421 protein-coding genes and 1 tRNA gene (2 of these 422 running past the window's edge) are annotated in these 450,641 nt (G+C 71.6%); 235 read left to right on the forward strand and 187 right to left on the reverse strand.

The annotated features are described in order from the left end of the window. The 6 genes from HQQ85_RS08540 to HQQ85_RS08565 all read right to left on the reverse strand — a co-directional run. A protein-coding gene (locus HQQ85_RS08540) for a D-alanine--D-alanine ligase (protein WP_173182103.1) crosses the window boundary here: on the reverse strand, window positions 1-587 show its 5' portion. Its footprint begins 382 nt before the window's first position; only the first 587 of its 969 coding nucleotides appear in the window; it begins with the start codon at window positions 585-587; its stop codon lies beyond the left edge, outside the window. Window positions 588-591: 4 nt separating this feature from the next. Continuing rightward, complete coding sequence (locus HQQ85_RS08545; RefSeq protein ID WP_173182104.1) at window positions 592-1,911, reverse strand: PLP-dependent aminotransferase family protein; 1,320 nt, start codon at window positions 1,909-1,911, stop codon at window positions 592-594. A 122-nt stretch (window positions 1,912-2,033) separates the two neighbouring features. Further along, window positions 2,034-2,357, reverse strand: a complete 324-nt coding sequence (gene trxA, locus HQQ85_RS08550) for a thioredoxin (protein WP_173182105.1) — start codon at window positions 2,355-2,357, stop codon at window positions 2,034-2,036. A 69-nt stretch (window positions 2,358-2,426) separates the two neighbouring features. Beyond that, window positions 2,427-3,389: a thioredoxin-disulfide reductase gene (trxB, locus tag HQQ85_RS08555; protein WP_173182106.1), complete on the reverse strand. Its 963-nt coding sequence runs from the start codon at window positions 3,387-3,389 to the stop codon at window positions 2,427-2,429. Window positions 3,390-3,559: 170 nt separating this feature from the next. Continuing rightward, on the reverse strand, window positions 3,560-5,185 hold the full coding sequence (murJ, locus tag HQQ85_RS08560) for a murein biosynthesis integral membrane protein MurJ (protein ID WP_371741819.1): 1,626 nt from the start codon (window positions 5,183-5,185) through the stop codon (window positions 3,560-3,562). Next, window positions 5,182-7,359 (reverse strand): DUF6049 family protein, encoded by a 2,178-nt coding sequence (locus tag HQQ85_RS08565; RefSeq protein ID WP_173182107.1) that lies wholly within the window; start codon window positions 7,357-7,359, stop codon window positions 5,182-5,184. Before HQQ85_RS08565 ends, murJ begins: the two co-directional genes overlap by 4 nt. Window positions 7,360-7,474: 115 nt before the next feature. On the opposite strand from HQQ85_RS08565, the gene HQQ85_RS08570 reads away from it, so the two are divergent. Beyond that, window positions 7,475-8,941, forward strand: a complete 1,467-nt coding sequence (locus HQQ85_RS08570) for a CCA tRNA nucleotidyltransferase (RefSeq protein ID WP_173182108.1) — start codon at window positions 7,475-7,477, stop codon at window positions 8,939-8,941. Window positions 8,942-8,962: 21 nt separating this feature from the next. Here the strand turns inward: HQQ85_RS08570 and HQQ85_RS08575 are convergent, their stop codons facing one another. Both HQQ85_RS08575 and HQQ85_RS08580 read right to left on the reverse strand, forming a co-directional pair. Next, window positions 8,963-10,042 carry an inositol-3-phosphate synthase gene (locus HQQ85_RS08575; protein ID WP_173182109.1) on the reverse strand — a complete coding sequence of 360 codons (1,080 nt, stop codon included), beginning with the start codon at window positions 10,040-10,042 and terminating at the stop codon, window positions 8,963-8,965. Between the two features lie 98 nt (window positions 10,043-10,140). Further along, window positions 10,141-12,042, reverse strand: coding sequence for a glycosyltransferase (locus HQQ85_RS08580; protein WP_173182110.1), 1,902 nt, complete (start codon window positions 12,040-12,042; stop codon window positions 10,141-10,143). A 179-nt stretch (window positions 12,043-12,221) separates the two neighbouring features. Between HQQ85_RS08580 and rpsF the strand changes: the two genes are divergently transcribed. From rpsF to HQQ85_RS08615, 7 genes are all read left to right on the forward strand, one after another. Beyond that, entirely contained in the window at window positions 12,222-12,593 is a 372-nt protein-coding gene (gene rpsF / locus HQQ85_RS08585) for a 30S ribosomal protein S6 (RefSeq protein ID WP_216851677.1), read from the forward strand. A gap of 6 nt (window positions 12,594-12,599) precedes the next feature. Next, window positions 12,600-13,136, forward strand: coding sequence for a single-stranded DNA-binding protein (locus tag HQQ85_RS08590; protein ID WP_173182112.1), 537 nt, complete (start codon window positions 12,600-12,602; stop codon window positions 13,134-13,136). A gap of 30 nt (window positions 13,137-13,166) precedes the next feature. Then, window positions 13,167-13,430, forward strand: a complete 264-nt coding sequence (gene rpsR / locus HQQ85_RS08595; RefSeq protein ID WP_022895757.1) for a 30S ribosomal protein S18 — start codon at window positions 13,167-13,169, stop codon at window positions 13,428-13,430. An 11-nt stretch (window positions 13,431-13,441) separates the two neighbouring features. Beyond that, entirely contained in the window at window positions 13,442-13,894 is a 453-nt protein-coding gene (rplI, locus tag HQQ85_RS08600) for a 50S ribosomal protein L9 (RefSeq protein ID WP_173182113.1), read from the forward strand. Window positions 13,895-14,288: 394 nt separating this feature from the next. Further along, on the forward strand, window positions 14,289-15,662 hold the full coding sequence (gene dnaB / locus HQQ85_RS08605) for a replicative DNA helicase (protein WP_173182114.1): 1,374 nt from the start codon (window positions 14,289-14,291) through the stop codon (window positions 15,660-15,662). 44 nt (window positions 15,663-15,706) lie between these two features. Further along, complete coding sequence (locus tag HQQ85_RS08610; protein WP_173182115.1) at window positions 15,707-16,327, forward strand: nucleotidyltransferase domain-containing protein; 621 nt, start codon at window positions 15,707-15,709, stop codon at window positions 16,325-16,327. Then, window positions 16,324-16,734: a hypothetical protein gene (locus tag HQQ85_RS08615; protein WP_173182116.1), complete on the forward strand. Its 411-nt coding sequence runs from the start codon at window positions 16,324-16,326 to the stop codon at window positions 16,732-16,734. Before HQQ85_RS08610 ends, HQQ85_RS08615 begins: the two co-directional genes overlap by 4 nt. 33 nt (window positions 16,735-16,767) lie before the next feature. On the opposite strand, the gene HQQ85_RS08620 is transcribed toward HQQ85_RS08615, so the two are convergent. Together HQQ85_RS08620 and HQQ85_RS08625 are read right to left on the reverse strand one after the other, a co-directional pair. Then, complete coding sequence (locus tag HQQ85_RS08620) at window positions 16,768-17,193, reverse strand: hypothetical protein (protein ID WP_173182117.1); 426 nt, start codon at window positions 17,191-17,193, stop codon at window positions 16,768-16,770. A gap of 140 nt (window positions 17,194-17,333) precedes the next feature. Beyond that, on the reverse strand, window positions 17,334-17,837 hold the full coding sequence (locus tag HQQ85_RS08625; RefSeq protein WP_254069298.1) for a MarR family winged helix-turn-helix transcriptional regulator: 504 nt from the start codon (window positions 17,835-17,837) through the stop codon (window positions 17,334-17,336). Between the two features lie 75 nt (window positions 17,838-17,912). Between HQQ85_RS08625 and HQQ85_RS08630 the strand changes: the two genes are divergently transcribed. The 3 genes from HQQ85_RS08630 to HQQ85_RS08640 are packed head-to-tail and all read left to right on the forward strand — an operon-like array spanning window position 17,913 to window position 20,934. Then, complete coding sequence (locus HQQ85_RS08630) at window positions 17,913-20,057, forward strand: MMPL family transporter (RefSeq protein ID WP_173182118.1); 2,145 nt, start codon at window positions 17,913-17,915, stop codon at window positions 20,055-20,057. A gap of 38 nt (window positions 20,058-20,095) precedes the next feature. Further along, window positions 20,096-20,686 carry an HdeD family acid-resistance protein gene (locus tag HQQ85_RS08635; RefSeq protein ID WP_173182119.1) on the forward strand — a complete coding sequence of 197 codons (591 nt, stop codon included), beginning with the start codon at window positions 20,096-20,098 and terminating at the stop codon, window positions 20,684-20,686. Beyond that, a complete protein-coding gene (locus HQQ85_RS08640) occupies window positions 20,683-20,934 on the forward strand; it encodes a hypothetical protein (protein WP_173182120.1) in 252 nt (83 codons plus the stop codon). The genes HQQ85_RS08635 and HQQ85_RS08640 overlap by 4 nt, the downstream gene beginning before the upstream one ends. Before the next feature lie 61 nt (window positions 20,935-20,995). Here HQQ85_RS08640 and purB read toward each other — a convergent pair whose 3' ends face one another. From purB to HQQ85_RS08655, 3 genes are read right to left on the reverse strand one after another with little or no spacing between them, the layout of a single operon-like run. Further along, on the reverse strand, window positions 20,996-22,381 hold the full coding sequence (purB, locus tag HQQ85_RS08645) for an adenylosuccinate lyase (RefSeq protein WP_173182121.1): 1,386 nt from the start codon (window positions 22,379-22,381) through the stop codon (window positions 20,996-20,998). A gap of 35 nt (window positions 22,382-22,416) precedes the next feature. Next, window positions 22,417-22,944 (reverse strand): low molecular weight protein-tyrosine-phosphatase, encoded by a 528-nt coding sequence (locus tag HQQ85_RS08650; RefSeq protein ID WP_173182122.1) that lies wholly within the window; start codon window positions 22,942-22,944, stop codon window positions 22,417-22,419. 12 nt (window positions 22,945-22,956) lie between these two features. Continuing rightward, window positions 22,957-23,361 (reverse strand): phage holin family protein, encoded by a 405-nt coding sequence (locus HQQ85_RS08655; protein WP_173182123.1) that lies wholly within the window; start codon window positions 23,359-23,361, stop codon window positions 22,957-22,959. Between HQQ85_RS08655 and HQQ85_RS08660 the strand changes: the two genes are divergently transcribed. The 14 genes from HQQ85_RS08660 to HQQ85_RS08725 all read left to right on the forward strand — a co-directional run bounded on the left by HQQ85_RS08660 (window position 23,360) and on the right by HQQ85_RS08725 (window position 35,293). After that, on the forward strand, window positions 23,360-24,028 hold the full coding sequence (locus HQQ85_RS08660; protein ID WP_216851592.1) for a GNAT family N-acetyltransferase: 669 nt from the start codon (window positions 23,360-23,362) through the stop codon (window positions 24,026-24,028). The two genes, HQQ85_RS08655 and HQQ85_RS08660, sit on opposite strands and share 2 nt — an antisense overlap. A 22-nt stretch (window positions 24,029-24,050) precedes the next feature. Then, on the forward strand, window positions 24,051-25,145 hold the full coding sequence (locus tag HQQ85_RS08665; protein WP_173182124.1) for a histidinol-phosphate transaminase: 1,095 nt from the start codon (window positions 24,051-24,053) through the stop codon (window positions 25,143-25,145). Beyond that, window positions 25,142-26,263 carry a thiamine pyrophosphate-dependent dehydrogenase E1 component subunit alpha gene (locus HQQ85_RS08670; RefSeq protein WP_173182125.1) on the forward strand — a complete coding sequence of 374 codons (1,122 nt, stop codon included), beginning with the start codon at window positions 25,142-25,144 and terminating at the stop codon, window positions 26,261-26,263. Before HQQ85_RS08665 ends, HQQ85_RS08670 begins: the two co-directional genes overlap by 4 nt. After that, complete coding sequence (locus tag HQQ85_RS08675) at window positions 26,260-27,285, forward strand: alpha-ketoacid dehydrogenase subunit beta (protein ID WP_173182126.1); 1,026 nt, start codon at window positions 26,260-26,262, stop codon at window positions 27,283-27,285. The genes HQQ85_RS08670 and HQQ85_RS08675 overlap by 4 nt, the downstream gene beginning before the upstream one ends. 36 nt (window positions 27,286-27,321) lie before the next feature. Further along, window positions 27,322-28,743 (forward strand): dihydrolipoamide acetyltransferase family protein, encoded by a 1,422-nt coding sequence (locus tag HQQ85_RS08680; protein WP_173182127.1) that lies wholly within the window; start codon window positions 27,322-27,324, stop codon window positions 28,741-28,743. A 62-nt stretch (window positions 28,744-28,805) separates the two neighbouring features. Beyond that, the gene (locus HQQ85_RS08685) at window positions 28,806-29,723 is read left to right on the forward strand and encodes a metal ABC transporter solute-binding protein, Zn/Mn family (protein WP_173182128.1); all 918 of its coding nucleotides are present in this window, start codon (window positions 28,806-28,808) and stop codon (window positions 29,721-29,723) included. Window positions 29,724-29,798: 75 nt separating this feature from the next. Continuing rightward, window positions 29,799-30,653, forward strand: a complete 855-nt coding sequence (locus HQQ85_RS08690; protein WP_371741820.1) for a metal ABC transporter ATP-binding protein — start codon at window positions 29,799-29,801, stop codon at window positions 30,651-30,653. After that, window positions 30,650-31,537, forward strand: a complete 888-nt coding sequence (locus HQQ85_RS08695; RefSeq protein WP_173182129.1) for a metal ABC transporter permease — start codon at window positions 30,650-30,652, stop codon at window positions 31,535-31,537. Before HQQ85_RS08690 ends, HQQ85_RS08695 begins: the two co-directional genes overlap by 4 nt. Continuing rightward, window positions 31,534-31,920 (forward strand): transcriptional repressor, encoded by a 387-nt coding sequence (locus HQQ85_RS08700; RefSeq protein ID WP_173182130.1) that lies wholly within the window; start codon window positions 31,534-31,536, stop codon window positions 31,918-31,920. The genes HQQ85_RS08695 and HQQ85_RS08700 overlap by 4 nt, the downstream gene beginning before the upstream one ends. Window positions 31,921-32,066: 146 nt before the next feature. Beyond that, window positions 32,067-32,303: a 50S ribosomal protein L28 gene (gene rpmB / locus HQQ85_RS08705; protein WP_173182131.1), complete on the forward strand. Its 237-nt coding sequence runs from the start codon at window positions 32,067-32,069 to the stop codon at window positions 32,301-32,303. Beyond that, window positions 32,303-32,470, forward strand: a complete 168-nt coding sequence (rpmG, locus tag HQQ85_RS08710) for a 50S ribosomal protein L33 (protein WP_022897487.1) — start codon at window positions 32,303-32,305, stop codon at window positions 32,468-32,470. Before rpmB ends, rpmG begins: the two co-directional genes overlap by 1 nt. A gap of 4 nt (window positions 32,471-32,474) precedes the next feature. Beyond that, on the forward strand, window positions 32,475-32,780 hold the full coding sequence (gene rpsN, locus HQQ85_RS08715; RefSeq protein ID WP_173182132.1) for a 30S ribosomal protein S14: 306 nt from the start codon (window positions 32,475-32,477) through the stop codon (window positions 32,778-32,780). Between the two features lie 103 nt (window positions 32,781-32,883). After that, window positions 32,884-33,171 (forward strand): HU family DNA-binding protein, encoded by a 288-nt coding sequence (locus HQQ85_RS08720; protein WP_022897485.1) that lies wholly within the window; start codon window positions 32,884-32,886, stop codon window positions 33,169-33,171. A 154-nt stretch (window positions 33,172-33,325) separates the two neighbouring features. Then, complete coding sequence (locus HQQ85_RS08725; RefSeq protein WP_371741821.1) at window positions 33,326-35,293, forward strand: cytochrome c oxidase assembly protein; 1,968 nt, start codon at window positions 33,326-33,328, stop codon at window positions 35,291-35,293. Window positions 35,294-35,304: 11 nt separating this feature from the next. On the opposite strand, the gene HQQ85_RS08730 is transcribed toward HQQ85_RS08725, so the two are convergent. Beyond that, a complete protein-coding gene (locus HQQ85_RS08730; RefSeq protein WP_173182133.1) occupies window positions 35,305-36,336 on the reverse strand; it encodes a hypothetical protein in 1,032 nt (343 codons plus the stop codon). 57 nt (window positions 36,337-36,393) lie between these two features. Here HQQ85_RS08730 and HQQ85_RS08735 point away from each other — a divergent pair, with 57 nt between their 5' ends. From HQQ85_RS08735 to HQQ85_RS08750, 4 genes are all read left to right on the forward strand, one after another. Continuing rightward, the gene (locus HQQ85_RS08735; RefSeq protein ID WP_173182134.1) at window positions 36,394-37,683 is read left to right on the forward strand and encodes an ATP-dependent RecD-like DNA helicase; all 1,290 of its coding nucleotides are present in this window, start codon (window positions 36,394-36,396) and stop codon (window positions 37,681-37,683) included. 40 nt (window positions 37,684-37,723) lie between these two features. Beyond that, window positions 37,724-39,724: a cell wall-binding repeat-containing protein gene (locus HQQ85_RS08740; protein ID WP_173182135.1), complete on the forward strand. Its 2,001-nt coding sequence runs from the start codon at window positions 37,724-37,726 to the stop codon at window positions 39,722-39,724. A 99-nt stretch (window positions 39,725-39,823) separates the two neighbouring features. Further along, on the forward strand, window positions 39,824-42,766 hold the full coding sequence (locus HQQ85_RS08745) for an MMPL family transporter (RefSeq protein WP_173182136.1): 2,943 nt from the start codon (window positions 39,824-39,826) through the stop codon (window positions 42,764-42,766). Next, window positions 42,763-44,805 (forward strand): YhgE/Pip domain-containing protein, encoded by a 2,043-nt coding sequence (locus HQQ85_RS08750; RefSeq protein WP_173182137.1) that lies wholly within the window; start codon window positions 42,763-42,765, stop codon window positions 44,803-44,805. The genes HQQ85_RS08745 and HQQ85_RS08750 overlap by 4 nt, the downstream gene beginning before the upstream one ends. Here the strand turns inward: HQQ85_RS08750 and HQQ85_RS08755 are convergent. From HQQ85_RS08755 to HQQ85_RS08785, 7 genes are all read right to left on the reverse strand, one after another. Then, complete coding sequence (locus HQQ85_RS08755) at window positions 44,802-45,455, reverse strand: heme oxygenase (biliverdin-producing) (protein ID WP_173182138.1); 654 nt, start codon at window positions 45,453-45,455, stop codon at window positions 44,802-44,804. The genes HQQ85_RS08750 and HQQ85_RS08755 overlap by 4 nt on opposite strands. Window positions 45,456-45,531: 76 nt before the next feature. Continuing rightward, window positions 45,532-45,834, reverse strand: a complete 303-nt coding sequence (locus tag HQQ85_RS08760; RefSeq protein ID WP_173182139.1) for a DUF2470 domain-containing protein — start codon at window positions 45,832-45,834, stop codon at window positions 45,532-45,534. 11 nt (window positions 45,835-45,845) lie between these two features. Beyond that, window positions 45,846-46,511 (reverse strand): dienelactone hydrolase family protein, encoded by a 666-nt coding sequence (locus HQQ85_RS08765; protein ID WP_173182140.1) that lies wholly within the window; start codon window positions 46,509-46,511, stop codon window positions 45,846-45,848. Next, on the reverse strand, window positions 46,511-47,572 hold the full coding sequence (locus tag HQQ85_RS08770; protein WP_173182141.1) for an MBL fold metallo-hydrolase: 1,062 nt from the start codon (window positions 47,570-47,572) through the stop codon (window positions 46,511-46,513). Before HQQ85_RS08770 ends, HQQ85_RS08765 begins: the two co-directional genes overlap by 1 nt. Beyond that, window positions 47,569-48,537 carry a nucleoside hydrolase gene (locus tag HQQ85_RS08775; protein WP_371741822.1) on the reverse strand — a complete coding sequence of 323 codons (969 nt, stop codon included), beginning with the start codon at window positions 48,535-48,537 and terminating at the stop codon, window positions 47,569-47,571. Before HQQ85_RS08775 ends, HQQ85_RS08770 begins: the two co-directional genes overlap by 4 nt. 9 nt (window positions 48,538-48,546) lie before the next feature. Beyond that, window positions 48,547-48,933 (reverse strand): hypothetical protein, encoded by a 387-nt coding sequence (locus tag HQQ85_RS08780; RefSeq protein ID WP_173182142.1) that lies wholly within the window; start codon window positions 48,931-48,933, stop codon window positions 48,547-48,549. 22 nt (window positions 48,934-48,955) lie between these two features. Beyond that, a tRNA-Gly gene (locus tag HQQ85_RS08785) sits at window positions 48,956-49,026 on the reverse strand. 46 nt (window positions 49,027-49,072) lie between these two features. Between HQQ85_RS08785 and dcd the strand changes: the two genes are divergently transcribed. Next, window positions 49,073-49,678, forward strand: coding sequence for a dCTP deaminase (gene dcd, locus HQQ85_RS08790; protein ID WP_173182143.1), 606 nt, complete (start codon window positions 49,073-49,075; stop codon window positions 49,676-49,678). Between the two features lie 4 nt (window positions 49,679-49,682). Here the strand turns inward: dcd and HQQ85_RS08795 are convergent, their stop codons facing one another. Beyond that, window positions 49,683-51,113 (reverse strand): alanine--tRNA ligase-related protein, encoded by a 1,431-nt coding sequence (locus HQQ85_RS08795; RefSeq protein ID WP_173182144.1) that lies wholly within the window; start codon window positions 51,111-51,113, stop codon window positions 49,683-49,685. Between the two features lie 79 nt (window positions 51,114-51,192). After that, window positions 51,193-51,726, reverse strand: coding sequence for an isopentenyl-diphosphate Delta-isomerase (idi, locus tag HQQ85_RS08800; RefSeq protein WP_173182145.1), 534 nt, complete (start codon window positions 51,724-51,726; stop codon window positions 51,193-51,195). A 45-nt stretch (window positions 51,727-51,771) separates the two neighbouring features. Between idi and HQQ85_RS08805 the strand changes: the two genes are divergently transcribed. Genes HQQ85_RS08805 through HQQ85_RS08840 form a run of 8 tightly spaced genes read left to right on the forward strand, consistent with a single transcriptional unit; the run spans window position 51,772 to window position 59,759 of the window. After that, window positions 51,772-52,842, forward strand: a complete 1,071-nt coding sequence (locus HQQ85_RS08805; protein ID WP_371741823.1) for a polyprenyl synthetase family protein — start codon at window positions 51,772-51,774, stop codon at window positions 52,840-52,842. A 4-nt stretch (window positions 52,843-52,846) separates the two neighbouring features. After that, a complete protein-coding gene (locus HQQ85_RS21000) occupies window positions 52,847-53,764 on the forward strand; it encodes a squalene/phytoene synthase family protein (RefSeq protein ID WP_173182146.1) in 918 nt (305 codons plus the stop codon). Further along, window positions 53,761-55,497, forward strand: coding sequence for a phytoene desaturase family protein (gene crtI, locus HQQ85_RS21005; RefSeq protein ID WP_173182147.1), 1,737 nt, complete (start codon window positions 53,761-53,763; stop codon window positions 55,495-55,497). Before HQQ85_RS21000 ends, crtI begins: the two co-directional genes overlap by 4 nt. 12 nt (window positions 55,498-55,509) lie before the next feature. Then, window positions 55,510-55,833 carry a lycopene cyclase domain-containing protein gene (locus HQQ85_RS08820; RefSeq protein ID WP_173182148.1) on the forward strand — a complete coding sequence of 108 codons (324 nt, stop codon included), beginning with the start codon at window positions 55,510-55,512 and terminating at the stop codon, window positions 55,831-55,833. Next, the gene (locus HQQ85_RS08825; protein WP_173182149.1) at window positions 55,830-56,153 is read left to right on the forward strand and encodes a lycopene cyclase domain-containing protein; all 324 of its coding nucleotides are present in this window, start codon (window positions 55,830-55,832) and stop codon (window positions 56,151-56,153) included. The genes HQQ85_RS08820 and HQQ85_RS08825 overlap by 4 nt, the downstream gene beginning before the upstream one ends. Beyond that, the gene (locus tag HQQ85_RS08830) at window positions 56,150-57,010 is read left to right on the forward strand and encodes a prenyltransferase (protein WP_173182150.1); all 861 of its coding nucleotides are present in this window, start codon (window positions 56,150-56,152) and stop codon (window positions 57,008-57,010) included. The genes HQQ85_RS08825 and HQQ85_RS08830 overlap by 4 nt, the downstream gene beginning before the upstream one ends. A 30-nt stretch (window positions 57,011-57,040) precedes the next feature. Next, window positions 57,041-58,399 carry an SGNH/GDSL hydrolase family protein gene (locus HQQ85_RS08835; RefSeq protein ID WP_173182151.1) on the forward strand — a complete coding sequence of 453 codons (1,359 nt, stop codon included), beginning with the start codon at window positions 57,041-57,043 and terminating at the stop codon, window positions 58,397-58,399. A 46-nt stretch (window positions 58,400-58,445) separates the two neighbouring features. Beyond that, the gene (locus HQQ85_RS08840; RefSeq protein WP_173182152.1) at window positions 58,446-59,759 is read left to right on the forward strand and encodes an APC family permease; all 1,314 of its coding nucleotides are present in this window, start codon (window positions 58,446-58,448) and stop codon (window positions 59,757-59,759) included. A 45-nt stretch (window positions 59,760-59,804) separates the two neighbouring features. Here the strand turns inward: HQQ85_RS08840 and HQQ85_RS08845 are convergent, their stop codons facing one another. Continuing rightward, window positions 59,805-62,402 (reverse strand): excinuclease ABC subunit UvrA, encoded by a 2,598-nt coding sequence (locus tag HQQ85_RS08845; RefSeq protein WP_173182153.1) that lies wholly within the window; start codon window positions 62,400-62,402, stop codon window positions 59,805-59,807. 102 nt (window positions 62,403-62,504) lie between these two features. Further along, window positions 62,505-63,479, reverse strand: a complete 975-nt coding sequence (locus tag HQQ85_RS08850) for a sigma-70 family RNA polymerase sigma factor (protein ID WP_173182154.1) — start codon at window positions 63,477-63,479, stop codon at window positions 62,505-62,507. A gap of 285 nt (window positions 63,480-63,764) precedes the next feature. On the opposite strand from HQQ85_RS08850, the gene HQQ85_RS08855 reads away from it, so the two are divergent. The 5 genes from HQQ85_RS08855 (at window position 63,765) to crcB (ending at window position 66,874) form a co-directional block, all read left to right on the forward strand. Beyond that, a complete protein-coding gene (locus HQQ85_RS08855; protein WP_173182155.1) occupies window positions 63,765-64,460 on the forward strand; it encodes a hypothetical protein in 696 nt (231 codons plus the stop codon). A gap of 71 nt (window positions 64,461-64,531) precedes the next feature. Next, window positions 64,532-65,302: a YcnI family protein gene (locus tag HQQ85_RS08860; protein WP_173182156.1), complete on the forward strand. Its 771-nt coding sequence runs from the start codon at window positions 64,532-64,534 to the stop codon at window positions 65,300-65,302. Continuing rightward, entirely contained in the window at window positions 65,299-65,970 is a 672-nt protein-coding gene (locus tag HQQ85_RS08865; RefSeq protein ID WP_173182157.1) for a copper resistance CopC family protein, read from the forward strand. Before HQQ85_RS08860 ends, HQQ85_RS08865 begins: the two co-directional genes overlap by 4 nt. Window positions 65,971-66,023: 53 nt before the next feature. Continuing rightward, on the forward strand, window positions 66,024-66,494 hold the full coding sequence (locus HQQ85_RS08870; protein ID WP_173182158.1) for a CrcB family protein: 471 nt from the start codon (window positions 66,024-66,026) through the stop codon (window positions 66,492-66,494). After that, window positions 66,491-66,874, forward strand: a complete 384-nt coding sequence (gene crcB / locus HQQ85_RS08875) for a fluoride efflux transporter CrcB (RefSeq protein ID WP_173182159.1) — start codon at window positions 66,491-66,493, stop codon at window positions 66,872-66,874. Before HQQ85_RS08870 ends, crcB begins: the two co-directional genes overlap by 4 nt. A gap of 63 nt (window positions 66,875-66,937) precedes the next feature. Here crcB and HQQ85_RS08880 read toward each other — a convergent pair whose 3' ends face one another. Continuing rightward, window positions 66,938-68,287 (reverse strand): MFS transporter, encoded by a 1,350-nt coding sequence (locus HQQ85_RS08880; RefSeq protein ID WP_173182160.1) that lies wholly within the window; start codon window positions 68,285-68,287, stop codon window positions 66,938-66,940. Window positions 68,288-68,421: 134 nt separating this feature from the next. On the opposite strand from HQQ85_RS08880, the gene HQQ85_RS08885 reads away from it, so the two are divergent. The 7 genes from HQQ85_RS08885 to HQQ85_RS08915 all read left to right on the forward strand — a co-directional run bounded on the left by HQQ85_RS08885 (window position 68,422) and on the right by HQQ85_RS08915 (window position 75,743). Then, entirely contained in the window at window positions 68,422-69,696 is a 1,275-nt protein-coding gene (locus HQQ85_RS08885) for a S1C family serine protease (RefSeq protein ID WP_173182161.1), read from the forward strand. 163 nt (window positions 69,697-69,859) lie between these two features. Beyond that, on the forward strand, window positions 69,860-71,731 hold the full coding sequence (gene dnaK / locus HQQ85_RS08890; RefSeq protein ID WP_173182162.1) for a molecular chaperone DnaK: 1,872 nt from the start codon (window positions 69,860-69,862) through the stop codon (window positions 71,729-71,731). Between the two features lie 3 nt (window positions 71,732-71,734). Beyond that, entirely contained in the window at window positions 71,735-72,334 is a 600-nt protein-coding gene (locus tag HQQ85_RS08895; RefSeq protein WP_173182163.1) for a nucleotide exchange factor GrpE, read from the forward strand. Further along, window positions 72,327-73,316 carry a DnaJ C-terminal domain-containing protein gene (locus tag HQQ85_RS08900; RefSeq protein WP_173182164.1) on the forward strand — a complete coding sequence of 330 codons (990 nt, stop codon included), beginning with the start codon at window positions 72,327-72,329 and terminating at the stop codon, window positions 73,314-73,316. Before HQQ85_RS08895 ends, HQQ85_RS08900 begins: the two co-directional genes overlap by 8 nt. 94 nt (window positions 73,317-73,410) lie before the next feature. Next, entirely contained in the window at window positions 73,411-73,842 is a 432-nt protein-coding gene (locus HQQ85_RS08905; protein WP_173182165.1) for a heat shock protein transcriptional repressor HspR, read from the forward strand. Between the two features lie 110 nt (window positions 73,843-73,952). Beyond that, window positions 73,953-74,486: a hypothetical protein gene (locus HQQ85_RS08910; protein ID WP_173182166.1), complete on the forward strand. Its 534-nt coding sequence runs from the start codon at window positions 73,953-73,955 to the stop codon at window positions 74,484-74,486. Window positions 74,487-74,495: 9 nt separating this feature from the next. Then, entirely contained in the window at window positions 74,496-75,743 is a 1,248-nt protein-coding gene (locus tag HQQ85_RS08915; protein WP_371741825.1) for a class I SAM-dependent methyltransferase, read from the forward strand. On the opposite strand, the gene mptB (HQQ85_RS08920) is transcribed toward HQQ85_RS08915, so the two are convergent. Continuing rightward, window positions 75,715-77,346: a polyprenol phosphomannose-dependent alpha 1,6 mannosyltransferase MptB gene (gene mptB, locus HQQ85_RS08920; protein ID WP_173182167.1), complete on the reverse strand. Its 1,632-nt coding sequence runs from the start codon at window positions 77,344-77,346 to the stop codon at window positions 75,715-75,717. The two genes, HQQ85_RS08915 and mptB (HQQ85_RS08920), sit on opposite strands and share 29 nt — an antisense overlap. Before the next feature lie 80 nt (window positions 77,347-77,426). Continuing rightward, window positions 77,427-78,962 (reverse strand): polyprenol phosphomannose-dependent alpha 1,6 mannosyltransferase MptB, encoded by a 1,536-nt coding sequence (mptB, locus tag HQQ85_RS08925; protein ID WP_173182168.1) that lies wholly within the window; start codon window positions 78,960-78,962, stop codon window positions 77,427-77,429. A gap of 131 nt (window positions 78,963-79,093) precedes the next feature. Here mptB (HQQ85_RS08925) and HQQ85_RS08930 point away from each other — a divergent pair, with 131 nt between their 5' ends. Beyond that, window positions 79,094-81,271, forward strand: a complete 2,178-nt coding sequence (locus HQQ85_RS08930) for an ATP-dependent Clp protease ATP-binding subunit (protein ID WP_173182169.1) — start codon at window positions 79,094-79,096, stop codon at window positions 81,269-81,271. 108 nt (window positions 81,272-81,379) lie between these two features. Continuing rightward, complete coding sequence (locus HQQ85_RS08935; RefSeq protein ID WP_173182170.1) at window positions 81,380-83,344, forward strand: cell wall-binding repeat-containing protein; 1,965 nt, start codon at window positions 81,380-81,382, stop codon at window positions 83,342-83,344. Between the two features lie 74 nt (window positions 83,345-83,418). Here the strand turns inward: HQQ85_RS08935 and HQQ85_RS08940 are convergent, their stop codons facing one another. The 4 genes from HQQ85_RS08940 to HQQ85_RS08955 all read right to left on the reverse strand — a co-directional run bounded on the left by HQQ85_RS08940 (window position 83,419) and on the right by HQQ85_RS08955 (window position 87,429). Further along, window positions 83,419-84,027, reverse strand: a complete 609-nt coding sequence (locus HQQ85_RS08940; RefSeq protein WP_173182171.1) for a nitroreductase family protein — start codon at window positions 84,025-84,027, stop codon at window positions 83,419-83,421. Between the two features lie 155 nt (window positions 84,028-84,182). Beyond that, entirely contained in the window at window positions 84,183-84,881 is a 699-nt protein-coding gene (locus HQQ85_RS08945) for a DedA family protein (protein WP_254069300.1), read from the reverse strand. Between the two features lie 95 nt (window positions 84,882-84,976). Beyond that, a complete protein-coding gene (locus HQQ85_RS08950; protein WP_216851593.1) occupies window positions 84,977-85,402 on the reverse strand; it encodes a metal-sensitive transcriptional regulator in 426 nt (141 codons plus the stop codon). Next, window positions 85,399-87,429 carry a heavy metal translocating P-type ATPase gene (locus HQQ85_RS08955; RefSeq protein WP_371741826.1) on the reverse strand — a complete coding sequence of 677 codons (2,031 nt, stop codon included), beginning with the start codon at window positions 87,427-87,429 and terminating at the stop codon, window positions 85,399-85,401. The genes HQQ85_RS08950 and HQQ85_RS08955 overlap by 4 nt, the downstream gene beginning before the upstream one ends. Window positions 87,430-87,435: 6 nt before the next feature. Between HQQ85_RS08955 and HQQ85_RS21620 the strand changes: the two genes are divergently transcribed. Beyond that, on the forward strand, window positions 87,436-87,783 hold the full coding sequence (locus HQQ85_RS21620) for a hypothetical protein (RefSeq protein WP_371741827.1): 348 nt from the start codon (window positions 87,436-87,438) through the stop codon (window positions 87,781-87,783). After that, window positions 87,780-88,367: a hypothetical protein gene (locus tag HQQ85_RS08960; protein ID WP_371741828.1), complete on the forward strand. Its 588-nt coding sequence runs from the start codon at window positions 87,780-87,782 to the stop codon at window positions 88,365-88,367. Before HQQ85_RS21620 ends, HQQ85_RS08960 begins: the two co-directional genes overlap by 4 nt. Here HQQ85_RS08960 and HQQ85_RS08965 read toward each other — a convergent pair. Continuing rightward, on the reverse strand, window positions 88,355-89,416 hold the full coding sequence (locus HQQ85_RS08965; protein WP_371741829.1) for a low specificity L-threonine aldolase: 1,062 nt from the start codon (window positions 89,414-89,416) through the stop codon (window positions 88,355-88,357). The two genes, HQQ85_RS08960 and HQQ85_RS08965, sit on opposite strands and share 13 nt — an antisense overlap. A 94-nt stretch (window positions 89,417-89,510) precedes the next feature. On the opposite strand from HQQ85_RS08965, the gene HQQ85_RS08970 reads away from it, so the two are divergent. Next, on the forward strand, window positions 89,511-89,648 hold the full coding sequence (locus HQQ85_RS08970; protein WP_173181766.1) for a hypothetical protein: 138 nt from the start codon (window positions 89,511-89,513) through the stop codon (window positions 89,646-89,648). 62 nt (window positions 89,649-89,710) lie between these two features. Here the strand turns inward: HQQ85_RS08970 and HQQ85_RS08975 are convergent, their stop codons facing one another. Together HQQ85_RS08975 and HQQ85_RS08980 are read right to left on the reverse strand one after the other, a co-directional pair. Continuing rightward, entirely contained in the window at window positions 89,711-90,496 is a 786-nt protein-coding gene (locus HQQ85_RS08975; protein ID WP_173182174.1) for an IclR family transcriptional regulator, read from the reverse strand. Between the two features lie 10 nt (window positions 90,497-90,506). Beyond that, the gene (locus HQQ85_RS08980; protein ID WP_173182175.1) at window positions 90,507-92,795 is read right to left on the reverse strand and encodes an FAD-dependent oxidoreductase; all 2,289 of its coding nucleotides are present in this window, start codon (window positions 92,793-92,795) and stop codon (window positions 90,507-90,509) included. A gap of 111 nt (window positions 92,796-92,906) precedes the next feature. Between HQQ85_RS08980 and HQQ85_RS08985 the strand changes: the two genes are divergently transcribed. The 3 genes from HQQ85_RS08985 to HQQ85_RS08995 all read left to right on the forward strand — a co-directional run bounded on the left by HQQ85_RS08985 (window position 92,907) and on the right by HQQ85_RS08995 (window position 97,141). Further along, the gene (locus HQQ85_RS08985; protein ID WP_173182176.1) at window positions 92,907-94,241 is read left to right on the forward strand and encodes an MFS transporter; all 1,335 of its coding nucleotides are present in this window, start codon (window positions 92,907-92,909) and stop codon (window positions 94,239-94,241) included. Continuing rightward, complete coding sequence (locus HQQ85_RS08990; RefSeq protein ID WP_173182177.1) at window positions 94,241-95,233, forward strand: NAD(P)-dependent oxidoreductase; 993 nt, start codon at window positions 94,241-94,243, stop codon at window positions 95,231-95,233. Before HQQ85_RS08985 ends, HQQ85_RS08990 begins: the two co-directional genes overlap by 1 nt. A 69-nt stretch (window positions 95,234-95,302) precedes the next feature. Then, the gene (locus HQQ85_RS08995; protein ID WP_173182178.1) at window positions 95,303-97,141 is read left to right on the forward strand and encodes a glycerophosphodiester phosphodiesterase family protein; all 1,839 of its coding nucleotides are present in this window, start codon (window positions 95,303-95,305) and stop codon (window positions 97,139-97,141) included. Window positions 97,142-97,144: 3 nt separating this feature from the next. Here the strand turns inward: HQQ85_RS08995 and HQQ85_RS09000 are convergent, their stop codons facing one another. The 6 genes from HQQ85_RS09000 to HQQ85_RS09025 form a co-directional block, all read right to left on the reverse strand. Continuing rightward, on the reverse strand, window positions 97,145-98,341 hold the full coding sequence (locus tag HQQ85_RS09000; protein WP_173182179.1) for an ABC transporter permease: 1,197 nt from the start codon (window positions 98,339-98,341) through the stop codon (window positions 97,145-97,147). Continuing rightward, window positions 98,338-99,270, reverse strand: a complete 933-nt coding sequence (locus HQQ85_RS09005) for an ABC transporter ATP-binding protein (RefSeq protein ID WP_173182180.1) — start codon at window positions 99,268-99,270, stop codon at window positions 98,338-98,340. Before HQQ85_RS09005 ends, HQQ85_RS09000 begins: the two co-directional genes overlap by 4 nt. 175 nt (window positions 99,271-99,445) lie before the next feature. Then, on the reverse strand, window positions 99,446-100,888 hold the full coding sequence (locus HQQ85_RS09010; RefSeq protein WP_173182181.1) for an MFS transporter: 1,443 nt from the start codon (window positions 100,886-100,888) through the stop codon (window positions 99,446-99,448). A 201-nt stretch (window positions 100,889-101,089) separates the two neighbouring features. After that, complete coding sequence (locus tag HQQ85_RS09015; protein ID WP_173182182.1) at window positions 101,090-101,851, reverse strand: response regulator transcription factor; 762 nt, start codon at window positions 101,849-101,851, stop codon at window positions 101,090-101,092. Further along, window positions 101,848-103,155, reverse strand: a complete 1,308-nt coding sequence (locus HQQ85_RS09020; protein WP_173182183.1) for a sensor histidine kinase — start codon at window positions 103,153-103,155, stop codon at window positions 101,848-101,850. The genes HQQ85_RS09015 and HQQ85_RS09020 overlap by 4 nt, the downstream gene beginning before the upstream one ends. A gap of 110 nt (window positions 103,156-103,265) precedes the next feature. Next, complete coding sequence (locus HQQ85_RS09025; protein ID WP_173182184.1) at window positions 103,266-103,886, reverse strand: TetR/AcrR family transcriptional regulator; 621 nt, start codon at window positions 103,884-103,886, stop codon at window positions 103,266-103,268. A gap of 87 nt (window positions 103,887-103,973) precedes the next feature. On the opposite strand from HQQ85_RS09025, the gene HQQ85_RS09030 reads away from it, so the two are divergent. After that, a complete protein-coding gene (locus tag HQQ85_RS09030; RefSeq protein ID WP_173182185.1) occupies window positions 103,974-104,729 on the forward strand; it encodes an SDR family NAD(P)-dependent oxidoreductase in 756 nt (251 codons plus the stop codon). A 214-nt stretch (window positions 104,730-104,943) separates the two neighbouring features. Then, window positions 104,944-105,081: a hypothetical protein gene (locus HQQ85_RS09035; RefSeq protein WP_173182186.1), complete on the forward strand. Its 138-nt coding sequence runs from the start codon at window positions 104,944-104,946 to the stop codon at window positions 105,079-105,081. 40 nt (window positions 105,082-105,121) lie between these two features. Here HQQ85_RS09035 and HQQ85_RS09040 read toward each other — a convergent pair whose 3' ends face one another. Then, entirely contained in the window at window positions 105,122-105,829 is a 708-nt protein-coding gene (locus HQQ85_RS09040; RefSeq protein WP_173182187.1) for an SDR family oxidoreductase, read from the reverse strand. A gap of 87 nt (window positions 105,830-105,916) precedes the next feature. After that, the gene (locus tag HQQ85_RS09045; protein ID WP_173182188.1) at window positions 105,917-107,368 is read right to left on the reverse strand and encodes a DUF6421 family protein; all 1,452 of its coding nucleotides are present in this window, start codon (window positions 107,366-107,368) and stop codon (window positions 105,917-105,919) included. Between the two features lie 193 nt (window positions 107,369-107,561). Between HQQ85_RS09045 and HQQ85_RS09050 the strand changes: the two genes are divergently transcribed. Both HQQ85_RS09050 and HQQ85_RS09055 read left to right on the forward strand, forming a co-directional pair. Next, the gene (locus HQQ85_RS09050; protein WP_173182189.1) at window positions 107,562-109,676 is read left to right on the forward strand and encodes an acyltransferase family protein; all 2,115 of its coding nucleotides are present in this window, start codon (window positions 107,562-107,564) and stop codon (window positions 109,674-109,676) included. 10 nt (window positions 109,677-109,686) lie between these two features. Next, window positions 109,687-110,607, forward strand: coding sequence for an AEC family transporter (locus tag HQQ85_RS09055; protein WP_173182190.1), 921 nt, complete (start codon window positions 109,687-109,689; stop codon window positions 110,605-110,607). 10 nt (window positions 110,608-110,617) lie between these two features. Here the strand turns inward: HQQ85_RS09055 and HQQ85_RS09060 are convergent, their stop codons facing one another. Further along, window positions 110,618-111,595, reverse strand: a complete 978-nt coding sequence (locus HQQ85_RS09060; protein ID WP_173182191.1) for a hypothetical protein — start codon at window positions 111,593-111,595, stop codon at window positions 110,618-110,620. 68 nt (window positions 111,596-111,663) lie between these two features. Here HQQ85_RS09060 and HQQ85_RS09065 point away from each other — a divergent pair, with 68 nt between their 5' ends. Further along, window positions 111,664-112,173, forward strand: coding sequence for a metallophosphoesterase (locus HQQ85_RS09065; RefSeq protein ID WP_173182192.1), 510 nt, complete (start codon window positions 111,664-111,666; stop codon window positions 112,171-112,173). A 31-nt stretch (window positions 112,174-112,204) separates the two neighbouring features. Beyond that, complete coding sequence (locus HQQ85_RS09070; RefSeq protein ID WP_173182193.1) at window positions 112,205-112,702, forward strand: DUF6328 family protein; 498 nt, start codon at window positions 112,205-112,207, stop codon at window positions 112,700-112,702. Window positions 112,703-112,714: 12 nt separating this feature from the next. On the opposite strand, the gene HQQ85_RS09075 is transcribed toward HQQ85_RS09070, so the two are convergent. Then, a complete protein-coding gene (locus HQQ85_RS09075; protein WP_173182194.1) occupies window positions 112,715-113,257 on the reverse strand; it encodes a gluconokinase in 543 nt (180 codons plus the stop codon). A 188-nt stretch (window positions 113,258-113,445) separates the two neighbouring features. Here HQQ85_RS09075 and HQQ85_RS09080 point away from each other — a divergent pair, with 188 nt between their 5' ends. The 5 genes from HQQ85_RS09080 to HQQ85_RS09100 all read left to right on the forward strand — a co-directional run bounded on the left by HQQ85_RS09080 (window position 113,446) and on the right by HQQ85_RS09100 (window position 119,334). Continuing rightward, a complete protein-coding gene (locus HQQ85_RS09080) occupies window positions 113,446-114,420 on the forward strand; it encodes a LacI family DNA-binding transcriptional regulator (RefSeq protein WP_173182195.1) in 975 nt (324 codons plus the stop codon). A 93-nt stretch (window positions 114,421-114,513) separates the two neighbouring features. Continuing rightward, window positions 114,514-115,830, forward strand: a complete 1,317-nt coding sequence (locus tag HQQ85_RS09085) for an ABC transporter substrate-binding protein (protein WP_173182196.1) — start codon at window positions 114,514-114,516, stop codon at window positions 115,828-115,830. Beyond that, window positions 115,830-116,855 (forward strand): carbohydrate ABC transporter permease, encoded by a 1,026-nt coding sequence (locus HQQ85_RS09090; protein ID WP_173182197.1) that lies wholly within the window; start codon window positions 115,830-115,832, stop codon window positions 116,853-116,855. Before HQQ85_RS09085 ends, HQQ85_RS09090 begins: the two co-directional genes overlap by 1 nt. Then, the gene (locus HQQ85_RS09095) at window positions 116,852-117,748 is read left to right on the forward strand and encodes a carbohydrate ABC transporter permease (RefSeq protein WP_173182198.1); all 897 of its coding nucleotides are present in this window, start codon (window positions 116,852-116,854) and stop codon (window positions 117,746-117,748) included. Before HQQ85_RS09090 ends, HQQ85_RS09095 begins: the two co-directional genes overlap by 4 nt. Then, a complete protein-coding gene (locus HQQ85_RS09100) occupies window positions 117,745-119,334 on the forward strand; it encodes an alpha-amylase family glycosyl hydrolase (RefSeq protein WP_173182199.1) in 1,590 nt (529 codons plus the stop codon). Before HQQ85_RS09095 ends, HQQ85_RS09100 begins: the two co-directional genes overlap by 4 nt. Here HQQ85_RS09100 and HQQ85_RS09105 read toward each other — a convergent pair. Beyond that, complete coding sequence (locus HQQ85_RS09105) at window positions 119,331-120,143, reverse strand: dienelactone hydrolase family protein (RefSeq protein ID WP_173182200.1); 813 nt, start codon at window positions 120,141-120,143, stop codon at window positions 119,331-119,333. The two genes, HQQ85_RS09100 and HQQ85_RS09105, sit on opposite strands and share 4 nt — an antisense overlap. A 30-nt stretch (window positions 120,144-120,173) precedes the next feature. Beyond that, window positions 120,174-120,782, reverse strand: coding sequence for a TetR/AcrR family transcriptional regulator (locus HQQ85_RS09110; RefSeq protein WP_173182201.1), 609 nt, complete (start codon window positions 120,780-120,782; stop codon window positions 120,174-120,176). Window positions 120,783-120,884: 102 nt separating this feature from the next. Here HQQ85_RS09110 and HQQ85_RS09115 point away from each other — a divergent pair, with 102 nt between their 5' ends. Further along, entirely contained in the window at window positions 120,885-121,460 is a 576-nt protein-coding gene (locus tag HQQ85_RS09115; RefSeq protein ID WP_173182202.1) for an NADPH-dependent FMN reductase, read from the forward strand. Window positions 121,461-121,573: 113 nt separating this feature from the next. Here the strand turns inward: HQQ85_RS09115 and trxA (HQQ85_RS09120) are convergent, their stop codons facing one another. The 3 genes from trxA (HQQ85_RS09120) to HQQ85_RS09130 all read right to left on the reverse strand — a co-directional run bounded on the left by trxA (HQQ85_RS09120) (window position 121,574) and on the right by HQQ85_RS09130 (window position 125,013). Continuing rightward, window positions 121,574-121,966: a thioredoxin gene (gene trxA / locus HQQ85_RS09120; protein ID WP_173182203.1), complete on the reverse strand. Its 393-nt coding sequence runs from the start codon at window positions 121,964-121,966 to the stop codon at window positions 121,574-121,576. An 81-nt stretch (window positions 121,967-122,047) separates the two neighbouring features. Next, window positions 122,048-124,042 (reverse strand): amino acid transporter, encoded by a 1,995-nt coding sequence (locus HQQ85_RS09125; RefSeq protein WP_371741830.1) that lies wholly within the window; start codon window positions 124,040-124,042, stop codon window positions 122,048-122,050. A 116-nt stretch (window positions 124,043-124,158) separates the two neighbouring features. Beyond that, on the reverse strand, window positions 124,159-125,013 hold the full coding sequence (locus HQQ85_RS09130) for an exodeoxyribonuclease III (protein ID WP_173182204.1): 855 nt from the start codon (window positions 125,011-125,013) through the stop codon (window positions 124,159-124,161). A 55-nt stretch (window positions 125,014-125,068) separates the two neighbouring features. Between HQQ85_RS09130 and HQQ85_RS09135 the strand changes: the two genes are divergently transcribed. From HQQ85_RS09135 to HQQ85_RS09165, 7 genes are all read left to right on the forward strand, one after another. Then, a complete protein-coding gene (locus HQQ85_RS09135) occupies window positions 125,069-126,241 on the forward strand; it encodes a YihY/virulence factor BrkB family protein (protein WP_173182205.1) in 1,173 nt (390 codons plus the stop codon). A 3-nt stretch (window positions 126,242-126,244) separates the two neighbouring features. Further along, entirely contained in the window at window positions 126,245-127,138 is an 894-nt protein-coding gene (locus tag HQQ85_RS09140) for an SDR family oxidoreductase (protein WP_173182206.1), read from the forward strand. A gap of 152 nt (window positions 127,139-127,290) precedes the next feature. Further along, window positions 127,291-127,953 (forward strand): hypothetical protein, encoded by a 663-nt coding sequence (locus HQQ85_RS09145; RefSeq protein ID WP_173182207.1) that lies wholly within the window; start codon window positions 127,291-127,293, stop codon window positions 127,951-127,953. 5 nt (window positions 127,954-127,958) lie between these two features. Next, window positions 127,959-128,120: a hypothetical protein gene (locus tag HQQ85_RS09150; RefSeq protein WP_173182208.1), complete on the forward strand. Its 162-nt coding sequence runs from the start codon at window positions 127,959-127,961 to the stop codon at window positions 128,118-128,120. A 9-nt stretch (window positions 128,121-128,129) separates the two neighbouring features. Beyond that, window positions 128,130-128,678: an orotate phosphoribosyltransferase gene (pyrE, locus tag HQQ85_RS09155; RefSeq protein ID WP_173182209.1), complete on the forward strand. Its 549-nt coding sequence runs from the start codon at window positions 128,130-128,132 to the stop codon at window positions 128,676-128,678. Window positions 128,679-128,681: 3 nt separating this feature from the next. Next, window positions 128,682-129,365: a hypothetical protein gene (locus tag HQQ85_RS09160; RefSeq protein WP_173182210.1), complete on the forward strand. Its 684-nt coding sequence runs from the start codon at window positions 128,682-128,684 to the stop codon at window positions 129,363-129,365. Between the two features lie 61 nt (window positions 129,366-129,426). Continuing rightward, window positions 129,427-131,493, forward strand: coding sequence for a DUF2207 domain-containing protein (locus tag HQQ85_RS09165; protein ID WP_173182211.1), 2,067 nt, complete (start codon window positions 129,427-129,429; stop codon window positions 131,491-131,493). Between the two features lie 60 nt (window positions 131,494-131,553). Here HQQ85_RS09165 and HQQ85_RS20760 read toward each other — a convergent pair whose 3' ends face one another. Beyond that, window positions 131,554-132,045 (reverse strand): DUF4190 domain-containing protein, encoded by a 492-nt coding sequence (locus HQQ85_RS20760; RefSeq protein WP_216851594.1) that lies wholly within the window; start codon window positions 132,043-132,045, stop codon window positions 131,554-131,556. Window positions 132,046-132,188: 143 nt separating this feature from the next. Continuing rightward, the gene (locus HQQ85_RS09175; RefSeq protein WP_173182212.1) at window positions 132,189-133,451 is read right to left on the reverse strand and encodes an LCP family protein; all 1,263 of its coding nucleotides are present in this window, start codon (window positions 133,449-133,451) and stop codon (window positions 132,189-132,191) included. A 220-nt stretch (window positions 133,452-133,671) separates the two neighbouring features. On the opposite strand from HQQ85_RS09175, the gene HQQ85_RS09180 reads away from it, so the two are divergent. The 8 genes from HQQ85_RS09180 to HQQ85_RS09215 all read left to right on the forward strand — a co-directional run bounded on the left by HQQ85_RS09180 (window position 133,672) and on the right by HQQ85_RS09215 (window position 142,149). Beyond that, complete coding sequence (locus HQQ85_RS09180; protein WP_173182213.1) at window positions 133,672-134,781, forward strand: LacI family DNA-binding transcriptional regulator; 1,110 nt, start codon at window positions 133,672-133,674, stop codon at window positions 134,779-134,781. A gap of 59 nt (window positions 134,782-134,840) precedes the next feature. Beyond that, complete coding sequence (locus HQQ85_RS09185) at window positions 134,841-136,160, forward strand: extracellular solute-binding protein (RefSeq protein ID WP_371741831.1); 1,320 nt, start codon at window positions 134,841-134,843, stop codon at window positions 136,158-136,160. 9 nt (window positions 136,161-136,169) lie between these two features. Continuing rightward, window positions 136,170-137,051, forward strand: coding sequence for a carbohydrate ABC transporter permease (locus HQQ85_RS09190; RefSeq protein WP_173182214.1), 882 nt, complete (start codon window positions 136,170-136,172; stop codon window positions 137,049-137,051). Window positions 137,052-137,098: 47 nt separating this feature from the next. Beyond that, window positions 137,099-137,932 (forward strand): carbohydrate ABC transporter permease, encoded by an 834-nt coding sequence (locus HQQ85_RS09195; protein ID WP_173182891.1) that lies wholly within the window; start codon window positions 137,099-137,101, stop codon window positions 137,930-137,932. Continuing rightward, a complete protein-coding gene (locus HQQ85_RS09200; protein WP_216851595.1) occupies window positions 137,929-139,008 on the forward strand; it encodes a glycosidase in 1,080 nt (359 codons plus the stop codon). Before HQQ85_RS09195 ends, HQQ85_RS09200 begins: the two co-directional genes overlap by 4 nt. Window positions 139,009-139,043: 35 nt before the next feature. Beyond that, complete coding sequence (locus HQQ85_RS09205) at window positions 139,044-141,173, forward strand: hypothetical protein (RefSeq protein ID WP_173182216.1); 2,130 nt, start codon at window positions 139,044-139,046, stop codon at window positions 141,171-141,173. Window positions 141,174-141,250: 77 nt separating this feature from the next. Then, the gene (locus tag HQQ85_RS09210) at window positions 141,251-141,406 is read left to right on the forward strand and encodes a hypothetical protein (protein WP_173182217.1); all 156 of its coding nucleotides are present in this window, start codon (window positions 141,251-141,253) and stop codon (window positions 141,404-141,406) included. 233 nt (window positions 141,407-141,639) lie between these two features. Next, the gene (locus HQQ85_RS09215; protein ID WP_173182218.1) at window positions 141,640-142,149 is read left to right on the forward strand and encodes an FBP domain-containing protein; all 510 of its coding nucleotides are present in this window, start codon (window positions 141,640-141,642) and stop codon (window positions 142,147-142,149) included. A 78-nt stretch (window positions 142,150-142,227) separates the two neighbouring features. Here the strand turns inward: HQQ85_RS09215 and HQQ85_RS09220 are convergent, their stop codons facing one another. From HQQ85_RS09220 to HQQ85_RS09240, 5 genes are all read right to left on the reverse strand, one after another. Next, window positions 142,228-143,085: an ABC transporter permease gene (locus HQQ85_RS09220; RefSeq protein WP_173182219.1), complete on the reverse strand. Its 858-nt coding sequence runs from the start codon at window positions 143,083-143,085 to the stop codon at window positions 142,228-142,230. Further along, entirely contained in the window at window positions 143,082-144,197 is a 1,116-nt protein-coding gene (locus HQQ85_RS09225) for an ATP-binding cassette domain-containing protein (RefSeq protein ID WP_173182220.1), read from the reverse strand. Before HQQ85_RS09225 ends, HQQ85_RS09220 begins: the two co-directional genes overlap by 4 nt. Beyond that, the gene (locus tag HQQ85_RS09230) at window positions 144,194-145,039 is read right to left on the reverse strand and encodes a DUF4097 family beta strand repeat-containing protein (RefSeq protein WP_173182221.1); all 846 of its coding nucleotides are present in this window, start codon (window positions 145,037-145,039) and stop codon (window positions 144,194-144,196) included. The genes HQQ85_RS09225 and HQQ85_RS09230 overlap by 4 nt, the downstream gene beginning before the upstream one ends. Window positions 145,040-145,242: 203 nt before the next feature. After that, window positions 145,243-145,731 (reverse strand): histidine kinase, encoded by a 489-nt coding sequence (locus HQQ85_RS09235; protein WP_173182222.1) that lies wholly within the window; start codon window positions 145,729-145,731, stop codon window positions 145,243-145,245. Between the two features lie 127 nt (window positions 145,732-145,858). Beyond that, complete coding sequence (locus HQQ85_RS09240) at window positions 145,859-146,662, reverse strand: GntR family transcriptional regulator (RefSeq protein ID WP_254069302.1); 804 nt, start codon at window positions 146,660-146,662, stop codon at window positions 145,859-145,861. Between the two features lie 61 nt (window positions 146,663-146,723). On the opposite strand from HQQ85_RS09240, the gene HQQ85_RS09245 reads away from it, so the two are divergent. After that, window positions 146,724-148,109, forward strand: a complete 1,386-nt coding sequence (locus HQQ85_RS09245) for an MFS transporter (protein ID WP_254069303.1) — start codon at window positions 146,724-146,726, stop codon at window positions 148,107-148,109. A 148-nt stretch (window positions 148,110-148,257) separates the two neighbouring features. Here the strand turns inward: HQQ85_RS09245 and mgrA are convergent, their stop codons facing one another. After that, entirely contained in the window at window positions 148,258-149,286 is a 1,029-nt protein-coding gene (gene mgrA / locus HQQ85_RS09250; protein WP_173182223.1) for an L-glyceraldehyde 3-phosphate reductase, read from the reverse strand. Window positions 149,287-149,411: 125 nt separating this feature from the next. Next, window positions 149,412-151,121, reverse strand: a complete 1,710-nt coding sequence (locus tag HQQ85_RS09255) for an amidohydrolase (protein ID WP_173182224.1) — start codon at window positions 151,119-151,121, stop codon at window positions 149,412-149,414. Between HQQ85_RS09255 and HQQ85_RS09260 the strand changes: the two genes are divergently transcribed. The 3 genes from HQQ85_RS09260 to HQQ85_RS09270 all read left to right on the forward strand — a co-directional run bounded on the left by HQQ85_RS09260 (window position 151,120) and on the right by HQQ85_RS09270 (window position 154,507). Continuing rightward, complete coding sequence (locus tag HQQ85_RS09260) at window positions 151,120-152,676, forward strand: NAD(P)/FAD-dependent oxidoreductase (RefSeq protein WP_173182225.1); 1,557 nt, start codon at window positions 151,120-151,122, stop codon at window positions 152,674-152,676. The two genes, HQQ85_RS09255 and HQQ85_RS09260, sit on opposite strands and share 2 nt — an antisense overlap. Then, entirely contained in the window at window positions 152,673-154,052 is a 1,380-nt protein-coding gene (locus tag HQQ85_RS09265) for an NAD-dependent succinate-semialdehyde dehydrogenase (protein ID WP_173182226.1), read from the forward strand. The genes HQQ85_RS09260 and HQQ85_RS09265 overlap by 4 nt, the downstream gene beginning before the upstream one ends. Before the next feature lie 113 nt (window positions 154,053-154,165). Continuing rightward, window positions 154,166-154,507 (forward strand): hypothetical protein, encoded by a 342-nt coding sequence (locus tag HQQ85_RS09270; protein WP_173182227.1) that lies wholly within the window; start codon window positions 154,166-154,168, stop codon window positions 154,505-154,507. Window positions 154,508-154,561: 54 nt separating this feature from the next. On the opposite strand, the gene HQQ85_RS09275 is transcribed toward HQQ85_RS09270, so the two are convergent. Beyond that, a complete protein-coding gene (locus HQQ85_RS09275) occupies window positions 154,562-155,200 on the reverse strand; it encodes a hypothetical protein (RefSeq protein WP_173182228.1) in 639 nt (212 codons plus the stop codon). Window positions 155,201-155,203: 3 nt separating this feature from the next. Then, complete coding sequence (locus HQQ85_RS09280; RefSeq protein ID WP_173182229.1) at window positions 155,204-156,001, reverse strand: HAD-IIA family hydrolase; 798 nt, start codon at window positions 155,999-156,001, stop codon at window positions 155,204-155,206. Between the two features lie 78 nt (window positions 156,002-156,079). Here HQQ85_RS09280 and HQQ85_RS09285 point away from each other — a divergent pair, with 78 nt between their 5' ends. Together HQQ85_RS09285 and HQQ85_RS09290 are read left to right on the forward strand one after the other, a co-directional pair. Beyond that, window positions 156,080-156,856 carry a hypothetical protein gene (locus HQQ85_RS09285; protein ID WP_173182230.1) on the forward strand — a complete coding sequence of 259 codons (777 nt, stop codon included), beginning with the start codon at window positions 156,080-156,082 and terminating at the stop codon, window positions 156,854-156,856. 27 nt (window positions 156,857-156,883) lie between these two features. Beyond that, window positions 156,884-157,177 (forward strand): hypothetical protein, encoded by a 294-nt coding sequence (locus tag HQQ85_RS09290; protein WP_173182231.1) that lies wholly within the window; start codon window positions 156,884-156,886, stop codon window positions 157,175-157,177. Window positions 157,178-157,216: 39 nt separating this feature from the next. On the opposite strand, the gene HQQ85_RS09295 is transcribed toward HQQ85_RS09290, so the two are convergent. Further along, the gene (locus HQQ85_RS09295) at window positions 157,217-158,107 is read right to left on the reverse strand and encodes an aldo/keto reductase (protein ID WP_173182232.1); all 891 of its coding nucleotides are present in this window, start codon (window positions 158,105-158,107) and stop codon (window positions 157,217-157,219) included. 158 nt (window positions 158,108-158,265) lie between these two features. Between HQQ85_RS09295 and HQQ85_RS09300 the strand changes: the two genes are divergently transcribed. From HQQ85_RS09300 to HQQ85_RS09335, 8 genes are all read left to right on the forward strand, one after another. Continuing rightward, window positions 158,266-158,988: an NUDIX domain-containing protein gene (locus HQQ85_RS09300; protein ID WP_173182233.1), complete on the forward strand. Its 723-nt coding sequence runs from the start codon at window positions 158,266-158,268 to the stop codon at window positions 158,986-158,988. Next, a complete protein-coding gene (gene nadA / locus HQQ85_RS09305; protein ID WP_173182234.1) occupies window positions 158,985-160,289 on the forward strand; it encodes a quinolinate synthase NadA in 1,305 nt (434 codons plus the stop codon). The genes HQQ85_RS09300 and nadA overlap by 4 nt, the downstream gene beginning before the upstream one ends. Next, window positions 160,286-161,893: an L-aspartate oxidase gene (nadB, locus tag HQQ85_RS09310; protein ID WP_173182235.1), complete on the forward strand. Its 1,608-nt coding sequence runs from the start codon at window positions 160,286-160,288 to the stop codon at window positions 161,891-161,893. The genes nadA and nadB overlap by 4 nt, the downstream gene beginning before the upstream one ends. Then, a complete protein-coding gene (nadC, locus tag HQQ85_RS09315) occupies window positions 161,893-162,834 on the forward strand; it encodes a carboxylating nicotinate-nucleotide diphosphorylase (RefSeq protein WP_173182236.1) in 942 nt (313 codons plus the stop codon). The genes nadB and nadC overlap by 1 nt, the downstream gene beginning before the upstream one ends. Then, on the forward strand, window positions 162,831-163,970 hold the full coding sequence (locus HQQ85_RS09320) for a cysteine desulfurase family protein (RefSeq protein WP_173182237.1): 1,140 nt from the start codon (window positions 162,831-162,833) through the stop codon (window positions 163,968-163,970). The genes nadC and HQQ85_RS09320 overlap by 4 nt, the downstream gene beginning before the upstream one ends. Window positions 163,971-164,038: 68 nt before the next feature. Beyond that, window positions 164,039-164,350, forward strand: coding sequence for a hypothetical protein (locus tag HQQ85_RS09325; protein ID WP_173182238.1), 312 nt, complete (start codon window positions 164,039-164,041; stop codon window positions 164,348-164,350). Between the two features lie 32 nt (window positions 164,351-164,382). Further along, window positions 164,383-165,234 (forward strand): pyridoxal kinase PdxY, encoded by an 852-nt coding sequence (gene pdxY, locus HQQ85_RS09330; protein WP_173182239.1) that lies wholly within the window; start codon window positions 164,383-164,385, stop codon window positions 165,232-165,234. Between the two features lie 100 nt (window positions 165,235-165,334). Then, window positions 165,335-166,177: a helix-turn-helix domain-containing protein gene (locus HQQ85_RS09335; RefSeq protein ID WP_173182240.1), complete on the forward strand. Its 843-nt coding sequence runs from the start codon at window positions 165,335-165,337 to the stop codon at window positions 166,175-166,177. Here the strand turns inward: HQQ85_RS09335 and HQQ85_RS09340 are convergent. After that, a complete protein-coding gene (locus HQQ85_RS09340; RefSeq protein WP_173182241.1) occupies window positions 166,174-166,995 on the reverse strand; it encodes a helix-turn-helix domain-containing protein in 822 nt (273 codons plus the stop codon). The genes HQQ85_RS09335 and HQQ85_RS09340 overlap by 4 nt on opposite strands. Window positions 166,996-167,080: 85 nt before the next feature. After that, window positions 167,081-168,025 carry a helix-turn-helix domain-containing protein gene (locus HQQ85_RS09345; protein ID WP_371741832.1) on the reverse strand — a complete coding sequence of 315 codons (945 nt, stop codon included), beginning with the start codon at window positions 168,023-168,025 and terminating at the stop codon, window positions 167,081-167,083. 96 nt (window positions 168,026-168,121) lie between these two features. Here HQQ85_RS09345 and HQQ85_RS09350 point away from each other — a divergent pair, with 96 nt between their 5' ends. The 5 genes from HQQ85_RS09350 to HQQ85_RS09370 all read left to right on the forward strand — a co-directional run bounded on the left by HQQ85_RS09350 (window position 168,122) and on the right by HQQ85_RS09370 (window position 176,614). Continuing rightward, the gene (locus HQQ85_RS09350; RefSeq protein ID WP_173182242.1) at window positions 168,122-171,484 is read left to right on the forward strand and encodes a DUF5107 domain-containing protein; all 3,363 of its coding nucleotides are present in this window, start codon (window positions 168,122-168,124) and stop codon (window positions 171,482-171,484) included. Between the two features lie 160 nt (window positions 171,485-171,644). Beyond that, the gene (locus HQQ85_RS21625) at window positions 171,645-173,315 is read left to right on the forward strand and encodes an asparaginase domain-containing protein (protein ID WP_216851596.1); all 1,671 of its coding nucleotides are present in this window, start codon (window positions 171,645-171,647) and stop codon (window positions 173,313-173,315) included. A 35-nt stretch (window positions 173,316-173,350) separates the two neighbouring features. Further along, window positions 173,351-174,418 carry an LLM class flavin-dependent oxidoreductase gene (locus HQQ85_RS09360; RefSeq protein ID WP_173182243.1) on the forward strand — a complete coding sequence of 356 codons (1,068 nt, stop codon included), beginning with the start codon at window positions 173,351-173,353 and terminating at the stop codon, window positions 174,416-174,418. Window positions 174,419-174,424: 6 nt separating this feature from the next. Then, entirely contained in the window at window positions 174,425-175,771 is a 1,347-nt protein-coding gene (locus HQQ85_RS09365) for an NtaA/DmoA family FMN-dependent monooxygenase (protein ID WP_371741833.1), read from the forward strand. A gap of 12 nt (window positions 175,772-175,783) precedes the next feature. Further along, window positions 175,784-176,614 (forward strand): GntR family transcriptional regulator, encoded by an 831-nt coding sequence (locus tag HQQ85_RS09370; protein WP_173182244.1) that lies wholly within the window; start codon window positions 175,784-175,786, stop codon window positions 176,612-176,614. A gap of 48 nt (window positions 176,615-176,662) precedes the next feature. Here the strand turns inward: HQQ85_RS09370 and HQQ85_RS09375 are convergent, their stop codons facing one another. Together HQQ85_RS09375 and HQQ85_RS09380 are read right to left on the reverse strand one after the other, a co-directional pair. Then, window positions 176,663-177,874, reverse strand: a complete 1,212-nt coding sequence (locus HQQ85_RS09375; protein ID WP_173182245.1) for an MFS transporter — start codon at window positions 177,872-177,874, stop codon at window positions 176,663-176,665. A 41-nt stretch (window positions 177,875-177,915) separates the two neighbouring features. After that, window positions 177,916-179,094: an ABC transporter substrate-binding protein gene (locus HQQ85_RS09380; protein WP_173182246.1), complete on the reverse strand. Its 1,179-nt coding sequence runs from the start codon at window positions 179,092-179,094 to the stop codon at window positions 177,916-177,918. A gap of 401 nt (window positions 179,095-179,495) precedes the next feature. Between HQQ85_RS09380 and HQQ85_RS09385 the strand changes: the two genes are divergently transcribed. Together HQQ85_RS09385 and HQQ85_RS09390 are read left to right on the forward strand one after the other, a co-directional pair. After that, window positions 179,496-180,038, forward strand: a complete 543-nt coding sequence (locus tag HQQ85_RS09385; RefSeq protein ID WP_173182247.1) for an NADPH-dependent FMN reductase — start codon at window positions 179,496-179,498, stop codon at window positions 180,036-180,038. A 19-nt stretch (window positions 180,039-180,057) separates the two neighbouring features. Then, window positions 180,058-180,588, forward strand: coding sequence for a flavin reductase family protein (locus tag HQQ85_RS09390; RefSeq protein WP_173182248.1), 531 nt, complete (start codon window positions 180,058-180,060; stop codon window positions 180,586-180,588). 27 nt (window positions 180,589-180,615) lie between these two features. Here HQQ85_RS09390 and HQQ85_RS09395 read toward each other — a convergent pair whose 3' ends face one another. Next, window positions 180,616-181,284, reverse strand: coding sequence for a metal-dependent transcriptional regulator (locus HQQ85_RS09395; protein WP_173182249.1), 669 nt, complete (start codon window positions 181,282-181,284; stop codon window positions 180,616-180,618). A gap of 46 nt (window positions 181,285-181,330) precedes the next feature. Here HQQ85_RS09395 and HQQ85_RS09400 point away from each other — a divergent pair, with 46 nt between their 5' ends. The 3 genes from HQQ85_RS09400 (at window position 181,331) to HQQ85_RS09410 (ending at window position 183,363) form a co-directional block, all read left to right on the forward strand. Beyond that, the gene (locus HQQ85_RS09400; RefSeq protein ID WP_173182250.1) at window positions 181,331-182,107 is read left to right on the forward strand and encodes an enhanced serine sensitivity protein SseB C-terminal domain-containing protein; all 777 of its coding nucleotides are present in this window, start codon (window positions 181,331-181,333) and stop codon (window positions 182,105-182,107) included. 163 nt (window positions 182,108-182,270) lie between these two features. Then, window positions 182,271-182,714, forward strand: coding sequence for a hypothetical protein (locus HQQ85_RS20770; RefSeq protein WP_216851597.1), 444 nt, complete (start codon window positions 182,271-182,273; stop codon window positions 182,712-182,714). Between the two features lie 64 nt (window positions 182,715-182,778). Beyond that, window positions 182,779-183,363 carry a hypothetical protein gene (locus HQQ85_RS09410; protein ID WP_173182251.1) on the forward strand — a complete coding sequence of 195 codons (585 nt, stop codon included), beginning with the start codon at window positions 182,779-182,781 and terminating at the stop codon, window positions 183,361-183,363. A 119-nt stretch (window positions 183,364-183,482) separates the two neighbouring features. Here the strand turns inward: HQQ85_RS09410 and HQQ85_RS09415 are convergent, their stop codons facing one another. Both HQQ85_RS09415 and hisC read right to left on the reverse strand, forming a co-directional pair. Further along, window positions 183,483-184,169: a YitT family protein gene (locus tag HQQ85_RS09415; protein ID WP_173182252.1), complete on the reverse strand. Its 687-nt coding sequence runs from the start codon at window positions 184,167-184,169 to the stop codon at window positions 183,483-183,485. After that, complete coding sequence (gene hisC, locus HQQ85_RS09420) at window positions 184,166-185,332, reverse strand: histidinol-phosphate transaminase (RefSeq protein ID WP_173182253.1); 1,167 nt, start codon at window positions 185,330-185,332, stop codon at window positions 184,166-184,168. Before hisC ends, HQQ85_RS09415 begins: the two co-directional genes overlap by 4 nt. An 89-nt stretch (window positions 185,333-185,421) precedes the next feature. Here hisC and HQQ85_RS09425 point away from each other — a divergent pair, with 89 nt between their 5' ends. Next, window positions 185,422-185,901 (forward strand): Lrp/AsnC family transcriptional regulator, encoded by a 480-nt coding sequence (locus HQQ85_RS09425; protein WP_173182254.1) that lies wholly within the window; start codon window positions 185,422-185,424, stop codon window positions 185,899-185,901. A 56-nt stretch (window positions 185,902-185,957) separates the two neighbouring features. On the opposite strand, the gene HQQ85_RS09430 is transcribed toward HQQ85_RS09425, so the two are convergent. The 13 genes from HQQ85_RS09430 to HQQ85_RS09490 all read right to left on the reverse strand — a co-directional run bounded on the left by HQQ85_RS09430 (window position 185,958) and on the right by HQQ85_RS09490 (window position 198,657). Continuing rightward, entirely contained in the window at window positions 185,958-187,244 is a 1,287-nt protein-coding gene (locus tag HQQ85_RS09430) for an SGNH/GDSL hydrolase family protein (RefSeq protein ID WP_173182255.1), read from the reverse strand. Between the two features lie 76 nt (window positions 187,245-187,320). Next, window positions 187,321-187,761, reverse strand: a complete 441-nt coding sequence (locus HQQ85_RS09435; RefSeq protein WP_173182256.1) for a PPOX class F420-dependent oxidoreductase — start codon at window positions 187,759-187,761, stop codon at window positions 187,321-187,323. Between the two features lie 94 nt (window positions 187,762-187,855). Continuing rightward, window positions 187,856-188,170: a YbjQ family protein gene (locus HQQ85_RS09440; protein WP_173182257.1), complete on the reverse strand. Its 315-nt coding sequence runs from the start codon at window positions 188,168-188,170 to the stop codon at window positions 187,856-187,858. An 86-nt stretch (window positions 188,171-188,256) separates the two neighbouring features. After that, window positions 188,257-188,640 (reverse strand): hypothetical protein, encoded by a 384-nt coding sequence (locus HQQ85_RS20775; protein ID WP_216851598.1) that lies wholly within the window; start codon window positions 188,638-188,640, stop codon window positions 188,257-188,259. A gap of 2 nt (window positions 188,641-188,642) precedes the next feature. Further along, complete coding sequence (locus tag HQQ85_RS21630; protein WP_173182258.1) at window positions 188,643-189,092, reverse strand: excisionase family DNA-binding protein; 450 nt, start codon at window positions 189,090-189,092, stop codon at window positions 188,643-188,645. 12 nt (window positions 189,093-189,104) lie between these two features. Then, complete coding sequence (locus tag HQQ85_RS09455) at window positions 189,105-190,079, reverse strand: DUF4862 family protein (protein WP_173182259.1); 975 nt, start codon at window positions 190,077-190,079, stop codon at window positions 189,105-189,107. Beyond that, entirely contained in the window at window positions 190,076-191,017 is a 942-nt protein-coding gene (locus HQQ85_RS09460) for a dihydrodipicolinate synthase family protein (RefSeq protein ID WP_173182260.1), read from the reverse strand. Before HQQ85_RS09460 ends, HQQ85_RS09455 begins: the two co-directional genes overlap by 4 nt. A gap of 64 nt (window positions 191,018-191,081) precedes the next feature. Next, the gene (locus HQQ85_RS09465) at window positions 191,082-191,978 is read right to left on the reverse strand and encodes a carbohydrate ABC transporter permease (RefSeq protein WP_173182261.1); all 897 of its coding nucleotides are present in this window, start codon (window positions 191,976-191,978) and stop codon (window positions 191,082-191,084) included. A 2-nt stretch (window positions 191,979-191,980) separates the two neighbouring features. Continuing rightward, complete coding sequence (locus tag HQQ85_RS09470; RefSeq protein ID WP_173182262.1) at window positions 191,981-192,958, reverse strand: carbohydrate ABC transporter permease; 978 nt, start codon at window positions 192,956-192,958, stop codon at window positions 191,981-191,983. Next, window positions 192,955-194,274, reverse strand: coding sequence for an ABC transporter substrate-binding protein (locus HQQ85_RS09475; protein ID WP_173182263.1), 1,320 nt, complete (start codon window positions 194,272-194,274; stop codon window positions 192,955-192,957). The genes HQQ85_RS09470 and HQQ85_RS09475 overlap by 4 nt, the downstream gene beginning before the upstream one ends. A gap of 231 nt (window positions 194,275-194,505) precedes the next feature. Further along, window positions 194,506-195,585 (reverse strand): LacI family DNA-binding transcriptional regulator, encoded by a 1,080-nt coding sequence (locus HQQ85_RS09480; RefSeq protein WP_173182264.1) that lies wholly within the window; start codon window positions 195,583-195,585, stop codon window positions 194,506-194,508. A 60-nt stretch (window positions 195,586-195,645) separates the two neighbouring features. Continuing rightward, window positions 195,646-197,256 carry an ATP-binding cassette domain-containing protein gene (locus HQQ85_RS09485; RefSeq protein WP_173182265.1) on the reverse strand — a complete coding sequence of 537 codons (1,611 nt, stop codon included), beginning with the start codon at window positions 197,254-197,256 and terminating at the stop codon, window positions 195,646-195,648. Window positions 197,257-197,514: 258 nt separating this feature from the next. After that, entirely contained in the window at window positions 197,515-198,657 is a 1,143-nt protein-coding gene (locus HQQ85_RS09490) for a beta-propeller fold lactonase family protein (protein WP_173182266.1), read from the reverse strand. Between the two features lie 62 nt (window positions 198,658-198,719). Here HQQ85_RS09490 and HQQ85_RS09495 point away from each other — a divergent pair, with 62 nt between their 5' ends. Beyond that, complete coding sequence (locus tag HQQ85_RS09495) at window positions 198,720-200,189, forward strand: Nramp family divalent metal transporter (RefSeq protein WP_216851599.1); 1,470 nt, start codon at window positions 198,720-198,722, stop codon at window positions 200,187-200,189. Window positions 200,190-200,282: 93 nt separating this feature from the next. Here the strand turns inward: HQQ85_RS09495 and HQQ85_RS09500 are convergent, their stop codons facing one another. Then, complete coding sequence (locus tag HQQ85_RS09500; protein ID WP_173182267.1) at window positions 200,283-201,062, reverse strand: methyltransferase domain-containing protein; 780 nt, start codon at window positions 201,060-201,062, stop codon at window positions 200,283-200,285. A gap of 222 nt (window positions 201,063-201,284) precedes the next feature. Between HQQ85_RS09500 and HQQ85_RS09505 the strand changes: the two genes are divergently transcribed. After that, a complete protein-coding gene (locus HQQ85_RS09505) occupies window positions 201,285-202,343 on the forward strand; it encodes a magnesium and cobalt transport protein CorA (protein WP_173182268.1) in 1,059 nt (352 codons plus the stop codon). 36 nt (window positions 202,344-202,379) lie between these two features. Here the strand turns inward: HQQ85_RS09505 and HQQ85_RS09510 are convergent, their stop codons facing one another. After that, window positions 202,380-203,444 carry a hypothetical protein gene (locus tag HQQ85_RS09510; RefSeq protein ID WP_173182269.1) on the reverse strand — a complete coding sequence of 355 codons (1,065 nt, stop codon included), beginning with the start codon at window positions 203,442-203,444 and terminating at the stop codon, window positions 202,380-202,382. A gap of 301 nt (window positions 203,445-203,745) precedes the next feature. On the opposite strand from HQQ85_RS09510, the gene HQQ85_RS09515 reads away from it, so the two are divergent. After that, on the forward strand, window positions 203,746-204,321 hold the full coding sequence (locus HQQ85_RS09515) for a TrmH family RNA methyltransferase (protein WP_371741885.1): 576 nt from the start codon (window positions 203,746-203,748) through the stop codon (window positions 204,319-204,321). A gap of 45 nt (window positions 204,322-204,366) precedes the next feature. On the opposite strand, the gene HQQ85_RS09520 is transcribed toward HQQ85_RS09515, so the two are convergent. Beyond that, the gene (locus HQQ85_RS09520) at window positions 204,367-205,398 is read right to left on the reverse strand and encodes an EamA family transporter (RefSeq protein ID WP_173182270.1); all 1,032 of its coding nucleotides are present in this window, start codon (window positions 205,396-205,398) and stop codon (window positions 204,367-204,369) included. Window positions 205,399-205,580: 182 nt separating this feature from the next. Between HQQ85_RS09520 and HQQ85_RS09525 the strand changes: the two genes are divergently transcribed. Together HQQ85_RS09525 and gap are read left to right on the forward strand one after the other, a co-directional pair. Beyond that, entirely contained in the window at window positions 205,581-206,555 is a 975-nt protein-coding gene (locus HQQ85_RS09525; RefSeq protein WP_173182271.1) for a helix-turn-helix domain-containing protein, read from the forward strand. A gap of 286 nt (window positions 206,556-206,841) precedes the next feature. Further along, complete coding sequence (gene gap / locus HQQ85_RS09530; RefSeq protein ID WP_173182272.1) at window positions 206,842-207,840, forward strand: type I glyceraldehyde-3-phosphate dehydrogenase; 999 nt, start codon at window positions 206,842-206,844, stop codon at window positions 207,838-207,840. Between the two features lie 162 nt (window positions 207,841-208,002). On the opposite strand, the gene HQQ85_RS09535 is transcribed toward gap, so the two are convergent. Next, entirely contained in the window at window positions 208,003-208,266 is a 264-nt protein-coding gene (locus HQQ85_RS09535; RefSeq protein ID WP_173182273.1) for a hypothetical protein, read from the reverse strand. 107 nt (window positions 208,267-208,373) lie between these two features. Between HQQ85_RS09535 and HQQ85_RS09540 the strand changes: the two genes are divergently transcribed. Beyond that, window positions 208,374-208,613, forward strand: coding sequence for a hypothetical protein (locus HQQ85_RS09540; RefSeq protein ID WP_173182274.1), 240 nt, complete (start codon window positions 208,374-208,376; stop codon window positions 208,611-208,613). A gap of 10 nt (window positions 208,614-208,623) precedes the next feature. Here HQQ85_RS09540 and HQQ85_RS09545 read toward each other — a convergent pair whose 3' ends face one another. Next, window positions 208,624-209,472 carry an MBL fold metallo-hydrolase gene (locus tag HQQ85_RS09545; RefSeq protein WP_173182275.1) on the reverse strand — a complete coding sequence of 283 codons (849 nt, stop codon included), beginning with the start codon at window positions 209,470-209,472 and terminating at the stop codon, window positions 208,624-208,626. A 219-nt stretch (window positions 209,473-209,691) separates the two neighbouring features. Between HQQ85_RS09545 and HQQ85_RS09550 the strand changes: the two genes are divergently transcribed. Together HQQ85_RS09550 and HQQ85_RS09555 are read left to right on the forward strand one after the other, a co-directional pair. Continuing rightward, on the forward strand, window positions 209,692-210,099 hold the full coding sequence (locus HQQ85_RS09550) for a DUF3054 domain-containing protein (protein ID WP_173182276.1): 408 nt from the start codon (window positions 209,692-209,694) through the stop codon (window positions 210,097-210,099). Between the two features lie 107 nt (window positions 210,100-210,206). After that, window positions 210,207-211,772, forward strand: coding sequence for a molybdopterin-dependent oxidoreductase (locus HQQ85_RS09555; RefSeq protein WP_173182277.1), 1,566 nt, complete (start codon window positions 210,207-210,209; stop codon window positions 211,770-211,772). Window positions 211,773-211,786: 14 nt separating this feature from the next. Here HQQ85_RS09555 and HQQ85_RS09560 read toward each other — a convergent pair whose 3' ends face one another. Genes HQQ85_RS09560 through HQQ85_RS09575 form a run of 4 tightly spaced genes read right to left on the reverse strand, consistent with a single transcriptional unit; the run spans window position 211,787 to window position 216,258 of the window. After that, window positions 211,787-213,850: a YhgE/Pip domain-containing protein gene (locus HQQ85_RS09560; RefSeq protein ID WP_173182278.1), complete on the reverse strand. Its 2,064-nt coding sequence runs from the start codon at window positions 213,848-213,850 to the stop codon at window positions 211,787-211,789. Continuing rightward, on the reverse strand, window positions 213,847-214,605 hold the full coding sequence (locus HQQ85_RS09565) for a hypothetical protein (protein WP_173182279.1): 759 nt from the start codon (window positions 214,603-214,605) through the stop codon (window positions 213,847-213,849). Before HQQ85_RS09565 ends, HQQ85_RS09560 begins: the two co-directional genes overlap by 4 nt. Next, window positions 214,602-215,306 carry a TetR/AcrR family transcriptional regulator gene (locus tag HQQ85_RS09570; RefSeq protein WP_173182280.1) on the reverse strand — a complete coding sequence of 235 codons (705 nt, stop codon included), beginning with the start codon at window positions 215,304-215,306 and terminating at the stop codon, window positions 214,602-214,604. Before HQQ85_RS09570 ends, HQQ85_RS09565 begins: the two co-directional genes overlap by 4 nt. 37 nt (window positions 215,307-215,343) lie before the next feature. Next, the gene (locus HQQ85_RS09575) at window positions 215,344-216,258 is read right to left on the reverse strand and encodes a LysR family transcriptional regulator (RefSeq protein ID WP_173182281.1); all 915 of its coding nucleotides are present in this window, start codon (window positions 216,256-216,258) and stop codon (window positions 215,344-215,346) included. Between the two features lie 88 nt (window positions 216,259-216,346). On the opposite strand from HQQ85_RS09575, the gene HQQ85_RS09580 reads away from it, so the two are divergent. Together HQQ85_RS09580 and HQQ85_RS09585 are read left to right on the forward strand one after the other, a co-directional pair. Next, complete coding sequence (locus HQQ85_RS09580; RefSeq protein WP_173182282.1) at window positions 216,347-219,946, forward strand: bifunctional proline dehydrogenase/L-glutamate gamma-semialdehyde dehydrogenase; 3,600 nt, start codon at window positions 216,347-216,349, stop codon at window positions 219,944-219,946. Between the two features lie 127 nt (window positions 219,947-220,073). After that, on the forward strand, window positions 220,074-220,424 hold the full coding sequence (locus HQQ85_RS09585) for a hypothetical protein (protein WP_371741834.1): 351 nt from the start codon (window positions 220,074-220,076) through the stop codon (window positions 220,422-220,424). Window positions 220,425-220,437: 13 nt separating this feature from the next. Here the strand turns inward: HQQ85_RS09585 and HQQ85_RS09590 are convergent, their stop codons facing one another. Continuing rightward, entirely contained in the window at window positions 220,438-221,022 is a 585-nt protein-coding gene (locus HQQ85_RS09590; RefSeq protein ID WP_173182283.1) for an Lrp/AsnC family transcriptional regulator, read from the reverse strand. Between the two features lie 125 nt (window positions 221,023-221,147). Between HQQ85_RS09590 and HQQ85_RS09595 the strand changes: the two genes are divergently transcribed. From HQQ85_RS09595 to HQQ85_RS09630, 8 genes are all read left to right on the forward strand, one after another. Beyond that, window positions 221,148-222,746 (forward strand): ABC transporter substrate-binding protein, encoded by a 1,599-nt coding sequence (locus HQQ85_RS09595; RefSeq protein ID WP_173182284.1) that lies wholly within the window; start codon window positions 221,148-221,150, stop codon window positions 222,744-222,746. Between the two features lie 3 nt (window positions 222,747-222,749). Further along, window positions 222,750-223,829, forward strand: a complete 1,080-nt coding sequence (locus HQQ85_RS09600; protein ID WP_173182285.1) for an ABC transporter permease — start codon at window positions 222,750-222,752, stop codon at window positions 223,827-223,829. Next, window positions 223,826-224,791 (forward strand): ABC transporter permease, encoded by a 966-nt coding sequence (locus HQQ85_RS09605; protein WP_370545091.1) that lies wholly within the window; start codon window positions 223,826-223,828, stop codon window positions 224,789-224,791. The genes HQQ85_RS09600 and HQQ85_RS09605 overlap by 4 nt, the downstream gene beginning before the upstream one ends. Beyond that, a complete protein-coding gene (locus tag HQQ85_RS09610; protein WP_173182286.1) occupies window positions 224,788-225,726 on the forward strand; it encodes an ABC transporter ATP-binding protein in 939 nt (312 codons plus the stop codon). The genes HQQ85_RS09605 and HQQ85_RS09610 overlap by 4 nt, the downstream gene beginning before the upstream one ends. Beyond that, entirely contained in the window at window positions 225,723-226,577 is an 855-nt protein-coding gene (locus tag HQQ85_RS09615; RefSeq protein WP_173182287.1) for an ATP-binding cassette domain-containing protein, read from the forward strand. Before HQQ85_RS09610 ends, HQQ85_RS09615 begins: the two co-directional genes overlap by 4 nt. Further along, window positions 226,574-228,124 carry an aminopeptidase P family protein gene (locus tag HQQ85_RS09620; RefSeq protein WP_216851602.1) on the forward strand — a complete coding sequence of 517 codons (1,551 nt, stop codon included), beginning with the start codon at window positions 226,574-226,576 and terminating at the stop codon, window positions 228,122-228,124. Before HQQ85_RS09615 ends, HQQ85_RS09620 begins: the two co-directional genes overlap by 4 nt. Before the next feature lie 192 nt (window positions 228,125-228,316). Further along, entirely contained in the window at window positions 228,317-228,583 is a 267-nt protein-coding gene (locus HQQ85_RS09625; protein WP_173182288.1) for a hypothetical protein, read from the forward strand. After that, window positions 228,580-229,308, forward strand: coding sequence for an acetyltransferase (locus HQQ85_RS09630; protein ID WP_216851603.1), 729 nt, complete (start codon window positions 228,580-228,582; stop codon window positions 229,306-229,308). Before HQQ85_RS09625 ends, HQQ85_RS09630 begins: the two co-directional genes overlap by 4 nt. Here HQQ85_RS09630 and HQQ85_RS21635 read toward each other — a convergent pair. After that, window positions 229,286-230,110 carry a PrsW family glutamic-type intramembrane protease gene (locus HQQ85_RS21635; protein WP_173182289.1) on the reverse strand — a complete coding sequence of 275 codons (825 nt, stop codon included), beginning with the start codon at window positions 230,108-230,110 and terminating at the stop codon, window positions 229,286-229,288. The two genes, HQQ85_RS09630 and HQQ85_RS21635, sit on opposite strands and share 23 nt — an antisense overlap. A gap of 247 nt (window positions 230,111-230,357) precedes the next feature. Here HQQ85_RS21635 and HQQ85_RS21030 point away from each other — a divergent pair, with 247 nt between their 5' ends. Together HQQ85_RS21030 and HQQ85_RS20780 are read left to right on the forward strand one after the other, a co-directional pair. Next, entirely contained in the window at window positions 230,358-232,157 is a 1,800-nt protein-coding gene (locus HQQ85_RS21030) for a glycoside hydrolase (protein WP_254069305.1), read from the forward strand. Window positions 232,158-232,339: 182 nt separating this feature from the next. After that, complete coding sequence (locus HQQ85_RS20780; protein ID WP_371741886.1) at window positions 232,340-234,319, forward strand: Ig-like domain-containing protein; 1,980 nt, start codon at window positions 232,340-232,342, stop codon at window positions 234,317-234,319. Window positions 234,320-234,747: 428 nt separating this feature from the next. Here HQQ85_RS20780 and HQQ85_RS09650 read toward each other — a convergent pair whose 3' ends face one another. The 3 genes from HQQ85_RS09650 to HQQ85_RS09660 all read right to left on the reverse strand — a co-directional run bounded on the left by HQQ85_RS09650 (window position 234,748) and on the right by HQQ85_RS09660 (window position 237,464). Continuing rightward, window positions 234,748-236,094, reverse strand: a complete 1,347-nt coding sequence (locus HQQ85_RS09650) for an ATP-binding protein (protein WP_173182290.1) — start codon at window positions 236,092-236,094, stop codon at window positions 234,748-234,750. Then, entirely contained in the window at window positions 236,087-236,761 is a 675-nt protein-coding gene (locus HQQ85_RS09655; RefSeq protein ID WP_173182291.1) for a response regulator transcription factor, read from the reverse strand. The genes HQQ85_RS09650 and HQQ85_RS09655 overlap by 8 nt, the downstream gene beginning before the upstream one ends. 70 nt (window positions 236,762-236,831) lie before the next feature. Beyond that, on the reverse strand, window positions 236,832-237,464 hold the full coding sequence (locus tag HQQ85_RS09660) for a PepSY domain-containing protein (protein WP_173182292.1): 633 nt from the start codon (window positions 237,462-237,464) through the stop codon (window positions 236,832-236,834). Between the two features lie 168 nt (window positions 237,465-237,632). On the opposite strand from HQQ85_RS09660, the gene HQQ85_RS09665 reads away from it, so the two are divergent. Beyond that, window positions 237,633-237,932, forward strand: a complete 300-nt coding sequence (locus HQQ85_RS09665; RefSeq protein ID WP_173182293.1) for a hypothetical protein — start codon at window positions 237,633-237,635, stop codon at window positions 237,930-237,932. A gap of 85 nt (window positions 237,933-238,017) precedes the next feature. Here HQQ85_RS09665 and HQQ85_RS09670 read toward each other — a convergent pair whose 3' ends face one another. From HQQ85_RS09670 to HQQ85_RS09705, 8 genes are all read right to left on the reverse strand, one after another. Further along, window positions 238,018-238,587 carry a CPBP family intramembrane glutamic endopeptidase gene (locus HQQ85_RS09670; protein ID WP_173182294.1) on the reverse strand — a complete coding sequence of 190 codons (570 nt, stop codon included), beginning with the start codon at window positions 238,585-238,587 and terminating at the stop codon, window positions 238,018-238,020. A 54-nt stretch (window positions 238,588-238,641) separates the two neighbouring features. Beyond that, complete coding sequence (locus HQQ85_RS09675) at window positions 238,642-240,159, reverse strand: alpha-N-arabinofuranosidase (protein WP_173182295.1); 1,518 nt, start codon at window positions 240,157-240,159, stop codon at window positions 238,642-238,644. A gap of 29 nt (window positions 240,160-240,188) precedes the next feature. Further along, on the reverse strand, window positions 240,189-241,457 hold the full coding sequence (locus HQQ85_RS09680) for a family 1 glycosylhydrolase (protein WP_173182296.1): 1,269 nt from the start codon (window positions 241,455-241,457) through the stop codon (window positions 240,189-240,191). Between the two features lie 76 nt (window positions 241,458-241,533). Continuing rightward, window positions 241,534-242,379, reverse strand: coding sequence for a carbohydrate ABC transporter permease (locus tag HQQ85_RS09685; RefSeq protein ID WP_371741835.1), 846 nt, complete (start codon window positions 242,377-242,379; stop codon window positions 241,534-241,536). Continuing rightward, complete coding sequence (locus HQQ85_RS09690) at window positions 242,376-243,326, reverse strand: carbohydrate ABC transporter permease (RefSeq protein ID WP_173182297.1); 951 nt, start codon at window positions 243,324-243,326, stop codon at window positions 242,376-242,378. Before HQQ85_RS09690 ends, HQQ85_RS09685 begins: the two co-directional genes overlap by 4 nt. Window positions 243,327-243,425: 99 nt before the next feature. Continuing rightward, a complete protein-coding gene (locus tag HQQ85_RS09695; RefSeq protein ID WP_173182298.1) occupies window positions 243,426-244,694 on the reverse strand; it encodes an ABC transporter substrate-binding protein in 1,269 nt (422 codons plus the stop codon). 130 nt (window positions 244,695-244,824) lie between these two features. Next, a complete protein-coding gene (locus tag HQQ85_RS09700) occupies window positions 244,825-245,877 on the reverse strand; it encodes a LacI family DNA-binding transcriptional regulator (protein ID WP_254069306.1) in 1,053 nt (350 codons plus the stop codon). A gap of 213 nt (window positions 245,878-246,090) precedes the next feature. Further along, on the reverse strand, window positions 246,091-247,095 hold the full coding sequence (locus tag HQQ85_RS09705; protein ID WP_173182905.1) for a LacI family DNA-binding transcriptional regulator: 1,005 nt from the start codon (window positions 247,093-247,095) through the stop codon (window positions 246,091-246,093). Between the two features lie 195 nt (window positions 247,096-247,290). Between HQQ85_RS09705 and HQQ85_RS09710 the strand changes: the two genes are divergently transcribed. The 7 genes from HQQ85_RS09710 to HQQ85_RS21640 all read left to right on the forward strand — a co-directional run bounded on the left by HQQ85_RS09710 (window position 247,291) and on the right by HQQ85_RS21640 (window position 256,612). Beyond that, complete coding sequence (locus tag HQQ85_RS09710; protein ID WP_173182299.1) at window positions 247,291-248,199, forward strand: carbohydrate ABC transporter permease; 909 nt, start codon at window positions 247,291-247,293, stop codon at window positions 248,197-248,199. Window positions 248,200-248,302: 103 nt separating this feature from the next. Continuing rightward, window positions 248,303-249,112 (forward strand): carbohydrate ABC transporter permease, encoded by an 810-nt coding sequence (locus HQQ85_RS09715; RefSeq protein WP_173182906.1) that lies wholly within the window; start codon window positions 248,303-248,305, stop codon window positions 249,110-249,112. Window positions 249,113-249,167: 55 nt separating this feature from the next. After that, entirely contained in the window at window positions 249,168-250,514 is a 1,347-nt protein-coding gene (locus HQQ85_RS09720) for a sugar ABC transporter substrate-binding protein (RefSeq protein ID WP_173182300.1), read from the forward strand. Window positions 250,515-250,607: 93 nt separating this feature from the next. After that, window positions 250,608-252,194, forward strand: coding sequence for an alpha-N-arabinofuranosidase (locus HQQ85_RS09725; RefSeq protein ID WP_173182301.1), 1,587 nt, complete (start codon window positions 250,608-250,610; stop codon window positions 252,192-252,194). Then, window positions 252,187-254,046 (forward strand): glycoside hydrolase family 35 protein, encoded by a 1,860-nt coding sequence (locus HQQ85_RS09730; RefSeq protein WP_173182302.1) that lies wholly within the window; start codon window positions 252,187-252,189, stop codon window positions 254,044-254,046. The genes HQQ85_RS09725 and HQQ85_RS09730 overlap by 8 nt, the downstream gene beginning before the upstream one ends. Before the next feature lie 750 nt (window positions 254,047-254,796). Next, window positions 254,797-256,071 carry a hypothetical protein gene (locus HQQ85_RS09735; RefSeq protein ID WP_173182303.1) on the forward strand — a complete coding sequence of 425 codons (1,275 nt, stop codon included), beginning with the start codon at window positions 254,797-254,799 and terminating at the stop codon, window positions 256,069-256,071. Between the two features lie 334 nt (window positions 256,072-256,405). Then, window positions 256,406-256,612, forward strand: coding sequence for a hypothetical protein (locus HQQ85_RS21640; RefSeq protein ID WP_371741836.1), 207 nt, complete (start codon window positions 256,406-256,408; stop codon window positions 256,610-256,612). A gap of 64 nt (window positions 256,613-256,676) precedes the next feature. Here HQQ85_RS21640 and HQQ85_RS09745 read toward each other — a convergent pair whose 3' ends face one another. Next, entirely contained in the window at window positions 256,677-257,411 is a 735-nt protein-coding gene (locus HQQ85_RS09745) for a DeoR/GlpR family DNA-binding transcription regulator (protein WP_173182305.1), read from the reverse strand. Between the two features lie 56 nt (window positions 257,412-257,467). Between HQQ85_RS09745 and HQQ85_RS09750 the strand changes: the two genes are divergently transcribed. After that, the gene (locus tag HQQ85_RS09750) at window positions 257,468-257,932 is read left to right on the forward strand and encodes a DUF4406 domain-containing protein (RefSeq protein ID WP_173182306.1); all 465 of its coding nucleotides are present in this window, start codon (window positions 257,468-257,470) and stop codon (window positions 257,930-257,932) included. A 213-nt stretch (window positions 257,933-258,145) separates the two neighbouring features. On the opposite strand, the gene HQQ85_RS09755 is transcribed toward HQQ85_RS09750, so the two are convergent. Next, complete coding sequence (locus tag HQQ85_RS09755) at window positions 258,146-258,568, reverse strand: VOC family protein (RefSeq protein WP_173182307.1); 423 nt, start codon at window positions 258,566-258,568, stop codon at window positions 258,146-258,148. A 132-nt stretch (window positions 258,569-258,700) separates the two neighbouring features. Between HQQ85_RS09755 and HQQ85_RS09760 the strand changes: the two genes are divergently transcribed. Then, the gene (locus HQQ85_RS09760) at window positions 258,701-259,684 is read left to right on the forward strand and encodes a YafY family protein (RefSeq protein WP_173182308.1); all 984 of its coding nucleotides are present in this window, start codon (window positions 258,701-258,703) and stop codon (window positions 259,682-259,684) included. A 174-nt stretch (window positions 259,685-259,858) separates the two neighbouring features. Here the strand turns inward: HQQ85_RS09760 and HQQ85_RS09765 are convergent, their stop codons facing one another. Both HQQ85_RS09765 and HQQ85_RS09770 read right to left on the reverse strand, forming a co-directional pair. Further along, window positions 259,859-260,545, reverse strand: a complete 687-nt coding sequence (locus HQQ85_RS09765) for a PRC-barrel domain-containing protein (protein WP_173182309.1) — start codon at window positions 260,543-260,545, stop codon at window positions 259,859-259,861. Window positions 260,546-260,547: 2 nt separating this feature from the next. Continuing rightward, window positions 260,548-261,279 carry a hypothetical protein gene (locus tag HQQ85_RS09770; protein WP_216851605.1) on the reverse strand — a complete coding sequence of 244 codons (732 nt, stop codon included), beginning with the start codon at window positions 261,277-261,279 and terminating at the stop codon, window positions 260,548-260,550. A gap of 246 nt (window positions 261,280-261,525) precedes the next feature. Between HQQ85_RS09770 and HQQ85_RS09775 the strand changes: the two genes are divergently transcribed. After that, a complete protein-coding gene (locus HQQ85_RS09775; RefSeq protein ID WP_173182310.1) occupies window positions 261,526-262,473 on the forward strand; it encodes a hypothetical protein in 948 nt (315 codons plus the stop codon). Beyond that, window positions 262,451-263,275 (forward strand): hypothetical protein, encoded by an 825-nt coding sequence (locus tag HQQ85_RS09780; protein WP_173182311.1) that lies wholly within the window; start codon window positions 262,451-262,453, stop codon window positions 263,273-263,275. The genes HQQ85_RS09775 and HQQ85_RS09780 overlap by 23 nt, the downstream gene beginning before the upstream one ends. Window positions 263,276-263,356: 81 nt before the next feature. Here HQQ85_RS09780 and HQQ85_RS09785 read toward each other — a convergent pair whose 3' ends face one another. The 4 genes from HQQ85_RS09785 to HQQ85_RS09800 all read right to left on the reverse strand — a co-directional run bounded on the left by HQQ85_RS09785 (window position 263,357) and on the right by HQQ85_RS09800 (window position 268,245). Then, on the reverse strand, window positions 263,357-264,397 hold the full coding sequence (locus tag HQQ85_RS09785; protein WP_173182312.1) for an ABC transporter permease: 1,041 nt from the start codon (window positions 264,395-264,397) through the stop codon (window positions 263,357-263,359). Continuing rightward, entirely contained in the window at window positions 264,394-265,440 is a 1,047-nt protein-coding gene (locus HQQ85_RS09790) for an ABC transporter permease (RefSeq protein WP_173182313.1), read from the reverse strand. Before HQQ85_RS09790 ends, HQQ85_RS09785 begins: the two co-directional genes overlap by 4 nt. Beyond that, complete coding sequence (locus tag HQQ85_RS09795) at window positions 265,437-267,065, reverse strand: sugar ABC transporter ATP-binding protein (protein ID WP_173182314.1); 1,629 nt, start codon at window positions 267,063-267,065, stop codon at window positions 265,437-265,439. Before HQQ85_RS09795 ends, HQQ85_RS09790 begins: the two co-directional genes overlap by 4 nt. A gap of 91 nt (window positions 267,066-267,156) precedes the next feature. Continuing rightward, on the reverse strand, window positions 267,157-268,245 hold the full coding sequence (locus HQQ85_RS09800; protein WP_173182315.1) for a substrate-binding domain-containing protein: 1,089 nt from the start codon (window positions 268,243-268,245) through the stop codon (window positions 267,157-267,159). Window positions 268,246-268,391: 146 nt separating this feature from the next. Between HQQ85_RS09800 and HQQ85_RS21645 the strand changes: the two genes are divergently transcribed. The 10 genes from HQQ85_RS21645 to HQQ85_RS09850 all read left to right on the forward strand — a co-directional run bounded on the left by HQQ85_RS21645 (window position 268,392) and on the right by HQQ85_RS09850 (window position 279,640). Continuing rightward, window positions 268,392-269,492 (forward strand): Gfo/Idh/MocA family protein, encoded by a 1,101-nt coding sequence (locus tag HQQ85_RS21645; RefSeq protein WP_216851606.1) that lies wholly within the window; start codon window positions 268,392-268,394, stop codon window positions 269,490-269,492. 132 nt (window positions 269,493-269,624) lie between these two features. Next, complete coding sequence (locus tag HQQ85_RS09810) at window positions 269,625-270,539, forward strand: sugar phosphate isomerase/epimerase (RefSeq protein WP_173182316.1); 915 nt, start codon at window positions 269,625-269,627, stop codon at window positions 270,537-270,539. A gap of 49 nt (window positions 270,540-270,588) precedes the next feature. Continuing rightward, window positions 270,589-271,332: an SDR family NAD(P)-dependent oxidoreductase gene (locus HQQ85_RS09815; protein WP_216851607.1), complete on the forward strand. Its 744-nt coding sequence runs from the start codon at window positions 270,589-270,591 to the stop codon at window positions 271,330-271,332. After that, window positions 271,329-272,465: an aldose 1-epimerase family protein gene (locus HQQ85_RS09820; protein WP_216851608.1), complete on the forward strand. Its 1,137-nt coding sequence runs from the start codon at window positions 271,329-271,331 to the stop codon at window positions 272,463-272,465. Before HQQ85_RS09815 ends, HQQ85_RS09820 begins: the two co-directional genes overlap by 4 nt. Before the next feature lie 100 nt (window positions 272,466-272,565). After that, window positions 272,566-273,852: a CaiB/BaiF CoA-transferase family protein gene (locus tag HQQ85_RS09825; protein WP_173182318.1), complete on the forward strand. Its 1,287-nt coding sequence runs from the start codon at window positions 272,566-272,568 to the stop codon at window positions 273,850-273,852. Continuing rightward, window positions 273,849-275,000, forward strand: a complete 1,152-nt coding sequence (locus HQQ85_RS09830) for a carbohydrate ABC transporter substrate-binding protein (RefSeq protein WP_173182319.1) — start codon at window positions 273,849-273,851, stop codon at window positions 274,998-275,000. The genes HQQ85_RS09825 and HQQ85_RS09830 overlap by 4 nt, the downstream gene beginning before the upstream one ends. Next, window positions 274,997-275,785, forward strand: a complete 789-nt coding sequence (locus HQQ85_RS09835; RefSeq protein WP_173182320.1) for an enoyl-CoA hydratase/isomerase family protein — start codon at window positions 274,997-274,999, stop codon at window positions 275,783-275,785. Before HQQ85_RS09830 ends, HQQ85_RS09835 begins: the two co-directional genes overlap by 4 nt. Before the next feature lie 46 nt (window positions 275,786-275,831). Continuing rightward, window positions 275,832-277,043 carry a fumarylacetoacetate hydrolase family protein gene (locus HQQ85_RS09840; RefSeq protein WP_173182321.1) on the forward strand — a complete coding sequence of 404 codons (1,212 nt, stop codon included), beginning with the start codon at window positions 275,832-275,834 and terminating at the stop codon, window positions 277,041-277,043. Then, window positions 277,040-278,095, forward strand: a complete 1,056-nt coding sequence (locus tag HQQ85_RS09845; protein WP_216851609.1) for a LacI family DNA-binding transcriptional regulator — start codon at window positions 277,040-277,042, stop codon at window positions 278,093-278,095. Before HQQ85_RS09840 ends, HQQ85_RS09845 begins: the two co-directional genes overlap by 4 nt. 36 nt (window positions 278,096-278,131) lie before the next feature. Further along, complete coding sequence (locus HQQ85_RS09850; protein ID WP_173182322.1) at window positions 278,132-279,640, forward strand: aldehyde dehydrogenase family protein; 1,509 nt, start codon at window positions 278,132-278,134, stop codon at window positions 279,638-279,640. 57 nt (window positions 279,641-279,697) lie between these two features. Here HQQ85_RS09850 and HQQ85_RS09855 read toward each other — a convergent pair whose 3' ends face one another. From HQQ85_RS09855 to HQQ85_RS09890, 8 genes are all read right to left on the reverse strand, one after another. After that, window positions 279,698-283,105 (reverse strand): S8 family serine peptidase, encoded by a 3,408-nt coding sequence (locus HQQ85_RS09855; protein WP_173182323.1) that lies wholly within the window; start codon window positions 283,103-283,105, stop codon window positions 279,698-279,700. Window positions 283,106-283,330: 225 nt separating this feature from the next. Then, window positions 283,331-283,786, reverse strand: coding sequence for an SRPBCC family protein (locus HQQ85_RS09860; protein WP_173182324.1), 456 nt, complete (start codon window positions 283,784-283,786; stop codon window positions 283,331-283,333). A 100-nt stretch (window positions 283,787-283,886) separates the two neighbouring features. Continuing rightward, complete coding sequence (gene mnhG, locus HQQ85_RS09865) at window positions 283,887-284,246, reverse strand: monovalent cation/H(+) antiporter subunit G (RefSeq protein ID WP_173182325.1); 360 nt, start codon at window positions 284,244-284,246, stop codon at window positions 283,887-283,889. After that, window positions 284,243-284,506 (reverse strand): monovalent cation/H+ antiporter complex subunit F, encoded by a 264-nt coding sequence (locus HQQ85_RS09870; protein WP_271206368.1) that lies wholly within the window; start codon window positions 284,504-284,506, stop codon window positions 284,243-284,245. Before HQQ85_RS09870 ends, mnhG begins: the two co-directional genes overlap by 4 nt. Beyond that, window positions 284,503-285,123 carry a Na+/H+ antiporter subunit E gene (locus tag HQQ85_RS09875; RefSeq protein WP_173182326.1) on the reverse strand — a complete coding sequence of 207 codons (621 nt, stop codon included), beginning with the start codon at window positions 285,121-285,123 and terminating at the stop codon, window positions 284,503-284,505. The genes HQQ85_RS09870 and HQQ85_RS09875 overlap by 4 nt, the downstream gene beginning before the upstream one ends. Further along, window positions 285,120-286,745, reverse strand: coding sequence for a Na+/H+ antiporter subunit D (locus tag HQQ85_RS09880; protein ID WP_173182327.1), 1,626 nt, complete (start codon window positions 286,743-286,745; stop codon window positions 285,120-285,122). The genes HQQ85_RS09875 and HQQ85_RS09880 overlap by 4 nt, the downstream gene beginning before the upstream one ends. Continuing rightward, window positions 286,742-287,257, reverse strand: coding sequence for an NADH-quinone oxidoreductase subunit K (locus HQQ85_RS09885; RefSeq protein WP_173182328.1), 516 nt, complete (start codon window positions 287,255-287,257; stop codon window positions 286,742-286,744). Before HQQ85_RS09885 ends, HQQ85_RS09880 begins: the two co-directional genes overlap by 4 nt. Further along, complete coding sequence (locus HQQ85_RS09890; RefSeq protein ID WP_173182329.1) at window positions 287,254-290,196, reverse strand: Na+/H+ antiporter subunit A; 2,943 nt, start codon at window positions 290,194-290,196, stop codon at window positions 287,254-287,256. Before HQQ85_RS09890 ends, HQQ85_RS09885 begins: the two co-directional genes overlap by 4 nt. Window positions 290,197-290,262: 66 nt before the next feature. Here HQQ85_RS09890 and HQQ85_RS20785 point away from each other — a divergent pair, with 66 nt between their 5' ends. From HQQ85_RS20785 to HQQ85_RS09905, 3 genes are read left to right on the forward strand one after another with little or no spacing between them, the layout of a single operon-like run. Continuing rightward, entirely contained in the window at window positions 290,263-291,150 is an 888-nt protein-coding gene (locus HQQ85_RS20785; protein ID WP_216851610.1) for a virginiamycin B lyase, read from the forward strand. Beyond that, complete coding sequence (locus HQQ85_RS21650; RefSeq protein ID WP_216851611.1) at window positions 291,147-292,160, forward strand: GAF domain-containing SpoIIE family protein phosphatase; 1,014 nt, start codon at window positions 291,147-291,149, stop codon at window positions 292,158-292,160. The genes HQQ85_RS20785 and HQQ85_RS21650 overlap by 4 nt, the downstream gene beginning before the upstream one ends. Window positions 292,161-292,169: 9 nt before the next feature. Continuing rightward, on the forward strand, window positions 292,170-292,544 hold the full coding sequence (locus HQQ85_RS09905; RefSeq protein ID WP_173182330.1) for a VOC family protein: 375 nt from the start codon (window positions 292,170-292,172) through the stop codon (window positions 292,542-292,544). Here HQQ85_RS09905 and HQQ85_RS09910 read toward each other — a convergent pair whose 3' ends face one another. After that, window positions 292,545-293,867 (reverse strand): NtaA/DmoA family FMN-dependent monooxygenase, encoded by a 1,323-nt coding sequence (locus tag HQQ85_RS09910; RefSeq protein WP_173182331.1) that lies wholly within the window; start codon window positions 293,865-293,867, stop codon window positions 292,545-292,547. It lies immediately after the preceding gene. Window positions 293,868-293,955: 88 nt separating this feature from the next. Further along, window positions 293,956-294,642, reverse strand: a complete 687-nt coding sequence (locus tag HQQ85_RS09915; RefSeq protein ID WP_173182332.1) for a GntR family transcriptional regulator — start codon at window positions 294,640-294,642, stop codon at window positions 293,956-293,958. Between the two features lie 113 nt (window positions 294,643-294,755). Between HQQ85_RS09915 and HQQ85_RS09920 the strand changes: the two genes are divergently transcribed. The 6 genes from HQQ85_RS09920 (at window position 294,756) to HQQ85_RS09945 (ending at window position 301,969) form a co-directional block, all read left to right on the forward strand. Continuing rightward, window positions 294,756-295,772, forward strand: coding sequence for an ABC transporter permease (locus tag HQQ85_RS09920; RefSeq protein ID WP_173182333.1), 1,017 nt, complete (start codon window positions 294,756-294,758; stop codon window positions 295,770-295,772). 1 nt (window position 295,773) lies between these two features. Then, window positions 295,774-296,688 (forward strand): ABC transporter permease, encoded by a 915-nt coding sequence (locus HQQ85_RS09925; RefSeq protein WP_173182334.1) that lies wholly within the window; start codon window positions 295,774-295,776, stop codon window positions 296,686-296,688. A gap of 86 nt (window positions 296,689-296,774) precedes the next feature. After that, window positions 296,775-297,887: a BMP family protein gene (locus tag HQQ85_RS09930; RefSeq protein ID WP_173182335.1), complete on the forward strand. Its 1,113-nt coding sequence runs from the start codon at window positions 296,775-296,777 to the stop codon at window positions 297,885-297,887. 2 nt (window positions 297,888-297,889) lie between these two features. Beyond that, window positions 297,890-299,257, forward strand: coding sequence for a RidA family protein (locus HQQ85_RS09935; RefSeq protein WP_173182336.1), 1,368 nt, complete (start codon window positions 297,890-297,892; stop codon window positions 299,255-299,257). Continuing rightward, window positions 299,241-300,782 (forward strand): ABC transporter ATP-binding protein, encoded by a 1,542-nt coding sequence (locus HQQ85_RS09940; RefSeq protein ID WP_173182337.1) that lies wholly within the window; start codon window positions 299,241-299,243, stop codon window positions 300,780-300,782. The genes HQQ85_RS09935 and HQQ85_RS09940 overlap by 17 nt, the downstream gene beginning before the upstream one ends. Then, entirely contained in the window at window positions 300,779-301,969 is a 1,191-nt protein-coding gene (locus tag HQQ85_RS09945) for an MFS transporter (RefSeq protein WP_173182338.1), read from the forward strand. The genes HQQ85_RS09940 and HQQ85_RS09945 overlap by 4 nt, the downstream gene beginning before the upstream one ends. A 15-nt stretch (window positions 301,970-301,984) precedes the next feature. On the opposite strand, the gene HQQ85_RS09950 is transcribed toward HQQ85_RS09945, so the two are convergent. Further along, window positions 301,985-302,260 carry a co-chaperone YbbN gene (locus tag HQQ85_RS09950; RefSeq protein WP_254069308.1) on the reverse strand — a complete coding sequence of 92 codons (276 nt, stop codon included), beginning with the start codon at window positions 302,258-302,260 and terminating at the stop codon, window positions 301,985-301,987. A 116-nt stretch (window positions 302,261-302,376) separates the two neighbouring features. On the opposite strand from HQQ85_RS09950, the gene HQQ85_RS09955 reads away from it, so the two are divergent. Further along, window positions 302,377-303,663 carry an adenylosuccinate synthase gene (locus HQQ85_RS09955; protein ID WP_173182339.1) on the forward strand — a complete coding sequence of 429 codons (1,287 nt, stop codon included), beginning with the start codon at window positions 302,377-302,379 and terminating at the stop codon, window positions 303,661-303,663. 162 nt (window positions 303,664-303,825) lie between these two features. On the opposite strand, the gene HQQ85_RS09960 is transcribed toward HQQ85_RS09955, so the two are convergent. Then, window positions 303,826-304,788, reverse strand: coding sequence for an FUSC family protein (locus HQQ85_RS09960; protein ID WP_173182340.1), 963 nt, complete (start codon window positions 304,786-304,788; stop codon window positions 303,826-303,828). A 183-nt stretch (window positions 304,789-304,971) separates the two neighbouring features. Here HQQ85_RS09960 and HQQ85_RS09965 point away from each other — a divergent pair, with 183 nt between their 5' ends. After that, a complete protein-coding gene (locus HQQ85_RS09965) occupies window positions 304,972-305,499 on the forward strand; it encodes a MarR family winged helix-turn-helix transcriptional regulator (protein ID WP_173182341.1) in 528 nt (175 codons plus the stop codon). A 20-nt stretch (window positions 305,500-305,519) separates the two neighbouring features. Here HQQ85_RS09965 and HQQ85_RS09970 read toward each other — a convergent pair whose 3' ends face one another. Continuing rightward, entirely contained in the window at window positions 305,520-306,128 is a 609-nt protein-coding gene (locus HQQ85_RS09970; RefSeq protein ID WP_173182342.1) for a maleylpyruvate isomerase N-terminal domain-containing protein, read from the reverse strand. Window positions 306,129-306,185: 57 nt separating this feature from the next. On the opposite strand from HQQ85_RS09970, the gene HQQ85_RS09975 reads away from it, so the two are divergent. The 4 genes from HQQ85_RS09975 (at window position 306,186) to HQQ85_RS09990 (ending at window position 308,783) form a co-directional block, all read left to right on the forward strand. Continuing rightward, window positions 306,186-306,821 carry a GNAT family N-acetyltransferase gene (locus HQQ85_RS09975; protein WP_173182343.1) on the forward strand — a complete coding sequence of 212 codons (636 nt, stop codon included), beginning with the start codon at window positions 306,186-306,188 and terminating at the stop codon, window positions 306,819-306,821. A 92-nt stretch (window positions 306,822-306,913) separates the two neighbouring features. After that, window positions 306,914-307,333, forward strand: a complete 420-nt coding sequence (locus HQQ85_RS09980) for an organic hydroperoxide resistance protein (RefSeq protein WP_173182344.1) — start codon at window positions 306,914-306,916, stop codon at window positions 307,331-307,333. Between the two features lie 141 nt (window positions 307,334-307,474). Then, window positions 307,475-308,455, forward strand: a complete 981-nt coding sequence (locus tag HQQ85_RS09985; protein WP_371741838.1) for a DMT family transporter — start codon at window positions 307,475-307,477, stop codon at window positions 308,453-308,455. Window positions 308,456-308,465: 10 nt separating this feature from the next. After that, window positions 308,466-308,783, forward strand: a complete 318-nt coding sequence (locus HQQ85_RS09990; protein ID WP_173182345.1) for a chorismate mutase — start codon at window positions 308,466-308,468, stop codon at window positions 308,781-308,783. Window positions 308,784-308,826: 43 nt separating this feature from the next. On the opposite strand, the gene purL is transcribed toward HQQ85_RS09990, so the two are convergent. The 7 genes from purL to HQQ85_RS10025 all read right to left on the reverse strand — a co-directional run bounded on the left by purL (window position 308,827) and on the right by HQQ85_RS10025 (window position 317,430). Then, window positions 308,827-311,121, reverse strand: coding sequence for a phosphoribosylformylglycinamidine synthase subunit PurL (gene purL / locus HQQ85_RS09995; protein ID WP_173182346.1), 2,295 nt, complete (start codon window positions 311,119-311,121; stop codon window positions 308,827-308,829). 45 nt (window positions 311,122-311,166) lie between these two features. Further along, window positions 311,167-312,108, reverse strand: a complete 942-nt coding sequence (locus tag HQQ85_RS10000; protein ID WP_173182347.1) for a DUF4190 domain-containing protein — start codon at window positions 312,106-312,108, stop codon at window positions 311,167-311,169. 67 nt (window positions 312,109-312,175) lie between these two features. Further along, the gene (locus HQQ85_RS10005) at window positions 312,176-313,198 is read right to left on the reverse strand and encodes an LLM class flavin-dependent oxidoreductase (protein ID WP_173182348.1); all 1,023 of its coding nucleotides are present in this window, start codon (window positions 313,196-313,198) and stop codon (window positions 312,176-312,178) included. A 27-nt stretch (window positions 313,199-313,225) separates the two neighbouring features. Then, entirely contained in the window at window positions 313,226-314,245 is a 1,020-nt protein-coding gene (locus HQQ85_RS10010; protein WP_173182349.1) for a LacI family DNA-binding transcriptional regulator, read from the reverse strand. 75 nt (window positions 314,246-314,320) lie between these two features. Beyond that, window positions 314,321-315,598: an ABC transporter substrate-binding protein gene (locus tag HQQ85_RS10015; RefSeq protein WP_173182350.1), complete on the reverse strand. Its 1,278-nt coding sequence runs from the start codon at window positions 315,596-315,598 to the stop codon at window positions 314,321-314,323. A gap of 60 nt (window positions 315,599-315,658) precedes the next feature. Next, on the reverse strand, window positions 315,659-316,480 hold the full coding sequence (locus tag HQQ85_RS10020; RefSeq protein ID WP_173182351.1) for a carbohydrate ABC transporter permease: 822 nt from the start codon (window positions 316,478-316,480) through the stop codon (window positions 315,659-315,661). After that, window positions 316,477-317,430, reverse strand: coding sequence for a carbohydrate ABC transporter permease (locus tag HQQ85_RS10025; RefSeq protein ID WP_173182352.1), 954 nt, complete (start codon window positions 317,428-317,430; stop codon window positions 316,477-316,479). Before HQQ85_RS10025 ends, HQQ85_RS10020 begins: the two co-directional genes overlap by 4 nt. A 151-nt stretch (window positions 317,431-317,581) precedes the next feature. Between HQQ85_RS10025 and HQQ85_RS10030 the strand changes: the two genes are divergently transcribed. Continuing rightward, complete coding sequence (locus HQQ85_RS10030; RefSeq protein WP_173182353.1) at window positions 317,582-319,966, forward strand: beta-galactosidase; 2,385 nt, start codon at window positions 317,582-317,584, stop codon at window positions 319,964-319,966. Continuing rightward, the gene (locus HQQ85_RS10035) at window positions 319,963-322,464 is read left to right on the forward strand and encodes a family 78 glycoside hydrolase catalytic domain (RefSeq protein ID WP_173182354.1); all 2,502 of its coding nucleotides are present in this window, start codon (window positions 319,963-319,965) and stop codon (window positions 322,462-322,464) included. Before HQQ85_RS10030 ends, HQQ85_RS10035 begins: the two co-directional genes overlap by 4 nt. Here HQQ85_RS10035 and HQQ85_RS10040 read toward each other — a convergent pair. Further along, window positions 322,454-323,701, reverse strand: a complete 1,248-nt coding sequence (locus HQQ85_RS10040; protein ID WP_173182355.1) for a polysaccharide pyruvyl transferase family protein — start codon at window positions 323,699-323,701, stop codon at window positions 322,454-322,456. The two genes, HQQ85_RS10035 and HQQ85_RS10040, sit on opposite strands and share 11 nt — an antisense overlap. 153 nt (window positions 323,702-323,854) lie before the next feature. On the opposite strand from HQQ85_RS10040, the gene HQQ85_RS10045 reads away from it, so the two are divergent. The 3 genes from HQQ85_RS10045 (at window position 323,855) to HQQ85_RS10055 (ending at window position 327,844) form a co-directional block, all read left to right on the forward strand. Beyond that, window positions 323,855-326,008: a glycosyltransferase gene (locus HQQ85_RS10045; RefSeq protein ID WP_173182356.1), complete on the forward strand. Its 2,154-nt coding sequence runs from the start codon at window positions 323,855-323,857 to the stop codon at window positions 326,006-326,008. Further along, window positions 326,005-327,351 carry a nucleotide disphospho-sugar-binding domain-containing protein gene (locus HQQ85_RS10050; protein ID WP_173182357.1) on the forward strand — a complete coding sequence of 449 codons (1,347 nt, stop codon included), beginning with the start codon at window positions 326,005-326,007 and terminating at the stop codon, window positions 327,349-327,351. Before HQQ85_RS10045 ends, HQQ85_RS10050 begins: the two co-directional genes overlap by 4 nt. 154 nt (window positions 327,352-327,505) lie before the next feature. Continuing rightward, a complete protein-coding gene (locus HQQ85_RS10055) occupies window positions 327,506-327,844 on the forward strand; it encodes a hypothetical protein (RefSeq protein WP_173182358.1) in 339 nt (112 codons plus the stop codon). 25 nt (window positions 327,845-327,869) lie between these two features. Here HQQ85_RS10055 and HQQ85_RS10060 read toward each other — a convergent pair whose 3' ends face one another. Further along, the gene (locus HQQ85_RS10060) at window positions 327,870-330,632 is read right to left on the reverse strand and encodes a hypothetical protein (RefSeq protein ID WP_173181767.1); all 2,763 of its coding nucleotides are present in this window, start codon (window positions 330,630-330,632) and stop codon (window positions 327,870-327,872) included. A 255-nt stretch (window positions 330,633-330,887) separates the two neighbouring features. On the opposite strand from HQQ85_RS10060, the gene HQQ85_RS10065 reads away from it, so the two are divergent. Then, window positions 330,888-331,436, forward strand: a complete 549-nt coding sequence (locus HQQ85_RS10065; protein ID WP_173182359.1) for a hypothetical protein — start codon at window positions 330,888-330,890, stop codon at window positions 331,434-331,436. Window positions 331,437-331,482: 46 nt separating this feature from the next. Further along, the gene (locus HQQ85_RS10070; RefSeq protein ID WP_173182360.1) at window positions 331,483-332,400 is read left to right on the forward strand and encodes an SDR family oxidoreductase; all 918 of its coding nucleotides are present in this window, start codon (window positions 331,483-331,485) and stop codon (window positions 332,398-332,400) included. Between the two features lie 32 nt (window positions 332,401-332,432). On the opposite strand, the gene HQQ85_RS10075 is transcribed toward HQQ85_RS10070, so the two are convergent. Then, window positions 332,433-332,981 carry a TetR family transcriptional regulator gene (locus HQQ85_RS10075; RefSeq protein ID WP_173182361.1) on the reverse strand — a complete coding sequence of 183 codons (549 nt, stop codon included), beginning with the start codon at window positions 332,979-332,981 and terminating at the stop codon, window positions 332,433-332,435. Window positions 332,982-333,065: 84 nt separating this feature from the next. Here HQQ85_RS10075 and HQQ85_RS10080 point away from each other — a divergent pair, with 84 nt between their 5' ends. Continuing rightward, a complete protein-coding gene (locus HQQ85_RS10080; RefSeq protein ID WP_173182362.1) occupies window positions 333,066-333,989 on the forward strand; it encodes a ketopantoate reductase family protein in 924 nt (307 codons plus the stop codon). A 4-nt stretch (window positions 333,990-333,993) separates the two neighbouring features. Here the strand turns inward: HQQ85_RS10080 and HQQ85_RS10085 are convergent, their stop codons facing one another. The 6 genes from HQQ85_RS10085 to HQQ85_RS10110 all read right to left on the reverse strand — a co-directional run bounded on the left by HQQ85_RS10085 (window position 333,994) and on the right by HQQ85_RS10110 (window position 341,213). Then, window positions 333,994-335,355 carry an MFS transporter gene (locus HQQ85_RS10085; protein ID WP_173182363.1) on the reverse strand — a complete coding sequence of 454 codons (1,362 nt, stop codon included), beginning with the start codon at window positions 335,353-335,355 and terminating at the stop codon, window positions 333,994-333,996. After that, complete coding sequence (locus HQQ85_RS10090; protein ID WP_173182364.1) at window positions 335,342-336,916, reverse strand: sugar ABC transporter ATP-binding protein; 1,575 nt, start codon at window positions 336,914-336,916, stop codon at window positions 335,342-335,344. Before HQQ85_RS10090 ends, HQQ85_RS10085 begins: the two co-directional genes overlap by 14 nt. Beyond that, window positions 336,913-337,944, reverse strand: a complete 1,032-nt coding sequence (locus HQQ85_RS10095; RefSeq protein WP_173182365.1) for an ABC transporter permease — start codon at window positions 337,942-337,944, stop codon at window positions 336,913-336,915. The genes HQQ85_RS10090 and HQQ85_RS10095 overlap by 4 nt, the downstream gene beginning before the upstream one ends. Further along, entirely contained in the window at window positions 337,941-338,981 is a 1,041-nt protein-coding gene (locus tag HQQ85_RS10100; RefSeq protein ID WP_216851612.1) for an ABC transporter permease, read from the reverse strand. The genes HQQ85_RS10095 and HQQ85_RS10100 overlap by 4 nt, the downstream gene beginning before the upstream one ends. Further along, window positions 338,978-340,066, reverse strand: a complete 1,089-nt coding sequence (locus tag HQQ85_RS10105) for a mandelate racemase/muconate lactonizing enzyme family protein (protein WP_173182366.1) — start codon at window positions 340,064-340,066, stop codon at window positions 338,978-338,980. The genes HQQ85_RS10100 and HQQ85_RS10105 overlap by 4 nt, the downstream gene beginning before the upstream one ends. A 103-nt stretch (window positions 340,067-340,169) precedes the next feature. After that, window positions 340,170-341,213, reverse strand: a complete 1,044-nt coding sequence (locus HQQ85_RS10110) for a substrate-binding domain-containing protein (RefSeq protein WP_173182367.1) — start codon at window positions 341,211-341,213, stop codon at window positions 340,170-340,172. 104 nt (window positions 341,214-341,317) lie between these two features. Between HQQ85_RS10110 and HQQ85_RS10115 the strand changes: the two genes are divergently transcribed. Continuing rightward, window positions 341,318-341,998, forward strand: coding sequence for a GntR family transcriptional regulator (locus tag HQQ85_RS10115; RefSeq protein ID WP_173182368.1), 681 nt, complete (start codon window positions 341,318-341,320; stop codon window positions 341,996-341,998). On the opposite strand, the gene HQQ85_RS10120 is transcribed toward HQQ85_RS10115, so the two are convergent. Both HQQ85_RS10120 and HQQ85_RS10125 read right to left on the reverse strand, forming a co-directional pair. Further along, on the reverse strand, window positions 341,995-343,257 hold the full coding sequence (locus tag HQQ85_RS10120) for an ROK family transcriptional regulator (RefSeq protein WP_173182369.1): 1,263 nt from the start codon (window positions 343,255-343,257) through the stop codon (window positions 341,995-341,997). The genes HQQ85_RS10115 and HQQ85_RS10120 overlap by 4 nt on opposite strands. Window positions 343,258-343,353: 96 nt before the next feature. After that, on the reverse strand, window positions 343,354-345,537 hold the full coding sequence (locus HQQ85_RS10125) for an alpha-galactosidase (RefSeq protein WP_173182370.1): 2,184 nt from the start codon (window positions 345,535-345,537) through the stop codon (window positions 343,354-343,356). Window positions 345,538-345,632: 95 nt separating this feature from the next. Here HQQ85_RS10125 and HQQ85_RS10130 point away from each other — a divergent pair, with 95 nt between their 5' ends. The 7 genes from HQQ85_RS10130 to HQQ85_RS10160 are packed head-to-tail and all read left to right on the forward strand — an operon-like array spanning window position 345,633 to window position 354,538. Beyond that, the gene (locus HQQ85_RS10130; RefSeq protein WP_173182371.1) at window positions 345,633-346,586 is read left to right on the forward strand and encodes a carbohydrate ABC transporter permease; all 954 of its coding nucleotides are present in this window, start codon (window positions 345,633-345,635) and stop codon (window positions 346,584-346,586) included. Next, window positions 346,586-347,551, forward strand: coding sequence for a carbohydrate ABC transporter permease (locus tag HQQ85_RS10135; RefSeq protein ID WP_173182372.1), 966 nt, complete (start codon window positions 346,586-346,588; stop codon window positions 347,549-347,551). Before HQQ85_RS10130 ends, HQQ85_RS10135 begins: the two co-directional genes overlap by 1 nt. Next, window positions 347,548-350,115, forward strand: a complete 2,568-nt coding sequence (locus tag HQQ85_RS20795) for a glycoside hydrolase N-terminal domain-containing protein (protein WP_216851613.1) — start codon at window positions 347,548-347,550, stop codon at window positions 350,113-350,115. Before HQQ85_RS10135 ends, HQQ85_RS20795 begins: the two co-directional genes overlap by 4 nt. Then, the gene (locus HQQ85_RS10145) at window positions 350,115-351,071 is read left to right on the forward strand and encodes an acetylxylan esterase (RefSeq protein WP_216851614.1); all 957 of its coding nucleotides are present in this window, start codon (window positions 350,115-350,117) and stop codon (window positions 351,069-351,071) included. The genes HQQ85_RS20795 and HQQ85_RS10145 overlap by 1 nt, the downstream gene beginning before the upstream one ends. A 38-nt stretch (window positions 351,072-351,109) precedes the next feature. Next, window positions 351,110-352,456 carry a sugar ABC transporter substrate-binding protein gene (locus HQQ85_RS10150; protein WP_173182373.1) on the forward strand — a complete coding sequence of 449 codons (1,347 nt, stop codon included), beginning with the start codon at window positions 351,110-351,112 and terminating at the stop codon, window positions 352,454-352,456. Continuing rightward, window positions 352,453-353,643 (forward strand): ROK family protein, encoded by a 1,191-nt coding sequence (locus HQQ85_RS10155; protein ID WP_371741839.1) that lies wholly within the window; start codon window positions 352,453-352,455, stop codon window positions 353,641-353,643. Before HQQ85_RS10150 ends, HQQ85_RS10155 begins: the two co-directional genes overlap by 4 nt. 55 nt (window positions 353,644-353,698) lie before the next feature. Next, complete coding sequence (locus HQQ85_RS10160; RefSeq protein ID WP_173182374.1) at window positions 353,699-354,538, forward strand: carbon-nitrogen hydrolase family protein; 840 nt, start codon at window positions 353,699-353,701, stop codon at window positions 354,536-354,538. Window positions 354,539-354,551: 13 nt separating this feature from the next. Here the strand turns inward: HQQ85_RS10160 and HQQ85_RS10165 are convergent, their stop codons facing one another. Together HQQ85_RS10165 and HQQ85_RS10170 are read right to left on the reverse strand one after the other, a co-directional pair. Beyond that, window positions 354,552-355,070, reverse strand: a complete 519-nt coding sequence (locus tag HQQ85_RS10165; RefSeq protein WP_173182375.1) for a LysM domain-containing protein — start codon at window positions 355,068-355,070, stop codon at window positions 354,552-354,554. A 29-nt stretch (window positions 355,071-355,099) separates the two neighbouring features. Then, window positions 355,100-355,786 carry a hypothetical protein gene (locus tag HQQ85_RS10170; RefSeq protein WP_173182376.1) on the reverse strand — a complete coding sequence of 229 codons (687 nt, stop codon included), beginning with the start codon at window positions 355,784-355,786 and terminating at the stop codon, window positions 355,100-355,102. 81 nt (window positions 355,787-355,867) lie between these two features. Between HQQ85_RS10170 and HQQ85_RS10175 the strand changes: the two genes are divergently transcribed. From HQQ85_RS10175 to HQQ85_RS10195, 5 genes are all read left to right on the forward strand, one after another. Further along, on the forward strand, window positions 355,868-356,479 hold the full coding sequence (locus HQQ85_RS10175) for a 2'-5' RNA ligase family protein (protein ID WP_173182377.1): 612 nt from the start codon (window positions 355,868-355,870) through the stop codon (window positions 356,477-356,479). A 23-nt stretch (window positions 356,480-356,502) separates the two neighbouring features. Then, window positions 356,503-356,781, forward strand: a complete 279-nt coding sequence (locus tag HQQ85_RS10180) for a hypothetical protein (protein ID WP_173182378.1) — start codon at window positions 356,503-356,505, stop codon at window positions 356,779-356,781. Between the two features lie 107 nt (window positions 356,782-356,888). Further along, entirely contained in the window at window positions 356,889-358,043 is a 1,155-nt protein-coding gene (locus HQQ85_RS10185) for a DUF2092 domain-containing protein (RefSeq protein WP_173182379.1), read from the forward strand. Next, window positions 358,040-359,062, forward strand: coding sequence for an ATP-binding cassette domain-containing protein (locus tag HQQ85_RS10190; protein ID WP_173182380.1), 1,023 nt, complete (start codon window positions 358,040-358,042; stop codon window positions 359,060-359,062). The genes HQQ85_RS10185 and HQQ85_RS10190 overlap by 4 nt, the downstream gene beginning before the upstream one ends. Further along, window positions 359,049-359,906: an ABC transporter permease gene (locus HQQ85_RS10195; RefSeq protein WP_173182381.1), complete on the forward strand. Its 858-nt coding sequence runs from the start codon at window positions 359,049-359,051 to the stop codon at window positions 359,904-359,906. Before HQQ85_RS10190 ends, HQQ85_RS10195 begins: the two co-directional genes overlap by 14 nt. A 29-nt stretch (window positions 359,907-359,935) precedes the next feature. Here the strand turns inward: HQQ85_RS10195 and HQQ85_RS10200 are convergent, their stop codons facing one another. After that, window positions 359,936-360,928: a glutathione S-transferase family protein gene (locus HQQ85_RS10200; protein ID WP_173182382.1), complete on the reverse strand. Its 993-nt coding sequence runs from the start codon at window positions 360,926-360,928 to the stop codon at window positions 359,936-359,938. Window positions 360,929-361,358: 430 nt separating this feature from the next. Here HQQ85_RS10200 and HQQ85_RS10205 point away from each other — a divergent pair, with 430 nt between their 5' ends. Further along, the gene (locus tag HQQ85_RS10205) at window positions 361,359-362,546 is read left to right on the forward strand and encodes an MFS transporter (RefSeq protein WP_371741841.1); all 1,188 of its coding nucleotides are present in this window, start codon (window positions 361,359-361,361) and stop codon (window positions 362,544-362,546) included. Between the two features lie 70 nt (window positions 362,547-362,616). On the opposite strand, the gene HQQ85_RS10210 is transcribed toward HQQ85_RS10205, so the two are convergent. Genes HQQ85_RS10210 through HQQ85_RS10220 form a run of 3 tightly spaced genes read right to left on the reverse strand, consistent with a single transcriptional unit; the run spans window position 362,617 to window position 368,854 of the window. After that, window positions 362,617-364,461: a prolyl oligopeptidase family serine peptidase gene (locus HQQ85_RS10210; RefSeq protein WP_173182383.1), complete on the reverse strand. Its 1,845-nt coding sequence runs from the start codon at window positions 364,459-364,461 to the stop codon at window positions 362,617-362,619. Continuing rightward, window positions 364,458-366,248, reverse strand: a complete 1,791-nt coding sequence (locus HQQ85_RS10215) for an N-acetylglutaminylglutamine amidotransferase (protein ID WP_173182384.1) — start codon at window positions 366,246-366,248, stop codon at window positions 364,458-364,460. The genes HQQ85_RS10210 and HQQ85_RS10215 overlap by 4 nt, the downstream gene beginning before the upstream one ends. Window positions 366,249-366,250: 2 nt before the next feature. Then, complete coding sequence (locus HQQ85_RS10220; RefSeq protein WP_173182385.1) at window positions 366,251-368,854, reverse strand: carboxylate--amine ligase/circularly permuted type 2 ATP-grasp protein; 2,604 nt, start codon at window positions 368,852-368,854, stop codon at window positions 366,251-366,253. A gap of 132 nt (window positions 368,855-368,986) precedes the next feature. Between HQQ85_RS10220 and HQQ85_RS10225 the strand changes: the two genes are divergently transcribed. Further along, complete coding sequence (locus tag HQQ85_RS10225; protein WP_173182386.1) at window positions 368,987-370,012, forward strand: ketopantoate reductase family protein; 1,026 nt, start codon at window positions 368,987-368,989, stop codon at window positions 370,010-370,012. A 67-nt stretch (window positions 370,013-370,079) separates the two neighbouring features. Further along, window positions 370,080-371,789 (forward strand): AMP-binding protein, encoded by a 1,710-nt coding sequence (locus HQQ85_RS10230; RefSeq protein WP_173182387.1) that lies wholly within the window; start codon window positions 370,080-370,082, stop codon window positions 371,787-371,789. On the opposite strand, the gene HQQ85_RS10235 is transcribed toward HQQ85_RS10230, so the two are convergent. From HQQ85_RS10235 to HQQ85_RS10245, 3 genes are read right to left on the reverse strand one after another with little or no spacing between them, the layout of a single operon-like run. After that, window positions 371,786-372,211: a MarR family transcriptional regulator gene (locus HQQ85_RS10235; protein ID WP_173182388.1), complete on the reverse strand. Its 426-nt coding sequence runs from the start codon at window positions 372,209-372,211 to the stop codon at window positions 371,786-371,788. The genes HQQ85_RS10230 and HQQ85_RS10235 overlap by 4 nt on opposite strands. Then, window positions 372,208-372,885, reverse strand: coding sequence for a GntR family transcriptional regulator (locus HQQ85_RS10240; RefSeq protein WP_173182389.1), 678 nt, complete (start codon window positions 372,883-372,885; stop codon window positions 372,208-372,210). The genes HQQ85_RS10235 and HQQ85_RS10240 overlap by 4 nt, the downstream gene beginning before the upstream one ends. A 22-nt stretch (window positions 372,886-372,907) precedes the next feature. After that, on the reverse strand, window positions 372,908-373,432 hold the full coding sequence (locus HQQ85_RS10245) for a VOC family protein (protein ID WP_371741842.1): 525 nt from the start codon (window positions 373,430-373,432) through the stop codon (window positions 372,908-372,910). Between the two features lie 137 nt (window positions 373,433-373,569). Between HQQ85_RS10245 and HQQ85_RS10250 the strand changes: the two genes are divergently transcribed. Both HQQ85_RS10250 and HQQ85_RS10255 read left to right on the forward strand, forming a co-directional pair. Next, on the forward strand, window positions 373,570-375,807 hold the full coding sequence (locus HQQ85_RS10250) for a thiamine pyrophosphate-dependent enzyme (protein WP_173182391.1): 2,238 nt from the start codon (window positions 373,570-373,572) through the stop codon (window positions 375,805-375,807). A gap of 1 nt (window position 375,808) precedes the next feature. Continuing rightward, entirely contained in the window at window positions 375,809-377,161 is a 1,353-nt protein-coding gene (locus HQQ85_RS10255; protein ID WP_173182392.1) for a dihydrolipoamide acetyltransferase family protein, read from the forward strand. A 52-nt stretch (window positions 377,162-377,213) separates the two neighbouring features. Here HQQ85_RS10255 and HQQ85_RS10260 read toward each other — a convergent pair whose 3' ends face one another. Further along, a complete protein-coding gene (locus tag HQQ85_RS10260; protein WP_371741843.1) occupies window positions 377,214-378,215 on the reverse strand; it encodes a helix-turn-helix domain-containing protein in 1,002 nt (333 codons plus the stop codon). Between HQQ85_RS10260 and HQQ85_RS10265 the strand changes: the two genes are divergently transcribed. Genes HQQ85_RS10265 through HQQ85_RS10280 form a run of 4 tightly spaced genes read left to right on the forward strand, consistent with a single transcriptional unit; the run spans window position 378,109 to window position 382,095 of the window. Further along, window positions 378,109-378,897, forward strand: a complete 789-nt coding sequence (locus HQQ85_RS10265) for an SDR family NAD(P)-dependent oxidoreductase (RefSeq protein ID WP_173182394.1) — start codon at window positions 378,109-378,111, stop codon at window positions 378,895-378,897. The two genes, HQQ85_RS10260 and HQQ85_RS10265, sit on opposite strands and share 107 nt — an antisense overlap. Then, window positions 378,894-380,375, forward strand: a complete 1,482-nt coding sequence (locus tag HQQ85_RS10270) for a Xaa-Pro peptidase family protein (RefSeq protein WP_173182395.1) — start codon at window positions 378,894-378,896, stop codon at window positions 380,373-380,375. Before HQQ85_RS10265 ends, HQQ85_RS10270 begins: the two co-directional genes overlap by 4 nt. After that, a complete protein-coding gene (locus tag HQQ85_RS10275) occupies window positions 380,372-381,322 on the forward strand; it encodes an NAD(P)-dependent oxidoreductase (protein ID WP_371741844.1) in 951 nt (316 codons plus the stop codon). Before HQQ85_RS10270 ends, HQQ85_RS10275 begins: the two co-directional genes overlap by 4 nt. Before the next feature lie 59 nt (window positions 381,323-381,381). Next, window positions 381,382-382,095 carry an alpha/beta hydrolase gene (locus tag HQQ85_RS10280; RefSeq protein WP_173182396.1) on the forward strand — a complete coding sequence of 238 codons (714 nt, stop codon included), beginning with the start codon at window positions 381,382-381,384 and terminating at the stop codon, window positions 382,093-382,095. 16 nt (window positions 382,096-382,111) lie between these two features. Here the strand turns inward: HQQ85_RS10280 and HQQ85_RS10285 are convergent, their stop codons facing one another. Further along, window positions 382,112-382,558 (reverse strand): VOC family protein, encoded by a 447-nt coding sequence (locus HQQ85_RS10285; RefSeq protein WP_173182397.1) that lies wholly within the window; start codon window positions 382,556-382,558, stop codon window positions 382,112-382,114. A gap of 136 nt (window positions 382,559-382,694) precedes the next feature. Between HQQ85_RS10285 and HQQ85_RS10290 the strand changes: the two genes are divergently transcribed. Then, a complete protein-coding gene (locus HQQ85_RS10290; protein ID WP_173182398.1) occupies window positions 382,695-383,762 on the forward strand; it encodes a 2,3-butanediol dehydrogenase in 1,068 nt (355 codons plus the stop codon). Beyond that, entirely contained in the window at window positions 383,759-384,757 is a 999-nt protein-coding gene (locus HQQ85_RS10295; RefSeq protein WP_173182399.1) for a zinc-binding dehydrogenase, read from the forward strand. The genes HQQ85_RS10290 and HQQ85_RS10295 overlap by 4 nt, the downstream gene beginning before the upstream one ends. On the opposite strand, the gene HQQ85_RS10300 is transcribed toward HQQ85_RS10295, so the two are convergent. From HQQ85_RS10300 to map, 4 genes are all read right to left on the reverse strand, one after another. After that, window positions 384,754-385,146 carry a VOC family protein gene (locus HQQ85_RS10300; protein WP_173182400.1) on the reverse strand — a complete coding sequence of 131 codons (393 nt, stop codon included), beginning with the start codon at window positions 385,144-385,146 and terminating at the stop codon, window positions 384,754-384,756. The genes HQQ85_RS10295 and HQQ85_RS10300 overlap by 4 nt on opposite strands. Next, window positions 385,143-385,424, reverse strand: coding sequence for a metalloregulator ArsR/SmtB family transcription factor (locus tag HQQ85_RS10305; RefSeq protein ID WP_173182401.1), 282 nt, complete (start codon window positions 385,422-385,424; stop codon window positions 385,143-385,145). Before HQQ85_RS10305 ends, HQQ85_RS10300 begins: the two co-directional genes overlap by 4 nt. A 69-nt stretch (window positions 385,425-385,493) precedes the next feature. Further along, on the reverse strand, window positions 385,494-386,132 hold the full coding sequence (locus HQQ85_RS10310; RefSeq protein WP_173182402.1) for an LppP/LprE family lipoprotein: 639 nt from the start codon (window positions 386,130-386,132) through the stop codon (window positions 385,494-385,496). 110 nt (window positions 386,133-386,242) lie between these two features. Then, complete coding sequence (gene map / locus HQQ85_RS10315) at window positions 386,243-387,010, reverse strand: type I methionyl aminopeptidase (RefSeq protein ID WP_173182403.1); 768 nt, start codon at window positions 387,008-387,010, stop codon at window positions 386,243-386,245. A gap of 62 nt (window positions 387,011-387,072) precedes the next feature. Here map and HQQ85_RS10320 point away from each other — a divergent pair, with 62 nt between their 5' ends. Further along, window positions 387,073-387,348, forward strand: coding sequence for a helix-turn-helix domain-containing protein (locus tag HQQ85_RS10320; protein ID WP_173182404.1), 276 nt, complete (start codon window positions 387,073-387,075; stop codon window positions 387,346-387,348). Between the two features lie 22 nt (window positions 387,349-387,370). Here the strand turns inward: HQQ85_RS10320 and HQQ85_RS10325 are convergent, their stop codons facing one another. From HQQ85_RS10325 to HQQ85_RS10340, 4 genes are read right to left on the reverse strand one after another with little or no spacing between them, the layout of a single operon-like run. Next, window positions 387,371-387,844 (reverse strand): GNAT family N-acetyltransferase, encoded by a 474-nt coding sequence (locus tag HQQ85_RS10325; RefSeq protein WP_173182405.1) that lies wholly within the window; start codon window positions 387,842-387,844, stop codon window positions 387,371-387,373. Then, entirely contained in the window at window positions 387,841-388,875 is a 1,035-nt protein-coding gene (locus tag HQQ85_RS10330; RefSeq protein ID WP_173182406.1) for a DUF808 domain-containing protein, read from the reverse strand. The genes HQQ85_RS10325 and HQQ85_RS10330 overlap by 4 nt, the downstream gene beginning before the upstream one ends. A 48-nt stretch (window positions 388,876-388,923) precedes the next feature. Beyond that, on the reverse strand, window positions 388,924-389,949 hold the full coding sequence (locus HQQ85_RS10335) for a YhcG family protein (RefSeq protein ID WP_173182407.1): 1,026 nt from the start codon (window positions 389,947-389,949) through the stop codon (window positions 388,924-388,926). 35 nt (window positions 389,950-389,984) lie between these two features. Beyond that, window positions 389,985-391,061 carry an alkene reductase gene (locus HQQ85_RS10340; protein ID WP_173182408.1) on the reverse strand — a complete coding sequence of 359 codons (1,077 nt, stop codon included), beginning with the start codon at window positions 391,059-391,061 and terminating at the stop codon, window positions 389,985-389,987. 159 nt (window positions 391,062-391,220) lie between these two features. Here HQQ85_RS10340 and HQQ85_RS10345 point away from each other — a divergent pair, with 159 nt between their 5' ends. The 4 genes from HQQ85_RS10345 to HQQ85_RS10360 all read left to right on the forward strand — a co-directional run bounded on the left by HQQ85_RS10345 (window position 391,221) and on the right by HQQ85_RS10360 (window position 395,158). Further along, window positions 391,221-391,862 carry a hypothetical protein gene (locus HQQ85_RS10345; protein ID WP_173182409.1) on the forward strand — a complete coding sequence of 214 codons (642 nt, stop codon included), beginning with the start codon at window positions 391,221-391,223 and terminating at the stop codon, window positions 391,860-391,862. Between the two features lie 118 nt (window positions 391,863-391,980). Further along, a complete protein-coding gene (locus tag HQQ85_RS10350; protein WP_173182410.1) occupies window positions 391,981-393,060 on the forward strand; it encodes a glycosyltransferase in 1,080 nt (359 codons plus the stop codon). After that, complete coding sequence (locus HQQ85_RS10355; RefSeq protein WP_173182411.1) at window positions 393,057-393,932, forward strand: galactosyltransferase-related protein; 876 nt, start codon at window positions 393,057-393,059, stop codon at window positions 393,930-393,932. Before HQQ85_RS10350 ends, HQQ85_RS10355 begins: the two co-directional genes overlap by 4 nt. Beyond that, window positions 393,929-395,158 (forward strand): glycosyltransferase, encoded by a 1,230-nt coding sequence (locus HQQ85_RS10360; protein WP_173182412.1) that lies wholly within the window; start codon window positions 393,929-393,931, stop codon window positions 395,156-395,158. Before HQQ85_RS10355 ends, HQQ85_RS10360 begins: the two co-directional genes overlap by 4 nt. 275 nt (window positions 395,159-395,433) lie before the next feature. On the opposite strand, the gene HQQ85_RS10365 is transcribed toward HQQ85_RS10360, so the two are convergent. Both HQQ85_RS10365 and HQQ85_RS10370 read right to left on the reverse strand, forming a co-directional pair. Then, window positions 395,434-395,721 carry a PadR family transcriptional regulator gene (locus HQQ85_RS10365; protein ID WP_173182413.1) on the reverse strand — a complete coding sequence of 96 codons (288 nt, stop codon included), beginning with the start codon at window positions 395,719-395,721 and terminating at the stop codon, window positions 395,434-395,436. An 82-nt stretch (window positions 395,722-395,803) separates the two neighbouring features. Continuing rightward, a complete protein-coding gene (locus HQQ85_RS10370) occupies window positions 395,804-396,469 on the reverse strand; it encodes a helix-turn-helix domain-containing protein (RefSeq protein WP_173182414.1) in 666 nt (221 codons plus the stop codon). A gap of 162 nt (window positions 396,470-396,631) precedes the next feature. Here HQQ85_RS10370 and HQQ85_RS10375 point away from each other — a divergent pair, with 162 nt between their 5' ends. Together HQQ85_RS10375 and HQQ85_RS10380 are read left to right on the forward strand one after the other, a co-directional pair. Next, window positions 396,632-396,889 carry a DUF6458 family protein gene (locus tag HQQ85_RS10375; RefSeq protein ID WP_173182415.1) on the forward strand — a complete coding sequence of 86 codons (258 nt, stop codon included), beginning with the start codon at window positions 396,632-396,634 and terminating at the stop codon, window positions 396,887-396,889. Window positions 396,890-396,972: 83 nt separating this feature from the next. Further along, the gene (locus tag HQQ85_RS10380; protein WP_173182416.1) at window positions 396,973-397,137 is read left to right on the forward strand and encodes a hypothetical protein; all 165 of its coding nucleotides are present in this window, start codon (window positions 396,973-396,975) and stop codon (window positions 397,135-397,137) included. Between the two features lie 128 nt (window positions 397,138-397,265). Here HQQ85_RS10380 and HQQ85_RS10385 read toward each other — a convergent pair whose 3' ends face one another. From HQQ85_RS10385 to HQQ85_RS10395, 3 genes are read right to left on the reverse strand one after another with little or no spacing between them, the layout of a single operon-like run. Next, complete coding sequence (locus HQQ85_RS10385) at window positions 397,266-398,240, reverse strand: aldo/keto reductase (RefSeq protein WP_173182417.1); 975 nt, start codon at window positions 398,238-398,240, stop codon at window positions 397,266-397,268. Next, window positions 398,237-398,602, reverse strand: coding sequence for a hypothetical protein (locus HQQ85_RS10390; RefSeq protein WP_173182418.1), 366 nt, complete (start codon window positions 398,600-398,602; stop codon window positions 398,237-398,239). The genes HQQ85_RS10385 and HQQ85_RS10390 overlap by 4 nt, the downstream gene beginning before the upstream one ends. Window positions 398,603-398,650: 48 nt before the next feature. Further along, window positions 398,651-399,121: a MarR family winged helix-turn-helix transcriptional regulator gene (locus tag HQQ85_RS10395; protein WP_173182419.1), complete on the reverse strand. Its 471-nt coding sequence runs from the start codon at window positions 399,119-399,121 to the stop codon at window positions 398,651-398,653. 228 nt (window positions 399,122-399,349) lie between these two features. Here HQQ85_RS10395 and HQQ85_RS10400 point away from each other — a divergent pair, with 228 nt between their 5' ends. Next, window positions 399,350-399,676 carry a hypothetical protein gene (locus tag HQQ85_RS10400; protein WP_173182420.1) on the forward strand — a complete coding sequence of 109 codons (327 nt, stop codon included), beginning with the start codon at window positions 399,350-399,352 and terminating at the stop codon, window positions 399,674-399,676. Between the two features lie 49 nt (window positions 399,677-399,725). Here HQQ85_RS10400 and HQQ85_RS10405 read toward each other — a convergent pair whose 3' ends face one another. After that, on the reverse strand, window positions 399,726-401,018 hold the full coding sequence (locus HQQ85_RS10405; RefSeq protein WP_173182421.1) for an MFS transporter: 1,293 nt from the start codon (window positions 401,016-401,018) through the stop codon (window positions 399,726-399,728). 82 nt (window positions 401,019-401,100) lie between these two features. On the opposite strand from HQQ85_RS10405, the gene HQQ85_RS10410 reads away from it, so the two are divergent. Next, window positions 401,101-401,970, forward strand: a complete 870-nt coding sequence (locus HQQ85_RS10410) for a LysR family transcriptional regulator (protein ID WP_173182422.1) — start codon at window positions 401,101-401,103, stop codon at window positions 401,968-401,970. Window positions 401,971-402,051: 81 nt separating this feature from the next. Here the strand turns inward: HQQ85_RS10410 and HQQ85_RS10415 are convergent, their stop codons facing one another. Next, entirely contained in the window at window positions 402,052-402,324 is a 273-nt protein-coding gene (locus HQQ85_RS10415) for a hypothetical protein (protein WP_173182423.1), read from the reverse strand. Window positions 402,325-402,432: 108 nt separating this feature from the next. Here HQQ85_RS10415 and HQQ85_RS10420 point away from each other — a divergent pair, with 108 nt between their 5' ends. Beyond that, a complete protein-coding gene (locus tag HQQ85_RS10420) occupies window positions 402,433-403,362 on the forward strand; it encodes an aldo/keto reductase family oxidoreductase (RefSeq protein WP_173182424.1) in 930 nt (309 codons plus the stop codon). Here HQQ85_RS10420 and HQQ85_RS10425 read toward each other — a convergent pair. After that, a complete protein-coding gene (locus HQQ85_RS10425; RefSeq protein ID WP_173182425.1) occupies window positions 403,334-403,531 on the reverse strand; it encodes a hypothetical protein in 198 nt (65 codons plus the stop codon). The two genes, HQQ85_RS10420 and HQQ85_RS10425, sit on opposite strands and share 29 nt — an antisense overlap. A 122-nt stretch (window positions 403,532-403,653) precedes the next feature. Here HQQ85_RS10425 and HQQ85_RS10430 point away from each other — a divergent pair, with 122 nt between their 5' ends. Next, the gene (locus HQQ85_RS10430) at window positions 403,654-404,178 is read left to right on the forward strand and encodes a hypothetical protein (protein WP_173182426.1); all 525 of its coding nucleotides are present in this window, start codon (window positions 403,654-403,656) and stop codon (window positions 404,176-404,178) included. Between the two features lie 38 nt (window positions 404,179-404,216). Here HQQ85_RS10430 and HQQ85_RS10435 read toward each other — a convergent pair whose 3' ends face one another. Beyond that, a complete protein-coding gene (locus tag HQQ85_RS10435; RefSeq protein ID WP_173182427.1) occupies window positions 404,217-405,137 on the reverse strand; it encodes a hypothetical protein in 921 nt (306 codons plus the stop codon). 112 nt (window positions 405,138-405,249) lie between these two features. Here HQQ85_RS10435 and HQQ85_RS10440 point away from each other — a divergent pair, with 112 nt between their 5' ends. Beyond that, complete coding sequence (locus HQQ85_RS10440) at window positions 405,250-406,266, forward strand: PHP domain-containing protein (RefSeq protein WP_173182428.1); 1,017 nt, start codon at window positions 405,250-405,252, stop codon at window positions 406,264-406,266. 50 nt (window positions 406,267-406,316) lie between these two features. On the opposite strand, the gene HQQ85_RS10445 is transcribed toward HQQ85_RS10440, so the two are convergent. Then, on the reverse strand, window positions 406,317-407,396 hold the full coding sequence (locus tag HQQ85_RS10445) for an SDR family oxidoreductase (RefSeq protein WP_173182429.1): 1,080 nt from the start codon (window positions 407,394-407,396) through the stop codon (window positions 406,317-406,319). 220 nt (window positions 407,397-407,616) lie between these two features. Here HQQ85_RS10445 and HQQ85_RS10450 point away from each other — a divergent pair, with 220 nt between their 5' ends. The 4 genes from HQQ85_RS10450 (at window position 407,617) to HQQ85_RS10465 (ending at window position 413,417) form a co-directional block, all read left to right on the forward strand. After that, complete coding sequence (locus HQQ85_RS10450) at window positions 407,617-408,630, forward strand: ABC transporter permease (RefSeq protein WP_173182430.1); 1,014 nt, start codon at window positions 407,617-407,619, stop codon at window positions 408,628-408,630. A 73-nt stretch (window positions 408,631-408,703) separates the two neighbouring features. After that, the gene (locus HQQ85_RS10455) at window positions 408,704-409,813 is read left to right on the forward strand and encodes a substrate-binding domain-containing protein (protein WP_173182431.1); all 1,110 of its coding nucleotides are present in this window, start codon (window positions 408,704-408,706) and stop codon (window positions 409,811-409,813) included. 38 nt (window positions 409,814-409,851) lie between these two features. Further along, window positions 409,852-412,359: an ATP-binding cassette domain-containing protein gene (locus tag HQQ85_RS10460; protein ID WP_173182432.1), complete on the forward strand. Its 2,508-nt coding sequence runs from the start codon at window positions 409,852-409,854 to the stop codon at window positions 412,357-412,359. Beyond that, entirely contained in the window at window positions 412,359-413,417 is a 1,059-nt protein-coding gene (locus HQQ85_RS10465; protein ID WP_173182433.1) for a zinc-binding dehydrogenase, read from the forward strand. The genes HQQ85_RS10460 and HQQ85_RS10465 overlap by 1 nt, the downstream gene beginning before the upstream one ends. Before the next feature lie 18 nt (window positions 413,418-413,435). On the opposite strand, the gene HQQ85_RS10470 is transcribed toward HQQ85_RS10465, so the two are convergent. Further along, complete coding sequence (locus tag HQQ85_RS10470; protein WP_371741845.1) at window positions 413,436-414,239, reverse strand: helix-turn-helix domain-containing protein; 804 nt, start codon at window positions 414,237-414,239, stop codon at window positions 413,436-413,438. Next, window positions 414,236-415,741: an APC family permease gene (locus tag HQQ85_RS10475; RefSeq protein WP_173182434.1), complete on the reverse strand. Its 1,506-nt coding sequence runs from the start codon at window positions 415,739-415,741 to the stop codon at window positions 414,236-414,238. Before HQQ85_RS10475 ends, HQQ85_RS10470 begins: the two co-directional genes overlap by 4 nt. Window positions 415,742-415,981: 240 nt before the next feature. Between HQQ85_RS10475 and HQQ85_RS10480 the strand changes: the two genes are divergently transcribed. The 3 genes from HQQ85_RS10480 (at window position 415,982) to HQQ85_RS10490 (ending at window position 420,304) form a co-directional block, all read left to right on the forward strand. After that, window positions 415,982-417,496, forward strand: coding sequence for an APC family permease (locus tag HQQ85_RS10480; RefSeq protein WP_371741846.1), 1,515 nt, complete (start codon window positions 415,982-415,984; stop codon window positions 417,494-417,496). Between the two features lie 100 nt (window positions 417,497-417,596). Beyond that, a complete protein-coding gene (locus HQQ85_RS10485) occupies window positions 417,597-419,663 on the forward strand; it encodes a primary-amine oxidase (protein WP_173182435.1) in 2,067 nt (688 codons plus the stop codon). 14 nt (window positions 419,664-419,677) lie between these two features. Then, the gene (locus HQQ85_RS10490) at window positions 419,678-420,304 is read left to right on the forward strand and encodes a hypothetical protein (RefSeq protein WP_173182436.1); all 627 of its coding nucleotides are present in this window, start codon (window positions 419,678-419,680) and stop codon (window positions 420,302-420,304) included. 244 nt (window positions 420,305-420,548) lie between these two features. Here the strand turns inward: HQQ85_RS10490 and HQQ85_RS21655 are convergent, their stop codons facing one another. The 4 genes from HQQ85_RS21655 to HQQ85_RS10510 form a co-directional block, all read right to left on the reverse strand. Continuing rightward, a complete protein-coding gene (locus tag HQQ85_RS21655; RefSeq protein WP_371741887.1) occupies window positions 420,549-421,715 on the reverse strand; it encodes a putative protein N(5)-glutamine methyltransferase in 1,167 nt (388 codons plus the stop codon). A 44-nt stretch (window positions 421,716-421,759) separates the two neighbouring features. Then, window positions 421,760-422,857, reverse strand: a complete 1,098-nt coding sequence (locus HQQ85_RS10500) for a cell wall-binding repeat-containing protein (RefSeq protein ID WP_173182438.1) — start codon at window positions 422,855-422,857, stop codon at window positions 421,760-421,762. Next, window positions 422,854-423,861: a cell wall-binding repeat-containing protein gene (locus tag HQQ85_RS10505; protein ID WP_173182439.1), complete on the reverse strand. Its 1,008-nt coding sequence runs from the start codon at window positions 423,859-423,861 to the stop codon at window positions 422,854-422,856. The genes HQQ85_RS10500 and HQQ85_RS10505 overlap by 4 nt, the downstream gene beginning before the upstream one ends. Window positions 423,862-423,939: 78 nt before the next feature. Continuing rightward, entirely contained in the window at window positions 423,940-424,425 is a 486-nt protein-coding gene (locus HQQ85_RS10510) for a glutathione peroxidase (RefSeq protein WP_173182440.1), read from the reverse strand. A 115-nt stretch (window positions 424,426-424,540) separates the two neighbouring features. On the opposite strand from HQQ85_RS10510, the gene HQQ85_RS10515 reads away from it, so the two are divergent. Further along, window positions 424,541-425,734: a MarP family serine protease gene (locus HQQ85_RS10515; protein ID WP_173182441.1), complete on the forward strand. Its 1,194-nt coding sequence runs from the start codon at window positions 424,541-424,543 to the stop codon at window positions 425,732-425,734. A gap of 109 nt (window positions 425,735-425,843) precedes the next feature. After that, entirely contained in the window at window positions 425,844-426,269 is a 426-nt protein-coding gene (locus tag HQQ85_RS10520) for a VOC family protein (RefSeq protein WP_173182442.1), read from the forward strand. On the opposite strand, the gene HQQ85_RS10525 is transcribed toward HQQ85_RS10520, so the two are convergent. Continuing rightward, window positions 426,270-427,010 (reverse strand): SDR family oxidoreductase, encoded by a 741-nt coding sequence (locus HQQ85_RS10525; RefSeq protein WP_173182443.1) that lies wholly within the window; start codon window positions 427,008-427,010, stop codon window positions 426,270-426,272. A gap of 101 nt (window positions 427,011-427,111) precedes the next feature. Between HQQ85_RS10525 and HQQ85_RS10530 the strand changes: the two genes are divergently transcribed. From HQQ85_RS10530 to HQQ85_RS10555, 6 genes are all read left to right on the forward strand, one after another. Next, entirely contained in the window at window positions 427,112-427,975 is an 864-nt protein-coding gene (locus HQQ85_RS10530; protein ID WP_173182444.1) for a helix-turn-helix domain-containing protein, read from the forward strand. A gap of 13 nt (window positions 427,976-427,988) precedes the next feature. Beyond that, entirely contained in the window at window positions 427,989-428,513 is a 525-nt protein-coding gene (locus HQQ85_RS21475) for a MarR family transcriptional regulator (RefSeq protein ID WP_216851618.1), read from the forward strand. Next, window positions 428,510-429,562: a zinc-binding alcohol dehydrogenase family protein gene (locus HQQ85_RS10540; protein ID WP_173182445.1), complete on the forward strand. Its 1,053-nt coding sequence runs from the start codon at window positions 428,510-428,512 to the stop codon at window positions 429,560-429,562. The genes HQQ85_RS21475 and HQQ85_RS10540 overlap by 4 nt, the downstream gene beginning before the upstream one ends. Before the next feature lie 55 nt (window positions 429,563-429,617). Continuing rightward, the gene (locus HQQ85_RS10545) at window positions 429,618-430,616 is read left to right on the forward strand and encodes a phosphodiester glycosidase family protein (protein WP_173182446.1); all 999 of its coding nucleotides are present in this window, start codon (window positions 429,618-429,620) and stop codon (window positions 430,614-430,616) included. Window positions 430,617-430,619: 3 nt separating this feature from the next. After that, window positions 430,620-431,945 (forward strand): GtrA family protein, encoded by a 1,326-nt coding sequence (locus HQQ85_RS10550; protein WP_173182447.1) that lies wholly within the window; start codon window positions 430,620-430,622, stop codon window positions 431,943-431,945. A 198-nt stretch (window positions 431,946-432,143) separates the two neighbouring features. After that, complete coding sequence (locus HQQ85_RS10555) at window positions 432,144-433,601, forward strand: APC family permease (protein ID WP_254069309.1); 1,458 nt, start codon at window positions 432,144-432,146, stop codon at window positions 433,599-433,601. Between the two features lie 29 nt (window positions 433,602-433,630). On the opposite strand, the gene HQQ85_RS10560 is transcribed toward HQQ85_RS10555, so the two are convergent. From HQQ85_RS10560 to ykgO, 3 genes are all read right to left on the reverse strand, one after another. Further along, window positions 433,631-434,140, reverse strand: a complete 510-nt coding sequence (locus HQQ85_RS10560) for an O-acetyl-ADP-ribose deacetylase (RefSeq protein WP_173182448.1) — start codon at window positions 434,138-434,140, stop codon at window positions 433,631-433,633. After that, the gene (locus HQQ85_RS10565) at window positions 434,137-434,436 is read right to left on the reverse strand and encodes a hypothetical protein (protein ID WP_173182449.1); all 300 of its coding nucleotides are present in this window, start codon (window positions 434,434-434,436) and stop codon (window positions 434,137-434,139) included. The genes HQQ85_RS10560 and HQQ85_RS10565 overlap by 4 nt, the downstream gene beginning before the upstream one ends. 139 nt (window positions 434,437-434,575) lie before the next feature. Beyond that, window positions 434,576-434,698, reverse strand: coding sequence for a type B 50S ribosomal protein L36 (gene ykgO / locus HQQ85_RS10570; protein ID WP_173182450.1), 123 nt, complete (start codon window positions 434,696-434,698; stop codon window positions 434,576-434,578). A 50-nt stretch (window positions 434,699-434,748) separates the two neighbouring features. Between ykgO and HQQ85_RS10575 the strand changes: the two genes are divergently transcribed. Next, entirely contained in the window at window positions 434,749-435,852 is a 1,104-nt protein-coding gene (locus HQQ85_RS10575) for a GTP-binding protein (RefSeq protein WP_173182451.1), read from the forward strand. A gap of 20 nt (window positions 435,853-435,872) precedes the next feature. Here the strand turns inward: HQQ85_RS10575 and purQ are convergent, their stop codons facing one another. From purQ to HQQ85_RS10590, 3 genes are read right to left on the reverse strand one after another with little or no spacing between them, the layout of a single operon-like run. Continuing rightward, entirely contained in the window at window positions 435,873-436,571 is a 699-nt protein-coding gene (gene purQ / locus HQQ85_RS10580) for a phosphoribosylformylglycinamidine synthase subunit PurQ (RefSeq protein ID WP_173182452.1), read from the reverse strand. Beyond that, window positions 436,568-436,858 carry a phosphoribosylformylglycinamidine synthase subunit PurS gene (gene purS, locus HQQ85_RS10585; protein WP_173182453.1) on the reverse strand — a complete coding sequence of 97 codons (291 nt, stop codon included), beginning with the start codon at window positions 436,856-436,858 and terminating at the stop codon, window positions 436,568-436,570. The genes purQ and purS overlap by 4 nt, the downstream gene beginning before the upstream one ends. Before the next feature lie 34 nt (window positions 436,859-436,892). Then, window positions 436,893-439,295, reverse strand: a complete 2,403-nt coding sequence (locus tag HQQ85_RS10590) for a LuxR C-terminal-related transcriptional regulator (RefSeq protein WP_173182454.1) — start codon at window positions 439,293-439,295, stop codon at window positions 436,893-436,895. Between the two features lie 308 nt (window positions 439,296-439,603). Here HQQ85_RS10590 and HQQ85_RS10595 point away from each other — a divergent pair, with 308 nt between their 5' ends. The 4 genes from HQQ85_RS10595 (at window position 439,604) to HQQ85_RS10610 (ending at window position 446,690) form a co-directional block, all read left to right on the forward strand. Next, window positions 439,604-444,394, forward strand: a complete 4,791-nt coding sequence (locus HQQ85_RS10595) for an ExeM/NucH family extracellular endonuclease (protein ID WP_173182455.1) — start codon at window positions 439,604-439,606, stop codon at window positions 444,392-444,394. 70 nt (window positions 444,395-444,464) lie between these two features. After that, complete coding sequence (locus tag HQQ85_RS10600; RefSeq protein WP_173182456.1) at window positions 444,465-444,914, forward strand: Fur family transcriptional regulator; 450 nt, start codon at window positions 444,465-444,467, stop codon at window positions 444,912-444,914. Then, the gene (locus HQQ85_RS10605) at window positions 444,911-446,407 is read left to right on the forward strand and encodes a catalase (protein WP_173182457.1); all 1,497 of its coding nucleotides are present in this window, start codon (window positions 444,911-444,913) and stop codon (window positions 446,405-446,407) included. The genes HQQ85_RS10600 and HQQ85_RS10605 overlap by 4 nt, the downstream gene beginning before the upstream one ends. A 97-nt stretch (window positions 446,408-446,504) precedes the next feature. Next, entirely contained in the window at window positions 446,505-446,690 is a 186-nt protein-coding gene (locus tag HQQ85_RS10610; RefSeq protein WP_173182458.1) for a hypothetical protein, read from the forward strand. Window positions 446,691-446,697: 7 nt separating this feature from the next. On the opposite strand, the gene HQQ85_RS10615 is transcribed toward HQQ85_RS10610, so the two are convergent. Next, complete coding sequence (locus HQQ85_RS10615) at window positions 446,698-447,567, reverse strand: VOC family protein (protein WP_173182459.1); 870 nt, start codon at window positions 447,565-447,567, stop codon at window positions 446,698-446,700. A gap of 71 nt (window positions 447,568-447,638) precedes the next feature. On the opposite strand from HQQ85_RS10615, the gene HQQ85_RS10620 reads away from it, so the two are divergent. Further along, window positions 447,639-448,010 (forward strand): multidrug efflux SMR transporter, encoded by a 372-nt coding sequence (locus HQQ85_RS10620; protein WP_254069310.1) that lies wholly within the window; start codon window positions 447,639-447,641, stop codon window positions 448,008-448,010. Further along, complete coding sequence (locus tag HQQ85_RS10625) at window positions 448,007-448,330, forward strand: multidrug efflux SMR transporter (protein WP_216851620.1); 324 nt, start codon at window positions 448,007-448,009, stop codon at window positions 448,328-448,330. The genes HQQ85_RS10620 and HQQ85_RS10625 overlap by 4 nt, the downstream gene beginning before the upstream one ends. A gap of 85 nt (window positions 448,331-448,415) precedes the next feature. Here HQQ85_RS10625 and HQQ85_RS10630 read toward each other — a convergent pair whose 3' ends face one another. Continuing rightward, window positions 448,416-449,366 (reverse strand): thioredoxin domain-containing protein, encoded by a 951-nt coding sequence (locus HQQ85_RS10630; RefSeq protein WP_173182460.1) that lies wholly within the window; start codon window positions 449,364-449,366, stop codon window positions 448,416-448,418. Between the two features lie 115 nt (window positions 449,367-449,481). On the opposite strand from HQQ85_RS10630, the gene lipB reads away from it, so the two are divergent. Both lipB and lipA read left to right on the forward strand, forming a co-directional pair. Next, entirely contained in the window at window positions 449,482-450,195 is a 714-nt protein-coding gene (gene lipB, locus HQQ85_RS10635; RefSeq protein ID WP_173182461.1) for a lipoyl(octanoyl) transferase LipB, read from the forward strand. Beyond that, on the forward strand, window positions 450,192-450,641 hold the 5' portion of the coding sequence (gene lipA / locus HQQ85_RS10640; protein ID WP_173182462.1) for a lipoyl synthase. 537 nt of this gene lie beyond the right edge of the window; only the first 450 of its 987 coding nucleotides appear in the window; the start codon lies at window positions 450,192-450,194; the stop codon falls past the right edge of the window. The genes lipB and lipA overlap by 4 nt, the downstream gene beginning before the upstream one ends.

The following is a 450,641-nucleotide window of genomic DNA, read 5'->3' on the forward strand; positions in this document are numbered from 1 at the left end:
CCCACCGAGACCTCCACGCCACGCACCCGCTGCTCGATCAGAGCGACCTCGCCGTAGGTGTAGGCATCCACCACAGCCCGCGGCAGGTCGTCGGCCGAGTCGATGATGCCGACGCCGAGGGCCGAGCCGCCCTGGGCGGGCTTGACCACGAGGTCGGTGCCGAGCGAGGCGGAGACCCGGGCGAGCACCTCGGTGGCTCCGAGTTCGCGGAACGTGTCGCGCGGGAGGGTGATCGAACGAGGGGTCTGCAGTCCGGCGCGCGAGACGAGGACCTTCGCGGTCGGCTTGTTCCAGGCCAGACGCGAGGGGTCGGAGCTCGATCCGACGTAAGGGATGTCGAGCGCGTCGAGCAGTGCACGCAGTGCGCCGTCCTCGCCGCTGGCACCGTGCAGGGCGGGCCACACGACGTCGGGACGGGTCTCGTCGAGGAACTGCAGCAGGCTCGCGTCAGGGTCGCGCAGGATGACCGTGTGTCCGCGCTCCGCGAGGCTGTCGGCAACGCGCCGGCCCGAGCGCAGCGAGACGTCGCGCTCGTGGGAGATGCCGCCGGCCAGCACGACGACGGTGAGGGGGGTTGCTTCGCTCATGAGCTCAATTCAGGTTCGGGGGCGGTGCTGAGAAGTTGCGATCGCGGACGGTGCCGAGCGGGCCGGTCTTGGAGAAGGTCTCGACCAGGTCGGTCTCGCCGCTGATGACGGTCTGCAGACGACGGATGCCCGTGCGGATCGCCTCGGGCGTGGGGTAGCAGAACGAGAGGCGGATGTTGCTGTGGCCGTTCCCGTCCGCGTAGAACGCGGTGCCCGGCGTGTAGGCGACGAGTTCCTTCACGGCCCGGGGAAGCATCTGCTTCGAGTCGAGGTAGGGCGGCAGCGTCAGCCAGACGTAGAAGCCACCCTTCGGATCGGTCCAGGAGAGGCTCGGGAGGTAGTCGTTCAAAGCCCCGATCATGGCCTCTTTGCGTTCCTTGTAGACGCCGCGGAAGCGGTCGACCTGGGCGCGCCAGTCGATGTTGTCGAGGTACTCCGACACGATCAGCTGGCTGAACGAGCTCGGCGACAGCACGGCCGCCTCGTTGGCGAGGATCAGCTTCTCGCGGATCGCGTGCGGTGCGAGCGCCCAGCCCACGCGGAATCCGGGCGCCAGCGTCTTCGAGAAGGTGCCGAGGTAGATCACGCCCTCCTGCTCGATCGAGCGGAGTGCGGGCGGCGGCGGCGTGTCGAAGTGCAGCAGGCCGTAGGGGTTGTCCTCCAGGACGAGGATGCTGTTCTCCTTCGCGATCTGGAGGATCTCCAGTCGCCGTTCCCAGCTCAGCGTGACTCCCGCCGGGTTCTGGAAGGACGGGATCGTGTAGAGGAACTTGATGGTCTTGCCCTCGGCGCGCAGCCGGGCGATGTTCTCGCGGAGGGACTCGGGGATCATGCCGTGCTCGTCCATGGCGACGTGGTGCGTCTGCGCCTGGAACGACTTGAAGATCACCACGGCGGTGACGTAGCTCGGCCCTTCGGCGAGCACCACGTCTCCGGGGTCGAGGAAGAGCTTCGACACCAGCTCGAGCGCGTGCTGCGACCCGGTGGTGACCACGACGTCGTCGGCGCTCGCCTTGATGCCCTCCATGGCCATGACGTCCAAGATCTGCTCCCGCAGCTTCGGCACGCCCTGACCTGAGCCGTACTGCAGCGCCACGGAGCCCTGGTCACGCATGACCCGGTTCATCGATTCGATGATGAGCTCCTGCGGGAGGGCCGAGACGGCAGGCATGCCTCCGGCGAGCGACACCACCTCGGGCCGGGAGGCCACGGCGAACAGGGCTCGCACCTCGGAGGCGGCGAGGCCGGCGGTGCGCGCGGCGTAGTTGGAGTACCAGGGATCGAGGTTGTTACCCGATGGCTGTGAGGAGTTCTGGCTTTTCACTGACGTCCATCCCGACGTTGACCGAATCTCAATCGTATGACATGCAAAAGTGGCCCGCCGCGTATTCGCGGCGGGCCACTCGGGACGAACTGGTTACAGCCGCCCCAGTAGGGGGGACGCGATCAGATGAACGCGGCGAGGTCGGCCTCGAGGGCCGCCTTCGGCTTGGCGCCGATGATCGTCTTCACGACCTCGCCGCCCTTGTAGACCTTGAGCGCCGGGATCGAGGTGATCTGGTACTTCATGGCGGTCTGCGGGTTGTCGTCGACGTTCAGCTTGACGATCTCGATCTTGTCGCCGTGCTCCGCGGCGATCTGGTCGAGGATCGGGGCGACGGCGCGACAGGGGCCGCACCACTCGGCCCAGAAGTCGACGAGGATCGTCTTCTCGGAGTTGATGACGTCGGCCTCGAAGCTGGCGTCGGAGACGGCCTTGGCGTTGGACATGGTTCCTTCTTTCGTGAGGTTCGGAAATGAGGGGTGCCGGCCGCGAGGGCGGCAGGCACGGGTCGGATGCTAGGAAGCGGTGACGAGATCGCTCGCCTCGGCCTCGGCCTGGTCGAGCGCGGCGAGGAACGCCTCGGCGTCGAGCGCCGCGACCGTTCCGGACGCCGCAGCGGTGACCGCCTGGCGGTAGTGCGGGTCGATGACGTCACCGGCGGCGAAGACGCCGGGCAGGTTCGTCTGCGAGGAGCGGCCCTCGACGGCGATGGTGCCCTCGGCGGTCAGGTCGAGCTGACCGTGGACGAGGTGCACGCGCGGGTCGTTGCCGATCGCGACGAACAGCCCCTGCACCGGCAGCTCCGACGTGGAGCCGTCGACCGTGTTGCGCAGCTGCAGGCCGTCGACCGCGTTCTCGCCCGAGATTCCGATGACCTCGGAGTTCCAGACGAACTCGATCTTGTCGTTCGTGAAGGCGCGCTCCTGCATGATCTTCGAGGCGCGCAGGCTGTCCTTGCGGTGCACCACGTAGACCTTCTCGGCGAAGCGGGTGAGGAAGGTGGCCTCCTCCATCGCCGAGTCGCCGCCACCGACGACCGCGATGGTCTTGGTCTTGAAGAAGAAGCCGTCGCAGGTGGCGCACCACGAGACGCCGCGGCCGGAGAGCCGCTCCTCGTCGTGGAGGCCGAGCTTGCGGTACGCGGATCCGGTCGCGAAGATGAGCGAGCGCGCCTCGAAGGTGCCGCTGTAGCCGGTCTCGACCGACTTCACGTCGCCGGTGAGGTGCACGGCGGTGACGTCGTCGAGCACGACCTCGGTGCCGAACTTCTCGGCCTGCTCCTGCAGCTTCAGCATGAGCTCGGGGCCCTGGATGCCCTCGGGGAAGCCGGGGAAGTTCTCGACCTCGGTGGTGTTCATCAGCTCGCCGCCGGCCTCGACGCTCGAGGCGAGGAGGAGGGGCTTGAGGCCCGCTCGGGCGGCGTAGATCGCAGCCGTGAATCCGGCGGGGCCGGAGCCGATGATGATGATCTCGCGCATGTGGTCTGTCTCCTCGGAGGATGGTCGCGTGGCACACCGGTGGCGTGCGGCGCTGACCGGTACAACACATCCTATCCGCGCGGTATTCCGCGGCCGCGGGGCGCTGAGCGGGCTCCCAGGAGGGCTGACGCGAGCGACCGTGGGCCGGAACAGGAGAGGGCGCGGAAGGGTCAGCGCGAGCGGTTCAGCCGAGCCCGGACGGGGCCCAGGGCATCCGCCAGCTCGGGCGATCGCACGAGGGCCAATGCGCCCAGGTAGACCCCCAGCATGACCAGACCGATGACCGCCATCGAGACGAGCGGCGTGAGGTAGCCCGAGGTGAGGAACTCGATGCCGAAGAGCGACTGGATGCCGAGGTAGACGAGCACGCCGGCTGCTGCAGCCGGGATCGCCGCCACGAGGAAGCGGACGAAGCTGCGGACGATCCGCCCTCCCCCGGTTCCCCCGAGACGCCGACGGATGATCACGGCGGCGGCGACGACCTGCACGCCCGTCGCGAGCGAGAGCGACACCGCGATGCCGACTGCCACGAGGTCATCCGGGAGCAGCAGGCACGAGAGCACGAGCACGACGAAGATCGACGCCTGCAGCACCTGCAGGAAGAACGGCGTCTTCGTGTCGCTGAGCGAGTAGAACACCCGCTGCAGCACGAACAGCACGCTGAACGGCACCAGTCCGACGAGGAATCCGATCAGCACGTCACCCATCGCGACGGCTTGCGGGTAGGTCTCGGTGAATATGCTCGCAAAGGGATATGCCGCGACGATCAGCACGATCGTCCCGAGCACCATGAAGAGCAGGGTGATCCGAAGGGCCGAGGAGACGTCGCGCCGGAGGTCGGCGGTCTCACCGCGGTTCGCGTGGCCGCTCATCTTCGTGAAGTAGGCGGTCACCAGCGAGACGGTGATGAGGGAGTGCGGCAGCATGAAGATCAGCCAGGCGTTCTGCAGGGCGAACACCGACGCGTTGTCTCCGCCCGAGGCGGTCGACGCGACCGCGGTCTCCACGAGCCCGGCCGCCTGACTCACCAGGAGCATGCCGAAGGTCCAGCCCGCGAGCTTGCCGGCGGCACCGAGGCCCACGCCGCGCCAGGCGAAGTCGGGTCGGTACCGGATGCCCGCCCGCCGCCAGAACAGGAACAGCACCAGTGCCTGGGCCGCGACGGCAGCCGTCGTCGAGCCGGCGAGCAGCGAGATCTTGTCGGGCCCCCAGTCGGTGACCAGCCGCTCCCCCTCGGGGTCGACGCCGAAGAGCACCATGAAGGCGACCAGACCCAGGATCGACACGATGTTGTTCACGACCGGCGCCCAGGTGAACGGCCCGAAGACGCCCTTGGCGTTGAGCACCTCACCGAGCACCGTGTAGAGGCCGTAGAAGAAGATCTGAGGCAGGCACCAGTACGCGAAGGCGATGGCGAGGGCACGCTGCTCGCCGGTGAAGCCCGGCGCCGAGATCGTCACGAGCACGGGTGCGAGCAGTGTCGCGACGAGCGTGGTTCCGCCGAGGATCACCATCGAGATGGTCAGCAGCTTGTTGATGTAGCCGCGGCCGCCGTCCTGGTGCAGCATCGCGCGCACGATCTGCGGCACGAGCACGGCCGAGAGCGTGCCGCCCGCGATGATCGCGTAGATGTTGTTGGGCAGCTGATTGGCGATCGCGAAGGCGTCACCGCTCGCACTGCCGACCACGCCGATGGTCTGAGCCAGGATGATCGCCCGGACGAAGCCCATGATGCGGGAGACGATCGTGCCCGACGCGAGGAAGGCGCTGGCGCGACCGATGCTGGTCGGGCTCACGAGGTCACCTCAGGCGCAGGAGGCGCAGGAGGCGCAACAGCCGCGTCGGGCGCAGCACGCCGCTCCTTGCGCCGCCGCAGGATGTTCCGCGCCAACCCGCCCCCGAACAGCAGCACCAGCGCCACGACGAAGATCACGGTCCCCCACGTCTCCCAGTCGGCGCTCACGTTCACCGCCACCGGCGACGGGTTCGCGATCAGCACCCCGCTCGCGCTCGTGAGCTGGAAGCTCAGCACCACCGAGCCGTTCGCCACCGCCGTCACGGGGATCTGCGCGCTCTTCCGCGAGTTCGCCTCCACCACCACGCCGACGTCGTTCTGGTCGATCAGCAGCCGGCCGTTCGACGCGGTGACGTGCACGATCACCGAGACGGGGTAGGGAAGCTCGTTGCTGATGGTGAGGGGCAGCGGCGCCGAGCTCGACAGCAGGTTGATGTCCGAGCCCTCGACGATCTGAACGCTCGTGAGCGTCGTGGCGGTCTCCTCGTTGAACGCATCGGTCGCCACGCTCCAGCCGCCCTCGTTGGCGACCCAGGCGTTCGACAGGAGGGTGAGCAGATCGGCGCGGTGCCGGCCCGAGAGCAGCTGCGGGTTCGACAGCACCGAGGAGTAGGAGTCGATCTGCTGCCCGCCGAGCAGCAGGTTGGCGATCCGGGTGACCCGCTCGTCGGGCTGCGGGGCGTCGACCAGTGACACCGTCTGGGTGGGTGCGATCTGCAGCAGCTCCGAGAGCGACCCCGGGGCGCTCCACGGCAGCGCCTGGACGGTCGAGACGACCTGGTCGATGCTGTTCAGGTTCATCGCGGCCCGGTCGAGCACCGCGAGCACGGGGGTGGGATTCTCCGGGGTGCCGCCGCCGGTCTCGGCGGCGAGGGCCAGTGCTGCGCTGAGCTCGCCGACCGCCTGGCCGCGTGAGGTGTCGGTCGAGGCGGCCACCGCATCCTGAACCGCCTGCGAGACGGCGTGGTCGGCGGCGAAGACCGTCTGCGACCCCGTGGTCGCCACCGCCTGCAGGGCTTCGCCCGCGTCGCCCGAGGCGGGCGTGAGCTGCTGCGAGTCGATGATGCTGGCCGAGTAGCCGGATGCGGCGAAGAAGGGCAGGTCGGCCGCGGTCACCGAGCCGGCGCGCGGCCAGGCGATGGTCGTCGAGGCGTAGTCCCAGTCGGTGAGCTGCTCGAGCGTCGGCACCGAGGGGGCGGCCGGAGTGGGAGAGGCGGTGGGGGTGGGGGAGGCCGGCGTGGCCGTCGGCTCGATCAGCGGCTCGACGTCGGTGAAGTCGGCCGGGTCGAGCGCGTAGTCGAAGGAGGTTGGCTGCAGGGCCGAGCTCGCGCCGGCCTGGCGCTCGCCCGAGAGGTCGGAGTCGCCGTAGCTCAGCGGGATGACGGGGTTCGACGCCGACTCGAGCCGCTGCAGCCAGGCGACGGCCGACTCGGGGGCGGTGGAGCCGAGGGCTCTGATCGACACGATGATGCGCGGGTCGACGGCGATCGTGACCGGCCGGCCGATGACGGAGTCGAGCTCACGGGTGAGCACGCCGGTGTCGTTCGTGAAGGCCTCGAGTGCGGCAGGCTGGATGAGGCCCGTGGCACTGGCGACCGAGGTGATCGGGGCGATCACCGTGACGTCGGCCCGGGAGGAGATGCCGTCGTCGACGACGACTGTGCCGCGCGCCGTGACCGGGGTCGCACCGGCGCCGTCGAGAGTCGCCTGCAGCCCGTGCGCTCCCCCGAGCCCGGCGGGCAGCTGGACCGCCGGCACGGTGATGGACACGGTTCCGCCGCCGGTCGGGGCGGGGGCGGTGGCTACCGTGACGAGCGAGCCTCCCTCGCCGCCGTCGAGCCAGCTGGTGAGCGACGAGGAGCTGCGCAGGGCGCTGTCGTCGAGGGCGAGCGAGATCGTGCCGCCCGAGGAGGAGCCGGTCACCTCGACCGTCACCGTGAGATCGGCGCCCGGGGCGACGACGCCGGTGCCGGCCGCGGCCAGGAAGAGCGCCACCGGCGTCGAGGAGTCGTCGGTCGCCGTGGTGGGCGCCGGCGCCGGGACGCTGGTGGAGGGGGTCGGCGGCGGTGTCGTCGCGGCCGCACCGAACGGGGTCGCGAACACGGCACCGGCGATCAGCGCGCTGGCTGCGATCGCGGGCGCAACTCGAATCAGTCGACGCGCAGGTGATGTCATAGGCCGTGGCGGGCGCACCAGGGGCACCCGCATCCGTAGACCGATTCTAGGAGGATCGGCCTGGGAGATCGGGGAACCGCCGGGCCCGGGCGGGGCGCGCGGCTAAAATGGCTCGGTGCAGTCCGTTCAGCAGTCCCTGGAATTCCTCGCGACGCTCGCGGGCGAGGGCCCCGTGGCGAAGCTCGCCGCCGCCTTCAGCGCCGCCGGGCACGAGCTCGCCCTAGTCGGCGGGCCGGTGCGCGACGCGTTCCTCGGCCGGCCGATCACCGACCTCGACTTCACGACGGATGCGCGTCCCGACGAGATCCTGGCGATCGTGACCCCCATCTCCCAGGCGCAGTGGGACGTCGGTCGCGCCTTCGGCACCATCGCCGCCCGGATCGACGGCGAGAGCGTCGAGATCACGACCTACCGCTCCGACGAGTACGACCACACGACCCGGAAGCCCGCGGTCGAGTTCGGCGACTCGCTCGAGGGCGACCTGCTGCGGCGCGACTTCACGGTGAACGCGATGGCGCTGCGGCTGCCGTCACTGACACTGATCGACCCCTCGGGCGGCATGGAGGACCTGATCGCGGGCGTGCTCCGCACCCCGGGTGCTCCCGAGGTCTCGTTCGGCGACGATCCTCTGCGCATGCTCCGGGCCATCCGCTTCACCGCGCAGCTCGGCTTCACCGTCGCGGTCGACACCGCCGTCGCGATCACCGAGATGAAGGACTCCATCGGCATCGTCTCGGTCGAGCGGGTGAACGACGAGCTCTCGAAGCTGCTGAAGACGGATGCGCCCCGGCGTGGCGTCGAGCTGCTGGTCGAGAGCGGCCTCGCCGAGATCGTGCTGCCCGAGGTGCCGGCTCTCCAGCTCGAGAGCGACGAGCACCATCACCACAAGGACGTCTACCAGCACAGCCTCACCGTGCTCGAGCAGGCCATCGACCTCGAGAAGTCGCGCGGCAAGCTCTCCTCCCCCGACCTCGTCGTGCGCCTCGCGGCGCTGCTGCACGACATCGGCAAGCCGGCGACCAAGCGCAACGAGCGGGGCGGGCAGGTGTCGTTCCACCACCACGACGTGGTCGGGGCGAAGCTGGCACGCAAGCGGCTGCGGGCGCTGCGTTTCGACAACGACACCATCGCCGCGGTGTCACGCCTGATCGAGCTGCACCTGCGCTTCTTCGGCTACACCGACGGGGCGTGGACCGACTCCGCCGTGCGACGCTACGTGCGGGATGCGGGCGACCAGCTCGAGCGCCTGCACATCCTGACCCGCGCCGACGTGACCACGCGCAACCGCCGAAAGGCCGATCAGCTGGCCTTCGCCTACGACGACCTCGAGGACCGCATCGCGACGCTCGCCGCGCAGGAGGAGATCGACTCGGTGCGACCGGATCTCGACGGGGAGCAGATCATGCGCATCCTGAACCTGAAGCCGGGGCGCGAGGTCGGCGAGGCTCGGGCGTTCCTGCTCGAGCTGCGGCTCGACGAGGGCCCCCTCGGCGAGGAGGAGGCCACCCGGCGGCTGCAGACGTGGTGGCACGCTGGAGCTAAGGGGATTGCATCGCAATCCCGCGACGCCAGTGCTGACTGAGCTGCGCTCAGTCAGTTCCCGCTAAGAAGCCGGCGTGTTCTTCGCGATGAACGCCTCGAGCTCGGTGCGCGCCACGTCGTCGGGCATCTGCACCGGCGGCGACTTCATGAAGTAGGCGGCGGCGGGCTCCACCGGGCCGCCGAGGCCGGCGTCGAGCGCCACCTTCGCGGCGCGCACGGCGTCGATGATGACGCCGGCCGAGTTGGGCGAGTCCCACACCTCGAGCTTGTACTCCAGGCTCATCGGGGCGCCGCCGAAGCCGTGGCCCTCGAGGCGCACGAAGGCGAACTTGCGGTCGTCGAGCCACGGCACATGGTCGCTCGGGCCGATGTGCACGTCGCCGGCGGGCAGATCGATGTCGATGTTCGAGGTGACCGACTGCGTCTTCGAGATCTTCTTCGAGTTGAGGCGGCGGCGCTCGAGCATGTTCTTGAAGTCCATGTTGCCGCCGACGTTCAGCTGGTACGTGTGGTCGAGCTGGATGCCGCGGCTCTCCAGCAGGCGGGCCAGCACGCGGTGCGTGATGGTCGCGCCGACCTGGCTCTTGATGTCGTCGCCGACGATCGGCAGCCCCGCCTCGACGAACTTCGCGGCCCACTCGGGGTCGGAGGCGATGAACACGGGAATGGCGTTCACGAAGCCCACCCCGGCGTCGAGCGCGGCCTGCGCGTAGAACTTCGCGGCCTCCTCCGAGCCCACGGGCAGGTAGCAGACGAGCACGTCGGCGCCCGACTCCCGCAGGGCGGCCACGACGTCGACGGGCGTGGCCTCCGACTCGTCGATCATCTCGACGTAGTACTCGCCGAGCCCGTCGAGGGTCGGCCCGCGCTGCACGGTCACACCGGTGGGCGCGACGTCGGCGAACTTGAGCGTGTTGTTCTCGCTCGCCCAGATGGCGTCGGCCAGATCGGCCCCCACCTTGGCCGCGTCGACGTCGAATGCCGCCACGAACTCGATGTCACCCACATGGTACTGACCGAAGCGCACGTGCATCAGGCCGGGCACCGACTCGGTCTCGTCGGCGTCCTTGTAGTACGTCACCCCCTGGATCAGAGAGTTCGCGCAGTTACCGACGCCCGCGATCGCGACCTTGATGCTCATTCCGTCAGCCCTTTTCCGTTGTGTCAAAACTCCACGATCCTATGCCTGATCAGCTGGGTGACGGATGCGCGGGGCCCCGCAGCGCACCGGGCCGCCCTTCAGCCGGCGAACCGGTACCGCTCCACGTCGCCGACGTCGTGGGTCTGGCCGCCGCTGAGGGTGAAGCGCGGCGGATCCCCGGCGACGGTGAGCTGCGTCGCGTGGGCGGCCATCGCGGCGACCTTCCGGCGGAGGGACTCGCCCTTCAGGGGGACGGCGACGTCGGCGACCACCGAGCCGTCGACCCGCGGCTCGACGATCGCGAAGAACGACACACCGTAGTGCCGCGCGACCTCGCGGGCGGCGTCGTGCATGCGCACATGATCCGGATGCCCGTACCCGCCCAGCCCGTCGTAGCTGACGACGCTCGTCGGCGCGCCCCCGGCCAGCCTCTCGGCACCGGCGATCACGGCGTCGACGACCGTCTCGAGGGGGGCCAGGCTCAGCGCCGCAGCCGGAGCGTCGTCGGCGGCCCGGGCGAAGCCGTCGTCCCCCCACTCCATGCCCGAATCGGAATACGCGCCGAGGAAGGCCTGCGGCACTCCCCCGAGCTCGTCCAGCGCCCGCGCCAGCTCCTGCTCGCGGTGCGGGGCCAGCTCCGGCGTGCCCTCGAGGTGGTGCAACTCGCCCGGAACGACCTCCCCGCGCTCGCCGCGGGTGCCGGTGAGCAGCACGGGGTGGCGGCCGGCCGCCACGAGGGCGGCGAGTGTGCCGCCGGTGGAGATCGACTCGTCGTCGGGGTGGGCGTGCAGGAAGAGCGGCCGCTCGCCGAACACGGCGGTCGGGTCGGGCTCGAGCGAATCGACCTCGCCCAGGAGCTCCGTGGCGGCGGCCTCCCAGTCCCGTGCCCGGCCGTGCTGCAGCGCTGTCGCCCCGAGCCTCCCGAGCCGCACGTCGTCTGACAGAAGACGGCCCAGCGCCGACGCCCAGTCCTCGGGCCGGCGACTGCCGACGTGCACGCCGCTGACCCCGTCGACCACCGACTCGGCCAGTCCCCCGGCGCCCGTGGTGACGACCGGCGTACCGCTCGCCGCGGCTTCCAGCGCGACCAGCCCGAAGGTCTCCGAGAACGAGGGGACGAGCAGCAAGGTCGCCTCGCGCAGCAGCTCGGCCGCCTCGAACCTCGTCTGCGCCGGCAGGAAGGTCACGTCGTCGTCGAGCCCCAGCTCGTGCACCCGTCGCCGCAGCGTCGCCGCGTAGTCGTCATGGCCTGGGCTCGTTCCGCCCGCGATCACCAGGCGCGGGCGCGGTGCGGGGAGCAGCGCGAGCGCCTCGACCGCCAGATCGACGCCCTTCAGCGGCTGGATTCGCGCCAGCACGAGCAGGGCGGGGCGGGCGGCGGGGGCCGCCGTCCCGGGGTGGAAGAGGGAGGTGTCCGCACCGGGCGCGAGCAGGCGCACCCGCTCGCCGGGCGGAGCGTAGGCGTCGAGCACGGCCGCGCGCTCGGCGGCGCTCAGGGCGAGGGTGAGCTCGGAGGCGTGCACGAGCATCCGCTCTGCTGCGACGCGCGACGCCGGTTCGGGGCTGTCACCCGGCGCCAGGTGGGCGTTCTTCAGCGCGGCGACCGTGTGCAGGCTCTGCACGTGCGGCACGCCCCATTCCTGCGCGACCGGCAGGGCGGCGGCGCCCGAGAGCCAGTAGTGGGAGTGCACGAGGTCGAAGGGCTCGAGCTCGCGCATCCGTCGGCCGAACTCGCCGAGATGCGCCGGCAGCTCGCCCTTGGCGACGGATGCGCGGGGCCCCGCCTCGAGGAAGCGCACGAGGGTGCCCCCGGCCGTTCTGCCCTCGGTCTCGGCGGCCGAGCGGGCCCGGGTCAGCAGCTCGACCTCGTGGCCGGCCGCGGTGAGGGCGTCGGCGAGACCGACGACCACCACGTTCATGCCGCCCGCGTCGCCCGTGCCCGGGGCGTCGAGCGGGGAGGTGTGCAGCGAGACCAGGGCGATGCGGCGCTTTTCTTCCACCGTCCGACCCTGACACAGGAGCGCTCGGATGGGTGCTTCTGGTAGGGTGTGGAAGTTGTCCTGCGCCCAGTGGAACTCTCCACGCGGGTGCGAGACAGATGCATAACCCTCCTGTCACAGAGATTCTGTGGCCGTTCTAGTCCGAAGGAGGTGGGTTTGTGACGCATCAGTACGAACTCATGGTCATCCTCGATCCCGAGATCGACGAGCGCACCGTGGCACCGAGCCTCGACAAGTTCCTCAACGTCATCCGCACGGATGGTGGCACCGTGGACAAGGTCGACATCTGGGGCCGCCGTCGCCTGGCCTACGAGATCAACAAGAAGTCCGAAGGCATCTACGCCGTCGTCAACCTGACCGCGTCGGCCGACGCGACCAAGGAGCTCGACCGTCAGCTGAAGCTGTCCGAGGCCGTCATGCGCACCAAGGTGCTGCGGGCCGAAGAGGGCATGGCCCAGGTCGCCGCCGCGTCGAAGCTGGCTGCAGAGAAGGCCGCCCGCAAGGCTGCCGCTCCCGCGAAGCCCGCTGTCAAGGCCGAGGCCGGCGAGTAGTCCGCCATGGCCGGCGAAACCGTCATCACCGTGGTGGGCAACCTCACCGCCGATCCTGAGCTGCGCTACACGCAGAACGGGCTCGCGGTCGCGAACTTCACGATCGCCTCGACGCCTCGCACCTTCGACCGTGCGTCGAACGACTGGAAGGACGGCGAAGCGCTGTTCCTCCGGGCGTCGGTCTGGCGTGAGTTCGCCGAGCACGTCGCCGGGTCGCTCACGAAGGGCAGCCGCGTCGTCGCGACCGGTCGCCTGCGTCAGCGCTCCTACGAGACGAAAGAGGGCGAGAAGCGCACCTCGATCGAGCTCGAGGTCGACGAGATCGGTCCCTCGCTCCGCTACGCCACCGCTCAGGTGACCCGTGCCTCCAGCGGCGGTGCCGGTGGCGGCGGCGGGAGCTTCAACGGTGGCGGTCAGCGCGGCGGCCAGTCGGCCGTCGAGGAGCCCTGGGCAGCCAGCGCCCCCTCGACCTCCTCCAACGGAGGCGGCGGGAACGACGTCTGGAACACGCCCGGCAGCTACGCCGACGACACCCCCTTCTAAACTTCTCTTCTTTCAGAACAGGAATCAACCATGGCTGGAAAGTCAAGCGGCGACCGCCGCAAGCCGCTCCGCGGCGCCAAGGGCGCGAAGAACGCGGCCCCGGCGAAGTCCATCCGCGTCGGAGTCATCGACTACAAAGACGTCGCGACCCTTCGCAAGTTCATCTCGGAGCGTGGAAAGATCCGCGCCCGCCGTATCACGGGAGTCTCCGTCCAGGAGCAGCGCCTCATCGCCCGTGCCGTCAAGAACGCCCGCGAGATGGCACTTCTGCCCTACGCCGGCTCAGGCCGTTAAGGAGCAGCAGCATGTCGAAACTCATTCTCACCCACGAGGTGACCGGTCTCGGTTCTGCCGGCGACGTCGTCGAGGTCAAGAACGGCTTCGCCCGTAACTACCTCATCCCCAAGGGCTTCGCGGTGTCGTGGAGCCGTGGCGGCGAGAAGCAGGTCGAGCAGATCAAGGCTGCCCGCTCCGCTCGCGAGCTCGCCACCATCGAAGAGGCGCAGCACCTCAAGCAGTCGCTCGAGAACGCCGTCGTCAAGCTCACCGTCAAGGCGGGCCAGGGCGGACGTCTGTTCGGCTCGGTGAAGACCTCCGACATCGCCGACGCGGTGCAGGAGGCCGGCATCGGCTCGCTCGACAAGCGCAAGATCGAGATCCCGAACGCCATCAAGGCGACCGGCAACCACGAGGCGACCGTGCGTCTGCGCGACGACCTCTCGGCGACGATCTCGCTCCAGGTGGTCGCGGCCAAGTAGCCGTACCCGAGAAGGGGTGTCACGAGCTTTCGGGCTCGGACACCCCTTTTCCATGCCCGGATTCTCCCCAGATCTGTACACAGGAACCGGCGTGTCGGAGAAGGTTCAAGTATCGGTCGAAGGATCTGCGAACCCACACTCTGTGGAATGTCGAAAGTCCTGGTAAAGCTGCTTTTACTATTCAGGATGCTCGGACTGTCCACAGGGAAGTGCACACCTTGTGCACACAGGCGTCGGCGTTTCGCGCAGATCCTCCACAGAGTTATCCACAGGCCGGTTTGATTGTGGACAGTGCCCGTTCGTAGTCTGGGCCGGCGCCCCTCACCACCGCCGATGTCGGTGGTGAGCGCTAGAAGTGAACAGAGCCGCCCCGGCGGCAGAAGCGGAGCAGACCTTGTCGATCGCCCATCTCGGTCTCGCGGGTGAAGAGCGCCAGGGCGCACCCCGCGCCGGCGACCGCACCCCGCCGCACGACCTGCTCGCCGAGCAGAGCGCGCTCGGCGGCATGCTGCTGTCGAAGGACGCCGTGGCCGACGTGGTCGAGGTCATGCGGGCCGTCGACTTCTACATCCCCAAGCACGAGGTCATCTTCGATGCGATCCTCAATCTCTACTCGCACGGCGAGCCCACCGACGTCATCGCGGTCACCGACGAGCTCACCAAGAGCGGCGAGCTGAGCCGGGCCGGCGGAGCCGACTACCTGCACACGCTCACCGGCCTGGTGCCCACGGCCGCCAACGCCGGCTACTACGCCCAGATCGTCTCCGAGAAGGCCGTGCTGCGCCGGCTCGTCGAGGCCGGCACCCGCATCGTGCAGATGGGCTACGCCAGCGAGGGCGAGGTCACCGACCTCGTCAACAACGCCCAGGCCGAGGTCTACGCGGTCAACGGCGGCGTCGAGGCCGAAGACTACGTGCCGCTCACCGTGGCGGTCACCGCGGCCATCGACGAGATCGAGGCGGCCGCCGGCAAAGACGGCTCGATGACCGGTGTGCCCACCGGCTTCGCCGACCTCGACAACCTCACCAACGGCTTCCACCCGGGCCAGATGATCATCGTCGCCGCCCGCCCCGCGCTCGGCAAGTCGACGCTCGCGCTCGACTTCTGCCGCGCCGCCTCGATCAAGAACGACATGCCGTCGATCTTCTTCTCGCTCGAGATGGGCCGCTCCGAGATCGCCATGCGGCTGCTCTCGGCCGAGGCCTCCGTTCCCCTGCAGAGCATGCGCAAGGGCCGCATCGAGGGCCGGGACTGGACGACGCTGGCCTCCACCCGCGGCCGCATCAACGACGCGCCGTTCTACATCGACGACAGCCCCAACATGACCCTCGTCGAGATCCGCGCGAAGTGCCGCCGGCTGAAGCAGAAGGTCGGCCTGAAGCTCGTCGTCATCGACTACCTGCAGCTCATGACGAGCGGCAAGAAGGTCGAGAGCCGCCAGCAGGAGGTCTCGGAGTTCTCCCGGGCCCTGAAGCTGATGGCCAAGGAGCTGCAGGTGCCGGTCATCGCGCTCTCCCAGCTCAACCGTGGGCCCGAGCAGCGCGCCGACAAGAAGCCGGCCATCTCCGACCTCCGCGAGTCGGGCTCCCTCGAACAGGACGCCGACATGGTCATCCTGCTGCACCGCGAGGGCGCTTACGAGAAAGACAACCCCCGCGCCGGCGAGGCCGACTTCATCGTCGCCAAGCACCGCAACGGCCCCACCGCCACCATCACGGTCGGCTTCCACGGCCACTTCTCCCGCTTCGCGGACATGCCCCCGGCCTAGCCCACACCGTTCCATTTTCGTGACGACCGTGCCAGAATCGTCACATGAATCTCACTGAGCCGCTGGACGGCCTGACCTCTCCGGTCGAGGCCGCCGTGCTGAGAGTGCTCGCGAAGTCCGACGCCGGCTTCTCCGGCCGCCAGCTCCATGTGCTCGCCGGAGTGGGATCCACGTCCAGCGTTCATCGTGCACTCGCCGCCTTCGTTCACCTGGGCCTGGTCCTTCCGGAGTCGCGCCCTCCCGCCATCATCTATCGGGCGAATCGTGATCACGTGCTCTGGCCGGTCGTGGATCTGGCTTTGGGCGCGCGGGAGCGAGCTCTCGACAGCATCGTGCAGTTCTGCCTGGCGAACGCACCTGCCGACCTCACGGTGCTCCTCTTCGGGTCAGTGGCGCGCCGCGAATCCACCCTCGACTCGGACATCGACCTCTTCGTGGTCTTCCCCGATTCCATTGACGACGAGCTCGAGGCGGAATTCACCTACCGGCTCGCAGACCATGTCGAGCACGTGACGGGCAGCGAGGCGCAGGTGCTGCACCTCCGACGGGCGGAGCTGGCCCAGCGCTTGGATGACGACGACCCCCTCGTGGTCAACGTCATCGAAGACGGGCACCTGCTTCACGGTGCTCCGCTGATTTCTCAGCAGGCGCGACTCTCAGCGTGACCCCACGGATCAGTCCGCGCCGCCAGACGATGGACGCCGCCGCCGTACGCATCCGACTGAAGGACGCAGAGACACGGACTTCCTCCGCAGAGCTGCAACTCGGCGGGAGCAGTGCTCACGAGTGGAAGCACGCAGGTGAGATCGCCGTCAGTGCCGGCATCGCGGCGAGCGACGCCATCTGCGGATCGGTGCTCGGCTACAAGATCGCGTCCGAGTCGCACCGTGATGCCCTCGACGCGCTTCGCTCAGCCTCGAGCGCTGCCGTCGCCAAACATCTCGATGCCCTCCTGGTGGCGAAGTCGGCCCAGTCGTACGGCGATCGGCTGCCGAGCTATGGCGAGGCGGCGCGTCTGGTGCTCCATGCCCAGCGGATGCTCGACGCAGCCAGGGCGATCACCCGCGGCTGACGCGGAGGGCCTCCCAGTCGAGCTCCGGGGGGCTCAGGAGAAGGGGAGCTGCTGCTCCTGCGAGACGAGGGTGGGGTAGCCGGGCACGGTCGCGACGATACGGACGGCCGAGTAGTCCTGGGTGATGCCCGAGGGGATCGTGGACGAGAAGGTTCCGTCGGCGCGGGTCGAGGGGCGGAAGACGGTGACCCAGGCGTCGGTGCCGCGGGGCTTGCCCTCGATGTCGAACGACTGCTGGAGCGGCTTGCCGTCGGCGCCCAGGAGTTCGACGAAGACGAAGCCCGAGTTGCCGGAGCCGCTGAACGACACGTACAGCGTCGGCTTCGGGGCGGGCGTGGAGGCGGCGGCCGCGGGGGCCGCCACGGCGGCGAGCACCACGGGGGCGGCCCAGGCGCTGTGCAGCACGGCGCGGCGAGTGGGGCCGGAGGGGCTCAGCGGGTTCGGTTCGTATCGGGTCACCTCACCACGCTATGCGGGCACGCCGAGCCGAGGAGGCGCCACCGACGCCCGCAAGCGGACATGTCCGCAAGAGGGCGCCGAGGGCGCGGAGGGTGTGGAGGGCGCACGGCACTCCGGGCGCTGAGACCGTCGCGGGGAGCCTACGGGGCGGCGACGGCCGCCCGGTAGACGGAAGCGACGCGGTCGAGGAACGTCGAGACGACCTCGCGGTCGGCCTCGGGCATCTCGTCGACGATGGCGGCGATGCCGAGGATGACGGGGAGGAGCTCCTGCACCGTGCGGTCGACCGAGGCGCGGGCCGGCACGACCACGATCTTGCGGCGGTCGCGCTCGTGCGGGTGGCGCTCGGCATGGCCCAGCGCGACGAGGCGGTCGACCACGAGGGTCGAGGCCGCCGTCGAGACCTTGAGGCGCGTGGCGAGCTCGCTCGGCGTGAGCGGCCCGTCCTGGATGAGGTGCTCCATCGCCGTCAGGTCGGTCTGGTTCACCGTCAGCACGGTGCCCAGGCGGCGTTCGAAGGCCCGCGAGAGGGCGTCGACGTCGCGGAGCTGCTGCGAGATCGGGGAGACGGCGGGCATGCCGCTGTCGGGCAGCTCGTCGCGCGACCACGGGGTGGTGCTCGAGGAGTTGCGGGCATCAGTCATGACTGACATGCTAAACCCATATGTAGCTAAGCTGCTTAGCAACCAAGGATCTTGCACGTCGACGAGGAGAGGACAATGCGCGCCATCGCCCGATTCGTCAGCGGCCGGGGCACGGCCTGGGTCACGCTGGCCCTGACCGCGGTCGCCGTGGCGCTGCTGTTCGCCCTGCTCCCCCAGGGCGAGAGCGACGCCTTCCCACCCTCCGGACTGCCCGAGTCGAGCGAGGCCGCGAAGGTCTCCGCGCTGCTCGAACAGTTCCCCGACGCCGACACCACGGCGGGCATCGTGGTCTACTCGCGGGGCGGCGACGCGCTGACCGACGCCGACCGCACCGCGATCACCGAGGCGGCCGGTCGGCTCGCCGAGGGCTCCCTCGCCCCGCAGGCGGTCGTGCCCCAGTTCAGCGACGACGGCACCGCGGCGCTGGTGGCCGTCCCCCTCGAAGCGGATGCCGACGCCGACGTCGGGGCGATCGCCGACGAGCTGCGCGCCGACGCCGATCCGGGCGTGGACGGCCTCACCGCCCTGCTCACCGGCCCCGTCGGCTTCCAGGCCGACATCTCCAACGCCTTCGCCGGAGCCGACTTCCGCCTGCTGCTCGTGACCGTGCTGGTGGTCGCGTTCCTGCTCATCGTCACCTACCGCAGCCCGGTGCTCTGGATCGTCCCGCTCGCCGTCGTCGGTCTCGCCGACGGGCTCGCCCGCGTCGTGGTGACCGCTCTGGCCGAGCCTCTGGGCATCACCATCGACGCGTCGATCGGGGGCATCCTCTCGGTGCTGGTGTTCGGCGCCGGAACGAACTACGCCCTGCTGCTCGTCGCCCGCTACCGCGAGGAGCTCACCCGGGTCGAGAACCGGCACACCGCCATGCTGACCGCCTGGCGGAGCGCGGGCCCCGCCATCGCGGCGAGCGGCGGAACCGTGGCGCTCAGCCTGCTCACCCTGCTGCTCGCCCAGCTCTCCGGCAACCGCGCCCTGGGCTTCGCCTGCGCGGTCGGCGTGGCCATCGCCATCCTGTTCGCGCTGCTCGTGCTGCCGGCGGCCCTCGTCGTCTGCGGCCGCGGCCTGTTCTGGCCGTTCGTCCCCCGCGTGCAGAGCGAGACCGACGCCGTGGCCCACCCGCGGAAGCCCGGCGTCTGGATGCGCCTCGGCCGCGCGGTGGCGAAGCGACCCGCCGTCGTGGCGATCGTCGCCGTGCTCGCCATCGTCGCGCTCTCGCTCGGGCTGATCGGCGTGCAGGTCGGACTCTCGCAGACCGACCAGCTGATCGGCGAGCCCGACTCGGTGAAGGCCCAGGCCGTGATCGACGAGTCGTTCAACGCGGGCCTGACCGGTCAGACGGTCGTGCTGACCCCGGATGCGGTGGTCACCGACGCGAGCACGCTCGCCGAGGGCGTGGCCGGCGTCGAGTCGGTGCGTCCCGGCGAGAGCGCCGCGGGCGTGACCCGCCTCGACGTGACTCTCGACGCCGAGCCGGAGAGTGACGAGGCCTTCGCGACGATCATCGCCCTCCGCAGCGCTTACGCCGACGCCGGAGGCGAGCTCGCCGACACCCTCGTCGGCGGGAACGACGCGACCGCGCTCGACACGAACACGGCCTCCGAAGCCGACCAGGCGCTGATCATCCCGCTGATCCTGGCGATCGTCTTCGTCATCCTCGCCCTGCTGCTGCGCTCGCTGGTGGCTCCGGTGCTGCTGATCGCGAGCGTGCTGGCCACCTTCTTCGCGAGCCTCGGCGCCTCGAACGTGCTGTTCCAGAACGTGCTCGGGTTCCCGGCGTTCGACTCCAACGTGGTTCTGTTCGCCTTCCTCTTCCTGGTGGCGCTCGGTGTGGACTACAACATCTTCCTCACCACGCGAGCCCGGGAGGAGGCCGTGCGGCACGGCACCCGGGAGGGCATGGTGCGGGCGCTCAGCAGCACCGGCGGCGTGATCACCAGTGCGGGCATCCTGCTCGCCGCCGTCTTCGCGGTGCTCGGCGTGCTGCCCGTGGTCGCGCTGACCCAGATCGGTGTGATCGTCTGCATCGGCGTGCTCCTGGACACCCTCGTGGTGCGAACGGTGCTCGTGCCGGCGCTCGTCTTCCTGACCGGCGACCGGTTCTGGTGGCCGTCGAAGCCCGCAGCCGGAGCCGCGTCCAGCGCGGGTGCCGCGCCTGCAGGCGGGGCCGCCCGTGCCCGGCACGCCGGGCACGACCGGCACTCAGCCGGGGCGAAATAGACTGGAGGCATCCCTACCGTCGAAACGAGGCATCCGGAGTGACCGAGACCCGCCGCAGCACCGAGCGGTCGCCCTACTGGGGCGTGCCCGTGGCCCGGGCGATCCCGTTCATCGTGACCGCGCTCGTCATCACCTTCAGCCCGAACCACTCGGCGCAAGTGGGCCTCTTCGCCTACGGCGTGCTCGCGATCGTCTCGGGGCTCATCGTCGCCGTGCTGTCGTGGCGCACGATCGAGGTGAGGTCGACCCGGGTGGTCTTCCTCGTGCAGGGCGTCGCCAGCGTGCTCTTCGGCGCCCTGGCCCTCGGCTTCAACGCCGGCGGCCTCGGCTTCCTGCTGTTCTGCGCCACCATGAACTCGGCCATCGGCGGCTTCCTCGAGCTCTACGCGGGCCTGAAGGCCGGCAAGAACCCGGCCGGCCGCGACTGGGCCGTCGTCGGCGGGCTCACCGTGGTCTTCGCCCTCGTGCTGATCTTCTTCCCCACCGACCCCGTCTTCGCGGTCGGGATGCTCGGGGCCTACTCCGCCGTCATCGGCCTGTTCCTCGTGATCGGCGGCCTCTCGCTGCGCTGGGGAACCACCGCACCCGTCGCCGCGACCGGGCCTGAACCCACCAGAAGGGCATCGTGAACCAACCAACGAGGCGCGACCGGCTGAAGCCGGCCGAGCTGATCGTCCTGTCCGCCATCCTCTCGGCCTTCGTCGGGCTGGTGGTGCTGATGGTGTCGCGCGAGTTCCTGCTGGCGGGCATCTTCTTCGGGGTCGCCTTCATCGTCGTGCTCGTCGTGATGGCGATGCTTTCGCTCTCGATCAAGCCGAACGACCGCGAGCAGCACGAGATCGACGACGACGAGCCGCAGGGCCCGGCCGGTCACTAGGCACGAGGCCATCCGGCCACGAGGCATCCGCGCAGGCGCAGCCGAAGCCGCAACCACAGCCCTAGTCGAGGATGTGGTCGACCAGCGCCGACGCCAGCCCCGTGTAGCCCGCCGGGGTGAGTGCCACGAGCCGAGCCTTGGCCTCGGCCCCGATGTCGAGCCCCTCGACGAAGGCCACCAGCTCGGCCTGCCCGATCCGCCGCCCGCGGGTCAGCTCCTTGAGCAGGGCGTAGGGGTCGCTGATCTGCGATCGCCCCTCGGTGATCTCGGCGCGCACGACGGTCTGGATCGCCTCGCCGAGCACCTCCCAGTTCTCGTCGAGATCGCGGGCCAGCGCGTCCCGGTTGAGCGAGATCTGACCGAGGCCGCCGAGGATGTTGTCGAGCGCCAGCAGCGAGTGCCCGAGGGCGACGCCGATGTTCCGCTGGGTGGTGCTGTCGGTGAGGTCGCGCTGCAGCCGTGAGGTCACGAGGGTCGCCGCGAGCGAGTCGAGCAGCGCGCTGGAGAGCTCGAGGTTCGCCTCGGCGTTCTCGAAGCGGATCGGGTTCACCTTGTGCGGCATGGTCGAGGAGCCCGTGGCGCCCGCGACCGGGATCTGGGTGAAGTAGCCGATGGAGATGTAGGTCCAGACATCGGTGCAGAGGTTGTGCAGGATGCGGTTGGCGTGGCTGATCCGGTTGTAGAGCTCGGCCTGCCAGTCGTGCGACTCGATCTGGGTGGTCAGGGGGTTCCAGACGAGGCCGAGCGAGGTGACGAACTCGCGCGAGATGCGCTGCCAGTCGGCGGTGGGGTCGGCCACCAGGTCGGCGGCGAACGTTCCGGTGGCGCCGCTGAACTTGCCGAGGAACTCGGTGTCCTCGATCTGCGCCTTCACGCGCTCGAGCCGGTGCACGGTGACCGCGAGCTCCTTGCCCATGGTGGTGGGCGTCGCGGGCTGGCCGTGGGTGTGCGCGAGCATCGGCTCGTCGCGGTACTCGACGGCCTGGCGACGGAGTTCGGCGATCACGCGCTCGAAGGCGGGAAGCCAGACGCCCTCGACGGCGTCGCGGATGGTCAGGGCGTAGCTGAGGTTGTTGATGTCCTCGCTGGTGCAGCCGAAGTGGGTGAGCTCGGCGATGTCGTTCAGCTCCAGCGCCGCGAGCTTCTCGCGCACGAAGTACTCGACCGCCTTGACGTCGTGCCGCGTGGTCGCCTCGAGCTCGGCGATGCGGTCGATGTCGGCCTGCCCGAAGTCGTCGACGACGGCGCGCAACTCCGTGGCGAGCTGGGGCTCGAGCGGCGTCGCCCCGAACATCCGGTGCTCGGTGAGGAAGAGCAGCCAATCGATCTCGACCCGCACACGCGCGCGGTTCAGGCCGGCTTCGGAGAGGAACTCGCCGAGCTCGGTGACGGCGGGGCGGTAGCGGCCGTCGAGGGGGCTGATCGGCTGAGGGGGCAGAGGAGGCATGGCGGGGCGGGGACTTTCGGTGTGGAGGGCGGGGTTCAGGATGCGGCCGGCTGCCGGAACGCGGGCTCGAGCTGCCGGAACAGCGCCCGGTCGGCGTGCTCGATCATCGCGAGCACCGAGTCGAACAGGGCGGCGTCGGAGTAGTAGGGGTCGGGGACGTCGGTGCGCCCGGCGTAGTCGGCGTCGAAGGAGAGCAGCAGGCGCACCTTCTGCCGGTCCTCCTCGGTGCGGGCCCAGGAGCGCAGCACCCGCTCGTGGCTGCGGTCGAGCGCCACCACGAGGTCGAGCGAGTCGAACCAGGCGGGCTCGAACTGGCGGGCGCGGTGGGTGCTGCCGTCGTAGCCGCGGCTCTCGAGCGAAGCGATCGTGCGCGGGTCGGCGTGCTCGCCGACGTGCCACTCCCCCGTGCCGGCCGAGCTCACGACGACACGGCCGGAGAGCCCGGCCTTCTCGACGAGGTCGCGCAGCACGATCTCGGCCATCGGGGAGCGGCAGATGTTGCCGGTGCAGACCATGCAGATGCGGAAGGCGGCCTCGGGGGGATCGTCGGGCTCGCGGGACATGCCCTTAGTCTCTCATCGGCGGTCGCGGCGGCCCGCGAGGGGCCGGAGGATCGCGCCGATGATGGCCGAGAGGATGGCCAGCACCAGGGCGCCGAGCACCGTCCACCAGAAGCCGGCGAGGGTGAGACCGAAGCCGAACAGTCCGGTGAACACCGAGGTGAGCCAGAGCAGCAGCGCGTTCACGAAGAACGAGATGATGCCGAGGGTGAGGATGTAGAGCGGGAACGCCACGACCCGGATGATGCTGCCGATGATGCCGTTCACGATGCCGAAGACCAGCGCCACCAGGAGGTAGCTGACGATGAGCTCGACGGTGCCGCCGTCGCCGATCGGGTCGATCTTGACGCCGGCGACGATGAGGGTGGTGAGCCACAGGGCGATCGCGTTGACGACCAGGGAGACCAGGAATCTGCGCATGACCCCCACTATCCCAGAACGGCCCGTCGCGCGGAACGGCCAGGTGGTGCAGAGTCGAGGCATGGTGAACCTGCCCTGGCAGCCGGAGTACCCGATCCTGACCGCCCGCCTCGCCCTGCGCCCCCATCGCGGGAGCGACCTCGACGACCTGCTGAGGTACCACTCCGACCCCGAGGTGGTGCGCTACATCCCGTGGCCCGTGCGCACGCGCGAGCAGACCGAGGCGGCGCTCGAGTCCCGCACCCGTCAGGGCGCGGTGACCGAGGAGGGGCAGTGGCTGGTGCTCGCGATCCAGCTGCGCGACGACGTCGGGCTGAGCGAGGGCGGCCGGGTGATCGGCGAGGTGCTGCTCAAGTTCGACAGCGAGGCGGATGCCCGGGGCGAGCTCGGCTACGCCATCGCCCGGGATGCCGAAGGGCACGGCTACGCCACCGAGGCCGCGCGGGCCGTTCTCGAGCTGGCTTTCGCCCGGTTCGGGCTGCACCGCGTGATCGCCCGCCTCGATGCCCGGAACCGCGCATCCGCTGCCCTGCTGGAGCGGCTGGGCATGCGCCGGGAGGCCCTCTTCGTCGAGGACGAGCACTTCAAGGGCGAGTGGACGGACACCCTCGTCTACGCGATGCTCGCGCGCGAGTACCGCCCCGAGCATATTCCCGAGGCGGGATGAGACCGAGAACTACACTGGACGGATGACCTCCGGCTCCGAAGCAGCCCCCGCCGTTCCGGTGAGGATGCGCCCCGAGATCCTCGCGCTGCCCGCGTACCGGCAGGGCCAGGCCGCGCCGACCGGGTTCAAGCTGTCGTCGAACGAGAACCCGTACGACCCGCTGCCCGGTGTGCTCGAGGCCGTCGACCGTGCGACCCGGCAGCTGCACCGCTACCCGAACGCCGCCGCCCCCGAGATCACGGCTCGCCTGGCCGAGGAGTGGGGGGTCGATCCCGACGAGGTGATCGTCGCCGCCGGATCGGTGGCGCTGCTGATGCAGTTCACGATGGCCGCCGCCGGCCACGGCGACGAGGTCGTCTTCTCCTGGCGCTCCTTCGAGGTCTACCCGTGGATGACGGTGCTCCCCGGGGCCACCGCGATGCCGGTGCCGAACACGCCCGACCACCGCCACGACCTCGACGCGATGGCCGCCGCGATCACGGATCGCACGCGCCTCGTGCTCGTCTGCAGCCCCAACAACCCCACGTCGAGCATCGTGACCAAGGCCGAGTTCGAGGCCTTCATGGCGAAGGTGCCCTCCGATCTCCTGGTCATCCTCGACGAGGCCTACGCCGAGTTCGTCACCGATCCGGAGGCGGTGAACGGCCGGGCGCTGGTGCGGCGGTACCCGAACCTCGTCGTGCTGCGCACCTTCTCCAAGGCCTACGGGCTCGCCGGTCTCCGCATCGGCTACGGCATCGGCCGCGCCGACGTGCTCGCGCCGGCCCGCACCACGATCGTGCCGCTGAGCCTCACCGACCACGCCCAGGTGGCCGCCCTCGCCTCGCTCGACCGCGGCGACGAGCTCCGCGAGCGGGTCGCGAACATCGCCGTGCGGCGCGACGCCGTCTACGAGGCCCTGCTCGAGCAGGGCTGGACGGGCATCCCGAAGCCGAACGGCAACTTCGTCTGGTTCCCGGTGGGCGAGCGCACCCCCGAGGTGCTCGAGGTGTTCCGCCGGCACGGCATCATCGCCCGGGGCTACCTGCCCGACGGCGTCCGACTGACGATCGGCGAGGAGGAGAGCGTGCAGAACGTGCTCTCCGCCGCCGACGAGATAGCGAGGATCCTCCGATGACCGAGACCCCGACGGTGCAGTTCCTCTCGGTCGAGGGCGAGTTCGCCCCGACCGAGTCGGCCGAGGAGTACCGCTCCTACCTCGATCGCCTGAGCGAGACAGACCTGCAGGAGTTCTACCGGAAGATGGTCGTGGTGCGCCGTTTCGACGGCGAGGCCACCAACCTGCAGCGGCAGGGCCAGATGGCGCTCTGGGTGCCGAGCCACGGCCAGGAGGGCGCCCAGGTGGGCTCGGCCTTCGCCGCCCGCCCGCAGGACCACCTCTTCCCGAGCTACCGGGAGCACGCGGTCGGCCTGGTGCGGGGCATCGACATGCTCGCCATCGTCGAGCTCCTGCGCGGCAACACCCACGGCGGCTGGGACCCGACCGACCCCACCAACGGCAACTTCCACGGCTACTGCCTGGTGATCGGCTCGCACTCGCTGCACGCCACCGGCTACGCCATGGGCCTGCAGCGCGACGGGCTGGTCGGCACCGGCGACCCCGAGGTCGACGCCGCCGTGCTCTGCTACTTCGGCGACGGCGCCACCTCCCAGGGCGACGTCAGCGAGGCCTTCGTGTTCTCGGCCTCGAGCCAGACGCCGAACGTGTTCTTCCTGCAGAACAACCAGTGGGCCATCTCGGTGCCGGTCAGCGTGCAGTCGCGCGTGCCGCTGTACCTCCGCTCCCGCGGCTTCGGCGTGCCGAGCGTGCAGATCGACGGCAACGACGTGCTCGCGAGCTACGCGGTCACCGCGAAGGCGCTCGACGACGCCCGCGGCGGCGGCGGCCCGCAGTTCATCGAGGCGCTGACCTACCGCATAGGGGCCCACACCACCTCCGACGACCCCACGAAGTACCGCGAGAACGCCGAGCAGGAGTTCTGGGTGAAGCGCGACCCGATCGTGCGCTTCGAGAAGTACCTGCGCGGGCTCGGCGAGGGCGACGCCTTCTTCGACGGCGTGAAGGCCGAGGCCGACGACTACGCGGCCGACATCCGCGCCCGCACGCTGGTGCTCGAGGCCCCGCCGATCGGCACCATGTTCGACCACGTGTACTCGGAGCCGCATCCGGTGATGACCGAGCAGAAGCTGTGGCTCGAGCGCTACGAGGCGTCGTTCCAGGAGGAGCAGGCATGACCACCGTGAACCCGTCGAACCCGACGACCGCCTCCATCGCCCCCGAGGTGCAGGAGCTGCCGATGGCGAAGGCGCTGAACCTCGGCCTCGCCAAGGCGCTCGCCGACGACCCCAAGGTGCTGCTGATGGGCGAGGACATCGGCCGTCTCGGCGGTGTCTTCCGCGTCACCGAGGGCCTCCAGGCGCAGTTCGGCGCCGATCGCGTCGTCGACACCCCGCTGGCCGAGTCGGGCATCATCGGCACGGCGATCGGCCTCGCGATGCGCGGCTACCGCCCGGTCTGCGAGATCCAGTTCGACGGCTTCATCTGGCCGGGCTTCGACCAGATCACCAGCCAGCTCGCCAAGCTGACCAACCGCGGCGGCGGCGCGTTCTCCATGCCCGTGGTCATCCGGGTGCCCTACGGCGGGCACATCGGCGCCGTCGAGCACCACCAGGAGAGCCCCGAGGCGTACTTCGCGCACACCGCCGGCCTCCGCGTGGTGAGCCCCTCCACCCCGAACGACGCCTACTGGATGATGCAGGAGGCGATCCGCTTCAACGACCCGGTGATGTTCTTCGAGCCGAAGAGCCGCTACTGGCCCAAGGGCCCGGTCGACTTCACCGGATCGGCCGCCCCGCTGCACGCCAGCCGGGTCGTGCGCGTCGGCACCGACGTGACCGTGCTCGCCCACGGCGCCATGGTCAGCGTGCTGATGCAGGCCGCCGAGATCGCCGACGCCGAGGGCATCAGCCTCGAGGTGATCGACCTGCGCTCCATCAGCCCGATCGACTACGGGCCGATCATCGACTCGGTCACCAAGACCGGCCGCCTCGTCGTGGCGCAGGAGGCCTCGGGCTTCGTCAGCGTCGGCTCCGAGATCGCCGCGACCGTCGCCGAGCGCGCCTTCTACTCGCTGCAGGCCCCCGTGCTGCGGGTGGCGGGCTTCGACACCCCCTTCCCGCCCGCGAAGCTCGAGACCGTCTTCCTGCCCGACGCCGACCGCGTCATGGAAGCCGTCGACCGCGTGATGGCCTACTAGGCCATCCGCATCCGACCAGGTACGTCAGGAGAACCCATGTCGTCGCAGTTCAACCTCCCCGATGTCGGCGAGGGCCTCACCGAGGCCGAGATCGTCTCGTGGAAGGTCGCCCCCGGCGACACCGTCACGGTGAACCAGGTGATCGTCGAGATCGAGACCGCCAAGTCGCTCGTCGAGCTGCCGTCCCCGTTCGCGGGCACGGTCGAGAGCGTGCTGGTCGAGGAGGGCACCACCGTCGAGGTCGGCACGCCCATCATCACGGTGTCGTCGGGTGCCGCGGCCCCCACGGGTTCGGCGGCGCCGGGCTCGGCGGCGCCGATTCAGGATGCTCCGCCCGCCCCCATCCGCGTGGTGCCCTCGGCCGACCTCACCGAGACCGAGTCGATGGTGGCCACCGCCGAGCGCACGGCCACCGCCGAGCGACCGGGCGCGGAGGAGAAGCCCGGAGCGGTGCTCGTCGGCTACGGCATCAAGGGCCACGTCGCCAGCCGCCGCTCCTCGCGCCGCAGCACGAGCGCCATCCCGGCCATCGGCGAGACCCGTGAGGGCACCCGTCCGGCCGAGCGGGTCGCCCGGGTGCAGCAGCCCATCCCGGGGCTCCCCGTGATCGCGAAGCCGCCCATCCGGAAGCTCGCGAAGGACCTCGGGGTCGACCTCAACGAGGTCACCCCCACCGGGCTGATCGGCGACATCACGCGCGACGACGTCGTGCGGCACGCCGAGCAGGCGAAGGTGTTCCACAACATCGAGACACCCCAGTGGGCGCCCGAGCGGGAGGAGCGCATCCCCGTCAAGGGCATGCGCAAGCAGATCGCGAAGGCGATGGTCGCGAGTGCGTTCACCGCCCCGCACGTGAGCCTCTTCGTCGACGTCGACGCCACCCGCACGATGGACTACGTCAAGCGGCTGAAGGCCTCGGCCGACTTCACGGGCGTCAAGATCTCCCCGCTCCTGATCATGGCGAAGGCCATCATCTGGGCGGTGCAGCGCAACCCCATGGTCAACTCGGCGTTCACCGAGAAGGAGATCATCGTGCGCAACTACGTGAACCTCGGCATCGCCGCTGCCACGCCGCGCGGCCTGATCGTGCCGAACATCAAGGATGCGCAGGACATGTCGATGCGCACCCTCGCCGAGTCGCTCGAGCAGCTCACGCTGACCGCGCGGGAGGGCCGCACCTCCCCCGCCGACATGGCCGACGGCACCATCACCATCACCAACATCGGCGTCTTCGGCATGGACACGGGCACCCCCATCCTGAACCCCGGCGAGGTCGGCATCGTGGCCCTCGGCACCATCAAGCAGCGCCCCTGGGTCGTCGACGGCGAGGTGCGCCCGCGCTTCGTCACCACCGTGGGCGCGAGCTTCGACCACCGCGTGGTCGACGGCGACGTGGCGAGCCGGTTCGTGGCCGACGTGGCCTCGATCCTCGAGGAGCCCGCGCTGCTGCTCGACTGAGCCGAGGCACTGCACCGCCCGGCTGATTTGCTATTGATAATCACTATCAATAGTGTGGGGCTGTGACCTCCCGACTCCTCCCTGTCCTCGCGTCCTCCGCGGTGCTCGCCCTCGGCCTGGCCGGATGCTCGTCCGGCTCGTCGGCCGACACCACCGCCACGTCCTCCGACGGCATCAGCATCGTCGCCTCCACCAACGTCTACGGCAGCATCGCCGAGGCCGTGGCCGGCGACGCCGCCACGGTGACCTCGATCATCGACAGCCCCGACAAGGATCCGCACGAGTACCAGGCCGACGGCCAGAACCAGCTCTCGCTCTCCAAGGCGCAGCTCGTGATCGAGAACGGCGGCGGCTACGACGACTTCGTCGACACGATGCTTTCGGCCGCCGACAACTCCGCCGCCACCGTGCTGAACGTCACCGACATCTCGGGCTACGACACCGAGCCGGCCGAGGGCGAGTTCAACGAGCACCTCTGGTACGACTTCCCCACGATGCAGAAGCTGGTCGATCAGCTGGTGAGCGAGCTGAGTGCGCTCGACGAGGGCAGCGCATCCGCCTTCTCGGCCAACGGCGAGGAGCTCAAGCAGCAGCTCGCCACACTCGAGAGCGGCGAGGCCGACATCGCCTCGGCGCACGAGGGCGCCGGCGTCGCCATCACCGAGCCGGTGCCGCTGTACCTGCTCGACGCGGCAGGCCTGACGAACAAGACGCCCGACGAGTTCAGCGAGGCCATCGAGGAGGACACCGACGTGCCGCCGCTGGTGCTGAACGAGACCCTCGCGCTGTTCGACGACAAGAGCATCGACGTGCTGGTCTACAACGAGCAGACCGGCGGCCCGCAGACGGATGCGGTGCTCGAGGCCGCGGAGAAGAACGGCATCCCGGCGGTGCCGGTCACCGAGACCCTCCCCGACGGCGTCGACTACGTCGAGTGGATGACGGCGAACCTGAAGGCGGTGTCCGACGCCCTCGGCTAGGCGCCGCTCGGCCTGGCGCCGGTCGGCCGGGTGCCCAACGGCGGGCCCCCGCGCCCACGGCAGTAGGGTGTCAAGGTGACCGACCCGGTGCTGACCCTGCGCGACGCGAGCCTCGCGTTCGGGCCCCGCACCCTCTGGTCGGGGCTCGACCTCGACGTGCAGCCGGGCGAGTTCATCGCCGTGCTCGGGTCGAACGGCTCGGGCAAGTCGAGCCTGCTGAAGGTCATCCTCGGACAGCAGCGGCTGAGCGGCGGGTCGGTGTCGTTCCTCGGGTCTCCCGGCCGGCGCGGCGACCGTCGAATCGGCTACGTGCCGCAGCAGAAGCTCGCCGACGACGGCACCCCGCTGCGCGCCCGCGACCTCGTGGCCCTCGGCCTCTCCGGTCACCGCTGGGGCGTGCCCCTTCCCTCCGCGGCCCGTCGCCGCGAGGTCGACGCCCTGCTGGAGGCCGTCGGCGCCACCGACTACGCGAACGTCGGCGTGGGCACCCTCTCGGGCGGCGAGCAGCAGCGGGTGCGCATCGGCCAGGCGCTCGCCGGGGAACCCCGGCTGCTGCTCTGCGACGAGCCCCTGCTCTCGCTCGACCTCACCCACCAGCGCGCCGTCAGCGAGCTGATCGACCGGCAACGGCGGGAGCGCGACTTCGGAGTGCTCTTCGTCACCCACGACATCAACCCGATCCTCGACATGGTCGACCGGGTGCTGTACCTTGCCGGCGGCGGCTTCCGGATCGGGACGCCGGAGGAGGTTCTGCGCTCGGAGGTGCTGAGCGAGCTCTACGGCTCGCGGGTCGACGTGATCCGCACGCACGGACGGGTGATCGTCGTCGGCACGCCCGACGGGGCCCACGGGCATCCGGACGACCAGCTCGCGCACCACGACGACCACGACCACCGGCCCTCCCCCGGGCTCCTCGGAGGGCTGCCGTGAACGGCGACATCTGGTCGGAGGTCTTCAACTTCGCGAACTACGGCGAGCTCGTGGTACTGCTGCGCAACTCGATCATCGCGGGCGCGGTGCTCGGCGTCGTGGGCGGCCTGATCGGCGTCTTCGTGATGTCGCGCGACATGGCGTTCGCGGTGCACGGCATCAGCGAGCTCTCGTTCGCCGGCGCCGCGGCCGGGCTGCTGTTCGGCATCGGGGTGGTGGAGGGCTCGATCATCGGTTCGCTGATCGCCTCGCTGATCATCGGGCTGCTCGGCTCGCGGGCGCGCGACCGCAACTCGATCATCGCGGTGCTGATGCCGTTCGGGCTGGGGCTCGGCATCCTCTGCCTCTCGCTCTACCCCGGCAGATCGGCGAACAAGTTCGGGCTGCTGACCGGGCAGATCGTCGCCGTCGACGACCCGCGGCTGAACTCGCTGATCGCCATCTCGATCGTCGTGGTGCTCGGGTTGCTGCTCGTCTGGCGGCCGCTCACCTTCGCCAGCGCCGACGCCGACGTCGCCTCCGCCCGAGGCGTGCCCGTGCGCGGACTGTCGATCGTGTTCATGCTGCTGCTCGGGCTCGCCGTCGCGGTCTCGGTGCAGATCGTCGGCTCGCTGCTGGTGCTCTCGATCCTCGTCACACCCGCCGCCGCCGCGCTGCGGCTCTCGTCGTCGCCCGTCGTCGTGCCGCTGCTCAGCACGCTGTTCGCCGTGCTGTCGCTCGTCGGCGGGATCATGCTCGCGCTCGGCGCCTCGGTGCCGATCAGCCCCTACGTGACCACCATCTCGTTCGCGATCTACCTGATCTGCCGCCTGGTGTCCTGGCGGCGACGACGTCGGGGCCTGTCGGGGCGGGTACCGTTGAACACGAGGACGGTGATGCAGTGAAGAGGAACACCTGGCAGCGCGAGGCGGTGCGGAGCGCCCTGGGAACCCAGATGGGCTTCGTCAGCGCGCAGAGCCTGCACTCCTCCCTGAAGAACTCGGGCTCGCAGATCGGTCTGGCGACCGTCTACCGCGCCCTCTCCGATCTCGCCCAGGAGGGCGAGGCCGACTCGCTGCAGTCGCCAGAGGGTGAGGCGCTCTACCGCGCCTGCTCGCTCGCGCACCACCACCACCTGATCTGCCGCAGCTGCGGTCTCACGGTCGAGATCGAGGCCGACGAGGTCGAGTCGTGGGCGCAGAAGACGGCCACGCTGCACGGCTTCAGCCGCCCCGAGCATGTCGTCGACATCTTCGGCTTCTGCTCGGCCTGCGTGCCCACCCCCTGACCGCTCTCGGCGCCCGTCGGGCGATGGTGTAAGCTAGCGAGGTTGGGTGGAATCCTCCGCCCTCTGCGGGGCCGTCACGAGGCGGGCCTGTCGACAAGTCATCTTGGGTGAGACGGTCGTCTCACGGTAACCAAATGGAGGAAGCAATGGCAGCAGTCTGCCAGGTGACAGGAGCCGTTCCCGGCTTCGGTCACAACATCTCGCACTCGCACCGGCGCACCAATCGCCGCTTCGACCCGAACGTGCAGAAGAAGAAGTACTACGTGCCTTCGCTTCGCCGTAACGTCACGCTGACCCTGTCGGCGAAGGGCATCAAGGTCATCGATGCTCGTGGAATCGAGTCGGTCGTCAAGGACCTCCTCGCTCGTGGGGAGAAGATCTAATGGCAAAGCAGCAGGACGTCCGTCCCATCATCAAGCTCCGCTCGACGGCGGGCACCGGTTACACCTACGTGACCAAGAAGAACCGTCGCAACGACCCCGACCGTCTCGTGCTGAAGAAGTACGACCCGGTCATCCGTAAGCACGTCGACTTCCGAGAGGAGCGGTAAACACATGGCTAAGAAGAGCAAGATCGCCAAGAACGAGCAGCGCAAGGTCATCGTGGAGCGGTACGCCGCGAAGCGCCTCGAGCTGAAGAAGGCCCTGGTCAGCCCGACCTCCACCGACGAGGAGCGCGAGACCGCCCGCCTCGGCCTGCAGAAGCTGCCGCGCAACGCGTCGCCGATCCGCGTGCGCAACCGCGACGCCGTCGACGGCCGCCCCCGCGGAAACCTCAGCAAGTTCGGAATCAGCCGTGTCCGCTTCCGCGACATGGCGCACCGGGGCGAATTGCCGGGCATTACGAAGTCCAGCTGGTAAATTACCCACGGTCGTACCGACCAACCGAACTGGCCCTGTGGCCGGGACCGTTCCACTGAAAGAGCTACCCAGGTAGCGAAGAGGTCCGAGGAGGACACCTTAAATGGCTGACAAGTCACTCAACAAGACCGAGCTCGTCGCAGCCGTCGCCGCCGCTTCCGGCCAGACGCAGGCTTCCGTCAACGAGGTGCTCGACGCTCTCTTCTCGACGCTGGCCGACTCGGTCGCCTCGGGCACCAAGGTCACGATCCCGGGCTGGCTCGCCGTCGAGCGCACCTCGCGCGCCGCTCGCACCGGCCGCAACCCGCAGACCGGCGCCACCATCGAGATCCCGGCCGGTCACTCGGTCAAGATCTCGGCCGGTTCGAAGCTGAAGGCTGCTGCCAAGTAGTCGCTTCACCACCAGCTCAGAAGGGCGACGGCTTCGGCCGCCGCCCTTCCGCTGTTAACGCACCCGGCGTCTCGGCTGCTGCCTCCGTTTACTCCGTCGACTCCGTTCCGGCCGTTCCGGCAAAGGCCCAGGCCGACGCGCGTACAGTGGATGGGTGCTGAGAGTCGTCCGCGTGTCAGGCCCCGCCGTTCTGGTGGTGGCGGCCTTCGCGGCCCTCCTGATCGCCCTCGCCATCGGCGGTGGCGCCGCACCGCAGCTGCTCGAGGATCCCGGGCCCGTCGTGCGGTTCGGGCTGCCGATCACCTCGACGCTCGTCAACATCTCGGCCGCCGGCATGATCGGTGCCATCGGCCTGGTGGTCTTCGCCATCCCGCCCTCGAGCCCGGCCTGGAGTCGTGCCCTCGACGTGGCCGCCGCATCCGCCGGCCTGTTCACCGTGGCGGCGGCGCTCACGGGCTTCTTCAGCTACCTCAGCGTCACCGCTCGCGCCCTCAGCTTCGACGACGCGTTCAGCCAGGGTCTCGGGCAGTTCCTCACCCAGATCGAGCTCGGTCAGGCCTGGCTGCAGACCACGCTGCTCGGCGCGGTCGTCACCGTGCTGTGCTTCGCCGTGCGCAACCACACCGCGCTCGTGTTCGTCGGCCTGGTCGCCGTCGTCTGCCTGGTGCCCATGGCCCAGCAGGGACACGCCGCGGGTGTCGACGGCCACGACGCCGCCATCACCGCGCTCGGCCTGCACCTCGTCTTCGCCGCGGCCTGGCTCGGCGGGCTCGTGGTCATCGTGCTGCTCAGCCGGCAGCTGACCACGCCGGTGCTCGTCGACGTCGTCGCCCGCTACTCGACGGTGGCGATCGTCTGCTTCGTCGTGGTCGCGGCCTCCGGCTACGTCAGCGCCGAGCTGCGGGTCGGCTCGCTCGACCGGCTGCTCACGCCCTACGGCATCCTGGTGCTGGTCAAGGTGGGCGCGCTGCTCGCCCTCGGTCTGATCGGGGCCCTGCACCGCCGCTACGTCATCGGCAAGCTCGGCACGACCGAGCGGCGCCGGCACTTCTGGTGGCTCGTCGTCGCCGAGCTCGGCTTCATGGGCATCGCCACCGGCTTCGCCGCCGCCCTCGCCCGCACCGCCACCCCGGTGCCGCAGGAGGTGCCCGAGACCCAGACCGCCGCGCAGATCCTCACCGGCGAGAAGCTGCCCCCCGAGCTGACGGTCGGCAACTTCCTCACCCAGTGGAACTTCGACCTGATCTGGGTGCTCGTCTGCGCCTTCGCGATCTTCTTCTACGTCGCCGGGGTGCTGCGCCTGCGCCGCCGCGGCGACCGGTGGCCCTGGTATCGCACCGTGCTCTGGATCGCGGGCATCCTGCTGCTCTTCTACGTCACCAACGGCGGCCTCAACGTCTACGAGAAGTTCCTCTTCAGCGCGCACATGTTCGGTCACATGACGCTCAGCATGATGGTGCCGCTGCTGCTCGTGCCCGCTGCGCCCGTCACGCTCGTGCTGCGGGCCGTGAAGAAGCGCGGCGACGGCAGCCGGGGCGTCCGCGAGTGGGTGCTGCTCGCGGTGCACTCCAAGGTCGCCACGGTGATCGCGAACCCGGTCGTGGCGGGCGTGCTCTTCGCCACCAGCCTCGTCACCTTCTACTACACGCCGCTGTTCCGCTGGGCGACCGAGAACCACTTCGGTCACGAGTGGATGATCGTGCACTTCCTGATCGTCGGCTACCTCTTCGTGCAGGCCCTGATCGGCGTCGACCCGGTGCCGTACAAGCTGCCGTACCCGTTCCGGCTGCTGCTCCTGCTCGGCACGATGGCGTTCCACGCCTTCTTCGGGCTCGCCCTGATGGAGGGCACGGGGCTGCTGCTCGCCGACTGGTTCGGCGCCACCGGCCGCGACTGGGGCCCGAGCGCGCTGCAGGACCAGCAGAACGGCGGCGGCATCGCCTGGAGCATCGGCGAGATCCCGACCTTCACGCTCGCCCTGATCGTCGCGATCCAGTGGAGCCGCGTCGACAAGAAGGAGACGAAGCGACGCGACCGCAACGCCGACCGCACGAACGAGGCCGAGCTCGGTGAGTACAACGCGATGCTCGAGCGCCTCGCCGAGAAGGACACGGCGCGCTAGACGCCCGAATGTCAGCCGCGCGGCGCGAACTGGATCGCGCCGTCGGGCTCGATGCCCAGCGCGAAGGTCACGTCGTAGGGGATCGAGCGGTCGATCGTGGTGACCGTGCCGTCGAAGAGCGAGCGGATGTCCACCCGCACGTGCGCGCTGCCCGACGCCGTCGGTACCACCCAGCTGTCCTGCCCGGCGATGATCGTCAGCGCGGGGAAGGTCTCGATCGACCAGTCGGGCTCGGAGACGATGCGGTCGTCGACCTCCAGCCCGAACGGGCAGCCCGGAGGATAGAGGAGCGTCTCGGTGGCGCAGTCGGCCAGGAAGTCGTGCACCGTCGTCTGCACCTCGTCGAGGAAGCGCGTGGTGGGCTGCACGTCGACGATGGCGCTGACCGAGCTGCCGGTGCTGGTCGCGACGAGCTTGGACGGGTAGGCGCCGAGGTAGTGCGAGGTGTGGCCGAGCACCGTCAGACTCGGCACCAGCAGGTCGTAGCTGCGATTGGCCCGGAACGCGCCCGCGTCGCCGGCCGACACCTGCACCGTGCCGGCGGTGAAGGTGCTCGCGTGCGAGACGGTGACCTCGGCCCGGGCGGTGGGCGAGCGCAGGAACTCCCACTCGGGGAAGACCAGCCAGCTCGTGCCCGTCTGCACCACGTCGAACTCGGTCTGGCCCTCGACCTGCTGCTCGCCGGTGCCGGTCAGCGTGTAGGAGTAGACGATGCGGTGGCGACCGGGGATGATCTCGGTGTCGCTGACCTCGCTGATGCCCGTGATGCCGCCGAGCGCATCCGGGGTCACCAGAGCCGCCTCGCCGGTGCCGGCCTCGTCGCCGCTCGTGAGCTTGACGCCGGGGGTCGCGAGGGCGCCGGGCACGTCGTGCTCGGCGAGGGCCTCGAGGTAGAGCCGCACGAAGGTGCTGGCACTGAACAGCTCGCGGTTCAGGATGCCCACGGCCGACACGAGGGCGGCGATCGTGAGCACGAACAGGCCCACCCAGATCACGATCGATCGGTGCAGGGCCTCGCGCCTGTCCACACCTCCCGCATCCATGTGCACAGTTTAGGCGGGAGCCGGGAGACCGCTCCGGGCGGCGGGTAGATTGGAGGGATGGCCAGGCCCACTCTCTCCGCCGAGCAGCAGCGCGTGTTCGAGCTGATCGAGGGCACCCGCAAGCACGTCTTCGTCACCGGCCGGGCCGGTACCGGCAAGTCGACCCTGCTGAACCACCTCTCGTGGAACACCGAGAAGCAGCTCGTCATCTCGGCCCCCACGGGCGTCGCCGCCCTGAACGTGGGCGGTCAGACCATCCACTCGCTCTTCCGGCTGCCGATCGGCGTCATCGCCGACAGCGAGATCGAGCAGAACGCCGAGGTGCGCAAGCTCCTCAACACCATCGACACCCTCGTGATCGACGAGGTGTCGATGGTCAACGCCGACCTGATGGATGCGATGGACCGCTCGCTCCGGCAGGCGCGGGGCCGCAAGGCGGAGCCGTTCGGCGGGGTGCAGGTCGTGCTGTTCGGCGACCCCTACCAGCTGGCCCCCGTGCCGGGAGACGGCGAGGAGCGCGCCTACTTCGCCGACCACTACCGCTCGATGTGGTTCTTCGACGCCAAGGTGTGGGAAGAGACGGAGCTCGAGATCGTCGAGCTGACCGAGATCCACCGCCAGCACGACGACGAGTTCAAGCACATGCTGAACGCGGTGCGCTTCGGCATGGTCACGAAGGAGATCGCCGACGTGCTGAACGCCACGGGCGCCCGCTCCCCCGCGCCCGACACCGCCATCACCCTGGCGACCCGCAATGACGCGGTCAACCGCATCAACCAGACGGCCCTCGGCCGGCTGCCCGGCCGGGTGCTCAGCGCCAAGGCCGAGATCAGCGGCGACTTCGGGGGTCGCGCCTACCCGGCCGACCTGAACCTCGAGCTCAAGGTGGGCGCGCAGGTGATGTTCCTCCGCAACGACGCCGATCAGCGCTGGGTCAACGGCACGGTGGGCACCGTGACGAAGATCTCCTCGACGGTGTGGGTCGAGGTCGACGGCGAGGTGCACGAGGTCGACCCGGTGGCCTGGGAGAAGCACCGCTACTCCTACGCTCCCGAGTCGAAGAAGCTCAGCAAGGAGGTGATCGGCGAGTTCACCCAGTTCCCGCTGCGCCTGGCCTGGGCGGTCACCATCCACAAGTCGCAGGGGCAGACGTACGACGAGGCCGTGGTCGACCTAGGGGCCCGCGTGTTCAGCCCCGGCCAGACCTATGTGGCGCTCTCGCGGCTCACCTCGCTCGAGGGCCTCTACCTCAGCCGGCCGCTCCGCCCCTCCGACATCATCGTCGACCCGGCCGTGCAGGCCTTCATGCGGCGCCGCCGCGACGAGGCGGCCGCCGCCCGCGCCTGATCTTCTTCCTCTCTGAGGAATCCTCGGGTAGTGTGGGTCCATGACCGTACGCCCTCGAATCGTGATCGTGCTGGTGGCCGCGTTGCTGGCCGCCGGCGCCGCACCGGGTGCGGCGGCCGAGAGCCCCGGTGTCGTGAGCCTCGGTGCCGTGAGCCTCGGTGCCGTGCCGTTCGTGCGCGACACCATCACGGTGCCGCACGGGCCGAAGGCAGGTGACGAGCTCGCCGTCGACCCGGTCAGCCGTCAGCTGTACCTGACCGGCGACGGGGTGAACGGCGTCTCGGTGTTCGACACGACGAGCCGGCGCTTCACGACGTCCATCGCGACGGGACCGGAGGGCAGTCCCGGCAGGTATCCCTCGGGAATCGGGATCGACTCGAGCATCGGGCGGGTGTTCGTGGCCGACGAGAGCGACGACACGGTGACCGTCATCGACGTGACGAGCAATGCGGTGATCGAGCGGATCGAGCTCGCGCAGCCGGGTCAGACCCTGCGTGCCCACCACGTGGCGGTCGATCCCATCGCTCATCGCGCCTACGTCCTGAACCTGGCCGCCGATTTCATCTCGGTGGTCGACACGGTGTCGCTGCAGGTGATCGGAGCGATCGACGAATTCGGCGGGGTGACCGCGGACGCGTCCGACCTGGCGATCGATCCGGGGCTGCACAAGGGCTACGTCATCGATTCCGGTGCGGGCACGGTGTCCGTGTTCGACACGCTCTCCGGCAAGGCGTCATCGACGATCACCGCGGGCATCGGGGGCTTCCCCCGTGACATAGCCGTCGATGCGATACGGCATCGCGCCTACACCGCCGACTACACAACCCAAACGGTCTCGATCATCGACACCGCGCGTGACGTCGCGGTGGGCACCGTTCCTGTCGGATCGGGCCCGATGTCGATCGCGATCGACTCCTCGTCGCAGCTGGTCTACGTCATGAACCTCGAGGGCGAGACCGTCAGCGTGATCGACGCGACGGCGGGCCGGGTGCTGACGATCCTGGAGCAGGGCGGGCGATATGGAACAGGGCCGCGCCCGTCGGCCGTCGCCGTGGACGAATCGACGTCGACGGCCTACGTGCTGAGCTGGCCCACCGGGTCGATCGCCGTCGTCGCCTCGGGACGCTCCCGCACGTCGACGATCGAGCGACAGGGCGGCGCCGACCGCTACGGCACGGCGGCCGAGGTGTCGCGGCAGACCTTCGCGCCCGGTGTGCCCGTGGCATACATCGCCTCCGGGGCGGCCTTTCCCGATGCTCTGTCGGGAGGGGCTGCTGCCGCCGCAGACGGCGGACCGGTGCTCCTCGTGGCCCCTGACGACGTGCCGGCCGTCGTCGCCGCCGAACTCCGCCGGCTGCGGCCGGCGAGGATCGTCGTGCTCGGGGGGAGTCTCGCGGTCTCCGACGGAGTGCTCGCAGCGCTGAAGGCCTTCGCCCCGAAGGTCGATCGGATCGGGGGCGCCGATCGGTTCGAGGTCTCGGCGGCGGTCTCGGCCGAGACGTTCGCAGAGCATCCGACGGTCGCCTTCGTCGCGTCCGGTGCCGCCTTCCCCGATGCGCTGGCGGGCGGAGCAGCGGCCGGCCTCGACGGGGCCCCGATGCTGCTCACGAGGAGGGACGGGGTTCCCGCCGCGGTCACGGCCGAGCTCAGGCGACTGAAGCCCGATCGCATCGTGCTGCTCGGGGGGCAGGCGGCCGTGTCGGGAGAGGCCGAGTCGGAACTGCGCCTGATCGCGCCGACGAGCCGGCTGTCGGGGGCCGACCGCTTCGCGGTCTCCGCTGCCATCTCGCACGAGTCCTTCCCCGTGGTGCGCACCGACACGGTCTTCATCGCCTCGGGCGAGACCTTCCCCGACGCCCTGGCCGGGTCGCCGGCCGCGGTCACGACCTGGGCTCCCGTGCTGCTGGCCAGACGGGACTCGCTCCCCCAGGCCACCGTCGACGAGCTCGACCGCCTAAGGCCGTCGCGCATCGTCGTGCTCGGCGGCCCGGCGGCGATCAGCGCGGCGACGATGGACAAGCTGAAGGGCCATCTGCGCTGACGCGGGGGCGGGGCTCGTGGTCGGCCCCCCCTTACTGGGGCGGGTGCGGCCCCGCGCGGGCGAGGGAGCGCCGATAGCCTTGCGGCGAGGGGGTTCACCATGGCAACTGTGCTGTATCGCATCGGCCGGTTCGCCGCACGGCGGAGCATCGTCGTCATCGTGGGCTGGATCGTTCTGCTCGTGCTCATCGTCGGCGGCGGGCAGCTGCTGCAGAAGTCGTTCGCCTCCGCGTTCGAGATCCCGGGCACCGAGTCGCAGCAGGCGATCGACATGCTCGACCAGCGCTTCCCCCAGGCCGCGGGCGGCTCGGTGCGCGTCATCTTCGAGGTGCCGGAGGGGTCGAGCATCCAGGACTTCGAGTCGCAGATCGCGGCGGCCGACGAGGCGATGAAGGCGTCCCCCGACGTGGTCGGGGTGAGCGGTCCCTTCGACGAGAACGTGACGGGCCAGGTCTCCGACTCCGGTGACTACTCGGGCCGCCTCGCCTTCAGCACGGTGCAGCTGACGGTGGCGAGCTCCGACTTCACCGCGGCCGATGCGACCGCGCTGAAGGCCGCCGCCGAGACGGCTGCGACGGGTGGGATGACCGTCGCGTACTCCGGCCTCACCGATGTCAGCACGGCCGCCGCCGACACCGAGCTGATCGGCCTCGCCGTGGCCTTCGTCGTGCTGCTGATCACCTTCGGCTCGCTGCTCGCCGCCGGGATGCCCCTCGTCACCGCCGTGATCGGGGTGGTCGTCGCGTACTCGCTGATCGTGCTGTCGACGGCGTTCGCCGACGTCTCCTCGACCGCTCCGCTGCTCGCGACCATGCTCGGCCTCGCGGTGGGCATCGACTACGCCCTGTTCATCGTCTCGCGGCACCGGGCCCAGCTCATCCGCGGCATGGATCCGAAGGAGTCGGCGGCCGTCGCGACCTCCACGGCCGGCAGCGCGGTGGTCTTCGCCGGCCTCACCGTCGTGATCGCGCTCCTCGGCCTCGCGGTCGTGCAGATCCCGTTCCTCACCGTGATGGGTCTCGGCGCCGCGGTGGCCGTGGTCGTGGCGGTTCTCGTGGCCCTCACGCTGCTGCCGGCCATCCTGGGCCTGTTCGGCCGCACGCTGGTGCCGAAGCCGACCTCGCGCTCGGCCAAGCGGGAGCTGGCGGCCGAGGGCACGCACCGCACCCTCGGCGCCCGCTGGGTGGCGATCGTCACGGCCAAGCCGGTGATCACCGTCGCGGTCGTGGTGATCGGTCTCGTGATCGTCGCACTGCCCGTCGGCTCGATGCGCCTGACGCTCCCGGATGCGGGCTACAACCCCGAGGGCTCGGTCTCGCGCACCGGCTACGACCTGCTCGACGAGGGCTTCGGTCCCGGCTTCAACGGGCCGCTGCTCGTGACCGCCGACGTCTCGACCGTGGGCGCGGCCGACCTCGGCGACGCCATCACCGCGTTCGGGGACCGGTTCGGCGGCCTCGCCGACGTCCAGTCGGTGAGCCAGGTGGTGCCGAACGCCACGGCCGACATGCTCATCGTCTCGATCACGCCCGATTCGGCGCCCGACAGCACTGCCACCCAGAACCTGGTGCAGAGCATCCGCTCGAGCGAGCCGGCGTTCGAGAAGGCGAACGGCTTCGGCTACCAGGTGACGGGGCAGACCGCCCTCGGCATAGACGTCTCCGAGCGGCTGCAGAGCGCGCTGGTGCCCTACGGCATCGTCGTGGTGGGGCTGTGCATCATCCTGCTCACCATCGTGTTCCGCTCGCTCGCCGTGCCCGTGACGGCGACCGTCGGCTACCTGCTGTCGGTGTTCGCGTCGTTCGGCATCGTCACCGCGGTGTTCGAGTGGGGGTGGCTGGCCGACGTGCTCGGCGTGGCCAAGGTCGGGCCCGTGATCAGCTTCTTCCCGATCCTCCTGATGGCCGTGCTGTTCGGCCTGGCGATGGACTACCAGGTCTTCCTGGTGTCCCGGATGCGCGAGGAGTTCGTCAAGACGGGCGACCCGCACACCGCGGTGCGGCACGGCTTCATCGGCGCCGCGCGCGTCGTGACCGCTGCGGCGCTGATCATGTTCGCGGTGTTCGCCTCGTTCGTGCCCGGCGGCGGAGCGGTGCTGCAGCCGATCGCGCTGGGCCTCGCGGCCGGTGTCTTCATCGACGCCTTCCTGGTGCGGATGACGTTCATCCCCGCGGTGATGATCCTGCTGGGCCGCTGGGGCTGGGCGCTGCCCGCGTGGCTCGGGCGCATCCTGCCGAACGTCGACCTCGAGGGTGAGGGCGTGCGCGAGCTGCTCTCCGCCACCGAGTGGCGGCCGCTCGACGAGGCGGGGCGGCCGTTCGCCGTCGCCGCCGCGGGAGCCGTCGTGGTGGGCGCGGAGGCCGCGCCGTTCGAGCTGCGCGCCGAGGCGGGCGAGCTCGTGCTCGTGACGGGGGCGTCGTCGACGCACCCCGAGGCCGTGGTCGCCGCGTTCGCCGGGCGGCAGGAGCTGCGGGGCGGGCACCTGCGGGTGCTCGACCAGCCGCTGCCGTTCCACGCGGCGGCCCTGCGGCGGAGCTCGGTGCTGGTGCAGCGCCCCGTCGACGCGTCGCTCGGGGACTCGGCCGGTGCGCTGCCGTCCGGAGCCCCCGGCGTGCTCGCCCGGCTCGAGCACGAGCTCGGGATCGAGCTCGACGAACTCTGGGGAGCTCCCATCGCGGAGCAGTGGTTGCGGAGCCTCGCGGTGGCGACCACCACCCGGGCGCGGCTCGTCGCGATCGACGCCACCGGCATCCCGACCCCGCTGCTGCAGCGGGCGCTCGCCGTGCTGCACGACGCCCTGCCGCTCGCCGCGACCCTCGCCGTGGCGCACCACGGCGCCCGGCTGGAGCTGAGCGGCCGGACCGTGCGGGTGCTCGCCCTCTCCCCCGCTCCCCCGGGGCTCGAGCTGACGGCGCACCTGCCCGCGAAGGAGCTCGCCGCGCCGGCAGCACCGGCGGCACTCGAAACCGCACCGGCCGACACCACCGACGACGCCCCGGCCTCCCCCACCGACAGCACCCCTCGAGAAGAAGTGACCGCATGACGAGCCTCCGATCCCTCGTGCGCCGCGGTGACACCGCGCCCGTCTCCCCACTCGGACGCCGCATCGCCATCGGGCTCGCCGTCCTCACGCCGCTGCTGATCGCGGGCGTGGCCGTGAGCGCGTTCCAGAGCCCGGCCGGAGCCGAGGCGGGGCCGAGCGCCGCCGACTCCCCCTCGAGCACCGCCCCCCTGCTGCCCGCCGCCCTGGTGAACGAGGACGAGTACGTCGACGTCACGGCCGCGGACGGGACGACGTCGAAGGCCGTGTTCAGCAAGCTGCTGACCACCGACCTCACCGACGGCACCTCGGGCACGGGCTTCAGCTGGACCCTCACCGACGCGAAGACCGCCTCGGCGGGCCTGGCATCCGGGGACTTCGCCGCCGTCGTGACGATCCCCTCAGACTTCAGCGCCTCGTTCCAGTCGGTCGGCACCGCGAACCCGGTGCAGTCGACGCTGCAGGTGCAGACCGACGCCGGCAGCAGCTACGCCACCCAGCTGCTCGCGGACGCTCTCTCGACCGACCTCCAGGCCGCCGTCTCCCGCCAGATCACCTCGGGCTACGTCACCAAGTCGCTGGAGGCCTTCGGCGGGGTGCGCACCAGCCTCTCCCAGGCCGCGGGCGGGGCGACCCAGATTGCAGGCTACGTCGACCAGGCGGGCACCGGTGCCGATCAGCTCGCCGGCGGGCTCACGAAGGCGGTCGACGAGGGAGCGGCGCCGCTCACCACGGGCGTCCAGGGCCTGGCGACCGGTCTGAGTGCGCTCTCCACCGGAGCGGCCGTGCTCCCGGTGGCGGCGGACGACTTCGCTGCCGCGTCCTCGGGGATCTCCTCGGCGATGACGGTGCTGAAGGACCGCCTCGGTCAGGAGAGTCTGGCGAGCCTCGCGATCGACGATCGCCAGAAGACGCTGGAAGCGGGCATCCAGGCGCTCAGCGACGAGGTGCCCACCCTCACCCCGACTGAGATCCAGGATCGGCTCACCGCGCTGAAGGACGAGGCCGCCGGCATCCGCGTGGCGTCCTTCACCGTCACCCTCGGCCTCGGTCTCGACACGCTCGGCGTCACGGCGCTCGACGGCTTCACGACCGAACTCAGTGCGGCGCAGACGCAGTTCGCCGCCAAGGTGCCGGAGCTGACCGACAATCTCGCCCTGGCCTCGGACGGGGCGGGCAAGCTCGCCGTCGGCATGGTGACGCTGACGGGTGGCCTCCGCGACGCCGCCAAGGGCGCCTCCGACCTCGGCGGCAGCCTGCACCAGCTCAGCGCCGCCCCGCAGGAGCTCGCGACCAAGCTGCAGGAGGGGTCCGACCAGATCCCGGCGTACACCGCCGACCAGCAGACGCAGCTGGCGACCGTGGTCACGCAGCCCATCCTGACCGCGCAGACCAGCGTGGGCGGGGCGCCCTCCCCCGCTGCCGCGATCGCCGCCGTGGTCATCCCGCTGGCGCTCTGGCTGGGCGCGTTCGCCGTCTACCTCCTGCTGGCGCCGTTCACGCGCCGGGCTCTCGACTCCACGGCTTCGACGTTCCGGGTTGTCGTGGCCGCGCTGGCCCCGGCCGCGCTGCTCGGTCTGGTGCAGGCCGCTGTCGTGGCCGTGGTGCTGTTCGCCGTCGGGGTCGATCCGGCCCGGCTGGCCGGTGGCATCCTGTTCTCGCTGCTGATGTCGCTCGTGTTCGTCACCCTGCACCAGGGGCTGATCGCCCTGCTCGGCCAGACCGGACGGGTGCTCTCGATCGCCCTGCTCGCGGTGCAGGTCGCCGCCGCGGCCGTGATCGTCCCGGCCGGGTTGAGCTCGTCGCTCTACACCGGGCTCGCGTCGCTGCTGCCGCTGACCAACGCCATCACGGGGCTCCAGGCCCTGCTCTCGGGCGGCTCCCTCGACGCCGTTCTCGGGGCCGCCATGGCGCTCGCCGTGTTCGGCCTGATCGGTCTCGCCCTCAGCCTCGTGGCGGCGTCGCGTCAGCGTTCGCGCGATGTCGTGGTCATCGCCTCCCAGCCGGCCCTTCCCGCGGGGGCCAGGGCGGCGACCGCCTAGGCGACCTGCGCGGCCTTGGCCTGAGCCAGGTCGAGGAACAGCTCGGTGTTGAAGCGGTAGGCGACGAGCACCTCGTCGATCACCCGCTCCCGCTCCGCCGCGTCCCAGTTGACCGCGTCGAGCTGGGTGCGGTAGGTCTCCTTGAACTCCTTCGGCTTCGCGATGTCGCCGAAGAGGTAGAAGCCCACGCCGTTGGTCTCGAAGCCGAACTGGCGCTGCATCAGGGTGCGGATGATCTGCCCGCCCGAGAGGTCACCGAGGTAGCGCGTGTAGTGGTGGGCGATGAAGCCGCCGTTCCAGGTGGCCGCGACCTCGTCGATGCGCCGCACGTAGCGGGCAGTGGTGGGCAGCGGCACGATCTGCTCGCGCCAGTCGTCGCCGATCAGGAACCGCAGGTCTTCGACGATCGCGGGCAGCCGGGTGAGCTTCGGCGAGATGAACGCCGCCGCCACGGGGTCGTTCTTCATCCGGTCGGCGGCCGCCTCGAGCGACTCGTAGATGAAGAAGTGCTGCGCCACCAGCGCGATGTAGTCGTCGCGCGAGCCCTTGCCGCTCATCAGATCCGTCATGAAGCCGGCGCCCTCGCTGTCGGAATGTCCGGTCCAGGTGCGCTCGCGGAGCGCCTGCGAGAAGGGGATCACTGCAGCCATGCGTTCAGTCCAAGCCGTCGGAGGTTAGGTTGCCCTAACTGTAGCGGAGGGAACGGCCGGAATGTCTCCGAGTTCGTCATGAATGCGGGCGCGGTTCGATACCCAGCACCGCGCACGCCTCGTCGTAAAGCGCCACGATCTCCCGCCGCACCTCCCCGCGCTCGGTGATCGCCCCGGCCGGCCAGGCGACGGATGCGCGATGCACCCCCCGGGCGGTGGTGACGTCCCACACCCCGCCGTCCCCGTCCAGCCCGGCCATCTCGGCCGACTCCGCTGACGGGTCGACGAAGGCGCGGGCGATCAGCAGGTTGTCGTCGCTGTGGTCGCCGTTCATGTGGCGGAGGATCGCCTCGACGACCTCGGGTGCGAATGCGGTCATGGTCCCGAACGCTAGTCCAGGAGCTGCGCCTGCAGGAAATAGGTGCTGCGCGCGAAGGCCAGCGCGGCGGCGTTGCGGTCGACGAGCGGCAGCACCGTGGCGTTCGCGAAACCGGCCGTGGTTCCGGCGTAGCTGTGCTGGGTGACCGGGGTGCCGTGCTCCTTCAAGCGGCTGACGAAGCCGTCGACGTCGGCGCCTCCGGCCCACGCGGTGTCCTCGGCGCGGTGCAGCAGCACGGGCGCGGGGATGACCCCGCCCTCGTCGTCGCCGAGCAGTGCGTAGTAGGCGACCACCGCATCCGCCACCCCGCGCTGGGCGAGCCGCAGGGCGTAGCGACCGCCGAGCCCGAGCCCGATCAGTCCGACCCGGGCGGGGCTGCCCTCCGCGGCACCCTCCGGGGTTCGGGCCAGCGCCACGGCGTCGTCGAGCGTCGCCAGGGCGAAGCCCGGGTCGAGTCGCGCCTCGAGCTCGGCCGCCCCGTCGGGCTCGGTCGTGGCGACCCCGTCGAACAGGTCGGGCACCACCACGAAGAAGCCCTGCCCGGCGAGGGCGCGGGCGTAGGCCTCGAGATACGGCAGTCGGCCGTAGGCGTCGTGCACGATCACGACGGCGGGTCGCCCGCTCTCGCCGAACTGCAGCGGCCAGCCGGGCGAGGGGATGTCGACGAACTCCGGCATCAGCCGACCCCCTTCTCGTCGGCGAGGCGCAGGTGGTTCACGTGCATGGCCGTCTGCGCCAGCGCCGAGAAGCGGTGGAACGGGCGGAGGTTCTGCCAGCCGGCCGACCAGCGGACGCCCTCGGCGACCGTCCAGACGGTGGCACCCGGGCTCTGCTCCAGCAGCGCCGCGATCTCCGCCGAGCGGGCGAGATGGTGCTCGCGCGTCTCGCGCACTCGGGCACCGAGCCCGGTGAATCGGAAGCCGTGGCCGGGCAGCACCTGATACATGCCGTCCGAGGCATACGACTCTCCGGGCTCCAGCTGCTCGAGCCGGTCGAGCGAAGCCAGGTGGTCGCCGATCGCGTCCTCGGCCGGTCCGCCGAGCCCGATGCCCCCGAAGATCGCCGGCAGCAGATGGTCGCCGGTGAAGACCAGCCGCTCGTCGCGCTCGACGAGCGCGATGTGTCCGGGCGTATGACCGGGGGTGTCGAGCACCTCGAGCCGCCGGCCAGGGACGTCGAGCACGTCGCCGTCGGAGAGCAGCCCGTCGGCGCTGGACCGCGCGGCGGTCACCTCGATCGACATCGGCTCGAGCTCCTCGCGCCGGGCGCTCGGCACACCCCAGCTGATCAGACGGGCGGTCGCCGCACCCGGGGTCTGCCGATCTCGGGCATCGGCGAGGCGCGCGATGGCGGCCTGCTCGCGCTCGTGCAGCACGATGCGGGCACCGGTGCGCTCCCGCAGGTGCTCGGCGAGGCCCAGGTGGTCGCGGTGCAGGTGGGTCGAGACGGTGCTGCGCACGTCGGCGACGGATCGGCCGAGCGCGTGGAGGGCGCTCTCGAGGCGGGCCCGGTTCTCCTCGGAGTCCCAGCCGGGGTCGATGACGTGCACCCCGCCCGTGTCGTCGAGCACGAGGTAGCTCAGCGTGTAGCGGGGCGAATGGGTCGATCCGAGCGCCTGGGGCAGCACGTGCAGCCAGTCCCGCACCGGCGCGAGAGGGGGCAGGCCCTCCCCCGTCTTCTCGGCGCGGAACTCGTCCTCGCTGACCGCCTCGACCCCGGGCACGGGCGTGGTCCTCACGGCAACCGGCTGATCGTCTCGAGGAACAAACCGGCGAAGCGCGCCACGTCGACATCGAGGGCGACATCGACCGGATGCGCGGCCGACGCTCCCCCGGCGTGCACCGTGTCCTCCCCCACCCGCCGGCGCCGGTCGACGACGGTCTGGCCCCGGCTCTCCCCGCCGAGCTCCACCCGAACCGGATGGCGCTCCACCCGGAGGGCCCCCGGATCGACCAGCGCGCAGAGCGCTCCCGCGTCGCCGATGTGACCGCCGAACGCGGCCGGGTCCCCGGCCTCGTCCGACTCCGGGTCGGCCATCTGGAAGTGCAGCAGCGCACCGGCCAGCCGCTCCGACGCGGACTCCGATCCGAGCAGGAGCCGCGCGGCCGGCTCGTCGATCGTCACCTGGTTGAACACGTCGAGCCCGTACATGAACGTGGGCACGCCCGAGTCGAGCACCACGGCGGCCGCCTCCGGGTCGTGCCAGACGTTGAACTCCGCCACCGCGGTCGCGTTGCCGCCCGAGGCGGACCCGCCCATGAAGAGGATGCGCTCGATCTTCGGGGCGACCTCCGGGTGCAGGCGGAGCAGCAGGGCGAGGTTCGTCTGCGGGGCGAGCGCGACGATCGTGACGGGATGATCGGAGGCGAGCAGGAGGTCGCGGGCGAGATCGACGGCGTGCCGCGCATCCGGAACCCGCTCGGAGACGGGCAGACCCAGGTCGCCGAGACCGTCGGTGCCGTGCACGTGCGAGGCCCGGGGCGGCTCGATCAGGGGCCGGATCGCCCCGGCGGCGACCGGGATGTCGGGAGCGCCGGCGATGTCGAGCACGGTCAGCGTGTTGGCGACCACGTTCTCGAGCGAGGTGTTGCCCGCGACGCAGGTGATGCCGACGAGCTCGATGTCGGGATGCGCGACCGCGAAGAGCACGGCGAGGGCGTCATCGACGCCGGTGTCGACGTCGAGCAGTACACGTTGGGCCACGGGCCCAATCTAGCGCGGGGTGCGCGTCGACCAGAGAGCCCACGCCACCAGCACCGGCTGGAAGGCCAGCCGCACCGCGCGCCGGCGGTCGGTGTCGAGGCCGAAGGCGCTGCGGCCGTGCAGCCACTGGGAGACGTTGCCGGGGAAGATCGCCGTGAAGAAGAGGGCCGCGACGGTGCCGACGGCCTTCTTGTGCCCGGGGAGCGCGACCAGGGCGGCGCCCAGGGCGATCTCGGCGACACCCGAGGCGAGCACGACGGTGTCGGTGTCGACCGGCACGAACTCGGGCACCTGGGCCTGGAAGTCGCGGCGGGCGAAGGTGAGGTGGCTGGTGCCGGCGAAGACGAGAGCCGAGCCGAGGGCCACGCGGGCGATGGTGCGGAGGGGGAGTGCCATGGAGCAATGATGCTCCGTTCGGAGCGGATGACGGGAATCGAACCCGCGCTATCAGCTTGGGAAGCTGAAGTTCTGCCATTGAACTACATCCGCGCATCCGCCACGGCGGGCGAACGCGTCAAGTCTATACACTGACTGCGTGCTCCTCTCCGACCGCGACATCCGAACCCAGATCCGCGAGAACCGGGTCAGCCTCGAGCCCTTCGATCCGGCCATGGTGCAGCCCTCCTCGGTCGACGTGCGGCTCGACCGGTACTTCCGGCTGTTCGACAACCACAAGTACCCCTTCATCGACCCCGCGGCCGACCAGCCCGAGCTGACCCGCCTGATCGAGGCGAAGCCCGACGAGCCGTTCATCCTGCACCCGGGGGAGTTCGTGCTCGGCGCGACCTACGAGCGCGTCAGCCTGCCCGACGACCTGGCGGCGCGCCTCGAGGGCAAGAGCTCGCTCGGTCGACTGGGCCTCCTGACCCACTCCACCGCGGGCTTCATCGACCCCGGCTTCTCGGGTCACGTCACCCTCGAGCTGAGCAACGTGGCGACGCTGCCGATCAAGCTCTGGCTGGGCATGAAGATCGGTCAGCTGTGCTTCTTCCAGCTCTCGAGCCCGGCCGAGCGCCCCTACGGCTCGACCGAGTACAGCTCGCGCTACCAGGGGCAGCGCGGGCCGACGGCCTCGCGCTCGCACCTGAACTTCCACCGCACCGACGTCTCCACCCTGACCCAGGGGTCGGCGGGGGAGTAGGGCCCTACTTCCCGGCGCCGCCCGGCAGGCCGGCCGCCCCGAGGCGGGTCGCTCCGCGCGAGCGCGCCCGCTGCTCCTCGAGCGCCTCGGCGAAGCTGGCCTCCCAGTCCTCGGCGACGTCGATGCCGAGGCGTCGCGCCTCCTCGACCGAGAGCTCCTTCGGGAAGCCGTGGGTGTCGGAGAGCCGGAACACCTCGGTGCCGGTCAGTGTCTGGCCCTCGTAGAGCGCGAGCGCGGCGAGTCCGCCCTCCAGCGTGCGGCGGAAGGCGTTCTCCTCCTTGACCAGCACGGCCACGACCTCGTCGCGGGAGGCCGCGACCTCGGGGTAGTCGGCCGCGTAGAGGTCGGCGATGACCGGCACGATCTCGCCGAAGAAGTTCTCGCTCAGGCCGAGCGACAGGGCGAGGCGGATGGCGCGGCGCAGCAGCCGGCGCATCACGTAGCCCTGCTCCTTGTTCGAGGGGCGCACGCCGTCGACCGCGAGGAAGGTCGCCCCGCGCAGGTGGTCGGCGATGATGCGCATCGCGGCCGTCTCGTCGTCGTAGGAGCGGCCGGTGAGCTCTTCGAGCTTTTGCACGATCGGCCAGAGCAGCGAGATGCGGAACACGTCGTCCGAGCCGAGCGAGGCCGCCGCGATGCGCTCCAACCCGCCGCCGAAGTCGACGTTGCGCTTCGCGAGCTCCTCGAAGGAGCCGTCGGCCAGCCGCTGGTACTGCATGAAGACCTGGTTGCCGATCTCCATGAACTGGCCGCCGTCGCTCGCCGGGTGGGCGAGGCCGTAGGAGGGGTCCTGCTTGTCGGCGCCGAAGTCGTAGAAGACCTCGCTGTCGGGGCCGCAGGGGTCGCCGATGGGCGTCGCCTCGAGCGAGCCGCCGCGCGACCACCAGTTCTCGCCGCCGTCGTAGAAGAAGATGCGCTCGCCGGGCTTCACGCCGCGGGCGTCGCCGTCGGCCTGCGAGCCGATCTCGGCGATTCCGTTCGAGACGCCCTTCTCGGCGAAGACCTGCGCCCAGATCGACGCGGCCTCGTCGTCGCGCGGGATGCCGTTTGCCTGGTCGCCGATGAAGCAGGTGACGTAGATGTTCTCGGGGTCAAGGCCCACGATCTCCGTCAGGAACGCGTAGAACTGCCGGATCTGAGTCTCTTTGAAGTAGTCGCCGAGCGACCAGTTGCCGAGCATCTCGAAGAAGGTGGTGTGCCGGTTGTCGCCGACGTCGTCGATGTCCTGGGCGCGCACGCAGGGCTGGGAGTCGACGAGGCGGTTGCCCGCCGGATGCGGCTCGCCGAGCAGGTACGGCAGCAGGGACTGCATGCCGCTGCCGTTGAAGAGCGTGCTGGTGTCACCCCGGGGCACGAGCGGGGCCCGCTCGATCACCGTGTGCCCGTTCGTCTCGAGGAAGGCGAGGTAGGAGTTGCGGATCTCGTGGGCGTCCATGCGACCAGCTTCCCACAGCGCCCAGGGCCGCGGGGGAGCGGCGGGACCCCCAGGCCGGGGGCGTTCCGGCGCCGCCTGCTCAGTGCGTGGGCAGGGACTGCAGCTGCGGCAGCTGCAGGGTGAGCCAGGGGCTGAACGCCCACGGGGTGAGCGCCACCGCGGTGCCGAGCTCGGCGGCGTCGGCCCAGTGCCACTCGGCCACCTCGTCCGGGTTCGGCCGGAGCGGCGAGGCGGCACGCGCCGTGAACACCGGGCAGATCTCGTTCTCCACGATGCCCGAGGCGTCGATGGCCAGGTAGCGGAAATCGGGCAGCGCGAGCTCGAGGGCCGTGATCTCGAGACCGAGCTCCTTCTCGGCCCGCCGCACCACCGCATCCGTCATCGACTCGCCCGGTGCGGGGTGACCGCAGAACGAGTTCGTCCAGACGCCCGGCCAGGTCAGCTTGCCGAGCGCCCGCCGGGTCACCAGGATGCGCCCCTCGTCGTCGAAGACGTGGCAGGAGAAGGCGAGGTGCAGCGGCGTGCTCTCGGTGTGCACCGCACTCTTGTCGGCCACTCCGATCGCGGCCCCGTCGTCGGAGAGCAGCACGACCTGTTCGTTCACTAGGGTCATTTAGCTATTCTCCTTTATTACAAGACAGCCATGTAAAGTCGAACCGTGGACACGCACGATCTGGTCGCGGTGTCGGAACGCCGGCAGCAGCACGTCGAACGGGTTCTGACGTCGTTCTTCAGCGACTCCCACTATCGCGCCCGGGCGCTGGGAGCGCCATACGCCGCCCTCTGGCAGACCCTCGAGCGCAACGCCTCGGGCGGCAAGCTGTTCCGGCCGCGCATGGTGATGGCGGCCTACGAGGCGCTCGGCGGCACCGACCTCGACGCGGCGGCCCACGTCGGGGCGGCGTTCGAGCTGCTGCACACCGCGCTGATCGTGCACGACGACGTGATCGACCGCGACTTCGTGCGCCGCGGCAACCCCAACGTCTCGGGCAGCTACCGCGACATCGCCACCACCGCGGGCATCCCGCTGCCGATCGCCGAGCACCGCGGCATGTCGGTCGCGGTGATCGCGGGAGACCTCGCGCTCTTCAACAGCTACCGGATGCTCGACCGCTCCGGCGCGGAGGGCGTCGTGCGCACCCGGCTGCACGACATCTTCGACGAGGCGATGTTCGTCTCGGCCGCCGGCGAGCTCTACGACGTCGACTTCTCCATCCGTGCCGAGCCGCCGACGGTCGACGAGATCGTCGACATGGAGCGGCTGAAGACGGCGGGCTACTCCTTCGAGGGTCCGCTGCAGGCGGGTGCCGTGCTGGCCGGGGCCTCGGGGGAGGCGGTCGACGCCCTCGGACAGTACGGCCGCAGCATCGGCATCGCCTACCAGATCGTCGACGACCTGCTCGGCGTCTTCGGCGACGAGGGCGACACCGGCAAGACCACGATGGGCGATCTGCGCGAAGGCAAGCGCACGGTGCTGCTCGCCCACGCGGTGACGCAGCCGGGCTGGGCCGCGGTCGAGACGCTCTTCGGCTCGCCCGAGCTGACCCCCGAAGGCGCCGACCGCATCCGCTCGGTGCTGGAGGAGGGCGGATCGCGCCGGTTCGCCGAGGCTCTCGCCCGCGACTTCGCCAACCGGGCCTGGGAGGCCCTCGTCACCGACGCCCTTCCCGAGGCCGTCCGCCAGGAGTTCCAGCCCGTGGTCGCCTCGGTGCTGGGGCGGGTACGCTGAGGCCATGACCGGGCCGAGCCTCTACGACCAGGTCGCGATGGAGACCGCGTCGGTCGTCATCCGGCGGTATTCCACGTCCTTCGGGCTGGCCTCGCGCCTGCTCGCTCCGACCGTGCGCCAGGACATCGAGAACATCTACGCCCTCGTGCGCCTCGCCGACGAGGTCGTCGACGGGGTCGCCGCCTCGGCCGAGCTCAGCACCGCCGAGATCACCGAGCGGCTCGACGCCCTCGAGCGCGAGACCTGCAGCGCGCTGCTCTGCGGCTACAGCACCAACCTCGTCGTGCACGCCTTCGTGCTCACCGCCCGCCGCACCGGCTTCGGCGACGAGCTCACCACGCCCTTCTTCCGCTCGATGCGGGCCGACATCTCGGCCAGCCGGCACACGCCCGAATCGTTCGCCGACTACGTCTACGGCTCCGCCGAGGTGGTGGGCCTGATGTGCCTCGCAGCCTTCCTGCGTGGCGAACAGGTGACTCCGGCCCAGCACGCGGTGCTCGTCGATGGCGGACGGCACCTCGGGGCGGCGTTCCAGAAGATCAACTTCCTGCGCGACCTCGCGGCGGACTTCGGCGCGCTCGGTCGCAGCTACTTCCCGGGGATCGACGTGACCACGTTCACGGAGGCCGAGAAGATCCGCATCATCGCCGACATCGACGACGACCTGCGCATCGCGCGAGCGAGCCTGCCCGGTCTGCCGACGAGCAGCCGCCGAGCGGTGGCGCTCGCCCAGAGCCTGTTCGAGGAGCTCACCGACCGGCTGCGCGCGACGCCTGCCCCGGTGCTCGCGACCTCGCGCATCCGGGTGCCGAACCCGGTCAAGGCGCGGCTCGCGCTGGCGGCGGCGGTGGGGCGGCTGCCCCGCGAGCGGGACACGACCACCACGGCCCCTGTGGCCACCGAGGGAGACACGACCACGTGACGGCGAAGACAGCACTCGTGATCGGCGGCGGCATCAGCGGACTCGCGAGCGCCGCCCTGCTGGCGCGCGACGGCTACACGGTGACCCTGCTCGAGAAGAACGACGAGCTCGGCGGCCGGGCGGGCACCTGGGAGAAGGACGGCTTCCACTTCGAGACCGGCCCCTCCTGGTACCTGATGCCCGAGGTGTTCGACCACTTCTTCAAGCTCTTCGGCACCACGGCCGAGGCCGAGCTCGAGCTGGTCAAGCTCGACCCGGGCTACCGCGTGTACTTCGAGGGCGAGGAGCAGCCGATCGACCTGCAGGCCGATCGTGCCAAGAACCTCGACCTCTTCGAGTCGCTGGAGCCGGGCTCCGGGGTGCGGATGGCCGGCTACCTCGACTCGGCCCAGCAGACCTACGAACTGGCCAAGGAGTACTTCCTCTACTCGACCTTCGAGAAGCTCGGGCCGGTGTTCACCGCCAAGCCGGTGCTGAAGCGTCTGCCGCGTCTGCTGCGGCTGCTGACCGAGCCGCTGAACTCCTTCGCGGGCCGCACCGTGAAGGACCCGCGGCTCGTGCAGGTGCTCGGCTACCCGGCCGTCTTCCTCGGCAGCTCGCCGTATGCCGCTCCGAGCATGTACCACCTGATGAGCCACCTCGACCTCGACGAGGGGGTGCTCTACCCGCAGGGCGGCATCACCACGGTGATCGCGGCGATCGAGCGGATCGCCCGCGCCGAGGGCGTCGAGATCGTCACGGGTGCCGACGTGAAGCGAATCGTCACCGCGGTCGACGGTGCAGCGGCCGACGTGCCCCAGCCGGTCGACGCCTTCGACTACGAGACGACCATGTATGACACCGACGTGATCGACCGCGATCAGCTCGCCCGCCTGCTGGCCGGCGAGGAGCCGGGCGGCGAGCCCGACCGCGAGGGCGACGTCGAGGAGAAGACCCCCGCCGCGGGGCGCCCGCACGTCGGCGGCGTGCACTACACCGACCGGGAGGGCCGCGCCCACTCGCTCGAGGCCGACATCGTGGTCTCGACCGCCGACCTCTGGCACACCGAGACGAGCATGCTGCTGCCCGAGCTGCAGACCTACCCCGAGTCGTACTGGGAGAAGCGCACCGCGGGCCCCAGTGCCCTGCTCGTGCTGCTCGGCGTCAAGGGCGAGCTGCCCGAGCTCGAGCACCACACCCTGTTCTTCACGAAGGACTGGAAGTCGAACTTCAGCAAGATCTTCGACGACCTCGAGGTGCCCGACCCGGCCTCGCTCTACGTCTGCAAGCCCAGCGCCACCGACCCCGGCGTCGCGCCCGAGGGCCACGAGAACCTCTTCGTGCTGGTGCCGCTGCCGCCCGACCCGTCGATCGGCAAGGGCGGTGTCGACGGCGCCGGCGACCCCCGCATCGAGCAGCTCGCCGACACCGTGATCGAGCAGATCGCCACCTGGGCGGGCGTTCCCGACCTCGCCGAGCGCGTGGTCGTGCGCCGCACCATCGGTCCGGCCGACTTCCTCGAGACCCTCAACGCCTGGCGCGGCACCGCCCTCGGCCCCGCGCACACACTGCGCCAGAGCGCCATGTTCCGCTCGCGCAACGTCAGCACCAAGGTCGACGGCCTCTACTACGCCGGCGGGTCGACGACGCCCGGCATCGGCCTGCCGATGTGCCTGATCAGCGCCGAGCTGGTGCTGAAGCGCCTGCACGGCGACACCACGACGACGGCTCTGCCCGAGCCGCTCGCGCTCTAGGGCGCGCCCGGCATGGGCATCCTGTACCTCGCCGCCCTGCTGGTGTCGCTCACCGGCATGGTCGTGCTCGACCGGCGGTTCCGGCTGTTCTTCTTCGACCGGCCCGGCCGGGCCGCGATCGTGCTCGTGGTCGGCGTGCTGTTCTTCGTCGTGTGGGACCTGTTCGGCATCGGCCTCGGCATCTTCTTCCGCGGCGAGACGTCGTTCATGACCGGGCTGCAGGTGGCGCCCGAGCTGCCGGTCGAGGAGCTGTTCTTCCTCACCCTGCTCTGCTACCTGACGATGAACGTGTTCCGGGGCGCGCAGCTCCTTCTCGAGCGGCGGAGGGCGTCATGACCTACTGGGCCCTGAACGCCGTGTTCCTCGGCGTGGTGGCGGTCGTGGCGGTGCTCGCCGCCGTGGTCGTGCGGCGCGCGCATCCGGATGCCCGCCGGGGCCTTCTGGGCGTGTTCGGTCTCACGGCCGGCCTGCTGCTCGTGCTCACGGCGCTGTTCGACAACGTGATGATCGCGATCGGCCTCGTGGGTTACGACGAGGGACGCATCTCGGGTGCGTTCATCGGCATCGCGCCGCTGGAGGACTTCGCCTACGCGCTCGCCGCGGCGGTGCTGCTGCCCTCGCTCTGGCTGCTGCTCGGCGCCAGGAGCCGCGCATGATCCGGCAGCTGCTGGTCTCGTCGCGCCCGCTGTCGTGGGTGAACACGGCCTTCCCGTTCGCGGCGGGTTACCTGATGACCACGCGCGAGATCGACCTCGTGTTCGTGCTCGGCACGATCTACTTCCTCGTCCCGTACAACCTCGCGATGTACGGCATCAACGACGTGTTCGACTACGAGTCCGACCTGCGGAACCCGCGGAAGGGCGGGGTCGAGGGCGCGGTGCTCGACCGGTCGCTGCACAAGGTCACGCTCTGGGCCGTGGCGATCACGAACATCCCGTTCCTCGTCTATCTCGTCGCGGTCGGGTCGCCGCTGTCGTGGCTGGTGCTCGCGGTCAGCGTCTTCGCCGTGATCGCGTACAGCATGAAGGGGCTGCGCTTCAAGGAGCGCCCCTTCCTCGACTCGCTCACCTCGTCGACGCACTTCGTCAGCCCGCTGGTCTACGGCCTGGTGCTGGCGGGGGCGGTGTTCACCCCGGCGCTCTGGGCGGTGCTCGGCGCCTTCTTCCTCTGGGGCGTCGCGAGCCACGCCTTCGGGGCGGTGCAGGACATCGTGGCCGACCGCGAGGGCGGCATCTCCTCGATCGCGACCGTCATCGGCGGGCGCGCGACCGTGCGCTTCGCGTTCGCCTGCTACGTGCTGGCCGGGCTTCTGCTGCTCGCCTCGGAGTGGCCGGGCCCGATCGCCGCGGTGCTCGCGCTGCCCTACGCGCTGAGCGTCGTGCCCTACTGGTCGGTGCGTGACGAGGATGCGGAGACCGCCAACAAGGGGTGGAAGCGCTTCCTCTGGTTCAACTTCCTCAGCGGTTTCGTGGTGACCATGCTGCTGATCTGGACCTGGGTGCTGCGTCCGTAGCACCCCCGGAGGTCTGCCTACACTTCTGTGATGGAACGCAGGCCCGCACGCGACCGGATCGGCGCCGCCCGTCTGCGCGTGCGCGGTGCGGCCGAGCGCCGGCCCCGGCTGCTGATCGGCATCGCCGCCGCCAGCGCGGCACTCGCCCTGGTGGCCACAGGGGTCTCGGTCTGGGCGGTCGCCTCCGAGCCGGCTCCTGAGCCGACGCTCGCCGCCGAGGGGCCCGGACCGTCGGGGCTCACCCTGCAGCGCCAGGCCGGCAGCCCCGAGCGCACGGTCGACTACAGCTTCGGCCACACCATCGATCGGGCGGTGCCGAGTCCGTCGGCCCGGCTGGACGCGAGCATGCGCCTGCCGTTCGAGCTCGGCGCCGACGCGGGGGCGTTCCGCATCCACCTCCGCAACTGGCAGTTCAACACGGAGGAGGTGTTCACCGACCCCGTCACGATCACGGGCATGGCGGTGGGCGAGCAGCTGGCCGCGCCCATCGGGGCGGGTGGAGCATCCGTCACCGGGCTCACCGGCCAGTTCGACGGGACGCCCGTCGGGGTCTCGGGCACGGTCAACCTGGCGGCGGAGGGCATCGTCACCGACTGGATCGAGCCCGACCGCTTCGAGCTCGACGCCCACACGAGCTACCTGCTGGCCCTGGGGTTCAGCACGCCGGCCGGCGCCACGCTCGCGACGACCCCGGGCGTCTCGTGGCTCGACACCGGCGGGGCGTCGCAGCGCTTCGCGGCGGCCGGCCCGGTCGGGCAGGCGGTGTCGCTCGGCTACTTCGACATCTGGATCGAGTACCAGGTCGACCCCGACGTGCCGGTGCTGGTGAGCATCGGCCACTCGCTGAACGCGCCGGGCAGCTACGACGAGGCCGCCTCGCCCACTCGGGGTCAGGCCACCGCGTGGCCGCAGCAGTGGGCCCTGTCGAACGACGCGGCCGCGGTCACCTTCGCCTCGCCAGGGGCGCAGACGCCCGTGTTCGCCCCCGGATCGGCGAAGTGGCAGGAGTACGGCGAGCTCGACCCCGACGTCGTGACGATCTGGACGGCGTCGAACGACATCGCGCACGGCCGCCCGCTGGCCGACATCCAGCGCGACTGGTCGGCGATCGTGGCCACGGTGAAGCGCACGTGGCCGGATGCGCGGGTGTACGCCCTGACGGAGCCGCCGCGCGATCTCGGCCCCGCCGAGGAGCGGACGCGGCTCGACTGGAACGCGTGGCTCGGGCTCGTGCCGCCCGGCATCGACCGGGTGATCGACGCGGACTACGCGCTGCGGGATCCGCTGCAGCCCTCGCTGCTGCGGCCCGACGTGGATGCGGACGGCATCCACTTCTCGGCGCGCGGCCACTCGATCATCGCGGGGCTCGTGCCGGTGCCGCGCCTCTGAGACCGGCTTCCGCCACCCGTTCACGGGGGACGGGTAGGGTGCCGGCGTGAGCACCTCAGCGCCCTCCGCGCCCGACGCCGCCGCACCCCTCGCCCGGCGGCTGGGGCTCGGCGACGCCGTCGTGATCGGGCTCGCCGCGATGATCGGCGCCGGCATCTTCTCGGCGCTCGCCCCCGCCGCGGGCGCCGCCGGGTCGCTGCTGCTCGTCGCGCTGCTGGTGGCCGCGGTCGTCGCGTACGCCAACGCGAGCTCGTCCGCCCAGCTCGCCGCCCAGTACCCGTCGGCCGGCGGCACCTACGTCTACGGACGCGAGCGGCTGGGGGAGTGGTGGGGCTTCGCCGCCGGCTGGTGCTTCGTGATCGGCAAGACCGCGAGCTGCGCGGCCATGGCGCTCGCCTTCGCGGCCTACGCCGTTCCGCCCGCGTGGCAGCGGCCGGTGGCGGCGCTCGCCGTGGTGGCGCTGGTCGCGGTCAACTCCTTCGGCATCACCCGCACCGCGCGGCTGGCGCGGGTGCTCGTGGTCGCGGTGCTGGCCGTGCTGGTGCTCGTGGCCGTGTCGGCGGTGCCGGCGCTGGTCGGCGGTGCGACGTCGGGCGGAGCGGGAGCGTCGGCCGGTGCATCCGTCGCCGTCGTTACCGATGCCTACGGCGTGCTGCAGGGCGCCGGCCTGCTCTTCTTCGCCTTCGCGGGGTACGCCCGTATCGCGACTCTGGGGGAGGAGGTGCGGAACCCCGCCCGCACCATCCCGCGCGCGATCGCCGTCGCCTTCGGCATCGCGCTCGTGCTCTACGCCGTGATCGCGGCGGTCGCCCTGGGTGCCCTCGGGCCGGTGGGGCTGGCGTCGTCGGTGGATCCGCTCGTGGCTGTGGTGCGCGCGAACGGGTGGGACTGGGCGGCACCGGTCGTGCGGGTCGGCGCCGCGCTCGCGTGCCTCGGGGCGCTGCTCGCGCTGGTGGCGGGCGTGGGCCGCACCGCGCTGGCGATGGCCAGGGAGGGCGATCTGCCGCGGGGGCTGGCTGCCGTGCATCCGCTCTACCGGGTGCCCCGGCGCGCCGAGCTCGTGCTGGGCGCGGTGGTGGTGCTGATCGTGCTGACCCTCGACCTGCGCGGGGCGATCGGCTTCTCGTCGTTCGGGGTGCTGCTCTACTACTTCGTGACGAACGCGGCGGCGTTCACCCAGGCTCCGGATGCGCGGCGGTACCCGCGCGCCCTCCAGGTGCTCGGCGCGGTGGGCTGCGCGGTGCTCGTGGTGACGCTGCCCGTGTCCTCGGTGGTCGCGGGCGCCGCGGTGGTGGCGGTGGGGCTGCTCGGCCGGCTCGTGGTGCGCGCGGTCGGGCGGAGTCGCGGGCACGTCGGCTGAGCCGCCTGCCGCCTGCCTCCTGCCCTGCCGCAGGGTCGGGGCCGGTCAGTCGGCGGGGAGCGCGGCCGCCAGGAAGGGCGCCGTGACGCTCTGCTCGGCGCGGGCGACCTCGCGCGGGGTGCCCTCGGCCATCACGCGGCCGCCGGCGTCTCCGGCGCCCGGGCCCAGGTCGATCACCCAGTCGGCCTGCGCCACCACCCGCATGTCGTGCTCCACCATGATCACGGTGTTGCCGCCGTCGACCAGCCGCTGCAGATGCTCCAGCAGGCGGTCGGTGTCGGCCGGGTGCAGGCCCGAGGTCGGCTCGTCGAGCAAGTACAGCGTGTCGCCGCGCTGCACCCGGCGGAGCTCGGAGGCGAGCTTCACCCGCTGCGCCTCACCGCCCGAGAGCTCGGTGGCCGGCTGCCCGAGGGCGACGTAGCCGAGCCCGACGTCGAGCAGGGCATCCAGGTGTCGCACCGCTTCGGGGTCGCCGGCGAACAGCTCGCGGGCCCGGGCGACGCTGAGCCCGAGCACCTCGGCGATGGTCGCGCCCTCGAACCGGATCTCGAGCGTCTCGCTGTTGTACCGGGCGCCGTGGCAGGTGCTGCAGGGCGCGTGCACGGTCGGCAGGAACAGCAGCTCGACCTCCATCGTGCCCTCGCCCTTGCACGTCGGGCACCGGCCGCTCGGCAGGTTGAACGAGAAGCGGCTCGCGGCGTACCGGCGCTTCTTCGCCTCGGGGGTCGCCGCGAAGAGCGAGCGGATGCGGTCGAACAGCCCCGTGTACGTCGCCACGTTCGATCGCGGCGTCCGGCCGATCGGCTTCTGGCTGACCTGCACGATCCGCCGCAGCCGCTCTGCCGGTCCGGAGGCGCGCCCCGCGGTGGCCACGGGCAACGGGGTGAGCAGCAGCGCGTCGGCGGGCGGATCCTCGACCGTCGTCTCGCCGCCGCCGCCGGCGCCGCCGTCCCGCTCGTCGACCTCGCTGGCCAGGCTCGCGCGCAGCAGCTCGGGCACCGCCTGGTTCACGAGCGTCGACTTGCCCGACCCCGAGACGCCGGTGACCGCGGTCAGGCAGCCCAGCGGGAACGACACCGACAGCCCCTCGATGTTGTTGCGGGTCACGTCGCTGAATGACATCCGGGTGCCGGTGTCGCGAGCGGCGGATTCCCGGGCCGGCGTTCCGGCGGCGCCGCCGTGCTCGGCGAAGAGGTAGCGGCGCGTGACCGACTCCTCGGCGCCCCGCAGGCCCTCGAGCTGGCCCGAGTAGACGACCCGTCCACCCGTCACTCCGGCACCCGGGCCGATGTCGACGATCCAGTCGGCCTCGCGGATGACGTCGAGCGAGTGCTCGACGAAGAACACGGTGTTCCCGCTGTCGCGCAGCCGGCGCAGGATGCCGAGCAGGGCGGTCGTGTCGGCCGGATGCAGCCCGGCCGAGGGCTCGTCGAGCACGAACACGACGCCGAACAGCTGCGAGAGCACCTGGGTGGCCAGTCGCATCCGCTGGAGCTCGCCGGAGGAGAGGGTGATCGTGGTGCGGTCGAGCGAGAGGTAGCCGAGGCCGAGGTCGGTGATGGGGGAGAGCCGGGCGAGCAGCTCGCCCACCAGCCGCTGGGCGGCGAGGCGCTTCTCGGGCGCCAGCGGTCCGGCACCCAGCGGCTCCCACCCGGGCGCCAGCGCGACGCCCATCAGCTGCGCCACCTCGTCGAGCGGCATCGCCGCGACGTCCGTGATGGCACGGCCCTCGAAGGTCACGGCCAGGGCCTCGGGCTTCAGCCGCCGCCCGCCGCAGCTCGGGCAGAGCACGCTCCTCATGAACGTCGACGCGCGCTCGCGCATCCGGGCGCTCTTGGAGTTCGCGAAGGTGTCGAGCACGTAGCGCCGCACGCCGAGGAAGGTGCTCATGTACCGCGGCGAGCGGCCGGCCGCGACCGCTTTGCGCACCTCGGCCGGCGAGCGGTCGGTGAAGATCGGCACCTGCGGCGACTCGTCGGTGAACAGTGCCCAGTCGCGCTGCTCCTCCGAGAGCTCCCGCCACGGCACGTCGACGTCGTAGCCGAGCGAGATCAGGCTGTCGCGCAGCTGCTTGCCGTGCCAGGCGGTGGGCCAGGCGGCCAGGGCGCCGTCACGGATGCTCAGCGAGTCGTCGGGCACCATCAGCTCCAGCGGCACGTCGAACGCCCGGCCGATGCCGTGGCAGGTGGGGCAGGCGCCCTGCACGGTGTTGGGCGAGAAGTCCTCGGCGAAGAGCATCGGCGCGCCGGGCGGATAGGTGCCCACCCGGGAGAAGAGCATGCGCACCACGCTGGAGATGGTGGTGGCGCTGCCGACGGTCGAGCGCGCGCTGCCTCCCGAGCGCTGCTGCGGCAGGGCGACGGCCGGCGGGAGCCCGTCGATCGAGTCGACGTCGGCCACGCCGACCTGGTCGATCAGGCGGCGGGCGTAGGGGGCGACCGACTCGAAGTAGCGGCGCTGGGCCTCGGCGTAGAGCGTGCCGAAGGCGAGCGAGCTCTTGCCCGACCCCGAGACGCCGGTGAAGGCCACAAGGGCGTCACGGGGAAGGTCGACGTCGACGTTCTGCAGATTGTGCTCGCGGGCGCCCCGCACCCGCACGAGATCGAGGGACGGTCGGGCGGCTCGGGCGTCGTGAGAGGTCATTGCCTCCAGTCTGGCCCCGAACCGCCCGGACACGGCTGACGCCCGCCCCCGGGAAGGGAACGGGCGTCAGTGGAGATGCGACCGGGAGGTCGGCCGGGGTCGTCAGGCGATCAGGTAGTCGTGCAGTGCCTCGTCGCGCAGCATGCCGAGCGCACGGCGCTGGATCTGGCGGGCGCGCTCGCGCGAGACGCCGAGCACGTCGCCGATCTGGTCGAACGACATGGGGTCCTCCCCGTCGAGACCGAAGCGCATGCAGACGACCCGGGCCTCGCGAGGAGGCAGGGTGGCCAGCGCGACCGAGAGGTCGTGGTGCTGCAGCGAGGCCGCGGCGGCATCGAACGGCTGGGCCTGGGTCGTGTCCTCGATCAGGTCGCCGAGCTCGGCGTCGTCGTCTCCGACGGGGGTGTGGATCGAGACGGTGTCGCGACCGTGGCGGATCAGCTCCTGCACCTTGGTGGGGGGCAGGTCGACCGCGGCGGCCACCTCGTCGATGGAGGGCTCGCGGCCCAGCTCGATCATCAGCCGGCGCTGCATGCGGGTGATCGAGGAGATCTTCTCCGAGGTGTGCACCGGGATGCGGATGATGCGGCCGCTGTCGGCGAGGGCACGGTTGATGGACTGCTTGATCCACCAGGAGCCGTAGGTCGAGAACTTGAAGCCGGCCTGGTAGTCGAACTTCTCGACGGCCCGCACGAGGCCGATGTTGCCCTCCTGGATCAGGTCGAGGAAGGGGAGGCCGCGCTCGAGGTAGCGCTTGGCGATCGAGACCACGAGGCGGAGGTTCGCCTGGATCAGCTGGCGCTTGGCGGCCTGGCCGTCGCGGGCCAGGTACTGCAGCTCGCGCTTCAGGGTGGCGTCGATGACCGGGTTCTCGGCCAGCTTCGCGTCGGCGATGACGCCGACCTCGATGCGACGGCCGAGGTCGACCTCGTCCTCGGCGGTGAGAAGGGCGGTGCGCCCGATCTGGCGCAGGTAGTCCTTCACGGGGTCTTCGGAAGCGCCTCGGATGTCGCTCAGCCGTGCCTGCGGCTCGGCCTCGTCGATCTCCGGTGCGGTCGTGACTGTTGAGCGTGACATCTTCATCTCCGTATCTACTTCGACTACTTCGCTTGCACTGCGACTGCACCCGAGCCGTGCGGTGCAGTGCGTTCATCCCGGTCGTATCGGCAGGTTAGCCCGCCTCTGTCTGTGCCCCCTAATGGGGACATGGGGGGTTGACATCCGCCGGCTTTAACGCCATGTATCTAGTTCGTCTAACTTCTCGTCTGTCAGAAGTTAAGTCAAGCCGGTGCCGAGCCGGTTCGTTTCGCGACTTAAGATCGAGGGTGCGGCGCCTCTCGCGCACGCGGGAGAGGCGAGCGGATGACGAGCAGGACGACGAGGGCCGCACGCGGTCTCGCCGCCGCCGCGATCGCCCTCTTCCTCGCCGCCCTCTCGCACGTCGCGGCCGGGGGAGGAGCGCCCGGTCAGGCCGGGGCGGCGCTCGCCGCGGCATTCGCCGCCCTCGTCTGCGTCGGCCTCGCGGGCAGGCGGCTCTCGGTTCCCCGTCTCGCCATCGCCGTGCTGATCAGCCAGTTCGCGTTCCACCTGCTCTTCGGGGTCGGCAGCGGCACGGGCTCCGGCCTCGCCGTCGCGACCGCACACCACCACGGCCGCGCGGTGTCGACCCTGGTTCCGGATGCTCTGCAGAGCTCCCTCGCCGCCACCCCCGCGCACGCCCACGACTCCGGCTGGATGTGGGTCTCGCACGCGGTCGCGGCGGTGCTCACGGTGCTCGTGCTGGCCCGCGGCGAGCTCGCGGCCCGGCGGCTTCTCGCGCTCGCCCGGCACCGGATCTGGCAGCCCGTGCGGGTGCTCGCCGGACGGGTGGCGACGGCGACCCTCGCGCGTCTCGCCGTCGTGCTGCACGCGGCGGTCACCGAGAATTCACCCCCGGTCCACCGGCTGCGACAGTTCAGCGTCGCCGTGGGGCCCGCCCTGACCGAGTGGATGCTCGCGCTCGGAAGCCTGGGGCATCGAGGGCCGCCGAAGGGGTTCGCCGCGCATCCGTCGTTCTGAGCTCGTCGCGAGTTCCGAAGGGCCGGTGCGCGCGCTCTCGCGACCCCTCTCCTTCGAACGAAATCGGAACCATGACCTCTCAGACCTCTTCCCGGCGTGCCCGCACGACCGGAATCGCGACCCTCTCGGGTCTCGCCGCCCTCGCCCTCGCGATCGCGGCACCCCTCTCGGCGAGCGCGCACGTGCGCGTCGACCCCGGCCAGGCGAGCCCCGGCGGCTACACCACCCTCACCTTCAAGGTGCCGAACGAGTCGGCCACGGCGAGCACCACCTCGCTGACCGTCGACCTGCCGACCGGCACCCCTTTCACCAGCGTCAGCTACCAGCCCGTGCCCGGGTGGACCGCCCAGGTCACGGAGGCCGCGCTACCCGAGCCGATCGAGGTCGGCGACGCCACCATCACCGAGGCCCCGGTGTCGGTGACCTGGACCGCGACCGGCGAGGGCATCGGGGACGGGGAGTTCCAGCTCTTCCCGATCTCGGTCGGGCCGGTGCCCGACACCGGGTCGATCGCGCTGCCCGCCCACCAGGGCTACTCGGACGGGTCGGTCGTGGACTGGGACGAGTCGCTCGGTGACGACGGATCGGAGCCCGAGCACCCGGCGCCCGTGCTGTACGTGAATGACGCTCCGCCGGCGGACGAGCACGCGGGGATGGCGCCGGTGACGGCGGGTTCGGGATCGGATGCGACCGCGTCCGGGTCGGGATCGGATGACCTCGGGGCCCTCGGCCTCGGCTTCGGCATCGGCGGCTTCGTGCTCGGTGCCGGCGCCCTGGTGCTGGCCGCGGTGGCTCTCGTGCGCCGCCGTCCGGGTGCCGGAGCCGGGACGGCCGGCCGATGACGCGCGGGGACGACCGGCGCCCGGCGGGCGCCGGGACGCGCCGGCGCGTGCTCCGTGGTCTGGTGGCCGGGGTGCTCGCGACCGGGCTCGGCCTGGCGGGTCTCGTGGCGGGCGGCTCGGCCGCATCCGCTCACGACTTCCTCGTGTCGACCACGCCGGCCGCCGACACGACGGTGAGCGAGGCGCTGACGGAGGTGTCGCTCACCTTCAACGAGCCGCCGCTGACCGAGCTCGGGGCGGGGATCGCCATCGAGGTGAACGACCCGGCCGGGGCGACGGTCTCCAGCGGGGAGGTATCGATCGTCGACAGCACGCTCGGCATCGCGGTCGCGCCGACCACCGTCGGCTCGTACACGGTGATCTGGCAGACGGTCTCCTCCGACGGACATCCGGTGTCGGGGGAGTACGCCTTCGACTACCAGGGGCCGGTGGCCGCGGCGCCGGCGCCGACGCCGGTCACGCCGGGTGAGGCACCGAGCGCGACGGCCACCGCCGCGCCTGCCGCGCCCACCTCATCGGCCACCGCCTCGGCGACGCCTGCGCCAGCTGCGGCCGACGGCGCCTCGGCGGTGCCGCTCGTGCTCGTCGGTGTCGGTGCGGCCGTGCTCCTGCTGCTCGCGGTCGTCGTGGTGCTGGCGGTCGTGCTGAGGCGGCGCCCCAGCGCCTGAGCCGGGCGGCCGGGACGACCGGTCCGGCGCGGAGGCCGGAGTAGCCTGAGCGCGTGACGAGAGCGCGACGGGCCGACCACCTCCGGGCCGGGCCGGTGGCCCTCGTGGCCGCCGGGGGAGCGGTGGGCACGGCGCTGCGCGCCGGGATCGCGCTGCTCGTGCATCCGGTCGGCGGGTTCCCCGTGGCGGTCTTCGGCATCAACATCGTGGGCGCCTTCGTGCTCGGGATGCTGCTGCAGGCCCTCACCGCCCACGGCCCCGACACGGGGCGACGGCGCACGCTCCGCCTGCTCCTCGGCACCGGCGTGCTCGGCGGCTTCACCACCTACAGCGCGCTCTCCTCCGACAGCGCGGTGCTGCTCACCTCGGGCGGTGTCGCGCTGGCATTCGGCTACGGCCTCGCCACCGTCGTGCTCGGTGCGCTGGCCAGCTGGGCCGGCATCGCGCTCGGGGCGGCGCTCGGCTCTCCCGAGGGCCGCGACCGGATGCCCGTCGACTCCGACGCGTCGGGAGACCCGCGGTGACGCCGCTGCTGTTCCTCGCCGTGGCGGCGGCCGGGGGTGTCGGCGCGGCACTGCGCTTCGTCGTGGACGGGGTGGTACGGGCGCGCATCCGCTCGAGCTATCCCGTCGGGGTGACGATCATCAACGTGACGGGGTCGTTCCTGCTGGGGCTTCTGACGGGGCTCGCGCTCGGGCAGCTGGTGTCGGAGCAGTGGCTCGTCGTGCTCGGCACGGGGCTGCTCGGCGGCTACACGACGTTCAGCACCGCGAGCTTCGAGACGGTCCGGCTGCTGCAGCTGCGCCGCCCGGGCGCCGCGCTCGCCAACGGGCTCGGGATGCTCGTGGCGTCGGTCGCGGTCGCGACCCTCGGCCTCTGGCTCGGCACCCTCCCGGCGGCCTGACAACGGCCGACGGCCTGACAACGGCCGTTGGCCTGACAACGGCCGACGGCCGCCTGACCGCGGCTAGCGCGTGCGGGAGCGCACCGGGATGAGCAGGAGCAGCCCCGCGAGCAGCACCAGCGCGATGCCCACGATGCCCCAGTACTGCACGTTCGCGCCCGCCGGGCTCACCGCGGCGCCGATGCCGATGAACAGCGTGAACATCGCCGGCGCCAGGAACGACGCCGCCCGGCCGGTGGTCGCGTAGAGCCCGAAGAGCTCGCCCTCCCGGCCCTTGGGGATGCGCCGCGACAGGAACGAGCGGCTCGCCGACTGCGCCGGCCCCACGAAGGCGCAGAGGGCGAGCCCGAAGGTCCAGAACACGATCTGCCCGCCCTCGTGCAGCGCGAACACGAAGGCCGCGCAGACGATCAGCCCCACCAGCGCCGTGACGATGACGGGCTTCGGCCCGAAGCGGTCGTCGAGGAGCCCCACGAGGATCGTCGACACCCCGGCCACCACGTTCGCCGCGATGGCGAAGATGATCACCTGGCCCGAGGTGAACCCGAACGATCCCGCGGCGAGCACCCCGCCGAAGGTGAACACGCCCGTCAGCCCGTCGCGGAAGACGGCGCTCGCGATCAGGAAGTACGCGGTCTGCCGGTCTTCGCGATAGAGCGTGCGGATGTGCCGGAACAGGATGCGGTACGACTCGACGATGCCCACGCGGGGCAGGGCGTCGCGAGCATCCGTCACCGGCCGGTTCTCGGGAACCGTCAGCAGCACCGGCAGCGCGAAGACGCCGAACCAGATCGCCGAGACGAGCACCGTCACCCGCACCGGGAGACCGTCGGTCGAGGGCACGCCGAACAGGGCCGAGCCGCCGATCGGCTCGATGAAGCCGAAGTAGACGAACAGCAGCAGCACGATGCCGCCGACATAGCCGAGCCCCCAGCCCAGGCCCGAGACCTTGCCGACGGTCGCGGGCGTCGACACCTGCGAGAGCATCGCGTTGTAGTTCACCGAGGCGAACTCGAAGAAGATCGTTCCGACCGCGAGCAGGATGAGCCCGAGCCAGAGCAGCGAGGCGTCGGGCGCGACGAAGAACATCAGCGCCGACAGCAGCACCACGATGTAGGTGTTGACCGCGAGCCAGAGCTTGCGCCGCCCGCGCCGGTCGCTGCGCTGGCCCGTGATGGGCGCGAGCAGGGCCACGAGCACGCCCGCGATCGTCATGGCGATGCCGAGCTGGGCCGAGACCGCGGTCTCGCCGCCGAACGCGTCGCTGGTGAGGTAGACGGTGAACACGAAGGTCGTGATCACGGCGTTGAACGAGGCCGAGCCCCAGTCCCACAGGCCCCAGGCGAGCACGTGCCGGCGCTGGGGCCGCACCGCGGCGGGGGACGTGGTCGTCAGGGGAGCGCCGTCGGTCATGCGCCTACCGTACTGCCGGGCGGTGAACAGCAGGTGGCGTGAAACGGCTCAGGATGCTCGCGCCGCCCGCCCGTCATAGGGAGCTCTTAGCCGGGCCGAAGCCGGCCTTCGGGCGGCCGCCGTGAAATGGAGGCATGACCGACACCGACCCCCGTGATCTCCCGCCCCAGCTCATCGCCCACACCCCGGACGGGCCCGTGCACTTCGCGCAGCCCGCCCCTTCTCTTCCGAACCGCGCCGCCCGGCGGCGGAGCCGGCGCGGACGCGTCGCCATCGTCTCGAGCCTCACCGCCTTCGGTGCCGCCACACTGCTCATCGTGGGCGGCGCCTCGTATGCCTCTGGGCTCGCCGCCGCGACCGCCGCCTCCACCCAGACGGGCACGTCGTCGACCGTCGTCGAGCTGCCGTCGACGCAGCTGCCGGGCTCCGGCTACCCGTCGCCGTACGGCCGCGGGACGGGCTCGTCCTCGGGCGCCTCCACCGGCACCCCGACCTCCGCGGTCGCCGCCTCCGCCGCGCAGACCGCCGGCGTCGTGACCATCGTCTCCGACCTTGGCTACCAGGGCGCCCAGTCGGCCGGCACCGGCATCGTGCTGACCTCCGACGGCATGATCCTCACGAACAACCACGTGATCGAGGGCTCGACGAGCATCCGGGTCACCGACGAGCTGACGGGTGAGAGCTACTCCGCCACGGTCGTCGGCACCGACAAGACCCACGACATCGCCGTGCTGCAGCTCGACGGCGCGAGCGGCCTCACCACGGCCGCGCTCGACACCTCCGGCACCCTGGCGGCGGGCGACGCGGTCACGGCCGTCGGCAACGCCCAGGGCACGGGTGACCTCGTGGCCGCCGCCGGCACCGTCGCGGCACTCGAGCAGACCATCACCACGCAGAGCGAGTACGGCATCTCGGGCGAGACGCTCGACGGGCTGATCCGGATCGACGCCGACATCGTCTCGGGCGACTCCGGGGGCCCGCTGCTCGACGCCGACGGCGAGGTCGTGGGCATCGACACCGCCGCCTCCTCGGGAACGGCCGACATCACCGGCTTCGCGATCCCGATCGAGGATGCGCTCGACATCGTCGCCCAGATCGAGGCCGGTGCCGACACCGCCACCGTCGAGATCGGCTACCCGGGCTTCCTCGGCATCGGCGTGGCCGACGCGGGCGCGAGTGCCGGAGCCGGCGTCGCCTCGGTGATCGAGGGCGCTCCCGCGGCGACCGCGGGACTCGCTGCCGGCGACGTCATCACCGCGGTGAACGGCACGGCGGTGGCCTCGGCCGAGGAGCTGACCGCGGTGCTCGGCGGGATGGAGCCCGGCGAGACGGTGTCGCTCGCGGTGACCACCGCATCCGGAACCAGCGGCACCGTGGACGTCACCCTGATCGCCGGCCCGGCAGCCTGACGCCGGGGAATACTGAAGGACCACTGAGAGTTGAGTCGTATGCACTCAAGTTTTGACACCTGGACTTGACGCCGGATGGCGCGGGTGGAAAACTTGAGCACACGAGGCTCAAGCCTCACAGGCTTTCAGTATTCAGCACTACCGACAGAAGGAGAACAGCCACATGGCTCGTGCAGTAGGAATCGACCTCGGTACCACCAACTCGGTGGTCGCCGTGCTCGAAGGTGGAGAGCCCACCGTCATCGCCAACGCGGAGGGCTTCCGCACCACGCCCTCCGTCGTCGCGTTCGCCAAGGACGGGGAGGTGCTCGTCGGTGAGACCGCGAAGCGCCAGGCCGTCACCAACGTCGACCGCACCATCTCCAGCGTGAAGCGCCACATCGGCACCGACTGGAAGGCCGACATCGACGGCAAGAAGCTCACGCCGCAGGAGATCTCGGCCCGCATCCTGGGCAAGCTCAAGCGCGACGCCGAGTCGTACCTGGGCGACACCGTGACCGACGCGGTCATCACCGTGCCCGCGTACTTCAACGACTCGGAGCGCCAGGCCACGAAGGAGGCCGGCGAGATCGCGGGCCTGAACGTGCTGCGCATCATCAACGAGCCCACCGCGGCCGCCCTGGCCTACGGCCTCGACAAGGGCAAGGAGGACGAGCTCATCCTCGTCTTCGACCTCGGTGGCGGAACGTTCGACGTGTCGCTGCTCGAAGTGGGCAAGGACGACGACTTCTCGACCATCCAGGTGCGCTCGACCTCGGGCGACAACCGCCTCGGCGGCGACGACTGGGACCAGCGGGTCGTCGAGTACCTGATCAAGCAGTTCAAGGACACCACGGGCGTCGACGTCTCGAAGGACAAGATCGCCCTGCAGCGCCTCAAGGAGGCCGCGGAGCAGGCCAAGAAGGAGCTCTCCTCCGGCATGTCGGCCAGCATCACGCTGCCCTACCTCTCGCTCACCGAGAACGGCCCCGCCAACCTCGACGCCACCCTCACCCGCGCCAAGTTCGAGGAGCTGACGAGCGACCTGCTCGCCCGCACCGAGAAGCCCTTCCGCGACGTGATCGCCGAGGCCGGCGTGTCGGTCAACGACATCGCCCACGTGGTGCTCGTCGGTGGATCGACCCGTATGCCCGCCGTGGTAGAGCTCGTCAAGAAGCTCACCGGTGGCAAGGACCCCAACAAGGGCGTCAACCCCGATGAGGTCGTCGCCGTCGGCGCCGCCCTGCAGGCCGGTGTGCTGAAGGGTGAGCGCAAGGACGTGCTGCTCATCGATGTCACCCCGCTGTCCCTCGGCATCGAGACCAAGGGCGGCATCATGACGAAGCTCATCGAGCGCAACACGGCCATCCCGACCAAGCGCAGCGAGACCTTCACGACCGCCGACGACAACCAGCCGTCGGTCGCCATCCAGGTCTTCCAGGGCGAGCGCGAGTTCACCCGCGACAACAAGAACCTGGGCACCTTCGAGCTCACCGGCATCGCCCCGGCCCCCCGCGGCATCCCGCAGGTGGAGGTCACCTTCGACATCGACGCGAACGGCATCGTGCACGTCTCGGCGAAGGACAAGGGCACCGGCAAGGAGCAGTCGATGACCATCACGGGCGGCTCGTCGCTGCCCAAGGAGGACATCGAGCGCATGGTGCGCGAGGCCGAGGAGCACGCCGCCGAAGACAAGGCGCGCCGCGAGGCCGCCGAGGTGCGCAACCAGGCCGAGACGCTCGCGTACTCGACCGACAAGCTCATCAAGGACAACGCCGACAAGCTGCCCGACGACGTGAAGAACGACGTGCAGGCCGATGTCGACGCCCTGAAGACCGCGCTCGCGGGTGAGGACGACGGGGCCGTGAAGACGGCGTTCGACAAGCTCACCGAGAGCCAGCAGAAGCTCGGCCAGGCCATCTATGCTTCTGCACAGGCCGACGCCTCGGCGCCTGCCGGCGAGCAGGGGGAGCCGACCGAGTCGACGTCGAACAACGACGACGACGTGGTCGACGCCGAGGTCGTCGAAGACGAAGACGAGCCGAAGGGCAAGTAATCCATGACTGACGACAACCAGAACGGTCGTCAGCCTGCTGACGAGTCGGGGGCCTCCGAGGAGGAGACCCCCGGCTCGGCCTTCCCCCAGGGAGAAGGACCTATCCAGGCTGAAGGACCAGATGTGGAGACCTCGCTCTCCGACGCCGACCTCTCGTTCCTCTCGGGGCAGAGCTCGGCCGACGAGCTGGCCGCCGAGCGGCTGGCCGACCTGCAGCGGGTGACCGCGGAGTACGCCAACTACCGCAAGCGCACCGAGGCGAACCGCGACAGCGATCGCGAGCGCGCCGTCGGCGACGTCGTGAAGGTGCTGCTGCCCGTCCTCGACGACCTCGACCGGGCTGCGAAGCACGGCGACCTCGAGGAGGGCGGTCCGTTCACCGCGATCGCCAGCAAGCTCCGCTCGGCCGTCGAGCGCGTGGGCCTCAAGCCCTTCGCGACCGCGGGCGAGGAGTTCGACCCCCAGATCCACGAGGCGATCTTCCAGCAGCCCACCGACGACGTGACGGCTCCGACCGTCGCCGACGTGGTGGAGTCGGGCTACTACCTCGGGTCAACGCTGCTGCGCGCCGCCAAGGTCGTGGTGGCGGTGCCCAATGGCTAGCCAGGACTGGTTCGACAAGGACTTCTACAAGGTGCTCGGGGTGTCGAAAGACATCTCCGACGCCGAGCTGAAGAAGGCCTATCGCAAGCTGGCCCGGCAGTACCACCCCGACTCGAACCAGGGCGACGCCGCGGCCGAGTCCCGGTTCAAGGAGATCAGCGAGGCCTACTCGGTGCTCTCCGACGCGGAGCAGCGCAAGGAGTACGACCAGATCCGGGCCATGGGCTCGGGCGCTCGCTTCACGGCGGGCGGCGGCGGCCAGGCCGGAGGCTTCGAAGACGTCTTCGGCGGCATGTTCGGTCAGGGCGGTGGCGGTGCCCGCGGGCAGAGCTACAGCTACCAGCAGGCTCCGGGCGGTTTCGACGACATCCTCGGCGGCATGTTCGGGCGGGGCGGCGGGCGCGCCGGCTTCGGCGGCGCCTACGGCCCCACCCGGGGTCGCGATGTCACGGCGCGCACGACCATCGACTTCGTCACCGCGGTCAAGGGCGACACCATCAAGCTGCAGACAGCCGATGGCAAGCCGATCACGGTGAAGATCCCGGCGGGCGTGTCCGACCAGCAGAAGATCAAGCTCCGCGGCAAGGGCGAGCCCTCGCCCGACGGCGGGGAGCCCGGCGACATCGTGCTCACTGTCTCGGTGCGGAAGCACCCGGTCTTCGAGCGCGACGGGCTGAACCTCAGGGTGAACGTGCCGGTCACGTTCGTCGAGGCGACGCTCGGCGCCACCATCGAGGTGCCGACGCTGGGCGGTGCCCCCGTCAAGCTCAAGGTCGCGGCGGGCACCCCCTCGGGGCGCGTGCTGCGGGTGAAGGGCCGCGGGGTCTCGACCTCGAAGGGCACCGGCGACCTGCTCGCGGTGGTGCAGGTGGCGGTGCCGTCGCACCTGTCGCCGGCCCAGCGCGAGGCGCTCGAGGCGTTCCACGCGGTGGAGCCGCCCGAGAACCCGCGCGTCGAGCTGCTCGAGAAGGCGCGGGAGTAGCGAACGGCCCCGGCCGCTCATCAGGAGCGGCCGGGGCTTCTCGCATTTCACTCATTCAGCACGAAACGGAATTCAGAACAGAACGGAGGGCGAGATGGACGGGGTCGACGAGAACTCGCCGCTGTTCGCCATCGCGGTCGCGGCCGAGCTCGCGGGCATGCACCCGCAGACGCTGCGCCAGTACGACCGCCTGGGGCTCGTTCGTCCCACCCGCACGGCGGGCAAGTCCCGCCGCTACTCGATGCGCGACGTCGTGCAGCTGCGCGAGATCGCCCGGCTGTCGTCGGAGGGCGTCTCCCTCGAGGGCATCGCGCGCATCCTGCAGCTCGAGAACCAGGTCGCCCAGCTCGGGGCTCGCGTGCGCGAGCTCGAGGGCGCGCTCGCCGACGAGCTCCTCAACCGCCCCGGCCGACGCGTCTTCGCGGCCGGCGTCGAGGGCGAGGTCATCTCGCTCAAGCACGGCACCCGCACCCAGCGCCGCACCGAGCTCGTCGTATGGACCCCGCGCCCCGACGTCGAGCTCTGACCAGCGCCTTTTCTCACCCTCGCTCGCTGTCGACCAACACACCTTGGGCTCACGTCTTCTGCTGACGATTACTCATTGACGAGTGAGGCGGGTGGCCCGAAGCTGGGGGGATGACGACTCCTTCGCCGCAGCGGACGGGCCGGCGACGGTCTGTCGACCGGGCGCAGGTGGGCGCGGCCGCGCTCGCCGGGCTCATCGACGGGTGCGCACTCGCCGTGCTGGTCGCAGGCTTCAGCTGGTGGAGCATCGGCGGGTGGGACGAGGCCGAGCAGAGCGTCGGCGGCTGGCTCGTGCTGGCGCTCGCCGTCGTGGTGCTGAGCGGGGCGTGGTTCGCCGGCACGGCGCTGCTGCGGCGGGGCGGGCTGCGGCGGGCCCGGTCGGTCGTGTCGTGGTCGCTCGCGCTGTCGACCGTGCTCGTGGCGGTGCTGACGGTGGTCGCCGGGTGGGTCGCGGTGATGATCGGGATGTTCTCGGCCCTCGTGATCTGGTCGGGCGAGTACGTCGACGACATCGCGGTGACGGCGGTGGTGCTGGTCTCCGCGACAGGGGTGCTGCTGTCGACGGCGATCTCCGTGCTGTTCGCGGTGGCGTTCGCCGACATTGAGCCGACGGAGGGTTCGGGGGTGGAGGGGCGCACCCCGTAACGTTGAGGCGTGCCAGAGTTCTCGTTCGACGCCCTCCGCCGACATCCCGACGTCGAGGCCGACAACCTGTTCGCCGCCGACGCGAGCGACCGGTTGATCCTCGACGAGGCGCTCGGCGCGCTCGAGGTCGAGGCGAAGGCCGCGAAGGCTGCGGCAACGACGACGACGAAGGCCGCCGCGACGGGCGCGAAGACCGCTGACGGGAAGACCGCTGACGGGAAGACCGCTGACGGGAAGACCGCTGACGTGGGCCGGGTCGTCGTGATCGGCGACTCCTACGGCGCCCTGACGCTGGGGGCGGCGGCGGTGCTCGACCTGCGCAGCGTCCGCGTGCACCAGGACTCGCGGGCCGGGGAGCTCGCCCTCGCCGAGAACGCGCGCCGCGCATCCGATCGCGATCTCGGTGACCGCTTCGAGAACCTGCCCCTCGGCCCCGAGCTACTCGCGGGCGCCCGGGTGGTGCTGATGCAGCTGCCCCGCTCGCTCGCCGAGCTCGACGAGCTGGCGCACGCGATCGCGGCCTGGGCCGACCCCGAGGTCGTCGTCTACGCCGGCGGCCGCCTCAAGCACATGACCCCCGCGATGAACGAGGTGCTCGAGCGCTCGTTCGGGCGCGTCACCGCGACTCTCGCCCGCCAGAAGTCGCGGGTGCTCGTGGCGTCGGAGCCGCATCCGCACGCCGAGCCCGTGGCGATGCGCCGCGAGTTCCACGCCGAGCCCGCCCCCGGCCTCTGGGTCTGCGCCACCGGCGGCGCCTTCGCCGGCACGAAGATCGACATCGGCACCCGCTTCCTGCTCGAGCACCTCGGCGAGATGCGGGCGGATGCGCGCACCGCCGTCGATCTCGGCTGCGGCACCGGGGTGCTGAGCGCCTATCTCGCGCGCGCCCGCCCCGAGCTCACCGTGTTCGCGACCGACCAGTCGGCGGCGGCCGTCGAGTCGGCCCGCGCGACCATGGCGGCCAACGACGTCGAGAACGTGGAGGTCGTGCGCGACGACGCCCTCAGCACCTTGGACGACGGCAGTGCGGAGCTCGTGCTGCTGAACCCGCCGTTCCACCAGGGCTCGACCGTGCACGCGGGCATCGCGCTGAAGCTGTTCCAGGCGGCGGGCCGCGTGCTCGCCCCGGGCGGCGAGCTGTGGACGGTCTTCAACTCCCACCTCTCCTACCGCGCCGCCCTGCAGCGCGCCGTCGGCGAGACACGTCAGGTGGCGCGCAACGCCAAGTTCACGGTGATGGTGTCGACGAAGCGCTGACGGGGGCGTCGGCGGGCCGGGCGCGGCCGGTGGCCGAGGCGCGGGCCGGGACGGTCGCGAGCATCGGCACCTCGGGGGGCGTGCCGGCGGGCATCCGTCGCCGTGCCCGGCGCAGGGCCAGCTCGAAGATCACCAGCAGCACGGCCGAGCCGATCACCCCGACCCAGCCGTAGAGGGTCGGGATGCCCGGATCGGCCCGGATGCGGTCGATCATGTCGAGCTGCTCGCCGTAGATGCCGACCATCGCGAAGAACGCCGTGGCGTAGACGAGCACGCGCAGCTGCCACGGCCGGCGGATGCCCGCGACCCCCAGCAGGCTGAGCACCCAGAGGGCGTACCAGGGGTGCAGGAGCGGTGCGCAGAGGGCGATCGCGGCGAAGCTGCCGACGAGCAGCCAGAGCGGGTCGCTGCGCCGCTTCACGGTGACGAGGAACGCCACGATCGCGCATCCGGCCGCCAGGAACGCCCAGACCACCACGCGCTGCGCGAGCGCCCCGTCGAGGCCGGCGCCGTTCGCCAGGTCGCGGGCGGCGAGCGAGAGGATGCGCGACGGCGAGTAGAACGAGCCGAGTTCGAGCGGGGTGCCGAGGCCGATCGCCCAGCCGAGGCCCGATCCGATGCCGACGCCGAACGCGACGACCCCGCCGACGGCGACGGCGGAGACGGCGGCCCAGCAGGCGATCAGGCGGGGCCAGCCGAAGTCGGCCCGGCGGCTCGCCCAGATGATGCCGATCACCGGCAGCGCGACCACCGCGATCGGCTTAACCCCGATGGCCAGTCCGATGAGCACCGCGGCGAGCAGGGGCCGCCGCTGCAGCGCGTGGTACGTGCCTGCCACAATCAGCCCGATCATCAGGGCGTCGTTGTGGGCGGAGACGACGAAGTCCATCAGCACCAGCGGGCTCGCACCGACGGCCCAGACCACGGCGGCCTCGTCGTAGCCGCGCAGGCGGGCGATGCGCCAGGCGTAGTGGATCAGCAGGGCGAGGCCTGCGACGGCCACGAGCCGGGTGGCGAGGAGCGTCACCTCGAGCGGCAGCGAATCCGTGGCCCGAACCACGATGTTCTGCAGCCAGACGAAGACGGGGCCGTAGGGCGTGACCGTGGTCGACCACTTGTAGTCGACGCCGGTTTCGTACCAGTTCGGCAGATCGGCCATCACGTGCGCGTAGGGGTCGAGGCCCGAGGCGAGCAGGCGGCCCTGGCCGATGTAGGCGTAGCTGTCGCGGCTGAACAGCGGCAGGGCGAACAGGAGCGGGGTGGCCCAGACGGCGATCGAGGTGACGACGCGGCGCAGGCGGCCGTCCGCGTGGGCGTCGGAGTCGCGGCCGTCGCCGTTCGCGTCGCTGCCGTCGCTGACTCCGCGCCGCCGCAGCGACAGCCCCAGCGACAGCCAGGCGAACATCAGCATCAGCACCCCGCCGACCACGAGCATCGCGGCGACGTACACGGCCCCGCGGCTGTTGCGGAGCACGGCCATGAGCTCGACGTCCCAGAGCCCCGATCCCGGAGCCAGCCAGCCCCCGACGGAGGAGCTTGCAAGGATCATCAGCGACCCCACGAGCCCGATCGCGAGACGGAGGCGGTGGTGGGCGGAGAGCACAGTATGTCTTACCACGGGCGCCGCGACGGCGCAGAACGGCCGCGCGGGGCCGAGCGGCCGCGCGGGGGCGGCCGGCCGGGCTAGGCCAGCTCGGGCATCCGGAACCCGAGCACCGCACGGCGTCGCCGCACGAGCAGCTCGCTGCCGATCAGCACCGCGGTGGCCCCCACGAGCGCCACGCCGATGATGATCACCGGGATGCGCGTGTCGGTCTCGAGCCGCGGGATGAGGTCGAGCGGCTCGGTCAGACCGATCAGCATGAAGAACACGGTCGAGTACACGACGGTGCGCATGCTCCAGAGGCGCTCGGCGCCGGTCAGGGCGAGCAGCGTCAGCAGCCACAGCCCGTACCAGGGGTGGATCACCGGCGACGCGAGCACGATCGCCGCGAACACGCCGAGCAGCAGGGTGAGCGGCTCGAGGCGGCGCCGGGCGATCACGAGGTACGCGGCCAGCGTGCATCCGGCCCCCAGCAGGGCGAGCTTCACGATCTCCTGCGCGAGACCGCCGTCGAGACCGATGCCCTGGAACAGACCGCCGACACCGATGCCCAGGATGCTCGCGGGGGCGTACCACGACGAGATGCTCACGGGCGTGGCGAGCGCTCCCAGCCAGCCCATGCCGATGCCCAGGCTCCAGCCGACCAGTGCCAGGCCGCCCAGCGCGATTCCGGCGACCGCGGCCCAGCGGCGGACGATGGCGCCCCACCCCGCGGCCGAACCGGCCCAGATCAGCCCGATGATCGGCAGCGCGATCAGCGCGATCGGCTTCACCCCGATCGCGACCGCGATGAACACGGTGCCGAGCAGCGGGCGGTCGCGGAGGGCGTAGTAGACGCCTCCGACGATGAAGGCGAGCATGATCGAGTCGTTGTGGCCGGCCGCCACGAAGTTCATGATGACGAGGGGGCTGGCCGCCACGATCCACAGCACGCCGGCCTCGTTCAGGCCGCGGAGGCGCGCGATCCGCCAGGCGTAGTACGCCAGCATCGCGAGGCCGGCAGCGGCCAGCAGGCGGAAGGCGAAGACGGCCAGTTCGGTGGGAAGCGCATCCGTCGACTGCACGACCACACGCTCGAGCCAGACGAAGACGGGGCCGTAGGGGGTGCTCGTGTCGGCCCAGAGCGGGTCGACGCCGATGCCGTACCAGCCGGGCAGGGCGGCCATGCCGGAGGTGTAGGGGTTGAGGCCCGCGGCCATCAGGCGGCCCTGGCCGACGTAGGCGAACATGTCGCGGCTGAACAGGGGGAGCGAGACGAGCAGGGGGGCGCCCCAGGCGGCGGCGGAGGCCACGACCTCGTTGAGGGAGGTGCGGCGGGCGGCGGTGGTGCTTCTGCTGCTGCTGCTGCTGCCGCTGCCGCTGCCGCTGCCGTTCCGCCGTTCGAGCAGGGAGAGGCCGAGCGCGATCCACGCGACCAGCAGCATCAGGGCGCCGAGCACCACCAGCAGCCCGGCGATCGTGACACCCCCGCGCGAGTTGCGGATGAACTCCAGCGCGGCCCAGTCGTGCAGCGTCGAGTCGGGGCCGATCCAGCCCACCCCGAACGAGCCGAGGGCGATGGCGATCGACCCGGCGAGGCCGAGCAGGAATCGCACCGAGGGGGAGAGAACGCGCACGTTCCTGTTCTTACCACGGTGGAATGGACAACAGCCGAACTCCGCGGGAATGCTGGTGGCCGCCCGAACGTTCTGATAAGTTGAGTCAACCCGACTCAAGTCTTTGAGATACAGCAGGAGAACCACACCGAATGGCAACGAACCAGGGAACCCCGAACGGCGACGAGCGCCAGAGCGCACTCGAGCAGTACGGCGTCAACCTGACCGAGATCGCCGCGAGCGGCAAGCTCGACCCCGTGATCGGCCGTGACGCCGAGATCCGCCGCGTCAGCCAGGTGCTGACCCGTCGCACCAAGAACAACCCCGTGCTCATCGGCGAGCCCGGCGTCGGAAAGACCGCCGTCGTCGAGGGCCTCGCCCAGCGCATCGTGGCCGGCGACGTCGCCGACTCGCTGAAGGGCAAGCAGCTCGTCTCGCTCGACCTCGCGGCCCTCGTGGCCGGAGCCAAGTACCGCGGCGAGTTCGAGGAGCGCCTCAAGGCCGTCCTGAAGGAGATCAACGACGCCGACGGCCAGATCATCACCTTCATCGACGAGCTGCATACCCTCATGGGCGCCGGTGGCGGAGAGGGCTCCGTCGCCGCCTCGAACATGCTGAAGCCGATGCTCGCGCGCGGCGAGCTGCGTCTGATCGGCGCCACCACGCTCGACGAGTACCGCGAGTTCGTCGAGAAGGACGCCGCCATGGAGCGTCGCTTCCAGCAGGTCTTCGTGGGTGAGCCGTCGGTGGAGGACACCATCGCGATCCTCCGCGGCCTGAAGGAGCGCTACGAGGCGCACCACAAGGTCTCGATCGCCGACTCCGCCCTCGTCGCCGCGGCCGCGCTGTCGAACCGCTACATCCCGGGCCGTCAGCTGCCCGACAAGGCCATCGACCTGATCGACGAGGCCGCCTCGCGGCTGCGCATGGAGATCGACTCGGCTCCCGTCGAGATCGACGAGCTGCGCCGCTCGGTCGACCGCCTTCGCCTGGAAGAGCTCGCGCTGAAGAAGGAGAAGGACGAGGCCTCACAGGAGCGCCTCGCCGCCCTGCGCGCCACCCTGGCGACCCGCTCGGCCGAGCTCGCCGGGCTGCAGGAGCGCTGGGATCGCGAGCGCGCCGCCCTCAACCGGGTCGGCGAGCTCAAGGAGAAGCTCGACGCCGCCCGCATGCGCGCCGAGAAGGCGCAGCGCGAGGGCGACCTCGAGCGCGCGTCGCGGCTGCTGTACGGCGAGATCCCGGTGCTCGAGCGCTCCCTAGCCTCGGCGGAAGACGCCGAGACGGCGGGCTTCGGCGCCGACGGTGCCGAGCGCATGGTGAACGACCAGGTCGGCTCCGACGACATCGCCGCGGTCATCGCGGCGTGGACGGGCATCCCGGTCGATCGCCTCACCCAGGGCGAGACCGAGCGCCTGCTGAAGCTCGAGACCGAGCTCGGCCGCCGGCTGATCGGCCAGCGCGAGGCCGTCGGCGCGGTGGCGGATGCGGTGCGCCGCTCCCGCGCGGGCATCGCCGACGAAGACCGCCCCACCGGGTCGTTCCTCTTCCTCGGCCCCACCGGCGTCGGCAAGACCGAGCTCGCCAAGGCGCTCGCCGAGTTCCTGTTCGACGACGAGAAGGCGCTGGTGCGCATCGACATGTCGGAGTACGGCGAGAAGCACTCGGTCGCCCGGCTGCTCGGCGCCCCTCCCGGCTACATCGGCTACGAGCAGGGTGGCCAGCTGACCGAGGCGGTGCGCCGCCGGCCCTACTCGGTCATCCTGATGGACGAGGTCGAGAAGGCCCACCCCGAGGTCTTCGACGTGCTGCTGCAGGTGCTCGACGACGGCCGGCTGACGGATGGTCAGGGCCGCACGGTCGACTTCCGCAACACGATCCTCATCCTCACGTCGAACCTGGGCTCGCAGTACCTCGTCGACCCGTCGCTCTCGCCGTCCTCGGCCCGCTCGCTGGTGCTCGACGCGGTGCGCGCCACCTTCAAGCCCGAGTTCGTCAACCGGCTCGACGACATCGTCGTGTTCTCGGCCCTCTCGGCCGACGACCTGGCCCAGATCGTCTCGCTCTACGTCGACCGGCTCTCGCGCCGGCTGGCGTCGCGGCGGCTGTCGCTTGCGGTGACTCCGGATGCGCGTACCTGGCTGGCCTCGCACGGCTACGACCCGATCTACGGGGCTCGGCCGCTGCGGCGGCTGATGCAGCACGAGATCGACGACCGTCTCGCGCGGGCGCTGCTGTCGGGCGCGGTGCGGGACGGGGACACGGTGCGCGTCGACGTCGCCCCCTCGGGCGACGCCCTCACGGTTGCGCCCTCCGACGCCCTCGTGGAGTAGCCCGAACCCGATCTCGTGGCTGAGTAGAAACTACTCGGGGCCCTCCTGGCCCTCCCGCACCCACTCTTGATGGGATGGGCCGACCCCGGCCCGCGGGAGGGCCCTCTCATGCTCAGCATCCTTCAACGTCGATCGCTGACGCTCGTCACAGGGAGCCTGCTCCTCGCCGGCGTCGGACTCGGCGCCGCGGTCACTCCCACTCCGGCAAACGCCGAGGTTGTGCCGCCACCCTCCACCACCCCTGATCCCTCCCTCACCGAGCGCAACATCATCGACCCCGGCGCCCACCTCGTCGAGTTCGCCCTCCCGAACCCCCTCGGCGCCCCCAACGACGTCGCCGCCGGCCCCGACGGATCCGTCTGGGTCTCGGTCTTCAACGACAAGCAGATCCTCCGCGTCAGCCGCGACGGCGCCGTCCTCGCGACCCACCAGCTCACGGGCGGCCCCACCAACCTCACCACCGACGCCGACGGCGGCGTCTGGGCCTCCGAATACGCGTCCAACGCCATTGCCCACGTCGACGCGGCGGGCACCGTCTCGGAGATCCGCCTCCCCACGGCCAACGCCTTCCCCTCCGCGGTCGAAGCCTCCGGCGCCCACGTCTACTTCACCGAATCGAACAACCACGGCTTCGGCCGCATCACCCGCGCCACCGGCGCCGTCGAGGAGTTCCCCCTCCCCGGCTCCGTCTCCCCCTCGGACATCCGGTCCACCACCGCCGGGATCTGGGTCACCGATCCAAGCGCTGACACAGTCTGGCGTGCCGGCGGCCGGGGTGAGGGCGTGAGACCATTCGGTCAGGCAGGGGACATGGTCTCCTTCGCGGATTCAGTGAATGAGCCGAATGGGGTCAACGCGTTCAGTCCCCTCAGAGCAACAGGCCTGCTCGCGGAGGCCCCTCCACGTGCAGTAGAACGTCTTAGCGGTCGAAGCCGCCTCGCCGGAACCGCTGGTTTCACGCGAGGTGATCAGGTGTGGTTCGCAGATGCCGGAACTAATTCCATCGGCTGGACGTCCTCGCAGACCTTTGGGTCGCTAGGCGAGGTCATTGTGCCCACTTCAGCCGCTGACCTCGCGGGGACCGCGGTGACGGAGGGCCGGTATTTCTGGGCTGTTGAGCGACAAGGCGGGAAGCTAGTGCGGGTCGATGTCCTCCTATCAACATCGACCGCTCGGATCGCCGGAGCAGACCGGTACGAGACGGCGAGCGCCGTCGCTCGAGAAGGTCACGCGGCAGGAGCCGAGATCCTTTTTGTCGCCAGTGGAGAGACATTTGCGGATGCCCTGGCGGGCGGCCCAGTTGCTGCTCGGCTGTCGGCGCCAATGCTCCTTACCCGTCAAGACAACTTGCCCGATCCGACACGTCGTGCGCTCAAGGAACTTCGGCCCAAGAGGGTAATAATCCTCGGCGGTGCCGCTGCGGTATCGGAAGCAGTGGCCCGATCAATCGAAGATGTGACCGGAGTCAAGCCCGAACGCATTGGCGGACCCGACCGATATGCCGTTTCTCGTGCGCTCGCGTCAAGCCCCCTGTCGGGCGCGCCCGCTCAGAGGATTTACATCGCGACCGGCCGAGATTTCCCAGATGCGCTTGGCGCTACCTCTGTTGCAGCGAAGCAGAATGGAGTCACTCTGCTTGTCGACGGCAAGGCGAGCGAACTGACTCCGGCGGAACGGACTAGCTTGACCAGCCTCGCGAAGCGGCCGGGGGTAGAGGCAGTAGTGGTCGGAGGGCCATCAGCGATATCGCCCTCCCTTGAAGCCGCTATCTCTTCGATAGTCAAAACAACGCGAGTTGGTGGGGCCGATCGATTTGCCGTGGCGGCCTCTCTCAATCGAGATACCTTTGGGTTGACCGGCTTTGGCTTCGTTGCAAGCGGAGGAGATTTCGCTGACGCACTCGCGGGGGGCGTCCTGGCCGGGACGCAGCAGCTCCCCCTTTATCTAGCTCGGAAGGACTGTGTGCCGGAAGTCACCGGTGCGGCCATAGTTGCTACCGGCGTCTACTTCGTTCGTCTGATCGGCGGTTCCGTCGTTCTCAATAAACAAGTTGAAACACTGACTACTTGTTGAGTCACTGACTCGATCTGCCGAGGTTCAGGAAGGTCTGACGCATCGCAACGCTCAGCCGGTATGCCCTCGTGGGGTCAGGGGGTGGGGAGGAGGAGGTCGGCGAGGGGGAGGCGGGTGCGGGGGGCCGTTTCGCGGGCGCGGAGGGCGTCGTCGGGGAGGGCGTCGGCCGAGGCGAGGTGGCCGAGGGCCGTGATGGTGAGGGGCACGAGGGAGGCGGGGAGGCTGAAGGCCTCGGTGAGGGCCGCGACGTCGAAGCCGCCCATCTGGTGCACGTGCAGGCCGTCGTGGTGGGCCTGGACGGAGAGGTGCGCCATGGCCTGGCCGAGGTCGTACTCGGCCCAGCGGCGGGGCTTGCCCTCGGCGTCGACGACTTCCGCGACCGCGACGATGAGCACGGCGGCCGAGCCGGCCCAGACGGAGTTGAAGCCCAGGAGGCTCGAGGCGACCGCGTCGAACTCGGGGGTGCCGCGGCGGGCGACGATGAAGCGGGCGGGCTGCGAGTTCGCGGCCGAGGGGGCCCAGCGGGCAGCCTCGAGCGCGGCGGTCAGCACGGTCTCGTCGATCGGCTTCGCGGCGTCAAAGGAGCGGGGGCTCCAGCGGTCGGCGAGCGTCGGGAGGATCGGCGCGCTGGTCGAGGCGGCGCGGTCGAAGGCGGGGCGGGGGGCGGTGTCGGTGAGGGTCATGGTGGTGTCCGTTCGTCGAGGTGGGAAGTGCCGCACCTCGTCGTGCGGTCGTAACCGGACTTCAGTCCGGATGAGGAGTGGAACGCGGCATCCGCTCGCCCTATTCCCGCTGCAAGGTAGCGAGAGGGCGGGCCGGATCGAGCGTCAAATCAGAGCTAGATGGGGCCGTCGGTGCGGCCCGCGCGGTGTTTGCGTATGCGCTTCACCACGAACCAGATGACGGCCGCCGCGACGACCGCGATCACCACGTACTGCAGGATCTCCGCGTACCGCTCCACCACGTGCCACTGCTCGCCCAGCCAGAACCCCGCGAGGATGAACACGGTGTTCCAGATCAGCGAGCCGGCGGTGGTGAGCAGGGCGAACTTGAGCAGGTGCATCCGCTCGATGCCCGCCGGGATGGAGATGAAGCTGCGGAACAGCGGCAGCATCCGGCCGAAGAACACTGCCTTCGGGCCGTGGCGCTGGAACCAGGCCTCGGTGCGGTCGACGTCATCCACGTCGACGAGGGGGATGTGGCGGGCGATCGTGCGCATGCGGTCGCGGCCGAGCCAGGCGCCGAGGCCGTAGAGGGCGAGGGCGCCGAGAAGCGAGCCGAGGGTGGTGAAGATGATCGCCGCCACGACGTTCAGGTCGCCTTGGCTGGCCGCGAAGCCCGCGAGCGGCAGGATGACCTCGCTCGGGATCGGCGGGAACAGGTTCTCGATCGCCACGGCCAGGCCGGCACCGGGGGCGCCCAGCGTCTCCATCAGGCCCACCACCCAGTCGCCGATCGGTCCGAGACTCGCGCTGCCGGAGTCGGCGGCGGTGAGGTTCGAGGTGAGGGTCAGTGGGTCGGCGTGCGCCAGGCTCATGCCTTCACTCTATTGACGGCGGCTGAAGCCAGCCTGAAGTGGGGTTCCGGATGCGCGTGCGGGCCCCGCGCGGCGACCGCGGTATCGGCACGGGCCTAGGAGCGGACGAGCCGCGCGATGGCGTCGGTGGCCTCCTTGAGCTTCTGCTCGGCGACCGGGCCGCCCTCGGCGACGGCCTCGACGACGCAGTGGTTCAGGTGGTCGTTGAGGAGGCCCAGCGCCACCGACTCGAGGGCGCTCGTCATCGCCGAGATCTGGGTGAGGATGTCGATGCAGTACTTCTCGTCGTCCACCATGTTCTGCAGGCCGCGCGCCTGGCCCTCGATGCGCTTGAGGCGCTTGAGATAGGCGGTCTTGTCGGCGATGTAGCCGTGATGCTCGTGGATCAGGTCGACCGGACCGGGGCCCGGCGTGCGGCTGGGCGTGACAGGCGGCGCGGCCAGCGGTGTGGTCGGTACGAGGGCGGCCCCGGTCGTGGTCTCGACCTCGGTGGAGTGCGGGGATGCGGGCGACGTGCTCATGCGTCGATTCTCGTCGAAGTCTGGTCGGCGGGCGCCGTGGTGGGGGCGCTCGCCGCGGGGAGGGGAGCCGGCCGGAGGTCGAGCCGGCGGAGGAGCTGCGCGTTGAGGGCCACGATGATCGTCGAGAGCGACATCAGGATCGCGCCGACCGACATCGGCAGGATGAAGCCGACGGGCGCCAGCACTCCGGCAGCCAGCGGCACCGACAGCAGGTTGTAGCCCGCCGCCCACCAGAGGTTCTGAGTCATTTTGCGGTAGCCGGCCTTCGAGAGGCGGATGACCGACAGCACCGACCGTGGGTCGTCGCTCGCGAGGATGACCCCTGCGGAGGCGATGGCGACGTCGGTTCCGGCGCCGATCGCGATGCCGACGTCGGCCCGGGCCAGCGCGGGGGCGTCGTTGACGCCGTCGCCGACCATCGCGACCGTGCGTCCCTCGGCCTGCAGCTCGGCGACCTTGGCCGCCTTGTCCTCGGGGCGCACTCCGGCGAAGACGCGGGTGATTCCGAGCTCGGCGGCGACGGCCTGCGCGACCGGGTCGGCGTCACCGGTGATCATGACCACCTCAACGCCCTGTCGGCGCAGCTCGTCGACCGCGCTGCGCGACTCGGGGCGGATCTCGTCGGCGAGGGTGATCCGCCCGATCACCTCGTGGTCGCGCAGTACGTGCAGCACGGTGTCGCTGGTGGCCTCGACGCCCCCGGCGAATGATGCGAGCGGATGCGCGGCGTGCTCCTCGAGCAGGCGGGGGCCGCCCACGTGCACGGTCGCGGTGTGGCCCGCGGTGTCGGTGATGCGGGCCGAGACGCCGACGGCGGGGGAGGAGGTGAAGGCGGTGGCGGGCGGGAGGGTGAGGCCGCGCATCCGGCCCGCTTCGACGATCGCTCGGGCGAGAGGATGCTCGCTGTCGGACTCGGCGGCGGCCGCAAGGGCCAGGACGTCGGCCTCGGCGGAACCGGGGGCCGGGGTGATCGAGGTGACGACGTGGGCGCCCTTGGTGAGGGTGCCCGTCTTGTCGAAGAGCACGGTGTCGACGGTGCGCATGGTCTCGAGGGCGAGGCGGTCCTTGACGAGGATGCCCGCCTTCGCGGCGCGTTCGGTGGCGATCGAGACGACCAGCGGGATGGCGAGGCCGAGAGCGTGCGGGCAGGCGATCACGAGCACGGTGATGGTGCGGATGACGGCGTCGTCGGGGCTGCCGACGAGCGTCCAGACGACGGCGGTGATGATCGCGGAGCCGAGGGCGAACCAGAACAGCCAGCCGGCGGCGACGTCGGCGATGCGCTGGGCGCGGGAGCTCGAGTTCTGCGCCTCGGTGACCAGACGCTGGATGCCGGCCAGGGCGGTGTCGTCGCCGACGGCGGTGACGCGGATGCGCAGGGAGGTGTCGGTGGCGACGGTTCCGGCGACGACGTGCGCGCCGGGGCCGCGGGTGACGGGTTTGGACTCGCCGGTGATCATGGACTCGTCGAGATCCGCGGTGCCCTCGGTGATCTCGCCGTCGGCGGGGACGCGGCCGCCGGGGCGCACGATCACGAGGTCGCCGACGACGAGGTCGGCGGGGGCGACGGTGATGGAGCCGGTGGGGCTGCCGGGGTCGACGCGCTCGGCCTCGTCGGGGAGGAGGGCCGCGAGGGAGTCGAGGGCGGAGGTGGTCTGGGCGAGGGAGCGCATCTCGATCCAGTGGCCGAGGAGCATGATCACGATGAGGAGCGCGAGCTCCCACCAGAAGTCGAGCTGGTGGTCGAGGAGGCCGAGCGTGGCTCCCCAGCTGGCGAGGAACGCGACGGTGATCGCGAGGGCGATCAGCAGCATCATGCCGGGCTGCTTGGCGCGCAGTTCGTCGACGCCGCCGGTGAGGAAGGGCCGGCCGCCGATGACGAACATGACGGTGCCGAGGATCGGGGAGATGAAGGTCGTGGGGCCGTCGGCGGGCAGCTCGTAGCCGAGGATCATCGCGAACATGCTGCTGAAGGCGACCACCGGCACGGCGACGACGAGCATCACCCAGAACAGGCGACGGAACATGGCGACGTGGCCGGAGTGGTCGTGGCCGCCGTGGCCCCCGTGCCCGCCGTGGCCCGCGTGGTCGTGGCTGGAGTGGTCGTGCCCACCGTGGTCGTGGCCGCCGTGCTCTGCGTGGTCGTGCGAGCCGTGATCGTGGCCAGCGTGATCGTGGGCACCGTGGGCACCGTGGTCATGGGCGCCGTGATCGTGAGTGGCGTCGACGGCGGCCTGATCGTGGGCGGCGTGATCGCCCATGTCGTGCTGGGGCGCGGAAGAGTGCTGGTGCTCGGGCATGGCATCCACGATATACCCCCAGGGGGTACCCCGCAAGGCGGGCACCACGTGGTGGGGCGCGATGCTACGGTGGGCCCGTGACCGAGTCACGAGCATCCGGAACCCCCCTGGGCAAGCGCCACGACCGCGACGACACCACGGCCGCCCGCATCGCCGGCGTGATCGTCGTGGGCATGTGCGCCGCCGTCTGGTGGCCCGCCTTCACGCTCGGCGCCTGGGGCGACTTCTTCTTCGACCAGCTGCTGACGATCTGGGCGGCCGCGACCGGCGCGTTCTTCGTGGTGGTGTTCTTCGGCCGCAGTCGTCGGCGGTGGTGGCGCGCGGCCGCGCTGCTCGCCCCGAGCCTCTACCTGGTGGCGAACTTCGTGGTTCAGCCCGATGCCGAGGACGTGGCGACGCTCATCGTCGCCGTGCTGGGCGCGTTGGTCGCGGTGCTCGCGGTTCCGACGACGGTCTGGGTGCTCGCGCGCATCATCTGGCCCGAGTTCGGCGACCAGGTGTCACCGAGACGCCGCGCCGTCGTGATCGGCGTCGTCGCCTTCGTGGCGGTGGCGTCGTTCCTGCTCGGCGCGAACCAGGCGCGATTCATGACCTGCGGCGAGTTCACCCTCAGCGGCAACTCCGAGCCGCCCGGATGCACGCCCGACTCGGTCTACGACGACTGAACGGCCAGCGCTGACCTGAGCGCCGCCGCGAACCCGTCGACGTCGGCCTCGGTGGTGTCGAAGGCGCACATCCACCGCACCTCGCCGGCCGCGGCGTTCCAGTCGTAGAACCGGTACGACGCGCGCACCGCGTCGGCCACCCCGGGCGGCACGATCGCGAAGACGGCGTTCGACTGGGTCTCCTGCGTGAGCGTGACGCCCGGCAGGTCGACGACGGCGGCCCGCAGCCGCGCCGCCATGGCGTTGGCGTGCGAGGCCGAGCGCAGCCAGAGGTCGGAGCCGTAGAGCGCGATCAGCTGCGCCGACACGAAGCGCATCTTCGAGGTGAGCTGCATGTCGAGCTTGCGAAGGAAGGGGATGCCGGCCACCGCATCCGGATTCAGCACCACCACCGCCTCGCCGTACAGCAGCCCGTTCTTGGTGCCGCCGAGCGACAGCACGTCGACCCCGGCGTCGCTCGTGAACGAACGGAGGGGCACGCCCAGCGACGCGGCCGCGTTCGAGATGCGCGAGCCGTCGAGGTGCACTGTCATGCCGAGCGAATGCGCGTGCGAGCTGATCGCGGCGATCTCGTCGGGCGTGTAGGCCGTGCCGAGCTCGGTGGTCTGCGTGATCGAGACGGTGAGCGGCTGCGCGCGGTGCTCGTCGCCCCAGCCCCAGGCCTCGACGTCGATCAGCTCGGGCGTGAGCTTGCCGTCGGGCGTCGGCACGGTGAGCAGCTTCAGGCCGGCGACGCGCTCGGGGGCGGCGTTCTCGTCGGTGTGGATGTGCGCGGTCGTCGAGCACACCACCGCACCCCAGCGGGGCAGCATCGACTGCAGCCCGACGACGTTGGCGCCGGTGCCGTTGAACACCGGGAAGGCTTCGGCCTGCGCGCCGAAGTGGCCCTTGATGACCTTCTGCAGCTCGGCGGTGTAGACGTCCTCGCCGTAGGCGACCTGGTGACCGCCGTTGGCCCGGGCGATGGCCTCGAGCACCTCGGGGTGCGCCCCGGCGTAGTTGTCGGATGCGAAGCCGCGGTGGTCCAGATCGTGCAGAGTCTCGGTCACCCATCGATTCTGCCATCCGCCGACGGGCGGTCGACGCAGACGGGTCGGCGCGAGGGGGTGTCCGGCCGGGCGCCGGAGGCGTAGGTTCCTGAGCATGATGATGACCGAGACGGAGCCGGATCCGTACTTCTGGCTCGAGATGTTCTACATCGGCCTGCTGGGCCTCGCGACCCTCGCGATCGTGTGGGTCTCGGTGATCGTGCTGCTGCGCCTGTACCGCGGGCAGCGCTAGCCGAGCGGATGCGCGGCCGCCGCCCCTCGGGAGCGGGCAGCCGCGCATCCGGCCCTGAGCGCTCAGCGCGCGGCGGTGGGCACAGCCGAGATCATGCCGAGCCCGACGCTGATGCGGTCGGCCGTCTCGATCAGCTGCTCGGCCAATTGCTCGTGGTCGAGTTCGCGCACCACCGACAGCCGGCCCGAGACCGAGATGCCCGCCACGACCCGCCCGTCGGCGTCTCGAACCGGCGCCGCGATCGACAGCCGTCCGAGAGCCAGCTCCTGGTTCTCGGTGCAGTACCCGCGTTCGGCCGACTCGGCGAGAGCGGCGGTCAAGGCGGCGTGGTCGACGAGCGTGTGCACGGTGTACCGCTCGAGTTCGTCGCCGAGCAGAGCCCGTCGCCCGGCCTCGTCGAGATCGAGCAGCAGGCACTTCCCGAGCCCCGAGGCATGGAGCGGCTGCCGCATACCGACCATGGTGTGCGACTTGGGTGCGAGCGCTCCCTCGAAGTGGCACAGGTAGACCAGGCTCGTTCCGTCGAGGACTCCGACGTTCACGCTGAGACCCGTGCGCTGGGCCAGCGCTTCGGCCGCCGCTCGCGACTCCCGGTGCACCGGGTTGTGGTTCAGGGCCTGTGATCCCAGCGACAGGATGGCCGTGCCGATCGCATAGAGCTGGGTGTCCCGTTCGCGCCTCACGTAGCCGAGCTCCTCGAGCGAGGCCAGGAGCCGGGCGGTGGTCGATGCCCCGAGGCCGATCGCGCGCGCGATGTCGCTCGCCCGCAGCGCCCCCGACTTCGCGTCGCCGAGAGCGGTCAGCACGGCGGCCGCCCGTCCGATCCCCTGCTGCACCTCTCCGGCCATGTCGGGAACTCTATCGCTCCCGGCCGACGGCGATGGGGTAGGCCTTCACGGCACTCACCGAGGCATACGGCGCTCCTCCCGTCGCGAGGCAGACGAGCCGCAGCGCATCCGTCGTCACCGGGCCGACGTGGTGCACCCGGTGACGCTGCCGATTGCCCGTCACCTCGGCGAGCGTCTGCCAGACGCCGTCGACGCAGGCCTCGAGCCGGTAGTCGGTGACGAGCTCGGGGACCACGTCGAAGTCGGTGCGGTGGTGGTGCAGGTTGATCAGGTCCTCGTCGACGTCGTCGTTGAACACGAGCCGCACCGAGGCGATGGTCACCGGATGCGCCCACGAGAGCTGCACGTGCTCCGGCGACGCCAGTCCGGGGGCCGTCGACGGCGTCGCCCAGAGGTGGGGCCCACCGTAGGGGCGTTGCAGGCCGTCGGTGATCCGTTCCGGCCGATACGCGTGCGTGGCCGGAGTCGCTGAGAACGCGAAGCCGCGGTGGCGGAGCCCACGGGCGACCCAGTCGAGCACGGGGTCGCCCGCTGCCTCCGGGATGTGCTCGTCGAAGGGCAGGTCGCCGGCGAGCCGGTGCTCGAGGGCGAGCACGCCGTAGGGGCGCTCGCCGACCATGCGGGCCGAGACGCCGGGTGCTGCGCGCAGCACGATCACCGCGTTCTGCGGTGTCGAGGGGTGCCAGTCGAATCGGGCGGTGGCCGTGCCCGATCCCGCGGCGACCGGCACGGTGCGGGTGAGCACGTGGTCGAGGGGGACGTAGTTCTGCGGTCGCCCGGTGCCCCAGAGCTCCATGGTCACCTCGGTGTCGTGCTCGCTGTCGAGCTCGAAGGTCACGGAGTCGAGGGCGGGGTCGACGGGCAGCAGCAGTCCCACGTCTCGCGTGAGGGGGTAGGGCTCGAAGCCTGCTTCCGACGAGGCGCCGAGCGTGGTCAGTGCGTTCGAGGCCGTGATCACCGCCGACGGTGCGAGGTCGTCGGGGTCCTCGGCGCGAAGACCCACGACCGGGGCGTCCTCCCGGGCCAGGGTCTGCCGCAGGCGGTCGAGGTGGTGCGTGCCGAGTTCGCGGGGCGTCACGCCGAGGGACACCGCGAGCGCCGCCCCGGTGCCGGCCGCCTGGCCGAGCGTGGAGCACGTGGCCATCACCCGTGTCGACCCGAAGGCGATGTGCGAGGCCGAGATGTCGCGGCCGGCGAACAGCAGGTTCGGCACCGTGGCGGAGTAGAGCGAGCGGTACGGGATGCCGTAGGTGCCGGCCGGGTGGCGCTGCTCGGCACCCGCCGTCTCGGAGTACACGCCCTGCACCGGGTGCAGGTCGATCGACCAGCCGCCGAACGCGACCGCGTCGTCGAACTCCCGCTGCTCGACGATGTCGTTCTGAGTGAGGGTGTAGTCACCCACGAACCGTCGGTACTCGCGCTTGCCGGGCACGGAACCCACCCACTCCAGGCTGAGCGTGTCGGCGTCGAAGTCGCCCGAGTTCTTCACGTGGTCCCAGATGCCGAAGACCACCGACCACAGTTCGTCGCGGATCCGTTCGTTGTCGGAGACGGTGTCGAGCTCGCCGCCCCATTCGATCCACCAGTAGTCGCAGCCGTTGTCGCCCGTGCGGATGACCCGGTTGCGCAGGATCGGTGTGGCCGCGATGTCCTTCGCGATGCTGGGCGCGACGTACTTCGACGGCCGACCGGTGTCCTTCGTGTAGAAGAAGATCGAATTGCCGAGCAGCTCGCCGTCCGCCTCCTCGGGCGCCCAGCTCTCGCCGTGCTCGTGGCGGGCCTCGCGGCCGATGCGGTACGGGGCTCCGGCGAGGTGGCCCACGAGTCCGTCGCCGGTGCAGTCGAGGAAGATCGGGGCCTCGAAGGTGGTCTCGATCTCGCTGCCCATGGTCCAGCCCGTGACGGACGCGATGGCGGCGGCCTCCTCGGTGCCGGCGGGTTCGTGCATCCGGATCTCACGCACGTCGGTGTTCAGGTGCAGGGTGAGGTTCGGTTCCGCGCGCACGAGATCGAGCACCACCTGATCCCAGTAGTAGGGGTTGCCCTCGGCGTTGCGGTACTGGTTCTCGAGGAACAGCTCACCCATGATGCCCGTCTCGCGGGCGAAGCGCTGGTGCCCGTGGGCGGTGGCACCGACCACCCAGACGCGCACCTCGCTCGAGGAGTTGCCGCCGAGGACGGGCCTGTTGCTGATCAGGGAGACGGATGCGCCCAGCCGTGCCGCGGCGACGGCGGCCGATACACCGGCCAGTCCTCCGCCCACGACGACGATGTCGCTAGAGATGGTTCGCTTCTGCATGGTGAAAGCGACTGTATCACCCAGTGGTGCTTATGTACCGCTCAGTGGTAACGTGCTCGCAATCAGTGGTGATCAGCCGCTCCAACCCCGACAATGACGTGGGAGACACGCATGACAGATTCCTCAAGCCCGGTCGCGGTCGCCGACCCGGCACCGCTCGACGACGCCTCGCGGGCCCGCCGGGTCCGCAAGGTCATCCTTGCCGCCGGCACCGGCCACTTCGTCGAGTGGTTCGACTTCGGCCTCTACGGCACGCTCGCGACGGTGATCAGCCTCAACTTCTTCCAGCAGGGCGATCCTCAAGCAGCTCTTCTCTCCGCCTTCGCCGTGTTCGGCGCCGGCTTCGTGATGCGCCCGCTGGGGGGCCTGTTCTGGGGCTCGCTCGGCGATCGCGTCGGCCGCAAGTCCACGCTGGCGACGGTCATCCTCGTCACCTCGGGAGCGACCGTGGTGATGGGGCTCCTGCCGACCTACGGCATGATCGGCATCTGGGCTCCGCTCCTGCTGGTGCTCGTGCGACTCGTGCAGGGCTTCGCCGCCGGTGGCGAGAGTTCGGGCGCCACCACTCTGCTCGCCGAGTACGCGCCCTCGAACCGACGTGGCTTCGTGACGAGCTTCGTCGACGTGTTCGGCTTCGCCGCCTTCGTGGTCGGGGCCGGGCTCGTGCTGCTCTTCACCGCCACCCTCGGATCCGACGCGCTGAACGAGTGGGGCTGGCGAGTGCTGTTCCTGCTCGCCCTGCCGCTCGGTCTGGTGGGGGTCTACCTGCGCCTGAAGCTCGAGGACACCCCCGAGTTCCAGGCCGTGAAGCAGAAGGGCGAGGTTGCCAAGTCGCCGCTTCGCACGTCGCTGCGCACCTCGTGGCGCGCACTGCTGTTCTGTGTGGGCTTCGTCGTGATCAAGGCGGTGGGGCACTGGATCCTGCAGACGTTCATGCCGTCGTACCTGCAGACCACACTCGGATTCTCGCAGCCGCTGAGCTACGCGGCGACCGTGATCGGTCTCCTGGTGATCGCCGTGCTCGTGCCGTTCATGGGGCTGCTCAGCGACCGCATCGGCCGGAAGCCCGTGATGATCGCCGGTTGCGCGGGCTTCATCCTCCTCACCTATCCGGCCCTCATGCTGATGGGCGGGGGCAACTTCCTCGGCGCCACGGTCGCGATGATCCTCCTCGGCATCTTCATGGCCGCCTACGACGGCGCATCGAGCGCCGCCATGGCCGAGCTGTTCCCCACGAACATCCGCTACGGCTCGATGGCGATCGCCTACAACCTCTCGGTGGCGGTGTTCGGCGGCATCACGCCACTGCTGGCCACCTTCCTGATCGGCGCCACCGGCAACTCGTTCGCGCCCGCCTTCTACGTGATGGCGGCTGCGGCCGTCAGCCTCGTGGTTGTGCTTCGGGCCCGGGAGACCGCGAAGCTGCCGCTGCGATCGGAGGCCTGATGAGCAGGATCGCCGTGACGGGCGCCTCGGGGCGTGTCGGACGGGCAGTGGCGGCGTTGCTCGTCGAACGCGGGCATCATGTGCTAGGCCTCGACCTCGTGGCACCCGCGACCCCCGTGCCCGGGGTCGACTACCTCGTCGGTGACCTCGCCGAGCTGCCGCCGCAGGATCCGCGGCTGACCGACGTCGAGGCGGTCGCCCATCTGGGGGCGTTCATGTCGTGGCGACCGGAGGACGCGTCACGCGTGTACGACGCGAACGCGACCGCCACGCAGCGACTCGTCCGGGCGCTGGACGGGTCGTCCGTCCGCCGATTCGTGCTCGCCAGCACCGGGGAGGTGTATCCCGAGAACGCGCCGGTGTACCAGCCGCTCGACGAGCAGCATCCGCGGCTCCCCGTCACCTGGTACGGCTTGAGCAAGGTGCTGGCCGAGGAGATCACCGCGTTCGCCGGCCGGGCGAACGGCTGGGCGACGGTGGTGCTGCGGTTCTCGCACACGCAGGATCCGGCGGAGCTGCTCGACCCCGACTCGTTCTTCTCGGGCCCGCGGTTCTTCGCCAGCCGGCGCCTCCCGAGGGAGCGCGCAGCCGGGCATCACGAGGTCGCCGATGTTCTCGAGCCGTTCGCCGACGACGACTCGACACTTCTCGTGGCGTCGAGGGCCGACGGCGAGCCGGTGCAGATGGGCATCCTGGCCACGGCGGACCTCGCACGAGGAGTGGTGCTGGCGCTCGAGGCGTCGACCACCGGGCACGAGGTGATCGGGCTGGGTCCGGATGCACCGACCGACCTCGGCGCGTTCGCCCGACGCCTGGCGGCGGCTGCGGGCCTCTCCACTGTCGACGTGACGCTCCCCGTCAGTGCACCGAGCTACCGCACCTCGAACGCCCGGGCGCGCGAGCTGCTGGGCTTCACGCCGCTCCTCGGCGAGGAGGAACTGGTGCGGGCGGCCGTTGCGGCGAGGGAAGCGCGCCTGGCGGCTGCCGGCTAGCCGCAGCACTCTTCACCCGCGCGCGCAACCCGGTTGGGCGGCGCGGCCGGTCTGCCTACCGTGGGGCGGATGCGCGACAGAGCTGAGACGGACCCGGAACGACTCGGCACCCCGCCCGTCCTGGCCGCGATGGTGCTCCGAGCCGTCCGGCAGACACCGTGGCGCGCGTGGGCCCTGCTCGCGATCGGGCTCACGACGGTGCGGCTCGTGGTCGGCCCCGCGATCGAGGCGCTGTTCGAGGAAGCCCTCGCCGTGGCCGGGCTCCGGACGCTGACCGACCGCAGCGTCAGCGCCCTGCTGGTGTCCCCGGCGTCCGTCGCGCTGCTCGCCCTGGTCGCGGCGATCGCCGTCACCGCCACCCTCGCCTGGGCCGGCCTCGCCCTCGTGCTGGCCGATCGGCAGCTCGGCGGGCACCGGTTCTCGGCGCGGGCGACGCTCCGATCGGTCATCCGGATGCTCGCCGCCCTCGTCACCCCCGCCGGTCTCCTCGTGGCGCTGCACCTGGCGCTGCTCGCGCCGCTGTCCGGCGTCGAGTTGCTCTCGCCCCTGACGGGCGCGTTCGCGCCGCCGCCGTTCGTCTCGCGGGAGTTCGTGAAGACGGTGCCGGGGGTGCTGCTCTCGTGCGGCACGGCGGGGGTGCTCATCGTGGTGGTGTTCCGCGCGGGGCTCGCCCTGGCGTACACGGTGGTGAGCGGATGCCGGCCGGCCGGCGCACTGCGCTCCAGCCTGCGGGCGACGGGCTCCGGCGGGGCCGGGTTCGCGCTGGTGCCGACGGCGGTGGTCGTCGTGACCGCAGCCCTGGGCCAGGGCGTGATCGTGCTCGCGGGCTGGGCGGTCGACGCGGCGCCGGCGAGCGCGTCGACCGCGGACGACCCGCTCCTCGTGGGCGCGGCGCGCGTGCTCGTCGCGGTGGTCTCGATCGTGGGAGCCCAGGCGTTGGCGCTGACGCTCGTGGCGCGGGTGCGCATGATCGACGGACTGACGATCGCGCCCGCCCGCCCGGCCCGCTCCGTGCCGTCGCGGCGCGCCGCCGCGGTCCTCGGGGTGACGCTCGTGATCGCCACGGCGACCGCGACAGGCGCCATGGCCACGACGTGCCATGACCCGTGCCAGGGCGAGGCCGGCGCGGCCATGGGTGGTGGGGGCGCGCATCCGCTCGTCATCGCGCACCGCGGGTACGACGCCGGAGGGCCCGAGAACACGATCGCCGGGCTCGAGGCAGCTGCGCGGCTCCGGCCGGACTACGTCGAGGTCGACGTGCAGCAGACCGGAGACGGCGGCCTCGTCGCGAGCCATGACACCAATCTCTTCACGCTCGCCGGGGTCGACGCGAACCTCTTCGAGCTGACGACGGCCGAGGCCACGGCGACGGTGGTGGGCATGAAGGGGCACCGCGACCACATTCCGACGCTGCGCGGCTATGCCGCCCGCGCCGAGCAGCTCGGTGTCGATCTGCTCGTCGAGCTCAAGGTCACCGGGCACGAGACGTCCGACGTGCTCGATCGGCTCGACGCCGACCTCGAGGCCGCCGGGGCCGGTGGCGACACGATGTTGCACTCCCTCGACCCCGGGGTGGTGGAGGTTCTGGCTGAACGGCATCCCGAGCGGCGGGTCGGCCTCACGGTCTCGATGATGGCCGGGCAGCTTCCGCCGTGCGACTGCGACTTCTACGTGATCGAGCAGGCCTCGCTCACCCCGGCCCTGATCGGCGAGGCCGACGCGGCCGGCGACGAGGTCTACGCCTGGACCGTCGACGACCCCGCCGCCATGGACGCCCTCGCCCGCGCCGGGGTCGACGGCCTCGTCACGGACGAGCCGGGTGCTGCCCGGCGGGTGAGCGAGGCACTCGCCGCGGAGAACGGCCTCGAGGCCGGTGCCGCCCGCCTGGAGCTGCTCCGCTCGGGCTGAACGTCAGCCCTTGAGGGCGTCGGCCAGCTTCACGCGCGGGCCCGTGCGGAGCAGCGAGTTCGCGTAGATGCGCGAGCCGATCACCACGACGACCGCGGTGGTCGCCAGCAGGATGACGAGCGAGACGAGCGGCTCCCACCACTCGGCGTCGCCGAGGAAGAGCCGCAGCGGCATGCCGATCGGCGCCGAGAAGGGCACGTAGGACATCACGGCCATCACCGCCTCGTTCGAGTTGAAGAAGATGACGAGGAAGTACGGCAGCATCACCAGCGTGGTGACGGGCGAGGTGACCGAGCCGACGTCCTCCTGGCGGGAGACGAGGGCGGCGCTCGCCGAGTAGAGCGCCGCGATCAGCACGAAGCCGAAGACGAAGAACACCACGAACCACGCGATCGCGGGGCCGAGGAGGCCGAGCAGGCCGGACTGGCCGGTGATCGCGAGTCCGAGCACGGCGGCGAGGCCGATCAGGGCCGTCTGGCCGAAGGCGAGCACGCTGTTCCCGATCACCTTGCCGGCCAGCAGTTCGCGGGCGTTGATCGTCGACAACAAAATCTCGACGACCCGGGTCTGCTTCTCCTCGACGACGCTCTGCGCGATCGTCGAGCCGAAGGTGACGGCGGCCATGAAGAACACGATGCCGAACGCGATGCCGACGACGTAGGCGAGGAAGCCGTCGGAGTCGCCCGGTTCGAGCAGCTGCACGGGGGGCGCGAGGCTGAGCAGCGAGACCACGCCGGTGGGGGTGTCGCTCAGGGCGAGCACCTCGTAGGCGGCCTCGGGGCCTCCGGGCGTGCCGGTGGTGCCGGTCGCCGTGGGCGCCGGGGTCGCTCCCTCCACGGTGCCGGGCAGCACGATCGCCGCCTCGACGTCGCCGTCGCGCACGAGCTGCTCGGCATCCGCGACCGTTGCGGCCTGGGTGATGTCGAGGCGGTCGTCGAGGCCGGACACGAGTGGGGCGGTCTGCGGCACGACCGCGACCTTCGGCGCCCCGGCGTTCGCGGCGAAGATGCCGCTCGCGACGATCGATCCGAGCACGACGACGAGCAGGATGCCGGTCGAGATCAGGAACGCCTTGCTGCGCAGCCGCATCGAGATCTCGCGGGCTGCGACGAGGCGTGTGCCCTGAACGGCCGACAGGGCGGCGGGACGAGCGGGGCGCGGAGTGCGGGTAGGGCGGGCGGTGCGGGCGTCGGCGCTCATCGCACGACCTCCTTGAAGATCTGGGACAGGGTGGGCAGAACAGGGGCGAAGCGGCGCACCGGGCCGGTCTCGAGGGCGCGCCGCAGCACGGCCTGGGCCGCATCCTGGCCGGGCTGGCTCGACTGGCCGGGCACGCTGGACTGGCCCGGGGCCCCGCGCTCGACCTCGAACACGGCGTAGTCGCCGTCGAGCTCGACCACGCGCACCCCGGGCATCTCGCGCACCCAGCCGGCGTCGTGCGTCAGGTCGATCTCGTAGCGGGCCTCGGAGTGCTGCGACCGCAGCTCCTCCCGGGAACCCTGCGCGCGGATCGTGCCGCCCGCGATCACCACGAGGTCGTCGCAGATGCGCTCCACGATGTCGAGCTGGTGCGAGGAGAACAGCACGGGCACCCCGGTGGCCGCGTGCTCGGTGAGAACCGACTGCACGGTCTCGACGGCCATCGGGTCGAGACCCGAGAAGGGCTCGTCGAGCACGAGCACGCTGGGGTCGTGCACGAGGGCGGCGGCGATCTGGGCGCGCTGCTGGTTTCCGAGGGAGAGGCTCTCGACGGTGGCGTTCGCGCGGTCGCCGAGGCCGAGGCGGTCGAGCAGATCGGCCGTGCTGGCGGCGGCCGCAGCCGACGTCATGCCGTGCAGCCGCCCGAGGTAGACGATCTGCTCGGCGACCTTCATCTTGGGGTACAGCCCGCGCTCCTCGGGCATGTAGCCGAACAGGGCGCGATCGGCGGGCGTGAGCCGCGTGCCGTCGAGGGTGACGGTGCCCGTGTCGCTCGCGAGCACCCCGAGGATGATCCGCATCGTCGTGGTCTTGCCGGCCCCGTTGCCGCCGACGAAGCCGGTCATGCGCCCGTCGCCGACCGTGAAGCTCACGCCGTCGAGCACCCGGTTCTGGCCGAACGACCGGCTCACGTTCTCGATCTCGAGCATGCTGCCCTCCGCTCCCGCGCCGCGAGATGCCGCGCTGCCTTCACGCTAACGAGCGGATGCGCGGCGGCGGATCAGCCGCGAGACGGGTCTCGGCGCGAAAGGGTCCGCCGCACGGCGGAGGGCGGGGCGGGCATCCTGAACCCACCCCGCCCTCGTGCGACAGCCCTGGCCGGCGCTAGGTGCGGGCCGCGCGCTCGCGGGTGGTGCGCTCGCCCTCGACCTTCACCTTGCCGGGGTTGACGGCGGAGAGCGGACTCGTGATGGCCTCGAGCGGTTTGCGCTCGGCGTTCACCCCGAAGATGAACGCGACGACGCCGCCGATGAGCATCACGATGCCGGCTCCGATGTAGCCGATCGAGATGGGGCCGCGGTCGGAGCCGTCGCCGATCAGGGTGCCGAACAGCACGGGGGCGATGGCCCCGACGATCTGGCCGATCGAGAAGAAGTACGAGATCACCTGCGAGCGCATCTCGAGCGGGAACAGCTCGCTGACGGTCAGGTAGGCCGACGAGGCCCCGGCGCTGGCGAAGAAGAACGACACGCACCAGAAGATGGTCTGCGTGGTGGCGTTCAGCACGTCGGCCTGGAACAGGAAGCCGGAGATCGTCAGGATGATGCCGGCCAGCCCGTAGGTGAGCAGGATCATCTTGCGCCGGCCCCAGGTGTCGAACAGGTGGCCGAGCACGAGCGGACCGAGCAGGTTGCCGATGGCGAAGGGGAAGAAGAAGTACTGCACCGCGTCGTTCTCGACACCGTAGAAGTTCTGCAGCGCCAGGGCGTAGGTGAAGAAGATCGCGTTGTAGAGGAACGACTGCGTGATCATCATCGTCAGGCCCACGACCGTGCGATTGGGGTAGTCGCGGATGAGCACGCTGGCGATCTTCTTGAACGGGATGCGGTCGAGCGGGGTGACCTCGATGGACTGGTCCTCGGGCACCGGGTCGAGCTTCTTTCCCGTCGATTTCTCGACCTGGGCCTCGATGTCGTCGACGGTCTTCTCGGCGACGTCCTCCTTGCCGTGCGTCATCAGCCAGCGCGGGCTCTCGGGGATGTGCCGGCGCATGTAGATCATGATCAGACCGACCACCGGGCCGATGAAGAACGCCAGCCGCCAGCCGATGTTCTCGGCGAAGTTGTCGGGGTTCAGGAAGAACAGGTTGGCCACCGAGCCGAGGGCGGCGCCGCCCCAGTAGGTGCCGTTGATCGCGATGTCGACGCGGCCGCGGTAGTGGCTCGGGATGAGCTCGTCGATCGCCGAGTTGATCGCCGCGTACTCGCCGCCGATGCCGAGACCGGCGACGAAGCGCATCGCGAACAGGAACTCCATGTTCGGGCTGAGGCCGGCGAGTGCCGATCCGACGAGGTAGATCGCGAGCGTGATGATGAAGAGCTTCTTGCGGCCCCACTTGTCACTCAAGCGCCCGAAGACGAGGGCTCCGACCACCTGACCCACGAGGTAGATGGTTCCGGCGAGGCCCACCTGGGACGAGTCCATGCCGAGCGTCTCCTGGAAGCCGTTCGAGGCGATGATCTGGATCTCGAGGCCGTCGAGGATCCAGGAGACCCCGAGACCGAACACGACCATCCAGTGGAACCTCGTCCACGGCAGGCGGTCCATCCTGGCCGGGACCAGGCTCCTGACGCTCTTCGATGCGGGCGTTCCTCCCGCAGCATCTGTCTTCGCAGCCACAGTTCACCTCCGTCAGGCCGGACGTTCTGCGGGCGGATGCGGATGCAGATGCGAGCGACGCCGGCGGCGAGACAGAACGTACGCCGGAGTTGCAGTTTGCGCACTGTTTTCGCTTCGGCGCTGTTTACCTCAGGGCCGGCCGGGTACGGCGACCCCCGTCTCGTAGGCGAAGACGACGGCCTGGATGCGGTCGCGGAGGCCCAGCTTCTGCAGGATCTTGGAGACGTGGGTCTTCACCGTGGCCTCGCCGAGGTAGAGCTCGCGGGCGATCTCGGCGTTCGAGCGGCCGGCGGCGAGCAGGCCCAGCACCTCGCGCTCGCGGTCGGTGAGGGCGCCGAGCTCGGGGGCGGGGGTGAGGGTGGGCGGGGGCGCTGCTTCTTCGGCGCTCGCTGTTCGTCCGGTGGGCGTTTCGTCTGCGGTGGGTGGTGCTTCTCCGGGGGGCGCCGGCGCGGGGGCACCCGGGCGGCGGGCGAAGCTCTCGATCACGCGCCGGGTGACGTCGGGTGAGAGCAGGGCGTCGCCGCGCGCCACCACCTGCACCGCGTCGACGAGGCTCTCGGGCGAGGAGTTCTTCAGCACGAACCCGCTCGCACCGGCCTCGAGTGCCGCGAACAGGTAGTCGTCGCGGTCGAAGGTCGTGAGAATCAGGATGCCCGCCGCCGTGCCGTGGGCGATCAGCTGCCTCGTGGCCTCCAGCCCGTCGAGCTCGGGCATCTGCACGTCCATGCAGATGACGTCGGGCGTGAGCTCGCGGCCGAGCGTCACGGCTTCGCGGCCGTTCCGGGCCTCGCCCACGACCTCGATGCCGTCCTCGGACTCCAGGATGATGCGGAGGCCGACCCGCACCAGGTCCTGGTCGTCGGCCAGCAGCACGCGGATCGGGGCGGTCATGCGGTCTCCTTCACTGCGAGGCTGAGGGGGAGCCGGGCCCGCACCCGGTAGCCGCCGCGGGGCTTGGGGCCGAGCTCGAGTGCGCCGCCGGCCGCCGCCACGCGCTCGCGCATGCCGATCTGCCCGAGATGAGCCCCGCCGCCGCCCTCGACGGGTGATGCCGCTCCCGCACCGACGCCCGTGTCGCTGACCTCGAGCTCGACCGCGTCGGCCAGGAAGCGCAGGCGCACGTCGGCCGTGGCGCGGGGGCCGGCGTGCTTCCGCACGTTCGTGAGCGACTCCTGGGCCAGGCGGTAGACGGTGAGGCCGATGGCCGTGGGCACGGGCCGCTCGGCTCCGACGGTGGAGAAGGTCACGGGCAGCCCCGACGCGCGGGCCTCGTCGACGAGCTCGTCGAGCTGCGCGATGCCGCGGGTGGAGGCAGTGGTCGAGGGGTCGTCGCCGCGCTCGCGGAGGGCACCGAGCATCCGCTGCAGTTCATCGACCGCCTCGCGGCCGTTCTCCTCGATCACCGACAGCGCCTGAACCGCCCGCGGGTCGACGGCGGCACCTGCCGGGCCGCGTTCGAGCACGCGGCGCGCGGCACCCGCCTGGAGGCCCATCACCGAGACGTGGTGCGCCACGACGTCGTGCAGCTCACGCGCGATGCGCGAGCGCTCGAGCTCGACGGCCTGGCGGCTGCTGACCTCGCGCTCCCGCTCGAGCTCGAGGGTGCGCTGCTCGAGGGCCTCGCGCTGCCGGGCCGAGGCCCAGGCGGCGTTGCCGAAGACGTAGGCGCCGCCGAAGTACAGCAGATTCGTGATGATCTGGATCAGCCCGATCGCGGCGAACTGCGACAGCGGGCCGTCGCGCGAGACGTCGGGGGTCGTGTCGGGGTTCAGCGCCTGGAAGATCAGCACGCCGGCCAGCCAGAGCAGCATGCCGACACTGATCAGGATGCGCAGCGCCGTCGCCAGCGTTCGGTTGCGGCCCCACGCGCCCACCGTGTAGAGGGCGATGAACAGGCAGATGTTGTTGAACAGCTGTTCCCAGATGCCCGAGTACTGCCCCACCACGAAGGTGACGGCGACCACGAGCGCCACGATCTCGGGCCACCGCCGCCGGAACGCCAGCGAGCCCGCGACGAGCACCGAGAAGATCGCGCCGCCCCACCAGGGCGCGTGCGACTGAGCGGTCATCGCGCTCGAGAACAGCAGCCAGCTGAGGAACGTCGCCCCGGCCAGCCCGGCCGCCGCGATGGCGTCGCGCCGGTAGCCGGCGGCGCCGGGTGGCGGCCGCTGCCAGTCGTCGGGTGCTGAACTCATGCCTCCACGCTAGCGAGCGGCGGCCACGACCCCATCCCTCGCGCGGCGGATGTGGAGAGCCGGGCACGACGAGCAGACGGTGCAGGAGCCACCACGCGAACCGGCGGCGGTCAGTGGGGGGCGAGGGGGAACCAGGGCGGGACGAGGCGGCGGTAGCTGCGGAGGAAGGCCTCCGGGTCGCGCGGTTCGGGCTGCTCGAGCCAGGCGGCGATCGCGCCCACGCTGCCGTTGGCGACGAAGGGGCCGACCATGGCGGCGAGCAGCGGGTCGGCCGCCTCCTCCTCGTCGCTGGCGAAGAGGGCGTGCTGGGCGAGAAGCTGCCGACTCGACTCCTCGAAGTGGGCCGCCAGCATGGGGCGGAGGCTGGTCTCGCCGCGGTGACCGCCGCCGGCATCGGCCAGCAGCCCCCGCTCGTAGATCGGCGCGTGCGACTCGATGTTCTCCAGCACGGCGAGCGTCACCGCGGTCACGGCCTCCGCGGCGGCGGCGCGCGGCACCGAGGCCTCAGGCACCGAGGCGAGGTGGCGATCGCGCAGAGCGTCGAGCTCCTCGCGCAGCACGCTCTCCAGCAGCGCGAGCGGCGAGGCGGCGTGGGCGTAGAAGGTCGAGCGGTTCACCCCGGCGGCCGCCGCGATCTCGGACGCTGTGACCTCGTCGATCGGGCGCTCCGAGGCCAGGCGCAGCACCGCATCCGCGAGCTTGGCCCGGCTGCGTCTGTGACGTGCATCCATCGATCCTCCGTTCGAAGCCTAAGGGGAATAGAATTATCCGACAAACGTTGGATATAACGACACCACAGACACAGAAAGAAGAGAATCATGGCTGCATACGACGTCGCCGGACGATCCGCGATCGTGACGGGAGCGGGCTCGGGCATCGGCCGCGCGGTCGCGCTCGAACTCGCGAGGAACGGAGCCGCCGTGCTCGTCAGCGACGTGCGCGAGGAGCCGGCCCAGAAGGTCGTCGACGAGATCCGCGCTGCGGGCGGCACCGCCGAGGTGCTGGTGGGCGACGTCAGCGACCCCGAGTTCGCCGAGGCGAGCGTCGTGGCCGCCGAGAAGCTCGCTCCGCTCGGCATCGCGGTGAACAACGCCGGCATCGGCGGGGAGGCCGCCACCGTCGGCGACTACTCGCTCGACAGCTGGCGCAAGGTGATCGAGATCAACCTCAACGCTGTCTTCTACGGCCTCAAGGCGCAGCTGCCCGCGATGGCGAAGAACGGCGGCGGCGCGATCGTGAACATGGCGTCGGTGCTCGGTTCGGTGGGCATCCCGATGTCGTCGGCCTACGTCACCGCGAAGCACGGCCTGGTCGGCCTGACGAAGAACGCAGCCCTCGAGTACGGCGCGCAGAACGTGCGCGTCAACGCGGTCGGGCCCGGCTTCATCCACACGCCGCTCGTCGACGCGAACCTCTCGGCCGAGGCGCAGCAGGCGCTCGCCGCGAAGCACGCGCTCGGCCGCCTGGGCACCTCGGAGGAGGTCGCCGCCCTCGTGACCTTCCTCGTCAGCGACGCCGCGTCGTTCGTCTCGGGCAGCTACCACCTCGTCGACGGCGGCTACGCGGCCCAGTAGCCTCGGTCGCGCAAGTAGGGCGTCCGCTGAGTCGCGCCAATGTGTCGCGTTTTGGCGCGACTCAGCCGCTACGGCAGCAGTTAGGCGCGACTCAGCCGCACGCGGCCAGCGGCGGCGGGTTGCTGGCAATACGCCTGGGCGGTCGGGGCGGGCCGCCCGGGGCACTACCCTTCGGGTACCGAGCCGCCCGTGGCCCGCGATGGAGGTAACGAACATGGCCGAGAAGACCCAGCGCAAGGCGGTGGCCAAACCGGCCGCCCGATCCCTCAAAGAGAAGCGCGCCGACAAGAAGGCCAAGAGCGACAAGGCCGACCACTCGGCCGACGCCGTGACCAACGTCAAGAAGAAGTAGCTCCGTCCGAAGAACCAGCAGAGCGGATGCGCGGCTGCTGCTACTGCAGCACCAGCCGCCGTCCGTTCAGCTCGCCCGCGGTCCCGTTCCACAGCTCGACGACCGCCTCGGCGAGGGTGCCGACGTCGGTCGCCCCGGCGAAGGTCTTCTCGGGCGATGCGGCGCGCATCCGCTCGTCGACCAGTGATCGTACGGCGAAGATGACCGCCGCGGCGTCGGGGGCGTTCTTCGCGAAGCCCTGGGCGACCGAGCGCATCCACGACTCGGAGGCGGCCTTCGCGGCGGTGTAGTCGGCCCCGGAGGCGGTGGGCGCGTCGACCGACACCGAGGACACGAAGGCGGTGCGCCCGGCCGGCGACTCCGCGAGTGCCGGGTAGAACGACCTCAGGACGTTGCGCAGGGTGCGGAACGACCGCTCCATCGCCGCCCAGCCCTCGTCGCTCTGCCCCGCGATGCCCGCGCCGCCGACCCAGCCGCCCACGAGGTGGATCAGCCCGTCGACGGGTGCGCCGAGACGGTCGGTCAGCGCCGTGACTGCGGCCGGGTCGCTGAGGTCGGCGACCTCGGTGCGGATGCCCGGCACGCGATCGGCGACGGCGGAGATCTTCGCGGGGTTCGACCCGACCGCGACCACCTCGGCCCCCGCCTCGACGAGGGCCGCACACACGGCGACGCCCGACTCGCTGCTCGCCCCGGTCACCACGACCCGCCGGCCCGTGACCCCGGGCCCAGCCACTGTCTCGCTCATGCCCTCATCCTCCCGCACCGCTGCACTCCCCGTCCTGTTCCGCGCCCGAGCGCCCACCTCGCGAGGAGGTGGGTCAGGGGGGCGGGGTCAGTCGCGGGCCGTGATGCCCTCCGTCGAGGAGATGACGTCGCGCATCTTCTTCTCGAGGGCCTCGTAGAACATCGACAGCGGGAACTCGTCGTCGAGCACCGCGTCGGTCAGCCCGCGCGGCGGCCCGTCGAGCGGCAGCGCCTTCGGACCCTCGGCCCAGACCGAGGCCGGGTTCGGCGTGACGGTCGCGGTGATCAGTTCGTAGGCGGCCAGCCAGTGGGCCGCCTTCGGGCGGTCGATCGAGCGCCAGTAGAGCTCGTCGATCGCGTCGCCGAGCGCGGTCACGGCGTCGGCGACCTCGGGCCAGTCGATGGTGAGGCGGGTGTCGGTCCAGTGCAGCACGCCGCGCTGGTGCAGCCAGGCGAACAGCAGCTGCCCGCCGAGGCCGTCGTAGTTGCGCACGCGCGAGCCGGTGATCGCGAAGCGGAAGATGCGATCGAACAGCACCGCGTACTGCACGAGCTTCGCGTGCTCGAGCAGCGTCGCGTCCCCGTCCGACAGGGCGACGGTCGACGAAGCCAGGCGCCGCTCGATCTTCACCGCCTCGCGGAACGCGGTGAGGTCGCACCGCAGCTCCTCGAGCGAGTACAGGAAGAAGGGCATCCGCTGCTTGATCATGAACGGGTCGAACGGCAGGTCGCCGCGCATGTGGGTGCGGTCGTGGATCAGGTCCCACATCACGAAGGTGCGCTCGGTGAGCTCCTGGTCGTCGAGCAGGCGCGCCGCGTCGGCGGGCAGCTCGAGCCGGGTGACCTCGGCCGCCGCCCGCACCACGCGCCGGAACCGCGCGGCCTCCCGGTCGGCGAAGATGCCGCCCCAGGTGTAGGCCGGGATGCTCGACGTCGCCACCGACTCGGGGAAGAGCACCGCCGAGTTCGTGTCGTAGCCCGCCGTGAAGTCGAGGAAGCGGATGGGCAGGAACAGCGCGTTCGAGTACTCGCCGGCCTCGAGCTCGGCGATGAACGACGGCCAGAGCACCTCGATCAGCACCGCCTCGACGTGCCGGTCGGTGCTGCCGTTCTGCGTGTACATCGGGAAGACCACGAGGTGGCGTACCCCGTCGGCCCGGTGCGAGGCGGGCGCGAAGGCGACGAGCGAGGCGAGGAAGTCGGGCACCGCGAAGCCCGAGGAGACCCAGCGCGCGAAGTCCTCGCGCACGGCCTCGAGGTAGGCGGCGTCGTGCGGGAAGAGCGGGGCCAGCTCGGCGACGGCGTCGACGATCGTCTCGACGTGCGAGCGCGCGGCGGGGTGGTCGACCGGGTCGGGAACCGATCCGTCCTTCACCTGCAGCGGCTGCAGGGCGGCGACGGCGGCCTTGAGGTTCAGCCAGGCCGGCAGCTGGGCGAGGTCGGTGGTGAGGGAGGCGTCCTCCACGACCTCGGGTTCTCCGATGATGGACTCGGCTGTGCGGTGGTGGGCGCTGACGGCGGAGACGGGGCGTGCGGACATGGTGGAACCTCCAATCGGTCGTTCTCCCGAGCCTAGGCGCCGAGCATCCGCTCTTCTTTGACAGCGGCGGCGATTACCTGCGCCAGAGCCGCGGATGCACGCAAGGAACCACCGAACGCCTGAAACGACACTGCACCGCCCCGACCGCGGCGCGCTCAGGAACCCCGTGACGCCCCGGGTACCATGAGACCCGATGGAGAAGCACACGGCCGCGCCCCCGGCGAGACACCGCGCCGCGGCCGAGCGACCCGACCACTTCCTCCCGCACATCCAGGGCCTGCGCGCCATCGCCGTGCTGCTCGTGGTGGTCTACCACTTCTGGCCCGGCCGCCTCACCGGCGGGTACATCGGCGTCGACGTCTTCTTCGTGATCTCGGGCTTCCTCATCACGCAGCAGCTCGCCCGGCAGCTCGAGCGCACCGATCGCATCGCCCTGCCGTCGTTCTACGCCAAGCGGGCCCGTCGCCTCCTTCCGGCCGCCATCACGGTGCTCGTCTTCGCGAGCCTCGCGACGCTGTTCATCATGCCGCTGTCGAGTCTGACCGAGAACGTGCGCGAGATCCTCGCCTCGACGTTCTATGTGGAGAACTGGGTCCTCGCCCTCAACTCTGTGGATTACTTGGCGGCAGCCAACGAGGCGAGCCTCGTGCAGCACTACTGGTCGCTCTCGCTCGAGGAGCAGTTCTACCTGTTCTGGCCCGTGCTGATGCTCGGCGCCTCGGTCTTCGCGGTGAAGGTGCTGAAGCGCCGCAAGTGGGTCGGCCTGATGGCCGTGCTCGCGATCGTCGGCCTCGGCAGCTTCGCGCTCTCGGTCTTCGTGACGGCCACCGACCCCGCGGCCGCCTACTTCGTCACCTACACGCGGGTGTGGGAGTTCGCGGTGGGCGGCGCCCTCGCCCTGCTGCCGAGGCTGCGGCCGACGCGGGCGTGGCAGTCGAACATCCTGGGCTGGGGCGGCATCGCCGTGGTGCTCGGCTGCGGCTACTTCTTCACGGCGGCGACGCCCTTCCCGGGGTACATGGCGGCGCTGCCCGTGCTCGGCACCGCGGCGATCATCGTGGCGCACCACCGCGAGAAGCCGTGGGACGCCGGTCGCGTGCTGAGCTGGCGCCCGGTGAGCTTCATCGGCGACATCTCGTACTCGCTCTACCTCTGGCACTGGCCGCTGATCGTGATCGCCCCGTACATCCCGGGCTGGGGCCTCAGCATCTACAACCGCATCGCGCTGTTCCTGTTCTGCTTCGTGCTGGCCTGGCTCACCAAGCGCTTCATCGAGGACCCGGCCCGCGGCTGGCGCTTCTTCACCACCCGCCGCCCGCGCACGACGCTGATCGGCGTGGTGGCGGCGATGGCCGTGTCGACGCTCTTCGTCACCGGAGCCTGGGCGGTGCAGCAGCCGAAGTACGACGCCGAGGCCACGCAGCTCGCACAGACGCTGGCCGATCCGCCGGAGTGCTTCGGTGCCGCCTCCGGCCCCACCGACGGCCTCGCGCCGATCGACCCGGTCTGCGCGAACCCCGAGCTCGACGGCCTGATCATCCCGAGCCCCGGCTTCGGCAACGCCGACCGCCCCGAGCATCCCGACTGTCTCTCGACCCTCAACGACGCCACCGTGCGCGACTGCCAGTTCGGCAGCGACGACGCCGACGCGCCCCAGATCGCGCTGATCGGCGACAGCCACGCCTACGCCCTGATGGACCCGTTCATCCAGATGGCCGAGACGAACGGCTGGCACCTCACGACGTACCTGAAGGGCGGATGCCCGTGGACCACGACCCCGCTGGCCGCCCGTGACGCCTTCGCCGCCTCGTGCGACTCCTGGCGCTCCTCCCTCACCGCGGCACTGACCTCGCACGAGCCCTTCGACGCGATCTTCACGGCCGCGCTCACCGACCGGAACGTACCGGGCACCTCCGACGACGAGACGGTCGCGGCCGCCGGCTACGGCGAGGCCTGGACCCCCGTGCTCGACGCCGGCACCCCCGTCGTGACCGTGGTCGACAACCCCTCGTGGGACGACGACCCGAACAAGTGCCTGCGCACCGAGGACGCCTCGCTCTGCACGACGCCGCGGGAGGACGGTCTCGCGGCCTTCGACCCGATCGCGATGGCCGCATCCACCGCCGTCGCCGACGGCCAGGACGTCACGCTCCTCGACTTCAGCGACACCTACTGCACCGCCGAGGAGTGCCCCGCCGTCGTCGGCGGCGCCAATGTCTACCGCGACGTCGACCACCTCACCCGCACCTTCGCGTTCACGCTCGAGCCGTTCCTCGCCCGCGCGATGACCGACGCGATCGCGCGCTGAGGCGGCGGGCATGCTGGGGGTCCTGACCGGGTTCGGCATCATCGGGTTCGTCATCGCGGTGGGCTACGGGGTGCAGCGGCTCGGCATCCTGCCTCAGGATGCCCGTCTCGTGCTCAACCGGATCGCCTTCTTCGTGGCGACCCCCGCCCTGCTGTTCACCGTGCTGTCGCGTTCGCATCCGGCCACCGTGTTCTCGGCGCCGCTGCTCGTGACGCTGATCAGCGTGGTGGTGTCGGCCTCGGTGTACCTGCTCGCCTCGCGGATCTGGTTCCGCCAGCCGGTCGCCGAGACGGCCGTGGGGATGGCCTCGTCGGGCTACGTCAACGCGAACAACATCGGGCTGCCGGTGGCGATCTACGTGCTCGGCAGTGCTCAGCTGGTGGCGCCGCTGCTGCTCCTTCAGCTGATCGTGCTGGCCCCCGTGACGCTGACCGTGCTCGACATCGCGACGCGGGGGAAGGCCTCGGTCGGGTCGATCCTCTCGCAGCCGGTGCGAAACCCGATGATCATCGCGTCGCTGATCGGGCTGCTGCTCGCGCTCTTCGGGGTCGAGCTGCCGGCACCGGTGCTGGCGCCGTTCGAGCTGATCGGCGGGGCGGCGGTTCCGCTGGTGCTGATCGCGTTCGGGATGTCGCTCGTGGGGCAAAAGCCGCTCGCTCCGGGGTCGGGACGGGCGGCGATCATGGTCGCCAGCGCGGTGAAGCTCGTGGTCATGCCGCTGACGGCATATCTCCTGGCGCAATTCGCGTTCCACCTGCCGGCGCACCAGGTGTTCGAGGTGGTGGCGCTGGCGTCGCTGCCGACGGCGCAGAACATCTACAACTTCGCGGCGCGGTATCAGCGGGGCGTCGTGCTGGCGCGGGACACGGTTCTCGTCACGACGATCGGCTCGGTGCCGCTGCTCGTGGCGGTGGCGGCGCTGCTGGCCTGATCGCGCGGGGTCAGTCGTCGCGGTCGTCGTCGGCGGTGAGCGAGGCGAGGCGGGTGCGTGCACGGGACGCCAGGCGTTCGGCCGCCTCGGCTGCCCGCACGGCGGAGGCACGCTCCTTGCGGAGGCGGGCGGCCGTGACGTTGGTGTCGGTGAGCTCGCCCTGCACCGCGTCGAGACGTTCGCGCAGTTCCTGCTGCTCCTCGGCGAGCTGCTCGTGCCGCGCCCGGTTCTCGCGGATGCGCAGCTCCGTCGTCGCGAGCTCGGCCTGGGCGTCCTCGGCGTCCTGGCGTGCCTCCTCGGCCTCGCGCTTCGCGGCGGCGATGGCCCGCGACGCGCGCTCGGCGGCCGCGCGCTCGCGCACCTGTTCGCGCGATTCTTCGGGGGCGGCCTTCACGGGCGGCTTCTTCTCGGTGGCCTGCCGTCCCACTGCCCGAGGCCTGGTCGCGGTCGACGGTGCTGTCGCGGGCTCGACCGCCCCCGCCTCGGCCAGCGCGACCGCGCCGTCGAGCTCCACCGGGTCGACCCCCGTGCTCGAGAACGTCCGCACGAGCAGCCCGCTCCGCACGGCCGCCGTCGCCGCCGGGTCGACGACGGCCGCCTGAAGCGTCTGCTGCACCTCGACGGCCGCGGCGTCCGAGACCGGCACCCCGAGCTCGTCGCCGAGGGCCCGCGCCGATGACGCCGCTGCCGCGAGCAGCTGCTGCCGTTCGCGGCCGAGCTGCCGCACGGCGTCGCGGTCGCCCGAGTCGGTGGCGTCGCGCATCCGCTCGCCCAGCTCGAGCAGCGGCTGCACCTCGCCCGGCCGGTGTCGCACCAGCGCGTTGACGGCCCAGGCCGCGACCGAGGGCTTCGCCAGTGAACGGATGCCCGCTGCGAGCTCCCGGTCACCCGCCGCCTTGGCCTCCGCCGCGAGAGCGTTGCGCGCGGCGATGAACCCCGAGGGGGCCTCGCCGTAGAGCTGCCCCGCCGCCTGCTCGAGCGGATCCACCCGACCTCCCGCCGTCGAACCTGCCCCCGAGCCTAGGGGCAGCGTCCGACCCGGGCCACGATGGACCCATGCCCACGCGACTGCTGCTGCTCGCCGACACCCATCTGCCCAAGCGCGCGAAGGCGCTGCCCGAGCAGGTCTGGCGGGCGGTCGACGAGGCCGACGTGGTGTTCCACGCGGGGGACTGGGTCGACGAGGCGACGCTCGACGCGCTGTCGGGGCGAGCGGCGCGACTGGTGGGCGTGTGGGGCAACAACGACGGGACGGGGCTGCGGGCGCGGCTGCCCGAGATCGCACGGGTGGAGCTCGAGGGGCTGCGTTTCGCGATGATCCACGAGACGGGCTCGCGCGATCGGCGCGAGGTGCGGATGGAGCAGGCGTTCCCCGAGACGGACGTGCTGGTGTTCGGGCACAGCCACATCCCGTGGGACAGCACCGCGCCCGGCGGGATGCGCCTGCTGAACCCCGGCTCGCCGACCGACCGGCGGCGCCAACCCGTCTGCACGATGATGACCGCGGTGGCCGACGACGGCCGGCTGCGCGACGTAGAACTGGTGCCGCTCCCGTCTCGGTCGTGACGGCGCAGTCGCGCCGTGGTAGATACATTCCATGACCGATGTCGACGCGAGCCCGGGCGACGGGCGCGACGAGAGCGAGAACGAGCGCCTCGATCGCAACTGGAACGAGATGCTGCAGGAGCTGCGGGTCATCCAGACCGGCACGCAGATCCTCACGGGCTTCCTGCTCGCCGCCGCCTTCCAGTCCCGCTTCGAGGACCTCGACGACTACCAGCGCATCGTCTACCTCTGCCTGGTCGTCGCGTCCATCCTCTCCACCGTCTTCGGGCTCGCCCCGGTGAGCCTGCACCGCGCCCTGTTCCGGATGCGCGCCAAGGACCGAGTCGTGCAACTGACCGACCACATCCTGCAGTTCACGATGATCGGCGTCGCGATCACGCTCGCGGGAACGGCGCTGCTGATCTTCGACTTCGTGCTCGGGCGCGCAGCGGGGATCGTCATCGGCGCAGTGGTGCTCGTGATCGTGCTGGCGCTGTGGGTCGTCATGCCGCGGGTGTCGCGTCGCCGCCTGCCGGACGAATCCAGGTAGCGGCCGGCGGCCCTAGCTCAGCGCGAGACCTGAGATGATCTCTGCGACCACGGTCTCCGGCCCCGCCGAGACGACCACGGCGAGGCCCGCCTCGTCGGCCCCGAGCGGCTCGAGCGTCGCGAGCTGCGAGCCGAGCAGCGTCGCGGGCATGAAGTGGTGCTGCCGGGCGCGCAGCCGATCGCCGATCAGCTCGGCCGATCCGACGAGCTGCACGAACACCGCACCCGGGTCCGCCTCGCGCAGCACGTCACGGTAGACGCGGCGCAGCGCCGAGCACGCGACGACGACGCCGGCGGGCTCGCCGGACGTGCCCTCGGTGCCGTCCGCATCCGCTCGCTCGACGACCGAGGCCGCGGCCGCCCCGACCGTGCGGAGCCACGGCCAGCGGTCGTCGTCGGTCAGCGGGATGCCCGCGGCCATCTTCTCGACGTTGGCCGCCGGGTGCAGGTCGTCGGCGTCGACGAAGGCCCAGCCGAGCCGGTCGGCGAGCAGCACGCCGATCGTCGATTTGCCCGATCCCGAGACCCCGGTGGTGAACACGACCCGATTGCGCATACCTCCCAGTCCATCACGAACCAGGCCGCCCGCTCGGCCCGGAGGCGGCTCCGAGCATCCGTCGCCGCCTGTTTCGTAAACGTTTGCGTGGCCCGGAGAGCGGTGTTTAGCCTCGTTGCTCGACGGGTACGTAATCGATTGCGTGATAGCCCGTGCACCCGCAGCCGAACGACCCGAAGGAGGGGCGCATGACGACGATCCGCGACGTCGCCCGCCTGGCCGGGGTGTCGCCCGCCACCGTCTCGCGGGTCGTGAACGGGCTCGTCGGGTACTCCAGCGTCACCCAGCAGAAGGTCGAGCGGGCGATCGAGCAGCTGCGCTACGAGCCGGACACCCTCGCCCGCAGCCTCAAGACCAAGCAGACCGCGGTGATCGGGGTGCTCGCGCCCGTCGTCTCCGATGCGCTCTCCTCCGAGATCATGAGCGGGGTGGAGGCGGCGGCCCGACTGCGCGGCCACTCCGTCATCCTCGGCCGGACGGGCCCCGGCTCGACTTTCGCGCCGAGCTACCTGCGAACGTTGCGCACCTATCGCGCGGCCGGCGTCATCCTCATCTCGGCCGCCGTCACCCCTGACATGCGCCGCGTGCTCGGGTCGACCGTGCCGCTGATGTCGGTCGCCATCCGCGACGGCCACCGCTTCTCCAGCCTCGCCATCGACGACGAGGCCGCCGCCTACGACGGAACGCGGCACCTGATCGCGCTCGGTCACCGCCGCATCGCCCTGCTCGCCGGTGACCCTGCCTCGGTGCTGGTGAACACCGTGCGGGTGCGCGGCTACCAGCGCGCCATGGTCGAGGCCGGGCTCGTTCCGCTGATCGAGCACGGGAACTCGCTCTACGACTCCGCACCGCCCGCCCTCGGCCGCCTGCTCTCGCGTGATCCGCGTCTCACCGCGGTCTTCGCCCTGAGCGACGAGATGGGGGCCGCGGTCGTGAACGAGCTGCAGCGGATCGGACGCCGGGTGCCCGACGAGATCTCGGTGCTCGGCTTCGACAACACGAGGACGTCGCAGCACGTGCATCCGGCCCTCAGCACCGTGGCGCAGCCCCTCGAGCGGATGGGCGAGCTCGCCGTCGAGAAGCTGCTCGCCCCCGGCGACACGGGCGCCCGCCTGCTGCCGCACCGCCTCGTCGAACGCGGCTCGACCAGAGCACCCCGGTGAACGCGGCCACCCCGCCCACCCCGGTGAACGCGGCCACCTCGGTCACCCCGACCACCACCCCCTGAACCTGAACACCCCCAGAAGGAGAAAATCATGATGCAACGACGCCGTGATCGACGACTCGTCGTCGGCCTCGCCCTCGCCGCCACCGCCGCGATCGGCCTCTCGGCCTGCTCGGGCTCCGGCTCGTCGGGCGGCAGCACGCCCGCCGCCGAGGCCGAGCTCGAGGGCCGCGGTCCGATCCAGTACGTGTCGAGCCCCGACGCCTCGGGCGCCGCTCAGGGCACGATCGACGAGTGGAACGCCGCCCACCCCGACGAGCAGGTCGAGTGGGTCGAGCTCCCGCTCGACGCCGACCAGCAGCGCCAGCAGATGGTGCAGAACGCGCAGGTCGAGGGCTCGAGCTACTCGGTGCTCAACCTCGACGTGGTGTGGACGAGCGAGTTCGCCGCCAACCGCTGGATCACCCCCCTGCCCGAGGACGCGCTGCCGCTCGACGAGGAGATCCCCGCCACCGTGGAGGCCGCGAGCTACCGCGACACCCTCTACTCGGCTCCGTACTACACCGACGGCGCCCTGCTCTACTCGCGCACCGACCTGCTCACCGCCGCCGGCGTGACCGAGCCGCCCCAGACCTGGGCCGAGCTGCAGACGGCCTGCGACGCCGTGACGGCATTGCCGGAGGCCGCCGGCATGTCGTGCTACGCGGGTCAGTTCGACAAGAACGAGGGCCTCACCGTGAACTTCAGCGAGGCCGTGAACTCGGCCGGCGGTTCCGTGTTCGACGACGAGGGCACGCCCACCGTCGACACGCCCGAGGCGCTCACCGCCCTGCAGTTCCTGGTCGACGGCTTCGAGAGCGGCATGATCCCGAAGGACGCCATCACCTTCCAGGAGGAGCAGGGCCGCCAGGCGTTCCAGGACGGCAAGCTCGTCTTCCTCCGCAACTGGCCGTACATCTACAAGTCGATGTCGGCGACGGACGGCTCCAGCTCGGTGGCCGGCACGTTCGGCGTCAGCGCCATCCCCGGCGAGGACGGACCGGGCGTCTCGACCCTCGGCGGACGCAACATCGCGATCTCGTCGTTCGCCGAGAACAAGGCGACCGCGCTCGACTTCATCACCTTCTTCACCAGCAAGGAGCAGGAGGAGAAGCGCCTCGCCCTCAGCTCGCGGGCTCCGGTGTTCTCGGAGTTCTTCGAGGACCCGGCCGTGACCGCGAACTACCCCTACCTGCCCACCCTGCTGACCTCGCTCGAGAACGCGAAGCCCCGCCCCACCGTCGTGCAGTACGGCGCGACGACGGCCGCGATCCAGGACGAGATCTACGCCGCCCTCACGGGTGACAAGGACCCGGAGACCGCGCTCTCCGACCTGCAGGACGAGCTCACCGAGATCACCAACGGCTGATGACCACCACAGTCAGCCGCACACCGGGGGCCGCCCAGCGGCCCCCGGCCCCGGGCCCCGGCCGGAAGGCCAAGGCCGACCGCGCCCCGCGCGAGGGCGGGATGGCGACGCTGCTGCTGTCGCCGACCTTCATCGTGCTGGCGCTGGTGATCGCGTATCCGCTGGTCTCGGCCGTCTACCAGTCCATGTTCGCCGCGCAGTCGGGCCTCGACGCGAACGGCTTCGTGGTCGAGGGCGAGAACTTCGTCGGCCTCGGCAACTACTTCGACATCTTCACCGGCGGCGACTCGGCGCGGTTCTTCAACGCGCTCTGGAACACCACCTTCTTCACCTTCGTCTCCGTCGGCCTCGAGACGATCATCGGCGTGGCCTTCGCGGTGGCGATGAACCGCGCGTTCAAGGGGCGGGCCTTCCTGCGCGCCGCGATCCTCATCCCCTGGGCCATCCCCACCGCCGTCTCGGGCCTGCTCTGGCGCTGGATCTTCCAGTCGAACGGCATCGCGAACGACCTTCTGAACCAGCAGATCCTCTGGACGGCCGAAGGCTTCGCCTCGCAGGTTGCCGTGATCATCGCCGAGGTCTGGAAGACCGCGCCGTTCATCGGGCTGCTCGTGCTCGCCGGCATGCAGCTCATCCCCGAGGAGGTCTACGAGGCCGCCAAGCTCGACGGTGCCAGCGCCTGGAAGCAGTTCTGGCAGATAACCCTGCCGCTCGTGCGCCCGGCACTTCTGGTCGCCGTGCTGTTCCGCCTGCTCGACGCGCTCCGGATGTTCGATCTGCCGTTCGTCATGATCGGCCCGCGCAAGAGCTCGGTCGAGACGCTCTCGATCCTCGCCTGGGACGAGTCGAACCAGCTGCAGTACGGCACCGCCTCCGCGTTCGCGGTGATCCTGTTGATCTACGTGGGGCTGATCGCGTTCGTGTTCATCCGCGTCCTCGGCGCCGACGTCGTGGGCGACTCCGACAAGAAGACCGAGAAGCTCGCCCGCAAGGCCATGCGCCTCAGAAAGGAGGCGAACGGATGACCGCCCTCGCCGAACGCGACCTCATCGCGGGCCGCTACTCTTCGCCGAATCCGAAGCGACGCCGCACCCGCGGTCTCGGGGCCGCCATCACCCGCTGGGTGGGCATCGCCATCGTGGCCGTCTACTGCCTTGCGCCGTTCTACTGGATGATCGTGTCGAGCCTGCGCACGACGAACGACATCTTCGAGACCTCCCTGCTGCCGACCACCTGGTCGATCGAGAGCTACCTGCAGGTGTTCGACTCCTCGAACGACTTCGGCCGCTCGCTCCTGAACAGCCTCATCGTGGCCGGCACCACGACGATCCTCGCCCTGGTGCTCGGCATCTTCGCCGCCTACGCCATCGCGCGGCTGAAGTTCCGGTTCAAGTCGGTCATCCTGTTCGTGATCATCGCGACCTCGATGTTCCCGGGCATCGCCGTGGTGGTGCCGCTGCTGCGCCTGTTCACCGACATCGGCTGGATCAACACCTACCAGGCGATGATCGTGCCGAGCCTGTCGTTCGCCATCCCGCTCGCGGTCTGGAACCTGACGACCTTCATGCGCCAGCTGCCCTACGACCTCGAGCAGGCGGCCATGATCGACGGCTGCACCAAGTGGCAGGCGTTCACCAAGATCCTGCTGCCGCTCGCGGCGCCCGGCGTCTTCACCACCGCCATCCTCACCTTCATCCACAGCTGGAACGAGTTCATCATCGCGCTCTCGATGGCCAACGACCCGGCCATCCAGACCGCCACCGTCGCCATCTCGAAGTTCACCGGCGCGAGCGACTTCCAGGCACCGTTCGGCGCCCAGATGGCGGCCGGCGTCGTCGTGACGATCCCGCTGATGATCGTCGTGCTCATCTTTCAGCGTCGCATCGTCGACGGCCTCACCTCGGGTGCGACGAAGTGACGGACTGGTGGCAGACGGCGCTCATCTACGAGGTCTATCCCCGGTCGTTCGGCGACGCCGACGGCGACGGGGTCGGTGACCTGCGCGGCATCATCGAGCGGATGCCCTACCTGGCGTCCCTCGGGGTGCAGGGTCTCTGGCTCACTCCGTTCCAGCGCTCGCCCCAGGTCGACCAGGGCTACGACATCAGCGACTACTGCGACGTCGATCCGCTGTTCGGCACCCTCGACGATCTCGACGAGCTGCTCGAGGCGGCCCACGGGCACGGCCTCCGGGTGCTGGTCGACATCGTGCCGAACCACACCTCGGTGGCGAACCCGCTGTTCCAGGATGCCCTGGCCGCCGATCCGGGATCGCCCGAGCGGGCGCTGTTCCACTTCCGGCCGGGTGGCGGCGCCCGCGGCGACGAGGCGCCCAACAACTGGGTGAGCGTCTTCGGCGGCCCGGCCTGGCATCGCGCGCATCCGGAGTCGGACACCGACACCGAGTGGTACCTGCACCTGTTCTCGCCGGCTCAGCCCGACTGGAACTGGCAGAACCCGGCGGTCGCCGAGTACTTCGACGGCGTGCTGCGGTTCTGGTTCGACCGGGGCGTCGACGGCATCCGGATCGACGTGGCGCACGGACTGTTCAAGGCGGAGGGCCTGCCCGACTCGGCGACCGTGCCCACCGTGATCGACGGACTGCGCTCGAACCCGCTCGCGATGGACCAGGAGCCCGTGCACGAGGTCTACCGCCGCTGGCGCCGGCTCGCCGAGAGCTATTCGCCGGCCCGCTTGCTGGTGGGGGAGGTCAACCTCGAGCCCGATCGGGCGGCGCGGTACACGCGCTCCGACGAGCTGCACCAGACCTTCGCCTTCGCGTTCGCGCGCCTGGGCTGGAACGCGGGCGACTGGGTCGCCGCGGGGACCGCGCTCGACGAGGCGCGCGCCACGATCGGCGGCGATCCGAGCTGGGCGCTGGAGAACCACGACCTCGTGCGCGCCGCGACCCGCTTCGGCGGAGGCGAGCGCGGTGCCGCCCGGGCCCGGGCCGCCCTCGTGGCGCTGCTCGGCCTGCCCGGGTCGGCCTACGTGTACCAGGGCCAGGAGCTCGGTCTGCCCGAGGTCGACGTGCCGCTCGCCGAGCGGGCCGACCCGATGTGGCATCACGGTGGGGTCAGCCGCGACGGCGCGCGGGTTCCGCTGCCGTGGACGCGCTCGCCGGGCGGGGCACACGGGTTCTCGCCGGTCTCGCCGATATCGTCATCGGCCGCGCCCTGGCTGCCCGCGCCGGCCGCGTGGGGCGACCTCGCGGTCGAGGTGCAGGAGGCCGATCCGGGCTCGGTGCTCCAGCTGTTCCGGGCGGCGACGGAGCGGCGGAACGCCCTGCTGGCCTCCGGGGTCTTCGGCGTCGGGGAGGGCGCACGGTGGAGCGCGGGGCCCGGCGGTCTCGTGCTGTGCCGACGCTCGGGCGGCGTCGTGGTGGCGGTCGCCATGGGCGACGAGGCCGTGCCGCTGCCCGCGGGCGAGGTGCTGTTCGCCTCGGGCCCGGTGATCGACGGGATGCTGCCCGCCGACGCCGCGGCGTGGGTGCTGCCGGGTTAGAGCAGCTGGTCGCGGAGGAAGCGCACCACGCGTTCCCGGGCCTCCAGGGCCGGGTGCCCGGGCTCCTCGCGCACCTCACTCGTCAGCACCGAGTGGGCCGTCTTCGAGAAGCCGCCCGGGTTACCGGGTGAGGAATCGAGCTCGATCACCTCGAAGCGGTCGCCGAGCGCCGCCGCCAGGGTGTCGAAGCGGGCGCGGGGCGCGTTGCGGTCCTCGGAGAAGCGGAGGCCCATCGCGCAGAACGGCGTCTCGCGAGAGCGTTCGGCCACACGGTCGAGCTCGGCGCGCGACATCGAGGGGTCGGCCTGCCGCGCCCGCCCGAGCGGGAACGGCGCCGCCGGCTGGCTGACCACCGAGGCGAGCACGCTGTCGTCGACGGCCGTGGCGAGGGCGAAGCCGCCGGTGAAGCACATGCCGATCACGCCGACCCCGGATGCGGGGGTGCGGCCGGCGAGGTCCGCCGCGACCGCGCGCAGCCAGGCCGTGATCGGGCGCTTGGCGTCGACCGCGAAGGCCCGGAACTCGGCGCTGACGCAGATCCGCGCCACCGTGCTCAGCACGTAGCCGGGTGAGGATGCCCGTTCCGGCACCCCGAACGGCGACGGCACCACCACGGTGAACCCCTCGTCGACGAGGTGCTGGGCGAGGCCGAGCACCTCGGGCGTCATGCCGGGGAGCTCGGGGATGAGCACGACGCCGGGCCCTGCGCCCTTCTGGTAGCAGTCGTGGGTCGCGCCGGCCGCCGTGAAGGGGGTGCGCACCCATCCGTCGAGGGTCGAGGTGGGAGCGGAGGAGGCGGAGTATGCCATGGGGCCAGTCTGCACCTGCGCGGGTGGCGCTCAGGCCAGGCGGCGCACGATGTGCTCCCACGAGTCCGCGAGCCGGGGCAGCATGCGCTCGAGGTCGCCGTCGGGAAGCCAGACCACCGCGTCGAGGATCGCGAGCAGGTCGAAGGCCAGCGCCGGCAGGTCGCCCTCCACCCCGGCCTGCGTGAGCAGCCCCCGGATGTGCGTCGAGGCCAGCCGCCGCGCCGGCACCGCGTGGCGCTCGGCCGCCGGACGCTCGGCGGCGCGCAGCAGCGGCACCTGGCGCGCCGCCGTCGCGAGCTGCGCCCGGCCGAACGCCACGAGCCGCTCGATCGGCGGCGCCCCGGGGCCGAGCGGCGGCGGACCGCTCAGGAAACCGGCCTGGAACTGCTTCTCCGACTCGTCGAGCAGCGCCTGGAAGAGGCCCGCCCGGGAGCCGAAGCGGCGGAAGATCGTGCCCTTGCCCACGCCGCACGCGGCGGCCAGCCCGTCCATGGTCAGAGACTCGATGCCCTCGCCGTCGATCAACCGGCGGGCCGTCGTGAGCAGCAGCTCCCGGTTGCGGGCCGCATCCGATCGCTCGGGTGCACGGAGCCCCACCGTCGGGGTCAGCGGACCGGGTGGTGCGCCGATCTGATCCATGCCCGGACTGTAGCACGGGGCATCCGGGAATAAACGGACCGGAGTCCGGTTGAACCCCTTGTCCGCGGGCACCGGCCCGCCCTACTCACCGCAGGAGACACCATGACCCAGAAGTCCGTCCTCGTCCTCGTCGGCAGCCTTCGTGCCGCCTCCACCAATCGCCAGCTGGCCGAGGCCGCCATCGATCTCGCCCCCGAGGGCATCAACCTGGCCATCTCCGACCAGCACCGCGACCTCCCGCTCTACAACGAGGACATCGACGTCGAGGGCGAGCTCCCCGCCTCGGTCGTCGCCTTCCGCGAGGCCGTCGGCGCCGCCGACGCCGTGATCGTCGTCACTCCCGAGCACAACGGCACGATGCCCGCGAACCTCAAGAACGCCATCGACTGGTCGTCGCGCCCCTTCGGCACCGGCGCCATCGTCGGCAAGCCCGTCGCCGTGATCGGCACCGCGTTCGGCCAGTACGGCGGCGTCTGGGCCCAGGACGAGGCCCGCAAGGCGCTCGGCATCGCCGGCGCGAAGGTCATCGAGCCCACCCTCTCGGTGCCCAACTCGGTCGTGCGCTTCGCCGAGACCCACCCGAAGGACGACGCCGAGATCGTCGCCCAGCTCGAGGAGTTCGTCAACGCCTTCGCCGCGTCGCTCGACGCCGTCGACGCCGAGCAGCAGGCCGCGTAGAGCCGCACGAGGTCGCGCGCGCCGCTCGCGAACGCGCGGCCCGCGCATCCTGAACACACGAAGGGCCCCCACCGCGAGGTAGGGGCCCTTCGTCGTGCGAGCTGGTCGCCGAACTACTCGCCGACCGGCTGCTCACCGGCCTGCTGCTTGGCGACGGCCTCGGCGTAGTCCTTCTTCACGGCCTCCATGTCGAGCGCGCGCACCTGGGCGATCACGTCGTCGAGCACCTGGCCGGGCAGGGCGCCGGGCTGCGCGAAGATCGGGATGCCGTCGCGGTAGCCGACCAGCGTCGGGATCGAGGTGATGCCGTAGCTCGCGGCCAGCTGCTGCTGGTCTTCGGTGTCGACCTTCGCGAAGGTGATGTCGCTGTTCGCCTCGGACGCCTTCTCGAAGACGGGGGCGAACTGCTTGCAGGGGCCGCACCAGTCGGCCCAGAAGTCGATCAGGACGATGCCGTCGGCGACCGTCTCGTCGTGGTTGTCAATGGTCAGAGTCTTCGTGGACATGCTCCATTCAACACCCGGTGTGCCTTAAAGCTTCCGGATGCGCGAGCCCGCACCCCGAGCATCCGGAACCCCGACCCGGCCTCAGCTGACGTGCACCTCGGGCCGGTGGCGCCGATCGTGCTCGGCCCGGCGCAGCACCTCGCGGGTCACCGGAGCGACCTCGCCCGTGCCCGTGACGAGGTACTTGAACATGTTGGAGATGGGGCTGCCCTCGGTCCACTCGAAGTAGATGCCGGGCACGACGCCCGTGAGATCGCGGATCTCGAGCAGCACCGTGGCGATCGTGTTGGGGATGTTGCCGCTCGTCACACGGAGCACCCGGTAGCCGTGCACGGCCTCGCCGCGCACCAGCAGGTCTTCCTCGAAGTCGGAGGAGTCGGAGGGGTAGACCTCGAGGAAGATCACCGGCGAGCGCATCGGGATGCCGCTGTCGCGCCGCTCCTCGCTGATCTTCTGGCGGTATTCCTCGGCCGAGCCGTCGTCGGGCTCGTTCGCGATGATGCGGATCGAGTCGTACTCGTCGGCGTCGCTCAGCACGAAGTCGAGCGCCATCGCGTCGAGGGTCACCGAGGTCGCCCGCAGCTGGAACGAGCGGTGCACGCGCGACACGATCGAGACCACGATGATTCCGAGGATGAACAGGCCCGCGATGCGCACGCCGTCGGGCCGCTCGATGATGTTGGCGATGGTCGTGTAGAGGAAGACGACCGCGATGGCGCCGAAGCCGATGGCCGCCGCGCGCTGCTTCTTGCGGGCGGCCGAGAGCGTCACGGCCACCGAGGCCGAGGTGATCAGCACCAGCACGCCCGTGGCGTAGGCGCCCGCCTGCGCGTCGACGTCGGCCTGGAAGACGAGGGTGATGACCACGGCGATCGCCGCGAACACGAGTACGAGCGGGCGCACGGCGGCGGCCCAGTGCGGGGCCATGCCGTAGCGCGGCAGGTAGCGGGGTACGAGGTTCAGCAGCCCGGCGAGGGCCGAGGCGCCGGCGAACCAGAGGATCGCGATCGTCGCGACGTCGTAGACCGTGCCGAACCCGTCGCCCAGGAACTGGTGCGCGAGGTACGCGAGGGCCCGCCCGTTGGCCGGCCCGCCCGACTCGAAGTCCTTCTGCGGGATCAGCAGGGTCGTCACGATCGACGAGGTGATGAGGAACGCCGACATCGTGATGGCCGCCGTCGTGAGCAGCCGCTTCGCCCCACGGATGCGCGCGACCGGCTTCTGGGGCGTGTCACCCGGGGCGCCGTCGATCTGCGGCATCACGGCCACACCGGTCTCGAAGCCCGAGAGCCCGAGCGCGAGTTTCGGGAACGCGATCAGCGCGATACCCACCATGACGAGCGGGTTGCCGTGCTGGGCGGTGAGCGCCGTCCACCAGTTGCCGATCACCACCGTGTTCTCGGCGACGTGCACGAGCGACACCACGATGACAACGGCGTTCAGCAGCAGGAACGCCGCCACCAGCACCACGGCGATGTTGATCGCCTCCTTGAAGCCGCGCAGGAACACCACGGCCAGGGCGAGCACCAAAACGAGGGTGAGCAGCACCTCGTTGCCCTCGAACCACGAGGGGGCGAAGGGGTTCTCGATGGCGTGCGCCGAGGCATCCGCCGCCGAGAGGGTGATCGTGATCATGAAGTCGGTGGCGGCGAAGCCGAGCAGCACCAGCACCACGAGCTTGCCGCCCCACCAGGGCAGCAGCCGCTCGAGCATGGCGATCGAGCCCTCGCCCTTGAAGCTCTCGCGGGCCACCCGCCGATAGACCGGCAGAGCGCCGAGCAGGGTCACCAGCACCAGCACGATCGTGGCGATCGGGCTGAGCAGCCCGGCCGCGAGCGCGGCGATCGCGGGCTGGTAGCCGAGCGTCGAGAAGTAGTCGACGCCGGTCAGGCACATCACGCGCCACCACGAGTGCGTCTTCTCGGGCTTGGAGGCGCCGGGCCCCGGGTGCCGGCCCGCGGTGTCCTGCAGGCCGTCGGTGAGCCACCGCCGCAGCCGGCTCGGGGGCGGCGGGGCGTCGGGCCACGGCTGCCCGGGCACCAGCGGCGAACCGGCGCCGACCGTGGGTGAACTCATGGCTCCATCTATACACGCCCCGGACGACGCCCTGGTGCCGCTGGGGAAAGACGAAGCCGGCACGCAGCCGGTGGAGGAGGAGTCAGCCGAAGAGCAGCGTCACCCGAAGATCAGCGTCACCCGAAGATCATCGGGCGGTCGTCGTCGTCGGTCGCCAGCTCGGCCGAGAGGTCGAGGTCGAGATCGACCACGACGGGCACGTGGTCGGAGGGCGCATCGCCCTTCCGCTCGTTGCGGTCGATCCGCGCATCCGTCACCAGGTCGGCGAAGGGCTGCGAGCCCATCACGAAGTCGATGCGCATGCCCTCGTTGCGCGGGAAGCGCAGCTGCTTGTAGTCCCAGTAGGTGTAGCCCGTGGGCACCAGCGGGCGCACGACGTCGGCGAGGCCGATGCGCTCGAACTCGGCGAAGGCGGCGCGCTCGGGGGCGGAGACGTGGGTCGACTCGGCGAAGACGCCGATGTCCCAGACATCGCTGTCGAGGGGCGCGATGTTCCAGTCGCCCATCAGGGCGAGCGGCTGCGTCGGGTGCGCCGACATCCAGGAGGCCGTCTGCACTGCCAGCTCGCGGAGCCAGGTCAGCTTGTACTCGTAGTGCGGGTCGCCGAGGGCGCGGCCGTTGGGCACGTAGAGGCTCCACAGGCGCACGCCGTCGACCGTCACACCGAGCGCCCGCGCCTCCTGCGGCAGCGAACCGTCGGCGAGCTCCTTGCCGAACCCGGGCATGCCCGTGAAGGTGTTCGCCACGTCCTCCATCGGCAGCCGGCTCGCGAAGGCGACGCCGTTCCACTGGTTCAGGCCGTGCAGCACCACGTCGTAGCCCGCCTCCTGGAAGGCCTCGAACGGGAACTGCGACTCCTTACACTTGATCTCCTGCATGGCGAGCACGTCGACGTCCTCGCGCACCAGCCAGTCGACGACGCGGCCCACTCGGGCTCGGATCGAGTTCACGTTCCAGGTCGCAACACGCATGCCTCCACGCTACCGTCCGTGCGATGCAGAGGCCGCCGGTCACTAGGCTGGCGGCATGGCCGGCCGGGGTGACGACGAGACCCTGCGCGCCCGCCTCGAGCAGCGCTTCGAGCAGCCCCTCGAACGCGTCACCAGCGTCACCCAGCAGACCCTCGCGCTCTTCCCCACCCGCGTCTGGCGCCGCTTCCTCGCGGGCAACGGCTTCCTGCTCTCCTCGGGCATGAGCTACCAGGCCCTGTTCGCCGTGTTCGCCGCGGTCTACCTCGTCTTCGCGGGCGCCGGCATCTGGCTGGTGCAGTCGCCCGAGACGATGGATGCGCTCGTCGTCTTGATCAACACCTACGTGCCCCGCCTGATCGGCGAGAAGGGCATCATCTCGCCCGCCGACCTGTCGATGATCGCCACCTCGAGCACGTCGCTCCTCACCATCACCGGCGTGCTCGCCCTGCCGGTGCTGATCTGGACGGCCATCGGCTGGATCACCTACTCCCGCATCGCCGTGCGCACCATCTTCGGCATGCCCCGCGACTCGCGCTCCTACCTCCTGCTGAAGGCGCGCGACTTCGTCGTCTCCCTCGTGATCGGGCTCGTGCTGTTCGCGGCGGCGTTCCTCAGCGTCGTGAGCACCTCGGCGCTGGACTGGTTCACCTCCTTCCTCGGCATGGGCTTCCGCGACTGGTCGCGCCCACTGGTCGCCGTCGTCAGCCTGCTGGTCGTGTACCTCATCGACGCGGCGGCCCTCGGCGTGCTCTTCCGCTTCCTGGCCGACGCCCGACTGACACTGCGACGGATGCTCGGCGGCACCCTCCTCGGCGGAGCCGCCCTGCTCGGCCTGCAGCTCCTCGGCAGCACCCTGCTCGGCGGGGCGAGCCGCAACCCCCTCCTGTCGACCTTCGTGGTCTTCATCGCCCTGCTGCTCTGGTTCCGGCTGACCAGCGTGGTCACGCTCGTCGCGGCCGCCTGGATCGCGGTCGCCACCGAGGACCACGGCGGCACCCTCTACGAGCCGAGCGCCGCCGAGAGGGCTGCCCTCGAACACGAGGCGCTGCTGATCGCCGCCGAGGTGCGCCTGCGCGACGCACAGCGCGAGCTCGACGCGGCGGGCTGGTGGCGCCGGGCGGCCGCGCGCTGGCGCCGGGACGCCGCCCTCGAGGAGCTGCGCTCGCTCGAGTCTCTGCGCCCCACGGCCGCGCTGGCGCCGGGGCGGGCTCCCGGGGCGGAGGATTAGGGCATGACCTCTTCCACTCCCGTCGCCGTCACGGGCGCGACCGGCGCCGTCGGCGGACGCGTCGCCGAGCAGCTGCACGCCGCGGGCATCCCGCTGCGCCTCGTCGTGCGCGACGCCTCCCGGGCGCCGCGGTTCGAGGGCGGCGCCCCGGTGGAGGTCGCCGAGGCGTCCTACCGCGACACGGACGCGGTGCGGCGTGCGCTCAAGGGGGTCGAGCTGGCGTTCATGGTCTCGGCCGCCGAGAGTGCGGACCGGGTCGCGGAGCACGCCGCCTTCATCGAGGCGGCACGGGCATCCGGAGTTCGTCACCTCGTCTACACCTCGTTCTTCGGGGCGGCGCCCGACGCGGTGTTCACCCTCGGGCGGGACCACTTCGCCACCGAGGAGCTGCTGCGCGCGTCCGGCCTCGGCTTCACGGCGCTGCGCGACAACTTCTACGCCGACTTCCTGCCGTACCTGGCGGGGGAGGACGGCGTCATCCGCGGGCCGGCGCGGGACGGGCGGGTCGCCGCGGTGGCACGGGCCGACGTGGCCGACTCGGCGGTGGCGGTGCTGCGCGACGTGCTGCGCGACGGGCCGGCCTCGCCCCACGTCGGCGCGGTCTACGAGCTCACCGGCCCCGAGGCGCTCACCCTCGCCGAGGTCGCCGGTCTCGTCTCGGAGCTCGGCGGCCGCGGCCCCGTCGTCTTCCACGACGAGACGATCGACGAGGCCTACGCCTCCCGTGCCTCGTACGGGGCGCCGCCGTGGCAGGTCGACGCCTGGGTCAGCACGTACACCGCGATCGCCACCGGCGAACTGGCCCGCACGACCCCCGACGTCGAGCGCCTCACCGGGCATCCGCCGCTCTCCCTCCGCACCCTCCTCGAGTCCGCGCGCGCAGCCGACCCGGCGTGAGCCCCACCTGAACCGTGGCAGCGCTCCGTGCGCGATGACGCTCAGCGGCGGGTGGTGAACTAGTGATTAAAAGTCACTCTTTACACCCCCCCTGTATGGGGGGCATGATGAAGGCGGGTGGGGAGCCTTGATCACGAACGGATGTGAACATCATGAAGCTCTTCGTCCCCCTGCTGTCCGTTGCGCTCCTCGCCGCCGTCGCGGCGACGGTGCCGGCCACAGCGGCTACAGCAGCGCCGCCCGCGGCTCAGCTGTCCGCCCAACTCGAGGCCGCAGACGACTTCCTCGCCGCGCACGGTGTGGATGGCGATACCCGCGACCGGTTGATCGAGCGCTACGTTGCCGGCGGCCGCTGGGACTCGTTCTCCAACGAGTCCCTTCCGGCGAGGGTCGAGACCGGTGTGGTCGACGGGTTCCGCGAGACGGTCGCCCACTACGCCGACGGATCGGTCAGCGTCACACGCGTCGAGCAGCCCCGAACGGAATCGGCCCTCCGTGACGCCGACAGCAGCCCGAACAGCTGCAGCGTCGATGGCGACATGCGGAACGACTGCTCCGTGGACACGTGGGTGGGCCTCATCCAGTTGAGCTTCAAGGCGTCCTACAACGTCGCGACGGATGACGTGACGAACGTCTACGGGGCCGGCTGGCAGATCGGGGGCGCGTGCTCGTCGTCGTTGGTCTCCCTCGGCATCCCTGCGCACGACATCGGCCGTCTCGACGTCTCGGCGCAGATGTGCGGAGCCCCGTACAACTCGACCTTCTTCCTCGCGGTGACGCTCTCGGACGGGGTCGCGACCGAGAGCTGGGGGTAGCCGCTATGGACATGTTCTGGTGGAACGCGATCGGGCTCGGCGGCGCGGTGCTGGCGCTCGCCGGGATCGCCGGTGCACTCCTGGTGCTCGGGCGCTCCCGCAAGCGTGCCGAGAGCGGGCCCCCTCGAGGAACCGGCGACGGAGAGAGACCGGGCGAGGCTCGGTAGGCTGGGCGGGTGACCGACGCGCGCAGCAGACTCATCGAGTACATCAAGGCCGATGCCGTGTTCCACGGCGACTTCACCCTCACCAGCGGCAAGAAGGCGAGCTACTACGTCGACCTGCGCAAGGTGTCGCTCGACCACCGGGTCGCCCCGCTGATCGGGCAGGTGATGCTCGACCTGATCGCGCCGATCCACGACGTGGCCGCCGTCGGCGGGCTGACGATGGGCGCCGACCCGATCGCCTCGGCCGTGCTGCACCAGGGCGCCCTGCGCGGCCTCGAGTACGACGCCTTCGTCGTGCGCAAGGAGCCGAAGGACCACGGCCGCGGCCGCCAGGTCGAGGGCCCCGACGTCGCCGGCAAGCGCGTGATCGTGCTCGAGGACACCTCGACCACCGGCGGTTCGCCGCTCGCCGCCATCACCGCCCTCGAGAAGGCCGGCGCGATCATCGCGGGTGTCGCCGTGGTCGTCGACCGCAACACCGGCGCCGGCGAGCGCATCGAAGAGGCCGGCTACCCGTACCACTACGCGATCGGCCTGAGCGACCTCGGGCTGGAGTAGGCCGTGGCGCCGACGACCAGCCGCCGCACCCGCCTGATGGTGGTGGGCGGGGTGCTGCTCGCGGCGGTGCTGGTCGTGGGGCTGTTCGTGCTCGGGCTGCAGGCCGGGCGGGGCGGCGCGCAGGGCGGCGGGGCGGGCGATGAGGGCGCAGACGCGACGAGCGGCGCCGGCGTGGGGGCGGGCGAAGCCGCGACGGCCGTGCCGAGCGAGACGGCGGTCGCGAGCGAGACGGCTGCGCCGAGCACGAGCGGGGCGCCGGATGCTCAGCCCGACCCGGGCGTCGGTGCCCTGCCGCCCGCGCCTACCGCTCCGGCGTCGCCCGGCGAGCATCCGTTCACCGAGCTCTTCGGCGGAGAGTGCCTCGGCGCCTTCGCCTCGCCCTGGGCCGAGACGTTCACCGTGGTCGACTGCGCCGCCGGGCATCCGGCGCAGCTCACCCTGCGCGGGCTCTTCCCCGAGGCCGCCGGCACGCCCTACCCGGGCGAGGCTGCGCTGGCGTCGCGGCTGAACCTGCTCTGCACCGCCCCGACCGCGCTGAACGCCGCGGCCGCGCCTGACGTCGCCGATCTGCGCTGGCAGGCCTCCTACCCCATGACGGCCGGGGCGTGGGATGCCGGCGATCGCGTCTTCCAGTGCTTCTTCAGCACGGCGTCGGGTGCGCCGCTGACCGGGTCGCTGGCGCCCTGACCGTCCGATCCGTCGCCGAACCCGCCCGCTGAGGATTGCTCGGCGCGGGTAGGCTGGGCGCATGCAGACGCTCGCCCGGTTCCGGATGCTCGCCGCCCTCCTGCTCGTCACGGCCCCCGCCCTGGCGGCCACCCCCGCGGCCGCCGCCGCCCTGCCCGCGGCCCAGCCCGCGCCGGCGCTCGCCGCCCCCGCCGCCGCGCCTGCTCTCGCCGCCGCGCCTGCTCTCGCCGCCGCGCCTGCTCTCGCCGCTGTGCCCCGTGACGTCAACGACTTCGCGTTCGACTCCTTCGACGCCCGCTACGACCTCGGCATCGACGACGCCGGCCACTCGACGCTTCGCACCACCGAGACGTTCGTGGCGCGGTTCCCCGAGAGCGATCAGAACCGGGGAATCCAGCGGGCGATCCCGCGGGTCTACCAGGGGCATCCGACCGACCTCGAGCTGGTCTCGGTGACCGACGGCGACGGCGCCCCACGCGAGTACGAGACCGAGGACGACGACGAGAACCTCGTCGTCACCATCGCCGGCGACGACTACGTGCACGGCGAGCAGACGTACGTGCTCACGTACACGCAGCGCGACGTCACGGCGTACTTCGCGAACACCGACGACGACGAGTTCTACTGGGACACCAACGGCACCCTGTGGAAGCAGCCCTTCGCCGAGCACCGCACCACGACCGTCGTCGCCCCCGAGCTCGTCGATGCGCTGACCGGCGACACCGGCTGCTTCGTCGGCGAGGAGGGCTCGACCACCGCGTGCGAGATCGTCGAGGCGCAGGGCGACCCGACCGCCGAGTTCGGCACCGGAACTGGCGGCAGCACCAACCGGGATCGCGGCAGCGGCACGGCAGAAGGCACCGACAGCGCCGACATGGGCAGCGGCACCGCGAGCGACGGCCCCATCGGGATCGACGAGGCCCTCGCCGAGGGTGCGGCCGTCTTCACCACCGACACCCAGAACCTCGCCGCCGGCGAGAACGTCACGATCGGCATCGCCTTCGCGCCCCACACCTTCACCGAGCGCGAGACCGGCTACCTCTCGGCGCCGTCGGGCTGGATCCAGCTCGTCGCGGTGGTGCTCGCGATCGCCACGGCCATCGCCGCCCTGGTCCACCGGGTGACGCGCCTCCGCGACGCGAAGGGTCGCCCGGTGATCGTGCCCGAGTACACGCCGCCGCGCGGCGAGGACCTGCTGATCGCCTCCGTCGTCACCAAGCGCACGAACCGGGCGGCTGCCGCCTCGTTCGTCGACTACGCCGTGCGCCGGGTTCTGCAGATCGTCGAGCAGAGCGAGCCGGGACTGTTCGGCCCCTCGACGCAGTACTGGCTGCAGCTGAAGTCGGCCGACAGCCTGAACCCGCACGAGCGCGAGCTGGCGGCGGCCCTGTTCGGCCCGGGTCTCGCGCCCGGCAGCTGGCGCGAGCTGAAGAAGAAGGACGCGGAGCTCGCCAAGGCGATCTACGCCCTGCTCCAGCAGACCCGCAAGCGCGCCCGCACCGAGGGCTATCTCGGCCGGAGCGTGACCGGAATCGGTTCGCTCCTGCTGATCGCGGCCATCGTGCTCGCGGCGGTGGGCTTCGTGGCCGGCATCGTCACGGGGGAGGCGGGGCTCGGCGGCGGCCTGCCGTTCCTCCTGGTCGCGCTGCTGTTCGTGCTGATGGTGTTCACCGGCATCGTCGCGTTCCGCACGCCCCTCACGCAGAAGGGCGCCGAGCTGCGCGACTACATCGCCGGCATCGAGATGTACGTGAAGTGGGCCGAGGAGGAGCGGTTCCGCGTGCTGCAGAGCCCCGAGGGCGCCCTGCGCACCGGCGTCGACGCGCCCGACTGGGGCCAGGTCGTGAAGCTCTACGAGAAGCTGCTGCCCTACGCGGTGCTGCTGAACCTCGAGACCGAGTGGGCGAAGGTGCTCGGCACCTACTACGAGAGCCTCGGCAGCCAGCCCGAGTGGTACGGCGGCAGCAGCACCTTCAACGCGGCGCTGTTCGCGTCGAGCATGTCGTCGCTCAGCTCCACGTCGGCCTCGGCCTACTCGGGCAGCTCGTCGAGCAGCTCGAGCGGCTTTTCGGGCGGCGGTGGTTCGTCGGGTGGCGGCGGTGGAGGAGGTGGGGGCGGAGGAGTCTGACCCGACTCAGCTCCCCCGCCCCGGTCGAAGGGGGCGCGGGCTCGGCCCGCGCCCGACGGCCTAGTAGCCGTACCCGTAGCCGCTGCCCGCGGCCGCACCGATCACGGCGAGGCCGGCGACCGCGACCCAGAAGAACGCCACGAGGAGCCAGCCGGCCAGCGTCACGTAGCCCAGGATGAGGCCGGCGAGCGTCAGCCCGCGTCCGTCCTCGCCGGTGCGCTTGATCTGGTTCAGCGCGATGTGCCCGGTGATCACTGGCACGAGGCCGAAGCCGAGCACGCCGAGCACGAGAGTGATGATGCCCAGCACGTTGGTGCGCGCCTGGGCGGGCAGAACGGATGCCGGCTGCACCGCGACGGGCTGGCCGGGGAAGGCGGGCGCGCCGTTCCCGGTGGCCGGCCCGGCACCGGCGTAGCCGCCGGCCGCGGCCGAGTAGGCGGGAGCACCGGAGCCGGTGGCACCGGATCCGGTGGTCTCCGCCTCGTCGAGGGGGATGACCGCGGTGGTCTGCGTGGAGGTGGTCTGGTCGGGGGTGGAGGTCGAAGTCGTCATGCTTCGACGCTACGCAGGCCCGTGCATCCGCTCATCGGACCACGGGCTCATCGCGGTGGTACCCCGGTCTGAGATCGATGGTGCCGGACGTCGCACCGGGGCACTGCCGTCATCCGCCCTGGCGCACGGCCGACGACGCGAGCTCAGTTGTCGTTCGGGTTCGCGCAGGTCTGCTGCGCGGCCGTCTGCCCCTTCAGGCCCTCGATGACCTCGGGGGCCGTGGGGTCGGTGGTGGGGGCCGCGGTGGCGTCGGGAGCGGCGGTCGCGTCGGGCGCCGGCTCGACGGGGGCCGCCGGGTCCTCGACCACGGTCGATCCCGTCGTGGTCGAGTCGGCGCCCAGCGTGAACGGCTGGTCGGCGACGATCTTCGCGAACATGGCGTCGGCGAGGTACTGCGCCGGTACGACCTTGTTCACGTCGTCAGGGTCCTCCTCGGAGGGGTACTGCACGAAGACGATGTTGTTGAGGTCGACGTCCTTCAGCGTGAGCGCGAGCGACACCATGGCGTCGGGGCTCGCGAGCGACTGCGAGGGCTTGATGTTCGAGGCGGCGGCCTGGGCGAGCCCGTAGAGCTTGCCGAGGTCGCTCAGGGTGTCGGCGCTCTTCATGGTGCGCATGAGCGAGGACAGGTACTGCTGTTGCGAGCCGATGCGCGAGAGGTCGCTGCCGTCGCCGACCCCGTGCCGGTTGCGCAGGAAGGCGAGCGCCATCTGGCCCTCGATCACGCTGGTACCGGCCGGCAGGTCGAGCCCGGAGTCCGAGTCGAAAATGGGGGCCGTCAGGCAGACGGGCACGCCGCCGACGGCGTTGGTCATTTCGATCACGCCGTCGAAGGACGTCGCGGCGGCGTACTGGATCGAGAGCCCCGTGAGGTTCGAGACCGTGTTCGCGACGCAGGCGATGCCGCCGCGCGCGTAGGCGTCGTTCAGCGGCTGGGCGCTCATCGCGTCGAAGGTCTCGCCCGTCTCCGGGTCCTGGCAGTCGGGGTGCGAGATCACCAGGTCGCGCGGGAAGCTGACGACCACGGCGTTCTTGTGGTCGGCAGAGACGTGCAGCAGGATGTTGACGTCGTTCAGCGTGGCGTCGCGCTCGCCGAAGCTGTCGCCCTGGTTCGGGTCGTTGTCGGTGCCGATGACCAGCATGTTGAAGCCGCCCTCGAAGGCCGAGAGCAGGGGCGGCGGAGCCGGAGCCGCCTCGCCGTTGCTGATGTCGACGGCGTTGGAGGTGAACTGCGTGGCGACGCTGCTCACCGCGTAGGCGGTGATGGTGCCGACGCTCACGAGCGCGACGGCCGCGACCACGGCGAGGCCCTTCAGGGCCGTCGCGACGGGGGAGGAGCTGCGCAGCCGGCCGTGCCGCACGGGGCCGGAACTCGGGCGCCGGGGGCGTCGGTCGGTCTCGTTCACGCGGCTGTCCTTCGGTGTGGTGCGGGGGTCAGCGGTCGATCATATCCGAGCCTCCTATCACGCCATCGGGGATTCTCCCAGCCTGTGCGCGCCGTGTCGGCGGTGGTATTTCGGGTGCTGACCCTCTTGCGGGGGTGACTAAACCGGTATAGTTTCGAGCTAAACCGGTTCAATCGCGCTCGAAGCGAAACCGGTCGAGGCGACCACGAGGAGGTGGACGATGAAGCGCAAGGCCACGATCACCGATGTCGCCCGAGCCGCAGGGGTCAGCAAGGGCCTCGTCTCGTTCGCCCTCAACGACCGTCCCGGCGTCTCGCCCGACACCCGCGACCGCATCCTCGACGTCGCCCGCGAGCTCGACTACCGGCCGAGCCTCAGCGCCCGCTCGCTCTCGACCCGCACCTCGTACGCCCTGGGCCTCGTGATCGCCCGCGACCCCGAGATCCTCGGTGCCGACCCGTTCTTCCCCTCGTTCATCGCCGGCGTCGAGCGCGTGCTCTCGGCCGAGGGCCGGGCGCTCGTGCTGAGCGTGGTCGGCGACGACGCCCACGAGGAGACGGTGTACCGCACCTTCACCTCCGACGCCCGCGTCGACGGCATGTTCCTCACCGATCTGCGGCACGACGATCCCCGCATCCCGCTGCTGCAGTCGCTCGGCATGCCGGCCGTGACCCTGGGTGATCCGGATGCACGGGCCGGCGCCTCGACGTCGGCCGACGGGTCGGGCGGCACCGCGCATCCGTTCCCCTCCGTCGTGCTCGACGACACCCCGGGCGTGGTGGAGCTCGCCCGCCACCTCGCGGAGCTCGGCCACCGCCGCATCGCCCACGTCATCGGCCCGCGCCGCATGATGCACGCGACCCGCCGCGACGCCGCCTTCGCCGGCACGCTGGCCGAGGCGGGCTGCCCGGCGCCGATCGTCGTCGAGACCGACTTCACGGCGGCCGAGGGCGCCGCCGCCACCGAGCGGCTGCTCGACCTCGCCGACCCGCCCACCGCGATCGTGTTCGGCAACGACCCGATGGCCATCGCCGGCATCGGCATAGCGCACGAGCGCGGGCTGCGGGTGCCGCGCGACCTCTCGGTCGCCGGCTTCGACGACTCCGAGCTCGCCCGCTACGTCTTCCCCTCCGTCACCTCGGTGCGCTCCGACCCGCTCGTCTGGGGCGAGCAGGCCGCGCGCACGCTGCTGCAGCTCGTCGCCACCGGCTCGGCCGGCGACGTCGCCCTGCCTCCGGCGCGGCTCGTCGTGCGCGCCTCCACCAGCTCCGTGCCGAGCCCCACGGGCCCCGTGCCCGCCCCCTCCGGCCCCGTGCCGAGCACCCACTGAACCGCCCTCCGGGGCCCACCGAATCGCGGCGACGACGCCGCCACCGAAAGGAGCACATCGTGAAGAACCCCTCAGTGCCGAGGAGGATCACCCCGCGCCGCACCATCGCCCTCGCGGCGACCGTGGCGGCGGGCCTCGCCCTAACCGCCTGCTCGGGCGGCGGAGGCGGAAGCGCCTCGTCCGACGACCTGACCGCCACCGGTCCGATCACCATCTGGTACTCCAACAACGAGGCCGAGGTCGGCTGGGGCAAGCAGATGGTCGAGGCGTGGAACGCCGAGCATCCCGACGAGGAGGTCACCGCCCAGGAGATCCCCGCCGGCAAGTCGAGCGAAGAGGTGATCGGCGCCGCCATCACCGCCGGCAACGCCCCGTGCCTCGTGCTGAACACCGCGCCGAGCGCGGTCGGCCAGTTCGAGAAGCAGGGCGGGCTGGTGAACCTCTCCGACTTCCCCGACGGCTCCTCCTACATCGAGGAGCGGTCCGGCGACCTCGCGAAGCAGTACCAGAACGCCGACGGCGACTACTTCCAGTTCCCCTGGAAGTCGAACCCCGTGGTCATCTTCTACAACAAGGACCTCTTCGCGAAGGCCGGCATCGACGCCGAGAACCCGCCGCTGTCGACCTACGACGACTTCCTGGCGACCTCGAAGAAGCTGGTGGATGCGGGGGTCGCCCCGTACGCGATCCAGCCGGCTCCCACGAGCGAGTTCTTCCAGATGCAGTTCGACTTCTACCCGCTCTACGCGGCGGCGACCGGCGGCACCCAGCTCGTCGAGGACGGCAAGGCCACCTTCGCCGACGACGCCGGCTACGAGGTGGCCCAGTTCTGGCGCGACCTCTACGACCAGGGCCTCTCGGGCCAGGAGCAGTACCAGGGCGACTCCTTCGCCGACGCCCAGGCCGCGATGGCCATCGTCGGACCGTGGGCGATCTCGGTCTACGAGGGCGTGAACTTCGGTTCAGTCCCGGTGCCGACCCCCGAGGGCACCCCGGCGGATGAGACCTGGACCTTCAGCGACGCCAAGAACATCGGCCTGTTCTCGGCCTGCGAGAACAAGGGCACCGCCTGGGAGGTGCTGAAGTTCGCGACCAGCCAGGAGCAGGACGGCCAGTTCCTCGAGGCGACCGGCCAGATGCCGCTCCGTCAGGACCTGCCGACCGTCTACGCCGACTACTTCGCCGCCAACCCGGCCTACGTGGCCTTCGGCGACCAGGCCAGCCGCACCGTCGAGGTGCCGGCCGGACCGAACACGGTGCAGATGATGCAGACCTTCCGCGACGCGTGGAGCAAGGCGGTCATCTTCGGCGAGGGCGACGTGAAGACCGCCCTCGACGACGCGGCCGCCAGCGTCGATACTCTCGCCACCCAGCCGTAGGAGGCGCTGATGAAGCGCATCCTCGGCCGGCAGCCGCTCGGCCTGCTGTTCAGCTCGCCGTACCTGGCGTTCGTGATGGTCGTGTTCGCCTTCCCCATCGTCTACGCGGTGTGGATCTCGTTCCACGACTTCTTCTTCGCCGCCCCCGGCGCGGAACCGGCCCGTCCCTTCGTGGGGCTGGACAACTACGTCGCCGCCTTCTCGAACCCCGCGGTCATCCGCTCGTTCGGCAACGTCGGTGTCTTCCTGATCATCAACGTGCCGCTGACCGTGGTGCTGGCGCTGCTGCTCGCGACGGCGCTGAACAAGGTGGTGCACGCCCGCACCTTCCTGCGGGTCAGCTACTACGTTCCCTACGTCACGGCGAGCGTCGCGGTGGTGGCGGTGTGGCTGTTCCTGTTCAACGGCAACGGGCTGGTGAACAGCATGCTCGGCCCGCTGGCACCCGACCCGTCGTGGCTGATCAACGACAAGCTGGCGATGCCGATCATCGCCCTGTACGTGACGTGGAAGCAGCTGGGGTTCTACATCCTGCTGTACCTCGCCGCGCTGCAGAACGTTCCTAAGGAGCTGTACGAATCGGCCGAGATGGACGGCGGCGGCAAGATCCGGCAGTTCTTCTCGGTCACCGTGCCGGGCGTGCGGCCGGCGACCCTGCTGGTGCTGCTGATCTCCACCGTCACCGGCGCCAACCTGTTCACCGAGCCGTACCTGCTCACCGCGGGCGGCGGACCGAACGGCGCCTCGGCGTCGCCGGTGCTGATGATGTACCAGCTGGGCATCCAGCAGGGCCAGCCCGACGTGGCCTCGGCCATCGGCATCGTGCTGGTGCTCGGGGTGCTCGTGATCGCGTTCATCCAGAACCGCTTCGTCGGGGAGAGGGAGTCATGACGACTGTCCAGAAGGCACCCGCCACCCGTCGGGCGAGGGTCGGCGGCATGAGCCGCTTCCAGACGGTGCTGCGCGGGGTCGTGCTCGCGCTCGGCGCCGTGGTGTTCCTGTTCCCCTTCTACTACATGGTGGTCGGGGCGCTGCAGACCAAGCCCGACCCCACGCTCGCCGGGGCGTTCCCGAACCCGTCGAACCTCTCGTTCGACAACTTCGTGAACGTCAACGAGCGGATCGATCTCGTCAGCGGGCTGGTCAACTCGGGCATCTTCACCGGCGGCGTGCTGCTGTGCACCGTGGTGTTCGGGGTGCTCGTCGGCTACGCCCTCGCGATGCTGGAGTGGCGGGGTCGCAAGGCCACGTTCGCACTGGTGCTGCTGGTGCAGGTCATCCCGTTCCAGCTGCTGCAGATCCCGCTGTACGTGCTGATCGCCCGGGACTACGGTCTCGCCGACACGCACCTCGGCATGATCCTGCCGTTCGCCATCAACTCCACCGCGGTGATCATCTTCCGGCAGTACTTCCTGCAGCTGCCGAAGGAGCTGTTCGAGGCGGCCCGGATCGACGGGGCGGGCGAGCTGCGCCTGCTCTGGAGCGTGGCGCTGCCGCTCGTGCGGCCCGCGCTGGTGACCGCCGTGCTGCTCACCTTCATCGGCCCCTGGAACGAGTTCCTCTGGCCGTTCCTCATCACCAAGGACGCGTCGCTGCAGCCGCTCGCCGTGTCCCTCGCCAACTACATCTCCACGGTCGCAGCGTCGACCGACAACCCCTTCGGCGCGATCCTCGCCGGCGCGGTGGTGCTCGCGGCCCCGGTGGTCGTGCTGTTCATCGTGTTCCAGCGCTACTTCGTGTCGAACGAACTCGGATCCGGAGTGAAAGGATGACCATGCCCACCACCACCTCGACGAACGTCCCCTACCGCCTCGAGCGCGCCGGCATCGTGATGGAGCCGGAGCCCGGCAACGAGCTGGAGGCCGAGGGGGTGCTGAACCCCGGCTCCGGCCACGACGCCTCGGGCGCCCTGTACCTGCTGCCCCGGCTCGTCGCCACCGGCAATGTCTCGCGGGTCGGCCTCGCCCGCGTCGTCATCTCCGACGACGGGGTGCCGGCCGGCGTCGAGCGCGAGGGGGTCGTGCTGGCCCCCGACCGCGGCTTCGAACGCGGCGCGAACAACGCCGGCGTCGAGGACCCGCGGGTGACCTTCGTCCCGGCGCTCGGCCTGCACGTCATGACCTACGTCGCCTACGGTCCGCTCGGCCCGCGCACCGCGATCGCCGTGTCGGACGACCTGCGCGAATGGCGCCGCCTCGGCCCCGTCACCTTCGCCTACGACGACGCCCTCGACATCGACCTCGGCCTGTTCCACAACAAGGACACGGTGTTCTTCCCCGAGCCCGTCACCGCCCCCGACGGCACCCCGTCGTACGCGGTGCTGCACCGCCCCATGTGGGACCTCGGCGAGACGCGGCCCGGCGAGGGCGTGCGCCTTCCGGCGGGGGTGACGGATGCGCGGCAGAGTATCTGGATCAGCTACGTGCCTGTGGAGGCCGTCGAGCGCGACCTCGCCGAGCTCACCCGCTGGACGCGGCACCGCTTCCTCGCGGGCCCCGAGTTCGACTTCGAGGAGGTGAAGATCGGCGGCGGGCCGGCACCCCTCCGGGTGCCCGAGGGCTGGCTGCTCATCCACCACGGTGTCACCGGCGTGATCGACAACGCCTTCGCGCAGCAGCAGAAGGTGAACTACGCCGCCGGCGCCATCCTGCTCGACGGCGACGACCCCTCGAGAGTGATCGCCCGCACGGCCGTGCCGCTGCTGGCGCCCGAGACCGAGGAGGAGCGCAGCGGCATCGTGCCGAATGTCGTCTTCCCCACCGCGATCGAGGAGATCGACGGGCAGCACTTCGTCTTCTACGGCATGGCCGACTCGAAGATCGGCGTCGCCCGGCTGCTGCACACCTAGACCGACCCACCCCCCCTCACTGGAAGGCGCATTCGATGACGATCACGCTGAGAACGAGACGAACGACGGCCGCCCTGGCGGCCCTGGCGCTGGTGGCGGGGGGTGCGGCCGTCGCGGCCCCCGCGTCGGCGGCTCCCGGCACCCCGGCCGCCGGGAGCCCGCCGGGTGCGCTGACCAACACCGCGCACCTCGACTTCCTGCTCGACGAGGTGAGCCCGGCCGCGGTCGAGGGGCACACGAGCTACCGGCTCGACGCCGACCCGTCGCTCACGCTGCCCTGGACCTACGCCGACGCCCGCGACGGCGGCACCTTCGAGCGCGTCGGTGGTGGGCCCCTCGACCCCGCCACGGGCGACTACGGCCAGGGTGCCTTCAACAGCGACGACGTCTCCCGCGCCGCCGTGGTCTACCTGCGGCACTGGCAGCAGACGGGTGACGAGGCCAGTCGCGAGAAGGCCTACGAGGTACTGCGCGCGCTCGCCTACTTCCAGACCACGACGGGCCCCGACGCCGGCAACGTCGTGCTCTGGATGCAGCCCGACGGCGCGCTCAACCCGAGCGCCGAGCCGGTCGAGCTGCCCGACCCGAGCGATTCCGAGGAGAGCTACTGGCTGGCCCGCTCGCTCTGGGCCCTCGGGGAGGGCTACGCGGCCTTCCGCGACAGCGACCCGGCGTTCGCGGCCTTCCTGCAGCAGCGCCTGCAGCTCGGTGTCGCCGCGGTCGACCGCGAGGTGCTCGATCGCTACGGCGAGTACGAGCAGGCCGACGGCGTCGAGGTGCCGGCCTGGCTGATCGTGAACGGGGCGGATGCCACGGCCGAGGCCGTGCTCGGACTCTCGGCCTACATCGAGGCCGCTCCCGACGACGAGGCCGTGCGCGACAGCACGGCGAAGCTCGCCGAGGGCGTCGCGGCGTACGCCGGCATCACCGCAGGTGCCTCGGGGGAGGCGGCACGCGGCTCCGGCGGGGCGGGTTCGAGCGGGGACGCCGCCCAGTCGTGGCCCTACGGTGCGGCACTGCCCTGGGCGGAGTCGCGGTCGATGTGGCACGCCTGGTCGTCGCAGATGGCGGGAGCCCTGGCGCGCGCATCCGTCGCCCTGGACGACGAGAGCCTTCGGGCGCCCGCGATCGTCGAGAGCGCCCAGTTCGCGCCGACGCTGCTGACCGCGGGCGGGCCCGACAACGGCTGGTACCCCTCGCTCACCGAGCGGGTGCAGATCGCGTACGGCGCCGACTCGCGCGTGCAGAACCTGCTCGCGACGGCCGACGCGGCCGGCCTGCCGGGCCTCGCCGACCTCGCGGGAGTGCAGGCGGCCTGGTTCTTCGGGCTCAACCCCGCGGCCGAGCCGATGTACGACCCGGCGACGGGGGTGACCTACGACGGTATCCAGCCCGACGGGTCGATCAACCGCAACTCGGGCGCCGAGTCGACGATCCACGGGCTGCTGTCGATGCTGGCGCTGGATGCCCATCCCGACGTCGCGGCGCTGGCGACCTCGCTCAGCACGCTCGAGGCCCGCGACGGGCTCACCGTTGTCGAGGCCGAGACCGCCGGATCGGGCGGCACGGTCGTGACCCCGGAGTCGAGCTGGACGGGGGAGTCCTCGTGGAGCGGCTCGTACCTCGCGGTGGCGAAGGGGCAGACGGCGAGCATCGCACTGCCAGCGCCGGCCTCGGGTCAGGCGGCGGCCCGCATCGTGGAGCCGGTGCTGTGGCAGGTCGAGAAGGGCGGCACCACCCCGACGCCCAAGTCGCAGTGGAAGGCGGGGAACAAGCCGCTCGGCACGGTGAAGGCCGAGGTGGGGCCGCAGGGCATCACCGCCGTCCCCGGCGCCCTGCTGCCGGTGGCGCTCGACCGGCTCGTGCCGGCGGGCACCTCGGCTCTGACCGTGCGCGGGATCGGCGGCGAGACGAAGGTCGACGCGCTGCTCGTGCGGCCGACCGTGTCGAGCCTCAGTGCCTCGGGCGCCGGTGGCGGCTCGGCGGCGCTGGTGCAGAACTCGCTCGCCTCGGCTCAGGATGCGGTGGTCGGCACGACCGGCATCGCGCAGACCCTGAGCGTCTACGACGGCAGCGGGGCGCTGGTCGCCACGCAGTCGATCGACGGGCCCACCACGGTGAGCCTGCCGGGGGCCGGGTTCGCGCTGGCGCTGTCGACCGACTGACCGATTGGCAGTAAATGCACGGACTGGGGCAGTCCTGCCACTCGTGGCGGGACTGCCCCTTCCATAGCGTTACTGCCATGACATTCTTCTTCGTGCTCCTCGTCCTGGCGGCCGTCGCGGTCGTCGCCTCCGTGATCACCGTGCTGCGCGACGGCTACCGCCGTGCTCCTGTCCGTGCCGGCTGCGCCACGGCGCCCGCCCTCGGCCCGAACGAGAAGTGGACGGCCGTGTGACGTCGGTGCAGGCGTAAACTGCTCGTCGTGCATCCGCTCATCTCACGCCCTTCGCGGGCACCTCTCACGGCCTCGGGCCGGCAGGAGGTCGTCGGCCGCTCGGCCGGCGGCAGATAGAGCCGTTCCCTCTCGCGCACCTTCGGCACCCCGGTGCCGCCGGGCGCGGCCTCCCGCCGCGCCCTGAACGAGACCAGCCCGCGGCCGCGTGCCCGGGCGACTGGAACAGGATGACCATGACCCCCTTCACCGAGGCGCAGCTGCGCGCCTCCTTCGTCAACACCTCCCAGCGCGAGCGGGCCGGCATCGTGCTGCCCGGCGCGGCCGGCGGCCCGGGTGCCCTCGCCGAGCTCCGCTGGGACGACCTCGACTACCTCGGCTGGCGCGACCGCCGGCAGCCCCAGCTCGGCTACGTCGTGGCCGACGTCGACGGCGACCCCGTCGGCGTGCTGCTGCGGCAGGCCGAGGCCTCGGCCCGCAGCCGGCCGCAGTGCTCCTGGTGCGACGACGTCACGTTGCCGAACGACGTCGTGTTCTTCGGCGCCAAGCGCGGCGGGCGGGCCGGGCGCAACGGCGACACGGTCGGCGCGCTCGTCTGCGACGAGTTCCAGTGCTCGGCCAATGTTCGCAAGCTGCCGCCGCTCGCCTATCCGGGCTTCGATCGCGACGCGGCGCGGCTGCAGCGCATCGAAGGGCTCCGGATGCACGTGCGGGCGTTCGCGCTCGCCATCCGCGACAGCGCCTGACGCCGGCACGCCGAACGGCCCCGGACGCCCACCGCTCGGGCGGGCATCCGGGGCCGTCGTGCAGCGGGCGGCCGCCGTTCAGCGAACCGAGCGGCGCTCGTACAGGATGCGCGACCACACGTACCCGCCCACGGCGAGCACGAGGCACCAGCCGACCGCGAGCACCGGGTTCCAGCCGAGCGGCGTGCCGAGCAGCAGCCCGCGCAGGGTCTCGATGATCGGCGTGAACGGCTGGTAGGCCGCGAAGCCCTGCAGCCAGCCCGGCATCGACTCGGCGGGCACGAAGCCGCTGCCGAGGAAGGGCAGGAAGGTCAGCACGAGCGGCAGGTTGCTCGCTGTCTCGACCGACTTCGCCTGCATCCCCATCGCGACGCCGAGCCAGTTGATCGCGAACGCCGTGAGAGCGAGCACCCCCGCGACGGCCAGCCACTCCAGCGGCCCGGCCGTCGGCCGGAAGCCGATCGCGAGCCCCACCCCGAGCACGAGGGCCACGGCGATCAGCGCCTGGATCGTGTTGCCGAGCACGTGCCCCGCGAGCACCGAGGCGCGCGCGACCGCCATGGTGCGGAAGCGGGCGGTGATGCCCTGGGTCATGTCCATCGAGACGGTGGTGGCGGTGCCGCCGGCCGTGCCCGCGATGGTGATGGCCAGGATGCCCGGCAGCACGTAGGCGAGGTAGGCCTCCCGCCCGGCCGCCGGGTCGACTCCGGGCAGACCCGCGCCGAGGGTGCCGCCGAGCACGAACACGAACAGCAGCAGGATGACGACCGGGCCGATGATCGTGAAGATCGACAGACCGGGGTAGCGCACCATGTGCAGCATCGTGCGGTCGAGCATGGTGACCGCGTCGGCGACCACGTGGGAGCGGCCGGGGCCGGATGCGGGGCCGGATGCGGGGCCGGATGCGGCCCGCCGGGTGGTGGCGGTGGCGGTCATGATGCGGGTCCCTTCGTGGCGGTGGCGGCATCGGCCGTCGTGGCGGTGGCGGTGGCGGTGGCGGCGGCGGTGGCGGCGTCGGCCGTCGTGGGGGCGGGGCTGGTGGTTCCGGCGCCGGTCAGCGCGAAGAACACGTCGTCGAGGTCGGGGGTGTGGATGCTCAGGTCGTCCACCGCGAGTCCGGCCGCGTCGAGGCGGTCGAGCACGGTGCGGAGGGTGCCCGTGCCGCCGTCGCTCGGAACGGTCAGCACGAGGGACGCGTCGTCGCGCGTGGCGCCGGGGAGCAGGGCCGCGGCTGAGTCGTGGGCGGGAGCATCCGCGAATCGCAGCCGGAGGTGACCGCCGGGCACGAGCCGCTTCAGCTCCTCGGGCGTGCCCTCGGCGACGATGCGGCCGCCGTCGAGCACCGCGATGCGGTCGGCCAGGGCGTCGGCCTCGTCGAGGTACTGCGTGGTGAGCAGCACGGTCGTGCCCTCGGCGACGAGCTCGCGCACGATGCCCCAGAGCGTGCGGCGGCTGCGCGGGTCGAGACCGGTCGTCGGCTCGTCGAGGAAGATCACGGCGGGCCGCTCGACGAGGGTCATCGCGAGGTCGAGCCTCCGCTGCATGCCGCCCGAGTAGGTGGCGAGCGGCTTGCGGGCGGCCTCGACGAGGTCGAAGCGCTCGAGCAGCTCGGCGGCGCGGGCCTTCGCGGCGCGGCGGCCGAGGTGGCGCAGGCGGCCCATCAGCAGCAGGTTCTCCTCGCCGGTGAGCAGGGTGTCCACTGCCGAGAACTGGCCGGTCAGACCGATGGATGCGCGCACCGCGGCCGTGGCCCGCACGACGTCGTGGCCCGCGACCGAGGCGGAACCGGCATCCGGTCGCACCAGGGTCGAGAGGATGTGCACGGCCGTCGTCTTGCCCGCGCCGTTCGGGCCGAGCAGGGCGGTGACGGTGCCGGGCGCCACCGCGAGGTCGATGTCGTCGAGCACGAGCTGCTCGCCGTAGGACTTGCGGAGGCCGCGCACCTCGATGGCGGGTGCGGTGGCGGTGCTCGCTGCGGCGGTGATCGCTGCGGAGGTGCTCGCTGCGGTGGCGGGACCTCGCGATGCGGAGGCGGCCGGCCGGTTCATCGGGCCCTCCGGATGGTGATGTCGCCGAACTGGGTGCGGGCGCGCACCGCGACGGTCTGCTCTCCGGCCGCGGGGGCGTGGTCGCCCTCGAGCTCGTTGCGCACGTGACCCTCCTTCGAGGCGAGGTCGAGCCAGGCCGGGATGCCCGGCCGAACCCCGACCGTCAGCTGCCCGTAGCCGCTGTCGATCTGGATCGAGCCGCTCGACACCTCGTGCAGCAGCACGCTCCCGTAGGCGGTGCGGCCGGTCACCGAGGCGAGCGCCCGGGTGACCTCGAGGTCGCCGTAGGAGAGCTTCGCGTCGACGTCGCCGCCGGATTCGCCGATCGTGACGGTGCCGTGCGAGGCCTTGAGTACGGTGTCCCCGCTCACCGACCCGAGCCGGATCTGCCCGTGGTCGGCGATGATCTCGGCCGAGCCGTGCGCGGCGGCGACCGTGACGTTGCCGTGCCCGGCACGCGCCCAGAGGTCGCCGGTGGTGTCGAGCTCGACCCAGCCGGTGGAGCTCTTGACCCGGGTGGCGCCGAGCCGGCCCGAACTGCTCACGCCGCCGACTGCGATCTCGGCGGTCAGGCGTGAACCCGCCGGGAGTTCGACGCGGAGGTCGACCGATTCGGTGGGGCCGATCCAGCTGAGGCGGGGCTTCGGGCCGGTGATCGTGAGGCGGGTACCGTCGAAGTCGACCCGCGTCTCCTCGGCGCCGCGCCGGTCGACGGCCTTGGCGGGATTGGTGGGGGTGACCGTCACGACGGTGTCGGCGCGGTCGGAGGCGACCACGTCGATCGCCCCGACGGGCAGGTCGATCGCGAGGTCGATGGGGGAGGGGGTGTCGAAGGAAGGCATGCTGGAGCGACCCTTTCTGGGCGTGGGGGAGTGAGGGATGGCGCGACCGATCGACCCCGCGGTGGGCGGGGCGGGGCTCGGCGGTGGCGGGTGGCCGGGACGGCGGTCTGGCCGACCGCGTGGGTACGGCTGTGGTGAGGCGGATGCCGCTTAGGCGGCGACCGGGGCGGGGCGGGGCGGTTTGTGGGGTGGGTGCGGTGGGTTTATCGCGCCCAGCCGGCGAAGTTGTCGCCGGTGCGGAGGCTGCGCTGCGCCGAGCGGCGCTGCTTGGGCTGGAGGGCCGAGGCGATCGCCCGCACCAGCCAGGTGTTGACCGACAGGCCGTCGGCCGCCGCCGCGTCGTCGACCTGGGCCTTCAGGGCGTCGGGCAGGCGGAGCGTGGTGCGGGAGGTGCTGGCGTCGTTGAGATCGACCGCCGCACCCGGCTGCTCGTCGGGCTCGGCCTCGGCGCTGGGCGCGGTGACGACGAACTCGACCTCGCGGCCGCGGAGACGCAGGTCGACCGATCCGGGGGCGAGGTCGCGCGTGATCTCGCCGGCGGCGGCCGACAGGGCGTCGAGCAGCACGATCCGCGTCGCCGCGTCGAGCCCGGCGGCGATCCGTTCCGCGACGGCCCGGGTCTCGTCCGAACCGTTCTCGGCGGTGTCGGCGAGCTGACGCTGCAGTTCGGTGACGTACTGTCCGATGTCCATGTCACCAGTGTGACACCACTGTAGTGTCACGTCAACACCAATCTGGTGTCAGGCGGTGTCACGATGGGTGATGGGTAATTTGCGGTGCGTGAGACCGGCGGGGTGGCCCCTACGTCTCGCGCCGGGGTCAGGTCGGGGTGGTCTCTACGATCGCGATGCCGCGGCCGCGCATCCGTCGCCGCTCGTCGCTGAGGTGCGCGAGGATGCGGTCGCGCGTGCCCCGACCGTGCGCCACGACGAGCTCGCGGGCGCGCTCGCCGTCGCGGGCGGCCAGCGCCTCGACGATCGCGAGGTGCTCCCGACGGGCGGAGGCGCGCGACTCGGCGGTGCGCACGTCGAGCCAGCGCGTGCGGCTGAGCCGCGTGAGCACGTCGCGCATCGCCTGCACGAGGAACGGGTTGCCGCTGAGTCCGGCGAGCGCGAGGTGGAACGCGTCGCCGGCACGCACGCCGGCTTCCTCGTCGTCGCCCTGCTCGCTGCCGCCCTCGCCGCGGTTGCCGGCGCCCCCACCGTCGGGGCCCTCGCCTCGGTCAGCGGCGTCGTCGGCGCCCTCACCGTCGGCGCCCCCGCCTCCGTCAGCGGCGTTGCCGGCGTCTCGGCCCGCGCTGCGGGCGAGCTCGGCCAGCGCCTCGAGTTCGTCGGCGGTGGCGCGGGTCGCGGCCAGCACGGCGATCGCACCCTCGACGGCCTCGCGGTACTCGGCGACCGCCCGCACCTCCGTGAGGTCGATCGGCGTCACCTGCCACGCGCGCCCCTCCCGTCGCACGAGCCCCTCGGCCTCGAGCCGCATCAGCGCCGCCCGGATCGGCGTGCGCGACGCCCCCAACAGACCCTCGAGCCCGCGTTCGCTCAGTCGCTCGCCCGGCACCTGATCCAGGTTCAGGATGCCCGCCCGCAGCACCCCGTACGGGCTCCGCCGCTCGTCCGCCATGTCGCCTCGCTCCTCGCCGCTTGGTATACCATCACGGTACCCCACTCGAACGGAGTCGTCCATGTCCCCGCCCCAGCCAGTCCGAACGCCGCGCGCCGCGGTGCCCTCCGGTGCCTGGCGGATGCTCGGCCTCGGGCTCGCCGGGCAATCGGCCGGCACGTTCCTCGTCAGCGCCCCGGCCTTCCTGATCCCGTATCTGCACGTCGAGCAAGGCGTCGCCCTGACCACCGCCGGATGGCTCGCAGCGGCCCCGACGATCGGCATGGTGCTCACGCTGGTGGCGTGGGGTGCGCTCGCCGACCGCCTCGGGGAGCGCGGCGTGATCGCCGGCGGGCTCGCGCTCACCGCCGTGCTCGCCGCGCTGGCAGCGTGGGCGGCTTCGGCGCCCGGTGCACTGGAGGCACCCGGACTGCTCGTGCTCTTCCTCGTGCTGGGCGGGGCGGCGTCGGCGAGCACCAACTCGGCGAGCGGCCGGGTCGTCGTGGGCTGGTTCCCGCGGGAGCGGCGCGGGCTCGCGATGGGGATCCGCCAGATGGCGCAGCCGCTCGGCACCGCCGTCGCGGCACTCGTGGTGCCTCCGCTCGCCGCGACCGCGGGCTTCGGGGCGCCGCTCGCGCTGGCGGCGGTCGCCACGGCGCTCCTGGCGGTGGGCTGCGCCCTGGGCATCCGCAACCCGCCCCGCCCGGCGCCCGCCGCCGCGCCCGCCGCCGGCAGCGCTGCCGCCGCGACGGCCGCCGCCCCGGCCGCCCCTGCGTCGGGCCCCGCCACCGCGGCCGCCGCCGCGCCCGCCGCCCCGGCCGGTGCGCTCAGCGACCGCCCCGCCCCGGCGCCCGCCGCCCTCGCAGCCGGGCGGGAGCAGCCGGCGAACCCCTACCGGCGCGATCGGTTCTTGGTGCGCATCCACGCGGTGTCGGTGCTGCTGGTGCTGCCGCAGTTCACCCTCTCGACGTTCGGACTGCTCTGGCTGGTGGCCGGGCTCGGCGTCGCACCGCTCGTCGCCGGGCTCGTGGTGTCGGTGTCGCAGTTCGTGGGAGCCGGCGGCCGCATCGCGATCGGCGCCCTGAGCGACCGGGTCGGCAGCCGCGTGCGCGTGCTGCGCGCCGTCTGCCTCGCCGGGATCGCGCTGCTCGCCGCGATGGCCGTGCTCGGCGGACTGCAGCTGACGGTCGCGGCGGCGATCGTCTTCGTGCTGGCCACCACGGTCAGCGTGGCCGACAACGGTCTCGCCTTCACCTCGGTGGCCGAGGCCGCGGGCCCCGCGTGGGCGGGGCGGGCGCTCGGCGTGCAGAACACGGGCCAGTTCCTGGCCGCCTCGGCCGTCGGCCCGGGGGTCGGCGCACTGATCGCGCTCGTCGGCTACCCGTTCGCCTTCGCGCTGGTCGCGCTCGCGCCCCTCGCGGCGCTGCCCCTCGTGCCTCGCCGCGACGCCGACCGCACGGCCCTCTGACCGGCGCGGCCCGTCGAGCCCAGCACGCCCGCGGCCCGCCGTGCCCACCGCGCCTGCGACCCGCCGAGCCCAGCACGCCCGCGGCCCGCCGACCCCAGCACGCCCTGCGGCGGCAACCGCGCCGCCGACCCGCGCTACTCCACCCGCGCTACTCCACCCGCGACGACGCCGCCCACAGGTCGATGTCCCGATCCCCCGCGAACTCGTCGATCGCTGCCAGCTCCTCCGCCGAGAACGCGAGGTTCTGCACCGCCGCGAGGTTGTCGTCGAGCTGCCCCACCGACGACGCCCCGATCAGCACGCTCGTCACCCGCTCGTCCCGCAGCGCCCACGACAGCGCCAGCTGCGCCAGCGTCTGCCCGCGCCCCGACGCGATCTCGTTCAGGCCGCGCACGCGGGCCAGAGTGTCCTCTCCGAGCATCCGCGTCGACATCGAGCCCTCGCGGGCCGCCCGCGAATCGTCGGGCACGCCGTTCAGGTAGCGGTCGGTGAGCAGCCCCTGCGCGAGCGGCGAGAACGCGATGCAGCCCACGCCGAGCTCGCCGAGCGTGTCGAGCAGGCCGTCCTCGATCCAGCGGTTGAACATCGAGTACGAGGGCTGGTGGATCAGCAGCGGCGTGCCGAGATCGCTCAGGATGCGCGCCGCCTCCCGCGTGCGCTCGGGCGAGTAGCTCGAGATGCCCGCGTACAGCGCGCGCCCCGACTGCACCGCCGTGTGCAGCGCGCCCATCGTCTCCTCGAGCGGGGTCTCGGGGTCGGCGCGGTGGGAGTAGAACACGTCGACGTAGTCCACGCCCATCCGCGCGAGCGACTGGTCGAGCGAGGCGAGCAGGTACTTGCGCGAGCCGTGGTCGCCGTACGGGCCGGGCCACATGTCGTAGCCGGCCTTCGTCGACAGCACGATCTCGTCGCGGTGCGCGGCGAAGTCCTCGGCGAAGATCCGCCCGAAGTTCGTCTCGGCGCTGCCGTAGGGCGGGCCGTAGTTGTTCGCGAGGTCGAAGTGCGTGACCCCGGTGTCGAACGCCCGCTGCAGGATCGCCCGCTGCGTCTCGATCGGCTTGTCGTCGCCGAAGTTCTGCCACAGCCCCAGCGACACCGCGGGCAGCTTCAGCCCGCTCCGCCCCACGCGGCGATAGGGAAAGGACTCGTACCGGTCAGCGTCAGCGACGTAGCTCATCCCCCCATCCTGCCCCCGCTCGGCTGAGTCGCGCCGAAGTGTCGCGTTTTGCCGCGACTTAGCGTCGGGGGGGAGCAGTTTGCCGCGACTCGGCGTTGGGGGCAGCAGTTTGCCGCGACTCAGCGTCAGGCGGGGGCGCCCGCGAGGTAGGTGGCCGTGACCCGGGCGTCGGCGAGGGCATCCGGGGGTAGGTCGAAGAGGTCGCGGTCGACGATCGCGAGGTCGGCGAGGTAGCCGGGCGCGAGACGGCCCGTGGTGGTGCCGCGGCCGTTCGCGTGCGCGCTGCCGGCCGTGTAGCCGGTGAGGGCGGTCGCGAGGTCGAGGGCGTCCACCGTGCCGCCGAGCGGCTCGGGTGCCGCATCGAATCCGGTGCGGTTCACCGCCACGTGGATGGCCGCCAGCGGGTCGGCCGTCGACACCGGCCAGTCGCTGCCGAACGCGAGCGCCGCCCCCGCCCGCGCCAGCCGCCCGAACGGATAGGTGCGCGACAGCGCGTCCGCCGGCAGGATCGGCAGGCACAGGTCCCGCAGCTGCTCGTCGGTGCGCGCCCAGAACGCCTGCAGGTTCGCGATCGCCCCGACCGCCGCGAAGCGGTCGATGTCGGCCGGGTCGACGAGCTGCAGGTGCGCCAGCTGGTGACGGCGAGCGGATGCGCGGCCCCCGCTGGCGCCCAGCCCCTGCAGCGCATCCAGAGCCTGGGTCACCGCGCGATCGCCCAGCGCGTGGAAGTGCACCGACAGCCCCCGCGCGTCGAGCGCCGCGACGTACCCGCCGAGCGCCGCCGGGTCGATGAAGTCGATGCCCGAGGACGGCGGGTGCACCCCGTAGTGCCCGTGGATCGACGCCGTCTGGTTCTCGACGATGCCGTCGAGCATCATCTTCACGGTGTCGGCGAGGAACAGGGAGGGCTGCCCGAGCGCCTCCGCCTCGTCGCGGCGCGCGGCCAGGCGGTCGATCTGGGAGGCGTCCTCCGACCGCTCCCACCAGAGCGCGGCGGTCACCCGGGCGCGCAGCTCGCCCGCCTCCAGGGCCGAGCGGTAGACGGGGAAGGCGTCGATGAAGCCGAGCCCCTCGCCCACGAGCGCGTCCTGCCAGCCGGTGATGCCGAACGAGAGCAGGTGCGTCTGGGCGGCGAGCAGGCCGGCCCGCGCGAGCGCCGCATCCGGAACCGGCTTCACGCCGTCGAGCAGGGTCATCGCGCCCTCGTGCAGCGTGCCCGAGGGAGTTCCGTCGGCCGCGCGCTCGAGCCGTCCGTCGGCCGGGTCGGGGGTCGAGGCGGTGATGCCCGCCCGGGCGAGCGCCGCCGAGTTCACCCAGGCGCTGTGGTGGTCGCGGCTGAGCAGCACGGCGGGCCTGCCGCCGGTGACGGCGTCGAGCGCCTCGCGGGTCGGAGCACCGCCGGCGAAGTGGTCCATCGTCCAGCCGCCGCCGAGGATCCACGCGGCCGCATCCGACGAGCCGCCGCCCGCCGAGCCGCCGTCCGCACCGCCGCCCGACGAGCCGCGGCTCGCCGGCACCGGGTGCGCCGCCGCATAGGCCCCGACGAGTTCCAGCGCGTGCGCCGCCGACACCGCCTCCGACAGGTCGCACTGCAGCATCTCGATCCCCGCGGGCAGCGGATGCACGTGCGCATCCTGGAACCCGGGCACCACCAGCCCCCCGCCCACGTCGACCCGCGTCACGGCCCGGCCGCCGCCCCCGGCCCGCGACCGCACCTCCCCGGCCTCGCCGACCGCCACGATCACCCCGTCGCGCACGAGCACCGAGCCCGGCCGGCTGCGCTGCATCCCCGCGGTGAAGACCGACCCGTTCTCGAACAGCACCTCAGCGCTCATGATCCGCCTTTCGCCCCCGCCGACTATCGTTTTCCACGGTCCAGTGACACCATGGTTACTGATTCGTCATTCTGACACCATAAACACTGCGGAAAGAGTTGTGATGCTGCACCTGAACCGAGACGTCGTCGTCGTGGGGGCGGGCGCCACCGGCCTCACCGCCGCCACCGAGCTGAAGAGGGCGGGCCTGTCGGTCGTCGTGCTCGAGGCCCGCGACCGCGTCGGCGGGCGCCTGCACACCGACGAGATCGACGGCCAGATGTACGAGCTCGGCGGCCAGTGGGTCTCGCCCGACCAGACCGCGCTGATCGACACCCTCGAGACGCTCGGCCTGCCCACCTACGAGCGCTACCGCGACGGCGAGAGCGTCTACATCGGCCCCGGCGGCGTCGCGGCGCGGTTCACGGGCGACATCTTCCCCGCCTCCGACGCGACGCAGGCCGAGCTCGAGCGCCTGATCGCCCTGCTCGACGAGCTCGTCGCCCAGACCGACCCGGCCGCCCCCTGGGAGCACCCGCGCGCCGCCGAGTTCGACCGCATCACCTTCCGCGCGTGGCTCGAGGCCGAGAGCGACGACTCCGAGGCCGTCGAGAACATCGCCCTGTTCATCGCCGACGCCATGCTCACGAAGCCGGCGCACTCCTTCTCCCTGCTGCAGGCGCTCCTGATGGCGGCCTCCGCGGGAAGCTTCAGCCACCTGGTCGACGCCGACTTCATCCTCGACAAGCGGGTCGTCGGCGGGCTGCAGCAGGTGCCGCTGCGCCTCGCGGAGGGTCTCGGCGACGACGTGCGGCTCGGGCATCCGGTGCGCACCGTCGAGTGGGCCGACGGCGGTGTCACCGTGTCGACGGATGCGCTGACCGTCGCCGCCCGCCACGTGATCGTCGCCGTACCGCCGAACCTCTACGACCGCATCGACTACGTGCCGCCGCTGCCGCGCCTGCGCCAGCAGCTGCAGCAGCACCAGTCGCTCGGCCTCGTGATCAAGGTGCACGCCTCCTACGAGACCCCGTTCTGGCGCGAGGACGGCCTCTCGGGCACCGCCTTCAGCCCGTACCAGCTGGTGCACGAGGCCTACGACAACTCCAACCACGGCGAGACGCGGGGCACCCTGGTGGGCTTCGTCAGCGATCAGAAGGCGGATGCGCTGCTGCAGCTCTCGGCCGTCGACCGCCGCCGCGCGATCCTCGACTCCCTCGCCGCGTACTACGGCCCGAAGGCGCTCGAACCGGTCGTGTACTACGAGAGCGACTGGGCCGCCGAGGAGTGGACGCAGGGGGCCTACGCCGCGAGCTTCGACCTCGGCGGGCTGACCCGCTACGGGGCGCTGCAGCTCGATCCCGTGGGGCCGATCCGGTTCGGGTCGAGCGACCTCGCGGCCGAGGGGTACCAGCACGTCGACGGCGCGATCCGCGTGGGGCGGCGGCTCGCCCGGGAGATCCTGGACGAGATCGCCGCGGCCTCCGCGACCAGCGCCACCTCGAGCACCGCCACCTCGAGCACCGACACCTCGAGCACCGACACCACCACCGTCACCGAAGGAGCATCAGCATGAGCCAGTACGCCGTCGTCAACCCGGCCACCGGGGAGACCCTCCGCGAGTACCCGACCATCACCGATGCCGAGCTGCAGGAGGCCGTCGGCGCCGCGTCGTCGGCGTTCGAGGACTGGTCACGCCGCGCATCCGTCGCCGACCGGGCCGCCCTGATCGCCCGGGTCGCCGCGCTGCACGAGGAGCGCAAGGACGCGCTGGCCGAGATCATCGTGCGCGAGATGGGCAAGCCGCTCGACCAGGCCGTGGGCGAGGTGGAGTTCGCCGCGGCGATCTACCAGTACTACGCCGACCACGCCGAGGAGTTCCTGGCCGACGAGAAGATCGAGCTGAGCGACGGCACGGGGCAGGCCTTCATCCGCCGCGCGGGCCTCGGGGTGCTGCTCGGCATCATGCCGTGGAACTTCCCGTACTACCAGGTGGCGCGGTTCGCCGGCCCGAACATCGTGGCGGGCAACACCATCCTGCTGAAGCACGCGCCGCAGTGCCCCGAGTCGGCCGCCGCCATCGCGCAGATCTTCGATGACGCCGAGGCCGAGCTGGGCGCGCACGACAGTGTCTACGTGAACATCTACGCCACGAACGAGCAGATCGCGACCGTGATCGCCGACCCGCGGGTGCAGGGCGTCTCGGTCACCGGCTCCGAGCGGGCGGGCGCCGCGGTGGCCCAGCTCGCGGGCCAGAACCTCAAGAAGGTCGTGCTCGAGCTCGGCGGTTCCGACCCGTTCATCCTGCTCTCGACCGCCGACCTCGACGCCGCCGTGCAGGACGCGGCGAACGCGCGTCTGGACAACAACGGCCAGTCCTGCAACGCCGCCAAGCGCTTCATCGTGATCGACGATCTCTACGAGGAGTTCGCGGCGAAGTTCACCTCGGTGTTCACGGATGCCCAGCCCGCCGATCCGTTCGCCGACGGCACCCTGCTCGGCCCGCTCTCCTCGACCGCCGCGGCCGACCGCCTCGAGGAGCAGCTCGGCCGGGCGATCTCGCAGGGAGCCACCGTGCTGGCCAAGGGCGAGCGCAGCGGCAACTTCTTCCCGCCCGCCGTGCTCGCCGACGTGACCCCGACGATGGACGCGTACCGCGAGGAGTTCTTCGGCCCCGTCGCCGCGCTCTACCGCGTCTCGTCGGAGGAGGAGGCGATCGCGCTCGCGAACGACACCCCGTTCGGCCTCGGCTCCTACGTCTACACCACCGACGAGGAGCAGGCGCTGCGCGTCGCCGACCGCATCGACGCCGGTATGGTGTGGGTGAACCTCGTTCTGGGCGACGCGGCGGAGCTGCCCTTCGGCGGCGTCAAGCGCTCGGGTTCGGGCCGTGAGATGGGGCGCTTCGCGGTGGAGGAGTTCGTGAACAAGAAGCTCATCCGCATCGCGTAGCGATCGGCCGCGCGGCTGGACTGTCGGCCCCATGCACACTCGACGTCCGTAGGACAGTCCCTGCGGGATCGCGTTTCCGGGCCCATGGTTGGGGTATGGACAGAATTCACTACGTGGGCGATTCCGTCCTGACGGGCACCGCCATCGCCGAGGCGCTGCTCGACCTCGCCCGGGCCCTCGCCCAGGCGCAGACGGCGGAGACCGTCGAGATCCCGACCCGGCTCGACGACGGGGCGATCGGGCGGTCGACGCTCCTGCTCGGCCCGGCGAGCCAGATGGTGGCCGACACCGAGGAGAGCCCGTACGACGAGATCGTCGACGACGCGCTGGTGCAGCGGCTGCACGCGCAGATCGGCGAGCTCGCCGCGGGCGGCCGCGTCGTCGTGGCCGCACCGATCCCCGTGGGTGACGACCAGGCCGTCCCCCTCGACATCGACGCCCTCCACCTGAGCTGAGGCTCCTGCCGCTCGCCCGCTCGGAGCCGGTTCCGGCCGCCTAGGGCTGGGCGCCTAGGGCAGGGCGATGACGAGGCCCGTGCGCTCGGCCGCGATCTCCGAGGTGCCGGCCGTGACCGCCGCCGCGACCCGCGCCCCGAGGTCGGGGGCGACGGGCTCGGCGTCGGAGCCCGGCCAGACGACCGCGGTGATGTTCGGCGCCGGCGCGAGGGGCTGCGCGCCCACCACGAGGAACTGCCGCCCGGGCTGGGCCGCCGCCACCTGCTGCAGCGCGTCGAGGCCGGTCGGCCCGACCGTCACCACGACGTCGGGGTCGGAGTCGAGCGCCCGCTCGTAGAGGGTGCCGGCGTTCGCCGAGACCGCGAGGTCGAGAAGGGTGACGGATGCCGCGTTGGCGGTCGCGAGCCCGGTGACGGCCTGGCGCACGGCGTCGGCCTGCTCGGCGCCGGCATTCCCGTCCCCCGGCAGCACCACGACGAGGGCAAGCCCGGACGGCACCGCCGGCGCCTCGGGAGCGGCCACCGTCGGCGCCGGCTCGGGCGGCGCAGTGGGCGCCGCGACGCTCGGCACCGCCGTCGGACTGGGGGTCTTGGTGAAGACGACGTCACCGCCGGGCGCGCATCCGCTCATCGACGCCAGCAGCGCACCGGCGACGAGCGCCGTGCCCAGGAGCTGAGGGAGTCGGGCCGCCACCGCCTAGAGCTCGGTCTCGAAGGGCTCGGTGACGAGCAGGTCGGCGACCGAGTCGAGCACCTCGTCGGGGCGGAACGGGTACTTCGCGATCTCGCGCTCGTCGCTGATGCCGGTCATCACGAGGATGGTGTGCAGGCCGGCCTCGATGCCGGCGACCACGTCGGTGTCCATGCGGTCGCCGATCATGCCCGTGTTCTCGGAGTGCGCGCCGATGCGGTTCATCGCCGAGCGGAACATCATCGGGTTCGGCTTGCCGACGATGTACGGCTCCTTGCCGGTGGCCTTGGTGATCAGGGCGGCGATCGCGCCGGTGGCGGGGAGCGGACCCTCGGTGCTCGGGCCGGTGGCGTCGGGGTTCGTGACGATGAAGCGCGAGCCGTTGCCGATCAGGCGGATGGCCTTCGTGATCGCCTCGAAGGAGTAGTTGCGGGTCTCGCCCACGACCACGTAGTCGGGCGCGGTCTCGGTCATGATGAAGCCGGCCTCGTGCAGGGCCGTGGTGATGCCGGCCTCGCCGATGACGAAGGCGCTGCCGCCCGGCATCTGGTCGGCGAGGAAGGTGGCGGTGGCGAGCGCGCTCGTCCAGATGAACTCCTCGGGCACCTCGAGGCCGCTCGAGCGCAGCCGTGCGCTCAGGTCGCGCGGCGTGAAGATGGAGTTGTTCGTGAGCACCAGGTAGGGCTTGCCCTGGTCGCGCCACTGCTGCAGCAGCTCGGCGGCACCGGGGATGGGGTGGTTCTCGTGCACGAGCACGCCGTCCATGTCGGTGAGCCAGCATTCGATCTCGTCGCGGCGGGGCATGCTCGTCCTTCCTTCGTCGTCACGCCCAGGCTAGCGGGCCCGCCTGAGCATCGGGCCCGGTCGGGCCTACCATGAGCTGTGCCTCGCCTCCCCTCCGCCGTCGCGGTCGCCCTGCTGTCGGTCGCGCTGCTCGGTGGGGTGAGCGGATGCGCGGCCGCCGCTCCCGTCGCCGCCCCGGTCTCCTCCCCGTCGTCCTCCCCCTCCCCGCGGCCCATCGAGCAGGTGGTGCCCCTCGACCCCGAGGCGCCGCAGCTCGTGCAGGCGGCCCGCGACCTCGTGGCCGGCACGGACGGCTTCGCCCCCGGAGACGCGCGCACCGCCCTGCTCGCGGCCGCCGACCGACTCGACGCCGACATCCAGGTCGTCCAGCTGTCGATGGCCGGCGGCCCGGCCGCCTCGCAGGCCACCCCTCCGGTCGACGAGGCGCTGCTCGCGGCCCACACGGCCGAACTGCTCGCGGCGGTCGGCGCGGTGCGCGACGGCGTCGTCACCACTGCCGGCCAGATCGTGAACGTCGACGCGGCCCAGGCCGAGCAGCCCCTCCGCGACGCGGTCTTCACGGCGATCCAGCCCGTGCAGACGGCGGCCCCCACCGCCGACACCCCGCGGCTCCTGCTCGAGCTCGTGCAGCAGGCCCGCGCGGCGCAGACCTCCCAGGCCGCCTACCTCGAGGAGCAGGCGCGCCTCGCGGCCGAGGCGGCTGCCGCTGCCTCTTCCTCGTCCAGCGGCTCGTCCGACTACACCGGCCCGCTCGACCCGTCGGCCCCGCTCGCCCCACCCACTCCGCCGGCGTGGACGAGGGAACCCCTGCCGTTCCCGATCGGAACGTGTCTGAAGCCCGAGGGCTGCGGCTGACCCCTGTCCATCTGGCAGGCTGGGGGCATGGACGAGCGCGCGGCTGCTGAGGTGTACGACGTCGTGATGGTCGATCGAGACGGCGGGCCGCTGCGGCGAGCGGCGCGGTGGGGTGGCACGATCGTCGCCGGGCTGCTCGACGGCAGCGGGATGGCGCCCGCCGTGTCGGAGCTGAGCATCAGGAGCGACGGCGTCGAACTGCGTCGCGTCGCGGCGAACGACGTCAGTGAGCTGGCCGATCTGCACGACCGCATCCTGCTCCAGCTCGAGACCACCACCCCCGCGGAGTTCGCCGAGTCCTGGGACCTCCCGGCGCACTGACGCGCACGTCGGCGTCGCCGCCGGCGCGGTGACGCCGGCTCAGGCCTCCGTGATCGGCAGGTCGAACATCTCGGGCCGCTCCACGTCGGGGTCGGGCCCGCTGCGTCGGCCCGTGTCGAGCGCGTCGATGCGCGCGAGCTCGTCGGCACTCAGCTCGAAGTCGAAGACGTCGAAGTTCGACGCGATCCGGGCGGGGTTGGTCGACTTCGGGATCGCCGAGCGGCCCTCCTGCACGTGCCACCGCAGCATCACCTGCGCCGGGCTCTTCCCGTGGGCGGCGGCGATCGCGGCGATCGTCTCGTCCTCCATCACGCTGACGCGCTGCTCACCCCACCCGGGATAGAAGGTGATGCCGCCGATCGGGGACCAGGCCTGGGTCAGGACGCCCAGCCGGGCATCCGCTTCTTGCAGGGCGGACTGGGCGAAGTACGGGTGCAGCTCGACCTGGTTCACCGCGGGCACCACCGCGGTCTCGGCGAGCAGCCGGTCGAGGTGCGCCGGCGTGAAGTTGCTGACGCCGATCGAGCGCACGCGCCCGTCGCCGAGCAGCGTCTCGAGGGCCTTGTAGGCCCCGACCGTGCGAGCGAACCGACCCGGCGCGGGCTGGTGCAGGATGAGCAGGTCGAGCGTGTCGAAGCCCAGCTTGCCGGTCGCCTTCTCGAACGCGTGCAGCGTCTCGTCGTAGCCGAAGTCGCTCACCCAGACCTTCGTCTCGATGAAGACCTCGTCGCGATCGACCCCTGAACGACGGATGCCCTCGCCCACCTCGCGCTCGTTGCGGTACGCCGCCGCGGTGTCGATGTGCCGGTACCCGGTGCGCAGCGCGGTCTCGACGGCCGCGGCCGTCTCCTCGGGCGCGCTCTGGTAGACGCCGAGCCCGATCGCGGGGATCTCGACGCCGTTGTTCAGGGTGAAGTTCGGAATGCTCATGCCGCCGACGCTACGCCGACGCCCGCCGCCGAGGGAGGCCCTGCGACCACCCCTCAGCCGCCCCGGCGAGACTCGGGTTTGGGTTGCGGTGACCTTAAGGGTTATAGTCGGGGCTACCTTTAGGGCGGCCGGTCGAGGTCGCAGGGCGGAGAGACGAAATGGGCGAGCATCCGGGAGCCATCGAGCTGGCCGTGTCGACGGTCATCTTCGCGCTAAGGCCCGACCAGCCCGACGCCCCGGCGGGGCTGTGGCTGCCTCTGGTGCGGCGCATCCGCCCGCCCTACGAGGGTGATTGGGCACTGCCGGGCGGCCCGCTGATGATCGACGAGGACCTCGAGGACGCCGCGGCCCGCACCCTCGGCGCCACCACCGCGCTGGAGCCTGGCTACCTCGAGCAGCTCTACGCCTTCGGCACCCTCGACCGCTCGCCCGAGGGTGCGAAGGACCGCGTGGTCTCGATCGTGTACTGGGCGCTGGTGAGCTCCGACGAGGTCGCCACGAGCGCCGGCGCCAACCCCGAGAACGTGAGCTGGTTCTCGGTCGACGACCTGCCCGACCTCGCCTTCGACCACGACGTCATCATCGAGTACGCCCTCTGGCGCCTGCGCAACAAGGTCGAGTACAGCCGTATCGCGCACGCCTTCCTCGGCGACACCTTCACCCTCGCCGAGCTGCGCGAGGTGCACGAGGCGGTGCTCGGGCGCTCGCTCGACCCGGCGAACTTCCGCCGGCAGATCGAGTCGTCGAACTCGGTCGTGCCCACCGGCAAACGGGTGCTCGGCACGAGCTACCGGCCGCCGCGCCTCTACCGCTACAACACCTCGGTCGCGCCCGTCGACCGCGGGCCGCTCGACCGCCTCCCGAGAAAGCCGCGACCATGACCGCACGCCTCCTGTCCGTCGACGACGAGATCCAGCTGATCGCGGCGGGAACGGCGGCGCCCCCGGCCGCCGACCGCTCCGGCACCGTCTGCGCCCCCGAGCTCGCCGAGGGCCCCTGGGTCTTCGACCTGCAGACCCCCTCCTACGGCCCCGGCGCCTCGATGGCCGACCCGCTCCCTGCCGAGGCGCCCCGGCAGGGTGTGCTCCCCGAGGAGTACACGACGGCCTCGAAGAGCGAGCTCGACACGCGCATCCGTCGTGCCAAAGAGACGCTCGGCGACAGCGTCGTCGTGCTCGGCCACTTCTACCAGCGCGACGAGGTGGTGCAGTACGCCGACTTCGTGGGCGACTCGTTCCAGCTGGCGAACGCCGCGAAGACGAGGCCGGATGCCCGCGCCATCGTCTTCTGCGGCGTGCACTTCATGGCCGAGACCGCCGACATCCTGGCGCAGCCGTCGCAGGCGGTCATCCTGCCGAACCTGGCCGCGGGCTGCTCGATGGCCGACATGGCCGACATCGACTCGGTCGAGGAGGCGTGGTCGCAGCTGGCCTCCGTGTACGGAACCGAGCCCGACGCATCGGGTCGCGTGCCGATCATCCCGGTCACCTACATGAACTCGTCGGCCGATCTGAAGGGCTTCTGCGGGCGGAACGGCGGCATCGTCTGCACCTCGTCGAACGCGGCGACCGTGCTGGAGTGGGCGTTCGAGCGGGGGCAGCGCGTGCTCTTCTTCCCCGACCAGCACCTCGGGCGCAACACCGCCAAGGCGATGGGCGTGCCCGTCGAGCGGATGCCGCTGTGGAACCCGCGGAAGCCCCTCGGCGGTTCGACCGCGTCCGCGCTGATGGACGCGCGGGTCATCCTCTGGAACGGGTTCTGCTCGGTGCACAAGCGCTTCACCGTCGCCCAGATCGAGCGCGCGCGGGCGACGCACCCCGACGTGCAGGTGATCGTGCATCCCGAGTGCCCGATGCCGGTGGTCGACGCGGCCGACGGCGCCGGATCGACCGACTACATCGTCAAGGCCATCGCCGCCGCCCCCGCCGGCTCGACCTTCGCCATCGGCACCGAGATCAACCTCGTGCAGCGGCTGGCGAACCAGTACCCGCAGCACACGATCTTCTGCCTCGACGACGTGATCTGCCCGTGCTCGACGATGTACCGCATCCACCCGGGCTACCTCGCGTGGGTGCTCGAGTCGCTCGTCGACGGGGTCGTGCTGAACCAGATCTCGGTGCCGGCGTCGGTGGCCGAGCCGGCGCGGGTCGCCCTCGAGCGGATGCTCGCGGCCCGGCCATGACGACGGCCTCCCCTTCGGCGCAGCGCTCCCGCCGGCCGCGGGTGATCGTGGTGGGCAGCGGCATCGCCGGGCTCGTCGCGGCGCTCGGGCTCGTGAACGTCGCCGACGTCGTGGTCGTCACGAAGGCTGCCGTCGACGACGGCAGCACGCGGTACGCCCAGGGCGGGATCGCGGCGGCGGTGATGCCTGGGGACTCGGTCTCCTCGCACGTCGCCGACACCCTCGCGGCCGGCGCCGGGCTGTGCGACCCCGAGGCGGTGCGGGTGCTCTGCGCGGAGGGGCCGGCGCGCATCCGCGACCTGATCGAGTGGGGCGTCGCCTTCGACCGGTCCGGCGGTCATGCCGACGGTGCCTTCGACGCCGGGCTCGAAGGCGCTCACTCCCGGCGGCGCATCCTGCACGCGGGCGGCGACGCGACCGGTTCGGCGATCGAGACGGCCCTGGTGGCCGCCGTTCGTGAGTCGACGGCCGAGCTGCGGGAGCGCACCATGCTCCTCGATCTCCTCACCGAAGCCGGCTCCGAGGGCGGCCGGGTGACGGCGGTGCGTGTGCTCCGCGCGGGCCGGATCGAGGAGCTGCGGGCCGATGCCGTCGTGCTCGCGAGCGGGGGTGCCGGGCAGCTGTACCCGTTCACGACGAACCCGGCGGTCGCGACCGGCGACGGGGCGGCGGCCGCGCTTCGGGCCGGAGCCGTGCTCGCGGATGCCGAGTTCGTGCAGTTCCACCCCACGGCGCTCGCGGTGCCCGGCTCGCCGCTCGTGTCGGAGGCCGTGCGGGGCGACGGTGCGGTGCTGCGGAATGCCGCCGGCGAGCGGTTCCTGCTGGGCGCGCATCCGCTCGCCGAGCTCGCCCCGCGGGACGTCGTGGCCCGGGCCATCGCCACCGAGATGCTCGCGACGGGCGCCCCGGTGCTGCTCGACGCGACCGGCGTCGACGACCTCGAGGCGCGGTTCCCGACGGTCACCGCGGCCTGCCGCGCGGCCGGCTACGACTGGACCCGCGAGCCCGTGCCCGTCGCACCCGCCGCCCACTACTGGATGGGCGGCGTCGCCACCGACCTCGACGGGCGCACCTCCCTTCCCGGTCTCTTCGCCGTCGGCGAGGTCGCGTGCACCGGGGTCCACGGCGCGAACCGCCTCGCCTCGAACTCCCTGCTCGAGGGTCTGGTGTTCGCCCATCGGGCGGCAGACGCCCTCCGCGCGGAGCTGCATGCCCCGAACGGCATGAGCACTCCCGGTCGGTCGATCGTGCCGGATGCTCGCCCCACCACGGGCTCCCACGAACCCACCCGCGCCGAGCTCCAGACCCTGATGTGGCGGAACGCGGGCCTCCTCCGAACGGCGGACGGCCTGCTCGAGGCCCAGCGCACGCTCGACTCGTGGGGCATCGACACGTCCGGCACCGCCGACGTCGAGCGGCTCGAGACCGCCAATCTGCTGCAGCTCGCCCGAGTGGTGGTGGGGGCGGCGCTCGCCCGCGAGGAGTCCCGCGGGGCCCACGCGCGAGCCGACTTCCCGCTGACCTCGCCCGATCTCGCAGCCCGACCCGGCACGTCGACCGACGCCGTCGCCCGAACCCGAAGCAGAGAAGAGGTCAGCGCCTGATGCTCACCACCCAGATCATCGACGACGTCGTCACCCGCGCTCTCGCCGAGGACGCGCCCTGGGGTGACCTCACCTCCGAGCTGCTCATTCCCGAGGAGGCATGGGCGTCGGCGCGCCTCGAGGCCCGGGAGCCCGGGGTGTTCAGCGGAGGCGCCGTGTGGGAGGCGACGATGCGACTGGTCGACCCGCGCATCCGCTCGGCCCTGCTCGTCGGCGACGGGGAGCGCTTCGAGACGGGCACCGTGCTGGCGACGGTCGAGGGGCCGGCCCGCGGCATCCTGCGGGCGGAGCGGGTCGCGCTCAACCTCGTTCAGCGGATGAGCGCCATCGCCACCGAGACCTCCCGCTACGTCGCCGCGGTCGCGGGCACCGGTGCGCGGATCGTCGACACGCGCAAGACCACGCCGGGCCTGCGAGCCCTCGAGCGCGCGGCGGTGCGGGCGGGCGGCGGGCACAACCACCGCTTCTCGCTGTCGGACGCGGTGCTCGCGAAGGACAACCACCTCGCCGTGCTGGCGCAGCAGCACGGGGGTGACGTGACTGCGGCGATCCGGGCGGTGCGGGCGCAGATCTCGCACACCACGCACCTCGAGGTCGAGGTCGACCGGCTCGACCAGATCGAGCCGGTGCTCGCGGGCGGGGTCGACACGATCCTGCTCGACAACTTCACGCTCGACGAGCTGCGCGCGGGGGTCGCCCTCGTCGGGGGCCGCGCCCTCGTCGACGCGAGCGGCGGGGTGACCCTCGGCACCGTCGGCGCGATCGCCCGCACCGGCGTCGACCTCATCTCGGTCGGTGCCCTCACGCACTCGGTGCGGGCCCTCGACCTCGGCCTCGACATCGGGTTGCCGGATGCGCGCCCCGGGGGCCCGGCGGCCGCCCCCGCCTTCGCTGCCGAGGCCACTTCCTCCCCGCCCGCCCCACCCGCGGCGCGGCCGTGATCCACCTCGACGCCGCCGCCACCACGCCCGTGCGCCGCGAGGTGCTCGAGGCCATGTGGCCCCACCTGACGGGCGAGTTCGGCAACCCTTCCAGCCACCACGCGCTGGGCGATGCCGCCGCGCGCGCTCTCGCCGAAGCGCGGCGGACGGTCGCCGAGTGGTTCGGCTGCCGTCCGGCGGAGGTCGTCTTCACCTCGGGCGGCACCGAGGGCGCCAACCTCGCGGTGAAGGGGCTGGCGCTCGGCGGCCCTCGGGGTCGGCACGTCGTGCTGAGTGCGGTCGAGCATCCGGCGGTCGTCGAATCGGTCGACCACCTGCGCCGCCTGCACGGCTTCGATGTCACGGTCGTGCCCGTCGACGGCACCGGCCTCGTCGACCCCGCTGCGTTCGCCGACGCCCTGCGGCCCGACACCACGCTCGCCACCGTGATGCTCGCGAACAACGAGATCGGCACGGTGCAGCCGGTGGCCGAGCTGGCCGCGGTCGCCCACGAGCGCGGTGTGCCGTTCCACACGGATGCGGTGCAGGCAGCAGGCTGGCTCGACCTCCGCCTCGACGTGCTCGGCGCCGACGCCGTGAGCATCTCGGGCCACAAGCTCGGCGCGCCCAAGGGCATCGGCGCGGTGGCGGTGCGCGGACGTCACCCGCTCGAGCCCGTGCTGCACGGCGGCGGACAGGAGCGCGGCCGCCGCTCCGGCACCGAGAACGTGGCCTTCGCTGTCGGCCTCGCCCGGGCGATCACGCTCGCCGAGCCGGCCCGGGCGTCGGCCGCGCTGCACACCACTGCCCTGCGCGACGACTTCATCGCCGAGGTGCTGCGGCGGGTCGACGGGGCGGTGCTGACCGGGCATCCGGATGCCCGCCTGCCCTCGGTGGCGTCGTTCTGCTTCCCGGGCACGAGCGGCGAGGCCGTGCTGCTCGGCCTCGAGGAGCGCGGCGTGATCGTCTCGAGCGGCTCGGCCTGCGCAGCCGGCGGCGACGACCCCTCGCCCGTGCTGCTCGCCCTCGGCCTCGACTCGGCCGTCGCCCAGACCGCCGTGCGCTTCACCTTCACCCCGGCCACCACCGCGGCCGACCTCGCGGCGGCGGCCACGGCCCTCGAGGCGACCCTCGCCTCGCTGGCGACCCTCCGCTGACGCCCGCGTTCCTCCGCGTCTACGCCGCTCCCCGCGACTAGGGTCGGTGCCGGGGAGAAGGAGCTGTCATGCCACCACGTCTCAGCGCCCGCGGAATGTTCGTCACGGGCCTCGTGCTCACGCTGATCGGCATCGCCCTGCGGCTGTTCGGCACAGAGCTCGGCAATCTGATCACGTCGCCCGACGGGCTGCCGCCGTTCTTCGCACTCGCGGTGGTCGACCTGCTCGGCCAGATCACGCTGACGCTCGGCCTCGTGCTGCTCGGTGTCTCGCCGATCGCCCGCCTGCTCGACGAACCGCGCAAGCGGCCGGATGCTCGCACCGTCCTCCTGCGCGAGACCCTCGACAAGCGGCTGGGCGACAGGAACCGTCGGGGGTGACGGGAGGGGCGGGGAGGGCGGAGGATGGAGGGGTGAAGATCCTCTCGATTCAGTCGGCCGTGGCCTACGGGCACGTCGGCAACTCCGCGGCCGTGTTCCCCCTGCAGCGCATCGGGGTGGAGGTGCTGCCCGTGTACACGGTGAACTTCTCCAACCACACCGGGTACGGCGCCTGGCGCGGGCCGCTGATCTCACCCGAGGACGTGCACGACGTCATCCTGGGCATCGAGGAGCGCGGCGTGCTGCCCGAGATCGACGTGGTGCTCTCGGGCTACCAGGGCGGCGTCGGCATCGGCGACGTCATCGTCGACGCGGTGCAGCGCGTGAAGGCCGCGAACCCGTCGGCGGTCTACGCCTGCGACCCCGTGATGGGCAACGCCAAGTCGGGCTGCTTCGTGGCCCCCGAGATTCCCGAGCTGCTGCGCGACCGGGTCGTGCCCGTGGCCGACATCATCACCCCGAACCAGTTCGAGCTCGGCTACCTCACCGGCACCGAGCCCGGCTCGCTCGAGTCGACCCTGGCGTCGGCCGACCTCGCCCGCGCGATGGGGCCCTCGACGGTGCTCGTCACGAGCGTGGAGCGCCCCGACCGTGCCCCCGACACGATCGAGATGCTCGTGGTCGACGATGCCGGCGCCTGGATCGTGCAGACTCCCCTGCTCCCGTTCAAGGCCAACGGCTCGGGTGACGTCACGGCGGCCCTCTTCACCGCCCACTACCGCGAGACCGGATCGGCCGCGACGGCGCTCGAGCGCACGGTGTCGAGCGTCTTCGACCTGATCGAGGCCACCCACCGCTCGGGGCGGCGCGAGCTGCAGCTGATCGAGGCGCAGGAGTCGTACGCGCATCCGCGTCTGCAGTTCACGGCAGAACAGGTGCGCTGAGGGCAGCAGACCGGGAAGGTGTCCCTCCTGGGGCTCTGATCCGGCGCCGGCCGCCGAGATACCGTGAGCGGGTCCCCTCTCCGATCGGAGTGATCCCGTCATGACTGCCCGGTCCTCGGTTCTCGCGCAGTACCTGCGTGCCCGCCGATCGCAGCTGGATCCGGCGTCGTTCGGGCTCGTCGACGACGGCCGGCGGGTGCCCGGCCTGCGGCGGGAGGAGTTGGCGAGCCTCGCCGGCATCAGCCGCGACTATTACATCCGCCTCGAGCAGGGCCAGAACCATCAGGTGTCCCACCAGGTGCTGAACAGCCTGGCCGAGGCGCTGTGCCTCGATCCCCTCGAGCGGAGCTACTTCTACCGGATCGCCCGGCCGGGCTTCTCGCCGACGCCGCAGCGCCGGGAGCCGACGCCGGTGAGCGAGGCGGTGCTGTCGCTGCTGAACACCTGGTCGGACGTGCCGGCGTTCGTCGAGGACAGCAATCTCGACGTCGTCGCGATCAACGAGATGGCCGACGTCCTGATCCCGAGCGTCGAGCTGTTCGACGGCAATCTCGCCCTGGCGGCGTTCGCGAAGGTCGACGAGGAGCGCATCCACGACATCGCCCGCCGGGCGGTGGCGGCGTTGAGGTTCCACGGCGACCCCGGCAATCCGCGGTTCCAGGAGGTCGTGGGCGAGCTGTCGACGACCAGCGCGGCGTTCCGGCGGCTGTGGGCCCAGCACGATGCGCGGCCGATGTCCCAGGGGACGATCCTCCTCGTGGTCGGCGACGGCGAGCTGGTCGAGTTCCCGTGGCAGGTGCTGGAGGTGCCGGGCGGGTTCTTCATGACGGTCTGGCCGGTGGCGAGGGGCACGCGCGCCTTCGAGGTGCTCGCGTTCCTCCGGGTGAACGCCCTCACCGGGCGCGGGGTCCGCGGGCCGCTCCGGGGCTGGCCGGCCCTCTAGCGCACCGCCGGGTCGAGAGCGGCCGCCATGCTGGCGAAGACCGCCGCCGTGAGACTCTGCGGCGGTGCCGAGAGCACGGTCAGGAGATAGCCGGGCATGCTGCGCACCGCGAAGTTCTGCACGTCGATCTCCATCGTCCCCACGTTCTCGACGACCATGTGGATGTGCGCGTCCTCCGGGCCCGAGACGTCGTACCGCGCCCAGAGCCGCACGAAGTCCTCGTCGGCGGCGGAGAGCTGCTCGACCAGCTCGGTCAGGCGCGGCGAGAACGGATTCGCGTCCCGGCGCAGCCCGGCGACGGAGGACCTGACCATCGGCTCCCACTCGACGAGGGTCCGCTTCATCCGCTCGTTGAACAGGTCGACCACGACGTTCGACCCGGTCGCGAGGCCGCCGTGGCCGAAGTTGGTCGCCAGCGGGTTGGAGGCGACGATGTCGCGGTTGCTGTCGGAGACGTAGGCGGGGGTGTGGGTCCACTGCCTCAGCACGTGCGCGATGCGGTCGGCGGACTCGGCGGCGGGGGGCTCGGGGTTCGGCAGGTCACCGCTGGCGACCCGGAACATGTACTGCCGGGCATCCGCGTCCAGTCGCAGCGCGCGGGCCAGCGTGTTGAGCACCTGGTCGGAGGGCCGGATGTTCCGCCCCTGCTCCAGCCGCAGGTAGTACTGCTCGCTGATGCCGGCGAGACGCGCGACCTCGTCGCGGCGGAGTCCGGGAACCCGCCGTCGCGGTTCCCGGACGAGCCCGGCGTCCTCGGGCTGGGTGACGTTGCGACGTGCGCGGAGGAACTCTCCCAGCGCGAGAAGTTCCGCTGACAATCGCGCGACCCCTTCATTCGGACGGCTCGACCCCGCGATCTGGAGCCGGGCCTCCAGTTTAGGATGCTCGCCCGCACGCCCTGCGTCAACCGGGCTGCGCGGGCCCGTGAGGCTCTTGGTCGACGGCCGCGTCCCCCGTGTCCTGCGGCTGTGAGCGGTCGCGGAAGGACAGCCGGTAGCTGCTCGGGCTGGTGCCGTTGATCGCACGGAACTGCCGGGAGAAGTAGAACGGGTCCTCGTAGCCCACCGCGCGGGCGATGTCGGCCACCGTGGCCTCGGTGGTGATCAGCAGCTCGCGGGCCCGGGCGCTGCGGAGGCGCTTGTGGTACTCCACGACCCCCATCCCGGAGGCCAGCCGGAACCGGGCCGAGAAGTGCGAGACGCTGAGCCCCGCGATGGTCGCGAGCTCCGCGACGCTCGTCGTGGTCTCGAGATGCTCCCGCAGGTAGTCCTGCGCCGCGAGGATCGGGTCGCCGGTCTCCTTCGCGCCTCGCGCCCGGTCGGCCGCGAGCTGGGCGAGCAGTCCCCAGGCGGCGCCGGACGCGGCGAACAGGCTCGCCAGCGTCTCGTCCCGCTCGAGGGAGACCAGTGCGTGCTCCAGGGCCGCCTTCGCGGCATAGGGATCGTGCACCTGCATCACCGGTGAGAAGTCGTTCGAGGGCTGCGTGATGGCGGTGACGAGGTCGTCGGCGTCGGCGCCGGTCACGTGCATCCACCAGATCGTCCATGGGTCGCGGGGATCGGCGCAGTAGCGGTGGGGCTCGCCCCGCGGGATGACGGCGACCTCACCCGGTGCCATCGGGTGCTCCTCGCCGCGCACCTCGAGGTGGCCGGCTCCGCCGGTGCACAGGATGACCACCACCTCCTCCGCGCCACGAGGCCGATCGCGGCCGTGCGCCGCGGCGTGGGGGAAGTGGCCGGCGTCGGTCACGAGCATCCGCCCGGTGATCGGCGTCGACAGCGCCTCGGCGACCCGGGGCCTCGGCAGCACCCGCAGACGCTGTCCGGGGAATCCGTCTCGAATCAGCACGGGCGCCAGTCTAGACAACCCTGTCAGCGATTTGTCCAGGTTCACCGAGGAGCACACTATGGCGCGCACCCGCCCGCGATCTCTAGCCTCGACGCTGTGACGAATGCCGACGCCGCCCTCAGTCTGATCGACCTGCCCGACGCGCCCCCCGAGCAGCAGGCCCTCATCGACCAGGGCGGGGTCGCCTGCTGGACGAGCGAGATCGAGATCGACAGCTACGAGCCGGGCGAGCCCGACCGCTACCCGCTCTTCCTCGACCGGCGGGTCTACCAGGGGTCCAGCGGCAAGGTGTACCCGATCCCCTTCGTCGACAGCATCGCCGCCGAGAAGACCCCGCGGCGGTGGCGGGCCATCCACCTCGAGAACCGCTGGGTGCGGCTGATGCTGCTGCCCGAGATCGGCGGCCGCATCCACATCGGCTACGACAAGACCCGCGGCTACGACTTCTTCTACCGCAACAACGTCATCAAGCCTGCCCTCGTGGGCCTCGCCGGCCCGTGGATCTCGGGCGGCGTCGAGTTCAACTGGCCGCAGCATCACCGCCCGGCCACCTTCCTCCCGGTGGAGACGAGCATCGAGCGCGCCGGTCCGGGCGACGTGACGGTGTGGCACAGCGACCTCGACCCCCTGCAGCGGATGCGCGGCGACCACGGCGTACGGCTGCGGGGCGACAGCGCCGCGATCGAGGTCGCGGCGCGCCTGCACAACCGCACGGACGAGCCGCAGACCTTCCTCTGGTGGGCCAACGTCGCCGCCCGGTCGCACGACGACTACCAGTCGTTCTTCCCCACCGACGTGCGCTACGTGGCCGATCACGCCCGGCGCGCGATCACCGCCTTCCCGCGCGCCGATCGGCCCTACTACGGGGTCGACTACCCGGCGCTGGCGGATGCCGCGCATCCGGATGCGGACCGGATCGACTTCTACGGGAACATCCCCGTGCCGACCTCGTACATGGTCACCGACACCGAGCAGGGCTTCTTCGGCGGTTACGACCACCGCGAGCGCGCCGGCTTCGTGCACTGGGCCGACCGCTCGATCTCGCCGGGCAAGAAGCAGTGGACCTGGGGCGACGGGCCGATCGGCCACGCCTGGGACGCGCAGCTGACCGACTCCGACGGGCCCTACGTCGAGCTGATGGCCGGGGTGTTCACCGACAACCAGCCCGACTTCAGCTACCTCGCTCCCGGGGAGACGCGGAGCTTCAGCCAGTACTGGTTCCCGATCCAGGAGATCGGCCCCGCGCACCAGGCGACGAAGGACCTCGCCGTGCGGCTGGACGCCGGCGGCACCGAGGTGAGGGTCGGCGTAGCGAGTGCGGTGCGGCTCGTCGACGCGCGGGTGGTGCTCGAGCGCGCGGCGGAGGGCGCCGACCAGAGCGAGCCCGCGGTCGTCGCCGAGTGGACGATCACGGTGCAGCCCGGGGAGCCTTTCCTCGTCGTGCACCCGGCCGCAGGCGAGGGAGGGGCCCTGACGGTGCGGGTGCTGAGCGGCGACGAGGAGCTGATCGCGTTCACGTCGGCCCTGGCCGACACCGATGCTGCTGCCGACGACCGGCCGGAGCCGTGGGCGGCCACCGAGCCGCCGCTGCCCGAGCAGATCGACGGCGTCGACGAGCTCTACCTCACGGGCGTGCACCTGCAGCAGAACCGGCACCCGACGCGGTCGGCGGTGCCCTACTTCGAGGAGGTGCTGCGGCGCGATCCCGGCGACTCCCGGGCGTCGATCGCCCTCGGCGCCGTCGCCTACCGTCGCGGCGAGTACGAGGCCGCGAGCTCGCACCTCGAGCGCGCCCTCGAGCGCCTCACCCGCCGCAACCTCAATCCCGCGAGCGGCGAGGCGAGCTACCGGCTGGGCCTCGTGCTGGAGCGGCAGGGTGAGCTCGGAGCCGCCGCCGTGCACCTCGGCAAGGCGGGATGGGACGCGGCCTGGGCGCTGCCCTCCGAGCTCGCGCTGTCCCGCATCGCGCTCCGCGAGGGGCGGGGGGCGGATGCTCTGCGGCACGCGCGCTCGGCAGAGGCGCACGACCGGGCGAACCCCGATGCGGCGCACCTGGCGATCCTCGCCCTGCGCGGCCTCGGCCGTGACGCCGAGGCCGCCTCTGCGCTCGCCGCCCGCCGGGCGTCCGATCCTCTGGACGCGGTCGCCGCGGTGCTGTCCGGCCTGGAGCAGGGCGAGGTCGCCGGGTTCGCCGACCCGAAGACCGTCCTGACGGTGGGCGTCGACCTGGCCCGCCGCGGGCAGTGGCGCACGGCGCTCGCCGCGACCGACGGACTCGCCGGATCAGACGGGGGCGCGCGGGCAGCTCGCGGCCACGCCTTCGGCAACCCCGTTCCCGTCGCGCACTACCTCCGGGCGACCTGGTGGGAGGCCCTCGGCGAGCCGGAGCGCGCCGCCGCCGAGCGCCGCGCCGCGCGCGCCGCCGACTCCGCCCTCGCCTTCCCCTTCGGACTCGACGAGTACGACGCCCTCCTCGCCGCCATCGCGGCCGACGCCGGCGATCCCGTCGCGCCGGCCCTGCTCGGGTCGTGGCTGCTCGACGCCGGACGCACCGAGGACGCCCTGGCCGCCCTGCGCGACGCCGTCGCACTCGGCAGCACCGACCCGGTGGCCTGGCGGAACGCGGCGATCGCGACCGTCAACACGGGCGGCTCCGGCGATGCGGCCGACGAGCTCCTCGCGCGGGCTCTCGAGCTCAGCCCCGACGACCCGCGGCTCGTCTTCGAGCGCGACGTGCTGGCGCGCATCCGGGGCGTCGGTCCCGCGGAGCGGCTGCAGGCGCTCGCGCGCCACGGCCTCCCCGTCGTGCTCCGACGCGACGACCTCACGGTGAACCATCTCGAGCTGCTCGTCGCCACCGGCCGCCCCGACGAGGCACTCGACATCCTCGCGTCCCGCACCTTCCGGCCGTTCGAAGGCGGCGAGGGCCGGGTGATCGCCGTGTACGACGCCGCCACGATCGAGGTGGCGCGCCGGATGCTCGAGCAGCAGCCGCGCGAGGCCGCCGAACTCCTGCACGCGGGCGTCGCCGTCCCCGCCAACCTGGGGGAGGGGCGTCATCCGGCCGACAGCCTGGCCGAGCGCTTCGTGCTCCTCGGTGATGCGCTCGAGCTCGCCGGGGAGACCGAGCAGGCGGAGTCCGCCTGGCGACGGGCCCGTGACGGCGCGGGGGCGCTGGCGGTCGCTCCGCGGCCGGCGGAACCCGCCGACTACTGGGTCGGCGTCGCCCACCTGCGCCTCGGGGAGCGCGCCGAGGCCGAGCATGTCTGGATGACGCTCAAGGAGCGCGCCGCGACGCTCGAGCGCGAGAAGGACGCCGTCGACTACTTCGCGACGTCCCTGCCCGAGCTGCTGCTCTTCGACGTCGACACCGAGGCCTCCCGTCTCGCTCTCGTCGCGCGGCTCCGCGACCTCGCACACCGCGGCCGCACGACGGCCGCCGTGCCCGCCCGGGCCTGACCCGGGGCGCACCCGGGCGTCGGCCGCGCGACCGGCGCAGCCCGTCCGAGGGGCGGGCGCGCCCGCGTGATCCCGCGCCGCGCCGCCGGCCCAGGGTGGCGAAGCGCGGCCAACACACGGCCGCAACGCGGGTGAAACAGGCGCGTCCTACTCTTCGAGCGTGACCTTCTCACCCGCCTCCCGAGCCTCCGTGGTGATCTTCTCGGGGCCCCGCGCCACCATCCAGAACAGTGCAGCGTTGCGCACGAGCCAGTCGGTGCGCCAGGCGCGCGGGCTCGCCGGCGCCGACGAGAGCCTGCCCGAGTCGCTGCGCGCCCAGCAGCTGGCCGCGCCGGTGACCGCGTACGTGAAAGCCTTCTCCGCGCATCCGCTCGAAAAAGACGCTCAGGAGCTGTACGGCCCGGTCGACGGCTGGGTCGACCCGGCGTCGGGCGAGTTCAGCGCCGACGAGCGCGATGGCTGGACGCCCGTCTACGAGGTCACCCTCGACCCCGCGAAGGGCCCGTTCCCGCTGCCCTACGCCGCCACGCAGGCGAACGGCGAGCCCTGGGACGGCCCGTTCGACGACGACGGCACCGCCCGGCAGCTGTTCTACCCCGACGCCTCCCGCATCGTGGCCGAGATCGACCGCTTCGGCCTCGACGGCTACGGCGGCAACAACCTGATGAGCGGCGTGGCCGACTTCGACTTCGTGCGGGCGGCGCCCTCGGGTGGCTACACGAAGGGGCAGCCGGCGGCCGAGCGCACCGACTCCGCGCTGCTCGGCAGCGAGCACGGCGACCTGCCGCCCGAGGTGCTCGGCGAGGACTTCTTCCCCTACATGCCGATGCGCCAGGAGCCCGCGCTGCCGACCCTGGCCGCGCTGACTAACATCGTCTACGACACCCTGACGGACGGCGACTACGACGGCGCCATCTGGCTCGAGGGCAGCCCCACCACCGAGGAGACGGTCTACTGGCTGAATCTCGTCATCCCCACCCGCCGCCCCCTGATCGGCAACTGCTCGCAGTACGGCCACGGCGTCTTCGGCAACGACGGCGACCACAACCTCGTGCAGTCGGTCAACTACATCGCCTCGGGCGTCTGGGCCGACGAGCAGGGCGACGACCGCGTGGGCGCCGTCATGATCCAGAACGGGCAGGTCTTCACCAGCCGCGAGGTGCAGAAGGCGGATGCCCGTCCCGGCGGCTACATCGCCTACGGCGGCCACGGCGGCATCGTGGGCAACACGGTCGAGGACCCGGTGCTCTCCTTCGTGCCGGTCGCCCGCCACACCTTCACCTCGGCGCTCCGCCTCGACCGGCTCCCGGATGCCGTGCCCGGCCTGAACGGCGACGCCGTCGTGACCCGCGACGAAGCCGGGCACCTCCGTCCCGAGGCGATGCCCAAGGTGACCATCGCCCGCTACGTCAACTACGGGCAGGACGACTTCAGCGACAGCGCCGACAGCGAGGTCGAGATCCTCGCCCGGATCGAGAAGAACCTGCGCGACCACCCGCTCTCCGGCCTGGTGGCCGAGGGCTCGGCTCCTTACGGCGGCGTCTACGAGTCCATGCGGGCGGCGCTGCTGAAGGGCGTCTTCCGCGGGATGCCCGTGGTGGCGGTCGGCCGCGGCGGAGGCGGCTACGCGTTCGGGCAGTCGACGATCGGCGGCCTGTTCATCCGGGGCAGCAACCTCTCGGCGCCGAAGGCCCGCATCCTGCTGATGGCGTGCCTGCTGAAGTTCGGAGCGCTGCCGCTGCCCGCCGACCCGGAGGCGCCGACGCCGGCCGAGCTCGACGCGATCCGCGCCGCGGTGGCCGAGTACCAGACGATCTTCGACACCCACTAGCCAGTCCGTCAGCACCGCAGAACAGGAGCACCACCATGGTCAGCTACGGCGTCTTCCTCCCCGTCGGCAACAACGGCTGGATCCTCTCGACCACCTCCCCGCAGTACGAGCCGACCTTCGCCCTGCAGCGGAGCATCGTCGAGAAGGCCGAGCACTACGGTCTCGACTTCGCCCTCGCGATGCTGAAGTACCGCGGCTACGGCGGCGAGACCCAGCACTGGAACCACACCATCGACCCGATGACCCTGATGGCGTCGCTCGCCCCGATCACCAGCACGATCAAGCTCTACGCCACCGTCTCCCCGCTCAGCTACAACCCGATCGTGGTGGCGAAGATGGCACAGCTGATCGACGAGGTCTCGGGTGGCCGATTCGGCATCAACCTCGTGGCCGGCTGGAACCGCAGCGAGTACGCCCAGATGGGCGCCTGGCGCGGAGACGACTACTACGGCTACCGCTACGACTACCTCAGCGAGTTCACCCAGATCCTGCTCACCGCGTGGGAGACCGGCCGCGTCACCTTCCACGGTCAGTACTTCGACATCGAGGACTGCGAGGTGCTGCCGACCCCCGTCGGGCACATCGACCTCATCTCGGCCGGGTCCTCGCCGCGCGGTCGCCGCTTCGTCGCTGAGTACGCCGACTACCACTTCGGCTCGGGCCAGAGCGCCGAGGAGGTGGCCGCCTCGAACGCCCACCTCGCGTCCGAGAGCGAGAGCCTCGGGCGCACGCCCGGCTCCTTCGCCACGACCCTCGTCGTGATGGGCGACACGGATGCCGATGCGGCCCGCAAGGTCGAGCTCTACCAGCGCGGGGTCGACCGGGGTGCGGTGGAGGGGATGGTGCGCGAGTACTCCAACGACACCAGCACCGACGGCTCCAGCGCGGCGGTGGCCGCGAGCCACCGCGCCGACGTCTCCCCGTTCTACGGCGGACGCGCCCTGGTCGGATCACCGCAGACCGTCGCCGACCACCTCAACGCCATCGCGGCGGTGCCCGGCACGGCCGGCACCATGCTCACCTTCGACGACTTCGAGGAGGGCCTCGACCGCTTCGGCACCGAGGTCATGCCGCTGCTCGACCACCTGCCGACGAAAGGCTGACCGCCCGTGCCCTACCAGATGAGCCTCGCCCTCGACCTCTCGTTCTCGCACCACCAGGGCCGCTGGCGGCTGCCCGGCTCGTGGGAGGGCCGCACCTTTCCCGACCTCCGGATGTACACCGAGCTGCTGCTCGCCGCCGAGCGCGGCTGCCTCGACATGGTGTTCTTCGGCGACGGCTCCGGCATCCCCTCCACCTACGGCGACTCGATCGACGCGGCCGTGGAGTGGGGCATCGGCTACCCGCGGCAGGACATGAGCCCGTTCATCGCGGCCCTCGCGCAGCAGACGCAGCACATCGGCTTCGGACTGACCTACTCGTCGACCTTCATGCATCCGTTCTACGTCGCCCGGCTGCTGAACTCGCTCGACCTCGTCACCCAGGGTCGCATGGCGTTCAACGTGGTGGCCTCCAGCCGGGGAGCGGATGCGGCCAACTACGGTTTCGACGCGCTGATGGACCACGACGCCCGCTACCGCCGGATGGAGGAGTTCGTCACCGTCTGCCAGGAGCTCTGGCGGAGCGTCGACCGGGACGCCTTCGTCTGGGACAAGGAGACGGGGATGGTCGCCGAGCCGGGGCGCATCCGGCCGATCGACCACGCGGGCGAGTTCTTCCAGGTGAAGGGCCCGCTGAACTCGGTGCCGAGCCCGCAGCAGGCGCCTGTGCTGATCCAGGCGGGAGGATCGCCGCGGGGCATCCGCGCCTCGTCGACCTTCGCCGACGTCGTGTTCGGCGGCGCCTTCGACAACGCCGACCGGGCGAAGCACCGCGCCGCGCTCGACGAGGCGCTGCTCGTCGAGGGGCGCGACCCGTCGCGGGTCGGCATCCTCTGGGACCTGCAGCTGATCGTCGGCGAGACCACCGACGACGCCCTCCGCCGCAAGCAGCAGCTCGCCGACCTCCTGCCGCCCGAGGCCGCCGCCGCGCAGTTCGCCAACAACACCGGCTACGACTTCGCCAAGCTGCCGGCCCGTTTCACGCTCACCGAGCTCACCGCCGAGGTGATCGCGAAGCAGGCGAGCCCGATGGGCTTCCGCGACCTGGTGAACGAGCACGGCGCCGACACCGAGCTGAGCCGCGAGGAGTTCTTCGACTCGCTCTGGAAGGTCGCCACCGGCTACGAGCACACGGTCGCCGGGAGCGCGGCCGAGGTCGCCGACTACCTCGAGGAGTCGTACGAGGCCACCGGCAGCCGCGGCGGATTCATGGTCGCGCACCCGCAGGTCACGCCCCGCGACCTGATCGACGTGGTGGGGCTGCTCGTGCCCGAGCTGCAGCGGCGTGGACGGTTCCGCACGCGCTACGACGGCACGACCCTCCGCGACACCCTCGGGGTGCCCGCCTTCGCGTGAGAGTCTGAGACCGTGAGCCCCGAGAACCCGACCGGCCCCGACGGGCGGACGCCGTCCGGCGCCGGCCGCCCCGCCGGACCGCCGCGGCGGCGCAGCTTCACCGAGGCCAAGATCCTCGACCTCGGCCAGCACCGACGGCAGGACGAGGCACGGCGCCTGCGCGACCTCGTCTCCGCTTTCGTGCTCTCGGGCGCCACCGACGGGGAGCGGCTGCCGAGCGACGAGGAGATCGCCCGCGAGTTCTCGTGCACCCGCAACACGGCCCGCATCGCGATGCAGATGCTCGTGCAGGAGAACACCATCGGCCGCACCGCGGGCCAGGGCACCTACGCGAACCCGCGCCCGCTGACCTGGCGCACCGACCGGCTGCTGGATCAGCTGAAGATCGACCCACCACCCCTCGAGCACGACTACGTGCTGATCGGCTGGCGCGAGACCACCGCGGTGCCCACGCCGATGGCGGCTCTGTTCGACGAGACGGTCGACCGGATGGCCGTGTTCGAGCGGGTCATCCTCTACAAGGGGCGCCCCGGTTCGCTGCGCACCTACTACCTGCCGCTGCGGCCGGGCGACGAGTTCGGGCAGGGCGACGCGAACGACGACGTGTTCGAGATCATCGAGAGCCGGTTCGGGCACGAGCGCTTGACGGCCGACCGGCAGATCAGCGCAATCTCGGCCGACCTCTCGGCCGCCGAGCTGCTCGCGACCGAGGTGGGCACGCCGCTGCTGTTCATCGAGACGACCGTGCGGGAGCCGGGCGGCACCGTGGTGATGATCTACCACGGGCGGCAGCGCTCCGATCAGGTGCGGATCGCGTTGGAGCCGTCGCGCGGCGACCTATAAGGGCGGCGCAACGCCTGCGGGCGCGCTGCGCCGGCCGCGATGCCGCCGCTAAGCCGTGCCGGGGCGGCGGGCCACCGCCGGTGCGAGCAGCGCGAGAGCCGCGACGAGCACCGCGGCGATGACCGAGACCGCCGCGAGGGCGCCCGCCGCATCCGCGAGCGCGAACACCGCGAGCGGGCCCACCGCCGCGCCGATGTCGCCGGCCGTGCGGGTGAGCCCCACCACCGCGCCGGCGGCCGCGGGTTCGAAGCGCTCCCCGGTGACGACGTTCGGCACCACGCCGGCGACGCTGGTCGAGACGTAGTAGACGACGATCACGGCGCCGAAGGCGAGCGGCGCGGTGACGACCGGGAAGAGCATCAGGGCCCCCGCGCCCACGAGCGCCGAGGGCAGCAGCACGCTCAGCCGGGCGCCGCGGTCGACGAGCCGGCCGACCACCGGCAGGGCGGCGATGCTGATCACGGTTCCGGCGGCCATCGCGACGCCGAGGGTCAGCGGCGTGAGTCCGCCGGTGTCGTAGGCGAGCACCGGGATCAGCCCCTGCTCGCCGGCGAAGCGGGCCAGGAAGGTGGCGAAGGAGACCGCCACGAGACCCACGACGAGCGCGCCGGCGCCGGTGGGGAGACGGCGGCGGGGGCGGGGGGCCGCGGCGCGAGCATCCGTCGTCGCGTCGTCGTCACCCCGCTCCACGCTCTTCGGCGCGAAGGCCGCCCAGTAGTGCGCTGCCGGCCGCGCGAGGTCGACGACGAGGCACGCGACGAGCGGCACGACCGCCACCCCGAACGCCCCCGCCACCCCGAGCACCGTCACCGCGGCGCCGCCGAGCAGCGCGCCGACGGCGGATCCGCTCATCATCACCACGGTCGCGGTCGACATCGTGCGGCCGCGGCGCTCGGGCGGCGCCCCCGCCACGAGCACCGAGAAGCCGATCGTCACGGCGGCCCCGCCGAGCACCCCGGCCACCAGCCGGGCGGCGAGCAGCAGCGGCTCGCTCGGCAGCAGCCCGGTCACCGCGGTCACCAGGGCGAGCAGCACCGAGACGATCTGCAGGAAGCGCCGCGGCGGCACGCGCCGGAGCGCGAGCCCCGCCGGCACGTTCGCGATCACCCGCCCGATGGCGAACGCCGCGATCAGCAGGCCGATGCTGCCCGTGCCGATGCCGAAGCGCTCGACCAGCAGCGGAAGCGCCGGCACGATGACGCCCCAGGTCATCTGCGCCGACGCGATGAACGCGCAGACGAGGATCGCCTGCGCGTTCATGCCCAGCGGGCGCCCCGCGAGGGGGCCGGGAGTGCGGTCGTTCAGTCGGTCATCCCGATCGTCGTGTCGATGAACTCGTTGGTCACGAGGTCGGCCGGGGTGAGTCCCTCGGCGGGGGTGACGCCCTGCGTCTCGTAGACGGGGATCACCTTGTCCATCAGGTCCTGCACTCGGGCCTCGTCGAAGTCACCGAGGGTGTCGTTGTCGCCGTTGCCCGAGATGCCGTCCTCGATCATCGTCTGCACCGCGTAGTCGGCCACGCCCTGGGTGTAGACCCAGCCGGTGTCGTACTGCTCGGCCAGGTCGAGGATGAGCGAGTTCGCCTCAGCCGGGTCGGCGAAGTAGTCGACCTCCGCCTGCTGCAGCACGGGCACGATCGCCTTCAGGCAGTCGGCCTGCTCGGTGACGTCGGCGGAGCGCGCGACCACCGGGTCCTGGTAGGGGCGGAAGCCGAGGTCGTCGATGAGCTGGTAGGCCACGGGCTTCATCCAGTTCTCCACCTCGTTCTCGTACACGTAGGGCTCTGCCGAAGCGTAGCCCTGCTGCGCGTCCTTGCCGTCGGCGGCCACGAAGTTCGCCGGGGTGCCGTCGTACGAGGCATCCGTCTGGCCGGCCGGGATGACGCCCGCCGAGGTCAGGTACTGCATGTAGGCGGTGTCGGCGAAGTAGCGGATGATCGCCCCCGACTCCACCAGCTCGGGCACCGTCTTCACGTCGGGATAGGTCTCCGGGTCCCACATGATCATCAGCGGGCTGATGTCGTGCGAGGCGAACACCGCGGTGGTGGGCATGTCGGCCGACTGCGCGATCGACTCGTCGGTCGAGACGTAGCCGAGCAGGATGTCGGGGTCGGTGTACATCAGGCTCGACACCGGCTGGAACCCGGTCGCCGGCCCGCCCGCGCGGATCTCGACGTCGACGCCGGTGTACTCGCCCGCCGAGTAGAGCGGGCCCGAGACCGACTTGGCGGTCGCGTCGATCACCGGGTCGGGTCCGAGCAGCTCGTAGAGGTGGCCGTGCTCGGCCTCCGGGTTCCAGCCGGTCTGGATGACGACAGTCGCGGGGCAGACGCCCGACAGGTCGACGTCGCCCACGGCGGCCGCCGGGGTGGACCCGCCGGACTCCTCGGCCGAGCTGCCGGAGCTGCAGGCGCTGAGGGCCAGCGCCGTCACGGCGACGAGGCCGACGGCTGAGGCGAGGCGGGGAACGGATCGGGGCATGGCGTCTCCATCTGTCGAAGGGCGCTCCGGCAGGGCGGAGGCACGGGAATGGTGCAGGTGGTGCGAGCGGAGTCAGTCTGTCCTGCCGTCGTTGCACCGGTGTTTCGGCACCGCGAAGGATCGGTTGCGCCACTTCCTCCGCGCCAGAACGCGCGGCGGGGGAGCGGCTGCGCCACCGTCGGCGCCGGCCTGACGAGCGGATGCGCATCCGCTCTCTGACGGATTGTGACTGGCGAAATACGCCCGAAACCTCGGGCGCCGATACTGGAAGGGCAACGTAAGCCGTTGCGGGCCCACCGAGCCACAAGACCTCGGTGGAGTGTTGAGGGATGCGATGTCTCGCGCTGCGGCTCGCTGCACCGCTCCCTCATTTCCTGTCAATCGGTATGAAGTGAGAAGCAATGGCACTGAAGGTCACCATCGTCGTCGGCAACCCGAAGCCGAAGTCGCGCACGCTCAAGGTCGCCGAGACCCTGGTCGAGAAGCTGCTCGTGCCGGGATCGTACGAGCTCGAGATCATCGACCTCGCCGATCACACGGGCGAGATCTTCGCGTGGCCCTCCGACACGATGGCCGCCCTGAACGAGCGGGTCGCCGCGAGCGACCTGGCCGTGTTCGCGTCGCCCACCTACAAGGCGAGCTACACGGGGCTCCTCAAGGCGTTCCTGGACCGCTATCCCGCGAACGGCCTCGCGGGGGTGACGGCGATCCCGGTGCATACCGGGGGAGACCTCACCCACGCCATGGGGCCGACCGTGAACCTCGCACCGCTGCTCGTCGAGCTGGGTGCGGTCGTTCCGGGGCGCGGGTTCTACTTCGTCGCCGGCCAGATGGACCATCTCGACGAGATCGTCTCGCAGGCCGCGGCGGAGTACGCGCGGAACCTCGCGCGGCTGGCCGTGGTGGCCGGCGCCGCCGCTTCTCACTCCGCACCGGTTGCGTGACCGCAAGGAGACGGACAACATGACCATCGCACCAGACCGCGCCCCGGGCGTCGCCCCGGCGGCCATCGATCCCCGGGTGTTCCGGGACACGCTCGGGCACTACGCCTCGGGCATCACCATCATCGGCGGCATCGAGGACGGCGCCCCCGTCGGCTTCACCTGCCAGTCGTTCTACTCGGTCTCGACCGAGCCCCCGCTGGTGTCGTTCAGCGTGATGACGACGTCGACGACCTACCCGCGCATCCGCTCGACCGGCCGCTTCTCGGTGAACGTGCTCTCGCACCACCAGCACACGGTCTCGAACCAGTTCGCGCGCTCGGGCACCGACAAGTGGGCGGGCATCGACTGGTCGCCCGCCGCCTCGGGCAACCCGGTGATCGCCGACACCCTGATGTGGCTCGACTGCGACATCTGGGCCGAGCACGAGGCGGGCGACCACCTGATCGTGATCGGGCGGGTGAACGAGATGAGCCCGGCGTCGTGGCACAAGCACGACCCGCTGCTGTACTTCAAGGGGAAGTACCGGCACCTGCGGGAGGTGGAGGGGTAGTTCTCGCTCTGCGTGCTGCGGCGGTTGCTACGCCGTCAGCCAGATGGCGTCGAGGGCGTCGGACGGGACCTCGGTTCCGGTCGGCGCCTTCGCGTCGCTCTCACCCTCGAGTCGGTGGAGGGTGACCGTCGGGCCCGTCGCCACCCGCACCGCCGTGCCCGGCCCGATGCCCTCGGCCGCGAGCGAGCGCAGCAGCGCCGGGTCGCGGTCGCTGATCCGCACGACCCGTCCCTCGTGGCCCTCGGGCGCGTCGGCGAGCAGCAGCGCGTCGAAGCTCGGCACCGTGCCGCCCGCCGTGGGGATCGGGTCGCCGTGCGGGTCCTGCACCGGATGCCCGAGCCGCTCGTCGATCGCGTCGAGCAGCCGCTCGCTGATCGCGTGCTCGAGCACCTCGGCCTCGTCGTGCACCTCGTCCCAGCCGAAGCCCATCTCGCGCACGAGCCAGGTCTCGATCAGGCGGTGCCGGCGCACCACGCCCATCGCGCGGAGCCGGCCCTCGGCCGTGAGGGTGAGCGGTCCGTAGGGCACGTGGGTGAGCATCCCGCCCGCCGCCAGCTTCTTCACCATCTCGGTCACCGACGACGGCGCGACGCCGAGCCGCCCGGCCAGCACCGAGGGGCTGATCGGCACGGGCTGCCACTCGGTGTGGGCGTAGATGGCCTTGAGGTAGTTCTCGGTGGCCGTGTCCTGGCTCATGATGCGTCAAGCCTAGCGAGCGGATGCTCGGGGATACGCTCGGGGGATGAGCGCTGCATCTCCGTCGCCTTCGTCGGCCTCGTCGTCTCTGGAAGAGCTGCTGCAGGCTGCGGCCGCCGATCGGGGTGCCGCGCCGGCGTTCGTGGAGGCGCTGCTGGAGAGCACGGTGATCGTGCCGGGACGGGCATCCGACGATCGCACCGTGAACCTGGCCGATCTGCGCGGGCCCGACGGGCGCTCAGTGCAGCCGTTCTACACCTCGGAGGCGCGGCTGCGCGAGACGCTCGAGGTCGTGCCGGGGTTCGAGCGGGCGTTCCTCGGGATGCCGTGCCGGGCGCTCTGGGAGATGACGCGCGGGGCGACGCTCGTGCTGAACCCGCACTCGCCGTACGGCAAGGAGTTCCTGCCGGGCGAGATCGGACAGCTGCTCGACGGGGCTGCGGCGCTGACACCGCGGGAGGTTCCGGCCGGAACGCGAGTGCTCGTGGGGGAGCCGGCGCAGGTGCCGCCGGGCATGACCGACGCGCTCGCCGCGGTGTTCGCGGGGCATCCGGACGTCTCGGAGGCGGTGCTCGGGTGGACGGTGACGCCGCCGTCGGACTCGAGCTACCTGCTCGTCGTCGTGGGGCCGCCGTCGCTGCGCTCCTCGCTGGCGGCGGACCTCGGGCGGGCGCTCGCGACCTTCTCGACGGCGGCGCCCGTCGACGTGCTCTACGCGGCGCCGGGGTCGCGGCACCTGCTGCACGGGGTGGCGCCCTTCTACCGCGCACCCGCCGCCCCCGCCGCCCCGCGCCCCCGCCGCGGCCTCTTCGGCCGCCGCTGACCTCGCGCGGTCGCTGCCGGTCCTGGGCGCCGCTCACCTGCGCGGCCGCTCCCACCTGTAGCACCTGGGTACCGCGGATGCGGTAGCCGACCCGGTCCCTCAGGACGATCCACCGCTCGCTCCCACGCGGAAGTCTGGAGCCATGCCTCCGAAAGGACTTCCCATGACAGCCTCGCCCACCGCCGCTCCCGTCCTCGCCCCCGTCGCGCCGGCCCTCACTTGGACGTCGCCCGAGACCAAGCTCTGGGTAGCGACCCTGTCCGACGAGTTCGCCGGCTACGTCGAGTTCACCGCGGGCCACTTCGCGGTCACCGACGCCACCGGCCACCCCCGCCCGCCCCACGCCACCCTCCGCGCGGCCCAGTCCTCCCTCACCCCCACCCCCGCCGACCCAAACGCGCCCACCACCATTAGCACCACCGACGCGGTCGCCGACGCCGACGCAGCAGCCACCGCCTTCGCTGTCGCCACCCACGTGCCCGCCGCATCCGGCCACCTATCCGACCTCAGCCCGCTGCTGACGCCAGCGCTCGCGGCCACCGCCATCGCCCTAGCGGGCGCAGCCCTCGGCACCCTTGCGGTGGCCCTCAACGTGCTCGCCCTCTGACGGATTTATCCACAGATCCCCGCCGGGCCGTCCACGCGCCCGGCCGCCCTGGCACCATCGCCGGATGCCTCATCCGATCCTTCACGCCTGGATCGACGAGAGCATGCGAACCGTGGGCGTCCCCCGCCCTTCCTACCTCCTGGGCGGGCTGCTGACCGACCCCCGCCTCTGCGATCCCTACCGCGCCGAGCTCACCCGGCTCCGCACCACCGGCGTCAAGCTGCATTGGCGCGAGCTCGATCCCCGCCACCGCCGTCGAGCCATCGACGTGCTCACCGGCTTCCGCGCGCAGTTCGTCGTCGTCATCGCAGCGCCGATGGACCCGCGAAAGCAGGAGCGCGCCAGATCGATCTGTCTCGAGCGGCTCGCGTGGGAGCTGCAGCAGCAGGAGGTGGCTCAGGTCTCCCTGGAAGCCCGATCGAACAGCCTCATGCGGAAGGACGATCAGACCATCGAGCACCTGCGCGGTCGACGGGTCATCGATTCGAGCCTCCGCCTGGAGCATCGGCTCCCGAGTACCGAGCCGATGGTCTGGGCAGCGGACCTCGTGCTGGGGCTGGTGGGAGGACATCTCGCTGGCGATCACCGGATGTCCGACGCGCTCGACGATCTGAGGGACCGGGTCTCGATCATCCCGATCGAGCTCTAGACAGCGCGAAAGCCGGGTCCCGTCAAAGGACGGGGATTCCGGCTTTTACTTCTCGACCTCCCAGCAGGAGCGAGCACAACGACTCTAGCGCCCCCATTCCGCAAAGACAAGAGGAATGCTCAGGCGCCGGTGTAGCGGCCCGGGCGGTGGTTCAGCGCGAGCACGAGGTTGAGCAGCACGGCGCCCGCCGCCGAGAGGAGGACGGTGAGCGGCGGCACGACTGCGAAGGCGCAGACCACGACCGCGACGTCGAGCGCCATCTGCACGTAGCCCGCCCGCCAGCCGAACTTCTCCTGCGCGATCAGCGCGAGGATCGTGAAGCCACCGAGGCTCGACCGGTGCCGGAACAGCACGAGCAGCCCGATGCCCGCCAAGAGGTTCCCGGCCAGCACCCCGTACACCGGGTCAAGCCGGTCGACGACGATCGCGAGCGGGTTCAGCAGCGAGAACGCCGACAGCAGGGCGACGCTCGCGATGGAGCGGAGGGTGAAGGTGAGGCCCTTCATCCACAGCGCGAGCCCGAAGAAGGGGATGTTCAGCACGAAGAACACCACCCCGAACGGCAGCGGCACGACGTAGCTGAGCAGCAGCGCGAGGCCCGCCGTCCCGCCGGTGACGGCCCCGCTCGACTTCAGCAGGAAGACGCCGAGCGAGGCGGTGAACGTCCCGGTCAGCACCCCGAGCACGTCCTCGGCGAACGAGTGCCGCAACGGGTTCCTCGAGGGTTTCGGGCTGGCGGGGTTCGCCAGGTCCGAAGGGTCGCCGAGAGGGGCGGATGCTCGGCCGGCACGATCGACCGAGGTCACGCGAACACCTCCGAGGCGGGCAGCGCGGCAGCCGCGGTGACGGGAGCGGTCGGCCGAGCATCCGTCGCCCCGGAGCCCGCGGGCGGGGTCACCCCGGCCAGCACCGCCACCACGCGATCCGTCGCCGCCGCGTCGGCGATCGAGATGCGCACTCCGTCGCCGGGATACCCCCGCACGAGGATGTGGTTCGCCGCCAGCAGGTCGACGAGGGCCTCGCGGTCGGCGTCGGGCATCCGGAGCCAGACGAAGTTCGCGCTGCTGTCGGGCACCACCCAGCCCTGCGCGCGGAGGGCCGCGGTGAGGCGCGAGCGCTCGGCCACGACCTCGGCGACCCGGCTGCGCATCTCGCCGGCCGCCGCGGGCTCGAGCGAGGCGAGGGCGGCGCGCTGCGCGAGGGCGCTCACGGCGAAGGGCAGCCCCGTGCGACGCAGGCCGTCGGCCACGGCGGGCGCGGCGATCGCGTAGCCGACCCGCAACCCGGCCAGTCCGTAGGCCTTCGAGAACGTGCGCAGGATGCAGATGTTCGGATGCCGCCGGAACAGCGCCACCGAATCGACAGCGCCGGCGCCCGAGTACTCGATGTACGCCTCGTCGATCACCACGAGCACGTCGCTCGGCACGCGGGCGAGGAAGGCGTCGAGCTCGGCGGCGTCGAGCGGCACGCCGGTCGGGTTGTTCGGCGTGCAGAGCAGCACGACCCGCGTGCGCGGCGTCACGGCGTCGGCCATCGCCTCGAGGGCGTGCGCCTCGTCGGCCCGCAGCGGCACCGCGACCGGCACGGCGCCGGCCAGCCGCGCGAGGATCGGATACGCCTCGAACGACCGCCACGCGAACACGACCTCGTCGCCCGGGTCGCAGAGCGACGCGATGATCTGCTGCAGCACGCCCGTGCTCCCCGCCCCCACAACCGTCTCCTCGACGGTGACGTCGAACAGCTCGGCGAGCCGCTCGCGCAGTGCCGTCGACGCGGTGTCGGGATAGCGGTTCACCGCCGCGCTCGAGTGCGCCAGCACCTCCAGAACCGCGGGCAGCGGTGCGTGGTGGCTCTCGTTCGAGGCGAGGGCGGCGGTGAGCTCGTGCTCGGCGCGGCGTCCGGCGATGTAGGCGGGCAGGGCGAGCACGGCGTCGCGCGGGCGCGGGGCGCGGGCAGGGGTCTCGGGCATGAGACGAGTCTGAGAGCGGATGCGCAGCGGCGCAAACGGCACGGCCTCTGTTGAGCATCCTGCGCGATTTAAGACGCTGAAGTGACAGAATGACCATCGTGAACCTGCTCGACGACCTCGACGCCCGCATCCTGCTCGCTCTCGACGAGAACCCGGACGCGACGGTGCTGCACCTCGCCCAGACCCTCGGCGTCGCGCGCAACACCGTGCACGCGCGGCTGCGGCGCATGTCGGACAGCGGCGCCCTCGGCTCCTTCAGCAAGCGCGTCGCGCCGTCGGCGCTCGGCTACCCGCTGGTGGCCTTCGTCTGGATCGCGATCAGCCAGGCGTCGGACAGTGCGGCGATGGCGAGCCTGGCGGAGATCCCCGAGATCGTGGAGATGCACGCCACGACGGGCGACGCCGACCTGCTCGCGAAGGTCGTCGCCCGCGACCCGCAGCACCTGCACAGCCTCACCAGCCGGATGCTGCGCATCGACGGGGTGATGCGCACGAACACGGCGCTGTCGCTCGTGGAGGCGATGCCGCACCGGGTGCGGGGGCTGCTCGAAGGGGTCGCGGGGGCCTGACCCGACCGCCCGCGCGCCGGAACGGCCGCCGCGGGTCCGGTCGCCTGTGCGCCGGGCTAGGGGCGGGGACGCGCGGGGTGGGGGCGACGGGTGGCGGCGGCTGCCGCGAGGGCGCCTGCGGCGAGCACCGCGAGGGCGGCGAGCGCCAGTGGCAGGGGATCGTTCCCCGTCGCCGCGAGGGCGGGATGCACGGCGTCGGCGCCCGCCTCCGGGCCCGAAGGCGCCGGGGCGGAGGGGGCGGCGGGCGAGGCCGGCGCCGGAGAAGCCGGCGTGGGCGTGGGCGAGGGCGACGGCGACGGCTCCGTCGGCGCGATCGCCTCCGCGACGGCCGCCCCCACCTCGGTCGCGAGGAAGCCGACTCCCGCGGCATTCGGGTGCAGCACCCCGAGCTTCACCGACAGCCCCTCGACGCCCGACGGCGACCCGACCCCGGTCGTCAGCGTCACTCCGTTGATGTAGGGATCGCTCGTCGAGCACGCCGAGTGGCTCTCGGTCGCGGCGAGCGTCGAGACGTAGCTGGCCCCGGCCCCTTCGGCCGCCGTGCGGATCGCCGCATCCAGCCGCGCCTCGGTCTCGTGCAGATACCCGGTGTCGACGTCGGTGAACGGGAACGCGTTCGACGGGAAGGTGCCGCTGCCGGTGATCAGCGGCGTGAAGCATCCGCCGCCGGGAACGTTCGAGACGTCGGGCGCGATCGACGGATACCCGACCACCACGACCCGCGCGTTCGGCGCCTTCGCGGCGATCAGCGCGAAGGTCTGGGCGAGCGCCGGCGCGACCGTGCCGTCGAGCTTCGCCTTCAGCGTGTCCACCTCGAACTCACCCGAGCCCTGAACGTAGAGCGCCCGGCAGTTCGGCAGGTCGACGGCGAACAGCGGCCCCTGGGCCGACTGCGCGAGGCACGAGGTGGCGACCGTCGAGAAGCCGAGGTCGTTGCCGCCGATGGTCACGGTGACGACGTCGGTGTCGGCGCTGAGGGCGTCCGACTGCACGGGCGCGACCCCGGCGCCGGTGATGGTCGTCTGCGGCGTGTCCCGGATGTTCGCCGTCACCGCCCCGCTGCACGTCCGGTCGGTCAGCGCCAGCCCGAGGGCATCGGCGATCAGGTGCGGGTAGTTCGCCACCGCCTGGTAGCACCCCGCCGCCGGCTCGTCGCTGAACGGCTCGAGCCCGAAGCCCGCCGAGTACGAGTCGCCGAGGGCGACGTACTGCACGGGGTCGGCGACGGATGCCCGCCCGGCGTCGTCCGCCGAAGCCGCCTGGGCGCCGAGCGCCAGGGATCCGACGACGAGGGGCAGGGCGAGAAGGGCCGCGACGGTGCGGCGGATTCGGGTTTCGGGCACGGCATCACGGTAGCCGCCCTCGTTCGCCGGGGGAAGGAGCTCGGCGGCCCGGGCGGCGCGGCGAGCATCCGCCGCGCTAATCGGACAGGAGCCCCGACTGCATCACGCGCTCGACATCGATGGCGATGACCACGCGCTGCGGGTTCTCGCGGGGTTGGCGGTAGCGGCCGGCATAGCGCTCGACGGCGTCGGCGACCGCGTCGGGCTCGTCGAGGATGCGGGCGGTGCCGGCGAGGGTGATCCAGCGGGCGCCGTCGACCTGGCAGACGCTGGCGCGGCCGTCGCGGCGCACGTTCAGCACCTTCTGCGACGGCCCGTTCGTGATGATGCGCACGGTGCCGATGGCTTCGCCCTGCCCCGCCTCGGCCTCTGCTCCGGCTGCCGCGGCGGCCCGTGGCTCGAACGTGAAGCCCACGGGCACCACGTGCGGGAACCCGTCGGGCAGCAGCGTCGTGAGCGTGGCGAGATGGCGCACGGTCACGAACTCGAGGGCGGCGGCGTTCAGCGGTGCGGTCACCCGGTCAGCCTAGTTCGGCGAGGTGAGCGGATGCCCGCCCGCGCGACGCCGTCAGGCCAGCGTGACGGCCCCGCCGTACCCGTCGAGTGGCTCGTCAGGCCAGAGTGACGGCCGTGCCGTACGCCACGACCTCCTGCGCGTTCTGCCCGACCTCGCTCGCGTCGAAACGCATGGCGATCACGGCGTCGGCGCCGAGGGCGGTGGCGGCCTCGATCAGGCGCTGCTTCGCCTCCTCGCGGCTCTGCATGAGCTGCTTCGTCAGGCCGGCGAGCTCGCCGCCGACGAGCGCCTTCAGTCCGGCGCCGAACTGCACGCCCGCGTTGCGCGACCGCACGGTCAGCCCGGTCACCTCGCCCAGCACGCCGGTGATCTGGCGGCCGGGCACATCGTTCATCGTCGAGATCAGCATGGCGCGATCATGCCAGACCCCGCCCCGCCCCCGCGTCCCCCGTGTGCCACCCCCATCCGCAAACCGCACCGAATGAACCGATCACCTCACGCGAATTCCGCCAGACGAGCGGCGGTCGCGGGAAGCCCGGTCGCTCGCATCCGGTCGATCACGCCGTGCTCGTCGAGGACCGGCAGCCGCGCCGCGCGGGCGACCTTCCCGACCACCTTCCAGACCATCCCCGGGTCGTGGTCGAAGCAGCGGGCGAGGACGTCGTCGCAGGCGTCGCTCACGGCGGAGTTCATGAGCAGCCGCGTTCGATCGAAATGCTCGGCGGGGAGGTCGGGCCGGTTGGCGGCGAGGCTTCGGAAGGTCTCGTCGAGGATCTGCTCCGACCAACGGGCGCGCAGCCCGCCCTCGATGGCGACACGGATCAGCAGGTCTCGAAGGAGTGAGGGGTAGAGGACGTTCGCGTCGAGGAGGGCGCACACCGTCACCGGTCGAGGCCCATCTCCTGCCCCAGTCGGACGAGCTCATCGGCGGCGGTGTGCGACTTCGCCGTCTCGGTGGCTCTGAAGTCGAGGAGGGACGCGAGGTCGACGCGGCGGTGGGAACCGACGAGGCGGTACCGGACGGCGCCGCTCTCCAAGAGCTTCACCAGATGAGGTCGCGAGACGTTGAGGAGTTCGGCGGCCTGGGTGGTGGTCAGCTCGTCATCGGCCTCGAGCACGCGCATGCGCCGGCCGGCGGCGAGGCCTTCAAGTGCCTCCATCACGAGCGCCTCCAGCGCGGTCGGGATCTCCACCGGGTCACTGTCGCCGTCGATGACGAGCCGGATGCTGCCGCGGGACGTCGTGCCGGAAGCCACCGCCCGAACCCGATCGAGGGCTCGGCGGGCGACGTGCTCGGACGCGGGGTCGCCCCGCGCTGCAGAAATCGACACAACGTCATCATCTCACACAACTGAAACAAACGAAACGGCCGAGGCGGATGCGGCAGCCGCGAAGGAGTCGGCGACGAGGGCGACGGGGTCGGCGGCGGGGGAGGCGACCTTGAGGGTGGTGAGGGTGGTGAGGGTGGTGAGGGCGGACGGCGGGGCCGCCGCGCAGAAGGCGGCGAGGCGGGCGGGGGTGAGCAGGCTCGCGCCGAAGCCCGCTGCGGCCGAGGCGGGGGTGAGCACCGGGAGGTGGCTGTCCGACCAGGCGCCGCCGAGCGGGGTGGCCGATGGGCCGGCGCCCGAGATGCCGAGGCCGACGGGCAGTCCCGACGCGACCGCCGCGGCGAGGTGCAGCAGGGGGCCGTCGGGCCTCTGCGTCTCGACGGCGGAGCGCCCCCAGTTGATCGCGATCCCCAATGGGGTCGGGCCGGTCGCCGTCGTCAGTGCCGCGAGCTCGAGCTGCAGCGGCAGGAAGCCCTTCTGCGGTCGCACGCTCGTGATGCTGTCGCAGTGCTCGAGCATCACCCGCGCCCCGTGCCAGTCCCACGATGCGATCTCGCTCAGCGACTCGACTAGGGCGTGACGGTGCGCGGGCAGGCGTGCGGGATCCGCACGCGGGGCCGAGGGCAGGTGCACCGCGGCGACCGAGCCGGGGCCGGCCCGTTCCACGATCCGCGAGATCGCATCGCGCGCGTCTCGGGCCAGCGCGAGGGCCGCCGCCCGGCACCGCGGGTCGAGCGAGGCGATGCCGAAGTCCGCCCCGCGCTGCATCGTCGCGGGCACGAGCGTGAGCACGTGCGTCCCGGCTAGCCCGAGCCCGAGCTCCGCCTCGAGGCGCGGAGGGTCGGCGACGTAGTCGCTCCCCCACGGCACCTCGAGGCCGGCCGCGCCGGTCTCGTCGAGCAGCCGGCGCGCGAACACGGATGCCCGGCCGTGGTCGGCACGGGCATCCGCGGGTTGAGCACAGTACGCGGCGACGACGGCCGCGCTCACCGCGCCCCGGCCACCCGCGCAGCATTCGGCAGCCCGAGGCTGTCGAAGTAGCGCGCGAACTCCACCAGCGGTGCCCCCTCGTGCGCACCGATGCCCTCGGGCTTCCACCGGCTCACCGGGAGGATCCGCAGTTTCGAGCTGTGGCTCAGGTAGTACTTCGCCGAGCTCGGGTAGCGCGAGTTGATCACGTGCTCGGCCACGGTGAGCAGCCGCTGCACGGTCAGCACCTGATCGGCGGGCGCGTCGTCGAAGTGCTCGCAGAGCCACGACACCGACTCCGGGTGGATGTTCGCCGCGTACCCGCTCAGGCCGGCACCGCCCGCCCGCAGCGAGTCGGTCAGCGAGGAGATCTGCGCGTTGTACATCTTCAGCCGGGTGCCCCTCATCACGTCGATCCGGGCGCGCAGGGTGTCGACGGAGTGGCTGGTGTCCTTGTAGAACACGAAGCGCCCGGACTCCGCCATCCACCGCACGAGCTCGATCGACGGCAGACGCTTGTAGGGCAGCGGGCATTCGTAGATCCCGAAATCGACACCGGGGTTCTCGTCGAGGATGTGCTGCACGCGCTCCTCCCAGATGGCGTCGGTCTCGTCGAGGCCGGCCACGAGGGAGGAGATCAGCACCACCGCATCCACTCCCGTGGCTGCCATCGCGCCGGCCGAGCGCGCCTGCTCGTCCGCGTCGCCCGATGACACGGACGAGGCGATCACCGGCACGCGGCCGGCTGTGCGGGCGACGACGCGGCGGGCCAGGTCGAGCCGCTCCTCCTCGGTGAGGTCGTACATCTCGCCCGAGAGAGCGACGGTGAAGATGCCAGCCGATCCGTTGTCGATCAGCCAGTCGGTGAGCTGGTCGACCTCGTCCCAGGCGATCGAGCGGTCGTCGTTGAAGGGGGTGAGCATCACGGGCCAGGCGCCGTTCGGCAGGGTGTCGGTCATGATTCGCTTTCTGAGGGGAACGGGATGAACGGGGTTGAGTGGAAGGGCGGGCGAAGAGAAGCTGTCAGCCCTTGAGCGAGCCGCTGACGAGGTCGAGCCGCCAGTACCGCTGCAGGAACAGGAACAGCGCGATCAGCGGCACGATCGAGACGAGACAGCCCATGATCACGACGTTGTAGGTGTTCGGCTGGTCGTTGCCCTGGCTCATCAGCGAGAAGAAGCCGACGGTGAGCGGGTACATCTCACTGCGCGACAGCATGATGTAGGGCAGCAGGAAGTTGTTCCAGATGCCCACGAACTGCAGCAGGAAGACGGTGATCAGCCCGGGCACCATCGGGTACACGGCGACCGAGCGGAACAGTCGCCACTCTCCGGCGCCGTCGAGCCGTCCTGCCTCGAGCATCTCGTCGGACACGACGGCCGAGGCGTAGATGCGGCAGAGGTAGATGCTGAACGGGCTGATCATGCACGGCAGCAGCACCGACCAGTAGCTTCCGGCGATGCCGATCGTCGACAGCAGCAGGTACTGCGGGATGGCGAGGATGACGCCCGGGATGAGCACCCCGATCAGCAGGAAGTTGAACACCAGCTTCTTGCCCCGGAATCGGTACTTCGCGAGCCCGTAGCCCGCCAGCGCCGACACAGCGGTACCGAGCAGCGCCCCGCCACCCGCGAAGATCAGGCTGTTCACGCACCACTGCCAGAACGCTCCGTCGCGGGTGGTGATCAGGGCCTGGAAGTTCTCGGCGAAGCCGCCGGTGAAGCTCGGCCAGAGCGAGAACGTGGTGAACAGCTCGCCCGAGCTCTTCGTGGCGGCGGTGAACAGCCACAGCACGGGCAGCAGCGAGTAGGCGGCACCGATCAGGAGCACGAAGGTGGGCCAGAACGCGGCGCGGGGGCGGGTGACACTCGGGCGGGCGGACGCCCGGGGCCGGGCGCCGGTGGTGCGGACGGCGGTCATGGTCAGTCCTCCCCGAACGCGCGGCCCTGCAGGAACCGCAGCAGGCCCACCGAGGCCGCGAGGGTGACGAGCGTCACGATCACGGAGGTGGCCGAGGCGGCGAACAGGTCGTTGGTGACGAACGCGTCGCGGTAGATGAGCATCATCGGCACCCAGTCGGAGCTGATGGTGGTGGTGAGGGTGAGGAGGGTGTTGGGTTCGCTGAACACCTGGAGAGCGCCGATGATCGAGAACAGTCCGGTCATGATGACGCCGGGCACGATCAGCGGCAGCTTGATGCGCAGGGCCAGCTGCACCTCGCTGCACCCGTCGATGCGGGCGGCGTCGTAGATCTCCGATGGGAGCCCCCGGAGCGAGGTGTAGAGGATGACCATGTTGAAGCCGACCGAGCCCCAGATGGCGATGTTCGCCACCGAGCCGAAGATCATCTCGGCCCCCAGGAACTGCGGGGCGGAGAGCCCGGCGGCCTCGAAGACCGCTGTGATGGGGCTGACTCCCGGGAGGTAGAGGAACCCCCACATCAGGGCCGCGATCACCCCGGGAACCGCGTACGGGATGAAGATCGCGATGCGGGAGAACCGGCCGAACCGGGTCGACAGGTTGTCGAGCAGCAGCGCGAAGACGAGCGCGAGGATCGTCGTGACCGGCACCGAGATCACGCCGTAGACCAGCATGCGGCCGAAGCCCGCCCAGAGCTCGGGGTTGTCGATGCTCGCGAGGTAGTTGTCGAGGCCGACGAAGACCTCCTGCCGGGTTCCCAGGCCGGAGCCGCTGACCCGGGTGCCGCGGAAGCTGAGCCACACCGTGTAGAGGAGTGGGACGAGCAGCAGTCCGAAGGCGAGCAGCACGGCCGGCCCGACGAAGAGCCAGGGCGCGAGCCGCGGGGTGGAGCCGCGCCGCCGACCTCCGGCCGGGCGGGCGACGGCGGTCTCGGCCGCCGCCCGCACCGCCGGGAGGGCGGTCGAGGTGGACGTGGTCATCGGGCTTCGGACACGTCGTAGCCCGCCTTGTCCATGTCGGCGACCACCGCATCCTGAACCGTCGACAGGGCGTCGCTGAAGCTGCCGCCCGAGTTCACCGCGGTGCTGAAAGCATTGGTGAACGCGTCGTAGGCGACCGAGACGTTCGGCCCCCAGGTGACGTCGGCGGTGATGTCGTCGATCTCGGCGGCGGTGGCGTAGAAGTCGGTCTGCTCGGGCATCAGCGCCGGCGGCTTCTGCAGCTCGGGCAGCTCGCGGCCCTCGAGGGTGGCCGGCCAGATACTGGCGAACGTGACGTAGGCCTTCAGGGCGTCCATCGAGGTGTTCAGCCAGAGCGCGAACTGCTTGGCCTGCTCGGGGTGCTTCGCCCCGGTGGTGACGATGGTGCCGCTGCCGCCGAGCACGCCCGAGCTCGGGTCGTTCGGCGTCCACTGCGGCAGCGGCACGGCGGCCCACTTGCCGACGGTGTCGGGGGCGTTGTTATGCAGGATGGGCGGGGTCCAGACGGCGCCGAGCCAGCTGGCCAGGGTGCCGTCGGCGAGGGCCGCCTGCCACTCGGGGGTGTTGGTCTTGAACGTCGCGATCGAGCCGTCGGCGACCAGACCCTGCCAGTAGTCGGCGACCTTCTGCGACGCGGGGTCGTCGATGCCGACGCTCCAGTCGCCGTCGTCCTGCGACCACCACTCGGCGCCGGCCTGCTGGCTGAGCGCTGCGAAGAGCTGGGCGTCGTTCGCGGGGAAGGTGGCGAGGTACTTGGCCGGGTCGGCGGCGTGCAGGGCGGCGGCGGTCGCCGCGTACTCGTCCCAGGTCGTGGGCGCGGTGAGCCCGTACTGCTCGAAGATGTCGGCGCGGTAGTAGAGGAACATGGGCGCGGTGCCCTGGGGCACGGCGTAGTTCGCATCACCGAAGGTGGTCAGGTTCCAGGCCGGCGCTGCGGTCTTGGCCTCGCGGTCGCCCATGATGTCGGTGACGTCGGAGGCGATCTCGCTCGTGACGAGGTTCGGCAGGTTCTCATAGGTCGTGTTCGAGACGTCGGGAAGGCTTCCGGCCTGCTTGGCGGCGGCCAGCTTGGCGACGATCTCGGTCGACGCCACCGAGGTGTTGACATTGACCTGGATGTCGGGGTTCGCCTGGTTCCAGACGTCGACGATCTTCTCGATGTTCGGCGCCCACGACCAGTACTCGAGGGTGATCGGGCCGTCGGGGGTGGATGCGGCGTCGTCGGTTCCGGGGGCGGAGCAGCCGGCCAGGAGGAGGGCCCCCACGGCGAGGGTGGCGAGTGAGAGGGCGCGGATGCGCGCGGCGGGTTTCATCATCGAAGTCGGTCCCTTTGGTCTGGCCCGCTGCACTGCGGGCGGTGGATCCGCCAAAACGTTACCGGTCACGTTTAGCGGATGACGGTCAGCGTACGGGGCGCGCACTCGGCCTCGCAAGGCTTTCGACGAAAAAACGTGACCGGTAACGAAATTCTGACCGGCGGGCATCCGGATGCTCGACGGCGCCGGGCGGGCCGGGCCTCGACCGAGCCGGCCGGGGTCGGCCCGGGATCAGGCCGGGGTGCCGGGGGCGGGGCCGGTCGACTCGCGCACGACGAGCTCGGGCACGGGGTAGGGAACGTGCGGCAGCTCGTCGGGATGTTCGATCATGGAGATCAGGGTCTCGGCGGCGGCGCGGCCCATCGCGTCGAAGTCCTGGCGCACCGTGGTGAGGGAGGGGTGGAAGAACTCGGCCTCCGCGAGGTCGTCGAAGCCGACCACGCTGATGTCGGCGGGGATGCGGATGCCCTGCTCGTGCATCCGCTTCATCAGCCCGAGGGCCATGCGGTCGTTCGACGCGAAGACGGCGGTGGGCTGCAGAGCGAGCACGTCCGGGGCGGCGAGGTAGCCCGAGCGCGAGGACCAGTCTCCGGCGACGAGCCGCAGCGGCTCGAGACCGTGGTGGCGGAGGGTGCGCTCGTAGGCGGCGATGCGGCTGCGGGCCGAGATCCAGTCGGCGGGGCCTGCGAGGTGGGCGATGCGGGTGTGGCCGAGGTCGATCAGGTGCCGGACGGCGGCGAAGGGGCCGACGTCGGGCAGGGCACCGTCGGCGGTCTCGCTCGCGATCATCGCCTCGAGATCGGAACCCCGGTCGACCACGATCGGCACGCCGAGATCGAGGGCGTCGAGCGCTGCGCTGACCGCGTCGGTGGGCGCGGTGGCGAGGACGCCCTCGAGATCGCGGTTGTTGAGCACGTCGAGGGCCTCGTCGAGCTCGGTGTCCTTCATGGGATCGAGGCTGACGATGTCGAGACTGTATCCCGCGCGGCGGGCGGCTTCGCTCGCTCCCTGCATCGTCTTGCTGGGGCCGGTTCCCGAGAGCTCGTAGCCGAGGGCGCCGAGGCGGAAGGTGCGGTTCGTGGCGAGCGAGCGGGCGGTGCGGTTGGGGCGGTAGTTCAGCTCGGCGAGCGCCTGCTCGACCCGCACCTTGTTCGCCGGTCGGATGCCCCCCGTGCCGGTGAGGAAGCGGGCGACCGTCTGGTGCGAGACGCCGGCCATGCGGGCGACGTCGTAGATCGTGGCGGCGCGTTGGGGGGCGGGCCGTGGCTCGGACATCGCGGCCTCCTCGTTCGCATCGACGTTACCGGTCACGATAGCGAATGTTCCCGCCCCGCCCCGGCCAGGACAGGACCGGCGCGGGCCGACGGCGGCTCACGGTGTCGGTGCGTCGAGCATCAGCCGCGCATCCAGGGCCAGGCGGTCGAGGAACAGCTCGTCGTGGCTCACGACGACCAGGCCGCCCCGCCAGGCGCGGAGCACGGTGACGAGGTGGTCGGTCGTCGCCAGGTCGAGGTCGTTCGTCGGCTCGTCGAGCACGAGCAGCTCGGGCGCGGGGCGGGCGAGGACGAGACCGGCCAGGGCGACCCGGAACCGCTCCCCGCCCGACAGCGATCCGGTCGGCCGGTTGACGACCTCGCCCCGAATCAGCAGGCGGGCCAGTGCGTCTCTCAGCTCGCGCGGGGAGGCGGTCGGCGCGTCGAGGGCGATGTGCTCGAGCACGGTGCGGTCGTCGTCGAGCCGATCCTCGCGGTGCTGGGGCAGCCACCCGATGCGGTCCGTGAACGCCACCGCGCCCGTGGCGGGAAGGGGATGCGGGCGGGCTGCGTCCGCGCCGACGAGCTGCGCGAGCAGCGTGGTCTTGCCCGTGCCGTTCGCGCCGACGATCGCGAGGCGTTCCGGACCCTGGAGCACCGTGGCCCGACCCCGGACGGTGAACTCCGCGAGCCGCCGCGCGGCGGGCACCCCCGGATTGGGGAGATCGATCTTCACGTCGTCGTCGTGCCGCACCCGCCCCGAGGCGGCATCGACCTGCTCCCGGGCGCGCGCCTCGGCGTCGGCGTGACCCGACCTGAGCTTCCCGGCCGTCCCTTCGGCGCGGTTGCGTCGCGTGTTGGCGAGGATCTTCGGCATCGACCCGGCCGATCTCTCGCCCGCCTTCGCGCGCCGGGCGATCGTGGTCTCGGCCTCCACCCGCCGTCGGCGCTCCAAGCGGAGCACCTGTTCGGCGGCGCGCAGGTCGCGCTCCGCGGCCGCGTGCTCGACGTCGAGGCGTTCCTCGAAGGCCGACCAGGTGCCGCCGAAGGTGCGCAGGGAACCGTCCCGCAGCTCGGCGACCTCGTCGACGTGCTCGAGGAGCTCGCGGTCGTGGCTCACGACGACGAGGACGCCGGGCCACCGGTCCACGAGATCGAGCAGGATCCCGCGGGAGCGGCGGTCGAGGTTGTTCGTGGGCTCGTCGAGCACCGCGATGGGGCGACCGCGCAGCCGGACGCCCGTGACGGCCGCGAGCACCGCCTGCCCGCCGGAGAGGGTCGCGATCGGTCGCCGCAGCTCGTCGGCGGTCAGGTCGAGGCCCGCTTCGCCGAGCGCGGCGACCGCCCGGGTGTCGACGTCCCAGTCGTCCTGGAGGGCGTCGAGGTGCCGCGGATCGGTGTCGCCCGCCAGGACGGCCTGCAGGGCGTCGAGACGTTCCCGCACGCCGAGCAGATCGGCGACGGTGTCGTCCGGCCCCCGCACGAAGCGCTGGGGCAGGAGGTCGACGGCTCCGCTCGTCGAGACGGTGCCTCGGGTCGGCTCGAGGTCGCCGGTGATGAGCCTCACCAGCGTGGACTTCCCGGCGCCGTTGGCGCCGACGAGGCCGGTGCGCCGGCGCCCGAAGGCGGCGCTGACGTGATCGAGCACGACGGATCCGTCGGGCCAGGCGAAGGAGCAGTCGGTGAGGACGATGGACGGTGTGCTGAGGGTGCTGGACGGCTTGGGCATGGCGCTCCCGGTGGTCGTGTCGGCGCACGACGACGACCGGGCTCCGGCCGGAGGGGCGGGAGCGCGGGCCCACCCGGTCAGCGGGCGGGGGCGGGCGGCGTCAGTGCGAGGGCAGCTGCTGCGTCGTGGACGCAGTACCGGTGACGTTGCGCAAGAGCCGATCTTCCGTGCGGGGAGCCCCCGTGTCCGCGAGCCGTCCGGTCGGCCGGTGTGGTGGCCGCACCGACGTCGCGGCCCGCGACGAGGTAGACCTCGATGCTAGGCGCGAGCGGGTGAGGCCGCAAGCACGGTGGGGGAGCCGAGGGGGAGGCGGGCGACGATGTGGGTGGGGAGACCCTCCGGGGAGAGGGCGTGGGTGGTGAGCTCGTCGGAGTCCTGGTGGGCGATGTGCAGGCGGTCGGCATCGACGAGGTGGTGGCGGGGGGTGCGTCCGCCGCTCGGCACCTGGGCGACCGGGCGGAGGGTCGGGCCGTCGAGCTCGAGGGTGGCCAGCAGGTCGCTGCCGCGCACGCCGACGTAGAGGTGCCGCGCGTCGGGCGAGAGGGCGATCTCGGCGCCGCTGTCGCCGGGCGCGGGGCCGTCGGCGAGAACGGTCACCATCTGCGCCAGGCGGTAGGGGGCGACCGGCGCGGGGTCAGCGGGCGCGGCCGGGTCGTGCGAGGAGGACGGATCCAGCACCGCGACCTCGACCGAGTACTCGGTCACCACGAGCAGGCGGCCGTCGGGGGTGCGCACGAGGTGCCGCGGGCCGGATCCGAGCGGCAGCACCACCTCGCCGAGCGACGCGAGCGACCCAGCGGTATCGGTGTCGGTGCCGGCGCCTACGGCGGGCGGCGTCCACGCCCAGAAGCGCACCAGGTCGTAGCCGAGGTCGGTGGTGGCGAGCATCCGGGAGCCGTCGGGCAGCGGGTCGAGCACGAGCGTCATGTGCGCCTGGCTGCGGGGCGCCTCGTCGGTGTGCTCGTCGACGGGCGGGCGCGAGTCGGCGTGCGGGTCGACGGCGGGCGCTGCGAGCACCGGCGCACCGAGCCGCCCGGCCGGATCGAGCGGGTAGATCAGCACGCGCCCGTCACCCCAGCACGTCGCCGCCACGAAGCCGTCCGAGACCGCGACGTGGCACACGGCGGGCCCGGCCGGCTGCGAGCCGAGACCGGTCAGCACCGAACCCGACACCGCGAACGCCGACACCGTCGAGCGGCTCTCGTCGGCGGTGTAGAGCACGGCGAGCGACGGATGCGCGACCGCGAAGCTCGGCGACGCCGTCGTGTGGGCGGCCCCGGCCACCGCGAGCCCGCCCGAGTCGTCGCGCGTGAGCGGCGTCAGACCGAGGCCGCGCCCCGGGAACTCGGCGGTGTACGAACCGGCCCAGAAGAGGGGCGGGGCGGAGGCGTCGTCGGTCATCCCCTCAGTGTGGCGTGCCGCAAGCCCTGGGCGCGGGGGGCTTGACGTGCTAATTTTTCGGCATGCCTAAAAATGTGCACGAGGCTGAGCGGGCAGCGACGCCCGAGACGGCGCCCCGCGCATCCGCCCCCCGCCCCCGCTGGTGGCACCCCCTGGCCATGCTCGGCCCCGCGTTCGTCGCCTCGATCGCCTACGTCGACCCCGGCAACGTCGCCGCGAACCTCACCTCGGGCGCGCAGTTCGGCTACCTGCTCGTGTGGGTGCTGGTGCTGGCGAACCTGATGGCGATGCTGATCCAGTACCAGTCCGCGAAGCTCGGCATCGTCACCGGGCGCACGCTGCCCGAGCACGTGGGGGCGCGCATCCGTCGCTGGCCCCGGCGCGCGTACTGGCTGCAGGCCGAGCTGGTGGCCGCCGCGACCGACATCGCCGAGGTGATCGGTGGGGCGATCGCGCTGAACCTGCTGTTCGGGCTGCCGCTCGTGCTCGGCGGGCTGATCGTCGGCGTGGTGTCGATGGTGTTGCTGCTCGTGCAGTCGGCGCGGCGGCAGCGCACCTTCGAGTTCGTGATCATCGGCATGCTCGCGGTCATCGCCGTCGGATTCCTCGCCGGCACCGTCGTCTCCCCCGTCAGCTGGTCCGACGCCGCGGCCGGCCTGGTGCCGCGCTTCGAGGGCACCGCGACGGTGCTGCTCGCCGCCAGCATGCTCGGCGCCACGGTCATGCCGCACGCGATCTACCTCCACTCGGCCCTCGCCCGCGACCGTCACCACGCCGAGTGGGCGCGGGTCGCCGAGCGCACCGACTTCACTGCTCAGGATGCTCGTCCCGCGCGCCCGTCCGCCCGCACCGAAGCCGCCCCGTCCGGCGAGGCTGCCGACCCCCGCCCGCCCGCCACCCCCGCAGCGCCGGGCGCGGACGCCTCCCGCCCGCACCCGCCCGGCGACCCCCGCCCGCACGGCGCCGACGTCTCGCGGCTGCGCACCCTCCTCCGCGCCACCCGCACCGACGTGCTGATCGCGCTGCTGCTCGCCGGCATCGTCAACATCGCCATGCTGCTGCTGGCGGCCGCGAGCCTCCGCGGCGTCGCCGGAACCGACACGATCCCGGGCGCCTACGACGCCATCCGCGCCGCGCTCGGGCCCGTGATCGCGACGATCTTCGCCATCGGCCTGCTCGCCTCGGGCCTCGCGTCGACGAGCGTCGGCGCCTATGCGGGCTCGGTGATCATGAAGGGACTGCTGACGATCCGGGTGCCGATCCTGGTGCGCCGCGTGGTGACGCTGATCCCGGCGCTCGCGGTGCTGGCGGCCGGCATCGACCCGACCTGGGCGCTGGTGCTCAGTCAGGTGCTGCTGTCGGTGGGCATCCCGTTCGCGTTGATCCCGCTCATCCGTCTCACCGGCGATCGGCGCGTGATGGGCGGCTTCGTCGACCGGATGCCCGTGCGGGTCGCCGCGTGGACCGTCGCCGCCCTCATCGTCGCCCTCAACGTGGTGCTCATCGTGCTCACCATCACGGGCGCGGGCTGAGCGCAGCCGGGGTAGCGCAAAGGGCCCTCCGCGCAGCCACGAAGGGCCGTTTGCGCGACCCGGCCGTGGCGCGAAACGCGGGCCGGGCGCGGGTCAGGCGCGCGCGGCCTCCAGGCGCAGCTGCTGGAAGCGGAACACGTGGTCGGACCCGGCCACCTCGGCGTAGGCCGCCGTCACCTCGCGCACGAAGGCGCCGTGGGCATCGGCCGGGAGGTGCTCCGTCCACGCCGTGAAGCCCACCGTGCACCACGCCTCGAACGCCGCCGCGGTGCCGAAGTCCCACGCGAGGTCGCTGACCTCTGCACCCGAGACCGTGAGTCCGGTGCCGCCCGCGAGCGCCCGCCACTCCTCAGCCGTTCGGTGCACGTGCGGCGGGTCGACGCCGGCGAAGTGCGACGCCCACGCCGGCCCGGTCGCCACGCGCTGGGCGACGTCCTCGAGCGAGGGCCGCGCGCCCTCCGAGACGAACTGCGCCACGAGCCTCCCGCCGGGCCGGAGCGCATCGCGCAGGTGCGTCAACGCGGCCCCCGAGTCGCGCACCCAGTGCAGCGCGTTCAGCGAGACGGCGAGGTCGAACGGTTCCTCGGCGACGAACGTGGTGACGTCTCCGGCCTCGAACACGACCCCCGGAACCCCCGACGACGAGGCCGTCGACACCATCAGCGGCGACGGGTCGAACCCCACGACCTCACCGACCCACGGCAGCGCGGCGATCATCCGCGTCACGACCCCGTCGCCGCACCCCGCGTCGACCACCCGGGCCGCCCGCCCGCCGGAACCCGCGACCGGCGTCAACGCCTCGGCGAACCGCCGCCCGAGCTCGTGCTGCAGGGTGGCGACCTCGGCGTAGCGCTCGCCGTCCCATCCGGGCATCGCACCTCCAGGTCTCGCGGGTCGTGACTACCGACACCCTCGCACGCACCCCCGACACGGGCAACCGCGGGCGCGACGGATGCGCGACCCGGCCCACCGCGGTCGGCGACCCCGCCCACGCGGGCGGGGCGAGCGGATGCGCGGGATGGGCGTCCGCGGCGAGCGCCGCCGAGCATCCGCCCGGTCACCGCGCGTTCACCTGCCCGACGTACGCTCGCCCCCATGCCCCTGATCGACAACGCGGTCTACGTCGCCGGCCGACGCGCCCGCACCCCCCAGAGCCTCGACGACACCTACGCGCTGATGCGGCAGGACGGCGGCATGGCCTGGATCGGGCTCTACCGCCCCGACGAGGCCGAGGTGCACTCGCTCGAGACCGAGTTCGACCTGCACCACCTCGCCGTCGAGGACGCCCTCACCGGACACCAGCGAGCCAAGCTCGAGCGCTACGGCGAGACCCTGTTCGTGGTGCTGCGGCCGGCCCGTTACGTCGACGCGAGCGAGGAGGTCGAGTTCGGCGAGGTGCACGTCTTCATCGGCCCCGGCTTCGTGGTCACCGTGCGGCACGCCGAGTCGCCGAACCTCGCCGCGGTGCGGCACCGGCTCGAGGGCAACCCCGAACTGCTGGCGCTCGGGCCCGAGGCGGTGCTCTACGCGATCCTCGACGAAGTGGTCGACGAGTACTCGCCGGTGGTGCGCGGGCTGCAGAACGACATCGACGAGATCGAGAAGCAGCTGTTCGGCGGCGACCCCGACGTGTCGCGGCGCATCTACGACCTCCTGGGTGAGGTGATGGATTTCCAGCGGGCCGTGCATCCGCTGATCACCATGCTCGAGGCGCTGCTGCGCGGGGCCGACAAGTACGCGGTCGACCTCGAGGTGCAGCGGGGGCTGCGCGACGTGCTCGACCACGTGCTGGCGGTCGCGGGGCACGGCGACGCCTTCCGGGCCACGCTGCAGAACGCGCTCACCGTTCACTCGACGCTCACCACGCAGCGTCAGAACGACGAGATGCGGCGCATCTCCGAGGCGAGCCTCGCGCTCGCCGACGACACCCGGAAGCTGTCGGAGACGAGCATCCAGCAGGGCGACGAGGTGAAGAAGATCTCGGCGTGGGCGGCCATCCTGTTCGCGCCGAGCCTGATCGGCACCGTCTACGGCATGAACTTCGACCACATGCCCGAGCTGCACTGGGTCTTCGGCTACCCGCTGGCGCTTCTCGCGATGGTGGGGATGGGCGTGGGGCTCTACCTCGTCTTCAAGCGCAATCGCTGGCTGTAGCCGCCTCTAGCCGCCACTAGCCGCCTCTAGTTGCTTCTAGCTGCCCTCGGCCGGCATCGGGTCGGATGCTCGGCCGCCCTCGGCCTCGAGGCCGTCGTGCCGCGGCAGCACGGCCCGGCGGCGGAAGTGCCCGAGGGTCATGAGCAGCACGCCCAGCACGATCCAGCCCGCCAGCACCAGCCACGCGGCCCACGTCGGCGCGGCCGGGAAGTAGGACAGATCGCGAAGCAGCGTCGCGCCCGCGCCCGGCGGCAGGAACTGCCCCACCGCACCCCACGGCGCGGGCAGGAACTGCACCGGCTGCGCGGCCCCCGAGATCGGGTTGCCGACGAGCATCGCGAGCACCGCGCCGACCGCGATGCCGGGCGGGCCGATCAGCGAGGTCATGCCCACGATGAAGGCGCTGATCGAGATCACCGCGGCCCCCACGGCGAGCCCGTTCAGCACGGGGTTCCCCTGCAGGATGCCGAACCACCCCTGCCCGATCGCCACCACGACCACCCCGACCGCGACCCCGTAGGCGAGCACGGCCACGAGCCGGCGCCAGACTCCGGCGACCAGCAGCGAGACCGCGATGCCGCCGATCATGCCGCCGATGACCAGGGGGAAGGCGAGGGCCGTGAGGCCGGACCCCCGCGCATCCGTCGACGCCAACGGCACCACGTCGGTGACCGCGATCGTGGGCACGGCATCGGCCGCGACGCCCTGCGCCTCGAGCTGCTGCGCGAAGACGCCCTGGAGCTGCGCGGCGAGCTGCGTGAAGACCTGGCTCGCCGCGACGCCGTTCGCCGAGGCCGTGAGCACCTCGGGCACCGACTCGTCGGCGACGACCGCGCCGAGCACCTCGCGGCTCTCGATCATCGCGACGGCGTCGTCCCTCGAGGAGGCCCGGCTGACGTCGAACGTAGCCGACGCCACGGTGTCGAGCTGCTGCGCGAGCGCCTCGGCGGCCGGGCCCTCGCCCGTGACGACCACGGGCACCGCGTGCACGGTCGACGTGACCGACGGCCAGGTGAACGCGAGCACGAAGACGCCGACCACGACGGCGGCGAGCACGCTCACCACGGCGACGCGGCTCCAGCGGGTGACGGGGCGGTTCATCGGGCTCCTCGGGTGGTGGGTGCGGGGGTCGCCGCGCCGGCCTGCGCGCGGGTGTCGCGGGTGCCGGTCCGCGTGCGGGGGCACCCTCCATCATCGCCGGTAGCCTGGGCGGGTGACGGATGCGCGCGGGAACGAGCTGGGACGAGCATCCGCCGACCACCCCACCCCGCCCGGCCTGTGGCGCGCCGAGCCCCCGACGGCCGAGCCCGGACACGACAAGCCCACCCCGGCGGAGCCTGGCCACGACCAGCCCGGCCCCGGACCGAGCCACGAGCTCAGCGCCGGCGGCGTCGGCCCCTGGATCGGCGAGCGGCCGACCGAGCCCTGGTACGACCCCGAGCTGCTCGAGCGCGGGGACACCCGGAACGTCGTCGACCGCTTCCGCTACTGGCGGATGGACGCGATCGTCGCCGAACTCGACCGCACCCGGCACCCCTTCCACGTGGCGATCGAGAACTGGCAGCACGACCTCAACATCGGCTCGATCGTGCGCAGCGCCAACGCCTTCGCGGCCGAGACGGTGCACATCGTGGGCCGCCGCCGCTGGAACAAGCGCGGCGCGATGGTGACCGACCGCTACCAGCACGTGCAGAACCACCCCGACGTCGCGGCGCTGGTCGCGTACTGCGCCGCCGAGTCGCTGCCGATCATCGCGATCGACAACGTACCGGGCAGCGTCATCATCGAGACGTTCGACTTCCCGGCGCGGTGCCTGCTTCTGTTCGGCCAGGAAGGCCCCGGCCTCTCGCCGGAGGCGCTGGCGGCGGCGGATGCGGTGGTCGAGATCTCCCAGTTCGGCTCGACCCGCTCGATCAACGCCTCGGCGGCCGCGGCGGTCGCGATGCACGCCTGGATCGTGCAGCACCACCCCTTCTGACGGTCGGTACGGGAGGAGAATCGGGCCGATGGGCGCGTATACGGGCTATCGCCCGGATTCTCCTCCCGTGCCGACGGCGGAGGGGCGCGAGGGCGCGGGCGCGGCGGCCGAGACGGTGGGGTCGCCCGCGGTGATCGGCCGAGCATCCGCGTCGCTGGTTTCGGGCAGCGATTGGTTGCCACCGTCGGCGAGCCCGCGGGGCGGGCGGCGGCCGCGCCAGGGCACCGTCGCGATCAGCACGCCCGCGATCACGATCGCGCCGCCCACGAGGTCGCCCGCGTTCGGCACCTCCCCGAGGATCAGCCACGCGCTCGTGAACCCCGCCACCGGCACCAGCATCGAGAACGGCGCGACGCGGCTCGACGGGTTGCGCTTCATCAGCGTCACCCAGATGCCCGATCCGACGACCGTGCCGAGCAGCACCGTGTACGCCAGCCCGATGAGAGCGGGCAGCGCCGAGGGCGTGAACGCGGTGGCGAGCGACTCGCCGATGCGCGCCGGCCCCTCGACCAGCAGCGACAGGATGAGCAGGGGCACGGGCGGCACGACCGACATCCACATCGTGAGCCCGAGCGGGCTGACCGGCTTCGCCTGGCGGCTGCAGATGTTGCCGAACGCCCAGCCGAGCGCGCCGAACAGCGTCAGCACCACCGGCAGCAGCGCCGAGACGCCCGCCCGCTCGGCCGCGATCACGCCGAGCCCGGCGACGGCGATCAGGATGCCCACCCCCTGCACCACGGTCAGCCGCTCCCGAAGCCACAGCGCGGCCAGCACCACCGTGAAGGGCGCCGAGGCCTGCAGCACGAGCGAGGCCAGCCCGGGCGGCATGCCGGCCGACATCCCCGCGTATAGGAACGCGAACTGCAGGATGCCGAACCCCAGCCCGTACCCGAGCAGCCACCGCACCTTCACGCCGGGCCACTTCACGAACAGCACCGTCGGGATCGCCAGCACCAGGAACCGCAGCGCCACTAGGAAGAACGGCGGGAAGTGCTCCAGCGAGAAGTGGATCGCCACGAAGTTGACCCCCCAGAGCACGGCGACGAGGGCGGCGAGGAGGCGATCGCGCAGGGGCATGGGGCCAGCCTCGCGGCGCGGGCCCCGGCGCACAAGCGACCATCGCTTCACCCACGATGTGGCTGAGGTTCACAGTGCGGCGGCGGTTCCCGGTGAAGGGCGGGTTTCGCGGTGCACCGGAGGTTGGGGCGGCCGCGGTGCGATGCGGCGGATGCGCGGGGGGTCGCCGTAGCCTGGGTGCCGTGTGCGCATCCGCTCGTCACCCCGCCCCCGCGCTGCACCGCGTCGCCGTGCTGGTGCTGGACGGTGCGAAGCCGCTGGACGTCGGCATCCCGGCGCAGGTGTTCACGACGCGCGCGAGCATGCCGTACGAGGTGCGGGTGTGCGGGGCGGCGCCCGGGCTCGTGACCGGCGGCGACGGGCTGTCGTGGCACGTCGCCCACGGGCTCGAGGCGCTGGAGTGGGCGGAGATCGTGTTCATCCCGGGGTACCGGCACCCCGATCGCGAGGATCCGCCGCCCGTCGTCGTCGAGGCGCTGCGGGCGGCGCACTCGCGCGGCGCGCGGCTCGCGGCGATCTCGACGGGGGCGTTCGCGCTCGCCGCGACCGGGTTGCTCGACGGGCGACGGGCGACCACGCACTGGCACTACACGCGGGCGCTGGCGGCGCGGTATCCGGCGACCGAGGTCGACGAGAACGTGCTCTTCGTCGACGAGGGCGCGGTGCTGACCTCGGCGGGGGCCGCCTCGGGGCTCGACCTCTGCCTGCACGTGCTGCGCGGCGACCTCGGCGTGGCCGCGTCGAACCACGCGGCGCGGCGGCTCGTCGCGGCGCCGTACCGGAGCGGCGGTCAGGCGCAGTACGTGCCGCGGAGCGTTCCGGAGCCGCTCGGGGAGCGCTTCGCCGCGACCCGCGAGTGGGCGCTGCGGCACCTCGGCGAACCGCTCGGGCTCACCGAGCTCGCCCGCCACGCGGCCGTCTCGCCCCGCACCTTCTCGCGGCGCTTCGCCGACGACACCGGCTACACGCCGATGCAGTGGGTGCTGCGGGCGCGCATCGACGTGGCGCGGGAGCTGCTCGAGCGCTCGACGCTCGGCGTCGAGCAGATCGCGGCCGACGTCGGGCTCGGCACGGGGGCGAACCTCAGGATGCACTTCCAGCGCATCCTGGGCACGACGCCGAGCGACTACCGCCGCACGTTCTCCCGCGGCGAGTGAGCCGCGACGCGGCGCGGCTGCCCATCCGCGCGCGCGGGTCGCGCGGATGGGCAGCGCCCAGTGTGCTGGGCGGCGGGACTGAGGCGCCACGAGCGCGCGGGTGGGGATCGTCCAGGTGGGCAGCGCGCCTGCGGCGGGATCCAGGTGCCACGCGCGCAGGTACGGCGCGGCGGGTGCGGCGTGTGGGTGGCGGGATCCTTGCGGACGGTGTCCGGAGGGCCGCTGGCGGGCATCCGGGGGCTCGGTGAGCCTGGAGACCTCGCTTCGTGAGACGAAAGGAACCCCCATGACACGCATCGCCATCAACGGCTTCGGACGGATCGGCCGCAACGCCCTGCGCGCCCTGCTCGAGCGCGACTCGACCCTCGAGGTCGTCGCCGTGAACGACCTCACCGAACCGGCCGCGCTGGCCCGGCTGCTCGCCTTCGACACCACCGCGGGCCGCCTCGGCCACCCCGTCTCGGTGGAGGGCACGACGCTCGTCGTCGACGGCCGGCGCATCGAGGTGCTGGCCGAACGCGACCCGGCGCAGCTGCCCTGGGCGGAGCTCGGCGTCGACCTCGTGCTCGAGTCGACCGGCCGCTTCACCTCGGCCGAGGCCGCCCGCGCCCACCTCGACGCGGGCGCCAGGAAGGTGCTCGTCAGCGCGCCGTCGGACGGCGCGGACGTGACGCTCGCGCTCGGCGTGAACACCGACGCCTACGACCAGGAGCGGCACCGGATCGTGTCGAACGCGTCCTGCACCACGAACGCCCTCGCGCCGCTCGCCGCGGTGCTCGACGAGCTCGCCGGCATCGAGCACGCCTTCATGACCACCGTGCACGCGTACACGCAGGAGCAGAACCTGCAGGACGCCCCGCACCGCGACCCGCGCCGCGCTCGGGCCGCCGCCGTGAACATCGTGCCGACGACCACCGGGGCGGCGAAGGCCATCGGGCTCGTGCTGCCGCAGTTGGACGGGAAGCTGTCGGGGGACTCGATCCGGGTGCCGGTGCCCGTGGGGTCGATCGTGGAGCTGAACGCGACGGTGACGCGGGACGTGACGCGCGCGGACGTGCTGGACGCCTACCGGTCGGCGGCCGCGGGGGCGCTGGCGGGCATCCTGGAGTACAGCGACGACGAACTGGTGTCGTCGGACATCACGGGCAACCCGGCCTCGTCGATCTTCGACTCGAAGCTGACGCGCGTCGACGGGCGGCACGTCAAGGTGGTGGCCTGGTACGACAACGAGTGGGGCTTCTCGAACCGCGTCATCGACACGCTCGAGCTGCTCGCGCGCGGCTGAGTCGCGGCTCTTGCCCGCGCCCACGCCCCCGCCGTCGCGTGAGTCGCGGCAAACGGTCGCGTTTCGGGCTGAGTCGCGGCGAAGTGCGACGCATTGCCGCGACTCAGCGGCGGGCGGCCGGGGGCCGGGGCGGGGCGCGGCGGGGCGGGCGAGCGCGGAGCGTCAGCGGCCGTGCTCGGCGAGGATCGTGTCGAGGTCGATGCGCTTCAGCAGGCCCGCCCAGTCGAAGGAGCGGGCGGCGTCGATCGCGTCGTCCTCGGCGACGACCTTGCCGTTGCGGTGCACGGTGACGCCCGCCGGCGCCTCGGCGTTGACGATCCGCAGGATCTCGTCGTTCACCGCCTCGGTGTCGAAGTCGGCGCCGTAGCGGGCGTAGACGTCGGCGTTCACGGTGTAGTTCAGCACGGTGATATCGGTGTGGGTCACCGCTTCAGTCTCGTGCAGCCGGCGGCGGGGCGCCACCCCTGGCCGCTGAGCGCCGGCCCTGGCCCCGGCCCCTTGCGGGTTCGCGCGACCGGCATAGCGTGAGGGGCATGGAGCAATCAGAGATCCGCTGGAACGACGAGGCTCGCGCGAAGATCCTCGACGACGCCGACACCGTGCTCCGCGAGGCCGTTCAGGCCGTCGCGGCATCCCACGCCGACGCCACTTCCGACGAGGTGTACGCCGAGCTGAACCGCCACCTCAAGGACCGGTTCATCGACTACGAGCCCGGGCCGGATGTGCGGAAGTACGCCGACGCCATCGTCGCCGGCGAGTTCTCGGCGAGCTGAGGGCCGCGCCTCAGCGCTCGGCCGCGAGGGCGGCGTAGCCTGCCCGGAGGGCCGAGCGCAGCGACGACTCGGGCCAGAGTGCGAGCAGCTCGGCCGGGAGTGCTGCCGACCCGGAATCGGCACCGCTGCCGGCGTAGGACGAGCGGATGAACGCCGCCACCGCCTCGAGCTGGTCCGCCTGCCGCTCGCCGAACGCCCGGTCGACCACGGCGCCGTGCCCCGGCACGATCGCCTCGTCGGCTCCGACGCGCCCGAGCACCGAGCGCAGCGCCGCCGGCCACCCCAGCGGGAACGATCCCGAGCCGAACATGGGCGCCCCCGACTCCTCGAGAACGTCCCCCAGGAACCAGACCCCCGCATCCGGCACATGGACCGCGAGGTCGGTGTCGGTGTGGCCCGGCTCGATCGGCAGCAGCTCGATCATCCGCTCGCCCGGGTCGATGGTGAACGGCGCGTCGACGAGCACCGTCGGCGGAGTGAGGTGCACGCCGGCCCAGCTCTTGTCGGGCTCGCGCGACGGGTCGGCCTGCACGGCCGCGAGCCGCGGGGCCTCGTGCTGCTCGAAGTGCCGCGGCACGAGCACGTGCCCGTAGATGCCGACCCCGTGCGCCGCGAAGCGTTCGTTGCCGAAGGTGTGGTCGTAGTGGGCGTGCGTGTTGATCGCCGCGACCACCGGGCGCCGGAACTCGGCGACGACGTCCCGCAGGATCTCGTCGCCCTCCTCAGGGCTGTTCCGCGTGTCGACGATGGTCACGCCGGTCGGCCCGACGATCGCCCCCACCGACACGTCGACCGGCTCGTACCGCCGCACGAAGACTCCGTCGCCGACTTCGGTCCATCCGTTCGCGTGGCTGCTCATGCGGGCCACGGTATCCGGATGCGCGCCGCGCCGCCCGGGCCCCGCCCCACTTCGGGTGCCGCTCACCCGCCGGCGCCGGGCCCGTCTGGGTCGTGCGCGTCGGTGCCGCTCGTGCGTCTGTGTCGTGCGTCTGTGCCGCTCGTCCGTCGGTGCCGTGCACGTCGGGTCGTCTCCCGTTCGGCGCGGTCGGACGGGTGGCGCGCGATCTAGGATCGAGCGGTGAACTCTTCGTCGCCCTCGGCCGCTCGCCGCGCATCCGCTCGTGTCGTCGTGCTCGCGGCCGTCGTCGACCTCGCGCTGGTGCTGCTGTTCGTGGCGATCGGGCGCCGCAGCCACGACGAGGGTGACGCCCTCTCCGGTTTCGCCGTCACCGCCTGGCCCTTCGTCGTGGGAGCGGCGGTCGGCTGGACCGCCTCGCTCGGCTGGCGCCGCCCGCTCGCCGTGTGGCCGACCGGTGTCGTGGTGTGGCTGGCGGCGGTGGTTCTCGGCATGCTGCTCCGCGTCGCGAGCGGCCAGGGCGTGCAGCTGAGCTTCGTCATCGTGACGGCGATCGTGCTGGGCGTGTTCCTCGTGGGGTGGCGCGCGATCGCGGCCCTCGTGCGGCGGCTCCGAGCCCGCCGCGGCTGACTGCGCGGGGCAGCTCTCGCGCATCCGCCGGCCCGGTCGCTGCCGACCACGCCGCGCCGCGTCGGCCGCGCACGGCCCACCCCCAGCCTCGGCTACGAAGATGAGGCATGCGCTGGAAACTCTGGGCCGCCGCCGCGGGCCTCGCCTCGGCCGCCGCCGTGCTCGCGATCGCCGAGGTGATCGCGGTGTTCGCCGGGGCATCGACGAGCCCGCTCTTCGCGGTCGGATCCCTCGTCATCGACCTCGCCCCACCCGGCGTGAAGGACCTGGTCATCCAGCTCTTCGGCACCGGTGACAAGGCAGCGCTGCTGACGATCCTCGGCGTGGTCGTCGCGGTGCTCGCGGCTCTCGCCGGCCTGCTCGAATGGCGTCGCACCCCGTTCGGCGTCGCCCTCCTGGTGCTCGTCTCGGGCGTCGCGGTACTCGCGGTCACCACCCGCTCGGGCGCGGGCCCGCTCTCGGGCCTGCCGACCGTCGTGGGCATGATCGCCGGTGCCCTCCTGCTCCGGATGCTCGCCCAACGCCTCCGCGCCTGGCAGGCCTCCACCGCCCGAACCCCGGCCCCCGCTGCCGCAGCCCCGACCGCACAAGCGGCGGGCCGCGTCGATCGGCGGCGGTTCCTCGTCGCGACGGGCGTGACCGCGGTCGGCGCCGTCGTCGCCGGAGTGGTCGCCCGCAGCATGAACGCCGCGGCTTCCGCCGTGACCGCCGCCCGCGAGGCCATCACCCTCCCCGCCGCCGCGACCCCCGCGCCCGCCGCCCCGGCCGGGGCCGAGCTCGGCCTCGACGGCCTCGCCTCCTACATCACCCCGAACGACGAGTTCTACCGCATCGACACCGCCCTCCAGGTGCCGAGCGTCGATGCGAGCACGTGGTCGCTGAAGATCACCGGCATGGTCGAGGAGGAGATCGAGCTGTCGTGGAACGATCTCGTCGCGCTGCCGCTGGAGGAGCATCCGGTCACCCTGGCCTGCGTCTCGAACGAGGTCGGCGGCGGCCTGATCGGCAACGCGCTCTGGCTCGGCTACCCGATCCGCGAGCTGCTGGCCCGCGCGAAGCCGCTGCCGGGCGCCGACATGGTGCTCAGCCGCAGCATCGACGGCTTCACCGCGGGCACCCCGCTCGAGGTGCTGCAGGACCCGGATCGCGTCGGCATCCTCGCCGTGGGCATGAACGGCGAACCCCTTCCCGTCGAGCACGGCTTCCCCGTGCGCGTCGTAGTCGCCGGCCTCTACGGCTACGTCTCGGCGACGAAGTGGGTGACCGAGCTGCAGCTCACGACCTTCGACGAGTCGGAGGGCTACTGGACGCCCCGCGGCTGGTCGGCCCTCGGCCCGGTCAAGACCGAGTCGCGCATCGACGTGCCGCGCGTCGGTGCCTCGATCGTGGCCGGCACGGTGCCGATCGCGGGCGTCGCCTGGGCTCAGCACACCGGTATCGAGAAGGTCGAGGTGCGCGTCGACGATGGCCCCTGGGCAGATGCGCGGCTCGCCGACACCGCCGGCATCGACACCTGGGTGCAGTGGGTCTACGAGTGGGACGCCACCCCCGGCGACCACACCGTCTCGGTGCGCGCGACCGACCGCTCGGGCTACACCCAGACCTCCGACGAGGCGCCCCCTGCCCCCGACGGAGCCTCGGGCTGGCACACCCGCACCCTCACGGTCGCCTAGGGTCGCGCGCGGGCTCAGCCGATGAGCGAGGGGCGGAGGTCGCGCAGGGTGCGGTGCCGCGTGATGCGCCGCGCCCCGAGGTACGAGACGAGGAGCGCCCCGACCAGCCAGAAGAACAGCGCCCCCGCGTCGGCCCCCGCGAGCGACACGTCGCCCCCGTACATCAGCTGCCGGATCCCGTCGACCGCGTGACTCATCGGCAGCACCTGGTGCAGCACCTGCAGCGGCCCGGGCAGCGTCTGCCACGGGAACGTGCCGCCCGCGGTCACCAGCTGCAGCACCATCAGCACCAGCCCGAGGAACTGCCCGACACTGCCGAGCAGGATGTTCAGGGCCAGGATGATCGTCGCGAACGTCGCCGAGGTGAGCACCATGAAGCCGAGCATCCCCCACGGGTGCTCGACCTGGTAGCCGAGCGCGAGCGTGATGATGCCGAACACCGCGATCATCTGCACCGCGCCGAGCAGGGCGGGCGCGGCCCAGCCGGCGGTGGTCGCCGTGAAGGGCTTCTTCATCGCGGTGAGCGCGCGCCGTGACAGCGGCTTCACGATCAGGAACAGCGCGTAGATGCCGATCCAGGCCGCGAGGCTGATGAAGAACGGCGCCATGCCGGCCCCGTAGTTGCTCGCCTTCGTGACCGCGTCGCTGTCGACCGCGACCGGGTCGGAGATGGTCTGGGCCGCGGTCTCGCGCTGGTCGGCGGTCTGGTTCGGCACGTCGTCGAGTCCGGATGCGAGGCCGTCGCGCAGCTCGTCCGCCCCGCTGTCGAGGGTGCCGAGACCGCCCGCGAGGTCGAGCGAGCCCTGGGCGAGTTGCGTCACTCCGCCCGCGAGCTGGGACGCGCCGGCCGCCGCCGAGGCGATGCCGTTCGTCAGCGTGGGGGCGGCGTCAGCGAGCTGCTGGGTTCCGGTGGCGAGCTGCGAGGCTCCGGATGCGGCGGTCGCGATGCCGCCGGAGAGCTGCGGAGCCGAGTCGGCCAGCTGCTGCGTGCCGGCGGCGACGGCCGCGCTTCCGGCGGCGAGCTCGCCGATCTGGGTGTTGGCGGCCTGCACCTTGGTGTTGCCGTCGTCCACGGCGGTGGCGATCTGCGCGATGTCGGCGAGGAGCGCCTGCTTCTGCTCGGGCGTGAGGGCGCTGGCGGCGATGGCCGCCTCGGCGTCGGTGCGCACGGCTGCAGCCTGGTTCACCGCATCCTGAACCTGGGTCGCGAGACCCGAGGCGGTGGTCGCGAGCTGGGCGTTGCCCGCCGCGACCTGCTGCGCGCCGTCGTTCAGGCGCGCCGTGTCGTCGGGCAGGGTGGCCGAGCCGGCCTGCAGCTGCTGCAGCCCGGTCGAGAGCTGCTGGGCGCCGTCGTTCAGCTGGTTCGCCTGGTCGGGCAGCGCGGCCGAGCCGGCCTGGAGCTGCTGCAGCCCGTCGGCGAGCGTGAGGGCGCCGATGTTGGCGGTGCCCGCGCCCGAGGCGAGCTGCTGGCCGCCGTCGCTGGCGGTCGCGGTGCCGTCGGCGAGCTGGTCGGCGCCGTCGACGGCGGTCGTCAGGTTCTCGCGCACGGTGGCGAAACCGTCGAGGAGCTTGAGCGCCGCCTCCTTGCCGACCTGCTCGGTGATGCTGGCGCGCACCTTCTCGGCGACCTGGCCGGCGATGGTGGTGGCGAGGAAGCTGTTCGTGTCGTTCGTGGTGAGCTCGACGACGGCCTGGGTCGGCGCGTCGCCCTCGGCGCTCGTGAGTGCGGTCGAGAAGTCGGGGCCGAGCGTGAGGATGAAGTCGAAGGTGCCGTCGCGCACGCCCTGCTCGGCGGTGTCGGCGTCGGTGACGATCCAGCCGACGGACTCGTCCTCGAGCAGCTGGTCCTCGACCTGCTGGCCGTAGTCGACGGGTTCGCCGTCGACGGTGGCGCCGGTGTCCTCGACGACGAGCGCGACGGGCACGTCCTTGAGGTTGCCGTAGGGGTCGTTGTTGGCCCAGAGGTAGAGGCCGGCGTAGAGCACGGGCACGAGCATCAGCGCGACGAGGGCGAGCTTCGCCATGCCGGTCGCGGTGAGCCGCTTCAGCTCGGTGGCGACGAGGTGGTAGGTCTTCACGCGTGTGACTCCGGTTCGGTGTCGGTGAGTTCAGTGGTGGGCGCCGGCGCGGCGGCGGGCGCGGGTGGGGTGGCCGGATGCGCGGGCGGCACGGTCGCGGTGGCCGACGCCTGAGCAGCTGAGGCCTCGACGGCGGCGCGGGCGGCGGCCGCCTCGCGGGCCTCGAGGAGGGGGCGCACGAGCTGCGCCGAGGGGGCGCCGCAGACCACGAGCACAGCGAAGTCGCGGGCCGCCAGGTCGTCGGCGATGTCGAGCCACTCGTGCGGGTCGCCGCCGTGTCGGTCGGGCGAGGCGAGCACGAGCCCGCGCACCCCGCGCCGGAACGCCGCCAGCTCCACCATCAGCCGGATGCGCAGCCCCGCGGGCACGTCCCCCACCCGCACGGTCGCGAAGTCGCCGGCGCCGGCGTCGGCCAGCACCTGGGCGACGGCCGCGCGCGAGGCGGCGCGATCCGAGAACATGAGTTCCTCGCGCACGACGTCGCGCAGCTGCAGGTCGGCGGCGGGCTCGCTCACGTCGGGGGCGTCGACGAGGGCGACGAGTTCCCGGATGCGCGCCGAGTCGTCCACGCCGTCGAGCGTGACCGAGCCGCTGTCGGGCGTCATCCGCCCGCTCAGGATGAGCGAGAGCACGGTCGGCTGGTCGCCGACCTCGGCCTCGGCGACGGTGACCCGCCCGGTCACGAACGTCACGTCGCGCTGCGGAAGCGGGATGCCCGCGTGTCCCTTGCTCACGCCCTGTGCCACGATCTTCATGCCCGGTCCCCTTCGTCGGAAGCCGCGGAGGCGTGAGAAGCGTCAGAGGAGTCGGCATCCCCGGCACTCCACGCCGCGAGCAGCGACGCCGGGATCGACTCCACCAGCGCATCCGCCTCCCGCCACGACAGCCCCGCGACCGACAGCCCCACGGTCATCACGAGCCGCCGCCCCTCGGCCTCGTCGAGGTCGGTGCGCACGGCGACGTCGAGCACGCCGATCGCTGCATCCTCGATCAGCTGCGCGAGGGACTCGACCGGCACGCTCTCCCGGAAGTATCCCTGCGCCACACCGGCGCTGGTGGCCCGGCGAACGGATGCGCGCACCGGCGACAGGGCCGACGCCACCGTCTGCTCGAGCGGGCCGTGCACCGCGAGCTGCGCGAGCACACGCACCTGCTGCACCTCGGCCCAGATGGCGGCGCCGATCAGGGCGAGGTGGATGCGCGGGTCGTCGTGGTGCACGTCGGCCAGCGCCTCGGAGATGCGGGCGCCGCCGCGCGTGAGCAGCTCGGCGAGCAGTTCGTCACGGGAGGAGAAGTGGCCGTAGAGGGCGCGGCGCGAGAGCCCGGCCTCGGCGGCGACGGCGTCGAGCGACGCCTCGGGGTCGCGGCGGAAGACGACCGAGGCGGCGAGCACGATGGCCTCGCGGTTCTCGAGGGCGTCGCGCCGCGGAGCGCGGGGGGAGAGAGTGGTGGTCACGCCCCCGATTCTACTAACTTGCACACGGCTGTGCAAGTTATCCCGAGGTCGTCGCCCGCCACGAGGCCGCCGAGGCCTCGAGGGCCGCCCGCAGCGCACTGATCGCCGCGGATCCGCTCGCCGAGGCCCGGTGCGCCGTGAAGATCGTGCGCCGCGGCGCGCCCGGCGGCGTGACCAGCCGGCAGGTCGTCGGCCGTCCCGCCCAGACGAGCTCGGGCATGAACGCCACGGCGTTGCCCGTCTCGATCAGCCGGATCTGCGTCTGCAGGTCGGCGGTCTCGTACCGCACGTCCGGTTCGAAGCCCGCGACCCGGCAGAGCTGCTCGGCGAAGTGGCGGCTCGCGGTGCCCCGAGGTTCCATCACCCAGGGCATGGTGCGGGCATCCTGCATCGAGGCCAGCGGATGCGGGCTGGCCGCCTCGCCCGGCAGCGCCAGCTCGACCGCGTCGCTGGTGAGGTCGTGCCGCTCGAGACCGCTGAGCCACGGGGCCGAGTGCGCCGGGTACTCCTCGCCGACCACGAGGTCGAACTCCCGCGCCCAGGTGTCGTGCAGCGCCTGGCCGGGCTCGCGCTGCGCCATCTCGATGCGCACGTTCGGATGCTCGTCGGTCATCGATCGCAGGGCCGGGGGCATCAGGGTGAGCGCCGCCGACTGGAACACCGCGACCCGCAGGGTGCCGCTGACGGTCTCGAGCGAGGACTGCAGCGCGACGTCGGCGCGCTCGAGCGTGTCGAGCAGCTCGGCGGCGGACGCGACCAGCACCTCGGCCTGGGGAGTGAGCTGCAGGCGTCGTCCGGTGCGGCGGAACAGGGGCACGCCCGCCTCGCGTTCGAGGGCGCTCAGCTGCTGCGACACGGCCGAGGGGCTGAAGCTGAGCGCTTCGGCGACGGCCGCGATGGTGCCGCGGATCGCCAGTTCGCGCAGCAGCACGAGTTTGCGCACGTCGAGCATCCGGACTCTTCTCTGTTCACCTCAGCTTACGCATATGCATCAGGAACCATCGCTTTTGCTGAGGCTTGCCGTGACGGAGCATTGCTGCATGACCGATCTGACGGATGCGCCCCGCACCACGACCGATGCCGCTGTGACCGGAGCCGCCACGACCGACGCCACCGCCCCCCGCCCGGGGACGAGCACCGACACCGCCGCCCTAACCGACGAGGTCGTCGCGCTGGTGCGCCGCTGGCTGAGCGAGGCCGCGAGCCACGAGTCCGACGTCTCGGCCACCCGCCTGGCCGGCGTGCTCGCCGACCCCAAGGGCCTCGACTTCACGGTCGGCTTCGTCGACGGCGTCGTGCGCCCGGAGGACCTCAAGGTCGCCGCCGCCACGCTCGCCCGGATCGCCCCCGACGTGCCCGCGTTCCTTCCGCTGCCGCTCCGCGCCGCCGTGCGCCTCGGCGGGGTGATGGCACCGGTGCTGCCCGGCGTCGTGGTGCCGATCGCGCGCCGTGTGCTGCGGCAGATGGTCGGCCACCTCGTGATCGACGCCACGGACACCAAGCTCGGGCCGGCGATCGCGAAGATCCGAAAGCCGGGCACGCGCCTGAACGTGAACCTCCTCGGCGAGGCCGTGCTGGGCGAGCAGGAGGCGGGGCGACGGCTCGGTGGCACGGTCCGGCTGCTCGGCCGCGACGACGTCGACTACGTCTCGATCAAGGTCTCGTCGACGGTCGCTCCGCACGCGCCCTGGGCCTTCGAGGACTCGGTCGCCGATGTGGTGGCGAAGCTCATCCCGCTCTTCGCCGAGGCCGCGAAGCCGTTGAAGAGCGGACGGCCCGCGAAGTTCATCAACCTCGACATGGAGGAGTACAAGGATCTCGACCTCACCCTCGAGGTCTTCATGCGTCTGCTCGACCGGCCCGAGTTCCGGCAGCTCGAGGCCGGCATCGTGCTGCAGGCCTATCTGCCCGACGCGCTCGCCGCGATGATGCGCCTGCAGGAGTGGGCGGCGAAGCGCCGGGCCCACGGCGGCGCCGGCGTCAAGGTGCGCCTGGTGAAGGGCGCGAACCTGCCGATGGAGCAGGTCGAGGCCTCGCTGCACGGCTGGCCGCTCGCCACCTGGGGCACGAAGCAGGACTCCGACACCAACTACAAGCGCGTGCTCGACTACGCGCTGCACCCCGACCGCATCGGCAACGTGCGGCTCGGCGTCGCGGGCCACAACCTCTTCGACCTCGCCTACGCCTGGATCGTCGCCGGCCGCCGCGGCGTGCGCGACGGCCTCGAGTTCGAGATGCTGCTCGGCATGGCGCAGGGCCAGGCCGAGGCGGTCAAGCGCGAGGTCGGCTCGCTGCTGCTCTACACGCCGGTGGTGTCGCCGAAGGAGTTCGACGTGGCGATCGCGTACCTGATCCGGCGCCTCGAGGAGGGTGCGTCGCAGGAGAACTTCATGTCGGCCGTGTTCGAGCTGAACGACCGGCCCGAGCTGTTCGAGCGCGAGCGCAGCCGCTTCACCGCCTCGCTCGAGGCCCTCGACACCGCGGTGCCGGCGGCCCGCCGGGTGGCGGACCGCTTCGCGGAGGTGGGTCGATCGGCGCCCGGCCGCTTCGTCAGCACGCCCGACACCGACCCGTCGGTGGCCGCCAATCGCGTGTGGGCCGACGGGATCCTCGCGCGCATCGAGGGCAGCACGCTCGGCGTCGACACCGTCGCGGCCGCGCGCGTCGAGACCGAGGCCGAGCTCGAGCGCATCGTCGCCGCGACCGTTCAAGCCGGGCGCGCGTGGGCGGAGCTGGGGGCCGCCGAGCGCGGCGCCATCCTGCACCGCGCCGGCGACGTGCTCGAGGAGCGCCGGGCCGAGCTGATCGAGGTGATGGCCGCCGAGGCCGGCAAGACCATCGACCAGGCCGACCCCGAGGTCTCGGAGGCCGTCGACTTCGCCCACTACTACGCCGAGCGCGGCCTCGAGCTCGAGGACGTCGAGGGTGCGACGTTCGTGCCCGCCCGCCTGACGCTGGTCACCCCGCCGTGGAACTTCCCCGTCGCCATCCCGGCCGGTTCGGCGCTGGCGGCGCTCGCCGCCGGGTCGCCCGTGCTGTTCAAGCCCGCGGGCCTCTCCGCCCGCTCGGGCGCACTCGTCGCCGAGGCGCTCTGGGCCGCCGGGGTGCCCACCGACGTGCTGCGGCTCGTCGACGTCGACGAGGAGACGCTCGGCCGTCAGCTGGTCTCGCACCCCGCCGTCGACCGCGTCATCCTGACCGGCGCGTTCGAGACGGCCGAGCTGTTCCGCTCGTTCCGCCCTTCGTTGCCCCTCCTGGCCGAGACGAGCGGGAAGAACGCGATCATCGTCACTCCGTCGGCCGACCTCGACCTCGCCGTCAAGGACGTCGTCGCCTCCGCGTTCGGCCACGCCGGCCAGAAGTGCTCGGCCGCGTCGCTCGTGGTGCTGGTGGGCTCGGTGGCGTCCTCGCCGCGCTTCCGCTCGCAGCTGATGGATGCGATCTCCTCGCTGCCCGTCGGCCTGCCCCACGTCGCATCGACCCGCATGGGTCCGCTGATCGAGGCACCCGGCCCGAAGCTCCGCGAGGGGCTCACGACGCTCGGCGCGGGGGAGTCGTGGCTGATCCGCCCGCGCGCGCTCAGCAGCGACGACGCCCGCCTCTGGAGCCCGGGCCTCCGCGACGGCGTCGCGCGAGGCTCGGCGTTCCACCGCACCGAGTACTTCGGCCCGATCCTCGGCATCATGACCGCGGCCACGCTGGAGGAGGCCATCGACATCGTCAACGAGGTCGACTACGGCCTCACCTCCGGTCTGCACTCGCTCGACCGCGGTGAGATCTCGACCTGGCTCGACCGCATCGAGGCCGGCAACCTCTACGTCAACCGCGGCATCACGGGCGCCATCGTCGAGCGCCAGCCCTTCGGCGGCTGGAAGAAGTCGTCCGTCGGCGCGGGCGCCAAGGCCGGCGGGCCGAACTACCTGGTGAACCTGGGGTCGTGGCTGCCGGCGGCGCCCGCCGCGGGTTCGGTCGCAGCCTCCGGTCCGGCTCGAGCCGAGGCGCCGGCCGCCACCGCGGTTCCGGATGCTCCCGTCCTCCTCCCCGCCGTCACCGCCCTCCTGGCCGCCGCCCGTCACTCCCCCCTCGTGGGCGATGACGCCCTGGCGTCCCTGACCCGCGCCGCGCAAAGCGACGCCCGCGTCTGGAGCGACCGCTTCGGCGCCGCCGTCGACGTCTCCCAGGTCGCCGCCGAGCACAACGTCTTCCGCTACCGTCCGGCGGGCGGCACGGTGGTGCGGGCGGGCTCGGCGGCTCCGGCGGTCGAGGTGCTGCGCGTCGTCGCAGCGGCGCTGCGGAGCGGCGACGCGGCCACGGTCAGCGTCGCCGACCCCGAGCTCGCCGCGCTGCTCGAGGGCCTGCCGGACGGGCTGACGCTGACGGTGCAGGTCGAGACGGATGCCCGGTGGGCGGCGTCCCTCGCCGGGCAGGCGCCGGCGCGCATCCGTCTGATCGGCACCCCCGCCGACGAGGTCGTGGCCGCCACCGCCGGACGCCCGGACGTCGCCCTCTGGAGCGGCCCCGTGACCGAGGCCGGACGCCTCGAGCTGCTGCCGTTCCTCCGCGAGCAGGCGGTCTCGATCACGGCCCACCGCTTCGGCACTCCCGACCGCCCGCTGGCCGAGCTGGTCGAGGCGCTCTGAGACGAATCGCACGGGTCCCGGCCTCGCCAGGATGGATTCGTCCAGATCGGCGCGGCCGCTGCCTGAAGGATTCGACGATATGCGCGACGCATCAGGACGACACCCGTCGTCGTGCATACTCCTTGACGTGAACAAAGCCCCCACCGCCCCCAGTCTCGACGGCCGCGAGTTCGTGATGGAGTCCTCGACCAACAGCGCGGTCGACCCCGCGTCGCCGTCGCGGTTCCACTACTTCGAGCGCGACGGCGTGATCTGGGGCGATTACGACGGCGACACCGTGACCTTCGGCCGCTTCGTCGGCACGCGCACCGGGGATGCTCTGCAGGTGTCGTTCGTGCACCAGATGCTCGACGGCGTCACCGTCGTCAGCGGCACCGGCGGCAGCCGGGTCGAGCTCGACGCCGAGGGCCGCGTGCGGCTCGTCGAGGACTTCGAGATCGACGGCGTCGACCACGTCAGCATCTGCGTCGAGGTCTGACCGCGCGAGCGCCTCAGCGCGCCGCGTCCCGCCCGTTCCCCGCGGTCGTGAACCGCGTCATCCCCAGCCGATTCGTCGATCCCGAGCGGTCGGGGACGTCCGAGGGCAGCAGATAGGCCTTCCGCACGACCTCGTCGAGCACCACCACGGACACCACCGACTTCACCTCGGGTCGCGCGGCCACGACGCCGGTCACGAAGTCGTGCACGCCCCCGATGTCGAGCGAGCGCACCAGCAGCATCGCGTCGTGCTCACCGGTCGTGATGCAGCAGTACTCGACGTCGGGCATCTGCAGGATGCCCTCCCGGAACCGGTGCCACGACTGCGGATGCACCGTCACGAACACCAGCGCGCAGACGTCGAGCCCCACCTTGCCCGGGTCGACCTGCGCCGAGAACCCGGTGATCACTCCGGATGCCGTGAGCTGTTCGACCCGGTTGTAGACGCTCGCCCGCGAGACGTTGACCCGCTCCGCGAGCGCCGACATCGAGATGCGCCCGTTCTCCCGCAGGATGGCGAGGATGCGCAGATTGACCTCGTCGAGACCCCCTGCGCTTTGTCCAGCGGCCGGGGTCACGGCCTGATCGGTGATCGACATATCCGACTCCTCACCCGCCGACGGCGGCATTTCGTCCACGATAGTGCCTCTGGGAAAAAGGACTGCGTCGATTTGTGCCACAGTTTCCCAACACCGTCCAGCCGACCCATTCCCAGGAGGCCTCCATGGTTTTCCGCACCACACGCACAACGCGCTCCACCCCGACGCGAGTCGCGATCGCCGCAGCAGCGGTCTCGCTCACCCTCCTCGTCGCGGGCTGCTCCTCGGGCCGCACCGACACCGCCGACAGCGGCACCCAGACGCTCACCATCAACAAGGCGTTCGACCTCAAGACGGCCGACCCGGGCCGCATGTACGAGCCCACCGGCCAGCTGGTCGACAAGGCGCTCTACGAGACCCTCCTCACCTTCGAGGGCGGCGACGTCTCCAAGGTCGTCGACGGCCTCGCGAGCCTCGAGCAGTCCGACGACGCCAAGACCTTCACGCTGACCCTGACCGGCGAGCACACCTTCTCCGACGGCACCGCGATGACCGCCGACGACGTGGTCTTCTCGCTGCAGCGCGTGATCGGCCTGAAGGGCAACCCCTCGTTCCTGCTCGACGGCGTCACCGTCACGAAGCAGGACGACAAGACGGTCGTGCTGACCACCGAGACCCCGACGCCCGCCCTCCCGGCGATCCTCGCGAACCCGGCCCTCGGCATCCTGAACTCCAAGGTCGTGAAGGAGAACGGCGGCACCACCGACGAGACCGACACCGCCGAGAAGTTCCTCAACACCACCTCCGCCGGCTCGGGCCCGTACGTGCTCGACACCCTCGACCTCGCCTCGCAGGTCGTGCTGACCGCGAACGAGAACTACGACGGCGACGCCCCCGGCTACGGCCGCGTGGTCATCCAGAACGTCGAGGGCGCCACTCAGAAGATCAACGTCGAGGGCGGCAGCGCCGACGTGGCGCTCGACCTCTCGGGCACCCAGGCCGAGGCGCTCGGCGACTCGGTCGAGGTCACCAGCGACCCCTCGGCGAACGTGATCTTCCTGCTGCTCAACCAGAACCCGAGCGTCTCGGCGATCACCTCGAACCCCGACTTCGTGAAGGCCGTCAAGGAGGCGATCGACTACGACGACCTCGTCTCGATCGCCGGCACCGGCACCGCGCAGGCCTCCGGCGTCGTGCCGAGCATGCTGCTCGGTGCCCTCCCCGAGAGCGGAGCGCTGACGCAGGACCTCGACGCCGCCAAGGCCGACCTCGCGAAGAGCGGCTACGCCGGAGAGTCGGTGACGCTCAACTTCCCGAGCGACATCAGCCTGAACGGCATCGACTTCCCGACGATCGCCCAGCGCATCCAGTCGCAGCTGAAGGACGCCGGCATCACGGTCGAGCTCGCCCCGGCCCCCGTCGCCACCGAGCTCGACGCCTACCGCAACGGCACCGAGACCATGGGCCTCTGGTACTGGGGCCCCGACTACCCCGACCCGAGCGACTACCTCGTGTTCACCCCGGGCAACGTCGTCGGTCTCCGCTCCGGCTGGGCCGAGGGCGCGAACCCCGCGATCTCGACGCTGGCCGACGCCGCGGCCGCCGGCGGCTCCGACGAGGAGCGCCAGTCGCGCTTCGAGGAGCTGCAGACCGCGCTGAACGCCGACGGCCCCTTCATCCCGCTGCTCCAGCCCGGCAACAACATCGCTGCCGCGAAGGACGTGACGGGCGTCGTCTACAACGCCGTGTGGACCATCGACATCGCGGCCCTCGCCGCGAAGTAGCTCGTGTCCACCAGCACGAAGGCCGTCCGGTCACCGCGTTCGCGCGGTGGCCGGGCGGCCCACCCGTTCCTCCGCTACGCGCTGCGCCGCGTGCTCACCTCGCTGCTGCTCGTGGTGGGCGTGACCCTCGTCACCTTCGTGCTGACGAACCTCGTGCCGGGCGACCCGGTCGCCGCGGCCCTCGGCCAGCGCGCCGCGGAGGACCCCGCGATCGTCGCCCAGTTCCGCGCCACCTACGGTCTCGACCAGCCGCTCGTGGTGCAGTACTTCACCTACCTCGGCAACCTGCTGCAGGGCGACCTCGGCGTCTCGACCACCACGCACAACCCCGTGGTCGACGACCTGGCGAAGGCCCTGCCGGCCACGCTCGAGATCGCGCTCGGCGCCATCGTGCTCAGCGTGATCATCGGCGTGGTGCTCGGCACCATCGCCGCCTACCGCCGCGGCAAGGCCTCCGACCACGTGCTCCGCGTGGTGTCGCTGGCCGGCCTCAGCGTGCCGACGTTCTGGCTCGCGCTGGTGCTCTACTACGTCTTCTACTTCCAGCTGCACATCGCCCCGGGCTCCGGCCGGCTGAGCAGCGACTTCACGACGCCGCCCACGGTGACGGGCCTCTACACGGTGGATGCCCTGCTGGCCGGTCAGCTCGACACCTTCCTCGACGCGGCCTCGCACCTGTTCCTCCCGGTGCTCGTGCTGACCCTCTACACCGTGGGCCTGCTGACCCGGTTCGTGCGCACGGCGGTGCTGGAGATCCTCGACCAGGACTACGTTCGCGCCGCCCGCGCCAAGGGTCTGCCGACCCGCACGGTGATCTTCTCGTACGTGCTGCGGGGGGCGAGCATCCCGATTCTCACCGTCGTGGGTCTCGCCTTCGGCAGCCTGCTCAGCGGCACCGTGCTGGTCGAGGCGATCTTCGCCTGGCCGGGCATCGGCTCGTACGCCTACCAGGCCGCCTCGCACCTCGATCTGCCCGGCATCATGGGCGTGGGCCTCCTGATCGGCGTGATGTACCTGCTGGTGAACCTGATCGTCGACCTGCTCTACGGCGTGCTCGACCCGAGAGTGAGGCTGGCCTCGTGACGGATGCGCGAACCACCCGCCCCGACCCGCGCGACGGTGCCCCGGCCGGCCCCCGCGACGGTGTCGGCGCCGGGATGCTCGACCCAGTCTCCGCCGCCGGCCCGCGCTGGCGTCGCCCGCGCCTCCGGCTCGGTCGCTGGTCGGCGCCGCTCGGCCTCCTGGGCGCCGCCGTCGGGATCCTCTGGATCCTCGTCGCCCTGCTCGCCCCCGTGATCGCCCCGCACGACCCGCTCGCGCAGGACCTGCCGATCCTCCAGGCGCCCGGCGAGGGCACCCTGATGGGCACCGACGCGCTCGGCCGCGACGTGTTCTCCCGCGTGATCTGGGGTGCGCGCGTCACCATCCCGCTGGCCCTGCTGCTGGTCGTCATGTCGGTGCTGATCGGCGCGATCGTCGGGGCCGTCGCCGGGTTCTTCGGCCGCGCGGTCGACGAGGTGGCGATGCGCGTCACCGACCTGGTGATGGCGTTCCCCACGGTCATCCTGGCCATGGTCATCGCGGCCGCTCTCGGCGCCTCGCTGCTGAACGCGGTGCTCGCGGCGCTGATCGTGTCGTGGCCGGCCTACGCCCGTCTCACCCGCGGTCTCGTGCTCGGGCTGCGCTCCTCGAACTACGTCGTGTCGGGGCAGCTGCTCGGCTTCTCGCCGCTGCGGTCGCTCGGCCGTGACATCGCGCCGAACATCGTCGGGCCCGTGCTGGTGCTCGCGAGCCTCGACATCGGCACGGCCATCCTGCTGCTGTCGGGCCTGTCGTTCCTCGGGCTCGGGGCGAAGCCGCCGACCGCCGAGTGGGGGTCGATGGTGTCGGATGCGATCCAGAACTTCGACGCGTGGTGGATCGGGGTCTTCCCGGGACTTGCCATCCTCACCGTCGTGATCGCGTTCAACTTCGTCGGCGACGCCCTGCGCGACGCCCTCGATCCGAAGTCGCAGACCATCCGCGGGGGAGGCACCACGCTGTGACCGACGCACTCACCATCAGCGGGCTGCGCATCCGCACCCGCACGCATGCCATCGTCGACGGGATCGACCTGGCGCTCACGCGCGGCGGTATCCACGGGCTGGCCGGGGAATCGGGGTCGGGCAAGACGATGACGGCGCTGGCCGTGCTCGGGCTGCTGCCCGGGTCGATGACGGCGAGCGGGAGCATCCGGCTGGCCTCGGATTCTCCGGCCGACGGTTCCGACATCGAGCTCGTCGGCGCCTCGCGGCAGGTGCTCGGCGCGGTGCGCGGGCGCCGGGTCGCGATGGTCTTCCAGGACCCGTCGACGAGCCTGCACCCCCAGCTCACCGTCGGCCGTCAGCTCACCGACCACCTGCGCCACCACCTCGGCCTCTCCAAGACCGCGGCGCGGTCGAAGGCCGAGGCGCTGCTCGAGCGGGTGCGGGTTCCGGATGCGCGGGCCGCCCTCTCCCGCTACCCCCACCAGTTCTCCGGCGGTCAGCGTCAGCGCATCGCGATCGCGGTGGCTCTCGCCTGCGACCCCACCGTGCTGCTGGCCGACGAGCCGACCACCGCGCTCGACGTGACCGTGCAGGCCGGAGTGCTCCAGCTGCTGCGGGAGCTGGTCGATGACGGGGGGCTGAGCATCCTGCTCGTCACCCATGATCTGGGCGTGATGAGCGCCGTCGCCGACGAGGTGACGGTGATGCGTCAGGGGCTCGTCGTGGAGTCGGCGCCGCGGGAGCAGCTGTTCACCGCGCCGCAGGACGCCTACACGCGCTCGCTGCTCGCGGCGCTGCCGGGGTCGAGCTTCGAGGAGAGCCCGGAGGTGCTCGTGGAGGAGCTGGTCGAGGGGCACGAGGCCGGCTCTGCGGGTGGCGCCTCGGCGGGTGGCGCTGCGGTCGCCGGTTCTGCGGTCGATGATGCGGACGACGTCGAAGGGGGAGCGCGATGAGCGCCGGAACGGTTCTCGAGGCCGAGGGCATCGTCGTGGAGTACGGGCGACGGCCGGCGTTGCGGGCCGTGGACGGGGTCGGCTTCCGGGTCGCGGCCGGGGAGGTCGTCGCGCTCGTCGGCGAGAGCGGCTGCGGCAAGTCGAGCCTCGCGCGCGCCGTCGTCGGCATCGAGAAGCGCCGGGCGGGCGACGTGCGCCTGAACGGCGTCGACGTGCCGCCGCTCGGCCTCCGCCGCCGCAGCCCCGCGATGACGGGGATGCAGATGGTCTTCCAGGACCCGAACTCCTCGCTCAACCCCCGCCGCCGCATCGGCGATCAGCTCGGCGACGGCGTGCGCGCCGCGCTCGCCCGCGGCGACGAGGGCTCCGACCCCGCCGACTGGCTGCGCCGCGTCGGGCTCGACCCGGCGATGCTGACCCGCTTCCCGCACGAGTTCTCGGGCGGACAGAAGCAGCGCATCGCCATCGCCCGGGCGCTGGCCGCCCGGCCGCGGATGCTCGTCGCCGACGAGCCCATCTCGGCCCTCGACGCCTCGACCCAGACGAGCGTCGCCGCGCTGATGCGCTCCTTGAGCGTCGAGGCCGGCGCCGGGATGCTGTTCATCTCGCACGACCTCTCGGTGGTGCGGCGCATCGCCGACCGCGTGCTCGTGATGTACCGCGGCCGGGTCGTGGAGTCGGGCGACACCGAGACCGTCTGGCAGAACCCGCTGCACCCCTACACGCGGGCGCTGCTCGCGGCGATCCCGCTGCCCGACGGCCTCGGCCGATTGCCGCTCGCGCCGGCGGAGGCCGACCGGGCCACCTGGCTCGACGACGTGCCCGCCGCCCTGGAGCGGACCGCCGCATGACCCCGCGCACGACCTCCTCCGCGAAGCGCGACGCCGGGGCGGAGCCGGAGACCGGGGACGCGGCACCGCCTGCGGAGCCGACCGCGGGCGTGCCGGCGGCATCCGCTCTGTGGACCATGCCGCGGGCCGTGAACCGCAGCCCGCTGCCCGGCGACGGCGCGTTCATGACCGCCGGATGGGCCGACCCCGAGCCGGTGATCGACCCCGACGACCCCGTGATCGCCTACACGGCCGAGCGGCGGTCGCGGCTGGCGCAGGCGCTGCCGGCCGAGCTGCTGATCATCCCCGCGGGGCTGCCGCGGGTGCGCTCGAACGACAGCGACCACCGCTTCCGACCGGGCACCGATCACGTCTGGCTGACCGGCAACGACGTGGCCGAGAGCGTGCTGGTCGTCGACACGACGGGTGGCGAGGCGGGGTCGATCCTCTACCTGCGCGCCCCGTCGGGCCGCGACGGCGACGAGTTCTGGCAGAACGACGCGCTCGGCGACCTCTGGGTGGGGCCGCGTCCGACGCTCGCCGAGACGCAGGCGGCGCTCGGCATCGAGACCCGGCCGCTGACCGACTTCACCCGCGACTTCGAACGGGCGGCGCGGCGGGCCCGGCGCATCCGGGTGCTGCCCACGCTCGACGAGAGCGTCGACGAGCTCGTGCGGCAGACCTGCGGCACCGCCTTCTCGCCGCATTTCGCCCTCAAGGCGGCGCTCGACGAGCTGCGCCTGATCAAGAACGACTGGGAGATCGGGCAGCTGCAGCTCGCCGTCGACGGCACGGCCCGCGGCTTCGACGACTGCCTCGAAGCCTGGCAGGATGCGCGTGCCGAGCCCCGAGGCGAGCGCTACCTCGAAGGCACCTTCGCGCGCCGCGCCCTCGTCGAGGGGGAGGGGCCGGCGTACGGCTCGATCGTCGCCGCCGGATCCCACGCGACCACGCTGCACTACACCCGCAACACCGGCCCGCTCGTCGACGGCGACCTCGTGCTGATGGACCTGGGCGTCGAGCTGCCGTCCCTCTACGCCGCCGACATCACCCGCACCCTGCCGGTCAGCGGAACCTTCACCCCGCTGCAGCGCGACGTCTACTCGATCGTGCTGCGCGCGCAGCAGGCGGGCATCGACGCGCTGCGGGCGGGCGTGCGCTTCCAGGACTACCAGGACGCGTGCGGGCGCTCGCTGACGGAGGGGCTGATCGAGCTGGGGCTGATCCGCTGCTCGGTCGACGAGGCGATGGCGCCCTCGGCGTCGTACCACCGCCGCTGGAGCATCTCGCGCGCGGGGCACATGCTCGGCATGGACGTGCACGACTGCAACCACGCCCCCCACGAGACGTACCTCGGCGGAGTGCTCGCGGCGGGCCACACGCTCACGGTCGAGCCGGGGCTGTACTTCCAGCCGGGTGACCTGACGGTGCCGGCCGAGCTGCGGGGGCTGGGCATCCGGATCGAGGACGACCTCGTCGTCACCGAGACCTCGTCCATCCTGCTCTCGGCGGGGCTGCCGCGGACGCCCGCCGCGGTGGAGGAGTGGATGGGGGCGCTGGCGCGCTGAGCGTCGCTGGGCGCCGGCGCTCGCCGCCCTTGCACCGCGGCCTCGTCGGGGGCGCGCGCCCGGGCGGCGGCGTGCCCGGCTCCGGTCTGCCCGGCTTGGGCCTGACTCGGAGCGGACTCCGGCCTCGCCCGGGTGCGGGCTCCGGCCCGGCGACGGGCGTGTCGGGGGCGTCGTCCGTAGGATGGGACGACCATGTCCCACCCCGGCAGCACCCCCGCCCCGCTCCCCGGCCCCGCGCCGGAGTCCGACGAGCTCACGCGCCTCATCGCCGACAACGAGACCGACGTCACCGACCGCCCCGGCGTGCGCGCGGCCCAGGCGGGCATCTCGCTCGGCGTGCTGCTGGCGGTCATCGTCCCCCTGATCGCGCTGCTCATCACCGCGGTCGTGACCACGATCGTCTCGACCGCCCCCATCTGGCTCTCGGGCTTCTTCTGGGGCTCCTTCCCCGCACTGTGACCGGCGTCCCGCCTACCCCGGTCGTGCCGTCGGTCGGGCCGCCCACCTCGGTCGTGCAGCGTGACGCGGTGACGGTGCGAGCGGATGCTCCCGCCACCGCCGACCTCGTCCGCGCCGGTTGGACCGCCGTCGCGTCCTCGTGGGCCGCCGAACTCCGGGTGCCCGTCGCCGACGAGGCGGCCGTCGTCGCCCGCCTCGAGCGCCTCGTGGCCCGAGTGTCGCCGCTCGCGCGCATCCGGGAACTCACCCCCGCCGATGCGGACGCCGCCCTCGCCCTCGACCGCGCCACCCTCGCCGACTACCCCGGAGGCCCGGCCACCCGCCACGACCCCCTCACCCCCACGACCGCCCGCCCCGCCGCCGGCCGCCGCGCCTGGGGCGCCTTCCCCACCGACGCCGCGACCGCCGCCGCCCCCTCGCTGCTCGCCATGACGTTCACCGTCGAGCCGGCCGCCGCCCGAGCATCCGTCTCACCCGTCGACCCTGAACCGGTCGACCCCGGCGTCGAGGCCGTCGAGACCGACTTCACGGTGGTAGCCCGCGGCTGGCGCGGCCGCGGTCTCGGCTCGGCGGTGAAGGCGGCCTCCGTGCTCGCCCTGCTCGCGGACGGCCACCGCCGTTTCCGCACCGGCGGCGCCACCGAGAACACGGCGAGCCTCGCCGCGGCCCACACCCTCGGCTACACCATCGACGAACGCTGGCTCACCCTCGAGCCGCCGGCCTGACGGAGGCTGCCTCCCGCGCCTCGAACCGCGTGGCGACCCGACGGGTGATTAGCAGGAGCGCGATGGCGACCGCGATCAGCAGCACCACCACCGGCACCGCCCGACGGCCGGAGAGGACGAGCAGCGACGCCTCCCAGCCGAGGCGCAGCACGAGTGGCGCGGCGAGCCCGGCGATCACGACGTCCCAGCGACGACCGCGCGCGACCAGGACGTAGGCGATGGTCGCGCCGAGGATTGCACCGGGCACCGCCTGGGTCGCGAGACCCGAGAGCACCTGCCAGATTGCGACCACCCCGACCGATGCCGCCTCGGGCGGTCCGGCAGAGGAGAGGACGATCTGCATCACGGCGAGCCCGGTGCCGACGCCGAAGCCGATGACCAGTCCGTCCAGCGGCCCGCGCAGCCGGTTCCGCACCACCAGCAGCGCCGAGATCGCCCCGATCAGCAGCACGATCTCCTCGGCGAAGGGCCTCGTCAGCTGCTCGTCCATCCGGAGGTCCAAGGCGACCTGGTTCAGCGCCGACGCACCGCCGGCACCGAATGACGCGCCCATCACGAGCGATAGGAGCACGGTCGCGACGCGGAGGCGTGACCGGGGCAGCAGCACGAGACCGGCCGCGCCCAGCGCCAGCGTGCTGAGGCCGAGGCTGATCCAGGTCGTCGACTCGGGATCCGGTAGTGCCAGGAGCGCCGGCGTCACCACCACGAGCCCGGCCACCGCGAGCAGGAGATACAGCCCGATCGACGCGCCCGCCCGCCGTCCGGTGCGCGGGTCGATGGTGCCCGTCAGCGTCTGAGTCACGTCCCCACCCGAGTCCGAGGCAGCGGCGGCTGCCGTCCCCACTGTGGCAGCGGCACACGCACGGAGGCAAGGGGCCGCGGTGGCGGTCGCGCGCACGGGGGCCGAGGGTCCGCGGTGGCGGCCGCAGGTGGGCTTGGGTGCGGCCGCGTGACGAACCAGCACGACGGATGTGGCGGAAATGTTTGCGTGACCACAACGGGGGGTGTCACAATGTTCACGCAAACAGGCTCTCCAACGAAGGATTTCCATGACATCGTCGTCACGCGCCCGCACGGCCGCCGTGGCGGGGTCGATCGCTCTGCTGCTCGGCGCCTCGGCGCTCGGCGGCGGGGCCGCGGCCTCCGCCTCGCCCTCAAGCCCAGGAGCCCCGGCAGCCGCAGCACCACAGGAAGCAGCCCCAACCCCCCTCACCATCACCCCCAACCCCGCCTACCAGAACCAGGCCTTCGAGGGCTGGGGCACCAGCCTCGTCTGGTTCGCCAACGCCACCGGCGACTACCCCGCCGACGTCCGCCAGGACCTCTTCGACAAGGTCTTCGGCGAAGACGGCCTGAACCTCAACATCGCCCGCTACAACATCGGCGGTGGCAACGCCTCCGACGTCCCTCCCTACCTCCGCCAGGGCGCAGCGGTCGACGGCTGGTGGAACCCCGACCTCGACGCGAGCGACGCCGACGGCCCGATCACCTCCGACTACGCCGACCGCGACCGCTACGCCGCAGCCTGGAACCCCGACGACCCGGCGTCCTACGACTTCACCGCCGACGAGACCCAGCGCTGGTGGGTCGAGCAGCTGAAGAGCCGCATCACCAAGTGGGAGGCCTTCAACAACTCCCCGCCCTACTTCATGACCGAGAGCGGCTTCGTCTCCGGCGGCTTCGACTCGAGCGCCGAGCAGCTGAAGCCCGAGGCGATCGGTGACTACGTGGCCTACCTGAAGACGGTGGTGCAGTCCGTGGAGGAGCAGGAGGGCATCCGCTTCGACACCGTCGACCCCTTCAACGAGCCCAACACGAACTACTGGGGCACGAACATCGACGAGTCGACCGGATGGCCCAAGCAAGGCGGTCAGGAGGGCGCCCACATCGGCCCCGAGGTTCAGGACCAGGTCATCAAGGCCCTCGCCGCCGAGCTCGCCGAGGACACCACGACCACCGACGCCGTGATCTCGGCCATGGACGAGACGAACCCCGGCCTGTTCGCCACCAACTGGAACACCTGGAGCGACGAGGCCAAGGCCGAGGTCGACCAGCTGAACGTGCACACCTACGGCACCGGCGGCCGCCCCTACGCCCGCGACATCGCCAAGGCGGCCGGCAAGCCGCTCTGGATGAGCGAGATCGAGGGCGACTGGGACGGCTCCGGCGTCAACAACCAGACCAACATCGCCAACGGCCTGGGTGTCGCCGCCCGCATCACCGACGACCTGCGCGAGCTCGAGCCGAGTGCCTGGGTGCTCTGGCAGCCGGTCGAGGACGCCTACAACATGGAGAAGGTCGAGAAGCTCAACTGGGGCAGCGTGCAGATCGACTTCGACTGCAACGCCGACGGCGACAGCGTGCGGCGCCTCGCCGACGGCGACGCCGACCCGAGCTGCAAGGTCGAGACGAACGCGAAGTACAACACGATCCGCAACTTCACGCACTACATCCGCCCCGGTGACCACATCATCCCCTCGACGGATGCGCAGACCACCACTGCCCTGAAGGCCGACGGCAGCGGGGTCACCCTGGTGCACGCGAACCCGTCGACCGGCGACCGCGCGGTCACGGTCGACCTGTCGGAGTTCGGCACCATCGCTCCCGGAGCCACCCTCACCCCGATCGTCACCACCGAGTCGCCCGCCGACGACGTGACGGCGAACGCCCTCGTCGAGGGCACGGCGGTGCCGGTTGACGCGACCGCGAAGACGGTCACGTCACGGTGCCCGCCCGCTCGGTGTCGACGTTCGTGGTCTCGGGCGTCAGCGGGGTGGCCGACACGGCGATCCCGCTCGAGGACGGTTCGGCCTACCAGATCGTCGGCACGCAGAGCGGGAAGGCACTGACGCCGAACGGTGCTGTGGCCACCGGCGAGGCGCCCGGTGCGGTGATCACCGCCACCACCGCCGAGAACGCGGCCGGCCAGCTCTGGACGGTCGACAAGCTCACCGACGGCGTCAGCAACTCCGAGCGCTACGTGCTCCGCGGCGCGAACGGCCAGGTGCTCGCGGCAACGTCCGACGGTGTCGTGCTGCGTGACCAGACGCCCGAGCAGGCGGCGGCCGACCGGTCGAGCCAGTGGATCCTCACCACCTCGACCGGCGCGAGCTGGTCCCTGGTCAACGCCCAGACCGCGACGGCGCTGGAGGTGCCCGGGCAGTCGACCGACGAGGGCGCCCCGGTGAACGTCTACCAGTCGAACAACGGCGCCAACCAGGCCTGGGGCTTCCGCGACACGGCGCTGCAGGGCTTCGAGCCGATCACGGTGAACACGGTCGCGGGGGTCGCCCCGGTGCTGCCCGCGACGGTCACCCCGATCTACGGCTCGGGCGCCGGCATCGCGGTGCCCGTCTCCTGGAACACCGAGGGCCTGGACTGGAGCACCCCCGGCACCGTCACGGTGACCGGTTCGGGAACGGACGCGTTCGGCACGGCGTTCGACAGCGCATCCGTCACCGTCGAGGTCGGCGGCTTCACGTCGACCGACCCGGTCTCGCTGACCACCTACGAGGGGGTCGAGCTGCAGAGCGTGATCGACGCGGCGCCGGCCACCGTGCCCGCGCGCATCGGGGCGAGCTCCACGAGCTACGATGCCGCCGTGACCTGGGACTTCTCCGGCGTCACCTCTGCCGATCTGATGTCGGCCGGCGTGGTGACGGTGCCGGGCGAAGCGGTCTCGAACGACCCGGGCGCGCCGGCGCTGCCCGCGACGCTCTCGGTGATCGTGACCGTGCCGGGCTCGTCGAACGTGGCCCCGGATGCGGCGACGACCGCCTCGGCCACCTTCACCGAGCCGGGTTACAGCGTCGACGCCACCCGCAACCGGGTGCTCGACGACAAGGGCTGGTCGAACTGGGTGAGCAGCTCGAAGCGTGAATCCGACACGCTGAGCTATGACCTCGGCTCGGTCAAGACGGTCGACAGCGTCACGCTGCGCTTCTGGAAGGACGGGACCTCCGAGACCTGGCCGACCTCGCTGACCGTCGAGTACCGCACTCCCGCGGGGGACTGGGTGGCGGCTCCGGATGCTCCGACCGCCGTCGTCTCGCCCGACGGAACCGCTCCCGTGGTCGACGTCGCCCTCGGCGGAGTGCAGGCCTCGGCGGTGCGGGCGACGCTCACGGCTAAACCGAACACGCACATGATCGTGTCGGAGGTGGAGATCTACGCCACCTCAGCCGGCGTCTCGACGGTGTCGCAGCTCGCGCGACTGGCGGTCGACGGCGTCGCGATCGAGGGCTTCGACCCGGCGACCACCGCGTACACGGTGCCGTCGTCGGGGTCGCGGATCCCGGTGCTGCAGGCGTTCGCCGTTGACACCGACGCCACGGTGGCCATCGACCCGGCGACGGATGCGAACGGCGCGGTCGCGACCGTGACCGTCACGGCACCCGACGGCGTGAGCGTCACGAGCTACACGGTGCGCTTCGACCGGGCGGTCGCGGTGTCGGCGGTGGTCTCGGGCACGCAGGTGGACGGGGCGTACCGCGTGGGCTCGCCGCTCTCGGTCGTCGTGACGACCGACCCGGCGGCTGCTGCCGCTGCCGCTTCGGTGCAGTGGATGCGCGACGGGGCTCCGATCGCGGGAGCCACGTCGCCCGGCTACACGCCGGTCGCGGACGATGCCGAGCACGCCGTCTCGGCGCGCGTGACCGCGGGCGCGGACGGGTACCGCGCGGGGACCACGGATTCGGCAGCCGTCGCCATCGCGGCGGCGGTCGTCCCGCCGGTCACGCCGGGCGACCCGGGCACGCCCGGCGACCCCGGCACCCCGGGCACTCCGGGTTCGCCTGGGACTCCCGGTGCTCCCGGTGACGGCTCGGGTGGCTCCGGCTCCGGTGGTGCGGGTTCGGGCGGCACGAGATCCGGCTCGGCCGGGAGCGGCGGCTCGGGCTCCGGCGGCCTCGCCTCGACCGGCGCGGAGCCGCTGCCGCTCGTGGCGGGAGGCCTCCTGGCGCTGCTCCTCGGCGGCCTGGCCCTCGGCCTCCGCCGCCACCGCCGCGCCTGACTCCGTCCACGCCGGCCCGCCCGGCCTGGACCGGCCCCGCCCACCCGGCCTGGACCGGTCCCGCTCATCCGGCCTGGACCGGTCCCACCAGTCGGCCTGGACCGGTCCCGCCCATCCGGCCTGAATCGGTCCTCACCCAGCCGGATGCGGCGCACCACCCCGGTGCGCCGCATCCGTCTCTCGGGCGATGGCTTCGGGCACGCGTCCGCGTCACCGAGCCCTCTGGAGCGGCGGCGCCGCCCAGGCGTGCGCGAAGCGCCCTGGTGTGCCGCATCCCACCTATTCGCGTCTTCCGCCCCGGAGTCCAGGTGGGCCGGGCCCTTCTCCCGCCGAACCGTCGCAAATCGCACTCTCAGCGCATCGAGAGGGCGGTTTGCGACGGGTCGATGGCCGCGTGGGGTCAGACGCATGGGGTCAGACGGGCCGGGTCAGGCGGGCGGGAGGCGGAGCTCGAGGCGGGCACCGCCGAGGGGCGAGGCCGCGGCGGTGGCCGTGCCTCCGTGCGCCGCCGCGATCGAGGCGACGATCGGCAGGCCGAGCCCCGATCCGCCGCTGTCGCGCGCGCGGGAGTCGTCGAGCCGCACGAAGCGCTCGAACACGCGGTCGCGCTCGGCGGGCGGGATGCCCGGTCCGTCGTCGTCCACGGTGAGCAGGGCGGCGCCGTCGAGGACGGTGCACGAGATCGCGATGCGCCCGCGGGCGTGCCGCGCCGCGTTGTCGCCCAGGTTGCGGAGGGCTCGCTCGAGCATCCGGGTGTCGCCGCGCACGCGTGTCGCCGAGACGCCGGCCGCGTCGATCGTGAGGTGGGGAGCGAGCGTGCGGAGCCTCCGCGCCTCGGCGAGGGCGAGGTCGTCGAGGTCGACGTCGCGCGCATCCGGAACCAGGCCCCGCTCGTCGGCCCGCGCCAGCAGCAGCAGGCCGTCGACGAGCTCGGCCATGCGGGCGGACTCCTCGGCGACCGTGCGGCCGAGGCGCTCGACCGGCAGGCGGTCGGGGTAGGCGAGCGCGACCTCGGCGTTCTGGCGCAGGGCGCTGATGGGGGAGCGCAGCTCGTGCGAGGCGTCGGACACGAAGCGGCGCTGCCGGCGCTGGCTCTCGTCGAGGCGCTCGAGCATGCGGTTCATGGTCTGGGCGAGGCGGTCGATCTCGTCGCCCGATCCGGGGGTGGCGATGCGGCGGCCGAGGTCGGCGGCGGTGACCTGCTCGGTGTCCAGACGGATGCGCTCGACCGGCCGCAGCGCCCTCCCCACGGCGAGCCAGGTCACGAGGGCCATGGCGGCGACGAGCAGCGGCACGGCGACGAGCAGCAGCACGACGGTCGTGCCGACGGCCTCGGCGCGCGGCCCGTCGTCGACGCCGGCGACGAGCAGTCCGTCGTCGACCTCCTTCGCCGCCACCACGAGCCGATCGTCGTCACCCGGCACGGTGACCACGCGGCCAGTGAGGTCGCCGGCATCGCCGTCGTCGTCGCCGCCGCCGGCCGTGACGAGCGGCGGCGCATCCTCGAGTTGGTCGGAGGCCCCCAGCACCACCCCGTCGCGCACCACCTGGGCGTACCCGTCGTGCTCGGTGAGTGCGCCGGGCCCGCCGGCGTCGACCGCGGCCTCGAACCGGTCGAGCTCGAGCTCGGCGGCGGTGGTCGCCTGGTCGAGCAGACTCTGCGACAGCACGAACGCGAACCCCGCCCCGCCGAGCCCCGCCGACACCGCCACCACGAGCGTCGTGATCACCGTGATGCGCGCCCGCACCGAGCGGAAGCGGCGGCCCTCACCCATCGTCGACCACCCGGTACCCCGACCCCCGCATCGTCTCGATCGACGCCCGCCCGAACGGCCGGTCGACCTTGTTGCGCAGGTGCCGCACGTACACCTCGACGATGTTCGGATCGCCCTCGAAGTCGAAGTCCCACACCGCCCCGAGCACCTCGCGCTTCGACACGACGGCACCCGCCCGCGACACGAGGAACTCGAGCACGCTGAACTCCCGCGTCGTCAGCTCGATCGGCACGTCGCCGCGGGTGACCCGCTTGGTCGCCGGGTCGAGCGCGAGATCGCCCACGGTCAGCACGGTCGGCCGCTCGGCGCCCCCGCGCCGGATCAGCGCCCGCAGCCGCGCCACCAGCACCTGGAACGAGAACGGCTTGGTGAGGTAGTCGTCGGCCCCGGTGTCGAGCGCCTCGACCTGGTCGAGGTCGCCGTCTTTCGCGGTGAGCATGATCACGGGCGTCCAGTCGCCGGCCTGCCGCAGCTCGGCGCAGATGCGGAACCCGCTCATGCCCGGCAGCATGAGGTCGAGCACGATGGCGGCGTAGTCGTTCTCGCGCGCGAGCCACAACCCGTCGGTGCCGTTCGTGGCGGTGTCGACGGCGAAGCCCTCGGCCTCGAGCCCGGTCTCGACGGCGCGCAGCAGGTTCAGCTCGTCGTCGATCACGAGGATGCGCATCCGGTCTCCCTCCGCTCCGTCAACGCTACAAGGGCGGGCCGACATCGCCGGCCCGCCCTGGGTCTCGCCCCTACTTCTCGGTGCGCACGACCCCGAACGAGGCGTCGAGGTCGATGTCGACCTCGGTGCCGTCATCCAGTCGCACCTCGACGTCGTAGGCGTGGTCGGCGTCGTCGCTCGTCTCGGCGTCGGTCACGGTGCCGCCGCCGGCCTCGGCGATCGCGGCGGCCGAGGCCTTCTCGAGCTCCTCGCCCTGCAGGTCGTCGGGGTCGACGGATGCGCTGCCCGCACCCGCGCCGGCACCCTCGTCATCGCCGCCATCCGCCGGGCCGCCCGTCCCGCCCGTGCCGCTCTCGCCGCTTTCGCCCGAGCCGCTGCCGCTGCTGCTCGACCCGGTGTCGCCCACCCGGTCATCCGCGCTGCTCGACACCACGCCGAACGCCCCGTCCAGCTCGACCTCGTAGTACCGCCCGTCGTCGCCCTTCAGCTCGAGCTCGTACCCGTCGTCGTCGCGCTCGGCCGAGGTCACCGACCCGCCGCCGATCTCCTCGGAGGCCACCGTCGCCGCGCGGTCGAGGTCGCCGCCGGTCAGCGCGTCGGACCCCTCGAACCCGTCGGTCGCGGCATACGCGATCCCGGTTCCGCCGAGCACGAGCACAGCCGCCAGGGCCGCTCCGCCGATGATCTTCGTCTTCTTCTGCATGGGGTTCTCCTTCGTGAAGCGAGTGGACACGCACTGCGTGCGAACACCCCCACACTGCCGACCCGGCGCTGAAGCCAGCCTGAAGCGCCCCACCGACCCCGGGGTTGCTCTCTGCCTGGCGGACAGGCGATCACTCGGCTTGAATAAGGGCGACGGGGGACATTCCAGGTGAGCAATTCCGAGGTACGCCCGTGGTGGCTCGTCGTGGCGAGGCCGCTGGGCTTCGTGCTTGCTCTGCTCGGGGCCCTCGGATTCGTCGCCACCGTCGGTCAGTTGGGTGCAGCGCCAGGCGCCGCGACGTTCCTCGGTCTCGTGGGTGGACCGCTGATCGTGCTGGCCGGGTACCACGTGGGCAGCAGCGGTGCGACGGGGCGCCCGCGCCCGCGCGCGCTCCGTCGGGTGCTGGTGTTCGTGGTGCTGCCGGTGGTGCTCGCGGGTTTTCTCGTGCTGCTGCTGACGGGGAGATAGAGCTGACTGTCGGGAGGCTCGCGGTCGCGCTCGTGCTGAAGAGCATCCGGAAGCACCATCCGTCGCTTCGACGGTTCGAACCGCGCTAGACCGCCGTAGAGGGTGTGGGGGCTCTCGATCGACTCTCGCGCCGCGCGCGCAGATCCTGACGAATGCAGCTGATCAGGAGCACCAGCGCGAGCACCCACAGGGCGAACTCGATGAACCCCGTGGCGGCTGGCGGCTCGAGATCGTGCGCGGAGGCCGATGCGAGGTCGCCGCTGGAGATCCGGAGCGCGAAGTCGCTGAGGGCGTGCAGCGCTATGGCCACCCACAACCGTCCTGTGGCGCGGAAGGCGCCGTAGAGTACAGCGCCCATCAGCGCCGTGCCGCCGATCTGGATCGCGATGAACGCGACGGGCAGCCCGGCCATGAGGCTGCCGAGCGCATGTCCCGCACCGAACAGGAGCGACGTCGCGACGAGGGTCAGTGTCTCTCCGTGATGAGAGCGGATGCTCGCCCGGAGGATCCCGCGGAAGTACAGTTCCTCGCCGACTCCGACGAGGACGTTGACGCCGAGGATCAGGAGGACGAGCGCCGGATCCCACGCGGCCCACGGAGTGATCGACAGCATGATGACGATCTGGACGAGCACCAGGACCGGGAAGGCGAGCATCCACCACCAACGGGGTCGGGTCTCCAGGCGGCGGGGTTCGCCAGAGCTGCCTACCTAACCCGCCACCCCCACGCTCACCCGAGCCCACGACACTGGAGGCAGTTCGAGCACGATGCTCGACCCGTCCACCTGCACCTCGAGACCCTTCAACGAGACCCGATCGGGGTGAGCGAGCGTGTTCGACGCCGTCGGATCGTCGTCGTGCAGCACGACCGCGTCGGCCGCCGTGATGGCGCCGAGGGCCGACGCGAGCTGAACGGACACCCGCAGTGGCGCATCCTGAGACCGGTTCACGAGGAAGACCGCCGCCCGACCGGCCGCCGCGTCGTAGCTCGCGACCGCGTCGACCACGGGCACGGTGCCGTAGCGGGCGGTGTCGTAGCCGGGCGCGTCGAGCGTCACGTCGACGGCGACGCCGCGTGCGTGAGCCGAGGTCTCGGCGAAGGGGAAGAACGTGGTCTGCCGCCAGGCCGGCCCGCCCGGCTCGGTCATGATCGGCGCGATCACGTTCACGAGCTGGGCGAGGGAGGCGCTGGTCACCCGGTCGGCGTGCTTCAGCAGCGAGATCATCAGGCTTCCGAAGACCACGGCGTCGGTGACGGTGTACTCGTCCTCGAGGAGCCGGGGGGCGACCGGCCAGTTGTCGACGCCGGTGATCTTGTCGACCGTCTCGAACTTCTCGTTGTACCAGATGTTCCACTCGTCGAAGGAGAGGTCGATGGCCCTGCTGCTGCCTCGCACCGCCTTGACGTGGTCGGCGGTGGCGACGACCGCGTCGATGAAGCGGTCCATGTCGACCCCCGACGCCAGGAAGCTCGCGCGGTCGCCCTTCTCCTCGTAATAGGCGTGGCAGGAGATGTAGTCGACGTCGTCGTAGCAGTGCGAGAGCACCACCCGCTCCCACTCGCCGAAGGTGGGCATCGAGGAGCTCGACGATCCGCAGACCACGAGCTGCAGGTCCGGGTCGAACGACCGCATCGCGCTCGCCGTCATGGCGGCCTTCTTGCCGTAGTCCTCGGCGGAGGAGTGGCCGAGCTGCCAGGGACCGTCCATCTCGTTGCCCAGGCACCACATGCGCACGTCGAACGGCTTCTCCCGTCCGTTCGCGCGGCGGGCGTCGGCGCGGGCCGTTCCGGAGGCGAGGTTGGTGTACTCGAGCAGTTCCAGCGCCTCCGCGGTGCCCCGGGTCCCGAGGTTCACGGCGAGCATCAGCTCACTGCCCACCGCCTCGAGCCAGTCCGAGAACTCGTGCAGGCCGACCTCGTTGGTCTCGGTGGAGTGCCAGGCGAGGTCGAGGCGGCGGGGCCGCTCGGCGACCGGTCCGACGCTGTCCTCCCAGCGGAAGCCGGAGACGAAGTTGCCGCCGGGGTAGCGGATGGTCGAGACGCCGAGCTCCTTGACGAGTTCGATCACGTCCTGGCGGAATCCGTTCCCGTCGGCGGTGGGGTGGGAGGGCTCGTGGATGCCGTCGTAGACGGCCCGGCCGAGGTGCTCGATGAACGAGCCGAAGAGCCGTCGGTCGATGGTCCCGATCGGCGAGCGCGGGTCGAGCGAGAGGCGGGCGTCGAGCATTGGAGGGTCCGATCTGATCAAGGGTCCGGTCAGGCGAGGGAGGTCTGGAGGGCGGTGGAGGTGGTGGCGTGCAGCTCGAAGCGGTCAGCGACGGCGTTGCGACGGCGCGCGAGGGTGCCGTCGGACTGCTCGACGAGGTCGAACAGGCCCATGGTGAGGAGGTGATCGGCGCGGGGCGCGTCGCTGTGCCGATAGGTCCACTCGTACATGTCGAACAACGGCCACCAGGTGTACCCGACGACGGCGAGGCCCTGCCGGCGCAGTCGTCCGATCTCGGCCAGCGACTCGTCCATCCAGCGGATGCGCTCTGCCGGCGTTCCGGTGACGCAGGTCTCGCTCAGCATCACGGGGGCGCCGTAGCGTGCGGCGTAGGCGAGCAGCACCTCGGCGAGGCCTTCGGTGCCGGCGTCGTGGTAGGGACGCGGGTCGGCGAATCCTCCGCCGTGATGCACCCCCGCCTCGAAGACCTCCGTGGAATGCCTCGGGTAGTAGTTCACCCCCATCACGTCGGGCTGCACCCGGTTCTCGCTGAACCACGACAGCGAGGCGTCCGACATCCCGCCCCGTGAGAGCTGGCGGAGCAGGGGGTGACGGACGTCGACGCGGCCGGTGACGAGATCCTCGACGAGGAAGGACTGCTCGCGCAGACGGGTCACCGTCTCGACGTGCTCGGCGGCGTCGACGGCGCCCGTGTAGCGCATGCCCGCGTCGACGTGCAGGAAGGTCGCCCGGTCGCCGAGCACCTCCGCGATCGCGCGCTGGGTGCCGACGAATCCTCGGGCGAGCGCCTCCGCGATGCGGGTGAAGCCGGCTTCTCCCGACAGGTACGGCGGCCAGTACGCGTACTCGCCGGAGAACAGGGCGTGGATCGTCGGCTCGTTGACGGGCGTGTAGTCGGTGGCGACGTGGCCGTAGCGTTCGGCGAAACGGGCTCCGTACTCCGTGACGTGCTGTGCGTAGTCAGGATGCGCGAACTGCTGTTCCAGCCAGAGGGGAGTGCCGTAGTGCAGCAGATCCACGAGCGGCCGCAGCTCCAGTTCGGCGAAGCGGTCCATCACGCGGTCGACCCACGACCAGTCCCACGCCCCGGCCTGCGGGGCGACGCGGTACCAGGGCACGCCCCACCGCACCATCTCGGCGCCCACCCCTTTGGCCAGACCGAGATCGGCGCGGTACTGCTGGTAGTGCTCGGTCAGTTCGTACTCGTCGATCGCCCGCTCTCCGGGGCGGGACTGCGGCACGAAGGTGTCCTCGATGCCCAGCGCGAAGTGCAGCCGGCCGTCGTCGAACCAGTTCATGGATGCTCGTTTCTTGTCGTGCGAGTGGGGGAGCCGGTCACTTCAGACCCGTGCTCGCGACGCTCTCGATGAAGCGTCACTGCACGAGCAGGAACATGACGGCGAGTGGCAGCACGGCGATGAGCGAGCCCGCCATCATCACTCCCTGGGGGATGATGCCGCCGGGGCCGGTGAGCAGCGTCAGTCCCGAGGTGATGGTCCCCATCTCGGAGTCGGTGGTGAACACCAGCGGCCAGAGCAGGTCGTTCCAGTTGTTCACGAAGGTGAAGATCGCGAGGGTCAGCAGGGCCGGCACGGCGTTCGGGAGCACGATGCTGCGGAAGATGCGCCACTCCGACGCCCCGTCGATCCGCGCCGCGTTGTCGAGGTCCCGCGGGAGCGAGACGAAGAACTGGCGCAGGAAGAAGATGCCGAACGCGTCGGCCGCCCGCGGCACGATCAACCCGAGGAAGGTGTTCACCCAGCCCAGATCGGAGACGAGCTGGTAGATCGGGATGAGCGTGGCCTGGAACGGGATCATCAGGCTGGCGATGATCACGACGAGCAGCACGCGGTTGCCCCGGAAGTCCAGCCGCGCCAGGGCGTAGGCGGCGAGGGAGTCGAACGCCAGCGCGAACACCGTCACACCACCGGCGAACACCACGCTGTTGCCGATCAGCCGGTGGAACGGCAGGTCGGAGAAGATCGTCGCGAAGTTGTCCAGCGTCCAGCTCGTGGGCAGCAGCGTCGGCGGGTACGCGTTCACCTCCGAGACCGGCTTGAAGGCGGTGAGCACGATGATGATCACCGGCAGCATGATGGCGATCGTCACCACGAGGAAGGCGGCGAAGAACGACCAGCGGATGACCCGCTCACGTCGCCGGGCCCGGACGCGCACCGCATCCCGCTCCACCGGCCGGACAGCCGACACGGCGGCGCTCACGAGGCCGACTCCGCGCGGCGACCGAAGAACAGGAACTGCACCAGGCTGAGCAGCAGTGTCGCGATGAGCAGCACGTAGGACAGGGCCGAGGCGAAGCCGAGTTCGAGGTCCTTGAAGCCCGAGCTGTAGATCTCCATCACGATGGTCTGGGTGCTGCGGTACGGGCCGCCGCCGGTGAGCACGTAGATCTGATCGAAGGCCTGCAGCGCCGCGATCAGGGCCACGATCCCCACGAAGGCCATGGTGTTGCCGAGCATCGGGAAGGTCACGTTCGTGAACCGCTTCCAGCCGTTGGCGCCGTCGAGCTGCGCGGCCTCGTAGAGGCTCGCCGGTATCTCCTGCAGGCCGGCCAGGAAGATGACCATGTAGAAGCCGAAGCTCTTCCACACGGCGACGAGTACGACTGTCGGCATGGCGAGCACCGGGTCCTGCAGCACGTTGCCGATCCGCACGCCCACGGCCTGGAGCCAGTAGTTGAGCAGACCGATCTGCGGGTCGAGGAGGTACGACCAGGCGAAGGCCGCAACCGCGAGCGACACGATGAAGGGCAGGAAGAGCGTGGTGCGGAAGAAGCCGCGGAACGGCAGACGCGGACTGTTGATCAGCAGCGCCAGTACGAGGGCCACCACGATCGCCACCGGCGTGAACAGCACGGCGTAGAGCGCGGTGTTGCCGATCGACCGAACGATGTCGGAGTCCGTGAAGACGCGCACGTAGTTGTCGAGTCCCACCCACTCCTCCTGGCCGAAGCCGCTCGCGTCGGTGAAGGAGAGCCGGAGCGCGGAGATCATCGGCCAGCCGACGAACACCCCGAGGATGACGAGGGCGGGAGCGAGGAAGCCGACGATCGTCAGCCGGCGCCGGAAGGTCGCGCCGACGGGGCCGCGCCCGCCGAGCTGGGCCGGCGGGCGGTAGCGCCGGCCGGGTCTCGACGTCGTTGTGGTCATGGTGCTCTGCTTTCTCGAGCCGATGGCGGCGCGCGCGGGGGTGCGGGAGGAGCCGCCGGGCACCCGCGCCGTGTGGGGGAGCGGGTGCCCGGCCGCGCGCTACTTGCTCAGCGCGCCGTCGATCTCGGACTGGGCCGCAGTCAGCAGCTCGGCGGGATCACCGCCGGCCACGGCCTTCTGCGTGGCCTCGTCGACCGCGGTCAGCACGTCGGTGCTCTGGACGACGCCGGGCAGCAGTGCCCGGCTATAGGGAGCGATCTCGGTGAGGGTGGCCACGATGGGGTTGGACGCCACATCGGCGGCGGTCACGTCGGTGCGCAGCGACGGCCATCCGGAGCCGAGCGACCACTCGGTCGCGGTCGCCTTGTCGTTGAAGTAGGCGAGGAACTTCTCGGCCGCCTTCTGCTCGGCCTCGTCGGCCTGCGCGGTCACGGCCATGGACACGCCGATGGCCGAGGCCACCTGCGCCTCGGGGCCAGCCGGGATGGGTGCGATGCCGTAGTCGATGCCGGCGTCCTTCGAGACGAAGGCCATCCAGGGCCCGCCGACGTGCATCGCGGCCTTTCCGGCGGTGAAGAGGTTGTCGGCTCCGATGCCGTCGACACCGGTGGGCGAGATCTTGTCGTCGTTGATGGCCGACGACCAGTACTCGAGGGTCTCGACGTTCTCGGGCGAGTCGATCGTGGCCTCCGTGCCGTCCTCGCTGGTGATGGAACCGCCGTTGCCCTCGAAGAGGCTGGCCCAGAGGCCGTTGCCCACCGTCCCGTGGTCGGGCAGCACCAGTCCGTACTGCTCGGGCGTGCCGTCGCCGTCCTGGTCGATGGTGGTCTTCTTGGCCGCGTCCACCCACTCGTCCCAGGTGGTCGGGAAGGTGGTCACCCCGGCGGCGTCGAGCAGGGCCTTGTTGTAGAAGACGCTGAGCGGCACGAACCCGGTGGGCACTCCGTACTTCACGCCGTCGACGGTCTCCATGGCCACGGCTTCGGGATTGAGTTCGGCCGTGTTGCTGGAGTCGGAGGCGTAGAAGTCGTCGAGGTCGACGAGCGCGTTCTTCGACGCGTACACCGGAAGGCGCTCGGCGGGCATGGCGACCAGCTGCGGGCCGCTGTCCGACGACAGCGCGGGCAGCAGGGTGTCGTCGATGACCGCCCAGGTCTTGGTCTCGGTGCTGATCTTCACGTCGTCCTGCGAGGCGTTGAAGTCGTCGACGATGGAGTCGAGCACGTCGCCGTCGGCCTCGGTGTACCCGTGCCAGAACGTGAGCTCGACCGGACCGGAGGCTGCGGTCTCGGAGCCGGAGGCCGAGCATCCGGAGAGCCCTGCGGTGGCGAGGGCGATCGCGGCTGCCGCGATCATCAGCTTCTTCACTGTGCACCTGCTATCTGCTCCGACGACTTTGTTGCGGAGCGGTGGTATCGGGATCCGATGAAATTTACATCGATGTAAAAATGACGGTAACCGATCGCGGTCGGGGCGTCAAGTGGCCTCCGGCTCGGGTTCAGCTCGAGGATGCGGCTGCGGCCGCGAGAGGCGCACTGGACCCGCGCACCACCAGCTCGTAGCCCACGGCCAGGTCGACCGGGACGTCGCGCTGACCGGGATGCTCGATCCGGCGCACCAGGGTGTCGACCGCCAGGCGCGCGATCTCCTCCCGCCCCGGCGAGACGGTGGTCAGGCTGGGCGTCGAGAAGCGCGAATCCTCGATGTCGTCGAAGCCGACCACGGCGACGTCCTCGGGCACCCGTCGGCCGAGCTGCTGCAGCCGGGCCATCGCCCCGAGCGCCAGTGCGTCGTTGAAGCAGACCAGCCCGTCGAACTCGACGCCGCGCTCGAGCAGTCGTTCGACCGCGGCCGCTCCGTCGGCTCGGTGCCAGAGCTGCACCGAGCAGACGAGGTCGCTCGCCACGTCGCGGCCGTGCTCTCGCAGCGACTCGGCGTAGCCGCGGAATCGCAGTGCGGCGGTGCCGACGGGATCGTGCGGGTCCGATCCGATCACGGCGATGCGGGAGCGGCCCGACTCGATCAAATGGTCGGTCGCCGCCTTGACCGCCGCGACGTTCGACATCGTGATGTGGTCGGCGGGGCTCACCGCGTCACGGTCGCCGAGCACCACGACCGGGAACTCGAGGTCGAGCCGGGACAGATCGCCCGACTCGGGCGCGAAGGGGCTGAAGATCACTCCGTCGATCGCATGCCGCCGCATGGCGCTCACCGTCGAGATCTCGTCGGGACCACCGGTCGTGGTCTGCTCGATCAGCACGGTGTAGTTGCGCTCCTTGGCGGCCCGGATGACCGCGTCGGCCAGTTCGGCGAAGTAGGCCTGGCTGAGCTCGGGCACGGCGAGGCCGAGCACCTGGGTGCGGCCGGTGCGCAGATTGCGTGCCGAGACGTTGATCTCGTAGTTCAGCTCGGTGACCGCGGCCATCACCCGCGCGCGCATCTTGGCTGAGACGTGCTCGTAGCCGGACAGCACGTTCGACACGGTCTTCACCGAGACCTTCGCGAGGGCGGCGACGTCCTGCATCGTCACCGAACCGTTCTGCGTGCTCATCGGCCTCCTCCCTGATCGCCTCCGCTGCCGTTGCAGCGCCGGGTACGTGCTGCCCCGAGCTCGGCCCTCCACGGACCGGCCACCTCAAAACTAGCCATAACCGCGCCACCGCGTGCTCGCCGACCCTCAGGCGGAGCAGCTGCGACGACGGCCGGTGCTTCGTCGATGACATCGACGCCCCGGACTGAGGCTGCCCGGCCGTGCCCGGCCCGGCTACGACCCCGGGACCCCCCGCGCCGCCCCCGTCGACTCCCGCACCACGAGCTCCGTCGGCACCGTCGTCACCCCGCCCGACGACGAATGCCCCCCGGCCGCGATCTGCTCGAACAGCCGCTCCATCGCCAGCCGCCCCACCGAGTGGAAGTCCTGCCGCACCGTCGTGAGCGGCGGCCAGAACGAGTGCGCCTCCTCCATGTCGTCGTACCCCACGACGCTCACGTCGTTCGGGATGTCGCGCCCGAGCTGGTGCAGCGCCCGCATCGCGCCGAGCGCCATCTGGTCGTTCGCGGCGAAGATCGCGGTCACGGTGGGGTCGGCAGCCAGCGCGAGAGTGATCTGGTACCCCGACTCGGTCGACCAGTCGCCGTGGTGCACCGACGGCGGTTCGATTCCGGATGCACGCAGCGTCGACCGCCACGAGTCCACCCGGTGCATCGCCGAGAAGGAGGTGGTCGGCCCCGCGATGTGATGCACCTGGCGGTGGCCGAGGTCGAGGAGGTGCTGGGTGGCGAGCCGCGCGCCCTCGAGCTGGTCGTTGTCGACCACCGCGTATCCGGAGCCCGCGTTGGAGTCGATGACCACCACCGGCAGGCCCGGCGGTAGGGCGATCTCGCCGCGGTCAATCAGGTGGGCCTCGAAGACGATGACCACACCGTCGACCGCCTGGTCGTTCAGCCGGCGGTAGGCGCCGGAGACCGCGCCGAGGGTCTGGTCGGCGAGCGGGATGAGCGTGACCGAGTAGTCGGCCTTGGCGGCCTCGGTGGCGATGGCGTCGAGGGTGCGCATGTTGCCGAAGGTCGCGAGCGTGAACATGATCACGCCGATGCTGTTGAAGCGGCCGCGCTTGAGGGCGCGGGCTGCCCCGTTCGGGCGGTAGCCGAGGGCCTGCATCGAGGCGAGCACCCGCTCGCGGGTCGACTCGTCGACGTTGGTGAGGCCGTTGGAGACGCGGGAGACGGTCTGCGAGGAGACGCCGGCGTGCTGGGCGACGTCGGCCATCGACGGCGGCCGGCGCTGGCCGGACTTCAGCGTGTCGGTCACGAATTCCCCTCAAGACAGGTGCCAAGCGCATCGATCCCCGTCGGCGCTTGCATGGTTACGTCAACATGTTATGCTCGTGCCGTTCATGTTGACGCAAACATGCGTCCAACCCGAGCAGAACGAGCGCAACTCCCCCATCGAAGGAAGTGGACGATGACGTCGGCGACAGCAGTCACACCCCGCCCTCTGCGGCGGGCCCGACGCGATTGGCGCGGGTGGGGTTTCGTCGCCCCGTTCATGATCGTGTTCCTCGCGGTGCTGGTCGCCCCGGTGGTCTACGCGATCGTGCTGTCGCTGTTCCGCCAGCAGCTCGTCGGCGGTTCCGGCTTCGTGGGTCTCGGCAACTACGTGCAGCTGTTCCAGGACGCCAAGTTCTGGGAGTCGCTCTTCCGCGTGACGCTCTTCCTCGTCATCCAGGTGCCGATCATGCTGGCCCTGTCGCTGTTCGTGGCGCTCGCCGTCGACAGCGCCCGGCTGCACGGGTCGAGCTTCTTCCGCATCGCGATCTTCCTGCCCTACGCCGTTCCCGGTGTCGTCGCCGCCCTGATCTGGGGCTTCATGTACGGCAACCAGTTCGGCCTCTCCGGCTCGATCAACGACCTCGTCGGCTTCGAGCTGCTGCAGCCGTTCAGCTCGCAGTGGGTGCTGGCCTCGATCGGCAACATCGTCACCTGGGAGTTCATGGGCTACAACATGCTCATCTTCTACGCGGCGCTGAAGGTCATCCCGGGTGAGCTGTACGAGGCGGCCGAGCTCGACGGCGCCGGCCAGTTCCGCATCATCTCGGGCATCAAGCTCCCCGCTCTCCGCGGCTCGATCGTCATCGCCACCGTGTTCTCGATCATCGGCAGCTTCCAGCTCTTCAACGAGCCGAACCTGCTGCAGAACCTCGCGCCGAACGTCATCTCGAGCTACTTCACGCCGAACATGTACGCCTACAACCTCTCGTTCGCCGGTCAGCAGTTCAACTACTCCGCCACCGTCGCGATCGTGATGGGCATCATCACCGCCGTCATCGCCTACATCGTGCAGCTGCGCGGTTCCCGTCAGGAGGTGCGCTGAGTTGAGCGCCGTCACCGAAACCGTCAAGAGATCCCGCCGCCCGAACTACGTGCGCCCGAGCAAGGCCCCGCGTCAGCGCAAGTCGATCGTGCTCACGATCGTCATGGCGATCGTCGTCATCTACTCGATCGTCCCTCTCCTCTGGCTCGTGCTGAACGCCACCAAGGACCAGGGCGACCTGTTCTCGAGCTTCGGCCTCTGGTTCGGCAGCGACTTCAACCTCTGGCAGAACATCGTCGAGACCGTCACCTACCGCGACGGCATCTTCGTGCAGTGGTTCGGCAACACGCTCCTGTATGTCGTCGTCGGCGCCGGCGGGGCGACCTTCCTCGCGACGGTGGCCGGCTACGGCCTGGCCAAGTACAACTTCCCCGGCCGGCGCGCGGTGTTCGCCGTGGTGCTGGGTGCCGTCGCCATCCCCGGCACGGCCCTGGCGGTGCCCACGTTCCTGATGTTCAGCCAGCTGGGCATCACCAACACGCCGTGGGCGGTCATCCTGCCCTCGCTGATCAGCCCGTTCGGTCTCTACCTGATCTGGAACTTCGCGGTCGACGCGGTGCCCACCGAGATCCTCGAGGCGGCACGGATGGACGGGGCGAGCGAGATCCGCACCTTCTTCACCATCTCGCTGCGGCTGCTCTCGCCCGGCATCGTGACGGTGCTGCTGTTCGCCATCGTCGCGACCTGGAACAACTACTTCCTCCCGCTGATCATGCTCTCCGAGCCCACCTGGTACCCGCTCACCGTGGGCCTCAGCCAGTGGAGCGCGCAGGCCAGCGGCGTCGCGGCCCAGCCGATCTACAACCTGGTGATCACCGGTGCGCTCCTCACCATCGTGCCGATCGTGATCGCCTTCCTGTTCCTCCAGCGCTTCTGGCAGTCGGGCCTGAGCGCCGGAAGCGTCAAGCAATGACGCACGATCACCCCTAGCACCCCTCCACAACGAAGAAGTTCGAAAGGAACCCCCGATGAAGATCACGTCCCGGAGGTCGACACTGCGCCGTGTCGCCCTCGCCACAGCAACCACCTTCGCCCTCGGGCTCTCGCTCGCGGCCTGCGCCTCCGGCGGCAGCTCCTCGAGCGGCGGCGGCTCGTCCGACGACATCGAGGCCGCGCTCGAGAAGGGCGGAACCCTGACCTACTGGAGCTGGACCCCCTCGGGCGAGGCCCAGGTCGCCGCGTTCGAGAAGGCCTACCCGAACGTCGACGTCAAGCTCGTCAACGCCGGCACCAACACCGACGAGTACACCAAGCTGCAGAACGCGATCACCGCGGGCTCCGGCGCCCCCGACGTGGCCCAGGTCGAGTACTACGCCATCCCGCAGTTCGCGCTCTCCGACTCCCTGGTCGACCTGAGCTCCTACGGCTTCGGCGACCTGGAAGACCAGTACAGCGGCGGCCCGTGGAGCTCGGTCTCCTTCGACGGCAAGATCTACGGCCTGCCCCAGGACTCGGGCCCCATGGCCATGTTCTACAACAAGACGGTCTTCGACCAGTACGGCATCGCCGTGCCGACGACCTACGACGAGTACGTCGCCGCGGCCGAGAAGCTGCACACGGCCGACCCGTCGAAGTACATCACCTCCGACACGGGAGACCCCGGCTTCGCCACCAGCATGATCTGGCAGGCCGGCGGCAAGCCGTTCACCGCCGAGGGCACCGACGTCTCGGTCGACCTGCAGGACGACGGCTCGAAGAAGTGGGCCGACACCTGGAACAAGCTCAACGAGGGCGGCCTGCTCTCCAGCACCCCGAGCTGGGGCGACGAGTGGTACAAGGGCCTCGGCGACGGCAGCATCGCGACGCTGCTGACCGGTGCGTGGATGCCCGGCGTGCTCGAGTCCTCGGTGGCCGACGCCTCCGGTGACTGGCGCGTGGCCCCCATGCCGACCTACGACGGCACCCCGGTGACCGCCGAGAACGGCGGCGGCGGCCAGGTCGTGCTGAAGCAGTCGAAGAACCAGGCCCTCGCGGCCGGCTTCCTGAAGTGGCTGAACTCCGACCCCGAGTCGATCAAGGTGTTCCTCGCCTCGGGTGGCTTCCCCGCCACCACGGCCGACCTCGAGTCGCCCGAGTTCCTCGCCCAGACCCCCGAGTACTTCGGCGGCCAGGCCATCAACGAGGTGCTCGTCGACGCGTCGAAGAACGTGCCCACCGGCTGGCACTACCTGCCCTACCAGGTGTACGCCAACAGCATCTTCGGTGACACCGTCGGCCAGGCCTACGAGAACAAGGGCGACCTGAACGAGGGCCTGTCGACCTGGCAGGACCAGCTGGTCGACTACGGCAACCAGCAGGGCTTCACCGTCAAGTAGTCCCTCGGAGCGCGGCGGTCGGCGACCCCGGCCGCCGCGCTCCTTCTGTTCCGAGAAAGCGCTCCACCAGACAGCGACCCAGAAAGGCTCCGGATGCTCTCCGCCCGACTCTCGATCGACCCGGGCACGTCGATCGGCGCCGTCCCCCGGCGGCTCTTCGGCACCTTCGTCGAGCACATGGGCCGAAGCGTCTACGAGGGCATCTACGAGCCCACCCACCCGGATGCGCGGCCGGACGGCTTCCGCGCCGACGTGCTCGCCCTCGTGCAGGAGCTCGGCGCCACCACCGTGCGCTACCCCGGCGGCAACTTCGTCTCGGGCTACCGCTGGGAGGACGGCGTCGGCCCGCGCGAGACCCGCCCGGTGCGGCTCGACGCCGCCTGGCACAGCGTCGAGACCAACCAGGTCGGCCTGCACGAGTTCGCCGACTGGGCCCGTGAGGCCCGCCTCGAGCTGATGTACGCCGTCAACCTCGGCACCCGCGGCATCGCCGAGGCCGCCGACGTGCTCGAGTACGCGAACCATCCGGCCGGCACCGCACTCGCCGAGCGCCGGCGCACGAACGGGGCCGAGGAGCCCTTCGGCATCCGCCTCTGGTGTCTCGGCAACGAGGTCGACGGCCCCTGGCAGATCGGCCACAAGACGGCCGACGAGTACGGCCGGCTCGCCGCCGAGACCGCCCGGCTGATGAAGTTTGTCGACCCCGGGGTCGAGCTCGTCGCGGCCGGATCCTCCAACGCCGAGATGCCGACCTTCGGCGAGTGGGAGCGCACCGTGCTGCGCCACACCGTCGGGCTCGTCGACCACCTCTCCTTGCACGCCTACTACGAGGAGTCCGACGGCGACGCCGCCAGCTTCCTCGCCTCGGGCACCGCCCTCGACCGCTACATCGAGCAGGTCGCCGCGATCATCGACGAGGCGGGCGCGGGGCCGGGATCCGAGCATCCGGTCGGCATCAGCGTCGACGAGTGGAACGTCTGGTACCAGCGGCGCTGGAACGAGATCGACAAGCCGGTGGTGATGAACGGCGACTGGCCCGAGCATCCGCGCCTGATCGAGGACGCGTACTCGGTGACGGATGCGGTGGTCGTCGGCTCCCTGCTCGTCTCGCTCCTGCGCCACAGCGACCGCGTGACCATGGCGAACCTGGCGCAGCTGGTGAACGTGATCGCGCCCATCCGCTCGGAGCCGGGCGGGCCCGCGTGGCGGCAGAGCACGTTCTTCCCGTTCCAGCGTGCGGCGGCACTCGCGTACGGGCGGGTCGTCGCGCCCGTGGTGGAGGTGCCGAGCATCCGCACCGCCGTGCACGGGGAGGCGCCGCTCGTCGACGCCGTCGCGACCGTGCGGGACGACGGCGGGATCGTGCTGTTCGTGACGAACCGCTCGCTCGATCAGGAGGTCGCGCTCGAGGTGGCCCTGGGCCACGTCGTGGGCGGCGCCGGGTCGACGGGCCGCGCATCCGCTCTGCAGCTGGTGAGCGCCGAGACGCTCTGCACGCCTCCCGGCGGCGATCGCCACACCGTCAACGACGCCGGCGCCCAGCCCGTCGGGATGACCGACCTTCGCGGGGTGAGCCTCGACGGCGCCCTGCTCACCGCCACCCTGCCGGCCCTGTCGTGGTCGGTCGTGGTGCTCGCGCCCTCGGGCGCCCCGATCTCTGAGGAGAAGCTCGATGTCTGAGTCCACCCCCGCCTCGCGCTTCGCCATCGGCGCCGAGCAGTTCGAGCTCGACGGGGAGCCGGTGCGCATCCTCTCGGGAGCGCTGCACTACTTCCGGGTGCACCCCGATCTGTGGCGCGACCGCATCCGCAAGGCGCGCGAGATGGGCCTGAACACGATCGAGACCTACGTCGCCTGGAACGCCCACGCGCCGCACGAGGACGAGTTCGACCTGAGCGGCGGGCTCGACCTCGGCCGCTTCCTCGACGACGTCGCCGCCGAGGGGATGCACGCGATCGTGCGCCCCGGGCCCTACATCTGCGCCGAGTGGGACAACGGCGGCCTGCCGTCCTGGCTGTTCACGAGCGGCACGGTCGGCGTGCGCCGGGACGAGTCGCAGTACCTCGCCGCCGTTCAGCGCTACCTCGAGCAGCTGGCGCCCGTGCTCGTGCCCCGGCAGATCGACAACGGCGGGCCGATCATCCTGGTGCAGATCGAGAACGAGTACGGCGCGTACGGTTCCGACCCGGTGTACCTCGAGAAGCTCGTCGCCATGAACCGCGGCATCGGCCTGACCGTGCCCTTCACCACGGTCGACCAGCCCACCGACGAGATGCTCGCGAACGGCAGCCTGCCGAGCCTGCACAAGACCGGCTCGTTCGGCTCGCGCTCGGCCGAGCGCCTCGCCACCCTGCGCGAGCACCAGCCCACCGGGCCGCTGATGTGCTCGGAGTTCTGGGACGGCTGGTTCGACTTCTGGGGCGCCCACCACCACACGACCTCCACCGCGCAGTCGGCCGCCGACCTCGACGAGCTGCTGGCGCTCGGCGCCTCGGTGAACATCTACATGTTCCACGGCGGCACCAACTTCGGCTTCACCAACGGCGCCAACGACAAGGGCGTCTACCAGCCGATCGTCACGAGCTACGACTACGACGCCCCGCTCGACGAGGCGGGGTTCCCGACGGCCAAGTACTGGGCGTTCCGGGAGGTGCTGGCGAAGTACAACGCGGCGATTCCGGATGCTCGGCCCTCCGTGGCGCCGTCGGCCCCCGCGTTCCGGGTGCCGCTCACCGCGGCGCTGCCGCTCGATGCCGTGACGAATCTGCTGGGGGAGTGGGTGGCGTCGGATGCGCTGCCGACCATGGACGCGCTCGGGCTGTTCCGCGGGTTCGCGCTGTATCGGACGGAGATCGACACGACGGTGTCCGCGGCCTCGGCCTCTGCCTCGGCGTCGGCGGTGCCCGTGCCTGCGCTTCCGTCTGTGCTCGAGCTCGGCGAGGTGCGTGACCGTGCCATCGTGCGCCTGAACGGCGTCACCCTCGGCGTGCTCGCCCGCGACCACCACGACCACCGCATCGCGCTGCCGGCCGGCGCGCGCGGAACCCTCGACATCCTCGTGGAGGACCAGGGCCGCGTCGACTACGGCCCCCGCATCGGCGAGCCCAAGGGCCTGATCGGCCCGGCCTGCCTGAACGGCGAGCCGCTGCACCGCTGGACGGTGCTGCCCCTCGCCCTCGACGACCTCGCGGCGGTGGCGGACGCGCTCGCGGCGACCACCGCTTCCGTCGCCTCGCCGGTCGCCCATGCTCTCACCGGGCCTCTCGCGGGCCCCGCCTTCGGCTACGCGACGTTCGACGTCGACCCCGGCGCAGACCTGTACCTCGACACCCGCGACTGGGGCAAGGGAGCGGTCTGGGTGAACGGCTTCAACCTCGGCCGCTACTGGTCGCGCGGGCCGCAGCACACGCTGATCGTGCCGGCACCCGTGCTCCGGCCGACGGGCAACACGCTCGTCGTGCTCGAGCTGCACGCGGCGGCCCCCACCGCGACCTTCGTGGCGGCGCCCGATCTCGGCCACACCGACTTCTGACTCAGTAGTTCCGGGTTCAGTAGTTCTGATTCACTACTGATTTCTGATCTGGCGCTGTACGAAGCCTGAACGCATCCGCTACGGTTCTGCCATGGGTGGTCGCATGGTGTCGGCCGCCGCTGCGCTCGCGGCGGCGGCCCTCGCCCCCCTCCTTCTGCTGAGCGGATGCGCGGCCGCCGCCCCCCGCCACCTCCACCTCCGCCGCTGATCCGACGGCAGCGGCCGGCTCCTTCACCCCTGCCACCGATCCGCGGCCCTGGCCAGACGGCGCCTCGGCCTCCACGCCCCCGTGCCAAGCCGCGTCCCCGGCCATCGTCGCCGCGGTGAACGCCACTATCGACAATCCGCTCCCGGGCGGTCCCGACGCCGTCTCCTCGCTCACGGCTTCGCCCGATCCCGACAACGCGGTCTGGTTCTTGACTGGCGTCATCGGCCCTGGCGCCGGCACGTCCTCCGACACTGAAGACGAAATCGAGACAGAGGGCTACCTCGTCGTCTGGGCCACGACGGCCGACCTCACCCTCCTCACCTTCGCCGGACCCCCCGTCCGTCGGCGCCACGACCGCGAACCTCTCCTTGGCGCCGCTCCTCCAGGTGGCCGCCTCCGCGCCCGGCGGCCTCCCGCCTGCGGCGCTCGCCTGCGAGTCGGCCACTCGCCCCGCCCTATTGCATCATGAGGAATAATCACGTACGGTAAGGCCTCTCAGCGACCGACACGAGAAGTGAGTGGCATTGGGCACGAGAACTCGGATGGCCGGCATCGTCCTCACGGCTCTCGTTCTGAGCTGGGGTGTGACGGGCTTGGGCTTGCCGTCTCATGCTTCTGGCGATCCAGTCGTCCGACCTGGTGTCGACCCGACGAACGACTTCATCGCAGAGGTCGGCCAGGAGTTCATCGACAACCAGCGCATTCTGGGGGAATTCAAGGGCTGGATCCTGGAGCAGCCCGGGGTCGAGCAGAGTGGCTACATCGATCAGGTCAACGACGCTGCCCACCTCGCCACCCGCCTCCTTTGGTTCGGAGACGATCCGCTGAAGGCGGCTGCGCTCGATCATGCGAGTTCTCTCGGTATCGAGGCGTCCGTCGAACAGCGCCCCCAACCCTTGTCCGCCATCAATTCGACCTCCGCTCGTATTTTCGACCGGTCGGGGGAGCGCGCGGCCGCTGGCTTCGCCCTATCGTCCGTGGTGGGAGTCCAGGCCGAGTCGTCGACCATCCAGGTCGAAGGCGAGCTGACGAGCCTGAGCGGATCGCCAGACGACATTGTCCGCCGTCTGAGCGAGATCGCCGGCGCCCCCGTCTCGATCGTCATCGACCATCGAGTGGACCTGGCCATCGCGACCCGGTGGGATGATTCCAGCCCCTTCTATGCCGGCGGCTACATGAAGTCGAGTCACGGCTTGTGCTCCTCGGGTTTCGCCGCGCGGTACGCCAGCGCGAATCACGCCACCACTGCGAGGCACTGCAACCCCGGCTCGGGCGGCTACACGGCGCGGGGTGGCTGGGCGTCATACGGAGTGGTGATCGCGACGACCGCCGATGCGGCGCTCAACGTCCTCAGCGGCACGGGCGCTGGGCGCACCTTCGACAATGAATGGAACAACGGAAGCGGATTCTCCAAAAGCGTACTGAACGTCTTCACTGTCGGCCTGAATGATCGAATCTGTACGAGCGGTGGAAACTCTGGCGTGAACTGCAACGTCAAGGTCACTGCGATGAGCGTCTATATCGACGACGGCCACGGATACTTCTCGACCATTCGCGGTGTTCAGCAGAACGCCGCTCACATCGCGGCCATCCAGGGTGACAGTGGTGGCCCCGTGCTCATGCCTTACGGAGGCTCCTGGGATCAGCGTGTGGGCGCGGTGGGCATCCTTCAGGCCGTGGAGAACGGAGCGAGCGGAGGGTGTGGCTCGGTCCACGATGCCGGGAGCAATCTCTGCTCGAGAACGGTGCTCTTCTCCTCGATACAAACGGCATTGATCCATGGCGGTTTGCATGCGAACCTCGTCTCCGGCGGTTAGTCGTGCACCCCGAGCTCCTACTGCACGGCGACGGCCGGCGACCCGGGTGACGTCGTCACTGAGCCGGGTCGCGCTTGCCGTGCTGGTCACTGCGTCAGCTCTCGTGCCGGCGGGTTGTGCATCACGGGATGTGCCAGCGGGGATGTCGGATGCCACTTCGGAGGCGGCGATGACGTGTGATGGGCCGCTGGCGTGCTCGTCGTTCGCATCAGAATCCGGGTCCGATATCTTGGGTGACCTCGCTTGGCTCGAGTCCGGGCGGCTCGTGATATCCGTCGAGACCCGGAACGCAGAGACCTCCCTTGTCGTGGTGACTCCGTGCAATGCGATCACCGTGCCCGCCACGATCTCGGCTGATCGAATCCAGCCCGACGCGGACCACCTGGCGATCGGCGCGATGAGCTGCCCTGCGCCCGCGAGCGAGTACGAAGCCTGGGCGAAACGATTGGTGTCTAGGCCGCTCGACTATCGGCTCGACGGCGATGAGCTGGTGCTCGAAAGCGGCACTGTCACTCTGCGGCTCTCGAGGGTTGTCGACTGACTTGGTCTTCGCTGGGGAGGGTGCATCTTCCACCTCCCGTTGCGTGAACCTGCGCCGGCGGGGGTCAACCGAGAGGAAGGCTTGCCAGAAGCGGGTTGCGGTCGAGTGGGTCGGCGACGACCGCGGTGACGGAGGCGAGGGGGAGCGCCGGGAAGCGGGAGACCGCCCCGATCTTCTCCTCGCTCGCCAGCACGTAGACGTCCGCGCAGCGGGCCGCGAGGGCGCGCTTGGTGACGGCGTCGTCGAGGTCGCCGGTGGTGAGCCCGTGCTCCGGATGCACGCCCGTCACCCCGAGGAAGAACGCATCGGCGCCGAGGTGCTGCACGGCTTCGAGCGCGAGAGCTCCGCCGGCGACGAGGGAGTGGCGGGTGAGCTCGCCGCCGATCATGATCAGCCGCGCATCCGTCGACTCGGCCGTGGCGAGGGCCACCGCCGGGCTCGGGGTGATGACGGTGAGACCGGCGCCGCGGGGGAGCAGGCGGGCCAGGGCGAGCGCGGTGGTTCCGCCGTCGAGCACGATGGTCGACGACGGGCGGATGCGCTGCACGGCCAGTCGCGCCACCCGCCCCTTGCTCGCGGTGGCCAGCTCCGAGCGTTCGGCCACGGGGCGGTCGGCGGGCGGCACCGGGAGGGCGCCGCCGTAGACGCGCACCAGCGCGCCCTCGTCGGCCAGTTCGCGGAGGTCGCGGCGGATCGAGTCCTCCGAGACGCCGAGCTCGGCCGCCGCCGATTTGGCCACGATGCGGCCCTCGTCGAGCAGCAGGCCGAGGAGGTGGGCCTTGCGCTGGCGGGCGAGCATCCGTACTCCTTCACGTTGTTGCACGGTCGTGCACGGTTAACGCTACAGTGTGCGGCATGACACGTCCACTCCTGATCCTGATCGCCGGCCCCTACCGCTCCGGAACCGACGGCGACCCCGCCGCCATCGCCCGCAACCTCGAGCGCCTCGAGGCGGCGGCGGCCCCGCTGCATCGCCTCGGGCACGTGCCCATGATCGGCGAGTGGGTGGCGCTCCCGGTCCTCCGCGGCCTCGCCGACGCGGGGCAGGGTGCCTCCGGCGCTACTACCGCCGCCGAGGGCGCTGGCACCGCCGCCGATCACGCCACCGATGGCGGGGCTGCCGTCACCGAGCGCGGCCCGGCCGCGGAAGCGGGCGACGGCGACGTCATGTACGAGGTCGCCCGCCGCCTACTCCAGCACTGCGACGGGGTGCTGCGCCTTCCCGGAGCGTCCCAGGGTGCCGACACCGATGTGGCCATCGCCCGCGAACGCGGCCTCCCCGTCTGGTTCGACCTCGCAGACGTGCCGCCCGCCGCCTGATCGACCGGCTGGTCGCAGTGTGCCCCCCTCCCGTCTCCCCCCCCCCCCCGGTGGGCGCGGACTTTCCCAAGCCTGGGTCGCAGCGACGCATGGGTGGCGTTGCTGGCCGGCCTGCTTGGCGAAGTCCGCAATCGATCCGCGCTGTCGCGGCCGGCCGGCCGGGGCGGCTCGACGTCCTGACGCCTCCGCCGGGCCGCCGCGGCGCGGGGCGGGTCAGCCCACCCAGGGCACCTCGACGTCGAAGACCCAGGTGACGCCGAACGGGTCGGTCGCCATGCCGTAGAGCGGCGCCCAGGCCGCCGGCGCCAGCGGCACGACCACGGTCGAGGCCGCGGCGAAGGCGCCCCAGTACCGCTCGATCTCGCTGGCGTCGGTGCTGCGGATCGACACGAACAGCGGGATCACGCCCGGCGCGTACTCCGTGTGCGACGGCACGTCGTACGCCATCACGCGGAAGCCGTCCGGCGACTCGACCTGACCCCACAGGAGTTGCGAGGCCTCCGCCGGCTCGGTGACGGCGTGCGCGTCGGCGTAGCTGACGGCGACCAGCTGCCCGCCGAAGACCGAGTGGTAGAACTTCAGCGCCGCCCGGGCGTCGCCGCGGAAGTTCAGGTGGGGGGTGGTGGCGATCGCCATGGTGTCTCCTTCGATGAGCGGATGCCCGGCGAGCGCTCCCGCCGGGCCACGTCGCGGCACCCTGCCGCAACGGCTCCACTCTCTCGGCAGAAGCGGTCAGTTCCGGTCCGCTTCTCGAAATACAGTGAAGCCATGAGTTCGACCTCGCGGATGCTGACGCTCCTCTCCCTGCTGCAGACCCGCCGCGACTGGCCGGGCGGCGTGCTGGCCGAGCGGCTCGAGGTCAGCCCGCGCACCGTGCGCCGCGACGTCGACCGCCTGCGCGAGCTCGGCTACCGCATCGGCGCGGTCAAAGGCCCCGACGGCGGCTACCGACTCGACGCCGGATCCGAGCTCCCGCCGCTCCTCTTCGACGACGACCAGGCGATCGCGCTCGCCGTCGCCCTGCAGCACGCGACCGCAGCCGGCGCGGGGGTCGAGGAGGCCGCCGTCCGCGCCCTCACCACCGTGCGCCAGGTGCTCCCCGCCCGCCTGCGCCACCGGCTCGACGCCCTGCGGTTCACCACCCTCGAGCAGCGGGTTCCGGATGCGCGGCCCACCGATCCCGAGCTGCTGATCTCCCTCTCGACCGCCGTCCGCGCCCGCCAGGTGTTGCGGGTCGACCACGTGAAGCCGGGGGCCGCCGTCGACCAGGATCCGCCACCGCCCCGCCGCGTCGAGCCGCACCACCTCGTCGCCTCCGCCGGGCGCTGGTACCTCGTGGCGTGGGATCTCGACCGTAACGACTGGCGCATATTCCGCGCCGACCGTTTGGTGCCGCGCACGCCGGCCGGGGCTCGCTTCGCACCGAGGGCGGTGCCCGGGGGAGACGTGCGCGCGTTCGTCGCGGCGCGGTTCAAGGGCTCGGCCGCGCGGGACGAGTGGCCGTGCCGGGGTTCGGTGGTGCTCGAGCGCCGGGCCGAGAAGGTGCGGCCGTTCGTCGGCGACGACGCGGTCACCCCGCTCGACGACGGTCGGGTGCGCGTCGAGGCGGGCGCCTGGTCGTGGCCCGCGCTCGCCGCTTCGTTCGCCCGCTTCGACGCCGCGATCAGCGAGGTGGAGCCGGCGGAGCTCAGAGCGGCGTTCGGCGAGCTGGCCGAACGGGCGGCGGTCGCTTCGAAGTCGCGTTCGAAATGACAGCGGTGTAACTGCTTCTAACGCTCCGGGCGGTGTTCACAGGCTGGGGAGGAGAAGTTTCCACACCCTGGATCGGCGGGGATTCGGGCTTCCGACGAGTTGTCCCCGTCTTGTGCACGCGTTCTCCACAGATCCATCCACAGCCTGTGAACAACCGGTGTTCGAAGCTCGCGCTCAGATGCGCGGCGTGTCGCCGGGAGGGGCCGCGTGGCGGGCCGACGAGTCGTCATCGACGGGGATCTCCTCGCGCCGCACGATGAGACGCTCCTCGCGGAGCACCTGCCCCTCTTCGATGTCGGGCACCGGCGGTACGTCGCCCGTTGCATGCTCGGGCGTGTGATCGCGGTCGCCGTCCGCATCCCGGCGGTCCCGGTCGCGATCGACGCCGGAGTCGTGGGCGCGGTCGTCCCGGTCGCCGTCGTGGTCGTGGTCGTGGTCGCGGTCCAAGGCTGCGGCGCGCTCGTCGCGATCCGCGTCACGGTCGGCACCCTCGCGGCCGGCGGGCTCCCCGGCGGTGGCCGCCGGAGTCGCGTCGGCACGCGCATCCTGAACCTCGCCGGCGTAGTGCCGCCGCAGCTCGTCTTCCTGCTCAGGGCTGACGCCGTCGGCGGCCTCATGGCGGGGCGCGTCCTTCACGAGGGCGGCCGAGTACGAGACGTAGACGTCGTCGCGCTCCCAGCGGGCGTCGTCGAGGGGTACCAGCCGGGTCGCGTGGCCGAGGAAGCCCGTGTGCACCTCGGCGAAGGTCGGATGCCCGTCGGCCGCGTCGACCAGCACGGTCGTGATGCGGCCGATCTTGGTGTCGTCGGCGCCGAAGAGGGTGGCCCCGATGATGCTCTGGATGTTGGAGGAGGGCAGCATGGTCAGCGCCCCAGTCCGGCGCGGTCGACCTTGCGGTGGAAGCGCATCCCGGCCACCCCGCCGAGGAGGGCGCCTGCGAGGCTGGCGACCGCGACGACCACGGCGGTGATGATGCCGGTCGTGGTGAGCGCGCCCTCGTTGACGGGGATGCGCGGGAAGCTGTTCAGGTTGCCCAGCACGTCGACCTGGCTGCCGCCGATCGCCGCCACGATGGCGACGACGACCGCGATCACGATGGCCCAGATCCACACGGCGAGGCCCTGCTTGAGGCCGTCGAAGCGGGCCATTCGGCCGGCGACGTAGCCGCCGCAGAAGTAGGCGATCAGGATGATCACGACCAGCGCGATGGCACCGACGATGCCGACCGTGGTGGCCTGCTCGTCGCTGACCTGCACGCTGCCGTCGTCACGGATGCCGAGGCCGATCGCGACCCCGGTCGCCGCGACCAGCGCGGTCAGGATGACGGCGGTGCCCGTGGCGGTCAGCCAGCCGAAGAAGGCCGAGCCGAACTTGAAGCCGCCGAACTCGCGGCGCTCGCGCTCGACGACGTCCTGCCTGAGCGTGCTGCGCTCCTCGAGCGGCACCGAGCCGCCGGCCGTCGTGCCCGCTGCCGAGCTGGCCGGGACCGAGCCCGCAGCCGTCGAGCCCGCGGGTACCGAGCCGGCCGGAACCGAGCCCGTCGTGGAATCCGCCGGTACCGAACCGGCCCTGCGATCGGGGTCTGACATGGTCATGCTGTGTCCTTCCGTCGACGGCCGGCTCGCGCCACCGTGCACCTGACTCCAGTCAGCACCCGTTGACCGATTTCCGCCCGCCCTGGACACCGCGCGTGCCCCGCGCTATAACCGCGGTGTGTCCCTCGACTCCCTCGACGCCGTCCGGACAGATCTGGTCGACTCTGCTCGCGCAGCCCTCTTCGCCTGGGTAGTATCAGAGAAGACGCGAAAAACGTTTACTCTGATAATCGAGCGGGAGGCGCGATGGACACCAGCGCCGTTCTAGGCGAGCTTGCCTCGGCCGGCGTCACTGCGTGGCCGCAGACGAATGACTCGTTCGAGACCGACGACGGGCGACGCATCTTCGTCAGCTCGAGGTCGAGGACACCGACACCTGCCGACATCGCGAGCGACCTCAAGAAGGTCGGCGACGCGCGCATGCTCTACTCGGTATCGAGGTTGACACCCGGCCTCCGGGACGCCGTCCGGCAGGACACGCGCTTGATCGTGTTCGTCAGCGACTCGCATTCGCTCTGGCTCGACGGCATCGAGCGCCGTCCGGACAAGAAGACCGCACCGGCACCCAGGAAGGGCCCGAAACCCTACAACCGGTACGCGCTGGAACGCGCGCTCATCTTGGATGATCAGGCCCGTCCGCAGGCCGTACTCGCAGGGGAAATCGGTGCACCGCAGTCGGCCGTTTCGCAGAGCATGCGGAGCCTGAAGAAGGTGTTCGCCAACTTCTCCGAGCACAAACAGGCACCCGATCGGCGGATGCTCTGGGACCACTTCATGACCGAGTACCCGGGACCTGGGGGCATCACCACGTACTGGTGGCATGACACACCACTCCAGGAGCAAGCTCACTTGGTAGGGGTGCGGACGAAAGCACTCGTGTCCGGCGACCTCGCGGCGAGGGTGATCGCTCCGTGGCGTCAGCCGGAGCACGTCACGATGTACCTCGGCGAAGGCTTCGATCCGAGCGCACTGGGCTTTGCGCTAGGCACCCCCAGCGACTACACACTCTCCATCACCGTCCCCGCAGACAAGACGATCTTCGCCACGGCCAAGGCGTTCGCCCCAATGCCGGGCTACGTGGATCCCGTGATCGCAGCCTATGACGTCGGCGTGACCGGGACATCGGGCGACGAGAACGAGGCCGTGGAGCGCATTCGCGACCAGGTCGTTCGTGCTGCTGCGCATGATGGATGATCACACCGTGAGGCGCGTGGCTCACACGATCGCGACGGGTCCGGAAGACGACGCAGCGTACCGCGCCCTCAACGATCTCGCGGGCATGATCGCGATCGACCCGGACGCCCGGATCATCGGCGGGCACATGGTCGGCATGATCGCGGCCGCGTTCCCGAGCCCCGGCTTCATCGACCGTCGCACGGGCGATGCAGACGCGGGGATACCTCTCACGCTGGCCGCGAGCGGTGCACTACACGAAGCCCTCGAGGCTGCTGGGTACCACGCCGAGAGCGGCAATCGCTACGTGTGCGGCGACTCTCCGGAGCAGAAGGTCATCGACCTCCTGGTGCCAGCTGGCGGCAGCACGTTCACCACTGACGACCGCGGAGGGCGCCAATTTGACGCGATGCCTGGGCTGTCGTTGGCGATGAGTCGCGTGATCGTGATCGAGGCGCATATGACTCTTCTCGACGGGACCGAACTCATATGCGACGTACCCGTGCCCACGGTAGAAGCCGCCGTTGTCTTGAAGGCCTATGCCTGGCGTGACCGGTGGGCCCAGACGTCGAAGGACACGATCGACCTGTCGAACCTCTTGCACGTCATCGAGGCGCACGGCGCCGAGGCTGTCGGCGGATGGCGACTGAACGAGGACGGCGTCGCTGGCACGCGCGGCGACGCTGCGGCGATCCTGGCCGACCTGGCAACCAAGGTGCGGTCCGGCCGGGCGACACCTCCGGCCGTGGACAAGCGGAAGTTCGAGGTGCTGCTACGCCGCTGGGCGGTGCCGAGTCCGTCTCCTCTGAGTGGGCCGGCGTGATAGCCGAAGTACAGGCCTTTCGAGGAGCGCCGACGGGTGCCGTGGAGCGCTTAAGCGCCGAGGGCTCCACGGCCAACACGGTCAGGCCGCGCGGCGGCGCCCGTAGAGGGAGATGACCACGAGGATGATCGCCCCATAGATCAGCTGCTGGATGTTCGTGCCGAGGTTGAGAACGGTCACCAGGGTCGCCACCTGCGCCAGCACGAGCGCACCGCCGACGGTGCCGACGACCGAGCCGCGGCCGCCGAAGATCGAGGCGCCGCCCACGACGACCGCCGCCACCGACGAGAGCAGGTAGCTCGCGCCCATGGTGGCCGAGGCCTGCTGGTAGTAGCCCACGATCACGATGCCGGCGAAGGCCGCGAGGGCGCCGCTCAGCATGTAGCCGGTGATGCGGATGCGGTCGACCGGCAGGCCCGCCAGTCGCGCGGTCTCGGCCGCGGCTCCCACTACGAACAGCGAGCGGCCCCAGCCGGTGAACGAGAGCACCAGCTGCAGCACCACCATGAGGGCGAGGCCGAGCGGGAGCACCGCGGGCATCGAGATGCCGAGGACGGAGAGCTTGGCCGACGTGATGGCGATCACGAAGTCGGGCGTGACGGTGAGTTCCGAGAAATTGAACGCCAGCAGGATGACGCCGAACAGCAGACCGTTCATCGCGATCGTCGTCACGATCGGTGTCAGCCCGAGCTTCGCGATCACGGCGCCGTTGAAGAATCCGATCACCGCACCTGCCGCCAGCGCTGCCACGAACGCGCCGAGGGGGCCGAGTGGCCCCACCAGCGCCAGGAAGGCCAGCGCCGACAGGCCGATCGTGTTCGGCACCGACAGGTCGATGCCCGCCTGGATGACCGCGATGGTCTGCCCGAACGAGGCGATGGCCAGGATGATCGCGAAGGTCGCCGTGCCGATCAGCGACTCCACGGTCACCAGGTTGGGCCGGATCAGCCCGCCGATGGCGAACAGCACCAGGAACGCCACCAGCGGCCAGGCGGCGCGGGGAACCCGGCCCATGATCGAGCCGAATGACGGCCGGCCGACGGCGCCCGTGGTGGACGTGCCCGCATCCGGAGACGGAGAGGACGACGGAGAAGGGGATGAGGGAGGAGCGACGGTGGTCATGAACGGATTCCCTTCACGCGGAACGCGACTCTGCGCCACACGACGGGCAGCCCCACGACCGCCACGATGATCAGTGCGCTGATGACGTACTGCCAGTACGAGTTCACCCCGGCGAAGAACAGCAGGTTGCCGATGAGCCCCAGGGTGCAGGCCGCCAGGATGGTGCCGATGATGCTGCCGCGCCCGCCGGTGAAGGCGGCGCCCGCGAGGGCCACGGCGGCGATGGACGACAGGAGGTACGGGTCGCCCGAGCGCGGGTCGCCCGTGACGGTCGAGGAGGCGAGCATCATGGCGCCGAACGAGGTCAGCACGCCGGCCAGCCCGAAGGCGAGCAGCTTGGTGAGCCGGGCGTTGATGCCGGCGGCCCGCACGCTCTCCATGTTCGATCCGACCCCGTAGATGTGCCGGCCGAGTGCCGTGCGCTGCAGCAGCAGCCACAGCCCCACGGCGATCACCGCGAGCCACACCAGCGCCACCGGCACGAAGGGCAGCAGCTCTCCGCTCGTGGCGAGATAGATCTCCTTGGTGACGCCGCCGCCCGGCCGGTCGAGCACCTCGCGGGCCAGCGAGCCGAAGATGAACGCGCTCGCCAGGGTGACCGCGATGGCCGGCAACCCGGCGTACGCGACGAGGAAGCCGTTGAACAGGCCGCATCCGAGCCCCACCAGCACCGCGAGCAGGATCGCCACGGGCACCGGCAGGGTGAGCAGCTGCGTGGCGAACACCACGTTGCAGAGGCTCATGATCGCGCCGATGGAGATGTCGATGCCGCCGACCAGCACGACCACGAGCTGCCCGAGCGCCACCAGGGCGAGCGGCACCACGAGGTTCGAGGCCGTCTGCAGCTGGAACCGCGTGAGCAGCTCGGGGTTGATGATGACGTAGACCACGAAGAACACCACGAATGCGGCGATCGGCGCGATGGCGCCCTCGCGGCGCAGGCGGGTGACTCCGGTGCTGTTCCAGCCGCGACGGCGCGGCGGCGGGGGCGTGGATGTCGCCGGCGTCGCGGACGGTGTGCGCGGCGTGGAGATGGCGGTCATCGGAGGTCCTCCTCGTCGGTGGTGAGACTGATGGAGCCGGTGGAGCCGACCGCGGCGCCGACGATCGCATCCGCCGTCAGTCGCGTGCCGGTGAGCTCGTCGGCGACCTTGCCCTGGTAGAGCACGACCACCCGGTGGCAGACGTGCACGAGCTCCTCCACCTCGGTGGAGAACCACAGGATGCCCACCCCCTGCTTCGCGAGGTCGACGATCGCCCCGTAGAGCTCCTGCTTGGCGCGCACGTCGATGCCGCGGGTGGGGTCGTGCAGCAGGATGACCGTCCGTGAGCGGTCCATCCAGCGGCCGAACACGAGCTTCTGCTGGTTGCCGCCCGAGAGCGATCCGGCCAGCTCGTTCGAGCCGCGCGTGCGCACCGAGAGAGCGCTCAGGATGCCGTCGATCCAGCCTCGCTCCATCGCCAGGCGGGGTCGCCCACCGAGCTGGTAGGCCTTCAGCCAGGGGGCGAGGAGGTTCTCGCCGACGCTCATCTCGAGGGCGAGGCCCTCGCGCTTGCGGTCTTCGGGAACGTAGCCGAGTCCGTGGCGCACCGAGCGCACCGGGGTGGTGGTCTTCATGCGGCGGCCGCCGATCGTCCACTCCTCGGCGACCGCGGGGGCGGCGCCGAACAGGGCGCGCAGCAGCTCGGCCTGGCCGTGGCCCTGGAGGCCGCCGATGCCGAGGATCTCGCCGGCGCCGAGCGACAGGCTGACCCCGTCGAGGCCCTCGGAACGGAGCTCGGTGACCGACAGGGCCACCGCATCCGTGGTTCGTTCGGGCGGGTCGGGGAAGAAGCGCTCGGCCTCGCGGCCCGCCATCAGCGAGATGAGCTCGTCGTCGGTCCAGCCGCCGCGCACGAACTCGCCGGCCACCTGACCGTCCCGCAGCACGGTGCCGCGGTCGGCGATCTCGGCGATCTCGCCCAGGCGGTGCGAGACGTAGATCACGCTGCCGCCGGCGGCGGTGAGCTCCCGGATGCGCGTGAACAGCCACTGCACGCCGGGCGGAGTGAGGGCCGAGGAGGCTTCGTCGAGGATGAGCAGGCGGGGCTTGCCGGCGAGTGCGCGGGCGATCTCCACCAGCTGCCGGTCGGCGAGCGAGAGGGTGCCGACGGCGGCGCGGGGGTCGATGTGGGGGAGGTCGAAGGCCTTCAGCAGAGCGGATGCTGCCGCCACCGACTTCTTCTGCGAGAAGCCGCGCAGGGGAGCGCCGTCGGGGAGGGAGAGGTTCTCGGCCACGGTCCAGTCGGGCACGAGGGCCAGCTCCTGGAAGGCGCAGCGGACGCCGGACAGGCGCGACTGCTTGACACTGCCCGACGCGAGCGGCTCACCGCCGACGATGATGGTGCCGCTGGTGGGGGCGACCGCGCCGGCGAGCATCTTGGCCACGGTGCTCTTGCCCGCGCCGTTCTCGCCGACCAGGGCCAGCACCTCGCCGGGGTTGCAGTGGAAGGTGACGCCCTGCACGGCCTTGACCGGGCCGTAGCTCTTCACCAGGTCGGTGGCGACGAGGAGGGCGCCGGCGGGAGGGGCGGCGGGACGGACCGCCGGTGGGGCGGTCTGTGGCGCGCTCGCCGACGCCGTCGAGGCGCCGGTCGCGATGGGGGGTGCGGGTGTCGGTGTCGACACGGAAGCCTCCAGAAGGGGAATGGAAGTCGGGGGAGGAGGGCGGATGCCGCAGCCTGAGCCGCGGCATCCGCCGATCGGATGGTGCCCGGGCTCAGGAGCCCGAGTAGTACTCCATGACCTGGTCGAGCGTCAGGTCGAGGCCCGGGAAGTCGTAGCCGAGCTGGAAGTTGTTCGGCTTGTCGGCGAGGCAGAAGTCGGCCGCGTTCTCCTCGGTGATCTCGAGCGGCGGGAAGTACTGCTCCTTCTCGATCTCCTCGCCCTCGAGCAGCGCGACGGCCTGCTCGAGGCCCTTCGCGTAGATGGCGGGCTGGCCGAAGACCATGTTGCCCGTGAGGCCCTCGGGCGCGTACTCGGCCAGGGTGCAGGCCTCGCCGTTGTAGCCGGAGCCGCCGACGACCGGCACGAAGGGGAGCCCAGCGGCCTTGAAGGCCTCGGGCACGCCCTGACCGCCGGTGAGGAAGGAGTAGACGCCGCCGACATCGGGGTTCGAGCGCAGGATGTTCGACATCGCCTCCTGGGCGGTGGCCTCGTTCCAGCCATTGGTGTCCTGAGCCACGACGGTCGCGCCGCCGCCCTCGAGCGTCTCGATCACGCCGGGCATGGTGCCCTCGTTCAGCGGCACGCCGGCGAGGCCCTCGAGCACCGCGATGTTCTTGTCGTCGCCGAGGTTCTCCAGCAGCCAGTCGGCGCCGATCGTTCCGGCGTTCGCCCAGTCGGTCGAGACCACGTAGACGTCGTCGCTGTCGTAGGGGCCGCCGTTGGCGATGACCGGGATGCCCTGCGCCGACGCCTGGGTGATGGCGGCGTCGGCACCGGAGGACGAGGCCGGGTCGAACAGGATGAGGTCGACGCCGTCGGCGATCAGGTTCTGCATCGCCGCGTTCTGCTGGGCCGCGTCGTTGTCGTTGGTGCGAACAATCTTGAGCTCGACCTTGTCCTTGTACTCGGGGGAGGCGGCGAGGGCCTGCAGCGAGGCGAGGCCCATCTCGCGCCAGGCCTGGCCGCCGAGGGGCTGCTCGAAGCCGATGACGAACTTGCCGTCGCCGCCGCCGGCGGCGTCGGTGCCTCCTCCGCCTTCGGCCGGGGCGCTGGTGCAGCCGGCGAGGAGGGCGAGCGAGGAGGCGGCCGCGAGGACGGCGGCTCCCCTCGCGAAGTGACGGGCGTGCTGGGGTCGCTGCATGATTTCTCCTTTGAAATCGCCGATGGTGCAGGGCGTGGTCGGCACACTAGCCGATTAATGGCAGCGCTGCCAGTAGCGCTAGCATTTCCGATTGTGATCCACTAGGTTCGCAGCAGACGAGTCGCAACGACGCGATAGGAGACACCGTGACCTCGACGACGACACCGGCCGTGGGCTTCGAGCCCGACGTGCCGATCCGCACCCGCAGCCACCGCATCGGCTGCGTCGGAGCCGGCGCGATCATGGCCGATCAGCACCTCGAGGCCTACCGGCAGGCGGGCTTCCCCGTGGTCGCCATCGCGTCCCGCACGCCGGCGAACGCCCGGGCCGTGGCGGAGCGCTACGGCATCCCGACCGTGCATGAGACGGTCGACGCGCTGCTCGCCGACACCGACGTCGAGATCCTCGACATCGCCTTCCCGCCCGATCAGCAGCCGGCGATCATCCGCGCCGCCCTGGCGCAGCCGCACATCAAGGCGGTGCTCGCGCAGAAGCCGCTGGCGCTCGACCTCGACGAGGCGATCGCCCTGCGCGGCGAGGCTGCCGCGGCCGGCACCATCCTGAGCGTCAACCAGAACATGCGCTACGACCAGTCGATCCGCGTGCTGAAGCAGCTGCTCGACGCGGGCGTGCTCAGCGACCCCGTCTTCGCCCAGATCGACATGCACGCCGTGCCGCACTGGCAGGGCTTCCTCGAGGGCTACGACCGGCTGACCCTGGCGAACATGAGCGTGCACCACCTCGACGCGCTGCGTTTCCTGTTCGGCGACCCCTCCGAGATCTCCACCGTGACCCGCCGCGATCCGCGCACGACGTTCGAGCACGAGGACGGGATCGTCGTGTCCACGCTGCGCTTCCCCGGGGGCGTGCTGGCGCTCAGTGTCGAGGACGTCTGGGGCGGGCCCCGCGAGGAGGGCTTCGACGACGACTTCTACATCCGCTGGCGGGTGGAGGGCACCGCGGGCATCGCGCAGGGCACCATCGGCTGGCCGCACGGGGTGCCGTCGAGCATCCGCTACGCCTCGACCCACGCCACCGGAGGCACATGGGTGGAGCCGAGCTGGGACACGCACTGGTTCCCGCATGCCTTCATCGGCGTGATGGAGCAGGTGCAGCACGCCGTCGAGACCGGCACGGCCCCCGAGCTCAGCGTCGCCGACAACGTGCGCACCATGGCGCTGATCGAGGCCGGCTACCGCTCGATCGCCGAGAAGCGCCCGGTGCGCCTCGACGAGTTCCCCGTCTGACCACGCGCGACCGAGCGACGCACGAGCAACCGACCGACCGACCGACCGACCGACGACCGAACCACGCACGACCGAACCACCCACGACCGACCGACCGAACCCAACTCGAATCGACCAAGGAGCAACGACGCCATGATTCAGCTCGGCATCTTCACCGCCTACTACCCCTACGACCTGAAGACGACCGCGGAGAAGATCCGCGCCCACGGCTTCAACACCGTGCAGCTCGACCTGCACTTTAAGGACCTCGACCTCGGCGCCGGCCAGATCACCAAGGAGAAGGCGAAGCTGGTCAGCGACACCTTCCGCGACCACGACCTGCCGATCTCGGCCATCTCGGGCTACACGAACATCGTGCATCCCGACCCCGAGCACCGGAAGGCGAACGTCGAATACCTGAAGGAGATCATCCGCAACGCCCGCAACTTCGGCTCGAAGTACGTCATCTCCGAGTCGGGTACCTTCAACGCCGAGAGCGAGTGGGACCACGACCCGCACAACCGCTCCGAGGACGCCTACGAGCAGGTGCGCACCGTTCTCGCCGAGCTGGCGCAGACCGCGTACGACCACGGCGCGACCTTCCTGCTCGAGACCTACGTGAACAACGTGATCGGCTCGGTGCGCGAGACCGCCCGCGTCTTCAACGACATCCGCACCCCGGGCCTCGAGCTGCTGATGGACCCGACCAACTACTTCGACGCCACCAACATCGACGACCAGGCCGGCGTGCTGAACGAGGTCTTCGACGTGCTCGGCGACCGGGTGCGCGTGGCGCACGCCAAGGACGTCAAGCGCGCGGGCGACGACAAGAGCGAGAAGCACGCCGACATCGGCGACGACGACGCTCTCGCCTCGCACACCTTCCGCGGCGTCGGCGAGATCGAGCTGCCGGCCGCCGGTCTCGGCTCGCTCGACTACGACCTCTACCTGCAGCGCCTCAGCGAGCAGAACCCGAACGCGCCGCTGATCATCGAGCACCTCGACGAGAGCGACATCCCGCGGGCCAAGCAGTTCGTCGTCGATACGCTCAAGAAGTACAACATCTAGGCGAGTCGGCGGGGCAGGCGGCGAGACGGGTGACACGAGAGGGATGCACGTGCAGGACAAGGTAGCGATCATCACGGGCGCGGGCGGCGCGCTCGGCCGGGCCACGGCACTCCGGCTGGGGGCCGACGGCTTCGCCATCGGTGCGCTCGGCCGGGCGAGCGCGGATCTGGCCGAGACCGCCGCGCAGCTGGAGGCCGAGGGCTTCCCGGTGCGGATGCTCGAGGTCGACCTGCGCGACTCCGACGCCATCGAGGCGGCCGTCGCGGGCACCGAACGGGACTTCGGCCCCGTCGAGGCGCTGATCAACAACGCGGCCATCTACCCGAGCACCCCGTTCCTCGAGATCCCGCTCGCCGAGTACGACGACGTCGTCACGGTGAACCAGCGCGGCTACTTCTACGCCGCCCAGGTGGCGGCGCGCGGCATGGTCGCGCGCCGCTCCGGCGCGATCGTGAACGTCGGCAGCATCACCTGGCACGGCGGCTGGTCGAACCTCGCGAGCTACGTCTCGACGAAGGGCGCGGCCGTCGCGCTGACGAGGGCGCTCGCCCGGGAGCTCGGCGAGCACGGCATCCGGGTGAACGCGGTCTCACCCGGAGCCTTCCCCACGAAGGCCGAGGAGATCCAGGGCGACGCGGCCGAGTACTCGGCCCACGTCATCGAGCACCAGGCGCTCAAGCGCCGGGGGAGCGACGCCGAGCTCGCGGCCGTCATATCGTTCCTGGTGGGCCCCGACTCGTCGTTCGTCACGGGCCAGACCATCAACGTCGACGGCGGCTGGATCATGGAATGAGGAATGCAGTGGAGATCTTCGGGCAGCAGCTGAGTCGGCGTGAGCTCGCCGAACGCACGGGTGACCTGTCGGCGGTGGCGGGCATCCGCTCGGTGGTTCTCGACGACGGCGTGGAGCGGGGCGTGCGCGCCCTCGAGCTGCGCACCGCTGCGGGCCTCGAGCTCGAGGTGCTCGTCGACCGGGCCTTCGACTTCGGCTCGGCGAGGCTTCGCGGCGTGCCGTTCGGCTGGCGCTCGGGCAACGGCTTCCGGCACCCCGGGCTGCACGAGCACAGCGACGAGGGCGGCCTGTCGTGGCTGCGAGCCCTCGACGGGCTGCTCGTCACCGGCGGGCTCGACCACACCCTCTTCGGCGGCGAGGTGGATGCGCAGCAGTACGGCTACCCGCCCAAGCAGAGCGTCACCCACGGCCTGCACGGCCGGCTCACCGCCATCCCGGCCCGGCTGCTGGAGGCGCGCGAGATCGTCGACGCCGACACCGGCGACTCGGTGCTGCGGGTCGTCGGAGAGGTGGTTCAGGCGACCTCGTTCGGTGAGCACCTGAAGCTCACCCGCACGGTCGAGCTCGATTTCACCGGCCGCGAGATCCGCTGGAACGACACGGTCGAGAACCTCGGCTTCGAGCGCACGCCGCACATGTTCCTCTACCACCTGAACATCGGCTGGCCCTTCGTCGACGAGGGTACCCGGCTCGTCGCCTCGATCGCGAAGACCCTCTGGTCCTCCGACTCGGCGGCCGAGCAGGGCGTGTCGTACCGCACGCTGCCGGCCCCGCAGCCGGGCTTCGTCGAGCAGGTCTTCGAGCACGAGCTCGTGGCCGGACCCGACGGCCGGCATCGCGTGGCGCTGATCGCCGCCGACGACTCCCGCGGTGTCGAGGTCAGCTGGAGCGCGGAGGGCATGCCGCACTTCTTCGAGTGGCAGAACCTGCGCAGCGGCCAGTACGCCGTGGGCCTCGAGCCCTCGACCCACCACGTCGACGGCGACGCCGCGGCCCGCGAGAACGGGTCGATGATCTGGCTCGAGCACGGCGAGCGCCGCGAGTACTCCACCACGGTGCGGGTGCTCGACGGCTCGGCCGAGACGCGGGCCTCGGCCGAGGCGATCCGCGCCATCCACGGACAGCCCGAGTAGGCGCCACCGTGCCTGTTTCCGCATCCGGCGATAGTCTTATGTTAGCGCTGCCAGTCCGCGACGAGCGGATGCGCGGCCCCCGTGAACCGAGGAGTCACCGATGACCGACACCACCACCCCCGCCTCCCCGTCGGGCGACCCCTCGGCGGCCCCCGAGGTGCTCTCGGGCATCCGGGTGCTCGACTGCTCGATCGCGATGGCGGGCCCCTTCGCGGCGCAGCGCCTCGGCGACCTCGGCGCCGACGTGATCAAGGTCGAGCCGACCCGCGGCGAGTGGCAGCGGCACGCGGCGGCGGGTGGGGCGACCGGCAACCGGATCAACGTCTCGTTCCTGTCGCTGAACCGCAACAAGCGCTCCATCGGGGTCGACCTGAAGGCCGACGAGGGCCGCGAGATCCTCTATGAGCTGGTGAAGACGGCGGACGTGTTCCTGCAGAACTACCGGCCCGGTGTGGCCGCCCGGCTCGGCGTCGACTACGAGACGCTGCGCGCCATCAACCCGTCGATCGTCTACGTGTCGATCTCGGGCTACGGCGAGGACGGGCCCTACCGCAACCGCCCGGGTCAGGACCTGCTGCTGCAGGCGATGAGCGGGGCCATGCTCTCCTCGGGGAGTGCCGGGCATCCGCCGACCCCCGCCGGGCAGTACCTCGTCGACGCCGTCACCGCCTCGACGGCGTTCGAGGGCGTGCTGGCCGCGCTGTTCCACCGTGAGCGCACCGGGCAGGGGCAACTCGTCTCGGTGAACATGCTCGACGCCATCACGACGCTGCAGATGCAGGAGCTCTCGGTCTTCACCGTGGGCGGCGTGGGCCAGCACCGCAGCGAGCAGCCGCACGCGCACGTCTACATCCGGGCGCCCTACGGCACCTTCTCCACCACCGACGGCTACCTCGCGCTCGCCATGCCCGATCTGCACACGCTCGGCGAGGTGCTCGAGGAGGAGTGGTTCCTCGGCATGGACACCGAGGTCGACAGCTGGACCCACCGCGACGAGATCTACGCCAAGACCGCCGAGCGGTTGGCGACCCGCTCGACGGCCGAGTGGCTCGAGGCGCTCGGCGCCGCCGGCATCTGGGCGGGCCCCGTCTACGGCTACCAGGATCTCGTCGACGACGAGCAGATCAAGCACAACGGCACCTTCATCGAGTACGAGCACCCGACCGAGGGGCTCGTGAAGACGCCCGGGTTCCCGTACAAGCTGTCGGAGACGCCCGCGCGCATCGACCGCGGGGCGCCGCTCACGGGGGAGCACACGCGCGAGATCCTCGCCGAGCTGGGGCTGCCCGCCGACCGCGTCGACGCGCTGCTCGGTGCGGGCGTGGTGGCGGCCGAGCCGGAGGCGGTCGCGGTGGCGGAACCGCTCGCGGTCGCGGAACCGGCATGACAGGCGCGACCGGCCCGGCGCCCGCGTACCGCGGCATCACCTGGGACCACCCGCGGGGGCGCGACGCCCTGCGGGCGGCCGCGGCCGGCGACGACGCGGTCGACATCGACTGGCAGGCGCATTCGCTCGAGCACTTCGAGTCGCATCCGATCGACGAGCTGGCCCGCGACTTCGACCTGATCGTGCTCGACCACCCGCACCTCGGCGAGGCGCTCGAGCTCGGCTCGCTTCAGCCGATGGAGGATGTCGTCGGCCCCGAGCTGCTCGAACGCTGGGCCGGCGCGTCGGTTGGCCCGTCGTTCGAGTCGTACCGGATGCTCGGCCGGCAGTGGGCCTTGCCGCTGGACGCGGCCACCCAGGTCGCCGCCCTCCGCACCGACCTGCTGCCGGGCGTCGCCGCTCCCGAGACCTGGGCCGAGGTCGAGCAGCTCGCCGCGGAGGCGCCCGTCGCCCTCTCCCTCGCCGGGCCCCACGCCTTCCTCAGCTTCGCGTCGATCTGCGCCGCCCTCGGCGAGCCGGTCGCCGACCACCCCGAGCTGCCCTTCGTCTCGGACATCACGGGCTCGCTCGCCCTCGACATCCTGCGCTCGATCGGCGCGCGCGCCCCCGCCGGCAGCGCCACCCAGAACCCGATCGCCCTGCTCGAGCGCATGACGGCCACCGACGAGATCGCCTACCTCCCCCTCGTCTACGGCTACGTCACCTACTCCTCGCCCGTGCTGCGATTCGCGGATGCTCCCGCCGCCCTCCCCGGCGGCCGACGCGGCTCGACCATCGGCGGCACCGGCATCGCGGTCAGCCGCCGCGCGGAGGTCACCCCCGAGCTCGTCGCGCACATCACGCGGCTGCTGTCGGACGAGACGCAGCGCGACTTCATCCCCCGGCACGCGGGCCAGCCCTCGGCTCGGGCGGCCTGGACCGACGCCGACGTCGACCGCTCGGCGAGCGGCTTCTACGGCGCGACGCTCGCCACGATCGAGTCGTCCTGGGTGCGGCCGCGCTATGCGGGATACATCCTGTTCCAGTCGGCGGCCTCGGCGCTCGTGCGCGAAGTCGTGGCCGGCGCCCTGCCCGTCGCCGAGGGGCTCGAGCGGCTCCGCTCGGCCTTCAGCACCTCCGTCCTCCGAACCGAAGGGGTCGCCTCATGACCGCACCCGTGCCCGCCACCGACGAGATCCTCGTCGAGCTCGTCGACCAGGTGGCCGTCGTCACGCTGAACCGTCCGCAGAAGCTCAACTCCGTCACCCAGGAGATGTCGGATGCGCTGGTCGAGATCGCCGGCTGGGCGAACGACAGCGACGAGGTGCGCGTGCTGGTGCTGACCGGGGCGGGGGAGCGGGCCTTCTGCGCCGGCTCGGACATCCGCTCGCTCGACAAGTACGCCACCCCGTGGGACTTCCGGAACCGGGAGGACTACTGCGACGCCCTGCGGCTGCTGCGGAAGCCCGTGATCGCGGCCGTGAACGGCTACGCCTTCGGCGGCGGACTCGAGACGGCGATGACCTGCGACATCCGTCTCGCCTCCACCACGGCGTCGTTCGCGGCGCCCGAGATCAAGCTCGGCTGGATCGGCGGCGGCGGCATGAGCACCTTCCTCGCCCACTCGATCGGCGCCTCGAACGCAGCGCTGATGCTGATGACGGGCGACCCGATCGACGCCGAGCGGGCGCTCGCCTGGGGGCTCGTCTCGGAGCTGGTGGCGCCCGAGGCGCTGCTCGAGCGGGCCGTCGAGCTCGGCCGCACCATCGCCTCCCGGCCGCCGATCGCGGCCGAGACGGCCAAGGCCAACCTCCGGGCCGCCTACAACCTGCCCCAGGATGCGGCGATCGCCTACGAGCGGGACCTGCAGACCGTGACCTTCGCTACCGACGACGCCGCGGAGGGCCGCGCCGCCTTCGCCGAGAAGCGCCCCGGCGTCTTCCGTCGGCGCTGACGCCGACCCCCTCGCCCCCGCCCGTCCCTCTCGCAACGGAGAACACATGAGCCTCACCGACACCACCCCCCTCGCCCCCCGCGCCGACTGGGCGGGCGACGCCGCGGCGGCGCTGCCGGCCGACGGCACCGCCGGCACGCTCGTCGGTCGCGTCTGGAACCCGGCGGTGAACGGTCCCTCGCCCGTGCTCGTCACCGCGGACGGCGTGCTCGATCTGAGCGCGACCTTCCCGACCGTGAGCGCGCTGGCCGACGAGGCCGACCCGGCGACGGCGGCGCGGGCGGCGGCCGGTGCGCGCCTCGGCTCGTTCGAGGAGATCTACGCGAACACCGCTCCGGCCGCCCGCGACCGGGAACGTCCGTGGCTCCTCGCCCCCGTCGACCTGCAGACCCTCAAGGCCGCCGGGGTCACCTTCGCCGTGTCGATGATCGAGCGGGTGATCGAGGAGCGGGTGCGGGGCGACGTCGAGGCGGCCGCGAGGATGCGGGCGGGCATCCTGGAGCAGATCGGCGCCGACCTGCACGAGATCGTTCCCGGCTCGCCGGCCGCCGTGGCACTGAAGGAGTACCTCGTGGGGGAGGGCCTCTGGAGCCAGTACCTCGAGGTCGGCATCGGGCCCGACGCCGAGATCTTCACCAAGGGGCCGACCCTCTCGGCGGTCGGCACCGCCGACCAGGTGGGCGTGCTCTCGACCTCGCTCTGGAACAACCCCGAGCCGGAGGTCGCCCTGATCGTCGACCGCGCCGGCCGCATCGTCGGCGCCACGCTCGGCAACGACGTGAATCTCCGCGACGTCGAGGGGCGCTCGGCCCTGCTGCTGCCCAAGGCGAAGGACAACAATGCCTCGTGCGCTCTCGGGCCCCTCGTGCGGCTCTTCGACGACGGCTTCGACCTCGACGCGGTGCGGCGGATGAGCGTCACGCTCGAGATCGACGGCGAGGACGGCTTCCACCTCGACGGCACCTCGGAGATGAGCCAGATCAGCCGCGACCCCCTCGACCTGGTCGCCCAGCTCGAGGGCCCCCAGCACCGCTACCCCGACGGTGCCGTGCTGATGCTCGGCACCATGTTCGCGCCCATCGTCGACCGCGACGACGTCGACCGGGGGTTCACCCACAAGAGGGGCGACATCGTGCGGATCTCCTCGGGCGAACTGGGTAGTCTGGTCAACCAGGTCGAGGCGAGCGAGAGGTGCGAACCGTGGGAGTTCGGGATCGGCTCGCTGATGAGGAACCTCGCGAGCCGGGCGCTGCTGTGAGCGACGGGGCCGTCGCCGAACTGGTCACGCGCCCCTCGCGCCGCTCGACGCACTCGGTCACCCTCGAAGACGTCGCGCGGCACGCGCAGGTGTCGCCGCAGACCGTCTCCCGCTCGATCCGCAGCCCGCAGCTGGTGTCGGAGTTCACGCTCGAGCGCGTGCGCAACTCCATCAGCGAGACGGGCTACGTGCCGAACCTCGCGGCCTCGAACCTCGCCTCCAATCGCAGCATGACGGTCGCGGCGATCATCCCCGCGGTCTCCGCCTCGGTGTTCGCGGATGCCCTGCAGGGCCTCGAGGAGGTGCTCGCCCCCGAGGGGTACCAGCTCTTCATCGGTTCGACGTCCTACCGTCCGGGCCACGAGGAGGAGCTCGTTCGGGCCTTCCTCGGCCGCCGCCCCGACGGCATCTTCATCGTCGGAACCGACCACTCGCCGAACACCGGGCACCTGCTGCGCGAGTCGAAGGTGCCCGTGGTCGAGGCCTGGGACCTCACCGACACCCCGATCGACAGCGTGGTCGGCTTCTCGAACAGTGCGGCCATCCGGGCCCTCGTGGAGTTCGCGCGCGATCGCGGCTATCGGCATCCGACGTTCGCCGGCTCGTTCCAGACGGGCGACTTCCGGGCGCTCGCGCGGCGCGCGAGCTTCGAGGAGTCGGTGGGTGCGCTGTTCCCGGGCGAGCCCGTGCGGGTCGTCGACTCGGGCACCGCGACGGTCGACTACGACACCGGGCGGCGGCTGCTCACCGAGACGCGGGCCGCGCATCCGGAGACCGACGTGCTGATGTTCGCCAGCGACGTGTTCGCCGCCGGTGCGGTGCTCGAGTGCGCCCGCGCCGGCATCTCGGTGCCGGGCGACATCGCCGTGACGGGCTTCGGCGACTTCGAGATCGGGCGGCACCTCGTTCCGACCCTCACCACGGTCGCCGTGCCCAACCGCCAGATCGGCACCGCGGCAGGCGAGCTGCTGCTCGCGCGGATGACCGGCGGCACCCGTGAGACCGCCGAGATCGACCTCGGCTTCTCGGTCGTGGCGCGCGAGAGCGCCTGACCTTTCCTGCACCCCACACCCCCCGAAGGAGTACCGATGCTCACCACCACAGATCCGCGAACCGGTGTTAGCGCTGCCACCTCACTCGCGCCCACCTCGCCCGAGACCGTGCACGAGATCGCCCTGCGTGCCGAGTCGGCCGCCCAGGAGCTGCAGTCGCGGGGCAGGGAGTTCCGCGCGCAGCTGCTGGACGCCATGGCCGCCGGGGTGCTCGCCGCCCGCGACGAGCTCGTGGCCGCCGCCGACGCGGAGACCGGACTCGGCACGGCTCGTCTCACGGGCGAGGCCGGCCGCAGCGCCTTCCAGTTCTCGCTCTTCGCCGAGGCCGTGCGCGAGGGCTCGTTCGTCGAGGCGGCCATCGACCACGCCGGTGACACCCCGCTCGGCGCAGCTCCTGACGTGCGACGGATGCTCGTGTCCATCGGCCCCGTCGCGGTGTTCGGCTCGAGCAACTTCCCCTTCGCCTTCTCGGTGCTCGGGGGTGACGTGGCGTCGGCGATCGCCGCCGGATCGCCGGTGGTCGTCAAGGCGCACGGCTCGCATCCGCTCACCTCGAAGCTGTCGTACGAGGTGCTGCAGCGGGCCGCCGAGTCGGTCGGTGCCCCGCGCGGCACCTTCGGCATCGTCTACGGACAGCAGGCCGGCGTGACCCTCGTGCAGGAGCCTGCCATCAAGGCGGCCGGCTTCACGGGGTCGCTCGGCGCGGCCGAGGCACTGCAGCGGGCGATCGACCAGCGGCCCGACCCGATCCCGTTCTTCGGCGAGCTGTCGAGCATCAACCCGCTCGTGGTGTCGCCGGGTGCAGCCGCCTCGCGCGGTGCTGCGATCGCCGAGGGGCTGTTCGCCTCGTACACCGGCTCGGCCGGGCAGCTCTGCACGAAGCCGGGCATCGCCTTCGTGCCCTCGGGGCCGGAGGGCCAGGCGGTCGTCGACGCCCTCGAGTCGCTCACCTCGGCGGCCGGGCCGCAGGTGCTGCTGAACGACCGCATCCAGACCTCGTTCGGCGAGATCGCCGACCGGCTCGTGGCCGCCGGCGCGGTGGTCGGGGCCTCGGGCGGTTCCCCGGAGGAGGGGTCGGGGTTCGCGGTCTCGCCGCGCCTGCTCGAGACCACCGCGGAGACCCTCGGGGCCGAGCTCGCCGAGGAGGCCTTCGGCCCGCTCGTGGTGGTGGCCCGCTACGATTCGCTCGACGAGGTGCGGGAGGCGTTCGGCCGAATCCCGCGGTCGCTGACCGCCACGCTGCACGTCGAGGACGACGAGCCCGACGTGGTGTCCTCGCTGTCCTCGACGCTCGAGGCCAGCTCGGGCCGGGTGGTCTTCAACGGCTACCCGACCGGGGTGCGCGTCGCCTGGGCGCAGCAGCACGGGGGGCCGTGGCCGTCGACGAACTCGCAGCACACCTCGGTGGGGGTCACGGCGGTGCGCCGCTTCCTGCGCCCGCTCGCGTGGCAGAACGCGCCGGAGGCGGCGCTGCCGGAGGAGCTGCGGGACGGCTTCACGGGCATCCCGCGCCGGGTCGACGGCGTGCTGACGCTGCCGGCCTGAGCCGGGGACGACGAAAGGGGGCGGGCCTCACGGCCCGCCCCCTTCACGTGTTCCCGCCTAGCTGCGCGAGGCGCGGCGGCGCATCACCAGCACCACGGCGATGCCGCCGGCCAGCACGACCAGGGCCATCATGCCGATGCCGAGTCCGGCGAAGCCGGTGTTGGCGAGGCCGGCCGAGCCGCTGCCGCCCGCACCCGGTGCCGGAGCGCTGGTGGCACCCGGGTCACCCGGTGCCGGAGAGCCGCTCGGCCCCGGCGTCGGCGTCGCGGTCTCGGTGGGCGTGGGCGTCGGCGTCGGCAGGGCCTGGGTCGTGGTGACCGAGACCAGCGTCGAGAGACCGGTGTCGCCGTAGGCGACCGAGCCGAGGAAGCGGGCCGGGCCGTCGAGGTCGGTCCAGCTCACGTCGTAGCTCGTGGCCTGACCCGAGACCAGGTCGAGCGAGGCCGGCGCGGTGAGCGCGCCGGGGGTCTCGCCGACTCCGAGCAGGTACTCGACCAGGTCGAACACCGACGCGTCCGAGCCGTCGGTCACCGAGAAGATGTCCACCGTCACCCGGTAGGTACCGGGCTCGGGGTTCTCGATGTCCACGCGCTCGTCGGCCGAACCGGTCGCCGAGGTGTACGAGGTGACGGGCTTGCCGTCCTCCCCGATCCGGTCGACGTAGAGGTCCAGGTCGTCGGTGTCGGTGAGGGCGTCGAGGTCGAACCGCGCGAACGAGGTTCCCTCCTCGACGGTCACCGTCGACTCGAAGGTCTCGCCCTTGGGCAGCGAGCCGGAGTGGCCGTCGCCGGCGCTGGCGTCCTCGACGAGGGTTCCCTCGGCGAGGCCGGTGACGGCGAGCGGCAGGTTGCCGTCGATGCCGGGCGTCACCGGCACCGAGACGGTGCCCGAGTTGCCCTCGCCGGAGACCTCGTAGGGCACCGCCAGCGCGACGGGGCGCACGGCCACGGGGCTGCGCACCTCGCCGGTGTCACCCGACCAGACGAGGTAGCCGGTGGCGAACTCGTCGAGCGGGGCGTCCGCGACGTCGAAGGTGACGGTGTAGCTGGCGGTCTCGCCGGCCGCGCCGAACGACAGCGTCGAGGGCGTGACCGTGGTCTCGACCCCCGGGATGTCGAGCGACGCGGTGTAGCTGCCCGCGGCGGTCGAGGTGACCGTGCGGGTGACCGTCTGCAGCCCGGCCAGCGAGCCGATGGCGATCGAGGGCTGGTTCAGGTCGGACGGGTCGATCGGCTCCACGCCGAGCGGCTCGGGGAAGACGTAGCCCTCACCGAGCAGGAAGGCGTACCAGTCCTGCGGCGCGCTGTCGTAGACGAGTCCCGGGTCGAGCATGCGGCTCGGGTCGACGTGACCCGCGCCCTGGGCGAACACGTCGCTCGAGGGCGAACCGTCCTGCTGCACCGAGTCGTACGCCGAGGTCATCATCGACGACTTGATGGTCGAGACCGAGGCGTTCGGGAACTTCGTCAGGTAGAGCGCCGCGAGACCGGCCACGTGCGGCGCGGACATCGAGGTGCCCGACTCGAACTGGAAGCTCGGGTCGTCGCCCTGCTGGTTCGCGCCGTCGGCCAGGATCGACACACCGGGAGCGGTGATGTCGGGCTTCAGCACGTCGGCGGTGTCGGCCTCGGCCGGGCCGCGGGACGAGAATCCGGCGACCTGGGGAACGGGGCGCTCCTCACCGGAGGTGTTGCCCTCGACGAGCGTCGCGGTGGCACCGGCGGTGGCCGCGTACGCGTAGATCGCGTCGTAGTGGTCGGAGTCGATCTGGATGGACGGCACCGAGTGGTCGTCGGCGTGGTTCGCGTTCGGGAACGGGTTCACCAGCAGCATGCCGACACCGCCCGCGCGGGCGACCTCGGCCGACTTCGAGACGCGGGCGGTGACGCCGGCCTCGCAGACGACGATCTTCCCGGCGGTGAGCGCGGGCGAGAGGCTGCCCGTCTCGCAGATGGTCGGGTCGACGTCGCCGTCGTCGCCTCCCACGTCGTCACCGAGCACCAGCGGAGCCGTCACGGGCTCGTGCACGGTGATCGAGGCGCCGGCGAACTTCTCGCCGTTGCCGAGCTCCGCGGTCGCGGTGTAGGTCGGGATCGACGAGGCCGCCACGGTGGTGTACCAGGGGGAGGCGTGGTCGAGCGTGCTCGCGCCGGGGCCCGAGTTGCCGGCCGAGGCCGAGACGAAGACGCCCGCCGCCGCGGCACCGAAGAACGCCTGGTCCTCCAGGGCGAAGGTGGAGGTGGCCGCGCCGCCGCCGATCGAGTAGTTGATCACGTCGACGCCGTCGGCCACGGCCTGCTCGATCGCCGCGAGGATCGACTCCGTGTAGCAGCCGTCGTCGGTCTCCTTGCCGTTGCCGTTCCAGCAGACCTTGTACTCCGCGACCTTGGCGGCCGGGGCGACACCGGAGATGTCGCCGAAGTCGTAGTCGCCGATGGTGGCGTCGACGTCGGCGTTGCCCGCCGCGGTCGAGGTGGTGTGCGAGCCGTGGCCGTCGCCGTCGCGAGGCGAGAGGAACTCGGGGCGATCGGGGGTGCCCACCAGGTCGTAGAGCGACTTGGGCAGGAACCAGCTGGCGCCGATGAGCTTGGTGTTGCACTCCTCGCCGGTCCACTGCTGATCGCCGTCCAGGCCGGGCTGGCAGATGCCGGAGTAGGTCTGGCCGTCGGACTTCTCGAACACGATGCGGTCGCCGTCGAGGTAGGGCTCGGCGCCTTCCGCCGTGCCCAGGGTGTCGCCCGCGAAGGAGGGGTTCTCGGGCGCGATGCCGCTGTCGATGTCGCCGACGACGATGCCCGCACCGGCCTGCGACTGACCGCCGAGCTCCGACCAGAGGCCGTCGTCCCCGCTCAGGCCGAGGAAGTCGGTGGAGGACTGCTGTCCGGTCTCGGGGAACGGCGTCAGGGCCGCGGCCTCCACCGGTGCCGTGGGGGCGGCGGCGGGAGCCCGGTCGAGGTGCTTCACCTCGGACTTGGTGACGGCCGCGACATCGCGACGGTTCGCGAGCTCGGCGGCCTGGTCGGCGGTGAGGTTCGCCGAGAATCCGTTCAGGGTGAGCGTGTAGCTGTAGCCGACCGAGGCGCCGACCGACGAGGCCACGGCGTCCTGCTGGTTCTGCAGGTGCGCCGAGTACGCCTCGACCGCCGGGGCCGCGGCCTCGAGCTGCTGACCGCCCTCGGGGGCGGTCTGCGCGAAGCGCTGGTCCGACCCGGTGTAGGTGGCCGCGGGGTCGTCGACCAGGGTGACGATGTAGGTGCCGTCGACGTAGCTCACCGGCACGGAGGGGCCGACGGGCGGCTTGACGGCCGAACCGGCGGGCGCCGCCGAGGCGCTCGAGAAGGCGAACGAGCCGGCGGCGATGATGCCGGCGACCGCGACGAGCGCGGCGGCCTGCCGGGAACGGCGGCCTCGTGGCCCCCCGCCCGGATCGGATCGGAACAGAGGACGCGCGGAGGCAAGGGGCACGTAGGGCTGCTTTCTCAAGGGGCTAATCGATGAACATCACAGAACGATGTGAGTGTCCGTTGATTATGCGGAGAATCTCAGCCGAAGTGAAGTCTGTTGATTTCGTTCACATTCGAGTACAGTCCACCCCCGGATGGGGGAGAGACGGTGCGGGGGAGGAACGCCGAAGGGGACGCCCCGATCGGAGCGCCCCCTGTGGGAAGAGCGAGGTGGGAAGAGTGAGGATCAGGCCTCGACGTCGCCGCGCCAGGCACCCGTCTCCGAGCCCTGCGACTCGATGAACTCCTTGAACTTCTCGAGGTCCTTCTTCACCGCGTGGGTCGGCACGCCGACGGCCGAGCCGATCTTCTCGACGATGCCCTCGGGCTCCCAGTCGATCTGCACGGTGACGCGGGAGGTGGTGTCGCTGAGCTTGTGGAAGGTCACGACGCCAGCGTGGTCGACCTCGCCGCCGGTGCTCGTCCAGGCGACGCGCTCGTCGGGGTGCTGCTCGCTGATCACGGTGTCGAACTCGCGCTCCTGGCCGGCGATGTTCACCTTCCAGTGGGTGTGGGTGTCGTCCTGCTGGTCGATCGTCTCGATGAAGTCGAGGAACTTGGGGAACGACTCGAACTGGGTCCACTGGTTGTACGCGGTGCGTACGGGGACCTCGACGTCGACGGTCTCGATGATCTGAGCCATGGCTGTACTCCTTCTTCGTGTTCGTCTCTGGGTGTACTCCCCACCCAACGACGTACGGGTGCCACTGCCAACCGACGCACACCCAGCACTCAGGCTCGGTTCAGTCGTGGCCCCGGAACTCGTCGGCCACGAGGATGTCACGGCGGAAGTGGCCGGTGCGATAGGCCGCCCGGCCCACCATGTGCGCCGAGACCGGGGCCGTGAGGCTCTGGAAGAAGACAATGGCGACCGCGAGGGTGATCGTCACGAGCGAGGGGTTCGACACCGCCACGTCGGCCACGATCGCGATCACGCCGAGGATCTGCGGCTTCGTGGCGGCGTGCAGGCGCGACAGCACGTCGGGGAAGCGCAGCAGGCCGACTCCGGCGGCGAAGCACATCAGCGCGGCGACGAGCACGAGAACCCCCGTGATCACGTCGCGGAGGTCGAGGCCGTCGAAGCCCCACTCCAGGCCGTTCATGTGTCGTCCCTCGCCGAGAGGAAGCGGGCGACCGAGACCGAGCCGACGATGCCGAACAGCGCGAGCCCGAGCAGCACGGGCATCGTGTCGGTGTGCCGGTTGATGGCCATCTCGGCCCCGATGGCGCAGATGGCGGTGGCCACCAGCACGTCGGAGGCGATGATGCGGTCGAGGGCTGACGGCCCGCGGATGATGCGCACGAGCGCCCCGATGGCGCCCGCGCCCATCAGCAGCCCGGCGACGATCACGACGACGATCACGAGGCGTCCTCCTCTGCGGATGCGGATGCGGATGCCGGCCCGGACGCAGATCCGGATCGGGATGCGGATGCCGGCCCGGATGCGGCGGTGCCGCCCTCCGCCAGCCGCGCCAGGTCGTCGGCCGAGCCGGCCGCGCGGATCAGCCGCCGCTCGGTGTCGAGCACCCTCTGCTTCAGCGCCGGGATCTCCTCGACCGACTTCACGTTCAATGCGTGCAGGTAGAGCGTCGAGGCCTCGCGGTCGATGTCGAGCACGATCGACCCGGGCACCAGCGAGACCGCCTCGGCCGTGAACGTCATGATCAGGTCGGAGCGTGTGCGCAGCTGCACCGCGATCACCGCGTTCGAGGGCCGGTAGCCCGGCCCGATCGCGATCCAGGCGATCTGCAGCGAGGCGAGCACGATGTCGCCGAGCAGCCGCAGCACGAACAGCAGCCCGAACCAGGGGTTGAGCCGCCCGCTCAGCCGCACGGCGGGCAGGTAGAAGACGGCCGAGACGAACAGAGCGAGGGCGACCCCGGTGACCAGGGCGAGCCAGGTGACCTGACCCCAGATCAGCACCCAGATCAGCACGAGGCCGAGGAAGGGCACCAGTCCGCTGACGAGGCGGGCGATCATCCGACACCCCCTTCGTCGACCGAGATCGGCACCAGCGCGCCCTCGGGGAAGACCGAGTCGACGTAGGGCTCGGGGGTCGAGACGTTGCCGGCCGCGCGTTGGGCGAGATCGAACAGCGGCCCGGCGAACACGGTCAGGCAGAGGGTCAGCGCCATCAGCCCCGTCGCCGCCGCGATCATCAGCGGCGAGGTGCGGGTCTGGGTGTCGGTCGAGGTCGCCGTGCCCGTCATGGTGCCGACGGAACCGGTCGGGCCCTCCTGCAGCGACTCGATCAGCGGCGACTCGTAGCCCTCCACGTCCTTCTTGGGACGCCAGAAGGCCATGTTCCACACGCGTATCAGGGCGTAGAGGGTGAGCAGCGAGGTGACGATGCCGGCGCCGATCATCACGTACACGAGCGGGTTGGGGCTCGCGGCGCCCGCCTCGAACAGGCCGACCTTGCCGAGGAAGCCCGAGAACGGCGGGATGCCGCCGAGGTTGAGCGCCCCGATGAAGAACAGCACGGCGACGAACGGCGCCGCCTTGAGCAGCCCGCCGAGCTCGGTGATCGACGTCGAGCCGCCCTTGCGCTCGATCAGCCCCACCACGAGGAACAGTGCGGTCTGCACGAGGATGTGGTGCACGATGTAGTAGATCGTGGCGCCCGAGGCCAGCTCGGTGCCGATCGCGACACCGAAGATCATGTAGCCGATGTGGCTGACCAGCGTGAACGACAGCAGCCGCTTCACGTCGGCCTGGGCGAGGGCGCCGAGGATGCCGATGACCATCGTCAGCCCGCCGACGATCAGCAGCGGCACCTGCAGCGGCACCTCGAAGAAGAGTAGCTTGTCGGTGCGGATGATCGCGTAGACGCCCACCTTGGTGAGCAACCCGGCGAACACCGCCGTGACCGGCGCGGGCGCGGTGGGATAGGAGTCGGGCAGCCAGAACGACAGCGGGAACACCGCCGCCTTCACCGCGAAGCCGATCAGCAGGGCCGCGCAGAGGATCATCTGCACGTCGAGCGGCAGCTCGCGGATGCGGTCGCTCAGCAGCGCCATGGTGACGGTGCCCGTGGCGCCGTAGATCAGCGCGATCGCACCGAGGAAGAGCAGCGACGACACCAGGCTCACGACGACGTAGGTCACGCCGGCCCGGATGCGCGATCCGGTGCCGCCGAGGGTCAGCAGCACGTAGCTGGCCGCGAGCAGCATCTCGAAGCCGACGTACATGTTGAACAGGTCGCCCGCGATGAAGGCGTCGAACAGCCCGGCGGCGAGGATCAGGTAGGTCGGGTGGAAGATCGACACCGGGGTGTCGCGGTCGCGGTCGGCGTAGCCCTGGCCGACCGCGAACACGAGCACGCCGAGCAGCACCAGCGCCGAGACCACGACCATGATCGCGGAGAGCCGGTCGACCACCAGCACGATGCCGAACGGCGGCTCCCAGCCGCCCACCTTCACCACCGCGGGCTTTCCGGTGCTGTCGACGATCGCGAGCAGCACGGCCGCCGCGGCGGTCACCGCCGTGAGCGCGAGCACGCTGATCAGGATCTGCAGTCGCGGGTGGCGGCCGAGGATGAGGGTGACCGCGGCCCCGACGAGGGGGACGATCACCAGCAGGGGCACGAGGGTGTTCGTCATCGCATCACGTCCCGGTCGCGCTCGCTGGGTTCCTCGCCGGCCGAGCCCGACGCGCTGTCGTCGTCGTCGCCGAGGTCGCTGCCCTCGTCGAGGATTGTGCGCACCGCCGCGTCGTCGTCCTCGAGCGACGCGTGGAAGACGCCCGCCTGGTCGATCTCCATCGCCTCGTCCTCGTCGTCGTCGGCCGCCACGTCGTCGCCCTCATCGCCGAGGTTCGACAGCCACCATGAGCGGTAGATCAGCGCCAGGATGAACGCGGTCACGCCGAAGTTGATCACGATCGCCGTGAGCATCAGCACCTGGGGGATGGGGTCGACCGTGTCGGCGCCGTTCCCGTCGACGATCGGCGAGTCACCCGCCCGCCCCGACATGATGAAGATCAGCAGGTTGGTGGCGTTGCCCACCAGCAGGAAGCCGATCAGGATGCGCGTCAGGCTCTTCTCGAGCATCACGTAGACCCCGGCACCGTACATCACGGCCATCAGCACCACGAGGGTGATCGACGCGCTCATCGGGCCTCCTCCGCCGTGACGGAGTGCTCGTCGGCGTGGTCGCCGCCGCCCTCGGCCTCGGCCTGCTGCCGGTCGACCTCGCCGCCGAGGGCGCGCAGCACGTCGAGCACGACGCCGATCACCACGAGGTAGACGCCGATGTCGAAGATGGTGCTGGTGCCGAAGGAGATGTGGCCGAGGAGCGGCAGGTCGGCCTCGAAGTAGGCCGAGGTGAGCACGTCGGCGCCGAGGAAGAGGCTGCCGACGGCGGTGCCGGTGGCCAGCAGCATGCCGGTGCCGAGCAGCGCGCCCGGCCCGATCGGCAGCGTCTCGCCGATCTCGTAGCGGCCGCCCGCGAGGTAGCGCGCGATCAGCGCCAAGCCGGCGACCAGTCCGCCGGCGAACCCGCCGCCCGGGGCGTTGTGGCCGGCGAAGAGCAGGTAGACCGAGACGACGATCGCGGGGTGGAAGATCAGCCGCACGAGCACCTCGAGGATGAGCGAGCGGTTCTCGGGGGCGAGCGTGCGGCCGCCGAGGAGCCAGGAGTGCTGCCGGTCATCCGGAGCCTCGGAGGAGGTGTGCGGGTCGTTGACGAGCTTCACGCGCTGGGTGGTCTGCCGGCGCTTCCGTGACTCGCGGAGCCGCGGCATGCTGACGTTGCGACCCGTGACGAAGAGCAGGCTCGCGACGCCGGTGGCGACGACGACGAGCACCGAGAGCTCGTTCATCGTGTCCCAGGCGCGGATGTCGACGAGCATCACGTTCACGATGTTCTTGCCGTGGCCCTCCTCGACCGAGAGCCGGGCGAGCTCGTCGGTGAGGGTGCCGGCCTGGCGGGCGCCCAGGGCGACCAGCCCGGCCACTCCCATCGTGACGCCCACCAGGGCGCCGATCGCGATGCGCCGGCCGCGCTTCATCGGCTTGTTGTGCTGCGCGATCCGCGGGGGGAGGCGGCGCAGCACCAGCACGAAGACGACGATCGTGACGGTCTCGACGAGGGCCTGCGTCAGCGCCAGGTCGGGTGCGCCGTGGAACGAGAACAGCACCACGAGGCCGAAGCCGGTGGCACCGACCAGCAGCACCGCGGCGAGGCGGTGCGTCGCTCGCGCGGCCATGATGGCGGCGGCGCCCATCGCGGCGGCCACGAACACCTGAGCGGGGTAGTCGAAGAGCACGAACTCGCTCGGCCAGGTGCGGTTCAAGGCCGTCGTGGCACCGAGGCAGAGCACGAAGACCAGCAGGATCGTGCTGAGGTACTGGGGCAGGCCGCCCTTCTGGGCGAACAGCGTGACCCGCGCGGCGGCCGCGTCGACGGCTCGCACGATGGCCCAGTAGCTGCGCGAGGCGTCGACGACGACCGGCACCTTCTTCTGCAGGCGGCTGAAGCGGGCCCGCACGGCGAACAGGCCGAGGCCCGCCGCGATCACCAGCACCGAGATGCCGAGGGCCGGCTCGAAGCCGTGCCAGAGGGCGAGGTGGTAGTCGCCCTCGCCCGGCACGGTGTCGGCGTAGCCCTCCAGGGCGTGGCCGATGGGGGCGGCGAGGAAGCCTCCGGCGATGGTGGCGACCGTGAGCACGACGGGGGCGATCAGGATGAGCGGGTCGGGCGAGTGGTGGTCGTGCGGGGCTGCGGCGGCACGCGCATCCGCCCCCTTCTTCGTGGCGAAGGCGCCCCAGACGAAACGGGCGCTGTAGGCGACGGTGAGGATCGAGCCGAGCGTCACGCCGACCAGCGCCACCCAGCCCCAGGGCTCGCCGTGCTCGCCGGCCTCGAGAAAGGCGCTCAGCACGGCCTCCTTCGAGACGAAGCCGAGGAGCGGCGGGATGCCCGCCATCGACGCCGCCGCGATGATCGCCACCGCGGCCAGCACCGGCCGCCGCCGCCCGAGGCCGGAGATCTCGCGCAGGTCACGGGTGCCCTCGTCGTGGTCGACGATGCCCACCACGAGGAAGAGGGTGCACTTGAACAGGGCGTGCGCGAGCAGCAGGGCGGCGCCCGCCAGCGCGGCGTCGCGCGAACCGAAGCCCACGACGACCGTGAGGAAGCCGAGCTGGCTGACCGTTCCGTAGGCCAGCAGCAGCTTCAGGTCGTACTGGCGGAGCGATCGCCAGGCGCCGAGCAGCATCGTCCAGACGCCGATGACGACCAGCACCTCGGTCCAGCCCGGGGTGTCGGCGAAGCCGGGGGCGAGGCGGGCGATCAGGTAGATGCCCGCCTTCACCATCGCGGCGGCGTGCAGGTAGGCGCTCACCGGGGTGGGCGCGGCCATCGCGGCCGGCAGCCAGAAGTGGAACGGCACGAGCGCCGACTTCGACAGGGCGCCGGCCAGGATGAGCATGATCGACGTCGTGACGAGGGCGCTCGCCGCGGGCGGATCGGCGACGATCGCGGCGATCGAGGTAGTGCCGGCCGCCGTGCTCAGCAGGACGACGCCGACGAGCATCGCGAGCCCGCCGAAGGTCGTGACGAGCAGGGCCTGCAAGGCGGCGCCGCGGCTCTCCTTGCGCTCGGTGTAGTGGCCGATCAGGAGGTAGGAGAGCACGCTCGTGATCTCCCAGAACATGAACATGATGTAGATGTCGTCGGCGGTGACGAGGCCGTACATCGTGCCCGCGAAGGCGAGCAGCAGCGCGGCGAAGCGGCCGAGCGACGGCTCGTCGGGCGAGAAGTAGCGCGCGCAGTAGATCAGCACGAGGGCGCCGACGCCGGTGACGACGAGGGCGAGCAGCCAGCCGAGGGTGTCGACGCGGAAGCTCAGCGCGATGCCGAGCTGCGGGATCCACGGCACCGACTGGGTGACCTCCTCGCCCGCCAGCACGCGACCGCTCTGGCTCAGCGTGTACGCGAAGGCACCCGCCGGCAGCAGGGCGACGAGGTAGAAGACCCGGGTCGACAGGATGCGCGTGAGAAGCGGAGTGAGCGCTGAGAGTCCCGCGAACAGCAGCAGGACCAGGATCACGCGGACTCCTCATGTCGGGGAGAGGGCAGGGCCCCCAGTCTACCCGGCGCTCGGTAGGCTCGGCCCATGAGCTCCCTGGCCGTGCATCCTCTCGATCCTGCAGACGGCGGCCCGTATTCGGTCGCCGTGACCTCGGACGGGGCGGTGTGGTGCTCGCTCGTGCACGCGGGAGCGGTGCTGCGGAGGGACCCCGACGGGTCGGTGGTGGTGCTGCCGCTCGGCGACTCCTCGCAGCCGGCGCAGGTGGCCGCCGCGGGCTCCGACTCGGTGCTGGTCGCCGACATGGCCGCGAACGCGGTGCTGCTGGTGGGGCCGACGGGCGTGCTGCGACGCACCGACGCCCCGTCGCCCGGCGCGCAGCCCTACGGCGTGACCTCGCTGCACGACGGCACCGCCTGGTTCACCGAGATGGGCAATGACTCGCTCGGTCGCATCGGCATCCTGGGCGGGGTCGCCGAGTTCGCCACGGGCACCCTCGACGGCGTCGTCTCGATGGTCGCGGCCTCGGGCGACTCGCTCTGGTTCACGGCGAACCAGGCGAACGTCGTGGGGTACGTGCGGGGGGCGGATGCGGTGCCGGCGCTGTTCCCGCTGCCGACGTCCGAGGCGGGGCCGGTGGGCATCGTGGTCGGCGACGACGGGGCGGCGTGGTTCACCGAGATCCTGGCCGGGCAGATCGGGCGGGTCGATCGCGGGGGACGGGTGGTCGAGCATCCGCTGCCCGACCGGCACTCGAAGCCGCACGCGATCGTGCGGGACGCGCGGCCGGACGGGGGCTGCTGGTTCACGCTCTGGGGGTCGAACGAGCTCGGGCACGTGACGCTCGACGGGGCGTTCTCGTTCGTGTCGCTGGCGGAGACAGGGCACGAGGAGCCGCACGGGCTCGCGGTGGGGGTCGACGGGACCGTGTGGGTCGCGATGGAGACCGGGGCGCTCGTGGCGGTGACGGTGTGAGCGGGGGCGGGGATGCCGAGGGCGAGCCCGCGCCGCGGTACCCGTACGGCACGGCGTTCTGCGAGTACACGGTGCACGGCACCGGGCTGTTCGAGGTTCCGGATGCGCGGGCCGACCCTCGCTTCGCCGAGACGCCGGCCGTGACGCAGTTCGGCGTGCGATCGTATGCCGGGGTGCCGCTGCGGGCGGGCGACGGCGAGGCGGTCGGGACGCTGTGCGTGATGCACCCGGAGGCGCGGACGCTCAGTGCGGCCGAGCGGGCGCGGCTCGGGGAGCTGGGGCGGTGGGCGGAGGGGGAGCTGCGGGTCGGTTCGGGTTCGGGGCGTCGTTCTGGGTCGGGTTCTGGTTCGGTCTCGGTCTCGGTCTCGTCGGACGGTGACGTCTCGGCTCTTTCGCTGCCGTTCGGGGAGGTCAGCGGCGACCTGCACGCCTGGCAGCGCAGCGGGTCGGCGGTGACCGTGACGGTGGGGGACGTGATGGGTAAGGGGGCTGTGGCGGGGGCGCTCGCCGAGGAGCTGCAAGCGAGTCTGGCTTCTTCGTCATCTTCTGCCTCGGGCCCTGCCGTCGCCCTCGCGCGGGCGGCCGCGTCGCTCGAGCCGCGGCTCGCCTCGCTGGGAGCGTTCGTGACGCTGTTCCATGCGGTCATCGACGACTCGGGAAGCGTGGAGTACGTCGACGCCGGGCACGGCCTGACCCTGATCGTTCCGGCGTCGGACACCGCCCCCGTCGAGCGCCTCGCCTCCCGCGACCTGCCGTTGGGGGTGCAGGACGCCGCCTCCGGCTGGGCCCCGCGCACCGTGCAGCTGCAGCCCGGCGACACCCTGATCTCGGTGACGGACGGCGTGCTCGAGCTCGACGACTCCACGCTCGACTCGCTGCTGCGCCTCGCCGACGAGCTGCGCTCGCGGCCCGATGTCGGCGGCTTCCTCGACGGCGTGGCCGCCCGGGTCGAGGTCGCCGCGGTCGACGACGACGTGACGGTGCTGGTGGTGACCCTCCCCGCGCGCTAGCGTTCGGCCATGACCATGCGCCTGGAACTCGTGCCCATCGCCGTGAGCGACGTCGACGCCGCCATCGCCTTCTACCGCGACGTGGTGGGCTTCACGCTCGACCACGACGTCTCACCCGGCAACGGGATGCGCGTCGTGCAGCTCACCCCGCCGGGCTCGGCCTGCTCGATCGCGTTCGGTGTCGGCATGGGCAGCGGCGGCCCCGTCTCGAACCTGCACCTCGTGGTCGACGACGTCTCGGCGGAGCGGGCCGCCCTCGTCGGCTGCGGCCTCTCCGTGAGCGAGGTGCAGGACATGGGCGGCGTGCTCTACGCCTTCTTCGCCGATCCCGACGGCAACACCTGGGCGCTGCAGGAGATCAGGGTGACGTCGCTGCCGCGCTGATCAGGCGTTCAGGTTCTCCCGCAGGGTGTCGCCCGCGTACTCGCTCTTGGACAACCCGCGCCGCTGCAGTTCCGGCACCACGAACTCCACGAACTCACGCATCTCGTCGGGGGCCGCGATGCAGCCTTCGAGGATGAACCCCCCGTTCTGCCCGGTCGCATCGTGCATTTCCTCGAGCTGGTCGACGATCTCGGCCGGGGTGCCCACCACGGTGGCCGCCTGATCGGTGAGGTAGACCCGGCCGAACTCCTCGACGGTCATGTCGGGACCGGAGGTCTCGACGGCGTCGAGGAAGAACCCGTAGTGCCCGCGCTGCTCGGCCACCTGCTCCAGCATGTCGCCCAGCTTCGTGGCACCGTCGACCTTCGAGAAGTCCACGCCCAGCAGGTTGGAGAGCTGGATCATCCCGGCCTGGGGCGGCAGCGACTCCACGAAGCGGCGATCGCGCTCGGCGACCTCCGCCCGGGTTCCGACGCGTGCGCGCACCGACCAGAGCACACCGCAGTCGCGGGGTGACCGTCCGTGCCGTACCAGCGCCTCGTCGAGGCCGCGGCGGTGCTCGGCCATGCTCTCCACCGTGCGATTGATGGCGAACTGCATCTCTGCGTGGCGCCCCGCGAGGTCGAGTCCTTCAGGGGACTGGCCGGCCTGGATGACGATCGGCTGACCCTGGGGCGAGGGCATCACCGGCAGCGGCCCGCGCACGTCGAAGTATTCGCCGTGGTGGTTCAGAAGGTGCACCTTGGACGGGTCGGCGAACTCTCCGCTCACCCGGTCGTAGATGATCGCGTCGGGTTCGACGCTCTGCCAGAGGCGCTTGACCACGTCCATGTGCTCGTGCGCCATGGCGTAACGGGTGCTCTTGGGAAGCAGCTCGTCGAAGCCCCAGTTCGCCGCCTCGTTCTTGTAGCCCGAGGTGACCGAGTTCCAGGCCATCCGCCCGCCCGTCACCCAGTCCATGCTGGCGAACAGTCGCGCGACATGGAAGGGGTTGTGGTATGTGGTCGACATGGTCATGCCGAAGCCGACACCCGGGGCAGCATCCGCCATCAGCGGGATCATCGGCGTCATGTCGTGCTTCGGCCAGCGCATCCCGAGCCGCACTGCGGCGTCGTGCGTGCCGCCGTAGTTCTCGGGCGTCTCGGCCGCCTCGCCGAAGAAGAGCATGTCGATGACGCCCTTGTTCGCCAGGCGCGCGATGTCCTTGTAGAACTCGGGCCCGTAGTAGCGGTGGCCCTGCCAGCCGCCTGGCTCCCGCCAGACGAAATCGGTGTGGTAGAACGACAGGTCTACGGCGAGGTGGATGCTGGTGGATTCGACCATGGCTAGCTCCGGATCGTGGATTGTGCATAATGTGCAATCCCCATCCTGACAAGCCGATCGCGCCTCGCGCGTGCTGGCGGCCGCTTGTTTACACGACGTTTACAGAGTCGCGCAGCTCGAGCCGATGCTGGATCGCTGCTCCGGTGTGCGCCTCGATCAGGATCACTGCCGCTTCCACGTCCCCGGATCGCGCGACCTCGATGAATCGGGCGTGGTCGCGTTCGCCCTGGGCGCGCCGACCCTCCCAGTCCTCAATGTCCTGGCGCAGCTGGATCGTCGAGACGTTCAGCAGCTCCCGCAGTGCGCGCTGGGTGCGCGTCCGTCCGCTCGGGGCGGCGAGGGTGAGGTGGAAGTCGCGGTTGAGCAGGGCCCACTCCGTGCCGTCGTCGGAATCGAGCATCCGCTGGTGCAGGAAAGCGGCCTGATTCAGCGCCGCCTCGGTCATCACCGGCACGGATGATCGCAACGACGCCGATTCGATCAGCACCTGGAGCTCCAGGACTTCGATCAACTCGTCGTCGCTCAGCTTGCGGATGACAGCACCGCGGTTGGTGTCGATCTCCAGCAGGCCTTCGGCGGTCAGGGACCTGAGTGCCTCGCGCACCGGGGTGGTCGAGACGCCGAGCTCCTGCGCGATGTCAGTCTGCCTCAGCCTGGCTCCGACCCCGAGCCGCCCGCTCAGGATGCGACGGCGCAGGATCTCCGCCACCGAGCCCTCCGCCGAGACCGCTCCGAGTGTTTCGGGGTTAAGAGGAGCGGTCGCCGACATCGTCATCGGAGCGTCTGTAAACACCATGTAAAAAGCCTGCCATCGATTAGGGCGATTGTCGTCTCGTCGGCAACAGTATTTCCGATAGTGCACAATGCACAACACACAATCGGAGTTCCATGAAGCTTCTCAGCACGAGCCCGGCGATCCGCCTCCGGCGCGTCGCGGTCGCGGTGGCGATCACGGTCGCCGTCCTCGCGGTCGTGATCGCCGCGATGGGCGTGAATCCCGCCGCCGCCGGCGCGGCCATCTGGCAGGGGGTCGTGGGAACGCCGTTCACGATCGGTCAGACGATCGGCATCGCCGCCGTGCTGGTGCTGATGGGCCTCGCGATGCTCATCCCATTCAGTGCCCGGTTGTTCAATGTCGGAGGCGAGGGTCAGCTCTTCATGGGGGCGATCGGAACGGTGTCGGTCGCTCTCGGGCTCGGTGACACCCCCGTCACCCTGCCGCTCTCCATCCTGGCCGGGGTGGTCGGAGGGACGGTCTGGGCGCTGATCCCCGGGCTCCTCCGGGCGTTCCTCGGGGCCAGCGAGATGATCGTCTCGCTGCTGCTCAACTTCGTCGCGGCGCTCGCCGCCGCCTACGTCATCGGCACGGTCTTCCCCGACGCGACGGGTCAGGCGACCCAGTCGGTGGCCCGCACCGTCCGGCTCCCGGTGCTCTGGGCGGCGGGCGGCGTGAACGCGGGCATCCTGATCGTGATCGTCGTCGCCGTCGCCGTCTGGGTGCTGATCACCCGCACCCGCACCGGCTTCGGAATCCGGGCGATCGGGCTCAACCCACAGGCCTCGATTCTCGCCGGCTTCTCGCCCCGGAGCGCCACGATCACGACGTTCGCGCTGGGCGGTGCGTGCGCCGGCCTGGCCGGCGCGCTGCTCGTGCTCGGCACATCGGGACAGCTCAACCAGGGCATCTCCTCGGGCTACGGCTTCCTCGGAGTGGTGGTGGCTCTCCTCGCCGGCGCGCGCGTCGCCTGGGTGCCCCTCGCGGCCGTGTTCATCGCCGCCCTCACCGTCGGCAGCAACCGGCTCCAGCTGGCGGTCGGTCTGCCCTTCTCGATGGGCATCGTCGTCGTCGGCGTGCTCGTGCTCACCCTGCTCGCCACCCGCGTCATCACGATCAGGAGGGGCTGACATGGAGATCGTCGCCACCGTGCTCATCATCGCCGTGCAGCTCATGGCGCCGCTCGCCTGGGCCGTCTACGGCGAGATCATCGCCGAGCGCAGCGGGGTGCTGAACGTCGGTCTGGAGGGAGCGGTCCTCCTCGGCGCCTGGGGCACCGCGGTGGGCTACACCCGTACGGGCGATCCCTGGATCGGCGTGCTGCTGGGGGTCGGGGTCGGCCTCGTCACCGGGGCCGTGCTCGCCTTCCTCTACGTCTGGCGGCGGGTCGACCAGATCGTGGGCGGCATCATCGTGATCCTGCTGGCCGGCGGCATCACCGTGACCTTCTGGGTGACCCTCCAGGGCGACGCCCCCACGACGAATCTCGAGCGGATGCTCGTTCCACTGCTCAGCGAGATCCCCGTGATCGGCCCCGCCCTGTTCGGCCAGAACGCACTCGTCCTCGGGGCCGTGATCGCCGGGCCCGTGCTCCTCCTCCTGCTCACCCGCACCCGGTGGGGCATCCGTCTCCGGGCCGCCGGAGAGGCGCCCGAGGCCCTCGACGCCTCGGGCATCTCCGTCCGGCGTGTGCGCACCGTCGGCATCGTCCTCGGCACCACCCTCGGAGCGGTCGGCGGCGCCACCCTCGTGCTGACCTCGTCGTCGGGTGCCTTCGTCGCCAACATGAGCGCCGGCATCGGGTTCATCGCCCTCGCCGTCGTGATCCTCGCCCGCTGGAACCCGCTCGTCGGCCTGGCGGCCGCCCTGGTCTTCGGCATCCTGCAGGCGCTGCAGTACCAGGCCCAGAGCCTGCCCTTCCTCGCCGGGGTGCCGACCCAGCTCATCCTGGCCCTGCCGTACATCGCCTCCATCGTCGTCGTCGCCTTCAACCGGGCGGCCCGGTATCCGGCCGCCACAGGCGTCGCCTGGGAACCACGGAGCTGAGCGCTCCCTCTCGAACCGCACCACCCGTCACCGATCCACCTCCGCACCATCACCTGCACCGCCCACACCTCAAGGAGCACCGACAGATGAGAAACCCCCGACCGCTCGCCCTGCGAGCCACCGCCGGACTGATCGCCCTGGCCACCGCTGCAACCCTCGCCGGGTGCTCGACCGAAGCGGAGGCCGGCAGCACCGCATCCGCCGGCGACCCCTTCAAGGCGCTCGTCATCACCAACGGACCCGAGAACGACAAGTCGTGGTCGAACTCGGTCTACGACGGTGTGATGGGCATCGACGACCCCGACATCGAGGTGAGCTTCATCGGCTCGCTCACCGAGACCGCCGACATCGTGCAGCAGGCCTCGGCCTATGCCGGGGAGGGATACGACATGATCGTCATCTCCAACGGCGCCCAGGCGGCCGCGGCCACGCAGCTCGCCGAGCAGTTCCCGGACACGACCGTCTGCCAGGGCCCCTGGTCGCCGACCGACGAGGAACTCGCCGCGATGCCCGACAACCAGTGCGTCTGGAACATCAAGCAGCAGGACGGGACCTTCCTGGCGGGAGTCGTCGCGGGCCTCGTGACCAAGACGAACAAGCTCGCCTCCGTCGCCGGAGGGGAGTTCCCCGCCGTCATCCGCCAGCCGGAGGGCTTCGTCCTGGGCGCGCGATGCGTCAATCCCGAGGCGACCATCGACATCCAGTACACCGGGAGCTTCGACGACGTCGCGGCAGCCCAGTCGGCAGCCACGACCCAGGTCGCCGATGGTGCCGACGTCATCCTCTCCGCCGTGGACGGCGCGGTCTCGGGACTCTACGGAGCTGCTCGCGACGCCGCATCCCCGACCTACGTGATCCCGTCGTACTACGACAGCTACGACTCGGCCTCCGACGTGGTGCTGACCAGCGTGCTCTACAACCTCGGTGGTGTGACCGCCGACATGATCGAGAAGGGCGCGGCCGGTGAGATCGGCGCCCACGCGTATCTGCCCTACAACTACGCGAACCTCGAGGTCGGCGAGCTGGCCGACTTCCACGGCAACCCGGCCATCACCCCCGAGATCCAGGCGACGCTCGAGGACGTGCAGGCGAAGCTCCGCGACGGCAGCATCGTCGTGCCCGACGAGGTGGGGGCGGATGCTCCGCTCTCCGTCGACGGCGCCGGCTCCACCATCGACCCCGCCTCGATCGGCTGCTGATCATGACGCAGTCGACCGACATCCAGGCGATCTGGCCCGAGGGCACGCCGAAACCTCTGATGCCATATTCTCCTGCCGTCCGAGCCGGGGACTGGTTGTTCGTGTCCGGTCATCTCGCGAGCGACTACGAGCACGGGCTCCCTCCCGAGATCACCGAGGGCAACCCGCGTCTCTCGAACAAGCTGGGGCAGGAATCGCACTACCTGCTGCGGAACATGGCGAGGACCGTCGAAGCGGCCGGTGGCGACATCGATCGCGACTCGATGCGCATCTTCCAGTGGTTCGTGGCACCGGAGCTCACGCTGGAGGCCTACGACGCGGGCCGCACCTGGCCGGGCATCCAGATCACGCCCTATCTGGAGGCGCGCAACGAGTACGTCACCGAGCCGCGGCCCGCGTCGACCGCCATGGCCATCGCCGGACTGCTCGTCGCCGACACCACCGTCGAGGTCGACATCATCTGCCGGCTGGACGACGCGGACAGTGTCGGCATCCCGGTCCCCGAGGGGCTCCCGGCGCCGCTCGGGGGGTACTCGCCCGCCATCGTGCGAGGGGACTACGTCTTCCTCTCGGGAGAGATCCCCACCGACTTCACCGGGGACTTCGGGCGGGCGGAGACCTACGGGCCGCCGTCGGCGCTCGCCGTCGAGACCCGGGTGAATCCCAACATCTGGTACGGCTCGGCGATCGAGAAGCAGACCGAGTACGTGATGTGGAAGCTGTCGAAGATCGCGGAGGCGGCCGGTTCGAGCCTGGAGCGCACCATCAAAGCCGACGTCTACCTCGCCCACCCGAGCGACTTCGAGGGCTTCGAGAAGGTCTGGAAGAAGTGGTTCCCCGAGAACCCGCCGGCCCGCTTCGTCGCTCCGTACATGGGCTACGGCGGGCGGGACAGCCGAGTGGAGATCGCGCTGCAACTGCTGACGAACGAGTCGTCGCTCACCATCGAGACGGTGCACACGCCGAACGCTCCGTCGCCCCTCGGGCACGAGCCGCAGGCGGTGAAGTGCGGCGACCTGCTGTACTTCAGCACGCAGATGGCGTTCGACGACTCGGGGCAGCTGGCAGCCGGGATGGCCCGGAATCCCGCGTTCCCGTACTACGGCTCCCCCGCGAAGGACCAGGTGCACTACATGATGACGAACGTCGCGGCCATCGCGGAAACGGCCGGAACCGATGTCGAGAACATCGTGCGCCGGCTCTGCTTCCACGACGACTTCGCCTACTTCCAGGAGGCGATCGACGAGTGGGCGGGGTGGTTCCCCGGCGTCAAGCCCGCCTCGAGCACCATCGGACTCGTCGACGGCGAGATGATCGTGCCCGGTGCGAAAGTCATCCTGGATCTGATCGCCTATGTCCCCGCGTCCTGAGGCCGGCGACGCACCCGCGCGCCGACTGTCGGCGCGGGGGCTGACGAAGCGATTCGGATCGTTCACCGCCAACGACGGTGTCGACCTCGAACTGGTGCCGGGTACCGTGCACGTGCTGCTCGGTGAGAACGGCGCCGGGAAGTCCACCTTCATGAACATGCTCTATGGGCATCTCGAACCCGACGAGGGCAGCATCGAGCTGGATGGGAAGGCCGTGCCGATCACCTCGCCGGGCGTCGCCCTGGAGCACGGGATCGGGATGGTGCACCAGCACTTCTCGTTGGTGCCGTCGTACTCCGTCGCGGCGAACGTGGTGCTCGGGGTCGAGCCGCAAAGCGTCGGGTACTCGCGGGCGAGGGTGTCGAAGGAGGTGCGGGCGACGGTCGACCGCCTCGGCTGGGACTTCGACGTCGATCGACGGGTTGAGGACCTGCCGGTCTCCGCCCAGCAGCGTGTCGAGATCCTGAAGCTCCTGCACCGCGGTGCGCGCATCCTGCTGCTGGACGAGCCCACGGCCCTGCTGACACCCACCGAGATCGAGTCGTTGCTGGAGACCATCGTGGCGCTCCGGGACTCCGGTGCGGCCATCCTCCTCGTGACGCACAAGCTCAAGGAGGTCGAGAGCGTCGCCGACAGCATCACCGTCATCCGGCACGGTGTCGTGACCGGTCACTTCTCGCGGGGCGAAGCCAGTCAGGTAGAGCTCGCGCGGGCGATGACGGGTCGCGCCTCCATCCCCGAGGTGCGCACGACGGGCCCGGCGCCGTCGGAAAGCGAGATCGTGCTCGAGGTCGACGGGCTCACAGTCGGCCGTGCCGGAGCTCCCGCTGTCGACGCGATCTCGTTCGCGGTGCGGAGCGGAGAGATTCTCGGGATCGCGGCGGTGGAGGGCAACGGCCAGCACGAACTGGTCGAAGCGATGTGCGGTCTGGCGAAGGTCGAGGCCGGGCGGGTGGTCGTCCGGGGCGCCGATGTCACCGGGGCGACTCCGCGGCAGGTGCGGGCGGCCGGGGTCGCCGTCATCCCCGCCGACCGGCGCGAACAGGGCGTGGTCGGTGACATGAGCCTCGCCGAGAACTTCTCGCTGAACGCCGTGGCCGCCGGTGGCCGCCGTCGCCGGGGTCTGCTCGACCGACGGCGCATGCGGCAGCTCGTGACCGAGGCGGTGGCCGCCTTCGACATCCGGCCCGGCCGGGTGGATGCCCGCGCCGGAAGCCTCTCGGGCGGCAACATGCAGAAGCTCGTGATCGCCCGGGAACTGTCGGCCGATCCGGCACTCGTGCTCGCCGTCAGCCCCACCTGGGGTCTGGACATCGGTGCGGTCGCCGATGTTCGGGAGCGGCTGGTCGGCCTGCGGTCGGCCGGGTGCGCGATCGTCCTCAGCTCGCCGGATCTGGACGAGGTGATCGACCTGTCCGACCGGATCATCGTGCTGTACCGCGGCGCAGTCGTGGCGCAGTTCGACCGCGAGACGCTCGACACCGATGCGCTCGCGGTCGCGCTGATGGGCGTCACCGCCGCATGAGCTCCATACCCTCCGTGGGCGCGCCGCCGGCCGGCATGCCCAAGGCCATCCGGGTGATGGCGGCGGCCGCCGGCGTCATCGGGGCGAACATCCACTACAGCCAGCCGTTACTGCCGGTGATCGCGGTCTCGCTCGCGGTCGAGCCGTCCCTGGCGGGCCTCCTCCCCGCCATCACCCAGCTCGGCTTCGCACTGAGCCTGCTCCTCCTCCTGCCGCTCGCCGATTCGATCGATCGTCGCCGGTTGATCCTCGCGACCGTCGGCGTCGCAGCGATCGCGCTGTTCGCCCAGTCGCTGGCGCCGACCCTGCCGCTCGTGCTCGTGGCCGCCTTCGTCGTGGGGGCGGCCAGCGTCGCCCCGCAGATCCTGTCGCCCTTCGCCGCGACGATCTCCCCGCCCGGGCGGGAGGGGCAGGGGTCGGGCATGGTTCTCTCCGGCATTCTGCTGGGAGTGCTCTTGTCGAAGGTGCTCGCCGGGGTCGTGGGCGGGGCGGTCGGTTGGCGCTGGCTCTACGGTGGGGCGGCCGTCGCCATGGTGGTGCTCGTCGTCGTGCTGTGGCGCACGCTCCCCGTGCTGCCCTCGGGGTTGCCGCAGCGGTTCCGCGAACTGCTCGCGTCTCCGGTCGTGCTGCTGCGCGCGCATCCGTCGCTGCGTCTGCACTCGGCGCTCGGAGCGCTGGTGTCGGCAGCCTTCATGCTGTTCTGGAGCAGCTACGCCCTGCAGCTGTTCGACGAGTTCGGATTCGGTCCCCTGGTGGCGGGCTTGTTCGGGATCGCCGGGATCGCCGGGAGCCTGCTCGCCCCGCTGGCCGGCCGGCTCGTCGACGAGGGGCGGGCCGTGCTGACGCTCTCCCTGGCCTCGGCGCTGATCGTGCTCGCCTTCGCCCTGATGTGGCTGGGGCAGAGCAGCGTGATCATGCTGATCGTCGCGATCCTGCTCCTGGATGCCGGGGTCGGCATCGCACACTCGTCGAACCAGGCGCGCATCTTCCGTGTCGACCCGTTGAAGCGCGGCCGTCTCAACAGTGTCTACATGTTCAGCTACTTCACCGGCGGCGCGGTGGGGTCGATCGCCGGCGTCGCGGCCTACGGCGCGGTCGGCTGGGTCGGGGTCTGCGTCGCCGGGCTCGTGGCGGGTTGTGCGATCGCTCTTCTCGTCACCCTGAACCGGGGCCGGATGCGCTTCTGAGCGCTCGGTCAGGCATCACTCGAGGGCTGAGGCGATGGCGGCGAGGAGCTGGGGTGTCGTCGGGACGCCGGCGGCGCGCATCCGCTCTTCGCCGTCGGGGCCCGCGATGATCACGGTGGGGGTGGCCAGGATGCCCGCCCGCTCGCTCTCGTCGGGGGCGGTCGCGACGTTGACCTCGTGCCAGGCGATGCGGTCGCCGAGGAGCGCCTCGACCTGCTCGAGGGACTGGCGCGTGCTCGCGCAGGCGCCGCAGAAGCTCGACGAGTAGAGCGTCAGGCTCAGTTCGGGCATGGTTCCTCCTTTCCTGCACAACGCTCGGTGGGGCTTCGTTCTTCCCCAGGCGGCCGCTCCATCCGGGCCGCGGGCGCGCCGACGATAGGATCGATTGTCAACTGGAGGGAATCCACATGCCAGCGATCGTCTTGATCGGCGCCCAGTGGGGCGACGAGGGCAAGGGCAAGGCCACCGACCTGCTCGGCAGCCGTGTCGACTACGTCGTGAAGTTCAACGGCGGCAACAACGCCGGCCACACCGTGGTCGTCGGCGACAAGAAGTACGCGCTGCACCTGCTGCCGTCGGGCATCCTGACGCCCGGGGTCACGCCGGTCATCTCGAACGGCGTCGTCGTCGACGTCGAGGTGCTCTTCCACGAGCTCGAGGCGCTGGGCTCGCGCGGCGTCGACGTGTCGAAGCTGCTCGTCAGCGCCAACGCCCACGTCATCACGCACTACCACCGCACCATCGACAAGGTCACCGAGCGCTTCCTCGGCAAGCGGCAGATCGGCACCACCGGCCGCGGCATCGGGCCGGCCTACGCCGACAAGATCAACCGCGTCGGCATCCGCGTGCAAGACCTCTTCGATGAGGGCATCCTGCGGCAGAAGGTCGAGGGGGCTCTCGACCTCAAGAACCACATCCTGGTGAAGGTCTACAACCGGCGTGCGATCGCGGCCGAGGAGGTCGTGGACGACCTGCTCTCCTACCGCGAGCGACTGCGGCCGATGGTGGCCGACACGGCCCTCGTGCTCGACCGCGCGCTCACCGCCGGCAAGACCGTGCTCTTCGAGGGTGGTCAGGCGACCATGCTCGACGTCGACCACGGCACCTACCCGTTCGTGACGTCGTCCAACGCCACCGCGGGCGGCGCCTCGACCGGCTCGGGCGTCGCCCCCAACCGCATCGACCGGGTGATCGCCGTGGTCAAGGCCTACACGACCCGCGTCGGCGCCGGTCCGTTCCCCACCGAGCTGCACGACGAGTCGGGCGAGTTCCTGCGCTCGCGCGGCTTCGAGTTCGGCACCACCACCGGTCGGCCCCGCCGCACCGGCTGGTACGACGCCCCGATCGCGCGCTACACCTCGCGCATCAACGGTGTCACCGACTTCGTGCTCACCAAGCTCGACGTGCTCACCGGCCTGTCGACCATCCCGGTCTGCGTTGCCTACGACGTCGACGGCGAGCGGGTCGACGAGGTGCCGGTGTCGCAGAGCGACTTCCACCACGCGAAGCCCATCTACGAGGAGTTCGAGGGCTGGTCGGAGGACATCACGGGTGCCCGCACCTTCGACGACCTTCCCGCCGCGGCGCAGCGCTACGTGCTGGCGCTGGAGGAGATGAGCGGCTCGCGCATCTCGGCCATCGGCGTCGGCCCCGACCGCGACGCGATCATCACGCGGCACGACCTGCTGAACTGAGGGCTGCGGGGCCAGCGTCGCCTCGCGCCTCGCGCCTCGCACCTCGGGCGGCGGGTAGCGAGAGTCGCCGGGTGATGGCGCGGGGCGTTACCGAGGTGGGCGCCACCGCAGCGGTATCCATCGAGTCGGTCAGTGACCTGGCGGGCGCTCGCGCGGAGGTGGCTAGCGCTGCGCGCGGGGGAGGCGGGCGGCGGCGAGGCTGATCGCGATGGCGACGGCGGCGCCCAGGAGGGTCTCGAGGGTGCGGTCGCGCAGCATGCCGAACTCGTCGACCGGATGCGCGAGCTGCGCCATGATCAGCGCCAGTGGTGTCACGAACACGACGGTGACCGCGTAGTTGCGCCCGATGAACAGCTCGGCGCCGACCTGCAGCAGCACCACCACGACCACGAGCGCCAGCGCCGACCCCGCGCCGAGCACGGCGGGCGAAGCGATCGCGAGCAGCCCGGCGGCGACACCGACTCCCACCAGAGTTCCGAGCACGCGCTGGCCGGCGCGCACGAGGTGCCCCGCCGTGTCCGCGGCGCCGAGCGCGGCGACCGCCGCCACCATCGCCCAGTACGGATGCCCGAGACCCGTCGCCGTCGGGATCGCCCCCGCGACCAGCACGGCGAGCCCGACCGAGGCGATCTTGCGGGCCTGGCCGGGCCTCGCGGCCACCGCCTTGAACGACACGGCCATCGTGGTGGCCGGGCGCATCCGGGCCGACGGGCGCACAGCGCCGACGGTCGAGACGAGCATCGCGAACAGCGCGCTCGCGGTGGCCAGCCCGAGCGCGACCAGCACCGTGCCGGGCTCGGCGGGCACGGAGGCGCAGGCCGCCAGCGCGAAGACGAAGAAGAGCGCGCCGGGCGGGTGCCAGTCGAGGGCGTCGGCCACGAAGGCGAGGCCGGCGGCGACGACGGCGACCACCGGCACCACGAGCCATTCGCGCCCGGGTGAGACGCCGATTGCGGTGCCGAGCACGACGACGCCGATCAGGGCGATCGCCGCGGCCGCCTGCATGCGCAGCCGGGTGAAGTGCGTGTGGCTGCGGCCGTAGAGCGCGGTGAAGGCGCCGAACACGGCGTAGAGCGAGAGGTCGATGCGACCCACGGCGTAGAGCGTGAGGAGCGGCACGGCCATCGCGATGCCCGCCCGGAGCGCGACGCGATGGGCGCCGGCGTGCGGGCCGAGCTCGACGAGGCGGCGGGGGTGGGGCAGCAGACCGGTGGAGATGGGGCGACCTTTCGATGACGGAGCGAGCAGCAGAGGCTGGTCTCCGTCGACCGAAAGTAATTCACTCGTGAACTATCTTAGACTGCCTTCATGGATGCTGCACCAGAGGCGGGCGCGCGCGACGTGGCGGGCGTGCGCGACGTGGTCGACGAGATCCGCGAGGGCTGGGCGGAGCTGCGGCCGGAGCTCGACACGAGCGCGGTCGACGTCGTCGGGCGGGTGCTGCGCGCAGCGGCCGTGATCACGCGCCGGGGCGACGAACTGCTGGCGGGGTCGGGGCTCGGGCGGGGCGAGTTCGACATCCTCGCGGCGCTGCGCCGGGCGGGGGAGCCGCGGTCGCCCGGGGCGCTGCGCACGGTCTCGCTCGCGACCGCTCCGGCCACCACGAAGCGCCTGCAGGCACTCGAGGCGCGGGGCCTCGTGGTGCGCACCCCGAACCCTCACGACGGCCGCGGCGCCCTGATCGCCCTCACCCCCGACGGCGAGCAGCTGATCGACGACGTCTTCCCGCAGCTGCTCGCCGTCGAGACGCAGCTCGTGGCGGGCATCCCGACGGCCCAGCTCGCCGACGTCGTCGCGGCTCTCCGCCTCACCGTCGAGAGCGTCGAGGCTGCCTGACGCCGCCGGCGGGGCCCGGGTCAGACGACGGTGTAGCCGGCCGGGAGGGTGCCGCGGCCGGTGAGGGCGAGCAGCAGCTGCTCCGCGTCGCCGCGGGTGGCCGCGACGCCGGCCGCGAGTGCGAGGGTAGCGGCGACGCAGGCCGCCGGCTGGCCGTGCGGGATGCCGGTCGCCCGCGTGATGTCGATCGAGTGCACGACCAGCTCGAAGACGCGGGTGCGCAGGTACTCGGGGAGGGCGATGCCGAGGCCGCCGATCGAGACGATGCGCTCGGCCGGCGCGGCGTCGACGAGGGCCATGGCGCGGCCGAGAGCATCCGCCACCGCCTGGGCCGGGTCGTCGCCCAGCCAGATGCCCGCCTCGACGCCCCGTGCCGCGACCGCCGCCGGGTCGGTGAGCTCGCGGTAGACGCGGGAGTAGTAGTGCTCGGCGTCGGGCACGTTCTCGAAGCCCGGGTCGTCGAGCCGCAGATAGCTCTCGACGGTCAGGATCGCGCGGGTCGTGTGCCCCACGAGCGACCGCAGTGACCACTCCCCGAGCGCGACGGTCTCCCACGCGTCGTCGGGGATGCGCGCGACGAGCGCGTGGAACGCGGTTGCGGAGTGGAGGAACGCGGCGGCACTGCCCATCTGCCCATCGTGGCACGCCTGCGGCCCCGCGCACGACGCGGGTGCCAGACTTGGGGCATGAGTGCGGTGCGACCCGATCCTGACGAGGCCCTCGAGGGGCGGTACGTGCGGCTGGAGGGGCTGACCCACGAGGTTCTGCCCGAGCTGTACGAGGCGATCGGGCATCCTGAGGTCTTCGCCGGAGGCTACGGCGGCGGCCCCCAGGGCTACCGCGACAGCGTCGAGGGCTTCGTCGAGTTCGCCGAGGGCTACTACCAGTGGGGTCGGGGCAACCCCTACGTGATCCGCCTGGTGGGCGGGCCCGACGCGGGACGGGTCGTGGGCACCACGACGCTCGGCGACTTCGAGCCGGCGTTCGAGGCGGCCCACATCGGCTGGACGGCGTACGACCCGCGGGTCTGGGGCACGGTCGTGAATCCTGAGGCGAAGCTCCTCCTTCTGGGTGCGGCGTTCGAGCACGGGTTCGGGCGGGTCAAGATCCAGGCGGATGTTCTGAACAGCCGCTCGCGGGCGGCCATCGCGAAGCTCGGTGCCACCTTCGAGGGCATCGTGCGGCGCGACCGGCTGCGGGCCGACGGGTCGTGGCGCGACTCCGCCGTGTTCTCCGTCATCGTGGACGACTGGCCCGCCGTTCAGGCCGGTCTGCGCGAACGTGTGGAGAACCAGGGCGGCGGCCGGGCTGTGCAGCTGTAGTCCTCCTGTGCACCTGTAGGACAGTGGGCGAACGGTTCCTGGGAAACGGCGAGCCGTGACCGGGCGCCTCCGAGAAGTGGTGAACTAGAGCCATGGAAGCTATCTACACTGCAATCGCCCACGCCTCCGGTGGCGGCCGCGACGGCCACGTCCGCAGCGAGGACGACCGTCTCGACTTCGACACCCGCCCGCCCAAGGAGATGGGTGGCTCGGGTGAGGGCACCAACCCCGAGCAGCTCTTCGCCGCCGGCTACTCCGCCTGTTTCCTCGGCGCCGTGCACGCCGCCGGCCGCGAGCTGAAGCTCGACACGAAGGACGCGGCGGTCTCCTCCAGCGTCGCGATCGGCTCCAACGGCGAGGGCGGCTTCGGCCTCGCCGTCGAGCTCGACGTGTACGTGCCGAACGTGTCGCCCGAGGAGGCCCGCCAGGTCGCCGACAAGGCCCACACCATCTGCCCTTACTCCAACGCGACCCGCGGCAACATCGAGGTCACGGTCAACGTCGTCGAGTAGTCGATGACGGATGCCCGGGCCGACGCCCGGGCGACGCCTCACCGAGGCGATCCTGCCTAAGACGGGGTGCACGACTGCCAAAGCGTGCACCCCGTCGCCGTACCCGGCACCGATGTCGGAGCCGCGCGCTACTGTCGCAGTGTGAGCTCGAACCGTCTGTCCACCGCCCTGCAGTTCTCGGCGCTCGGGCTGCTCTGGGGCGCGAGCTTCCTGTTCATGAAGGTCGCACTCGGCGGCGTCTCGTTCGGCCAGGTCGCCTGGACGCGACTGGTGCTCGGCGCCCTCACGCTCGGTCTCGTCATGCTGGTGCTGCGCACAAAGCTGCCCCGGGAGCCGATCGTCTACCTGCACTTCGTGGTCATCGGCGCGTTCGGCTGCGCCATCCCGTACCTGCTCTTCGCCTGGGCAGAGCAGTACGTCACGTCCGGCCTCGCGAGCATCTACAACGCGGTCACGCCCATCACCACGGCGTTGATGGTGACGCTGGTGTTCCGGGTCGAGAAGCTCGACCGCTCGCGGGTGCTCGGGGTGGTGGCGGGCATCCTGGGCGTCATCGTCATCATCGGGCCGTGGAGTTTCGTCGCGAGCGAGGCGGCGCACGGCGATCTGCTGCTCGAGCTCGCGGGGCAGCTCGCGTGCATCGGTTCGGCGATCTGCTACGGGTTCACGTTCGGGTACATCCGCCGGTTCATCAGCAACCGGCACCCGGTCTCGGGGCTGACGGCGGCGTTCCTGCAGGTGGGGATGGGAGCCGCCATCCTGCTGGTGCTGACGCCGTTCGTGGCGCTGGGGCCGATCTCGCTCGACCTGCCGATCGTGCTGAGCCTCGTGCTGCTGGGGGTGCTCGGCACCGGGCTCGCCTACTACTGGTACATGAACATCCTGAACGCCTGGGGGCCGACGGCGACGTCGACCGTCACCTACCTGACGCCGGTGGTGGGGGTCGCGCTCGGCATCCTGCTGCTCGGCGAGACGCTCAGCTGGAACGCGCCGGTCGGGGCGGTGATCGTGTTCGCGGGCATCCTGCTGGCGCAGGGGCGGCTTCGGCTGCCGCACCCGCGTGGGGCCGGGCGCGGGCGTGTCGCCCGCGATGCCGAGAAGGCGGCCGCCGAAGCTGGCTAGAGTCGTTGTCATGGTGAACGAGCACGACGACAGCGGAGCGGATGTCTACGGGCAGCTGGAGGGCATCCGCCAGTCGATCGACAACATCGACGCGGCCCTCATCCACATGCTCGCCGAGCGGTTCAAGTTCACGCAGACGGTGGGGCGGCTGAAGGCCGACCACGGGCTGCCGCCGGCCGACCTCGAGCGGGAGCAGCGGCAGATCACGCGGCTGCGCGGGCTCGCCGAGGAGTCGCACCTCGACCCGGCGTTCGCCGAGAAGTTCCTCAACTTCATTGTCGCCGAGGTCATCCACCACCACGAGCGCATCGCGGCCAAGGACTCCTAGGCGCGCTCTCCTCCTGGCGACTCGCCAGGAGGAAGGCGGGGCGCTAGCCGCCGACGACCGGGCCGAAGTGCTGCGGCAGCGTCGAGCGGTGCGCGCCCGAGAGCTCATCGAGCGGCACGGTGAACAGGCCCTGCACCTCGAGCGAGCCGGACAGCGCATCCGTCACCCCGATGCGGAGCGCGGGGATGCCCCGCCCGTCGCAGAGGCCGCGGAACTTCACGTCGTCCTCCCGCGGCACCGACACGAGCACGCGACCGGTCGACTCGCTGAACAGCGCGTCGGACTCCGAGACGCCGTCGCGCGACACGATCTCGTCGAGCCAGATGCGGGCGCCGATGCCGAAGCGCAGGACCGACTCCGCGACGGTCTGCGCGAGCCCGCCGTCGGAGAGGTCGTGCGCCGCGTCGATCAGGCCCTCGAGGGCGCCGGCGCGCAGCAGCTCGGCCAGGGCGACCTCGCCGGGCAGCGACACCTGGGGCGGCAGGCCGCCGAGGTGGTCGTGGATGACGCCGGCCCAGGCCGAGCCGTCGAGCTCTGAGCGGGTGGTGCCGAGGAGGTAGAGGTTCGAGCCCTCGTCCTGCCAGCCCGAGGGGATGCGCCGGGCGACGTCGTCGATCACGCCGAGCACGGCGACGACCGGGGTCGGGTGGATCGGCTGCGAGCCCGTCTGGTTGTAGAACGAGACGTTGCCGCCGGTGACGGGGATCTCGAGCTCGAGGCAGCCGTCGGCCAGACCCTCGACGGCCTGCGAGAACTGCCACATGACCTCGGGGTTCTCGGGGGAGCCGAAGTTCAGGCAGTCCGAGACGGCGACCGGGGTCGCGCCGGTGACGGCGACGTTGCGGAAGGCCTCGGCCAGGGCGAGCTGCGCCCCGCGGTAGGGGTCGAGCTGGCAGTAGCGGCCGTTGGCGTCGGAGGCCAGCGCGAAGCCGAGCCCCGACTCCTCGTCGACGCGGATCATGCCGCCGTCGTCGGGGAAGGACAGCGCGGTGTTGCCGAGCACGTAGCGGTCGTACTGGTTGGTGATCCACTCCTTCGACGCCATGTTCGGCGAGGAGACCACGCGGAGGAACTCGGTGCGGAGCTCGTCGCCGGTGGTGGCGCGGGGCAGGCGCGAGGCCGAGTCGGCCTGCAGCGCATCCTGCCAGGAGGGGTAGGCGACGGGGCGCTCGTAGACCGGGCCGTCGACCGCGACGGTGCGCGGCTCGACGTTGACGATCTCTTCGCCGTGCCAGTTGATGACGAGCCGCCCGGTGTCGGTGACCTCGCCGAGCACGCTGGTCTCGACGTCCCACTTCGCCGTGACGGCGAGGAAGCCCTCGAGCTTCGAGGGCTGCACGACCGCCATCATGCGCTCCTGGCTCTCGCTCATCAGGATCTCTTCCGCGGTGAGCGACGGGTCGCGCAGCAGCACTTTCTCGAGCTCGATGAACATGCCGCCGTCGCCGTTGGAGGCGAGCTCCGAGGTGGCGCACGAGATGCCGGCCGCCCCGAGGTCCTGGATGCCCTCGACGAGGTCGCCCGCGAAGAGCTCGAGGCAGCACTCGATCAGCACCTTCTCGGCGAACGGGTCGCCGACCTGCACCGCGGGGCGCTTGGTCGGGCCGCCGGCGGAGAAGGTGTCGGACGCGAGGATGGACGCCCCGCCGATGCCGTCGCCGCCGGTGCGGGCGCCGAAGAGCACGACCTTGTTGCCCACGCCGCGGGCGTTGGCGAGGTGCAGGTCCTCGTGCCGCAGCACGCCCACCGAGAGCGCGTTGACGAGCGGGTTGCCCTGGTACACCGGGTCGAAGTAGGTCTCGCCGCCGATGTTCGGCAGGCCCAGGCAGTTGCCGTAGAACGATATGCCGCTGGTGACGCCGTGCACGACGCGGGCGGTGTCGGGGTCGTCGATCTTGCCGAAGCGCAACTGGTCCATCACCGCGACCGGGCGGGCACCCATCGAGATGATGTCGCGCACGATGCCGCCGACGCCGGTGGCCGCACCCTGGAAGGGCTCGATGTAGGAGGGGTGGTTGTGGCTCTCGACCTTGAAGGTCACGGCCCAGCCCTCGCCCACGTCGACCACGCCGGCGTTCTCGCCCATGCCGACCATGAGGTTCTTCTTCATCGCCGGCGAGACCTTCTGGCCGAACTGGCGGAGGTAGATCTTCGACGACTTGTACGAGCAGTGCTCGCTCCACATCACCGAGTACATCGCCAGCTCGCCCGAGGTGGGGCGGCGGCCCAGGATCTCGCGGATCTTCGCGTACTCGTCGGCCTTCAGGCCGAGAGCCTCGTAGGGCTGCTCCCGCTCCGGGGTCGCGATGGCGTTCTCGACGGTATCGGCATTGCTCACGCGGCCAGGACTCCTTGAGTTGCAGGGGTGGGATGCGCGTCGATTCTACCGGGGCGAGTACCCCGTGCTGTCGGCGCCTCCGCCGGTGCCCGCGCCGGCCCCCTCGAGCGACCCTGTGGTCTTGCCCGCCGGGTCGGTGATGATGCATGTGATCAGGCGGTCGTCGGACTCGCTCCAGGAGTCGGCGGTGGGCACGAGGTAGCTGTAGTCGTAGACGGTGTCGGCGTAGCTGGCACCGAGGAAGGTCTCGAAGGCGGTGAGGCAGCCGTCGTCGGCGGCCGCGTCGACCTTGTCCTCGCCGGGGAAGGCGCCGTCGGCGGTGTCGGGCACCTCGAAGTCGGAGTAGACCTCCCAGTCGTGCGGGGTGGCGCAGTCGACGACCGGCACCTCGTAGACGGTGTCGCCCGACCACTCGTCGAAGCAGTCGCCGACGACGAGGTCGAAGACGTCGGTGCCGGTGCCGTCGCCCGGCTCGCCCGACTCGCTCGGCGTGGGCTCGGGGCTCGCGAACGGCTCCGAGGTGGAGAGAGGCTCGTCGAAGGGGTCGTCGGATGCTCCGCCGCCCGCTCCCGCCGCGACACCCAGCACGGCCAGGCTCGTGGTGACGCTGATGATGATCGAGACCACGACGAAGATCAGCACGAGACCCGAGAGCACCGAGCCGATGATCACGCCGGCCAGCGCCGGACCGTTCTTGTAGCCGGCCTTCTTCGACTGGCTGAGCGCGATGGCCGAGATGATCAGGCCGACCAGGGTGGTGAAGAAGGAGAGGATGAGGCCGACGATGCCGAGCGTGCGACCTGGGAAGTCGCCGTTCTGCGGCGGGCCGTAGGGCGGCTGGCCCTGCGGCTGGCCGTACGGCGGCTGACCGCCGTACGGGGGCTGCGGGGGCTGACCACCGTAGGGCGGCTGCGGCGGCGCGGGCGGCGGCGTGCCGTACCCACCGGTCGGGGGCACCGGGGGTGGGGTGCTGCCGTTGTCGCTCATGGTCCTCCTCGAGTGGCCGTCGTCTGACGCTACCGCTGGCCTCCGACGCTGCGGCCGTGCTCCGACGCTACCGCGCCGCGGGCTCCCACCCCAGTGCCGGCCCCAGCCGTTCCGCCAGGTCGGTGAGGATCTGCGCGTAGTCCTCGGGCTCGAACGAGAACGGCAGCGCGAACGCGACCTCGTCGACCAGCTGGAAGGCCGGGTCGGCGTGCAGGGCGTCGGCGAGCTCGGCGGAGGTGCCGACCAGATCGGCGGCGAAGAGCATCCGCTTCGGACCCATCGGCACGCCCACCCGCCCCGCCCGGCTCTCGGCGTAGGCCTCGTAGCGCGCCCGCTGCGAGGCGCTCGCCGAGTCGGTGGGGATGACGACGAGCCCCTGCGAGACCCGCGCGGCCTCGGCGAGCGGATGCGCGGCCCGGTACGCGAGGATCTGCGCACGCTGGTTCGTGGCGAAGTCGTCGCCCTCCTCGCCCTGCACCACGCTCGAGGTGAGGAAGTGGAACCCGTTCGAGCCCGCCCAGGACGCCGAGCGGCTGCTGCCCCCGCCGTACCAGAGCCGGTCGACGAGCCCCGCGGCGTGCGGCTGCACGGTGTCGGCGAACTCCTCGATGCCCTGCCGCCCCGAGAAGTCGCTGACGACGTCACCCCGCACGAAGTCGCGGAAGCGCAGCAGGCGCTCGTAGCCGAAGTCCTCCTGCTCGCTCGTGTGCGGGTAGATCGCGTCGCGATAGTGGTCGAGGTTCATCGGCACGCCCGCCGAGAATCCGGGGTTCAGCCGGCCTCGGGTGAGCACATCGACCGTGGCCAGGTCTTCGGCCAGCCGGAACGGGTTCTCGGCGCCGATCGGGATGACCGCCGTGCCGAGCTCGATGCGGCTGGTGCGCTGCGAGGCGGCCGCCAGCACCGCGGTGGGGGAGGAGATGCCGTGCTGCAGGTGCCGCTGCCGCAGCCACGCGCTGTCGAAGCCGAGCTCCTCGCCGCGCTCGAGGATCTGCAGCGTGGTCTCGTGCCCGCCCGCCGGGTCGGCGGGGTCGAACAGTCCGATGGTGAGGAAGCCGAGACGCTTCAGCGGGGTTCCGGATGCGGGCATGCGTCGAGGCTACGCGGGCGGGCCGCGTCAGGTCGAACCGCGCACCACCAGCTCGGTGCGCAGCGTCATGTGCGCCGGAGGCTCCCCGTTGATCTGCTGCAGCAGGAGCCGGGTCATCTCGTTGGTGATGCGGGCGAACGGCTGCCGCATCGTGGTGACGGCCGGCTCGACCGAGAGCGCGGCGGCGCTGTCGTCGAAGCCGCCGATCGAGATGTCGTCGGGCACGACGCGGCCGAGGGAGTGGGCGGCCTCGATCGCGCCGGCGGCCATCAGGTCGTTGGCCGCGAAGACGCCGTCGATCTCCGGATGCGCAGCCAGCAGTTCGAGCATCGCGACCCTCCCGCTCTCGCGGGAGTAGTCCCCGTGCACGACCAGCGATTCGTCGGCGCCCTCGCCGAGTGCCTGAAGGTAGCCCTGCAGTCGGAGGTTGCCGCCGACGGCGTCCCGGGGCGGAGCGATCATGGCGATGCGGGTGCGACCCCGGGACAGCAGGTGCTTCACCATCTGCACCGAACCGTCGAGGTCGTCGGCGGTGACGTAGCCCGTGACCGAGGTGCCGGCATCCGGCGTGCCGCAGAAGATGGTGGGCACTCCCGCCCGGTTGAGGTCGGCGAGCACCGAGAGGTCGTGATGCCACGACACGAACATCACTCCGTCGATCTGACCGGTGCCGATGAACTCGAGTGCTCGCGCCTGCTCCTCGGCCGAGCCGGCCAGCAGGAGCACCATCGACATGCCGCTCGCCGCGAGGCTCTCGGAGGCGCCGCGCATGAGGGTGGCGAAGTTGGGGTCGGCGAACATCTGGTCCAGGTCCTCGCCGAGGAGGAACGCGACCGAACCGGCCCGGCGGCGACGAAGGCCCCGGGCATAGGCGTTCACCCGGTATCCGGTCTTCTTCACCGCGGCCTCGACGGCGCGCTGGGCATCCGGACTCACCCAGTGGTTGCCGTTGAGGGCCCGCGAGACCGTGCCGCGCGAGACCCCGGCCTCGGCGGCGACGTCGTCGATGGTCGGGCGGCGGCCGGGCGTGGGCGGCGAGGGGGTCATGGTGTGCATCAGTCTAGGGACAGCGCTCGCCGTGCCGACCGGAGTGGCGGCACGGCGAGCACGTGGTCGATCCCGCTACTTCGCGCCGTCGACGAACGCGGTGTCCATGTTCTTCAGGACGTCGTCGACGCTCTGCTGCCCGGTGAAGAGCGCCTGGACCCCGTCGAAGAGAGCCGGCTGCACGGTCGTGGACGGCCAGAGCTGATCGGGCCAGGTCGAGATCATGTTCGTGCTGACGAACTCTCCGACGACGCCGGCGACAGGGCCCTCCTGGGTCTCGTCACCGGGGAGCGCCGCCGTGTCGCCGTAGGCGGTGGCGTACGCGACCTGCGTCGACGGCTCGGCGAGGTACGCGATGAACTTCTTGGCGAGCTCCTGGTCCGACGCCTTGGCGTTCACCGCGAACGAGGGTCCGACGGTGGCGGAGAGGTAGGTCTGGGAGGCGTCGTCGGTGGCGGGGAAGGCCTCGAAGGCGAGGTTCAGGTCGGTTCCCGAGACGGTCTCGATGCCCTGGGTCTCCGCGGCGACGCTCACGGTGCCGAGGGTGGTGCCGGCGGCGATCGCCTCCTGCACCTGGGCGTAGGCCGTGCCGTTCGGCGAGGGGTTGAAGCAGCCCGCGGTCTCCATCTCCTGATACTTCTGCAGGGCGAGCTTCCAGTCGGAGTCGGAGAAGGTCGCCGACCCGTCCACCTGCTGCTGCACGAAATCAGGGTCGTCGGCGTAGACGAGCGTGGCGGTCAGCGCGTAGGGGATGAGCTGGGTCGTCCAGGTGTCCGACAGCCCAAGGCCGTACGCCACCTTGCCGGCTTCGGCCGCGTCGCCGCAGAACGCGAGCACCTCGCTCCACGTCGTGGGCGCGGTCAGGCCGACCTCGGCGAGCGCATCGGTGTTGTAGATCGCGCCGATGGAGGAGAACGTCATCGGCACGGCGACCACGTCGCCGTCGGGGGCCGACAGCAGGTCGACGGAGGCCTCGGGCAGCTCCTCGACCCAGCTCTGGTCGCTGAGATCGGAGAAGAAGCCCTTCTCACCGGCGATCTTGACGCTGACGTTGTTGCCGGTGCCCGGGAACACCTGGACGACGTCGGGCGCGGTGCCTCCGGTGAGCTGCGTGGCGGTGACCTGCTGGTAGCTCTCGGGGGAGTCCTGCAGCTTCACGGTCACCCCCGGGTTGTCGGCCTCGAACTGGGCGATGACGGCCTTCATGCCGGTGCCGCCGTTCGTTCCGACGGTGAGCGTGTTCGCGTCGTCGCCCCCTCCCGGGGACGTCGAGCAGCCGGTGAGGGCGACGCCCACGGCGCCGACCGTGACGAGGGCTGCGAGGGCCCGGGTGTGCTGTGTCTTCAGTGACATCGGTGTTCCTTTCGTGTGGTGCAGTGGGGTGGGGTCGAAGGGTGCAGTGGGGTGGAGGGGTCAGCCCTTGAGTCCCGAGGCGAAGCCCCGGATGATGAAGCGCTGCATCAGGAAGTAGGCGACGAGGATCGGGATCACCGAGATGATCAGGGCGGCGAAGACCAGCGGCCAGTTCGCCCCGTAGAGGCTGACGAAGCTGTAGACCGACAGGGGGGCCGTCGAGGAGTTGCTGCCCGAGAGGTAGAGCAGCGGGGTGAAGAAGTCGTTCCAGATCGACAGGCCGGCGAGGATGACGATCGTCCCGGTGATCGGGCGCAGCAGCGGGAAGACGATCGAGACGAAGGTGCGACTCGGCCGCGCGCCGTCGATCGTCGCCGCCTCCTCGTAGTCGCGAGGCAGGTCGCGCAGGAAGGTGGCGTAGAGGAAGATCGCGAAAGGGAGGAAGCCGCCGACGTTGATGATGATGACCGAGATCGGATTTCCCACCAGACCGAGGTTCGCGAACCAGAGGTAGAGGGGGAGCATGGCCAGCTGGCCGGGGAAGAGGAAGCCGGCGAGGAACAGGTAGAAGACGCCCCGCGACCAGCGCTGCGTCTTGCGCGCCAGCGTGTACGCCGCGGTCGAGGCCAGCAGCACGATCAGGGCCACCGATACGACTGTGATGAGCGCACTGTTGATCAGGCTCGCTCCCATCGCCGATTCGTTCCAGGCCGTCGCGAAGTTGCCGAAGTTCAGCGGCCAGGTGAAGCCGAGGAGGCCGACGTCTCCGTTCCCGTCTCGGAGGGCCACCGAGACGAGCACCACGAGGGGGGAGATGAACACGATCGCGGCGAGGATCAGGACGGCCTCGAGGATCGCCGTGCGGTAGGTGTAGCGGTTCACGAGAGCTCTCCTCGGCGCTGGGTCAGGCGGAACTGCCCGAAGGCGATGACGCCCACGATGATGGTCAGGACCACGCCCTGGGCCAGTGCCGTGGGGTACTGCAGGTAGGTGAAGGCGGTCTTGTAGACGATGGTCGCCATGGTCTCCGAGGCACCGGACGGCCCGCCCTTGGTCATCGCGAAGACCGTGTCGAACTGCTTCAGGGTGGAGATCAGGGTGAGGAGGACGTTGATCACGATCGCCCCGTTGATGAGCGGCAGCACGATGCTGACGGTGCGCCGGAACGGCCCCGCCCCGTCGATCGCCGCGGCCTCGAGCACGTCCTCGGGCACGCCCTGCAGCCCGGCCAGGAAGATGACCATCGAGTACCCCGCGCCCTGCCAGACGATGGCGACGCAGATGGAGTAGACCACGAGATCGGGGTTGCCGAGCCAGTCCTGCTGGGCCCAGCCGAGCCCGACCGAGCCGAGGAACTCGTTCACCGTGCCGGTGGGGCTGAGGAGGTACTTCCAGAGGAAGCCGGCGACGATCGGAGTGAGGACGACGGGAAGGAAGAAGACCAGCCGCAGCACGTAGCGCGACTTCACCCCGGTGTTCAGCCCGAGCGCGAGCAGCAGCCCGATCAGGTTCTGGAAGACCGTGACCACGATCGTGATGAGGAAGGTGTTCCCGATGGCCCGCAGGGTGTTCGGGTCTCCGAGCACGTCGAAGAAGTTGTCGATCCCGACGAACGACCACGAGCTGCCGAGACCGTCCCAGTCGGTGAACGAGTAGAAGAGACCCTGGATGTTCGGCCAGAGCACGATCAGGGCGTAGACGATGACCGCCGGCACCAGGAACCAGGTCGGGGTGCGGGGCCCGCGCGACGGGCCGGGTGCGGTCGGCCGCCGCCGCTGCGGGCGGCGCTCGGCGGCTTCGGCAGTGGCCGGATTGTTCAGGACCTCGGTCATGGCTCCATCTCCGTTGAAGGCTGTGATCGATCTCAGTGTGGCACAGGGATTGAAACGTGTAAACCGGAACCGGCTGCTCCTGAAGACCGATCTTCAGGCTGGGAACGATTTCAGCTAGGGTGTCAGCATCATGCTTTCGAAGGAGACACCGATGTCCATCGCGCACCGTCCCGTCGCGACCGAGCTCGCCCTGACGCACCGCCCGTGGGCCCAGCCGCTCACCGTCCCCGCGATGAGCAACGAGGTCGATCGGCACGATCGCGTCAGGCTGACGAGCCGCTACCTGGAGCGCGACGGCGTGCCGGTCATCCCGGTGACCGGGGAGCTGCACTACTCCCGCGTCTCGCGGCACGACTGGCGGGAACGGCTGCTGCTGATGAAGTCGGGCGGGGTCACGGCGGTCGCGAGCTACGTCTTCTGGATCCATCACGAGGAGACCCGAGGAGACATCCGCTTCGACGGCGATCGCGATCTGCGGGCGTTCGTGGAACTCTGCGCGGAGATCGGATTGGACTTCGTGCTGCGCCTCGGCCCGTGGTGCCATGGCGAGGCCCGCAACGGCGGGTTCCCCGACTGGGTGCAGGACGCACCGGTGGCGCTGCGTACCGACGACCCCGAGTACCTGGCGCTGGTGCGTCCCTGGTTCCAGCGACTGGCCGACGAGCTCTCGGGGCTCTTCGTCGAGGACGGCCCGATCATCGCGATCCAGATCGAGAACGAGCTCTACGATCAGCCGCAGCACATCGCGACCCTGAAGAGGATCGCCCGGGACGCCGGCATGCGCGCGCCGATCTGGACCGCCACGGGCTGGGGCGGGGCCAGCCTGCCCGACGAGGTGGTGATGCCTCTCTTCGGCGGTTACGGCGACGGCTTCTGGGTGTCGTGGGACGCTCCGTGGGACATCACCTTCCGGGAGCACTTCTTCTCCTCGCACGTCTGGGACGATCCGGGCATCGGTGCCGACCTGAGGCAGCACGCCGGTATCGGGGGCGAATCGGCCGATGCGGTCGAGCTGCGGACGCCGTCGGCTCTCTTCCCGGCGGCGACATGCGAGCTGGGCGGGGGCATGGTCACCGCGTATCAGCGCCGGCCCCGGGTCGCCGGACTCGACGTCGCAGCGATCGCGCAGAACAAGATCGGCAACGGGTCCGCCTGGCAGGGCTACTACATGTACGCCGGCGGAATCAACCCTCCCGGGCGTCTCGGCCTGCAGGAGTCGCATGCGACGAACTACCCCAACGACCTGCCGCGCTTCGACTACGACTTCGGGGCACCCATCGGCGCGACCGGCCGGCTCGCGGAGTCCCACGCGCACCTGCGGCGGCAGCATGCCTTCCTCGAGGCGTTCGGTTCGCTCCTGGCTCCCATGCCCTCCTCGCTCCCCGATGAGATGCCCCACGATGTCGACGACGTGGAGACCATGCGCTGGGCGGTCAGGAGCGATGGCACGACGGCCTTCGTCTTCATCAGCCGTCACCAGCCGTTCGTGCCGATGCCCGACTACGACGACGCCCGCTTCTCGATCGATCTCGGTGACCGTCGGGTCGCCTTCCCCGACGTGCCGATCACGATCCCGACCGGAACCCTGGCGCGCTGGCCCGTCGGCCTCGACGTCGGCGGGGTGACGGTCGACTGGGCGACGGCCACGGCGCTCACCGTCCTCGAGGGCGATGTCCCGACCCTGGTGCTCACCGCGGAACCCGGGATCGTCCCCCGGCTCGCCTTCGGATCCTCGGCCCGGATCGACGCCGCACCGGGTGTCACTGTCGCCGATGGCGGTGTCGCCGTCGTGGACACCACCGAGCCCGCCGTGCTCCGGGTGACCGACGGCGGGCACCGCCTCGACGTCCTGGTGATTCCCGCCCGGCTGACCGATCGCCTGTGGGTGCTCGGGGCCGGCGAGCACCGCAGCCTCCTGCTCTCCGCCGATCCGCTCTGGGCCGATCCGCTCTGGGCCGATCCGCTCTGGGCCGACGGCGAGTCGCTCGCGGGCCGGTTCGAGGCGGCCGGGCCGGCGGTCGAGCGGTACGAGCCCGGCTCGCGGCGGTTCGGCCCCGTCGAGGCCGAGATCACGGCGCCGTCGTTCGGCCCCGTCGAGCTGCGTTTCGAGGTCCGGACGCAGTCGCAGACCCCGCCCGCCGGCTACGGGGAGTACGACGGCCGGGCGAGCGCGCCCGACGACGACGCCTTCGAGCAGCACGCAGCGCTGTTCGAGCTGCCCCTCCCGAGCTGGGCGGTCGAGGGTGGGGAGCTCGAGGTGGCCTGGGCCGGTGACGTGGCCCGGCTCCTCGTCGACGGCGTCGTCGTGGGAGACCAGTTCTGGTCGGGTGCGCCCTGGATCATCGACCTCGCGCGGCTCGACCTGCGCCCGGCCTCGGTCGTCGAGCTCCAGGTGCTCCCGCTGCATCAGGATGCGCGCGTCGGGCTGCCCCGGGACGCCGACCGCCGCCGCCGTGCCGACGGCCGGGCTCTCTGCGCCGTCGACTCCGTCAGCGCGGTGCGGCGGGGCAGCTGGCGAGAGCGGCCCACGCGATGAGCCGGGGCGACGACGCCCCCCGCGGCCTCCGGGCCGACGGTCTCGTCGACCCGATCGGTGGCACGCGAGCGGCTCCTCGCCTGTCCTGGAGACTCGGCACCGCCGTGTCGAGCGCAGAGGTGCGGGTGATCGGCGCCGCATCCCTGGCCGCGGTGGTCCGAGGAGAGGGCGATCTGTTCGACCGCACCACGGGTGAGCCGTCGCTGGACTGGCCCATCGAGCCCCTGGCCTCCCGCGAACGCGTCTGGTGGGCGGCCGGGGCCGTCGACGGGACGGGGCGACCGACCTGGTCGGAACCCGCCTTCGTCGAGGCTCCCCTGTGGCTGACCGAGGACTGGACCGCCCGTCCCGTCACGCACCGGCACTGGAAGGCGCCCGCTGCGCCGGCTCCACCGCTCCCCGAACTCCGCACCCGCTTCGAGGTGCCGCACGATGCCGTCTCGGCCCGTCTCTACCTCACCGGCTCCGGTGTGATCCTGCCCGAGCTGAACGGTGTGAAGGCGATCGCCGGAGAACTCGAGCCCGGGTACTCCGAGCTGCGCACGACCACGCTCGCCAGCGCCTGGGACGTGACCCCCTTCCTGCTGTCCGGTGACAACACGCTCGTGCTGAGGCTGATGAGCGGCATCGCCTTCCTGCCCCGCGGTCAGCGTTACACCAAGTTCGAGCGCGTCGGTGAGCCGGTCTGGGCAGCGGCCCAGCTCGAGATCGAGACGGCCGGTGGTGAGCGGATGACCGTCGCCACCGGTGACGACTGGCAGGCGCGACTCGGGCCGGTGGTCGAATCCCACTGGTACGGGGGTGAGAGCCGGGTCGAGGGGCTCGCCGAGGAGTGGGAGGCCGTCGTTCGGGTCGAGGTGCCGAGCCGCCCGCGCTGGCGGAGTGCTCCGGCGGTGCAGGTGGTCGACTCCCTTCAGGCGGTGCCGCTCGGTCCCGGGGCGGGCGGTCGGCGGATCTTCGATCTGGGCGTGAACGCGGCCGGGCGACCGCGCCTCCGCCTGAAGCACGCCCGCGCCGGCGAACCCGTCGTCCTCCGCCCGGCGGAGCTCCTGGACGACGACGGCCGCATCGACCAGTCCACGACCGGCTCCCCGATCTGGGACAGCATCACGCCCGCCGGGCAGACGGTCGACTGGACTCCGGACGGCGTCTATCACGGTGCCCGCTACGTCGAGATCTCGGGACTCGACCTGGCCGAGTCCGACGACGTGCTGAACTTCGAGGTGCTCCGCGCCGCCGACGAACGGGTCGGCTCCTTCGAGACGAGCGACCCGTTCCTCGCGCGTCTGCACACGATCATCGACCGGGCAGTGCAGAGCAACATGTCCAGCGTCTTCACCGACTGCCCGCACCGCGAGAAGCTCGGCTGGCTCGAGCAGCTGCACTACTGCTTCCCGGTGCTGGCCCGCGGCTACGACGTGCAGGCGCACCTCGAGGACATGGTGCGGCACATGATCGACGCGCAGACCGACGACGGTCTCGTGCCGAACATCGCCCCCGAGCTGGTCGTCTTCGGCGAGCTCGCGGTGAAGGGCGACATCGACGCCTTCCGCAGCGACCCGAACTGGGGACGTGCCGTCATCGAGGTGCCCTGGCAGCTCTACCGCCACTACGGAGACTCCCGAATCCTGGCCGAGTCCTTCCCGGCGGCGCAGCGCTACCTGGCGTACCTGAGGGGGCGGTCCGAGGTCGACCTCATCGACTTCGGCCTAGGGGACTGGATCGAGATCGACGACGGGACCCCGCGGGGGCTGGTCGCCACCCATGGCTGGGCCTGCGCACTCGAGACCGCGTCGCTGTCCGCCGAGGTGCTGGGCGAGGCGGCCGAGTCCCACGCGCTGCGGTCCGAGGCCGACGGTGTGAGGGAGGCGCTGCGGGGTCGCTTCCTCGACGCGGTCAGCGGTGTCTGGGGATCCGGCAGCCAGGCGAGCTGGGCCCTCGGGTGGGACGTGGCCCGGGCCTCCGGGGACCACGACGGTGCCGAGCGGGCGCTCGTAGGGCTGCTCGCCGCCGTGCACGACGCGGGCGACGCCTTCACCGTCGGGGAGAACTCGCTGCCGTACCTCATCCGGGCGCTCGTCGAGTCGGGTCACGACACCCTGCTCGACGCGCTGATCCGGCGGACGGACGCGCCCGGCTACGGCTACCAGATCGCCGCCGGATCCACCTCGCTGACCGAGTCGTGGAAGGGTGCGCTCGGCGACACCGGGGTCATCTCGCAGAACCACTTCATGCTCGGTGTCATCGACGACTGGCTCACCGGCGACGTCGCGGGCCTCCGTCAGGCCGACGACTCGGTCGGGTGGCAGAAGGTCAGAGTGCGACCCCGGCCGCTTCCCGGGGTCGACGACGCCCTCACCGTCTTCGACTCGCCGCGAGGGCGGATGGAGGCGGGATGGCGACGCGGGGCGGACGGGGTGGTCGAGGTCTGGGCCGTCGCGCCCGCCGGGGTCGAGGTCGAGGTCGTCCTGCCGCCGGGGGCCCGGCTCAGGGCGTGAAGAGGGCCGCGAGCTCGTCCCACCACGCGGCCGAGGACGCGCGGGCGACCTCCGCCCGGGCGAGGCCGCGCGAGCGGATGCCCGCCCGGTCGGCCCACACGGCAGCCACCCGGTCGGCAGCCACCCGCGAGGCCGCGTCGCCCGTCCCGTCGAGCACCTCGTCGAGCTGCAGCACCGCGTCCTGCCCCAGGTTGCCGAGCGCCCCGGTCAGCTTCACGGTCGTGTACTCGTCGACCGCGATGCCCACGGTCGGCACCCCGCCCGAGACCGCGAAGACGGCGGGGTGATACCGGCTCGTCAGCACGAGCGAGGCCTGGCGCGCGAGGCCGGCGGCGGCCACCGAGTCGGCGGGTACGACGGCGGAGGAGGGCACGCGCATCCGCTCGGCCACCGCCTTGTGCAGCACCGAGTCGCCCCGCACCTCGTCGGCCAGGAGGCTGCCGAAGTGGGCGACGAAGACGATCGCGAGACCCGTCGACAGCGCGACCTCGTCGAGCAGCCGGGCCGCGGCCTCGGCGAACAGGTCGCGGGAGGCGCCGTTCAGATGGGTCGAGAAGGTCACCGCGCAGTACGGCTCGGCGAGAGCAGGGGCGAGGGCGGCGGCGTCATCGGATGCCCGATCCCCCACGAAGCTCGCATCGTCGACCGTCGCGCGCAGCAGCCGCTCGGGCACCCCGAGGGCGCGGCAGAGCGCGTACGACGACGGTTCCCGCAGCCCGGTCACGGCGGTGGACGACAGCAGCGACGCCACCAGCGAACCGTCGGAGTCCGTGAGTTCGGGCCCGATCGTCTGCCCGCTCACCACGAGCGGCCGGCCGAGCGCCCGAGCCACGGCGCCGAGCGTGGCCCGCTCGAAGATGTGCAGCGGCCAGGTCGAGGCCATGTTGCCGCCGCCGCAGACCAGCACGCCGTCGCTCGCGCGCACGGCCTCGATGACCGCCAAGGCGGGGTCGCCGGGGGCGAGGAGGCCGCTCTGACCGCGGGCCGTGTCGACGACCCGGCGCATCCGCTCGCCGTCGGCGGCCCGGTCGAGGGAGGCCCCCGCGCTGAAGCCGATGCGCGCGACCGCGTCGACACCGTAGCGCGAGGCGGTCTCGGCGGGGTTCGCCGAGACCGCGGTGACCGCGGTCGCGCCCCGCTGCCGCAGCTGGTGCAGCGCCTCGTCGAACATCGCCTCGTCGCCGATGTGGATCATGTCGTCGACGACGCCGACGTCTCCGATCAGGACGAGACGCATCGAGGCTCCTAGGGGTCGGTGAACGGGGCGGGAACGCCGGATTCACGCTAGCGGAATCGCGCCCTGCTCCCAGCCGCCGCGGCCTAGGATCAAGGGTGGTCCACCGCGCCCTCACGCGGGCGCTGCGGGCCGCCCCGACCGAGGGAGGCCCCCATGGGAATCCAGACTTCACTGGATGCCGTCCGCGACGCCGAGCACATCGTCGACGCGCTGCGACTGGCCGACGACCTGGCCTTCGAGGCCAACCGCGACCCCGGGGTGCGCACCATCCGCATCCTCACGGCCGCCCTCCGCGACGACGACCAGCTCGTCGCCATCGCCGCGACGCACGCCCTCGCGCAGGTCTTCGACGAGCAGGCCGACCGGGCGCTGTCGCAGCTGCTCTCGAGCGAGCGCACCTTCCTGCGTGAGCACGCGGCGTGGGCGATCGGCTCGCGCATCCCGCGGCTCGACGCCATCGGCCGGCTGATCGCCATGGTCGTCGAGGGTGGCTTCGGCGGGATGCTCGCCCAGCGCACCCTCGAGCAGTGGGCGTTCCCCACACCCGAGCACATCGCGATCGGTCTCGAGGGGGCCCTCCTCGGCGTGCGGGGCTCCGAGGAGCGGTACCGCCTCGTCGAGACGCTGGGCCTCGTGCGCGGGCCCATCGCCACCCGACCGCTCCTCGGCATCGCCGCCGACGAGGGTGAGGACGAGCAGGTGCGCGTCGCCGCCGTCTCCGCCCTCGGGCAGCGCCGCGACGAGGCCGCGACGGCTGAGATCCGCGCCTTCCTCGACGGGCTGACCGCGGGCGGGGGCTACCTCGCCGACGTGGCGCGGCTCGCCCTCGTCGATCTCGCGGGCGGCACGGCCGTGCGTGACGAGCCGCACGACGACCTCACCGTGGCCCAGCTCTTCCTGCACGCCGACATCGATGCCGACCTCAGCCACGCCGGCTCGGGCGACAACGGCGGCATCGCGACCCTGCTCGTGCGCCTCGGCGACGCCCTCGTCGACGAGGGCTCCGAGCGGCGGGTCGAGCGGGTCATCACGATGTCGCGCGGCTCGGTGCAGGGCGCGGTCGAGAGCGTGGCCTCCATCCGGGCGACCACCGAGGGGCACGTCTACGGCCGCATCCCGTTGCTCAGCGCGCCGGTGAACAGCGCCTCGGCGTGGCCGCTGCGGGTGGCGGCCCGGCGGGGCATCCGTCGCATGCTGCGTGCCGCCGGCGGGGTCGACCTGCTGCACCTGCGGATGGCCGACGTGGGCTCGCTCGCCGCCGCCGACGTGGCGCGCGAGCTCGACGTGCCCGTGGTGTTCACCGTCGCGCCCGACCCGCACGCGGTCATCCGCTCGATGGACCTCGCGGGCCAGCTGACCCGTTCGAACTTCGGCGAGGTCGACGAGAACGAGCACTTCTGGTTCCGCACCCGGCTGGTGCAGCGGCTCGCCTCGAACGCCGCGCACAGCGTGCTCTTCCCGCGCCCGCAGCTCGAGAAGGACATGCGGGAGCTCGTCGGCATCGACGTCACCTCGCACCCCGAGCGCCACACGGTCGTGCCCGAGGGCATCGACCTCGGCGTGGTCGACCGCGGGGTCGCCGAGGCCGCCGCGCTCGCCTCCGGGCTGCCGGCCTCGCCCGCGCTGGCCGAGCTCTCGGCGCTGCTCGAGGGGCTTCCGGATGCGCGGCGGGGCCTGCCCCTGCTGGTGAGCGTCGGGCGGTTCCACCGGGTGAAGGGCATGGCCTCGATCGTCGACGCGTGGGCCACCGGCCCGCTGCGGGACGAGGCGAACCTGCTGCTGATCGGCGGCGACCTCGAGAACCCCTCGGTCGACGAGCTGGAGCAGCTGGCCCTGATGGACGCGCTCGTTCCTGCCGCCCGCCGCTTGGAGCGTGGGCTGCTGCTGCCCGGGCACCGGCCGAACGACACGGTGGCCCGCTGGGTCGCGGCGGGGCGCTTCGGCGTTCCGGGGCTCGCCGCCCCGCGCGGCGTCTACGTCTGCGGCAGCGTGAAGGAGGAGTTCGGCATCGCGCTGCTCGAGGCGATGGCTTCGGGGCTCCTGGTCGTCGCACCCGACGGCGGGGGGCCGGCGACCTACGTGGAACGCGGGGTCACGGGCATCCTGACGCAGACCTGGAACGTCTCCTCGCTGGCCCTGGCGATGTGGGAGGCGTTCGCACTCGCGCAGTCGGGCACGAACCCGGGCCAGCCCGAGGCGTCGCGCGCGACCGTCGAGCAGAGCTTCACGGTCGAGGCGATGGCGGAGGCGCTGGTCGGCGTCTACGACGGCGTGCACACCGAGTACTCCCCGGCGGGCGTCGCGTGACCCTGCTCATCATCAGCCCCGACTACGCCTCGCACCTGCTGCCGCTGGCCACCCTCGGCACCGCGTGGCAGGCCGCGGGCGAGCGGGTCATCGTGGCGACCGGGCCGGCGACGGATGCGATCGTGCGGTCGTTCGGCTTCGAGCGCGTCGAGCTGCAGCTCGGCAAGGGCTCCAATCCCGGAGTGATCCGGGCGGAGGAGCAGCCTGCGGGGGAGGATGACGCGCTGCGCGGCTTCTTCGACGCGACCCGGAGCGGGATGGTCGCTGCGCTGTCGTTCCAGGCCTCGGCGCGGCTGTCGGACCTGATGTGGGAACCGGTGCGCACCGCGCGGCGGGTGCAGGAGGTGGTCGCGGCCGTGGCGCCGGATCGCATCCTCGTCGACCACCTCGCGTTCAGCGCGCGACTGGCGCTGGTGGCGGCCGGGATCCCGCACGTGGACGTGGTGCTCGGGCATCCGTCGGCCCTGCCCGTGCCCGGGTCGGGCGAGGTGTACGGGTTCCCGCCGGCCTGGCCGTCCGTGTTCTCGTCATCACTCGTGCCGTCTGAGCTCTCGAGCTTGCGGGCGCTCTGCGAGCAGGTCGACGCGAACTTCACCGCCGAGTGGAACGCCGCGCTGCAGGAGCTGAACCCGTCGGCGGCGCCCGCGTCGAGCGCCTTCGAGGAGCACGGCGAGACGCTGCTGTTCAACTACCCCGTCGAGCTAGCGGACGCCGGGCGCCGGGCCCGCTACCCGGCCTCGTCGTTCATCGGCTCGGCCGTGCGGTCGGAGGACGCGGAGGAGGTGGCGGCGGTGGAGGCGTGGGTCGCCTCGTCGGACGAGCCGGTCGTGTACGTCAGCTTCGGCAGCTTCCTCTCGGTGCGCGACGACGTGCTCGCCCGGGTCGTCTCGGCGCTGCGGTCGCTCGCCGCCACGACCCCGCTGCGGGTCGCGCTCGCCATCGGGTCGGCCGACCGCGCGGTGCTCGGCGAGCTGCCGTCGTCGTGGCTGGTGCGGGAGTTCCTGCCGCAGGTCGCGCTGCTCGGTGCGGCCGCGGCCGCCGTGACGCACGGCGGCAACAACAGCGTCACCGAGGCGATGACCGCCGGCGTGCCGCTGCTCGTGCTGCCGTTCTCGACCGATCAGTTCGCGGGGGCGGCCGCCCTCGTCGACGCGGGGTTCGCGCAGGCGCTCGACCCGAACGCGGCGACGCCGTCCGCGCTCGCGGCGGCGCTCGCCGCGCTGCTGCCGCTCGCTCCTGAACCTGCCGTGCGCCTGGCGGCGCTGTCGGCGTCGCTCCGCGCGACGCCGGGGCCGGCGCGGGCGCTGGCGGCAGCATCCGCCACCCCACCCCTCGCACCGTAGGCACCGCCCTCGCGCCGCTCACCCGGCCTTCGCACCGTAGTCGCCCTGCCGGATCACCGTGGTCGCCACGGTGCCCCCGCCGCGCGCCGCTTCCTAGTGTCGGAGATGTGCCCGCGCCGACCGGCCGGGCCGCCGTGCGAGGGAGAGGGACGCCGTGTTCAGACGCCAGGAGGTCGCCGCCGAGGCGACGATCGTGCTCGTGCACATCAGGCGGGTGAGCAGCGACGGGCTGACGCCGACGCGGGAGTGGGCGGCCGACGTTCGGATGCCCGACGGGGCGCTGCGACGCACGCGCATCGCGGAGCCGCGCTGGGTGATCGACTTCTGGCCGCCCGACGCCGGGGCGGTCGTCGGTGTGCTGGTGCACGAGCCGACCGGGCGGGCGCGCTTCGACATGCGCGACCGCCGGCTGAGCGCCCGGGGCCGCAAGAAGCTCGCCTCGGAGGCCTTCGCGGCCGCCCTCCGCGAGCAGGCCGGCCGCGGCTTCTCCTGAGTGGCAGGAGAAGCCGCGCCAGGGCTCAGCCGGCCCGCCGGCGACGCATGCGCAGGGCCACGACGAGCCCCCCGAGCAGCACCAGTACGGCCGCTGCGAACCAGCCCCCGGTGGCGTCGGGCGCACCGGTGGCCGCGAGTGAGGCCGAGCCGCTGCTCGCGGTGTCGGAGCTCGCCGGGTCGCCCGCTGCCGGTGCCGCGCCACCCGCGGGGGGCACCGTCGACCCGTCACCCGGTGACCCGGGTGCAGGCGCGGACGGGGCGGGTGTGGGGGTCGGTGTGGGTGTGGGCGTCGGTGTGGGTGTCGGAGTCGGCGCGAGCACGTACGAGTCGCCCTGCCGGGTGACCGCGACGGCGGCGGTCGAGACGGTCGAGGTCGTCGCCAGGTCGGCGTAGCGCGCGCCGAAGCTGCAGTGCAGCGTGAACGACGCGGGCCGGCCGGACGCCTCATCCGTCCACCACGACGCCGTCTTCACGAAGTCCACCAGGGAGAGCTCGGCGTCCTTCGCCGTGGTCGTCGTGGCCTTCGCGCCATCGGGACGCGTGCCCGACCAGGTCACGTCGCTGGTCGTGACGGCCACCCCTGCCTCAGCCGTGTTCGCCCGCCACGCGGGGGTCGGGCAGACGACGGCGCCCCCCGAGGAGCCGGTGCGGATGACCGGCTCGTCCGCCGGCAGCGGCCCCGGCAGGTCGGGGTTCGGGATGTTCTGCTTCAGCCAGGCCGCGAGCGACGCTCCGCAGCGGGTGTCCGCACCCCAGTTCGTCTTCGGGCACTCGCTCGGCTTCGCGGCGACCGGCCAGAGGGTCTGCGGGTCGGAGCGCCCGAGGAAGGATCCCCCGTCCTTCTGCTCGAACAGCGCGAGCCAGCTCGGCACCGCGGTCACGCCGAGGTCGAACTCCCATTCGCAGCCCTGGAAGTGGTCGTCCCGGATCACGTACTCCTCGCAGTGCACCGGGGTGCGGGCCTGACCCTCGAAGCGATCGAGCGAACTCGAACCGGGGGTGACCGAGAACTTCTTGTCCCGCCCCGACCAGTCCGACGTCTGCTGCGCGACGAACCACGACGCGATCGTCTCGCTCCCGCACAGCAGACCGTCGACCGGTGCCACCATGCACTTGACGGTGAGGCCGTTCTCGACGACCCAGCTCGGGTTGCTCCGTCGATCGAGCATCGTCGTCGGAGGGAAGGCGAGGTTCTTGGTGACGCCGAAGGTCTTGCCCCGGTACTGCGAGTAGAACTGCCAGGCGGGCATGTCCCGGGTGGCCGTCTCGTTCGGGATCCAGACCATCTTCACGCCGGTCGTGTCGAAGCTCCGCGGGTCGGTTCCGGGCGCGGGATCCGGCAGCCGGTTCTCACCCATCAGGTTCAGCAGGTCGTACGGACGGTACGGCTGCACCCGCGCGAGGTCGTAGGGCAGGTAGCCGTGCTCGGCGAGCTGGAGCGGGATGCGCAGGGACGCCGCGATCGCCGTGTGCGAGGTGGTGTAGCCCGAGAGCAGCGTGTTCCACTGCGTCGAGTTCGCCGGCTTGAAGCCCGGGATCCCCGAGTAGGCGACCGGAGCGGGGGAGTCGGTCCAGGTGCCGCTCGTCGCCCAGGACTCGGGAAAGCCGCCGGGCTTCCTGGCCCACACGAGGGAATCCATCGTGACACCGGCGTTCGTGACGCCGGTGATGTCGGTGCCGAGGCTCATCACCACGTCGTCGTTCGAGATCGGCAGCCCGACCTCGGTCCACTCGGCGACGATGCCGGCGTAGAAGGTGCGCGAGAAGCTCAGCGCGCTGTCGCACACCGTGGCCGCCTGTCCGTCGGGAGCGCTCTGGGCCGCCAGGGCGCAGACCGAGCCGGCGGCGTCGGCGGGCACCGAGCCGTGGTCCTTCGTCGTGTAGAGCTTCGACGCCTGCATCAGCGACGCCTGCTGCAGCAGGTACATCCCCTGGGCCTGCACGGTCTGCCAGTAGGTCACGATGTCCTGCACCGGGGCGTAGTACTGACGGTCGTCGAGCCACACCCCCACGTCGTTCTGGCCCGCGGCCTGCCGGGCGGCGGCCCCGGCGGCGTTCAGCTTCCAGTCGGTGAGGTGGGCGCGCCCGCAGGTCTGGATGACGCCGGGGGTGCTGCCGTGGGTGACCATGTACTGATGGGCCTCCCGGATGTCGTGGGCCATCGGGCTCGTCTCGACGTTGACGACGTCCCGCTTCGGGTTCGTGCCGAGGGTCACGTCGACGAAGTCGTCCATGTACCCCTGCAGCCGGGACGTGTTCGTGAGCCGGTCGTCCTGAACGCGCTGCAGCTCCTTGATCACCTGGGTGTACACGGCCTGCGAGGTCTCGACCGAGGTGATGAAGTGGGGGAGGTCGCTCGACTGGGTGACGCACTGGCCGAGCACGACCGTGTCCTCGAGCTCGAGCACGTTCTCCTTGACGTCGGCCAGCTGCACCTGCAGCTGATCGAGCTTGCGCTCGATGTCGTCGAGCTGCTGCAGACGGTCGAGCACGTCCTGGATGCCGGGACCGGTGTCGCCGCCGAAGATGGTGGAGATCGTCGGTCCGAGGATGTCGAGGAAGAGCGACGCCCCCGTGAACTCGCGGCCGAGCAGCTTGCCCACGTTGCCGAGCGCCGAGTTCATCCCACTGATCCAGGTCGTCGCCGTCCCGGCACCCGACCACGACGCCGCCTGGGCCGGCTGGGGCTGCTCGATGACGACGGCCCCGCCCGCGAGGACCGCGGTGACGGCGACGGCGGCCACCGCACGGGAGAGCCGGGCTCCCGGCCGGCGGGCTCCGGGCATCCGGGAGCCTGATCGAGAGGGGCGGCCAGGGCGGCGGGGCGATCGCGGGAGCATCGGGGTTCTCGAATCTGTGCGGTGGTCGTGAGCGGGCGGATCGGTCGACGGTGCCTGCCCATGGTGCCTGCCCGTCCGCTCTCCGCACAGTCCCCCTATCGGGTGCACTCGGGCGCACCCCTATCGGGTCCACTCGGGCGTACGGTGAGCCGCATGAGCGCGATCGCGACCCCGCCGCACTGATCGACTAGCGTCGAGCCCATGATCGACGTGACCTTCCCGCGGGACCTCCTGTTCACCGGGGCGCTGTTCGGCCTGGTCGCCTTCGTCTGGGCCGGGTGGGCGCACGAGCGCCCGCCCCAGGGTGTGCGCTGGCGGGTCGTGCTGGTCGTGATCCAGGCCGCGGGGCTCGCGCTCCTCGGTGTCGGCCTGCCGCCCCTCGTGCGGAACTGGGATGCGTCCTCGGCACTCGTCCCGGGATCGCCGGCCCTCGTCTGGTACATCGTCGTCGCGTGGGTCGAGGTGATCGCCATCGCGGTCGTCGGCGTGTGGCTGGTGCGCACGAAGCGCGCCGAGCTGGTCGCGGCCCCGGCGATGGTCGTCGTCGGGATCCACTTCGTGCCGCTCGCCGTCGTGTTCGGTCAGCCGATCCTGATGGTCGCCGCCGTGCTGCTCACCGCGGTCGGCGTGGTCGCGTTCTTCCTGCCTCGCCGGGTCGCGGCCCCCAGCTTCTGGTGCGGCGTGCTGGGCGGCCCGGTCTTCCTCGCAATCGGCGTGACGACGCTCGTGGCCGGGCTGGGCGCGATCTGACGGGAGCCCGTCGCCGGGGCGGTACGGGCGGCGTACGGTGAGCCGCATGAGCCCGACCAGCAGCGACGACGCCCGCGACCAGTACAGCTTCGACAACCCCGTGACCCGGTACGCGCGGGTCGAGCCGCCGGTGCAGCACCAGCCCGAGCCCGGCGTGCAGGGGCCGATGCAGCCGGTGCCCGACCTCGGCGAGGAGAGCTACCGCGGCCTCGGCCGGCTGATGGGCCGCAAGGCGCTGATCACGGGCGGCGACTCGGGCATCGGCGGCGCCGTGGCCATCGCGTTCGCGCGCGAAGGTGCCGACGTCGCCATCTCGTACCTCCCCGACGAAGAAGCGGATGCCCGCCACGTCCTCGATCTCATCGAGGCCGCCGGGCGCCGCGGTGTCGGCCTGCCGGGCGACATCACCGACGCGGCGCACTGCCGGCAGCTCGTCGCGGACGCGGTGGAGCAGCTCGGCGGCCTCGACATCCTGGTCAACAACGCGGGCAAGCAGATCGCGGTCGACCGGCTCGAGGACCTCTCCGACGAGCAGTTCGAGCAGACCTTCCGCACCAACGTCTTCGCGAACTTCTGGATCACCAAGGCCGCCCTGCCGCACCTGCCGGCCGGAGCATCCATCATCAACACGGCGTCGCTCGAGGCCTACCAGCCCTCGCCCGAGCGGGTCGACTATGCGGCCACGAAAGCGGCGATCAACAACCTCTCGAAGGGTTTGGCGCAGCAGCTGGCACCACGGGGCATCCGCGTGAACGTGGTGGCGCCCGGCCCGACCTGGACGGCGCTGCAGGTCTCGGGCGGCGTCAGCGACGAGCAGATGGCGGCCTTCGACGACGAGAGCACCTACCAGCGCGCCGGTCAGCCGGCCGAGCTCGCGCCCGCCTACGTCTTCCTCGCCTCGGCCGAGTCGAGCTACGTCTCGGGCGAGACCCTCAACGTCAACGGCGCGATGCCCACCCCCTGACCGGTACGCGCTGACCGGACGACCTGTGCGATTCAGGCGGTCTTGAGACCGGCCAGCAGCAGCTCCACGGCCGCGCGCGACCCGGCCGCCCAGTCCGGCCGATCGGTGGCCGCGCCGATCCCGTGCAGCACGATCATCACCGCGTCGACGGGTACGCCGGCGCGCACCGTGCCGTCAGCGGCCGACCGGGTCAGGAGGTCGGCGATCGTGCGCTCGAGCTCCATCCCTCCGTCGGCCTGCACGGACGAGCCCACGAGAGCCGCCAGCCGGCGCGCGAGACCGGCGTGCGCCCCCACGTACTCCACGAACCCGCGCAGCACTGCCTCGAGGTTCTCCACCGCGGAGCGCGCCGGATCACGGGCCTGCTCGCAGAGTGCGGCGACCTCTCCCTGATAGACGGCCGCGGCCAGGGCCTCCCTGGTCGGGAAATGTCGGTACAGGGTTCCTACTCCCACGCCGGCGAGGGCTGCGAAGTCGTCGAAGCGCAGGTGCTCGTCCCGGTCGAACGCGGCGCGCGCGGCGTCGACGATCGCGTCGCGGTTGCGGCGCGCGTCCGCGCGCAGTGCTCGTGTCTCGGCCACGATCCGGCCTTCCCGTTGACAAGTGGAGATTGTCTCCATATCCTCGTAACCGGAGACGAGCTCCATCTTAGCGAGGAGCCTGCCATGCGCATTCTGATGTTCGGTCGCGGAACGATCGCCACGCTGTACGGCCGTGTGCTCGGCGCCGCCGGGCACGACGTCGAGTTCTACGTGCGACCGGGACGCGCCGCCGAATACGGCGACGAGGTCGAGCTGGACTGGTTCGACGGACGCCGCAGACCGTTCGGTCGCCGCGTCCACGAGTCGTTCCGCACCACCCTGCGGGAATCGCTCCACCCGGACGACGGCTTCGAGCTGATCGTGCTCAGCGTGGGGCATCACCGTCTCGCTGAGGCGGCCGAGTTCCTGGCTCCTCGGCTGGGCGCAGCGACCCTTCTGGTGCTGGGGAACATCTGGGAGGAGCCGGTCGCGGCGGTCGCGCCGGTTCCTGCCGACCGTCTCGTGTTCGGCTTCCCGCAGGCCGGCGGCGGCTTCGGCGACGACGGCGTGCTCCGGGGCGCGATGCTCCCGTCGGTGGTCATCGGCCTGCCGTCGGGAGCGCCGGGGCGCCGGGAGCAGGACGTGCTCACGGCCTTCCGGCAGGCGGGTCTCGCCGTACGGCAGGAGCGGGATATCCGCGGGTGGCTCTGGCTGCACTTCCTCGCCGACGCCGGGATGTTCGATCAGGCCCTGCGGAGCGGATCGTTGGCCGCGATGGTCGGAGATTGGCGGGCGTTCCGCGACGCCTTCCTGACGACTCGCGAGCTGCTTCCCGTTCTCGAGGCCCGGGGCGTCGATCTCGGGCGGCACCGTGGCGCGACGTTGCCGTACCGGCTGCCGCACCTGGTCGCCGCGGTCTCCGGATGGGCGACAGCCCTGATCCCGTTCGCCGGCCGCAGCCTCGAGGCCCACACCGACCCGGCCACCCCGGAGGCGCTCGCCGTCCTGCGGGACACGCTTGGTGAAGCACGGCGGCTCGGCATCCCCACCCCACGCCTCGAGCGGTGAACGCCTAGCGGGGCAGGGGGCCGCGGGGCGGGGTGGAGGTGGCCAGTTCGGCCGGCGTGAGGGCGTCGAGGGAGCGGCCGCGGGTCTCGGGGCCGAGGGCGGTGGCCGCGAAACCGATGGCGCAGGCGGCGATGACGAAGAGCGCGACGAGCCACGACGCCCCCGAGGCCGCGGCCACGAGGGCCACCGCGATCAGCGGGGTGAGGCCGCCCGAGAGCGCGCCGGCGACCTCGCGGCTGAAGGCGAGGCCCGTGAAGCGGGCCCGGGCGGTGAACAGCTCGGAGAAGTAGGCGCCCTGAGGCCCGAACATCGCGCCGACGCCCACGCCGAGACTGACGACGACGGCGAGGGTGATGCCGAGGGGCGAGCGGGTGCCGTCGATGATCGCGAAGTACGGGAAGACGAACAGGGCCGAGAAGCCGATGCCGAAGAGCACCACCGGCTTCCGCCCGACGCGGTCGGAGAGCGCGCCGAACAGCGGCAGGGTGATCATCGTGGCGAAGGTGGCCGCCGTGACGGCGATCGGGCCGACGGAGTTCGCGAGCTTCAGAGTGCCCACGAGGTAGGCGGTGAGGAAGGTGAGGTTGACGTAGGCGAGCACGTTCTGCGGCGTCTGGCTGCCGATCAGCACCAACGCCGCCTTCTTCTCGAAGCGGAAGACCGACGAGATCGGCGCCGCCTTCACGGTCGGCTCGGCGGCCGCCCGCTCCTGCGCCTCGAGGAACGCCGGGCTTTCGGCGAGCTTCAGCCGGATGAACAGCGCCACCGCGATCACCACGACGCTCGCGGCGAACGGGATGCGCCAGCCCCAGGTGAGGAAGTCGTCCTCGGGCAGCTGCGTCACGAGCGCGAACGCTCCCGAGGCGAGCAGCAGCCCGAGGTAGACGCCGACCGCCGGCCACGCCCCCTGCAGCCCGCGCGATCGCGCCGGCGCGCTCTCGACCGAGAGGATCGCGGCCCCGCCGAACTCGGCCCCGGCCCCGATGCCCTGCACGGCGCGCAGCACGACCAGGATGATCGGCGCCCAGACCCCCACCTGCTCGTAGGTGGGCACGAACGCCATCGCCACGGTCGAGACGCCCATCACGAGCAGCGTGATGATGAGCACGTTCTTGCGCCCCACCGTGTCGCCGAGCCGGCCGAAGATCAGCCCGCCGAGCGGCCGGATGAAGTACCCCACCGCGAGCGTCGCGAAGGCCGCGAGCGTGGCCACCGTCGGTTCGGCGTCGGTGAAGATGATGCGGTTGAACACCAGCGCGGCGGCCGTGCCGTAGAGGTAGAAGTCGTACCACTCCAGCGCCGACCCCACGAGCGCGGCCGCGGCCACCCGCCGGTTCACCCCGGTCGTCCCCTCAGCCCGCGACATCGATGCCCTCCTCCTCGCCGATCGGCCCGGCCTCCGCCCCGTGCGAATGGATCAGCCGGATGATCTCCTGGCTCATGCTGTCGTACTCGTGGCTGTTCTTGCGCTCCCCCGTGATCACGAACCGGTCCATCACCGCGATCCGGTCGGCCAGCGTGATCATCTCGGCGAGGTCGCTGGAGATCAGCAGGATCGCCATTCCCTCGTCGGCGAGCTTCCAGATCAGCTCGTAGAACGACCGCTTCGTGCGCAGGTCGATGCCGACCGTCGGCTCGTCGATGATCAGGATGCGCGGCGAGGCGGCCAGCCACTTCGCCAGCGACACCTTCTGCTGGTTGCCGCCCGAGAGCCGCCCCGCGAGCTGGGCCTGCGAGGAGATGCGGATGTCGAGGTCGTCGACGAACCGCGCCACGAGCTCCCGTTCGCGTCGCGCGCTGATCAGTCCGGGCCCGCGCTGCAGCTCGGGCCACACCGTGACCGCGATGTTCCTCGTGATGCTCTGCTCGAGGAAGACGCCCTCCTCCTTGCGGTTCTCGGTCACGTAGCCGATGCGGTGCCGGTGCAGCGCCTGACGCACCGAGCGGATGCGCGCCGGCACCCCCTCGACCCGCAGCTCTCCCGCGGTGATCCGCTCGAGTCCCACGATCGCCCGGGCGAGCTCGGTGCGCCCGGCCCCCACCAGCCCGTACAGGCCGAGGATCTCACCGGGACGCACGCGGAGCGAGACCCCGTGGTGCCCGGCGGTCGTCGTCACCGACGACAGCTCCAGCGCGGGGGCCTCGCTCCGCGGTGCGGGGCGGGCCGGAACGGTGAGGGAGCCGAGCGCCCGCCCCACCATCGTGTCGACGATCTCGTCGTGCGAGTGCGCGGCCAGCGGCTGCGACTCGAGCACCGAGCGGCCGTCGCGCAGCACCGTGACCGTGTCGCAGTGCGCGTAGACCTCCTCGAGCTTGTGGCTGACGAACAGAATGGCCGCCCCCTCGTCGCGCAGCCGGTCGACCACGCGGAACAGCCGGTCGCTCTCGGCGCCGCTGATCGACGCGGTCGGCTCGTCCAGCAGCAGCACCCGCGTCTCGGTGTAGAGCGCGCGGGCGATCTCGACGAGCTGCATCTGCGCCGACGACAACTCGGCGATCGGGGTGGCGGGGTCGAGGGCGACCTCGAGCTGCGCCAGGCACGCGGCGGCCTCGTCGTGCACGCGGGTCCAGTCGATCCGGCCGGCGCGCAGCGGCATCCGCCCGAGCACGATGTTCTCGGCCACGGTGAAGCCGCGGATGACGTTGCGCTCCTGGTGCACGACGCCGATGCCCGCGTCCCGCGCCGCGGCGGGGTCGGCCAGCGACGTCTCCACCGCCCGCCCGTCGCGGCCGGCCACGAGGATGCGCCCGCCGTCGGGCCGGTGCACGCCGGTGAGCGCCTTGATCAGGGTGGACTTGCCCGCACCGTTCTCGCCCAGCAGGGCGTGCACCGATCCGGGCAGCAGGGTGAGCGACACCTCGTCGAGCGCCTTGACACCCGGGAACGACTTGGAGATCGCGAGGGCCTGCAGAGCGGGAACGGTCATCGGGAGGCCTCCACGGTCTCGGGGGTCCTGGCATCCTGGGCACGCTCGGCGCCCCGCCGCCGTTCGGCGCGCACCTGCCGCACCCGGTCGAGGGCGACGGTACCGAGCACCACGGCGCCGATCACGAAGTTCACCCAGGCGGGGGCGAGCTGGAACTCGGCCCGCGCGGTGTCGACCAGGCGCACGACCGTCGCGGCGAGCACGGTGCCGAGCACGGCGACGGTGCCGCCGGTCAGCGAGACCCCGCCGATGATCGGGGCGGCGAAGCTCGGCAGCAGCCAGTCACCGCCGACGCTCTGGTTCACGCCGGGAAGTGCAGCGAGGCTGACGAGCGCCGCGACACCGCAGAGGAGGCCTGAGGCGGCGTGCGCCAGCACGACGCTGCGGTCGTTCGAGATGCCGAGCAGTCGCGCGGCCTCGGGATTGTCGCCGCTCGCCAGCAGGCGCCGCCCGGAGCGGGTGTACCGGAAGGCCAGGGCCACGACGACCGCGACGGCCACCGCGGCGAGGAAGATCACCGGCACGCCGACGACGGTCGCCCGGCCGACGGCGGCGAGCGGCTCCCAGTTCGCGGCCGACACCGTGCGGGTGCCGACGAGCGCGTACTGCGCCCCGAGCAGGATGGTCATCGTCGCCAGCGTCACGATGAAGCCGTTGATGCGGGTGAGCACGACCAGCCAGCCGTTCGCGAGCCCGGCGAGCAGCCCGACCGCGAGCGGGACGAGCGCCCCGAGCAGGGGCGGCACGCCGACGTCGGCCATCAGCACGGCGGCGAGGGCGGCGGCGACACCGCCGATGGCGCCGACCGCGAGGTTCAGCTGGCCGACGGCGACCGTGATCATCTGCGCGAGCCCGATCAGGATCGGCACGGCCAGGAACTGGAAGAAGGTGCGGATGCCCACGGGGGAGAAGAGGTCGCCGCCCGAGGCGAGGCCGAGCAGCACGGTGCCGGCGACGACGATCACGACGAGGGTGATGCTCTGCGAGCGCAGCAGGGCGCGCACGCCGGTGCGACGGCCGCCGTTCATGCCGGCACCTCCTCGGCGGTCGGGGTGCGGCCTCTCCGCAGCCGGATCTCCCGCACCCGGTCGGCCGAGAGGGCCACCAGCAGGATGATGCCGAGCAGCACGTTGAGCGTCTCGATCCCCACGCCGAACAGCTCGAGCCCCTTGCGGATGACCAGCGTCAGCGTGATGCCGAGGAAGGTGCCGACCACCGAGACGTAGCCGCCGGCCAGCAGCGTGCCGCCGAGGATCGGCCCCACGAACGACTGCAGCATGAACTCGTCGCCGATCGACGGCGTGAACGAGCCGATGCTGGTGGCCAGCAGGATGCCCGCCAGCGCCGCGAGCGTGCCCGAGAGCGTGTGGGCCAGCACGATCCGCCGCGAGGTGGGGATGCCCGACAGCTCGGCGGCGGTGACGTTGCTGCCCGTCAGCAGCAGCTCGCGGCCGTAGCGCGTGCGCTGGTAGAGCAGGCCGATCACGGCCATCACGACGAGCACCGGCACGACCATCAGCGGGATGGCGGCGGGGCCGCACCAGCCGGCGAGGCAGACCGACGCGAAGGAGGTGCGGCCGAGCAGGTCGAAGCCCTCCGGCTTCACCACGAAGGCCGACCCGGTGCTGAGCGCGGAGTAGACGGTCGGCACCAGGCCGAGCAGCGCGAAGCTCATGGCGAGCGTGACGATGAACGAGTTGACCCCGGTGCGGGCGATCATCCAGCCCGTCGCGGCCCCGATGGCGGCACCGGCGACGAGGCCGAGCAGGATGCCGGCCACCAGCGGCAGCGCGAACAGGTCGAACGAGAGGCCCGCGACCATCGCGCCGAACGCCGCCATCTGGCCGACGGCGATGTTCATGTGGCCGATCGAGAGCACCGTCATCTGGGCGAGCCCGACGACGGTGAAGACCGCGATCGAGGTGATCAGCGGGGCGAGCACGAAGGCGCCGTTCAGGAACGACGGCTTGAGGGCGATCAGCACGCCGACGAGCACCGCGATGATCGCGATCAGCACGAAGCGGGGGGTGCCGAGCCAGCGCACGAGAGCGGGGCGGCTCGTCACGCGACGATCCGGTCGTCGATGGCGTCCTGGTTCCAGTGGATGCCGAGACCGGGAGCGGTCGGCGCCAGGGCCCGGCCGTCGACGATCTCGAGCTCGCCGTGGGTGATGGCCCGCAGCTGCGGGATGTACTCGACGTAGCGGCCGTTCGGCACGGCGCCCACGAGGCTGACGTGCAGCTCCATCAGGAAGTGCGGGCAGACCGCGACGTTGAAGGCCTCCGCGAGGTGGGCGACCTTCAGCCACGGGGTGATGCCGCCGATCCGCGCCACGTCGACCTGCACGATCCCGGCCGCCCCGCGCTCGAGGTACTCCCGGAACTGCGCCACCGAGTACATCGACTCGCCGACCGCGATCGGGATGCTCGTCGCCCGGGCGAGCCGCTGGTGCCCGGCGACGTCGTCGGCGGGCAGCGGCTCCTCGAGCCAGAACAGGTCGAGCGGCTCGAACGCCCTCGCCCGCCGGATCGCCTCGGCCCCCGTCATGGACTGGTTGGCGTCGACCATCAGGTCCATCCGGTCGCCCACGGCGTCGCGCACCGCGCGCAGCCGCTCGACGTCGTCGGCGACGTGCGGCATGCCGACCTTGATCTTGAGGCCCGACCAGCCGGCGGCGCGCGATCGCAGCGCGCCCTCGACGAGCTCGTCCGTCGAGAGGTGCAGCCATCCGCCCTCGGTGTCGTAGAGCGGCACCTCGCGGCGGAACCCGCCCGCCGTCTGCCAGAGCGGGGCGCCGGCGCGGAGGGACTTGAGGTCCCAGAGCGCCGTGTCGACCGCGGCGAGGGCGAGCGAGGTGATCGCCCCCGTCGTGGTCGCGCGGGTCGAGGCGAAGAGGCGGTGCCAGATCGCCTCGACGTCGGCCGCGTCCTGCCCGGGCAGGAGGTCGAGCAGGTGGTCGCGCAGCATCGACAGCACCGCCCGCCCGCCCGTGCCGATCGTGTAGGAGTACCCGACGCCGGTCAGGCCGTCGTCGGTGTCGATCTCGACGAAGACCGTCTCCTGCTTGATGAAGCTCTGAACGGCGTCGGTGCGCACGGTCTCGACCTCCAGGTCGACGAGGCGGGCGCGGGCGGTGGTGATGGTCGGCATCGGTGCCTCCGGGACAGCGGCCGCGAGGCGGCCGGAAGGACGGCGGCCGCGGGGCGGCCGGAAGGGACGGCGGCCGCCGGGCGGCCGGGAGATGGGTGCGGGGTCAGGAGCAGACGAGGTAGTCGGCGTCGAAGTCCTTCATCAGCTGCTCGCTCGCGGCGGTGCGCTCGTCGTCGTAGCTGGCCACGTTCTCCTTCGTCACGACGAAGGAGCCGGAGTCGATGATCGCGCCGGGCTCGGACATCGTGCACTCCTTGCTGGCGAGCTTCGCGAGGGCGTAGCTGCCGACGTAGGCCTGGCCGGTGGGGTTCTGCGCGATCGTGGCGTACACCGAGCCGTCCTCGATCGCGGCGAGGATCGTCTCGTCGTCGTCGATCGCGACGAGCGAGATGGGCAGGCCCGACTCCTTCACCGCGGTGGCGGCGGCGACCGCGGGGTTGTACGCGGTCGAGACGATGCCGGTGATCTCGCTGCCCTTCGAGGCGAGCAGGTCGGCCACGGCCTTCTGGGCGGTGGTGATGTCGGTGTCGATGTCGGTCACGTCGGGCAGCAGGGTGACCGCGCCGTTCGTCTCCTCGACCGCCTTCTTCACCCCGGCGATGCGCCGCTGGGTGTTGGAGTCGACGTTCACCCCGGTGAGGTGCGCCAGCACGCCGCTGCCGCCCATCGCCTCGATGGTCGCCTGGGCCGCCTTGTAGGCCGCGGCCTCGGTGTCGGTCGACAGGCAGAAGTCGGCGTCGTTGGTGTCGCCGGCCGGGCAGGAGCCGAGCGCCGCGCTCGCGATGCCGTTCTGCTTGAGGTTCTGGAAGGTCGAGTTGATGTCGGTGGGTGAGACGCCGAACACGCCGAAGGCGTTGTAGCCGTTGGCGACGAGGGAGTTGATGACGTCGTTCTCCTTCGTCTGGTCCCAGCCGGCGGTCTCGTTGAAGGTGGCGTCGCCCAGGCCGAAATCGGTCTTGGCCTGGTCGGCCGCGGCGATCCACGGCTGGAAGTACGGGTGCGGGCCGCCCGGCACGAGGGCCACCTTCACGGAGTCGAGGCCGGTCGCCTCACCGCCTCCGGGCGAGGCCTGCGGGGTGCAGCCGGCGAGCAGCAGGGCCGCCGTCGTCATCGCTGCGAGGGCGAGGGGAATCGTGGTGCGTCTCATCGTTGAGCCTCCATCGGGTGCGAGTTATCCTATTTGATTTTCCTATAGGATTTGAGCCATGCTCCACGATAGATTGGATCCTGTCAAGCAGGAGGGGGCGACGGATGCTCGAGGGGCAGTATCTCGACTCGCTCGGCGCGGCCTCGGGCTCGCCCCGGCCCACCGAGGTGCACCAGCACCTGCGCGCCCTGATCATGTCCGGGGCCATCCCGCCCGGCCGTCGGATCAACATCGACGACGCGGCCCGGCAGCTCTCCGTCTCCCCGACGCCGGTGCGCGAGGCGCTCGCCGGGCTGGAGTCCGAGGGGCTCGTGGTCAAGGTGCCGCTCCGGGGCTACCGCACCACCGAGCTGCTCACCCGCGACGAGCTGATCGAGCTCTACGAGCTGCGCATGCTGCTCGAGCCGGCGGCCGCGGCCTCGGCGGCCCGGCGCCGCGACGACGCGGCCCTGGCGGCGTTCGACGCGGAGCTCGGGACGATGAGCGGTCACCCGGCTGCCCTCCCGGCCGGCGCGCTCTCGGCCCACGACGAGCGGCTGCACGGCCTGGTCTTCGAGACCGCGGGCAACGGGCTGATCAGCCGCACCTACGCCCGGACGCACTGCCACCTGCACATCTTCCGGCTCTCCTACGCGGGCAGCTACGGCCACGGCACGCTCGACGAGCACGTCGGGATCGTCCGGGCGATCCGCGACGGCGACCCCGATCGGGCGGCCGAGGCGATGCGCGGCCACCTCGACAGCTCGCTCGGCCGGGTGCTCGGCACGGAGGCCGCCGGCCGCTAGCCGGCGACGAGGGCTTCCGGCGTCTCGGCGGGGCGGAGTCCCGGCCGCTGCCGCGCCGGGTAGCGCTGCTGCACGATGCCCTGCAGCACCGCCGCCGCCGCCCCGCGCGCCCAGTCCTCGAAGGCGTGCGGCCGCAGCACGATGCGGCAGCGCCCCGCGGCGCCGAAGGCGTGCGCCTCGAAGGCGGCGCGCAGCCGCTGGTCGTAGAGGTCGTAGTCGGACACGGCCTCGCCGGTGATCAGCACGATCTCGGGCCCGGTGAGGTTCACGACCGTCGCGATGGCCGTGCCGATCACCGTGCCCGCCCGGTCGAAGACCTCGACGGCCGCGGGGTCGCCGTCGTGGGCGAGGGCCACGGCCTCGGCGATCGAGGCGACCGGATGCCCGTCCCGCACCCCGCCCGCCTCGGCCACCGCGCGCACGATCGCCCCGGTCGACGCCACCGCCTCGACGCAGCCGCGCCGGCCGCAGGTGCAGACGAAGCGCTCGGAGGTCAGCGGCAGGTGTCCGATCTCGCCCGCCACCCCGAAGGCGCCCTCGACGACCTCGCCGTTGACGTGCAGCCCGCAGCCGATGCCGCTGCCGATCGTGATGATGGCGAACGAGCTCGTGCCGACGCCCTCGCCGAACCAGTGCTCGGCGATGGTGAGCGCCCGCACGTCGTTCTCGATCAGCACCGGGAGGCCGAGCCGCTCGGTCAGGGCACCGCCGAGATCCTCGCCGGTCCAGCCGAGCAGGGCCGACTCGCGCACGACGCCGTTCCGGGAATCGACGTCGCCCGACACCGAGACCCCGACGCCCGCGAGCCGCTCGCGCCGGTCGCCGAGCAGGGCGCAGAGCCGTTCGGCGATCTCGGCGACGCCCTCGACCACCGCGTCGAAGGAGCGGCCGACCGGCTGATGGGCCGACACGAGCATCCGGGCCCCGAGATCGGTGGCGACCCCGATCACCTCGCCCGGGTTGACCTTGATGCCGAGCACCACGAGCGAGGCCGGGTCGACCTTGATCGGGTTCGCCGGCCGTCCGCGGGGGCCGCCGCGCGGTGCCGGGTCGTGGTCGACGATCAGCCCCGCGGCGATCATCGGCGCGACCGCCTTGGTGACGGCGGCCTGCGACAGCCCGGTGGCCTTGGCGACGTCGGTGCGCGAGAGCGGCCCATGGGTCAGGATGCCCGTGAAGATGTCCACGGCGGCCGGCGACGCGGCCCCGAGCACGCGCAGCGCCTCGCCCGCCCGCTCGCCGATCCGCACGCTGCTCATCGCGACCCTTCCGTCGTGCACCCCATTCTGCCGGTCGCGGAGCCGCGGCGGGTGCCCGCGGGTTCCGACGGCCCGCGGGCGGAGGCGGCCCGTCCGCTAGCCGTCGATCCTCCGCAGGTCGAGCACGACGGCCTGCGCCGGGTCGAGCGTCGGCAGCGGAACCCCGGCCACCGTGAGCACCGTGCCCGGCAGCTCCACGCCGCCCGCCCGGGCCGCGTCGAACCACTCGGGCCCCTCGCCCTGGTGCAGCGCCACCGCCCCGAGCTCGTCGCGCACGGTCACCCGATAGCTCGCCGAGGCGTCGAGCCCGGGCATCCGCACCCGCCCCGACTGACCGGCGGCCGAGGTGCCGAGCCGCGCCCAGGCGTAGAGAGCCCGGGAGCCGTCGGCGGCCACGCTGCCGTGCAGCAGGGTCTCGTCGTCGGGCAGGTCGGCGTGCACCCGGCGGCCCGTGGCGACGAGGTCGCGGATCTCCTTGTAGAGCCCACCCCAGCGGCGGAGCGCCTCGAGCTCCTCGTCGCTGCAGCGTGTGATGTCCCACTCGATGCCCGCGGAGGCGAACAGCGCGGTGGCGAGCCGGAACGACAGGTCGGCCGAGCGGTGCGTCGTGTGCGAGCGCTCGGCTCCGACGTGCGAGCCGAGCAGCTCGGGCGGCAGCAGCAGCTCCGACCAGCGCTGGATGCGCTGGCGCTCGATCGGGTCGTTGCAGTCCGAGGTCCAGACGCGGTCGGTGCGGGCGAGCACGCCGAGGTCGACGCGGCCGCCGCCCGAGGCGCACGACTCGATCTCGAGCGCGGGGAAGCGGCTGCGCAGCGCGTCGAGCAGGGCGTAGAGCGCCAGGGTCTGCGCGTGCACCCCGGGTGTCCCGCCGGCGGTCTGCCGGGTCGCCTCCATCAGGTCGCGGTTGTGGTCCCACTTCAGGAAGTCGATCGAGTACGCCTCGACCAGCGCCGAGATGGCGTCGAGCAGGTAGGCGAAGGCCTCCGGATGCGCGATGTCGAGCACGTACTGGTGCCGGCTCGAGGTGCCGAGGCCGGCCTCCGGGCCGAGCACCCAGTCCGGATGCGCGCGCGCCAGTTCGGAGTCGAGGTTGATCATCTCGGGCTCGAACCAGAGCCCGAACTGCATCCCGTGCGAGCGCACCCGTTCGGCGAACGGGCCGAGCCCGTCGGGCCAGACGCCCTCGTCGATCTGCCAGTCGCCGAGCCCCGCCCGATCGTCGCGGCGGCCGCGGAACCAGCCGTCGTCGAGCACGATCCGCTCGACGCCGATCGAAGCCGCGCGGTCGACGAGGTCGATCAGCCGGGGGAGCTCGTGGTCGAAGTAGACCGCCTCCCAGGTGTTCAGCACGAGTGGCTGAGCGCCCGGCCGCCGGCGGTCGGAGCGCACGCGCTCGTGGAAGCGGTCGGCGACGCCGTCCAGGCCCTCGCCCGACCAGGCGAACAGCACCAGAGGCGTCGAGTACGTCTCGCCGGCGGCCAGGCGGATCTCGCCCGGCCGCACCAGCTCCCCGCCGCCGAGCACGGCGGAGGCCGCACCGGCGCCCTCGGGCAGCCGCTCGACGAACCAGCGCTGATCGCCGCTCCAGGCGACGTGCATCGCCCAGACCTCGCCGTGGCCCGCCCCGAAGCCCGGGGTACCCGCCGCCATCAGGTACGGCGAGTCGACGCCGGGCTTGCCGCGGCGCACCTCGCGGGCGTGCAGGCCGTCGCGCACCGGCGTGCGCTGCGGCTCGCGCTCGCGGCTCCACTTGCCGGTGAAGTCGAGGATCTCCGTCGCCCGGGCGGGCAGCGGCAGCTGGGCCACGAGCCCGGCCAGGTCGTAGGGGGCGTCGCCGGCCGACGCGGTCGAGCTGATCGTCACGGACACCCCGACGAGCCCGCTCGGCTCGAGGGTGACCCGCTGCCCGATCGTGAGCCCGCTGACCGCGTCGTCGAAGCGGAGATCGATCGAGCCGCCGGCATCCTGCACGTCGACGAGAACCTCCCGCAGCACGGGCCGCGGCGTCGTCGCCCCGCCCGCCCGGTGCCCGCTCAGCCCGGGGACCCCCGACCAGTCGTGTCGCTCCCCGGGCAGCAGCGGGAACCGCCGCGCCACGTCGGGCGCGTTGTGCAGCCGGGCCGTGCCCGAGGTCAGCCGGAGGGCCTCGAGCTCCGCGGCGGAGAGCGGGCCGAGATCACGGCCCCAGTGCAGCACCGAGGGGGCATCGCCCGACGCGTCGACCACGAGGGACACCCCCGCCGCGCGCAGGTGGGGGATGCGGTGGGGTGCAGAACTCATCTCGTCCTTCTCCGTCGAATTATTTGACACTATCAATTATTGCTACTTATGCTGACACCGCAACTCGAGCACGACCTACCAGATGGGCGAGATCAATGGCGATTACAGCGTCTCGCGGCACCCGCGCCGCGAAGAGCACCCGTGTCAGGGGCCAGGGGGCGATCAACTCGCACTCCCCGGCGCACCGGAACGACGGGCGACTTGCCTGGGTGCTGATCGCCCCGGCGCTCCTCGGGTTCCTGGTGTTCTTCCTCTACCCGACGCTCCGCGGCATCTACCTGAGCTTCACCGACTTCAAGGTGCTCACGCCGCCGACCATCACCGGCTTCGACAACTTCGTGCGGCTGTTCGGCGACCAGGTGTTCTGGTCGTCGCTCGGCGTCACGGTCTACTTCGTGCTGCTCAGCGTGGTGTTCGGCATGACGATCTCGCTCGTCACCGCCGTGGTGCTGCACCGGCTCACCTCGAACACGGTCGTGCGCGGCATCATCATCCTGCCGTTCCTGATCTCGGGCGTCGTCGCCGCGACCACCTGGTCGTGGATGCTCGACTCCCAGCTCGGCGTCGTGAACATGCTGATCGAACAGCTCACCGGCGAGCCGATCATGTTCCTCGGCTCGCGGGCCTGGGCCATCCCCTCGATCGCCATGATCAGCGTCTGGAAGTCGATGGGCTACAACGCGATCATCATCTTCGCCGGGCTGCAGACCATCCCGCCCACCATCTACGAGGCCGGCCGCATCGACGGCGCCAACGAGGTGCAGATGTTCCGCCGCCTCACGCTCCCGCTCCTCCGCCCCATCCTCGCGATGGTGCTCGTGCTCACCGTGATCGGCTCGTTCCAGGTGTTCGACATCGTCGCGGTCACCACCAAGGGCGGGCCCGCCAACGCCTCGAACGTGCTGCAGATGTACATCTACGACAAGGCCTTCGGCCAGTTCGACTTCGGCTACGGCGCCACGATGTCGCTCGCGCTCTTCGCGATGCTCATCATCATCACCTTCCTGCAGATGCGGCTCATGCGGGCGAGCGAATCGGACACCAACTGATGACCACCATCCTGAAGCCCACCCCCCGCGTGACCACCGAGGTGCTCACCACGCCTGAACGCCCGAAGGCGCCACGCGGCCGCACGATCTCCCGGTTCTCGCCGGGCCGGGCCGTGGCCTGGCTGTACATCGTGATCGTGCTGGTCGTGACGATCTTCCCGTTCTACTGGATGCTCCGCACCGCCTTCTCGAACAACTACTCCCTCATCCGCGACCCGGGATCGCTCCTGCCCGTCGACTTCACCTGGGGCGCCTTCGCCCGGGTGCTCGGCATCGCCAGCCAGGAGCAGTCGCTCTCCGAGGGCGGCTCGGGCGCCTCGATCGAGATCCTGCACTTCCTGCTGAACTCGGTGATCTACGCGACCGTGCAGACCGTGGCGATCGTGTTCTTCTCGACCATCGCGGCGTACGCCTTCGCGCGGCTGCGGTGGCGGGGGCGGGACCTGATGTTCTCGGTCTTCCTCGCGGCACTGATGGTGCCGGGCATCCTGACCCTGCTGCCGAACTTCGTGCTCGTGAAGGACCTGGGCCTGCTCAACACCTTCGCGGGCATGATCCTGCCGACGGCCCTGTTCTCGGCCTTCAACATCTTCTTCCTGCGCCAGTTCATGCTGGGCCTCAGCGAGGAGATCGAGGAGGCGGCGCTGATCGACGGCGCCGGGCGGATCCGGGTGCTGTTCCAGATCACGCTGCCGATGACCTCGGGCCCGATCATCACCCTGTCGATCCTCGGCTTCATCACCGCCTGGAACGACTACTTCTGGCCCCTGCTCGTCACGAGCGACGACTCGGTGCGGCCGCTCACGCTGGCCCTCGCGGTGTTCAAGCAGTCGTCGCCGCAGGCCTCGCCCGACTGGGCCGGGCTGATGGCGGCCACCCTCGTCGCCGCGCTGCCGATGCTGCTGCTCTTCCTCGTCTTCGGCAAGCGCATCGTCAACTCCATCGGATTCACGGGGCTGAAATGACCGAGCTCTCCCTGCACGAGCGCCCGCGCGCCGACGCGCTACGCCTCGGCTTCACCGCACCCGCCGCCGAGTGGGTCGAGGCCGCCCCGGTCGGCAACGGCCGCACCGGCGCCATGGTCTTCGGCGGGCGCTCGGGCACCCGGCTGCAGTTGAACGACTCCTCGGTCTGGTCGGGTACGCCGTCGGCCGGGTCGCTGGCCCTCGACGAGCTGATCGCGGGTGGGGCCGGCCCCGAGCGGCTGGCCGAGGTGCGGGCCGCGATCGACCGCGGCGACTACCGCGAGGCCGAGCGGCTGCTGTACTCGTTCGAAGGGCCGTGGAGCCAGGAGTTCCTGCCGCTCGGCGAGCTGGTCGTGACCGAGCTGCCGGATGCGCGTGCCGCGGGTTCGGGCGACGCCGGGGTCGCGGGGTCCTACGCCCGCGAGCTCGACCTCGACGACGCGGTCGTGCGCGAGAGGGCCGGCGTCGACGGATCACGCACCATCCGCACCGTCTGGGCCTCCGCCCCGGCGGGCTGCGTGCTCGTGCACCTCGGCTACGACGTGCCGACGGACATCACGCTCGAGCTCTCGACGCCGCTGCGGCTGGAGCGGACCAGTGCCGGTTCGGGTGCGGGTGCCGCCGCGGGCGAGGGTGCGGGCGACCGCTCCGGCGCGGCGTCGCTCGCCCTGGGCGTCCGCCTGCCGGTCGACGGCGCCCCGCTGCACGAGGAGCAGGTCGCCGAACCGCTGGTCTACCGCGACGAGCGGAACGCGGGTGCCGCCGCCTACGACCCCTACGCCGCGATCGCGGTGGCCGTGCGGAGCGACGGGGTCGCCGCGGCGGCCGGCACGGGCATCCGTCTCACCGGCGTGCGCCGGGCCCTCGTGGCGATCGCCACCGACAGCACCGGCCGGCGCTGGTGGCGGGGCGACGGTTCCGACCTCGCCGCCACCGGCCGCCCCGCGCTGATCGCCGACACGCTGCAGCTCGCCGAGCGGGCCGCCGCGACCGCCCCGGCCGAGCTGCTCGCCGCCCACCTCGACGACGTGCGACCGCTGCTCGGCGCCTCGACGCTGCGGATCGGCGCCCGCCGCGCGGGGCTGTTCGACGTCGCCCGCGACGTGCTGCACAGCGACGACGACACTCTCACGGCCACCGTGCTCACCCAGTTCGGGCGGTACCTCCTGGTCGCCGCCTCCCGCCAGGGCTCGCCGCCGGCGAACCTGCAGGGCATCTGGAACGACCGGCTGCGTCCGCCGTGGTCGTCGAACTACACGATCAACATCAACACCGAGATGAACTACTGGGCCGCCGAGTCGAGCGGGCTCGGCGTCTGCCACGGGCCGCTGATCGATCTGATCGACCGGCTCTCGGTCACGGGCGCCGAGACCGCGCGCCGGCTCTACGGCACCCGCGGCTGGGTCGCCCATCACAACACCGACCCGTGGGGCTACTCGCTGCCGGTCGGCGCGGGGCACGGCAATCCCTCCTGGGCCATCTGGATGATGGGCGGGCTGTGGCTCACCGATCATCTCTGGCAGCACTGGCGCTACTCGCTCGACGAGCGGTTCCTGCGCAAGCGGGCCTGGCCGGTGCTCGTCGGCGCCGCGGAGTTCGCGCTCGACTGGCTGGTCGACGACGCCCACCCCGCTGACGGTTCCGACGGCGCCGGGGACGGCACCCGCGGGCTCCGCACGGTCCCGTCGACCTCGCCCGAGAACCTCTTCCGCGGGCCCGACGGCCACGCCGAGTCGCTCGCGCAGTCCTCCACCATGGACATCGCCCTGATCCGGGCGCTGTTCGGGCGGGTGACGGAGGCGGCCGGGGTGCTCGGGCTCGAGCATCCGGTGCTCGCCGAGATCGCAGAGGCGCTGCCCCGGCTCGTGGGGTTCGCGGCCACCGCCGACGGCCGGCTGCGCGAGTGGGGCGCCGACCTCGTGGAGGTCGACCCCGACCACCGGCACATGTCGCAGATGATCGCGGTCTACCCGCTCGGCCTGATCGACCCGGCCACGACGCCCGAGCTCGCGAAGGCCGCCGTGGCGACCCTCGACCGGCGCGGCCCGGGTGCGATGGGCTGGTCGTGGGCCTGGAAGATCGCCCTGCGCGCCCGCCTCGGCGACGGCGAGACGGCCCGCGAGCTGCTGCGCGAGGCGAGCACCCCGTTCGAGCGCGACCACCGTCGGCTCGCGCCCGTCGACGGCTCGGAGTGGGGCGGCCTGCTGCCTAACCTGTTCTCGACGCATCCGCCGGTGCAGCTCGACGGCAACTTCGGCTTCGCGGCCGCCGTGCGTGAGCTGGTGCTCGGCACGGCCGAGGGGGCGGTGCGGCTGCTGCCCGCCCTGCCCGAGGCGTGGTCCGACGGCGAGCTGCTGGGCGCACGGCTGCCCGGCGCCCTGGCGGTCGACCTCCGCTGGGCCGGGGGTCAGCCGGTCGAGGTGGTCGTGCGGCGCCTCGCCGAGGCCTCGCCCCGGGTCGTCGAGGTCGAGCTGCGGGGCCGGCGGATGCGCGTGCCGCTCGACGCCGGCGAGACCGTGCTCGACCTCTCCGCGCTCGTCCCGGCTACGGCAGGGGTGCGCTGATGCTCGTCGACGCTCCGCTCGAGGTGCTGCGGGAGTACCGCAGCAGCCAGACCGTGCCCGACGACTTCGACGAGTTCTGGGCCGACACGATCGCCTCCGCACGCGACACGGGCGGAACGGTCATCCGCACCCCCGTCGACACCGGCCTCGTGGGGGTCGAGGTGTTCGACCTGACCTTCCCCGGCTTCGGCGGCGATCCGGTGCGGGCCTGGCTCAGGCTGCCCAGGATGCGCGACCGCCCGCTGCCCGCCGTCGTGCACTTCACCGGCTACGGAGCCGGGCGCGGCGCCCCGATCGACGACCTGCTGTTCGCGACCGCCGGTTACGCCCACCTCGTGATGGACACGCGCGGACAGGGCGACGGCGGAACGGTCGACCCCGGCTTCGAGTCCATCGCGCCCTCGGGTTTCCTGACCCGGGGCATCACCGACCCGCACTCCTACTACTACCGTCGCGTGTTCACCGACGCCGTGCGGGCCGTCGACGCCGTGCGCGGGCTCGACGAGGTCGACCCCGACCGGGTCGCCGTCGCCGGCAACAGCCAGGGCGGCGGCATCGCGATCGCGGCGGGCGTGCTCTCGGAGGACGTGCGCGCCGTGCTCGCTCAGGCCCCCTTCCTCGCCGACCTGCCCCGGGCCGTCGGCGCCACCGACCGCTACCCCTACCGCGAGATCGCCGACCTGCTCACACGGGCCCGCCACCTCGAGGCGCTGGCGCTGCAGACGCTCGCCTATGTCGACACCGTGAACCTCGCCACCCGCGCCCGGGTGCCCGCCTGGTTCTCGGCCGGGCTGATGGACGACATCACCCCGCCCTCCACCGTGTTCGCGGTCCACAACGCGTGGGCCGCCGAACGTCACATCGTCACCTGGCCGTTCAACGGCCACGACGCAGGCGGGTCGCACGACCTCGCGGGTGCCCTCCGGGTGCTCTCCGAGACCGTCGGCCCGGCCTGACACCACACCGCCCTGCACATCATGATCGAAGAGGAACCATGAGAACGAGAAGACTGATCCCCGCCCTGGCCGTGCTGGCCCTGGCCGCACCGCTCGCCGCCTGCTCCGCGGGAGGCGGCGGGGGAGACTCCGCCGGCGGCACCGTGAACTGGTGGACCTGGGACGAGAAGCAGGCCGTGTCGTACAAGGAGTGCCTGGCCGGCTTCGAGGAGGAGAACCCCGGCGTCACCGTCAACATCTCGCAGTACGGCGTCGACGACTACTTCACCAAGCTCACCGCGGGCTTCGTGGCGGGCAACGCGCCCGACGCCTTCCAGAACAGCGTGCAGTTCTTCGACGCCTACGCCAAGCAGGGGCAGCTCGAGCCGCTGGACGACTACATCGCGAAGAGCGACTACGACCTCGGCGTGTTCAACGTCGGCGTCGAGAACTGGAAGTACACCGACGGCAAGCAGTACGCCCTGCCGCTGGACTGGGCCGCGAGCGCCATCTACTTCAACGAGGACATGGTCACCCAGGCCGGCTACACCGCCGACGACATCGCCTCGATGACCTGGAACCCCGACGACGGCGGCACCTTCGACGAGATCGCCACGCACCTGACGATCGACGAGAACGGCGTGCGCGGCGACGAGCCCGGCTTCGACAAGACCAAGGTCGCCACCTACGGCGTCGGCAACCTCGGCACCGAGGACTACATCGGCCAGACCACCTGGAACCCGTTCATCTCGACCACCGGCTGGAAGATCGGCGACCCGGCCGCCTGGGCCACCCAGTTCCGCTACGACGACCCCGAATTCATCAAGACGATGGACTGGGTGCGCGGCCTCTCCGACCGCGGCATCGCGCCGAAGCTCGGCGAGTTCACGATCGGCGACACCGAGCAGCTCGGCTCGGGCAAGGTGGCCATGTCCTCCGGTGGATCGTGGTCGGCGACCACCTTCGCCCAGCTGCCGGGCCTGAAGGTCGGCATCGCCCCGACCGTGCTCGGCCCCGACGGCACCACCCGCTCGATGATGTCGAACTCCAACGGCAACGAGCTCTGGGCCGGGTCGAAGAACAAGGACAACGCCTGGAAGTGGATCTCCTACATGGGGTCCGAGGACTGCCAGACGAAGGCGGCGCTGAAGAGCGGCTCGTTCTTCCCGTCGATCCCCGGCGCCATGGACGCGGTCGCGGCCGACCAGCTCGCGAAGGGCGTCGACCTCGGCGTCTTCGTCGACGCGGCGAAGAACGGCTGGATCTACCCGGCCTACCCCTCCGCCAACGGCTCCGAGATGGGCACGACGATCCAGCCCCTGATGGAGGCGTTCTTCACGCACGAGCGCGACGACGACGTCTTCCCCGAGATGGCCGCGACCTCGAAAGAGATCCTGGCCGGGTGATCGCCACCGGCACGGGTGAGGATGCGCGGCTGACGCTGAGGACGCCGGCCTCGGTCGACATCTTCACGCGCATCCTCACCCACGGTCCGATCGGCCGGATCGACGTCGGCCGGCAGACCGGCCTCTCGCAGGCGGCCGTCACCAAGACGGTGGCGCCCCTGCTCCTGGACGGCATCGTCGCCGTCGACCGCCCCCTGGCCGGCACCGCTGCGGCCGGGGCGGCGCCGGGCCGGCCGGTGCACCCCCTGCGGGTGGTGCCCTCGGCCCGGCTCGTGCTCGGCGTCAAGGTCAACCCCGACGAGGTGATCGGGGTCGCCACGGGGATGACCGCCGACATCCTGCACGTGGTGCGGCGCCCGCTCGGGTCCACCTCGCCCGCCGCCGTCATCGAGGCGGTCGCCGGGGTCGCCGAGGAGCTGGGCGCGCTACTCGGCGACCGGGCCTCCCGGCTGATCGGGCTCGGCGTCGCCGTGTCGGGTGACGTCGACGCCGCGACCGGGATCGTGCGGGACTCACCGCTTCTGGGCTGGCGGGGCGTGCCGCTCGCGCATCCGCTCGCCACTCGGCTCGGGGTGCCGGTGCGGGTCGACAACGACGTGCGGGCGCTCACCATCGCGGAGCACTGGTTCGGCGTGGGCCGCGACTCGGGCTCGTTGGCGGTCGTGACGATCGGCTCGGGCATCGGCTGCGGGCTGTATCTCAACGACGACGTGGTGTCAGGGGCGCACGGAGTCGCCGGCGAGCTCGGGCACCTGCCGCTGGCGTCGCTCGACGCGGTCTGCGTCTGCGGGCGGCGGGGCTGCGTCGAGGCGGTGGCCTCGTCGGGCGCGGTCCTGCGGGCGGTGCGGGCGGCGACGGATGCTCCGCTGCTCACCCTCGCCGAGGCCGCCGGCCTGGCGCGGGAGGGCGTGCCCGGCGCCGTGGCGGCCTTCGACCGCGCGGGCACCGCCATCGGGGCCGCGCTCGCCATCGTGGCGAACCTCACCGGACCGGACACGGTGCTCGTGGCGGGCGAGGGCATGCAGGAGTTCGAGCTCTACGAGCGCACCATCCGCTCGACCTTCGCGGCGCACGCCTTCGGGGCGGCGGCGGACTGCGTGCTGGTGACGCGGGCGCACACCTTCGAGGACTGGGCCCGCGGTGCGGCGGCCTCCCTCATCCGCGCGGCGGTGCGCCAGGAGTTCTGAGCGGGCCGGCGGCTCGCCTCCGCTCCGCCCTATCCTTGCCTTCGGAGGACACACCATGGCCACGTCGATCACCGTTCCGGTGCTGCCCGGCTCCGGCGCGGGAGCGGTTGAGCTGCCGATCGACGTCCGGGTGGGGCTGGGTCAGATGCTGGTCGTCCCGGGCGATCTCCCGGGCAATCTCCTCCGCGCCGCGACGATGGCCGCAGAGGCGGCGGCCGCCGGCTGCGACGTCCTCGTGCTGCCGGAGTGCTTCGATGCCGGCTGGACGCACCCCGATGCCGGCCGGCTCGCCACACCCCGAGGAGGAAGCACCGTCGCCGCGCTGAGCGACCTGGCCCGCGAGAACGGCCTGATGATCGCCTCGGGCTTCACCGAGCTCGCCGACGAGGGGCTGTACAACGCGGCCGTGCTCATCGCGTCCACGGGCGACGTGATCGGCTACCACCGCAAGATCAACGAGCTCGACTTCGCCCGGAAGCTCTACCTGACCGGGCGGAGCGTCTCGGTCGAGAGCACCCCGCTCGGGGTGGTCGGGCTGAACATCTGCGCCGACAACCATCTCTCCTCCCTCACCCTCGGCAGGAGTGCCGCCCACATGGGTGCTCGGATCCTCCTGTCCCCGTCGTCGTGGGCCGTGCGCGCCGACCGTGACGTGGACGAGGAACCCTACGAGGAGTGGGTCGAGGCGTACGGAGCTCTCGCCCGCTCGACCGGGATGCCCGTCGTGGGCGTCAGCAACGTGGGCCCGGTCGTCGGCGGAAAGTGGGACGGCTGGACGTGCATCGGCAGCTCGCTCGCCGTCGATGCTGACGGGGCAGTGCTCGCCCGAGCCCGCTTCGGAGCCGACGCGGCGGAGCTCGTCGTCGCTACGGTGCCCCTGCGGCCGGCTGCCTGAGGTTCGGGACGGCTCAGCAGCCCGGGCCGCTTCCGAGCACCTCGGCGTCGAGCGGCCAGCGGATGTCGAGCACGTCGCCCGGCTGCACCGCGAGCGGGTCGGTGCAGGGGAAGTTGACGCGGACGACGTCGGCCGTCTGCAGCTGGAACCGGGAGGCGATCGCCAGGACGGTGTCGTTGTCCGTCACGGTGTAGCGGTACTCGTAGTCGTTGACCTGGTCGGCTGGTCCGTCCGCGTAGGGCGCGGGGCCCGTGTCCTCCACCCAGGGGGTGTTCGGGGTGTTGCCTCCGTCGGTCTGGCCGCCGGCATCGTTGGGCCGGGTCGGCGGCAGCGGTTCCGGGGGAGCTGTCGGAACTTCGGGAACCGGCGGAGGCTCTTCGGTCGGCTGCGGGGATGGGGTCGGCGTTGCGGTCGCCGTCGTGACGACCGTCGCCGTGACCGTCACCGGAGCCGCCTGCGGCGACAGCAGCGAGCATCCTGACAGGAGCGCGACGCACAGCACGGCCCCTGCCGCAGGAAGTAGGCGAGTCATCCCCGAATGCTACCGACCCGGCTGTCGCTCTACTCGACCGGCTGCGCCTCGGCTGGGGCCTCGCCGTGCAGGAGGCGGCGCATCTCGGCGGGGAGGGTGGCGGCCGCGCGGTAGCGGGCCATCAGGGCGGCGTTGGCCTCGTAGTTCGGGCCCTCGCGGAGCTCGGCGACGTGGTGGAGCGCGAAGACGCGGCCCTCGTGCCGGCGCGGCGGTTCGCCGAGCAGCGTCTCGTGGGCGACGTGCCACGCCGCGTCCTCGAAGCCCCAGCCGCGGAACCGCTCGTCCTGCCCGCCGTGGCTCGCCCAGGTCGCGGGCGTGGTGACGTAGACGCCGGAGCAGGCACCGCGCACGACCTCGTGGACGCAGTCGGCGAGCGGGATGCCCGCGGCGTGCTGCGCGGTGCCGGCCGCGCCGAGCCAGCGGTACTCGGTGTAGGGCAGGTGCACGCGGCCCGAGGTGGCCGCCGCGGCGATCGCCTCGCGCAGGGCGCCGCCCTCGGGGATGGTGTCGGCGTCGCCGATCACCACGACCTCGTCGGGATCGGCCAGCCGCCCCACGCCGAGGTTGCGGCAGCGCGCGAGGTTGAACACGTCGTCGTCCGAATCCACGATCAGCACCGGCACGTCGCCGAGCTCCTCGCGGTACCAGGCGACCACCGCGTCGAACGCGGCGAGGCGGGAGGGCTGCGGCCTCCACGGGATGACGATCGTGACCATCCTCCGACAATAGAGCCCGTCGCCCCCCTCCCCGCACGCAGTCACCGACCGTTCATCCGGCACCCGGGATACGGTGGGCGGATGGCGGCGGTCGTGAGCGTGGAGGCGGTCTTCGGCGCGGCCGTGGAGGCCGCGGTGCGGGCCGAGTGGGAGGCGCTCGCCGCCGCCGGGATGTCGAGTCTCGCGGGGCACACCTCCGCGAGCAACGCGCCGCACCTCACGCTGGCCGTTCGGCCGGCCGAGGGCGGGTTCGGGCCGTTCGCGCTGCCGGGCGAGGTCGCCGTCGCGCTGCCGCTGCCGGTCGTTCTCGGGGCGCCGATGCTGTTCGGGGCGGGGGAGCGGCGGGTGCTGGTGCGGTCGGTGCTGCCGAGCGCGGGGCTGCTCGCCCTGCACGCGGCCGTGCACGCGCACCTCGCTGCAGGCGCCAGGGCCGAGACGGCCGCGGGTGCCGGTGCCGGGGTCGACGCAGGCGCCGGAACTGACGGAGGCGGGGTGCAGGATGCTCTGCACACGCGACCCGGGGAGTGGACGCCGCACGTCACGCTCGCCCGCCGCATCCGGCTCGAGCAGGTGCCCGCGGCCCTCGCGCTCCTCGGCGGCGACATCGCGGGCGAGATCGTCGGTCTGCGGCACTGGAACGCCGAGACTGCCACCGTCACGCCGCTCGACCGGGACGTGTTCACCCGTTCGTAACCGGAGGGTGCGAGCATCCGCTCATGTCGAGTTCTGAGCCCTTCCTGCCCGTCGGAGATCCGCGCGACGCCGAGGCCGACGAGGCCGAGCGCGAACGCGACCTCGCCGGCGACCCGCAGGACGACACCGCGTTCGACGTCGACGACGAGGCGGCGGTCGACGATCCCGATGCCGAGCGCGCGGCCGATGAGCAGCGGATGCACGCCGAGTCCACCCAGTTCCGCCGGCCCATCCCGGGCAATCGCTTGAGTGCCGACGAGCTGGCCGCCGACCTCGGCGGCGACGCCGAACGCGACGCCTGAGAGCTCCGGGAATCGGAGCCAACTCTCGGTTCCGCGGCGTACCGTTGCTGCAACCGGAGCGGCTGCGCAGCAGACGGCCGTCGGTTCGTCGGAAGAAGTGATGCCAGATGGCTCGTAACCAGAAGCGCTGGGCGGTCGCGATCGCGGCCCCCGCCGTCGTCGCCGTGGTCGTCGCGGGTGGGGTGCTCGCCACCTCCGCGTCGGCCGACCTGCCCGAGAAGACGCCCGAGCAGGTGCTCGAGCTCGCCGCACAGGCCGATGTGCAGACCTTCTCGGGAACGGTCGAGCAGAGCTCCGACCTCGGCCTCCCCGACCTGTCCGGCTTCGGCGGCGCAGGCGCAGGCGGCGGCAGCGGAAGCAGCGGGTCCGGCAGCAGCGACGACGGCGGCACGGCCGCCGACCAGGGCCTCTCGCCCGAATCCGCCCTCGAGCTGCTGACCGGCAGCCACGAGGCGCGCGTCTACGCCGACGGCACCGACAAGCTCCGCGTGCAGGTGCTCGACCAGCTGGCCGAGCGCGACATCGTGAAGAACGGCGACGACGTCTGGCTCTACGACTCCAGCGACGACTCGGCCGTGCACACCACGCTGCCGGCGCGCACCGACGCGAACACCGGCGACGCCCAAAGCACCCCCGGCACCGTCCCCACCCCCGCCGACATCGCTCAGCGCTTCCTCGCCGCGGTCGACCCCTCCACCGACGTCTCGCTCGGCGCCGACACCTCGGTCGCCGGCCGCGACGCCTACGACCTCGTGCTCACCCCGCGCACCGACGCCACGCTCGTCGGCTCGGTCTCGATCGCGGTCGACTCCGAGACCGGAATGCCGCTCCAGGTCGAGGTGCTCGCCCGGGGCGAGTCCAGCCCGGCCTTCGAGGTCGGCTTCACCGAGCTCTCGCTCGACACCCCCTCGGCCGAGCTCTTCGACTTCACCGCCCCCGAGGGCACCACGGTGACCGAGAAGGCCCTGCCGACGAAGGGTGACGTGCCCGAGGCGTCGGCCGCGCATCCGGAGCCCGTCGTCACCGGCGAGGGCTGGGGCAGCGTCGTCGAGCTGCCGATCGGCACCGACACCGCCGAGCTCACCTCCTCGCCGATGTTCTCGCAGCTGACCACGAAGGTCGACGGCGGCAGCCTGCTGCAGACCACCCTCGTCTCGGTGCTGCTCACCGACGACGGCCGCGTGTTCGCCGGAGCCGTTCCGGCCGAGACGCTGCAGAGCGCGGCCGCAGCGGCCCCGGCCCCCGCCAGCCCGGCCGAGTGACCGCGGCTCCGGCCGCGATCCAGACGAGCGGCCTGACGAAGCGCTTCGGCCGCCAGACGGTGGTCGACGGCGTCGATCTCGACGTGCCGGCCGGGGCGGTGTTCGGCTTCCTCGGCCCCAACGGCTCGGGCAAGACGACGACGATCCGCATGCTGCTCGGGCTCGCGAGCGCGACGGCCGGCGAGATCTCCGTGCTCGGCGAGCGGATGCCCGGCAAGCTCGGCACCGTGCTCCCCGACGTCGGCGCACTGATCGAGGGCCCGGGCTTCTACCCCTTCCTCTCGGGCGCCGCGAACCTCGCCCGGCTCGACGCGGCCGACGGCTGGGCGCCCCGGTCGACCCGCCGCACCCGCGTGGCCGAGGCGCTCGAGCGGGTCGGACTCACCCAGGCCGGCGGCAAGAAGGTGCGCGCCTACTCCCTCGGCATGAAGCAGCGCCTCGGCATCGCGAACGCCCTGCTGATGCCCCGGCAGCTGATCGTGCTCGACGAGCCGACCAACGGCCTCGACCCGCAGGGCACGCGGGAGGTGCGCGGCCTCATCCGCTCGCTGGCCTCGACCGGCACGACCGTGTTCGTGTCGAGCCATCTGCTCGCCGAGATCGAGCAGATGTGCACCCACATCGGCGTGATGCGCGGCGGCCGCCTGGTGGCGCAGGGCACCATCGACGAGCTGCGTGCCGCCGGCCAGGCGACGCTGCACCTCACGGTGGCGGCTCCGGATGCGCGGCTCGCCGTGCGCACACTGGCCCCCCTCGGCATCGTGGTGACGTCGGCCACCGCCCCCGAGGCCGGCGAGGCGTCGGCCCCCGAGGTCATCCCCGACGCGGATGCGCCGATGGCATCCAACGACGGCGACACCGCCCTCGCGGCCCCGTTCCCCGACGGGCTCCCGCCCGAGCACGTGGTCGCGGCGCTCGTCGGCGCGGGCGTGCGCGTGCGCGGCGTCGCCGTCGACCGCCCCTCGCTCGAGGACAGCTTCGTCGCCCTGACGGGGGAGGGCTTCGATGTCCTCCAGTGACACCACCGCGGTGACCGTCCGCTCCCCGCGCCGCGCGCTCGGCTGGGGCTTCTTCCTCAGCGAGCTCGGCGTGCTCTTCCGCCGGCGCCGAACGCAGGCGATGCTCGGCGCGCTCGCAGCTGTGCCGATCCTGATCGCCGTGGCCATCCGGGTGACCGGCGGCGACGGCCGCGGCCCGGCGTTCCTCGACCGCATCAGCCAGAACGGGCTGTTCGTCGGCATGACCGCGCTCGTGGTCTCGATCCCGCTGTTCCTGCCGCTGACGGTCGGCGTGGTGGCCGGCGACTCAATCGCGGGGGAGGCCTCGACCGGCACGCTGCGCTATCTGCTGGTCTCGCCGGTCGGGCGCATCCGCCTGCTCGTCGTGAAATTCGCCTCGGCGGTGGTGTTCTGCCTCGCCGCCACCCTGACGGTCTCGCTCGCGGGCATCCTCGCGGGTGCCGTGCTGTTCCCGATCGGCCCGGTCACACTGCTCTCGGGCGACACCGTCGACGTCGGCGAGGCGCTGCTGCGGGCGCTGCTCATCTCGGTCTATGTGGCGCTCGGCCTCCTCGGCCTGGCGGCCATCGGCCTCTTCATCTCCACGCTGACGGATGCACCGGTCGGCGCGATGGCCGCCACGGTCGTCGTGGCGATCCTCTCGCAGGTGCTCGGCCAGCTCTCGCAGACCGAGCTGCTGCACCCGTTCCTGCCGAGCTACCACTGGCTCGACTTCGCCGACCTGCTGCGGCAGCCGATCGACTGGAGCTCGTTCGCCGGCAACGCCTGGCTGCAGCTGGCCTACGTGGCGATCTTCGGGGCGCTCTCGTACGCCCGCTTCGCCACGAAGGACGTGCTCTCCTAGCCAGGCCGGGCTGCGGCCGGGTGCGAGCCCTACGCCAGCGCCGGCACCCGCTCGCCCGCCGGCGGGTCGGCCGGGGCCGTGCCGTCGCCGAAGGGCCAGCCGCCGAGCTCCTCACGGTGGTGGGGAGTCAGCCAGCCCCGAGCATCCGGCCCCTTGGGGATGATGCCGGTCGGGTTGATGTCGCGGTGCACCACGTAGTAGTGGGCCTTGATCTGCGCGAAGTCGATGGTGTCGCCGAAGCCCGGCGTCTGGAAGAGGTCGCGGGCATAGGCCCAGAGCACCGGCATCTCGGACAGCTTCTGCCGGTTGCACTTGAAGTGCCCGTGGTAGACGGCGTCGAAGCGGGCGAGCGTGGTGAACAGGCGCACGTCGGCCTCGGTGATCGTGGTGCCGACGAGGAAGCGCTGGCGCGACAGCCGGTCGCTGAGCACGTCCAGTCGCTCGAAGAGCCTGTCGTAGGCGCGTTCGTACGCCTTCTGCGATCCGGCGAACCCGGCACGGTAGACGCCGTTGTTCACGTCGCGGAAGATCTCGGCGTTGAGGGCGTCGATCTCGTCGCGCAGGCGCTCGGGGTAGAGCTCGGGGGCACCCGGGCGGTGGAACTCCGTCCACTCGGTCGAGAAGTCCAGCGTGATCTGCGGGTAGTCGTTGGTGACGACCATCCCGCTCGCCACCTCGACGATCGCGGGCACCGTGATGCCCTTGGGGTAGTCGGGGAAGCGGGCGAGGTAGGCCTCCTGCAGCCGCTCGATGCCGAGCACCGGGTCGCGGCCGTCGGGGTCGAGGTCGAAGGTCCAGCTGCGCTCGTCGTGGGTCGGGCCGGGCAGGCCGAGCGAGATGGCGTCCTCGAGACCGAGCAGGCGGCGCACGATCACCGTGCGGTTCGCCCAGGGGCAGGCGCGGGCGGCGACGAGACGGTAGCGGCCCGCCTCCACGGGCCAGCCGTCGCGGCCGTCCCGCGTGATGCGATCTTCGATGTAGGCGGTGTCGCGGGTGAACTCCCCGGGCTGCACGTAGCTCATGCTCGAACCCTAGCCCGGGTCGCCCGGTGAGCCAGGACTCGCTCAGTTTTCGCTCAAGAACAGCGCAGGATGACACCGCTCGAGAAGGTCCATACGGGGTAATGAAAAGAGCGAAAGGCCTGGTCAGCACTAGTGATCGGTGTCGAGACGGGGGTGCCGGAGCGGGCTGCTGGGCCCGATTCGGGTGCTCTGGACATCCTGCTCGAGCGAAAGTAACGTGCTCATCACCCCCGAACGGACGTGCCGCCCTCATCACCCAGGGCGCCGTCCACGGCATACCCGATGCCGACGAGGTGGTGCGAACGGCTTTTACCCTGGCAGACCCGATGCCGCTGTTCGCACCACCTCCCCTTCCCGGGACCGTGAGGCTTCCCGGGGCCATCAAGCTCCGCAGGGCCGCCGGGCCTCGCAGGGCGATTACGCTTCTGGAGTGACCCGCACCTCCGATCGTCCCCGCCTCACCCGGCTGCCGCGGGACGTGATGGTGCTCGGCGTCATCGCCTTCTTCGTGATGCTCGGCTTCGGCGTCGTCGTTCCGGTGCTGCCCGTCTACGTGCGGAGCTTCGGCGTGGGCTACCTCGAGGTGGGCGCCGTGGTGTCGGCCTTCGCGGTGATGCGGCTGGTCGCGAATCCCTTCGTCGGCAAGCTGATCGACCTGCTCGGCGAGCGGGTGGTGCTCGCGGTCGGCATCGGCATCGTCGCCCTCTCCAGCGCTCTCGTCGGGCTCGCCGACAACTACCCGGCGGTGCTGCTGCTGCGCGGCGCCGGGGGTATCGGCTCGGCCATGTTCTCGGTCGCCGCGATGACCCTGCTGCTCGCCACGACCGAGCCCGCCGTGCGCGGGCGGGCCGTCGGCTTCTACCAGGGCGGGTTCCTGATCGGCGGCATGGCCGGACCGGCCGTCGGCGGCCTGCTCTCGGGCATCTCGCTGCACGCCCCGTTCTTCTTCTACGCCGGTACCCTCATGGTGGCCGGCGCCGTGGGGCTCGCCCTGCTGAAGCGCCGCACCCGCGACCCCGACGCGGTGCCCGAGCCTCCGCGGCCGTTCCGGCAGGTGCTGCGCGATCGCGGCTACCAGTCGGCGCTGCTCGCGAGCCTCGCCCAGGGCTGGTCGGCGATGGGCGTGCGCAGTGCGCTCGTGCCGGTGCTGATTGTCGAGGTGCTGCACGAGAAGCCGGCCATCACGGGCATCGCCTTTGCCGTCGCGGCGGTCGCGCAGACCCTGGCGCTGGCCCCGGCGGGCCGCTTCGTCGACACGGTGGGACGGAAGCCCGCGATCATCGGCGCCTTCGCGGTCGGGGCGCTCGTGATGGTCGCCATCCCGCTGGTGTCGTCGATCTGGCTGCTGATCGTGCTGCTGTCGGTCTACGGGGTCGCGGCCGCCTTCATGGGCACGGCTCCGGCCGCGGCCGTCGGTGACGCGGCGGGGGCGCGGGGCGGCCAGCCGGTCGCGGTGTTCCAGGCGGTGGCGGATGCCGGTGCCATCGTCGGACCGCTCACCGCCGGACTGCTCGTCGACGCCTTCGGCTACGAGGCGGCCTTCGCGTCGGCCGCGATCCTGATGGGGGCGGCGGCACTGTTCGCGCTCCGTATGCCCCGACGGGCATCCATCGCCTGACGGGGGCGGAGAGAGCCAGAAACGCCGCCTGGAGCCGACGCCGCCTGAGGAGCCGCCGGAGCCGTGACCGTCAGAGCACGCGCAGCAGGAACTCGCGCATCCGCTCGATCAGGGCGAGCCGGGACGACTCGCGACGGTACTCGTGCCCTTCCCCGGCGAGTTCGAGGTACTCCACCGGGCGCTCCAGCTCGCTCAGCGCCGCGACGATCCGGTGCGCCTCCCCGATCGGCACGTTCGTGTCGAGCTCCCCGTGCACGACGAGCAGCGGCACGTCGATGCGCTCGGCCTTCGCCAGCGGCGAGATGGAGCGCAGGAACTTCTTGTCGTGATCGGGATGCCCGTACTTCGTGACGGCGGCCGCGGCGATCCAGGGCTCGGTCTCGGCGTAGAAGGTGAGCAGGTGCGACATGCCGCAGATGTCGACGCCCGCGGCGAAGACCCCCGGCGTGAAGGCGAGGGCGGCGAGCGTGAGGTAGCCGCCGTAGGAACGCCCGGTGACGGCGATGCGGTCGGCCGAGGCCGCGCCGATGCCGATCAGGTGCTGCGCCGCCGCCGTCACGTCGTCGAACGCGCCCTGGCGCTTCTGCACGTCGTCGGCGTGCACGAACTCCCGGCCGAAGCCCGAGGAGCCGCGCACGTTCGGGGCGAACACGGTGATGCCGGCGGCGGCCATCACCTGGTGCTGGGGGCTGAAGGTGGGTCGCTCCTGCGACTCGGGGCCGCCATGGAGGTGCAGCATGGCGCGACCGGCTCCAGTGGCGGTTGCCCGGTACAGCCACCCCGTGATCTCCAGCCCGTCGAGCGAGCGGAACCGCTCCAGACTCGGCTGCACGAGCGCCACCGCGGGCAAGCTCGGCACATCGCTCACCCGCGTCCAGGCGAGGGTCGCCGTGTCGAGGTGCCAGAGCTCCCGCGGCCGCAGCGGACCCTCGACGGCGAGCAGCACGCTCGAGCCGTCGCGGCTGAGCACCGGGCTCGTCGCCACGGCCCCGGGCAGCCCGGGAACGGGTACCGAGGTCTCCGTGTACGTGTCGAAGAGCTCGAGCTCGCTCCTCCCGGCGACGTTCCAGACGAGCAGCAGCAGGCGACCCTCGTCGTCGCCGTCGAGCCCCTCGAGCTCGGCGTCGTCGCGGGCGGCCAGCATCCGGGTGGGGCGTGACCAGTCATCGGGGTCGACCGGGGCGGCCACGAGCTGCAGCCGGGGCAGCCCGACCTCGGTCGCGGCGTAGACGACGGCCGGCGCGCCCGTTCCGGGAGGGGCGGGCCGGATGAAGGCGCGGTCCGTCGCGCCTCGGCCCGGGTGCGGCAGCACGGGATGGTCGGTGTCGGTCTCGCGGTCGACGACCACGCAGAACTCGTGGCCCCGTCGCCCGTCGCGCACCACGAGCATCCGCTCGAAGGCCGACAGGTCGAGCACGTGGATCAGATCGCCCACGGCGAGCAGGTCGAGCTCGCCCGAGGCGGGGTCGGCGAGGTAGGCGCGGGTCGGTTCGCCCACCTCGGTCGAGGGCACGGTGAGCACGACGCGGTGGCCGCTCCTCGTCCACGGTCCGAGCTCGACGTGGCGCTCGGGCGGCCCGGAGATGCGCCGGGCGTCGCGGCCGTCGGGGCGCACGACCCAGACCTGGGTGCGCACCCCGCCGTCGGTGGCGACCGCGCAGGCGAGCCAGGCACTGTCGGCCGACCAGCTGACCGAGATCACGGGGTCGTCGGTGAAGCGGATGCGCGTGGGGGCGGCCCGCGGACCCTCGAGCACCACGTCCTGCACCCACACCTCGGGCGCCCCGCCGCGATCGCTGATGAACGCGACCCGGGCGGCGTCCGGCGTCATGGAGGGGCCCCAGCTGCCCCACGCGCCCACGAGGGCCGCCGCGAGGTCGCCCGAGCCTCCGGCGGTCACGGCCGGCCCCGTCATCGGATGCCGTGCTCCTGCAGCCACATCTCGAGCAGCGCGAGCTGCCACAGGGCGTTGGAGCCCAGGGTCGTGCGTTCGGAGTTGGGATCGGCGAGCATCCGTTCGACCCTAGCGGTGTCGAACAGCCCGCGCTCCCGGGCGGCCGGATCGTGCAGGGCGGCCCGCACCCGCTCGAGGTACCGTCCCTCGAGCTGGCGGATGGCCGGCACGGGGAAGTAGCCCTTGGTGCGGTCGATCACCGCGTCGGGCACGAGGCCCCGGCTGGCGCGCTTGAGCACACCCTTGCCCCCGTCGGAGAGCTTCAGCTCGGGCGGGATCTGCGCGACCAGCTCGACGAACTCGTGGTCGAGGAAGGGCACGCGGGCCTCGAGGCCCCACGCCATCGTCATGTTGTCGACCCGCTTCACGGGGTCGTCGACGAGCATGATCGTGGTGTCGTTGCGGAGCGCGGCGTCGACCGAGGTCTCGGCGCCGGGCCGCGCGAACTGCGCGGTGAGGAAGGACGTCGCGCTGTCGGGCCGCGCGGCGTCGCGCCAGGCCGGGCCGAGCAGCTGCTGCAGCTGGCCCCACGGGCGGTCGACGAACACCCGCGAGTAGGCCGCGACCGTCTCCTCGCGCGGCACGCCCGCAAGCGGCGGGTACCAGTCGTAGCCGCCGAGCACCTCGTCGGCGCCCTGCCCCGACTGCACCACCTTGACCGACTTCGAGACGTCCTCGGAGAGCAGGTAGAAGGCGACGCAGTCGTGGCTCACCATCGGCTCGCTCATCGCCGCGACCGTGCCGTCGATGCCGGGCAGCAGCCGGGAGGAGTCGATGGCGATGCGGTGGTGGTCGGTGCCGAAGTGCCGGGCGACGAGGCTGGAGTACTCGAATTCGTCGCCCGACTCGCCGCCGGCCGAGTCGAAGCCGATGCTGAAGGTGGCGAGGTCGGTCTGTCCGGCCTCGGCGAGCAGGGCGACCACGAGGCTCGAGTCGATGCCGCCCGAGAGCAGCACACCCACGGGCACGTCGGCGACCATCCGCCGCTCGACGGCGGTGCGGAGGCTCCCGATCAGGGCCTCCTGCCAGTCCTCGTCGCTCCAGCCGGCCTTGTCGGGGTCGCGCTCGAAGGCGGGCTCCCAGTAGACGTGGTCGGATGCGCGGCCGTCGGGCTCGATCATCCGCGCCGTCGCCGGCGGCAGCTTGGTCACCCCGGTCAGGATCGTGCGCGGCGCCGGCACGACCGAGTGGAAGCTGAGGTAGTGCTCGAGGGCCGTGCGGTCGATGGAGGTGTCGACGTCGCCCGACTCGAGCAGGGCCGGCAGCGTGGAGGCGAAGCGCAGCCGTCCGGGCCGCTCGTCGAGGTAGAGCGGCTTGATGCCGAGGCGGTCACGGGCGAGCATGGCGCGGCCGGAGGCGTGCTCGACGATCACGAAGGCGAACATGCCCAGCAGGTGCTCGACGCACTGCATGCCCCACTCGGCATACGCCTTGCCGATCACCTCGGTGTCGGAGGTGGAGAAGAAACGGTGGCCCTTGCCCTCGAGCTCGGCGCGCAGCTGCCGGTGGTTGTAGATGCAGCCGTTGAAGACGACCGTGAGGCCGAGCGGGGCGTCGATCATCGGCTGCGCCCCGGCGGCCGAGAGGTCGATGATCGAGAGCCGGCGGTGCCCGAGGGCGACCCGGCCGTTCGACCAGAGCCCGGTGCCGTCGGGGCCGCGGTGCACCTGGCAGGCGGTCATCCGGTCGACCGCGCCGAGATCGGCGCTCCGGCCGTCGAAGCGCAGCTCGCCCGCGATGCCGCACATGCTCAGACGCTCCCCGGTGCCGCGGTGATCCAGGTGTCCTTCGAGCCGCCGCCGCGGGAGGAGTTGACCACCATGCTCCCGGCCGGGGCCACGCGGGTGAGCGCGAGATCCGCGACCTCGAAGCCGTGCTCGCCCTCGCCGGTGGCGTAGACGAAGACGCGCAGGTCGACGTGCCGGGGCTCGAGGGCGGCACCGGGAACGCCGGCGGCCTCGGCGCCGGGCATCGGCGGGGCGCCGTCAGCGAAGGTCGGGTGCGACGAGAGCGGCACGACCTCCTGCGCCACCCAGGTCTCGGGGTCGGCGGCGATCGCGGCCCGCCGCTCGGCCACGGCAGCGGCTCCGGCCGCGGGCCCGATCAGCACGCCCTCGCCGCCGTGCCCGTCGACGGGCTTGGTGACGAGCTCGCCGACCCGCTCGAGCACGGTGCGGCGCTCCGCCTCGTCGCTCGTGCGGTAGGTCGGCACCTGCTCGAGCACGGGGCGCTCGTCGAGGTAGTAGGCGATCAGGGCCGGCAGGTGGCAGTACATCGCCTTGTCGTCGGCGATGCCGTTGCCCGGGGCGTTGGCGAGGAAGACCCGGCCGGCGGCGGCCACGTCCAGGATGCGCGCCCCGATCGGTTCGCCGTCGGCGACGGCGTCGGGCAGCTCCACGTCCAGGCGCAGGTAGAGCGCGTCGAGCACGGTGCCGTCGGCCGCGACGACGACGCTGCCGTCGCGGACGGCGAGGTCGGACAGCTCGAGGAGGGCGAGGCCCGCGCTCTCGGCGAGCATCCCGTGCTCGAACCAGGCGCCGCTCGTCGGGCCGCTCGACACGAGGGCGGCGGTCGGCACGCGGTCGGAGTCGGGGGTGAGGCCGGCGGCGACCCGGCCACCGGCGAGCAGCGTGCGGCGCAGCGAGCCGAAGACGCGCTCGGGATCGAGCATCGCGGCGGGGCGGGGAGCGCCGTCGGCGACCTCGTCCATCAGGCGGCGGATGGCGACCGCGTAGGCGGCGCCGCTCGGGTTCCGCACGTTGTCCTCGAGCACGCGCCAGCCGCCGAACTCGTTGCGCACGAGGTCGAAGCCGAAGACGGCCGAGCGCGTGACGTCGGCGGGGAGGGCGCGCGCCGCGGGCATCCACCCGGGGCTCCCCTCGATCACGGCGCGGGGGATGACGCCGTCCTCGACGATGCGCTGCTCGCCGTAGACGTCGCGGAGGAACGCCTCGATGGCCCGGGCGCGCTGGGTCAGGCCGGCTGTTATCTGCGACCACTCGTGCGCGTTGATCACGCGGGGGACGAGGTCGACCTCGAAGGGCCGCTCCTCGCCCGAGACGCGGAAGGTGACCCCGTGCTCGTGCGTCCAGTCGCGGGCGGCCGAACGCGCCGACTCGACCTTCTCCGGGCTGAGGCCCTCGAAGTAGGCGATCAGCTGCTCGTAGGCCGGGCGGGGGCGGGAGCCGGGGCCGACCGCCTCGTCGCCCGCGCGGGTGCGGTAGGTGCGGAGCGCGGGCACGGCGGGCGGGATGCCCCCGGCCGGGCCGTGCGTCTCGTCGACCACGAGCTTGACGACGGCCTCGATGTCGCCCCGCTCGGCGAAGGCGGCCCGCTGCCGGTCGGCCGAGTTGCCGCGGGCGAGCAGCGTCTCGGCGAGCGCCACGACCTCCTCGTAGTCGCCGAGCTCCTCGAGCTGGGGGCGCAGCCGCCGGATCAGGTGCCGCACGGCGTGGGCCGCCGCGGTGGGGCGCGGATGCGGGCCGTCGTCGAGCAGGTCGCCCGACAGTCCGCCGCGCGCGGCCTGCCACATCGCGGCGCGGTGGATCGGCGCCGGCACCGGGTGGTACGGCCGGCCCTGCTCGATGTCGACCTCGGCGGCCCGCACGGCGGCACGGAAGAGCCCCGCGATCAGCACCGCGTCGTCGACGATCGGGCAGGCGTCGCAGACGCGCAGCTCGAGGGTGGGCGCGTGCGACGAGGGGCGCACCTCGAAGTAGGCCATCTTCGAGTCGGCGATCACGCCGGTCGCGATCAGGTCGGCGAGCAGCTCGTCGTACTCCGCGGCCGAGCCGAGGTCGCCGGTGGCCCCGGCGCTCGGCCAGCGCTGCCAGATGATGGAGCGGATGCTCGAGTAGCCGGTGTCGAGCCCGTTCCAGTACGGGGAGCTCGCCGAGATCGCGAGCAGCACGGGCAGGTCGCGGGAGACCCGCTGGGCTATGTCGACGGCGAGATCGCGGTCGCTCACCCCGACGTGGATCTGGGTGCCGCAGATCAGCTGCTCGTCGACGAGCAGGCGGTACTGCTCCTGCATGCGCCCGTAGCGGCCGGTCGTCGTCAGCTCGAAGTCGGCGAACTCCGAACGGGGGGCGGTGCCGACGCAGGCGATGCCGACCCCGTCGGGAGCCGCCGCCTCGATCACGCCGCGACGCAGCCGCAGGATCTCCTGGCGGAGCCCGTCGAGGGTCGAGACCACGTCGGTGTTCGTCTCGACGGTGGTGCGCTGGATCTCGGCCGAGTAGTTCACGGCGGGCAGCCGCGACAGGATCTGCGGCGCGCGGGCCGACAGCTTCCCGCTCTCGAGATCGATGAGGTGGAGCTCTTCTTCCGCACCAAGCGTCAACTCCGCTGCCATGGCCTCACCCTACGAGGGTCTCCGGCCCTCGGCCCGAATCGTCGACTGATCGAAACATGAGCCCCTGCGCGGAAGCCTCGCTGTAGTAGCGTTGAACAACGTGCAGTAGAGCTGAACAGATGGAGCAGATCAATGTCGATCGACACCCCCCGCATCGCCTTCGTGGGCACCGGCGCCAACGGCGCGGCGATCGCCGCCGACCTCACCCGCGCTGGTCACGACGTGACCTTCATCGAGCAGTGGCCGGCCCACGTGGCGGCCATGCGCGAGCACGGCATCACGGTGAAGATGCCCGACCGCACCGAGAACACGGCGGTGAAGGCCTACGACCTGTTCGAGGTCGCCACCTTGCGGCACCCCTTCGACATCGTCTTCATCGTCGTCAAGGCCTACGACACCCGCTGGGCCTGCGAGCTGATCAAGCCGCTCGTGAAGCCCGATGGGCTGGTCGTCGGGCTGCAGAACGGCATGTCGGTCGACGACATCGCCGACGTGATGGGCCCGGAGCGTGCGGTCGGCGCCGTGATCGAGGTGGCGTCGAACATGTGGGAGCCCGGCGTCTGCAACCGCGAGACCCCGCCCGAGGAGGCGTGGTTCGCGATCGGGGGCATCCACCCGGCCGTGATCGGGCGTGAGCAGGAGGTCGCCGACGTTCTGCGGCACGCCGGAACGGTCGAGGTCTCCGACGACATCCGCTCCTCCAAGTGGGGCAAGCTGATCGTCAACGCGGCCGAGCTCGTGCCCTCGGCGATCCTCGACCTCGAGCTCGCGAAGGCCATCCAGGTGCCCGGCATGTACGAGTTCATGCTGCGCTGCGGCACCGAGGCGGCCCGGGCGGCCGTCGACTCCGGCTCCGCCCTGCGGCCCATCTTCGGCATGACCGACGCCGACCTCACGAACCCCGAGGTCTTCGCCGAGCAGCTGTTCGAGCAGGTGCTGCGGCGCTTCTCCTCGCCGACCACGCGCACGACGTCGCTGCAGGACTGGATGAAGGGGCGCCGCAACGAGGTGCACGAGATCAACGGCCTCGTCGTCGACGTGCAGCGCGCACGCGGCGGCAGCGCTCCCGCGAACGAGCGCGTGGTCGAGCTGGCCCGGCGGATCGAGGCGGGCGAGCTGGAGCGCTCGCCGGAGAACATCGCGCTGCTGCTGGCCTGAGGCCACCACACCCTGACGCCCTGGCGCGCGCAGCCCCGCAGAAGGGCGCGTGGTCCAGACTGGATCCATGAACCCGACCGAGAGCTTCCGGGCCGCCCGCGACACCGTGCTCGCGCACCGCATCGACGCGCCCGCCGCCCGCGCTGCCTTCCGCTGGCCCGACGTCGGCCCGCACTTCAACTGGGCCGTCGACTGGTTCGACGAGATCGCGATCGGCAACGACCGCCCGGCACTGCACATCGTCGAGGAGGACGGGAGCGAGACCGTCGTCAGCTTCGACCTCATGCGCGCCCGCTCCGACGAGGTCGCCGCCTGGCTGCACGGTGAGGGCGTCGAGCAGGGCGACCACGTGATGCTCATGCTGGGCAACCGCGTCGAGCTGTGGGAGTCGATGCTCGCCGTGATGAAGCTCGGGGCGGTCATCCTCCCCACCACGACCCTGCTCTCGCCGGCCGACCTCGCCGACCGGATCGAGCGCGGCGAGATCGCCCACGTCATCGTCGACGTGACCGAGGTCGCCAAGTTCGACGAGGTCGAGGGCGACTTCACGCCGATCGTCGTCGGCGCCGACCCCGAGGCGGTGCCCGAGGGCTGGATCGACTACGCCGAGTCGGTCGACGCCCCCGGCATCAGCCCGACCGTGGTCGTCGACTCGGGCGACCCCTGCCTGATCTACTTCACCTCCGGCACCACGTCGAAGCCCAAGATGGTCGTGCACAGCCACGAGTCGTACCCGGTCGGCCACCTCAGCACGCTCTACTGGCTCGGCGTGCAGCCGGGTGACACTCACCTCGCGATCAGCTCCCCGGGCTGGGGCAAGCACGCCTGGAGCTGCTTCTTCGCCCCGTGGAACGCCGAGGCCACCGTCTTCGTCTACAACTACGGCCGCTTCGACGCGGCAGGCCTGCGCGCCCAGCTCGACCGCGCCGGCGTGAACACCTTCTGCGCCCCTCCGACGGTGTGGCGGATGCTCATCCAGAGCGAGCTCGGCACGAAGCCCCGGGCGCTGACCGAGATCCTCTCGGCCGGCGAGCCGCTGAACCCGGGCGTCATCAAGGCGGTCGAGGAGGCCTGGGGCCTGACCATCCGCGACGGCTACGGGCAGACCGAGACCACCGCGATCATCGCGAACCCGCCCGGTGCTGCCGTGGTGCCCGGCGCGATGGGGCAGGCGCTGCCCGGGGTCGCGATCGCCATCGTCGACCCGGTCTCGGGCGAGCCGTCCCCGGCCGACGACGGGGTGCAGCTCGGCGAGATCTGCCTCGACCTCGCCGAGGAGCCCGCGAACCTGATGTCGGGCTACTACGGCGACGAGGAGCGCACGGCCGCCGCGCGGGCCGACGGGTACTTCCGCACCGGCGACGTCGCCGAGCGGTCCGCCGACGGCACCATCACCTTCGTCGGCCGCACCGACGACATCTTCAAGTCGTCCGACTTCAAGATCTCGCCGTTCGAGGTCGAGAGCGCGCTGCTGCAGCACGCGGCCGTGGCCGAGTCGGCGGTCGTGCCCGCTCCGGATGACCTGCGGCACAGCATCGTCAAGGCCTACGTGACCCTCGCCGCCGGCTGGGAGCCGAGCGCCGAGACCGCGGCGGCGATCTTCGCCCACTCCCGCGAGGCGCTGTCGTCGTTCGAGCGGGTGCGCCGGCTGGAGTTCGCCGAGCTGCCGAAGACCATCTCGGGCAAGATCCGCCGGGTCGAGCTGAGGCAGCGCGAGGACGAGGCCTTCGCACGCGGCGAGGAGCTCGCGGAGGAGTTCCGGGAGGACCGGCTCTAGCCGTCCCGCTCGGGCGCCTCGAGCAGTGCCCTCGCGAACGGCGCCAGCGCGGGCGACTGCCGGGCGCGGTCGAAGGCCCGCTCGATCGCGGCGGCGTGCACCGGTCGGGCGCGGTCGAGCAGCAGCCGCCCCGCCTCCGTCAGCTCGAGCGCGACGCCGCGGCGGTCGTCGCGGCTCGGCGCACGGTGCAGCAGCTGCCGCTCCTCGAGCCGGTTCACCAGTCGGGTGGTGGCGCTCCCGGTCAGCGCGGCGACCTCGCTCGCCACCTGCATGCGGAGCGGATGCGCGTCGGGAGCGCCGACGGCGTCGAGCACCCGGTACTCCACCACCGACAGGCCGACGCTCCGGGCGAGCGCCTGCTCGAGCTCGGCTTCGACGCAGGCGTGCAGCGCGGCGAGCCCCTGCCAGGCGCGCTCGCTCACGCGAACAGCTCCGGGTGCTTCACCAGCTCGAGCCGGGTGCGCCGGATGTGGGTGACCAGCACCCGCTCGGCGTCATCCGGATCGCCCCGCCGCAGGCAGTCGACCAGCAGATGGTGCTCGAGGTGCGTCACCCCGATGCCCGAGACGCCGACGAGCGTCGCGTAGGCCCGGCGGTAGTGCTGCGTGGTGTTCCAGAGCCGGTGGATGATCTGCCAGAGCTCGCCCATGGCCGCGCCGGCGTAGCTCAGCAGATGGAACTCGCGGTCATCCGCCATGAAGGCGTCGACGTCGGTGTTGGCCTCCATCCGGTCGGCGAGCTCGGCCAGGCGGTCGAGCTGCTTGACGGAGAGGTGCTCGAGGCTCCGGCGCAGCAGCAGCGGCTCCAGCCGTTCACGGATCGAGTAGGCCTCGACGCACTCCTCGAGGCTCAGCCGCGAGACCCAGGCGCCCGAGTTCGCGACCAGGGTGACGAGACCGTCGGCGGCGAGCATCCGGATGGCCTCGCGCGCGGGGATGCGGCTCGCTCCGAAGCGCTCGGCGAGGTCCTCCTGCCGCAGTCGCGTGCCGGGCGCCAGCGTGCCGCCGAGGATCTCGCGGCGGAGGCTCTCGGCGATGCGGTGGCTCGCGACGTTGTCGCGGTACGCGGAGTCGCGGGTGACGCTGGTGTCGGTCATCGCCTCGAATACTAACCGCGGGTCATTCCGCCGGGCGAGCGGGGTGCCACAGGCGCACCTCGGCCTCCTGCTCGTACTGCTTGCCGTGCGGGTAGCTGACGAGCTCGAACTGCATGCCCCAGGGGCTCAGGAAGTAGACCCAGCGCTGGCCCTCCGAGGCGTTGCGGCTCGCGGTCGGTGCACCGAGCATCCGGATGCCCGCCTCCTCCAGTGCCGCCACGGCCACGTCGAGGTCGTCGACGTAGAACGCGACGTGGTGCCCGCCGAGGTCGCTGTTGCGCGGCTGCGGTCGCTGGTCGGCGGCGGGCTCGTACTCGAAGACCTCGAAGTTCGGGCCGTGGCCGCAGCGGTAGAAGCGGATCTCCCGTACGACGCTCCGCGGGTCGACGTTCAAGTGCTCCTGCATCCAGTCGTCGTCGCGGCGCATCGCCGGCAGCGTGTAGACGTGCGTGCAGCCGATCACGTCGACGAAGAAGCGGTGCGCCTCCTCGAGGTCGGGAACGGTGAAGCCGAGGTGCTCGGCACCTCGGAGTCCGGGTAGGGCCACGGTCGCCTCCTCGCGATCAATGTATCCAGTAGCCACGATAGCTGCCCGCGATTGTCGGCGAAAGGCTTGCAATGGATCCATTCGAGATCTAGTCTGCTGAGCAACCGGCTTCACCCCCGTGCAAAGGAGCACCTGCAATGCCTCGCGAGAAACGCCTCCAGCCCGGCTCCCCCTGGGTCGAGCTGAGCACGACCGCCGCCGACTGGAAGGCCGCCGATCCGGCCCTGCTCGACACGATGCTCGGTCAGCTGCACCTCATCCGCGCCTTCGAGGAGGCGGTGCTCGAGCTCGCGGGAGCCGGCCTCGTGCACGGCCCCGCGCACTCGAGCATCGGCCAGGAGGGCGGCGCGGTCGGATCCATCGTCGGGCTGCGCTCGAGCGACGGCGTGAACGGCTCGCACCGCGGGCACCACCAGTTCCTCGCCAAGGCGCTCGCGCACGTCGCCCCCGAGGGGCTCGACCCGACGGCGCTCGTCACCCCCGCGGTGCAGGACGTGCTGCAGAAGACGCTCGCCGAGATCCTCGGCCTCGCCCAGGGCTACTGCCGGGGGCGCGGCGGCTCGATGCACCTGCAGTGGCACGAGGCGGGGGCTCTCGGCACCAACGCGATCGTGGGCGGCGGGGTGCCGCTCGGGGCCGGCAACGCGTGGGCGCAGAAGCACGCCTGGGCCGAGAAGCAGGCGGGCGGCGCCGCCGCCGCCTCCGCTTCCGACGCCGGCTCCGATCTCACCGTCAGCTACTTCGGCGACGGCGCCGTGAACATCGGCTCGGTGCTGGAGTCGATGAACCTCGCCGCCGCGTGGAGGCTGCCGTTCTGCTTCTTCATCGAGAACAACCTCTACGCCGTCTCGACGCACGTCAGCGAGGTGACCGCCGAGCCGCGGCTCTCGGCCCGCGCGCTCGGCTTCGACATCCCCGCCTGGCGGGTGGACGGCATGGACCCGCTGGCCGTGCACCTCGCGATGGAGAAGGCCGCCGAGCGGATGCGCGCCGGCGACGGCCCCGCCGTGATCGAGGTCGAGGTCTACCGCTACTTCCACCAGAACGGCCCGTACCCGGGCAGCGCCTTCGGCTACCGCAGCAAGGAGGAGGAGCAGTCCTGGCGCGACCGCGACCCGGTCCTCCGGATGGCGCGGGAGCTCACCTCCCTCGGCCGGATCGACGAGGACGGGCTCGCCGCCGTGCGCTCACAGGCCCAGGAGGCCGTGCGCCTCGCGGTCGACGCCCTGACCGAGCCCGACCCCGACGGCAAACCGGGGGTGAAGCGCATCCGCCCCGAGCTCTGGCCCGACCCGGGCTTCGTGGACGTGGGCATCCGCGGCGACCTCTCGGAGATCGCCGACGCCGACACGCTCGAGCAGGCCGACTACACGGGCGGCACCACCAAGGGCAAGTTCGTCGACGCGGTGGCCGCCGTGATGGACCGGCGAATGGGCGAGGACGAGCGCATCGTCGTGCTCGGCGAGGACATCCATCGCCTGAAGGGCGGCACCAACGGCGCCACCAAGGGGCTGTCGGAGAAGTACCCCGGCCGGGTTCTGGGCACTCCGATCAGCGAGAACGCCTTCGCCGGCCTGGGCGGTGGGATCGCCCTCGACGGCCGCTATCGGCCTGTCGTGGAGTTCATGTACCCCGACTTCATGTGGGTCGCCGCCGACCAGGTGTTCAACCAGATCGGCAAGGCGCGGCACATGTTCGGCGGCGACAACCCGGTGCCGCTCGTGCTGCGCACCAAGATCGCCATGGGCTCGGGCTACGGCTCGCAGCACCTGATGGACCCGGCCGGCATCTTCGCCACGAGCCCCGGCTGGCGCATCATGGCCGCCTCGACGCCCTTCGACTACGTCGGGCTGATGAACGCCGCGCTCGCGATCGACGACCCGGTGCTGATGATCGAGCACGTCGACCTCTACGCCGAGTCGGGCGAGATCCCGGACGACCTCGACCACCAGATCCCGTTCGGGAAGGCCGCGGTGCGGCGCTCGGGCTCCGACGTCACGGTGATCAGCTACCTGTCGATGGTGGGCGAGAGCGCCAAGGCCATCGAGCAGACGGGCATCGACGCGGAGCTGATCGACCTGCGCTTCCTCGACCGCGCCTCGCTCGACTGGGACACCGTGGGCGAGTCGATCCAGAAGACCAACGCCGTGCTGATCGTGGAGCAGGGCGCTCAGGGCACGTCCTACGGTGCCTGGCTCGCCGACGAGATCCAGCGCCGGTACTTCGACTGGCTCGACCAGCCGGTGCAGCGGGTCACGGGTTCCGAGGCCTCGCCGAGCATCTCGAAGGTGCTCGAGCGGGCCGCCATCGCCAAGGCCGACGACGTCGTCGTCGGGCTCGAACGGGTGCGCGCCGCATTCGGGAAGGGGGCCTGAGATGGCGACGATCATCCGCATGCCCAGTGTTCTGGCGGGCTCCGAGGAAGCAGCGATCGCGAGCTGGCTCGTGACGCCCGGGCAGACCGTGGCGGTCGGCGACCCGTTGGCCGAGATCGAGACCGAGAAGGCCGTCGTGGAGTACAACTCCGAGGACGCCGGGGTCGTCGGGCGCGTGCTGCTCGAACCCGGACAGGCCGGGGAGATCGGGGCGCCGATCGCCGTGCTGATCAGCGAGGGCGAGACCGACGCCGACATCGACGCGGCCCTCGGCCAGGCGCCGGCGGCAGCCGTAACCGGGCCCGACTCGGCGCCCGACGCGACCGAGCGCGACCCCGACGGCGGCACGCCCGTCGTGGAGGCGGCGTCGCTCGAGGCGGCGGCGGAGGAGGCGGCACCCGAGGTTCCGGAGCCGGCCGTCGAGCCGACCCCGGCGGAGTCCGCCGACGACCGGTCCCGTCTGTTCGTGAGCCCCATCGCGCGCAAGCTGGCGAAGGAGCGCGGCCTCGACCCCGCGACGATCACCGGCACGGGCCCCGGCGGCCGCATCGTGCGGCGCGATGTGGAGGACGCGGCGGTGCCCGCGGCCGCAGTGCCCTCGGAGGCCGCGCCGGCGGCGGCTTCCGCCCCGGCGGCGGAACGCGCATCCGTCGCCCCGGAGACCACGTCGCCCGACGGCGTCGAGCTCGTGCCGCACACCGCGATGCGGAAGGCCATCGCGCGGCGGCTCACCGAGAGCAAGTCGACCGTGCCGCACTTCTACCTCACGGCCGAGTGCCGGGTCGACGAGCTGCTCGCCCTGCGCGCGCGGGTCAACGAGACCTCGAGCGTGCGGGTCTCGGTGAACGACTTCGTGCTGAAGGCGGTGGCCGCCGCGTTCCAGGCGGTGCCCGAGGCCAACGTCACCTGGAGCGACGAGGGGATGCGCGTGCATCCCTCGGTCGACATCGCCGTCGCGGTGGCCACCGACGGCGGCCTCGTCACCCCCGTGGTGCGCGGGGTGGAGGCGCGCAGCCTCAGTTCGGTCAGCACCGCGGTGGCCGATCTGGCCGGCCGGGCGAAGGCGAAGAAGCTCAAGCAGAGCGAGCTCGAGGGCGGCAGCTTCTCGGTGTCGAACCTCGGCATGTACGGCACGCTGGAGTTCGCGGCGATCCTGAACCCGCCGCACTCGGGCATCCTGGCGGTCGGCGCCGCGAAGCCCCAGCCGGTCGTCGTCGACGGTGAGCTGGCGGTGGCGACCGTGATGCGCTGCACGCTCTCGGTCGACCACCGGGCGGTCGACGGGGCGCTGGCGGCCCGCTGGCTGGCGGCGTTCCAGCAGGCGGTCGAGAACCCGCTGTCGATCCTGGTCTGACCGAGGCTCTGCGGAGGTGGGCTGAGGCTCTGCGGAGATGGGCCGCCCGGCGTCAGGCCAGGCGGTCCATCGCCTGCAGCACGTCGACGGCCGAGGCGAGGTTCTCGCCCGCGCGCTCGGGCTGGCCCGACGGCGCCATCTCCTGCGAGAACTCCCGGCGGCCGACGACGAACCAGAGGCCCTTCGCGGGCACCGAGCCCTCGTTCAGGTAGAGGTGCGGTCGCACCGAGTCGAAGCTGAGCGAGTCGCCCGCGCGCAGCACGAAGGTGTCGAAGTCGAGCTTCACGGTGAGCTCGCCCGAGAGAAGGTAGGCGTACTCGACGCCGCTGTGCCGCATCATGCGGCCCTCGATCGAGCTCGACGCCCCCGGCTCGTAGGTGACGAGCAGCGGATCGACCGCGCCGTCGCGGCTCGCGGCGAGACGCTCCCAGCGCACACCGTTCTCCATCTCGAGCACCGGGTTGTCGGTGCCGCGCTGCAGCGGCGGAACCGCGCTGCCGAGCTGTTCCACGTTCAGTGGGAGTGACGCCGGAGCATCGACCGCGACGGGCGCGGACGAGCCGGAGGACGCCGCCGGAGCCGGTGCCGACCCGCGGGCGCTGCCCGCCATGAGGTCGTCGAATGACATGCCGAGGTGGTTCACGAGCGCGTACAGCGTGCTCACCGACGGCTGCGTCTTGCCGGTCTCGACCTGCGAGATCAGGCTCGCCGAGACCCCGAGGGCGGTGGCGACGCTGCGGAGGCTGAGCCCTTGGGAGATGCGCGCCGCGCGGAGGCGGGGGCCGATGTCGTCAGTGATGGTCGCACTCCTCGCTCGCGGACTTGTGCAGCAAGAGTATACGACCGGCCCGCGCAGCGACGAGCGGTTTCGCTGGACGGCCGGACCGAGTGTGTTGCTATGGTGAACACTGTGACAAGCTAGACTGAACACCGAAGGGGACGAATCAATGGCGAATCGTGTATCGGGCACCGTGGCGGTGGTCACCGGAGCCGGGAGCGGCCTGGGGCGGGGCATCGCCCGTGCGCTGGCGGTTGAGGGCGCATCCGTCGTCATCGCCGACCTGAACGGCGAGGCGGCCGAGGCCACCGCGCAGGCGCTGCGTGACGAGGGCTTCATGGCCGCGGGCGTGCAGGCCGACGTCTCGAAGCGGGACGAGGTGCGTGCGATCGTCGAGCGCACCGTCGCCGAGTTCGGCCGGCTCGACGTCTGGTTCAACAACGCCGGCTTCAACGCGCCGATGAAGTTCCTCGACGTCACCGAGGAGAACTGGCGCTCGATCATGGAGGTCAACGCCCTCGGCGTGCTGATCGGCACCCAGGAGGCGGCGACGCAGATGATCGCGCAGGGTGGCGGCGGCAAGATCGTCAACACCACCTCGATGGCCGGCCGCCAGGGCTTCCCGGCGTTCGCCCCTTACTCCGCGGCCAAGGCCGCCGTCATCTCGCTCACCCAGTCGGCCGCGAAGGCGCTGGCCGAGCACGACATCACCGTCAACGCCTTCGCCCCGGGGGTCGTCGACACCCCGCTCTGGGTGAAGCTCGACGAGGACCTGCTCGCCATCGGCGAGACCAAGACGGCCGGCGGGGCCATGGACGAGTTCGCCGCGGGCATCATCCGCGGCCGCACGGCCACCGTCGACGACATCGTCGGAACGGCGCTCTATCTCGCGTCGTCCGACTCCGACTACCTCACCGCCCAGGTGATCATGATCGATGGAGGGATGGTCCTCGTATGACCACACAGCTCGACGGCACCGCCGCCACCCACGCCGGAACAGACAGCGGCGCCCGTTCCCCGCTGCAGCCGCCCGCCGGCGGCTACGCCACCATCCCCACCGCCACCCGCGGCACCAACGCGGTCGACTGGGAGCAGCGCATCGACTTCGACCGGCTGCGCAGCGAGCGCCTGGCGCGGCTGAAGGCGGAGCTCGCCCGGAGCGAGCTGGGCGCGGTGCTCGCGTTCGACTTCTCGAACATCCGCTACATGACCTCGACCCACATCGGCACCTGGGCGATGGACAAGCTGATCCGCTTCAGCCTGCTCACCCGCAACACCGACCCCATCATGTGGGACTTCGGCTCGGCGGCGAAGCACCACGGGCTCTTCAACCCCTGGCTCGACACCACGACGGCCGAGGCCGACGCCGATCCGCACGCCCCCCACCACGGTGCGGTGCGACCGCGCGCCGAGAGCGGTTCGCGGGCAGGCATCTCGACCCTCCGAGGCGCGTTCAGCCCCGACGCCGAGATCGCCGACCGGGTCGCGTCCAAGATCAAGCGCGAGCTCGAGAAGTTCGGCGTGGCCGATCAGCCCCTGGGCGTCGACGTGATCGAGCTGCCGGTGCTCTTCGCGCTGCAGAAGCAGGGCATCCGGGTCGTCGACGGCCAGCAGCTGTTCATGGAGGCCAGGCGCATCAAGACCGCCGACGAGATCGGCCTGCTCACCCAGGCGGCCTCGATGGTGGATGCGGCCTACGAGGACCTGTACGAGTTCCTGCGGCCGGGCGTGCGCGAGAACGAGGCCGTCGGGCTCGTCTCGAAGAAGCTCTACGACCTCGGCTCCGAGTACGTCGAGGGCGTCAACGCCATCTCGGGCGAGCGCTGCTCACCGCACCCGCACGTGTTCTCCGACCGGTTGATCCGGCCCGGCGACCCGGCGTTCTTCGACATCCTGCACAGCTTCAACGGCTACCGCACCTGCTACTACCGCACCTTCGCGGTGGGCTCGGCCTCGTCGGCGCAGCGCGACGCCTACAAGCGCGCCCGGGAGTACATGGACCGCGCGATCGCCCTGGTGCGGCCGGGCGCGACCACCGCGGACATCGTGAAGGTGTGGCCGACGGCGCAGGAGTTCGGCTTCCCCGACGAGGAGGCCGCGTTCGCCCTGCAGTACGGACACGGCGTGGGCCTGTCGATCTGGGAGAAGCCGATCTTCTCGCGGCTGGTCTCGCTCGAGCACCCCGAGGAGCTGAAGGAGGGCATGGTCTTCGCCCTCGAGACCTACTGGCCGGCGGCCGACGGGTGGGGTGCCGCGCGCATCGAGGAGGAGGTCATCGTGACCGCCGACGGGTGCCAGGTGATCACCAAGTTCCCCGCTGAGGACCTTCTCGTGGCCGGCAAGCGGTACTTCACCGTGGGCGGCAGCCTGCCGACGCTGCGCGACTCGCAGTCGCACCTGAACACGGCGGCCGGGCGCGGGGAGCCGGGGGCGTGAGCGACGCGACCGCCTCCGGGTCGGCGGGCGCGGCCTCGGCGGGCTCCTCCGGGTCGGCCGGGTCGTTGGCCGGGCGGGTCGGTTTCGTCGGGCTGGGGTCGATGGGCTCGGCCATGGCCGGGCGGCTGCTCGAGCAGGGCTACGAGGTCGTCGTCTGGAACAGGTCTCCGGATGCGGTCGCCGACCTCGTGTCCCGGGGCGCGGTCGAGGCCAACACCGTGGGCGAGGCGCTGGCCGTCGGCACGGTGTTCTCGATGCTCTCGAACGAGTCGGTCGTCTTCGACCTCTTCGACGACGACGCGCTGGCCGCCGCACCGGACGGGGCCCTGCACGTGAACATGGCCACCGTCGGTGCCGCGGCGGCCACACGGCTGCGCGAGCGTCACGCGGCGGCCGGGGTCGCCTACGTCGCCGCGCCCGTGCTCGGCCGCCCGCCCGCAGCGGGGTCGGGTGCGCTCACCGTGCTCGCGGCCGGCGACCCCGCCGACGTCGAGCGGGCCCGCCCCGTGCTCGAGGTGCTGGGCCGGCGGTTCTGGCCGATCGGCGAGGATCCGAGCCAGGCCAACGTGGTGAAGATCGGCGTCAACTACTTGATCATCCACGCGCTGCAGGCGCTCGCCGAGTCGATCACGCTGCTCGAGGCCCGCGATGTCGACACCGGGATGTTCGTCGAGCTGCTCGGCGACAGCCTGTTCCCCGGGGTCGTCTACTCCGGCTACGGCGGAGCGATCGCCCGCGGCAGCTACACGCCCGCCGGCTTCACCACCGAGCTCGGGTTCAAGGACCTGATGCTCGCGCTCGACGCGGCCCGCGCATCCGGAGTCTCGTTCCCCTCGGAGAGCGCCCTGCGCGGGGTCTTCGAGAAGGCGCTCGACGACGGGCAGGCCGAGCTCGACTGGGCCTCGATCGCCGAGGTGACCCGGGGTCGCACCCGCCCGGTCGGATAGGCGTCTGCCGACAGCAGACGGCCTACCCGTGGCCCAGAGAGCCGGCGTACCGTCGGGGCATGGACCTGATCTTCGTGCACGGCGCCCTGGTGCGCGACGGTGAGTGGTGGTGGCGGCCGACGGCGCGCCTCCTCGAGGAGCGGACGGGCATCCGCAGCCGAGCGATCGCCCTGCCCTCGTGTGGCGAGGTGCCAGACGATGCGCGCGGGCTGGTGGCGGATGCGGCCGCCCTCCGCCGCGCCCTCGACGACGTCGAGCACGCCGTCGTGGTCGGCCACTCCTACGGCGGCACCGTGATAGCCGAGGCCGGACACCACCCCGCGATCGCGCACCTCGTGCTGATCTCGTCCTACCTGCCGGAGGTGGGCACGACGCAGGCGTCGATCCTGGCCGACGAGCCCGACCCGGTCGCCATCGCCCCCATCGGCGACGGCTCCCTCGCGCTGGACGGTTACGACGAGGCGGCGTTCGGTGCGCGGTTCCTCCAGGACGGCACGCCCGAGGAGCAGCGGGAGGCCTTCGCGCGCCTCGCGCGCCAGCACGTCGAGTCGTTCGTCACGCCCACCACCCACGCCGGCTGGCAGGGCGTCGACTCCACCTATCTCGTCTGCGCCGATGACCGCAGCACCACGCCCGCGCTCCAGCGCCGGCACGCGGCGCGCGCGACCCGCGCGATCGAGCTGCCGACGGGACACCACCCGTTCCTCACCCGCCCCGACCTCGTGGTCGACGCCATCGAGGCCCTGCCGACCACCGAGGCACTGCCGGTCTAGCGGGGTGACTGCCGCGCTAGCGGGGCGACTGCCAGAGCTCCAGCTGGATGCCGTCGGGGTCGCGGAAGTACGCCCACCGCGACCCGGCGAGCGGCCCCTCGTCGATGGTGTTCGGCGGGCTGCTGAACACGGCGCCCTTGGCCGAGAGCTCCGCGACCGCCGTGTCGAGGTCGTCGACCTCGAAGCAGACGTGGGCGGCCCCGACGTCGCAGTTGCGCCGGTCGAAGTCCTCGCCCACGGGCTCCTGGTACTCGAGGAACTCGATGCGGGTCGAGCCGACGGTGAGCATCGAGAAGGTCAGCCGCGCATCCGGAACCTGCACGCCCCGAGCGAGCTCGGGCCCCGCCCCGTGGTTCACCGGCCCGGGGGCCAGGCCGAACATGTCGCTGTACCAGGCGCGGGACGCCTCGAGATCGCGGACCGTGATGCCGACGTGGTGCACGCCGTCAAGGACGAAGGTCATCGTCGACTCCTCTGTTTCGGGTAGTGTCACTGAACAGCCTGACGTACCACGGGCCCACATCGCTAGCGGTTGGCGAAAGTTCTCGCCCGGTGTGTACAGTGATGATGAACTTTCCGACGACGCAAAGGAGCTGAGGATGCGGGCAGCCGTCTTCCACGCCGCACAGGACATCCGGGTCGAAGAGGTGGCCGAGCCCGATGGCGCCGGCCCCGGCGAGGTGCTCCTCCGGCCCTTCTGGTGCGGCGTCTGCGGCACCGACCTGCACGAGTACGCGATGGGCCCGATCGTCATCCCGGCCACGCCGCACGCCCTCACCGGGGCCACCGCCCCTCAGATCCTCGGCCACGAGTTCTCGGCCGAGGTGGTCGAGGTCGGTGCCGGCGTCACGAACGTGCGGGCGGGCGACCGCGTCTCGGTGATGCCCCTGCTCTCCTGCGGCACCTGCTACTACTGCCACCGGGCCCTGAACCACCTCTGCCAGCGGATGGCCTGCATCGGCCTGAGCTTCGCCTGGGGCGGCATCGCCGAGCTGGCCGTCGTGCCGGCGACCCACGTCAGCGTGCTCCCGGATGCGGTGACCGACCTCCAGGGCGCGCTCGTCGAGCCCGGTGCCGTCGCGGCCTACGGCGTCGACACCGCGCAGGTGCGCCCCGGCGACACCGTGCTGATCACCGGAGCGGGCCCCATCGGCGCCCTCGCCGCCCTCTACTCCTCGGCCCTCGGCGCCTCCGTCTTCATCTCCGAGGTCAACCCGTACCGCGCCGAGCTCGCCCGCGCCCTGGACGTCGGAGAGGTGCTCGACCCGACCTCGCTCGACGTGCCCGCCTACCTCAAGGACCGCACCGAGGGTGTCGGCGTCGACGCGGTGGTGGAGTGCTCAGGCAACGAGCGCGCCCTGCAGGCCGCCCTCGCCTCGGTGCGCTCGGCCGGACGCATCTCGCAGACCGGGCTGCACACCAAGGCGGCGTCGATCGACCCGATGGTGCTCTCGGAGCACGACATCACGCTCGCCGGCACCTGGTGCTACCCCGTCACCGACTGGCCGCGGATCATCGACCTGATCGCCCGCGGGCGCTACCCCGTCGAGAAGGTCGTCACCGCGCAGGTGCCGATGGACGACGTCGTGCAGGGCTTCGAGACCCTGCTCTCGCCCCGCGGCGACCAGGTGAAGGTGCTCATCCAGGCCGGAAAGGGAAGCCGATGAAGGCCCTGCAGTTCGTCCAGGAGGACAGCGCGGCCGTGCGCGAGCTCGACGTCCCCGCCATCGCCGCCGACGAGGTGCTGATCGCCTCCCGCCGGGTGGGCGTCTGCCACTCCGACATCGAGCTGCTCGAGGGCCGGTACATCATCCCGTTCGAGTACCCGGTGATCCCGGGGCACGAGTGGTCGGGCGAGGTGGCCGCGATCGGTTCGGCCGTCACCGAGTTCGCCGTCGGCGACCGGGTCGTGGGGGAGTGCGTGATCGGCGACGACCACTTCGGCTTCTCGATCTCCGGTGCCGCGGCCGAGTACTTCGTGGCCAAGCCCGCCTGGCTGCACCGTCTTCCCGCCGAGCTGTCCTGGGCGGCCGGCGCCCTCGTCGAGCCGTTCAGCGTGGCGTACTACGCGCTGATGCGGGTCGGCAACGTCAACGGCAGCGACGTGCTCGTCGTGCTCGGCGCCGGCCCGATCGGCCTCGCGGTGACCGCCGCCGCGGCCGCGCTCGGGGCCACGACGATCGTCGTCGAGCCCTCGGAGGAGCGCCGCACCGTGGCGCTCGCCCTCGGGGCCGTCGAGGCCGTGCATCCTGACGACGCGGCCGCCACCCTCGACCGGCTCTCGGGCTCGCGGGGCGCCGACGTCGTGGTGGAGTGCTCGGGGCGGCCCGAGGTGATGGCGACGGCGCTCGAGCTGGCCGCCTTCCGCGGGCGGATCGCGTACATCGGCATCGACGTGGGGCGCTCGGCGCCGGCGCCGCTCGGGCTGATCCAGTCGAAGGAGCTCACGATCACGGGCTCGATCGGCTCGCCCGGCGTCTGGCCGCAGACCCTCCGCTTCCTGGCGAGCTCGGGCATCGACCTGTCGCCCCTGATCACCCACGTCTACGGCATCGACGAGGCGACGGATGCGGTGGCCACCGCTCGCGCCCAGCGCGGCGTCATCAAGGCCCACGTGGAACTCTCGGCGCCGGTGCCGGCGCCGGCGGCTCCGTCGGCCTAGGCCCCGGTCGGCTGCGCGAGCTGGATGAGGTTGCCGCAGGTGTCGTCGAGCACGGCGACGATCACCGGGCCGAAGTCGGTGGGCGGCTGCGTGAACGTCACGCCGAGTGCCGTCAGTCGCTCGTACTCGGCTTGCACGTCATCCACCCCGAACTGGCAGAAGGGGATCCCGTCGGCGGCCAGCGCCTCGGTGAACGGCGCCACCGCCGGATGACCCTTGGGCTCGAGCGAGAGCTGTGTGCCGTCGGGACGATCGGGGTCGACGACGGTGAGCCAGCGGTGGTCGCCGAGCGGCACGTCGGCGGCCACGGCGAAGCCGAGCGCGCCGGTGTAGAAGTCGAGCGCCCGCTGCTGGTCGTCGACGAAGATGCTCATGGTCTGGATCTTCACGAGGGTGCCTTCCGGTCGGGCCACCGCTCGGCGATCTGTGTCAGCGGTGACGTGTCGATGGTGTGCAATTTGTAGCGGCCCCGACGCTCGGTGCGCACGAGACCGGCCTGTTCGAGCACGTCGAGGTGCTGCGAGACGGCCTGGCGTGACGGGGTCAGGCCGTGCCGCATCGCGAGCGTGCTGCAGAGCTCGAACAGGGTCTGCTCGTCGCGCTGCAGCAGCACGTCGAGCAGGGTGCGCCGGGTCTCGTCGGCCAGGGCCTTGTAGACGTCGGTCACAGGATGACCATAGGCAAGCGAGTACTTGCCTGTCAAGAGGTGGGTCGTCTGCGGTGGCGTCGCCTGCGGTCAGCCGGTGGGCGGGAGGTCGCCGGCGAGGTCGACCGAGCCTGTGGCGGCGTTCCAGGTCAAGGTCGCGGTGGCGCGGCCCGAGGCCTCGGCGTTGGACTCGGAACCCTGGAGGAAGCGGTAGGTGACGGCGATGGCGTCGTCGGCGGTGCGTTCGACCGTGGGGGTGAAGCCGTAGGCCTTCTCGGTAGCGGTGCCGAGGTAGCTGCCGCTGTGGAAGAGGAGGACAGCCGTCGGCGTGCTCGCGGTGGCGCCCTCGAGCGTCACGAGCGACCAGGAGAGCGCGGCGCAGGGGTCGTAGCCGGAGTAGTCGGCGTTCGCCGCGTCCCAGGGGATGCCCTCGAGACCGGCGGGGGCGGGCAGCGCGGCGATGCCCGAGGCGGCGGCCTCCTGGCCGCTCGCCGGGCCGCACGCCGCCGGTTCGGGCGAGGGTGCGGGGGTCGTAGTGGGGCTGGGTGCGGGTGCGGGTGCGGACGGGGACGGCGCGGCGGAGGTCGGGGACGCCGTACCGGTGCTCGCGGTGCCGGCCGAGCATCCGGCGGTCGCGGCCACCGCCAGCACCAGCACCGGGAGCCAGCCCGCCCGGCGAACCGCCCGCCCGGTCGTCGCGGCCGTCATCAATCTCGTCGTGGGTGCCATCACTCCAGCCTGCTCCGCTTCGGCCGTGGCGTCGAGGCCGCTCGGGCATTCGGCGGTTCTCCGCACGCCACTCGGCGGTCGCCGTGCGGTGCCGCGCGGCCAGGGGGCGGTCAGGGGAGGGTGAGGATCTCGGGGCCCGCCTCGGTGATCGCGATCGTGTGCTCGCTGTGGGCGGTGCGGCTACCGGTGGCGCTGCGGAGCGTCCAGCCGTCGGGATCGGTGACCAGGCGGTCGGTGCCGATCATCGCCCAGGGCTCGAGAGCGAGCAGCAGGCCGGGGCGGAGGCGATAGCCGCGGCCGGGTCGGCCGGTGTTGGAGATGTGCGGATCCTGGTGCATGGTCGAGCCGACGCCGTGCCCGCCGAACTCGGTGTTCACGCGGTAGCCGGCCTCGGTGAGCACCGTGCCGATCGCGTGCGAGAGGTCGCCGATGCGGGCACCGGGCACGGCGGCGGCGATCCCGGCGGCCAGCGCCCGTTCCGTGGCGTCGATCAGCGCGAGGCTCTCGGCCGGCCGCGCTGCGCCCACCACGAAGCTGATGGCCGAGTCGGCCACGATGCCGTCGAGCGAGACCGCGAGGTCGAGCGTCAGGAGGTCGCCGTCGGCCAGGACGTGCGCCGAGGGCATCCCGTGCAGCACGGCGTCGTTCACCGAGGTGCAGATCCAGTGCCCGAACGGGCCGCTGCCGAACGAGGGGGCGTAGTCGACGTAGCAGGACTCGGCGCCGGCCTCGAGGATCAGCTCCCGCGCCCAGTCGTCGATGTCGAGCAGGCTGGTGCCGACGGATGCGCGCCCTCTCAGTTCGCGCAGGACGCGGCCGACCAGCGCTCCGGCCGCCCGTGCCCGCGGCAGCTCGCGTGGGCTCAGTATCTCGATCATGGTGCTCCTTGTTCCAATAACTATCCCGGTAATACTATCCCGGGCTCCGGTAGGATCGAGGCATGGTCCGGCTGCCGCTCACCCCCGCCGAGGTCGAACGCGGCCGCCGGCTCGGCGCGCTGCTGCGGAGGGCGCGCGGCGAGCGGCCGCTGCTCGAGACGGCGCTCGACGCCGGGGTCTCGCCCGAGACGCTGCGCAAGATCGAGTCGGGCCGCGTCGCCACGCCGGCCTTCTCGACGATCGCGTCGATCGCCGGCGTGCTCGGCCTCTCGCTCGACGAGGTGTGGAGCGAGATATCGCCCCACGTCGAGCAGCCCTCGCGCTCGCTGGCGTCCTGAGATCACTCGCCGCCGCCGCGGCTCAGCGCAGCGGCAGCTCGTAGTGCCGGTACTCCGCCTCGAGGCGCCACCCGCGGGCCTCGTAGAGCCGCTGCGCCGTCACGTTCGTGTGCGCCGTCGACAGCTCGAGCCGCGCCGCCCCCGACGCCTCGCTGAACTCCCGGGCCGCCTCGAGGAGGGCTGACGCGACGCCGGCGCCCCGCGCATCCGGAGTCACGAAGAGGTCGTACAGCACCACGATCGGCGCGAGTTCGAGCGAGCAGAACGACGGGTACAGCTGGCTGAAGCCGAGCGCCGGGCCGCCCGGGCCGTCAGGATCGGGCCGGTGGGCGACGAGCACGGTCGAGGTGCCGGTGCGCATCCGCTGCTCGAGCCAGGCGCGGGCCGCCGCCGGGTCGCTCGGCAGCGCGTAGAAGACGCGGTAGGCGTCGAAGAGCGGGGCCACCGCGTCGAGGTCGGCGACGGATGCGCGGCGCACCGCCACCGGATCGGTCATCGCCCGGCGCTGCTGCCGCGACCCGCGCCGGTGCTCGTGCCGTGGCCGTCGCCGTGCCCAGCGGCGCCGTTCCCGCCGTCGTCGTGCCCGGCGGCACCAGCAGCGCCGGCAGCATCAGCAGCGCCGGCAGCGCCGTGCCCACCGGCGCCATGGCCCTCCGAGCCTCCGGGGAGCACGCGGCGCACGAGCATCACGACGCCCACCACGACGAGCCCGAGGATCAGGCCGAAGACGGCCGAGCAGGCCGTCTCGACGATCCACACCACGACGGGGCCCGCCGCCTCGATCGAGTGGGTGATCGCGTGCACGACGTCGTGCGGGCCGTGCCAGAACGTCTCGGCGAGGTTCTCGATCACGAGGTGCCCGCCGACCCAGAGCATCGCGACCGTGCCGACGATGCTGATCACGCGGAACACCGCTGGCATCGACGCCACGATGCGCGCCCCCGTGCGGCGCACGCCCCGCGACGGGTTCTTCATCAGCCGCAGCCCGACGTCGTCGATCTTCACCAGCAGCGCCACCGCGCCGTAGACGAGGGCGGTCATGCCGAGGCCGATCACGGCGAGGGCGCCGAGGGTCATCCAGATGCCGAGCGCCGGGTCGAGGCTGTCGAGCGCGATCAGCATGATCTCGGTGCTCAGGATGAGGTCGGTGCGGATCGCCCCGAACACCAGCTTCTTCTCGTCGCGGGCCTCGGTCTCGCCGGCGTCGTGGTGCAGGCCGAACCACTCGAGCACCTTCTCGGCGCCCTCGAAGCAGAGGTAGGTGCCGCCGATGATCAGCAGGAACGGCAGCACGAACGGCGCGAACGCCGACAGCAGCAGCGCGATCGGGATGATGATCACGAACTTGTTGACGAGGCTGCCGAGCGCGATCTTCCACACCACGGGCAGCTCGCGCGCCGGCGTCAGGCCCTGTACGTACTGCGGCGTGACGGCGGCGTCGTCGATGACGACCCCCGCGGTCTTCGCGCTCGCCTTCAGCGCGGCCGTCAGTATGTCGTCGACCACCGCCAGCAACCCGACCGACATCGACCCCTCCTCGCCGGGCCCGCCCCACGACGGCGCCCGCCTCCCACGCTACCGGCTCCGCCCCCGGTCGGCCTCTGCGATCCGCACCAGGGCATCCTCACTCGGCAGTGACGCCTGCACGGCGGGCGCGAGCTCGTACCGCGATACTGCGAGGGGCTGGCCTGCCCCGGCGAGGGCGTACCGCACCACGGTCTCGTTCTTCTCGCTCACGAGCAGCATGCCCACCGTCGGCTGGTGCTTGCCCGGGTCGCGCAATCGATCGTCGACGAGTGCGACGTAGAACCCGAGCTGGCCGGCGTGCCGTGGATCGAACTTCGTCGTCTTGAGCTCGACGACGACGTAGCGCAGCTGCTGGACGTGGAAGAAGAGCAGATCGACGTAGAAGTCGTCGCCGTCGATCTCGAAGTGCACCTGTCGCCCGACGAATGAGAACCCCGGGCCGAGTTCCCGAAGGGTGTCGATGATCCGCTCGACGAGACGATCTTCGAGCTGCCGCTCGCTCGTGTCGGCGTCGATGGCGAGGAAGCCGAGAGTGAAGGGGTCCTTCGTGATCTGCTGCGCGAGCTCGGAGTCCGAGCGTTCGAGCGAGGTGGCGAAGTTGGACGGAGAGGCCCCCTCGCGGTCGCGGAGCCGGGTCGAGATCTGATGGGCCAGAACCGCCCTCGTCCAGCCGTGCTCCAGGTCGCGATCGGCGTACCAGTCGCGATCGTCGGGCCCCGTGAGCTGGGTCAGCAGCTCGATGATGTGGCCCCAGGGCAATTGTGCAACGGAGCGTTGCACAATTAGATCGCGGTCAGGCCAGGCTTCGGCGAACGACCGCATGTAGCGCAGGTTGCGGCGCGAGAAGCCCTTGGTCTCGGGGAACTCGGCGCTCAGATTCCGGGCCAGGCGCTCGACGACCTTGCTGCCCCAGTCGGCGTTCGCGGCTCGCTCCGCGAGCACCGCGCCGATGTCCCAGTACAGGAGCACCATCGCGGTGTTCGCGTGCCGCTGCACCTCGTAGCGCGCTTCGTGGACGCGACGCTTCAGTGCGAGCAGAGCATCGGCATACCCGCCGACCCGGACTTCTGACATATCGTCATGTTACCGGGCCGACGGCACCGACAGGGTCAGACCGTGAGGCGGGGGTAGTCGGTGTAGCCGGCGGCGCCCGCGGCGTAGACGGTGGCCTGGTCGGGGGCGTTCTCGGGGTGGGCGCCACGCCAGCGCTCCACGAGGTCGGGGTTCGCGATCGCGGCGCGGCCGACAGCAACGGCGTCGGCCAGGTCGTCGGTCACCAGGGCGTGGGCCTCGTCGCGCGAGGTCATCTCCGAGAATCCGCTGTTCACCACGAAGACCCCGCGGAAGGCCGCGCGCAGCGACTGCACGAGTTCGTCGGAGGGCGAGCCGTGCAGGATGCTCAGGTACGCGAGCCCGAGCGGAGCGATGCCCGAGACGAGCGCCGTGTAGGTCGCGCGCACGTCGTCGGCGTCGGTCTCGAGCACGTCCTGGATGTTGTGCGACGGCGAGATGCGGATGCCCACCCGCCCGGCCCCGACCTCGGACGCCACGGCGGTCGCCACCTCGATCACGAACGCGGCGCGGGCCGCCGGCGACCCGCCGTAGGCGTCGGTGCGCACGTTCGACGCGGGGGAGAGGAACTCGTGCAGCAGGTACCCGTTGGCCGCGTGCAGCTCGACCCCGTCGAACCCGGCGTCGACCGCGCGGCGGGCAGCGGCCACGAATTCCGCGCGCACGGTGGCGAGCTCAGCGGTGGTCAGCGCGTGCGGCAGCCCGTACGGCGCCTTCGACCCGTCGGGCCCGTGGGTCTCGCCGCCGATCGCGATGGCACTCGGCGCGACGATCCGCGGCGTGCCCGTGATGGCGGTGTTCGTGACGCGGCCGCCGTTCATCAGCTGCATCACGATGCGGCCGCCGGCCTCGTGCACGGCGTCGGCCACACGCCGCCAGCCCTCCTGCTGCTCGTCGGTGACGATGCCGGGCTGCCCCGGGTACGCCCGCGACTCGGCGCTCGGGTAGACGCCCTCGCTGATGATCAGCCCCATGCTCGCCCGCTGCGCGTAGTGCTCCGCGATCAGCTCGGTCGGCACGCCGTGCTCGTCGGCCCGCAGCCGCGTCATCGGCGCCATCACGACGCGGTTGGGCAGCTCGAGCTCGCCGGCGATGAGAGGGGTGAACAGCTTCATAAGGGCCTTTCGGTTCTTCGGCGGTCGAGCGGATGCCCGGCCGCAGCGTCGCAGGGCGCTCCCGCGCCCCTCACCCGAACCGTCCCTCCGCCCCGGCGATTCCGGCGTTCAGGGCTTTCCCACCTGGGCCCGCCGCTAGGCTGACGGCGGAGGATGACCGTGAGCAGGATCGAGATTCAGCGGCAGGCCGTGATGGCGCGGCTCGCCACGGCGGCCCGGGTTCCGCTCGCCGAATCCGGTGGCGTCACGCCCCAGCTGATCGACGACATCTGCCGCCAGGTGGGCGTGCACCCGCACTCGTTCCGGGCACTCTTCCCCGACGACGACGCGTTCCTCGACGCCGTCACCGACGGGCTGGTCGAGGACTGCGCCGCGAGGCTGCGCGGCGGGGTCGCCGCCTTCGAGCCGAGTGCGGCCGCCATGGCCCAGGGCGGACCGGCGGCCTTCGCCGAGGCCGCGGTGGCGCTCGCCGACTCCTGGCCGCTCGACCGTGACGGCATGCTGATCCGCGCCGACCGCCGGGCGCGGGCCCTCCGCCGCAGCGACGGGGGCAACGCGGTGCTGAAGGCCGAGAAGCTCTTCCTCGACGCCCTGGTCGACGTGCACGCCGATCTGATGGCGAAGCTCGGCCGGCGATTCGCGAGCTCGCCGGTGCGGTCGGTGCGGGTCATCCTCGACACCTACGAGCGGGCGTTCGAGACCTGGCTGCTCACCGGCGCCGACGCCGCCGGCTTCCACTCCTCGCCGTACGTGCAGCGCACCCTGCCGACGCTGCTCGAGAACATGAGCGAGCCGGTCTGAGGGGGCGCGATCATGCCCTGATCGCCCCGGGGCGGCAAGCCCCTTCCATCGCGCCCGGATGCGTGTAGACGGAGAAGAGGGCCATATCGGCCCCTCTCCCGGAAGGAACGCCATCCCTATGTCGACCCCGCGCCCCCTCCGCATCGGATGGTACGTGCACCACCGCGGGGCGGGCCACCGGATGACGGCCGGCTCGGTCATCCCCCTGCTCGACGCCGAGGTCACGGTGTTCACCTCCGCCGCCGGCCCCGTGGCGAGCCCGCACGCCCGTACCGTGCACCTGCCGCTCGACTCGACGCCCGCAGCTGCCGGCCCGGGCGCAGCCCCCAACCACATCGGCGGCAGCCGCACCGCCCACGGCCGCCTGCACTGGGCCCCCACCGACTCCGCGGGTCACACCGAGCGCCTCGCCGCGATCGCCGCGTGGGTCGCCGAGACCCGCCCGCAGCTCTTCGTCGTCGACGTCTCGGCCGAGATCGCCGCGTTCGTGCGCCTGCTCGGCGTGCCGGTGGTGAGCTTCACCCTCCCGGGCCTCCGCGACGACCCGGCGCACCGCCTCGCCTACGAGCTCTCCGACGCCGTGATCGCGCCCTGGCCCGAGGGCGTCGGACCGGCCGCCGCCTCCGTGCCCGCCGACCGCCTGCACCGCGTCGGCGCCTTGAGCCGCTTCGCCCCCGACCCGGCCGGTGACCGCCCCGCGCCCGACCGCCCCACCGCCCCCGAGGCGCTCGTGCTGCACGGCGCCGGCGGCCGCGGTGCCGACCCGCTCGACCTCGCCGCCGCGGGCCTCGAGGCGGCCGGGCATCCGGTGCGCCACCTCCGCGACGCCGGCCCGGCCGAGGTCTGGGCCGCCCTCCGCGCCGCCCCCCTGGTGCTCTCGCACTGCGGCTCGAACGCGGTGGCCGAGGTCGCCGCCGCCCGCCGCCCCGCGATCCTGGTTCCGGATGCCCGCCCGCACGCCGAGCAGGAGCATCTCGCCGAGGCGCTGACGAGGGCGCAGCTGCCGTGCCTCGTGATCGCCCCGGCCGAGCTCGCCCGCACGGACTGGGCCACCGCCCACCGCACCGCCGCCGCCCTCAACGGCGCCGACTGGCAGCGCTGGAACGACGGAGGCGCCGCCTCTCGCATCGCGGAGCTGCTGCAGCGGCTCGGCGCCGCCGCAGCGGCCGGGCCCGAGCAGATCGGCACCGCCGCGTGATCGCGCTGATCACCGCGGTGGCGGGCCGCCGCCTCCATCTCTCCCGTCAGGAGGAGTGGCTACGCAGGGAGCAGCGGGCCGACACCGTCCGGGTCGTCGTCGCCATGGACGACGCGCCGATCGAGATACCGACCGCCGGCGACGCGACCGTGCTCCGCGTGCGGGCCGACGGCGCGCTCCCGCTCGCGGCCGCCCGCAACGCCGGGGCCGAGGCCGCCATCGCCGCCGGCGCCGAGCTGCTCGTCTTCCTCGACGTCGACTGCCTGCCCCGCCCGGAACTCCTCGACGCCTACGCCGGCGCCGCCCGCGAGCAGCCCGACGCGCTGCTGACCGGCTCGGTCGCCTACCTCCCCGAGGGCGTCGACTACGCCCGCCCGGAGACCTTCGAGGCGCTCGGGACGGTGCACGGCTTCCGCCCGAGACCGCGGCCGGGCATCCGGGAACCCGCCGCCCACGAGCTGTTCTGGTCGCTGTCGTTCGCCTGCACCCCGGCGACCTGGCAGCGCATCGGCGGCTTCGACGAGGGCTACCGGGGCTACGGCGGCGAGGACACCGACTTCGGCTTCGCCGCCCGGGCCGCCGGCGTCGAGCTGCTCTTCGTCGGCGGTGCGGAGGCCGACCACCAGCACCACCCGGTGAGCGACCCGCCCGTCGAGCACCTCGACGACATCCTGCGGAACGCCGACCGCTTCGCCGCCAAGTGGGGCGCCGTGCCGATGCGCGGCTGGCTCGACGCCTTCGCCGAGCTCGGCCTCGTCACCCACGACCCCGTCACCGACCGCTACGCCCGAACACCCGAGCCGCACCTCCTCACCGCCCGCCCCGCGCCCGCCTCCGCGGGCCGCCCCGACACCCGAACGGACGCCGCATGAGAATCGCCATCCTCTGCCACCTGCACCACCCCATCGCCGAGCCGTTCCAGGGCGGAACCGAGGCCCACACGGCGATGCTCGCCGACGAACTGGTGCGCCGCGGTCACGACGTGACGCTGTTCGCCAAGGAGGGCTCCCTCACCTCGGCCGCCCTGCACCCGCTCGTGCCGAGCGACTTCGAGTTCGTCTTCGCCGCCACCCCGCTGGTGCGCCGTCAGCAGGCGGGCTTCCTCGCCGAGGCGAGCCAGCACAGCCTCGACCTGATCGCCGCCGGCGACTGGGACGTCGTCATCAACAACTCCCTCAGCAGCCTGCCCTACCGGGCCTTGCGCGACCGCCCAATGATGACCGTGCTGCACACGCCGCCGACGCTCGACGACGTGAACGCCCTGCTCGACGCCCCGGGCTGGTCGCCGTCGCCCCTGCACTCCTACGTCGCCGTCTCGCCGCGGAACGCCCGCGCCTGGGCGCCGCGCCTGCCCGGCGTCCTGAGCATCCCGAACGGCATCCCGCTCGAGCGCTGGCGCGTCGACGTGCCGCGGGAGGAGCGCCTGGCCGTCTGGGCCGCCCGCATCACACCCGAGAAGGGCCTGCACATCGCCATCCCCGCGGCGCGCGAGGCGGGCTTCCGGATGCGCGTGGCGGGCCCGATCGCCGACCCCCGCTACTTCGCGGAGGAGATCGAGCCCCTGCTCAGCGACGACGTCGAGTACGTTGGCCACCTCGGCCACGATGCCCTGCCCGCCTTCTACGCCGCCGGATCGGTCTTCATCGCGAGCCCGGTCTGGGAGGAGCCGTTCGGCCTCTCGGTCGTCGAGGCGCTCGCCTCGGGCACCCCGGTCGCGACGCTGCCGCACGGCGCCGTGCCCGAGCTCGTCGCCCCGGGCGCGGGCACCGTGCTCGGGCTCGTGCGGGCCGCGGCCGGCGCGGTCGCCGTGGACGACCGGCCCGTCTCGCTGGCCGCGGCCATCCGCGCCGCCGCCGACGTCGAGCCCGCCGTCGCGCGCGCCCAGGCCGCGCGCTTCTCGCTCAGCGGCATGATCGACGCCTACGAGACCGAGCTGGAGCGGCTGCTCGAGCGCCGCCGCGACGGGGTCGCCTCAGTCCAGGGACGGGTACGCCGAGCGGATGCGCGCGGCGATCGCTCCCGTCATGCTGCTGATGCGCCAGTGCTCGTCGACTCCGTCGGGGGCGGCGAGGGCCGGCTGATCGCGGTAGGCGGCTGAGATCTCGGTCGCGTAGCGCGCGGCCTCGTCGGGCGTCGGAGCGGTGCACAGCCGGCGCTCGTCGAAGACGACCGGCAGGTCGTCCGCGCGCCGGGACCGGATCTCCCGCAGCACGAGCACGGTGCCGGTGAGGAAGATCTGGTCGGAGACGTCCATCCGCCGCAGCCAGGGAGCGAGCTCGGTGCGCGGTGAATCGGTGGACACAGTGCAGAAGCTAGTGCAGATGCCGTGGGACTGCGACTCCCAACCGGGGGAGCCACCCCCGGAACCGGGTGTCAGCCCCGGTGCTTCGCGAGGAACGCGTCCCGGATCTCGCGGGCCGCTGCCTCGCCCTCGTCGGTGAACTCGTACAGCCGGCGCGGCGGGCTCTCGCGGCTGCCGAGCTCCTCCCAGGTCGACCTGATCCAGCCCTGGCGCTCCAGCCGGTCGAGGATCGGGTAGACGGTGCCCGAGGGCCGACCCGACTCCTTCACGATGCGCAGGCCCCAGATGGGCTCGGTGCCGCCGAGCATCGCCGTCAGCACGTCGACGGTCGGAGCGGTCACTCGCTGCAGCGGTTGCATGGGCCCAATGTAGCGAGGCGTCGCCGTCGGCCACAACGAGTCGCCGCGCATCCGTCACCCCGATCACGGAGACGGTGCCGGCTCACGCCGCGGGGGCCACCCGGGTGACGAGGGCCCCGACGCGCTCGCGCAGGGTGCGTACGGTGCGGTCGAACGCCGAGTCGCTGCCGTCGGCCGCCGGATCGGGCAGCGACCAGTGCAGGTCGTCGGAGCCGTGCAGCTGCTCGTGCGCCGCGTCGCAGACGCTGATCACGAAGTCGCCCTCGCCCACCACGTCGTCGACGTGCCGGGGCACCGTGTCGGGATCGAGCGACAGCCCGTGCCGCCGGGCGGCCGCCACCGCACCGGGATTCACCAAAGGGGCCGGCCGCATGCCGGCCGAGACCGCGGGGATCGCGCTGACGGTGCGCCACACCGCCTCGGCGAGCTGGGAGCGGGCCGAGTTCGCCGTGCAGACGAACACCACCCGGCCGCCGAGCGTGAGGAGCCCGGGCATCAGCGAGTCGAACGCCGTCTGCACGAGGTGCAGGTAGGTGCGCCGACCGTCGAACTCGGAACGGGTGCGGGTGAGGATGCCGGTCTTCTCGAGCACACGCACGTGATGGGCCACGAGATTCGAGGGGACGCCGAGCGCGGACTGGATCTCGGTGGACGACAGATCGCCCAGCACGAGGAGGTCGACGATCCACAGCCGCGTGGGATCGGAGAGCGCCGCGAAGACCGCGGCCCGCCGCTTCAGATCGGTCATCGCTTCGGTCATCGCTTAAAACAACTTCCATTGAGTCAATCGCTGCTGACTCAATCATGGTAGGCAGGACGGAGAACGGCACGCGAGCGACAGTCAGACGATTGCCAGGAGCGCTTCGTTCTCCACCATCGTGCCCCCGGGCGCGGACGAAAGGACCACTTCATGGGTATCGGTACCGGTATCGCGCTGTTCGTCATCGGGGCCATCCTGGCCTTCGCGGTCAACGTCGACCTGGGCGGGTTCATCAACCTGGCCCTGATCGGCTACATCCTGATGGGGGCCGGCGTCGTCGTGTTCCTGATCAGCCTCGTGCTCATGCTGCGCCGGCGTTCGTCGGTGTCCACCACCCGTTCGGCCGTCGACCCGGCCAGCGGTGAGCAGGTCACCCGCCGCACGACGGACAGCGACCCGCTCGTCTGACGTCGGCACCACCCCCGTACGCCCACGAGGCGTCGAAAACGAGGCCGTGATCCTGCGGCCCTCACCCCTACAAAGGAGAACTCGTGAACATCCTCGTCATCATCATCGCCGTCATCGCCGTCATCCTGCTCCTCACCGGCGGGTTCGTCTCGTCGCTGAACTTCCTGCTGTACGTCGGCGCGATCCTGCTGGTGCTCGCCATCATCGTGTTCCTGGTGCGGTTCCTCACCGGCAACCGTCGCGTCTGATCCGACCGACGCGTCTGATCCGACCGACGCGCTCGTGGCGTCCGTCGCACCCGCCCACGGGTGCACCACCTCGAAGGCCGGCTCCGCCCCACGGAGCCGGCCTTCGGCGTTCCCGGGGGAGGGGCCGGTCAGGCCCAGGCGCGTGCCGACCGGGCGGCCCAGTACCCGTCGGCCGGCTCGGCCAGCGTCGCAAGCCGCTCCTCGCCGAGGCCGGGCACCCGCGCCAGGGTGTTCGCCCGCAGCTGCGCCCGGGTGACCGCGCCGCTCAGCACGATGTCGGCCCACGGATGCGCGACCGCCGCCCCGACCGCCAGGCCCTCCAGCGGCTGGCCGTCGGCCTCCGCGAGGGCGAGCGCCTCGGCTGAGCCCTCCTGCGCGGTCAGTCGGCCGTTCGCCAGCACCTCCTTCACGACGACGAGCCAGCGGGCGTCGTTCGCGGCCTCGAGGGCCGGAGCGGCCGAGGGCTCGAGCAGGTTCCAGGTGGCCTGCACGGCCGAGAACGGGGAGTCCTCGAGTGCCAGGGCGCGCTCGATCAGCTCGCCCTGGGCGGGGCCGCTCGTGGAGAAGCCGATCCGAACGCCCTCGGCCGCGATCCCGCGGAGCCCGTCGAGCAGGGCCGGGTCGGTCAGAGCCGGGCTGTCGGGCGTGACCGAGTGCACGAGGTACACGTCGGGGGCGGTGCCGAGGGCGTCGAGCGTCTCGGGCCACTGGCGGTCGAGCATCCGCCGGCTGTGCTCCTTGCGCTCGTGCACCGGGGCGTCGACCCGCCAGTCGCCCACGTACTCGTAGCCCCACTTCGAGCCGATCGTGAGCTCGTCCCGGCGGCCCGGATGCGCGGCGAGCCACGAGCCGAGGAACTCCTCCGCCCGGCCGTACGAGCGCGCGGCGTCGAGGTAGCGGATGCCGAGGAACCAGGCCGCGTCGAGCAGCGAGTGCGCGCGCTCGCGCAGGGCCTCGACGGAGCGGTCGCCGGCGGGGCCGAGGTCGGCAGCCCGCCCGGCGGTGATGTACGCGGGGCGGCCGAGCGCGGCGAGCCCGAGGCCGAGACGGGACGAGAGGCCGCCGGCCTCCCCGGGCTCGGGGGCGGCGGCGGAGTCGGTCACGCGCCCTCGAGCGCCTGGATGTGCTCGAGCGAGCGGCGCTCGAGGTAGGAGCAGAGCTCGGCAGCGGCGGCGAGCTCCTGGGAGAGGGCGACGACGTCCTCCGTGCTGAGTGCCAGATCGCGGTCGCGGGCGGCGAAGGTGACCTCCCAGCGGGGGTCGCCCAGCGCCACCGGCTGCATGTAGACGTCGGTGGTCGCGTTCCTCAGGGCGATGACGACGAGCCCGGTGTCGGAGCCGTCACTGCCGTCCTGCACGGCGACCTCGGTGTACTCGACGATGCTCTGAGCTCCCGACCCCGGTCCCGACTCGGACTCGTACTCGGCGAGCCACGACTCGAGCACCTCTTTGCTGCGGAACGGCACCTCGGACTCCTCCTGATCGAGTGACCAGCCCAGCCTAGCGATCCCCGCTCACTCCGCGGCGGAGAACGAGCGGCCGGCGGCGGAGCTCAGCTCGTCGAGCACCCGCACCACCAGCTCGGCCGCCGTGGGGTCGAGTCGGGCGGCGACGGCCTGCTCCGGCTCGCGGGCCCGGTCGTGGCGGTCGATGAACTCGATCCCCGAGTCGGTGATGCTCAGCGAGAGCCCGCGCCGGTCGACGCTGCTCGTCGTGCGGTCGACGTGGCCGAGGCGCACCAGCTTGTCGACGAGGGCGGTGATCGAGGCGCTGCGCAGCTGCAGCCGGGAGGCCAGCTCCTTCGGGGTGAGCGAGCGGCCCTGCTCGCCCTCCGCACGCAGCTCGACCAGGGCGTTCCAGGCGCTGTCGGACAGCTCGGTCTCGGCGCGGATCAGCCGACGCAGTGCGGTGCGGGACGCCAGGTACTCCTGCAGGGCGTCGAGCACGTCGCCCGAACCGAGCCTCTCGGCATGATCGTTCAGCATCTCGGCGATACGATCCCTTCTCCAGCAGCCCCGGCCCGCGAACCCACCCTGTGCACCCTACGCTGTCGACGGCGATCGGGCACGGCGCGTCGCGCGCGTCGCTGCGGCGGGCCGAGGCGTCGTCGCGGGTGCGGCGGCCGGCGCCGAAGTGCGGCACAATGGCGGCGATGCGGTCGCCGGCCCACCCGAGAGCGGGTGCTCGCCGGGCCGCGAGAAACGGATGCTCCGATGACGAACCCCGCCGCCTTCGACGACGTGACCCGGGCCCTCCTGGCCGACCCCGACGACGACGTGACCCTCGAGGGCACGAGCCTCCTGGTGAAGGGATCGGTCTTCGCCGCCCTCGACGGCGAGCTGCTCGTCGTGGCCCTGCCCGCTCACCGCGCCGACGACCTCCTGGGCCGTGACGTCGCGGTGCCCGCCGAGGCGCTCTCGGCCGCCCCGGCCGGTGTCGCCGGCCGCTGGGTCGGCATCGCCGACTCCCAGAACTGGGTCGAGCTGGCCACCGAGGCGCACCAGTTCGTCGGCGAGCCCGCCGTCGGCGGCGACTCCTAGGAGCCTCGAGCGTCGGCTGCCTCGACGGCAGCCGACGCGTGCCGCTCCCTCAGCGGGTGGTGCGGATCATCCGCGGCCCCGCCCAGAGGATGAGCGCCAGCACGAGGGCCACGAAGCCGAGCAGCACGGGCACGAGCGGCAGCACGAGCAGGGCGGCTCCGACGGCGAGCGGCGGAACGGTCATCCCGGCGAACGCCAGCAGGAAGATGCCCGAGGTGATCTCGCTGCGGTTGCCGCCGCTCGCGAGCGCCCCCGCGGTGGCGAGGGCCCCGCGGAAGACGAGGCCGACGCCGGCTCCGGCGACCACGCCGCCGCCGACGAACAGCACGGTCGCGGCCACCGCCGCCGAGTCGCCCGCCAGGCCGGCCACGAGCGCCGCGCCGGCGAGGGCGACGAGCCCCACCGCCATCGCGGCGACGCCGAGCACCAGCTGGCGCCGGGTCGACAGCCGCGAGAAGACGATCTGCGCCAGGGCCGCGGCCCCGAACACCGAGAACGACACGACACCGGCGACGAAGTGGTCGCCCTGGTGCAGCAGCTGGGCGAGGAAGGTCGGGGCGACCGAGCCGAACAGCCCGGTGATGGCGAACGCCGCGAAGCCGCCGAGTCCGGCCGCCCAGTAGGCGGCGCGGCTCTCGGCCGGTACGCGCACCCGCTGCGGCCGGTAGGGCGCGCGATCGGTCGGCGGCGTCACGGTCTCGGGCACGAAGGCGTAGGCGAAGCCGACCGCGACGAGGGCCGCGGCGAACACCAGGTAGGGCGTCACGAGCGGCGCCGCGATCCACTCGGCGAACACGCCGCCGATCAGCGGGCCGAGGGCGAGCCCGCCCATGTTCGCCACACCCGCGATGGTGGCGGCGAAGCCGATGCCGGCGCCGGGCCGGGCGATGCGCCGCAGGTCGGCGAGGTGGGCCGTGGCGGTGGCCGTGAGCACGCCGATGCCGAGGCCGGCTACGAAACGGGCCACGACGAGGCCGACGGCATCCGGCCACAGCACGAACAGCACCGCCGCCACGAGCTCGATCGCCGCAGCCGTGAGGATGACGCGGCGACGGCCGAGCCGGTCGCTGAGGTGACCCGCGAGGTAGAGGGCGAGCATCACGCCGGTGGAGTAGGCGGCGAAGATCAGCGTGATGACCACGGTCGGGAAGCCGTCGCGCTGCTGGTAGAGCGCGTACAGCGGCGTCGGCACCGTGTTGAACGCCATCATCACGAGGAACGCGACGGCGGTGACCCAGAACCCCGCGCCGTGCGGGAGGCGCAGCCCGGGTCGGGGGGAGTCGGCGGCGGTCGGGACGACGGGCTGGGAGGCGGTGCGAGGCTCGGAGAGCAGTGCGGTCATGATTCGAGGATGCTCGCCGGCCGTCATCGTGTCCAACGAATTATCCCGCACAATCTCATCGATCAGCTCTATGATCGGTGCCATGGAGACCCGCCTGCTGGAGTACTTCGTCACCGTGGCCGACGAGCTCAGCGTCACCCGCGCAGCCGAACGGCTCTTCGTGGCGCAGTCGACCGTCTCGGCGGGCCTCCGCAGTCTGGAGGGCGAGCTCGGCGTGGCGCTGTTCGAGCGCACCACGAAGTCGGTGCGGCTGCTCGCGGCGGGCGAGGTGCTGCTGCCGCTCGCGCGGGCCCTGGTCGATGACGCCGAGGAGCTGCGCCGGGCCGCCACCGAGTCGGGGAGCGGCCTGCGCGGGCGGGTGCGCATCGGTACCTTCACCGGCATGCAGCTGCTCGACCTGCCCGGGGTGCTCGGGCGCTTCCGGCGCGAGCATCCGCTCGTCGACATCCAGCTCGTCTCCTCGCCCGTCGGGTCGACCGGGCTGGCCGACGATCTCGGGCACGGGCGTCTCGACCTCGCCTTCCTCGCGGTGCCGGCCCCGCCCACGCTCGATGCCTGGCCGATCGCGACCTTCGACTTCGTGGCGCTCGTTCCCGAGGGGCACCGGCTCGCGAGCCGCGCCGCGGTGTCGCTGGCCGACCTCGCCGGTGAGGAGTGGGTCGACGTGCTGCCGGGCTACGGCAACCGCCTGCAGCTCGATCGGGCGCTCGCCGACCGGGGCCTCGTGCGGCACCTCGCGGCCGAGCTGCCCGACCTGCCGAGCGTGGCGCCCTGGGTGGCCGCCGGCTTCGGGGTGGCTGTGGTGCCCGACGTGATCGAGGCGAGCGGATGCACGCGCCTGCCGCTCACCGACCCGCCCCCGCCCTGGGTGGTGTCGCTGGCGGTGCGCCGCGGGGCGGCCCGTCGTCCGCTGCTGGCGGCACTGGCCGAGGCCCTGCGCGCCCCGGACTGAACGAGGATGCTCACCCCCCACTGAACGAAAGCGCTCCGTGCCCCCGAGCGAACGGGGACACGGAGCGCAGGAGCCGCAGGCTCAGTAGGTGGTGCTGCCCATCATCGACATCGACGCGACGACCGTCACGATCGAGAAGATGATGGCGATCACGAAGAGCACGGCGCCGACGATGACACCCGCGAGCGCGGGGGTGTTCTTGTAGCCGGCCTTCTTCGACTGGCTCAGCGCGATCGCCGAGATGATCAGCCCGATCAGGTTGAAGAAGATGGCGACGATCAGGCCGACGATGCCGAGGGTCTTGCCCGGGTAGTCGGTTCCGGCCGGAGCGGGCTGCGGTGCGGATGTGGTCATGGTGTAATTCCCTCCAGAAAACAACGGTTCCTCAAGAATGTACTGGGTCTGCCGGTGGAACGGGAATGCCGGTGGCCGAATCCCCCCGGATGCGGGAGGCTCGGACCCATGAAGACCCAGCGCATCGCCCGTACCGACCTGTCCGTTTCCGCCGTCGTTCTCGGACTGATGCGGATCGCCGATCTCGACGACGAGGAGATCCGCACCCTCGTCGGCGCCGCTCGCGACGCCGGCGTCACGATGTTCGACCACGCCGACATCTACGGCGGCGAGCGGCACGGCAGCGAGCGCCGCTTCGGCGACGCCGTGTCGTTCACGCCCGCCGAGCGGGAGCAGGTGGTCATCCAGTCCAAGGTCGGCATCCGCGACGGATTCTTCGACTTCTCGGCCGAGCACATCCTCCGCACGGTCGACGAGTCGCTCGCCGCCCTGCGGCTCGAGCACCTCGACCTGCTGCTGCTGCACCGCCCCGACGCGCTGGTCGAGCCCGAGGAGGTCGCCTCCGCGTTCGACGCCCTCGAGAGCGCGGGCAAGGTGCGGTACTTCGGAGTCTCGAACCACACGCCCGGCCAGATCGACCTGCTCGCCCGCACCGTGCGCCAGCCCCTCGTCGTCAACCAGGTGCAGCTGAGCATCACGCACGCGCCGATCATCGCCCAGGGCGTCGCGGCGAACATGGTGCGCCTCGACCAGTCGGTCGACCGGGGCCTCGGGATGCTCGACCACGCGCGCCTGCACGACATCACGCTGCAGGCGTGGTCGCCCTTCCAGAAGGGCTTCTTCGACGGCGTGTTCCTCGGCGACCGCGAGCACTTCGCCGAGCTGAACGACGTGCTGGACGAGCTCGCCGCCTCCTACGGCGTCACGCCGATGGCGATCGCCACCGCCTGGATCACCCGGCACCCCGCCGGCATCCAGGTCGTGCTCGGCACCACGAACCCCGGGCGCGTGACCGATGCGGCCGCGGGCGCCGACGTCGTGCTCACCCGGCCGGAGTGGTACCGGCTGTTCACGGCCGCGGGCCACGTCCTCCCCTGAGACGGGCCGCGAGCCAGGCCTTCAGCCGCGCGGTGTGGCGGTCGGTGAACTCGTTCGAGAGCGCCAGCGTCTCGGCCCCCAGGTCGCCGCCGTGCACGATCGTCTCGAGGGCCTGCAGGGCGCGCCGCTCCTGCTCGTCGGCCAGCCGCCTCCGCTCCTCGTCGTCCATGCAGCACACCCTACGTCCGTGCCGGACGGATTCCGACAACCAGTCGGGCCGCCGGGCCCCTCCTCGCCCTATACCTGGAGGAGGCCTGAATACCAGGAGCTCGATCGTGCGAAGGAGGCACCGTGACCGAAGCCCCGCTCCGTCGCCGTGACGAGCTCGACGGCCTGCTCCGCGCGCTCGACGGCATCCCGGTGATCGTCCACGACCGGTACCTCACCGTCGTCGGCGCCACCCGGCTGGCCCGTGCCGTCTCGCCGTTCTTCCGCGAGGGCGTCAACCTGGCCCGCGCGGCCTTCCTCGACGACTCCGTGGTCGACAGCCAGGCGTCCTGGCCCCGGTTCGCCGAGCACATCGCCGCGACCCTGCGCCGGGAACTCGACCGGCACGACGCCGATCCGGAGTTCCGGCGGATCGTCGGCGAGCTCTCGGCGCAGAGCCGTGCCTTCGCGCGCGCCTTCGCCGACGACTCCGGCCGGCAGCGCCTCACCGGCTCATGGGAGTTCGGGGCGGGCGCGCCCGAGCCCTTCACCCTCGCCTTCCACCGGCTCGAGTTCCCGGATGCCGGCGACACCGTGCTGGTCTGGCGAGCCGACGGGCCGGCGGCCGAGCGGGTCCTGGCCGCGCTCGCGGAGACGACGACACCGTAGTCCGACCGACTGCCGCGGGCTCCAGCCCGGCGGCGCCGCTACCGGGTCTGCGGGTTCTGCCCCCACACGGTCGTGCCGTCCGGCAGCCAGCTCGCCTCCACGTCGACGAAGCTCTGCGGCAGCTGGTCGCCCTGCGAGGGCCGGCCGGTGACGGCGATCGAGCCGCGGATCAGCAGGCCCGTCGACGGGAAGCGGTCGGGCGGCACGCAGTTCGCGGTGTAGGTGCCGTTGTCCTGCACCAGCACGATGCAGACGTCGTCGTCGATGTCGCGGGCGACGTAGAGCGGGGTGTCCGCCATCGAGAGCGTCCGCAGGGTCTCCTCGCGCAGCTGCACCGCGTAGAGCACGGGCGGCTGGTCGGCCGGCTGCGAGGGCCGGTCGAAGATCGCGAGGGCGCCGGAGGCGTCAGCGAACGGCGGTCCGCCGCCCGCCCCGAGCCCGGCGAGCGACCCGCCCGTTGCCTGCGCCAGGGTGAATCCGACGGCGCCGCCCACCAGGGCGAGCACGAAGCCGATGGCGGCGACCCCGGCGAGACGCCGCCGCACACGCTGCGGGCGCCGAGCGGGAAGGGCCTCCTCGTCGGTCGGAGCGCCGTCGGCGTCCGCTTCGGCACCGGCGATCGCGATCGGGGTTCCCACAGCGGTCGCCAGGGTGACGGCCCGATCGATGGCTTCCCGCTCCTTCGCGAGGGCCGCGTCCAGCTGCGCCAGCTCGGCGGCGGCCCGGTCGGCGCGGGGCACGGCGTCGGCGCTGCCTTTGGCGGCCGGCGCGAAGGCGGTGCGCTGCAGCTCGGCGCGGCGGGCCGCGGGCGACTCCACCCCGGCGGGCGTCGGCGATCCCGGATGCTCGCGCCACCAGAGCGCGTCGAGCACGTCGTTCGCGCCGCCGTACGCCCGCGCCACCCGCTCGCGGAACTCCCCGTCGCGCTTCGCCCGCAGGTACTCGCTCGGAGCCGCCATGCTCCACCTCCTCGTCGAAGGGTATGCCCCCTGCATCATTCGTCGCCGCCCCCTTGCGCCGATTGCCCGGGGTGCCTCGTGGCCCCGCGGGCGCGGGGCTAGGGTCGGGGGCATGGACCCCGTCGACGCCCTGACCGAGACCGCGTTCCTGCTCGAGCGGGAGCTCGCGCCCGGCTTCAAGGTCAAAGCGTTCCGCCGGGCGGCGGCGGTGGCGGGGGAGCTGCCCGCCGAGGAGCTCGCGGCACGGGCATCCGATGGCCGTCTCGCCCGCACGAAGGGCATCGGCGACCGTTCGCTCGAGATCGTGCTGCAGGCGCTTGAGGGCCGCGTGCCCGACTACCTCGCGGCCCTGCGCGCCCGCACCGGCGAGAAGCTCGGGCCCGGGGCGAAGGCGCTGCGCGAGCAGCTGCGCGGCGACCTGCACGCGCACAGCGACTGGTCGGACGGCACGACCGACATCCCCTCGATGGCCGCCGCCGCCCGCGCGCTCGGGCACGAGTACCTGGCGCTCACCGACCACTCGCCGAGCCTGAAGATCGCGCACGGGCTCACCCCGGAGCGACTGGAGGCGGAGCTCGAGGTCGTCGCCGCGGTCAACGCCGAGGGCGACGAGGGCTTCCGGCTGCTCGCCGGCATCGAGGTCGACATCCTCGCCGACGGCGCGCTCGACCAGGAGTCGGCGCTGCTCGACCGGCTCGACGTGGTGGTCGCGAGCGTGCACTCGAAGCTGCGCGACGAGAAGGGGCCGATGACGGCACGGATGCTCGCCGCGATCCGCTCCGGCCGCGCCGACGTGCTCGGCCACTGCACCGGCCGCCTCGTGCAGGGCTCCCGGGGCACGCGCCCGCAGTCGGAGTTCGACGCGGACGCCGTGTTCGCGGCCTGCGCCGACGCCGGGGTCGCGGTCGAGATCAACTCCCGGCCCGAGCGGCAGGACCCGCCCGACGAGCTGATCGCGCTCGCCCTCGAGGCGGGCTGCCTGTTCAGCATCGACTCCGACGCGCACGCGCCCGGCCACCTCGGCTTCATCGACCTCGGTGCCGAGCGCGCGGCGGCGGCGGGCATCCCACCCGAGCGCATCGTGACGACCTGGCCCCTCGAGCAGCTGCTCGCCTGGACCGCCCGCTGACCGCAGCCGCCGCTGACGGCGCAACCGCCCGCTGACGGCTCAGCCTCCCGCTAGGGGAGGATGCGGGACGCCCGGTAGCGCTCGACCTTGTCGAAGAAGCTGCCCGGGGTGGTGCGGAAGCCGAGGAATCCCGCCTCGCGGCTCTTGTTCATGCTGGTGAAGCACTCGAGGTTGCGGCCGAGGTCGCCGTCGGTGTGCCACCAGCTCGCCAGCCGCGACACGTCGGCCTCCGCGAGGCCGTGCTCGGCGGCGATCGAACGCCAGACCTCGTCGGCGTGGTCCATCCGGCCCTCGAGGGGTGCGGGCTCGGTGTCGAAGCCCTCCCAGCTCACGCCGAAGTGCTCGGCGATCCGCGGCCAGAGCGTGCGCCAGCGGAACACGTCGCCGTTGGCGATGTTGAAGGCCTGGTCGCGGCCCGCGGGATCGGTCGCCGCCCAGACGAGCTGCTCGGCCAGCAGGTCGGAGTCGGTCACGTCGGTGACCCCGTTCCACTGAGTCTCGGAGCCCGGGAAGCGGAACGGCTCGCCCGTGCGCGCGCAGATGGTCGCGTAGACCGAGAGGGTGAGCGCCATGTTCATCGCGTTGCCGACGGCGTAGCCGAACACGGTGTGGGCGCGGTGCACGCTCCAGCCGTAGCCGTGCCGGGCGGCGCCGGCGAACAGCTCGTCCTCCTGCGCGTAGTAGAAGTTGGGGCTGTCCAGGCGCTCCGACTCCTCCTCGAAGGGGGTGTCGGCCATCACGCCGGTCGCGTAGTTGTCGAACGGCCCGAGGTAGTGCTTCAGCCCGGTGAGCAGGGCCACGTGCTTGACGGTGCCGCCTCCCGTGGTCGCGTCGATGACGTTCCGCACGATGGCCGAGTTCACCTCGATGTTCTGCGCCTCGCTCGGCTGTCGCATCCAGGCCGTGATGAAGACGAGCTCGGGATGCACCTCCGACAGCGCCCCGGCCAGTCCCTCGGCGTCGAGGAGGTCGGCGGCGATCGGCTGCACTCCCGGCACGGGTGCGGTCGCCGACCGCGAGACCCCGAAGGTCTCGAAGCCCTGCTCGAGGAGCAGCCGGCAGAGGGCCTGCCCCGCGATCCCGGTCGATCCGATCACCAGCGCGCGGCGCCCGGCTCCAGCAGTTGACATGGTCGTCCCTTTCGTCGGCGTGTTCAGAGCCAATGTACACTTCTGCTTCACGCAGGCCCCAGTGGATGCGGCCGATAATCGGGAAGATCGCCGAGAACAGGCCGAATTGACCGGATAGTTATCAAAAGCAGTTGTGAACGCTTGGTCGCAAGTGTAAAGCTATACTCAACGACGAGCCCGATGAGGGGTTCATCAGAAGCCCACCCACCAGGGAGACAGTATGAGCGCAACGGAGCGACGGCAACCCGCACTGACGAGTTCGCGCTGGTCGATCTCGCGGGGTCTCGTGACCGTGGGCATCGCGGTGATCGCGCTGTTCGTCGTGAGTGCGCTGTTCGCCCCGTCGAGCGTCTCGCAGGGGGCCTTGCTCGGCATGCTCCCCTTCGCCGCGGTGCTCTCCTGCGTCGGCCTCGGCCAGATGCTCGTGGTGCAGCAGGGCGGCATCGACCTCTCCATCCCCGGTGCCGTGTCGCTGTCGATCGTCGTGGTCAGCCGCATCCCGAACGGCGACGACTCGCTGCTCGTGCCGGCCGTGCTGCTCGCCGTCGGCCTCGCCGTTCTGGCGGGCCTCCTGAACGGTCTGCTGATCGGGCGTCTCGGACTGAACGCGATCATCGCCACCCTCGGCACCAACGCGCTGCTGTTCGCCGTGGTGCTCGGCATCTCGGGCGGCAGCCCGACCACGACCACCCGGCTGCTCCGCGACGTCGCCGGCGGGCTGAGCTTCGGCATCCCGAACTCGGTGTTCTTCGCGCTCGCCGCGTTCCTCCTCGTCACCGTGCTGGTGAAGAAGACGGTGGCCGGCCGGCGCTTCGAGGCCGTCGGCGCCAACCCCGTCGCCGCACGGGCCACCGGCCTGCGCGTGCGCACCCATCAGGCTGCGGCCTACGTCTGGGCGCAGCTGCTGTACTGCCTCGCGGGCATCCTGCTCGCCGGCATCACCGCGCAGCCCACCGCGTTCCAGGGGAACGCGTACCTGATCCCCGCCGTGGCCGTGGTGGTCCTCGGCGGTACGAGCCTCCTCGGCGGTCGCGGCTTCCCGCTCGCGACCGTCGTGGCGGCTCTCTTCCTCAGCCAGCTCGACCAGTTCGTGCTGGCGGCGGGCGTGCCCTTCGCGGTGCGCTCGATCATCCAGGCCGCGGCGCTCGCCGTCGGCGTGGCGCTGTACACCATCGACTGGGCGGGCCTGCGCGCCCGGCTCGGCTCCCGGCAGCGCGTCGGCGCAGCCGCCTGATCACCCCCGAACACACCCCAACCCGAGAATCACCCGCGGCAGAGGCGCCGCGCACAGTGAGAGGAACCATCCCATGGCCATCCGCAAACGAATCGCACTGACCGCGGCGAGCATCGGCGTGCTCGCCCTCGCGCTCACCGCGTGCAGCTCGGGCGCCCCGTCGTCCAACGACACCGTCACCACCGGGGCCCCGGTCGCCGGCGCCCCCGACTGGTGCGGCCCGAACGAGATCACCCTCGGCCTACTCGACGGCTTCGGCGGCAACAGCTGGCGCAAGGTCACCACCGCGGCCGGCGCCGACGAGGTCGCCAAGTGCCCGAGCGTCACCGGCTACGAGTACGCCGACGGCCAGGGCGACACCCAGAAGTCCATCGCCGACATCCAGGGCATGGTCGCCAAGGGCGTCAACGCGCTGGTCGTCTTCCCGGATGCGGGCGAGGCCATGCTGCCCGCCCTCCGCAGCGCCTACCAGGCCGGCGTCGTCACGGTGCCCTACCGCGTGAACCCGGGCGGCGAGGACGGCGTGGACTACGACGCCTGGATCGGCGCCGACTTCACCACCGACGGCGAGAACTGGGGGAAGTGGATCAAGACCAACTTCCCCGACGGCGCCAAGATCCTCTTCCTGTCGGGCCCCAAGGGCAACAGCCAGGGCGAGGACGAGCTCGACGGCATGAACTCGGTGCTCGGCGACGGCGGGGAGTACGAGTTCATCGGCGAGACCCCGTTCGAGCCCACCAACTGGGACCCGGCGGTCACCCAGCAGGTGCTCACCAGCGCCATCGCCAAGAACCCGGAGATCGACGTGATCGTCTCCGACTTCGGCCCCTCGCTCGTCGGCGCGCTGCCCGAGTTCACCAAGAGCGGCCGCTCCATCCCCGCCCTGGTCGCCTCGGACGGCAACGTGCTCGGCTGCTTCTGGACGGACAACCAGGAGGCGAACCCCGACTTCAAGATGATGACGGTCGCCACCGGCAACGACAACGTGCGCCTCGCCGTGCAGTACGCGGTGGCCAAGGCGACCGGCGGCGTGCTCCCCGACACCACCACCTTCGACGCCCCGGTGTTCGAGGACTCGGTCTCGGGCACCCCGAACCCCGTCGAGTGCGAGGCCGACCTGCCCGGTGACATCTTCCTCTCCGCCGAGATGTCGCCCCAGGATCAGGCCGACCTCCTGAAGTAAGAACCGCTTCACGCACCAAACGATCGCAAGGGCATCCCGTGGACACACAACTGCACGACGTCGACACCACCGTCGCCGTCCTCTCGCTGACCGGCATCTCGAAGTCGTACTCCGGCGTCGCGGCGCTGACCGACGTCTCGCTCGAGGTGCTGCCGGGCGAGGTGCATGCGCTCCTCGGGGAGAACGGAGCCGGCAAGTCGACGTTGATGAACGTCGCCTCCGGCACCGTCCAGCCCGACGGCGGGCGCATCCGGGTCAACGGCGAGGAGATCGACGGGCTCAGCCCGGCGCTCGCCGCGAAGCTCGGCATCGCGATCGTGCACCAGCACCCCGCGGTGCTGCCCGACATGACCATCCTCGAGAACCTGCGGGTGGCGTTGCCGCCCTCGGTGTTCGAGGGCAAGGGGCCGATCGAGGAGTACGCGACCCGGCTGATCCGCGAGTCGGGCCTGACCGCCCACCTCGGCGACCGGGTCGAGACGCTCAGCGTGGCGCAGAAGCACCTGCTCGAGATCACCAAGGCGCTGGCCCTCGAGCCCCGCGTGCTGGTGCTCGACGAGCCGACCGCGCCGCTCGGCCAGGACTCGGTCGACCTGCTCTTCGCCCGGGTGCGCGAGACCGTGGCCCGCGGCACCGCGGTGGTCTACATCACGCACCGGATGGCCGAGGTGCGCCAGCTCGCCGACCGGGTCACGGTGCTCCGCGACGGACGGCTGCGCGGCATCGCCCGCGTGGACGAGGTCACCGACGACGAGCTGCTGACGATGATCGTCGGCCGGCAGATGGAGTCGACCTTCCCGCCGAAGTACACGGCGACCGAGAGCGACGACGTCAATCTCGTGCTCAGCCACCTGACGGGCGACGGCTTCGTCGACGTCTCGGCTGCGGTGCGGCGCGGTGAGATCCTGGGCATCGCGGGCGTCGTCGGCAACGGTCAGAGCGAGCTGCTCCGTGCCCTGGCCGGCCTCGACGGCTTCACCGGAACGGTCGCGGTCGGCGGGCGCGGGCTGACCGCCTCGCAGCTGCTCGGCAAGACCGCCTACATGCCCTCCGACCGGCACAGCGAAGGTCTGATGATGACCCTGACCGTGCGCGAGAACGCCGCCATCTCGGCGCTCCAGCGTTTCAAGCGCTGGGCGCTGGTCAGTCGCCGGGCCGAGGTCGAGACCGTCGGCGAGACTCTCGACTCCCTGGCGGTGAAGGCCTCGTCGATGGATGCGGTGGTCTCCTCGCTCTCGGGCGGCAACCAGCAGAAGGTCGTCATGGCTCGGGCGCTGCTCTCCGAGCCGTCCATCGTGATCGCCGACGAGCCCACCCAGGGCGTCGACGTCGGAGCGCGGCTGGAGATCTACCGCATCCTCCGCGAGGTGTCGGCCTCGGGCATCCCGGTCGTGGTCGCCTCCTCCGACGCGAAGGAGCTCGAGGGCCTCTGCGACCAGGTGATCGTGATGTCGCGCGGCAACGCGGTCGGCACCCTCACGGGCGATGACATCACCGAGACGCGCATCGTGCAGACGGCCGTCACCTCCACCGCGCACACCGCCAACACGCAGCTCGCCACCGAGAAGGTCGCGCGCTCCACGCCGTTCCGCCGCTTCATCCAGGGCGACTACGCCCCCTCGGCCCTGCTCGTGGCCGTGATCGCGGTGCTCGGGGCCTTCATCTTCAGCCAGAACGTGCGCTACCTCTCCGACTTCAACATCTTCTCGGTGCTGATGCTCGTCAGCGCCCTCGGCTTCATCGCGCTCGGGCAGACGATCTCGCTGCTGATCGGCGGGATCGACCTGTCGGTCGGGCCGCTGGCCGGCTTCCTGGTGGTGGTCGGGTCGTTCTTCGTCAACGACGGTCAGCCCTTCGGGGTGATGGGCCTCGGCATCCTGCTGATGTTCGTGCTGGCGGTGGCGACCGGCCTCGTGAACGGCTCGCTCATCCGCTTCGGCAAGTTCACCGCGATCGCGGCGACCCTCACGCTCTACATCGCGTTGCAGGGGCTCAGCTTCCTGCTGCGCGACTCGCCCGGCGGCTACATCGCCGGCTCCTTCACCGCGCTGATCACCACCCGGGTCGGGCCGATCCCCTTGATCTTCATCGTGCTCGTCGTGTTCACGGTGCTGCTCGAGCTCGCGCTGCGGAAGCGCCGCTGGGGCTGGCGCCTGCGGGCCACCGGCTCGAACGAGGAGGCCGCGCGCCGGATCGGCGTGGACATCGACCGGACGGTCGTCTTCGCGTACGTCGCCACCTCGGTGCTCGCCTTCCTCGGCGCGATCGTGCTGATGACGCAGATCGGCGTCGGCGACCCGGCGCAGGGTGTCTCGTACACGCTCTCCAGCATCACCGCGGTGGTGCTCGGCGGCACCTCGCTGCTGGGAGGCCGCGGCACCTTCGTCGGCAGCCTGTTCGGCTCGATCCTCCTGATCCAGGTGCTCAACGCGACCACCTTCCTCGGGCTGTCGCAGATGTGGCAGTACATCTTCCAGGGCGTGCTGATCCTGATCGCGGCTGTGTTCTACTCGGTCGCCCGCCGTCGCCGCACGGTGCTCGTCTGATGCGCGCCGCGGTCTACCACGGCGACCACGACATCCGGGTCTCGGCGACCGTGCCCGCCCCGTCGCGCCGGGCCGGCGAGGTGCTCCTGCGGGTCGTGCGCTCGGGCCTCTGCGGCACCGACGCCACCGAATGGGCCGTCGGGCCCAAGGTCTTCCCCGTGGCGGTCGCGCACCGGGTGACGGGCCACACCGGCCCGATGATCCCGGGCCACGAGTTCGTCGGCGAGGTCGTCGAAGCGGATGCGGACAGCGGCTTCCAGCCCGGCGACCGCGTCGCCAGCGGGGCCGGGGTCTGGTGCGGCAGCTGCGCGCGCTGCCTCGAGGGCCGCACGAACATGTGCGAGCGCTACTGGACCCTTGGGCTCAGCACCGACGGCGGCATGGCCCAGTACGTCTCCGTGCCCTCGCGCACGCTGGCGCGCATCCCCTCGGGTCTGTCGTTCGACCACGCCGCGCTCGCCCAGCCGCTCGCCGTCGGCATCCACGCCGCGCGCCGCTCGGGCGCCCGCGACGACGACCGGGTCGTCATCATCGGCGGCGGCGCGATCGCGTCGTTCGTGCTGGCCGGGCTGCGGCACCTGATCTCCGCGACCGTGGTGGTCGTCGAGTTCCCCGGGCCCAAGCAGGAGCGCGCACTGCGCTTCGGCGCCTCGGCCGTGCTCGCCCCGGCGGCGGTGCCCGAGCTCCTCGACGCCGTCGCCGACGCCTTCGGCGGAGCCCGTCCCGACGTCGTGATCGAGGCCAGCGGGGCGCCCGGCCAGCTCGCCACCGCGGTCGCCTTGGTGCGCGACGGCGGGCGGGTGCTCGCCGTCGGCCTGCCCAAGGCGAAGCCGGAGCTCGACGTGCACTCGCTCGTCTTCCGCGAGGTGACGATCGACTCGAGCCTCGCCCACGTCTGCGACGCCGACCTCGGGCCGGCCCTCGACATCCTCGCCGAGGGCGTCGTGGGCCCCGAGCTGCTGGCGGGCGTCGTGCCGCTCGAAGCCCTGCCGGAGCAGCTGGAGCTGCTCGTGGCCGGGCGCCTCGACGGCAAGGTGCTGATCGACCCCTGGGCCTGAGGCCGGCCGGGAAGCGGCTCAGGCCAGCAGCGGCGCCAGTTCGCGGGTGCCCGCGGTGAGCTGCTCGAGCACCGCACCCGGCTGCTCGATCCGTACGCGCGGGGCCGAGAGCACCAGCCCGGCGACGAGCTCCCCGCGTGGCCCGCGGATGGGCAGCGCCAGGCAGCCGAAGCCCGGGGTGAAGGCGTCGAGCTGCCGCGAGTGCCGGGCCGCCGCCACGTCCCGGCAGATGCCGTCGAGCAGCTCGGGGGCGCGCTGCGCCCGGGCCGAGAGGGCAGCGGGTGGCGTGGCTCCGGTGGCCAGGCGCTCGGCGATCAACAGGCGGCCCATCGCCGAGACGTCGTACTCCGCGAGCAGCCGGCGTTCGTCGGCCAGGGGGAAGTCGGGGTCGGGGTCGAGCGCGTGCATCCGCTCGTCGACGTAGCCAACGAGGTGCACGCCGCCCCGGATGCCCGCCCGCAGCCCGTCGACGACGCGCACCGCGGCGCGCGGCAGCACCGGCGCCCCCGCGGCCCCCGCCGACGCCGAGGCGGGCACCGCGGCCGGCGCCACCCGGTGCGCGAGCTCGACGACTTTGCGCCCGAGCGTGAAGCCGCGGAGGTCGGGCATGCGCACGAGGTACTCGTCCTGCACCAGCAGGTTGATCAGGCGGTAGGTCGTGGCGCGGGGCAGGCCGAGGTTGTCGGAGACCTGCTGTGCCGTCACACCGGGGCCGCAGCGCGCCGCCTCCTCCAGCACGGCCAGGGCGCTGTGCACGGCCTTGGGCTGCCGGGCGCGCAGGTCGGCCGGCGGGGGGAGGGGATGGCGCGACGGCTCGGTCACCCCGGCCCGCCTCCCGGAGCGTCGCCGGCCCCGCCGCCCAGCACGTCGGAGGCCACCGGCACGTCGTAGACGCCGACCGTGTCGAGCAGCCACGGGTGCCGCCGGCGCCGCAGCATCGAGAGCACCGAGCCGGCGCCGAGCAGCAGCACGAACACGGCGGCGCCGATCCAGCGCTCGCCGGCGAACTCCACCGAGAGGTAGACCACGAGGCCCACCCCGAGCAGCGCGGCCGCCGTGATCGACCGCACGGCCACGGCGGCGGTCAGCTCGCCGATGCGCCGGAGGAACACCGGGGCGGCCACGCAGACCAGCCCGTAGGCCGTGATGTACCCGGCGGCGGCCACCACGATCAGCGTCTCCATCGTCTCCCACAGCCCGGAGCCGAGCGCGATGGCGGCGATCGGCACCCCGGCCACCACGGGCACGGCGATCGCCGCGGCCACCCACGGGGTCCTGAACCGCGGATGCGCCGACCCCACCAGCGGCGGCACCACACCCTCCCGGCCCATCGCGAAGAGCACCCGCGCGAGCGCCGTCGTCGAGGCGATGCCGCAGGCGAGGAACGAGGTGGCGATGCTGAGGTCGAGCAGCAGCCCCATCCACTCGACCCCGTAGGCCGTGGCGAGGTCGTTCACGGGCGACCCGCTGCCGACGAGGTCGAGGCCGAGGGCCGAGAAGCCGACGATCTGGCTGTAACTGGCGACGAGGAAGAGGGTGCCCGAGGCGATCACCGTCCAGACGATCGCCCGCGGCACGGCGGCGAAAGGCCGCTTCGCCTCGACGCCGAGCGTGGCCGAGCTCTCGAAGCCCACGAACGCGGTCAGCGCCAGCACCGAGCCCACGGCGAAGGTCGCGGGCGTCGAGCCGCCGACGTCGAAGGCGCTCCAGTCGATGCCCGGCCCGGTCGCGACCAGCAGCGTCACCACCAGCACGAGGATGATGCCGACCGACACCGTCTCGATCAGCAGCGTCAGCCGGGTCGAGAGCCGGATGCCCCGCACGATCACCACGAGCACGACCAGTGCCATCAGGCCGATGCAGACGATCGCGAACAGCGGCGAGGTGGCCCCCGGCCAGACCCGCCCCACGAGGATCGACAGGTAGTAGCCCGCCCCCGCGAGCGAGAACATCGCGATGAAGCCGTAGCCGATCAGGGTCGCGGTGCCGGCGACGAAGCCGGCGCCCGTGCCGAGCCCGCGGGTGACGTAGGTGTAGAGGGAGCCGGTCGCGGCGATCCGCCGGGTGAACTGGTTCACGGTCGTGGCCACCGCGAGGGCGATCAGCATCGCCACCGCGAGCGACCACAGCGTCGCGCCGCCGGCCACCACGGCGACGAGCAGCGGGATGGTCGTGGCCGCCGCCGAGGGCGCCACCGCCGACACCGACTGGGCCAGCACGTCCACGAATCCCACGCTGCGGCGCTCGAGGCCGTCGACGGGCGAGCGCGTGCCGATGCCCGGAACGGGGGCCGGATGCGCGATGGCACGTTCGAGGGCGGTCACGCGGCTCAGGCTACGAGCCGCGCGTTGCGGGCGTGCGACGGCCGTGTTTCGGGTTCGTGATCGCTGAATGAGACGGATGCGCGGCCGTCTCATTTCGCGTGCCCCGAAGCTTCACGCGGCGGTGACAGGCCCGCAACGCCGGGCGAGCACAGTGGACGGCGAGCCACCTGCCCACTCGTCGCCTCCATCCGCACCCCCCACCTGTCGCCTCCATCCGTCTGCCACCGAAGAGGAGCACCCGTGTCCGTCACGAAAGATCCCGCCGTCACCGGCACCCCGCACGCTCGAACCCTGAAGGGCTCGCTCGGCGTCACCGCCATCGTGTTCATGGTGGTGGCCGCCGCCGCCCCGCTGACCGTCGTCGGCGGCGCCGCGCCGCTCGGCATCCTGCTCGGCAACGGGGTCGGCTTCCCGAGCCTCTACGCCGTGTCCGCGGTCATCCTGCTGCTGTTCGCCGTGGGCCTCGCCGCCATGACCCGGCACGTGCCGAAGCCCGGCGCCTTCTTCACCTTCGTGGGGTACGGCCTCGGCCGGCCGGCCGGGCTCGCCAGCGCCTTCCTCGCGCTGCTCACCTACACCGCCATCCAGGTCAGCGTGCACGGGTACATCGGGTACATCCTGCAGGTCACCGTCACGGGGCTCGGCGGGCCGGACATCCCCTGGTACCTCTATTCGCTGGCCGTGATCGCGATCGTCGGCTTCCTCGGCTACCGGCACATCGACCTGTCCAGCCGGGTGCTCGGCATCCTGCTCGTCGGCGAGGTCGGCATCGTGCTGGTTCTCGTGATCGCGATCGTCTTCTCGGGCGGCGAACAGGGCCTCTCGGCCGCGCCCTTCCTGCCCGAGAACGTCTTCTCGGGGGCGCCCGGCGTCGGGCTGATGTTCGCCATCGCCGCCTTCATCGGCTTCGAGGCGACCGCGATCTTCCGGGACGAGGCCAAGGACCCCACCCGCACCATCCCGCGCGCCACCTACACGGCCGTGATCGGCATCGGCGTCTTCTACACCCTCGCCTCGTGGGGGCTCGTGATGGCCTGGGGCCCCGACAACGTCCTCGGCGTGGCCGCCGAGGACCCGGGCGCCATGATCATCGTCACCACCGCCAAGTACCTCGGCGTGGTGGGCGAGGTCATCATCAACGTGCTGCTGATCACGAGCATGTTCGCCTGCGTGCTCTCGTTCCACAACGTGATCACCCGCTACCAGCACTCGATGTCGAACGCCTCGGTGCTGCCGAACGTGCTCGGCCGGGTGCACCCGAAGCACCTCTCGCCGCACACCTCCTCGGTCGTGCAGAGCGCCACCGCGGCCGTGCTGATCGTCGTCTTCGCGCTGCTCGGGCTCGACCCGGTGCTGCAGGTGTTCACCTGGTTCGCCGGCGTCGCCACCCTCGCCATCGCGATCCTGATGGCCATCACATCGCTGGCCGTGATCGTCTACTTCGCCCGCACCCGGCAGGACCGGCGGCTCTGGAACACGGTCGTCGCCCCCGCCCTCGGGTTCCTCGGGCTGATCGGCTCGGCGGTGATCATCATCGCGTACTTCCCGATCATGGTCGGCGACGTCGACGCCGACGGGGTGCCCGTCTTCGGCGGGGTGAGCATCGCGCTGCTGGCCCTCGTGGTGATCTTCCCGCTGATCGGGCTCGTGCAGGCCGCCGTGCTGCGGAGCCGCCGGCCGGCGGTGTACGCGACCATCACCGACGCGATCAGCGACTCGAGCGCCTCGACGGTGCCCGGGGCCCCGGGCGCCTGACGCGCATCCGCTCTTCACCACCGATCTCACCGCCGCCGACCCCAGCAGCACCGACCTCAGCAGCACCGACCTCACCAGAATCAACCGGACAGGAACCATCATGACCATCGTCGAGACCGACCTCGCCGCCGCCGACCCCACCACCCCGCCGCACCCGCTCGCGAGCCTCGCGGCCGACGAGTTCACGCGCATCCGGGACCTCGTCACCGCCCTGCCCGACTTCACCGCCACCACGCGCTTCGCCTACGTCGGCCTCGACGAGCCGCACAAGCGCGAGGTGCTCGCCTGGCAGGACGGCGAGGGGCCGCTGCCCGAGCGGCGCGCGCGGGTGATGCTGCTCGACATGGCGACCGGGCGCTCGACCGACAACGTCGTGTCGATCGGCTCGGCGGAGGCGCCGGGCGCGCTGCTGTCGACCGTCGTGCTCGACGGCTCGCGCGGCCAGCTCCCGGTGCTGATCGAGGAGTTCGAGGCCATCGCCGACATCGTGGCGGCCGACGAGCGCTGGGTCGCCGCCCTCTCCCGGCGCGGCCTCACCGTGCAGAACGTGATCTGCGTGCCGCTCTCGGCGGGGTACTACGACTTCCCCGAGGAGGAGGGGCGGCGCATCCTGCGCGTGCTCGCGTTCAAGCAGGAGTACCCCGAGGACCACCCCTGGGCGCACCCCGTCGACGGGCTGTCGGCCTACGTCGACACCGCCACCCGCTCGGTCACGCGACTGATCGACGCCACCGACCTGCCGGTTCCGGCCACCTCGGGCAACTTCGACGACCCCGCCCTGCAGGGGCCGCCGCTCGACACCTTGAAGCCCATCGTCATCACCCAGCCCGAGGGGCCGTCGTTCACGGTCGAGGGCGAGACGGTGTCGTGGGGCAACTGGACCTTCCAGGTCGGCTTCGACACCCGCGAGGGCCTCGTGCTGCGGCAGCTCGCCTGGACCGACCAGGTCACCGGCGCCTCGCGGCCCATCATCTACCGCGCCTCGATCGACGAGATGCTCGTGCCCTACGGCGACCCCTCGCCCGTGCGGTTCTGGCAGAACTACTTCGACACGGGCGAGTACCTGTTCGGGCGCTTCACGAACTCGCTGGCGCTCGGCTGCGACTGCGTGGGCGAGATCCACTACTTCGACGCGACCCTCGCCGACGAACTCGGCAACCCGTACACGATCTCCAACGGCATCTGCATGCACGAGGAGGACTTCGGCACGCTCTGGAAGCACTCCGACATGTTCACCGGCTCGAACGAGACCCGCCGCTCGCGCCGCCTCGTCATCTCGTTCTTCACCACCGTCGGCAACTACGACTACGGCTTCTACTGGTACCTCTACCTCGACGGCACCATCGAGTGCGAGGCGAAGCTGACGGGCATCCTGTTCACCTCGGCCTACCCGGGCCTCTCGGCCGACGGCGCCGACTACCCCTACGCCTCGGAGGTCGCCCCCGGGCTCGGCGGGCCGTACCACCAGCACCTCTTCTCGGCCCGGCTCGACATGACGGTCGACGGCGTCGCCAACGCGGTCGACGAGGTCGACGTGGTGCGGGTGCCGATCGGGGAGGGCAACGAGCACGGCAACGCCTTCACGAAGGGCGTCACCCGGCTGACGACCGAGGGCTCGTCGGGGCGCGTCGCGGATGCGTCGGTGGGCCGGGCCTGGCACATCGTGAACCCCTCCACGCTCAACGGCCTCGGGCGGCCCACCGGCTACGTGCTGCTGCCGCAGGAGGCGCCGACGCTGCTCGCCGACCCCTCGTCGTCGATCGCCAAGCGGGCCGAGTTCGCCACGAAGCACCTCTTCGTCACCGCCTACGACCCGGCCGAGCGTTACGCGGCGGGCGACTTCGTGCACCAGAACCCGGGCGGCGACGGCATCACGCGCTTCATCGCCGACGACGCGCCCATCGACGGCGAGGACATCGTGCTCTGGCACACCTTCGGGCCCACCCACTTCCCGCGGCCCGAGGACTGGCCCGTGATGCCGGTGGACTACGCCAAGTTCACCCTGAAGCCGTACGGGTTCTTCGACCGGAACCCGGCGCTGAACGTGCCGGCGCCCTCCCAGCCGGCCGGTGACCACTGTGCGCACCACGGCGGTTCGGAGCTGCTCGCGGGTGACGGCCACGGCGGCGACGACGTCGCCGGCCACGCTACCGGCCACGCTCACTGAGGGCGGCGGGCGCGATGGGTGAGCTGCTGCACGCCGGGGCGCTCGTGCCGGCCGCGGTCGGCGCGTGCTGCACCCTCGGCGCCCGCCGCTCGGGCCGCGCGGCGGCGGGGGTCTCGGCGATCGTGATGCTCCTCGCCATGCTCGACACGGTGTTCCGGATGCCCGGCTTCCCCGCCCTCGTCTGGGCCGCGCTGCTCATCGGCACGGCCCTCGCGGCGGCGGTCTCGGCGCGGGCCGCCTCCCGGGCGCGGGCGGCGGTCGTCGGCCGGGCCGCCTCCCGCACTCGGGCGGCGGTCGTGCATCCGGTGATGGCGCTGCACGGCGGGCTGGGGATGATCGTGATGGCGGGCCTCCTGCTCGTGATGGGCTTGCCGGCGTCGGGGGCCGCTGTCTCGGACGCGGTCGCCGTCACGGCCTCGGTCTCGGTCTCGGCGGGCCATCACGGTGGGGGAGCATCCGGAGCCCTCGTGGCGCTGGTCGGGGTGGGCTCGCTCGCCTACGCCGGCTACAGCGTCGTGGTGGCGCTGCGCCTCGCCCGCGCCGATCCCGGGCGGAGGGCAGTGCGTCGCTGGCTGCCGGTCGTCGAGGTCGCGGGCATGGGCGCGTCGACGCTGCTGATGCTGCTCGCCCTCGCGGCCTGACCGGCCGTCGGCGGGGCGCGATAGGGTGGGCGGGACGTTCTAGGAGGCGCACATGGTGGTCGGAGATCTGCTGCTCGGTTTCATCGGGCTACTCAGCCTGGTGACCGGTGTCCTGGGCCTCGCGGCCCTCATCGCGATGGTCAAGGCCTCCTACAACGGCTGACCTGCCGCGGTGCGCCGCCTCGACAGGGGCTGCCTCCGCCGAGTGAGGTGTTCGCGGGATCGCCACCGGGTGCGGGCGCGATCACACGTGGCCGACGACCACCGTCGCATCTGAGGACTCGTCCCGCTCGATGCGCGGGTGAAGGCCCGCCGCCTCGAACAGCGCCGCCGTCAACGAGGCCTGCTGCTCGCTGGTCTCGATCAGCAGCCGCCCGCCCCCGGCGAGCCACTCGGCGGCCCCGGCGACGATCCGCCGCTGCAGGTCGAGCCCGTCCCCGCCCCCGTCCAGCGCGATCGGCGCCTCGTGCACGCGCGCCTCAGCGGGCATCGTCGCGATCGCGGCGCTCGGAACATACGGCGCGTTCACCACCATCACGTCCACCCGCCCCCGCAGCCCCGCCGGCAGCGCCTCGAACAGATCCCCCTCGAACACCCTCCCGTCCCCCAGATTCCGCCGAGCGCTCGCCACCGCCCCCGCTTCCACATCGGCGCCCCACACCTCGAACCCCCCGCCGCCGTCCACCGCGCCGCCCCGGTCGACCGCCTCGACCCCCGCGCCGGCGTCAGCCGAGCCGCTCTGGCCGACTGCGCCTAGCTCCACGCCGACGTGAACCGGGTTGCCCTGGTCGATTCCGCCTGGCACCACGCTGCCGTCGGCGGGGCCGCCCTGAGTGACCGACTCGAACCCCGCGTTGCCGTCGACGGGGCCGCCCGGGTCGGCCGGCACGAAGACGGTGTCGCCGTCGGCGTCGGTGGTGAGACGGATGCGCCCCTCGCCGTACGCCGCGATCGCCGCCCCGATGGCACCCGAGCCGCAGCACATGTCGACCACCACGGCGCCGTCGGGCGCATCCCGAACCGCGGCCCGCACCAGCAGCTCGGTGCGCCGCCGCGGCACGAACACCCCTGGGCCAACCACGACCCGCAGCCCCGCGAACGCCGCCCACCCCACGAGATGCTCGAGCGGCCGCCCCGCCACCCGCTCCCCGACGAGCCTCTCCAACTCCCCGCGGTCGCCCGCCGCGGCCTCGATCACGACGGCGGCCTCCTCCTCGGCGAACACGCACCCACCGGCCCGCAGCGCCCGGACGACCCACCCCGTCCCGCCGACCCAACCCCTCCCGTCGCTGCCGCCAGTCCCGTCGGCGCTGCCCGTCTCGCCGACCCGTTCCAACTGGCCGCTGCCGTCTGTCCCGTCGGCGCTGTCGGCCCCGCCGATCCGGCCCGTCCCGTCGCCGCCCGGCGCCATCCGATTCACGGGCGCAACTCTACCCACGGGGTTCGGGGGACCGGCTACGGACAGGGCGTGAGCGCCTCCACTGCCGTGGTGAGCGACGCCGTGCCCCCGAGTAGCACCACTTCGGATGTGCCCTTCGATGCCAGACGCGACAGGACCGGGCGCGGCACGCAGCCCGGAGGCACGATGTAGAGCGGATTGTGCCGCGTGCCCGTCAGCACTCCGCCCACCAGCGCGTCGGGGAAGTTCGCGCCCGTGGCGAAGTAGACCGTGCTGAAGTCGGCGAGGAAGTGGTCGTTGACGACCGAGGAGACCGCGTACCGGTCGGCGCCGCCGAGGCGCACCGATTCGACGCTGGGGGAGAGGGTGTCCATGACCCCCTGCGAGACGGACAGGACTCCGCCCATGATCACGAGCGAACTCGGGGCCGCCGCTGCGATCGCCCGCTGCGTGTCGCTGTCGGCCACCGGGGCGCCGCCGTCGACGAGCAGCACCGGCGAGTTGTAGATGGCGGCCGGGGACACCGCGGACAGAGCATCCGGGAAGTTGGTGCCGGTTGCCACGAAGACGTTGTCGGCGCCCGCGGGGAAGGCCTGGGCCGCGAGCGCGCGGCTGACCGCATAGCGGTCGACCCCGGCGAGGCGCCCGACCACCGCGCGAGGAGCTGCCGCGCCGAGCTGGCCGAGCACCCGGCTCGAGACGGCGCTCTCGCCGCCGACGACGATCACCGATCGCGGGTTCAGCCGCGTCAGCGCGGCCAGCACCGACGGCGGAGCGGCGTCGGGCGCCGTCAGCAGCAGCACGCCGCCCTGCACGACGGCGGGCGGCCCGGCACTCAGCGCGTCGGGGTAGTTCGCCCCCGATGCCACGTACACCACGTCGGCACCCGAGGGCCGCGTCAGCAGCGCCACGGCCGCCCCCAACTCGTACCGATCCCCGGCGCTCAACCGGCTCACCCGGATCGCAGCCAACGCCTCCGCCTCCTCCTTCGTCCCGAGCGACTCCCCCGGGCCGGCTCCGTCGCCGGCCGCAGGAGACGAGGCAGAAGCCGCCCCGGGTCCGCTCGACAACGTCGCGAGCACCAGCAGGGCGACACCCAGCGTGGCGAGGCCCTCGCGCATCCTGGCGTGCCGCCCGGCGTGTGCGCGGATCATGGCTTCAGGAAGCCCTTGAGCTGCGCTTCGACCGACGCGTCGATCGCCGCGGTGCCGCCGAGGATCACGATCGAGCTCGGCTTCAGGCGGGTCAGCTCGGCCTTGATCGGATCGGGGATCGAGGACTTCGTGACGAGCAGCACCGGCGCCTCCTTCACGATCGCGGCCGCCGCCCCGGACAGTGCGTCGGGAAAGTTCTCGCCCGAGGCGATGTACACGGTCGACGCCGCGGCGAAGGTCGAGGCCGAGGTGGTGGCCGAGACCTCGAAACGGTCCTTCCCTCCGATCCGGATGATCTCCGACTGGATCTGAGTGCCGAGAGTGTCGAACACGGTGTCGTCGATCGCCTGCGGGCCTCCCAGCACGGCAAGGGCGGCCGGCTTCTCCCGATCCAGCTCGTCGAGGACAGCGGGGCTGATCACCGACTTGCGGACGAGAAGCACCGGGCCGCCTCGATGGCCGGCGGCCGCGGCGCCCGAGAGCGCGTCGGGGAAGTTCTCGCCCGAGGCGACGAAGCTCACGGGCAGCGGCGCGGTCGGGAAAGCATCGTGGGCAGCCGCTGCGGACACCTCGAACCGATCGGCACCGCCGATGCGCTCCACTGCCGGGGCCAAAGGCAGGATCTGCCCGAATGTCGCCTCGCTGATCGACGCCGTGCCGCCGAGGACGATGATCTTCATCGGATGCACCCGAGCAAGCTCGGCACGCACCGCTTCGGGCAGCGCGTCCTTCCGCGTCAGAAGCACCGGCCCGCTGCGCATCCCCGCGAGCGCCGAGGCCGACAACGCGTCGGCGAAGTTCTCGCCCGACACCACATAGGCCACCGGAACAGAGGTGACCGCCCCGAAGGTGTTGGCCGAAATGGCCGCCGAGACCGCGAACCGGTCATCGCCGCCGATGCGATGCACGCCGTCAGGGGCCGCGGAGGCGGGGGCGACCGCAGCGGAGGCGAGCAGCACTCCCAGAGTCAGGGTCGCAGCAGGGGCGAGGGTGCGGATGCGCATGGGTTCTCCGATCGTCGGTGTCGACCGGAGGGGCCGGTCGGAACCGAAAGTAGCGGAGAACGCCGCATTAAGCGAGGATTATTCAGCAGAAGGGAGGGAGGACTCGATGAGGGCGACGATGGCCGGGTCGTCGGGCTCCGTCGAGGGGCGGAAGCGGTGGACGGCGCCGTCGGGGGTGACGACGAACTTCTCGAAGTTCCACTTGACCCGCCCCGCCTTGCCGTCGGCGTCGGGCGTCTTGGTGAGCTCCTGGTACAGCGGGTGCGCCGAGCGCCCGTTGACCTTGACCTTGTCGAACATAGGGAAGGTGACGCCCCAGGTCATCGAGCAGTACTCCTTGATCTTGTCGGTGTCGCCGAGCTCCTGCAGGAACTGGTTGCTCGGGAAGCCGAGCACCGTGAAGCCCCGCGCCTCATAGCGCTTCTGGAGCTCCTCGAGCTTCTCGTACTGCGGGGCCAGGCCGCAGCGCGACGCGACGTTCACGATCAGCTTGACGGGCGCGTAGTCGGCGAGCGTCGAGGACGCCCCGTCGATGGTGGTGAGGGGGATGTCGTCGAGTGCCATGATCCGCATCCTACGCGCCGCCGCACCCCGCGCAGTCGACCACCGAACGAGAACGAGAGGCGACGCAGAACACTCCCAGCGACCGCCGCAGCCCCCCGCGTAGCCTGATCGGCACATGGACATCCTCATCGACCTCGTGCTGCTCCTGATCGCCCTGCTGGCCGTCGTCGGCGGCTGGCGGCGCGGCGCCCTGATGACGGCCGCGGCCCTCGCCGGCATCGTCGCGGGCGCCTGGCTCACGGGCGTCGTGGCCCCACCTGTCGTCGACTGGCTCGCGACCCGGGGCTGGAGCAGCCCTCTGCAGCGCACCCTCGCCGCGGCGGCCGTGCTCATCCTGAGCATCGCGCTCGCCTCGGCCGTGCTCACCCTGGTCGCGTCGCTCCTGCGCCGCGTCATCGGCATCGTGCGGATCGGCCGCGGCATCGACGCCCTGGGCGGCGGCGTGCTGGGTCTCGTCACCTGGGCCGTCGTGGTGTGGCTGCTCGCCGGCTTCCTGCAGACCACCGGCATCCCGCCCGTCACCCAGGCGGTGGCGTCGTCGCGGGTGGTCGCGACCCTCGACCGCATCGCCCCCGTGCCCGCCGAGAGCGCCCTCGGCACGCTCGGCGAGGCGCTCGACGGGGCGGGCTTCCCCGAGGTGTTCGCGTTCGGCGAGGAGATCATCCCGGGCGCCCCCGAGCCCGATCCCTCGGTTCCGGATGCGGTGAACCAGGTTTCGGGCGGCGTCGTCCGCATCCTGTCCTCCGCTCCCCGGTGCGGCACCGACGCCGAGGGCAGCGGCTGGGTCGTGGCGGGCGACCGCGTCGTGACGAACGCCCACGTCGTGGCGGGCAGCGACGCGCTCACCGTGCAGCTCGGCGGACAGGGCCGGCTCTACGACGCCCGCCTCGTCGTCTTCGACCCCCAGCGCGACCTCGCGGTGCTCGACGTGCCCGGCCTCCCCGCCGATCCGCTACCACTCGGCACCGAGCTGGCCTCCGGCGACTCCGCCACGGTCGCGGGCTACCCCGAGAACGGCCCGTACTCCGTCATCCCGTCCCGCGTGCGCGACGTCGTCGACGCGGTCGGCCGCGACATCTACGGCGACGCCACGGTCACCCGCGAGATCTACTCCCTCCGCTCCACCGTGCGGCCGGGCAACTCGGGCGGCCCCCTCTTCGACGACGCGGGGCAGGTCGTCGGGGTGGTCTTCGCCCGCTCGACGGTCGACGCCGAGACGGGCTACGCGCTCACCCTCGACGAGATCGCGCCGGTGCTCGCGGCGGTCTCGTCGACCGAAGAGGTGGCGTCGGGCGCCTGCTCGAGCTGAGGTCGGCCGCGGGGTGAACGGATGCCCGCGCATCCGTGCACCGAAGAGATGTGTACAGCGTTCACATGCTCTGCTACCGTGACCTCACGACCACAGCGAGGAGCCTTCGATGACCACCCTGAACCCCTACATCAACTTCCGCGGCCAGGCGAAGGAGGCGGCGGAGTTCTACCAGTCCGTCTTCGGCGGCGAGCTCGGCCTGAGCACCTTCGGCGACTTCGGCATGCCGGTCGAGCCGGGTGAGGAGCACCTGGTGATGCACGCGCAGCTCACCACGGCGGGCGGGCTGGTGCTGATGCTCTCCGACACGCCCACCCACATGGAGCTGACCGTGGGCAACAACATCTCGGTGTCGCTCAGCGGCGGCCCCGGCGAGAGCGACGAGCTGCACGGGTACTTCGACCAGCTGGCCGAGGGCGGCACCGTCACCGAGCCCCTGGTGGAGGCGCCCTGGGGTGACAGCTTCGGCATGGTGGTCGACCGCTTCGGCATCAACTGGCTGGTCAACATCGGCGGGGCCCCGCAGGAGCAGTAGCTAGGCGTTGACCGCCGCGACCGCCGCGTCGAACCGCCCCTCGACCTCGGCGAACCGCAGGAACTTCACGCGCTCGACGAGGATCTCGGCGGCGTGCGGGTTCGCCCGCAGCAGCGCCATCACCTCGTCGGCGAAGTCGTCGAGCGGCAGGAAGCCGGGCTGCTCGGCCTGGCCGGGCATCAGGTCGGTCTGCACCGCCGGCGGCACGAGCTCGATGACCTCGACCGAGGTCGACGCCAGCTGCAGACGGATGCTCTCGCTGAAGCGGTGGATGAAGGCCTTCGACCCGTTGTACGTGGGCGTCGCGGCGAGCGGCAGGTGCGCGAGCCCCGACGACACGGTCATCACGGTCGCGTGCGGACGCGTCTGCAGGTGCTCGACGAAGGCGGCGACGAGGCGCAGCGGACCGACGATGTTCGTCTCGACCACGCGCAGGGCGTCGTCGAGGAAGCCGGCGTCGCGCACGTCCTCGGCGGTCATGATCCCCGCCATGGCGATGATCGCGTCGAGCTCGGGGTGGCGCTCGAGCACGGTGTCGCGGGCGGCGGTGACGGAGGCGGGGTCGGTGATGTCGATCGGCACGGTGTCGAAGCCGTGCTCGCCGGCGAGGCGATCGAGCAGCTCGGTGCGGCGGCCGCCGATGACGACGGTGCTGCCGGCGGCCTGGAGCCGCAGGGCGAGGGCGAGTCCGATGCCGGAGGTGGCGCCGGGGAGGAAGACGGTGCTGGTTGTGATGTCCATGCGCCCAGCCTGCGCGTCGCCGGTCGCGGGCGGGAGGGGAGCGCTTGTCGGGGGATCGGCGATCCCTGTCTCCGGATGCGCGCTGCGCCGATAATCGGATCATGAACCGCGCCGCCCTCGCCGACTTCCTCCGCGCCCGCCGCACCGGGCTCCGGCCCGAGGACGTCGGCCTCTCGGCCGGGCCCCGCCGCCGGGTCGCGGGGCTGCGGCGCGACGAGGTGGCGGCGCTCGCCGGCATGTCGACCGACTACTACGTGCGGCTCGAGCAGGTGCGCGGGCCGCAGCCGTCCGAGCAGATGCTGGCCGCGCTGGCCCGGGCGCTCCGGCTGAGTCTGGACGAGCGCGACTACCTCTACCGCCAGGCCGGCCACACGGCGCCGGCCCGCACCCCACTCGACACCCACGTGGCCCCGGCGCTGATGCGGGTGCTCGACCGGCTCGAGAACACGCCGGCGCTCGTGCTGTCGAGCCTCGGCGAGACGCTGCTGCAGAACGAGCTGTCGAAGGCGCTGATGGGCGACCACTCCCGCCACACCGGTGCGGCCCGCAGCGGCACCTACCGCTGGTTCACCGATCCGGGCGAGCGGGAGCTGTACCCCGAGTCCGACCGGGCGCGGCAGAGCCGGGCGCAGGTCTCGGGCCTGCGGGTGGCGTACGGGGCGGCGGGGGAGCGGTCCCGCGCGGGGGCGCTCGTGCGCGAGCTGCGTGCCGTGAGCGAGGAGTTCGAGGCGATCTGGCAGACGCAGGTGGTGGCGCAGCGCTTCGAGGATCACAAGGTGCTCGTGCATCCGGAGCTCGGCCCGATCGAGCTGGACTGCCAGGCCCTGCTCACTGAGGACCAGGGCCAGACCCTCCTCGTGCTCACCGCAGCGCCTCGCAGCGAGGCCGCCGCCAAGCTCGAGCTGCTCGCCGTGCTCGGTCGGCAGCGATTTGTCCATTCCGGGGAATATACTTCCGGGGAATGAGCTTGAGGAGGGCATGGATCCCTTCTTCGACGCCCTGGTGCGCTACGAGACCGAGCTCTGGAACCTGATCGAGCGCGAGCTGGCGAACGACCCGGCGAGCAGTGTGGGCCTCGCCCGGCTCGAGGCGCTGCGGGTCGTCGACGCGCACGGCGGCGCGGCCCGGGTGCAGGACATCAAGGACGATCTGGTGATCACCGTCGGCGCCGCGAGCAAGCTCGTCGACCGGCTCGAGCGCGACGGCCTGGTCGAGCGGCGGCCCAATCCCGGCGACCGCCGGTCGGCGCTGGTCTCCCTCACGGCCGAGGGGGCGGATGCGCGTGCCGCCGCCGAGGGCGTCGCCGCCGCCGCCCTCGCCCGCCACCTGGCCGCCGCCGGGGTGGACACCGCCGCTCTGACGGCCGACCTCACACGCCTCCGCACCGCCCTCATGTCGGCCGTGCCCGCCATCCACGCCGTCGCCACCCCCGCCGCTCCGGCCGTCGCCACCCCCGCCGCTCCCGCCCTCACCACCGACCCAGAGACCGAGGCCCCCTCATGACCGCTCCCGCCGCACCCGGTCCCGCCACTCCCCTCGCCGCCACTCCGGCGCCCACCATGCGCGCCGTCGTCGTCGACCACCCGGGCGGCCCGGAGGTGCTCGAGCTCCGCGACGTCCCGCGCCCCACCGCCGCGACCGGCCAGGTGCTGATCGAGATCAAGGCGTTCGGCCTCAACCGCTCCGAGCTGCACTTCCGCCAGGGCGTCGCCTACTCGGGCAGCTTCCCGCGCATCCCGGGCATCGAGGCCGTGGGCGTCGTCGCCGACGACCCGAGCGGTCGCCTCGCCACCGGCACACAGGTGGCGACGCTGATGGGCGGCATGGGCCGCGAGTTCGACGGTGGGTACGCCGAGTACGTCGTGGTGCCCGCGACCCAGGTCGTGCCCTTCGCGAGCGGGCTGCCCTGGTCGACGCTCGGCGCCGTGCCCGAGATGCTGCAGACCGCCTCCGGTTCGCTCCGGGTCGGGGTCGAGTCCCGCGCCGGCCAGACGCTGCTGATCCGCGGCGGAACGTCCTCGATCGGTCTGGCGCTGGCCGTGCTCGCCAAGCGGCAGGGGCTCACGGTGCTCTCGACGACACGATCGGATGCGCGCCGCCCCCTCCTGGAGTCCGCCGGCGTCGACCACGTGCTGATCGACGACGGCGCGCTCGCCGACCGGGTGCGCGCGCTCGTGCCGGGTGGCGTCGACGGTGCCGTGGAGCTCGTCGGCGTGAACGTGATGAAGGACACCCTCCGCGCCGTGCGCGCCGGCGGCACCGTCTGCTTCACGGGCATGCTCAGCGACCAGTGGACGATCCCGGAGTTCTACCCGATGGAGTGGCTGCCGAACGGCGTGCGCCTCACCGCCTACTCGGGCGATGCGTCCGACCTGCCGCCGGAGGTGCTGCAGGGCTTCCTCGACGACGTGGCCGCGGGGCACGCGACGGTGCCGATCGGCCGGGTCTACGCCCTCGACGAGATCGCCCGGGCCCACCGCGACCTCGAGGCGGGCACCGTCGGCGGCAAGGCCGTGGTCGTCCTCTCATCGGAGACGCACAGCCAGTCATAGGGGAGTGCAAGCCCCGCCTGGGCCCGCACCTTCGAACGGTGCGTAGCAAGGGGGTATGGACACCGACACCAGAACCCCCGGGCGCCGACCCCGGCGCCGCACCGTCGTCATCGCCTCCGCAGTCGTCGTGGCGCTCACCCTCGGCGGCGGAGCCGCGTGGGCGGCCGAGCGCTACCTCGTGCCGCACGTCGCCATCGCGAACGTCGACGAGTACGAGGCCGCCCAGGCCGCCCAGGCCGCCGGCACGACCACCGCCGACGGCACGACCACCGCCACCGCCACCGACGGCACGAGCACCACGACCACCGACGGCACCGGCACCGGCACCACCGCCGTCTCCGTGCAGACCGTCACCACCGGCTCCGGCACCGACACCGTCACCTACTACGTCGCCGACGTCACCCTCGGCACCGCCACCGACCTCCGCTCCGCCTTCGCCGACGACGCCTTCGGCCAGAACATCACGGCGACCACCTCAGCCATCGCCGAGGACAACGACGCGATCTTCGCGATCAACGGCGACTACTACGGCTTCCGCGACACCGGCATCGTCATCCGCAACGGCGTCGTCTATCGCGATGACGGCGCCCGCGAGGGACTCGCCTTCTACACCGACGGCCGCGTCGAGGTCTACGACGAGACCGCCACCACCGCCGACGAGCTGGTGGCCGGCGGCGTCTGGAACACCCTCAGCTTCGGCCCCGCCCTCATCGAGGACGGCGCGATCCTCGACGGCATCGACGACGTCGAGGTCGACACGAACTTCGGCAACCATTCGATCCAGGGCGAGCAGCCCCGCACCGCCGTCGGCGTGATCGACGAGAACCACCTCGTCTTCGTCGTGGTCGACGGCCGCAACGAGGGCCACAGCGCCGGGGTCACCATGACCGGACTCGCCGAGATCCTGCAGTCCCTCGGCGCCACCACCGCCTACAACCTCGACGGCGGCGGCTCGTCGACGATGTACTACGACGGCGAGGTCGTGAACGACCCGAACGGCACGCAGGACGAACGCGGCACCTCCGACATCCTCTACATCGCCGCCGAGGGCTGAGCCGTGCTGGTCCTCGTCCCCAGCTACGAACCGGATGCCCGCCTGCTCGACCTCGTCACCGCCCTCCGCGAGGCGGCCCCCGAGGCGACCGTCCTCGTGGTCGACGACGGCAGCGGCCCCGAGTACGCCCTGGCCTTCGACCTGGCGCGCGCGGCCGGAGCCGAGGTCGTCGGCCACCCCGCCAACCGCGGCAAGGGGGCTGCGCTGAAGACCGGCTTCCGTCACGCGCTCGCGAACCATCCGGGCGAGACGGTGGTCTGCGCCGACAGCGACGGCCAGCACCGCGTCGCCGACATCCTGCGCGTGGCCGCTGCGGCGGAGGCGCACCAGGAGGGGTGGGACGCGCATCCGCTCGCCCTCGTGCTCGGCGGACGTCGTTTCACCGGCGAGGTCCCGGCGCGCAGCCGACTGGGCAACACGGTCTCGCGCCTGCTCTTCCGCGCCGCCACGGGTCAGGCCGTCGGCGACACGCAGACCGGCCTGCGCGCCTACCCGCCCGCGCTGCTGCCCTGGCTGCTCGAACTGCGGGGCGAGCGTTTCGAGTACGAGCTGACGGTGCTGCTCGAGGCCGGGCCGGCCGGTCATCGCATCGTGGAGCTCGAGATCGAGACCGTCTACCTCGACCGCAACGCCTCCTCGCACTTCCGGCCGGTGGTCGACTCCTGGCGCGTGCTGCGGCCGCTGCTCGGCTATGCGGCGTCGTCGGCCGGGGCCTTCGTGCTCGATCTGGTGCTGCTGCAGCTGCTGATGACCGCGACCGGCTCGCTACTCGTCGCGGCCGTCGGGGCCCGCGCGGTGAGCGCCACGGTGAACTTCGCCGTCAACCGGCAGCTGGTGTTCCGGGGTCGCCGACGTCGGCCGGCGGCTCAGGATGCGCTCCGCTACGCCGCGCTCGCGGCCGCCCTGCTGGGGGCGAACGTGCTGCTGCTCGAGGCGCTGACGTGGGCCGGGCTGCCGCTCGTCGCGGCCAAGCTCCTCACCGAGGCGACGCTCTACCTCGTCGGCTTCGCCGCGCAGCGCCGGGTGGTCTTCGCCGCCCGGCTGCGACGGCCGTCACGCCGCTCGCGGCATCAGACGGAGGCGGGCGAGCCCTCGGCGGGGGTGGCCTCGGCGGGCGAGCCGGCTTCGGCGGACGTGTCGGCAGAAGCGTCGGCCGGGGCGTCGGAGGCCGCCTCGGCCTTCGCGGGCGCGGCGTGCTTCGACGACTTCTTCGCCGACTGGCGGGCGACGAGCGCCTCCTTCTCGGCCTTCAGCGACGCCACGGTCGACTCGTCGAGACCGGGGTCGGGCAGGTCGAGGAACGGGCTCGTGCCGCCGGTGCGGGAGTAGACCGCCGAGGCGTAGGCGATGGCGGCTGTGCGCACCTTCGCGGTCGCGCGGTCGCGCTTGCCGTGCCCGCTCTTCTTGTCCTCGAGCACCTCCTGGTGCTTCTCGAGGGCCTTCACGAGGTCTTTCAGAGCCGTCTTCGTCTTCTTCGCCATGCCCGCATTATGCCCGTCGAAGGTTAACAGGGTGCATAGTGGCCTCATGACAGCCACGGCAGCGTCACCCTCGAGTTCCGCGAGTTCCCCGAGCGAGCCGGAACTGAAGAAGGTGATGGGCCCGAAGCTCCTGCTCCTGTTCATCATCGGCGACATCCTCGGCACCGGCATCTACGCGCTGACGGGTCAGGTCGCGGCCGAGGTGGGTGGCGCGGCCTGGCTGCCGTTCCTCATCGCGTTCGTCGTCGCGACCATCACCGCGTGCTCGTACCTCGAGCTGGTGACCAAGTACCCGCAGGCGGCCGGGGCGGCGCTGTACGCGCACAAGGCCTTCGGCATCCACTTCGTCACCTTCCTGATCTGCTTCACGGTGATGTCGTCGGGCATCACCTCGGCGTCGGCCGCGGCGGGCGCCTTCGCCAGCAACTTCGCCATCGGCTTCGGGCTCGGCGAGGGCCCGGGGCTTGCGCTCCTGATCGCGCTGGCCTTCATGATCCTGATCGCCGCCGTGAACCTCCGCGGTGTCGCCGAGAGCGTGGGCCTGAACGTCGTGCTGACACTCGTCGAGCTCTCGGGCCTGCTGCTGGTGATCTTCATCAGCTTCTTCGCGATCTTCGGCGGCCAGGCCGACTTCTCCCGGGTCGTGGCCTTCGACACCCCCGACGACAAGAGCGTGTTCCTCGCCATCTCGACGGCGACCTCGCTCGCCTTCTTCGCGATGGTCGGCTTCGAGGACTCGGTGAACATGGCCGAGGAGACCAAGAACCCCTCGAAGATCTTCCCCAAGGTGATGCTGACCGGGCTCGGCATCACCGCCGTGATCTACGTGCTGGTGTCGATCGTCGCGGTCGCCATCGTCCCCGTCGGCGAGCTGGCCGGCAACGACACCCCACTGGTGACGGTGGTGCAGACGGCGGCACCCGACTTCCCGATCTCGGCGCTGATCCCCTTCATCTCGCTCTTCGCGGTCGCCAACAGCGCCCTGATCAACATGATGATGGCGAGCCGCCTGCTCTACGGCATGTCCAAGCAGGGCGTGCTGCCGCCGTTCCTGTCGAAGGTGCTGCCGAAGCGGCGCACGCCGTGGGCCGCCATCCTGTTCACCACCGCCATCGCGCTGGGGCTCACGGCCTTCGTCTCGATCGACCCCGACAACCCCATCGCCGTGCTCCTCGGCGGCACCACCTCGCTGCTGCTGCTCGCGGTGTTCTCGGTGGTCAACGTGAGCGTGCTGGTGCTGCGCAAGAAGCGCGTCGAGCACAAGCACTTCCGCACGCCGACCGCGCTGCCCGTGATCGGTGCGATCGCGTGCCTCTACCTCGTGCTGCCGTGGACCTCGGGGCGTCCGCCCGAGCAGTACGAGATCGCGGGCATCCTGCTGGTGCTCGGCATCGTGCTCTGGGCGATCACCTTCATCCACCGTCGCCGCAGCGGCTACGGTGGCGCGGCCGAGCTCGACACCCGGGCGCTGACCGCGGTCGAGCGCGGCCCCGACGCCGACTGACCCCGCACGCGACCAGTCCAGCGGATGCTCTACGCCAGCGCCCGCTCGAACTCCCGCAGCATCGCGTCGCCGAAGAGGGCGAACGACACCGCCCCGGCGTAGGGCGAGGCGTTCACGCTGTCCACCGCGATGCGTGCCGCGCTGTCGGCCGGCCACCCGTAGACCCCGGCGCTGATCGCCGGGAACACGACGGAGGCGGCGCCGAGCTCGCCCGCGACCTCGAGCGAGCGGCGGTAGGCCGAGGCCAGCACCGCCGACCGGTCATCCGTCGTGCTGTGGACGGGGCCCACCGTGTGGATGACCCAGCGCGCCGGCAGCCGGCCGGCCGTGGTGGCGACGGCGTCGCCGGCGGGCAGGCCGTCGGGGAAGCGGGTGCGCCTGAGCTCCCGGCACTCGGCGAGGATCTCAGGGCCGCCCCGGCGGTGGATGGCGGCGTCGACCCCGCCGCCGCCGAGCAGTGAGCTGTTCGCGGCGTTCACGATCGCGTCGGCCGCGACGGTGGTGATGTCGGCGCGGAGAAGGGTGATCGAGCCTGTCATGCCCTGACGGTGCTCGGCGCGGCGACGGGGACGGGCGCCGGACGGGCGTGCCGCTCGAGCGCGGCCTGGGCCTCGGCGAGGCTCTCGTGCTGGCCGAGGGCGTGCCCCGTGACGGCGGTGGTCACGAACAGGCTGCGACGGCGCTGCGAGACGATGCCGGCCGGGCGGCCGTGCTCGTCGACGGCGACCCAGAGGTCGGGCTGCGGGCAGCGCCAGGTGAGGGCGGTCACGTCGTCGTGCCGCGGGGAGTGGTCGGGGCCGCCGGAGCGGTCGGTCGAGAGTTCTGCGATCGTCATCGATGCCTCCAGTGTTCCGGAGCTTTCTGCCTCGTGGCACCGCTCCTCAGCATCAGGCCTACCCGGGGTGCGGATGCGCGGCGAGGGGTTGACGCGGGGCCTTCGCGGTGCATCCCACCCGCCGAGCTACCGAGCCGACTCAGCCCTGGCGCGCCTTGAAGCGCGGGTTGAGCTTGTTGATCACGAACACGCGGCCGCGGCGGCGCACGACCTGCGACCCGGGCATGGTCTTCATGGACTTGAGGGAGTTGCGGACCTTCATGTCGATCTCCTCGACTTCTTATTGAGAATGGTTATCGATAGAGTACCACCATGATCCCCGCCCGTGTCACTCCGCCCGCCTTCCGCCCCGTGCTCGCCGTGACGCTCGTCAGCGGGGCCTCCTCGACGGCGGTGAACACGGTGGCTCGGCGCCTCGCCGTACCGGGAGCGTCGCCGGCGATCCCTCCCGAGCAGCTCGAGTTCGAGGGCGACGACGGCGACGCCGCGGCACTCGCCCTCGGACTCGCCGATGCGCTCGACGCCGACGCGCGCGCCACCGGCTCCGGCCACCGCGTCATCGCGATCGAGCCCGGCGTCGACGTGCTGGAGGCGGCGCTGATGCTCGAGCACCTGCTCGAGTCGCGGGAGCCGCACGTCACGCCCATCGCCGTGCGCGACGTGGTCGCGGTCACGACGTCGGCCGAGATCGACCGCCTGCTCTTCGGATGCCCGCCCGGGTGCCCGGCCGCCGCTGGGCATCCTGGCGCCCACCCCGACGAAGGCGAACCCCACGACGCGGCGGAGCGCCTCGCCTCGCGTCTGGAGGCGTGCTCGGTCGTCGTGCTCCTGGATGCGGCGGCACCCCGGGTGCTCGCCCTGCTGGAGCGGCTGTGCCCGGCGGCGCGTTTGGTCGGGCCCGAGGCGCTGGACGCCGTCCACGCGACGCCGGCGCGTCTCGAGCGGCGGCTCGTGCACCGGATCGCCGCGTCGATGGGCTGGCAGCGGGAGCTCGATCCCTCGGCGCGGGGGCGGGCATCCGGAAGCCCCCTGCAGACGCTGGTGTTCACCGACCCGCGACCGTTCCACCCGGGGCGGCTCGCGAGCGCGGTCGAGCGCTTCACGCCCGGGGAGGTGGGACGGATCGTGCGGTCGCGTGGGCTGACCCGGCTGGCTTCACGTTCGGGTGTCGTCGGCAGCTGGTCGAGCGCGGGCGATCTGCTCAGCCTCGACCCGACCTCGATGCCGAGCTGGCACGCGTCGGCGCCGCTCGGTCAGGAGCTCGTGTTCTTCGGCGAAGGGCTGCGCGTGCAGCGGCTGATCGGACTGCTCGACGAGGCGCTGCTCGACCCGGGCGAGCTGCTGGCCGGGCCGGAGCTGTGGCAGCGGCTGCCCGACCCCTTCCCGAGCTGGGACGCCGGCCGGCACCAGCACTGAGGCGTGCCGACGGGGAGGGCTCAGACGGCCAGCAGCGACTGCAGCGCCGAGGTGAAGATGCCGAGCCCGTCGACGCCCGAGCGCATGGCGACGGCCGTGTCGGGGCCGAAGCCGGCCTCGACGGCGTGCTCGGGGTGCGGCATCAGGCCGACGACGTTGCCGCGCTCGTTGGAGACGCCCGCGATGTCGTTCAGCGAGCCGTTCGGGTTCACGCCGACGTAGCGGAAGGTGACGAGACCCTCGCCCTCGAGCCGCTCGAGCGTCTCGGCTGAGGCGATGTAGCCGCCCTCGCCGTTCTTCAGCGGGATGGTGATCTCCTGGCCGACCTCGAACGCGTTGGTCCAGGCCGTCGAGGCGTTCTCGACCCGCAGCACCTGATCGCGGCAGATGAAGGAGCCGTGGTCGTTGCGGATCAGGCCGCCGGGCAGCAGGTGCGCCTCGGTGAGCATCTGGAAGCCGTTGCAGATGCCGAGCACCGGAACGCCGCGCTCGGCGGCCGCGACGACCTCGCGCATGATCGGCGAGTGCGAGGCGATGGCGCCGCAGCGCAGGTAGTCGCCGTAGCTGAACCCGCCGGGCAGCACCACGGCGTCGACGCCCTGCAGGTCGTGGTCGCCGTGCCAGAGCGCCACCGGCTCGGCGCCGGCGAAGCGCACCGCGCGCTGGGCGTCGCGGTCGTCGAGCGAGCCGGGGAAGGTGACGACGCCGACGCGGGTCATGCCAGCGCTCCGGAGGCGGCAGCGCTGTGGGCGCCGGCCTCGTCGAGCACCGTGATGTTCACCACGTCCTCGATGACGGAGTTCGACAGGAGTTCCTCGGCGATCTCGCGCACGTCGGCGAGCACCGCCGCGTCGACGACGCCGTCGACCGTGAGCTCGAAGCGCTTGCCCACCCGCACCCCGGTGAACTCGCTCTTGCCGAGCCGCGTCAGGGCGCCGGCGACGGCCTTGCCCTGCGGGTCGAGGAGTTCGGCTTTCGGCATGACGTCGACGACGATTTTCGGCACGGCTGCTCCTCGGGGAGTGACGGGGGAGGACGGCCTACAGTCTACCGTCCGCCACGCGGTCCCGGGCATCCTGCTCGCGCACCCGATCGCCGAGCTCCCGGCGCGACCCGGCGCCGAGCTTGCCGCGCGCGGCGTAGATGTGCGACTCGACCGTGCGCACCGAGAGGAAGAGCTGCTGCGCGATCTCCTTGTTGCTCAGCCGGCCCGCCACCAGCAGCGCGATCTCGTGCTCCCGTTCGGTCAGCACGCGGTCGGCCGGGCTCTCGCTCCGGGCGGGGGCGAGGGCGTCGATGGTGCGGTCGAGGCTCTGCCGCCGCTTGCGGTCGGTGACCGAGGGGCCGGCCATCGCGTCGCCCGCCGCCCGCTCGGCCTCGGCCGCGACGAGGGCCGCCTCGGCGGTGCCGAGCTCTCCGGCCGCGACGGCGATGTCGTACTCCACGATGTGCCGCGAGTACCGGAACAGGCGGTGCGCGCGCAGCTGCTCGATGTCGATCTCGTCGAGCACCTGCCTGGCCTCCGCGACCCGGCCCAGCCGGGCGAGCGCGCTGGCGCGCAGATTGCCGACGAGGGGGCGGAAGACGGCGAACTCGATCCGGTCGATCCGGTCGATCGCCGCGCCGAACTCGAGCTCGGCCCGGGCGTCGTCGCCCGCGGCGAACCCGAGGGCGACGCCCGAGACGATGCCGGCCAGAGCGAGCCCACTGCGGTCCTTCCGCTGGGCCGCGACTCCGACGGCGAAGCGCAGCCGGGCGTCGAGATGGGGCGGCACGCTCGTGGCGATCACGCCGGTGAAGGCCTGGAAGCAGATCAGGACGAGCTCGGTGCGCAGCGACACCGGCCGGCTCGTGACGGGGTCGCGATTGATCCGCTCGGCGCGGGCCAGCATCGCGAGCCCGTCGGAGCCGCGCCCCAGCTGGGCGGCGCACATCGACGCGACCACCGATGCGCGCAGCCGCGCGAGCGTGCCCGCCTCGGGCTCGGCGAGCACCCGCAGCGCGTTCCGCTCGCCGCCCGTCCAGTCCAGGTCGAGGTAGCACTCCTCGGCGCGCTGCACGTCGAGCTCGCAGAGCACGCTCCGGTCGGTCACCCCCGCCGCGGCCAGCCACTCCTCGATGTCGGCGAGTGTCTGCCCGGCGGGGTTCCAGGCGATCATGCTGGCCCACCACCGCACCAGGCGGCGGAGCTCCGGCACTGGCACCGTGGCCGGGTCCAGCCGCGAGATCTGGGCGTAGGCCTCGTCGATCTCGTGCAGCCGCGCGAGCGCCCGAGACGCCTCGAGGTTGAGGGCCGGATGCCCGTCCACCGCGAAGCCCAGGGCCACGTAGTCCAGTGCCAGCCCCGCGCGCCCCTCGGCGTTGGCGGCCGCGGCGGCGGTGCCGAGCACCTCGCCCCGCAGCGACGGATCGACCTCCCCGGGCGAGGGCACCGAGTCGCTGCCGGAGTGCCACGCGGCCGCGGCGGCCCGCATGACGGGCTCACTCGTGCCCACCCCCGGTTGGGTGAGCATGCGGCCGATGAGCTCGTCGACCACGGCGTCGACCCGCCCGGGCGGCAGCCGGTGATCGGCCTCCTGGGCGATCGGTGCCGTGGCGTGCAGCAGGCGGTGCGGACCGGTCTCGCGCAGCACCCGGCGGCCGATCAGTGCGTCGAGCACCGCGGGCCGCACCACGCGGCTCAGCGTCGAGTACTCGATCCCGTCGAGCCGGCCGACCAGCGCCAGGGCGAGCTTCTGCTCCTCGTCGTAGCCGTCGACCACCGTGCGCAGGGCGTCGGCGAGTCGCGATCCGGCCCGCGCCCGGCGGGTCTCCCACGGCTCGTGCCCGCCCCCGCGCTGCGCCTCGGCGGCGTCGAGCGCGAGCTCGCGGAGGAGCATCCGGTTGCCGGCGGAGCGCTGGGTGACCACGGCCCGCGTGACCGAGTCGAGCACGTCGTCGCCGACGACGCAGGAGATCAGCTGATCGGCCGTGACGTCGTCGAGCAGCTGCAGGTCGTGGCGCACGGCGGCGCCGTCGAGCCAGAGCTGCGCGAGCACGGGTGGCAGGCCGGAGGCCTGGGTGCAGGGGTCGGTCTCGGCCGTCAGCAGCACGCGGGCGCGGCCCGTGTAGGCCGCGCGGCTGATCGCCTCGAGGTCGGGCTCATCGAACGAGCGGGCGTCGTCGACGACGAGCACGAGCGGGGGCACGCCGGGCACCGGATGCTCGCCGAGCCCCTCGGGCGCCCTCTGCCCGGGCCGCAGCACGACCGGCTCGAGGTCGCGCCGGCGCAGCTCGGCGGTGACGGCGCGCGCCAGATGGCTCTTGCCGCTGCCCGGCACGCCGACGATCACGACGCTCCCGCCGGTGGCCAGCAGCTCGGCGATCTCGGTGGGATCGCGGTCGAGCCCGACGACCTCCTCGGACGGCGCACCGACGACTCGTCGTCGTGCGGTACCCGGCATCCTGGACCCCCCAGGGTCAGCGTGTTTCAGTCGATCCTCGCGATGTCGCCAGGGTGAGCGGATGCTCGACAGCTCCATCGCGTTGTCAACACCCTATCCGGGGCGTGCGGAATACGGACAAGGTGCCCCGGGGAGACGATCTGCACTTGTCGTGCAGCTGGCGCTCGCGGTACGCTTCTTGCCCCCCATCAGGGTGACAATCATTCAGTTTTTCTTTGTTAACCTGCTCGAAATGTTCAGTCTTTCTTTCGTTGCATGGGGCCCCTAGCATGACGGAATCCGTGTGAGCCCTCTCGTCTAGGAGATCCATGTCCGAATCACCCTCGAGGTCGCTGAAAGCGGTCCTCGCCACGATCGCCGGAGGGGCGCTGTTCGCCGCACCCTTCGTCGGCGTCGTGTCCAGCGCCTCCGCCACCGAGGCGCCCGCCGCCACGGCGGAGTACACCATCGCCGAGATCCAGGGCACGGGCGACGCCTCGCCCTTCGCCACGGCCGAGAAGCCGGTGGTGACCACGAGCGGCGTCGTCACCGCGGCCTATCCGGTGGGCGGGTTCAACGGCTACGTCATCCAGACGCCCGGCACCGGTGCCGAGGCCGAGGGCCGCACCGCCAGCGACGCGATCTTCGTCTACTCGAAGGCGACCGTCGCATCCGTCGCCGTCGGGGACCACGTGCAGGTCACGGGAACGGTCACCGAGTTCCAGGGCCTGACCGAGTTCGAGGTCGCCGCGGCCGACGGACTGGTGAAGCTCGACCCGGCCGAGGCCGTCACGCCCCTCGCGCTCACTTTGCCGCTCGACGCCGCCGGCCGCGAAGCCGCCGAGAGCATGCTCGTCGCCCCCCAGGGCGAGTTCACCGTCACGAACAACTACACGACCAACCAGTACGCCGAGATCGGCCTCGCCGCCGGCGACGCCCCGCTGACCACCCCCACGGAGATCGCCCGCCCGGGCACCGACGCGTACGCCGCCGCCGTGGCCGGCAACGCGGCCCGTGCCGTGACGCTCGACGACGGGGCGAGCATCAACTTCCTCGGCTCCGACGCCAACAAGGACATCCCGCTGCCCTACCTCACCGAGAACCCCGACATCGTCGTGGGCTCCTCGGCGACGTTCGCCGCCCCGGTGATCTTCGACTACCGCAACAACGCCTGGAAGTTCCAGCCCACCGCGCAGTACGTCTCGGGTGCGACCGCCCCCGCGACCTTCGCCGGAGAGCAGGACGCCGAGCCCGAGGACGTCGGGGGCGCGCTGCAGATCGCGGGCTTCAACGTGCTCAACTACTTCACGACCACCGGCGACACGCTCACCGGATGCACGTACTACACCGACCGCGACGAGGACCCGGTCACGGTCAACTCCGGCTGCGACGCCCGCGGTGCGGCCGAGCCCGAGGACCTCGCCCGCCAGCAGGCCAAGATCGTCGCGGCGATCAACGGCCTCGGCGCCGAGGTCGTCTCGCTCGAGGAGATCGAGAACTCGGCGAAGTTCGGCGCCGACCGCGACCAGGCCCTGTCGACCCTCGTCGCGGCGCTGAACGCGGCCGCCGGCTCCGAGGAGTGGGCCTTCGTGCCCTCGCCCGCCGCCGACGCGCTGCCGCCGATCGAGGAGCAGGACGTCATCCGCACCGCCTTCATCTACAAGAAGGCCGTCGTGGCTCCCGTCGGAGCCTCGCGCGTGCTGCTCGACCCGGCGTTCGCGAACGCCCGTCAGCCCCTCGCCCAGGAGTTCGCTCCGGTGGGCGCCGAGGGCGGCGAGTTCGTCGCAATCGTGAACCACTTCAAGTCGAAGGGGTCCGGAACGGGCGCCGACGCCGACCAGGGCGACGGGCAGGGCGCCTCGAACGCGTCGCGTGTGGCGCAGGCCACCGCGCTGGTCGCGTTCTCGCAGTCGCTGCAGACCGAGCTCGGCACCACCGACGTGTTCCTGATCGGCGACTTCAACGCCTACAGCCAGGAGGACCCGGCGGTCACGATCACCGACGCCGGCTACGTCGACCAGGGCGCCAAGTCGGGCAAGTACAGCTACTCCTTCGACGGGGCCAGCGGATCGCTCGACCACGTCTACGCCACCCCCTCGGCCGACGCCAAGGTGAGCGGTGTCGACATCTGGAACATCAACTCGGGCGAGACGATCGCGAAGGAGTACAGCCGCTACAACTACAACGCGACGGACTTCTACGACGAGAGCGTCTTCCGCTCGAGCGACCACGACCCGGTGATCGTCGGCTACACGCCGTCGGCCGGCGAGCAGCCGTCGACCCTCGATCTGAACCTGATCGACATCAACGACTTCCACGGCCGCATCGACACCAACACCGTGAAGTTCGCCGGAACGGTGGAGCAGATCAAGGCGCAGAGCCCGAACTCGCTCTTCATCTCCTCGGGTGACAACGTCGGCGCCTCGCTGTTCGCCTCGGCGGTGCAGCAGGACCAGCCCACGATCGACGTGCTGAACGCGCTCGACCTGAAGACGAGCGCCGTGGGCAACCACGAGTTCGACCAGGGCTACTCCGACCTCGTCGACCGCATCATCGGTGCCGACGACGCCCGGAACGCGACGTGGGACTACCTCGGTGCGAACGTCTACCAGAAGGGCACCCAGACCCCGGCGCTCGACGAGTACTCGCTGCAGGAGGTGGGCGGCCTCACGGTCGGCATCATCGGCGCGATCACCCAGGAGACCCCGTCGCTGGTGTCGCCCGGCGGCATCGCCGACCTCGACTTCGGCGACCCGGTTGACGCGGTGAACCGCGTGGCCGCTCAGCTGAGCGACGGCGACGAGTCCAACGGCGAGGCCGACGTGCTGATCGCCAGCTACCACGAGGGCGCCGGCGCGGGCCTGCTCGAGGGCGCGACCCTCGAGCAGGAGGTCGCCGAGGGCGGTGCGTTCGCCAAGATCGTGACCGACACCGACGCCCGCGTGGCGGCGATCTTCACCGGCCACACGCACAAGCAGTACGCGTGGGACGGCCCGATCCCGGGCAGCGACAAGACCCGCCCGGTGCTGCAGACCGGCAACTACGGCGAGAACATCGGTCACGTCGTGCTCTCGCTCGACCCCGCCACGGGTGACGTGGAGGGCTACACGGCCGAGAACGTGAAGCGCCTCGCCGCCGCGACCGGCGCCACGCCCGAGGAGACGGCCGCCCTGAGCGCCGCCCTCGACGCCCAGCTGGTCAGCACCTACCCGGCCGTGGCCGAGGTGAAGACGATCACGGATGCGGCGCTCGCCAAGGCCGCCGAGATCGGCAACCAGCCCAAGGGCTCGGTCACCGCGGACATCACCACCGCCTTCAGCGGCGGCTCGTACGTCGACGGCGTCTACACCGGGGGCAAGCGCGACGACCGCGCCTCGGAGTCGACGCTCGGCGACCTGGTGGCCGACTCCCTCGTCTCCTCGCTCGGCTCCGCCGAGCGCGGCGGCGCCGAGATCGGCGTGGTCAACCCCGGCGGACTCCGCGAGGAGCTGACCTTCGCCCCCGACGGCGTGGTCACCTACGCCGAGGCCAACGCGGTGCTGCCGTTCGTGAACAACCTCTGGACGACGAGCCTCACGGGCGAGCAGTTCACGAAAGTGCTCGAGCAGCAGTGGCAGACCAACCCCGACGGCACCGTGCCGTCGCGGCCCTACCTGCAGCTCGGGCTGTCGAAGAACGTGACCTACACGTTCGACCCCGACGCCGAGCGCGGCTCGCACATCACCGGCGTCTTCATCGACGGGAAGCCGATCGATCCCGCGGCCTCGTACCGCATCGGCTCGTTCAACTTCCTCCTGCAGGGCGGCGACAACTTCCGCGAGTTCGCGGAGGGAACCGACACCCGCGACTCGGGCCTCGTCGACCGCGACGCGTGGATCGCCTACCTCGAGGCGAACCCGGGCCTCACGCCCGACTTCGCCCGCCAGGCGGTCGCGGTGACCGACGTCACCGCCGGCCCGGTGGAGATCGGCGCCGAGGTCTCGGCCACGGTGTCGGGTCTCGACCTGACCTCGCTCGGCAGCCCGCAGAACACCACGATCCAGGCCTCCTGGCCGGGATCGGTGGCGACCTTCGACGCCACGGCCGTGGCTGATGGCACCGCGACGGTCACCGTCGAGGTGCCGGCCGACGCCTACGCGTCGAGCCAGCTGGTGCTGACCGCCGAGCCGAGCGGCACGGTCGTGCGGATCCCGGTGAGCGTCACCGGTGGACTGCCGACCCCGCCCGAGGTCGACCGGATCGGCGGCGCCGACCGCTTCGAGGTCTCGGTGAACGCGTCGAAGGACGGCTGGCCGGACGGCTCGGACACGGTCTACCTCGCCAGCGGTGAGACCTTCCCCGACGCCCTGTCGGCGGCTCCTGCCGCGACGCGCGCCGACGCTCCGGTGCTGCTCACCACGAAGGCCTCCGTGCCCGACTCGGTGAAGGCCGAGATCCAGCGCCTCGGTGCGACGAAGATCGTCATCGTCGGTGGCGTGCAGGCGGTCTCGGCCGAGGCGGAGGCCTCGCTGAAGGAGCTCGGCACGGTCTCCCGCATCGGCGGTGCCGACCGCTTCGAGGCCTCGCGGAACATCGCGAAGGCCGCCTTCCCCGACGGGGCAGAGGTCGCCGTGCTGGCGACCGGCACCACCTACGCCGACGCCCTGTCCGCGGGTGCCGCGGTCGACGGCGCCGGCCCGGTGCTGCTGGTGAACGGTCCCGCCTCGAAGCTCGACTCCGAGACCGCCGACCTCCTCGAGGAGCTCGGCGTGTCGAAGATCGTGATCGTCGGCGGCACCGACTCCGTGTCGGTGGGCATCCTGAACAAGGCGGCGACCATCGCCCCGACCGTCCGCCTGGGAGGTGCCGACCGCTACGCGACCTCGCGCAGCATCAACCGGTACTTCTTCGACGAGGCCGGCCGCGTGCTGCTCGCCACGGGCGAGCGGTTCCCGGATGCGCTGTCGGGCTCGGCCTACGGGCCGCGGATCGACGCCCCGCTGTTCACGGTGCCCGGCTCGTGCATCCCCGCCGAGACCCTGAAGCGGATCACCGATCTGGGAGCGACGGAGGTCACCCTGCTGGGTGGCGAGAACGCCCTCCCGACGGCCGTCGCCGACCTCACGGTGTGCACCGGCTAGTCACCTGATCGACACGCCCGCCGTAGCCGCTAATTATGAACTGTTCATAATTAGCGGCTACGGTCGTTCCATGACCATCGAGCTCGAGACGCGCATCCGGAGTGCCGGCCTGCGCGTCACCGAGCAGCGGATGGCCGTGCTGCGGGCGCTCGAGACGCACCCGCACGCCGATGCCGACGAGGTGCGGCGGCTGGCGCTCGGGGAGCTCCCCGGGCTGTCGCTGCCGGCCACCTACGTCGTGCTGAACGCCCTCACCGAAGCCGGGCTGCTGCGTCGCATCGAGCCGGCGGGGTCTCCCGCCCGCTACGAGCGGCGCGTCGGTGACAACCACCACCACGTGGTCTGCACCGGCTGCGGCGCGGTCGACGACGTCGACTGCGTGCACGGCGCCGCGCCGTGCCTCAGCCCGTCGTCGACGAGCGGCTTCCGCGTCACCACCGCCGAGGTCACGTTCTGGGGCCTGTGCCCCGCGTGCCAGGCGGCGGAGACGACCATCACAACCGAACCGGAGAGAACATGACCGACTTCACCACCACCAACTCCGGCGCCCCCGTCGCGAGCGACGACCACTCGCAGAGTGTCGGCGCCGACGGTCCCGTCGTGCTGCACGACCACTACCTCGTCGAGAAGCTCGCCCAGTTCAACCGCGAGCGGGTGCCGGAGCGTGTCGTGCACGCCAAGGGCGGCGGCGCGTTCGGCGTCTTCGAGACCACCGGCGACGTCAGCGCCTACACCCGTGCCTCGCTCTTCCAGCCCGGCGCCAGCACCGAGCTGCTCGCCCGCTTCTCGACCGTCGCCGGCGAGCAGGGCTCGCCCGACACCTGGCGCGACCCGCGCGGCTTCGCGCTGAAGTTCTACACCGACGAGGGCAACTACGACCTCGTGGGCAACAACACCCCCGTCTTCTTCATCCGCGACGGCATCAAGTTCCCCGACTTCATCCGCTCGCAGAAGCGCCTTCCGGGCACGCACCTGCGTGACCACAACATGCAGTGGGACTTCTGGACCCTCTCGCCCGAGTCGGCGCACCAGGTGACCTGGCTGATGGGCGACCGCGGCCTGCCCGCCTCCTGGCGGCACATGGACGGCTTCGGTTCGCACACCTACCAGTGGATCAACGCCGCCGGTGAGCGCTTCTGGGTGAAGTATCACTTCAAGACGAACCAGGGCATCGAGATCCTCTCGCAGGCCGACGCCGACCAGATCGCGGGCGAGGACGCCGACTTCCACATCCGCGACCTGTCCGAGGCGATCGCCCGCGAGGAGTTCCCCTCGTGGACCCTCTCGGTGCAGATCATGCCCTACGCCGACGCTGCCTCGTACCGCTTCAACCCGTTCGACCTCACCAAGGTCTGGCCGCACGCGGACTACCCGCTGCACGAGGTCGGCACCATGACGCTGAACCGCAACCCTGAGAACTACTTCGCGCAGATCGAGCAGGCGACCTTCGCCCCCTCGAACTTCGTGCCCGGCATCGCGGCCTCGCCCGACAAGATGCTGCTCGCCCGCATCTTCAGCTACGCGGATGCCCACCGCTACCGTGTCGGCACGAACCACGCCGAGCTGCCGGTCAACGCGCCGCACAGCCCGGTCAACTCGTACTCGAAGGACGGCGCGATGCGCCACGACTTCGCGTCGCCCGAGCGCCCCGTCTACGCGCCGAACTCCTACGGCGGCCCCCACGCCGACCCGGCGCGGCACGGCAACGACGCGGGCTGGGAGGCCGACGGCGAGCTCGTCCGCACCGCCGAGACGGTGCACCCCGAGGACGACGACTTCGGCCAGGCCGGCACGCTCGTGCGCGAGGTGCTCGACGACGCCGCGCGCGACCGCCTGGTGGCGAACATCGCCGGCCACGTCTCGAAGGTGACCATCCCCGAGCTGCGCGTCCGCGTGCTCGAGTACTGGCACAACGTCGACGCGACGCTGGCGCTCCGCGTGGCCGAGGCCCTCGAGCCCTCGGCTCCCGGTGCGGACGTCGCGCCCGAGACGGTCGGAATCGGCCAGGCCTGATTCCCGGCCCTCACGGGCCGTCGACCGACGAGCGCGGTGCCGGGCTGGACCCCCGGCACCGCGTATTCGAATCACCCCCACCCTGGAAGGCAGAAGAATGACCGAACACACCCCAGAATACGGCCCCCGACACGTGTGGGGCTCGTACGTCTCGACGAACTCCGTGAACGAGCGGCCGATCGGCCGCTACACCGACACGGAGTTCGCGCCGAGGCAGAGCTTCCGCGCGACCGCCCCGCTGCCGGCGACCGGCACGGGCGCGATCGGTCTCGCCACGGCTTGAGCGAGTCTCAGACGGCGGGCTTCAGGAGGATGGTGTTGTCCCACGGATCGGACACCGTCACCTGGAGCCCGTCGTTCGCCGTCTGCAGGCCGCGACCCCGCAGCCTCTCGTCGGCCGCGGCGACGCCATCGGCATCCGGGAGCACGATCTCGACCTGACCGAGCCCGAGCGCGGGCTGTCGGCGGCCGGCACCCTTCGAGTTCCAGACGTTCATCGCCATGTGGTGGTGGTAGCCGCCGGCCGAGACGAACAGGGCCGACGAGCCGTACGCGATCGTCGCCTCGAAGCCGAGGGAGTCGACGTAGAAGTCGCGGGCCCGGGCGACGTCGCCGACCGAGAGGTGCACGTGACCCACGGATGCTCCGCCGACGCGGGGGTCGGCCACGGTCTCGGGGCTGAGGTGCTCCTGCAGGAAGCCGTTGGGGTCGAGGAACACCGTGCCCATCTCGATCTGGCCGTGCGTCCAGCTCCACTCGGTGCGGTCGCGGTCCCAGTAGAGCTCGACGCCGTTGTGCTCGGGGTCGTCGAAGTAGAAGGCCTTCGAGACGAGGTGGTCGCTCGAGCCGGTGAACGACTGCGGGAAGCGGGTGGCGACCGAGTAGACGGCCGCCGCCAGCGCCGCTTCGCTCTCGAACAGGATGGCCGTGTGGAACAGTCCCGCCGAGCGCGGCTCGGGGTTCTTCAGCTCGGGGGCGTGCTGCAGCACGACGGCGGGCACACCGCCCCGGCCGAGCACCGCGGAGTCGCCCTGCTGCGCGATCACGTCGAGCGTGACGGCGTCGCGGTAGTACGCGATCATCCGGTCGAGGTCGCCCACGCGGAGGGTGACCGCGCCCATGGCGGTGTCGGGAGCGAGCAGGTCTGCGGTCGTCGTCATGCTCGGTGAAACGGTTGTACCGACAACCTTATTCCCCGGCGCTAGGGTGGTGCCGACGATTGGTGGCAGCGATGGGGTCCGACCTGCGCAACTGGCTCTTCCTGGCGGCGGCGATCGGGCTCGAGGTGACGGCCACGCTCTCACTGCGCGCCGCCGTCGACCACCCGGGGTGGGTCGCGCTCGCCGTCGTGGGGTACTCCGGCGCCTTCGTGGCACTCGCCCTGCTGCTGCGCCGAGGAGCGCCGATCAGCGTCATCTACGGCATCTGGTCGGCCGCGGGCGTCGCGCTCACGGCGGTGCTGGCCTCGCTCGTCTTCGGCGAGGAGCTCACGCTGACCATCGGGATCGGCATCGCGATCGTGATCGTTGGCGTGGTGCTGGTCGAGACGGGCTCGCCGCACCCGGTTCAGGATGCGCGGCCGACCGCCCCGGACGCCTCATGATCTGGCTGCTGCTGGCCGGCGCGATCGTCACCGAGGTGGCCGCCACCCTGGCTCTCCGGGCCTCGGAGGGGTTCCGCAAGAAGCGCTGGATCGCCCCGGTGGTCGTGTTCTACCTGATCGCGTTCACGCTGCTCGCCGTCGCGCTCGCCGGGGGACTGCAGGTGGGCATCGCGTACGGCATCTGGGCCGCGTGCGGGGTCGCGCTCACGGCGATCCTCGCGCGCATCCTGTTCAAGGAGAAGCTCACGCCGCGGATGATCGTGGGCATCGCGCTGATCGCGGTGGGCGTCTTCGTGATCGAGCTCGGCGCCGCCCACTGACCCTCTCTTTCGCGAGTGGTCACTTTCGGCGCCATCCCGGCGTGTTTCGTGCCGAAAGTGACCACTCGCGAGGGGTGCGGAGGGGCTACTCGGCGGGAGCCACGGGGGCGGTCGGGTCGGTCGGGGCGAGGCCGTCGGTGGGGGCGGCGGGGTCGGTGGCCGGCGGGTCGGCGACCTCGGTGTAGGTCTCGGTGATGAACGTCGACAGCGCCTCGGCGTCGTCGAGCGCCCCCGTGTAGGCCTTGCCGTCCACGATCAGGAGCGGCGCCGCGGTCAGCGTCTCGACGTCGGCGTTCGGGATGCCCGACTCCGCCCGCGCGGTGGCGTCGGTCACCCAGTCAGAGAACTCGTTCCCGCGGATGCACGAGGCGATCGAGTCGTCGGCGAGCCCCGCATCCGACACCAGCGTGACCAGCTCGTCGTTGGAGAGCCCGCCGTCGGGCAGGTCGGCGATCTTGGCGATCAGGGCGTTGTGGATCGGGAGCACCGCATCCGGAACCGCGTTGGCGACGCAGGCGACCGCGTTCGCGGCACGGGCCGAGTAGCTGTCGGGCCCATCGAGCGCCACGGGATGCAGCTCGAGGCTCGCGTAGCCGGCGCTGACGTAGCTCTGCAGCGACGAGCCGTTCGTCGACTCGAAGGTGCCGACGTCGGCGCTGCCGTAGTCGACGTACTCGGTCAGCCGCAGCACGGTCGCCGTGTCGAGCTCGGAGGGCACCGGCTGCTCGCCGGGCTGGATGGCGTCGGTCGTCGTGGCGGTCACCGCCGAACTGCTCCCGGTCAGCAGGATGCCGTCGCTCAGCATGTTGAGGGGGCCCGTGAAGCTCGCGCGCACGGAGCTGTAGACGGCCCAGCCGGCGCCCGCGAGGATACCGAGCACCACGACGACCACGGCCACGATCGCGATGATCCGGTTGCGCCGGCGCCGCTTCTGCTCCTCGATGCGCCGGATCCGCGCGAGCTCCCGCGACAGCGCCTGCCGGTCCTTCTTGGACATGCCGTCGTAGATGCTCTTGTCGTTCGTGGCGGGGCTCATGCCGTGGGTGCTCCTCGTTCCGCGCCGCACGGCGCTGCGCCTAGACCCTATCGAGTCGGGCTATGAGCACAAACCCGGGCTTTTTGTACTGAGTACAAGTATGTAGGATCAGGGCATGACGGATGTTCTGAACGAGGGTGTCGGCCGGCGGCTCGTGCCCTATTCCGAGGGCCTCGCCCTGCAGTCCCGGCTCCACGACGAGGTGGTGTCCGGTGCGGCACCCGACACCCTGGTGCTGCTCGAGCACGAGGCCGTCTACACGGCCGGCAAGCGCACCGAGCCCTCCGAGCGCCCGGCCGGCGCGGCCGGCGGCGGCACGCCCGTGATCGACGTCGATCGCGGCGGCAAGATCACCTGGCACGGCCCCGGCCAGCTCGTCGGCTACCCGATCGTGCGCCTGCCCGACCCGATCGACGTCGTCGCCTACGTGCGGATGCTCGAGCAGCTCCTGCTCGACGTCGTCGCGTCCCTCGGGGTCGACGCCCATCGCGTCGATGGCCGCTCCGGCATCTGGACCACGGTGGACGGGCTCGAGTGCAAGCTCGGCGCCATCGGCATCCGGGTCGCCTCGGGCGTCACCACGCACGGCTTCGCGCTGAACTGCAGCAACCCGCTGGAGCCGTACGCCGCGATCGTCGCCTGCGGCATCCGCGACGCCGGGGTCACCACGCTGAGCGAGGTGCTCGGCCGCCGGGTCGAGCCGCGCGAGGTGGTGGAGGCGGTGGTCAGCCGGTTCGTGTCGCCGCGGGAGGCGGCGGGCGGGCATCCGCTCGTTTCAGCTGTCTCTGCCGTCTCTGGCGTGGTGCCGGCACTGGCGGTGGCGTCGTGACCGCGGCCCCCGACGGGCGGCGGATGCTGCGCCTGGAGGTCAGGAACGCCGAGACGCCCATCGAGCGGAAGCCCGAGTGGATCAAGACCAAGGCGCGCTTCGGGCCCGAGTACAAGGCGCTGCAGGCCCTCGTGAAGACGCAGGAGCTGCACACGGTCTGCCAGGAGGCGGGCTGCCCGAACATCTTCGAGTGCTGGGAGGACAAGGAGGCGACCTTCCTGATCGGCGGGTCCCAGTGCACGAGGCGCTGCGACTTCTGCCAGATCGACACCGGCAAGCCCGCCGACTACGACCGCGACGAGCCCCGGCGGGTGGCCTCGTCGGTGCAGACGATGGGGCTGCGCTACGCCACGGTGACCGGCGTCGCGCGCGACGACCTGCCCGACGAGGGGGCGTGGCTGCACGCCGAGACGGTGCGGCAGATCCACGAGCTGAACCCCGGCACG

The organism is Herbiconiux sp. VKM Ac-2851 (assembly GCF_013205105.1).
Classification (GTDB): Bacteria; Actinomycetota; Actinomycetes; order Actinomycetales; family Microbacteriaceae; genus Herbiconiux; species Herbiconiux flava.

Coding starts and splice junctions, on each gene's coding strand:
- trxA (WP_173182105.1), bottom strand. CDS start 2,357: ATGTCCAACGCCAAGGCCGTCTCCGACGCCAGCTTCGAGGCCGACGTC.
- trxB (WP_173182106.1), bottom strand. CDS start 3,389: ATGCGCGAGATCATCATCATCGGCTCCGGCCCCGCCGGATTCACGGCT.
- HQQ85_RS08565 (WP_173182107.1), bottom strand. CDS start 7,359: ATGACATCACCTGCGCGTCGACTGATTCGAGTTGCGCCCGCGATCGCA.
- HQQ85_RS08575 (WP_173182109.1), bottom strand. CDS start 10,042: ATGAGCATCAAGGTCGCGATCGCGGGCGTCGGTAACTGCGCGAACTCT.
- rpsF (WP_216851677.1), top strand. CDS start 12,222: ATGGTCATCCTCGATCCCGAGATCGACGAGCGCACCGTGGCACCGAGC.
- HQQ85_RS08590 (WP_173182112.1), top strand. CDS start 12,600: ATGGCCGGCGAAACCGTCATCACCGTGGTGGGCAACCTCACCGCCGAT.
- rpsR (WP_022895757.1), top strand. CDS start 13,167: ATGGCTGGAAAGTCAAGCGGCGACCGCCGCAAGCCGCTCCGCGGCGCC.
- rplI (WP_173182113.1), top strand. CDS start 13,442: ATGTCGAAACTCATTCTCACCCACGAGGTGACCGGTCTCGGTTCTGCC.
- HQQ85_RS08610 (WP_173182115.1), top strand. CDS start 15,707: ATGAATCTCACTGAGCCGCTGGACGGCCTGACCTCTCCGGTCGAGGCC.
- HQQ85_RS08625 (WP_254069298.1), bottom strand. CDS start 17,837: ATGACTGATGCCCGCAACTCCTCGAGCACCACCCCGTGGTCGCGCGAC.
- HQQ85_RS08630 (WP_173182118.1), top strand. CDS start 17,913: ATGCGCGCCATCGCCCGATTCGTCAGCGGCCGGGGCACGGCCTGGGTC.
- purB (WP_173182121.1), bottom strand. CDS start 22,381: ATGCCTCCTCTGCCCCCTCAGCCGATCAGCCCCCTCGACGGCCGCTAC.
- HQQ85_RS08650 (WP_173182122.1), bottom strand. CDS start 22,944: ATGTCCCGCGAGCCCGACGATCCCCCCGAGGCCGCCTTCCGCATCTGC.
- HQQ85_RS08660 (WP_216851592.1), top strand. CDS start 23,360: ATGACCCCCACTATCCCAGAACGGCCCGTCGCGCGGAACGGCCAGGTG.
- HQQ85_RS08655 (WP_173182123.1), bottom strand. CDS start 23,361: ATGCGCAGATTCCTGGTCTCCCTGGTCGTCAACGCGATCGCCCTGTGG.
- HQQ85_RS08665 (WP_173182124.1), top strand. CDS start 24,051: ATGACCTCCGGCTCCGAAGCAGCCCCCGCCGTTCCGGTGAGGATGCGC.
- HQQ85_RS08670 (WP_173182125.1), top strand. CDS start 25,142: ATGACCGAGACCCCGACGGTGCAGTTCCTCTCGGTCGAGGGCGAGTTC.
- HQQ85_RS08675 (WP_173182126.1), top strand. CDS start 26,260: ATGACCACCGTGAACCCGTCGAACCCGACGACCGCCTCCATCGCCCCC.
- HQQ85_RS08680 (WP_173182127.1), top strand. CDS start 27,322: ATGTCGTCGCAGTTCAACCTCCCCGATGTCGGCGAGGGCCTCACCGAG.
- rpmB (WP_173182131.1), top strand. CDS start 32,067: ATGGCAGCAGTCTGCCAGGTGACAGGAGCCGTTCCCGGCTTCGGTCAC.
- rpmG (WP_022897487.1), top strand. CDS start 32,303: ATGGCAAAGCAGCAGGACGTCCGTCCCATCATCAAGCTCCGCTCGACG.
- rpsN (WP_173182132.1), top strand. CDS start 32,475: ATGGCTAAGAAGAGCAAGATCGCCAAGAACGAGCAGCGCAAGGTCATC.
- HQQ85_RS08720 (WP_022897485.1), top strand. CDS start 32,884: ATGGCTGACAAGTCACTCAACAAGACCGAGCTCGTCGCAGCCGTCGCC.
- HQQ85_RS08730 (WP_173182133.1), bottom strand. CDS start 36,336: ATGGATGCGGGAGGTGTGGACAGGCGCGAGGCCCTGCACCGATCGATC.
- HQQ85_RS08735 (WP_173182134.1), top strand. CDS start 36,394: ATGGCCAGGCCCACTCTCTCCGCCGAGCAGCAGCGCGTGTTCGAGCTG.
- HQQ85_RS08740 (WP_173182135.1), top strand. CDS start 37,724: ATGACCGTACGCCCTCGAATCGTGATCGTGCTGGTGGCCGCGTTGCTG.
- HQQ85_RS08745 (WP_173182136.1), top strand. CDS start 39,824: ATGGCAACTGTGCTGTATCGCATCGGCCGGTTCGCCGCACGGCGGAGC.
- HQQ85_RS08750 (WP_173182137.1), top strand. CDS start 42,763: ATGACGAGCCTCCGATCCCTCGTGCGCCGCGGTGACACCGCGCCCGTC.
- HQQ85_RS08755 (WP_173182138.1), bottom strand. CDS start 45,455: ATGGCTGCAGTGATCCCCTTCTCGCAGGCGCTCCGCGAGCGCACCTGG.
- HQQ85_RS08760 (WP_173182139.1), bottom strand. CDS start 45,834: ATGACCGCATTCGCACCCGAGGTCGTCGAGGCGATCCTCCGCCACATG.
- HQQ85_RS08765 (WP_173182140.1), bottom strand. CDS start 46,511: ATGCCGGAGTTCGTCGACATCCCCTCGCCCGGCTGGCCGCTGCAGTTC.
- HQQ85_RS08780 (WP_173182142.1), bottom strand. CDS start 48,933: ATGGCACTCCCCCTCCGCACCATCGCCCGCGTGGCCCTCGGCTCGGCT.
- HQQ85_RS08795 (WP_173182144.1), bottom strand. CDS start 51,113: ATGGACGCCCACGAGATCCGCAACTCCTACCTCGCCTTCCTCGAGACG.
- idi (WP_173182145.1), bottom strand. CDS start 51,726: ATGACCCTAGTGAACGAACAGGTCGTGCTGCTCTCCGACGACGGGGCC.
- HQQ85_RS21000 (WP_173182146.1), top strand. CDS start 52,847: ATGACCGGGCCGAGCCTCTACGACCAGGTCGCGATGGAGACCGCGTCG.
- HQQ85_RS08820 (WP_173182148.1), top strand. CDS start 55,510: ATGGGCATCCTGTACCTCGCCGCCCTGCTGGTGTCGCTCACCGGCATG.
- HQQ85_RS08825 (WP_173182149.1), top strand. CDS start 55,830: ATGACCTACTGGGCCCTGAACGCCGTGTTCCTCGGCGTGGTGGCGGTC.
- HQQ85_RS08830 (WP_173182150.1), top strand. CDS start 56,150: ATGATCCGGCAGCTGCTGGTCTCGTCGCGCCCGCTGTCGTGGGTGAAC.
- HQQ85_RS08835 (WP_173182151.1), top strand. CDS start 57,041: ATGGAACGCAGGCCCGCACGCGACCGGATCGGCGCCGCCCGTCTGCGC.
- HQQ85_RS08845 (WP_173182153.1), bottom strand. CDS start 62,402: ATGACCTCTCACGACGCCCGAGCCGCCCGACCGTCCCTCGATCTCGTG.
- HQQ85_RS08850 (WP_173182154.1), bottom strand. CDS start 63,479: ATGTCACGCTCAACAGTCACGACCGCACCGGAGATCGACGAGGCCGAG.
- HQQ85_RS08855 (WP_173182155.1), top strand. CDS start 63,765: ATGACGAGCAGGACGACGAGGGCCGCACGCGGTCTCGCCGCCGCCGCG.
- HQQ85_RS08860 (WP_173182156.1), top strand. CDS start 64,532: ATGACCTCTCAGACCTCTTCCCGGCGTGCCCGCACGACCGGAATCGCG.
- HQQ85_RS08865 (WP_173182157.1), top strand. CDS start 65,299: ATGACGCGCGGGGACGACCGGCGCCCGGCGGGCGCCGGGACGCGCCGG.
- HQQ85_RS08880 (WP_173182160.1), bottom strand. CDS start 68,287: ATGACCGACGGCGCTCCCCTGACGACCACGTCCCCCGCCGCGGTGCGG.
- HQQ85_RS08885 (WP_173182161.1), top strand. CDS start 68,422: ATGACCGACACCGACCCCCGTGATCTCCCGCCCCAGCTCATCGCCCAC.
- dnaK (WP_173182162.1), top strand. CDS start 69,860: ATGGCTCGTGCAGTAGGAATCGACCTCGGTACCACCAACTCGGTGGTC.
- HQQ85_RS08895 (WP_173182163.1), top strand. CDS start 71,735: ATGACTGACGACAACCAGAACGGTCGTCAGCCTGCTGACGAGTCGGGG.
- HQQ85_RS08900 (WP_173182164.1), top strand. CDS start 72,327: ATGGCTAGCCAGGACTGGTTCGACAAGGACTTCTACAAGGTGCTCGGG.
- HQQ85_RS08905 (WP_173182165.1), top strand. CDS start 73,411: ATGGACGGGGTCGACGAGAACTCGCCGCTGTTCGCCATCGCGGTCGCG.
- HQQ85_RS08910 (WP_173182166.1), top strand. CDS start 73,953: ATGACGACTCCTTCGCCGCAGCGGACGGGCCGGCGACGGTCTGTCGAC.
- HQQ85_RS08930 (WP_173182169.1), top strand. CDS start 79,094: ATGGCAACGAACCAGGGAACCCCGAACGGCGACGAGCGCCAGAGCGCA.
- HQQ85_RS08935 (WP_173182170.1), top strand. CDS start 81,380: ATGCTCAGCATCCTTCAACGTCGATCGCTGACGCTCGTCACAGGGAGC.
- HQQ85_RS08940 (WP_173182171.1), bottom strand. CDS start 84,027: ATGACCCTCACCGACACCGCCCCCCGCCCCGCCTTCGACCGCGCCGCC.
- HQQ85_RS08945 (WP_254069300.1), bottom strand. CDS start 84,881: ATGAGCCTGGCGCACGCCGACCCACTGACCCTCACCTCGAACCTCACC.
- HQQ85_RS08950 (WP_216851593.1), bottom strand. CDS start 85,402: ATGAGCACGTCGCCCGCATCCCCGCACTCCACCGAGGTCGAGACCACG.
- HQQ85_RS08955 (WP_371741826.1), bottom strand. CDS start 87,429: ATGTTCCGTCGCCTGTTCTGGGTGATGCTCGTCGTCGCCGTGCCGGTG.
- HQQ85_RS08970 (WP_173181766.1), top strand. CDS start 89,511: ATGATGATGACCGAGACGGAGCCGGATCCGTACTTCTGGCTCGAGATG.
- HQQ85_RS08975 (WP_173182174.1), bottom strand. CDS start 90,496: ATGGCCGGAGAGGTGCAGCAGGGGATCGGACGGGCGGCCGCCGTGCTG.
- HQQ85_RS08980 (WP_173182175.1), bottom strand. CDS start 92,795: ATGCAGAAGCGAACCATCTCTAGCGACATCGTCGTCGTGGGCGGAGGA.
- HQQ85_RS08985 (WP_173182176.1), top strand. CDS start 92,907: ATGACAGATTCCTCAAGCCCGGTCGCGGTCGCCGACCCGGCACCGCTC.
- HQQ85_RS08990 (WP_173182177.1), top strand. CDS start 94,241: ATGAGCAGGATCGCCGTGACGGGCGCCTCGGGGCGTGTCGGACGGGCA.
- HQQ85_RS08995 (WP_173182178.1), top strand. CDS start 95,303: ATGCGCGACAGAGCTGAGACGGACCCGGAACGACTCGGCACCCCGCCC.
- HQQ85_RS09000 (WP_173182179.1), bottom strand. CDS start 98,341: ATGAGCGCCGACGCCCGCACCGCCCGCCCTACCCGCACTCCGCGCCCC.
- HQQ85_RS09005 (WP_173182180.1), bottom strand. CDS start 99,270: ATGCTCGAGATCGAGAACGTGAGCCGGTCGTTCGGCCAGAACCGGGTG.
- HQQ85_RS09010 (WP_173182181.1), bottom strand. CDS start 100,888: ATGGACCGCCTGCCGTGGACGAGGTTCCACTGGATGGTCGTGTTCGGT.
- HQQ85_RS09015 (WP_173182182.1), bottom strand. CDS start 101,851: ATGACCGCCCCGATCCGCGTGCTGCTGGCCGACGACCAGGACCTGGTG.
- HQQ85_RS09020 (WP_173182183.1), bottom strand. CDS start 103,155: ATGAGTTCAGCACCCGACGACTGGCAGCGGCCGCCACCCGGCGCCGCC.
- HQQ85_RS09025 (WP_173182184.1), bottom strand. CDS start 103,886: ATGGATGCACGTCACAGACGCAGCCGGGCCAAGCTCGCGGATGCGGTG.
- HQQ85_RS09030 (WP_173182185.1), top strand. CDS start 103,974: ATGGCTGCATACGACGTCGCCGGACGATCCGCGATCGTGACGGGAGCG.
- HQQ85_RS09035 (WP_173182186.1), top strand. CDS start 104,944: ATGGCCGAGAAGACCCAGCGCAAGGCGGTGGCCAAACCGGCCGCCCGA.
- HQQ85_RS09040 (WP_173182187.1), bottom strand. CDS start 105,829: ATGAGCGAGACAGTGGCTGGGCCCGGGGTCACGGGCCGGCGGGTCGTG.
- HQQ85_RS09045 (WP_173182188.1), bottom strand. CDS start 107,368: ATGTCCGCACGCCCCGTCTCCGCCGTCAGCGCCCACCACCGCACAGCC.
- HQQ85_RS09050 (WP_173182189.1), top strand. CDS start 107,562: ATGGAGAAGCACACGGCCGCGCCCCCGGCGAGACACCGCGCCGCGGCC.
- HQQ85_RS09055 (WP_173182190.1), top strand. CDS start 109,687: ATGCTGGGGGTCCTGACCGGGTTCGGCATCATCGGGTTCGTCATCGCG.
- HQQ85_RS09065 (WP_173182192.1), top strand. CDS start 111,664: ATGCCCACGCGACTGCTGCTGCTCGCCGACACCCATCTGCCCAAGCGC.
- HQQ85_RS09070 (WP_173182193.1), top strand. CDS start 112,205: ATGACCGATGTCGACGCGAGCCCGGGCGACGGGCGCGACGAGAGCGAG.
- HQQ85_RS09075 (WP_173182194.1), bottom strand. CDS start 113,257: ATGCGCAATCGGGTCGTGTTCACCACCGGGGTCTCGGGATCGGGCAAA.
- HQQ85_RS09080 (WP_173182195.1), top strand. CDS start 113,446: ATGACGACGATCCGCGACGTCGCCCGCCTGGCCGGGGTGTCGCCCGCC.
- HQQ85_RS09085 (WP_173182196.1), top strand. CDS start 114,514: ATGATGCAACGACGCCGTGATCGACGACTCGTCGTCGGCCTCGCCCTC.
- HQQ85_RS09090 (WP_173182197.1), top strand. CDS start 115,830: ATGACCACCACAGTCAGCCGCACACCGGGGGCCGCCCAGCGGCCCCCG.
- HQQ85_RS09095 (WP_173182198.1), top strand. CDS start 116,852: ATGACCGCCCTCGCCGAACGCGACCTCATCGCGGGCCGCTACTCTTCG.
- HQQ85_RS09105 (WP_173182200.1), bottom strand. CDS start 120,143: ATGGCATACTCCGCCTCCTCCGCTCCCACCTCGACCCTCGACGGATGG.
- HQQ85_RS09110 (WP_173182201.1), bottom strand. CDS start 120,782: ATGGATCAGATCGGCGCACCACCCGGTCCGCTGACCCCGACGGTGGGG.
- HQQ85_RS09115 (WP_173182202.1), top strand. CDS start 120,885: ATGACCCAGAAGTCCGTCCTCGTCCTCGTCGGCAGCCTTCGTGCCGCC.
- trxA (WP_173182203.1), bottom strand. CDS start 121,966: ATGTCCACGAAGACTCTGACCATTGACAACCACGACGAGACGGTCGCC.
- HQQ85_RS09125 (WP_371741830.1), bottom strand. CDS start 124,042: ATGAGTTCACCCACGGTCGGCGCCGGTTCGCCGCTGGTGCCCGGGCAG.
- HQQ85_RS09130 (WP_173182204.1), bottom strand. CDS start 125,013: ATGCGTGTTGCGACCTGGAACGTGAACTCGATCCGAGCCCGAGTGGGC.
- HQQ85_RS09135 (WP_173182205.1), top strand. CDS start 125,069: ATGGCCGGCCGGGGTGACGACGAGACCCTGCGCGCCCGCCTCGAGCAG.
- HQQ85_RS09140 (WP_173182206.1), top strand. CDS start 126,245: ATGACCTCTTCCACTCCCGTCGCCGTCACGGGCGCGACCGGCGCCGTC.
- HQQ85_RS09145 (WP_173182207.1), top strand. CDS start 127,291: ATGAAGCTCTTCGTCCCCCTGCTGTCCGTTGCGCTCCTCGCCGCCGTC.
- HQQ85_RS09150 (WP_173182208.1), top strand. CDS start 127,959: ATGGACATGTTCTGGTGGAACGCGATCGGGCTCGGCGGCGCGGTGCTG.
- HQQ85_RS09165 (WP_173182211.1), top strand. CDS start 129,427: ATGCAGACGCTCGCCCGGTTCCGGATGCTCGCCGCCCTCCTGCTCGTC.
- HQQ85_RS20760 (WP_216851594.1), bottom strand. CDS start 132,045: ATGACGACTTCGACCTCCACCCCCGACCAGACCACCTCCACGCAGACC.
- HQQ85_RS09180 (WP_173182213.1), top strand. CDS start 133,672: ATGAAGCGCAAGGCCACGATCACCGATGTCGCCCGAGCCGCAGGGGTC.
- HQQ85_RS09190 (WP_173182214.1), top strand. CDS start 136,170: ATGAAGCGCATCCTCGGCCGGCAGCCGCTCGGCCTGCTGTTCAGCTCG.
- HQQ85_RS09195 (WP_173182891.1), top strand. CDS start 137,099: ATGAGCCGCTTCCAGACGGTGCTGCGCGGGGTCGTGCTCGCGCTCGGC.
- HQQ85_RS09200 (WP_216851595.1), top strand. CDS start 137,929: ATGACCATGCCCACCACCACCTCGACGAACGTCCCCTACCGCCTCGAG.
- HQQ85_RS09205 (WP_173182216.1), top strand. CDS start 139,044: ATGACGATCACGCTGAGAACGAGACGAACGACGGCCGCCCTGGCGGCC.
- HQQ85_RS09210 (WP_173182217.1), top strand. CDS start 141,251: ATGACATTCTTCTTCGTGCTCCTCGTCCTGGCGGCCGTCGCGGTCGTC.
- HQQ85_RS09215 (WP_173182218.1), top strand. CDS start 141,640: ATGACCCCCTTCACCGAGGCGCAGCTGCGCGCCTCCTTCGTCAACACC.
- HQQ85_RS09220 (WP_173182219.1), bottom strand. CDS start 143,085: ATGACCGCCACCGCCACCACCCGGCGGGCCGCATCCGGCCCCGCATCC.
- HQQ85_RS09225 (WP_173182220.1), bottom strand. CDS start 144,197: ATGAACCGGCCGGCCGCCTCCGCATCGCGAGGTCCCGCCACCGCAGCG.
- HQQ85_RS09230 (WP_173182221.1), bottom strand. CDS start 145,039: ATGCCTTCCTTCGACACCCCCTCCCCCATCGACCTCGCGATCGACCTG.
- HQQ85_RS09235 (WP_173182222.1), bottom strand. CDS start 145,731: ATGGACATCGGACAGTACGTCACCGAACTGCAGCGTCAGCTCGCCGAC.
- HQQ85_RS09240 (WP_254069302.1), bottom strand. CDS start 146,662: ATGGCGGACGAGCGGCGGAGCCCGTACGGGGTGCTGCGGGCGGGCATC.
- HQQ85_RS09245 (WP_254069303.1), top strand. CDS start 146,724: ATGTCCCCGCCCCAGCCAGTCCGAACGCCGCGCGCCGCGGTGCCCTCC.
- mgrA (WP_173182223.1), bottom strand. CDS start 149,286: ATGAGCTACGTCGCTGACGCTGACCGGTACGAGTCCTTTCCCTATCGC.
- HQQ85_RS09260 (WP_173182225.1), top strand. CDS start 151,120: ATGATCCGCCTTTCGCCCCCGCCGACTATCGTTTTCCACGGTCCAGTG.
- HQQ85_RS09255 (WP_173182224.1), bottom strand. CDS start 151,121: ATGAGCGCTGAGGTGCTGTTCGAGAACGGGTCGGTCTTCACCGCGGGG.
- HQQ85_RS09265 (WP_173182226.1), top strand. CDS start 152,673: ATGAGCCAGTACGCCGTCGTCAACCCGGCCACCGGGGAGACCCTCCGC.
- HQQ85_RS09280 (WP_173182229.1), bottom strand. CDS start 156,001: ATGCCCCGCCGCGACGAGATCGAATGCTGGCTCACCGACATGGACGGC.
- HQQ85_RS09290 (WP_173182231.1), top strand. CDS start 156,884: ATGGACGAGCGCGCGGCTGCTGAGGTGTACGACGTCGTGATGGTCGAT.
- HQQ85_RS09295 (WP_173182232.1), bottom strand. CDS start 158,107: ATGAGCATTCCGAACTTCACCCTGAACAACGGCGTCGAGATCCCCGCG.
- HQQ85_RS09300 (WP_173182233.1), top strand. CDS start 158,266: ATGGGCGAGCATCCGGGAGCCATCGAGCTGGCCGTGTCGACGGTCATC.
- nadA (WP_173182234.1), top strand. CDS start 158,985: ATGACCGCACGCCTCCTGTCCGTCGACGACGAGATCCAGCTGATCGCG.
- nadB (WP_173182235.1), top strand. CDS start 160,286: ATGACGACGGCCTCCCCTTCGGCGCAGCGCTCCCGCCGGCCGCGGGTG.
- nadC (WP_173182236.1), top strand. CDS start 161,893: ATGCTCACCACCCAGATCATCGACGACGTCGTCACCCGCGCTCTCGCC.
- HQQ85_RS09325 (WP_173182238.1), top strand. CDS start 164,039: ATGCCACCACGTCTCAGCGCCCGCGGAATGTTCGTCACGGGCCTCGTG.
- HQQ85_RS09335 (WP_173182240.1), top strand. CDS start 165,335: ATGACTGCCCGGTCCTCGGTTCTCGCGCAGTACCTGCGTGCCCGCCGA.
- HQQ85_RS09360 (WP_173182243.1), top strand. CDS start 173,351: ATGGTCAGCTACGGCGTCTTCCTCCCCGTCGGCAACAACGGCTGGATC.
- HQQ85_RS09375 (WP_173182245.1), bottom strand. CDS start 177,874: ATGAACGCGCAGGCGATCCTCGTCTGCGCGTTCATCGCGTCGGCGCAG.
- HQQ85_RS09380 (WP_173182246.1), bottom strand. CDS start 179,094: ATGCCCCGATCCGTTCCCCGCCTCGCCTCAGCCGTCGGCCTCGTCGCC.
- HQQ85_RS09385 (WP_173182247.1), top strand. CDS start 179,496: ATGGCACTGAAGGTCACCATCGTCGTCGGCAACCCGAAGCCGAAGTCG.
- HQQ85_RS09390 (WP_173182248.1), top strand. CDS start 180,058: ATGACCATCGCACCAGACCGCGCCCCGGGCGTCGCCCCGGCGGCCATC.
- HQQ85_RS09395 (WP_173182249.1), bottom strand. CDS start 181,284: ATGAGCCAGGACACGGCCACCGAGAACTACCTCAAGGCCATCTACGCC.
- HQQ85_RS09400 (WP_173182250.1), top strand. CDS start 181,331: ATGAGCGCTGCATCTCCGTCGCCTTCGTCGGCCTCGTCGTCTCTGGAA.
- HQQ85_RS20770 (WP_216851597.1), top strand. CDS start 182,271: ATGACAGCCTCGCCCACCGCCGCTCCCGTCCTCGCCCCCGTCGCGCCG.
- HQQ85_RS09410 (WP_173182251.1), top strand. CDS start 182,779: ATGCCTCATCCGATCCTTCACGCCTGGATCGACGAGAGCATGCGAACC.
- hisC (WP_173182253.1), bottom strand. CDS start 185,332: ATGCCCGAGACCCCTGCCCGCGCCCCGCGCCCGCGCGACGCCGTGCTC.
- HQQ85_RS09425 (WP_173182254.1), top strand. CDS start 185,422: ATGACCATCGTGAACCTGCTCGACGACCTCGACGCCCGCATCCTGCTC.
- HQQ85_RS09440 (WP_173182257.1), bottom strand. CDS start 188,170: ATGCTGATCTCGACGATGAACGATGTGCCCGGCCGCCAGATCACCGGC.
- HQQ85_RS09460 (WP_173182260.1), bottom strand. CDS start 191,017: ATGACCGACACCCTGCCGAACGGCGCCTGGCCCGTGATGCTCACCCCC.
- HQQ85_RS09465 (WP_173182261.1), bottom strand. CDS start 191,978: ATGACCGCCGTCCGCACCACCGGCGCCCGGCCCCGGGCGTCCGCCCGC.
- HQQ85_RS09470 (WP_173182262.1), bottom strand. CDS start 192,958: ATGACCACGTCCACCTCGACCGCCCTCCCGGCGGTGCGGGCGGCGGCC.
- HQQ85_RS09475 (WP_173182263.1), bottom strand. CDS start 194,274: ATGATGAAACCCGCCGCGCGCATCCGCGCCCTCTCACTCGCCACCCTC.
- HQQ85_RS09485 (WP_173182265.1), bottom strand. CDS start 197,256: ATGCCCAAGCCGTCCAGCACCCTCAGCACACCGTCCATCGTCCTCACC.
- HQQ85_RS09490 (WP_173182266.1), bottom strand. CDS start 198,657: ATGACCGACGACGCCTCCGCCCCGCCCCTCTTCTGGGCCGGTTCGTAC.
- HQQ85_RS09495 (WP_216851599.1), top strand. CDS start 198,720: ATGCCTAAAAATGTGCACGAGGCTGAGCGGGCAGCGACGCCCGAGACG.
- HQQ85_RS09500 (WP_173182267.1), bottom strand. CDS start 201,062: ATGCCCGGATGGGACGGCGAGCGCTACGCCGAGGTCGCCACCCTGCAG.
- HQQ85_RS09505 (WP_173182268.1), top strand. CDS start 201,285: ATGCCCCTGATCGACAACGCGGTCTACGTCGCCGGCCGACGCGCCCGC.
- HQQ85_RS09510 (WP_173182269.1), bottom strand. CDS start 203,444: ATGAACCGCCCCGTCACCCGCTGGAGCCGCGTCGCCGTGGTGAGCGTG.
- HQQ85_RS09520 (WP_173182270.1), bottom strand. CDS start 205,398: ATGCCCCTGCGCGATCGCCTCCTCGCCGCCCTCGTCGCCGTGCTCTGG.
- gap (WP_173182272.1), top strand. CDS start 206,842: ATGACACGCATCGCCATCAACGGCTTCGGACGGATCGGCCGCAACGCC.
- HQQ85_RS09540 (WP_173182274.1), top strand. CDS start 208,374: ATGGAGCAATCAGAGATCCGCTGGAACGACGAGGCTCGCGCGAAGATC.
- HQQ85_RS09545 (WP_173182275.1), bottom strand. CDS start 209,472: ATGAGCAGCCACGCGAACGGATGGACCGAAGTCGGCGACGGAGTCTTC.
- HQQ85_RS09555 (WP_173182277.1), top strand. CDS start 210,207: ATGCGCTGGAAACTCTGGGCCGCCGCCGCGGGCCTCGCCTCGGCCGCC.
- HQQ85_RS09565 (WP_173182279.1), bottom strand. CDS start 214,605: ATGAAGATCGTGGCACAGGGCGTGAGCAAGGGACACGCGGGCATCCCG.
- HQQ85_RS09575 (WP_173182281.1), bottom strand. CDS start 216,258: ATGCTCGACGTGCGCAAACTCGTGCTGCTGCGCGAACTGGCGATCCGC.
- HQQ85_RS09580 (WP_173182282.1), top strand. CDS start 216,347: ATGACCGATCTGACGGATGCGCCCCGCACCACGACCGATGCCGCTGTG.
- HQQ85_RS09590 (WP_173182283.1), bottom strand. CDS start 221,022: ATGTCGATCACCGATCAGGCCGTGACCCCGGCCGCTGGACAAAGCGCA.
- HQQ85_RS09595 (WP_173182284.1), top strand. CDS start 221,148: ATGGTTTTCCGCACCACACGCACAACGCGCTCCACCCCGACGCGAGTC.
- HQQ85_RS09615 (WP_173182287.1), top strand. CDS start 225,723: ATGAGCGCCGGAACGGTTCTCGAGGCCGAGGGCATCGTCGTGGAGTAC.
- HQQ85_RS09620 (WP_216851602.1), top strand. CDS start 226,574: ATGACCCCGCGCACGACCTCCTCCGCGAAGCGCGACGCCGGGGCGGAG.
- HQQ85_RS09625 (WP_173182288.1), top strand. CDS start 228,317: ATGTCCCACCCCGGCAGCACCCCCGCCCCGCTCCCCGGCCCCGCGCCG.
- HQQ85_RS21030 (WP_254069305.1), top strand. CDS start 230,358: ATGACATCGTCGTCACGCGCCCGCACGGCCGCCGTGGCGGGGTCGATC.
- HQQ85_RS09650 (WP_173182290.1), bottom strand. CDS start 236,094: ATGGGTGAGGGCCGCCGCTTCCGCTCGGTGCGGGCGCGCATCACGGTG.
- HQQ85_RS09655 (WP_173182291.1), bottom strand. CDS start 236,761: ATGCGCATCCTCGTGATCGACGACGAGCTGAACCTGCTGCGCGCCGTC.
- HQQ85_RS09660 (WP_173182292.1), bottom strand. CDS start 237,464: ATGCAGAAGAAGACGAAGATCATCGGCGGAGCGGCCCTGGCGGCTGTG.
- HQQ85_RS09670 (WP_173182294.1), bottom strand. CDS start 238,587: ATGCTCGCCTTCCCGGTCCTGGTGCTCGTCCAGATCGTCATCATGCTG.
- HQQ85_RS09675 (WP_173182295.1), bottom strand. CDS start 240,159: ATGCTCGACGCCCGCCTCTCGCTCGACCCGCGCTCGCCGATCGGGACC.
- HQQ85_RS09680 (WP_173182296.1), bottom strand. CDS start 241,457: ATGAACTGGTTCGACGACGGCCGGCTGCACTTCGCGCTGGGCATCGAG.
- HQQ85_RS09690 (WP_173182297.1), bottom strand. CDS start 243,326: ATGACCACAACGACGTCGAGACCCGGCCGGCGCTACCGCCCGCCGGCC.
- HQQ85_RS09700 (WP_254069306.1), bottom strand. CDS start 245,877: ATGAGCACGCAGAACGGTTCGGTGACGATGCAGGACGTCGCCGCCCTC.
- HQQ85_RS09705 (WP_173182905.1), bottom strand. CDS start 247,095: ATGGCCGACGTCGCCCAGCACGCCGGCGTCTCCTCGCAGACCGTCTCC.
- HQQ85_RS09710 (WP_173182299.1), top strand. CDS start 247,291: ATGACGTCGGCGACAGCAGTCACACCCCGCCCTCTGCGGCGGGCCCGA.
- HQQ85_RS09715 (WP_173182906.1), top strand. CDS start 248,303: ATGGCGATCGTCGTCATCTACTCGATCGTCCCTCTCCTCTGGCTCGTG.
- HQQ85_RS09720 (WP_173182300.1), top strand. CDS start 249,168: ATGAAGATCACGTCCCGGAGGTCGACACTGCGCCGTGTCGCCCTCGCC.
- HQQ85_RS09725 (WP_173182301.1), top strand. CDS start 250,608: ATGCTCTCCGCCCGACTCTCGATCGACCCGGGCACGTCGATCGGCGCC.
- HQQ85_RS09730 (WP_173182302.1), top strand. CDS start 252,187: ATGTCTGAGTCCACCCCCGCCTCGCGCTTCGCCATCGGCGCCGAGCAG.
- HQQ85_RS09735 (WP_173182303.1), top strand. CDS start 254,797: ATGGCCGGCATCGTCCTCACGGCTCTCGTTCTGAGCTGGGGTGTGACG.
- HQQ85_RS09745 (WP_173182305.1), bottom strand. CDS start 257,411: ATGCTCGCCCGCCAGCGCAAGGCCCACCTCCTCGGCCTGCTGCTCGAC.
- HQQ85_RS09750 (WP_173182306.1), top strand. CDS start 257,468: ATGACACGTCCACTCCTGATCCTGATCGCCGGCCCCTACCGCTCCGGA.
- HQQ85_RS09755 (WP_173182307.1), bottom strand. CDS start 258,568: ATGGCGATCGCCACCACCCCCCACCTGAACTTCCGCGGCGACGCCCGG.
- HQQ85_RS09760 (WP_173182308.1), top strand. CDS start 258,701: ATGAGTTCGACCTCGCGGATGCTGACGCTCCTCTCCCTGCTGCAGACC.
- HQQ85_RS09765 (WP_173182309.1), bottom strand. CDS start 260,545: ATGCTGCCCTCCTCCAACATCCAGAGCATCATCGGGGCCACCCTCTTC.
- HQQ85_RS09770 (WP_216851605.1), bottom strand. CDS start 261,279: ATGACCATGTCAGACCCCGATCGCAGGGCCGGTTCGGTACCGGCGGAT.
- HQQ85_RS09775 (WP_173182310.1), top strand. CDS start 261,526: ATGGACACCAGCGCCGTTCTAGGCGAGCTTGCCTCGGCCGGCGTCACT.
- HQQ85_RS09785 (WP_173182312.1), bottom strand. CDS start 264,397: ATGACCACCGTCGCTCCTCCCTCATCCCCTTCTCCGTCGTCCTCTCCG.
- HQQ85_RS09790 (WP_173182313.1), bottom strand. CDS start 265,440: ATGACCGCCATCTCCACGCCGCGCACACCGTCCGCGACGCCGGCGACA.
- HQQ85_RS09800 (WP_173182315.1), bottom strand. CDS start 268,245: ATGCAGCGACCCCAGCACGCCCGTCACTTCGCGAGGGGAGCCGCCGTC.
- HQQ85_RS09810 (WP_173182316.1), top strand. CDS start 269,625: ATGATTCAGCTCGGCATCTTCACCGCCTACTACCCCTACGACCTGAAG.
- HQQ85_RS09820 (WP_216851608.1), top strand. CDS start 271,329: ATGAGGAATGCAGTGGAGATCTTCGGGCAGCAGCTGAGTCGGCGTGAG.
- HQQ85_RS09825 (WP_173182318.1), top strand. CDS start 272,566: ATGACCGACACCACCACCCCCGCCTCCCCGTCGGGCGACCCCTCGGCG.
- HQQ85_RS09830 (WP_173182319.1), top strand. CDS start 273,849: ATGACAGGCGCGACCGGCCCGGCGCCCGCGTACCGCGGCATCACCTGG.
- HQQ85_RS09835 (WP_173182320.1), top strand. CDS start 274,997: ATGACCGCACCCGTGCCCGCCACCGACGAGATCCTCGTCGAGCTCGTC.
- HQQ85_RS09840 (WP_173182321.1), top strand. CDS start 275,832: ATGAGCCTCACCGACACCACCCCCCTCGCCCCCCGCGCCGACTGGGCG.
- HQQ85_RS09850 (WP_173182322.1), top strand. CDS start 278,132: ATGCTCACCACCACAGATCCGCGAACCGGTGTTAGCGCTGCCACCTCA.
- HQQ85_RS09860 (WP_173182324.1), bottom strand. CDS start 283,786: ATGGCTCAGATCATCGAGACCGTCGACGTCGAGGTCCCCGTACGCACC.
- mnhG (WP_173182325.1), bottom strand. CDS start 284,246: ATGAACGGCCTGGAGTGGGGCTTCGACGGCCTCGACCTCCGCGACGTG.
- HQQ85_RS09875 (WP_173182326.1), bottom strand. CDS start 285,123: ATGATCGCCCGCCTCGTCAGCGGACTGGTGCCCTTCCTCGGCCTCGTG.
- HQQ85_RS09880 (WP_173182327.1), bottom strand. CDS start 286,745: ATGACGAACACCCTCGTGCCCCTGCTGGTGATCGTCCCCCTCGTCGGG.
- HQQ85_RS09885 (WP_173182328.1), bottom strand. CDS start 287,257: ATGAGCGCGTCGATCACCCTCGTGGTGCTGATGGCCGTGATGTACGGT.
- HQQ85_RS20785 (WP_216851610.1), top strand. CDS start 290,263: ATGAGCTCCCTGGCCGTGCATCCTCTCGATCCTGCAGACGGCGGCCCG.
- HQQ85_RS09905 (WP_173182330.1), top strand. CDS start 292,170: ATGACCATGCGCCTGGAACTCGTGCCCATCGCCGTGAGCGACGTCGAC.
- HQQ85_RS09910 (WP_173182331.1), bottom strand. CDS start 293,867: ATGGTCGAATCCACCAGCATCCACCTCGCCGTAGACCTGTCGTTCTAC.
- HQQ85_RS09915 (WP_173182332.1), bottom strand. CDS start 294,642: ATGACGATGTCGGCGACCGCTCCTCTTAACCCCGAAACACTCGGAGCG.
- HQQ85_RS09920 (WP_173182333.1), top strand. CDS start 294,756: ATGAAGCTTCTCAGCACGAGCCCGGCGATCCGCCTCCGGCGCGTCGCG.
- HQQ85_RS09925 (WP_173182334.1), top strand. CDS start 295,774: ATGGAGATCGTCGCCACCGTGCTCATCATCGCCGTGCAGCTCATGGCG.
- HQQ85_RS09930 (WP_173182335.1), top strand. CDS start 296,775: ATGAGAAACCCCCGACCGCTCGCCCTGCGAGCCACCGCCGGACTGATC.
- HQQ85_RS09935 (WP_173182336.1), top strand. CDS start 297,890: ATGACGCAGTCGACCGACATCCAGGCGATCTGGCCCGAGGGCACGCCG.
- HQQ85_RS09940 (WP_173182337.1), top strand. CDS start 299,241: ATGTCCCCGCGTCCTGAGGCCGGCGACGCACCCGCGCGCCGACTGTCG.
- HQQ85_RS09945 (WP_173182338.1), top strand. CDS start 300,779: ATGAGCTCCATACCCTCCGTGGGCGCGCCGCCGGCCGGCATGCCCAAG.
- HQQ85_RS09950 (WP_254069308.1), bottom strand. CDS start 302,260: ATGCCCGAACTGAGCCTGACGCTCTACTCGTCGAGCTTCTGCGGCGCC.
- HQQ85_RS09955 (WP_173182339.1), top strand. CDS start 302,377: ATGCCAGCGATCGTCTTGATCGGCGCCCAGTGGGGCGACGAGGGCAAG.
- HQQ85_RS09960 (WP_173182340.1), bottom strand. CDS start 304,788: ATGGCCGTGCCGCTCCTCACGCTCTACGCCGTGGGTCGCATCGACCTC.
- HQQ85_RS09965 (WP_173182341.1), top strand. CDS start 304,972: ATGGATGCTGCACCAGAGGCGGGCGCGCGCGACGTGGCGGGCGTGCGC.
- HQQ85_RS09970 (WP_173182342.1), bottom strand. CDS start 306,128: ATGGGCAGTGCCGCCGCGTTCCTCCACTCCGCAACCGCGTTCCACGCG.
- HQQ85_RS09975 (WP_173182343.1), top strand. CDS start 306,186: ATGAGTGCGGTGCGACCCGATCCTGACGAGGCCCTCGAGGGGCGGTAC.
- HQQ85_RS09980 (WP_173182344.1), top strand. CDS start 306,914: ATGGAAGCTATCTACACTGCAATCGCCCACGCCTCCGGTGGCGGCCGC.
- HQQ85_RS09990 (WP_173182345.1), top strand. CDS start 308,466: ATGGTGAACGAGCACGACGACAGCGGAGCGGATGTCTACGGGCAGCTG.
- HQQ85_RS10000 (WP_173182347.1), bottom strand. CDS start 312,108: ATGAGCGACAACGGCAGCACCCCACCCCCGGTGCCCCCGACCGGTGGG.
- HQQ85_RS10005 (WP_173182348.1), bottom strand. CDS start 313,198: ATGCCCGCATCCGGAACCCCGCTGAAGCGTCTCGGCTTCCTCACCATC.
- HQQ85_RS10010 (WP_173182349.1), bottom strand. CDS start 314,245: ATGACCCCCTCGCCGCCCACGCCCGGCCGCCGCCCGACCATCGACGAC.
- HQQ85_RS10015 (WP_173182350.1), bottom strand. CDS start 315,598: ATGTCACTGAAGACACAGCACACCCGGGCCCTCGCAGCCCTCGTCACG.
- HQQ85_RS10025 (WP_173182352.1), bottom strand. CDS start 317,430: ATGACCGAGGTCCTGAACAATCCGGCCACTGCCGAAGCCGCCGAGCGC.
- HQQ85_RS10030 (WP_173182353.1), top strand. CDS start 317,582: ATGTCCATCGCGCACCGTCCCGTCGCGACCGAGCTCGCCCTGACGCAC.
- HQQ85_RS10035 (WP_173182354.1), top strand. CDS start 319,963: ATGAGCCGGGGCGACGACGCCCCCCGCGGCCTCCGGGCCGACGGTCTC.
- HQQ85_RS10040 (WP_173182355.1), bottom strand. CDS start 323,701: ATGCGTCTCGTCCTGATCGGAGACGTCGGCGTCGTCGACGACATGATC.
- HQQ85_RS10045 (WP_173182356.1), top strand. CDS start 323,855: ATGGGAATCCAGACTTCACTGGATGCCGTCCGCGACGCCGAGCACATC.
- HQQ85_RS10060 (WP_173181767.1), bottom strand. CDS start 330,632: ATGCCCGGAGCCCGCCGGCCGGGAGCCCGGCTCTCCCGTGCGGTGGCC.
- HQQ85_RS10065 (WP_173182359.1), top strand. CDS start 330,888: ATGATCGACGTGACCTTCCCGCGGGACCTCCTGTTCACCGGGGCGCTG.
- HQQ85_RS10070 (WP_173182360.1), top strand. CDS start 331,483: ATGAGCCCGACCAGCAGCGACGACGCCCGCGACCAGTACAGCTTCGAC.
- HQQ85_RS10080 (WP_173182362.1), top strand. CDS start 333,066: ATGCGCATTCTGATGTTCGGTCGCGGAACGATCGCCACGCTGTACGGC.
- HQQ85_RS10085 (WP_173182363.1), bottom strand. CDS start 335,355: ATGTCGCGGGCTGAGGGGACGACCGGGGTGAACCGGCGGGTGGCCGCG.
- HQQ85_RS10090 (WP_173182364.1), bottom strand. CDS start 336,916: ATGACCGTTCCCGCTCTGCAGGCCCTCGCGATCTCCAAGTCGTTCCCG.
- HQQ85_RS10095 (WP_173182365.1), bottom strand. CDS start 337,944: ATGAACGGCGGCCGTCGCACCGGCGTGCGCGCCCTGCTGCGCTCGCAG.
- HQQ85_RS10105 (WP_173182366.1), bottom strand. CDS start 340,066: ATGCCGACCATCACCACCGCCCGCGCCCGCCTCGTCGACCTGGAGGTC.
- HQQ85_RS10110 (WP_173182367.1), bottom strand. CDS start 341,213: ATGAGACGCACCACGATTCCCCTCGCCCTCGCAGCGATGACGACGGCG.
- HQQ85_RS10115 (WP_173182368.1), top strand. CDS start 341,318: ATGCTCGAGGGGCAGTATCTCGACTCGCTCGGCGCGGCCTCGGGCTCG.
- HQQ85_RS10120 (WP_173182369.1), bottom strand. CDS start 343,257: ATGAGCAGCGTGCGGATCGGCGAGCGGGCGGGCGAGGCGCTGCGCGTG.
- HQQ85_RS10125 (WP_173182370.1), bottom strand. CDS start 345,537: ATGAGTTCTGCACCCCACCGCATCCCCCACCTGCGCGCGGCGGGGGTG.
- HQQ85_RS10130 (WP_173182371.1), top strand. CDS start 345,633: ATGGCGATTACAGCGTCTCGCGGCACCCGCGCCGCGAAGAGCACCCGT.
- HQQ85_RS10135 (WP_173182372.1), top strand. CDS start 346,586: ATGACCACCATCCTGAAGCCCACCCCCCGCGTGACCACCGAGGTGCTC.
- HQQ85_RS20795 (WP_216851613.1), top strand. CDS start 347,548: ATGACCGAGCTCTCCCTGCACGAGCGCCCGCGCGCCGACGCGCTACGC.
- HQQ85_RS10145 (WP_216851614.1), top strand. CDS start 350,115: ATGCTCGTCGACGCTCCGCTCGAGGTGCTGCGGGAGTACCGCAGCAGC.
- HQQ85_RS10150 (WP_173182373.1), top strand. CDS start 351,110: ATGAGAACGAGAAGACTGATCCCCGCCCTGGCCGTGCTGGCCCTGGCC.
- HQQ85_RS10160 (WP_173182374.1), top strand. CDS start 353,699: ATGGCCACGTCGATCACCGTTCCGGTGCTGCCCGGCTCCGGCGCGGGA.
- HQQ85_RS10165 (WP_173182375.1), bottom strand. CDS start 355,070: ATGACTCGCCTACTTCCTGCGGCAGGGGCCGTGCTGTGCGTCGCGCTC.
- HQQ85_RS10170 (WP_173182376.1), bottom strand. CDS start 355,786: ATGGTCACGATCGTCATCCCGTGGAGGCCGCAGCCCTCCCGCCTCGCC.
- HQQ85_RS10175 (WP_173182377.1), top strand. CDS start 355,868: ATGGCGGCGGTCGTGAGCGTGGAGGCGGTCTTCGGCGCGGCCGTGGAG.
- HQQ85_RS10180 (WP_173182378.1), top strand. CDS start 356,503: ATGTCGAGTTCTGAGCCCTTCCTGCCCGTCGGAGATCCGCGCGACGCC.
- HQQ85_RS10185 (WP_173182379.1), top strand. CDS start 356,889: ATGGCTCGTAACCAGAAGCGCTGGGCGGTCGCGATCGCGGCCCCCGCC.
- HQQ85_RS10195 (WP_173182381.1), top strand. CDS start 359,049: ATGTCCTCCAGTGACACCACCGCGGTGACCGTCCGCTCCCCGCGCCGC.
- HQQ85_RS10200 (WP_173182382.1), bottom strand. CDS start 360,928: ATGAGCTACGTGCAGCCCGGGGAGTTCACCCGCGACACCGCCTACATC.
- HQQ85_RS10210 (WP_173182383.1), bottom strand. CDS start 364,461: ATGACGGGGCCGGCCGTGACCGCCGGAGGCTCGGGCGACCTCGCGGCG.
- HQQ85_RS10215 (WP_173182384.1), bottom strand. CDS start 366,248: ATGTGCGGCATCGCGGGCGAGCTGCGCTTCGACGGCCGGAGCGCCGAT.
- HQQ85_RS10220 (WP_173182385.1), bottom strand. CDS start 368,854: ATGGCAGCGGAGTTGACGCTTGGTGCGGAAGAAGAGCTCCACCTCATC.
- HQQ85_RS10225 (WP_173182386.1), top strand. CDS start 368,987: ATGTCGATCGACACCCCCCGCATCGCCTTCGTGGGCACCGGCGCCAAC.
- HQQ85_RS10230 (WP_173182387.1), top strand. CDS start 370,080: ATGAACCCGACCGAGAGCTTCCGGGCCGCCCGCGACACCGTGCTCGCG.
- HQQ85_RS10240 (WP_173182389.1), bottom strand. CDS start 372,885: ATGACCGACACCAGCGTCACCCGCGACTCCGCGTACCGCGACAACGTC.
- HQQ85_RS10250 (WP_173182391.1), top strand. CDS start 373,570: ATGCCTCGCGAGAAACGCCTCCAGCCCGGCTCCCCCTGGGTCGAGCTG.
- HQQ85_RS10255 (WP_173182392.1), top strand. CDS start 375,809: ATGGCGACGATCATCCGCATGCCCAGTGTTCTGGCGGGCTCCGAGGAA.
- HQQ85_RS10265 (WP_173182394.1), top strand. CDS start 378,109: ATGGCGAATCGTGTATCGGGCACCGTGGCGGTGGTCACCGGAGCCGGG.
- HQQ85_RS10260 (WP_371741843.1), bottom strand. CDS start 378,215: ATGACGACGGATGCGCCCTCAACCGCCAGCGCACGGGCGATGCCCCGC.
- HQQ85_RS10270 (WP_173182395.1), top strand. CDS start 378,894: ATGACCACACAGCTCGACGGCACCGCCGCCACCCACGCCGGAACAGAC.
- HQQ85_RS10280 (WP_173182396.1), top strand. CDS start 381,382: ATGGACCTGATCTTCGTGCACGGCGCCCTGGTGCGCGACGGTGAGTGG.
- HQQ85_RS10285 (WP_173182397.1), bottom strand. CDS start 382,558: ATGACCTTCGTCCTTGACGGCGTGCACCACGTCGGCATCACGGTCCGC.
- HQQ85_RS10290 (WP_173182398.1), top strand. CDS start 382,695: ATGCGGGCAGCCGTCTTCCACGCCGCACAGGACATCCGGGTCGAAGAG.
- HQQ85_RS10295 (WP_173182399.1), top strand. CDS start 383,759: ATGAAGGCCCTGCAGTTCGTCCAGGAGGACAGCGCGGCCGTGCGCGAG.
- HQQ85_RS10310 (WP_173182402.1), bottom strand. CDS start 386,132: ATGGCACCCACGACGAGATTGATGACGGCCGCGACGACCGGGCGGGCG.
- map (WP_173182403.1), bottom strand. CDS start 387,010: ATGATCGAGATACTGAGCCCACGCGAGCTGCCGCGGGCACGGGCGGCC.
- HQQ85_RS10320 (WP_173182404.1), top strand. CDS start 387,073: ATGGTCCGGCTGCCGCTCACCCCCGCCGAGGTCGAACGCGGCCGCCGG.
- HQQ85_RS10325 (WP_173182405.1), bottom strand. CDS start 387,844: ATGACCGATCCGGTGGCGGTGCGCCGCGCATCCGTCGCCGACCTCGAC.
- HQQ85_RS10330 (WP_173182406.1), bottom strand. CDS start 388,875: ATGTCGGTCGGGTTGCTGGCGGTGGTCGACGACATACTGACGGCCGCG.
- HQQ85_RS10335 (WP_173182407.1), bottom strand. CDS start 389,949: ATGTCAGAAGTCCGGGTCGGCGGGTATGCCGATGCTCTGCTCGCACTG.
- HQQ85_RS10340 (WP_173182408.1), bottom strand. CDS start 391,061: ATGAAGCTGTTCACCCCTCTCATCGCCGGCGAGCTCGAGCTGCCCAAC.
- HQQ85_RS10350 (WP_173182410.1), top strand. CDS start 391,981: ATGTCGACCCCGCGCCCCCTCCGCATCGGATGGTACGTGCACCACCGC.
- HQQ85_RS10360 (WP_173182412.1), top strand. CDS start 393,929: ATGAGAATCGCCATCCTCTGCCACCTGCACCACCCCATCGCCGAGCCG.
- HQQ85_RS10365 (WP_173182413.1), bottom strand. CDS start 395,721: ATGCAACCGCTGCAGCGAGTGACCGCTCCGACCGTCGACGTGCTGACG.
- HQQ85_RS10370 (WP_173182414.1), bottom strand. CDS start 396,469: ATGACCGATCTGAAGCGGCGGGCCGCGGTCTTCGCGGCGCTCTCCGAT.
- HQQ85_RS10375 (WP_173182415.1), top strand. CDS start 396,632: ATGGGTATCGGTACCGGTATCGCGCTGTTCGTCATCGGGGCCATCCTG.
- HQQ85_RS10395 (WP_173182419.1), bottom strand. CDS start 399,121: ATGCTGAACGATCATGCCGAGAGGCTCGGTTCGGGCGACGTGCTCGAC.
- HQQ85_RS10400 (WP_173182420.1), top strand. CDS start 399,350: ATGACGAACCCCGCCGCCTTCGACGACGTGACCCGGGCCCTCCTGGCC.
- HQQ85_RS10405 (WP_173182421.1), bottom strand. CDS start 401,018: ATGACCGCACTGCTCTCCGAGCCTCGCACCGCCTCCCAGCCCGTCGTC.
- HQQ85_RS10410 (WP_173182422.1), top strand. CDS start 401,101: ATGGAGACCCGCCTGCTGGAGTACTTCGTCACCGTGGCCGACGAGCTC.
- HQQ85_RS10415 (WP_173182423.1), bottom strand. CDS start 402,324: ATGACCACATCCGCACCGCAGCCCGCTCCGGCCGGAACCGACTACCCG.
- HQQ85_RS10420 (WP_173182424.1), top strand. CDS start 402,433: ATGAAGACCCAGCGCATCGCCCGTACCGACCTGTCCGTTTCCGCCGTC.
- HQQ85_RS10425 (WP_173182425.1), bottom strand. CDS start 403,531: ATGGACGACGAGGAGCGGAGGCGGCTGGCCGACGAGCAGGAGCGGCGC.
- HQQ85_RS10435 (WP_173182427.1), bottom strand. CDS start 405,137: ATGGCGGCTCCGAGCGAGTACCTGCGGGCGAAGCGCGACGGGGAGTTC.
- HQQ85_RS10440 (WP_173182428.1), top strand. CDS start 405,250: ATGGACCCCGTCGACGCCCTGACCGAGACCGCGTTCCTGCTCGAGCGG.
- HQQ85_RS10445 (WP_173182429.1), bottom strand. CDS start 407,396: ATGTCAACTGCTGGAGCCGGGCGCCGCGCGCTGGTGATCGGATCGACC.
- HQQ85_RS10450 (WP_173182430.1), top strand. CDS start 407,617: ATGAGCGCAACGGAGCGACGGCAACCCGCACTGACGAGTTCGCGCTGG.
- HQQ85_RS10455 (WP_173182431.1), top strand. CDS start 408,704: ATGGCCATCCGCAAACGAATCGCACTGACCGCGGCGAGCATCGGCGTG.
- HQQ85_RS10465 (WP_173182433.1), top strand. CDS start 412,359: ATGCGCGCCGCGGTCTACCACGGCGACCACGACATCCGGGTCTCGGCG.
- HQQ85_RS10485 (WP_173182435.1), top strand. CDS start 417,597: ATGACCATCGTCGAGACCGACCTCGCCGCCGCCGACCCCACCACCCCG.
- HQQ85_RS10490 (WP_173182436.1), top strand. CDS start 419,678: ATGGGTGAGCTGCTGCACGCCGGGGCGCTCGTGCCGGCCGCGGTCGGC.
- HQQ85_RS21655 (WP_371741887.1), bottom strand. CDS start 421,715: ATGGCGCCGGGCGGCGACGGGACGGGCCGGATCGGCGGGGCCGACAGC.
- HQQ85_RS10500 (WP_173182438.1), bottom strand. CDS start 422,857: ATGATCCGCGCACACGCCGGGCGGCACGCCAGGATGCGCGAGGGCCTC.
- HQQ85_RS10505 (WP_173182439.1), bottom strand. CDS start 423,861: ATGCGCATCCGCACCCTCGCCCCTGCTGCGACCCTGACTCTGGGAGTG.
- HQQ85_RS10510 (WP_173182440.1), bottom strand. CDS start 424,425: ATGGCACTCGACGACATCCCCCTCACCACCATCGACGGGGCGTCCTCG.
- HQQ85_RS10515 (WP_173182441.1), top strand. CDS start 424,541: ATGGACATCCTCATCGACCTCGTGCTGCTCCTGATCGCCCTGCTGGCC.
- HQQ85_RS10520 (WP_173182442.1), top strand. CDS start 425,844: ATGACCACCCTGAACCCCTACATCAACTTCCGCGGCCAGGCGAAGGAG.
- HQQ85_RS10525 (WP_173182443.1), bottom strand. CDS start 427,010: ATGGACATCACAACCAGCACCGTCTTCCTCCCCGGCGCCACCTCCGGC.
- HQQ85_RS10530 (WP_173182444.1), top strand. CDS start 427,112: ATGAACCGCGCCGCCCTCGCCGACTTCCTCCGCGCCCGCCGCACCGGG.
- HQQ85_RS21475 (WP_216851618.1), top strand. CDS start 427,989: ATGGATCCCTTCTTCGACGCCCTGGTGCGCTACGAGACCGAGCTCTGG.
- HQQ85_RS10540 (WP_173182445.1), top strand. CDS start 428,510: ATGACCGCTCCCGCCGCACCCGGTCCCGCCACTCCCCTCGCCGCCACT.
- HQQ85_RS10545 (WP_173182446.1), top strand. CDS start 429,618: ATGGACACCGACACCAGAACCCCCGGGCGCCGACCCCGGCGCCGCACC.
- HQQ85_RS10555 (WP_254069309.1), top strand. CDS start 432,144: ATGACAGCCACGGCAGCGTCACCCTCGAGTTCCGCGAGTTCCCCGAGC.
- HQQ85_RS10560 (WP_173182448.1), bottom strand. CDS start 434,140: ATGACAGGCTCGATCACCCTTCTCCGCGCCGACATCACCACCGTCGCG.
- HQQ85_RS10565 (WP_173182449.1), bottom strand. CDS start 434,436: ATGACGATCGCAGAACTCTCGACCGACCGCTCCGGCGGCCCCGACCAC.
- ykgO (WP_173182450.1), bottom strand. CDS start 434,698: ATGAAGGTCCGCAACTCCCTCAAGTCCATGAAGACCATGCCCGGGTCG.
- HQQ85_RS10575 (WP_173182451.1), top strand. CDS start 434,749: ATGATCCCCGCCCGTGTCACTCCGCCCGCCTTCCGCCCCGTGCTCGCC.
- purQ (WP_173182452.1), bottom strand. CDS start 436,571: ATGACCCGCGTCGGCGTCGTCACCTTCCCCGGCTCGCTCGACGACCGC.
- HQQ85_RS10590 (WP_173182454.1), bottom strand. CDS start 439,295: ATGCCGGGTACCGCACGACGACGAGTCGTCGGTGCGCCGTCCGAGGAG.
- HQQ85_RS10595 (WP_173182455.1), top strand. CDS start 439,604: ATGTCCGAATCACCCTCGAGGTCGCTGAAAGCGGTCCTCGCCACGATC.
- HQQ85_RS10600 (WP_173182456.1), top strand. CDS start 444,465: ATGACCATCGAGCTCGAGACGCGCATCCGGAGTGCCGGCCTGCGCGTC.
- HQQ85_RS10605 (WP_173182457.1), top strand. CDS start 444,911: ATGACCGACTTCACCACCACCAACTCCGGCGCCCCCGTCGCGAGCGAC.
- HQQ85_RS10610 (WP_173182458.1), top strand. CDS start 446,505: ATGACCGAACACACCCCAGAATACGGCCCCCGACACGTGTGGGGCTCG.
- HQQ85_RS10615 (WP_173182459.1), bottom strand. CDS start 447,567: ATGACGACGACCGCAGACCTGCTCGCTCCCGACACCGCCATGGGCGCG.
- HQQ85_RS10620 (WP_254069310.1), top strand. CDS start 447,639: ATGGGGTCCGACCTGCGCAACTGGCTCTTCCTGGCGGCGGCGATCGGG.
- HQQ85_RS10625 (WP_216851620.1), top strand. CDS start 448,007: ATGATCTGGCTGCTGCTGGCCGGCGCGATCGTCACCGAGGTGGCCGCC.
- HQQ85_RS10630 (WP_173182460.1), bottom strand. CDS start 449,366: ATGAGCCCCGCCACGAACGACAAGAGCATCTACGACGGCATGTCCAAG.
- lipB (WP_173182461.1), top strand. CDS start 449,482: ATGACGGATGTTCTGAACGAGGGTGTCGGCCGGCGGCTCGTGCCCTAT.